The sequence below is a fragment of the Sphingopyxis sp. genome (assembly GCF_965227415.1).
In the GTDB taxonomy this organism is placed as follows: domain Bacteria; phylum Pseudomonadota; class Alphaproteobacteria; order Sphingomonadales; family Sphingomonadaceae; genus Sphingopyxis.
The window spans coordinates 3469203-3924381 of record NZ_OZ245749.1; the positions used below are offsets into that span (position 1 = coordinate 3469203).

Annotated in this window: 435 protein-coding genes, 6 tRNA genes, 1 other RNA gene, 4 pseudogenes and 2 riboswitches (2 of these 448 only partly in view); of the genes and pseudogenes, 248 read left to right on the plus strand and 198 right to left on the minus strand. The window is 64.8% G+C overall.

Going from position 1 to position 455179, the window contains the following annotated elements; genetic code table 11:
• A protein-coding gene (locus ACO055_RS16860; RefSeq protein WP_422059993.1) for a VIT1/CCC1 transporter family protein crosses the window boundary here: on the minus strand, positions 1–38 show its beginning. 649 nt of this gene lie to the left of the window's left edge; 38 of the gene's 687 nt are visible here — the first part of the coding sequence; the start codon lies at positions 36–38; the stop codon falls past the left edge of the window.
• A 10-nt stretch (positions 39–48) separates the two neighbouring features.
• A complete protein-coding gene (locus ACO055_RS16865; protein WP_422059994.1) occupies positions 49–969 on the minus strand; it encodes an SMP-30/gluconolactonase/LRE family protein in 921 nt (306 codons plus the stop codon).
• A gap of 195 nt (positions 970–1164) precedes the next feature.
• On the opposite strand from ACO055_RS16865, the gene ACO055_RS16870 reads away from it, so the two are divergent.
• Complete coding sequence (locus ACO055_RS16870; protein WP_422059995.1) at positions 1165–1764, plus strand: TIGR02466 family protein; 600 nt, start codon at positions 1165–1167, stop codon at positions 1762–1764.
• A gap of 138 nt (positions 1765–1902) precedes the next feature.
• A complete protein-coding gene (locus tag ACO055_RS16875; protein WP_422059996.1) occupies positions 1903–3336 on the plus strand; it encodes an NAD-dependent succinate-semialdehyde dehydrogenase in 1434 nt (477 codons plus the stop codon).
• A 121-nt stretch (positions 3337–3457) separates the two neighbouring features.
• On the opposite strand, the gene ACO055_RS16880 is transcribed toward ACO055_RS16875, so the two are convergent.
• Entirely contained in the window at positions 3458–4219 is a 762-nt protein-coding gene (locus tag ACO055_RS16880) for an SDR family oxidoreductase (RefSeq protein ID WP_422059997.1), read from the minus strand.
• Positions 4216–4587: a dihydroneopterin aldolase gene (locus ACO055_RS16885; protein ID WP_422059998.1), complete on the minus strand. Its 372-nt coding sequence runs from the start codon at positions 4585–4587 to the stop codon at positions 4216–4218. Before ACO055_RS16885 ends, ACO055_RS16880 begins: the two co-directional genes overlap by 4 nt.
• Before the next feature lie 79 nt (positions 4588–4666).
• Between ACO055_RS16885 and ACO055_RS16890 the strand changes: the two genes are divergently transcribed.
• The 4 genes from ACO055_RS16890 (at position 4667) to ACO055_RS16905 (ending at position 7899) form a co-directional block, all read left to right on the plus strand.
• Positions 4667–5170: a GNAT family N-acetyltransferase gene (locus ACO055_RS16890; protein ID WP_422059999.1), complete on the plus strand. Its 504-nt coding sequence runs from the start codon at positions 4667–4669 to the stop codon at positions 5168–5170.
• Between the two features lie 346 nt (positions 5171–5516).
• Complete coding sequence (locus tag ACO055_RS16895) at positions 5517–6101, plus strand: DUF1285 domain-containing protein (RefSeq protein ID WP_422060000.1); 585 nt, start codon at positions 5517–5519, stop codon at positions 6099–6101.
• Positions 6101–6688, plus strand: a complete 588-nt coding sequence (locus ACO055_RS16900) for a CoA pyrophosphatase (RefSeq protein ID WP_422060001.1) — start codon at positions 6101–6103, stop codon at positions 6686–6688. Before ACO055_RS16895 ends, ACO055_RS16900 begins: the two co-directional genes overlap by 1 nt.
• Positions 6685–7899: a CCA tRNA nucleotidyltransferase gene (locus ACO055_RS16905; RefSeq protein WP_422060002.1), complete on the plus strand. Its 1215-nt coding sequence runs from the start codon at positions 6685–6687 to the stop codon at positions 7897–7899. Before ACO055_RS16900 ends, ACO055_RS16905 begins: the two co-directional genes overlap by 4 nt.
• Here ACO055_RS16905 and ACO055_RS16910 read toward each other — a convergent pair.
• The 3 genes from ACO055_RS16910 to ACO055_RS16920 all read right to left on the minus strand — a co-directional run bounded on the left by ACO055_RS16910 (position 7863) and on the right by ACO055_RS16920 (position 13390).
• Positions 7863–9542, minus strand: a complete 1680-nt coding sequence (locus tag ACO055_RS16910; RefSeq protein ID WP_422060003.1) for a putative bifunctional diguanylate cyclase/phosphodiesterase — start codon at positions 9540–9542, stop codon at positions 7863–7865. The two genes, ACO055_RS16905 and ACO055_RS16910, sit on opposite strands and share 37 nt — an antisense overlap.
• Positions 9543–9630: 88 nt before the next feature.
• On the minus strand, positions 9631–11934 hold the full coding sequence (parC, locus tag ACO055_RS16915; protein WP_422060004.1) for a DNA topoisomerase IV subunit A: 2304 nt from the start codon (positions 11932–11934) through the stop codon (positions 9631–9633).
• A 43-nt stretch (positions 11935–11977) separates the two neighbouring features.
• Positions 11978–13390 (minus strand): M20/M25/M40 family metallo-hydrolase, encoded by a 1413-nt coding sequence (locus ACO055_RS16920; RefSeq protein WP_422060005.1) that lies wholly within the window; start codon positions 13388–13390, stop codon positions 11978–11980.
• A 109-nt stretch (positions 13391–13499) separates the two neighbouring features.
• On the opposite strand from ACO055_RS16920, the gene ACO055_RS16925 reads away from it, so the two are divergent.
• From ACO055_RS16925 to ACO055_RS16935, 3 genes are read left to right on the plus strand one after another with little or no spacing between them, the layout of a single operon-like run.
• A complete protein-coding gene (locus ACO055_RS16925) occupies positions 13500–14129 on the plus strand; it encodes a lysophospholipid acyltransferase family protein (RefSeq protein ID WP_422060006.1) in 630 nt (209 codons plus the stop codon).
• On the plus strand, positions 14126–14944 hold the full coding sequence (locus tag ACO055_RS16930) for a DUF1295 domain-containing protein (protein WP_422060007.1): 819 nt from the start codon (positions 14126–14128) through the stop codon (positions 14942–14944). The genes ACO055_RS16925 and ACO055_RS16930 overlap by 4 nt, the downstream gene beginning before the upstream one ends.
• Positions 14920–15324: a ribose-phosphate pyrophosphokinase gene (locus tag ACO055_RS16935; RefSeq protein WP_422060008.1), complete on the plus strand. Its 405-nt coding sequence runs from the start codon at positions 14920–14922 to the stop codon at positions 15322–15324. The genes ACO055_RS16930 and ACO055_RS16935 overlap by 25 nt, the downstream gene beginning before the upstream one ends.
• A 157-nt stretch (positions 15325–15481) precedes the next feature.
• Here the strand turns inward: ACO055_RS16935 and ACO055_RS16940 are convergent, their stop codons facing one another.
• Positions 15482–16411 carry an isopenicillin N synthase family dioxygenase gene (locus ACO055_RS16940; RefSeq protein ID WP_422060009.1) on the minus strand — a complete coding sequence of 310 codons (930 nt, stop codon included), beginning with the start codon at positions 16409–16411 and terminating at the stop codon, positions 15482–15484.
• 123 nt (positions 16412–16534) lie between these two features.
• Here ACO055_RS16940 and ACO055_RS16945 point away from each other — a divergent pair, with 123 nt between their 5' ends.
• The gene (locus tag ACO055_RS16945) at positions 16535–16960 is read left to right on the plus strand and encodes an EVE domain-containing protein (RefSeq protein ID WP_422060010.1); all 426 of its coding nucleotides are present in this window, start codon (positions 16535–16537) and stop codon (positions 16958–16960) included.
• Between the two features lie 12 nt (positions 16961–16972).
• Here ACO055_RS16945 and ACO055_RS16950 read toward each other — a convergent pair whose 3' ends face one another.
• The 7 genes from ACO055_RS16950 to ACO055_RS16980 all read right to left on the minus strand — a co-directional run bounded on the left by ACO055_RS16950 (position 16973) and on the right by ACO055_RS16980 (position 21278).
• Positions 16973–17284 (minus strand): PilZ domain-containing protein, encoded by a 312-nt coding sequence (locus tag ACO055_RS16950; protein ID WP_422060011.1) that lies wholly within the window; start codon positions 17282–17284, stop codon positions 16973–16975.
• 83 nt (positions 17285–17367) lie between these two features.
• On the minus strand, positions 17368–17958 hold the full coding sequence (locus tag ACO055_RS16955) for an SOS response-associated peptidase family protein (RefSeq protein ID WP_422060012.1): 591 nt from the start codon (positions 17956–17958) through the stop codon (positions 17368–17370).
• Positions 17959–17966: 8 nt separating this feature from the next.
• Complete coding sequence (arfB, locus tag ACO055_RS16960; protein WP_422060014.1) at positions 17967–18368, minus strand: alternative ribosome rescue aminoacyl-tRNA hydrolase ArfB; 402 nt, start codon at positions 18366–18368, stop codon at positions 17967–17969.
• Positions 18361–19044, minus strand: a complete 684-nt coding sequence (locus tag ACO055_RS16965; RefSeq protein ID WP_422060015.1) for an RluA family pseudouridine synthase — start codon at positions 19042–19044, stop codon at positions 18361–18363. Before ACO055_RS16965 ends, arfB begins: the two co-directional genes overlap by 8 nt.
• Before the next feature lie 24 nt (positions 19045–19068).
• Positions 19069–19833: a DODA-type extradiol aromatic ring-opening family dioxygenase gene (locus ACO055_RS16970; RefSeq protein WP_422060016.1), complete on the minus strand. Its 765-nt coding sequence runs from the start codon at positions 19831–19833 to the stop codon at positions 19069–19071.
• A gap of 46 nt (positions 19834–19879) precedes the next feature.
• Positions 19880–20476, minus strand: a complete 597-nt coding sequence (locus ACO055_RS16975) for an FMN-dependent NADH-azoreductase (protein ID WP_422060017.1) — start codon at positions 20474–20476, stop codon at positions 19880–19882.
• 106 nt (positions 20477–20582) lie between these two features.
• Positions 20583–21278, minus strand: coding sequence for a pirin family protein (locus ACO055_RS16980; RefSeq protein ID WP_422060018.1), 696 nt, complete (start codon positions 21276–21278; stop codon positions 20583–20585).
• A 136-nt stretch (positions 21279–21414) separates the two neighbouring features.
• Between ACO055_RS16980 and ACO055_RS16985 the strand changes: the two genes are divergently transcribed.
• From ACO055_RS16985 to ACO055_RS16995, 3 genes are all read left to right on the plus strand, one after another.
• Positions 21415–22350, plus strand: coding sequence for a LysR family transcriptional regulator (locus ACO055_RS16985; protein ID WP_422060019.1), 936 nt, complete (start codon positions 21415–21417; stop codon positions 22348–22350).
• A 194-nt stretch (positions 22351–22544) separates the two neighbouring features.
• Complete coding sequence (gene ctrA, locus ACO055_RS16990; RefSeq protein ID WP_422060020.1) at positions 22545–23252, plus strand: response regulator transcription factor CtrA; 708 nt, start codon at positions 22545–22547, stop codon at positions 23250–23252.
• Between the two features lie 139 nt (positions 23253–23391).
• Positions 23392–24378: an MBL fold metallo-hydrolase gene (locus ACO055_RS16995; RefSeq protein ID WP_422060021.1), complete on the plus strand. Its 987-nt coding sequence runs from the start codon at positions 23392–23394 to the stop codon at positions 24376–24378.
• A gap of 146 nt (positions 24379–24524) precedes the next feature.
• Here the strand turns inward: ACO055_RS16995 and ACO055_RS17000 are convergent, their stop codons facing one another.
• The 8 genes from ACO055_RS17000 to ACO055_RS17035 form a co-directional block, all read right to left on the minus strand.
• The gene (locus ACO055_RS17000; RefSeq protein ID WP_422060022.1) at positions 24525–24956 is read right to left on the minus strand and encodes a PilZ domain-containing protein; all 432 of its coding nucleotides are present in this window, start codon (positions 24954–24956) and stop codon (positions 24525–24527) included.
• Positions 24957–25061: 105 nt separating this feature from the next.
• A complete protein-coding gene (locus ACO055_RS17005; protein ID WP_422060023.1) occupies positions 25062–26381 on the minus strand; it encodes a M28 family peptidase in 1320 nt (439 codons plus the stop codon).
• Positions 26382–26475: 94 nt separating this feature from the next.
• The gene (locus ACO055_RS17010; protein WP_422060024.1) at positions 26476–27057 is read right to left on the minus strand and encodes a hypothetical protein; all 582 of its coding nucleotides are present in this window, start codon (positions 27055–27057) and stop codon (positions 26476–26478) included.
• Positions 27058–27242: 185 nt separating this feature from the next.
• Entirely contained in the window at positions 27243–27785 is a 543-nt protein-coding gene (locus ACO055_RS17015) for a hypothetical protein (protein WP_422060025.1), read from the minus strand.
• A 176-nt stretch (positions 27786–27961) separates the two neighbouring features.
• A complete protein-coding gene (locus ACO055_RS17020) occupies positions 27962–28834 on the minus strand; it encodes a glycine zipper 2TM domain-containing protein (RefSeq protein WP_422060026.1) in 873 nt (290 codons plus the stop codon).
• Between the two features lie 127 nt (positions 28835–28961).
• The gene (locus ACO055_RS17025; RefSeq protein ID WP_422060027.1) at positions 28962–29450 is read right to left on the minus strand and encodes a GAF domain-containing protein; all 489 of its coding nucleotides are present in this window, start codon (positions 29448–29450) and stop codon (positions 28962–28964) included.
• A 1-nt stretch (position 29451) separates the two neighbouring features.
• The gene (locus ACO055_RS17030) at positions 29452–30573 is read right to left on the minus strand and encodes a hypothetical protein (protein WP_422060028.1); all 1122 of its coding nucleotides are present in this window, start codon (positions 30571–30573) and stop codon (positions 29452–29454) included.
• Complete coding sequence (locus tag ACO055_RS17035) at positions 30549–32702, minus strand: prolyl oligopeptidase family serine peptidase (RefSeq protein ID WP_422060030.1); 2154 nt, start codon at positions 32700–32702, stop codon at positions 30549–30551. The genes ACO055_RS17030 and ACO055_RS17035 overlap by 25 nt, the downstream gene beginning before the upstream one ends.
• Positions 32703–33165: 463 nt before the next feature.
• On the opposite strand from ACO055_RS17035, the gene ACO055_RS17040 reads away from it, so the two are divergent.
• Complete coding sequence (locus ACO055_RS17040) at positions 33166–33822, plus strand: PEPxxWA-CTERM sorting domain-containing protein (protein WP_422060031.1); 657 nt, start codon at positions 33166–33168, stop codon at positions 33820–33822.
• Between the two features lie 85 nt (positions 33823–33907).
• Here ACO055_RS17040 and rplQ read toward each other — a convergent pair whose 3' ends face one another.
• The 7 genes from rplQ to ACO055_RS17075 all read right to left on the minus strand — a co-directional run bounded on the left by rplQ (position 33908) and on the right by ACO055_RS17075 (position 39460).
• Entirely contained in the window at positions 33908–34327 is a 420-nt protein-coding gene (rplQ, locus tag ACO055_RS17045) for a 50S ribosomal protein L17 (protein ID WP_422060032.1), read from the minus strand.
• A 164-nt stretch (positions 34328–34491) separates the two neighbouring features.
• Entirely contained in the window at positions 34492–35550 is a 1059-nt protein-coding gene (locus ACO055_RS17050) for a DNA-directed RNA polymerase subunit alpha (protein WP_422060033.1), read from the minus strand.
• Between the two features lie 100 nt (positions 35551–35650).
• Positions 35651–36040, minus strand: a complete 390-nt coding sequence (rpsK, locus tag ACO055_RS17055; protein ID WP_003040416.1) for a 30S ribosomal protein S11 — start codon at positions 36038–36040, stop codon at positions 35651–35653.
• Between the two features lie 76 nt (positions 36041–36116).
• The gene (gene rpsM / locus ACO055_RS17060; protein ID WP_422060034.1) at positions 36117–36485 is read right to left on the minus strand and encodes a 30S ribosomal protein S13; all 369 of its coding nucleotides are present in this window, start codon (positions 36483–36485) and stop codon (positions 36117–36119) included.
• A gap of 298 nt (positions 36486–36783) precedes the next feature.
• The gene (locus ACO055_RS17065) at positions 36784–37575 is read right to left on the minus strand and encodes an inositol monophosphatase family protein (protein WP_422060035.1); all 792 of its coding nucleotides are present in this window, start codon (positions 37573–37575) and stop codon (positions 36784–36786) included.
• 6 nt (positions 37576–37581) lie between these two features.
• Positions 37582–38925 carry a TldD/PmbA family protein gene (locus ACO055_RS17070; protein ID WP_422060036.1) on the minus strand — a complete coding sequence of 448 codons (1344 nt, stop codon included), beginning with the start codon at positions 38923–38925 and terminating at the stop codon, positions 37582–37584.
• A 136-nt stretch (positions 38926–39061) separates the two neighbouring features.
• Positions 39062–39460, minus strand: coding sequence for a hypothetical protein (locus ACO055_RS17075; protein ID WP_422060037.1), 399 nt, complete (start codon positions 39458–39460; stop codon positions 39062–39064).
• A 298-nt stretch (positions 39461–39758) separates the two neighbouring features.
• Between ACO055_RS17075 and ACO055_RS17080 the strand changes: the two genes are divergently transcribed.
• Complete coding sequence (locus tag ACO055_RS17080) at positions 39759–41693, plus strand: prolyl oligopeptidase family serine peptidase (RefSeq protein WP_422060038.1); 1935 nt, start codon at positions 39759–39761, stop codon at positions 41691–41693.
• Positions 41694–41811: 118 nt separating this feature from the next.
• On the opposite strand, the gene ACO055_RS17085 is transcribed toward ACO055_RS17080, so the two are convergent.
• From ACO055_RS17085 to ACO055_RS17130, 10 genes are all read right to left on the minus strand, one after another.
• On the minus strand, positions 41812–42420 hold the full coding sequence (locus tag ACO055_RS17085) for a hypothetical protein (RefSeq protein WP_422060040.1): 609 nt from the start codon (positions 42418–42420) through the stop codon (positions 41812–41814).
• A gap of 85 nt (positions 42421–42505) precedes the next feature.
• Positions 42506–43024 (minus strand): demethoxyubiquinone hydroxylase family protein, encoded by a 519-nt coding sequence (locus ACO055_RS17090; protein WP_422060041.1) that lies wholly within the window; start codon positions 43022–43024, stop codon positions 42506–42508.
• Positions 43021–43503, minus strand: coding sequence for a disulfide bond formation protein B (locus tag ACO055_RS17095; RefSeq protein WP_422060042.1), 483 nt, complete (start codon positions 43501–43503; stop codon positions 43021–43023). The genes ACO055_RS17090 and ACO055_RS17095 overlap by 4 nt, the downstream gene beginning before the upstream one ends.
• A 111-nt stretch (positions 43504–43614) precedes the next feature.
• Positions 43615–45015, minus strand: coding sequence for a S41 family peptidase (locus ACO055_RS17100; protein WP_422060043.1), 1401 nt, complete (start codon positions 45013–45015; stop codon positions 43615–43617).
• Positions 45016–45135: 120 nt separating this feature from the next.
• Positions 45136–46350 (minus strand): murein hydrolase activator EnvC family protein, encoded by a 1215-nt coding sequence (locus ACO055_RS17105; RefSeq protein WP_422060044.1) that lies wholly within the window; start codon positions 46348–46350, stop codon positions 45136–45138.
• Positions 46347–46775, minus strand: a complete 429-nt coding sequence (locus ACO055_RS17110) for a 23S rRNA (pseudouridine(1915)-N(3))-methyltransferase RlmH (protein WP_422062489.1) — start codon at positions 46773–46775, stop codon at positions 46347–46349. The genes ACO055_RS17105 and ACO055_RS17110 overlap by 4 nt, the downstream gene beginning before the upstream one ends.
• 77 nt (positions 46776–46852) lie before the next feature.
• Positions 46853–47251: a ribosome silencing factor gene (gene rsfS, locus ACO055_RS17115; RefSeq protein WP_422060045.1), complete on the minus strand. Its 399-nt coding sequence runs from the start codon at positions 47249–47251 to the stop codon at positions 46853–46855.
• The gene (locus tag ACO055_RS17120; RefSeq protein ID WP_422060046.1) at positions 47248–47901 is read right to left on the minus strand and encodes a nicotinate-nucleotide adenylyltransferase; all 654 of its coding nucleotides are present in this window, start codon (positions 47899–47901) and stop codon (positions 47248–47250) included. The genes rsfS and ACO055_RS17120 overlap by 4 nt, the downstream gene beginning before the upstream one ends.
• Positions 47898–48245: a hypothetical protein gene (locus tag ACO055_RS17125; protein ID WP_422060047.1), complete on the minus strand. Its 348-nt coding sequence runs from the start codon at positions 48243–48245 to the stop codon at positions 47898–47900. Before ACO055_RS17125 ends, ACO055_RS17120 begins: the two co-directional genes overlap by 4 nt.
• Complete coding sequence (locus ACO055_RS17130; RefSeq protein ID WP_422060048.1) at positions 48242–49525, minus strand: glutamate-5-semialdehyde dehydrogenase; 1284 nt, start codon at positions 49523–49525, stop codon at positions 48242–48244. The genes ACO055_RS17125 and ACO055_RS17130 overlap by 4 nt, the downstream gene beginning before the upstream one ends.
• A gap of 79 nt (positions 49526–49604) precedes the next feature.
• Here ACO055_RS17130 and ACO055_RS17135 point away from each other — a divergent pair, with 79 nt between their 5' ends.
• Complete coding sequence (locus ACO055_RS17135; RefSeq protein ID WP_422060049.1) at positions 49605–50735, plus strand: DUF3667 domain-containing protein; 1131 nt, start codon at positions 49605–49607, stop codon at positions 50733–50735.
• Positions 50736–50808: 73 nt separating this feature from the next.
• Entirely contained in the window at positions 50809–52440 is a 1632-nt protein-coding gene (locus tag ACO055_RS17140) for an alkaline phosphatase D family protein (protein ID WP_422060050.1), read from the plus strand.
• Positions 52441–52480: 40 nt separating this feature from the next.
• Here the strand turns inward: ACO055_RS17140 and ACO055_RS17145 are convergent, their stop codons facing one another.
• Positions 52481–53404 (minus strand): crotonase/enoyl-CoA hydratase family protein, encoded by a 924-nt coding sequence (locus tag ACO055_RS17145; RefSeq protein ID WP_422060051.1) that lies wholly within the window; start codon positions 53402–53404, stop codon positions 52481–52483.
• 236 nt (positions 53405–53640) lie between these two features.
• On the opposite strand from ACO055_RS17145, the gene purC reads away from it, so the two are divergent.
• The 7 genes from purC (at position 53641) to istB (ACO055_RS17180) (ending at position 63065) form a co-directional block, all read left to right on the plus strand.
• A complete protein-coding gene (gene purC, locus ACO055_RS17150; RefSeq protein WP_422060052.1) occupies positions 53641–54417 on the plus strand; it encodes a phosphoribosylaminoimidazolesuccinocarboxamide synthase in 777 nt (258 codons plus the stop codon).
• A gap of 69 nt (positions 54418–54486) precedes the next feature.
• A complete protein-coding gene (locus tag ACO055_RS17155) occupies positions 54487–55626 on the plus strand; it encodes a diguanylate cyclase domain-containing protein (RefSeq protein WP_422060053.1) in 1140 nt (379 codons plus the stop codon).
• A gap of 115 nt (positions 55627–55741) precedes the next feature.
• The gene (locus ACO055_RS17160) at positions 55742–56383 is read left to right on the plus strand and encodes a methyltransferase family protein (RefSeq protein WP_422060054.1); all 642 of its coding nucleotides are present in this window, start codon (positions 55742–55744) and stop codon (positions 56381–56383) included.
• Entirely contained in the window at positions 56383–57219 is an 837-nt protein-coding gene (locus ACO055_RS17165; protein WP_422060055.1) for a sterol desaturase family protein, read from the plus strand. Before ACO055_RS17160 ends, ACO055_RS17165 begins: the two co-directional genes overlap by 1 nt.
• Before the next feature lie 101 nt (positions 57220–57320).
• On the plus strand, positions 57321–60212 hold the full coding sequence (locus ACO055_RS17170) for a M16 family metallopeptidase (RefSeq protein WP_422060056.1): 2892 nt from the start codon (positions 57321–57323) through the stop codon (positions 60210–60212).
• Positions 60213–60835: 623 nt separating this feature from the next.
• Positions 60836–62350, plus strand: a complete 1515-nt coding sequence (gene istA / locus ACO055_RS17175; RefSeq protein ID WP_422059577.1) for an IS21 family transposase — start codon at positions 60836–60838, stop codon at positions 62348–62350.
• Positions 62337–63065 carry an IS21-like element helper ATPase IstB gene (gene istB / locus ACO055_RS17180; RefSeq protein ID WP_095385564.1) on the plus strand — a complete coding sequence of 243 codons (729 nt, stop codon included), beginning with the start codon at positions 62337–62339 and terminating at the stop codon, positions 63063–63065. Before istA (ACO055_RS17175) ends, istB (ACO055_RS17180) begins: the two co-directional genes overlap by 14 nt.
• Positions 63066–63246: 181 nt before the next feature.
• On the opposite strand, the gene ACO055_RS17185 is transcribed toward istB (ACO055_RS17180), so the two are convergent.
• The 3 genes from ACO055_RS17185 to ACO055_RS17195 all read right to left on the minus strand — a co-directional run bounded on the left by ACO055_RS17185 (position 63247) and on the right by ACO055_RS17195 (position 64650).
• Positions 63247–63666 (minus strand): addiction module antidote protein, encoded by a 420-nt coding sequence (locus ACO055_RS17185; protein WP_422060057.1) that lies wholly within the window; start codon positions 63664–63666, stop codon positions 63247–63249.
• A gap of 227 nt (positions 63667–63893) precedes the next feature.
• Positions 63894–64376: a bacterioferritin gene (bfr, locus tag ACO055_RS17190; protein ID WP_422060058.1), complete on the minus strand. Its 483-nt coding sequence runs from the start codon at positions 64374–64376 to the stop codon at positions 63894–63896.
• 100 nt (positions 64377–64476) lie between these two features.
• Complete coding sequence (locus tag ACO055_RS17195; protein ID WP_422060059.1) at positions 64477–64650, minus strand: (2Fe-2S)-binding protein; 174 nt, start codon at positions 64648–64650, stop codon at positions 64477–64479.
• A 179-nt stretch (positions 64651–64829) separates the two neighbouring features.
• On the opposite strand from ACO055_RS17195, the gene purS reads away from it, so the two are divergent.
• Entirely contained in the window at positions 64830–65060 is a 231-nt protein-coding gene (gene purS, locus ACO055_RS17200; RefSeq protein WP_422060060.1) for a phosphoribosylformylglycinamidine synthase subunit PurS, read from the plus strand.
• Positions 65061–65074: 14 nt separating this feature from the next.
• Positions 65075–65740, plus strand: a complete 666-nt coding sequence (gene purQ, locus ACO055_RS17205) for a phosphoribosylformylglycinamidine synthase subunit PurQ (protein WP_422060061.1) — start codon at positions 65075–65077, stop codon at positions 65738–65740.
• Here the strand turns inward: purQ and ACO055_RS17210 are convergent.
• Positions 65702–66088, minus strand: coding sequence for a hypothetical protein (locus ACO055_RS17210; RefSeq protein ID WP_422060062.1), 387 nt, complete (start codon positions 66086–66088; stop codon positions 65702–65704). The genes purQ and ACO055_RS17210 overlap by 39 nt on opposite strands.
• Positions 66089–66093: 5 nt before the next feature.
• Positions 66094–66843 carry a queuosine precursor transporter gene (locus tag ACO055_RS17215; protein ID WP_422060063.1) on the minus strand — a complete coding sequence of 250 codons (750 nt, stop codon included), beginning with the start codon at positions 66841–66843 and terminating at the stop codon, positions 66094–66096.
• Positions 66844–66914: 71 nt separating this feature from the next.
• Between ACO055_RS17215 and ACO055_RS17220 the strand changes: the two genes are divergently transcribed.
• Together ACO055_RS17220 and ACO055_RS17225 are read left to right on the plus strand one after the other, a co-directional pair.
• Positions 66915–66991, plus strand: a tRNA-Arg gene (locus ACO055_RS17220).
• A gap of 92 nt (positions 66992–67083) precedes the next feature.
• Complete coding sequence (locus tag ACO055_RS17225) at positions 67084–68610, plus strand: DUF6538 domain-containing protein (RefSeq protein ID WP_422060064.1); 1527 nt, start codon at positions 67084–67086, stop codon at positions 68608–68610.
• Between the two features lie 110 nt (positions 68611–68720).
• Here ACO055_RS17225 and istB (ACO055_RS17230) read toward each other — a convergent pair whose 3' ends face one another.
• Together istB (ACO055_RS17230) and istA (ACO055_RS17235) are read right to left on the minus strand one after the other, a co-directional pair.
• Complete coding sequence (gene istB, locus ACO055_RS17230) at positions 68721–69449, minus strand: IS21-like element helper ATPase IstB (RefSeq protein ID WP_095385564.1); 729 nt, start codon at positions 69447–69449, stop codon at positions 68721–68723.
• Positions 69436–70950 (minus strand): IS21 family transposase, encoded by a 1515-nt coding sequence (gene istA, locus ACO055_RS17235; RefSeq protein WP_422059577.1) that lies wholly within the window; start codon positions 70948–70950, stop codon positions 69436–69438. The genes istB (ACO055_RS17230) and istA (ACO055_RS17235) overlap by 14 nt, the downstream gene beginning before the upstream one ends.
• A gap of 173 nt (positions 70951–71123) precedes the next feature.
• Between istA (ACO055_RS17235) and ACO055_RS17240 the strand changes: the two genes are divergently transcribed.
• On the plus strand, positions 71124–71693 hold the full coding sequence (locus ACO055_RS17240; protein WP_422060065.1) for a sugar phosphate isomerase/epimerase family protein: 570 nt from the start codon (positions 71124–71126) through the stop codon (positions 71691–71693).
• Complete coding sequence (locus ACO055_RS17245) at positions 71690–72532, plus strand: SGNH/GDSL hydrolase family protein (protein WP_422060066.1); 843 nt, start codon at positions 71690–71692, stop codon at positions 72530–72532. The genes ACO055_RS17240 and ACO055_RS17245 overlap by 4 nt, the downstream gene beginning before the upstream one ends.
• Before the next feature lie 3 nt (positions 72533–72535).
• Here the strand turns inward: ACO055_RS17245 and ACO055_RS17250 are convergent, their stop codons facing one another.
• From ACO055_RS17250 to ACO055_RS17260, 3 genes are all read right to left on the minus strand, one after another.
• A complete protein-coding gene (locus ACO055_RS17250; protein WP_422060067.1) occupies positions 72536–73531 on the minus strand; it encodes an MBL fold metallo-hydrolase in 996 nt (331 codons plus the stop codon).
• Between the two features lie 276 nt (positions 73532–73807).
• Positions 73808–75031, minus strand: coding sequence for a hypothetical protein (locus ACO055_RS17255; protein ID WP_422060068.1), 1224 nt, complete (start codon positions 75029–75031; stop codon positions 73808–73810).
• Positions 75032–75259: 228 nt separating this feature from the next.
• Positions 75260–75430: a hypothetical protein gene (locus tag ACO055_RS17260; protein ID WP_422060069.1), complete on the minus strand. Its 171-nt coding sequence runs from the start codon at positions 75428–75430 to the stop codon at positions 75260–75262.
• Between the two features lie 191 nt (positions 75431–75621).
• Here ACO055_RS17260 and ahpC point away from each other — a divergent pair, with 191 nt between their 5' ends.
• From ahpC to ACO055_RS17275, 3 genes are all read left to right on the plus strand, one after another.
• The gene (ahpC, locus tag ACO055_RS17265; RefSeq protein WP_422060070.1) at positions 75622–76185 is read left to right on the plus strand and encodes an alkyl hydroperoxide reductase subunit C; all 564 of its coding nucleotides are present in this window, start codon (positions 75622–75624) and stop codon (positions 76183–76185) included.
• A gap of 175 nt (positions 76186–76360) precedes the next feature.
• Positions 76361–77938: an alkyl hydroperoxide reductase subunit F gene (ahpF, locus tag ACO055_RS17270; RefSeq protein ID WP_422060071.1), complete on the plus strand. Its 1578-nt coding sequence runs from the start codon at positions 76361–76363 to the stop codon at positions 77936–77938.
• Between the two features lie 93 nt (positions 77939–78031).
• Positions 78032–78160 (plus strand): hypothetical protein, encoded by a 129-nt coding sequence (locus ACO055_RS17275; protein ID WP_422060072.1) that lies wholly within the window; start codon positions 78032–78034, stop codon positions 78158–78160.
• Here ACO055_RS17275 and glpD read toward each other — a convergent pair.
• On the minus strand, positions 78157–79674 hold the full coding sequence (gene glpD / locus ACO055_RS17280) for a glycerol-3-phosphate dehydrogenase (protein WP_422060073.1): 1518 nt from the start codon (positions 79672–79674) through the stop codon (positions 78157–78159). The two genes, ACO055_RS17275 and glpD, sit on opposite strands and share 4 nt — an antisense overlap.
• Before the next feature lie 102 nt (positions 79675–79776).
• Here glpD and zwf point away from each other — a divergent pair, with 102 nt between their 5' ends.
• The 11 genes from zwf to ACO055_RS17335 all read left to right on the plus strand — a co-directional run bounded on the left by zwf (position 79777) and on the right by ACO055_RS17335 (position 94673).
• Complete coding sequence (gene zwf, locus ACO055_RS17285; RefSeq protein ID WP_422060074.1) at positions 79777–81261, plus strand: glucose-6-phosphate dehydrogenase; 1485 nt, start codon at positions 79777–79779, stop codon at positions 81259–81261.
• Positions 81262–81465: 204 nt separating this feature from the next.
• On the plus strand, positions 81466–83307 hold the full coding sequence (gene edd, locus ACO055_RS17290; RefSeq protein ID WP_422060075.1) for a phosphogluconate dehydratase: 1842 nt from the start codon (positions 81466–81468) through the stop codon (positions 83305–83307).
• A 123-nt stretch (positions 83308–83430) separates the two neighbouring features.
• Positions 83431–84051 (plus strand): bifunctional 4-hydroxy-2-oxoglutarate aldolase/2-dehydro-3-deoxy-phosphogluconate aldolase, encoded by a 621-nt coding sequence (gene eda / locus ACO055_RS17295; protein WP_422060076.1) that lies wholly within the window; start codon positions 83431–83433, stop codon positions 84049–84051.
• Positions 84052–84254: 203 nt separating this feature from the next.
• The gene (locus tag ACO055_RS17300; protein WP_422060077.1) at positions 84255–85844 is read left to right on the plus strand and encodes an HAD-IB family hydrolase; all 1590 of its coding nucleotides are present in this window, start codon (positions 84255–84257) and stop codon (positions 85842–85844) included.
• A 3-nt stretch (positions 85845–85847) separates the two neighbouring features.
• Positions 85848–88202, plus strand: a complete 2355-nt coding sequence (locus tag ACO055_RS17305; protein WP_422060078.1) for a glycerol-3-phosphate 1-O-acyltransferase — start codon at positions 85848–85850, stop codon at positions 88200–88202.
• A complete protein-coding gene (locus ACO055_RS17310) occupies positions 88195–89784 on the plus strand; it encodes a wax ester/triacylglycerol synthase family O-acyltransferase (protein ID WP_422060079.1) in 1590 nt (529 codons plus the stop codon). Before ACO055_RS17305 ends, ACO055_RS17310 begins: the two co-directional genes overlap by 8 nt.
• A gap of 21 nt (positions 89785–89805) precedes the next feature.
• On the plus strand, positions 89806–91254 hold the full coding sequence (locus ACO055_RS17315) for a DUF3336 domain-containing protein (RefSeq protein ID WP_422060080.1): 1449 nt from the start codon (positions 89806–89808) through the stop codon (positions 91252–91254).
• Complete coding sequence (locus tag ACO055_RS17320; RefSeq protein ID WP_422060081.1) at positions 91255–92109, plus strand: alpha/beta hydrolase; 855 nt, start codon at positions 91255–91257, stop codon at positions 92107–92109.
• A complete protein-coding gene (locus ACO055_RS17325) occupies positions 92106–93041 on the plus strand; it encodes an alpha/beta fold hydrolase (RefSeq protein ID WP_422060082.1) in 936 nt (311 codons plus the stop codon). The genes ACO055_RS17320 and ACO055_RS17325 overlap by 4 nt, the downstream gene beginning before the upstream one ends.
• Positions 93042–93217: 176 nt before the next feature.
• Positions 93218–94219, plus strand: a complete 1002-nt coding sequence (locus ACO055_RS17330; protein ID WP_422060083.1) for an NAD(P)H-dependent glycerol-3-phosphate dehydrogenase — start codon at positions 93218–93220, stop codon at positions 94217–94219.
• Positions 94220–94334: 115 nt separating this feature from the next.
• On the plus strand, positions 94335–94673 hold the full coding sequence (locus ACO055_RS17335; protein ID WP_422060084.1) for a hypothetical protein: 339 nt from the start codon (positions 94335–94337) through the stop codon (positions 94671–94673).
• Between the two features lie 214 nt (positions 94674–94887).
• On the opposite strand, the gene ACO055_RS17340 is transcribed toward ACO055_RS17335, so the two are convergent.
• Positions 94888–95520, minus strand: a complete 633-nt coding sequence (locus tag ACO055_RS17340; RefSeq protein ID WP_422060085.1) for a TlpA family protein disulfide reductase — start codon at positions 95518–95520, stop codon at positions 94888–94890.
• On the opposite strand from ACO055_RS17340, the gene argH reads away from it, so the two are divergent.
• From argH to ACO055_RS17360, 4 genes are all read left to right on the plus strand, one after another.
• Positions 95492–96895: an argininosuccinate lyase gene (argH, locus tag ACO055_RS17345; RefSeq protein WP_422060086.1), complete on the plus strand. Its 1404-nt coding sequence runs from the start codon at positions 95492–95494 to the stop codon at positions 96893–96895. The two genes, ACO055_RS17340 and argH, sit on opposite strands and share 29 nt — an antisense overlap.
• Positions 96895–97146, plus strand: coding sequence for a hypothetical protein (locus tag ACO055_RS17350; protein ID WP_422060087.1), 252 nt, complete (start codon positions 96895–96897; stop codon positions 97144–97146). Before argH ends, ACO055_RS17350 begins: the two co-directional genes overlap by 1 nt.
• 16 nt (positions 97147–97162) lie before the next feature.
• Positions 97163–98422: a diaminopimelate decarboxylase gene (lysA, locus tag ACO055_RS17355; protein WP_422060088.1), complete on the plus strand. Its 1260-nt coding sequence runs from the start codon at positions 97163–97165 to the stop codon at positions 98420–98422.
• A 143-nt stretch (positions 98423–98565) separates the two neighbouring features.
• Entirely contained in the window at positions 98566–99336 is a 771-nt protein-coding gene (locus ACO055_RS17360; RefSeq protein ID WP_422060089.1) for an NAD(P)-dependent oxidoreductase, read from the plus strand.
• Here ACO055_RS17360 and ACO055_RS17365 read toward each other — a convergent pair.
• On the minus strand, positions 99326–99973 hold the full coding sequence (locus ACO055_RS17365) for a glutathione S-transferase family protein (protein WP_422060090.1): 648 nt from the start codon (positions 99971–99973) through the stop codon (positions 99326–99328). The genes ACO055_RS17360 and ACO055_RS17365 overlap by 11 nt on opposite strands.
• 471 nt (positions 99974–100444) lie before the next feature.
• Here ACO055_RS17365 and lepA point away from each other — a divergent pair, with 471 nt between their 5' ends.
• Complete coding sequence (gene lepA, locus ACO055_RS17370) at positions 100445–102268, plus strand: translation elongation factor 4 (RefSeq protein WP_422060091.1); 1824 nt, start codon at positions 100445–100447, stop codon at positions 102266–102268.
• A gap of 66 nt (positions 102269–102334) precedes the next feature.
• Here lepA and ACO055_RS17375 read toward each other — a convergent pair whose 3' ends face one another.
• Positions 102335–102733, minus strand: coding sequence for a helix-turn-helix domain-containing protein (locus tag ACO055_RS17375; RefSeq protein WP_422060092.1), 399 nt, complete (start codon positions 102731–102733; stop codon positions 102335–102337).
• Positions 102734–102925: 192 nt separating this feature from the next.
• Between ACO055_RS17375 and ACO055_RS17380 the strand changes: the two genes are divergently transcribed.
• A complete protein-coding gene (locus tag ACO055_RS17380) occupies positions 102926–103537 on the plus strand; it encodes a GNAT family N-acetyltransferase (protein ID WP_422060093.1) in 612 nt (203 codons plus the stop codon).
• Positions 103538–103754: 217 nt separating this feature from the next.
• Here ACO055_RS17380 and ACO055_RS17385 read toward each other — a convergent pair whose 3' ends face one another.
• The gene (locus tag ACO055_RS17385; RefSeq protein WP_422060094.1) at positions 103755–104033 is read right to left on the minus strand and encodes a hypothetical protein; all 279 of its coding nucleotides are present in this window, start codon (positions 104031–104033) and stop codon (positions 103755–103757) included.
• A 153-nt stretch (positions 104034–104186) separates the two neighbouring features.
• Here ACO055_RS17385 and ACO055_RS17390 point away from each other — a divergent pair, with 153 nt between their 5' ends.
• Positions 104187–105212, plus strand: coding sequence for an amidohydrolase family protein (locus ACO055_RS17390; protein ID WP_422060095.1), 1026 nt, complete (start codon positions 104187–104189; stop codon positions 105210–105212).
• 77 nt (positions 105213–105289) lie between these two features.
• Here the strand turns inward: ACO055_RS17390 and ACO055_RS17395 are convergent, their stop codons facing one another.
• Together ACO055_RS17395 and ACO055_RS17400 are read right to left on the minus strand one after the other, a co-directional pair.
• Positions 105290–105589, minus strand: a complete 300-nt coding sequence (locus ACO055_RS17395) for a DUF1153 domain-containing protein (RefSeq protein ID WP_422060096.1) — start codon at positions 105587–105589, stop codon at positions 105290–105292.
• Between the two features lie 2 nt (positions 105590–105591).
• Positions 105592–105975, minus strand: coding sequence for a hypothetical protein (locus ACO055_RS17400; RefSeq protein WP_422060097.1), 384 nt, complete (start codon positions 105973–105975; stop codon positions 105592–105594).
• A 132-nt stretch (positions 105976–106107) separates the two neighbouring features.
• On the opposite strand from ACO055_RS17400, the gene mnmA reads away from it, so the two are divergent.
• The 5 genes from mnmA to ACO055_RS17425 all read left to right on the plus strand — a co-directional run bounded on the left by mnmA (position 106108) and on the right by ACO055_RS17425 (position 109061).
• On the plus strand, positions 106108–107256 hold the full coding sequence (gene mnmA / locus ACO055_RS17405) for a tRNA 2-thiouridine(34) synthase MnmA (protein ID WP_422060098.1): 1149 nt from the start codon (positions 106108–106110) through the stop codon (positions 107254–107256).
• A gap of 53 nt (positions 107257–107309) precedes the next feature.
• The gene (locus tag ACO055_RS17410; RefSeq protein ID WP_422060099.1) at positions 107310–107729 is read left to right on the plus strand and encodes a hypothetical protein; all 420 of its coding nucleotides are present in this window, start codon (positions 107310–107312) and stop codon (positions 107727–107729) included.
• 97 nt (positions 107730–107826) lie between these two features.
• Positions 107827–107967, plus strand: a complete 141-nt coding sequence (locus tag ACO055_RS17415) for a hypothetical protein (protein ID WP_422060100.1) — start codon at positions 107827–107829, stop codon at positions 107965–107967.
• A 41-nt stretch (positions 107968–108008) separates the two neighbouring features.
• Complete coding sequence (locus ACO055_RS17420; RefSeq protein ID WP_422060101.1) at positions 108009–108695, plus strand: DsbA family oxidoreductase; 687 nt, start codon at positions 108009–108011, stop codon at positions 108693–108695.
• A 54-nt stretch (positions 108696–108749) separates the two neighbouring features.
• Positions 108750–109061 carry a hypothetical protein gene (locus ACO055_RS17425; protein ID WP_422060102.1) on the plus strand — a complete coding sequence of 104 codons (312 nt, stop codon included), beginning with the start codon at positions 108750–108752 and terminating at the stop codon, positions 109059–109061.
• A gap of 3 nt (positions 109062–109064) precedes the next feature.
• Here ACO055_RS17425 and ACO055_RS17430 read toward each other — a convergent pair whose 3' ends face one another.
• Positions 109065–109730, minus strand: coding sequence for a hypothetical protein (locus ACO055_RS17430; RefSeq protein ID WP_422060103.1), 666 nt, complete (start codon positions 109728–109730; stop codon positions 109065–109067).
• 142 nt (positions 109731–109872) lie between these two features.
• Here ACO055_RS17430 and ACO055_RS17435 point away from each other — a divergent pair, with 142 nt between their 5' ends.
• Positions 109873–110112, plus strand: a complete 240-nt coding sequence (locus ACO055_RS17435; RefSeq protein WP_422062490.1) for a DUF2171 domain-containing protein — start codon at positions 109873–109875, stop codon at positions 110110–110112.
• Positions 110113–110257: 145 nt separating this feature from the next.
• Here ACO055_RS17435 and ACO055_RS17440 read toward each other — a convergent pair whose 3' ends face one another.
• Complete coding sequence (locus ACO055_RS17440; protein WP_422060104.1) at positions 110258–110794, minus strand: DUF4440 domain-containing protein; 537 nt, start codon at positions 110792–110794, stop codon at positions 110258–110260.
• A gap of 113 nt (positions 110795–110907) precedes the next feature.
• Here ACO055_RS17440 and ACO055_RS17445 point away from each other — a divergent pair, with 113 nt between their 5' ends.
• Positions 110908–111414 carry a hypothetical protein gene (locus ACO055_RS17445; protein WP_422060105.1) on the plus strand — a complete coding sequence of 169 codons (507 nt, stop codon included), beginning with the start codon at positions 110908–110910 and terminating at the stop codon, positions 111412–111414.
• A gap of 56 nt (positions 111415–111470) precedes the next feature.
• Here the strand turns inward: ACO055_RS17445 and ACO055_RS17450 are convergent, their stop codons facing one another.
• The 10 genes from ACO055_RS17450 to ACO055_RS17495 form a co-directional block, all read right to left on the minus strand.
• Positions 111471–112151, minus strand: coding sequence for a hypothetical protein (locus tag ACO055_RS17450; protein WP_422060106.1), 681 nt, complete (start codon positions 112149–112151; stop codon positions 111471–111473).
• Between the two features lie 106 nt (positions 112152–112257).
• A complete protein-coding gene (locus tag ACO055_RS17455) occupies positions 112258–113322 on the minus strand; it encodes an AAA family ATPase (RefSeq protein ID WP_422060107.1) in 1065 nt (354 codons plus the stop codon).
• Between the two features lie 232 nt (positions 113323–113554).
• Positions 113555–113779, minus strand: coding sequence for a hypothetical protein (locus ACO055_RS17460; protein ID WP_422060108.1), 225 nt, complete (start codon positions 113777–113779; stop codon positions 113555–113557).
• A 125-nt stretch (positions 113780–113904) separates the two neighbouring features.
• Entirely contained in the window at positions 113905–114969 is a 1065-nt protein-coding gene (locus ACO055_RS17465) for a ribonucleotide-diphosphate reductase subunit beta (protein WP_422060109.1), read from the minus strand.
• 98 nt (positions 114970–115067) lie between these two features.
• On the minus strand, positions 115068–116066 hold the full coding sequence (locus ACO055_RS17470; protein WP_422060110.1) for an acyltransferase family protein: 999 nt from the start codon (positions 116064–116066) through the stop codon (positions 115068–115070).
• A gap of 203 nt (positions 116067–116269) precedes the next feature.
• Positions 116270–117091 carry an FkbM family methyltransferase gene (locus ACO055_RS17475; RefSeq protein ID WP_422060111.1) on the minus strand — a complete coding sequence of 274 codons (822 nt, stop codon included), beginning with the start codon at positions 117089–117091 and terminating at the stop codon, positions 116270–116272.
• Between the two features lies 1 nt (position 117092).
• Positions 117093–119039, minus strand: a complete 1947-nt coding sequence (locus ACO055_RS17480) for a ribonucleoside-diphosphate reductase subunit alpha (RefSeq protein WP_422060112.1) — start codon at positions 119037–119039, stop codon at positions 117093–117095.
• A gap of 655 nt (positions 119040–119694) precedes the next feature.
• On the minus strand, positions 119695–121044 hold the full coding sequence (locus tag ACO055_RS17485) for an EAL domain-containing protein (protein WP_422062491.1): 1350 nt from the start codon (positions 121042–121044) through the stop codon (positions 119695–119697).
• On the minus strand, positions 120941–121987 hold the full coding sequence (locus ACO055_RS17490) for a CHASE2 domain-containing protein (RefSeq protein ID WP_422060114.1): 1047 nt from the start codon (positions 121985–121987) through the stop codon (positions 120941–120943). The genes ACO055_RS17485 and ACO055_RS17490 overlap by 104 nt, the downstream gene beginning before the upstream one ends.
• 114 nt (positions 121988–122101) lie before the next feature.
• Positions 122102–123844: an acyl-CoA dehydrogenase gene (locus ACO055_RS17495; protein WP_422060115.1), complete on the minus strand. Its 1743-nt coding sequence runs from the start codon at positions 123842–123844 to the stop codon at positions 122102–122104.
• Positions 123845–123930: 86 nt separating this feature from the next.
• On the opposite strand from ACO055_RS17495, the gene ACO055_RS17500 reads away from it, so the two are divergent.
• Positions 123931–124863: an L-threonylcarbamoyladenylate synthase gene (locus tag ACO055_RS17500; protein WP_422060116.1), complete on the plus strand. Its 933-nt coding sequence runs from the start codon at positions 123931–123933 to the stop codon at positions 124861–124863.
• 21 nt (positions 124864–124884) lie between these two features.
• Here the strand turns inward: ACO055_RS17500 and ACO055_RS17505 are convergent, their stop codons facing one another.
• Positions 124885–125787: a DMT family transporter gene (locus tag ACO055_RS17505; RefSeq protein WP_422060117.1), complete on the minus strand. Its 903-nt coding sequence runs from the start codon at positions 125785–125787 to the stop codon at positions 124885–124887.
• A gap of 86 nt (positions 125788–125873) precedes the next feature.
• Between ACO055_RS17505 and ACO055_RS17510 the strand changes: the two genes are divergently transcribed.
• Positions 125874–126437 (plus strand): VOC family protein, encoded by a 564-nt coding sequence (locus ACO055_RS17510; protein ID WP_422060118.1) that lies wholly within the window; start codon positions 125874–125876, stop codon positions 126435–126437.
• Positions 126438–126484: 47 nt separating this feature from the next.
• Here the strand turns inward: ACO055_RS17510 and ACO055_RS17515 are convergent, their stop codons facing one another.
• A complete protein-coding gene (locus ACO055_RS17515) occupies positions 126485–127264 on the minus strand; it encodes an SDR family NAD(P)-dependent oxidoreductase (RefSeq protein WP_422060119.1) in 780 nt (259 codons plus the stop codon).
• Positions 127265–127274: 10 nt separating this feature from the next.
• The gene (locus ACO055_RS17520; protein WP_422060120.1) at positions 127275–127769 is read right to left on the minus strand and encodes a thioredoxin family protein; all 495 of its coding nucleotides are present in this window, start codon (positions 127767–127769) and stop codon (positions 127275–127277) included.
• 56 nt (positions 127770–127825) lie between these two features.
• Here ACO055_RS17520 and ACO055_RS17525 point away from each other — a divergent pair, with 56 nt between their 5' ends.
• From ACO055_RS17525 to ACO055_RS17540, 4 genes are all read left to right on the plus strand, one after another.
• Positions 127826–129343, plus strand: coding sequence for an acyl-CoA carboxylase subunit beta (locus tag ACO055_RS17525; RefSeq protein WP_422060121.1), 1518 nt, complete (start codon positions 127826–127828; stop codon positions 129341–129343).
• Between the two features lie 57 nt (positions 129344–129400).
• Positions 129401–130534: an acyltransferase family protein gene (locus tag ACO055_RS17530; RefSeq protein ID WP_422060122.1), complete on the plus strand. Its 1134-nt coding sequence runs from the start codon at positions 129401–129403 to the stop codon at positions 130532–130534.
• Between the two features lie 14 nt (positions 130535–130548).
• A complete protein-coding gene (locus tag ACO055_RS17535; protein WP_422060123.1) occupies positions 130549–130746 on the plus strand; it encodes a hypothetical protein in 198 nt (65 codons plus the stop codon).
• Positions 130747–130823: 77 nt separating this feature from the next.
• The gene (locus ACO055_RS17540) at positions 130824–131945 is read left to right on the plus strand and encodes a S41 family peptidase (protein ID WP_422060124.1); all 1122 of its coding nucleotides are present in this window, start codon (positions 130824–130826) and stop codon (positions 131943–131945) included.
• Positions 131946–132050: 105 nt separating this feature from the next.
• Here the strand turns inward: ACO055_RS17540 and ACO055_RS17545 are convergent, their stop codons facing one another.
• Positions 132051–132530: a GNAT family N-acetyltransferase gene (locus ACO055_RS17545; protein ID WP_422060125.1), complete on the minus strand. Its 480-nt coding sequence runs from the start codon at positions 132528–132530 to the stop codon at positions 132051–132053.
• 276 nt (positions 132531–132806) lie between these two features.
• Here ACO055_RS17545 and ACO055_RS17550 point away from each other — a divergent pair, with 276 nt between their 5' ends.
• Positions 132807–133703, plus strand: coding sequence for a beta-1,6-N-acetylglucosaminyltransferase (locus ACO055_RS17550; protein WP_422060126.1), 897 nt, complete (start codon positions 132807–132809; stop codon positions 133701–133703).
• A gap of 18 nt (positions 133704–133721) precedes the next feature.
• Here ACO055_RS17550 and ACO055_RS17555 read toward each other — a convergent pair whose 3' ends face one another.
• Genes ACO055_RS17555 through ispG form a run of 3 tightly spaced genes read right to left on the minus strand, consistent with a single transcriptional unit; the run spans position 133722 to position 135595 of the window.
• Positions 133722–134156 (minus strand): hypothetical protein, encoded by a 435-nt coding sequence (locus tag ACO055_RS17555; protein WP_422060127.1) that lies wholly within the window; start codon positions 134154–134156, stop codon positions 133722–133724.
• A 30-nt stretch (positions 134157–134186) separates the two neighbouring features.
• A complete protein-coding gene (locus ACO055_RS17560) occupies positions 134187–134447 on the minus strand; it encodes a hypothetical protein (RefSeq protein ID WP_422060128.1) in 261 nt (86 codons plus the stop codon).
• Positions 134444–135595 carry a flavodoxin-dependent (E)-4-hydroxy-3-methylbut-2-enyl-diphosphate synthase gene (gene ispG / locus ACO055_RS17565; protein WP_422060129.1) on the minus strand — a complete coding sequence of 384 codons (1152 nt, stop codon included), beginning with the start codon at positions 135593–135595 and terminating at the stop codon, positions 134444–134446. The genes ACO055_RS17560 and ispG overlap by 4 nt, the downstream gene beginning before the upstream one ends.
• 259 nt (positions 135596–135854) lie before the next feature.
• Here ispG and ACO055_RS17570 point away from each other — a divergent pair, with 259 nt between their 5' ends.
• Positions 135855–136604 (plus strand): TorF family putative porin, encoded by a 750-nt coding sequence (locus ACO055_RS17570; protein ID WP_422060130.1) that lies wholly within the window; start codon positions 135855–135857, stop codon positions 136602–136604.
• A gap of 214 nt (positions 136605–136818) precedes the next feature.
• Positions 136819–138282, plus strand: coding sequence for a cell envelope integrity protein CreD (gene creD, locus ACO055_RS17575; RefSeq protein ID WP_422060131.1), 1464 nt, complete (start codon positions 136819–136821; stop codon positions 138280–138282).
• A 113-nt stretch (positions 138283–138395) separates the two neighbouring features.
• Here the strand turns inward: creD and ACO055_RS17580 are convergent, their stop codons facing one another.
• From ACO055_RS17580 to ACO055_RS17595, 4 genes are all read right to left on the minus strand, one after another.
• Positions 138396–139544, minus strand: coding sequence for an alpha-hydroxy acid oxidase (locus tag ACO055_RS17580; RefSeq protein ID WP_422060132.1), 1149 nt, complete (start codon positions 139542–139544; stop codon positions 138396–138398).
• Positions 139545–139662: 118 nt separating this feature from the next.
• A complete protein-coding gene (locus ACO055_RS17585) occupies positions 139663–140919 on the minus strand; it encodes an FAD-dependent oxidoreductase (RefSeq protein WP_422060133.1) in 1257 nt (418 codons plus the stop codon).
• A 4-nt stretch (positions 140920–140923) separates the two neighbouring features.
• Positions 140924–142570 (minus strand): amidohydrolase, encoded by a 1647-nt coding sequence (locus ACO055_RS17590; protein ID WP_422060135.1) that lies wholly within the window; start codon positions 142568–142570, stop codon positions 140924–140926.
• Positions 142571–142755: 185 nt separating this feature from the next.
• Positions 142756–143634, minus strand: a complete 879-nt coding sequence (locus ACO055_RS17595) for an NAD(P)-dependent oxidoreductase (protein WP_422060136.1) — start codon at positions 143632–143634, stop codon at positions 142756–142758.
• 59 nt (positions 143635–143693) lie between these two features.
• Between ACO055_RS17595 and ACO055_RS17600 the strand changes: the two genes are divergently transcribed.
• From ACO055_RS17600 to ACO055_RS17610, 3 genes are all read left to right on the plus strand, one after another.
• Positions 143694–144941, plus strand: coding sequence for a threonine ammonia-lyase (locus ACO055_RS17600; protein WP_422060137.1), 1248 nt, complete (start codon positions 143694–143696; stop codon positions 144939–144941).
• A 150-nt stretch (positions 144942–145091) separates the two neighbouring features.
• Entirely contained in the window at positions 145092–145490 is a 399-nt protein-coding gene (locus ACO055_RS17605; protein WP_422060138.1) for an acyl-CoA thioesterase, read from the plus strand.
• A gap of 72 nt (positions 145491–145562) precedes the next feature.
• Positions 145563–146489 (plus strand): homocysteine S-methyltransferase family protein, encoded by a 927-nt coding sequence (locus ACO055_RS17610; protein WP_422060139.1) that lies wholly within the window; start codon positions 145563–145565, stop codon positions 146487–146489.
• Between the two features lie 79 nt (positions 146490–146568).
• On the opposite strand, the gene ACO055_RS17615 is transcribed toward ACO055_RS17610, so the two are convergent.
• The 7 genes from ACO055_RS17615 to ACO055_RS17645 all read right to left on the minus strand — a co-directional run bounded on the left by ACO055_RS17615 (position 146569) and on the right by ACO055_RS17645 (position 151801).
• A complete protein-coding gene (locus ACO055_RS17615; RefSeq protein WP_422060140.1) occupies positions 146569–147045 on the minus strand; it encodes a MarR family winged helix-turn-helix transcriptional regulator in 477 nt (158 codons plus the stop codon).
• Positions 147032–148351, minus strand: coding sequence for a S41 family peptidase (locus tag ACO055_RS17620; RefSeq protein WP_422060141.1), 1320 nt, complete (start codon positions 148349–148351; stop codon positions 147032–147034). Before ACO055_RS17620 ends, ACO055_RS17615 begins: the two co-directional genes overlap by 14 nt.
• Before the next feature lie 104 nt (positions 148352–148455).
• Positions 148456–148782 carry a hypothetical protein gene (locus tag ACO055_RS17625; protein WP_422060142.1) on the minus strand — a complete coding sequence of 109 codons (327 nt, stop codon included), beginning with the start codon at positions 148780–148782 and terminating at the stop codon, positions 148456–148458.
• A 49-nt stretch (positions 148783–148831) separates the two neighbouring features.
• Positions 148832–149572 carry an alpha/beta fold hydrolase gene (locus ACO055_RS17630; protein WP_422060143.1) on the minus strand — a complete coding sequence of 247 codons (741 nt, stop codon included), beginning with the start codon at positions 149570–149572 and terminating at the stop codon, positions 148832–148834.
• Between the two features lie 93 nt (positions 149573–149665).
• A complete protein-coding gene (locus ACO055_RS17635) occupies positions 149666–150844 on the minus strand; it encodes a PQQ-dependent sugar dehydrogenase (RefSeq protein WP_422060144.1) in 1179 nt (392 codons plus the stop codon).
• A gap of 64 nt (positions 150845–150908) precedes the next feature.
• Positions 150909–151559 carry a sigma-70 family RNA polymerase sigma factor gene (locus ACO055_RS17640; RefSeq protein ID WP_422060145.1) on the minus strand — a complete coding sequence of 217 codons (651 nt, stop codon included), beginning with the start codon at positions 151557–151559 and terminating at the stop codon, positions 150909–150911.
• Complete coding sequence (locus tag ACO055_RS17645) at positions 151559–151801, minus strand: NepR family anti-sigma factor (protein ID WP_422060146.1); 243 nt, start codon at positions 151799–151801, stop codon at positions 151559–151561. Before ACO055_RS17645 ends, ACO055_RS17640 begins: the two co-directional genes overlap by 1 nt.
• Before the next feature lie 176 nt (positions 151802–151977).
• Between ACO055_RS17645 and ACO055_RS17650 the strand changes: the two genes are divergently transcribed.
• Both ACO055_RS17650 and ACO055_RS17655 read left to right on the plus strand, forming a co-directional pair.
• Positions 151978–152382: a BLUF domain-containing protein gene (locus ACO055_RS17650; protein WP_422060147.1), complete on the plus strand. Its 405-nt coding sequence runs from the start codon at positions 151978–151980 to the stop codon at positions 152380–152382.
• Between the two features lie 43 nt (positions 152383–152425).
• Complete coding sequence (locus ACO055_RS17655) at positions 152426–153076, plus strand: sigma-70 family RNA polymerase sigma factor (protein ID WP_422060148.1); 651 nt, start codon at positions 152426–152428, stop codon at positions 153074–153076.
• Positions 153077–153082: 6 nt separating this feature from the next.
• Here the strand turns inward: ACO055_RS17655 and ACO055_RS17660 are convergent, their stop codons facing one another.
• Positions 153083–153874 carry a response regulator gene (locus tag ACO055_RS17660; RefSeq protein WP_422060149.1) on the minus strand — a complete coding sequence of 264 codons (792 nt, stop codon included), beginning with the start codon at positions 153872–153874 and terminating at the stop codon, positions 153083–153085.
• A gap of 269 nt (positions 153875–154143) precedes the next feature.
• Here ACO055_RS17660 and ACO055_RS17665 point away from each other — a divergent pair, with 269 nt between their 5' ends.
• The 11 genes from ACO055_RS17665 to ACO055_RS17715 all read left to right on the plus strand — a co-directional run bounded on the left by ACO055_RS17665 (position 154144) and on the right by ACO055_RS17715 (position 167048).
• Positions 154144–155619 (plus strand): GAF domain-containing protein, encoded by a 1476-nt coding sequence (locus tag ACO055_RS17665; RefSeq protein ID WP_422060150.1) that lies wholly within the window; start codon positions 154144–154146, stop codon positions 155617–155619.
• Positions 155620–155666: 47 nt separating this feature from the next.
• Positions 155667–156917: a putative DNA modification/repair radical SAM protein gene (locus ACO055_RS17670; RefSeq protein WP_422060151.1), complete on the plus strand. Its 1251-nt coding sequence runs from the start codon at positions 155667–155669 to the stop codon at positions 156915–156917.
• A complete protein-coding gene (locus tag ACO055_RS17675) occupies positions 156914–158341 on the plus strand; it encodes a UdgX family uracil-DNA binding protein (protein WP_422060152.1) in 1428 nt (475 codons plus the stop codon). Before ACO055_RS17670 ends, ACO055_RS17675 begins: the two co-directional genes overlap by 4 nt.
• Entirely contained in the window at positions 158341–159354 is a 1014-nt protein-coding gene (locus ACO055_RS17680) for a ligase-associated DNA damage response exonuclease (protein ID WP_422060153.1), read from the plus strand. Before ACO055_RS17675 ends, ACO055_RS17680 begins: the two co-directional genes overlap by 1 nt.
• The gene (locus tag ACO055_RS17685) at positions 159351–161030 is read left to right on the plus strand and encodes a cisplatin damage response ATP-dependent DNA ligase (protein ID WP_422060154.1); all 1680 of its coding nucleotides are present in this window, start codon (positions 159351–159353) and stop codon (positions 161028–161030) included. The genes ACO055_RS17680 and ACO055_RS17685 overlap by 4 nt, the downstream gene beginning before the upstream one ends.
• Positions 161031–161222: 192 nt before the next feature.
• Positions 161223–161837, plus strand: coding sequence for a superoxide dismutase (locus ACO055_RS17690; protein ID WP_422060155.1), 615 nt, complete (start codon positions 161223–161225; stop codon positions 161835–161837).
• A 208-nt stretch (positions 161838–162045) separates the two neighbouring features.
• Positions 162046–163425 carry an L-serine ammonia-lyase gene (locus ACO055_RS17695; protein WP_422060156.1) on the plus strand — a complete coding sequence of 460 codons (1380 nt, stop codon included), beginning with the start codon at positions 162046–162048 and terminating at the stop codon, positions 163423–163425.
• 552 nt (positions 163426–163977) lie between these two features.
• Positions 163978–165090: an S-(hydroxymethyl)glutathione dehydrogenase/class III alcohol dehydrogenase gene (locus ACO055_RS17700; protein WP_422060157.1), complete on the plus strand. Its 1113-nt coding sequence runs from the start codon at positions 163978–163980 to the stop codon at positions 165088–165090.
• A gap of 160 nt (positions 165091–165250) precedes the next feature.
• Complete coding sequence (purU, locus tag ACO055_RS17705; RefSeq protein ID WP_422060158.1) at positions 165251–166111, plus strand: formyltetrahydrofolate deformylase; 861 nt, start codon at positions 165251–165253, stop codon at positions 166109–166111.
• 49 nt (positions 166112–166160) lie between these two features.
• A complete protein-coding gene (locus tag ACO055_RS17710) occupies positions 166161–166541 on the plus strand; it encodes a VOC family protein (RefSeq protein ID WP_422060159.1) in 381 nt (126 codons plus the stop codon).
• A gap of 9 nt (positions 166542–166550) precedes the next feature.
• Positions 166551–167048, plus strand: a complete 498-nt coding sequence (locus ACO055_RS17715; RefSeq protein WP_422060160.1) for a prolyl-tRNA synthetase associated domain-containing protein — start codon at positions 166551–166553, stop codon at positions 167046–167048.
• Here the strand turns inward: ACO055_RS17715 and ACO055_RS17720 are convergent.
• On the minus strand, positions 167045–168178 hold the full coding sequence (locus tag ACO055_RS17720) for a serine hydrolase domain-containing protein (protein ID WP_422060161.1): 1134 nt from the start codon (positions 168176–168178) through the stop codon (positions 167045–167047). The genes ACO055_RS17715 and ACO055_RS17720 overlap by 4 nt on opposite strands.
• 71 nt (positions 168179–168249) lie before the next feature.
• On the opposite strand from ACO055_RS17720, the gene fghA reads away from it, so the two are divergent.
• Positions 168250–169098, plus strand: a complete 849-nt coding sequence (gene fghA, locus ACO055_RS17725) for an S-formylglutathione hydrolase (RefSeq protein ID WP_422060162.1) — start codon at positions 168250–168252, stop codon at positions 169096–169098.
• Positions 169099–169127: 29 nt separating this feature from the next.
• Here the strand turns inward: fghA and ACO055_RS17730 are convergent, their stop codons facing one another.
• The 5 genes from ACO055_RS17730 to ACO055_RS17750 all read right to left on the minus strand — a co-directional run bounded on the left by ACO055_RS17730 (position 169128) and on the right by ACO055_RS17750 (position 173966).
• On the minus strand, positions 169128–170114 hold the full coding sequence (locus ACO055_RS17730; protein WP_422060163.1) for a quinone oxidoreductase family protein: 987 nt from the start codon (positions 170112–170114) through the stop codon (positions 169128–169130).
• A 100-nt stretch (positions 170115–170214) separates the two neighbouring features.
• A complete protein-coding gene (locus ACO055_RS17735; protein ID WP_422060164.1) occupies positions 170215–172062 on the minus strand; it encodes a DEAD/DEAH box helicase in 1848 nt (615 codons plus the stop codon).
• A 67-nt stretch (positions 172063–172129) separates the two neighbouring features.
• Positions 172130–173308, minus strand: coding sequence for an NAD(P)/FAD-dependent oxidoreductase (locus ACO055_RS17740; protein ID WP_422060165.1), 1179 nt, complete (start codon positions 173306–173308; stop codon positions 172130–172132).
• 5 nt (positions 173309–173313) lie between these two features.
• The gene (locus ACO055_RS17745; RefSeq protein ID WP_332817716.1) at positions 173314–173493 is read right to left on the minus strand and encodes a hypothetical protein; all 180 of its coding nucleotides are present in this window, start codon (positions 173491–173493) and stop codon (positions 173314–173316) included.
• Positions 173490–173966 carry a GreA/GreB family elongation factor gene (locus ACO055_RS17750; RefSeq protein ID WP_422060166.1) on the minus strand — a complete coding sequence of 159 codons (477 nt, stop codon included), beginning with the start codon at positions 173964–173966 and terminating at the stop codon, positions 173490–173492. The genes ACO055_RS17745 and ACO055_RS17750 overlap by 4 nt, the downstream gene beginning before the upstream one ends.
• A gap of 142 nt (positions 173967–174108) precedes the next feature.
• Between ACO055_RS17750 and ACO055_RS17755 the strand changes: the two genes are divergently transcribed.
• Genes ACO055_RS17755 through ACO055_RS17790 form a run of 8 tightly spaced genes read left to right on the plus strand, consistent with a single transcriptional unit; the run spans position 174109 to position 179163 of the window.
• Positions 174109–174405, plus strand: a complete 297-nt coding sequence (locus tag ACO055_RS17755; protein ID WP_422060167.1) for a DUF2282 domain-containing protein — start codon at positions 174109–174111, stop codon at positions 174403–174405.
• Positions 174406–174411: 6 nt separating this feature from the next.
• Positions 174412–175272, plus strand: coding sequence for a DUF692 domain-containing protein (locus ACO055_RS17760; protein ID WP_422060168.1), 861 nt, complete (start codon positions 174412–174414; stop codon positions 175270–175272).
• The gene (locus ACO055_RS17765) at positions 175265–175963 is read left to right on the plus strand and encodes a putative DNA-binding domain-containing protein (protein WP_422060169.1); all 699 of its coding nucleotides are present in this window, start codon (positions 175265–175267) and stop codon (positions 175961–175963) included. The genes ACO055_RS17760 and ACO055_RS17765 overlap by 8 nt, the downstream gene beginning before the upstream one ends.
• A gap of 3 nt (positions 175964–175966) precedes the next feature.
• On the plus strand, positions 175967–176425 hold the full coding sequence (locus ACO055_RS17770; RefSeq protein WP_422060170.1) for a DoxX family protein: 459 nt from the start codon (positions 175967–175969) through the stop codon (positions 176423–176425).
• Entirely contained in the window at positions 176422–176943 is a 522-nt protein-coding gene (locus ACO055_RS17775; RefSeq protein WP_422060171.1) for a sigma-70 family RNA polymerase sigma factor, read from the plus strand. The genes ACO055_RS17770 and ACO055_RS17775 overlap by 4 nt, the downstream gene beginning before the upstream one ends.
• 2 nt (positions 176944–176945) lie before the next feature.
• Positions 176946–177596 carry an NrsF family protein gene (locus tag ACO055_RS17780; RefSeq protein ID WP_422060172.1) on the plus strand — a complete coding sequence of 217 codons (651 nt, stop codon included), beginning with the start codon at positions 176946–176948 and terminating at the stop codon, positions 177594–177596.
• A 57-nt stretch (positions 177597–177653) separates the two neighbouring features.
• The gene (locus ACO055_RS17785; protein WP_422060173.1) at positions 177654–178406 is read left to right on the plus strand and encodes a head GIN domain-containing protein; all 753 of its coding nucleotides are present in this window, start codon (positions 177654–177656) and stop codon (positions 178404–178406) included.
• A 43-nt stretch (positions 178407–178449) separates the two neighbouring features.
• Positions 178450–179163 (plus strand): head GIN domain-containing protein, encoded by a 714-nt coding sequence (locus tag ACO055_RS17790; protein WP_422060175.1) that lies wholly within the window; start codon positions 178450–178452, stop codon positions 179161–179163.
• Between the two features lie 184 nt (positions 179164–179347).
• On the opposite strand, the gene ACO055_RS17795 is transcribed toward ACO055_RS17790, so the two are convergent.
• Positions 179348–180151, minus strand: coding sequence for an SDR family oxidoreductase (locus tag ACO055_RS17795; protein WP_422060176.1), 804 nt, complete (start codon positions 180149–180151; stop codon positions 179348–179350).
• Positions 180152–180261: 110 nt separating this feature from the next.
• Here ACO055_RS17795 and ACO055_RS17800 point away from each other — a divergent pair, with 110 nt between their 5' ends.
• The 8 genes from ACO055_RS17800 (at position 180262) to ACO055_RS17835 (ending at position 188901) form a co-directional block, all read left to right on the plus strand.
• Positions 180262–180774 (plus strand): hypothetical protein, encoded by a 513-nt coding sequence (locus ACO055_RS17800; RefSeq protein WP_422060177.1) that lies wholly within the window; start codon positions 180262–180264, stop codon positions 180772–180774.
• 130 nt (positions 180775–180904) lie between these two features.
• The gene (locus ACO055_RS17805) at positions 180905–181174 is read left to right on the plus strand and encodes a hypothetical protein (RefSeq protein WP_422060178.1); all 270 of its coding nucleotides are present in this window, start codon (positions 180905–180907) and stop codon (positions 181172–181174) included.
• 118 nt (positions 181175–181292) lie between these two features.
• Positions 181293–184028 (plus strand): preprotein translocase subunit SecA, encoded by a 2736-nt coding sequence (gene secA / locus ACO055_RS17810; protein WP_422060179.1) that lies wholly within the window; start codon positions 181293–181295, stop codon positions 184026–184028.
• 15 nt (positions 184029–184043) lie between these two features.
• A complete protein-coding gene (locus ACO055_RS17815; RefSeq protein ID WP_422060180.1) occupies positions 184044–184778 on the plus strand; it encodes a TSUP family transporter in 735 nt (244 codons plus the stop codon).
• Between the two features lie 188 nt (positions 184779–184966).
• Entirely contained in the window at positions 184967–186364 is a 1398-nt protein-coding gene (locus ACO055_RS17820; protein ID WP_422060181.1) for a circularly permuted type 2 ATP-grasp protein, read from the plus strand.
• A complete protein-coding gene (locus ACO055_RS17825) occupies positions 186364–187305 on the plus strand; it encodes an alpha-E domain-containing protein (protein ID WP_422060182.1) in 942 nt (313 codons plus the stop codon). The genes ACO055_RS17820 and ACO055_RS17825 overlap by 1 nt, the downstream gene beginning before the upstream one ends.
• Positions 187306–187316: 11 nt before the next feature.
• Positions 187317–188120 carry a transglutaminase family protein gene (locus tag ACO055_RS17830; RefSeq protein WP_422060183.1) on the plus strand — a complete coding sequence of 268 codons (804 nt, stop codon included), beginning with the start codon at positions 187317–187319 and terminating at the stop codon, positions 188118–188120.
• A gap of 49 nt (positions 188121–188169) precedes the next feature.
• On the plus strand, positions 188170–188901 hold the full coding sequence (locus tag ACO055_RS17835; protein WP_422060184.1) for a peptidase: 732 nt from the start codon (positions 188170–188172) through the stop codon (positions 188899–188901).
• Positions 188902–188917: 16 nt separating this feature from the next.
• Here ACO055_RS17835 and acs read toward each other — a convergent pair whose 3' ends face one another.
• Positions 188918–190882 (minus strand): acetate--CoA ligase, encoded by a 1965-nt coding sequence (gene acs, locus ACO055_RS17840; protein ID WP_422060185.1) that lies wholly within the window; start codon positions 190880–190882, stop codon positions 188918–188920.
• 164 nt (positions 190883–191046) lie between these two features.
• Here acs and ACO055_RS17845 point away from each other — a divergent pair, with 164 nt between their 5' ends.
• Positions 191047–192546 (plus strand): aldehyde dehydrogenase family protein, encoded by a 1500-nt coding sequence (locus ACO055_RS17845; protein ID WP_422060186.1) that lies wholly within the window; start codon positions 191047–191049, stop codon positions 192544–192546.
• Positions 192547–192684: 138 nt separating this feature from the next.
• On the opposite strand, the gene ACO055_RS17850 is transcribed toward ACO055_RS17845, so the two are convergent.
• The 3 genes from ACO055_RS17850 to fsa form a co-directional block, all read right to left on the minus strand.
• On the minus strand, positions 192685–194184 hold the full coding sequence (locus tag ACO055_RS17850) for an acetyl-CoA acetyltransferase (RefSeq protein ID WP_422060187.1): 1500 nt from the start codon (positions 194182–194184) through the stop codon (positions 192685–192687).
• A gap of 19 nt (positions 194185–194203) precedes the next feature.
• Complete coding sequence (locus tag ACO055_RS17855; RefSeq protein ID WP_422060188.1) at positions 194204–194998, minus strand: crotonase/enoyl-CoA hydratase family protein; 795 nt, start codon at positions 194996–194998, stop codon at positions 194204–194206.
• Positions 194999–195105: 107 nt separating this feature from the next.
• Positions 195106–195756 (minus strand): fructose-6-phosphate aldolase, encoded by a 651-nt coding sequence (gene fsa / locus ACO055_RS17860; protein WP_422060189.1) that lies wholly within the window; start codon positions 195754–195756, stop codon positions 195106–195108.
• 213 nt (positions 195757–195969) lie between these two features.
• Here fsa and radA point away from each other — a divergent pair, with 213 nt between their 5' ends.
• Genes radA through ACO055_RS17880 form a run of 4 tightly spaced genes read left to right on the plus strand, consistent with a single transcriptional unit; the run spans position 195970 to position 200182 of the window.
• The gene (gene radA / locus ACO055_RS17865) at positions 195970–197331 is read left to right on the plus strand and encodes a DNA repair protein RadA (protein WP_422060190.1); all 1362 of its coding nucleotides are present in this window, start codon (positions 195970–195972) and stop codon (positions 197329–197331) included.
• 9 nt (positions 197332–197340) lie between these two features.
• Positions 197341–197889 (plus strand): CvpA family protein, encoded by a 549-nt coding sequence (locus ACO055_RS17870; protein WP_422060191.1) that lies wholly within the window; start codon positions 197341–197343, stop codon positions 197887–197889.
• Entirely contained in the window at positions 197886–198314 is a 429-nt protein-coding gene (locus ACO055_RS17875) for an iron-sulfur cluster assembly scaffold protein (RefSeq protein WP_422060192.1), read from the plus strand. The genes ACO055_RS17870 and ACO055_RS17875 overlap by 4 nt, the downstream gene beginning before the upstream one ends.
• Positions 198311–200182 (plus strand): cation:proton antiporter, encoded by a 1872-nt coding sequence (locus ACO055_RS17880; protein ID WP_422060193.1) that lies wholly within the window; start codon positions 198311–198313, stop codon positions 200180–200182. Before ACO055_RS17875 ends, ACO055_RS17880 begins: the two co-directional genes overlap by 4 nt.
• 12 nt (positions 200183–200194) lie before the next feature.
• On the opposite strand, the gene aroB is transcribed toward ACO055_RS17880, so the two are convergent.
• Positions 200195–201298 (minus strand): 3-dehydroquinate synthase, encoded by a 1104-nt coding sequence (gene aroB / locus ACO055_RS17885; RefSeq protein ID WP_422060194.1) that lies wholly within the window; start codon positions 201296–201298, stop codon positions 200195–200197.
• Positions 201286–201861 carry a shikimate kinase gene (locus ACO055_RS17890; RefSeq protein ID WP_422060195.1) on the minus strand — a complete coding sequence of 192 codons (576 nt, stop codon included), beginning with the start codon at positions 201859–201861 and terminating at the stop codon, positions 201286–201288. Before ACO055_RS17890 ends, aroB begins: the two co-directional genes overlap by 13 nt.
• Before the next feature lie 125 nt (positions 201862–201986).
• Between ACO055_RS17890 and ACO055_RS17895 the strand changes: the two genes are divergently transcribed.
• The 4 genes from ACO055_RS17895 (at position 201987) to ACO055_RS17910 (ending at position 207290) form a co-directional block, all read left to right on the plus strand.
• The gene (locus tag ACO055_RS17895) at positions 201987–203801 is read left to right on the plus strand and encodes a hypothetical protein (protein ID WP_422060196.1); all 1815 of its coding nucleotides are present in this window, start codon (positions 201987–201989) and stop codon (positions 203799–203801) included.
• Between the two features lie 28 nt (positions 203802–203829).
• The gene (locus ACO055_RS17900; RefSeq protein WP_422062492.1) at positions 203830–204705 is read left to right on the plus strand and encodes a tyrosine recombinase; all 876 of its coding nucleotides are present in this window, start codon (positions 203830–203832) and stop codon (positions 204703–204705) included.
• A gap of 11 nt (positions 204706–204716) precedes the next feature.
• On the plus strand, positions 204717–205664 hold the full coding sequence (locus tag ACO055_RS17905) for an acetyl-CoA carboxylase carboxyltransferase subunit alpha (RefSeq protein ID WP_422060197.1): 948 nt from the start codon (positions 204717–204719) through the stop codon (positions 205662–205664).
• A 129-nt stretch (positions 205665–205793) separates the two neighbouring features.
• Positions 205794–207290 carry a M48 family metalloprotease gene (locus tag ACO055_RS17910; RefSeq protein WP_422060198.1) on the plus strand — a complete coding sequence of 499 codons (1497 nt, stop codon included), beginning with the start codon at positions 205794–205796 and terminating at the stop codon, positions 207288–207290.
• A 97-nt stretch (positions 207291–207387) separates the two neighbouring features.
• On the opposite strand, the gene ACO055_RS17915 is transcribed toward ACO055_RS17910, so the two are convergent.
• Entirely contained in the window at positions 207388–207552 is a 165-nt protein-coding gene (locus ACO055_RS17915) for a Flp family type IVb pilin (protein ID WP_422060199.1), read from the minus strand.
• A gap of 137 nt (positions 207553–207689) precedes the next feature.
• Complete coding sequence (locus ACO055_RS17920; RefSeq protein WP_422060200.1) at positions 207690–207866, minus strand: Flp family type IVb pilin; 177 nt, start codon at positions 207864–207866, stop codon at positions 207690–207692.
• 67 nt (positions 207867–207933) lie between these two features.
• On the opposite strand from ACO055_RS17920, the gene ACO055_RS17925 reads away from it, so the two are divergent.
• A complete protein-coding gene (locus ACO055_RS17925) occupies positions 207934–208362 on the plus strand; it encodes a (deoxy)nucleoside triphosphate pyrophosphohydrolase (protein ID WP_422060201.1) in 429 nt (142 codons plus the stop codon).
• Here the strand turns inward: ACO055_RS17925 and ACO055_RS17930 are convergent.
• Positions 208359–209207: a methyltransferase domain-containing protein gene (locus tag ACO055_RS17930; RefSeq protein ID WP_422060202.1), complete on the minus strand. Its 849-nt coding sequence runs from the start codon at positions 209205–209207 to the stop codon at positions 208359–208361. The two genes, ACO055_RS17925 and ACO055_RS17930, sit on opposite strands and share 4 nt — an antisense overlap.
• A gap of 46 nt (positions 209208–209253) precedes the next feature.
• On the opposite strand from ACO055_RS17930, the gene ACO055_RS17935 reads away from it, so the two are divergent.
• The 6 genes from ACO055_RS17935 to ACO055_RS17960 all read left to right on the plus strand — a co-directional run bounded on the left by ACO055_RS17935 (position 209254) and on the right by ACO055_RS17960 (position 212384).
• Complete coding sequence (locus ACO055_RS17935) at positions 209254–210120, plus strand: double zinc ribbon domain-containing protein (protein WP_422060203.1); 867 nt, start codon at positions 209254–209256, stop codon at positions 210118–210120.
• Between the two features lie 4 nt (positions 210121–210124).
• Positions 210125–210385: a glutaredoxin 3 gene (grxC, locus tag ACO055_RS17940; RefSeq protein WP_422060204.1), complete on the plus strand. Its 261-nt coding sequence runs from the start codon at positions 210125–210127 to the stop codon at positions 210383–210385.
• 2 nt (positions 210386–210387) lie between these two features.
• The gene (locus tag ACO055_RS17945; protein WP_422060205.1) at positions 210388–210852 is read left to right on the plus strand and encodes a DUF1178 family protein; all 465 of its coding nucleotides are present in this window, start codon (positions 210388–210390) and stop codon (positions 210850–210852) included.
• Positions 210853–210902: 50 nt separating this feature from the next.
• Positions 210903–210979: transfer RNA gene (locus tag ACO055_RS17950), tRNA-Arg, on the plus strand.
• Between the two features lie 162 nt (positions 210980–211141).
• Positions 211142–211315, plus strand: a complete 174-nt coding sequence (locus ACO055_RS17955) for a hypothetical protein (protein WP_422060206.1) — start codon at positions 211142–211144, stop codon at positions 211313–211315.
• A 4-nt stretch (positions 211316–211319) separates the two neighbouring features.
• On the plus strand, positions 211320–212384 hold the full coding sequence (locus ACO055_RS17960) for an NAD(P)H-dependent flavin oxidoreductase (protein ID WP_422060207.1): 1065 nt from the start codon (positions 211320–211322) through the stop codon (positions 212382–212384).
• 15 nt (positions 212385–212399) lie between these two features.
• Here ACO055_RS17960 and ACO055_RS17965 read toward each other — a convergent pair whose 3' ends face one another.
• From ACO055_RS17965 to ACO055_RS17990, 6 genes are all read right to left on the minus strand, one after another.
• A complete protein-coding gene (locus ACO055_RS17965) occupies positions 212400–213266 on the minus strand; it encodes an FAS1-like dehydratase domain-containing protein (protein ID WP_422060208.1) in 867 nt (288 codons plus the stop codon).
• Positions 213266–214990, minus strand: coding sequence for an acyl-CoA dehydrogenase family protein (locus ACO055_RS17970; RefSeq protein WP_422060209.1), 1725 nt, complete (start codon positions 214988–214990; stop codon positions 213266–213268). The genes ACO055_RS17965 and ACO055_RS17970 overlap by 1 nt, the downstream gene beginning before the upstream one ends.
• Positions 214991–215137: 147 nt before the next feature.
• A complete protein-coding gene (locus ACO055_RS17975; RefSeq protein WP_422060210.1) occupies positions 215138–216352 on the minus strand; it encodes an acetyl-CoA C-acetyltransferase in 1215 nt (404 codons plus the stop codon).
• A gap of 153 nt (positions 216353–216505) precedes the next feature.
• Positions 216506–217702, minus strand: a complete 1197-nt coding sequence (locus ACO055_RS17980; protein WP_422060211.1) for a CoA transferase — start codon at positions 217700–217702, stop codon at positions 216506–216508.
• Positions 217703–217819: 117 nt separating this feature from the next.
• Positions 217820–218986 (minus strand): acyl-CoA dehydrogenase family protein, encoded by a 1167-nt coding sequence (locus ACO055_RS17985; RefSeq protein ID WP_422060212.1) that lies wholly within the window; start codon positions 218984–218986, stop codon positions 217820–217822.
• Positions 218987–218996: 10 nt separating this feature from the next.
• On the minus strand, positions 218997–219914 hold the full coding sequence (locus tag ACO055_RS17990) for an SDR family NAD(P)-dependent oxidoreductase (protein ID WP_422060213.1): 918 nt from the start codon (positions 219912–219914) through the stop codon (positions 218997–218999).
• 104 nt (positions 219915–220018) lie between these two features.
• Here ACO055_RS17990 and ACO055_RS17995 point away from each other — a divergent pair, with 104 nt between their 5' ends.
• Entirely contained in the window at positions 220019–220759 is a 741-nt protein-coding gene (locus ACO055_RS17995) for an IclR family transcriptional regulator (protein ID WP_422060214.1), read from the plus strand.
• 76 nt (positions 220760–220835) lie between these two features.
• Positions 220836–222056 (plus strand): NAD(P)/FAD-dependent oxidoreductase, encoded by a 1221-nt coding sequence (locus ACO055_RS18000; protein ID WP_422060215.1) that lies wholly within the window; start codon positions 220836–220838, stop codon positions 222054–222056.
• Here the strand turns inward: ACO055_RS18000 and ACO055_RS18005 are convergent.
• The gene (locus tag ACO055_RS18005; protein WP_422060216.1) at positions 222053–222679 is read right to left on the minus strand and encodes a DUF4126 domain-containing protein; all 627 of its coding nucleotides are present in this window, start codon (positions 222677–222679) and stop codon (positions 222053–222055) included. The two genes, ACO055_RS18000 and ACO055_RS18005, sit on opposite strands and share 4 nt — an antisense overlap.
• A gap of 120 nt (positions 222680–222799) precedes the next feature.
• On the opposite strand from ACO055_RS18005, the gene ACO055_RS18010 reads away from it, so the two are divergent.
• Positions 222800–223588, plus strand: coding sequence for an NUDIX hydrolase (locus ACO055_RS18010; protein ID WP_422060217.1), 789 nt, complete (start codon positions 222800–222802; stop codon positions 223586–223588).
• A gap of 177 nt (positions 223589–223765) precedes the next feature.
• Entirely contained in the window at positions 223766–223990 is a 225-nt protein-coding gene (locus ACO055_RS18015; protein WP_422060218.1) for a hypothetical protein, read from the plus strand.
• A gap of 174 nt (positions 223991–224164) precedes the next feature.
• On the opposite strand, the gene ACO055_RS18020 is transcribed toward ACO055_RS18015, so the two are convergent.
• The gene (locus ACO055_RS18020) at positions 224165–225043 is read right to left on the minus strand and encodes a carbon-nitrogen hydrolase family protein (protein WP_422060219.1); all 879 of its coding nucleotides are present in this window, start codon (positions 225041–225043) and stop codon (positions 224165–224167) included.
• An 89-nt stretch (positions 225044–225132) separates the two neighbouring features.
• Here ACO055_RS18020 and ACO055_RS18025 point away from each other — a divergent pair, with 89 nt between their 5' ends.
• On the plus strand, positions 225133–228069 hold the full coding sequence (locus ACO055_RS18025) for a M16 family metallopeptidase (RefSeq protein ID WP_422060220.1): 2937 nt from the start codon (positions 225133–225135) through the stop codon (positions 228067–228069).
• A gap of 24 nt (positions 228070–228093) precedes the next feature.
• On the opposite strand, the gene ACO055_RS18030 is transcribed toward ACO055_RS18025, so the two are convergent.
• Together ACO055_RS18030 and ACO055_RS18035 are read right to left on the minus strand one after the other, a co-directional pair.
• Complete coding sequence (locus tag ACO055_RS18030) at positions 228094–229881, minus strand: cation:proton antiporter (protein ID WP_422060221.1); 1788 nt, start codon at positions 229879–229881, stop codon at positions 228094–228096.
• Between the two features lie 78 nt (positions 229882–229959).
• Entirely contained in the window at positions 229960–231174 is a 1215-nt protein-coding gene (locus tag ACO055_RS18035) for an NADP-dependent isocitrate dehydrogenase (protein ID WP_422060222.1), read from the minus strand.
• A gap of 149 nt (positions 231175–231323) precedes the next feature.
• On the opposite strand from ACO055_RS18035, the gene ACO055_RS18040 reads away from it, so the two are divergent.
• Together ACO055_RS18040 and ACO055_RS18045 are read left to right on the plus strand one after the other, a co-directional pair.
• Positions 231324–232058 carry a phosphatidylserine decarboxylase gene (locus tag ACO055_RS18040; protein WP_422060223.1) on the plus strand — a complete coding sequence of 245 codons (735 nt, stop codon included), beginning with the start codon at positions 231324–231326 and terminating at the stop codon, positions 232056–232058.
• Position 232059: 1 nt separating this feature from the next.
• A complete protein-coding gene (locus ACO055_RS18045) occupies positions 232060–232836 on the plus strand; it encodes a CDP-alcohol phosphatidyltransferase family protein (protein WP_422060224.1) in 777 nt (258 codons plus the stop codon).
• Here the strand turns inward: ACO055_RS18045 and ACO055_RS18050 are convergent.
• Positions 232820–233065 carry a hypothetical protein gene (locus tag ACO055_RS18050; protein WP_422060225.1) on the minus strand — a complete coding sequence of 82 codons (246 nt, stop codon included), beginning with the start codon at positions 233063–233065 and terminating at the stop codon, positions 232820–232822. The genes ACO055_RS18045 and ACO055_RS18050 overlap by 17 nt on opposite strands.
• A 319-nt stretch (positions 233066–233384) precedes the next feature.
• Here ACO055_RS18050 and rpsB point away from each other — a divergent pair, with 319 nt between their 5' ends.
• From rpsB to rpmE, 12 genes are all read left to right on the plus strand, one after another.
• Positions 233385–234284: a 30S ribosomal protein S2 gene (gene rpsB, locus ACO055_RS18055; RefSeq protein ID WP_422060227.1), complete on the plus strand. Its 900-nt coding sequence runs from the start codon at positions 233385–233387 to the stop codon at positions 234282–234284.
• A 240-nt stretch (positions 234285–234524) separates the two neighbouring features.
• Positions 234525–235451, plus strand: a complete 927-nt coding sequence (tsf, locus tag ACO055_RS18060; RefSeq protein ID WP_422060228.1) for a translation elongation factor Ts — start codon at positions 234525–234527, stop codon at positions 235449–235451.
• A 234-nt stretch (positions 235452–235685) separates the two neighbouring features.
• Entirely contained in the window at positions 235686–236408 is a 723-nt protein-coding gene (gene pyrH, locus ACO055_RS18065; RefSeq protein ID WP_422060229.1) for a UMP kinase, read from the plus strand.
• Positions 236409–236432: 24 nt separating this feature from the next.
• Positions 236433–236987 carry a ribosome recycling factor gene (gene frr, locus ACO055_RS18070; protein ID WP_422060230.1) on the plus strand — a complete coding sequence of 185 codons (555 nt, stop codon included), beginning with the start codon at positions 236433–236435 and terminating at the stop codon, positions 236985–236987.
• A gap of 164 nt (positions 236988–237151) precedes the next feature.
• Positions 237152–237796 (plus strand): polyprenyl diphosphate synthase, encoded by a 645-nt coding sequence (uppS, locus tag ACO055_RS18075; protein ID WP_422060231.1) that lies wholly within the window; start codon positions 237152–237154, stop codon positions 237794–237796.
• A gap of 176 nt (positions 237797–237972) precedes the next feature.
• Complete coding sequence (locus ACO055_RS18080; RefSeq protein WP_422060232.1) at positions 237973–238650, plus strand: phosphatidate cytidylyltransferase; 678 nt, start codon at positions 237973–237975, stop codon at positions 238648–238650.
• Position 238651: 1 nt separating this feature from the next.
• Positions 238652–239815: a 1-deoxy-D-xylulose-5-phosphate reductoisomerase gene (locus ACO055_RS18085; RefSeq protein WP_422060233.1), complete on the plus strand. Its 1164-nt coding sequence runs from the start codon at positions 238652–238654 to the stop codon at positions 239813–239815.
• A complete protein-coding gene (gene rseP, locus ACO055_RS18090; RefSeq protein WP_422060234.1) occupies positions 239808–240938 on the plus strand; it encodes an RIP metalloprotease RseP in 1131 nt (376 codons plus the stop codon). The genes ACO055_RS18085 and rseP overlap by 8 nt, the downstream gene beginning before the upstream one ends.
• 71 nt (positions 240939–241009) lie before the next feature.
• Positions 241010–243688: an outer membrane protein assembly factor BamA gene (bamA, locus tag ACO055_RS18095; RefSeq protein WP_422060235.1), complete on the plus strand. Its 2679-nt coding sequence runs from the start codon at positions 241010–241012 to the stop codon at positions 243686–243688.
• Entirely contained in the window at positions 243688–244380 is a 693-nt protein-coding gene (locus ACO055_RS18100; RefSeq protein ID WP_422060236.1) for an OmpH family outer membrane protein, read from the plus strand. Before bamA ends, ACO055_RS18100 begins: the two co-directional genes overlap by 1 nt.
• Positions 244381–244385: 5 nt before the next feature.
• Complete coding sequence (gene fabZ, locus ACO055_RS18105) at positions 244386–244865, plus strand: 3-hydroxyacyl-ACP dehydratase FabZ (RefSeq protein ID WP_422060237.1); 480 nt, start codon at positions 244386–244388, stop codon at positions 244863–244865.
• Between the two features lie 330 nt (positions 244866–245195).
• Positions 245196–245423 carry a 50S ribosomal protein L31 gene (gene rpmE, locus ACO055_RS18110; RefSeq protein ID WP_422060238.1) on the plus strand — a complete coding sequence of 76 codons (228 nt, stop codon included), beginning with the start codon at positions 245196–245198 and terminating at the stop codon, positions 245421–245423.
• Positions 245424–245446: 23 nt separating this feature from the next.
• Here rpmE and ACO055_RS18115 read toward each other — a convergent pair whose 3' ends face one another.
• Positions 245447–246919, minus strand: coding sequence for a glycerol kinase (locus tag ACO055_RS18115; protein WP_422060239.1), 1473 nt, complete (start codon positions 246917–246919; stop codon positions 245447–245449).
• Positions 246920–247334: 415 nt separating this feature from the next.
• Here ACO055_RS18115 and ACO055_RS18120 point away from each other — a divergent pair, with 415 nt between their 5' ends.
• From ACO055_RS18120 to ACO055_RS18130, 3 genes are all read left to right on the plus strand, one after another.
• Complete coding sequence (locus ACO055_RS18120; protein ID WP_422060240.1) at positions 247335–248702, plus strand: DEAD/DEAH box helicase; 1368 nt, start codon at positions 247335–247337, stop codon at positions 248700–248702.
• Positions 248703–248878: 176 nt separating this feature from the next.
• Positions 248879–250546, plus strand: coding sequence for an MFS transporter (locus ACO055_RS18125; protein ID WP_422060241.1), 1668 nt, complete (start codon positions 248879–248881; stop codon positions 250544–250546).
• Positions 250547–250616: 70 nt separating this feature from the next.
• A complete protein-coding gene (locus tag ACO055_RS18130; RefSeq protein ID WP_422062493.1) occupies positions 250617–251657 on the plus strand; it encodes an alpha/beta fold hydrolase in 1041 nt (346 codons plus the stop codon).
• Here the strand turns inward: ACO055_RS18130 and ACO055_RS18135 are convergent.
• The 7 genes from ACO055_RS18135 to ACO055_RS18165 form a co-directional block, all read right to left on the minus strand.
• Positions 251611–252363: an alpha/beta fold hydrolase gene (locus ACO055_RS18135; protein WP_422060242.1), complete on the minus strand. Its 753-nt coding sequence runs from the start codon at positions 252361–252363 to the stop codon at positions 251611–251613. The genes ACO055_RS18130 and ACO055_RS18135 overlap by 47 nt on opposite strands.
• Before the next feature lie 137 nt (positions 252364–252500).
• A complete protein-coding gene (locus ACO055_RS18140) occupies positions 252501–252743 on the minus strand; it encodes a hypothetical protein (protein WP_422060243.1) in 243 nt (80 codons plus the stop codon).
• Between the two features lie 250 nt (positions 252744–252993).
• On the minus strand, positions 252994–254268 hold the full coding sequence (locus ACO055_RS18145; RefSeq protein WP_422060244.1) for an N-succinylarginine dihydrolase: 1275 nt from the start codon (positions 254266–254268) through the stop codon (positions 252994–252996).
• Positions 254269–254271: 3 nt separating this feature from the next.
• Positions 254272–255273: an arginine N-succinyltransferase gene (locus tag ACO055_RS18150; RefSeq protein WP_422060245.1), complete on the minus strand. Its 1002-nt coding sequence runs from the start codon at positions 255271–255273 to the stop codon at positions 254272–254274.
• Complete coding sequence (locus tag ACO055_RS18155) at positions 255270–256481, minus strand: hydrolase (protein WP_422060247.1); 1212 nt, start codon at positions 256479–256481, stop codon at positions 255270–255272. The genes ACO055_RS18150 and ACO055_RS18155 overlap by 4 nt, the downstream gene beginning before the upstream one ends.
• A gap of 52 nt (positions 256482–256533) precedes the next feature.
• Positions 256534–257217: a spermidine synthase gene (locus ACO055_RS18160; protein WP_422060248.1), complete on the minus strand. Its 684-nt coding sequence runs from the start codon at positions 257215–257217 to the stop codon at positions 256534–256536.
• 46 nt (positions 257218–257263) lie between these two features.
• Positions 257264–257710 (minus strand): hypothetical protein, encoded by a 447-nt coding sequence (locus ACO055_RS18165; protein WP_422060249.1) that lies wholly within the window; start codon positions 257708–257710, stop codon positions 257264–257266.
• A gap of 166 nt (positions 257711–257876) precedes the next feature.
• Here ACO055_RS18165 and ACO055_RS18170 point away from each other — a divergent pair, with 166 nt between their 5' ends.
• From ACO055_RS18170 to ACO055_RS18185, 4 genes and pseudogenes are all read left to right on the plus strand, one after another.
• On the plus strand, positions 257877–259973 hold the full coding sequence (locus ACO055_RS18170) for a malate synthase G (protein ID WP_422060250.1): 2097 nt from the start codon (positions 257877–257879) through the stop codon (positions 259971–259973).
• A gap of 62 nt (positions 259974–260035) precedes the next feature.
• Positions 260036–260413: a Rap1a/Tai family immunity protein gene (locus tag ACO055_RS18175; protein WP_422060251.1), complete on the plus strand. Its 378-nt coding sequence runs from the start codon at positions 260036–260038 to the stop codon at positions 260411–260413.
• A gap of 363 nt (positions 260414–260776) precedes the next feature.
• On the plus strand, positions 260777–262789 hold the full coding sequence (locus tag ACO055_RS18180) for a GMC family oxidoreductase N-terminal domain-containing protein (RefSeq protein ID WP_422060252.1): 2013 nt from the start codon (positions 260777–260779) through the stop codon (positions 262787–262789).
• A gap of 112 nt (positions 262790–262901) precedes the next feature.
• Positions 262902–263603: pseudogene (locus ACO055_RS18185) on the plus strand (rhodanese-related sulfurtransferase); the annotation flags it as partial.
• A gap of 143 nt (positions 263604–263746) precedes the next feature.
• Here the strand turns inward: ACO055_RS18185 and ACO055_RS18190 are convergent.
• Both ACO055_RS18190 and ACO055_RS18195 read right to left on the minus strand, forming a co-directional pair.
• The gene (locus ACO055_RS18190; RefSeq protein ID WP_422060253.1) at positions 263747–265057 is read right to left on the minus strand and encodes a caspase family protein; all 1311 of its coding nucleotides are present in this window, start codon (positions 265055–265057) and stop codon (positions 263747–263749) included.
• Between the two features lie 12 nt (positions 265058–265069).
• A complete protein-coding gene (locus tag ACO055_RS18195) occupies positions 265070–265699 on the minus strand; it encodes a class I SAM-dependent methyltransferase (protein ID WP_422060254.1) in 630 nt (209 codons plus the stop codon).
• A 105-nt stretch (positions 265700–265804) separates the two neighbouring features.
• Here ACO055_RS18195 and trxB point away from each other — a divergent pair, with 105 nt between their 5' ends.
• Positions 265805–266770 (plus strand): thioredoxin-disulfide reductase, encoded by a 966-nt coding sequence (gene trxB / locus ACO055_RS18200; protein WP_422060255.1) that lies wholly within the window; start codon positions 265805–265807, stop codon positions 266768–266770.
• A 133-nt stretch (positions 266771–266903) separates the two neighbouring features.
• Here the strand turns inward: trxB and ACO055_RS18205 are convergent, their stop codons facing one another.
• The 4 genes from ACO055_RS18205 to ACO055_RS18220 all read right to left on the minus strand — a co-directional run bounded on the left by ACO055_RS18205 (position 266904) and on the right by ACO055_RS18220 (position 269824).
• A complete protein-coding gene (locus ACO055_RS18205; protein ID WP_422060256.1) occupies positions 266904–267692 on the minus strand; it encodes a hydrolase 1, exosortase A system-associated in 789 nt (262 codons plus the stop codon).
• Positions 267677–268351, minus strand: a complete 675-nt coding sequence (locus tag ACO055_RS18210) for a hypothetical protein (RefSeq protein WP_422060257.1) — start codon at positions 268349–268351, stop codon at positions 267677–267679. The genes ACO055_RS18205 and ACO055_RS18210 overlap by 16 nt, the downstream gene beginning before the upstream one ends.
• Positions 268352–268475: 124 nt before the next feature.
• Entirely contained in the window at positions 268476–268733 is a 258-nt protein-coding gene (locus tag ACO055_RS18215; protein ID WP_422062494.1) for an acyl carrier protein, read from the minus strand.
• A 5-nt stretch (positions 268734–268738) separates the two neighbouring features.
• Complete coding sequence (locus ACO055_RS18220; protein WP_422060258.1) at positions 268739–269824, minus strand: GNAT family N-acetyltransferase; 1086 nt, start codon at positions 269822–269824, stop codon at positions 268739–268741.
• Between the two features lie 35 nt (positions 269825–269859).
• Here ACO055_RS18220 and ACO055_RS18225 point away from each other — a divergent pair, with 35 nt between their 5' ends.
• From ACO055_RS18225 to ACO055_RS18315, 19 genes are all read left to right on the plus strand, one after another.
• Positions 269860–271392 carry an acyl-CoA ligase (AMP-forming), exosortase A system-associated gene (locus tag ACO055_RS18225; RefSeq protein WP_422060259.1) on the plus strand — a complete coding sequence of 511 codons (1533 nt, stop codon included), beginning with the start codon at positions 269860–269862 and terminating at the stop codon, positions 271390–271392.
• A complete protein-coding gene (locus ACO055_RS18230; RefSeq protein ID WP_422060260.1) occupies positions 271389–272618 on the plus strand; it encodes a pyridoxal-dependent decarboxylase, exosortase A system-associated in 1230 nt (409 codons plus the stop codon). The genes ACO055_RS18225 and ACO055_RS18230 overlap by 4 nt, the downstream gene beginning before the upstream one ends.
• Positions 272619–272804: 186 nt before the next feature.
• Positions 272805–273461, plus strand: coding sequence for an XrtA/PEP-CTERM system exopolysaccharide export protein (locus ACO055_RS18235; RefSeq protein ID WP_422062495.1), 657 nt, complete (start codon positions 272805–272807; stop codon positions 273459–273461).
• 51 nt (positions 273462–273512) lie between these two features.
• Positions 273513–275051, plus strand: a complete 1539-nt coding sequence (locus ACO055_RS18240) for an XrtA system polysaccharide chain length determinant (protein WP_422060261.1) — start codon at positions 273513–273515, stop codon at positions 275049–275051.
• Positions 275052–275065: 14 nt separating this feature from the next.
• The gene (locus ACO055_RS18245) at positions 275066–276091 is read left to right on the plus strand and encodes an AAA family ATPase (protein WP_422060262.1); all 1026 of its coding nucleotides are present in this window, start codon (positions 275066–275068) and stop codon (positions 276089–276091) included.
• A complete protein-coding gene (locus ACO055_RS18250) occupies positions 276088–277812 on the plus strand; it encodes a hypothetical protein (RefSeq protein ID WP_422060263.1) in 1725 nt (574 codons plus the stop codon). The genes ACO055_RS18245 and ACO055_RS18250 overlap by 4 nt, the downstream gene beginning before the upstream one ends.
• Before the next feature lie 15 nt (positions 277813–277827).
• Entirely contained in the window at positions 277828–279069 is a 1242-nt protein-coding gene (locus ACO055_RS18255; RefSeq protein WP_422060264.1) for an XrtA/PEP-CTERM system-associated ATPase, read from the plus strand.
• A 45-nt stretch (positions 279070–279114) separates the two neighbouring features.
• Positions 279115–279975 (plus strand): XrtA system polysaccharide deacetylase, encoded by an 861-nt coding sequence (locus tag ACO055_RS18260; RefSeq protein ID WP_422060265.1) that lies wholly within the window; start codon positions 279115–279117, stop codon positions 279973–279975.
• A complete protein-coding gene (locus tag ACO055_RS18265; protein WP_422060266.1) occupies positions 279972–281033 on the plus strand; it encodes a FemAB family XrtA/PEP-CTERM system-associated protein in 1062 nt (353 codons plus the stop codon). Before ACO055_RS18260 ends, ACO055_RS18265 begins: the two co-directional genes overlap by 4 nt.
• A gap of 11 nt (positions 281034–281044) precedes the next feature.
• Positions 281045–282250 (plus strand): TIGR03087 family PEP-CTERM/XrtA system glycosyltransferase, encoded by a 1206-nt coding sequence (locus tag ACO055_RS18270; RefSeq protein ID WP_422060267.1) that lies wholly within the window; start codon positions 281045–281047, stop codon positions 282248–282250.
• 14 nt (positions 282251–282264) lie between these two features.
• On the plus strand, positions 282265–283758 hold the full coding sequence (gene xrtA, locus ACO055_RS18275) for an exosortase A (RefSeq protein WP_422060268.1): 1494 nt from the start codon (positions 282265–282267) through the stop codon (positions 283756–283758).
• 273 nt (positions 283759–284031) lie between these two features.
• Positions 284032–285927, plus strand: a complete 1896-nt coding sequence (locus ACO055_RS18280) for an XrtA/PEP-CTERM system amidotransferase (RefSeq protein ID WP_422060269.1) — start codon at positions 284032–284034, stop codon at positions 285925–285927.
• Between the two features lie 78 nt (positions 285928–286005).
• Entirely contained in the window at positions 286006–287190 is a 1185-nt protein-coding gene (locus ACO055_RS18285; protein WP_422060270.1) for a GNAT family N-acetyltransferase, read from the plus strand.
• Positions 287187–288053, plus strand: a complete 867-nt coding sequence (locus ACO055_RS18290) for a transcriptional regulator (protein ID WP_422060271.1) — start codon at positions 287187–287189, stop codon at positions 288051–288053. The genes ACO055_RS18285 and ACO055_RS18290 overlap by 4 nt, the downstream gene beginning before the upstream one ends.
• Before the next feature lie 82 nt (positions 288054–288135).
• A complete protein-coding gene (infA, locus tag ACO055_RS18295) occupies positions 288136–288354 on the plus strand; it encodes a translation initiation factor IF-1 (protein WP_010162480.1) in 219 nt (72 codons plus the stop codon).
• Positions 288351–288941 (plus strand): Maf family protein, encoded by a 591-nt coding sequence (locus ACO055_RS18300; protein ID WP_422060272.1) that lies wholly within the window; start codon positions 288351–288353, stop codon positions 288939–288941. Before infA ends, ACO055_RS18300 begins: the two co-directional genes overlap by 4 nt.
• The gene (locus tag ACO055_RS18305) at positions 288934–289911 is read left to right on the plus strand and encodes a ribonuclease (RefSeq protein WP_422060273.1); all 978 of its coding nucleotides are present in this window, start codon (positions 288934–288936) and stop codon (positions 289909–289911) included. Before ACO055_RS18300 ends, ACO055_RS18305 begins: the two co-directional genes overlap by 8 nt.
• Positions 289901–290095 (plus strand): DNA gyrase inhibitor YacG, encoded by a 195-nt coding sequence (locus ACO055_RS18310; protein ID WP_422060274.1) that lies wholly within the window; start codon positions 289901–289903, stop codon positions 290093–290095. The genes ACO055_RS18305 and ACO055_RS18310 overlap by 11 nt, the downstream gene beginning before the upstream one ends.
• Positions 290096–290191: 96 nt before the next feature.
• Positions 290192–290267, plus strand: a tRNA-Phe gene (locus ACO055_RS18315).
• 210 nt (positions 290268–290477) lie between these two features.
• Here the strand turns inward: ACO055_RS18315 and ACO055_RS18320 are convergent.
• Positions 290478–290732 carry a hypothetical protein gene (locus ACO055_RS18320; RefSeq protein ID WP_422060275.1) on the minus strand — a complete coding sequence of 85 codons (255 nt, stop codon included), beginning with the start codon at positions 290730–290732 and terminating at the stop codon, positions 290478–290480.
• An 89-nt stretch (positions 290733–290821) separates the two neighbouring features.
• Here ACO055_RS18320 and ACO055_RS18325 point away from each other — a divergent pair.
• Both ACO055_RS18325 and ACO055_RS18330 read left to right on the plus strand, forming a co-directional pair.
• Positions 290822–291142: pseudogene (locus ACO055_RS18325) on the plus strand (ATP-binding protein); the annotation flags it as partial.
• Between the two features lie 174 nt (positions 291143–291316).
• Complete coding sequence (locus ACO055_RS18330) at positions 291317–293194, plus strand: toll/interleukin-1 receptor domain-containing protein (protein WP_422060276.1); 1878 nt, start codon at positions 291317–291319, stop codon at positions 293192–293194.
• Between the two features lie 43 nt (positions 293195–293237).
• Here the strand turns inward: ACO055_RS18330 and ACO055_RS18335 are convergent, their stop codons facing one another.
• The gene (locus tag ACO055_RS18335) at positions 293238–293972 is read right to left on the minus strand and encodes a hypothetical protein (protein WP_422060277.1); all 735 of its coding nucleotides are present in this window, start codon (positions 293970–293972) and stop codon (positions 293238–293240) included.
• Between the two features lie 875 nt (positions 293973–294847).
• On the opposite strand from ACO055_RS18335, the gene ACO055_RS18340 reads away from it, so the two are divergent.
• Complete coding sequence (locus tag ACO055_RS18340; protein WP_422060278.1) at positions 294848–295009, plus strand: hypothetical protein; 162 nt, start codon at positions 294848–294850, stop codon at positions 295007–295009.
• 148 nt (positions 295010–295157) lie between these two features.
• Here ACO055_RS18340 and ACO055_RS18345 read toward each other — a convergent pair whose 3' ends face one another.
• The gene (locus ACO055_RS18345) at positions 295158–295637 is read right to left on the minus strand and encodes a DUF3237 domain-containing protein (protein ID WP_422060279.1); all 480 of its coding nucleotides are present in this window, start codon (positions 295635–295637) and stop codon (positions 295158–295160) included.
• A gap of 753 nt (positions 295638–296390) precedes the next feature.
• Between ACO055_RS18345 and ACO055_RS18350 the strand changes: the two genes are divergently transcribed.
• Complete coding sequence (locus ACO055_RS18350; protein ID WP_422060280.1) at positions 296391–299045, plus strand: TonB-dependent receptor; 2655 nt, start codon at positions 296391–296393, stop codon at positions 299043–299045.
• A gap of 140 nt (positions 299046–299185) precedes the next feature.
• Here the strand turns inward: ACO055_RS18350 and ACO055_RS18355 are convergent, their stop codons facing one another.
• Positions 299186–302167, minus strand: coding sequence for a TonB-dependent receptor (locus ACO055_RS18355; protein ID WP_422060281.1), 2982 nt, complete (start codon positions 302165–302167; stop codon positions 299186–299188).
• A gap of 437 nt (positions 302168–302604) precedes the next feature.
• Between ACO055_RS18355 and folE the strand changes: the two genes are divergently transcribed.
• Positions 302605–303201, plus strand: a complete 597-nt coding sequence (gene folE / locus ACO055_RS18360; RefSeq protein ID WP_422060282.1) for a GTP cyclohydrolase I FolE — start codon at positions 302605–302607, stop codon at positions 303199–303201.
• A 37-nt stretch (positions 303202–303238) separates the two neighbouring features.
• Here the strand turns inward: folE and ACO055_RS18365 are convergent, their stop codons facing one another.
• The 6 genes from ACO055_RS18365 to ACO055_RS18390 form a co-directional block, all read right to left on the minus strand.
• Complete coding sequence (locus tag ACO055_RS18365) at positions 303239–303895, minus strand: Fe2+-dependent dioxygenase (RefSeq protein WP_422060283.1); 657 nt, start codon at positions 303893–303895, stop codon at positions 303239–303241.
• 8 nt (positions 303896–303903) lie between these two features.
• On the minus strand, positions 303904–304932 hold the full coding sequence (locus ACO055_RS18370; protein WP_422060284.1) for a hypothetical protein: 1029 nt from the start codon (positions 304930–304932) through the stop codon (positions 303904–303906).
• A 1110-nt stretch (positions 304933–306042) separates the two neighbouring features.
• A complete protein-coding gene (rplI, locus tag ACO055_RS18375) occupies positions 306043–306675 on the minus strand; it encodes a 50S ribosomal protein L9 (protein WP_422060285.1) in 633 nt (210 codons plus the stop codon).
• A gap of 13 nt (positions 306676–306688) precedes the next feature.
• Complete coding sequence (rpsR, locus tag ACO055_RS18380; protein WP_037517582.1) at positions 306689–306913, minus strand: 30S ribosomal protein S18; 225 nt, start codon at positions 306911–306913, stop codon at positions 306689–306691.
• Positions 306914–306924: 11 nt separating this feature from the next.
• Positions 306925–307293, minus strand: a complete 369-nt coding sequence (rpsF, locus tag ACO055_RS18385) for a 30S ribosomal protein S6 (RefSeq protein ID WP_422060286.1) — start codon at positions 307291–307293, stop codon at positions 306925–306927.
• Between the two features lie 157 nt (positions 307294–307450).
• Positions 307451–308836 carry a Mur ligase family protein gene (locus tag ACO055_RS18390; protein ID WP_422060287.1) on the minus strand — a complete coding sequence of 462 codons (1386 nt, stop codon included), beginning with the start codon at positions 308834–308836 and terminating at the stop codon, positions 307451–307453.
• Between the two features lie 55 nt (positions 308837–308891).
• Between ACO055_RS18390 and ACO055_RS18395 the strand changes: the two genes are divergently transcribed.
• The 4 genes from ACO055_RS18395 to ACO055_RS18410 are packed head-to-tail and all read left to right on the plus strand — an operon-like array spanning position 308892 to position 312042.
• Entirely contained in the window at positions 308892–309719 is an 828-nt protein-coding gene (locus tag ACO055_RS18395; RefSeq protein ID WP_422060288.1) for an LD-carboxypeptidase, read from the plus strand.
• 45 nt (positions 309720–309764) lie between these two features.
• Entirely contained in the window at positions 309765–310703 is a 939-nt protein-coding gene (gene fabD, locus ACO055_RS18400) for an ACP S-malonyltransferase (RefSeq protein WP_422060289.1), read from the plus strand.
• A 23-nt stretch (positions 310704–310726) separates the two neighbouring features.
• Positions 310727–311467 carry a 3-oxoacyl-[acyl-carrier-protein] reductase gene (gene fabG / locus ACO055_RS18405; RefSeq protein WP_422060290.1) on the plus strand — a complete coding sequence of 247 codons (741 nt, stop codon included), beginning with the start codon at positions 310727–310729 and terminating at the stop codon, positions 311465–311467.
• A gap of 35 nt (positions 311468–311502) precedes the next feature.
• Complete coding sequence (locus ACO055_RS18410; RefSeq protein WP_422060291.1) at positions 311503–312042, plus strand: hypothetical protein; 540 nt, start codon at positions 311503–311505, stop codon at positions 312040–312042.
• 57 nt (positions 312043–312099) lie between these two features.
• Here the strand turns inward: ACO055_RS18410 and ACO055_RS18415 are convergent, their stop codons facing one another.
• Positions 312100–314169, minus strand: a complete 2070-nt coding sequence (locus ACO055_RS18415) for a TonB-dependent receptor (RefSeq protein ID WP_422060292.1) — start codon at positions 314167–314169, stop codon at positions 312100–312102.
• A 197-nt stretch (positions 314170–314366) separates the two neighbouring features.
• Between ACO055_RS18415 and ACO055_RS18420 the strand changes: the two genes are divergently transcribed.
• The 33 genes from ACO055_RS18420 to ACO055_RS18580 all read left to right on the plus strand — a co-directional run bounded on the left by ACO055_RS18420 (position 314367) and on the right by ACO055_RS18580 (position 350003).
• Positions 314367–315338 (plus strand): cysteine synthase A, encoded by a 972-nt coding sequence (locus ACO055_RS18420; RefSeq protein ID WP_422060293.1) that lies wholly within the window; start codon positions 314367–314369, stop codon positions 315336–315338.
• Positions 315335–315727: a hypothetical protein gene (locus ACO055_RS18425; RefSeq protein WP_422060294.1), complete on the plus strand. Its 393-nt coding sequence runs from the start codon at positions 315335–315337 to the stop codon at positions 315725–315727. Before ACO055_RS18420 ends, ACO055_RS18425 begins: the two co-directional genes overlap by 4 nt.
• Before the next feature lie 2 nt (positions 315728–315729).
• Positions 315730–316878, plus strand: a complete 1149-nt coding sequence (locus ACO055_RS18430) for a Gldg family protein (protein ID WP_422060295.1) — start codon at positions 315730–315732, stop codon at positions 316876–316878.
• A gap of 294 nt (positions 316879–317172) precedes the next feature.
• Positions 317173–317673 carry a division/cell wall cluster transcriptional repressor MraZ gene (locus tag ACO055_RS18435; protein ID WP_422060296.1) on the plus strand — a complete coding sequence of 167 codons (501 nt, stop codon included), beginning with the start codon at positions 317173–317175 and terminating at the stop codon, positions 317671–317673.
• Complete coding sequence (rsmH, locus tag ACO055_RS18440) at positions 317670–318647, plus strand: 16S rRNA (cytosine(1402)-N(4))-methyltransferase RsmH (RefSeq protein WP_422060297.1); 978 nt, start codon at positions 317670–317672, stop codon at positions 318645–318647. Before ACO055_RS18435 ends, rsmH begins: the two co-directional genes overlap by 4 nt.
• Positions 318641–319234, plus strand: a complete 594-nt coding sequence (locus tag ACO055_RS18445) for a hypothetical protein (protein WP_422060298.1) — start codon at positions 318641–318643, stop codon at positions 319232–319234. Before rsmH ends, ACO055_RS18445 begins: the two co-directional genes overlap by 7 nt.
• The gene (locus ACO055_RS18450; RefSeq protein ID WP_422060299.1) at positions 319231–320922 is read left to right on the plus strand and encodes a peptidoglycan D,D-transpeptidase FtsI family protein; all 1692 of its coding nucleotides are present in this window, start codon (positions 319231–319233) and stop codon (positions 320920–320922) included. The genes ACO055_RS18445 and ACO055_RS18450 overlap by 4 nt, the downstream gene beginning before the upstream one ends.
• Positions 320922–322361, plus strand: a complete 1440-nt coding sequence (locus ACO055_RS18455; protein ID WP_422060300.1) for a UDP-N-acetylmuramoyl-L-alanyl-D-glutamate--2,6-diaminopimelate ligase — start codon at positions 320922–320924, stop codon at positions 322359–322361. Before ACO055_RS18450 ends, ACO055_RS18455 begins: the two co-directional genes overlap by 1 nt.
• Positions 322358–323734 (plus strand): UDP-N-acetylmuramoyl-tripeptide--D-alanyl-D-alanine ligase, encoded by a 1377-nt coding sequence (locus ACO055_RS18460; protein ID WP_422060301.1) that lies wholly within the window; start codon positions 322358–322360, stop codon positions 323732–323734. The genes ACO055_RS18455 and ACO055_RS18460 overlap by 4 nt, the downstream gene beginning before the upstream one ends.
• Positions 323734–324804, plus strand: coding sequence for a phospho-N-acetylmuramoyl-pentapeptide-transferase (gene mraY / locus ACO055_RS18465; protein WP_422060302.1), 1071 nt, complete (start codon positions 323734–323736; stop codon positions 324802–324804). Before ACO055_RS18460 ends, mraY begins: the two co-directional genes overlap by 1 nt.
• Entirely contained in the window at positions 324801–326120 is a 1320-nt protein-coding gene (gene murD / locus ACO055_RS18470; RefSeq protein WP_422060303.1) for a UDP-N-acetylmuramoyl-L-alanine--D-glutamate ligase, read from the plus strand. Before mraY ends, murD begins: the two co-directional genes overlap by 4 nt.
• Positions 326113–327363: an FtsW/RodA/SpoVE family cell cycle protein gene (locus ACO055_RS18475; RefSeq protein WP_422060304.1), complete on the plus strand. Its 1251-nt coding sequence runs from the start codon at positions 326113–326115 to the stop codon at positions 327361–327363. Before murD ends, ACO055_RS18475 begins: the two co-directional genes overlap by 8 nt.
• Positions 327364–327373: 10 nt before the next feature.
• Positions 327374–328558 carry an undecaprenyldiphospho-muramoylpentapeptide beta-N-acetylglucosaminyltransferase gene (gene murG, locus ACO055_RS18480; protein ID WP_422060305.1) on the plus strand — a complete coding sequence of 395 codons (1185 nt, stop codon included), beginning with the start codon at positions 327374–327376 and terminating at the stop codon, positions 328556–328558.
• Positions 328558–330003, plus strand: a complete 1446-nt coding sequence (gene murC, locus ACO055_RS18485) for a UDP-N-acetylmuramate--L-alanine ligase (RefSeq protein ID WP_422060306.1) — start codon at positions 328558–328560, stop codon at positions 330001–330003. Before murG ends, murC begins: the two co-directional genes overlap by 1 nt.
• A gap of 139 nt (positions 330004–330142) precedes the next feature.
• Positions 330143–331111 (plus strand): UDP-N-acetylmuramate dehydrogenase, encoded by a 969-nt coding sequence (gene murB / locus ACO055_RS18490; protein ID WP_422060307.1) that lies wholly within the window; start codon positions 330143–330145, stop codon positions 331109–331111.
• On the plus strand, positions 331108–332031 hold the full coding sequence (locus tag ACO055_RS18495) for a D-alanine--D-alanine ligase (protein ID WP_422060308.1): 924 nt from the start codon (positions 331108–331110) through the stop codon (positions 332029–332031). The genes murB and ACO055_RS18495 overlap by 4 nt, the downstream gene beginning before the upstream one ends.
• Positions 332028–332969: a cell division protein FtsQ/DivIB gene (locus ACO055_RS18500; RefSeq protein ID WP_422060309.1), complete on the plus strand. Its 942-nt coding sequence runs from the start codon at positions 332028–332030 to the stop codon at positions 332967–332969. The genes ACO055_RS18495 and ACO055_RS18500 overlap by 4 nt, the downstream gene beginning before the upstream one ends.
• 3 nt (positions 332970–332972) lie before the next feature.
• On the plus strand, positions 332973–334229 hold the full coding sequence (gene ftsA / locus ACO055_RS18505) for a cell division protein FtsA (RefSeq protein ID WP_422060310.1): 1257 nt from the start codon (positions 332973–332975) through the stop codon (positions 334227–334229).
• 152 nt (positions 334230–334381) lie between these two features.
• Positions 334382–335863, plus strand: a complete 1482-nt coding sequence (gene ftsZ / locus ACO055_RS18510) for a cell division protein FtsZ (RefSeq protein ID WP_422060311.1) — start codon at positions 334382–334384, stop codon at positions 335861–335863.
• Between the two features lie 117 nt (positions 335864–335980).
• Positions 335981–337915, plus strand: a complete 1935-nt coding sequence (locus ACO055_RS18515) for an SPOR domain-containing protein (RefSeq protein WP_422060312.1) — start codon at positions 335981–335983, stop codon at positions 337913–337915.
• Entirely contained in the window at positions 337912–339084 is a 1173-nt protein-coding gene (locus ACO055_RS18520) for a deoxyguanosinetriphosphate triphosphohydrolase (protein WP_422060314.1), read from the plus strand. The genes ACO055_RS18515 and ACO055_RS18520 overlap by 4 nt, the downstream gene beginning before the upstream one ends.
• Positions 339077–339721, plus strand: coding sequence for an NAD(P)H-binding protein (locus tag ACO055_RS18525; protein ID WP_422060315.1), 645 nt, complete (start codon positions 339077–339079; stop codon positions 339719–339721). The genes ACO055_RS18520 and ACO055_RS18525 overlap by 8 nt, the downstream gene beginning before the upstream one ends.
• Before the next feature lie 58 nt (positions 339722–339779).
• Positions 339780–339880, plus strand: a riboswitch (glycine riboswitch).
• A riboswitch (glycine riboswitch) is annotated at positions 339881–340013 on the plus strand.
• A gap of 53 nt (positions 340014–340066) precedes the next feature.
• Complete coding sequence (gcvT, locus tag ACO055_RS18530; protein ID WP_422060316.1) at positions 340067–341200, plus strand: glycine cleavage system aminomethyltransferase GcvT; 1134 nt, start codon at positions 340067–340069, stop codon at positions 341198–341200.
• 3 nt (positions 341201–341203) lie between these two features.
• Positions 341204–341575 carry a glycine cleavage system protein GcvH gene (gene gcvH / locus ACO055_RS18535; protein ID WP_422060317.1) on the plus strand — a complete coding sequence of 124 codons (372 nt, stop codon included), beginning with the start codon at positions 341204–341206 and terminating at the stop codon, positions 341573–341575.
• A 39-nt stretch (positions 341576–341614) separates the two neighbouring features.
• On the plus strand, positions 341615–342433 hold the full coding sequence (locus ACO055_RS18540) for a hypothetical protein (RefSeq protein WP_422060318.1): 819 nt from the start codon (positions 341615–341617) through the stop codon (positions 342431–342433).
• A gap of 3 nt (positions 342434–342436) precedes the next feature.
• Positions 342437–343795, plus strand: coding sequence for an aminomethyl-transferring glycine dehydrogenase subunit GcvPA (gene gcvPA, locus ACO055_RS18545; protein WP_422060319.1), 1359 nt, complete (start codon positions 342437–342439; stop codon positions 343793–343795).
• Between the two features lie 32 nt (positions 343796–343827).
• Entirely contained in the window at positions 343828–345384 is a 1557-nt protein-coding gene (gene gcvPB, locus ACO055_RS18550) for an aminomethyl-transferring glycine dehydrogenase subunit GcvPB (protein WP_422062496.1), read from the plus strand.
• A gap of 51 nt (positions 345385–345435) precedes the next feature.
• The gene (locus ACO055_RS18555) at positions 345436–346362 is read left to right on the plus strand and encodes a hypothetical protein (protein WP_422060320.1); all 927 of its coding nucleotides are present in this window, start codon (positions 345436–345438) and stop codon (positions 346360–346362) included.
• Positions 346363–346381: 19 nt separating this feature from the next.
• A complete protein-coding gene (locus ACO055_RS18560) occupies positions 346382–346729 on the plus strand; it encodes a hypothetical protein (RefSeq protein WP_422060321.1) in 348 nt (115 codons plus the stop codon).
• A 15-nt stretch (positions 346730–346744) separates the two neighbouring features.
• Entirely contained in the window at positions 346745–347194 is a 450-nt protein-coding gene (locus ACO055_RS18565; protein WP_422060322.1) for an ABA4-like family protein, read from the plus strand.
• A 7-nt stretch (positions 347195–347201) separates the two neighbouring features.
• Positions 347202–347711: a hypothetical protein gene (locus tag ACO055_RS18570; protein ID WP_422060323.1), complete on the plus strand. Its 510-nt coding sequence runs from the start codon at positions 347202–347204 to the stop codon at positions 347709–347711.
• Positions 347708–348340, plus strand: a complete 633-nt coding sequence (locus ACO055_RS18575; protein WP_422060324.1) for a DUF938 domain-containing protein — start codon at positions 347708–347710, stop codon at positions 348338–348340. The genes ACO055_RS18570 and ACO055_RS18575 overlap by 4 nt, the downstream gene beginning before the upstream one ends.
• A gap of 103 nt (positions 348341–348443) precedes the next feature.
• Positions 348444–350003: a fatty acid--CoA ligase gene (locus ACO055_RS18580; RefSeq protein WP_422060325.1), complete on the plus strand. Its 1560-nt coding sequence runs from the start codon at positions 348444–348446 to the stop codon at positions 350001–350003.
• Positions 350004–350337: 334 nt separating this feature from the next.
• On the opposite strand, the gene ACO055_RS18585 is transcribed toward ACO055_RS18580, so the two are convergent.
• The 3 genes from ACO055_RS18585 to ACO055_RS18595 form a co-directional block, all read right to left on the minus strand.
• Positions 350338–350580, minus strand: coding sequence for a hypothetical protein (locus ACO055_RS18585; RefSeq protein ID WP_422060327.1), 243 nt, complete (start codon positions 350578–350580; stop codon positions 350338–350340).
• A 344-nt stretch (positions 350581–350924) separates the two neighbouring features.
• Complete coding sequence (locus ACO055_RS18590) at positions 350925–351554, minus strand: glutathione S-transferase family protein (RefSeq protein WP_422060328.1); 630 nt, start codon at positions 351552–351554, stop codon at positions 350925–350927.
• Positions 351551–352486 carry a DMT family transporter gene (locus tag ACO055_RS18595; RefSeq protein ID WP_422060329.1) on the minus strand — a complete coding sequence of 312 codons (936 nt, stop codon included), beginning with the start codon at positions 352484–352486 and terminating at the stop codon, positions 351551–351553. The genes ACO055_RS18590 and ACO055_RS18595 overlap by 4 nt, the downstream gene beginning before the upstream one ends.
• A gap of 92 nt (positions 352487–352578) precedes the next feature.
• On the opposite strand from ACO055_RS18595, the gene ACO055_RS18600 reads away from it, so the two are divergent.
• Positions 352579–352654: transfer RNA gene (locus tag ACO055_RS18600), tRNA-Trp, on the plus strand.
• Positions 352655–353586: 932 nt separating this feature from the next.
• A pseudogene (locus tag ACO055_RS18605) lies at positions 353587–353913 on the plus strand (ATP-binding protein); the annotation flags it as partial.
• A gap of 691 nt (positions 353914–354604) precedes the next feature.
• Here the strand turns inward: ACO055_RS18605 and ACO055_RS18610 are convergent.
• The 3 genes and pseudogenes from ACO055_RS18610 to ACO055_RS18620 all read right to left on the minus strand — a co-directional run bounded on the left by ACO055_RS18610 (position 354605) and on the right by ACO055_RS18620 (position 356330).
• Positions 354605–354943 carry a hypothetical protein gene (locus ACO055_RS18610; protein ID WP_422060330.1) on the minus strand — a complete coding sequence of 113 codons (339 nt, stop codon included), beginning with the start codon at positions 354941–354943 and terminating at the stop codon, positions 354605–354607.
• 456 nt (positions 354944–355399) lie between these two features.
• A pseudogene (locus ACO055_RS18615) lies at positions 355400–355750 on the minus strand (LysR substrate-binding domain-containing protein); the annotation flags it as partial.
• Positions 355677–356330, minus strand: coding sequence for an SDR family NAD(P)-dependent oxidoreductase (locus tag ACO055_RS18620; protein WP_422060331.1), 654 nt, complete (start codon positions 356328–356330; stop codon positions 355677–355679). The pseudogene ACO055_RS18615 and the gene ACO055_RS18620, both read right to left, overlap by 74 nt.
• A gap of 313 nt (positions 356331–356643) precedes the next feature.
• Between ACO055_RS18620 and ACO055_RS18625 the strand changes: the two genes are divergently transcribed.
• On the plus strand, positions 356644–356901 hold the full coding sequence (locus ACO055_RS18625; protein ID WP_422060332.1) for a YciI family protein: 258 nt from the start codon (positions 356644–356646) through the stop codon (positions 356899–356901).
• Positions 356902–357004: 103 nt separating this feature from the next.
• On the opposite strand, the gene ACO055_RS18630 is transcribed toward ACO055_RS18625, so the two are convergent.
• The 9 genes from ACO055_RS18630 to moaA form a co-directional block, all read right to left on the minus strand.
• Positions 357005–357619 (minus strand): Pr6Pr family membrane protein, encoded by a 615-nt coding sequence (locus ACO055_RS18630; protein WP_422060333.1) that lies wholly within the window; start codon positions 357617–357619, stop codon positions 357005–357007.
• Between the two features lie 197 nt (positions 357620–357816).
• Positions 357817–358272, minus strand: a complete 456-nt coding sequence (locus ACO055_RS18635) for a DUF6640 family protein (protein ID WP_422060334.1) — start codon at positions 358270–358272, stop codon at positions 357817–357819.
• A 157-nt stretch (positions 358273–358429) separates the two neighbouring features.
• Positions 358430–359662, minus strand: coding sequence for a sensor histidine kinase (locus ACO055_RS18640; protein WP_422060335.1), 1233 nt, complete (start codon positions 359660–359662; stop codon positions 358430–358432).
• A 65-nt stretch (positions 359663–359727) separates the two neighbouring features.
• Positions 359728–360087 (minus strand): winged helix-turn-helix domain-containing protein, encoded by a 360-nt coding sequence (locus ACO055_RS18645; RefSeq protein WP_422060336.1) that lies wholly within the window; start codon positions 360085–360087, stop codon positions 359728–359730.
• Entirely contained in the window at positions 359994–360575 is a 582-nt protein-coding gene (locus ACO055_RS18650) for a response regulator (RefSeq protein WP_422060337.1), read from the minus strand. Before ACO055_RS18650 ends, ACO055_RS18645 begins: the two co-directional genes overlap by 94 nt.
• Positions 360535–361458, minus strand: coding sequence for an intradiol ring-cleavage dioxygenase (locus tag ACO055_RS18655; protein WP_422060338.1), 924 nt, complete (start codon positions 361456–361458; stop codon positions 360535–360537). The genes ACO055_RS18650 and ACO055_RS18655 overlap by 41 nt, the downstream gene beginning before the upstream one ends.
• 380 nt (positions 361459–361838) lie before the next feature.
• Positions 361839–361913, minus strand: a tRNA-Asn gene (locus ACO055_RS18660).
• Positions 361914–361974: 61 nt separating this feature from the next.
• Positions 361975–362745, minus strand: coding sequence for an NAD kinase (locus ACO055_RS18665; RefSeq protein ID WP_422060339.1), 771 nt, complete (start codon positions 362743–362745; stop codon positions 361975–361977).
• A gap of 24 nt (positions 362746–362769) precedes the next feature.
• Complete coding sequence (gene moaA, locus ACO055_RS18670) at positions 362770–363774, minus strand: GTP 3',8-cyclase MoaA (RefSeq protein ID WP_422060340.1); 1005 nt, start codon at positions 363772–363774, stop codon at positions 362770–362772.
• 61 nt (positions 363775–363835) lie between these two features.
• Here moaA and ACO055_RS18675 point away from each other — a divergent pair, with 61 nt between their 5' ends.
• Positions 363836–365032, plus strand: coding sequence for a GGDEF domain-containing phosphodiesterase (locus ACO055_RS18675; protein ID WP_422060341.1), 1197 nt, complete (start codon positions 363836–363838; stop codon positions 365030–365032).
• A gap of 41 nt (positions 365033–365073) precedes the next feature.
• On the opposite strand, the gene mfd is transcribed toward ACO055_RS18675, so the two are convergent.
• Together mfd and ACO055_RS18685 are read right to left on the minus strand one after the other, a co-directional pair.
• A complete protein-coding gene (gene mfd / locus ACO055_RS18680) occupies positions 365074–368568 on the minus strand; it encodes a transcription-repair coupling factor (RefSeq protein WP_422060343.1) in 3495 nt (1164 codons plus the stop codon).
• Complete coding sequence (locus tag ACO055_RS18685; protein ID WP_422060344.1) at positions 368565–368825, minus strand: succinate dehydrogenase assembly factor 2; 261 nt, start codon at positions 368823–368825, stop codon at positions 368565–368567. The genes mfd and ACO055_RS18685 overlap by 4 nt, the downstream gene beginning before the upstream one ends.
• 235 nt (positions 368826–369060) lie before the next feature.
• Between ACO055_RS18685 and recG the strand changes: the two genes are divergently transcribed.
• Complete coding sequence (recG, locus tag ACO055_RS18690) at positions 369061–371127, plus strand: ATP-dependent DNA helicase RecG (protein ID WP_422060345.1); 2067 nt, start codon at positions 369061–369063, stop codon at positions 371125–371127.
• A 41-nt stretch (positions 371128–371168) separates the two neighbouring features.
• Here the strand turns inward: recG and ACO055_RS18695 are convergent, their stop codons facing one another.
• Entirely contained in the window at positions 371169–371510 is a 342-nt protein-coding gene (locus tag ACO055_RS18695) for a PilZ domain-containing protein (RefSeq protein ID WP_422060346.1), read from the minus strand.
• 75 nt (positions 371511–371585) lie between these two features.
• Positions 371586–372812, minus strand: coding sequence for a tyrosine--tRNA ligase (tyrS, locus tag ACO055_RS18700; RefSeq protein WP_422060347.1), 1227 nt, complete (start codon positions 372810–372812; stop codon positions 371586–371588).
• A gap of 41 nt (positions 372813–372853) precedes the next feature.
• Between tyrS and ACO055_RS18705 the strand changes: the two genes are divergently transcribed.
• The 3 genes from ACO055_RS18705 to ACO055_RS18715 are packed head-to-tail and all read left to right on the plus strand — an operon-like array spanning position 372854 to position 375863.
• Complete coding sequence (locus ACO055_RS18705; protein ID WP_422060348.1) at positions 372854–373402, plus strand: DOMON-like domain-containing protein; 549 nt, start codon at positions 372854–372856, stop codon at positions 373400–373402.
• Complete coding sequence (locus ACO055_RS18710) at positions 373399–374604, plus strand: exo-beta-N-acetylmuramidase NamZ family protein (RefSeq protein ID WP_422060349.1); 1206 nt, start codon at positions 373399–373401, stop codon at positions 374602–374604. Before ACO055_RS18705 ends, ACO055_RS18710 begins: the two co-directional genes overlap by 4 nt.
• Before the next feature lie 14 nt (positions 374605–374618).
• The gene (locus tag ACO055_RS18715; protein WP_422060350.1) at positions 374619–375863 is read left to right on the plus strand and encodes a M24 family metallopeptidase; all 1245 of its coding nucleotides are present in this window, start codon (positions 374619–374621) and stop codon (positions 375861–375863) included.
• A 98-nt stretch (positions 375864–375961) separates the two neighbouring features.
• Here the strand turns inward: ACO055_RS18715 and ACO055_RS18720 are convergent, their stop codons facing one another.
• The 3 genes from ACO055_RS18720 to ACO055_RS18730 are packed head-to-tail and all read right to left on the minus strand — an operon-like array spanning position 375962 to position 378825.
• Positions 375962–376816, minus strand: a complete 855-nt coding sequence (locus ACO055_RS18720) for a DUF817 domain-containing protein (protein ID WP_422060351.1) — start codon at positions 376814–376816, stop codon at positions 375962–375964.
• Positions 376809–377615: a lipid II flippase Amj family protein gene (locus ACO055_RS18725; RefSeq protein WP_422060352.1), complete on the minus strand. Its 807-nt coding sequence runs from the start codon at positions 377613–377615 to the stop codon at positions 376809–376811. Before ACO055_RS18725 ends, ACO055_RS18720 begins: the two co-directional genes overlap by 8 nt.
• Positions 377616–377646: 31 nt before the next feature.
• Positions 377647–378825: a vWA domain-containing protein gene (locus ACO055_RS18730; RefSeq protein WP_422060353.1), complete on the minus strand. Its 1179-nt coding sequence runs from the start codon at positions 378823–378825 to the stop codon at positions 377647–377649.
• 735 nt (positions 378826–379560) lie between these two features.
• Here ACO055_RS18730 and ACO055_RS18735 point away from each other — a divergent pair.
• Entirely contained in the window at positions 379561–380958 is a 1398-nt protein-coding gene (locus tag ACO055_RS18735) for a methyl-accepting chemotaxis protein (RefSeq protein ID WP_422060354.1), read from the plus strand.
• Here the strand turns inward: ACO055_RS18735 and ACO055_RS18740 are convergent.
• From ACO055_RS18740 to ACO055_RS18770, 7 genes are all read right to left on the minus strand, one after another.
• Positions 380949–381389 carry a GFA family protein gene (locus ACO055_RS18740; protein WP_422060355.1) on the minus strand — a complete coding sequence of 147 codons (441 nt, stop codon included), beginning with the start codon at positions 381387–381389 and terminating at the stop codon, positions 380949–380951. The two genes, ACO055_RS18735 and ACO055_RS18740, sit on opposite strands and share 10 nt — an antisense overlap.
• Before the next feature lie 100 nt (positions 381390–381489).
• Positions 381490–382335, minus strand: coding sequence for an AAA family ATPase (locus tag ACO055_RS18745; protein WP_422060356.1), 846 nt, complete (start codon positions 382333–382335; stop codon positions 381490–381492).
• Positions 382336–382430: 95 nt separating this feature from the next.
• Complete coding sequence (locus tag ACO055_RS18750; protein WP_422060357.1) at positions 382431–383102, minus strand: DUF6975 family protein; 672 nt, start codon at positions 383100–383102, stop codon at positions 382431–382433.
• A 263-nt stretch (positions 383103–383365) separates the two neighbouring features.
• Complete coding sequence (locus ACO055_RS18755) at positions 383366–383662, minus strand: PspC domain-containing protein (RefSeq protein WP_422060358.1); 297 nt, start codon at positions 383660–383662, stop codon at positions 383366–383368.
• Positions 383663–384054: 392 nt separating this feature from the next.
• On the minus strand, positions 384055–386082 hold the full coding sequence (gene rpoD / locus ACO055_RS18760; RefSeq protein ID WP_422060359.1) for an RNA polymerase sigma factor RpoD: 2028 nt from the start codon (positions 386080–386082) through the stop codon (positions 384055–384057).
• Between the two features lie 34 nt (positions 386083–386116).
• Positions 386117–387991, minus strand: coding sequence for a DNA primase (gene dnaG, locus ACO055_RS18765; protein WP_422060360.1), 1875 nt, complete (start codon positions 387989–387991; stop codon positions 386117–386119).
• A 55-nt stretch (positions 387992–388046) separates the two neighbouring features.
• On the minus strand, positions 388047–388499 hold the full coding sequence (locus tag ACO055_RS18770; protein ID WP_422060361.1) for a GatB/YqeY domain-containing protein: 453 nt from the start codon (positions 388497–388499) through the stop codon (positions 388047–388049).
• 131 nt (positions 388500–388630) lie between these two features.
• Here ACO055_RS18770 and carA point away from each other — a divergent pair, with 131 nt between their 5' ends.
• The 5 genes from carA (at position 388631) to ACO055_RS18795 (ending at position 394628) form a co-directional block, all read left to right on the plus strand.
• Positions 388631–389845: a glutamine-hydrolyzing carbamoyl-phosphate synthase small subunit gene (gene carA / locus ACO055_RS18775; RefSeq protein WP_422060362.1), complete on the plus strand. Its 1215-nt coding sequence runs from the start codon at positions 388631–388633 to the stop codon at positions 389843–389845.
• 3 nt (positions 389846–389848) lie between these two features.
• On the plus strand, positions 389849–390073 hold the full coding sequence (locus ACO055_RS18780; RefSeq protein WP_422060363.1) for a hypothetical protein: 225 nt from the start codon (positions 389849–389851) through the stop codon (positions 390071–390073).
• Positions 390073–393393, plus strand: coding sequence for a carbamoyl-phosphate synthase large subunit (gene carB / locus ACO055_RS18785; RefSeq protein WP_422060364.1), 3321 nt, complete (start codon positions 390073–390075; stop codon positions 393391–393393). The genes ACO055_RS18780 and carB overlap by 1 nt, the downstream gene beginning before the upstream one ends.
• A gap of 96 nt (positions 393394–393489) precedes the next feature.
• Positions 393490–393966, plus strand: coding sequence for a transcription elongation factor GreA (gene greA, locus ACO055_RS18790; RefSeq protein ID WP_422060365.1), 477 nt, complete (start codon positions 393490–393492; stop codon positions 393964–393966).
• A gap of 26 nt (positions 393967–393992) precedes the next feature.
• Positions 393993–394628 (plus strand): rhomboid family intramembrane serine protease, encoded by a 636-nt coding sequence (locus ACO055_RS18795; RefSeq protein WP_422060366.1) that lies wholly within the window; start codon positions 393993–393995, stop codon positions 394626–394628.
• 6 nt (positions 394629–394634) lie between these two features.
• Here the strand turns inward: ACO055_RS18795 and ACO055_RS18800 are convergent, their stop codons facing one another.
• The 5 genes from ACO055_RS18800 to ACO055_RS18820 all read right to left on the minus strand — a co-directional run bounded on the left by ACO055_RS18800 (position 394635) and on the right by ACO055_RS18820 (position 397927).
• Positions 394635–395198: an NUDIX hydrolase gene (locus ACO055_RS18800; RefSeq protein WP_422060367.1), complete on the minus strand. Its 564-nt coding sequence runs from the start codon at positions 395196–395198 to the stop codon at positions 394635–394637.
• 107 nt (positions 395199–395305) lie between these two features.
• Complete coding sequence (locus tag ACO055_RS18805) at positions 395306–395986, minus strand: TPM domain-containing protein (RefSeq protein ID WP_422060368.1); 681 nt, start codon at positions 395984–395986, stop codon at positions 395306–395308.
• Positions 395987–395998: 12 nt separating this feature from the next.
• A complete protein-coding gene (locus tag ACO055_RS18810) occupies positions 395999–396814 on the minus strand; it encodes a TPM domain-containing protein (protein ID WP_422060369.1) in 816 nt (271 codons plus the stop codon).
• Entirely contained in the window at positions 396811–397323 is a 513-nt protein-coding gene (locus ACO055_RS18815; RefSeq protein WP_422060370.1) for a TPM domain-containing protein, read from the minus strand. The genes ACO055_RS18810 and ACO055_RS18815 overlap by 4 nt, the downstream gene beginning before the upstream one ends.
• Position 397324: 1 nt before the next feature.
• Positions 397325–397927 carry a LemA family protein gene (locus ACO055_RS18820; protein ID WP_422060371.1) on the minus strand — a complete coding sequence of 201 codons (603 nt, stop codon included), beginning with the start codon at positions 397925–397927 and terminating at the stop codon, positions 397325–397327.
• 106 nt (positions 397928–398033) lie between these two features.
• On the opposite strand from ACO055_RS18820, the gene mscL reads away from it, so the two are divergent.
• Positions 398034–398489, plus strand: a complete 456-nt coding sequence (gene mscL, locus ACO055_RS18825) for a large conductance mechanosensitive channel protein MscL (protein WP_422060372.1) — start codon at positions 398034–398036, stop codon at positions 398487–398489.
• Positions 398490–398526: 37 nt separating this feature from the next.
• Positions 398527–398882, plus strand: a transfer-messenger RNA (tmRNA) gene (gene ssrA, locus ACO055_RS18830).
• Between the two features lie 204 nt (positions 398883–399086).
• Here the strand turns inward: ssrA and ACO055_RS18835 are convergent.
• A complete protein-coding gene (locus ACO055_RS18835; protein ID WP_422060373.1) occupies positions 399087–399497 on the minus strand; it encodes a MerR family transcriptional regulator in 411 nt (136 codons plus the stop codon).
• Between the two features lie 104 nt (positions 399498–399601).
• On the opposite strand from ACO055_RS18835, the gene ACO055_RS18840 reads away from it, so the two are divergent.
• The 5 genes from ACO055_RS18840 to ACO055_RS18860 all read left to right on the plus strand — a co-directional run bounded on the left by ACO055_RS18840 (position 399602) and on the right by ACO055_RS18860 (position 405730).
• A complete protein-coding gene (locus ACO055_RS18840; protein WP_422060374.1) occupies positions 399602–400231 on the plus strand; it encodes a cation transporter in 630 nt (209 codons plus the stop codon).
• Between the two features lie 147 nt (positions 400232–400378).
• Complete coding sequence (locus tag ACO055_RS18845) at positions 400379–402061, plus strand: MFS transporter (RefSeq protein ID WP_422060375.1); 1683 nt, start codon at positions 400379–400381, stop codon at positions 402059–402061.
• Positions 402058–403212 carry an HlyD family secretion protein gene (locus ACO055_RS18850; protein WP_422060376.1) on the plus strand — a complete coding sequence of 385 codons (1155 nt, stop codon included), beginning with the start codon at positions 402058–402060 and terminating at the stop codon, positions 403210–403212. The genes ACO055_RS18845 and ACO055_RS18850 overlap by 4 nt, the downstream gene beginning before the upstream one ends.
• Complete coding sequence (locus ACO055_RS18855) at positions 403209–404570, plus strand: efflux transporter outer membrane subunit (protein ID WP_422060377.1); 1362 nt, start codon at positions 403209–403211, stop codon at positions 404568–404570. Before ACO055_RS18850 ends, ACO055_RS18855 begins: the two co-directional genes overlap by 4 nt.
• Positions 404567–405730: a DUF2264 domain-containing protein gene (locus ACO055_RS18860; protein WP_422060378.1), complete on the plus strand. Its 1164-nt coding sequence runs from the start codon at positions 404567–404569 to the stop codon at positions 405728–405730. Before ACO055_RS18855 ends, ACO055_RS18860 begins: the two co-directional genes overlap by 4 nt.
• A gap of 52 nt (positions 405731–405782) precedes the next feature.
• Here ACO055_RS18860 and ACO055_RS18865 read toward each other — a convergent pair whose 3' ends face one another.
• Entirely contained in the window at positions 405783–406547 is a 765-nt protein-coding gene (locus tag ACO055_RS18865) for a hypothetical protein (protein WP_422060379.1), read from the minus strand.
• 480 nt (positions 406548–407027) lie between these two features.
• Between ACO055_RS18865 and ACO055_RS18870 the strand changes: the two genes are divergently transcribed.
• Positions 407028–407915: a hypothetical protein gene (locus tag ACO055_RS18870; RefSeq protein ID WP_422062506.1), complete on the plus strand. Its 888-nt coding sequence runs from the start codon at positions 407028–407030 to the stop codon at positions 407913–407915.
• A 366-nt stretch (positions 407916–408281) separates the two neighbouring features.
• Here ACO055_RS18870 and ACO055_RS18875 read toward each other — a convergent pair whose 3' ends face one another.
• The gene (locus ACO055_RS18875; RefSeq protein ID WP_422060380.1) at positions 408282–410312 is read right to left on the minus strand and encodes a tetratricopeptide repeat protein; all 2031 of its coding nucleotides are present in this window, start codon (positions 410310–410312) and stop codon (positions 408282–408284) included.
• Between the two features lie 243 nt (positions 410313–410555).
• On the minus strand, positions 410556–411290 hold the full coding sequence (locus ACO055_RS18880) for a PEPxxWA-CTERM sorting domain-containing protein (protein WP_422060381.1): 735 nt from the start codon (positions 411288–411290) through the stop codon (positions 410556–410558).
• A 376-nt stretch (positions 411291–411666) separates the two neighbouring features.
• Between ACO055_RS18880 and ACO055_RS18885 the strand changes: the two genes are divergently transcribed.
• Complete coding sequence (locus ACO055_RS18885; RefSeq protein WP_422060382.1) at positions 411667–411900, plus strand: hypothetical protein; 234 nt, start codon at positions 411667–411669, stop codon at positions 411898–411900.
• A gap of 64 nt (positions 411901–411964) precedes the next feature.
• Here the strand turns inward: ACO055_RS18885 and ACO055_RS18890 are convergent.
• A tRNA-Leu gene (locus ACO055_RS18890) sits at positions 411965–412051 on the minus strand.
• A gap of 304 nt (positions 412052–412355) precedes the next feature.
• Here ACO055_RS18890 and ACO055_RS18895 point away from each other — a divergent pair.
• The 15 genes from ACO055_RS18895 to ACO055_RS18965 all read left to right on the plus strand — a co-directional run bounded on the left by ACO055_RS18895 (position 412356) and on the right by ACO055_RS18965 (position 428847).
• A complete protein-coding gene (locus tag ACO055_RS18895; protein ID WP_422060383.1) occupies positions 412356–413981 on the plus strand; it encodes a hypothetical protein in 1626 nt (541 codons plus the stop codon).
• Between the two features lie 97 nt (positions 413982–414078).
• On the plus strand, positions 414079–416841 hold the full coding sequence (locus ACO055_RS18900) for a TonB-dependent receptor domain-containing protein (protein ID WP_422060384.1): 2763 nt from the start codon (positions 414079–414081) through the stop codon (positions 416839–416841).
• A gap of 174 nt (positions 416842–417015) precedes the next feature.
• Positions 417016–417897 carry a type II secretion system protein N gene (locus ACO055_RS18905; RefSeq protein WP_422060385.1) on the plus strand — a complete coding sequence of 294 codons (882 nt, stop codon included), beginning with the start codon at positions 417016–417018 and terminating at the stop codon, positions 417895–417897.
• A 5-nt stretch (positions 417898–417902) separates the two neighbouring features.
• Entirely contained in the window at positions 417903–420116 is a 2214-nt protein-coding gene (gspD, locus tag ACO055_RS18910; RefSeq protein WP_422060386.1) for a type II secretion system secretin GspD, read from the plus strand.
• Positions 420113–421606, plus strand: coding sequence for a GspE/PulE family protein (locus tag ACO055_RS18915; RefSeq protein ID WP_422060387.1), 1494 nt, complete (start codon positions 420113–420115; stop codon positions 421604–421606). The genes gspD and ACO055_RS18915 overlap by 4 nt, the downstream gene beginning before the upstream one ends.
• Positions 421599–422816, plus strand: coding sequence for a type II secretion system inner membrane protein GspF (gene gspF / locus ACO055_RS18920; RefSeq protein ID WP_422060388.1), 1218 nt, complete (start codon positions 421599–421601; stop codon positions 422814–422816). The genes ACO055_RS18915 and gspF overlap by 8 nt, the downstream gene beginning before the upstream one ends.
• Positions 422817–422820: 4 nt before the next feature.
• Complete coding sequence (gene gspG, locus ACO055_RS18925; protein WP_422060389.1) at positions 422821–423324, plus strand: type II secretion system major pseudopilin GspG; 504 nt, start codon at positions 422821–422823, stop codon at positions 423322–423324.
• A complete protein-coding gene (locus ACO055_RS18930; protein WP_422060390.1) occupies positions 423299–423778 on the plus strand; it encodes a GspH/FimT family pseudopilin in 480 nt (159 codons plus the stop codon). The genes gspG and ACO055_RS18930 overlap by 26 nt, the downstream gene beginning before the upstream one ends.
• Positions 423768–424130, plus strand: coding sequence for a type II secretion system minor pseudopilin GspI (gene gspI / locus ACO055_RS18935; RefSeq protein ID WP_422060391.1), 363 nt, complete (start codon positions 423768–423770; stop codon positions 424128–424130). Before ACO055_RS18930 ends, gspI begins: the two co-directional genes overlap by 11 nt.
• Positions 424127–424735 (plus strand): type II secretion system minor pseudopilin GspJ, encoded by a 609-nt coding sequence (gene gspJ / locus ACO055_RS18940; RefSeq protein ID WP_422060392.1) that lies wholly within the window; start codon positions 424127–424129, stop codon positions 424733–424735. Before gspI ends, gspJ begins: the two co-directional genes overlap by 4 nt.
• Positions 424732–425739 (plus strand): type II secretion system minor pseudopilin GspK, encoded by a 1008-nt coding sequence (gspK, locus tag ACO055_RS18945; RefSeq protein WP_422060393.1) that lies wholly within the window; start codon positions 424732–424734, stop codon positions 425737–425739. The genes gspJ and gspK overlap by 4 nt, the downstream gene beginning before the upstream one ends.
• Before the next feature lies 1 nt (position 425740).
• The gene (gene gspL / locus ACO055_RS18950) at positions 425741–426886 is read left to right on the plus strand and encodes a type II secretion system protein GspL (protein WP_422060394.1); all 1146 of its coding nucleotides are present in this window, start codon (positions 425741–425743) and stop codon (positions 426884–426886) included.
• On the plus strand, positions 426883–427365 hold the full coding sequence (gene gspM, locus ACO055_RS18955; protein ID WP_422060395.1) for a type II secretion system protein GspM: 483 nt from the start codon (positions 426883–426885) through the stop codon (positions 427363–427365). Before gspL ends, gspM begins: the two co-directional genes overlap by 4 nt.
• Positions 427362–428078, plus strand: coding sequence for a type II secretion system protein N (gene gspN, locus ACO055_RS18960; RefSeq protein WP_422060396.1), 717 nt, complete (start codon positions 427362–427364; stop codon positions 428076–428078). Before gspM ends, gspN begins: the two co-directional genes overlap by 4 nt.
• 1 nt (position 428079) lies before the next feature.
• On the plus strand, positions 428080–428847 hold the full coding sequence (locus ACO055_RS18965; protein WP_422060397.1) for a prepilin peptidase: 768 nt from the start codon (positions 428080–428082) through the stop codon (positions 428845–428847).
• A 36-nt stretch (positions 428848–428883) separates the two neighbouring features.
• Here the strand turns inward: ACO055_RS18965 and pal are convergent, their stop codons facing one another.
• From pal to ACO055_RS19035, 14 genes are all read right to left on the minus strand, one after another.
• Positions 428884–429399, minus strand: a complete 516-nt coding sequence (gene pal, locus ACO055_RS18970; RefSeq protein WP_422060398.1) for a peptidoglycan-associated lipoprotein Pal — start codon at positions 429397–429399, stop codon at positions 428884–428886.
• A 105-nt stretch (positions 429400–429504) separates the two neighbouring features.
• On the minus strand, positions 429505–430866 hold the full coding sequence (gene tolB, locus ACO055_RS18975; protein ID WP_422060399.1) for a Tol-Pal system beta propeller repeat protein TolB: 1362 nt from the start codon (positions 430864–430866) through the stop codon (positions 429505–429507).
• Between the two features lie 4 nt (positions 430867–430870).
• Complete coding sequence (locus ACO055_RS18980) at positions 430871–431689, minus strand: hypothetical protein (RefSeq protein ID WP_422060400.1); 819 nt, start codon at positions 431687–431689, stop codon at positions 430871–430873.
• Positions 431690–431698: 9 nt separating this feature from the next.
• Positions 431699–432205 (minus strand): protein TolR, encoded by a 507-nt coding sequence (gene tolR, locus ACO055_RS18985; RefSeq protein ID WP_422060401.1) that lies wholly within the window; start codon positions 432203–432205, stop codon positions 431699–431701.
• Positions 432205–432903 (minus strand): protein TolQ, encoded by a 699-nt coding sequence (tolQ, locus tag ACO055_RS18990; RefSeq protein WP_422060402.1) that lies wholly within the window; start codon positions 432901–432903, stop codon positions 432205–432207. Before tolQ ends, tolR begins: the two co-directional genes overlap by 1 nt.
• Entirely contained in the window at positions 432897–433361 is a 465-nt protein-coding gene (locus ACO055_RS18995) for a YbgC/FadM family acyl-CoA thioesterase (RefSeq protein WP_422060403.1), read from the minus strand. Before ACO055_RS18995 ends, tolQ begins: the two co-directional genes overlap by 7 nt.
• Before the next feature lie 121 nt (positions 433362–433482).
• Positions 433483–434514, minus strand: coding sequence for a Holliday junction branch migration DNA helicase RuvB (gene ruvB / locus ACO055_RS19000; protein ID WP_422060404.1), 1032 nt, complete (start codon positions 434512–434514; stop codon positions 433483–433485).
• Entirely contained in the window at positions 434507–434911 is a 405-nt protein-coding gene (locus tag ACO055_RS19005; RefSeq protein WP_422060406.1) for a GFA family protein, read from the minus strand. Before ACO055_RS19005 ends, ruvB begins: the two co-directional genes overlap by 8 nt.
• The gene (gene ruvA / locus ACO055_RS19010) at positions 434908–435507 is read right to left on the minus strand and encodes a Holliday junction branch migration protein RuvA (protein ID WP_422060407.1); all 600 of its coding nucleotides are present in this window, start codon (positions 435505–435507) and stop codon (positions 434908–434910) included. Before ruvA ends, ACO055_RS19005 begins: the two co-directional genes overlap by 4 nt.
• 150 nt (positions 435508–435657) lie before the next feature.
• On the minus strand, positions 435658–436143 hold the full coding sequence (ruvC, locus tag ACO055_RS19015) for a crossover junction endodeoxyribonuclease RuvC (protein ID WP_422060408.1): 486 nt from the start codon (positions 436141–436143) through the stop codon (positions 435658–435660).
• Positions 436144–436285: 142 nt separating this feature from the next.
• Positions 436286–437032 carry a YebC/PmpR family DNA-binding transcriptional regulator gene (locus tag ACO055_RS19020; RefSeq protein WP_422060409.1) on the minus strand — a complete coding sequence of 249 codons (747 nt, stop codon included), beginning with the start codon at positions 437030–437032 and terminating at the stop codon, positions 436286–436288.
• Positions 437033–437115: 83 nt separating this feature from the next.
• Positions 437116–437433, minus strand: a complete 318-nt coding sequence (locus tag ACO055_RS19025; protein WP_422060410.1) for a YbjQ family protein — start codon at positions 437431–437433, stop codon at positions 437116–437118.
• A 125-nt stretch (positions 437434–437558) separates the two neighbouring features.
• Positions 437559–437801, minus strand: coding sequence for a DUF2312 domain-containing protein (locus tag ACO055_RS19030; RefSeq protein WP_422060411.1), 243 nt, complete (start codon positions 437799–437801; stop codon positions 437559–437561).
• Positions 437802–437864: 63 nt separating this feature from the next.
• Positions 437865–438194, minus strand: coding sequence for a DUF1244 domain-containing protein (locus ACO055_RS19035; RefSeq protein ID WP_422060412.1), 330 nt, complete (start codon positions 438192–438194; stop codon positions 437865–437867).
• Positions 438195–438302: 108 nt separating this feature from the next.
• Between ACO055_RS19035 and pyk the strand changes: the two genes are divergently transcribed.
• The 6 genes from pyk (at position 438303) to ACO055_RS19065 (ending at position 447100) form a co-directional block, all read left to right on the plus strand.
• On the plus strand, positions 438303–439757 hold the full coding sequence (pyk, locus tag ACO055_RS19040) for a pyruvate kinase (protein WP_422060413.1): 1455 nt from the start codon (positions 438303–438305) through the stop codon (positions 439755–439757).
• 185 nt (positions 439758–439942) lie between these two features.
• Entirely contained in the window at positions 439943–440716 is a 774-nt protein-coding gene (locus ACO055_RS19045; RefSeq protein WP_422060414.1) for an arginyltransferase, read from the plus strand.
• A gap of 223 nt (positions 440717–440939) precedes the next feature.
• Positions 440940–443375 (plus strand): cyclic nucleotide-binding domain-containing protein, encoded by a 2436-nt coding sequence (locus ACO055_RS19050; RefSeq protein ID WP_422060415.1) that lies wholly within the window; start codon positions 440940–440942, stop codon positions 443373–443375.
• On the plus strand, positions 443375–444256 hold the full coding sequence (locus tag ACO055_RS19055) for a hypothetical protein (RefSeq protein ID WP_422060416.1): 882 nt from the start codon (positions 443375–443377) through the stop codon (positions 444254–444256). Before ACO055_RS19050 ends, ACO055_RS19055 begins: the two co-directional genes overlap by 1 nt.
• A 16-nt stretch (positions 444257–444272) precedes the next feature.
• Positions 444273–446210, plus strand: a complete 1938-nt coding sequence (locus tag ACO055_RS19060) for a cytochrome C (protein ID WP_422060417.1) — start codon at positions 444273–444275, stop codon at positions 446208–446210.
• Between the two features lie 41 nt (positions 446211–446251).
• Positions 446252–447100, plus strand: coding sequence for a metallophosphoesterase (locus ACO055_RS19065; protein WP_422060418.1), 849 nt, complete (start codon positions 446252–446254; stop codon positions 447098–447100).
• On the opposite strand, the gene ACO055_RS19070 is transcribed toward ACO055_RS19065, so the two are convergent.
• The 4 genes in view from ACO055_RS19070 to ACO055_RS19085 are tightly spaced (at most 46 nt apart) and all read right to left on the minus strand, a layout consistent with a single transcriptional unit that may run on beyond the window.
• Entirely contained in the window at positions 447097–448035 is a 939-nt protein-coding gene (locus ACO055_RS19070) for a D-2-hydroxyacid dehydrogenase (protein WP_422060419.1), read from the minus strand. The two genes, ACO055_RS19065 and ACO055_RS19070, sit on opposite strands and share 4 nt — an antisense overlap.
• Positions 448036–448042: 7 nt before the next feature.
• Positions 448043–448399: a hypothetical protein gene (locus tag ACO055_RS19075; RefSeq protein WP_422060420.1), complete on the minus strand. Its 357-nt coding sequence runs from the start codon at positions 448397–448399 to the stop codon at positions 448043–448045.
• Positions 448400–448435: 36 nt separating this feature from the next.
• The gene (cysS, locus tag ACO055_RS19080) at positions 448436–449899 is read right to left on the minus strand and encodes a cysteine--tRNA ligase (RefSeq protein ID WP_422060421.1); all 1464 of its coding nucleotides are present in this window, start codon (positions 449897–449899) and stop codon (positions 448436–448438) included.
• Between the two features lie 46 nt (positions 449900–449945).
• Positions 449946–455179: the 3' portion of a hypothetical protein gene (locus ACO055_RS19085; protein ID WP_422060422.1), read on the minus strand. The gene runs 2674 nt beyond the window's last position; the window shows 5234 of its 7908 coding nt (coding positions 2675–7908); the start codon falls outside the window, past its right edge — the gene reads right to left on this strand; the stop codon is at positions 449946–449948.

Here is a 455179-nt window from a genome sequence, read left to right on the forward strand (position 1 = left end):
CAGCCGATCCGCGTGACCGCGTGGGTTTCCTCGTGCACTCCGCCCCCTTCAATATTGCAGCGTCAGCCCCGGCCGCGCCCAGCGTGTCTTCACCAGTCGCCCGGTGCCCGACAGCGTAATATAGGCATCCTGCATATCGGGTCCGCCAAAAGCGATGTTGGTGGTGAAAATATCGTCGGTCTCGACGAACTCGACCAGTTCGCCTTCGGGCGATACGACGCTGATCCCGCATTCGCCGATCGTTGCGACGCAGATATTGCCGTTCGCTTCCATCGCCAGGCTGTCGAAGAATTTATAGCCGGCGGGGCGATAGAGCGGAATGCCGGGGCCGCCGGGGCCTGCGTCGGGAGCGACCTTGCCGGGGGCCGTGATGTTGAATTTCATCAGGCGGCACGTATAGGTTTCGGCGGCGTACAGCGCGTTGCCGTCGGGCGAGATGCCGACGCCGTTCGGGTTGTTCGACGGAAAGATCACTTCCTCGATGAAGCTGCCGTCGGCCTTGGCATAGAAGATGCCGACGATGTCGTGGCAGCGCGCGGCATAGTCGACCTTGCCGTGATCGGTGAACCAGAAGCCGCCGTGCGCGTCGAACATGATGTCGTTCGGGCCGCGCAGGATCACGCCCTTGTCGCCCGATTGATACAGGGTCTCGACCGCACCCGTCTCGATATCGATGCGCTCGATGCGGCCGCCCGAATAGTCGGCGGCAATGCCGTGCGGCGCCAGATAGCCGTCGCTTTCGACATAGTTGAACCCGCCGTTGTTACAGCAATACAGCTTGCCGTCGGGACCGATCGCAAGACCGTTGGGGCCGCCGCCGGGGGTCGCAACGACCTCTTTCCGGCCGCCCGGCCAGCAGCGCGTGATGCGCCCTGCCTCGATCTCGACGACGATGACGCTGCCGTCGGCCATCACGACCGGCGCCTCGGGGAAACGCAATCCGTCGGCGATCAGTTCAAACTCGGCCATCCTCGTCTCCCTCTTTGCTCATTGTCGCGAGTTCAATGGCGTTCGCTGCCGTTTCTTCTTTCGTCACCCCGGGCTTGATCCGGGGTCCATCGAAGCCTGGGAGGCATGAAGGAATGCCGGATCGAGTCCGGCATGACGAATGAGGGGGCAGCGTCTCTCCTTGCTCTCGCGGGCTTCCTATGCTTTGCGGCCATCATGCCCGTTCGCACGCTCTTCGCCACCAATTTTTACGAGGCCGACATCGGCAGCCCCGACCTGCTGGGCGAACTGGCGGAAAGCAGCCGCCTGTTCGCCGAGGAGGATGGCGCGGGCCGGGCGTGGAGCCGCCAGCATGGCTATAAGGGCTACACCAGCTACGCGAGCCTCGGCGATCTGCCCGAGCGCGACCCTGCCTTCCTTGATCTGAGGCGCCTGCTCGACAAGGAAGTGAAGGCCTTTGCCAAAGCGTGCCACTTCGATCTTGCCAAGCCGCTGAAGCTCGACAGTCTGTGGGTCAATGTGATGAAGCCCGGCGGCACGCACAGCGGCCATATCCACCCGCACAGCATCGTGTCGGGGACCTTTTATGTCGCCGTCCCGCCGGGTTCGGGCGCGCTGAAACTCGAAGATCCACGGCTCGCGATGCTGATGGCGGCGCCGGGTCGCACCGACGATGCGCCCCAGCATCTGCTGCCCTTCATCTATGCCGAGCCTGCCGCTGGCCGCGTCTTCCTGTGGGAAAGCTGGCTCCGCCACGAAGTGATGCCGCATGCAGGCAAGGGCGAGCGGATCAGCGTCAGCTTTAACTATCGCTGAGCGCGACTATATCGGACTCCGTCATTGCGAGCGAAGCGAAGCAATCTCCAGCTATCGGCATGGCAAGATAGCACGCTGAGGATTGCCGCGTCGCTTCGCTCCTCGCAATGACGACACTCCAGAATGAAAGTTCCCCCCATGACCGCGACCTACGACGCCGACCTTCAGCTCTTCATCAACGGCGCCTGGCGGAGCGGTGAGGGGCGCGACGAACGGCCGGTCTATAACCCCGCGACCGCGGGCACGATCGCCGAGCTGCCCGTTGCGACCATCGCCGACCTCGACGAAGCGCTCGCCGCGGCGGCCCGCGGCTGGCCCGTCTGGCGCGCCAAGACCGCCGACGAGCGCGCCGCGCTGATGCACAAGGCGGCGGGCATCATCCGCGAACGCGTCGAGCATATTGCGACCTTGCTGACGCTCGAACAGGGCAAGCCGATCGCCGAGGCGCGCGGCGAAGTGCTGTCGGCGGCGGGGCTGTTCGACTATTTCGCCGAGCAGGGCAAGCGCATCGAGGGGCGCGTGCTTCAGCGTCCCTTGGGCCAGCGCGCGATGGTCACCAAGCATCCGGTCGGCCCGGTTGCGGGCTTCAGCCCCTGGAACTTCCCGGTCAATCTGATGGTCAAAAAGATCGCCCCGGCGCTCGCCGCGGGCTGCGTCGTGATCGCCAAGGCGCCCGAGGAAACCCCGGGCTGCACCAGCGCGATCATGCGCTGCATCGCCGATGCGGGCATTCCGGGCGACGTCGTCCAGCTTGTCTATGGCGACCCCGATCAGATCAGCCGGCATCTGCTCGCCAGCCCGGTGATCCGCAAGGTCAGCTTCACCGGTTCGACCGCGGTCGGCAAACATCTGATGAAGCTCGCCGCCGACGGGGTGAAGCGGATCACGATGGAGCTTGGCGGCCACGCCCCGGTGCTGGTGTTCGACGATTGCGACCTGGAAAGCACGCTCGACCGCGTCGTCACCCAGAAATTCCGCAACGCCGGACAGGTCTGCATTTCGCCGACGCGCTTCTATGTGCAACAGGGCATCTACGACGCGTTCGTGAAAGGCTTTGCCGAACGGACGGCGAAGGTGAAGATCGGCAGCGGTTTCGATGCCGACACGCAGATGGGCCCGCTCGCCAACGCGCGCCGGATTCCCGCGCTGGAAGCGCTCGTCGCCGATGCAAAGGCCAAGGGCGCGCGCGTCATCGCGGGCGGCGAGGCGACCGGCAACGGCTATTTCTTCCAGCCGACCGCAATCGCCGACGTGCCGGTCGAGGCCGATGCGATGAACCATGAACCCTTCGGCCCGATGGCGCTGATCCGCCCGTTCGGGACCGAGGACGAGGCGCTCGAACAGGCGAACCGGCTGCCTTATGGCCTGGCGGCGTTTGCATTCACCGAGAATGGCCGCCGTATCAACCGCATCGTCGATACCATCGAAAGCGGCATGGTCGGCGTGAACAGCTTTGTCATCTCGACCCTCGACACGCCGTTCGGCGGGATCAAGGAATCGGGTTTCGGCAGCGAGAGCGGGCCCGAAGGGCTCGACGGCTATCTGGTGACCAAGGCGGTTCATATTTATTGAACCGCCATATTGGGGTGTTCCCCCGCGTAGGCGGGGGCCCATCATCTAACGGTGCAAATTTGCATCCACCGGAGATGGATCCCCGCCTTCGCGGGGACACACGATGGGTTGTGGCGGTGAGCTAATCCCGCTCCAGCGCCACGAAATCGCGGCCCAGCGGCGCCAGATGCGCGCCGCCATCGACGAAGATCGTCTGGCCGGTGACCGCCTCGGCCCGCGCCAGATAGACCACCGCATCGGCGATCTGCCCCGGCGTCGGCAGCGCGCCGAGCGGCATTCGCGCCGCCAGCCGATCGACCTGCGCCGCCGAATAATCCCCGGTCGCCATCGTCAGCCCCGGCGCGACGGCATTGACGCGCGCCCTGTTTCCGAACGCCACCGCCAGCGTCGCGGTCGCCTGCCACAGCGCCTGTTTCGACAGGCTATAGGCGATCTGGTCGGGGACGGGATTGAGCACGCGTTGGTCGACGATATGGACGACCGCCGGTCGCTTGCCTTCGCTGGCGGCGACGAGCGCTTTCGCCAGCATCACCGGAGCATGATGATTGATCTGCATCATCTCGGCGAGCGCGGCTGCCGACAGGTCGGTCCAGTCGCCCTCGGCAAAATGTGCGGCGTTGTTGACGAGCAGGTCGGGGGCGCGGCCGAATTTTGCGATGACCGCAGGAAGCAAGGCATCGACCGCGGCCGGGTCGGCCAGATCGGCGGCGAAGCGGTGCGCCAGCGCGCCCGTTTCGGCGAGTGCGTCGGTCAGCACGGCGTCGGCCTCGGCGGCGCTCCGCTTGTGCAGCGCCAGCGCATAGCCTTCGCGCGCCAGCCGCGCCGAAATCGCCGCGCCGACGCGGTGCAGGCCCCCGGTCACGAGCGCCAGCTTCTGCGTCACTTGCGTGCCCGCCGCATGGTGATGCCGATCTGCTCGTCCTGCTCGGCGATCGCGAGCTTGACGATCTTGACCTCGACCGCCTCGACCTTCGCATCCTGAAGGAACAGCGTATCGATGATATGGTCGGCGACGCTTTCGATCAGCACGAAATGCACGTCCTTGGGGATGCCTTCGGTCGCCGCGAATTTGAGGTGCATATAGTTTTTCGAGCGGCTGAGCGGCGTCGTCGGATCATAATGGCCGGCCATCGCGAGTTTCGCGCGCACCGAGATGCGCAGCGGTTGCGGCAGATGCGTTTCTTCGGAGTAGATGCCGGTCAGCACGTCGACCGTCAGGCCGTCGACTTCGAGCCACAATGTGTCGGTCACGCAAGAATCCTGTTCATCGGGGCTTTGCAACAACGCCGCCGGTCCCTAAAGCGCCGCCGCATTAGCGAAAGGGTGCGCGTTGGTCGAGTTACTTCCATTATCCGGTATCGAGCCGCTGGCGGTCGAGCATTTGCTCGACGCCGCTTTCGGGGCGGATCGCTTTGGACGAACCGCCTATCGCATCCGTGCCGGCATGGATGCGGTCCCGGCCTTGAGTTTTGCGGCGCTCGACGATGGCATTCTCGTCGGCACGATCCAGTGCTGGCCGGTCGCCCACCGCGCCGCCGACGGGACAGCCACGCCGCTCGTCATGGTCGGCCCCGTCGCGGTGCGCCCCGACGTTCAGCGCGGCGGATATGGCCGCGCGCTGATGGCGCATATGCTCGAAGCGGCTGCGACGATGGCCGACAGCGCGCTGGTGATGATCGGCGATCCCGAATATTATGGCCGCTTCTTCGGCTTCGCCGCCGACGCGACGGGCGCGTGGGATCTGCCGGGCCCCTATGAAAAGCACCGCCTGCTCGCGCGCGCGGTGAACGGGCACGGGTTGCCTGTGGGGGCGGGCATGATCGGGCCGCGGTAGCCAGCGTCAGAAAAGGCTGTCCTACATTATTCGGGCGGCATAGCCTTGCGCGATGCTCTCCGTCCTTCACCCCGAACTGCGATTTGCGTGTAAAGTTGCGCAGTTTTCTGCGGTTTCCTCGAACCGGCCCAATCCTGCTCCCCGGCGAAAGCCGCGGCGCATGGACTCCAAGCTCGGCCATTCGGCCTGGACCCCGACTTGCCCCCGGGATCGCGTCAGACGGACTGTGAAAACTGCAATCGCGAGTGAAGTTACACCGTTTTCCGATGATCTTCACGGCCCGGCATCTCGCTCTCTTCGGCTTGGAGCGGCTTTACTTGCGCACCCACCTTCCTATGTCGGGTGCATGGTCACCCCCGCGCCTTCGCTCCCCAAGGATTTCTCGCAGCTCTCGCTGACCGAGGCCGCCGAACTGCTCGCAGCGCGCAAACTGCCGCCGGTCGAGCAATGGCATCCCGACCGCACCGGCGACAGCGCGATGGAAATTCGCGCCGACGGCAGCTGGTTTCACGAGGGTGGACGCATCAACCGGCCGGCGATGGTCAAGCTCTTCTCGACGATCCTGCGCCGCGAGCCCGACGGCAGTCACGTTCTGGTGACGCCGGCGGAAAAAATGGCAATCGCGGTCGAGGATACGCCCTTTCGCGCGGTCGAGATGAAAAGCGAAGGCGAGGGGCGGGCCCGCAAGCTGGTCTTTCGCCTCGGCACCGACGATCTCGTGATGGCCGGCCCCGACCATCCGCTGCGCTTCGGCAGCGACGCCGACACTCCCGATCCGCGGCTTCATGTGCGCGGCGCTGTCGGCAACGGCCTCGAAGCGCGAATCGACCGGGCGCTCTATTACGAGATCGTCGAGATGGCCCTCGCGGACGGCGGCGAACCACCCGCCATCTGGTCGGGCGGCGCTCGCTTCGCGTTGGTGGACGGCTGATGCTGTCCGGAAAATTGCGCACGGCGCTCGACAATCTGCTTCCGGAGGCGGGCGAGGACGAGGGCTATCTTCTGCACGGCGGAACGTTGCGCGATGCGGCGGTGCTGATCGCCTTCACCGACCGCCCCGAACCCGGCGTGATTCTGACCCAGCGCCCGCAATGGCTGCGCAGCCATGCGGGGCAGGTTGCGTTTCCGGGTGGCAAGATCGATCCCGGCGACCGCGACGCGATCGACGCCGCGCTGCGCGAAGCCGAAGAGGAAATCGGCCTCCACCGCCGCGATGTGACGATCGCGGGGACGACCGACGCCTATCGCTCGGGCAGCGGCTATCACATTACGCCCGTGCTCGGCGTCATTCCGCCCGACCTGCCGCTCGACCCCAATCCGGACGAGGTCGAGGAGTGGTTTGAAGTACCGCTCGAGATATTGTTCGACCCCGGTAATTATCAGTTGCACCATGCGAACTGGCAGGGGCAGGACCGCCATTACTACGACATGGACTGGCAGGGACGGCGGATCTGGGGCGTGACGGCGGATATCATCATCAATCTGGCGCGGCGCCTGCCCGCGGGGTGGCATCGGTGACCAGGCTGCCCGACGCCGAATGGCGCCATGCTCCAGGGCTTCGGCGGACCGTCGCGGCGCTGCGCGCCGACGGCGGCGCCGTGAAGGTCGTGGGCGGCGCGGTTCGCGACACGCTGCTCGGCCTGCCCGTGACCGACATCGATCTCGCGACCCCGCTGCTGCCGCAAGACGTGACGAAACGGCTGGAGGCGGCCGACATCAAGGTGATTCCCACGGGCATCGCCCATGGAACGGTAACGGCGATCGCGAGCGGCCATCATCACGAGATCACGACGCTGCGCCGCGATGTCGAAACCGACGGGCGCCGCGCGACGATCGCGTTCGCCGACGATTGGCGCGAGGATGCGGCGCGGCGCGATTTCACGATCAATGCGCTCTACGCCGACCCCGACAGCGGACAGGTCGACGACTGGTTCGGCGGGATCGACGACTTGCGGGCGGGGTGCGTCCGCTTCATCGGCGATGCGGCGACGCGGATCGCCGAAGATCATCTGCGGATCCTGCGCTTCTATCGGTTCGCGGCGCGCTTTGGCGACAGCGATCTCGAACCCGTCAGCCATGCGGCCGTCATTACGGCGCGGCAGTCGCTCAAGAGCCTGTCGCGCGAACGCGTCGCCGACGAGCTTCTCAAGATTCTGTCGCTGCCCGATCCGCGTGCGATCGTCGGACAGATGGCGGCCGACGGCATTTTCGAGGTGATCCTGCCCGAGTTGGTCGATGATTTTGCGACGACACTCGACCGCTTGCTCGCCAATGAAGGCGCCGTCGGCGTTGCGCCCACGCCGCTGCGCCGCTTCGCGGCGCTGTTACCGTCTGACGCAGCGATCGCCGAACAGGTGGCGAGTCGGCTGCGGCTGTCGACGCGGCAACGCAAGCACCTCGGCGCCGTGGCGGCGCGTCGCGGCGCGCCATCGCCGGCGCGACAACTCGCGCATGGCATCGGCATCGAGGGTGCGCGCGATGCCTGGTTGCTGGCGGGCGATCCGGCGACCGCGAAAGCGGCCGTCGATGCGCTCAACGATTGGCACGTCCCGCAGCTTCCGATGAAGGGCGGCGATATTATCGCGCGCGGCGTCACGGCCGGTCCCGAAGTTGCACGCATCTTGCGCGCCGTCGAGGCGGCGTGGGTGGCAGAGGATTTTCCCGACGCAGTGCGCGTCGCGGCGCTGGCCGATCAGATGATCGGACGCGCCAGCGACTGGCGCCAATAGGCAATCGCGGCATCGGCTTGCATCGGGTGCGCGAACAGGAAACCCTGCCCGAAATCGCAGCCCAGCGCGGACAGCAGCCGCGCCTGGTCGGCGGTCTCGACACCTTCGGCCGTGGTGCGCATGCCCAGCACTTCGGCAAGGCTCTGGATCGTGCGGACGATCGCCGCCTTGTCGCGGTCCTCGACCATATGATCGACGAAGCTGCGGTCGATCTTGAGCACATCGAGCGGCAGGCGCTGCAGATAGGCGAGGTTCGAATAACCCGTGCCGAAATCGTCCATGGCGACCCGTGCGTTCAGCGCCTTGAGTTCGCTCAGCACCGACAGCGCCAGGTCGGGGTCGCCGATGATGGCACTTTCGGTGAGTTCGATCATCAACCGTTCGCCGCCGACGCCGCTGGCGCTGAGCGCCTCGCGCACCACCGCGGCGACGTCGTCGCGCACAAGCTGGATCGCCGAGACATTGACCGAAATATAGCAGTCGACCGCGGTCCCGCCATTCTGGCGATCCCAATCGGCCAGCGTCGCGGCCGCCTTGCCGATCGCCCATTGGCCGAGCGGTACGATCAGCCCCGAATCTTCGGCGATGGGAATGAATTCGGTCGGAGAGATCGACTGGCCGGCGCCGGTGTTCCAGCGTGCCAGCGCTTCGAATCCGGCAACCTTGCCGGTCGACAATTCGATCAGCGGCTGGAAATCGAGGTGCAGCCGGTCCTGCTCGATCGCGTTGCGCAATTCGGTTTCAAGGCCAAAGCGATTGTCGGAGATCAGCGCGGCTTCGGGTTCGTAGATCTCGATCCGGTCGGTGCGTTTCGCTCGTTTCAAGGCGATCTGGGCATGGCGGATCTGATCGGCGATATCGGTGTCAATATCGTGCTGGATGGCGCAGCCTAGGGCACAGTCGACGCTGACTTTCAGTTCGCCGATCCGGAAAGGATGGTCGAAACAGCCGCGAATGCGCCGCGCCATTTCGCGGACATCGGCCTTGCCGCCCGCGACGCGCGACGAGATGGCGAACTCGTCACCGCCGGTGCGTGCCAGGATGTCACCACTGCGCAGGCTCGACTTCAGCCGGCGTGCGACGGTGATGATCAGCTCGTCGCCCGCCATCGGGCCGATATGTTCGTTGATGCGGCTGAAACGCGCCAGATCGAGCAACAGGATCGCATGGTCGCCGCTGCCCTCCAGATCGCCGCGCTGTTCGACCAGCTCCTCGAACCCGGCGCGATTGGGCAGGCCGGTCAGGCTGTCGGAGACGAGCTCGCGGCGCAGGTTGCGCTCGGTCATCATCTCCTGCGTGCGGTCGATCAGCGTCAGCAGGAACAGCGACGTGTCGCCGCTCTCTTCGGTCAGCGGGCCGATCGAACCGCGCAGGTCGCGCGCCGCGACGCCGACACCGAGTCGGCACGAGAATTCCTGGTTGCCGTCGCCATGTTGCGCGGCACGCTCGATCGCGCGGCGAAGCTCGATCGGGGCATCGACGCCGGCGGGGGAAAGCCCCAACCGGTCGAATGCGGCGTTGCTGGCGTGGAGGCTGAAATTGCCACGCGAAAGGGGTCGGATCAGCGCAGCGGGAACCGGTAAGGCGTCGATCCAGCCGACAAACAGCGAGGGCCGGTCTCCGCCGGTTCTATCAATAGGCATAAGAGTGGGTTTTGTGCGACCTTTCCCCATTGCCCCTGAACTAGGGACGGGGAGTAAATAAGCTATTTACGGCAACATCCGAATGCGATCAGTTGAAGCGGTTGTTTCGAGGGAAGCCGGTTGGCGGCATGCGGCCCGACGCGCCACGCGCCACGCGCCACGGCCCGACGTCGGTTTCGGTGCGCGTGCGGCCGGTATCGCCGCCCATCGCCCAGCTCAATCCCTCGGCGAAAACAAAGCTGATGGCATCGGACAATCCGCCATCGCGATATTTTTGCAGCATGACGCCCTGGCCGCGCGCCATCACCGGAACTTCGGCGAGCGGGAAGACAACGAGTTTGCGGTTCTCGCCGACGACAGCGACGCTGTCGTCGCTGGCGACGATCGGATGGACGATGCTCAGCTGTGCCTTCGGCTTCAAATTGACGACGTTGCGGCCCTTGCGCGTCTCGGCGATCACCTCGGCCATCTGGGCGATGAAGCCATGGCCGCTTGTCGAGGCGAGCAGCAGGCGGCCGTCGGCGCTGGCGGGCAGCATCGCGACAATCCGCGCATCGGGATCGATATCGACCATCAGCCGCAGCGGTTCGCCGAACCCACGCCCTCCCGGCAGCTTGTCGGCGCCGACGGTGTAGAAACGCCCGTCGCTCGCTGCGATCAACAGCTTGTCGGTCGTCTGCGCGCGCGCCGCGAACAGCAGCTCGTCGCCGTCCTTGAACTTGAACTCGCTCCACTGGTCGGATGCGACATGGCCGCGCTGGGCGCGAATCCACCCGCGTTTCGACAGGATCACCGTCACCGGTTCCTTGTCAATCATTGCGTCGAGCGGAATGTCGCGGGCGGGCGCGGCTTCGGCGAGCGTCGTCCGGCGTGCGCCGAGCAGCGTCTCGGGGCCATAGACAGCGCGGAGCGCGCCGAGGTCGCGCTTGAGCCGCGTGCGCTGGCGCGCCGGGCTTTCGACAAGCTTCACTAGCTCCTCGCGCTCGGCGCTGAGATCGTCCTGCTCGCGCTTGAGCTCCATTTCCTCCAGCCTGCGCAAGGACCGCAGGCGCATGTTCAGGATCGCCTCGGCCTGTCGGTCGGTGAGCATGAATTCCACCATCATCACCTGTTTGGGCTCGTCCTCGGTGCGGATGATCTCGATGATCCGGTCCAGATTGAGGAACGCGATCAGGTAGCCCGCGACCAGCTCGAGCCGGTCGTCGATCTTGGCGATGCGGTGGTTCGCGCGGCGGATCAGAACGACGATCTGATGCTCGAGCCATTCGGTGAGGAGCTGGTGCAGCCCCATCACCTTCGGCGTGCGCGTCGCATCGAGTACGTTGAGGTTGAGCGCGAACCGCGTTTCGAGCTCGGTCAGCCGGTACAGGCTTTCCTTCAATATATCGGGGTCGACGTTGCGGCTCTTGGGGACGATGACGATGCGCAGGTCCTCGGCGCTTTCGTCGCGGACATCCTCGAGGATCGGCAGTTTCTTGTCGGCGATCAGCTGCGCGATCTGTTCGATCAGCTTGCCCTTGGCGACGCCATAGGGAATTTCGCTGATGACGAGCTGCCAGATGCCGCCTGCCTGTTTCTCGATCCCGCTGTCTTCCCAACGGCCGTCGGCCTGCTTGCCGGTCGAGAAGCGCGCGCGAACGCGAAAGCCGCCGCGACCGGTTTCATAGGCGTGGGTGATCGTCTCCGCGCTGTCGACGATGATCCCGCCGGTCGGGAAGTCGGGGCCTTTCACATGCTCCAAGAGCTCTGAAAGCTCCGCTTTCGGATTTTCGATCAGCAACAGTGCAGCGTCGATCACTTCGGCGGCATTGTGCGGCGGGATGTTCGTCGCCATGCCGACCGCAATCCCGCTCGCGCCATTGGCAAGCAGGTTCGGGAAGAGACCCGGCATGATCTCGGGCTCTTCATCCTCGCCATTATAGGTCGGTTTGAAATCGACGGTGCCTTCGTCGAGCCCCTGCATCAGGTCGACCGCGACGCGCGTCAGCCGCGCTTCGGTGTAGCGATAGGCCGCGGCATTATCGCCGTCGATATTGCCGAAATTGCCCTGGCCGTCGACGAGGGGATAGCGGAGCGAGAAGTCCTGCGCGAGGCGGACCATCGCATCATAGACCGCCGTGTCGCCGTGCGGGTGGAATTTGCCGATCACGTCGCCGACGACTCGCGCCGACTTCTTGTACCCCTGCGACGGGTCGAGCCGCATCGCGCGCATCGCCCACAGCAGGCGACGGTGAACGGGCTTCAACCCGTCGCGCAGATCGGGCAGCGATCGCGCCGTGATCGTCGACAGCGCATAGACAAGATAGCGTTCGGACAGCGCGCTGTCGAACGGGGTGTCGGTCATGCCGGGGACGGGTTCGGAAGGTGGAAGGTCGTCGGTGGTGCTCGCCATTATCGGGCGCCGATAGCAAGGCTGGCGTTACAAGGCAAAGGGCTTAGGGCCTGTCGGCATAGGCCTTCACCAGATCGAACATGAAATCACGGCCGACATAAAGCGCCTTCACTTCGGCGCGTTCGTTGAGGCCGTGGACGCCATTGCCGTCAGGGTCGCCCCAGATACCCGGGATGCCATAGGTCGGGATGCCCGCGGCGCCCAGAAACGTGGCGTCGGTATAGCCGTTCGCCATCGACGGGATGACCTTCAGCCCCGGCCAATATCTGGCGACGAGCTTTTCCATCGGCGCGAGGATCTTTGGGTCGAGCGGCGGCGCGGGCGGGGCGGGGCGCTTTGGCGGGAGCTGCGTGATCGTGACGCCGGGGTCGCCGATCACCGTCGCCAGCTCGTCGCGGATGCTTTCGATGCTGTGGCCGGGAAAGATGCGGCAGTTGACGTTCGCCCCGGCGCGCTGTGGCAGCGCGTTGGGCGCATGGCCGCCGTCGAGCAGCGTTGCGACGCAGGTGGTGCGAAGATTGCCGTGGAGGAAGCGGTCCTTGTTGACGATCGCCTCGGCCTGCTTGTCGCCGAGGTTCTTCGACAGCGCGATCATCGCGGTCCCGACGTCGTCGCCGCGCGCCGCGCCCGCTTCGGCAAAGAAGCGCCGGGTCGTGTCGGTCATCTCTGCCGGAAATTCATACTCGTCGATCTTGGTCAGCGCGCGCGCGAGTTGATAGATCGCATTGTCGCGCACCGGGACCGAGCTGTGGCCGCCGGGATTGCGGGTTTCGAGGCGGAAATTGGCGAAGGTTTTTTCGCCGACCTGTACCGACTGGCCGATGACCTTGCCTTTGCCGTCGCTGTCGCCACCGCCGCCCTCGTTCAGCGCGAATTCGGCATCGATCAGGTCGCGCTTGTTCGCGGCGAGCCATTCGGCGCCGTTGAACGCGCCATTGGTCTCCTCGCCGCAGGTCAGCGCCAGCTTGATCGTGCGCTTGGGCTTATAGCCCTGCTGCTTGAAGCGAAGCAGCGTGTCGACCCAGACCGCCGCCTGCGCCTTGTCGTCGAGCGTGCCGCGACCATAGAAATAGCCATTTTCCTCGATCATCTTGAACGGATCGCGCTCCCAATCCTCGCGCTTTGCCTCGACGACGTCGATATGTGCGACGAGGAGGATCGCCTTCGCCTTGGGCCGGGTGCCGGGATAGACCACGACCAGCCCGCCTTCCTTTGGATGGTCTTCGGCGATGAACAGGATCAGCTGGTCGCCGGGAAAGCCCGCGGCCTGCATCCGCGCCAGCATCCGCTGCGCGGCGAGCGTGCAGCTGCCCGAAGACAAGGTCGTGTTGGTCTCGACAAGCTCCTTGTAGAGGTCGCGGAACGCAAGCTGGTCCGGGCGCGGCTGGGCTTCCTGCGCCACCGCCGGTGCGGCGAGCAGCAAAGCGGATGTCAGCAGCGCGGTCAGCTTTTTCATCGATGGTCTCCCCTGTCGATCCGATGGGAGCAGAAAGCGCCGATGGCCGCAAGCTGCTTGCGCACGGCGATGCTTTCGCGCAATCGGGGGCGGGAGAAGGGGAGAGTGAGTGACGCGTATCGAAGACGATCCACCGGGGCTGGTGGCGCGCGCCGTGCGGCGGTTTTTGCTGCTGCTCTACCGGATGCGCGGCTGGACCGCGGTTGGCGAGATTCCCGAGCCACGGCGCTTCATCATCATCGCCGCGCCGCACACGAGCAATTGGGACTTTGTGAACTATCTTGGCCTCACCGCCGACCTGGGCGTGCGGGCGCATTTCATGGGCAAGCTGTCGCTGTTCAAATGGCCGATCGGCGGGTTCATGAAGCAGATGGGCGGCGTTCCGGTCGATCGAAGGAATGCGAGCAATGCCGTGCAGCAGATGGTCGATGAATTTGCGCGCCGCGCCGAATTCATGCTGACCGTCGCGCCCGAAGGAACGCGCGGCAAGGCGAAGAAATGGCGCACCGGCTTTTACCAGATCGCGCTTGCGGCGAAGGTGCCGATGGTCGTCGGGATGATGGATTATGGGACCAAGACGGGCGGGCTCGGTCCGCTGATCTGGCCGACAGGCGATTTCCGCGCCGACATGATGAAGGTACTCGACGTCTATAAAAGCTGCATTCCCAAATTCCCCGAGCGGGCGGTGCGGTCGATCGACGATATTGTCGGGACGGATGAGGAAGGTGCGCGCCGATGAGCGATGCGTTGGCGATGCTTGGGTTCAACTTCGCCGGTCTGATCGCGGTGATCCTGACCCTGTGGTGGATTTCCACTCTGATCCGCGACGTCTCGTTCATCGACGCCTTCTGGGCGTTCGGAATGGTGCTGCTGGCGTGGGGCAGCGCCTGGCAGACGGGCGGCGAGGGACTGCACGGCCGGTTGTTGCTCGGACTGACGACCTTGTGGGGCCTGAGGCTCGCGGCGCATCTCTTTTTCCGCTGGCGCGCGCATGGCGAGGACCCGCGTTATGCCAGGATTATGGCGCGGACGATGGAGGCGAAGACATGGAGCTGGGCGAAGGTCGCATTGCTCACCGTCTTCCTCACGCAGGCGCCTTTGCTGTTCATTACCTGCCTGCCGGCGCAGATCGGCATCTGGGCGAGCGCGGCGGACCCGGCACCGGGTGTCGGAATAGCGGGACTGACCGGAGTGGTGGCGGCGCTGGTCGGGATTGGTTTCGAGACGATCGGCGACGCGCAACTCGACCGGTTCCGCAAGGATGCGGCGAACAAGGGCAAGGTGCTCGACACCGGCCTGTGGCGCTACACGCGCCACCCCAATTATTTCGGCGATGCGCTGACCTGGTGGGGACTGTGGCTGGTCGCCGCCGACCTGAGCTGGGGCGTCGCCCTGGCGAGCGTGATCGGACCGCTGTTCCTGACCTTCACCCTCATCAAATGGTCGGGCAAGGCGCTGCTCGAAAAAGGGCTGCACAAGACGCGGCCTGACTATGCTGCTTATGTTCAGCGTACCTCGGGCTTCGTTCCATGGCCGCCAAAGACCAAGGCCTAGGAAGCGAGGCGACGCCCGCCGATGCCGGCGCGCTCGGCGACGCGCCGCGCATCCGCGCGATCCTGACCGCGGCCGCGCGCGAAGGGCGCAGCGTCAGCTATTCCGAACTGCTCGGCGACCTGGGGTTTCGCTTCACGCGGCCCAAGATGCGCGCCGTGTGCAAGGCACTCGCCGAAGTCGACCGGCTCACCGCGCTCGACGGCGAGCCCGACCTTGCCGTGCTGCTGGTGCGCGAAAGCGACCGCCTGCCGGGGCAGGGCTGGTGGGTCGGCGGGACGGCTTTGCTGCTCGGCTATCACGGCCCGTGGGAGGGCGCGGCGGCGGCGCGGTTCATCCGCGAGCAGCAGCAGGTGGTGTTCGATTATTGGCAGGGGCGGTGACTGCCAACGATCGGTTGCCACGCCCTCGATCATCGTCGCCCCGGGCTTGATCCGGGTTCCAGGACCCCAACGCCGCGGTGGATCCCGGATCAAGTCCGGGATGACGAACCGCAGAGAATCTACTCCAAGGCCGACTTTTCCTCTTGGTCACCCCGGACTAGTTTTTCAGCCCGATCTCGCGCAACCGTTCCTGCAAATATTCATCCGCGGTGATCGGCGTCGGATAGAGGTTCGGGTGCGCGGCGCTGACGCAGCTTTCCAGCGTCTCGATCGGATAGTCCGAGCGAAAATGCAGGAAGAAAGGCATCGAATAGCGCGCGACGCTGGCGCGACCGGCGTCGGGATTGCGGACGCGGTGGGTGGTGGAGGGCAGCTTGTTGTTGGTCAGCCGCTGCAGCATGTCGCCGACATTGACCGCCATCGCCCCCGGTGGCGGGCTGACCGGTAGCCAGCTGCCGTCCTTGTCGAGGATTTCCAGGCCGGCTTCTTCGGCGCCCAAGAGCAGGGTGATCGTGTTGATGTCCTCATGCGCTTCGGCGCGGATGCCCTTCGCGGGCGCCGCGACCGGCGGATAATGGAGCAGGCGCATCACGCTGTTACCGTCGGCGACGGTGTCGTCGAAGAAATCGGGCGCGAGGCCGAGGTAGCGGGCGATGCCCGACAGCAGGCGGCCGCCGACGCGGTCGAACTCGGCGAATAATTTGTCATAGGCGGCGCGGAAGCCATCGACTTCGGCGGGCCAGACATTGTTCGGCTGTTGCGAGGCGAGGCGGTGGCCCGCGGGCAGATCGCGGCCGACGTGCCAGAATTCCTTGAGGTCGACTTCCTTTGCGCCCTTGGCGATTTCGGTGCCGAAGGGCGTGTAGCCGCGCGCGCCGCCGCCGCCGGGAATGTGGTAGCCGCGCTTCTGGTCCTCGGGCAGCGCGAAGAAGGCTTTGGCCTTGTCCCAGGCTTCGTCGATCAGTGCTGGGTCGATGCCATGGTCGGTGATCATCGCGAAGCCGAAGCGTTCGAACGAGGCTCCGAAATCCTTTGCGAACTGATCGGCGGGAAGCGACATCGAAATGGTCGGAACAGCGGCAGTCATATCATCATCCATTTTAGGCGGGGCCGGGCCTCCGCGACTCTGGCTTCCGCATGTAGGACCGTCGACGATGGAGGGAAAGAGGCTCGCTCTTTTCAAACCGGCGGCGATTGCTAAGAGAGCGGCATGGCAAAATCATATTGGCTGATGAAATCCGAACCCGACGCCTATGCGTGGGACCAGCTCGTCAAGGACGGTACGGGGATGTGGGACGGGGTGCGCAATCACACCGCGAAGCTCAATCTGATGGCGATGAAGGTCGGCGACGAAGCGCTGTTCTATCACAGCAATATCGGCAAGGAATGCGTCGGGATCATGAAGGTCATCGAGACTGCCTCGCCCGATCCGACCGCCGAAAAGGGCACGCCCTGGGTCATCGTCCGCGTCGCACCGGTGCGTGCGCTGAAGCATCCGGTGACGCTGGCGGCGATCAAGGCCGATCCGAAGCTGGCCGATATGGACCTGATCCGCCAGTCGCGACTGTCGGTCGGGCGCGTCACGCCCGACGAGTGGAAGCATATCCTGCAAAAGTCGGAAAAGCCCGAAGGCTGAACTTGCCGCCGATCAGCAGCCGAGCTTGATCTGCATATGTTGCGCCACCGACGGGTGGAGCGGATGGACGAACTCGCAACCGTAACTATTGCCTTCGGCGCGGCGGACGACAGCTTCGAGCGGCTGAAGCCCCGGCAGGTTGACCCAGATATGCTTGCCGATCCCGGGCCGGAACGACGTCACCATGCGAAAGCCGGTCGACGACAGGTCGAACAGCTCCGCGCCGAACGGATTGAGGCCCGGCTCACGAAATCGTGCGCGGGCTTGCACGGTGGCGCGTTCGGAGCGGCGTCCCTGCGTCGTGGCTTTTGTTCTCGTCAGCACTTTGCGAATCCCACCCGGTCTGTTTGATTCGCTGGATTTACCGCCTTGCTGGTTATCGCAAAGTGAAGAAACATGGTGAAAATTCAGGTCATAGGCGGGGCATTGCCGACCGTCATCAAATGGCTGGGATAGGCGGTCACCAGCTGCGATGCGTCGCGCCATTCGGCGGTCAGCCAGCGCTCATGATCTTCAGGATGCAGGATCACCGGCATCGCGTTCGGCTGATAGCGTTCGACGAGGCTGTTGGGGTCGGTGGTGAGCACCGCAAAGCTTGGCCAATCGTCGCTCTGGCGATGAATTCCGGCGAAAGCGATGAGCGGTCGACCGGGGAGCGAGAACCAGTGTTGGCGCCGCGCGCCGTCGGGGCCCGACCATTCGGCAAAGCTCGTCGCGGGGATCAGGCAGCGCAGTTCGGGGTGGCGTAGCGTGCCGATCCAGAAGGGACTCGACAGGTTGCGGACCGTGGTCACGGGCTGCGTCCCGCGCGGCGGCGGCGGCACGCCCCACAGCTTTGGGCGCAAATAGCGGCGCGGACCGCCGCGGCTGTCGGGCACGATGACGGGTGCGGGACGACCGGGCGCGACATAGTCGCCGGACCAGGGATCATCGCCCGCTTCGACGCCGAACGTGGCGGAAATCCTGGCTGCTGACGCGTCGAGCCGATAGAGAATCATCGCGCGCGCTAGTCGGTGCTGCGGATACGGCCGCGGCCGGCCTTCACCGTGCTGCGCGCCTTCTTGCTGTCGACGCGGCGCGCCTTGGCGGCCTTGCTCGGCTTGGTCTTGATCCGCCGTTCGGGGCGGACGAGCGCGGCATCGACCAGCTCGTTCAGCCGCGCGCGGGCGTCGGCGCGGTTCGCCTCCTGCGTGCGAAACCGGCGGGCGAGGATGATCAGTTCGCCTTCGGTCGTCATCCGGCTGCCCGCAAGCGTCTTCAGCCGTTTGAAAACGTCGGGCGCCAGGCCGAGCGCGTAGACGTCGACGCGGAGCTGGCATGCCGTCGCGACCTTGTTGACATTCTGACCACCGGGTCCCGTGCCCGCGAGAAACTTCTCGCTGATCGCGCTTTCGGGGATCTCAGCCACGCGTTGGCTCCGCTCCCTCCGGCGCCGCAAAGCCCAGCGCGAGGAAGCGGTCGGGGAAGGGCGCCTCGGCAATTATTGACGGCTTGACGTCACGTTTGACGACCAGCCTTTCGGCATGCAGCATCGTGCGGGTCTTGGTGCCGCCGCGCCCGTACACGGGATCGCCGACGATCGGAAAACCCAGGCCTTCGAGGGCGTGGACGCGCAGCTGGTGCGTGCGGCCGGTTTCGGGGCGGAAGCGGAGCAGGCTGCGGCCATCGACGACGGCGAGCTTTTCCCAGTGCGAGACCGACGGCTTGCCTTTCGGATCGCCGATCATGCGCCAGCCGTCCTCGGCGGTCGATACTTTGGCCAGCGGCAGGTCGATCGTGCCGCTGTCGCCTTCGACGAGCCCATCGACGATCGCGAGATATTGTTTTTCGACCTCGCGGCCTTCGAAGGCGCGGGTGAAACGGCCGTGCGCCTTGGGATTGCGGGCAAGGAGCAGGCATCCCGAGGTGTCGCGATCAAGCCGGTGCACCGCGAGCGGCCAGCGTTTGAAGCCGAACTTCAACAGGTCGAGATGGTTCTCGAGGCTGATGCTGCCGTCGCGCGGGCGGTCGACGGGCAGGCCCTCGGGCTTGTCGATGACGATCGCCTCGCCGTCGAGGAATAGGATGCGGTCTGAAAGGAGCATGGCGCGCTATAGGCGGACCATGGGTCAGCCGAAAGCGTAAACGTCCATCGCGAGCACCGCGTAGGTTGTGCTGTCGTGCAGGCGCTTGGCCATGAGGCCGCGCTCGTCGGCACCAGCGCCCATCGCGACGAACAGCGGCAGGATATGATCGGGGGTCGGGTGATTGTCTCGACCGTGTGGCGCGCGCTCGACGGCGTGCAGCACATCGTCGACGGCGTTCGCTTCCATGCGCCCCGCAACCCAGGCGGTGAAGTCGCTCACCCATGCCGGCGCGGGGGCGCCGATGGCCGGGCGGGCGGTGAAGAAGGCGCGCAGGTTATGCGTGATGCTGCCCGACCCGATAATCAGCACGCCCTCGTCGCGCAGCGGCGCGAGCGCCTGACCCAGCGCATAGTGCCATTCGGGCGATGCATTCGACGCGATCGACAGCTGGACGACGGGAATGTCGGCGTCGGGGTAGATGACCGACAGCGGCACCCACGCGCCATGGTCGAGGCCGCGGTCGGGATCGGGCGTGACCGCAAGGCCGTGGCCTGTGAACAGATCGACGATCCGCCGTGCGAGCGCCGGATCGCCGGGTGCTGGATAACGCATGGCGAACAGCTCGTCGGGAAAGCCGCCGAAATCGTGGATCGTTGGCGGTGCAGCCGAGGCGGTCACGGTCGCGCGGCCGCCTTCGTGCGCTGCATCATGATGCGCCGACACGACCAGGATGGCGCGAGGGCGCGGCAGGCGGGTGCCCAGCCCGGCGAGGAAAGTCCGCGCCGGGCTGGGCTCGAGCGCCATCATCGGCGAGCCATGCGAAAGGAATAGACTCGGGAGACGGCGCATCGGGTCAGGCTGCCTGCTTCAGATCGTCGATTGTCGCGGTGGCGCGGTTGACGGCGCCTTCGTCCATCATCTGCTGGCCGGCATCGATGACCGTGACGTCGGTGATGCCGACGAAGCCGAGCACCTGAAGCATATAGCGGCTCGCAAAATCATAGTCGCTGCCGACCGGCACGCCGCCCGAGGCGACGACCAGATAGGCCTTCTTGCCGGTCAACAGGCCTTCGGGGCCGGTTTCGGTATAGCGGAAGGTGCGGCGGGCGCGGGCGATCAGGTCGACCCATGCCTTCAAGGCGGCGGGAATGCCGAAGTTATAGACCGGCACGCCGATGACGATCGTGTCGGCGGCCTCGAGTTCGGCGATCAGCGCGTCCGAGCTGGCGAGCGCGGCCTTCTGTTCGGCGCTGCGCTCGGCATCGTCGGTGAAGTTCGCGAACACCCAGCTTTCGTCGAGCAGCGCGGGCGGGGTCGCGGCGAGGTCACGGTGAACGACCTTGGCGCCATAGCTCTGCCCGAGCAGGCGCTCGACGAGGTGGTCGGTCAGGCTGCGGGTCGTCGAGCCCTGGCTGCGGGCGCTGGCATCGATACGAAGGATATGGGTCATGATACTACTCCTTGGGACTGACTTGAAAGGAAAGGGTGGCTTGAAAGGAAAGGGGTGGGCCGCCGCCAACAGGGAGGGGGACAGACGGCGGCCCGAGGGAGTTTCTTCAGAGGCTGTCGACCAGCACCAGTTCGGCGTCGTCGAGCGCTTCGACCTCGATCGTGCCGACATCGCGGAGTGCGATGCCGTCGCGGGGATCGGCGTCCGTGCCATTGACGCGGATGCGGCCCTTGGCTGCGACAAGGTAGGCGTGGCGTCCGGCTTCGAGGTCATAGGAGACGCTCTCGCCCGCATTGACCGTTGCTGCTGCCACACGGGCATTGGCGCGGATGGGCAGCGCTTCATCGCCTTCGATGCCGCTCGCGAGGGTCACGAACTGGCCCGAGCGATCATTTTTGGGAAACTGGCGCGCGCCCCAGCCGGGATTGCCGCCGTCGCGATCGGGCATGATCCAGATCTGGAACAGCGTCGTTTCCTCATTTTCGAGGTTGAACTCGCTGTGCGTCACGCCGGTGCCGGCACTCATCACCTGGACATCGCCCGCCGCCGTGCGGCCGGTGTTGCCCATGCTGTCGCGGTGCGTGATCGCGCCGGTGCGGACATAGGTGATGATTTCCATGTCGCGGTGCGGGTGCGGCGGGAAGCCGGCCTGCGCTGCGATGGCATCGTCGTTCCAGACGCGCAGCGCGCCCCAGCCCATGCGATCGGGTTCATAATAGTTGGCGAAGGAAAAATGGTGGCGGGCGTCGAGCCAACCGTGGTTGGCGTGGCCCAGGGTGTCGAATTTGCGGATGTCGATCATGGGGCAATCCTTTCTGTCTTGGCGACCTTCCCCTTATCGGCGAGGGCCGGGGGAAGCTGTTGAAGACAAAATAGGGATTACGATCGTTTCTAAAATAGCGTAGATGGAAAACCATTGTTTCCATTTTGGAGTCATTATGTCGCTTCCCGATTATGAAGGCTGGGCCTGTTTCGTGGCGGTCGTCGACGGTGGCAGCTTCACTGCGGCGGCGGCGGCCCTCGGATTATCCAAGGCGAGCGTGTCGAAAGCGGTGACGCGGCTCGAAACGTCGCTGGGCATCACCTTGCTCCACCGCAGCTCGCGCGTTGTTGCGGTGTCGACTGCGGGCGCCGGGCTGATCGACGAGGCGCGCGCGATGGTGGCCGCCGCCACCGCGGCGACCGAGGCGGCGCGCGGCGACCGCGTCGACCTGGCGGGGCCGATCCGCCTCGCGGCCCCCATGAGCTTTGGGATCAAGGTGCTTGGCCCCCCGCTTGCGGCCTTCCTCGATCAGCATCCGGCGGTCGAGATCGAGGTGTTGCTGAGCGATGCGCGCAACGATCCCGTCGCCGAAGGGATCGACCTGACGCTGCGCATTGCGCCGCTCGCCGATTCCAGCCTGCTCGCGCGGACGATCGCGCCGGTCGCGGCCTCGGTGCTTGCGAGCCCGGCCTATCTGCAGAAGCACGGCACCCCGAAACATCCGCTCGAACTCGCCGGGCACCGGCTCGTCGGTTACGGCCATCGCCAGCGCGCGACGCCGCTTCACTTCCATCGCGAGGGCGAGGAAGCGACGGTGCTGCCATCGGGTCCGCTGTTCACCAACAATGGCGATGTCGTCGTCCCGCTGCTCGTCGCGGGCGGCGGGGTCGCGGTGCTGCCCGACTTCATCGCGGCCGAAGAACTGGCGTCGGGAAAGCTGGTTCAGATCCTGACCGACTGGTCGCTGCCGCAGGCCTATCTGCATCTGCTTTCGCCGCCATCGCGGCTGCGCCCGGCGCGCGTGCGCGCGCTGTCGGACTATCTCGTCGACAATCTGAAGCTGTCCTGCACCGGCGCCCACGAGCAGTATCTGGCGATGCGGAAAGCGTGAGGTCGACGAATCGGCTGTGACATATTGGCCGCGACTCGTGGATTCCTGCGGGTTAAATCAAAATTAACCTTTTCCCTTCATTGCTTTCATGGTTAATGTTCCGGCAGTCCCGCAACGGGGGTTCGGTCGGCGCATCCAAGGGGTCATGCGATCGGGTTCGCGGGGCCATCGTGGGAACAATCAAGGGGTGCCCAATGCGCGTACTGCTGATCGAGGACGAGCCGACGACCGCGAAAGCGATCGACACGATGCTCACGACCGAAGGCTTCAATGTCTATACCACCGACTTGGGTGAGGAAGGCTTGGACCTGGGTAAGCTCTATGATTACGACATCATCCTGCTCGACCTGAATCTGCCTGACATGCACGGCTATGACGTGCTGAAAAAGCTCCGCACCGCAAAGGTGCAGACGCCGGTGCTGATCCTGTCGGGCGTTTCGGAAATGGATTCGAAGGTGCGCTCGTTCGGCTTTGGCGCCGACGATTATGTCACCAAGCCTTTCCATCGCGACGAGCTGGTCGCCCGCATTCATGCGGTCGTCCGCCGCTCGAAGGGCCACAGCCAGAGCGTCATCAAGACGGGCAAGCTGGCGGTCAATCTCGACACCAAGACGGTCGAGGTCGACAGCACCCGCGTGCATCTGACCGGCAAGGAATATCAGATGCTCGAACTGCTGAGCCTGCGCAAAGGCACGACGCTGACCAAGGAAATGTTCCTGAACCACCTGTACGGCGGCATGGACGAGCCCGAATTGAAGATCATCGACGTCTTTATCTGCAAACTGCGCAAGAAGCTCGCGCTCGCGTGCAACGGCGAAAATTATATCGAGACGGTCTGGGGCCGCGGTTACGTTCTTCGCGATATCGACGAAGAAGGGAATGAAGTGCGCCGGGTCGCCTGAGCCGCTTCACCATCGAGTTTTAACGGGGGACCCGGCGCGGAGCGATCCGCGCCGGTTTTCTTTTGTGCGGGCGCTTCTTGTTGCGGGACGAGCCGCGACCATATCGGCCGTTCGATCATCAGAAAGGCCGAGCCCCGACATGCCCGCGAGCAACATTTATTATCAGGGGCCCCTCTCCGACCATTTCGACGGGATCAGGTTCCTCAATCCTGCGGGCGAGCCGGAGACCGACCGGTCGCTCGGCGATGTCCTGCGGTGGCGGCGCACGGCGCCCGACACGCCCTGGCCTTCGGCAGTCGAGGTTGTGCCCGTGGTTCCCGATGTCCGAGTGGATGGTCTGCGCGTCACGATGGTCGGCCATGCAACCTTGCTGATCCAGCTTGGCGGATTGAATATCCTGACCGATCCGGTCTGGTCGGATCGGGCAAGCCCGCTTGCCTTTGCGGGTCCCAGGCGCGTGACCTCGCCGGGGATCGAACTCGACGCGCTGCCGCCGATCGACGCGATCCTGCTGTCGCACAACCATTATGATCATCTCGACATGGCGGCGCTCCGGATGCTCCACGCGCGCCATGATCCGCTGATCGTCACGCCGCTCGGCAATGATGCCATCGTCCATCGCCACCTGCCCAAGGCGCGGATTCAGACCGGCGATTGGGGCGACGCGATCGACTTCGCTCCGGGCGCAAAGGCGCACATCGTGCCTGCGCTGCACTGGTCGTCGCGGGGGCTGCGCGATCGGCGCATGGCGCTGTGGGGCGGCTTCATGGTCGAGGCGGCGGGTAAGCTGGTCTATTTCGCGGGTGATACCGGCTATGGCACCGGCAATATCTTCCGGGGCATCCATGCGCGCTTCGGGGCGCCCGATCTCGCCATCCTGCCGATCGGCGCCTATGATCCGCGCTGGTTCATGGCCGCGCAGCATTGCGATCCCGAAGAGGCCATCCAGATCATGCTCGACACCGGCGCGAAAGCGGCGGTCGGGATGCACTGGGGGACGTTCAAGCTGACCGACGAAACCCGCACCGATCCGACCGAGCGCCTGTCGGCCGGATTGATGGCACGCGGTATCGATCCCGGCCGCTTTGTGGCCCTCCACCCGGCAGACGTCGCGGATTTCGGCTGATTAGGGGGCGGGTTTTTCTCCCCTCCCGCAGGCGGGAGGGGGATTCGGTCGCTGCGGCTAGTCGGCCGCTGTATATCCTGCCTTCGTCATTCCCGCGAAAGCGGGGAGATGGCCGCTTGCCGCCGCGACAGGCCCTTCGATTCCCTTCACCGCTTCCGCCCGAAATGGCCCGGCAGATTCGCCGCGCGTGTGACGCCCGGGCGCCAGGTGTCGACCTTTGGTGCGGGGACGATCTGGAAATCGGAGATGCTGTCGGCTGAGCGCAATTCATCGCCATGCGACGCGCGCAGGCGGACGGTTTCAACCGGTTTGTCGGTTTCAACGCCGAAACGCTTGTCCACCACCCAGCGCACCGTGCCGAGCATCGGTTCGTGTCCTGGCAGAAAAACAGTGATGCGCTCGCCGATATTCAACGCATGCGGACCCACGCCGCCGACGCCGGTTTCGGACACATTGCGCAAAGTCACGTCGAAACGTCCGAGTCGCTGGCAGCCGAGCGAAGCCTTTACCAGACGCGACTGTCGCGGCTGGCGCTTCTCGGCGGCTAAGGCTGAGGCGGTTGCCTCGGGATTCGGCATGGACGACCAACATTCTTTCCGCCCTGCTCCCACGCCAGGCGGTTATTTTGGTCCCATCGATGCCATAACGCGCGAAGGTAAATTTTCGTTTGCCGTGTTCGATAATTAAGACGCGGGCGGAAGGCCGCCGAATGTGACGATGCTTTCCTTGCCATCAGGCGAAACCGCTGAAACACCGAAGAAATTATCGTCGACGATGACGCCGCTCAGAATCAGCTCGCTTCCGCTGTCGGACGGGACGAGACGGCTGTCGGACCAATCGCTGCGGTCGGCGCGGCGCCAATAGATGCGATAGGCGGCGGCGCCCTCGACAGGCGTCCAGCGGATCGTCGTGTTCGAACTGACCGCGCCGTCGATGCTGACGCTGGCCGGCGCCGCGGGCGCGTCGGCGAGTTCGGACGCGAGCGCGACGTTGAGCGCGGTCACGCGCGCGAGATAGGGAAAGTCCATCTCGTCGACCGTGTCGCCATATTTGCGGCCGTTTTCGGTGCGCAGATCCTGGTGCTGATGGTCGTAATCCTCGACCCCGACGGTGAAGCGGATCGCCGGATAGCCGAGTTCGAGCGACGGACTATGGTCGCCGCCACGGCGAAAGCGGTCGGGGCGGCGCACTGCGAGCACTTCGAGCCCGATCGCGGGATAATGCTCGCCGGCGCGGATCGCCGCCTTGGCGAGCGCGCGCGACGGGCCGTCATCTTCGCCGCCGATGCCGCGCCGCGCGAGCTGCGCGGCCAGATCTTCGGAAGCGCGGATGCCCTCGCTGAACACGCGGACGCGGTTGTCGACGATCGATCCGTCGGTGCCGTGGGTGCCGCCGACGATGTCGTTGTTGAGCATCGCGGTGACCTGCCACCCCTTTTCCTTCGCATGGCGCGCGATCAGCTTGCCGCCCCAGAGGCCCTGTTCCTCGCCCGAGAGCAAGGCGTAGACGATCGTCGCGCGATGCTTGTCCTTCGACAGCAGGCGCGCGGCTTCGAGGACGAGCGCCGTTCCCGATCCGTCGTCGTTGGCGCCGGGCGCGTCGGCAGTGAAGTTCATCGGATCGGTCACGCGGCTGTCGATATGGCCGGCGATGATGATGACGCGGTTCGGGTCGCTCCCTTTCTGAATTGCCAGGACATTTTCGACGATCACGCCCGCCGGAGCGCGCGGCCCCTCGAACCGGTCGCTGATCCTTTCGACCGTCAGGCAGCCGCCGCAGGCTTTCGACAAGCGCTCGAATTCGCTGGCGCCCCAATTGCGCGCCGCGCCGATTCCGCGCTTGGGATCGGTCGCCGACGACAGCGTATGGCGGGTGCCGAACGAGACGAGCTTTTCGACCAGCATCTTGAGACGAGCGGGATCGGCGGCGGGTGTTTCGTCGTTCGCGAAAGCGGTGGCGGGTGCAGCAAGAAGCAGCGCGGCGAGCAGGCTGGGTTTGATCATGCCGCTTCATGCGGCGCGTATGCGCCCGACGCAAGAGGCCCGCCGCGTGGGGTCTCCACGGGCGGGCCTCGAGATTCAATTCAGGCGGTCGGGCTTAACGCAGACCCGAGTAGCTGATGTCCTGCACGCGGCCATAGCGGATGTCGCAGCTGAACTTGCCCCTGTCGTACGACCCGCCGCGACCCCAGCGGCCGCCATAGCCGTCGGTGACGACGACGCGGCCCTTGACGCGATAGCCGTCGCGCTTGCGGTCGATGCCGGTCACCTGCGTGACGTCGGTGCGGCCATAGCGGCGCGTCCCGTTTTCGACCGCGCTGACGCACTGGCTGACCGCGGCGCGGCTGTTGCCATAGCGATTATAGTCATAGCCATAGCCGTAGCGCGCATCGTCGTAGCGCCCGCCGCTGCGATAGTCGCCGCGATCATCATTGCCGTAGCGGTCGTCGTAACGATTGTCATAACGGTTGTCATAGCGACCGCCGCGGTCGTTGTCGGCCGACAGGATAGCGGCCAAGCCGCCGAGCACGACGGCGCCGGCAATCACTTCGCCCGCGCTGATACCGTCGCGATCGCGATCGCGATCGCGCGCGATCGCGGGAGTCGCGGCGCTCATCAAGATTGCGCCAGCGGTGGCCGCACCAATCGCGGCCTTGGTAAAGGTAGCTTTGATAGCCATGGTTCGGTCTCCAAATGCGCAGGCGGCAACCGTTGCGGCCTGTTGCAATCTTTCTACCGATTCGGCGGTGACGCGGTGCTGAACCCCTTGCTTATCTGAGGTTCAGCCTTGGTTTTGCTGGCGTTCATAAAGGTAAAGGCCCCTCGCCGCAGGGCGAGAGGCCTTTGCCTGACATTCGCAAAGCGTCAGTTGAACCGCACGTCCACGACGCGGCCGTTGGCGAAGCTGCAACCAAAGCTGCGCACGTCGCCGCCGAGGCGCGAGGCGGTGCCGGTGACGTACCAGCCGCCGTTGTTCGGCTCGGTCTTGGTGATGCTGTCGACGCGCGAATCGTCGCCCATCTCGCTTTCGACCGCCCAGCTGCACGCATCGGAGGCGCGGGCTTCGGCTTCGCCTTTGCCATAGGGGCGGACTTCGGTGGTGCCGCTGCCATAGGGCTCGGCTTCGTCGCGCTGCGGCTCGTAATTGGGGGCGTCCTGTCGCGGCTCGCGATAGGGCGGATCATAACGGTCGTTGCGACGCTCTGCCTTGTCCTTGCTTGCCGAGCCGACGATCGCCGCGATGGTGCCGAGGACGAGCAGCCCGCCGATGACTTCGCCAGTGCTGATATGGTCGCGGTCGCGATAGCCCCAGCCGCCATAATGGCGCTGGCGGGCTTCGGCGGGCACAGCGGCCAGCGAGGTCAGGACGATCGCGGTCGCAGTCGCAAAGCTGGTCAATTTACGCATCGAAGGGACACTCCCCGGCAGCGGGCAAAGGACGGTCCGTCCCGCAATCCGGCGTGCATACGAAGTCGATGCTTTCGCGCCGCTGAACCGGTGCGGACATGCGACCAAAGGAAAAGCCCGCCATCCTTGCGGATGGCGGGCTCTCGGGACGCGGTGACCAGACCTGTCCGGGTGTATCAGCAGGCGCAGCGGACCTTGGGCCGCGGCTTCCATTTCTTCTTGGCGACGTAGCGCTTCCGCGTCGGGGCATTCTCGTAATAGGTCCGGGTGCTCGTCTCGACCCTTTCGGTCACGACCGGCGTGGTGATCGTCGTGACGACGACAACGCCCGGCGAATAATAGCCATATCCATAGCCCGAGCTGTAGCCGCCCTGCTGATAGACCGTCGTGCCGGGGTAGCCGGCGCCATAATAGCCGCCGCGGTGATGGCCGCCGCGGCTCGCCCACCAGTCGTCGCATTTCTTCTTGTCGGCGCTGTCGCCGATGGCCGATCCGGCGAGCGCGCCGACACCGCCTCCGATCAGCGTGCCCGCGGTGCGGTCGCCATGGCCGGCGACGCGGTTTCCGACGATGCCCCCCACGACTCCGCCGATCACTGCGCCGCCGACCTGGCCGCCATGACCGCAGCGGCGCGCCATATCGGCCTCGCGCGGGTCAGGGCCGCCATAACGCGGATCATATTGCGGCGGCGGCGGGTAGCCTGCGCCCGTGCCTTCGACCGAACCCTCGTATGTGCCGTCGTAGCGGCGGCCGTCGGGAGCTTCGTAGGTGCCGTTCCAGGTGCCGGTCCAGCGGCCCTCGGCATCATAAGTGCCGTTCACATTGCGATAGTCGACTTCGCTCGGCACGCGATCGGGCGAGCCGGTGTAGACGCGCACGTCGGGCGCCGCGGGCGTGCCATAATCGAGCGTCGGCTGCGGATCGTGGCCGAAGGACGCGCTGCCGCCGAGCTCGGTCGGCGCCGACGGAGCGGGCATTTCCGCGCTCGATGCCCGGCCTGCCAGCAAGATCGTTCCCGCAGCAACGCCGAGAAGCAGGATGGTGCGCATGATTAACTCCCTGTTACCCCGCAGGCCGCCAAATGTTATGGCGGCTTGCGATTGGTTAACAGTTTGTTAGCAAATCGATCCGATTCTCGCGAATCCGTTAACCGTGAGAATCGCGTCCCAATTTGGGTCAGCCCGCCAGCGTCGCGGCAACGCGCGCGACAAGCGCTTCGGCGCCCGCCTGGTCTTCGGTGGTGAAGCGGCCGGGCAGCGGGCTGTCGAGGTCGAGGACGCCGACCAGGCGGTCGCCGACGACAATCGGGACGACGAGCTCGCTACGGCTGTCGGCATCGCAGGCGATGTGGCCGGGGAAGGCATGGACGTCTTCGACCCGCTGCGTCTCGCGGAAGACCGCGGCGGCGCCGCATACGCCTTTGCCCAGCGGGATGCGGATGCACGCCGCCTTGCCCTGGAACGGGCCGAGGACGAGTTCGGTGCCGTCGAAGCGATAGAAACCCGCCCAGTTGAGGTCGGGGATGGCCTGCCAGATCAGCGCGGCGAGGTTGGCCATGTTCGCAATGCCGTCGGGCTCGCCCGCGACGAGCGCTTCGGCAGCGGCGCCGGCTTCGGCCCAGAGTTCGGCGGGCGCGGTGGCGGAGAAGGCGAGAGCGTAGGACATGTCATTTCCTGTCGAAGCAAGGCGGCAGCGGGATCGGCATCGGCCTGGCGCCCGTCGGCCAGCTGATCCGAAAGATTACATATTGGGCGTCATGGTCCGAAAGGCGAGGGCCATTTTTGCCGTCGAACAAGGTCGCGACGGCGAGCGGTTCGACGCGGAGCGCGCCGCCGCTGCGATAGCCGAGGAGGTCATAGGCATCGTGCCAGGCTTTTGCGTCGGTCATCGGTGCGGGGCGGCCCGCGTATCCGGCGCCTTTGCCCGCCAGGCGGAATCCGGGGTCGCTGGCGAACCGCCCGGTCCGGTCGCCGGCGCGATAATTGTTGAAATCTCCCGCCGCGATCATCGCCGAACTCTCCGCAGCGAATTCGGCGAGCATCGCGTCATTCTCTTGCGTTTGCAGGACATGCGCCGCCTCGGCGCGCGCGATCGCGACCTTGGCCGGTTCGCGCGAATTGCGGTGCGTGTTGAAGAGTATGAGCGGTTCGGGCGCGCCGGGGATGGCGATGCGTAGCGCGATTGCGCCCTTGTTCGACAGACAGTCATAGCCGGCGCAGCTATCTTGTCCGAAGGCTTCGCTTTTCGATGCGAGCACGGGCAGGCTCGTCGCCACGTAGAGGCCGCCGTCGAGCCATTTGCCGATCGTCTCGCCCTTCCACCCATGCGCGCGGTCGGCATAGTCGGGAGGCGGCGGAGCGGCGGGTAGGCGCCGTTTCTGGCCGAGCGCCGGGCCGGGCACGATCGAAGCAAAGCCGCCCGCGACGGCAATGTCGGAGGCGGCGGGCGTGAAAGCCTTGTGCAGGATCAGGATATCGGGGCCGAGCCCCGCGTTCCGCCGTTCAGAGATCCAGTTGGCGATTTTCGCGAGTTTGCGATCGCGGCCCGTCCGGATCGGCCAGGGCAGTCCTTCGACATTCCACAGCAGGACGCGCAGGCGCACTGCGCGGCGTCCATCCGCCAGCGTCTCGACCGGCGGCATCGCGGTCGGCGCGTAGCAATCGGCGCGCCGTTCGACGCGGCCGGCCCCTCCGTCAGGCAGCATCGCCCAGACCGCCGCCGCCAGCCCGAACAGGGCGGCGGCAGCGATCCAGAGCCAGCGGCCTATTTGACGCTGAGGCCGGTCCATTTGGCGGCAAAGGCATATTTGTCGGCGGCTTCGGCGATGATCTTGTCGGTCGGCTTGCCCGAACCATGGCCGGCGCGCGTTTCGATGCGGATCAGGTGCGGTTTCGCGCCGACATCGGCGTGCTGCAGTTCGGCGGTATATTTGAAGCTGTGCCCCGGCACGACGCGGTCGTCGGTGTCGGCGGTCGTCACCAGCACCGCGGGATAGGCCTTGCCGCCGTGGATGTTGTGATAGGGCGAGTAAGCGAGCAGCGTCCTGAAATCGCCTTCCTTCGACGGATAGCCATAATCGTCGACCCAATATCGACCCGCGGTGAAACGGTCGAAGCGCAGCATGTCCATCACGCCGACCGCGGGCAGCGCCGCGGCGAAGAGATCTGGGCGCTGGTTGGTCACTGCGCCGACGAGCAGCCCGCCGTTCGATCCGCCCTCGATCGCCAGCTGGCCCTTGCCGGTGATGCCTTCGGCGATCAGATATTCGCCCGCCGCGATGAAGTCGTCGAACACGTTCTGTTTCTTGTCGAGGCGGCCGGCGTCGTGCCACGCCTTGCCATATTCGCCGCCGCCGCGAATGTTTGCGACCGCGAGGATGCCGCCCTTGTCCACCCAGGCGAGTTTGGTCGGCGAAAAGCCGGGAACCTGCGACAGGTTGAAGCCGCCATAGCCGTACAACAGCGTCGGCGAGCCCTTGCTGCGGTCGAGCCCTTTTTTCATCACGACGAACATCGGCACTTCGGTGCCGTCCTTCGATTTGAAGAACCGCTGTTCGACCGAGAATTGCCTGGGATCGAACGTAAGCTTCGGCTGCGCGAAAATCTCGCTCTTCCCGGTCACGGTGTCGAGGCGGTAGATCGTCGTCGGGGTCGCATAGCTTGCAAAGCTGTAGAAGGTTTCGGGGTCCGCAGACTTGCCGCCAAAACCCGTCGCCGAGCCGATGTCGGCAAGCTTGATGTTTGCGATCGGCTTGCCGTCGAGCGCGACCATCCGCGCTTCCGACTTGGCATCGCCCAGATAGGACAGGATGATGCGATTGCCGACGCGCGAGGCGCCGACGAGCGTCGCTTCGCTCTCGCCGACGACTTCGGTCAGCGTGGCGGGCTTTTTGATGTCGAACGACACGATGCGCTGGCGCGGCGCGCCCTTGTTGGTGACAAAGGTAAAGCGCGAGCCTTCGTTGGTCACATATTCCCAGTTGTTCGCATAATCATCGACCAGCACGACCGGCTTGCCACCCTTCACCGGGTGCAGCGTCAGGCCGAAGCGTTCGTCGGTACCCTCGGACGACACGACGAGCAGATATTTGCCGTCGTCGGTAACAACGGCAGCGTGGTTGAGCTTGGGCTTGTCGGGGGTCGCGTGGATCAGCGTGTCGGCGCTCTGCGGCGTGCCGAGCTTGTGGAAATAGACCGCGTGATTTTCGTTGAGCGACTGGAAGGCCGCCCCCTCGGCCGGCTGCGGAAAGCGCGAATAGTAAAAGCCGCTGCCGTCCTTGGCCCAGTCGAGCGACGAGAATTTGACCCAGCGTATCTCGTCGCTGGTATCCTGACCCGTCGCGACATCCTTTACCCGGACGATACGCCAGTCGGTGCCGCCGTCCTGCACCGAATAGAGGAGGTGCTTGCCATCCTCCGAGGGGTTCCATTCGCCAAGCGCGGTCGCGCCGTCCTTGGCCCATGTGTTCGGATCGATCAGAATACGACCCTCGCCCTTCAGCCCCTCGCGGACATAGAGCACGGCCTGCGGCTGAAGCCCGTCGTTGCGCGTATAGAAATAGCGCGTCCCCGCCTTCGTCGGCAGACCGAAGCGCTCGTAATTATAAAGCTCGGTCATCCGCTTCCTAAAGGCGTCGCGGCCGGGCAGGGTTGCCAGATAGGCGTCGGTGACCTTGTTCTGCTCCGCGACCCAGGCGGCGACCTTCGGATTGACGCGGACATCATCCTCAAGCCAGCGATAGGGATCGGCGACGTCGACGCCGAACTGCGGATCGACCGTATTGCCCCGCTCCGTTACGGGATAGGCGAGCGCGGGCGCGGGGGCCGCCGTTCCGGCTGCATCGGTCGCCTGCGCGGCAGTGGGAATCATCATCAGTGCGGCCAGCGCGAGCGGCGCCGACAGGTTATTGCGGGACATGGCAAGGCGATCCTCATTGGTTCGGTAATATTCGTGCGTTCCAATCTAAGCATCGTACAGGCACGGGCAAGGGATTTGCGGTTACGGTCCGCTCTGCGTGGTGACGATGCCCCGTTCGTCGAAGTCGCCAGCGAATTCGACGAGCGTCAGCCCGCTCGCGCAGGCGCGCGGGCCGGGGTCGGGCACTTGTCCATCCCTTAACCGCCGTAACATCGCCCACGCGGCGAGCGTCGGGACATGACGGCCGCGATTTCCGACATGAAGTCAAGCCAGTCGCCGGGGCAGCGCGGGGCGATCGGGGCGAAGTCAGGGCGCAACCGGGCATTGCGAGTTAACAGAAAACTTAACCATGTGTCACAGCGGGACAGGTTTTTGTGGGTGCTTTTTTTGCCCGCCAACCGCTGCTAGCCCGCGAATCGAGAGCTATCGATGAGATGCGATGCTGTGTTGGGGGAATATGGGTATGAAGAAATCGTTAACCGCGCTTGCGCTTCTGTCGGCTTTGGCAGCACCCGCGGCGGCGCAGGCAGCAGCGATCGTCAGCTTTGACAGCAAGACGACCATTTCGGACGGCAATAATTTCAAGACGCAGCTCGCGGGACTGGGGCTGACCAAATATGACTCGACCGGCGTGTCGATCGTTCTCGATGCGAACTCGATCATCACCTTCTATCTGATGGGATCGGAAAGCTCGTTCAACGACACTTTCTCGACCGTTTCGTCGCCGGTGCTGGCGTCGACCGAGTCCAGCAACTTCCAGAATAATTTCGGTGCGCCGATCCTGCTCGGAAGCCGGAGCTTCAGCGCCGGCAGCCTGGCCGGCCTGCTGAATTTCTCGGCTGTCGGCGGCAAGTCGGCGACCGTGGGGCAGAGCGGGTTCGGGATTTTCCTGGCGGGTAACCAGACGAGCGGAACCGGCGTTTCGACCTTCTATTTCGGCTATGACGATGAGAAGACCGATCCGGACAAGGATTATGACGACATGATCATCCGCGCCGATGTGACCTCGGCGGTTCCCGAGCCGGCGACCTGGGCGCTGATGCTCGCGGGCTTCGGCTTTGTCGGCGGTGCGATGCGCGCCAATCGCCGCAAGGCAACGGTCAGCGTTTCCTACGCCTGATCGCGATATCGCCTGTCGCCTGACACAAAAAGGGCGGCGTCCGATGTGGACGCCGCCCTTTTTTGCGTGTCGCTGAAAGCGCGGGTTACGCGGCTTCCAGTTCCTCGTCGGTGTACACCGGACCCGAATCCTGGCCCTTGGCGTCCACGTCGCGGTCGACGAATTCGATGATCGCGATCGGCGCGGCGTCCGAAGCGCGGATGCCGGCCTTGATGACGCGGGTGTAGCCGCCGTTGCGGTCCTTGTAGCGTTCTGCGATGACGTCGAACAGCTTCTTGAGCTGCGTTTCGTCGAGCAGGCGGCTCTGCGCGAGACGGCGATTGGCAAGGCCGCCGCGCTTGGCGAGCGTGACCAGCTTTTCGATGTAAGGACGCAGTTCCTTCGCCTTGGCGACGGTGGTGGTGATCTGCTCATGCTTGATGAGCGAGGCCGACATGTTGCGGAACATCGCGATGCGATGCGCGCTGGTGCGCTGAAGCTTACGGCCACCCGATTTATGACGCATGATACTGTCCTTCGTTCGTTAAGAGCCCGTGTGAGGTAGCCCAGACCAGGCCCGCTTGAGGGGGAGCCCTTTCCCTGTCCCGTCGCCACCGCGAAGGCGGGGGCCGCTGGAGGCGTAGCGCAAGGTTGCAAGCGGCCCCCGCCTTCGCGGGGGCGACGTGCTTTTTAGCCGAGAAGTTCCTGTTCGAGCTTCTTGGCCATTTCCTCGATATTCTCCGGCGGCCAGCCGGGGATATCCATGCCCAGGCGCAGGCCCATCGACGACAGCACTTCCTTGATTTCGTTCAAGGATTTGCGGCCGAAGTTCGGCGTGCGGAGCATTTCGGCTTCGGTCTTCTGGACCAGATCGCCGATGTAGATGATGTTGTCGTTCTTGAGGCAATTCGCGCTGCGGACCGACAGTTCGAGCTCGTCGACCTTCTTGAGAAGGAAGCGGTTGAGCTGGTTGACGTCCGACTCGTCGGCGGTGGTCGGCGAGGCCGCCATGCCGATCATGCCGCTGTCGTTCATCGCTTCTTCGAAGTGGACGAAGACCTGCAGCTGGTCCTGGAGGATGCGCGCGGCATAGGCCACGGCGTCTTCCGGGGTGACCGTGCCGTCGGTTTCGACGGTCAGGCTCAGCTTGTCGAAGTCCAGTTCCTGACCGATACGCGCATTGTCGACCTTATAGGCGACCTGGCGGACAGGCGAGAAAAGCGAGTCGACCGGGATCAGACCGATCGGCGCGTCGGCCGGGCGGTTCGCGGTCGCGGGGACGTAACCCTTGCCGGTGTCGGCAACGAGTTCCATGTTCAGCGTCGCACCCTCGTCGAGGTGGCAGATGACATGGCCCGGGTTCATCACCTTGATGTCGCCAGAAACCATGATGTCGCCGGCCTTGACGGTCGTGGGACCGGTGGCCGAAAGCTGGAGCCGCTTCGGGCCTTCGCCTTCCATTTTGAGCGCGATCTGCTTCACGTTGAGGACGATGTCGGTGACATCTTCGCGCACGCCGGCCAGGCTCGAAAATTCGTGCAGCACGTTCTCGATCTTGATCGACGTGATCGCCGCGCCCTGGAGCGACGACAGGAGAACGCGGCGCAGCGCATTGCCGAGCGTCAGGCCGAAGCCCCGCTCGAGCGGCTCGGCGACGAAGGTCGCCTTGCGCTTGCCGTCGCTGCCAGCCTTGATTTCCAGGTTGCTGGGCTTCTTCAATTCCTGCCAGTTCCGGATATTGACAGTCATAGACTTCCCTTTGCTTTGGGCGGGATGGGCGGGGGTCGACCGCCGTCCTGCGAGAGATTTGGTTCGGGCAGCACCCCGGCGGGGTGCGCCCGTAGAGGCGTCAGACGCGGCGGCGCTTGGCCGGGCGGACACCATTGTGCGGGATCGGCGTCACGTCGCGGATCGACGTGATGTGGAACCCGACGGCCTGCAGCGCGCGCAGAGCCGATTCACGACCGGCGCCGGGGCCCTTGACCTCGACCTCGAGCGTGCGGACGCCATGTTCGGCCGCCTTCTTGCCCGCGTCTTCGGCGCAAACCTGCGCTGCATACGGGGTCGACTTGCGGCTGCCCTTGAAGCCCATCATGCCGGCGCTCGACCAGGCAATCGCGTTGCCCTGTGCGTCGGTGATGGTGATCATGGTGTTGTTGAAGGTCGCGTTGACATGAGCCACACCCGACGAGATGTTTTTGCGTTCGCGCCGACGAAGGCGCTGCGGTTCACGAGCCATTATGCTGTATCCTACCTAAATCCGTAAAGCGGGCCGGGGCGCAGCCAGAAGGCGGCCGCCGGCGCGAAAAACCGGCTTACTTCTTCTTGCCGGCGATCGGCTTCGCCTTGCCCTTGCGGGTGCGCGCATTGGTGTGCGTGCGCTGGCCGCGGACGGGAAGGCCCTTGCGATGACGCAGACCACGATAGCAGGCGAGGTCCATCAGGCGCTTGATGTTCATCGCCGTGGTGCGGCGAAGATCGCCTTCGACGGTCAGGTCGGCGTCGATCGTTTCACGGATCTGCAGAACTTCGGCGTCGCTGAGGTCCTGTACGCGACGCGACTGGTCGATGCCCAGCTTGGTGGCGATGTCGACGGCGGTCTTGCGACCGATGCCGTGGATGTAGGTGAGCGCAATGATAACGCGCTTGTTGGTGGGCAGATTGACGCCCGCAATACGTGCCATTTATTCTTTCTCCTGCTCCACAGAGTCGCTGGCAATCGACTCCATCTCAAAGCGTCTGATTTCCAACGCAAAAAACGGACCACGAATGCGCGTATGCGCTTCGCCGTCCGGTCAGGCTGTCGGAATGGAGGCGCAAGTAAGGTGAGTCGGCTTGAAAGTCAAGCGGACTGCGGCGGATTGCGGCGCTGCCATCCGGTTTCCGCTGTGCGGAAATGATCGGCGCCCGCCCGCTCCACCACCCAGCCTCCCGAACCCGTTTACCCTGTGGGTGGCCGGGTGGGGGAGCGGGCTGATGCGATCAAGGATCCGCTGTCAACGCGACCGCGCGGTCGTGCAAGCGGCTGACGACGGCCCGGTGGATTCCCGGGGCGCACGCGATGACGCCAAAGGCCTGCGCACGCGGCGTATTGAAGACGAGCGGCGCGCCAAACGCGTCGGTCACTACCGCCCCGGCCTCGGTCGCGATCAGCGCCGCGGCCGCCACATCCCACTCGAAGCCCCAGCGCAACGTCGCGACCAGATCGGCGCGGTCGTCGGCGACCAGGGCCATGCGCAGCGCAATGCTGTTCGGCTTGGTCACGATGATGAGGTCGCGGTCGACCTTGGGCAGGCTGTCGGCGGGGACGCGCGATCCGTCGAAGATCATGCGGCGGCTCGCGCGCAGCGTTTCGCCATTGAGCACCGCGCCCTTGCCCCTTTGAGCGACCCACAATTCGTCGAGCGCGGGCGCATAGAGCACGCCGAGTTCGGGCTGGCCATCGACGACGAGCGCGACCGATACGCACCAGCCGGGGCGGCCGCGGATGAAGTCGCGGGTGCCGTCGATCGGATCGACGCACCACATCGCGCGGCACGACAGCCGGTCGGGGTTGTCGGCGGTTTCCTCGGAGAGCCAGCCGGCCTCCGGCACCATCGCGCCCAGCACCGCCTTCAGCCGCGCATCGACCGCGAGGTCGACGTCGCTGACCGGATTGTCGTGCGACTTGTTCCAGACGTCGACGGCTTTGCCTTCGCCGCGCCAGCGCGCCATCGCCATGTCGCCGACCTCGCGGGTGGCAGCGATCACGGCTTCGAGGTTGCGACCCGGCATCGGCGTTTATCCACTGGCGACGGTCATGCCGTCGATGCGCAGGGTGGGCACGTTGGTGCCGTGGCGGAATTCGAGGTCGTTCGCGGGGATCAGCGCCGCGAACATGTCAACGAGATTGCTCGCGACGGTGAATTCGGCGATCGGGCCGGCGATCTGGCCGTCGCGAATGACAAAGCCCGACGCGCCACGGCTATAGTCGCCGGTCACCGGGTTGACGCCCTGGCCGATCAGTTCGGTGACATAAATGCCTTCCTTGATGTCGGCCATCAACGCTTCGGGCGTGAGTGTGCCGGCAGCGAGATGGAGATTGCTCGCGCTGACCCCCGATGCGCCGCCGCCGCGGCTCGCATGCCCGGTCGGTTCGAGCCCAAGCTGTTTCGCCGACGCGGTATCGAGCAGCCAGCCGGTGATCTTGCCATCGACGACGATATCGCGCGCTGCGGTCGGCAGGCCCTCGCCGTCGAAGGCGCGGCTGCGCAGGCCGCGCAGGCGGTGCGGATCGTCGCGGATCACGATGCTGCTGTCGAACAGCGCCCGATCCTCCTTGCCCAGCAGAAAGCTGGTGCCGCGCGCGATGGCGGGGCCGGCGATCGCGCTCAGAAGGTGGCCGACGATACCGCTCCCGACCCGCGGGTCGAGGATCATGGGCAGCTTGCCGGCCGGAGCCTTGCCGGGGTTGAGACGCGCGACAGCGCGCGTGCCCGCGCGCGTGCCGATCGCATCGACGCTTTCGAGGTCGGACAGATAATGGGCGCTGTGCCAACCATAGTCGCGCTGCATGTTCGCGCCTTCGCCAGCGATCACGCTGGCCGACAGGCTGTGCCCGCTCGCGCCATACCCGCCCGCGAAGCCATGGCTCGTGACGAGTGCAAAGCGCGTGCGGCTGTGGCTCGCGCTGCCGCCTTCGCTATTGGTCACGCCGGCGACCGCGCGCGCGGCTTCTTCGACCGCCAACGCCGCTCCGCGCAGCGCCTGCGGATCGGCTTCGCTGCCGTCGTCGAGGTCGAAGTCGGGTATGGCGCCGTGGAACAGCCGGTCTGCTGGAGCGAGGCCCGCGTAGGGATCCTCGGGCGCCTCGCGCGCCATCGCAACGCAGCGATCGACCAGCTTTGCCAGCTCGCCTGCGTCCATGTCGGCCGTCGAGACGCTGGCGCTGCGCTGCCCGACGAAGACGCGGAGCGAAATATCCTGGCCCTCGGAGCGCTCGACGTCTTCGAGCGCACCGAGGCGCATCGAGACCGACGTGGCGGCATTGCAATAATAGAGCGCGTCGGCGGCGTCGGCGCCGGCTTTTGTCGCGGCGTCGCACAGCATCTGTGCGCGATGAAGGGCTTCGGCAACGGTCAGCATGCGCGCGCCCTATACGGCGCGCGACGAAGCGTCAAAATCTAAAGCGACACCCCCCTCGTCACCCCGGACCTGATCCGGGGTCCACTGAAGCGAGGTTGGAAGGGATCCCGGATCAAGTCCGGGATGCGAAAGTGGATTAGGTCGTGATCGCCGCGATCGCGTCGGTCGCTGCCATCGCGCCGCTGACCCACAGGAAGGGCAGGGTCAACGCGGCGATCCACAGACGGCGAAGGTCGCGGCGGAAGCGGGTGTGCAGGCCGCGGCTGGCGAGCGCCTGGCGGCTGAGGTGATACCAGCGGCGTTCGGTCATGCGCGCAGCAGGCAGCGCGAGCGCGAGCAGCATGACAAGAGCGATGATGATCAGCGCCGATGGCGCCCCGGCGGCGACGGCGCTCATCACGAGCCAGATCTGGAGAGCGGCAAAAGCGAGCAGCGCTGCGGCAGCGTGCCAGGTCATCCGGCGACCGAGGCTGCGTGCCGCGGGCACGCTTGTAGTCGATCGGCGCCAGAGGCGCGCTTCGAACGTTGATGCCATGTTTTCAGCCTCCCCGGCCGGCGATTCCCAGAAACCGCACGTTTTGCCCCAAAAATTCCCAAGTCAAGACACTCTGACATCGATTCGTTAATTTTTGCGTTCGATTCATCCCGGAATCGAAACGAAATTGGGTCAGGGCGCCCAAATTGGTTTAACAATGGCGGTATCTGCCCGTTTTGCGGCTCCCAAGCGTCCGATTGTCGAGCGCGGCATGTCGTTGGTCGACTTGCATCCAAAGCCGGTGTTGATAGCGTCTAACCCCAGTCACTCTGCTGCAAGCAATCTGGGGAAATCATCGATGCGCTATCTCGCCACTCTGGCCGCCCTGGCCCTTCCGCTCGCGCCCGCATTCGCGCAGGACAGCGCGAAGCCTGCGGTCGAACCCAAGCCCGCCGCGCTGGTCGCCGACGGCCTTCCCGACGTGCCTGCCGACCTTCCCGCCACGACGCGGCCCTATATGGAAAATCGCGGCGCGGGCTTTGTCGGCTGGAATCCGGTCGACAAGTCGATGCTGATTTCGACGCGCTTCGCCAACACGACGCAGATCCACCGCGTCGCGACGCCGATGGGCGCGCGTCAGCAATTGACGTTTGAGGCCGAGCCGGTGGGATCGGGCGCATGGTCGCCAAAGAGCGCCGACATCATGCTCGTGCAGAAGGATATTGGCGGCAATGAATTCTATCAGATTTATGCGCTGAAGGACGGTCGGCTCGAGCTGTTGACCGACGGCAAGAGCCGAAACGGCTTCAACGCATGGAGCAAGGACGGCACGCTGCTCGCCTATACCTCGACGCGCCGCAATGGCCGCGACAGCGACATTTATGCGATGAACCCGCGCGATCCCGCGTCCAACAGGATGATCGCCCAGGTTGCGGGCGGCGGCTGGGCGATCAACGATTTCGCCCCCGACAAGAGCTGGGCGCTGGTCTCGCAATATGTATCGGTGCAAAAGGCCGACCTGTTCCGGCTCGACCTCGCCACCGGCGCGATGACCCCGATCGGCGACCACAAGAAGATGGTGGCGCAGGGCGGCGCCGAATTTGCGCCCGACGGCACGATCTGGATGACCAGCGACGAAGGATCGGACTTTCAGCGGCTCGGCACGCTCGATCCCGCGACGGGCAAGTTCACCGCAAAGGGACCTGCCGAAAAATGGGATGTCGAGACGTTCGATATCGCTGACGACGGCAGTTTCATTGCCTATGCCGTCAACGAGGCGGGGATGAGCAAGCTGCGGCTCCTCGATCCCACGAGCGGCGCGGTGCGCACCGTCGATCTGCCCGCGGGGATCATCGGCGGCGTGAGCGTCGCGCCGTGGGGCGAGATCGGGATCAGTTTCACTTCGGCACGCAGCGCGGCCGACGTCTATAGTGTCGATCCGAAGACGCTGAAGGTCACGCGCTGGACGCAGAGCGAGACCGGCGGGCTCGATCCGCTGAAGAATGTCGAACCCGAGCTGGTGAAAGTGAAGAGCTTCGACGGGTTGGAGGTATCGGGCTTTCTCTATCGTCCCGACCCGGCGAAATTCCCCGGCAAGCGGCCGCTGATCATGAACGTCCATGGCGGGCCGGAAGGCCAGTCGCGTCCCGGCTTCCTGGGTCGCAGCAATTATCTGATCAACGAACTGGGGATCGCGGTCTTCTATCCGAACGTCCGCGGCTCGACCGGCTATGGCAAGACCTTCGTCAGCCTCGACAATGGTCCGTTCAAGCGCGAGGACAGCGTCAAGGACATGGGCGCGTTCCTCGACCAGTTCGCGAAGGACAAGGCGCTCGACGCGACGCGCTTTGGCCTGACCGGCGGCAGCTATGGCGGCTATATGTGCTATGCGGCAGCCACGCATTATGCCGACAAGCTGCGCGCGAACCTGTGCGTCGTTGCGATCTCGAACTTCGTGACCTTCCTCGAAAACACGCAGGAATATCGCCGCGACCTGCGCCGCGTCGAATATGGCGACGAACGCGATCCGGTCCAACGCAAGAAGCTGATGGAAATCTCGCCGCTCACGCGCGTCGCCGACATCAAGAAACCGCTGTTCGTCGTCACCGGCGCGAACGATCCGCGCGTGCCCGCGTCAGAGGCCGATCAGATCGTCGCGGCCGTGCGCAAGAATGGCGGGACGGCCTGGCACCTTGTCGGCACGAACGAAGGGCATGGCTTCGCGAAGAAGGAAAATGTCGATTATAATTTCTGGGCGTCGCTGCTGTTCTGGAAGCAGTATCTGCTGAACTAGAACCAGGAAACAGCTGTGCCCCTGCGAAGGCAGGGGCCCATCACCGGATGGCGCGATTTCGAACGCGCAGGAGATGGGTCCCCGCCTCCGCGGGGACACATGCTATTTTGAATAGCGCTCAATTCTTTGGCGGTATCGGCAGTTCGCCCGCGTCGGCATCGGGCGTTACGGGCGCAGGCGCCCGGCCGCTGGCCTGGCGCTCCAGCTCCTCGGCCGCCTTTTGCCGTTCGGCGAGCGCCTTTTCCTCGGCGACTACCGCGGCTTCGACATTCTCCGCCGCCGCATCGATGCCCGCAAGGCGCTTGGCGCGCTCGTCGGCGATCTTCGCTTGCCAGTCGGTCTTGTCGGCGGCCTGCGATTCGGCCTTCGCGCCCGAGACGAGCTGCTGCGTACAGCCCGTGAAGCCGCCGAGCCCGACCGGCGAGCAGCTGTCGGTGCCGAAGCGGCCGACGCGCTCCATCGCGGTGACGCGGTTCAGCCAGGCCTGGTTGCGCGGGTCGAGCGGGTCGCCGCCGCGGAAGATCTGCGGAACGCGATAACGATCCTGTTCGGGCATGCGGTTACAGACGACGATTTCGTCGGGGCTCGACTGTTCGCACTTGTCGTCGCCATAGACGATGACTTGGTTGATCTTTTCGGCGGCCGAGGTGTCGGCATCCTGCGCGGCGGCGGGCAGCGCGGCGAAGCTGCTGGCAAGGAAAAGCGCGGCGAGCGGCAGGCGGGTCATCAAATTATCCTTCATCCTGTTTGCGGGCGGCATGACAGCCCTTGTCTGCATCCGTCCTGAACGGATCGGGTCGCGCTGGACCGTATCAGATACGTTTTGAAAGGGCGATGGCTGCACGGCAGCCGGCGCGGATCGCAATGCTGAGCAGCGGATAGCCCGGCGCACTTTCGGCGCCGGCAGCAAGCGCGGCTTCCTTATGCTCCAACTCCTCGGCGCGGAAATCCTCGACCGCAGCGCTGAGTTCGGGGTCGCTGTCGCCGAGCGCCTCGATCTGATGCCGGTAATGCCGGTCGATCTCGGTCTCGACCGCGGCGGTGCAGGCCATCGCGGCGCGCGGTCCCATGGCGGCGGTCACTGCACCGAGCGCGAAGCCGGCGACGTTCCACAAAGGCTGCAGAGCGGTCGGGCGGACGCCGCGCTGCGCGACCATCGCGTCGAAGAATTTGCGGTGGCGCTCTTCCTGCTCTGCCATATGCGCAATCTCGCGCGCCATCGGATGGCGGTCGCCCATCACCGCGAGCTGGCCGGCATAGATGCGCGTCGCCCCATATTCGCCCGCCTGATCGACGCGGATCATCGAAGCATTCTTGTCCGGCTTGCTCATGCTCCGGATGTGGGCCGACGGCGCAGCAAGGTCAAGACGAGCGCGGCGGCGGCGAGCGAGAAGATCGCGTTGAAGCCGGCGAGCGAGATGCCGAACAGCTCCCACTGCGGCACATCGCAGCGGATGATCGGGGTCGCCATGATCTGGTCGAGCGAGATCGGGCCGCTCTGCGTCGTGCTGCACGTCGTCAGCCCTTCCCAGAAATGATATTCGACGCCGGCGTGGAAAATCCCGATGACGCCGCTGATCGCGATCGCGATCGCGGCGAGCAGCGTCAGGCCACGCAGCGCGCGGTCGTTGCGGTTTAGCAGCAGCGCGAGCAGCGCGAGGACGATCGCCGCCTGGTGCGGCCAGCGCTGCCAGTAACACATTTCGCACGGATGCAGCCCGAATCCGAACTGCGAGACCAGAGCGCCGCCGTAAAGGAGCAGCGGCGCGGCGAGCGCGACGAACGGCGCGGCGAGGCGGGATTGAAGCATCGAAACCTACCTTGAAATATCGTCATCCCGGCGAAGGGCGGGATCTCGACCTTGCATCATACTGCATCGGCAAGATCCCGCCCTTCGCCGGGATGACGGATAAGGGAATTGTCAGTTGCGCGCGGTGGGCTTTGCGGCCGGCTTGACGGCTGGCTTGCTGCCCTGCGCCATGCGCGGCGTGGTCGGGCTGATCCGCCCGATCGTCTGCAACGCATAATATAGCTGATAATCCTCGATGCCCTTGGCCTTCAGGTCGGCGGCGCTCGCGGTGAAGCGCGGATCGTCCTTTTCGTCCTTTTCGAGCAGGCTGTTGTCGACCTTCTTCTCGTTGATCAGGTGGCGGCGAAGGTCGCTCTCGCGGAAGCGCGGGCGATCCTTGTAGTCGGGGTCCGACAATTGCGGCACGCGGATGTCGGGTTCGATCCCGCCTTCCTGCACGCTGCGGCCCGAAGGCGTGTAATAGCGCGCCGTGGTAAGGCGCAGCGCCGTGGTGTCGGTCAGCGGGAGCACGGTCTGCACCGACCCCTTGCCGAAGCTGCGTTCGCCCATGATCACCGCGCGATGCTGGTCCTGCAACGCGCCGGCGACGATTTCGGAGGCTGACGCCGAGCCGGCGTCGATCAGGACGATCACCGGTGCGCCGCCCGCCATGTCGCCGGTCTCGGCAAAATAGCGTTCGATATCGCCCTTCTTGCGGCCCCGCTGCGAAACGATCTCGCCGCGTTCGAGGAACAGGTCGCTGACCCCGACGGCTTCGTCGAGCAGCCCGCCGGGGTTCGAGCGCAGGTCGAGGACCCAGCCGCGGGCCTTGTGACCGAGCGATTTTTCGACCGAAACCATCGCGGACTTGAGGTCGCGGGTCGCGTCGGCGGAGAAGCTGGTGATCGTCAGCACGCCGACGTCATCCTTCACTTCCCATTTCACCGGCTTCACGTCGATGACTTCGCGGGTCAGCGTCATTTCGATCGGTTTGTCCTGCCCTTCGCGCACGACCGTGATCTCGATCTGGGTGCCCGGACGGCCGCGCATCTGTTCGACCGCTTCGTCGAGCGACAGGCCGAAGATCAGCTCCTTGTTGATGTGCGTGATATAGTCGCCGGCCTTGATGCCCGCGCGGTCGGCCGGCGTGTCGGCGGTCGGCGTGATCACTTTGACGACGCCATCCTCCATCGTCACCGACAGGCCGAGGCCGCCGTATTCGCCGTCGGTCTGGGTGCGCAGGTTCGAATAGTCGCGCGCATCGAGATAGCCCGAATGCGGGTCGAGGCTGGCGAGCATGCCGTTGATCGCACCTTCGATCAGCTTGTCGTCGCTGACGGGTTCGACATAGTTGGATTTCACCTCGAGGAAGACGTCCATGAAGCGCGAGATCTCTTCTTGCGTCGATGCATCGACGGTAGCCATCGCGCCGGTGGCGAGCGGGACGAGCGCCAGCGTCGAAAGCGCGGCGGCACCCTGCCACAGCGCGAAGCGGCGCCTGGGGGATGGAAGGGTCTTGGTCGATTCGGTCATGGTCATCTTTCACTCGCGCAGGACGAACCTGCCTTATAATCCCCGGCGCGCCATCGTCCTATGGAAATCTGGGGGCGTCAAGTCGAACATCCCGATACGGGGCAGCGTACAAACGAGCGATTAACCCAGCATCTGCGCGATATCGACCGGGCGTCCCGCACGGCGCAGCTCGACGGTGATGCGGCTGTCATCGGAGCCGGCCCTGCCGATCGGCGTTCCGGCGTCGAGCGTGTCGCCCACACCGACCGACAGTCCGATCAGGCCGGTGACGAGCGAGATCCAGCCGCCGCCATGGTCGATGATCAAGATCTTGCCATAGCCGCGATAATCGCCGGCGAAGCTGACCCGGCCGGGCGCGGGCGCGACGACCTGGCCGCCGGGGCGCGCGGCGATGGTGATGCCGCGCGACCGCACGCCGCTGTCGTTGACTTCGCCGAGCCCCGCCACGATGCGCCCGACGACGGGCAGGCGATAGGCGCCGCGCGCGAGTTCGGCCTCGGCCGGCGCCGGCGCAGCTGCCTCCATCGCCGCGCTCGTCGGATCGCGCGGGCGCTGGACCGGACCCGCGAGCTGCCCCAGTTCGCCGCGCGTCGCGCCATCGGCCTCGAGCGTGTCCATCAGATCGACGATATCGCGGGCTTTTTCGCCCAGTCCGACGGCACGGTCGGATTCAAGTTGTGCGCTGCTCATCAGCTCGCGCGAGCGCAGGCGGCCTTCGTTCTCGAGGCGGGTAAGCGCGTCGCGGCGCTGCGCGAGTTGCGTCTTGCTCGACGCGAGCGCCTGAAGCGCGGCCGCCTGTTGCTGGCGCGTCGCGCGAAGTTGGCCGAGTTCGCGCCGCACCCCCGCGGTACGCTTGGCGATCACCGGCATCGCGGCGTCGATCACGGCGCGGGCATGGACCATATCGGTGAGCGAACCGGGCTGGGCCAGGACGCTGACCGGCGGCTGGCGACTGAGCTGTTGCAGCGCCGCGGTCAGTTCGAGCAGCGGCTGCTGTTGTTCGGCGAGCCGTGCTTCCTGAACTTTTAACCGGCGCGTCACGAGCGCGACGCGTGCTTCGCCCGCGTTGATGTCGGCCTCGGCCGACTGGATGCGGGCAGCCAGCGCTGCGCTGCGTTTCTTGAGCCGGTCGGCCTCGTCGCGCGCGGCGGTGGCCTGCGATTCGAGCGCGGCACTGCGCGCCATCGCATTGGCCGATTGTTTCTTGGCCGCCAGCAATTGCGCGCGTTCGCGATTTGCGATCGCCTCGGGGTCGAAGGCGTCGCTTTGCGCGGCGGCATAGGCGCCGCCCGCCATGGCGAGGCCCAGCGCCAGCGCGGCGGCCCAGCGCCTCATTGCCGTCCCTCGCGATGATAGGGGTGGTTCGCGACGATGCTCGTCGCGCGCCACAATTGTTCGGCGAGCATGGCGCGTGCCATCAGATGCGGCCACGTCGCGCGGCCGAACGCCACGACCTTGTCGGCGCCTTCGCGTTCTTCGGGGGTGAAGCCATCGGCCGCGCCGAGGCAAAAGCGCGCCTCGCGCACCCCGCCGTCGCGCCACTTTTCCAGCAATTTTGCGAATTCGAGCGAGGAAAGCTGCTCGCCGCCCTCATCGAGCAGGATGGTGCGGCTGTTCTCCGCCGCGGCAGGCCAGCGCCCGCCCGTATCGGGAAGCTCCGAAATCTTCTGCGCCCAGGTCACGCGCTTCATATAGCGCTCGACCAGCTCGGCCTCGGGCCCGCGCCCGATGCGCCCGCGCGCGATGATGTGCAGCAACATGACGGTTTCGCTCACCTTCGGTGAAAGCGGGCTGGTGCCGCTTCTGTTCGGGCTTTAGGCCGAACAGATCAAACGCGTCAATTTATCGCGGCAACCGGCGGTGCGTCGCCGAACGACCACATGCGCTCGAGGTTATAGAAGCTGCGAACCTCGGGGCGGAACAGGTGGACGATGACATCGCCGGCGTCGATCAGCACCCAGTCGGCGTTGGGCAGGCCTTCGACGCGGACGCTGCGGCCCGCTTCCTGCTTGATACGCTGTGCCAGCTTGTCGGCGATCGCCGAGACGTGGCGCGTCGACCGGCCGCTCGCGATCACCATATGATCGGCGATGCTGCTTTTGCCGGCAAGCGGGATGGAAATGGTTTCCTGGGCCTGATCCTCGTCCAGTTGGTGGAGGATCAGCGCGTGGAGGGCGTCCACGCTGTCATTGGTAGGAGCGGCGCCCGGCGCGGCATCCTTACTGGCGGCTATCAAGTGGTTTCATTCCTTTCATCGTCGACAAGGCGCGAATGCGTCAGCGGGTCGCGCAAGGCGCGGCCTGCATAGCGTTCGAACCAGCGGGGGTTGGCCTGCCGTATTGCAGTTGCGGATCGCACATCGGGCGAAAAACGCAGGAACACGAGGGCAGGCGGTCTCCAGTCCGTCCAGTGAAGTTTCTGGTCCGCGGGCCGGACGAAGCGCCGAAGCCAACCCATCGCCTTCGCCGCGTGGGTCCGGCCACTATAGCCCGGACGGGCGATAACCGCAATCGGCATGAGTCGCGAAATTCCCCGCCAGTCGCGCCATTGGGGCAACTGGACCAGATTGTCTGCCCCCATGATCCAGATAAACTGCCGATTGGGGTAGCGCCGGGCGAGCTTTTTCAGCGTATCGACGGTGTAGCGTGTCCCGAGTTCCGCCTCGATTCCCGTCGCGCGGATCGGCGAGCGCCGCGCCATACGTTGCGCCGAGGCGAGCCGCGCGGGAAGTGATGCCATTCCCTTCGCGGGCTTCAGCGGATTGCCCGGCGACACCAGCCACCACAGCTCTTCGAGCCCGAGCGCGTCGATCGCGTCGAGGCTGATCGCGCGATGCCCGCCATGCGCAGGATTGAAACTGCCGCCGAGGAGGCCGGTGCGGATCATTCGGGGAATGATTTCACCACGCGGATATGGCCAAGAATGGCATTGTTAAATTGGGGCAGTTCTGCGGACGGAATCCAATATTCCTCATGCTCGCGCCCGCCCGCCTGTTCGACCTTATGGCTGGCAAGATATTGAGCGGCGACGTCGAACTCGGTCACAAAACCGGACCCCGATGCGGGGACATTCCAGTCGCGTGCAATTTTGACGGCATATTCGAACGTCGTGACGGGGTAGAAAATGGGCTGTTCCGGCAATCGCGGCGGGAACTCGCGCATGCCGCTGCCAGCGATGAGCATCAATTCTTCGGGCCCGACCGGCCGCCACAAACGAACGGGATCGCTCAAGGCCGAACCTGCCCGGCGCCGCGCACCAACCACTTATATGTCGTGAGTCCCTCCAGCGCGACCGGACCGCGCGCGTGCAGCCGGCCTGTCGCGATGCCGATTTCGGCGCCGAGGCCGAATTCGCCGCCGTCGGCGAACTGCGTCGAGGCATTGTGCATGACGATCGCGCTGTCGACTTCGGCGAGGAAGCGTTCGGCGGCGGCCTTGTCCTCGGTCACGATCGCGTCGGTGTGACGGCTCGAATGCGCATCGATATGCGCGAGCGCGCCGGTCAGGCTGTCGACCAGCGCGATCGAGACGATCGCGTCGAGATATTCGCAGTCCCAGTCGTTTGTGCTCGCCGGGGTGACATGCGGGCTCAGCGCGGCAATGTCCGTGTCGCCGCGCACCTCGCAACCGGCGGCGATCAGCGCGTCGATAATGGCGAGTGGGGCGGCGTAGGCGCGGTCGATCAGGATCGTCTCGGTCGCGCCGCAGACGCCCGTGCGCCGCATCTTGGCATTGACCGCCAGGCCGACCGCTTTGTCGGGGTCGGCGGCTCCGTCGATATAGAGATGGTTGATCCCGTCGAGGTGCGCGAGCACGGGGACGCGCGCCTCGTCCTGCACGCGCGCGACCAGCCCTTTGCCGCCGCGCGGAATGATGATGTCGATCAGCCCTTGCGCGCGAAGCAGCGCCCCGACCGCGGCACGGTCCTGCGTCGGGACCAGCTGGACGGCATCGGCGGGCAGGCCGCTTGTGACAAGCCCGGCCGCGAAAGCGGCGTGGATCGCGCGGTTCGAGCGCACGGCTTCGCTGCCGCCACGCAGGATGACGGCATTGCCCGACATCAGCCCGAGCGCCGCGGCGTCCGCCGTCACATTGGGGCGGCTTTCATAGATGATGCCGACGACGCCGAGCGGGACGCGGATGCGGCTGAGTGCCATGCCGTTCGGACGCACAGCATGGTCGATTTCCTGTCCGACCGGATCGGCCAGCTTCGCAACGGCATCGACCGCGTCGGCAATCGCGCTGAGCCGGTCTTCGTCGAGCCGCAACCGGTCGAGCATTGCCGCGGTCAGACCGCCTTCGTGGCCGGCCTCCATATCGAGCGCGTTGGCGTCCAATATTGCCGCCGCTTGCGCACGCAACTGGCCCGCCGCGGATTTCAGCGCGGCAGCCTTCGCGGCAGTCGACGCTACGGCAAGCTGCTTCGCGGCAGCGCGCGCCCGCGCGCCCATGTCCGCGATCAGCGCATCGGCGTCGGTCAGGCGCGGCGAGGAGAGAACTTCGGCGTTCATGGCGCCGCCACTATCACGTTTCGCGTGACTCTCGAAAGCCCCGTTGCGCGGCGCCGCGCGGCCCATTAGGCAGGTCGTCATGAGTGGGGATATCGAAAGCATCGGGGCGGCAATTACGGCGGGGCTGGCGGGTTCGGCCGTCGAGCCCAGGCACGGCGGCACGGGCGGAAATGGCAGCGGGCGCTGCCTCAATTGCGGCACCAGCCTCGTTGGATCGCACTGCCACCGGTGCGGCCAGCGAGTCGACATCCACCGCAGCTTCGGCGCGATCGGGCACGACCTTGTCCACGCGATCTTCCATTTCGAGGGCAAGCTGTGGAACACCTTGCCGATGCTCGCGTGGCGGCCGGGGGATTTGACGCGCCGCTATATCCACGGCGAGCGCGCGAGCTTCATTTCGCCGCTCGCGCTGTTTCTGTTCGCGGTGTTCCTGACCTATGCCGTTCTGGCGACCGTCGGCAGCGGCGGTCTGAGCGAGGAGCTGAACAAGGCGGCCGCCGAGCAGACGCGGACGGCGTCGATCAAGGACAGCATACAGGACGAGGTCGACCGGGTCGATGCCGAGCTTGCCAAAAAGGACCTGCCCGACGCCAAGCGCGAGGAGCTGCAGAGCGAGCGCAAGACGTTGCAGAAGAGCGCCGATTATCTCGGCGTCTCGCGCAGCCGCAGCAAGACCGAGCGCGACGCGGAGCGCGCCGCCGGCCTACCGGTGCTGGAGGATCCGAAGGATCAGGTGATGACCGGCGCCGATTTCATTTCGCGGAACAAGGTCAATATCGGCGTGCCGTTCATCGACCATGGTCTGGAAAAGGCCTTCGCGAACCCGGCGCTGATCCTGTATAAATTGCAGGCGAACGCGTATAAGTTCGCATGGGCGCTGATCCCGCTGTCGCTGCCGTTCATGTGGCTGCTCTATCCGTTCAGCCGACGGTTCCACACTTATGACCATTTCGTCTTTGTCACCTATTCGATCAGCTTCATGCTGTTGCTGTTCGTGGCGGTGCGATTGCTCAACCTGACGATTTTCGGCGGCGTCGCGACCTTCTTCGCGATGATCTATGTGCCGTTCCATATGTATCGACAGCTGCGCGGTGCCTATCGCTCGTCGCGGATAGGGTCGCTGGTGCGGACGAGCCTGCTTCTCCTGTTCAGCCTGTTTTCGGTGATCATGTTCATGCTTCTGCTCCTCGCGCTGGGGGCAAGCGGCTAGCGTCGAGTTAGGGCCCGTAGGGCGCCAAGCTGTAACAAAAGCCCGGCAAAAGCCGGCGCAACGGAGGACTGCCATGCATCAGCTTTGGGGCGAAATGGATCGCCGCCTGCTCATCAAGCTCGGCACTGCGGGGCTCGCCGCCCTGGCGCTGCCGGGCGCGGCGAAGGCGATGGCGGCGCAAGGCTTTACGCACAATGTCGCCAGCGGCGAGCCGGGGCCGAACAGCATCCTGCTCTGGACGCGCTACGCCGCGCCGTCGGACACGCGGTTGACGGTGGAAGTGTCCGAAACCTCGGATTTTGCGCGCGTCGTCGGCGGCGGCAGCGTCACCGCCGAAGGCGACAAGGATCATACGGCGAAGCTTGCGGTCGACGGGCTCCAGCCGGGGCGCTGGTATTTCTATCGCTTCGTCGCGCCCGACGGCGCCCAATCGCCGATCGGACGCACGCGCACCCTGCCGCAAGGCCCGACCGGCGCGTTCAATCTCGCGCTGTTTTCGTGCGCGAACATGCCGTTCGGGTGGTTCAACGCCTATGGCCACGCCGCGGCGCGCGGCGACATCGACCTTGTCGTGCATGTCGGCGACTATCTGTATGAATATAAGGTCGGCGACTATCCCGCGCTCAAGGACATCCTGCCCGGCCGGCTGGCCCAGCCGACGCACGAGATTGTCGCGCTGGCCGACTATCGCCTGCGCTATGCCTCTTACCGCTCCGATCCGGATCTTCAGCGGCTGCACCAGCTGTTCCCGATGATCGCGCAGTGGGACGATCATGAATTCGCCAACGACGCGTGGAAGGGCGGCGCCGAGAATCATGACGAGGGCGAGGGGAGCTGGACCGACCGCGCGGCCGCCGCCGAGCGCGCGCACAACGAGTGGATGCCCGTCGCCGAGACGCGCTGGCGCCACTATCAGGTCGGCGATCTGGCGACGATCTTCCTTCCCGAAACGCGGGTCACGGCGCGCGACAAGCCTTTCGAGCTGGGCGATATCCTGAAAGGAAAGGCCGACGTTGCGGCGACGCTGAAGCAGTTCGCCGAAACCGATTATCGCGATCCGGCGCGCCAACTGATGGGTGCCGATCAGGAGCAATGGCTGTTCGGCGGCTTCGCCGATTCGGTGAAGGCGGGAACGCGCTGGCAGGTCTGCGCGCAGCAGATCGTGATGGGATCGCTGTTCACGCCGCCCGAATCGCGCAACTGGTTCGGCGCCGACCAGCCGGACTATGTGAAGCGCCGCGTCGAGATCGCACAGCTCGCGGCCAAGGCGCGGCTGCCGCTCAACATGGACAGCTGGGACGGCTATCCGGCCGCACGCGATCGGCTGCTCGCCGCGGCGCAGCGCGCCGATGCCGACCTGGTGACCCTGTCGGGCGACAGCCACAATGCGTGGGCATTCGACCTGACCCACGGCGGCCGGCCCGCCGGGATCGAGATCGGCGGGCACAGCGTCACATCGCCGGGGTTCGAAAGCTATACGCGCGGCATTTCCGACGCCGTGCGCACTGCCGCGCTGCGCGCATCGTCGCCGCAGCTTAAATGGGCGAACACGCAGGACCGCGGCTATGTCACCGTCGGCCTGACGCCCGATCGCGTGACGGCAGACTGGCACAATGTCGCGTCGATCCGCGAGCATGATCTCAAGCTGTCGAGCTCGCATCGCATGACCGCGACGCGAGGGCGAAAGCGGTACGACGCCGCCTGATCCTCCCCATGGTGTCGCCACGGGGAGGGGTTCCGAGGGTTCAGCTGTACGGCGGCGCGTCCTCGAATTCGTCGAACCACGGATAATCGTTCGCGACGCTAGCGGTGAAGTTCGGCGGACGTTTTTCGAGGAAGCTCGTCACCCCCTCGGCGGCGTCGGGGCTGCGTCCGCGCGAGAAGATCACGCGGCTGTCCCAGCGGTGCGCATAGATCGGATGCGGCGCGCCCATCATCCGCCAGAGCATATGGCGGGTGAGCGCGACCGATACCGGGGCGCTGTCGGCGGTCATCTCGCGCGCCTTGGCGATCGCGGCGTCGATCAGCGCGCCCGGCGCGTGGACCGACTGGACGAGCCCCTTTTCATGCGCCTCGGCTGCCGAGATCAGGCGCCCCGAATAGCAAAGGTCGACGGCATTCGCGATGCCGACGAGGCGCGGGAGGAACCAGCTCGACGCCGCCTCCGGCACGATCCCGCGGCGCGCGAAGACGAAGCCGTAGCGCGCGGTATCGCTCGCCAGACGGGCGTCCATCGGCAGCGTCATCGTCGCGCCGATGCCGACTGCGGCGCCGTTGATCGCGCCGAGGACGGGCTTTTTCGCGGCAAAGATCCGCATCGACACGCGCCCGCCGCCGTCCTGGACCAGCGGGTGCGACCAGTTGATCGTGCCGTCCTCGGCCACCGGGCTCGCCGACATGCCCGTGGGGAGCTGGCGCAGCTTGTCGGCGCGCTTGTCATAATCGAAGGTGTCGCCGCCCGATCCCAGATCGGCGCCGGCGCAATAGGCCTTTTCGCCATGACCGGTGAAGATCACCGCGCGGACGCTGTCGTCGGCGTCGCAATCGTCGAGCGCGGCGATGATCTCGGCCATCATGTCGGCGGTGAAGGCGTTCATCCGTTCGGGGCGGTAGAGCGTCAGCAGCGCGATGCCCTCATGCTTGTCGAGGCGAATCTCGTTATAGCTCATCTCACTCTCCTGCTTCTCTGGACTTGCCGTTACGGCCATGGTTGCAAGCGGCGCGCGCAAGCGCAAGCTCTAGTTGACGTAAACGTAAAGATAGATCCGCCTGCGGCAAAGTCATGCCGGGGATGACGTGTCCCTGCTTTGCCGCTATAGGCCCCCCGACCGCCCCGGCGCGCGCCTCTTGTTTGAGTCGTTCCCGCCGGGGCCATTCATTTGGTTCCGACAGAAAGTTTGCGCCCATGGCCCGTCGCCGCCAGATCTACGAAGGCAAAGCGAAGATTCTCTATGAGGGTCCCGAACCCGGCACGTTGATCCAGTATTTCAAGGATGACGCGACCGCGTTCAACGCGCAGAAGCGCGGTACGATCAACGGCAAGGGCGTGCTGAACAACCGGATTTCGGAGCATGTCTTTACGCTGCTCGGCAACATCGGCGTGCCGACGCATTTCATCCGCCGCCTCAATATGCGCGAGCAGCTGATCCGCCAGGTCGAGATCGTGCCGATCGAAGTGATCGTGCGCAACGTCGCTGCGGGTACGCTGTCGAAGCGGCTCGGGATCGAAGAAGGCACCCAGCTTCCCCGCACTTTGATCGAATATTGCTACAAGGACGATGCGCTGGGCGACCCGCTCGTCGCCGAGGAGCATATCGCCTGCTTCAACTGGTGCAGCCAGGACGAGCTTCACGACATCCAGGACATGGCGATCCGCATCAACGACTTCATGTCGGGCATGTTCGCCGCGGTCGGCATCCGTCTGGTCGACTTCAAGCTTGAATTCGGACGCCTTTATGAAGGCGATTTCAGCCGCATCATTCTGGCCGACGAGATCAGCCCCGACGGCTGCCGCCTGTGGGACATGGCGACGAACGAAAAGCTCGACAAGGACCGCTTCCGCCGAGATCTCGGCGGCGAGGTCGAAGCCTATCAGGAAGTCGCGCGCCGTCTCGGTCTGCTGCCCGAGGGTGGCGACAATGCCGTTCTCGACCTCGAAAGCCATCGCAAGAAAAAGAGTTGAGCCCGTGGGCGCGCGATAATGCGCCCCATGCTTAAGCCTTGATTTACCATGACTTGCTACCCCTGCCGGATGACGGGGGTTTATCACTGGTTGCGCACGCGGGTCTTTCCGCCGGTGCCCGACGACATCCGCGACGATGTCGCGGTGTTGCGCGCGCAGCGTATCGAGACGCTGACCCCCGCGCTTTTTCTTCTGCTCGCCGCCACGACGCCCACCGCGATCTATGCCGGTGTCGATACGGTCCATCCCGCCGTCCGCATCGGCTTTCCCGTCGTTCTCGCGATCGTCGGCGTGTTCGGCTTCCTGTTCCTGATGCACAATCGCGGCCGCCGCATGAGTCCCCGTCGCGCGCGTCGGATGATCGTCGAGGCAACCTGGTTGTCGGGCGTCATGGCCAGCATGTGCAGCGCGTGGGCGGTGATCAACTGGCTCGCGGCGCCCCCCGCTGCGCATAGCTATTACGGCATGATCATGGCGATGGGGTCGCTCGCGACGGCCTATTGCCTGTCGTCGATCCGTTTCGCGACCTTCGTCAATCTGGGGATCGGGCTTGTCCCGGTCTCGCTGCTGATGCTGACGTCGGGAATCGTGGCCGAGTTTGCGGCGGGGGCGAGCCTTGTCCTGGCGACCTTGTTCCTTCTCCGCATGGTGATCCAGCAACACGGCCAGCTCGTCGACCTGCTCCGCCTCCAGCGCCAGATGCGCGAGCTGGCGCATACCGATCCGCTCACCGGCCTTCCGAACCGACGCGCTTTCGACGTTCGGCTGAGCGAGGAAATCGCCGATGCGACAATCGATCGCCCCTTCGCCATCGCGCTGCTCGATCTGGACGGATTCAAGCCGGTGAACGACCGGCACGGCCACGCGGTCGGAGACCAGTTGCTTTGCGAAATCGCCGAACGGCTGCGCGGCGCCTGCAGCGAACACGCGATGGTCGCTCGGCAGGGCGGCGACGAGTTTGCGATCTTGGTGCCCGCGGGATCGGCGCTCCTGAACACCTCGCTCGCCGATCACATCCTGGCCTCGCTCGCTGCGCCTTATCGCATCAGCGAGCAGTCGATCGGCGTCGGCGCCAGCATCGGCTTTGCGACCTGGCCAAAGAACGGGACGACGAGCCGGCGGCTGTTCGAGGCAGCCGATCGCGCGCTCTACGCGGCCAAGGCTGCCGATCGCGTTGGCGCGGCTACGGTCCAAAGCCGGGCCGGGTAAACTCGCGTCCGTTGCGGAAAAGCGACGAAATCGCTGCATAGTTCGGGCAAAATTATTGCTTTGGTAACCAGATTCTGGCTATCGGAATTGTCTGGATCAGTTGGGGGCCGGCACTATGCAGATCATCGATGGCGGCGCCAAATTGCCGGGTTCTCGCGTCAATTGGGACGTCGTCGAAAAAGTCATCGTCGTTCTGTTGCTCGGCGGACTGGCCTTGCGGCTGATCCCCGCGGCCATCGCGACCGCCCATTATCAAAACTGGCTGCTGCTGTTCGCCGAAAGCTGCGTCGTCTTCTTCGTTCTGTTCCGCCGCCCGACGATGCAGATTTCGCTTCGCCCCATCGACTGGCTGCTCGGATTTGCCGGCACGCTGGCGGCGATGCTCGTCGCTCCGGCGGGTGACAACCCGCTTCTGCCCGTCGCCTTTTGCGGATTCCTGATGGTGCTGGGCGTATTCGTCCAGCTCTGGGCCAAGCTTACGCTGCGCCGCAGCTTCGGCGTCATCGCCGCCAATCGCGGCGTCAAGGTGAGCGGACCGTATCGGTTTGTGCGTCACCCGATGTACGCGGGCTATGCAATGACTCACATCGGCTTCCTGCTCAGCGGTCCGACGCTCTGGAATCTGATGGTCTATTCGCTCGCAACTACGCTCAATATCGCGCGCCTCGTCGCCGAGGAACGCGTCCTGATCGCCGATCCGGCCTATCAGGAGCTGTCGCGCAAGGTCCGATACCGCCTGTTTCCCTTCATCTTCTGATGGCCGCGGCGATGCTCGACCTTCTGTCCGGTTTCCTCGACCTGAAGGGCGTGCTGCTGATTGCGCTGATTTTCGTGCCGCTCGAACGGTTGCTGCCGCGCCGTCGCGAACAGCCGCTGCTGCGCCGCTTCTGGACGGTCGACACGCTCTATCTCTTTCTGAACCGCATCCCCATCGGGATCGGGATCATGCTTCTCATCGCCCTTTCGCTCGCGGCGGGACAGACGCTGCTGCCCGACGCATTCCGGGGCGCCGTTGCTGCCCAGCCTGTCTGGCTGCAGGTGATCGAACTGATCATCGTCGCCGATCTCGTGTTTTACGCGATCCATCGCCTGTTCCACGCCGTGCCCTTCCTCTGGCGGTTCCACGCCGTGCACCACAGTATCGAGGACCTCGACTGGCTCGCGGCGCATCGCGTGCACCCGGTCGATCAGATTCTGACCAAGGGTCTTTCGCTGGTTCCCTGTTTCATGCTCGGCTTTTCGGGCGCGGCGATCGGGATGTCGCTGCTGCTCTATAAATGGCACGCGCTGCTGCTCCACTCCAATGTCCGGATCGACTTTGGGCCGCTGGGCTGGATCGTCGCGTCGCCGGCCTTTCATCACTGGCACCACGCCAACGAACCGGGCGCCTGGGACCGCAATTTTGCCGGCCAATTGCCGATCTGGGACCTGCTGTTCGGCACCGCCAACATGCCTGCGGGCAGGATGCCGGCGCGCTATGGCATCGGGGAAACGCTGCCCGGCTCCTATGTCCAGCAGATGCTCTACCCCTTTCGCGCCGACCGCGGAGCAGTGCCGGAGGCGCCGCCGACGCCCGAACAGCAGGCGGCATAGCCACAGGCGGCTGATCGCGCCGTCATGTCGTCTGTCGAAAGCGTCGGCGCCATCGCTGAGCGCGGCTTGACCGTCCGGGCGGCGGCGGCCACACCAAGCGCATGAAATTGCACCCGCTCCGGCACGCTTCGACCGTGCTGTCGCCCCTCGTCCTTCTCGCTGTGATCGCCTCGCCGGTTGCTGCCGCAGAGAGTGCGAAGCCCGCCGTCGCGGCGCCCGCCAATCCCCAGACTGCCGCCGCGCAGGCATGGAACTTCGCCGCGAGCGATGTGGCGGTCGACCCGAACATCGTCTTCGGCATTTTGCCGAACGGAATGAAATATGCGCTGCTGAAGAACAGCACGCCCAAGGACAGCGTGATCCTGCGCATGCGTTTCGACGTCGGCAGTTTCGCCGAGGCCGACGATCAGCGTGGGCTCGCCCATTTCCTCGAGCATATGGCATTCAACGGGTCGACGCATGTCCCCGAGGGCGAGATGATCAAGCTTCTCGAGCGCAAGGGACTGGCGTTCGGCGCCGATACCAACGCGTCGACCGGCTTCGACCAGACGGTGTACAAGCTCGACCTGCCGAACGCGTCGGACGACATGATCGACACCGGCCTGATGCTGATGCGCGAAACCGCGGGCGAGCTCACGATCGACCCCGCCGCAGTCGATCGCGAACGCGGCATCATCCTGTCCGAACGGCGCGCGCGCGATACCTATCAACTGCGCAGCCTGATCGACCAGCTCGACTTCCAGATGCAGGGGATGAAGGTTGCGATCCGCATTCCGGTGGGCACCGAAGAAGTGATCAAGACGGCCCCCGCGACGCGTCTTCGCGATCTCTATGACCGCTATTATCGGCCCGAGCGCGCGACGCTGGTGATGGTCGGCGATTTCGACCCGGCGGCCGTGGAAGCCAGGATCAAGGCGCGGTTCGGCGACTGGAAAGGCCGCGGCGTGGCGGGGGCCGATCCCGATATCGGCAATCTCGACTATCAGCGCGCCGTGGCGGCCGACGATTTCGTCGATCCCGCGATCCAGGATTCGGTCACCATCTCGGCCTTCAAACCGTGGGTGATCGAGCCTGACACCCAGGCGAAGCGCGCGCGCAACCTGGCCGAGGAAGTCGGCGAAGCGATCGTCGGCCGCCGCCTCGCCAAGATCGCGCTTCAGGAAAATTCGCCGATCCTCGCGGGCTATTTTAGCGATGCCGAAGGCTGGAAGACGTTTGACCAGATCACTGTCGGCGCGATCGCCAAGGAAGGCGCGTGGAAGGACGCGCTGGCCCTCGTCGAGCAGGAAATGCGCCGCGCCGCCGAGCATGGCTTCACCCAGGCCGAGGTCGACGAGCAGCTCGCCAATCGCCGCACGGCGTTCAAGAATGCCGTCGCGGGCGTGACGACGCGGCGCAGCGATGGTCTCGCCGACGCGCTCGTCGATGCGGCTGACGGCGATTATGTGTTCACGCGGCCCGAAACCGGGCAGGCCCTGTTCGAAGCCGAGGCGCCGAAACTCAACGCCGACACCGTCACCGCGGCGTTCCGCAAGCGGTTGGAAGGTTTTGGCGCACCGGTGGCGCGCGTTGCGACGAAAACGCCGATCGAGGGCGGTACCAATGCGATCCTCGCGGCGCTCAAGGCGTCGCAGCAGGTCGCGGTAGCGGCGCCGGCCGCCGAACAAAGCGCCGCCTTTGCCTATGACAATTTCGGCAAGCCAGGAAAGGTCGTGAGCGACAACCTCGTCGCCGACCTTGGCATTCGCCGCGTTCGCTTCGCGAACAATGTGATGCTCAATATCAAGCGAACCGATTTCCAGAAGGATCGCGTCTATCTGTCGCTGCGCGTCGATGGCGGTTCGCTGCTCGCGACGCGCGAGGATCCGACCAGGGTTGCGCTGGCTGGATCGCTTCTCGTCGGCGGGCTCGAGGCGCATAGTTTCGACGAACTGCGCACCATATTGGCGGGCAAGACGGTCAGCCCGGTCCTGGGATCGGGCACCGACGCCTTTGGCGGCAGCGCGCTGACCTCACCCGAGGATTTCGCGCTGCAAGCCAAGCTGATGGCGGCGTTTCTCACTCATCCCGGCTATCGCGCCGACGGTCTCGCGCTTTTGCGCCGCGCGCTGCCGCAGCAATATGCCGCGAACGACGCGACGCCCGCGGCGGTGCTCGGTCGTGACGTCGGCGGAATCCTCGCGAACGACGATCCGCGCGCGCAGACGCCGCCGCTCGACAAGATGATGGCGCTCGACTGGGCACAACTGAAACCTGCCATCGCCGACAGTTTCGCGCATGGCGCGATCGAGATCGGCGTCGTCGGCGATATCGACGAAAAGGCCGCAATCGATGCGATCGCCGCGACGTTTGGTGCGCTGCCGCCGCGCCGCGCCGCCTTCGATCCGCGCGCCGCCGCGCGCGTGCGCGACTATGCCGCCGACCGCAGCGAGCGCACGCTGATCCACAAGGGACCCGCCGAGCAGGCCGAACTGCGCGTCTATTGGCCCGCGCGCGACGACAGCGACCTGACCGAGACGATGCGGCTCAACCTGCTCTCGCGCGTGATGCAGCTGATGCTGACCGAAGAATTGCGCGAAAAGCTGGGTGAAAGCTACAGCCCGGGCGCAGGGGCAAGCCTGTCGGATGAATTCCCCGGCTATGGCCATCTCTTCGCGGCCAGCAACATCGACTATAAGGATATCGCGACGACGCGCGCGGCGATCTTTGGCATCGCGAAGGAACTTCGCGACAAGCCGGTCGATGCCGATCTGGTCGAACGCGCGCGCAAACCGCTGCTCGAAGCCATGACCAAGGCGCGCCGCGAAAACAGCTATTGGCTGCCCTATGTCAGCGAAGCGACGACCCGCGCCGACCGGCTCGACCGCAGCCGCAAGAGCATCGCGATCGTCGAGAGCGTGACACCCGCCGAGCTGCAAGCGCTCGCGGCGCGCTATCTGGCCGACGACAAGGCGCTGGTGATCAAGGCGGTCAGCGACAAGGCGGCAAAATAGGCCGGGAGCGTCGGATATTGACCCGAAGGCGGCACTCCAGATTCTCCTCCGAACGGGGAGGGGCACCGTCTGAAGGGTGGTGGACGGGGGTGGCGGCCCGAAGCAATGTTGCGCAAGGACGCGAGCCCTCTCCGTCAGCCGCCGAGCGGCTGCCACCTCCCCACAAATGGGGCGGATTTTTCCGTCGGCATCGCGGGCTCGACCCGAGCTCCACGGCTGCCGTCGCGCGAATGGATCCAGGGTCGAGCCCGCGATGACGAATGGCTGGAAACCACCCCCAAGCCGCAGCCAAAAAAAGGCCTTTCCTACAATATCCCGCTATGCCAGCGTCGATCCTGGCTCTTTCCCTCGGTGAATAAGAACGGTTGCCGCCCGGTTTGCGCGAGCTGCGACGGCCCCGTGCGTCCGGCCGGCGGCAGAACCTGTTCGGGGGTGCGCCATAGGGCTGAACTTTACTGAACTTTGGCGCATGAAAACGGCTGCTTCCCGGCCCAAAGCTGCCCTCGGCTTGAGGATCAGCGTGCAATAGGCACCCCCGTCGGGGGGTGATCGGCGTGTAAAAAGGACCCCTTCATCCCGAGGATTTAGGCGGCTGACTGGTTTGATCAGTTGGCGAGAACGGGATGTTGGTAGTGGAGACAGTGGTTCGGATTCGGCGTGAGCATGCGTCTGGGAAGGCGATCAAGGCGATCGCCCGTGATCTTCGGTTATCGCGCAAGGTGGTCCGGAAGGCGATCCGGTCGCCGGAGGCGGTGTTCAACTACCAGCGCACAGTCCAGCCTTTACCGCGGATTGGCCCCTATCAGGAACGGCTCGATGTGCTTCTCGAGGAGAACGAGGCGCGAGGTCGCCGCGACCGGCTGCGGATGACGCGTATCCATGATCTGCTTGCGCGCGAAGGGTTCGAAGGTTCTTATGATGCGGTGCGCCGCTATGCGGCGCGCTGGCGTGTGACGCGCCGGAAGGATGCGGGCGAAGGTGCTCCGGCCTTCATCCCGATGACCTTCCATCCTGGCGAGGCTTATCAGTTCGACTGGAGCCACGAGGATGTAGAGATCGCCGGCAAGCCGATGCGGGTAAAGGTTGCGCACGCTCGTCTCTGCGCATCGCGCACACCTTACGTCCGGGCCTATCCGCGTGAGAGCCAGGAGATGCTGTTCGATGCTCATGCTCGGGCGTTCGCTTTCTTCGGCGGCGTGCCCCGGCGCGGTATCTACGATAATATGAAGACGGCGGTGACGAGCGTGTTCGCCGGTAAGGAGCGCGTGTTCAACCGCCGCTTCCTGATCATGACCGATCATTACATGGTCGAGCCGACGGCCTGCTCACCAGCAGCGGGATGGGAGAAGGGCCAGGTTGAGCAGCAAGTCCAGACGATCCGGGGCCGCTTCTTCCAGCCGCGGCTTCGGTTCGCCAGCCTAGCCGAGCTCAACGGGTGGCTGGAGGCGGAGTGCCGACGCTGGGCCGAGCATCACGCCCATCCCGAGCGCAGCGACATCACCGTCGCCGAGGCGCTGGAGATGGAACGACCGGCCCTGCAGCCGATCCTGGCACCGTTCGACGGCTTCCATGAGAGCGAGCACGCCGTCACCGGAACCTGCCTCATCAGCTTTGATCGGAACCGCTACTCGGTCATGTCGACGGCCGCGCGCCGGACCGTGCAGGTGCGTGCCTATGCCGATCGTATCGTCATCCGTTGCGGCGAAGAGATCGTCGGGGAGCATGAGCGCCACTTCGGTCGGAACCGCACCATTTACGATCCTTGGCATTATCTGCCGGTCCTCGCGCACAAGCCCGGCGCGCTCCGTAATGGCGCGCCGTTCCAGGACTGGGATCTGCCGCCCGCGCTGCATCGATTACGGCGAAGGTTGGGCGTCGGGGACGAAGCAGATCGCAGGTTCGTGCGGGTCCTCTCGGCGGTGCTCACCGATGGTCTGGAGTTGGTCGAAGCTGCCACGCGCGAAGCGCTGGCGACCGGAACGGCCAGCGACGAGCTGATCCTCAACATCCTCTCGCGGCACAGCGAGCCGGCGACGCCCCATAGCATCGTCACCTCGGAAGACCGGATGCTGCGCCATCCTCCGGTTGCCGACTGCGCTCGCTATGATCTGCTGCGAGGCTATGATGCAGCGGCATGATATGATCGATACGATGCGTGGCCTTGGCCTCAAGGGTATGGCTGCGGCGTTCGACGAGGCCGTCACCACCGGCCTCCAACGCAAGCGCACCATTATGGAGATACTGACCGACCTGCTCCGCGCTGAAGCGACCCACCGGGATGCAGCCTCGATCCGTTATCGCATGACGGCGGCCAGGCTACCCGTGGTGAAGGATCTGGAGCGGTTCAGCTTCGACGGCACTCCGATCAATGAGGAGATGATCCGGTCCCTTCATGATGGCTCCTTCCTGCCATCCCGGCGCAATATCGTGCTTGTCGGCGGCACGGGGACGGGGAAGACCCACCTTGCCATCGCGATCACCGCCAATGTCGTGCGAAGAGGCGCTCGCGCCCGCTACTTCAACACCGTCGATCTGGTGACACGCCTCGAAGAGGAGACCCGGATCGGCAAGGGCGGGACCCTGGCGGCGCAGCTGTCGCGGCTCGACCTGATCGTGCTCGACGAGCTTGGATATCTGCCGTTCGCACGCTCGGGAGGGCAGTTGCTGTTCCACCTCATCAGCAAGCTTTATGAGCGCACCAGCGTCATCATCACCACGAACCTCGCGTTCGGCGAGTGGCCTACCGTCTTCGGCGATCCCAAGATGACCACGGCGCTGCTCGACCGCGTCACCCACCACTGCGATATCGTCGAGACGGGCAACGATAGCTGGCGCTTCAAAAACCGCAGCTGACCGCCACCTTCGCCGCCTTCAAAAATCTATCTTGCGCTGCGTGCGCCTCCGGTCGGGCTACGCCCGACCTCCGCCGCACGCAGCGCAAGGCTCACCTCAACAAACCCCCATCATATCCGCAAGGGGGTCCTTCTTCGACGCCGATCGGGGGTCCCGTTTGAACGCCGTTTGACACCCTCGGCTAGACGCGCCCCGGCGCCCGCGCGCGCACGAAATTCTCCAGCGCGGCAAACAACATCGCGCGCGCGTCGCTGCCCAGCATCTCACCGGTCAGATAGTCGAACTGGACCCGTTCGCCTGCTGCCGCAGCGCGGACCATTGCGGCGAGCAGCGCTTCGTCGAAGCTGACCTGCGGGCAGCAGGGCGGGGCGACGGCGAAGGGGTCGGGCCAGACATGCCCGATCGCTTCGACCACCAGGCGGAACCGCCGCGCCGCGAGGATATTGCCCCAGCGCCGTTCGAGTTCGGGCATCGGGTCGCGTTCGCTGCGGCGGCAGAGGATGCAATAGCGGAGCGCGAGGACCGCCTGCGCTGCATCGGTGGGCAAGTCGCGAACCAGCGGCTGTTGCGTAAATCGACGGACCAGTTCGCTGCTCTGCATGAAGCCTCCCAAATCGGCGCATTGTCCTTGGTCCCGCTCCGGTGCCGAAAAAGATGCCGGCCGCTATAAAGCATCGCTTTATGGTGCAGCGGCCGGCAGGAGGGGACCGCCCGACTGTGCTATTGAGAATTAGTCGCAAATACAAGCGAAAAAAGAGGCACCCGAAGGTGCCCCTGATTTGAACGGCTTAGGCTGTGGACGAGCCCCCCCGCCGTCTCGAGTCGCTGTCAGTCTTCGCTGACCGGCTTCGACTGGAGCTGGATATAATTTTCGATTCCCATGCGCTCGATCATCTCGAACTGCTTTTCCAGTTCGTCGACATGATGCTCTTCGCTTTCGAGGATCTCGGAGAAGAGGTCGCGGCTGACATAGTCGCGAACGGTTTCGCTATGCGCGATCGCGTCGCGCAGCAGCGGGATCGCTTCTTCCTCGATCGCAAGATCGGCCTTGAGGATTTCCTCGACCGTTTCGCCAACGCGCAGCCGGCCGAGCAGCTGAAAATTGGGAAGGCCGCCAAGGAAGAGGATGCGGTCGGCTAGCTTGTCGGCATGCTTCATCTCGTCGATCGACTCTTCGCGCTCGAAATGCGCAAGGCGCGCGACGCCCCAATTGTCGAGCATGCGATAGTGCAGCCAATATTGGTTGATCGCGGTCAGCTCGTTCTTGAGCGCCTCGTTGAGGAAATCGATGACTTTTTCGTCGCCCTTCATGGTGTCTGTCCTGTCATTTTTCTTGGAATCGGAATGCGCGCATCATACAGGCCCAGGCCCCGTCAGGCCAAGGTCGAAAATGGCGGAAATCCAAGAAAAATCAGGCGGTCGCGGCGACGTCGCTGATGATATTGCGAGCGAATGACAGGCACTGGCCGCATTTGGGTTTGCGACCCAGTTGCGCATAGGCGGCCTTGGCGCACCGCAATTGGCCACTCCGCGCGACGTCGCGCAGCTGGCTTTCGTTTATCGCGTTGCAGACACAGACAACCATGTGCGAATCCTTCTCAACAAGGCTGATGTAGGGATAGTGCGACGGATTCGCAACAAGAAAGATGCGATTGGTTCGCAATCCGAACAGCGACTTTTTCGCCGCTCCAGCCCTTGCCCGAAAAGTGATTCGCGGGCATAGGCGCGCCCATCTTCCCAAGCTGCGCAGCAAAGGTCCGCCCGATGAAAGTGAATGTCTATGTGACGCTCAAGCCGGGGGTGCTCGATCCGCAGGGCAAGGCGATCCATCATGCCCTCGAAGGACTGGGATTCGGCGGCGTCGCCGACGTTCGCGCCGGCCGCTTCATCGAACTCGAAGTCGCCGACAGCGTCAGCGATGCCGATCTCGACGCGATGTGTGCCAAGCTGCTCGCGAACACGGTGATCGAAAACTATCGCATCCAGCGCGCCTGAAGGGATCAACATCCATGAAGACCGCCGTCATCGTCTTTCCCGGCTCCAACTGCGACCGCGATATGGCCGTCGCGCTCGAAACCGTCACCGGCAAAGCGCCCGCGATGGTGTGGCACCGCGAAACCGAGCTTCCCGAAGGCACCGACTTCATTGCGCTGCCCGGCGGCTTTTCATACGGCGACTATCTCCGCTCGGGCGCGATGGCGGCGCGGTCGCCGATCCTGGCCGCGGTCACCGACGCTGCGGGGCGCGGCGTGCCGGTGCTCGGCGTGTGCAACGGCTTCCAGGTGCTGACCGAAGCGCAGCTGCTGCCCGGCGCGCTGATGCGCAACGCAGGGCTCAACTTCGTCTGCCGAACCGTGCCGCTGACCGTCGAGAACAGCCAGTCGCTGTTTACCGCCGCCTATTCGGCTGGCGAGGCGATCGACATTCCGGTCGCGCACCACGACGGCAATTATTTCGCCGACTTCGACACGCTTGACCGGATCGAGGGCGAGGGACGCGTCGCGTTCCGCTATGCCGACGGCGTCAACGGGTCGGCACGCAATATCGCGGGCGTGCTCAACGATGCGGGCAACGTCCTTGGCATGATGCCGCACCCTGAACGCGCGATCGACCGCGCGCACGGTGGCACCGACGGGCTACGCCTGTTCGAGGCGGCGCTCGGGGTTTTGGCCTGAGACCCTATCCTCCGGCCCGGTTGATGCCGGCTGCAGCCAGCGTCCGACCAGCAACAGCACCGTCGGCCAGAACAGGGTATTCCAGACGTCGTGCCAGTGCGCGGGATCGGGCTGAATCGACGAACGATTGATTTCGGCGGTGATGTCGAGCCATTCGCCGCCGCATGCCATGACGAAGACCGCGACCCACGCCGCGATCCAGCCGCCGCGCAGCCGCCACGCCAACCGGACCAGCAGGAATAGCGCCAGCCCGAAATAGATGTGCAGCGCGTCCTTATCGAGACCGGTGGCGTCGATGACCGAGCCTTTCCGCGCCTCGAACAAGGAGGCCAATTCTATCAATGTCATCGAAGTCAGACCTTGGCGCCGAACGGATTGAAATCGGTGCCTTCATCGAACACATCGACACCTTCGCGGCGCTTCAACGTTCCGACAACCGCATAGGTTGCGGGGGTCAGCGCGGCTTCCCAGGCAGTCTTGATGAACCATTGCGACAGCACGACCTGCACCAACTGCTCGGGCGGCCATCCGGCAAGCCCGTAAAAGGCGAGCGGGTAGAAAATCAGGCTGTCGAGCCCTTGGCCAACCACCGTCGACCCGATCGTGCGCGCCCACAGCTTACGTCCGCCGGTCCAGATCTTCATCCGCGCCAGGACATAGGAGTTGGCGAATTCGCCGACGCAAAAGGCGGTCATCGATGCAAGCACGATGCGCCAGCTGTTGCCGAACACGAATTCATAGCTCGCTTGCCCCGGCCAGCCCTCGGCCGGCGGCAGCGACACGACGACCCATGCCATGAACGCCATGAAGGCCAGCGCGGCGAATCCCGTCCAGATCACGCGGCGCGCACGGGCATAACCGTAAACCTCGGTCAGGACGTCGCCGATGATGTAACTGATCGGGAAGAAGAGCACGCCGGCACCAAACGCCCATTGGTCGCCGTTCGGAAGGACGATGTAACTCGGCTTCGACGCGCCGATGATGTTGCTGAGCAACAGGATCGCGACGAACGCCGCCATGATGAGGTCGTAATAGCGGAAATGACGGACGGCCGACGCGGCAACGGGCGCAGGCTTGGTGAAGGCGGTCGGAGCATCGGTCATCGCATCGCTGCTTAACGTGCTTTGCGGCCGGCGCAAACCACGCTATTCGCCGCGTCCACAGACTTGTGCACGCGCCCGTAGCTCAGCTGGATAGAGCACCCGCCTTCTAAGCGGGTGGTCGCAGGTTCGAATCCTGCCGGGCGCGCCAATTTTCTTAGAACGCACCGCATTGCAACAAACTACGGGAACTATTGACTTTCGACTGCCGCTCTGGTCCTAAAATTGGTCCTAGGGGGGATTATGAAGGCAGCTTGGGAGCGAGTATCCGGACATCCGTATCTTTATCTACGTGGTACGAGATATGTTGCCAGAGTGCAGATCCCGCGGGATGTACGTGCGCAGATAGGCAAGTCTGAATTCAAGCGGTCTTTTGGCGGCGATGGCAATGTCGCGAAACGAAAATATCATGCGTTCGTCGCAGAGTGCCTTGGCGCGATAAGCGTGGCCCGCAACAGCAACGGCCGCACAATGGAGGCTCCTGATCCGGCCCCTGTTGCGATCGATCATGCGCGTATCGAAGCTGCTTGCTATGCCCATTTCAAACGCATGGCGACATCGATGCGGGGCAAGGTCGCTGATCCGGTGGGCGAGAACCCCCGTGCTCGACTGAGCAGAGCGGAGGGTTTCAAAGTCATCCTCGAAAGCCTGCTGGATGCGTTTGAACAAGATGCTTGGTATGCGGTGGCGGCCGACGCCATTTGGCTAAGCGAAGAAGTTGGTTGGGACATCGGCCGAAATCATCCGTCGTTCGAGTTTCTGTGTAGAACCTTGTTGCGAGCAAAAATACAGACTTACCGGAATGAAATTAGGTTCATTGAGGTGAACTTGGGCAGGGATGAAAATATCGATCCATTGTTCGGGCCAAAGCCACCGAAATCCTCCGCCGAAAGAAAAAGTCTTGGGAATTTGATAGACAAGTTTGTTGCCGAACGCAGTGGCAGCTGGTCCGGCTCGACCAAGAAGAATTATGTGATTATTATACGCGTGCTTGAGGAGATTTGTGGTCGCGAAACATCCGTAGCAGAAGTGGACAAGGATTTTTGCCGTAACGTCCGATCGATCCTGTCGCGCATTCCCGCAAACTATCAAAAGTTCCCAGCGACAAAAGGCCGCCCAATCGAGGATGTCATCGCCATTGGCGAAAGTCTCGACCTTCCGCTTATTGGTCCCGCAACAATTAATGGCCATCTGAACAAATTGGGCGCGGTGATTAGATTTGGGCGGGACGAAGGTTGGATTGTGGGCAATCCGATGGCCAAAGTGGAGGTGAGCGATCCGGTCCACCCGTCAGAAAAGCGTGATCCGTTCTCGGTTGATCATCTCAAGGCAATATTTGCCGCTGAGCCGTGGAACGCTCGCTATGATCCGAAAGGTGACAACCCATCTCGATACTGGGCGCCCCTCATTAGCCTTTTCACAGGCGCTAGGCTGACGGAAATCTGTGGTCAGTTAGTCGATGAAATGATCGAGGTTGAAGGCGTTTTCGCATTCAACTTTGCTCATCGACCTAGCGACAGGAGCATAAAGGGAGGAAAGAGCCGGATTGTGCCTGTGCATCAGCGTCTGCTGGAACTCGGATTTTGGGATTTCGTTGTCGAGGCTCGTAAGAACGGTCGCAGCCAACTTTTCCCTGATGTGAAGCGCGATCGTCTTGGAAAATGGGGAGACGGAACATCGAAATGGTTCTCGCGAAAAGTCCGCAGTGTCAAACGGCGTTCAAACGGGACCCCCGATCGGCGTCGAAGAAGGACCCCCTTGCGGATATGATGGGGGTTTGTTGAGGTGAGCCTTGCGCTGCGTGCGGCGGAGGTCGGGCGTAGCCCGACCGGAGGCGCACGCAGCGCAAGATAGATTTTTGAAGGCGGCGAAGGTGGCGGTCAGCTGCGGTTTTTGAAGCGCCAGCTATCGTTGCCCGTCTCGACGATATCGCAGTGGTGGGTGACGCGGTCGAGCAGCGCCGTGGTCATCTTGGGATCGCCGAAGACGGTAGGCCACTCGCCGAACGCGAGGTTCGTGGTGATGATGACGCTGGTGCGCTCATAAAGCTTGCTGATGAGGTGGAACAGCAACTGCCCTCCCGAGCGTGCGAACGGCAGATATCCAAGCTCGTCGAGCACGATCAGGTCGAGCCGCGACAGCTGCGCCGCCAGGGTCCCGCCCTTGCCGATCCGGGTCTCCTCTTCGAGGCGTGTCACCAGATCGACGGTGTTGAAGTAGCGGGCGCGAGCGCCTCTTCGCACGACATTGGCGGTGATCGCGATGGCAAGGTGGGTCTTCCCCGTCCCCGTGCCGCCGACAAGCACGATATTGCGCCGGGATGGCAGGAAGGAGCCATCATGAAGGGACCGGATCATCTCCTCATTGATCGGAGTGCCGTCGAAGCTGAACCGCTCCAGATCCTTCACCACGGGTAGCCTGGCCGCCGTCATGCGATAACGGATCGAGGCTGCATCCCGGTGGGTCGCTTCAGCGCGGAGCAGGTCGGTCAGTATCTCCATAATGGTGCGCTTGCGTTGGAGGCCGGTGGTGACGGCCTCGTCGAACGCCGCAGCCATACCCTTGAGGCCAAGGCCACGCATCGTATCGATCATATCATGCCGCTGCATCATAGCCTCGCAGCAGATCATAGCGAGCGCAGTCGGCAACCGGAGGATGGCGCAGCATCCGGTCTTCCGAGGTGACGATGCTATGGGGCGTCGCCGGCTCGCTGTGCCGCGAGAGGATGTTGAGGATCAGCTCGTCGCTGGCCGTTCCGGTCGCCAGCGCTTCGCGCGTGGCAGCTTCGACCAACTCCAGACCATCGGTGAGCACCGCCGAGAGGACCCGCACGAACCTGCGATCTGCTTCGTCCCCGACGCCCAACCTTCGCCGTAATCGATGCAGCGCGGGCGGCAGATCCCAGTCCTGGAACGGCGCGCCATTACGGAGCGCGCCGGGCTTGTGCGCGAGGACCGGCAGATAATGCCAAGGATCGTAAATGGTGCGGTTCCGACCGAAGTGGCGCTCATGCTCCCCGACGATCTCTTCGCCGCAACGGATGACGATACGATCGGCATAGGCACGCACCTGCACGGTCCGGCGCGCGGCCGTCGACATGACCGAGTAGCGGTTCCGATCAAAGCTGATGAGGCAGGTTCCGGTGACGGCGTGCTCGCTCTCATGGAAGCCGTCGAACGGTGCCAGGATCGGCTGCAGGGCCGGTCGTTCCATCTCCAGCGCCTCGGCGACGGTGATGTCGCTGCGCTCGGGATGGGCGTGATGCTCGGCCCAGCGTCGGCACTCCGCCTCCAGCCACCCGTTGAGCTCGGCTAGGCTGGCGAACCGAAGCCGCGGCTGGAAGAAGCGGCCCCGGATCGTCTGGACTTGCTGCTCAACCTGGCCCTTCTCCCATCCCGCTGCTGGTGAGCAGGCCGTCGGCTCGACCATGTAATGATCGGTCATGATCAGGAAGCGGCGGTTGAACACGCGCTCCTTACCGGCGAACACGCTCGTCACCGCCGTCTTCATATTATCGTAGATACCGCGCCGGGGCACGCCGCCGAAGAAAGCGAACGCCCGAGCATGAGCATCGAACAGCATCTCCTGGCTCTCACGCGGATAGGCCCGGACGTAAGGTGTGCGCGATGCGCAGAGACGAGCGTGCGCAACCTTTACCCGCATCGGCTTGCCGGCGATCTCTACATCCTCGTGGCTCCAGTCGAACTGATAAGCCTCGCCAGGATGGAAGGTCATCGGGATGAAGGCCGGAGCACCTTCGCCCGCATCCTTCCGGCGCGTCACACGCCAGCGCGCCGCATAGCGGCGCACCGCATCATAAGAACCTTCGAACCCTTCGCGCGCAAGCAGATCATGGATACGCGTCATCCGCAGCCGGTCGCGGCGACCTCGCGCCTCGTTCTCCTCGAGAAGCACATCGAGCCGTTCCTGATAGGGGCCAATCCGCGGTAAAGGCTGGACTGTGCGCTGGTAGTTGAACACCGCCTCCGGCGACCGGATCGCCTTCCGGACCACCTTGCGCGATAACCGAAGATCACGGGCGATCGCCTTGATCGCCTTCCCAGACGCATGCTCACGCCGAATCCGAACCACTGTCTCCACTACCAACATCCCGTTCTCGCCAACTGATCAAACCAGTCAGCCGCCTAAATCCTCGGGATGAAGGGGTCCTTTTTACACGCCGATCACCCCCCGACGGGGGTGCCTATTGCACGCTGATCCTCAACGATGACCTCGATACGCTCGCTGAAGAAGCACGCATTATCGGTTTTGATACCGTCATCATGCCGCTTTTCGTCACGCCGCCGCATCTGCCGATGAAGCTCGATCCCGGTGAGGATGTCCGCAAGATGGTGAGCGGCGTCACCGCGCGCATGACCGAAGGCGACTGGCGTTGGACTGCCGACTATATGAATGACAAGGGCGCGAAGCTGAAGGCGCGCGGGCTTCGCTTCGGCTTTCATAACCACAGCAACGAATTCATCCCGCTCGGCGAGGGGACCGCGATGGACTTTCTCGTCGCGCATACCGACCCCGCGCTCGTTTCGTTTCAGCTTGATTGCGGTTGGGCCGTGGCGGCGGGGGTGGACCCGGCCGATTTCATCCGGCGCCACAAGGGGCGGGTCAGCGCATTGCACGTCAAGGACGTGGCGGCGACGAACGAGCCCAACGTGCTGCTCCAAATGGATCCGGCCGAGGTCGGGCGCGGTATCATCGACTGGCCGAAGCTGCTCGCCGCCGCGCACACCGCTGGAATCGAACGTTTCTTCGTCGAACAGGAAGCGCCTTACACGCGTCCCGCACTCGAATCGTTGCGCGACAATTTTGCCTATCTGTCAGGCGTAGCGGGATGATGCGCTGCGCGCTTCTTCTCGCGATGCTGGCTGGCGCGTCGACCGCTTCGGCGCAGACGTTACCGGTGGGGATGGTCGCAAACCCCTGCGAAGGCCTGACGCCGCAAATCCCTGAACCAGTGAAGGCCTATATCCATACGATCTCGGCGCTTGCCCAGACCGCGACGATTCCGCCGCCCCCGCCTGAGCTTGCTGCCTATCGCCAAGCCAATCTTGAGGCGCGCAAGAATGATTGGGCCGATCTTTGTCGCTACCGCGCCGACAATGCGCGGCTGCTTGCGCTGCCAGCCTCCGGTCGCCGAGTCGTCTTCATGGGCGATTCGATTACCCAGAATTGGGGGCTCGACGATCCCGGCTTCTTCAGCGGCGGTATCGTGAACCGCGGCATCAGCGGGCAAACCACGCCGCAGATGCTGCTGCGCTTCCAGGCCGACGTCGTCGCGTTGAGGCCAAAGCTGGTTCACATCATGGCCGGCACCAACGATATCGCGGGCAACAGCGGGCCGAACGCGGTCGAGGATTACAAGAACAACATCCGCGCGATGGTAACGCTCGCCAAGGCGAACGGCATCAAGGTCGTCCTGGCTTCCATCCCGCCGGCGGCGCGCTTCGCATGGAAACCCGAGCTTCAGCCCGCGCCGCGGGTCGCCGAGCTCAATGCGTGGCTAAAGGCATATGCCGCGGCCGAGAAGCTCGGATATCTCGATTATCATGGTTCGCTCACGACGCGCGACGGCGCCCTGCAGCCCATGTTGACCTTCGATGGCATCCACCCCAATCACGCCGGCTATCAGGTCATGGCGCCGCTCGCCAGGCGGGCGCTTGCGGCACACGAATAGGCTTCAGTGGCGGGCGGGAAGCGCAGCGACGATGTCGACAGGCGCGATCGGCGGCATGGTGCGGACCGTCACGCCGTCCCGCTGCGCGAGGCGATCTATCTTCGTGATCGCGGCAGGGACGTCGTCCATCAGCCGCGGGAGCGGCACGAACGGGCCGTCTAGCGGGCGCAGGAAATTGTCCCAATGCGTCGGGATCACCAGCTGTGCGCCGGTCGCCTGGACCGTCTCGCGCCAATAGCGGTCCACGAAACTGGCTGGCTGAGCGCCGAGCCCGCCGATTGCGAGGAAGACAATGTCCGCTTTCACCCCGCGATACATGCCCGGCAGAAAATTGGCGCTGGCGTGGACCAGAATGCGCAGCCCCCTATGTTCGACCAGATATGCGTAGGTTCCACCATTTTTATAATCTTGTGCGGTCGCGGGCGGATGGATTGGTCCCGTGATCACACCGGGAATGCGGTCGCCCGGTGAATGAAGCGATCGAAAGACGGTGACGCGAAAATCGCCGGCGTTGAAGCTCTCGCCCGGCTTGACCAGCCGTGTACGTTCGGCGGCGACGCCGCCACCGAATGCGATCTGTTGCGTCGAAGGCGAGCCGACGATTGTTGCGCCTGTTCGCCGTGCGATCGCAGCAGCGTCGAGGCTGTGATCGTAATGCGAATGGGTAACGAACAGCAGGTCGATCTTGCCGACCCTCGCGCGCGTCAGCGCGTCATCGATCCGAGTGGCGTCGGGGCTGATCGTACCGAACAGCACATCGCGCATGCCCGGGCGCGACAGAAACGCATCGATCATCACGGCATGGTCGCCGTCTCGCAGGAGCAGGGTGGTCGCGCCAAAGAACTGCGCCCGCAATGCCGACGACGGCGACATTGCGACGGGCAGTTGCCGCGATACCGGTGGTGCGTCGGGGCTTCCGAGCTGCCACGCAATCCAGCCCGAGCCGCCGGCCATCAGCGTGGCGACGACGATCAGAAGCGATTTGACATATCGCCGCATCAACGATGCGCCCTCAGCTGGCGCTTAACGGAGGGATGATGCGCAAATCTCGTCACGCTCTTTGCATATCCCATTTTCTGCGCGGCACAACAATCGCATGGAGTGGTCTGGCTGTCGGAAGTGGCCCGGAAACGGGCGGCAAAGCGCCCGTGCCGATCGGCAAAGCCGGTTCTGTTCAGGATGACGGATTAGGCTGTCAGCCAGGATGAAGAGGGCTGCATCCGGGGTCACGGGAACCCGAGACATTCTCCGTTTCGTCGAGGCGCACCGGATGTTTCACTTGGTGGCGCTTTTGTTCAGCTCGGCATCGATCTCGCGGATCTTCGCGAGGAACCTCGGGTCGCGGATCGTGCCATATTTCTGCGCGAAGGCGCTTTCGGGCATCCCGTCCTCGAGGCGCATCAGGCTGGCCGGCACAATATCGTTCGTGCCGATCTTCGACATTTTGGCAGCCATCGATCGCGCGCGGTCCGGATCCATTGCCGCCTGCGCCATCAAAAAGCCCGACCGGTCTGCCGCGAGGTCGAGGAAGGAAAATCCGGTTGGATCGCCCTCGGCAAATTGCGACAATTTCGAAACGCTGTCCGAAAGCTCTTTCCATTCGCCCATCGCCTGGCTGAACCGCGCGCCGGCCGTTACCGCCAGCGCTGCGGACAGCGCCCAATGTTTGGACAGGTCGAAGCGCCCGTTGAGTTTCAGCGCGAAAGGTCCCTTGGCGCAGTCCCTGGTGTCTTCGTCGACCAGCCCGGCGAGCTCGCCGACCCGCGGCGAGACGGTGAACATGGCAAGGGCGACGAAGGCGGCCCGATTGGACGCCACGGTCGCGGTGTCGGCGCTTTCGGCCGGGAACGCTCTTTGCACGGCTATCGCCAGATCGTCGGTCGGCTTTTTGGTCTGCAAGGCTGTCAGTCGGCAATAGACCTTGATGACGGTCGCGCCATCAAGGCCGCCGCGAGCGCCAGCGAACTGGTCAACGATGCCGCTTTTGAGCGGCAAATGGACTTTGGCTATGGCCTCGTCGCCCTTGATTTCGGAGCTTTGAACCAGCGTGTCGAGCGGCGGGACATTCGCGCCGCGCAGATTGATTGCCAGCCGCACGCCTTCGAGCAAAAAGCGGCTGATACCCGCCGGGAACGACACCGATCCCACCGTCAGATAGACTTTGGGAAATCCCGTCTTGCTTCCCTGGCTGACCAGGCGGGCGTTGAGCCACCGGCCGAAGAACAGCCTGTGGCTTCCCGCCACATTCAGCGTCTTGCCGTCGATCCTGACCAGCAGGCGATCCGGTTTGAATCCGTCGCTCGCCAACGTGCCGACGGCGGCCAGTTGCTCGCGCGTCAGGCGTATCTCGACCGCCTGCTTGCCTGGCAGGCGTTGCGTGCGCGCCGCGCCGATCGCCTGCTTGATCGCGCTGGCCTGCTCGGCTCCGGGCGGGCCGGGCTGCGCGACCAGCGGATGCCGGTCGGTGAACAGGAGCGTGAGGGCCAGGACCACCAGCATGATCGCGGCCAGCCATCGGACAAGCCGGCGTCTCGAGCGCCGCTTGTCGGGTATCCGCGATGATCGCCGTTTCAAAATGTCCGGCACCTTTTCGCGTCAGCCTGAGCCGTGACTCTAGGTCGCCTCCCGAGCAAATTCAACGCTCAAGGGGGAATCCGCAAGGGACCAAGGCCAATCGTCGCAACAGATCGGCAAAACGCCGACGGATGCCGAAATCGTCCCGAAGCGTCAGGCTGGGGGTTCCAGTTCGATCCGCTTCAGCTTTCGCGCCTTCTGCTCATGCTTGACCGCGGCCTCGCGTAACCGCAGCGCCAGGAACGGGTCGTCGGTCGCGTTCGCCTTCAGCCGCGCGACGCGCGCAAGCTGCTCATAATAGATGGAGTCGCGAATCTGGTCCATTCGGGGACAGGTATCACGATGCTGTCATAAAGGGGCTAGCGCAATTCCGCCGATCTTTTCCCGAATCGGGGCAGATCGGCGCGCATCGCGTGTGATCGAAATTTTCGATCAAAGAGGCGGATATTTTCGCTTTTCGCACTGCAACATATATGGCTAGGGGGAGCGTCCAACAACAAAAGGAACTCTCCCGCATGTCCGTTCTGAACACGATCATCAAACCCTTTAACGCGACCGCATACAAGGACGGCAAGTTCGTCGATGTCAGCGACGAGAGCGTCAAGGGCAAGTGGGCGGTCTTCTTCTTCTATCCGGCCGACTTCACGTTCGTCTGCCCGACCGAACTCGAGGATCTGGCCGACATCTATCCGACGCTCCAGAAGATGGACGTCGAGGTTTATGCCGTGTCGACCGACACGCATTTCAGCCACAAGGCCTGGCACGACACCTCGCCGGCGATCGGCAAGATCAACTATTATATGGTCGGCGACCAGAACCACGCGCTGTCGAACAATTTCGACGTTCTGCGTCCGGGCGTCGGCCTTGCCGACCGCGGCACCTTCGTCCTCGATCCCAACGGCGAAATCCAGCTGCTCGAAATTACCCCCGAGGGTGTGGGCCGCAACGCCGCCGAACTGCTGCGCAAGATCAAGGCGCTGCAATATTGGGTCAGCCACCCGGGCGAAGTGTGCCCCGCGAAGTGGGAAGAGGGCGCCGAGACGCTGGCGCCTTCGCTCGATCTCGTCGGCAAGATCTGAGCGATCGTAGAATGCCGCGTGCCCTTGCAAAGGCACGCGGCAAATTGACACGCGTCATTGCGAGCGAAGCGAAGCAATCCCCAGCCTGAAACCTAGCACAAGGCCGATGACTGGGGATTGCCGCGTCGCTTCGCTCCTCGCAATGACGATCCCGATACAAGCAGGATCTCTCCCCATGCTCGACGTCAATCTGAAGCAACAGCTTCAAGGCCTCCTCACGAATCTTCGTGAGCCGATCGAACTGCTCTCGTCGCCGGGCGACGGGCCGAAGTCGGCCGAGTTGGTGGATCTGCTCGACGATATCGCCGCGCTGTCGGACATGGTCAGCGTGTCGCAGACCGACGACGACGTGCGCCGCCCCAGCTTCCTGATCCGACGCGTCGGCGATCCGGACGTGGCCGTTCGCTTCGCCGGCATCCCGATGGGGCATGAATTTACCTCGCTCGTCCTCGCGCTGCTGCAGGTCGGGGGCCATCCCCCCAAGACCGCGCCCGAGCTCCTCGAACAGATTGCCGCGCTCGATGGCCCCTTTCACTTCGAAACCTATTTCTCGCTGTCGTGTCAGAATTGCCCCGACATCGTGCAGGCTTTGAACCTGATGAGCGTGATCAACCCGCGCATCACCCACACCGCGATCGATGGCGGACTGTTCCAGGCCGAGGTCGAGGATCGCAAGATCATGGCGGTGCCGACGATCTTCCTGAACGGCGAGAATTTCGGCCAGGGCCGGATGGAACTCGAACAGATTCTCGCGAAGCTCGACAGCGGCGCCGATGCGAAGGCGGCGGAGAAGATCGCCGCGAAGGACGCGTTCGATGTGCTCGTCGTCGGCGGCGGTCCCGCTGGCGCCGCGGCCGCCATCTATGCGGCGCGCAAGGGCATCCGCACCGGCATCGCCGCCGAGCGCTTCGGCGGGCAGGTGCTCGATACGATGGCGATCGAAAATTTCATCTCGGTCCAGCACACCGAAGGCCCGAAGCTGGTCGCGCAGCTTGAGCAGCACGTCAAAGACTATGACGTCGACATCATGAACCTCCAGCGCGCCGAAAAGCTTATCCCGGCGAAGTTCGAAGGCGGTCTCCACGAGGTAAGGCTTGCCAACGGCGCGTCGCTGAAAGCGCGCACCGTCATCCTGTCGACCGGCGCGCGCTGGCGCCAACTCGGCGTGCCGGGCGAAGATCGATATCGCAACAAGGGCGTCGCTTACTGCCCGCACTGCGACGGCCCGCTCTACAAGGGCAAGCGCGTGGCGGTGGTCGGCGGCGGCAACAGCGGCGTCGAGGCGGCGATCGACCTGGCCGGCCTCGTCGCGCATGTCACGCTGATCGAATATGACAGCGAACTGCGCGCCGACGCGGTGCTTCAGCGCAAGCTCGCGAGCCTGCCGAACGTCCGGATCGTCACGTCGGCGCTGACCACCGAAATCCTCGGCGACGGCGAAAAGGTCACCGGCCTCGGCTACAAGGATCGCAGCAGGGATGCCGATCATCAGATCGAACTCGAAGGCGTGTTCGTCCAGATCGGCCTCGTCCCCAACACCGAATGGCTGAAGGACAGCGTCACTCTGTCGCGGCACGGCGAGATCGAAGTCGACCACCGCGGCCAGACGAGCCAGGCGGGCATCTTTGCCGCGGGCGACTGCACGACCGTGCCGTACAAGCAGATCGTGATCGCGATGGGCGACGGATCGAAAGCGGCGCTGTCGGCCTTCGACTATATGATCCGCCTGCCCGCGGAAGCCGAAGCGGCCTGATTGCTGCATTTCGTCATGCCGGACTTGATCCGGCATCCATTTGCGGCGCAAGCTCGGATGGACCCCGGATCAAGTCCGGGGTGACGAGGTTTTATGTCTGAAAAGAAGAACCCGCCCGCGCCGATCCCGCTCTGCCGGTTCGAGGAGCTGGCCGAGCGCGAGAACCGGTTGCGCGAGGAAGCTTCGCGCAAGCCGAAGAAGCGGCCAGGAAAAGTCGATTAGGCGGGCGGCGCGACGGGCCGCTTCGTGTCCAGCCACGCGGCCAGCTTCGCCACATCATCGTCGCTGAACAGCAGCCCCAGCTTGCTGCGCCGCCACAGGATATCCTCGACATCGCGCGCCCATTCGCGCGACATCATCCATTCGACCTCGGCGGCGCAAAGGCCGTGCGCAATCTCTCCGCCCAGCGCGTCCCATCCGTCGGCTTCGCCCAGCCACTGGCGCGCGTCGGTGCCATAGGCTTTGACGATGCGGTCGACCGTCGCGCCGGTCAGGAAAGGATGGGCGAGCTTATACCCGGCCCTCAGTGCTGCGGCGCCGTCGATCGGGAAATCGCCGCCCGGAAGCGGGGCCTTGGCGGTCCAGCGCTTGCCCTTCAGCGCGGGAATATGGCCCGCGAGTTCGTCGACCGCATGCTCGGCGACATGGCGATAGCTGGTGATCTTGCCGCCATAGATGGTGAGGAGCGGCGCGCCTTCCTCCAGGTCCAGGTCGATGCGATAGCCGCGTGTCGCCGATTCGGGGCGCCCCGATCCATCCTCGATCAGCGGGCGCACGCCCGAATAGGTCCAGACGACGTCGGCGGCGGTGATCGGCGCGCTGAAATATTGGCTCGCCCCTTCGCACAGATAGTCGATCTCGTCGGCGCTCGCATGGACGTCGCTCAGCGGGCCGTCATGGTCGAGGTCGGTGGTGCCGATCAGCGTGAAGTCGCGCTCATACGGGATGGCGAAGAAGATGCGCCCGTCGGGGAGCTGGAAGAAATAGGCATAGTCATGTGCAAACTGCTTGCGCACGACGATGTGCGATCCGCGCACCAGTCGCATCTGATAGTCGGGCGGTGCCGAGGCGCGGGCGAGCAGGTCGAGCACGGCGGGCCCTGCCGCGTTGACCAGGCTCTTGCCTGTAAAGCGATAGCTGTGTCCGCGATCGTCGCTCGCCTCGACGATCCATTGCCCGTCCTCGACGCGCATCAGCTCGGCGCGCGTGTGCGTCTTGACCCGCGCCCCCTTGTCGGCGGCGTCGCGCGCGTTCAGCAGCACCAGCCGTGCATCGTCGACCCAGCCGTCCGAATATTCGAACGCTTTCGCATATTTCGGCTGCAACGGTTCGCCCGCGACATGGCGCTTCAGGTCGATCGAGCGCGTCGCGGGCAGTTTCTTGCGGCCCCCGATATGGTCGTACAGGAACAGCCCGAGCCGCAGCAGCCAGCGCGGCCGCAGGCCGTTGCGATAGGGCAGGACAAAGCGCAGCGGCCAGATGATGTGCGGCGCGATGCTCCACAGCGTCTCGCGTTCCTTCAGCGCCTCGCGCACCAGACCGAACTCATAATGTTCAAGATAGCGCAGCCCGCCGTGAATCAGCTTGGTCGACGCCGACGAGGTGCCGCGCGCCAGGTCGCCGGCTTCGAGCAACAGCACGCGCGCACCGCGCCCCGCGGCGTCGCGCGCGACGCCGGCGCCATTGACACCGCCGCCGACGACGATGACATCATAGGGGTGGGCGCTGTCGGGCATGGCCGCTCCCTAGGCCAGACGCAGGGATTTTGCCAAGGGGCGACATCGTATGTGGCCTACGTATGCGCGTTGCATTCGCGGGGCGCATCCTCCAATTCCTCCATGCTATCCAAGGGGACGAGTGTGAGCGTGAAAGTCGAAACCCTGATCCTGTTCGGCGCGACGGGCGACCTGGCGCAGCGCATGCTTTTTCCCTCGCTCTACAACCTCCATGTCGACGGGCTGCTGGCCGAGGGTCTGACGATCGTCGCTTCGGGGCGCTCGAAAATGGACCGCGCGGCGTGTCATGCGCTGGTGCGCGACGCGCTGGCCGACAATCTCGCCGCCGACCGGCTCGATGATGGCCAGATCGCCAGCTTCCTGGGCCGCATCGACTATTGTCCGGTCGATGCGGGGGCGGGCACCGGCTATGACGGTCTCGCTGTTCAGCTCGGCGACCGGCTCGGCCGACCGATCGGCGCCTATCTGTCGACTCCGCCGTCGATGTTCGGGCCGATCGCACAGGGGCTGAAGGCCGCAGGCATCGCCTGCGCCGAGTGCCGCATCGCGATGGAAAAGCCGATCGGGCAGGATCTTGCGTCATCGCGCGAGGTCAATGCGCAGGTCGGGGACGCCTTTGCCGAGGACCATGTGTTCCGCATCGACCATTATCTCGGCAAGGAAACGGTCCAGAATCTGCTCGCGCTGCGCTTTGCCAACATGCTGTTCGAGCCGCTTTGGAATGCGCAGGCGATCGACCATGTCCAGATCACGGTCGCCGAAACCGTCGGGCTGGAAGGCCGCGTTTCCTATTATGACGGCGTCGGCGCGCTGAAGGACATGGTGCAGAACCATATGCTCCAGCTGCTCGCGATCATCGCGATGGAACCGCCCGCGAGCGTCTCGTCGACCGCGGTGCGCGACGAAAAGGTGAAACTGCTCCGCAGCTTGCGCAAGATGAACGCTGCCGACGTCAAGGCGCACAGCGTGAAGGGCCAGTATAGCAGCGGCGCGGTCAACGGCGGTGCCGTGGCGGGCTATGCCGACGAGCTGGGCCAGCCGTCGAACACCGAGACGTTCGTCGCGATCAAGGCGTTCATCGACAATTGGCGCTGGAAGGGCGTGCCCTTTTACCTGCGCACCGGCAAGCGCATGCCCGAGCGCAAGTCCGAAGTGCTGATCCAGTTCAAGCCCGTGCCGCACAATATCTTCGCGCGCGTCGGCGGGGGCAAGCTCGATGCGAACAGCATGATCATCAACCTGCAGCCCGAGGAGAATATCCGGGTCAAGGTGATGGCGAAGCAGCCTGGGCTCGACCGGGACGGCGTGAAGCTGAAGGAAGTGACGATGGACGTCTCGCTTTCGCACAGCTTTGCCGGCGAGCGGCGGCGGATCGCCTATGAACGCCTGCTGCTGGATTTCATCGAGGGCGACCAGACCCTGTTCGTGCGCCGCGACGAGGTCGAGGCGCAATGGCAGTGGATCGATTCGATCCGCGATGCCTGGGCCGAAGTCGACATGGCGCCACAGAGCTACACCGCGGGAAGCTGGGGCCCGTCGAGCGCAATCGCGCTGATCGAGCGCGACGGAGCGAGCTGGCATGATTGAAGCAACACAGCCCCTCTCCCCTTGCGGGAGAGGGTTGCGCAGACTTGGCAGCTTGCTGCCTAGTCGAAGCTGGGTGAGGGGTATGCGGTCGCAATGCGACCGCGCGAACCTCTCGCCCGCAACCCCTCATCCAAGTGCGCCTAATCGCTCCGCGATAAGGCTCCCTATCCTTCTCCCGCAAGGGGAGAAGGGAAGAGATATGTCATGACCACTCTCCATCCCACCATCGCCGCCGTCACCGACCGCATCATCGCGCGCAGCAAGCCCCGCCGCGCCGCCTATCTCGACCTGATGGACCGCCAGCGCGACGCCGGGACGAACCGCGGCAATCTGTCGTGCGGCAATCTCGCGCACGGCTTTGCGGCATCGGGCGAAGACAAGCCCGCGATCCGCTCGGGTGCCGAAATGAATATCGGCATCGTCACCAGCTACAACGACATGCTTTCGGCGCATCAGCCCTATGGCCGCTATCCCGAACAGATCAAATTGTTCGCGCGCGAAGTCGGTGCCACGGCGCAGGTCGCGGGCGGCGTTCCCGCGATGTGCGACGGCGTGACGCAGGGGCAGGCGGGCATGGACCTGTCGTTGTTCAGCCGCGATACCATTGCGCAGGGCACGGTGATCGCGCTCAGCCATGCGATGTTCGAAAGCGTGCTGCTCCTCGGCATTTGTGACAAGATCGTTCCGGGCCTGCTGATCGGCGCGCTGCGCTTCGGGCATCTGCCGCAGATATTGATCCCGGCGGGGCCGATGCCCTCGGGCCTTGCGAACAAGGAAAAGCAGCGCATCCGTCAGCTTTATGCCGAGGGCAAGGCGACCCGCGACGAACTGCTCGAGGTCGAGGCGGCAAGCTATCATGGAGCGGGCACCTGTACCTTCTACGGCACCGCGAACAGCAACCAGATGATGATGGAACTGATGGGGCTGCATATTCCCGGCAGCGCCTTCACCAACCCCGGCACCAAGCTGCGCCAGGAACTGACGCGCGCCGCAACGCACCGGATTGCCGCGATCGGCTGGGACGGCGACGATTATCGCCCGCTGGCGCGCTGCATCGACGAAAAGGCGATCGTCAACGCCGCGATCGGCCTGCTCGCGACCGGCGGGTCGACGAACCACGCGATCCATCTGCCCGCGATCGCGCGCGCGGCGGGGATCGTCATCGACTGGCAGGATTTCGACGAGCTCAGCCATGCGGTGCCGCTGCTGGCGCGTGTCTATCCGAACGGGGCGGGCGATGTGAACAATTTCCATGCTGCGGGCGGCATCGGTTATGTCGTGCGCGAACTGCTCGGCGCGGGGCTGTTGCACGGCGATGTCCTGACCGTCGGCGGCACGATGGCCGATTATAGTTATGAGCCGGTTCTTGAAGATGCGCTCGCATGGCGGCCTGCTCCCGAAATCTCGCGCGACGACACCATGCTGCGCCCGGTCGCCGCGCCTTTCTCGCCCGACGGCGGGATGCGCCTGCTCGCGGGCAATCTCGGCCGCGCGATCATCAAGACCAGCGCCGTGGCCAAGGATCGCTGGACGATCGAGGCGCCGTGCCGGATCTTCGACGATCAGAATCAGGTGCTCGCCGCGTTCAAGGCTGGCGAACTCGACCGCGACGTGGTCGTCGTGGTCCGCTTCCAGGGCCCGCGCGCCAACGGCATGCCCGAATTGCACAAGCTCACTCCGGCGCTCGGCGTGCTGCAGGACAAGGGCTTTCGCGTCGCGCTCCTCACCGACGGCCGCATGTCGGGCGCCAGCGGCAAGGTGCCTGCGGTGATCCACCTCTCGCCCGAGGCGTTGCCCGGCCTCGATGGGGTGAGCGGACCGCTCGCCTATTTGCAGGATGGCGACGTCGTCCGCGTCTGCGCGGTCAACGGCGAAGTCGCGGCGCGCGTCGACGAAGTGATCTGGGCGGCGCGCACCGCCGCCGTCGCGCCGCCGCCGGCCCTCGGCGTCGGGCGCGAGCTGTTCGCCCTGTTCCGCCACCATGCCGACGAAGCCGAAAAGGGCGGGTCGGCGGTGCTCGCGGCGATGGAGGCGGTTACGGGATAGCCGCCAAATCCGTTCGTGCTGAGCGTGTCGAAGCACCGTCCTTCTTTTCGCGACGTCGAGAAAAGAACGGCCCTGCGACAGGCTCGGGGCGAACGGGGTCTGATATTTCGAACGGAGTGAAAAATGACCGACCAGTCCATCGACCAGATCATGCGCCTCGCGCCCGTCATCCCGGTGATCGTCATCGACCGGGTCGAGGATGCGGTGCCGATGGCCGAGGCGCTCGTCGCGGGCGGCCTGCCCGTGCTCGAGGTGACCTTGCGAACGCCCGCCGCGCTCGATGCGTTGACTGCCATGAAGGCGGTCAAGGGCGCGGTCGTCGGGGCGGGGACGGTGCTCGATCCAGCCATGCTCAGCGCCGCGATCCACGCGGGCGCCGAATTCATCGTCTCGCCCGGCCTGACCGAAAATCTCGGCAAGGCGGCGGTGGCGAGCGGCATTCCGTTCCTGCCCGGCACCGCGAACGCCGGCGACATCATGCGCGGCATGGACCTCGGCCTCTCGCGCTTCAAATTCTTCCCTGCGGCGACGAGCGGCGGCATTCCGGCGCTGAAGGCGCTGGCGGGACCGTTCGGGCAAGCGCGCTTCTGCCCGACCGGCGGCATCAGCCTGGCGACCGCGCCCGACTGGCTCGCGCTCGACGCGGTGCTGTGCGTCGGCGGCAGCTGGGTCGTTCCGTCGGGCCCGCTCGATCCGGCCCGGATCGAGGCACTTGCGCGCGAGGCATCGGCGCTACCCCGTTAGTCGTCATCCCGGCGAAGGCCGGGATCTCACCCTCTCGTTCATGCTCACTGGCGAGACCCCGGCCTTCGCCGGGGTGACGAACAGACGACAGGCATCGGCGCTTTGCCGCCATTGATAAACGCCATCTTTACTGCCATCGTGCAGGGGAAGGCGGCAATATAGTCGCTGGTGGGGAGATGCGCGTGCCAAGGCCGCAGCCACATTTGGAAGAAGTTCTTGCGTCCGAACCCGGATCGCACATTGCCGCGCTCTTCGATTTCGACGGCACGATCATATCGGGCTATTCCGCGACCGCGATGCTGCGCGAGAAATTCCAGCGCCGCGAAATGTCGATGGAAGAGATTGCAGAGACGGCGCAGGTCGTCGCGCAGCACAGCCTCGGCCAGATCGGTTTCTCGGGCCTGATGTCCGGCGCCGCCAAGTTCATGAAGGGCGTCGACGAGGAAAGCTTCATCGCGTTCGGCGAGGAGCTGTACAAGAAGCATATCGCGCGCAAAATCTACCCGGAAACCCGCGCGATCATCGAGGCGCATCAGGCGAAGGGGCATCGCGTCGCCATCATCTCGTCGGCGACGATCTATCAGATCGAACCGACCGCACGCGACCTTGGCATCACCGACATCAAATGCTCGGCCTATGAGATCGAGGATGGCGTGTTCACCGGAGAGATCATCCGGCCGCTGTGCTTCGGCGAGGGCAAGGTGCTCGCCGCCGAGGAGCTGGCCGCAGAATATGGCCTCGATCTCGACCAGAGCTTTTTCTATTCGGACAGCGACGACGACATCGAGTTGCTCGACCGTGTCGGCAAGCCGCGCCCGCTCAATCCGAACATGAAATTGAAGGGCATTGCCGACGAGCGCAACTGGCCGGTTCAGCGCTTCGGCAGCCGCGGCACGCCGTCGTGGATCGACTATACGCGCACCATCTATGCCACCGGCTCGCTCGTCGGGGCCTTCGCCGCGGGCCTGCCGATCTGGGCGTTGACCCGCTCGCAGCGCGAGGCGGCGAATTTCTCGATCGGGCTGTTCGGCGATTTCGCGACCGCGATCACCGGCGTCGAGCTCGAGGTCGAGGACGAGCGCCACCTCTGGTCGTCGCGCCCGTGCATCTTCATCTTCAACCACCAGAGCAAGGCGGATGTGATGATCCTCGCCAAGCTCATCCGCCGCGACATGGGCGGGGTGGGGAAGAAGGAAATCAAGGATATCCCCATCCTCGGCAAGCTGATGGAATGGGGCGGCACCGTCTTCGTCGACCGCGCCGACGGCAAGAGCGCGATCAAGGCGATGGAGCCGCTGGTCGACGCGATCAAGCATGAGGGCAAGTCGATCTGCATCTCGCCCGAAGGGACGCGGACGCTGACGCCGAAGCTCGCGCCGTTCAAGAAGGGCGCCTTCCATCTGGCGATGCAGGCGGGGGTGCCGATCGTCCCGATCGTGATCCACAACGCCACCGACGTCGCGCCGAAGAATGAATTCGTGATGCGCCCCGCGACGGTGCGCGTCACCGTGCTGCCGCCGGTCGACACGTCGAAGTGGAGCGTCAGGACGCTGAACAATCATGTCCGCGACGTGCGGAATATGTTCCTGCGGACGCTCGGCCAGCCCGAGGAGAGCGTGGCCGAGGCGGTAGCGAAGGAAGAGGCGCCGCCGGTCGAGAAGCCGCCGGTCGAAAAGCCGGCGCCCCAGAAGACTGCGCCCAAGAAGGCTGCGGCGAAAAAAGCCGAACCCAAAAAGGCAGCGCCCAAGAAAAAAGCCTCGACGAAAAAACCCGGCAAGGGACGGGCCGGCTAAGCGGTGGCGGACGGAACGCCCCGCACCCCGATCGTGGCGGAGGAGGCGGCCGACCGGCTCTATATCATCGACGCGCGGCACGGCGTCGAGCGCCGCATATTGCTCGACTGGATCCATTCGACGTTCAACGATTCGGGCGGCGCCAGCGAGCCGCAATGGGCCAGCCTCGATATCGAGGACGGCGATCATGCGCTGCCCGTCGACATGCTCCGCGCGCGGCTCGACGGATCGGCATCGCGGCAGGTCGTTCCGATCCGCGTGGCCTGGCGCATTCCCGGCTTCGACCGCGACCGTGCGCTCAAATTCCGCCACCTGGTGTTTGGCGACCCGCGCCATCCCGGATCGCTGCGCGCGCGGCTGATCCTGCTTCGCGACCGGCGGCGGGCGCAGGTATTGGTGGGCGAAGCGGCGACGCTCGATACGCTTCGCGACCGGTTCCGCGCGCAGACGGGCGGCGGCGACGGCGCCGGCGCCGACAGTCCCGAATTCGCGGGCTTCGTCGCGCGGCAGGCGGCGCTCGCGCTCGACGTGGCCGAACGCAGCATTCGCGGCAGCCGGTACAAGGTGCCGCGCTTCGTCGCCGATGGCCTGCGCACCAGCCCCAAATTCCGCGCTGCGCTGGCCGAACTGTCCGAAGCGACAGGACGCCCGGTCGCCGATCTTTTTCGCGAGGCGCGGCCTTTGATGAAAGAGGTCATCGCGCGTCCGTCGGCGCTCTTCCTCGACCTTCGCGCCAGGCTCGACCGGATGATGTTCGGCGGCTACGCCCCCGAAATGGAGGTCGATGCCGCCGAGCTTGCGAAGCTCCGCGCGATCCTGCGCGAACATCCGACCGCAATCCTGTTCACGCACAAAACCTATATCGACGGCGCGACGCCCAGCCGCCTGACCTATGAAAACGACATGCCGATGCTGCACAGCTTCGGCGGCGCCAATCTCGATTTTGCGGTGATGGGCGAATTCTTCCGGCGATCGGGGATGATCTTCATCCGCCGCAGCTTTCAGGACCAGCCGGTCTACAAGCTGGTGCTGCGCCATTATATCGCGTGGCTGCTCGCCAAGCGCTTTCCGCTCAGCTGGGCGTTCGAGGGGACGCGCTCGCGCCTCGGCAAGCTGATGCCGCCCAAATATGGCCTGATGAAATATGTCCTCGACGCGGCGCATGCGACGGGGACGAAGGACGTGCATTTCGTGCCCTTCGTCACCAGCTTCGACCTGATCCGCGACGTCGAGGAATATGCCGCCGAACAGACGGGGCGCAGCAAGAAGCCCGAATCGCTGAGCTGGTTCATCGGCTATATGAAAAGCCTGAAGGAGCCGTCGGGCCGCATCCGCCTCGACATCGGCAATCCGGTGGTCATCGGCCAGGCGCCGGAACCCGACGACAAACGCGCGCTGGAAAGGATCGCCTTCGCTGTCGCGGTCGAGGCGAACCGCGTCACGCCGCTCACCGTCACCTCGGTGATGTGCCTGATCCTGCTTGGGCTGGCGCCGCGCGGCGCGACCGCCGCCGAACTGCTCGCCGCGATCGCGGCGGTAACCGACTGGGCGCGCGCGCGCGGCATTCGCCTCAGCAGCGAGCTGGAAAGCAGCAACGATATGGCGCTGTCCGCCACCGTCGACACGCTCGTCGAAAGCGGACTGCTCACGCGCTATGAAGCGGGCAGCGAGAATGTCTATTCGATCGATCCGGCCAAGCATCCGATGGCGAGCTATTACCGCAACATCATTGCGCATCATTTCCTCGACCGGGCGATGATCGAGCTGGCGCTCTTTCAGCTGCGCGAAAGTGGCGAGGGCGACGCGACGGCGGCTTTCTGGGCGAAGATCGACCGCCTGCGCGATCTGTTCAAATTCGAATTTTTCTATCCGCCACGCGACGAGCACCGCGCTGCGATCGAGGCCGAACTGGCGCGCATCGACCCCGTCTGGGACCGCCGCCTTGCCAGCGGCGACCGCGGCATCGCACAGCTCCTTCGCCGCTGCCAGCCCGTCGTCGGCCATGCGATCCTGCTGCCCTTTGCCGAGGCCTATTCGGTCGTCGCCGAATTGCTGACGCGCGCGCGGCCGGGTGACGGGGTCGATGCCAAGGCGCTGCTCGACGCGGCATTGGTCGAAGGCCGCCAGGCCTATCTCCTCCGCCGGATCAGCAGCGAAGCCGCGATCGGCAAATTGCTGTTCGAAAACGGCCTGTCGCTGATGCGCCACATGGGGCTCGCCGAAACCGCGACGCCCGACCGGCTCGCCGCGCGGCACGCGCTGCTCGCGGAACTTCGCGGGCTCGCCAACGTCATGGAATCGATGCGCCTGTCGACGACGGCGCTGGCCGACAAATTACCCGGAGGACAGGATGCTTAAACAGCTCAGCGCGCAGGACGCCCAATTCCTCTATACCCAGACCGCGAACAATCTGACGCATATCATGGGCGTTTATATCTATGACCCGTCGACCGCGCCGGGCGGGTTCGTGCGGTTCAAGGACATCATTCGCCACGTCGAAAGCCGCGTCCACACCTCGCCCTTGTTCAAGCGCCGCCTCCACCGGCTGCCGTTCGACATGGATCATCCCTATTGGGTCGAGGACGAGCATTTCGACATCGAGGCGCATATGAGCCACGCGCGTCTGCCCGAACCCGGCGACTGGCGGCAGTTCTGCATCGCGGTGGCGCGCTATTTCTCGAAGCCGATGGATATGAACCGCCCGCTGTGGGACATCTATATCATCGAGGGTCTCGACCGGATTCCGGGTATTCCCAAGGGCAGCTTCGCGATGCTCCACCGCGTCCATCATGCTGCGGTCGACGGCGCGTCGGGCGCCCATGCGTTCATCGCGATGAGCGACATCGACGCAAAGGGAACGCCCGCGATTGCCGAGCCACCGCCGGCGGAAGACCTCGGCCGCCCGCCGTCGAGCGCCGAAACGATGACGCGGGCCTGGTCGGCCTCGCTCCAGTCGCCGGTCAAGTTCATGAACGCGCTGCTCAAGGTTTCGCCTGCGATCGTGGCGTCGGCGCGCAAGTCGATGGCCGAAGGCGGCATGACCGCCGGTGTCCCCGAAACGCGCTTCAATGCGCCGGTCGGTCCGCACAAGATGTTCGACGCGACGACGGTGGCGCTCGCCGACGTCGCCGAAATCCGCAAGAAGGTGCCCGGCGCGACGGTCAACGACGTCGTGCTGACGACGGTCGGCGGCGCGCTGCGCAAATATCTGGCGAAGCACAAGGAACTGCCGAAGGAGAGCCTAGTCGCCGTCGCCCCGATCAACCTGCGCGGCAAGGAGAAGGGCGCGGGGAAGGCCTCGACCCCCGGCAATCAGGTCTCGGCAATGAGCGTTCCGGTGCGCACCGACATCGCCGATCCGCTCGCGCGGCTCGCGGCGATCCGCGACTATACGGTCGAGGCGAAGGAAGCGAAGGCGGGGGTCAGCGCGCGGATCATGACCGATCTGTCGCAGCATATTCCGGGCGCCACGATGGCCGCGGTCGCGCGCATCATCACCAGCGAGCGCTTCGCGGTGCGCGGGACGAACCTGTTCATCTCGAACGTCCCCGGCGCGCAGGTGCCGCTCTATCTGGCGGGCGCCCAGCTGGTGCAACAGCACGGCATGGCGCCGCTCGCGAACAATATGGGGCTGTTCGTCGCGACCCCCAGCTATAACGGCCGCATCGCCTTTTCGATCATCTGCGAGCGCGCGATCATGCCCGACATCGCCTTTTTCCGGACCTGCATCGACGAAAGTTTCGCCGACCTGATGGCCGCGACGCCCAAGCCGGAGAAGGCGCCGGCGAAGCCGAAAGCCCCTACGGCACGGCCGAAAGCGGCGCCCAAAGCGGCCGTGAAACCCGCAGCCAAAGCGAAAGCTGCGCCAAAATCGGCCAGTAAGGCGAAGGCGAAACCGGTTGCCAAAGGCAACGCAACCGGCAAGAATCGGAAAAAATAAACCATCTCGCAGGATGACCGAATGATTTTTGCCCCGACGCTCAGCGCTGACGCCGAGCTTGTACGCGCGTCCGATTATGCCGACTGGTCGAAAGCGGCGCAGGCGCATGACGCGAAATCGGGAATGCAGGCGTGGCGCGATTCGGACGAAAGCCGCCATTTCGATTACAAGGCGATCCGCGCGCGGCTGGAAAAGCTGCGCAAGCTGTCGGCGGCGGGTGACGTCAAGGGGCTGCTCTTCGTCCTCAACGAGGGCATCCACGGCAATATCGACGGGATGGGCCACGAACGCCTTTATCAAAAGGCCCGCTTCGGGACGAAAAAGCTGATCGAGGCCTATGTCGCCGAAGTCGTGTCGGCGCTCGACAAGATCGCGGCTTCGCGCAGCATCGGCAAGGACGAAAAGCGCGACTTCTTCCGCCGCGCCCAGCATTGCTACGGCCGGTCGGCGCTGCTGCTTTCGGGCTCGGGCAGCTTCCTGTTCTTCCATGTCGGCGTCGTGAAGGCGCTGTGGGACGAAGGCGTGCTTCCGAACATCCTTGCCGGATCGAGCGGCGGGTCGATCGTCGCGGCGGTCGTCTGCACGCGCAAGGACGGCGACGTCGGCGGGTTTCTGGAAAGCGACAAGCTCGCCAACCCCGCGCGCGATCCCGAACTCAAACGGCTCGCTCCCGACGAAGTGCGCGAGCGGCTGGCCGAACTCATCCCCGACCTGACCTTTCAGGAAGCGTATGAGATCAGCGGCCGCCACCTCAACGTCTCGGTCGCTCCCGCCGAAAAGCATCAGAACGGCCGCCTGCTCAACGCGATCACCGCGCCCAATGTGCTGATCCGCGAGGCGGTGCTCGCGTCCTGCGCAGTCCCCGGCGTCTTTCCGCCGGTCATGCTGATGGCGCGCGACGAGAGCGGCGCGCGCGTGCCGTATCAGCCCGACCGGCGCTGGGTCGACGGGTCGGTGACGCATGACATCCCGACGAAGCGGCTGGAGCGCCTCTATGGCGTCAATCACCATATCGTCAGCCAGGCGAACCCGCTCGCGCTGCCTTTCGCGACCGATACGCGCAAGCAGATGGCGCCGATCGAGGCCATTCAGCACGCGTCGATCGCGACCTTCAAGGCGTGGCTCAACGCGAACATGATCATCTTCCAAAAGCCGCTCGAGCTTATTCCGCCGCTCAACAGCCTCGCCAATATGGCGCGCTCGGTGATCAACCAGGAATATACCGGCGATATCAACATCATCCGCCCGCCCAAATTCTGGTCGCCGACCAAGATCCTCAGCGATCTGGGGCAGGAGGATATCGACGATCTGATCGACACCGGCCTCCGCACCGCCTGGCCCAAGGTCGAGATGGTGCGCACCCAGACCGCTATCAGCCGCGCGCTCGACGCGATCCTCGCAAAGATCGACAAGGCGGGCGACGACGGCCCCGGCCACCGCAGTTCGGCGCTGAAGAAAGCGGTCCGCTAAATGCCCGTGCTGACGCTGCCTGCGGGATCGGCCGGCGCCGGCGCCAATCTTCACGTCACCCACTGGCTTCCAGAGGGCACGCCCAAAGCCGTCGTGCTGCTCGCCCACGGCTATGCCGAACATGCCGGACGCTATCATCATGTCGCCGGTCGGCTGACCGACGCGGGCTATGCCATCTATGCCGTCGACCACTGGGGGCACGGCAATTCGGACGGTGACGGCGGCTTCGTTCCGCGCTTCTCGGCCTTCCTCGATGGCATGAGCGAATTGCTGACCCTGGTCGAGGTCAACCACGGCGCCACGCCGCGCCTGTTGCTCGGCCACAGCATGGGCGGGTTGATCGCGACGCTGTTCCTGATCGAGCGGCAGCAGGCGTTCGTCGCCGCCGCGGTCTCCGGCCCCGCGATCGTTCCCGCCGAGCCGCCCTCGCGGTTTACAGTTTGGATCAGCCGTTTTCTGTCGCGTTTCTTCCCGCGCCTTGGCGTCCTCTCGCTCGATGCGACGGGGGTCAGCCGCGATCCGCAGGTGGTGGCCGCCTATCAGGCCGATCCGCTTGTCTATGGCGGCAAGATCGGCGCGCGGCTGGGCAAGGAGTTCATGGACGCGATGGCCGTCGCGCAGGCCGACGCGCCAAGGATTCATTTGCCGATCCTCATCCAGCACGGCGAAGCCGACCGTCTCACCGCCCCGGAGGGGTCGCGCTATCTTTTCGCCCATGTCGGCTCGAAGGACAAGAAGCTCGAAATCTATCCGGGCCTGTTCCACGAAATCTATAACGAGCCCGAACGCGATGCGGTGCTCGACGATCTGGTCGGATGGTTCGACACGCATGTGCAGGGGCGCGCATCCACATGAAAATCCTTCTCACGCTTCTGTTCGCACCGCTCATCGCGCTGGCGATCCTGTATTTCGTCTTTCCCGGCCGGCTCGTTGCGATCGGCCGCTGGCTGCTGCGCAAGCGCGGCGGCACGGTGCAGAAGAGCGTGACGGTCGACGGCCGCGCCTGGCCCTATCTCGAAGGCGGCGACCCGGCCAGGCCGACGCTCCTCCTTGTGCACGGTTTTGCGGGCGACAAGGATAATTGGTCGATGATCGCGCCCTATCTCACGCAGGGCTATCACGTCATCGCGCCCGATCTTCCCGGCTTCGGCGAGAATGAGCGCAATCCCGACCTCGCCTATGACATTGCGGCACAGACGGCGCGATTGAAGGCCTTCGCCGATGCGCTGGGGCTCGATCGTCCGCATATCGCGGGCAACAGCATGGGCGGCTGGATCGCGCTTCGCTATGCGATCGACTATCCGGCGGCGCTCGCCAGCCTGACCCTGCTCAACAATGCCGGGATCGAAGGCGCGAACGAAAGCGACCTTCAAAAACAGGCAGCGAACCAGGATTACAACCCGCTCGTCCTCGCCAATCTGGAGGACGCCGACCGGCTGGTGGCGATGGTCGTTCACAAGCCGCCGCATATCCCGTCGCGGTTGAAACCGGTCCTCTATGCCGACGGCCTGCGATATCGCGACCAGCTCGACAGCATCTTCTGGATCATCGCGAACGAAGGCCGCGACCATCCGCTCAACGGCCGCCTCGGCGACGTGAAGGTGCCGACCCTGATCCTCTGGGGCCGCCACGACCGGCTGCTCGACGTCAGCTGCGTCCCCGTGCTCGAAGCCGGAATCGCCGGCAGCGTCTCGCACATCTTCGAACATGTCGGCCATGTCCCGATGATCGAGGACCCGAAAGCGACCGCGGGCGTCATCAAGGGCTTTCTCGCCCAGCGAGCATGAATCGTCGTCACCCCGGACCCTTCGACCGGTTCAGGACAGGCTTGATCGGGATAGGCCCCATGGGCGCAAGTCTGTGCTCCCCCGCGAAGGCGGGGGTCCGGCGTGACGAAGGCGCCAAGCGCCGCTTGCCAACCCCCTAATCCCGCGCCATTCTCCGCCAAAACGGGGAGAGTGGAATGCGTCTGAAGGTCGGCCTGCTCGGTGGGGGCAGTTGGGGGACGACGGTCGCGTCGGTGGTGTCGCGCAACGCGCCGATCACGCTGTGGGCGCGCGATGCCGAAACGGTCGATGGCATCAATACCGCGAACGAGAACCGCAAATATCTGCCCGGCATCAGGCTGCCCGCGGCGCTGCGCGCGACGAACGACATGGCCGCCGTTGTCGCGAGCGCCGATGTGCTCGTCATGGGCGTTCCCTCGCACAGTTTTCGCGGCGTTCTGGAAGAGGCGCGCAACCATCTGCGCCCGTGGGTGCCGGTGATCAGCCTGACCAAGGGGCTCGAACTGTCGTCGGGAAAACGGATGACCGAGCTGATCGAAGAGATTCTTCCCGGCCACCCCGTCGGCGTCCTCACCGGCCCCAATCTCGCGCGCGAGATCATGACCGGACAGGCGGCGGCCAGCGTGCTGTCGATGGAGGACGAGATCGTCGTCCGCGCGCTCCAGCCGGTGTTCCACTCGGGGTTGTTCCGCGTCTATACGAACACCGACCTGCTCGGCTGCGAGCTCGGCGGAGTGCTCAAGAATATCATCGCGATCGCGGTCGGCATGGGCGACGGGCTTGGTGCCGGCGACAACACGCGCGCCGGATTGATGACGCGCGGCCTTGCCGAGATTACGCGGCTGGGCGTCGCGATGGGCGGGCGCGCCGAAACCTTTTCGGGGCTCACCGGCATGGGCGATCTGATCGCGACCTGCACCAGCCCCTTGAGCCGCAACCGCCATGTCGGGGTCGAGCTTGGCAAGGGCCGCCACATCGACGACATCATCGCCGGCATGAACATGGTCGCCGAAGGCGTGAAGAGCGCGCCGACGGTGATGGCGCTCGCCGACAGATATGGCCTGGCCATGCCGATCGCGCGCGACGTGTTCGACGTGACGCAGGGCAAACGTGACGCGCAGGAGGTGTTCCGCGGCCTTCTCCGGTCGAGCGTCGGCGACGAAGCGCATCCGGGGTAGGCAATTCCGCCGCCAGCCGTGCCGAATCTCCGTCCACCCGGGAAGAAAAGAGCGCCCTGCTTCGTTGTCTCCTGTGATTGCCCGCCGACGGCGCGCATCGATCAGGAGATGGACGATGAAAAAATGGACCGCCCTTGCAGTTCTTCTGGCGCTCCCCGCCAGCGCCGCGGTTGCCGCGGTTCCCTATGGCTCGATGCCGCGCGACTTCGATCGCCCCGAAATTCGCGCGGTGCCGATCGCGGGCGTCTACAACCAATATTGGTACAATTATAAAGCCGTCATCCTCGAGGCCGAGAAGGAACTCGTCAGCGACCTTCGCCATGCGACCGACCGCGAGGATCGCTGGGACGCGTGGGACGAATGGACCACCGAAGTCGTCGATGCCGACAAGGATTATACGAAGGAAATGCGCAAGAAGGGATATCGCACCGGCCGCGTGACGGTCGGCGGTTAAGTCTCGCGCCGAGTCCCCGGACCTGGCTCCGGGCAGGAGAGGGCGGACGTGTGTGGCGTTCGCCCTCTTCGATTTTATGAAATCCTCCCTGCCGCGAAGCGGTGGGGAGGGGGACCGTCGCCGTAGGCGATGGTGGAGGGGCGATAGACACCGGCCCCTCCGTCAGCCCTTCGGGCTGCCACCTCCCCATGCCTGCGGCACAGGGAGGATCAATTCAAACCCCACCCTCGGCGAGCAACGCCTTCGCCTCGGCACCCTGCCAGTCGATCGCGCCGACGACGCGCCACAGTTCGCGCCCCTCGGCATCATAGAAGATGCTCGTCGGCAGCGCGCTGTTCGCGGCGTCGAGCAGGGCGTTCTGCGGGTCGATATAGGGCTGCAAGGCTTTCAGCCCCGCTTTCTGGAACCACGGATCGACGACCTCGGCGCCCTGCAGGTCCTGCGCGACGGCAACCACCGTCATCCGCCCGCTCTCTTTCGTCGCCAGCGCGTCGAGCGTCGGCATTTCGGCGACGCAGGGCGCGCACCACGTCGCCCACAGGTTGACGAGCAGCGGCTTGCCGCGGAACCCCGCAAGCGTCACCGGCGCGTCGTCGGGTCCGCGAAAGGTCGCGGTGGGCGCGGCCTTGCCCGCGTTGCCGCGTTCGACCTGATGCTCGAATGTTTCGATTCCCCGCGCATCCTTCGCTTCGCTGCGCGAAATATTTGCTTGGGAGCCTGCCGCTTGCTCCCCGGCGGCCTTTTGCCTATCGCAACCGGCGACCGATCCGGCCAGAACCAGGGCAAGGATCGCGAGAGACGGGCTTGGAACGCGGCGAATGACGGATACTCCGGACAGCAACAGCATGTGGGGCGGCCGCTTCGGTGGCGGACCCGCCGCGATCATGCAAGAAATTAACGCGTCGATCCCCGTCGACAAGCGTCTGTGGGAACAGGATATCGCCGCCAGCCGCGCCCATGCCGCGATGCTCGGCGCGACCGGGATCATCGCTGCCGGCGATGCGGTGGTGATCGACCGCGGGCTTGCGCAGATCGCCGACGAATATGCGGCGAACGGCGTGCCGGTCGACCTCAGCCTCGAAGACATCCACATGACCGTCGAATCGCGGCTGAAGGACCTGGTCGGCGAACCCGCGGGCCGCCTCCACACCGCGCGGTCGCGCAACGACCAGGTCGCGACCGATTTTCGCCTGTGGACGCGCACCGCCTGCACACGCATCGACGCGGGACTGAAGGCGATCCAGACCGCGCTGCTCGCACGCGCCGACGAACATGCCGACAGCATCATGCCCGGCTTTACGCATCTTCAGGTCGCGCAGCCGGTGACGCTCGGCCATCATCTGCTCGCTTATGTCGAGATGTTCGGCCGCGATCGCAGCCGTTTTGCCGATGCGCGGTCGCGCCTCAATGAATCGCCGCTCGGCGCCGCAGCGCTGGCGGGGACCAGTTTCCCGCTCGACCGCGACGCGACCGCGCAGGCGCTCGGCTTTGATCGCCCGATGGCCAACAGCATCGACGCCGTGTCCGACCGCGACTTCGCGCTCGAATTCTGCGCCTCGGCATCGATCGCCGCGCTGCACCTGTCGCGGCTTGCGGAAGAGATCGTGATCTGGGCCAGCCAGCCCTTCGGTTTCGTCCATCTGCCCGACGCCTGGTCGACCGGCAGCTCGATCATGCCGCAAAAGCGCAACCCCGATGCCGCCGAACTGGTCCGCGGCCGCGCCGGCCTGCTACTCGGTGCGTTCCAGCGGCTCGCGGTGATCGTGAAGGGGCTGCCGCTCACCTATTCGAAGGATCTGCAGGACGACAAGGAGACGGTGTTCGGTGCTTTCGACGCGCTGGCGCTGTCGCTCGCCGCGATGACCGGCATGGTCGAAACGCTGACGTTCCGCACCGACCGCATGCGCGCGCTCGCCGCGTCGGGCTTCTCGACCGCGACCGATCTCGCCGATTGGCTGGTGCGCGAAGCGGGGGTGCCGTTCCGCGAAGCGCATCACATCGTCGGCAGCTGCGTGAAGCGTGCCGAGCAATTGGGCGTCGAATTGTCACAGCTTCCGGCGGGCGACGCATCGGCGATCCATCCGGCAGTGACGCCACAGGCGCTCGCGGCGCTGACCGTCGAGGCATCGGTCGCCAGCCGCACCAGCTATGGCGGCACGGCGCCCGAACGGGTAAGGCAGGCCATCGCTGCGGCCCGCGCCGCGCTGGAAGGAACCGATTGATGGCGAACAGCCGCCTCGTCATTGCCGTTTTTGCTGCGACCGCGCTTCTGGGCGCGTGCGGCAGCAAGGAAGATCTGAAGCCGCCGGCGGGCGAACCCGCCCCGGCGATTCCTGTCGGCGCCAAGCGCGCCCCAACCACGGAGGAACTTACGACGCCTGACGCGCAGGCCCGGCCAGCGCGCAGCGACGAACTTCTCAAACGGTCCGAGCAACGCGAACCCGACGATTTCGATTTGCCGCCTCCGGGCTGAGCTTCAGGACTGACCAATGAATCACTTTGAAATTCGAGACGGCGTGATGCACGCCGAAGATATTCCGCTGTCACGCATTGCCGAGGAAATCGGCACGCCCGTCTATGTCTATTCGCGCGCGACGCTCGAACGCCACGCGCAGGCGTTTCGCGACGGGCTGAAGGATGTGCCCAGAAAGCACCTCGCCTTTGCGATCAAGTGCAACCCCAACCTCGGCGTGCTCCGCGTCCTCGCGCGGCAGGGCTATGGCGCCGATGTCGTGTCGGGCGGCGAGCTCGAACGCGCGCTCGCGGCGGGCATGGCGCCCGAAGACATCGTCTTTTCCGGGGTCGGCAAGACGCGCGCCGAGCTGGCGCAGGGACTCGACCGCGGTATCGGCCAGTTCAACATCGAGCATGAACCCGAAGGGGTCGCGCTCGCCGCGATCGCGCTTGCCCGCGAGACGACCGCGCGCGCCGTGCTGCGCGTCAATCCCGACGTCGATGCGGGAACGCATGCCAAGATCTCGACCGGCAAGGCCGAGAACAAGTTCGGCGTCGGCATCGACGCCGCGCCCGAAATCTTCGGCCGCCTCGCGGCGCTGCCGGGTTTGCAGATGCGCGGCGTCGCGGTCCACATCGGCAGCCAGCTCACCAGCCTCGACCCGCTCGAGGCCGCTTTTGAACGCGTCGGCCGCCTCGTCGCCGACCTTCGCGCCGCGGGGCACAGCATCACCCACGTCGATCTCGGCGGCGGCCTCGGCGTCCCCTACCGCGCCGAGGATAATCCGCCATCGCCCGCCGAATATGGCGCGATGGTCGCGCGCGTGACCAGCGATTGGGACGTCACCCTGATGTTCGAGCCCGGCCGCGTGATCGCGGGCAACACCGGCGTGCTCCTCACCGAGGTGCTCTGGGTCAAGCCTGGCGCGACCAACCCCTTCGTGATCGTCGATGCCGCGATGAACGACCTCGCGCGCCCGGCGCTCTATGACGCGTATCACGACTTTGTCGCGGTAAGGCCGACGGGCGACAAGATGACCGCGTCGATCGTCGGCCCGGTGTGCGAGACCGGCGACACCTTCGCGCGCGACCGCGTCATCGACACGGTCGAATCGGGCGACCTCGCGGTCTTCCGTACCGCGGGCGCCTATGGCGCGACGATGGCATCGACATACAACAGCCGCAGCCTGGTTCCCGAGGTGCTCGTCGACGGCGACCGCTACGTCAAGGTCGCCGACCGCATCGCGGCGAGCACGATCATGGCCGCCGAACGCGTTCCCGACTGGATCGACTGAGCGAAGCGTCATTGCGCGAATGCGCGGCGGCGTTATCCTTTCTTCGTCACCCCGGGCTTGATCGGGGGTCCATGGGCCAACGGCGCGGCAGGGTCCGGGGATGCCGGATCGAGTCCGGCATGACGAACAAAGGGGCGAATTCGATGCACCAACTCCCCATCTTCCTGAACCTCGATGGCCGCACCGTCGTTCTGGTCGGGGAGGGGGAGGCCGCCGACGCCAAGGCGCGGCTCATCGTGCGCGCCGGCGGGCGGATCGTTACCGAATGGGAAGTGGGCGCCAGCCTGGCCTTCGTCGCGCTGGACGACGGCGCCGAAGCGGCGGCGGCGGGACTGCGCGCGCGCGGGCTGCTCGTCAACGTCGTCGACCGCCCCGACCTTTGCGATTTCACCACGCCCGCGATCGTCGACCGCGCCCCGGTGACGATCGCGATCGGCACCGGCGGCGCCTCGGCGGGCCTCGCCAAGGCGGTGCGCCAGCGGATCGAGGCTTTGCTCCCGGCGCGTCTCGGCGCGCTCGCGTCGGCGCTCCACGCCGCTCGCCCCGCGCTGAAGGCGCGCTGGCCCGCTGCTGCCGACCGCCGCCGTGCGATCGACGCCGCGCTGGCGAGCGGCGGCGCGCTCGATCCCCTCGCCGACGCCGCCGCGGACAAGGTCGAAAGCTGGCTGGCTGGCGACGCCCCGACCGCCGCGTCGCGCCTCGAGGTAATCCGCCTGACCGGCGCCGACCCCGACGACCTCACGCTCCGCGCCGCGCGCCTGCTCGGCGAGGCCGACCATATCTTTCATCCGCCGGGCGTCGCGGCTGCGATCCTCGACCGCGCGCGCGCCGATGCCGTGCGCCACCTTGCCGATGCGCCGCCGGCCGATCCGCCCAAAGGCCTCTCGATCTGGCTCGAACCGCTCAGCCCTTAGAGGCCAGAAACACCGCATATTGCGCATCGAACGCGCGCTGGAACGCCGGCCGCGCCTTGCCGCGCGCCACATAGGCGGCAAGGGTCGGATATTCGCCGAGCAGCGGCGTGTCCTCGATCCGGCGCAGCACCGATATCATCAGCAAATCGCCCGCGCTGAAGTCTCCGTCGAGCCAGTCGGCCTCGCCCAGCCGCCGCGACAGATCGGTCAGCCGGGCGCGGATGCGATCCGCAATCGCGGCCACGCGCTCGTCGTACCACGGCTTGTCGCGCTCGTTGAACCAGGCGGCTTCGCGTTCGACGACGACCGGCTCGACCGTGCCGATCGCGGCAAACATCCACGCGATGGCGCGCGCCCGGCCGTCGGCATCCGCGGGCAACAGCCCCGCATGCCCCTCGGCAATATGCAGCACGATCGCCCCCGATTCGAACAGCACCAGGCCATCGTCCTCAAAGGTCGGAATCTGCCCGAACGGCTGCAACGCGCGGTGCGCCGCCGCCTTCATCGCCGCGAACGAGACGAGCCGGACGTCATAGGGCTGCCCGACCTCCTCGAACGCCCAGCGCACCGGCATATCCCGCGCCATCCCCTCGCCCTGGTCGGGCGATGCTTCAAAGACAGTGATGACAGGGGACATGGCAAAGCTCCGTTGCGCGAAAGCCCTGTTTCGGACGCGCCACCGCGCGCGTCAATCGCCTGCGTTCGGCCCGGTCCGGAACCACGGCGAGCCGATATCGTCGCCGACAAACTCTATCGTGCGGCGGTTTTCGGCCCTCGCCCCTCCACGCGAAAAACTCCTTTCCTACATTATCCCGCTATGCGAGCCTCCGTTTTGGCTCTTTGATACCGTCAATATCTGCTGTCCGTTCCCGCAACCAGGGCGCGACCGTTCGCGCCTTGCTCGCGCGGCAAAACTGTTTCGCAGGGCTGAACTTTCCTGAACTTTGGATCCGCAATCGCGCCGTCTGCTGCGGCGGGTCTTCGCGACCTTTGGGGGGCTGGTTCGGCCTAAAGCCACAAAGGCCCCAGAACCGACCCGCACATGCGGGGCTTTTGTGGCTTTAAGAGGCTGCTGACAGCGCCGCAAACCCCTGCTAGTGCGCCCCGCATGACCACGCCTCTCTCCCACATCCGTAATTTCTCGATCATTGCTCATATCGATCATGGCAAGTCGACGCTTGCCGACCGGCTGATCCAGTTCACCGGCGGGCTCACCGCGCGTGAAATGTCGGCGCAGGTCCTCGATAATATGGACATCGAGAAAGAGCGCGGGATCACGATCAAGGCGCAGACGGTGCGCCTGTCGTACAAGGCGCACGACGGCGAGACCTATGAGCTCAACCTGATGGACACGCCGGGCCATGTCGACTTCGCCTATGAAGTGTCGCGGTCGCTTGCGGCGTGCGAGGGCGCGCTGCTCGTCGTCGACGCGGCGCAGGGGGTCGAGGCGCAGACGCTCGCGAACGTGTATCAGTCGATCGAGCATGATCACGAGATCGTGCCGGTGATCAACAAGATCGATCTGCCCGCCGCCGACGTCGACAAGGTGAAGGCCGAGATCGAGGATATCATCGGGCTGCCCGCCGACGACGCGGTGCTCGCCAGCGCAAAGGCCGGCATCGGCATCGAGGAAGCGCTCGAGGCGATCGTCACGCGCATCCCGCCGCCAAAGGGCGACGCCGACGCGCCGCTCGTCGCGATGCTCGTCGACAGCTGGTACGACCCGTATCTCGGCGTCGTCATCCTGATCCGCGTGATCGACGGCGTCCTGAAAAAGGGCCAGCAGATCAAGTTCATGCAGGCGGGCACGACGCATCTGATCGACCGCGTCGGCTGTTTCACGCCAAAGATCGAGCAGCTTACCGAGCTTGGCCCCGGCGAGATCGGTTTCATCACCGCACAGATCAAGGACGTCGCACAGGCGCGCGTCGGCGACACGGTGACCGACGCCAAAAAGCCCGCGGCGCAGGCGCTGCCGGGGTTCAAGGAAGTCCAGCCCGTCGTCTTCTGCGGCATGTTCCCGACCGACGCGAACGACTTCGAGAAACTGCGCGAGAGCATCCAGAAGCTCCGCCTCAACGACGCCAGCTTCAGCTTCGAGATGGAAAGCAGCGCGGCGCTCGGCTTCGGCTTCCGGTGCGGCTTCCTCGGCCTGCTCCACCTCGAGATCATTCAGGAGCGGCTGACCCGCGAATATGATCTCGACCTGATCACCACCGCGCCCAGCGTCGTGTACAAGCTGAAGCTGGGTCATACCAAGAATGAGGCGGCGAAGGAGATCGAGCTCCACAACCCCGCCGACATGCCCGACCCGAACCGTATCGACGAGATCGAGGAGCCGTGGATCGAGGCGGTGATCTACGTCCCCGACGAATATCTCGGCCCGATCCTGAAGCTGTGCCAGGACCGCCGCGGGGTGCAGAAGAATCTGACCTATGTGGGCGGCCGCGCGCAGATCACCTATGAACTGCCGCTCAACGAAGTCGTGTTCGATTTCTATGACCGGCTGAAGAGCATCAGCCGCGGTTACGCCAGCTTCGACTATCACCAGATCGGCCACCGCCCCGGCGACCTCGTCAAGATGAGCATCCTCGTCAACAACGAGCCGGTCGACGCCCTCTCCATGATCGTCCACCGCGGCACCGCCGAAACGCGCGGCCGCGGCATGTGCGAGCGGCTGAAGGACCTGATCCCGCGCCACATGTTCAAGATCCCGATCCAGGCCGCGATCGGCGGCAAGGTGATCGCCCGCGAAACCATCGCCGCGCTGCGCAAGGACGTGACCGCCAAATGCTACGGCGGCGACGCGACGCGCAAGAAGAAGCTGCTGGAAAAGCAGAAAGAGGGCAAGAAGCGGATGCGCGAGTATGGCAACGTCAACATCCCGCAGGAGGCGTTTATCGCCGCGCTGCGGATGGGGGATGATGCCTAGGCGGCCCGGCTCCGTCAAATTCGGACAGGGACAAGCGCACCGAAGACCGGTGCTGAAGCCGACTGGTCAAATCTCGATGACGATCTTGACCTTTGCCGGGGCGATGCCGGCGGCGTTGGCGATTTCGATGCGGGCGCGGGCGACAAGGTGCTGGAAATTCTGCGACGCCGGGGCGCGGGCGGGTTCGAGCAGCGCGCCTGGGGTCGCGTCGAGCGCGGCGGCGAGCGCCTCGATCCGTTCGTGCTTCGGCCGCGATCGATCCTGCTCCCAATAGCAGATCGCCGTCATGCTGACGCCGAGCCGATCGGCGAGGCCGGCCTGCGTCATTCCGGCGGCCTTGCGCAGGCGGGTAAGGCGCTCGCCGAACGTTTCGTCGCCGGGTTCCAGCGCGATCCCTTCGGGTAGGATGATAGTGTCCAGCGGCGTGGCGCCAGGCGTGGTCGGGGACAGGGGGCTATTGTGCAAGGGGGCGACCGATCTGTTTGTTGTTGGTTCCCCCGTCTATGCCGCTCTGGGCACCCGCGACTTTCAACATTTCACATAAGTTGTCATTTTGTCGGGTGGACGAGCCGGCGCTGCGCGCGGTTGCGCGGCGCGCCGCTGCGGGTTAGCCTGCGCGCTCCGCTGCGATGACGCGGCGGAAAAGGGAGCACGCCCGTGGTCCATGCCTGCGCCAGGCCGCTCGACGGCATCGTCGTGCATAGCGCGCTGAGCGACGGGACGCCGGTGTGCCTGCGCACGATCACGCCCGACGACGAGGCCCTGCTGCGCGAGGGGATCGCGAAACTGTCGGCCGAATCGCGTTATCTGCGGTTCTTCTCGCCCGCGCCGGCGCTGCCCGATGCGGTGGTCGAACGGCTGGTCGCGGTCGACGGGCACGACCATATTGCCTGGGGCGCTATCTGCAGCGACTGTCCGGGCGCACCCGCGATCGGCGCGGTGCATGCGGTGCGGCACGGCGACGGCGGCCGCGTCGGCGAATATTCGGTCGCGGTGCTCGACGAATTCCACGGAAAGGGGCTGGCGCGGATGATGACCGCGGCGCTGCTCGTCGACTGCCTGGCCGAAGGGCTGACCGGGCTCGACGTCCACACCTTGTCGGAGAACCGTGCGGCGGTCGCGCTGGTGCATGCGCTGGGCGGGGTATGGACAAGCGAGAGCGCGGGCGTCGCCGAATATTGCCTAGACGTCGCCGGCGCGCTCGCGGCGCTGCGCACCGATCGCGGCGCGCGCGGGGTCCAGGATGTCCTCGATCAGCTCGGGGCATGAGGCGAAGGGCTGGTCTCTCCCGCCGCGGGGGGTCGCTTCCCGCGGCGGGAGAGTGTAAGGGCTGCAGCCTGAGCATCGCTTCCCCACGCCCGATGCTCTAGCCGGGACGATGAGACGCCGCGGTGACAGACATCACAAAATCGAAAAATTGTTCACACACGCAAAAAGGGCGCCGAAGCATCGCTTCAGCGCCCTTTCCGCGACCCGGAAACGGGTCTTATTTCTTGGCCGGATCAGCAGTCTTGCCGACTTCCGACGGAGCGATCTCGCCATTGTCGTCGATCGCGTTGGCCTTTTCCTCGCCAGCGGCTTCGACGGCGTCGGCCTTGGCTTCGGTCGCTTCCTTGGCGGCACCTTCGGGCATCGCGTCGGCCTGCGCGTCGATGACGTCGGCCTTGGCTTCGGCCTGGTCTTCGACCTGGTCGGCCTGTTTGCTCTGGCAAGCGCCGAGGGCGAGGGCCGAAGCGGCGGTAAGGGCAATGATCGTCTTGCGCATATCAGTGTCTCTCCAAAAATTGACTTGAGCGCTTAACGCGGGGTGAACGCGAGGGTTGCATGAACGGACCAGATTGTGGAAATTGCTGGTGTTCGCTGCGCGATGGCGCGCCTGCCTCTATGCGTCCACAGGCCCGTCTTGAAGGGAGTGCCGATGCGTCGCTTGCTCATCGTTGCAGCGCTAGCCACCGCACCGGCGTCGGCGCAGCCGCCGCCGCAGCAGCACGAGCCCATCATCGACATGCACCTGCATGCGCGTGCGGCGCGATATGCCGGCGACAACCCGCCGCCCATGTGTACGCCGTTTCAAATCATGCCCCGATCGGATCCCGAAAACGGAGTCTATGAAGGCATGACCTTCGACGCCGAGCCGTGCGACAGCCCTGTCCAAGCGGCGACGTCCGACGATCAGGTCCTGCGCGATACGATCGCCGCGATGGAGCGCTTCAACATCTATGGCGTGATCAGCGGCGAACCGGAGATGGTCGACCGGTGGCATGCGGCGGCGCCGACGCGCGTCTTTCAGGCGGTCGACTATCGACTTGCGGCGACGCCGGGTTCCCGCCACGTCGGCGTTCGCACGATCGACGACTTGCGCCGGCTCCACGCGCAGGGCCGACTCAGCGTCATCGGCGAGGTCATGGCGCAGTATGAAGGCGTGGCACCCGACGATACGCGCATGGAGCCGCTCTGGGCGCTTGCCGAAGAGCTGGATGTTCCGGTGGCCATTCATATGGGGCCTGGCGAGCCTGGGCAACCTTATGCCGACGGCGGATATCGCGTCGGCTTGGGCGATCCGCTGCTGCTGGAGCCGGTATTGGTCCGGCATCCGAAGCTGCGCCTGTCGATCATGCATGCCGGTTATCCGATGGCCGAACGGACGCGCGCGCTGCTGTTCAGCTATCCTCAGGTCTATGTGGATATCGGCTCGATCGTTTACACCGAGCCGAGGCCTGCTTTCTATGCTTTCCTGCGCGAATTGGTCGAGGCTGGTTACGGCGATCGGATCATGTTCGGATCGGATCAGATGATCTGGCCGGGCGTCATTGCAGCGTCGGTTCAGGCCATCGACGAAGCGCCGTTCCTGACGGCGCAGCAGAAGAGCAACATATTCTATAACAATGCCGCGCGCTTCCTGCGGCTGACCGAAGCCCAGATCTCCGCGCACCATCGACGCTGATGCGACGGCATGCGGCCGGCAAAAAAAGAGGGCGCCCGCAGGCGCCCTCTTCATGACCCTTTGAGGTGCGTCCTCGTTTAGAAGCGCTGCTGGCGCTCATAGAGGTCGCGGTAGTGCTGGATACGCGTGACGCGCAGGCCCGGCATCCCGCTGCGGTCGATCGACCGCTGCCAGCCGGCGAACTCTTCGAGCGTCAGGCCATAGCGTTCGCACACTTCGTCGACGGTCAGCAAGCCGCCGTTGACCGCAGCGACGACTTCGGCCTTGCGGCGCACGACCCAGCGGGTCGTCGTCGGCGGCGGCAGTGAGTCGATCGTCAGCGGTTCGCCGAGCGGACCGATAACCTGAGCAGGCCGGATTTTCTGATTCTCGATCATGTTCATTCCATATTGTCTTCGTCGTGGGGGATCGGTTGGACCGACCCCCAAGGCTCTATATCAGCGGAGTTCAACATCGGCTGAAACCCTCTGGTAAACAGGCTATTCATAGTTTCCGGCAGATCGTTCGCTTCGTCGGACAAATCGAAGAAGCGGACCGGCCGCGCGGCATTATGCTCTGTCGCAGCCGCAGCGGAGGCAAGGAAATGGCTGAGCGCGTTAATGCGCTCGGCGTGAACCTTGCGAGTCGCTTCTGCGCGCAGCATCCGCACCGTCGGCAGCGCTGCCTGCCGCGCCTTCGATACCGCCAGCAAAATGTCGAAGCCGGGGCTCGACAGGCCGGCCGCGCCGGTAGGGTGCGGAAGATTTGACGGGTTAGCGTTCATGCTGCCGGTCTAGTGCAGAGGGCCTAAGGTCCCGTAAATGCCCGTTTCAGTACCTGTTAGCGAAGCTTAACCGGCGTCAATATCTTGACGGGCGGCGCGGAAAAGCTGGCATTTTCGGGTGCACATCCCTAGATGGCGCCGACCATGATCGAGACGATTTCCACTCCCGCTGCCGATGCGCAGGCCGATTTTCAGTTAAGCGGACCGATGAAGGACCGCCGAATCGTCGTGGCGATGTCGGGCGGAGTCGATTCGAGCGTGGTCGCTGCGCTCGCCGCGCGATCGGGCGCCGAAGTGATCGGCGTGACGCTGCAGCTTTATGATCATGGCGCCAAGGCTAAGCGTGTTGGCGCGTGCTGTGCGGGTCAGGATATAAAGGACGCGCGCGCGGTCGCCGACCGGCTGGGCTTTGCGCATCATGTCCACGACCATGAAAGCCGCTTTCGCGATACGGTGATCGATCAGTTCGCCGACGAGTATCTTGCGGGCCGCACGCCGATCCCCTGCGTCCGCTGCAATATGGGTGTGAAGTTCACCGACCTGTTCAAACTCGCGAAGGATCTTGGCGCCGACTGTCTGGCGACGGGCCATTATGTTCGCCGCGTGATGGGGCCCGGCGGAGCCGAGCTGCACCGCGCGGTCGATCCGGCGCGTGACCAGAGCTATTTCCTGTTCGCGACGACGCAGGATCAGCTAGATTTTTTGCGCTTCCCGCTCGGCGGAATTGAAAAGAGCGTCGTGCGCGAGATTGCGCGCGACCTGAGGCTCGGCGTCGCGGGAAAGCCCGACAGCCAGGACATCTGCTTTGTCCCCGATGGCGACTATGCAACGCTGGTCAAGAAGCTGCGGCCCGAGGCGGACGACAAGGGCGAGATCGTCCATGTCGATGGCGCGGTGCTCGGCGTGCACAAGGGGCTGATCCACTATACGGTCGGCCAGCGCCGCGGGATCGAGATCGGCGGACAGGCCGAACCTTTGTATGTGGTGCGGCTGGAGGCCGAAGCGAGGCGCGTGGTCGTGGGGCCAAGGCGGGCGCTCGCGGTGGCGGCGGCACGGCTCGGCGAAGCGAACTGGCTCACCGATGTCGATGGACGCGACGTGCTCGCGAAAGTCCGCAGCATGGCCAAGCCGGTACCCGCGTTTGTGGATGGCGACCGGCTGGTCTTTACGGCGCCCGAATATGGCGTCGCCCCCGGACAGGCCGCAGTGCTCTATGATGCGGGTGACGAAAGCCGCGTGCTGGGCGGCGGCTGGATCGAAGAGACGTTCGCGCCGGAATAGATTGAACTTTTCTCTGCGATGCCGCAGCCTTGCGGCAACATGGGAGAAGATGAATGATCAACTGGGTCCTGCGCGGCGCGCTTATCTTGTGGGCGCTCCTTTTTCTGATCATCGGCGGCACCGGCTTCGTCGATCCGGCTTCGTATCAGCAGCAGTTCGGAATCCTCGTAGAGGGTGTGGCCGTGAACACGCTGCGGGCCGACCTGTCGGCCTTTTTCCTCGTCTCTTCGGCCAGTGCGGTGATCGGGGCGCTGGTGCCCGGCTGGACACGCGCGCTGCTGGTTCCGGCGGCGCTTTACGGCACCGCGCTGATCGGCCGGCTGTTCGGCGCGGCGAGTGGCGACATCGTCGACGGCAATATCATGCAGGCGATGATCATCGAGGCGCTGTCGGTCGCGCTGATGCTGGGGAGCTGGTTGATGCTGTCGCGCCTTGGCGCAGCGACGGAGGTTGCGGTCGACACGGTCCATTGAGTCGGCGGGAATGCGCACTTCGCTTGTTTTTTGATATTATTGTGAGTTACTGACGCGCGGGTCGCTTCTGTTTCCTTGTGGTGGAGGGGAGAAGCATATGGCAGGTGACGACAAGCGCCGACCGGCAGACCGGCGCGCAGCGGATCGGCGGGCAACCGACGATCCCGAATATACCGGGCCCGAACGGCGCCAGGGCGATCGCCGCACAGGCAAGGATCGCCGCTCGCCGTCGAACTGATCGAGAGGGCAGGGCGACGCCATGCCGGCAGGAAACGCACCATGAACGACATGCCACGCCTTTCGGTCGATATCGTGTCCGACGTGATGTGCCCCTGGTGCATCATCGGCTGGCTGAAGTTCGAGAAGGTGATGGCGCATTTCGCGGGGCGCCTGGGCTTTCGCGTGCAGTGGCACCCCTTTGAACTGAACCCCGACATGTCGGCCGAGGGCGAAGACGCCGCGAGCCATGTGATGCGCAAATATGGCATCAGCGCCGAACAGAGCCGCGCGAACAGCGGCAAGATGAGCGGCATCGCCGAAGAGCTTGGCTTTGCGTTCAACCGCGGGCCGACGTTCCGGATGCGCAACAGTTTCGATGCGCACCGGTTGCTGACCTGGGCAGGCGCGCTCGAGGCGCCCGAACAGGACAGCGCGACCGGCGTGCAGACCGCGCTGAAGCTTGCGCTGTTCCGGGCGCATTTCACCGACAATCGCGATGTCAGCGACCATGACGTGCTGGCCGATATCGCCGCATCGGTCGGGCTGGACGCAGACCGCGCTGGCGCGATCCTGGCGGGCGATGACTTCGGCGACATGGTGCGGACCGAAGAAGCCTATTGGACCGACCAAAATGTGACCGGGGTCCCGGCCTTCATCCTGGGCGGGCGGATGCTGATCCCCGGTGCGCAGGATCCGGAGGTGTTCATTCGCGTGATCGAGAATAAGGTGCTCGCCGCCGCGGCCTGAGGAACGGGCGTGCCGCGCGGCGCGTTGTCCGGCTATCCCTGAAAGGAGACGGTCATGGCCGACACTAGCCGCAACACCGACAGCGTAGCGCCCGAGGCGCTGAACCGCGAGCAGGAAGACGAGGAAGCGCAGGCGCAGACCGTTGCCGAAGCCGCGCGCCGCGAACGCCCGCTCGAAGACAGCACAAAGGTGAAGTCGGGCGACGAGAGCGACGACGTCGAGGACCTGGTCGATCATATGCGCCAGATGGAACGATCGGGCCGGATCGACATGGATGCCTATCGCGGCGAACGCAGCGACGACGACGAGGATGGCGAACTGGGCGAGAGCGGGATCGAGGACGACCAACCGCGCGGCGCACCCTGAGCGTCAGTCGCCCGGCGGCGGCGGCAATTCTTCGCGCAGCGGCTTGTTCGGGCCCGCAAGCTGGCGATCGACGTCGGCGGCGAGGATCTGTGCAACGGGATCGCCGCCTTCGGCGCCCCATAAGCTGCGCTGCCGTTCGAGCGCGGCGGCGCGCTCGGCCTTTGGCAGCGCGGCGACCCCGGCATAGAAGCGGACGGCCTGGAGCCACGGCGCATCGTCGGTCAGCACATCCTCGGCCCAGCGGCTGAACGGCCCGCCCGCGCCCTGCCATCCGGTGTCGCTGCGCTTCAGGAAGAACAGGACACGCGCGCCGTCGGCGAACATATAGCGGGTACAGGCGCCGGCGAAGCTTTGCGGATGCGCATATTTGAGATCGTAAGGATTGCTGAGGATCGCGTCTTCGCCCGATGCGATCCCACCTGCCAGCGCGACGGGGCCGGCGGGCATGCGGCCCTTGATCGCTTCGATCGGCTCGATCGAGACCATCTGTTCGGGCGTGCTGTCGGGCGCGAAGTCGCCGGGCGTCACCTTGCCGAGCAGGATCAGGTCGGCGCTCTCGACAAGGTCGAGATTGGTGGGGATGCGATATCCGCTCGCGACCGAACAGGCGGCGGCGGGAAGCGGCGCGGCGAAAAGGGCCAACGCGGCGAACAGGGCGGGGGTGCGCATGGCCGCAACGCTAGCGCCGCGGCGCCGGCTTGGAAAGCGGGCGCGGCTTTGGGGCATTTTGTCGAAGCCTATGGAGCCGACTCGGTGCTGGAGCGTATGAAGGGCATCGCTTCCATCCCCCGGAGCGAAAAGGAGACTGATGATGGCCGAGCATGACCATAGCGCGATCAAGGAACATATGAATGTCATCGGCGCCGACGGCGTCCATGTCGGTACCGTCGACCATCTCGATGGCGAGCGCATCAAGCTGACCAAGACCGACAGCGGCGATGGCAAGCATCACTACCTCCCCGCCGGCCTGGTCGCCGAAGTCGAGGGCGACACGATTCGCCTGTCGGCGAACGCGGCGAACGCGGTCGACCTGTTCGAGGAAGCCGAATAAGCGGCGCCTCCACCCAATAATCAGACGGCCGCGGTGCGATCCGGCGCCGCGGCACTGAAACTGGCCCGCTCCCTCCCCTGGGGCGGGCCATTTCCTTGGCCGCCGCGGCACGACGAGCCAAATCCGGTCGTCGGTGCGCGATGCGTCAAGGCTGGCGCAGCTGCGGTGGATAGGGTGCCGCGCCATCGTGATCATAGCTGTAGCTTTGCGACAGCCGGAAACGGCCCTCGGCGGGCATCCATTGCCACAGGTGCATATAGTGCGCGCCGCCGACCATGTCCCAGCGGCCTTCCTTCGCATTCCATTCGAAGAAGACATGCGCCGCCTCCTCGAGCGCGCCCCAGTCGCCCATCGCGCGGATCGTGCGCGATCCGGGGACGAGCAGGCGGCGGTTCCTGTACCCCGCCATGTCGCCGCCGGCCTGCCGCCGCGCGCAGCTCTTGGCGACATCGGCGACCATCGCGGCGGGGCTCGCCTCGGCGAGGCCGCCCTTGTCGTGGATCATGCGGAATTCGGGGGCGAGCAGGTCGGGCAGCGCCTTTGCATCGCACCCCTCGAACACCGCCCAGAACAGGCGGGCGTCCTGGTCGGCGATCCGGGTGGCGAGCGTATCGCCGGTCGGCATCGGAGCGGCAGGCGTCGCGGCGGAAAGCGCGGCGGCGATGAGGAGGGCAAATGGCATGACGGGTCTCCTAACTGTATTGAGCGAGCAATACAGTTATGCCGCGTGGAAGCAAGCGGCCCGGTGCGGCGAAGGCTGGCGCGCGGCGATCCCCATCCCTATCTACGCAGGCGATGACGCAATGGGACCGGAAAATCGTCGTGATCGCGCGGCTGAAGGCGAAGCCGCTGCTCGCGGGGCAATTGCTGTGCGCGCTGCTCTTCGCCGGGCTGGCGCTGCGCCAGGGATGGCCGGTGCGCGCCGACGGGGCGGGGCAGGTGGTGCGCAGCATCCTGTTCGGCGATGCGGTGGTGACGGCGGTGCTGCTGGCCGCGGCGTCGGGTTTCTGGACCTGCTTCGCGCTGTGGCGCCAGCGCGACGCATATGTGTTCCACGACGGGGTGCGGCTGTATCGCGGCAGCGCGCTGTCGTGGCCGCTCGGCGCGATCCGCGATGTGGTGACCGAACGCAGCGGCATCGGCCTGACGTCGCTGCGGCTGGTCGTCGACGATGACAGCGAAGTGACGCGGCCGCTGGTGCCGCTGCCGCTGTTGGCCGAGCGGCCCGACGTCGTGCGCGATGCGGTGATGTTCGCTGTCGCGCGAGCGGGGGGCGTGCCGGTTTCGGCGTCGGTGCATTGATGAGCGCGGGGGCCGCGCGGGCAGCGTCCAAAGTTCAGTGAAGTTCAGCCCTATGGTCATCGCGCATCGGCATCGGGCAGCGGCACCGCCAGAGCGTCGGTGACCGCTTCGTCGCGGTCGTCGCGATACCAGGGCGGCAGCGTCCCGTCGCACAGATCGGCAACTTCCAGCGCCACCGCGAGATCGTCCGGCGCCATCAACGCTTCGGGCGCGGCGGGCGGTGCGGGGTGCAGATGGACCAGCGCCTCGGCCACCGGAACGGCGGCGGGGGCGGTGATGCGGTCGGGACCGGCGTCGCGAAACCGGTCGGGGCCATAGGCGCGCAGCAGGAACATCAGTAGCCGGTCGCTTTGACGCAGGCGGCGGCCGACGCGGTGGCCCTCGCGGTCGAACACCGGCTCGTCGGTGCCGACCAGCGCACGTTCGAAGGCCGCGTCGAGCAATTTCTTCGACGCCACGTCGATCGCGGCCGACCAGGCGCGGTCGAACGCCTCCGCCCCCGGCGCACGGCGCAGGCGATAGGCGGAGGATTCGGACATGCCGACCGTCTGCGCGGCGGTGGCGACCGAGCCGGTGTCGGCCAGCGTCTCGATAAAGGCGCGCTGTTTGTCGGGCGACCAGCCGTCCTTGCGGCGCTTTTTCAGCACCGGCACCCAATTGTACGCGGCAGGGTCGTGACCGTGCGCGTCGAGCGCGGGGGCCAGGTCGGGCGAGGGGATGGGGGTGATGTGGCTCATCTGCCAGCTTGGAGCATAGGCGGATAATGTAGGACAGCGGTTTTTGCGGTGGGGTGTGCGAAATAGGATTTTGGGGGGTGCGAGGGGCGGGGATTAGGTTCACGCCTCAGGCGTTCGATCCCTCAAACACTATATCGAATGTTCCCGGCTCCACCTTTGTGCTGCCGCAGAGTGCACCAACGAATTCTCTAACTTCATTGCACAACTCGTTCAGCTTTGCCTCTTTGCAAACAGCGAGCGCAGAAACGCTGGTACCAAACTCCACCTGCAATTGTGCGGATAGTTTCGCGAAAAACTTCTTCCCGCCATGCATGTCGCGAATAGTCTGTCCGGAATCAAGGCGTCGATTTACGACGTCTTCCGCGAGTTCGTTCGCTTTCAAAATCCCTAATTTCTTATCTTTTTCCCGTATTTCTTGTGCAAATCTAAGAACCGTTTCAGATTTAATTTTATCTTCTATTCCGGAAATAATCTTCTCTATTTTTACTTCGATATCCGAAGGATTCGATCCATCTCTATCGCAAATTAGTCTGGAGATAGCTTTTGGAATTATAAAATAGTTCTCAATCTCTTTCTTCCTCCATATTTTCAGTATTAATTTCGAATCGATAGACAAGGATTGATATTTCTTGACCTCGTCCGTAGTCATGTAGTCCCTGTCGAGAAGCAGGGCTGTACGAATGCTGCCGGAAGACGCGTCATAAAGCGCTTTGGAGGCTCCAAGAGCTTCCTTCCAATTAGCTTTTCCTCCGATATCCTGAATTGCCAACCGCGCAAAATGATCAAATTTTTGTGGTCCAAGCTTGTACGCAATATCTGACAGGAATGGTTTGTCATCACCTTCAACTAGAAGGACCAATCCTTGCTGCACAATTTTCGCTAATTGGATGCTATGTAAGCTACCCATTCTTATCAAGCATTCTTGGATTTGCTCAGAGTTAGTAGCAGATTTAGAAATTTTATCTTTCTTTTGTACAACTATTACGTTTGAAAACGGAACGTCTGAAATTATCTCAGACGAATGCGTTGCGATGATGGATTGTTTAAAATCCATCGATTCGATCACTTTAATCAATTTTCTTTGCAAGTCGGCGTGCAGATAGACGTCTGGCTCATCTAGTACGATCGTCGCGGATTTAGATACTCTGGATAAAAACCATGCGGTCTGCATCCAAGCTTGCAAGCCATGGCCATGCCAGGAAATCTCAGAAGTGAATCTACCTTCGCGAATTAATAGCGAAAATTCGTTCCGAGAATGCGGTGCTCAGAGAATCCACGAAAATTGGTAAGGCTAATCGATCGAAGCATTCATTCTCCCTATTTCGCCGCGATCTTTGTCTCAACGAAATTATTGATGCGCTCGCTTCCAGCGTTTTTAGCGAGCGGTATTCTTATTCACACCCTCAAACCGAAAACCCGCCCGAGTTCCGCCGGTTCGAGCTCGCCGCAAGCACCTTCTTGCCTTGCGGCGTCAATGCCCATTTCGCGCCCTGTTTCACCACCAGGCCCAGCGTCACGAGTTCGTCGCGGATCGGGTCGGTGGGGAGTTGGGGGCGGCGGTTCGACAGGCCCTCCAGCGTTGAACGCTGCGGCTGGCTGAGGATCAGGAGTTTCTGTTTTTCGGTCATTTGGTTGGCCTTGATTTATCTGGGTCGCGGCGGGGTGGCGCTTCGTGCCCTCCCCGCTGCGACTAACGGGCAAGCCCGTAAGTCTCGCTGCCCCTCCCTCTTGCGGGAGGGGTTTAAACGTCCGCTTATTCTGCGGCGATGCCGGCTTGTTTGAACATGTCGTCGCCGTCGGTTTCGGCGGTGATGACGGGCGCGCCGTCGTCGTTCGCCTTGGCTTTCTTGCGGTTGTCGAAGCTGGACCAGACATTGTTCCACTCGCCGCGCGTCGCGCCCTTGCTATATTCGGTCGCGCGCGTTTCGAAGAAATTGGCATGCTCGACGCCGTTGAGCAGCGGGGCGAGCCAGGGGAGCGGGTGCTCCTCGATCATGTAGATCGGCGCGAAGCCGAGCTGCCCGAGGCGCCAGTCGGCGATGTAGCGGATATAGCGCTTGATCTCCTTGGGCGTCATGCCGGGGACGGGGCCCTGTTCGAACGCGAGGTCGATGAACGCATCCTCGAGCCGCACCGTTTTCTGGCAGGTGTCGATGATGTCTTCCTTCACCGCCTTGGTCAGGCAGTCGCGTTCCTTGGTGAAGGCGTGGAACAGCTTGATGATGCCTTCGCAGTGCAGGCTCTCGTCGCGGATCGACCAGCTGACGATCTGGCCCATGCCCTTCATCTTGTTGAAGCGCGGGAAGTTCATCAGCATCGCGAAGCTGGCGAAGAGCTGCAAGCCTTCGGTAAAGCCGCCGAACATCGCGAGCGTGCGCGCGATATCCTCGTCATTGTCGACGCCGAACTGCTGCATATAGTCGTGCTTGGCGCGCATCTCGTCATATTCGAGGAACATGCCATACTCGCTTTCGGGCATGCCGATCGTGTCGAGCAGGTGGCTGTAGGCCGCGATGTGCACGGTTTCCATGTTGCTGAACGCGGTCAGCATCATCTTGATTTCGGTCGGCTTGAACACGCGGCCATATTTATCGTGGTAGCAATCCTGCACCTCGATATCGGCCTGGGTGAAGAAGCGGAAAATCTGCGTGAGCAGGTTGCGCTCGTGATCGCTGATCTTTTGCGCCCAGTCGCGGCAATCCTCGCCCAGCGGCACTTCCTCCGGAACCCAGTGGATCTGCTGCTGGCGCTTCCAGAAGTCATAGGCCCACGGATATTCGAAGGGCTTGTAGGTCTTGCGGGCTTCCAGAAGGGGCATTTAGAGTCTCCAGGCTGAATGAGTAGAATAGACGAAATCGGTACCGAGCGCACGCAAATGGTCGAGCGCTTGCGACGCGGATGCAGAGGGCAGGCGGATCATGCGGCCGCGCGCTTTCGGGCCAGCGGCGCAAGGCCGAGCCACCGCAGCAGTCCCAGTCTTTCGAACAGGATGTGCGCCAGCACCGACAGGCCCAGTCCGGCGATCATCCCCGCGCCATAATGCAGCACGGCATCGGTAACGCCGAGCTTGAGCAGGACGATCCGGATGCCCGCTCCGGTAAAGACATGCAGCACGAATATCGTCATCGATCGCTGGCCCAGCCAGACGAAGATATCCTGCCAGCGTCCCGCCGCGAGTTTCGCGAGCGTGAAGGTGCCGACGATGCCGAAAATCCCCGCGATCCGTGCCGGAATCGACGTGTAGCCGTCGGGAATATTCCACACGATGGTGCCCAGCACGATCAGCCCAGCCCAGCTGAGCAGCCACAGCGTGCGGGGCCGCCACCGAAGCAACGCCGCACTGAAGAGCAGGCCCGCCGCGTAAAAGGGAATATAATGAGCGCCCGCGCGAAAGCTCCACCCCGACATCACGAACGACAGCGCGAAGGCGATCGCCGCGGCCGGCGCCAGCAGCTTGCGCGGCACGAACGCCGCGAACAGATGGCAAAGCGCAAGCGCGTAGAGAAACCAGAATTGCTCGACCGGCTTCCACGGAATCGCGAGCAGGTCGTCGAACCCCACGGGATGATTGACCGCGCCGCCCACCGCAAACTTCGCCATCAGCTGAAGGATCGACCAGAGGAAATAGGGATAGACGACGGTCCACAGCTTGGGACGGAGAAAGGCCCATCGCCCGCGTTCCAGCCCGTGCGCGGCGGTTATGCCCGATATCACGAAGAACATCGGCATGTGAAAACAATAGATTATGAAGTTCACATACAGCCAGTTGCCGCCCAGCAGTTCGGCTGCAGCCAGGCCATTCACGATATGGCCGTGCACCATCAGGATAATGCCCAGCCCGCGCGCGACATCCAGCCACTGTTCGCGGTGCCTCGCCTGCTCCACCGGCTTTGCGGGATCGGTCGCGCTGCTCATGGGCGCGCCAAATATCCATCACAGACCATGCTTCGAGACCAAGATTCCGGTCGCATGGTCGGATATGACGCCGATATTCGGCCGCGCACAGAGGTCGCCCGCCCGCAGCGATTCCGGGTGCCGGTTGGTCTTGCTGGCTTGTGGAAGAGGCATGCGTTGCTCCGGTCGCCGATTTGCTGCGCCACGCGGCGCGATCGCGGGTTTTAAAGTCCGACCCTGAAGCGATGCTCTTCGCTCAGGAAAATCACATTGTTCGTATTCTTGCGCCAGTCGAGCAGCGCGTTGCCGTCATAATAATAGGCGTTGAGTCCGATGCGGCCGAGGCGATCGACCAGGGCCTCGTCCGGCGCCTCCATGATCACTGTGGGACGGCAAGTCTCCAGCGTTCGAGCGCCGCCCTGCACCATCAACGATTCCGCGCCCTGCACATCGACCTTGATGACATCGGGCGCAAAACCCAGCGAATCCAATGTCCGCGTCTCCACGTCCACGGCGTCGATCGTCAGCTTTGTCGGGTCGAAACCGGCGAAACGTTCCCGCGTGAACCAGTTTTCCGCTTCTTCGCGCGACAGCGAGGCCAGCCCGTCGTAAATATAGCCGCGATACGTGGGGATATAGAGCGTGAACCGCCCCGCCGTGACCGCCAGCGCATAGCGTTCCACCGTCACGGCCGCATCGCCGGCAAATTTTTCGTCCAGCCGGCCGGCGAGCAGCGGATTGGGCTCGAAGCTGATGATCCGGGCACCAGGGATGGTGCGCTTCAGAGCCTCGATGCTTTGCCCCCAATTGCCGCCGACGTCGAGCGCAAGCGATACATCGCCGATGCGCGACAGCAGATGAAACTCCGGCTCGATGTGCCAGCCAAAGGTCCGGGTCGCGAAATTATACGCTTCGAACTTGAGCGGCCGAATCCACGGCGCGCTGCTTTGCGCCGCACGCAAAAGCGACTTTACGCTCATGCGGCGGCTGTAGCGTGCGCGTTTCGACGGGCTCGCAACATGATCGGGGCGGCCGGCAGACTGCATTTTACTGGCAAGCCAGACACTCGTCATAGTCGGTGGTCTGCAGCTCGTACACCGGCGCCTCGGCGGTGTTGTCGGCCTCGACCCCGCCCGCGAAGCCGGCGCGCTGGACCGATTTGGACCGCAGGTAATAGAGCGATTTGATGCCGAGTTCCCACGCGCGATAGTGGAGCATGAGCAGGTCCCACTTTTCGACATCGGCGGGGATGAACAGGTTCAGCGAGGCCGCCTGATCGATGTATGGCGTGCGGTCGGCGGCGAGTTCGAGCAGCCAGCGCTGGTCGATCTCGAAGCTGGTCTTGTAGCAGTCCTTCTCGTCCTGCGTCAGGAAGTCGAGGTGCTGGACGCTGCCGCCGCGTTCGAGGATCGTGTTCCACACGGCGTCGCTGTTCTTCGCCTTGTCGACGAGCAATGCTTCGAGGTGCGGGTTGCGGATCGAGAAGCTGCCCGAGAGCGTCTTGTGCGTATAGATGTTCGCCGGGATCGGCTCGATGCACGCGCTGGTACCGCCGCAGATGATGCTGATCGACGCGGTCGGCGCGATTGCCATCTTGCAGCTGAAGCGTTCCATCACGCCCTGATCGGCCGCGTCGGGGCAGGGGCCGCGTTCCTTGGCGAGCAGCATCGACGCCTGGTCGACCTGCGCGCGGATATGCTTGAAGACGCGCAGGTTCGACGATTTCGCCATCGCGCCTTCGAAGGGCAGGCCGCGCGCCTGAAGGAAGCTGTGAAAGCCCATCACGCCAAGGCCGACCGAGCGTTCGCGGCTGGCGCTGTATTTGGCGCGCGCCATTTCGGGCGGCGCGCGGTCGATATAATCCTGCAGGACATTGTCGAGCATGCGCATCACGTCTTCGATGAAGAGCTTGTCGCCGTTCCACTCGTCCCAGGTTTCGAGGTTGAGCGACGAGAGGCAGCAGACCGCGGTGCGATCATTGCCGAGATGGTCGCGGCCGGTGGGCAGCGTGATTTCGCTGCAGAGGTTCGAGGTGGTGACCTTGAGGCCCAGGTCGCGGTGATGCTTGGGCATCATGCGGTTCACCTGGTCGATGAAGATGATGTAGGGCTCGCCGGTCGCGAGGCGCGTCTCGACGAGCTTCTGGAACAGGCTGCGCGCGTCGACGGTGCCGCGGACGCTCTGGTCCTTGGGGCTGCGCAGATCGAATTCCTTGCCGTCGCGGACGGCTTCCATGAACTCGTCGGTGATGAGGACGCCGTGGTGAAGGTTGAGCGCCTTGCGGTTGAAATCGCCCGAGGGTTTGCGGACCTCGAGAAACTCCTCGATCTCGGGATGCGAGACGTCGAGATAGCAGGCGGCCGAGCCGCGGCGGAGCGAACCCTGCGAGATCGCGAGCGTCAGGCTGTCCATCACGCGGACGAAGGGGATGATGCCGCTGGTCTTGCCGTTGAGGCCGACGGGTTCGCCGATGCCGCGCACCGCGCCCCAATAGGTGCCGATGCCGCCGCCGCGGCTCGCGAGCCAGACATTCTCGTTCCACGTGCCGACGATGCCCTCGAGGCTGTCGTCGACCGAGTTGAGGTAGCAGCTGATCGGCAGGCCGCGGCCGGTGCCGCCGTTCGAGAGAACGGGCGTGGCGGGCATGAACCACAGTTTCGAGATATAGTCGTACAGGCGCTGGGCGTGATCCTGATCGTCGGCATAGGCGTCGGCGACGCGCGCGAAGAGGTCCTGATAGGATTCGCCGGGAAGCAGATAGCGGTCTTCGAGCGTTTCCTTGCCGAAATCGGTGAGCAGCGAATCGCGGCTGCGATCGACGACGATATCGAATCGGCGCGCATGCACTTTTGCCTCGCCCGAATCATTGAGCTTCGCTGCCGAATCCACCGGCGCCTCGCTCTTCGATTCGGAAGCGGCCGGAGCCTCGGTCTTCGTCAGTTCCACCGTCGCCACGTCGCTCGTCTCCACCCGTTCCGTCTCACGAAAATCCATCTAGCTCGCCCCCGAATTGCCACGCGCCAATGACGCGTATGTTCCTGTCTTGTTCGACTCGAGACGAAGCCCCGGTCTTAGCATCTAATCATCCGTCCGGGGGACATATTTTTGGGCGCAAAAAGCTCTTTCCCGTGTCCATATGGGATGGACGACGGAAATCCGCCACTTTTGGCCAAACACTATTTCTTGGGGCCCCCCATTGGCTTACCCACCACCTATAGTGCCACGTCTGTGCCGGGACGCAAGACGGTAAATGACAGTTCGGCGACTCGGTTCGTCGATATTTTGATTCGTCTCGTCGCTTGTCGGGGGCGCCGTTCGGCACGATCGCGCGCATTTCCGCGGGCCTTGGCCCGATGCATCATCGAGCCGAAAAAAATGCCGCTCCGCAGGCGGCATATCGGGGCTTACGGCAGGCAAAGAAAAAGGGCCCCAGACGATGTCCGGAGCCCCTTTGAATTCTATTCCCGATTAGGCCGAAGCGCCGCCGTTACCGACGCCGCCACCGCCCAGGAATTTCCAAAACCAACCCATTTCAGATCTCCTGTGGTCACTGTCTACGCAGGACAGTTAACGGAGCATATACCTTAATAAACAAGGTAAATCGAGTCTTAACTATAAATCCCTGCGACAATTGCCGCCACTTTGGCTGTTAGGCGGATCGGCTGTGGGAAGAGGAGGTGAGGTTCTGTTGCAGCTCTGAAAATAGCTGGGGTTTTCCAAGCAGATAACCCTGGCCGACGTCGCAGCCCAATTGTTCGAGCAGCGCAAGTGTCGGTGCATCTTCAATGCCTTCGGCGACGGCGACGGCACCCAGGCGATGCGCGAGGTCGATCGTCGATTTGACAACTTCGAGGTTCCGCTGCGAATCGCGCATCGTCATCACGAATCGTTTGTCGATCTTGATTTCGTCGGCCTCGATCTCGGTCAGATATTCGAGATTCGACTGGCCGGTGCCATAATCGTCGATCGACAGGCGAACCCCGGCGCGGCGGAGCTGCGCCAGCGTCTGGCGCGCCTGGCTGCTGTTTTCGATCTGCGCGGTTTCCGTGATCTCGATCGTCAGCAGTTCGGGCCGCAGATGATGCGCCGTGAGCATGACGCGGATCGTCCCGACAAGGTCGCTATGGTCGAGCAAAGTCGCCGACAGGTTCACTGACATGTGAATATTGTGGCCCTGCGCGTGGAGCTGCGCCGCCGAACGGATCGCCTGGTCCATCACGAACAGGGTCAGGCGATAGATGTCCTGACTCTTTTCGGCCTGGACGATGAATTCGTCGGGCGGAATCGGGCCGCGCGTCGGGTGCGTCCAGCGCACGAGCGCCTCGACCCCGATCAGCTCGCGCGAGGAAATCTGGTACTGCGGCTGGAACGCGACCCAGATATCGCCGCCCGTCAACGCATCTTCGAGCTGCGAGTGGAAAGAGAGCTGCCAGCCCGCGTCGTCCTTTTCGCGCGGCGCATATTTGGTCCACAGCGTGCGGGTGCGGATCGATTTTTCCGCCGCGACGAGCGCTGCGGCGAGGCGCTGTGCGTTCGAGCCTTCGAATTCGTCGTTGACGCCGAACGCGATCGCGACGTCGACACGCAGTTCGCCGATCGTCAGCGGCGCGTTGAACAGCGCGGCGAGCCCCGCCAGCTGCCCCTCGATCTGGCTGTGCTGGTAATAGGGCACGAGCCACGCGAAGGTGCCGTCGAGATCATGATGCAAGATGGTGCCCTGCGACGCGAGCTGGAGGCGGCGGGTGACCTGTTCGACGAGTTTGCCGATCCCGTCGCCGGGGATGAACGCGGCGAGATCCTCGAAATTGACGACCTTGGCAGCGATCACGGTCGCGCTGGCGAACGGCGGCTGGCTGCGCAGCGCCTCGAAATTCGGCAGCCCCGAAACGGGGTTTTCATGCTGCGCCGACCGGCGGCCGCGGGTGCGCGATACGTTGGTGCCGATCGCTGCGACCAGGAAGCAGGCGCTGCCGATCGACAGGCTGACCAGCGAGATCATCAGGACGAGCTTGACGGCGATCAGCGCGCCGATCGTCGATACCGCGGCGACGGTGAACCAGCGGGCGCGCCGGAACAGCATGGCGGTCAGCATCGCCAGCGATGCCACGATAAAGCCGGGAAGCCAGCCGATATCGACGGGCACGCCGCGTTTCAGCGTTTCGGCCCCGATCAGATGGATGAAAGCCCCCGGCACGCGGTTGTTGCCGGGAAGATAGTGGGTATCCTGGAACGTTGCCGACGTTGCTGCGAAAATCACGTCCTTGCCCGCAAGCTCGCGGCTGCCGACCTTTCCCGACATCACGTCGCTCGCGCTGTAGGTGGTGATGGTGTCGACGTTGTACGAATAGTCGAGCGCATAGACCCCCCGCGCTGTGCGGAGGGCGGTTGGCGAGCTCCGACGAGAAGCTGGGGATCAGCCGGCCCCCGATGTCGAAGGCGAGCGGAATGCGCCACACCTGCCAGAATTCATATTTCCATCCGATGGTGGCGACCCGCGCGTCGGCGCCAAAGGCCCGCCCCGGAAAATTGGCCAGCGCGATCCGGTCTCCCGGCGTCAACTTCGCCGATGCGGCCAGCACGATCCGGTCCTTCATCCGCTTGACCGCGCCGGTCAGCAGCGGCAGGTCGCGGTCGTTCTGGCGCCGTTCGTAGGTGAAGTCGACGAACAGCCGCCGGGCGCGGGCGCGGTCGACCGCGTCGATGACGCGTGCGTGCTGAGCGGCGGAAAAATCGCCGCGCGAGGCCTGGGCCATGGTCTTGTCGTCGAGCGCGACGACGACGATCTCGCCCGACACGGGCCGCCATGCCAGCCGGCCGACCGCCGCTTCGATCACGCGATCGATCGGTTCGGCGACCGACGACAGGCCCGCCGCCACGCTGAGCAGAAGCGACAGGCAGATCGTTCGCCAACTGATAATCAGGGTCTTGGCCGTGATGGGCACGCACGTCTCCGCCAGATTGCGTCGACGTTCCTAGATTCAGATGGTTAGCATCGCGTTAATCATGAACGGAATCTTGCCGCCGCCCATGCACGGGCGGCAGGATTTCCGCGGGGTTCAGGCGAAGGACGGCAGCGGCGCGAGCGCCGCGTCGCCGGCCAGCGCCGCGGCGGCGAGGCCCGTCGCCGCAGGAACGATCTGTTCCAGATAGAAGCGCGTCGAGACGAGCTTTGCCTCCAGAAAGGCGCAGTCGCCTTCGCCACTTTCGAGCCCGGCCTTCGCCGCCTGATGCTCGATTCCCATCAGCCAGCCGCAGGTCGCGGTCGAGAGCATGGTGAGATAGGGATAGCTGCCCGCAAGCCGGTCACCGACGGTCGCCTGTTCGAGCCAGTCGGTGACATGGCGGCAGGCCTCGGCCAGTTCGGCGAGCGTGGGATACTCGGCGGCGCCGCGCGCGATGTCGTCGATCAGGCCGCGCACGCCGTCACCGCCCGCCAGGCCGAGCTTGCGGCCGACGAGGTCGGCGGCCTGGATGCCGTTGGTGCCTTCGTAAATGGGGGCGATGCGTGCATCGCGGTAATGCTGCGCGGCGCCGGTTTCCTCGATGAAGCCCATGCCGCCATGCACTTGCACGCCCAGGCTGGCGACTTCGCAGCCGATGTCGGTCGCATGCGCCTTGGCGAGCGGGATCAGCACTTCGGCGCGCAGGGCCGCGCGCTCGTCGCCCAGCTTGCCGAAGTCGGTCTGCGCCGATGCGTAATAGATCAGCGCACGCGCCGCCTCGGTTTGCGCGCGCATCCGCCACAACATGCGGCGGACGTCGGGATGCTGGTCGATCGTCACCAGCGTGCGGTCGGCGCTGCCCGCGAGCGACGACTGGATGCGCTCGGCGGCGAAGCGCTGTGCCTGTTGCGTCGCGCGCTCGGCGATCTGGACGCCCTGACAGCCGACCATCAGGCGCGCGTTGTTCATCATCACGAACATGGCGCGCATGCCGCCCATTTCGGCGCCGACGATTTCGCCGAGGCAATCTTCGCCCTCGCCATAGACCATCACCGCAGTCGGCGATCCGTGGATGCCGAGCTTGTGCTCGATCGAGGCGCAGTGGACGCCGTTGCCGATCGTCGGATTGCCGTCGGCGTCGAGGCGATATTTGGGGACGAGGAACAGCGAGATGCCGCGCGTGCCCTCGGGCGCGCCGGCGGTGCGGGCGAGGACGAGGTGGACGATATTGTCGGTGAGGTCATGCTCGCCGAAGGTGATGAAGATCTTTTGGCCCTTGATCCGGTAAAGGCCGGCATGCTCGCCCTCGGTCACCTTCTCGGCGGTCGAGCGGAGCGCGCCGACGTCGCTGCCCGCGCTCGGCTCGGTCAGGTTCATCGTGCCGTTCCACGCGCCGTTGACCAGCTTCGGCAGCCAGGTCTGGCGCTGGTCCTCGGTGCCATAGGCCATCAGCGCGTGGATCGCGCCCGCGGTCAGGATCGGGCAGAGCGTGAAGCCCATGTTCGCGGTGCCGAGCGCCTCGATCACCACGGCGGCGAGCGTGAAGGGCAGGTCCTGTCCGCCATATTCGCCAGGGCCATCGAGGCTGCCCCAGCCCGCGTCGACAAACTGTTGATACGCGTCCTTGAATCCGGGGGGCATGGTGACCTTGCCATTGTCCCACTGGGGGTTGGTCACGTCGCCGACGCGGTTGAGCGGCGCATAGACCTCAGCCGCGAACTCGCCGATGCCGGTGACGATCGCCTCGACCATGTCGGGGGTCGCGGCGGCATATTTGTCGTGCGCCGCCATCGCGTCGATGCGCGCGATATGGTCGAGGACGAAAAGCTGTTCGGTGGTGGGCGGCGTATAGGACATAGCGGGTCAGTATCCCTTGGCTCACTTTGCTGGTGAATATCGTTGCGCGGGCGCTATAGCGCGGCATGGCCGACGGTCAAACGCGCATGACAACCGATATCCGCCGCTTTGGTGCGGAGGCAATAGCGCGCGCCGGGGGGCTGATCGGGGAGGGTCAACCGGTCGCGGTGCCGACCGAGACCGTCTATGGGCTTGCTGCCGATGCGCGCAATGCCGCGGCGGTGGCGCGGATTTATGCCGCCAAGGGCCGGCCCGACTTCAACCCGTTGATCGTCCATGTCCCCGATCTGGCGGCCGCCGAAGCGCTGGGCGTGTTCGGCGAGGTCGAGCGAGCGCTGGCGGCGCGTTTCTGGCCGGGGCCATTGACGCTGGTGGTGCCGCGCACCTCCGATTGTCCAGTCGCGAGCATCGCGACCGCGGGGCTCGATACGATCGCGCTACGCGTGCCGGGGCACCGCGCGATGCAGGCTCTGCTGGCAGAGACGGGCGCGCCGCTGGCGGCGCCCAGCGCCAATGCGAGCGGCGGGGTCAGCCCGACGAAGGCCGAGCATGTGCTGGCAAGCCTCGACGGGCGGATCGCGCTCGTGATCGACGACGGCCCGACGACGGCGGGCGTGGAGTCAACGATCATGCGGGTGCGGGACGGCGCGGTCGAGGTGCTGCGGCCCGGTCCGGTGACGGCCGAGAGGCTGGGCGAGGCGAGCGGGCTGCCGGTGACGGGCGTGAAGGGGGCGGATATCGTCGCGCCGGGGATGCTCGCGAGCCATTATGCGCCGGGCAAGCCGGTGCGGCTGGGCGCCGACGCTTTTGCCGGCGATGAATATGCGATCGGCTTTGGCGCGGTGGCGGGAGAGTATCAGCTCAGCGCGCGCGGCGATTTGACCGAGGCGGCGGCGCGGCTTTTCGATGCGCTGCATGCGGGGGCAGCGAGCGCGAAGCCAAGGATCGCGGTGGCGGCGATCCCGCGCGAGGGGCTGGGCGCTGCGATCAACGACAGGCTTTCGCGCGCCGCGGTGTGATGTCCTGGCGTGAATCTGTTCTTAAGCCGCCGCCGGCTCGACCGGGTCGCCGTGCGGGGTCTTCCTTGCAACGATCAGGCAGGCGAGGACGATCAGCAGGGCGCCGGCGATGGTCGGCCAGGTCACGGGCTCGTCATAGAAATACCAGCCGAACAGCATCGCCCACAGGAACCCCGTATATTCGGTCGTCGCCAGAATCTGGGCCTCGGCGCGGGCGTAGGCCCAGCTCAGGAGGAGCAGCGACAGCGTCGCCAGGATCGCGGCGCCGGTGATCGCGGGCGCATGGTCGAGCCCGGGCACGGCGAGGAACCACGGCGCGCCGAATGCCAGGAAGAGCGTCACGAAAAAATTCTGGAAGAACGCGATCTCCATCGGCTCGGCCATCTTGGCCTGCCGCCGCGCGAGGATGAGGTTGTACGCATAGAGCATCGCCGAAAAGAAGACCGCGCCGACCGCCCACAAGGCCTCGGGCGCATAATCGCCGCGGCCCAGCTTGCCCGCAACGATCACGATCACGCCGATCAGCCCCAGCAGCGATGCGGCGATCGAGCGCGGGCCGATCTTCTCGCCCAGGAAGAGCGCGGCCATATAGAGCGTCATCAGCGGAGCGACGAACGCGAGCGCGATCGCCTCGGCCATCGGCAGCCGTGCAAGCGCCCAGAAGAAGGTGATCGCCATCCCGGCAACGAACAAGGCGCGCCAGGCGTGGATGCGCAGCGTCGGCCGGTCGGGCATCGCGGGGCGCATCGCCAGATAGGCAAGCCCGCTGATCAGCGTCCCGGTGCCGGTACGCCACAGCACGGCGTTATACGCGCCGATGTCGATCGACAGCCCCTTCATCAGCACGTCCATCGCCGAAAAGGTCGCAATGCCGGCGCAGGCGATCAGGAACGGGATGACGGGGGAGGCCGAATCGGGACGCATGCGGCGGCTGTAGCGGAGGGCTCCGGGCTTGCACAATGAAACCAAGGCGCGCAGCATTGCGGCGGGTCACGGGGAGGGAGCGGGACATGACGAAGCCGAGCAAATTCGCGCATGTCGTCTATATGACGCGGCGCTATGACGAGATGATCGCCTGGTACCTGAAGGTGTTTCAGGCCGAGGTCGTGCACCAGGATCCGGCGCTTGCCTTCCTGACCTATGACGACGAGCACCACCGCTTCGCCTTCGCCAACCTCGAACTGCTCAAGCCCGGCGGCGATGGCGGGCGCGGCGACGTCGGCGTCAATCATGTCGCCTATACGTTCGCCAGCGCGGGCGATCTGATGACGGTCTACAAGCGGCTGAAGGCCGACGGGATCACGCCCTATTGGCCGATCCATCACGGGACGACGCTGTCGCTCTATTATGCCGATCCCGACGGCAACCGCATGGAGTTCCAGGTCGACCATGGCACGGTCGCCGATGCCGTCGCTTACATGAAGAGCGACGCGTTCGGCGGCAATCCGATCGGGATCGAATATGATCCCGAAGCGCTGCTCGCACGCTATGAAGCGGGCGCGAGCGAGGCCGAGCTGATGGCGATGCCAGACGGGCCGCCGTCGGGGATTCCAGTCGAGCATGGGATGATTTGAGGTTTTGAACCTCCTCAGCGCGAACGGCGAAGGGCGTTTGGCTTGCGCTATCTGAACGTCGCCATCCCCGCGCCGTCGATGTTGAGCTTTTGCCCCGAGCAATAGGGGTTGGCGTCGCTGACGAACCAGACGACCGCCGCGGCGACGTCGTCGGGGAGCGGGACGCGGCCGAAGGGGAATTTGGCGTCGAGGTGGTGGATGTCGTCCTGTCCGGTGATCGCGCGCGCCAGCTTGTCGCCCATGTCGCTGACGGTCAGCGACGGCGCGACGATGTTGACGCGGACGCCGTTCTTCATCTCCTCCTTTGCCAGCGTCAGCGCGAGTGCCTCGCCCGCGGCCTTGCCCATACTATAGGGCGCGCCGTTGGCGCTGTGGCTCAGCGTTGCGATGCTGGAAATGACGATGATATCGCTGCGCCGATGGGTGCGCAGCTGCGGCAAGGCGAGACGGCTGACGCGGTGCGGGCCGAGCGCGTGAGTCGCGATCACGCGTTCGAGTTCGTCGGGATCGGTGTCGGCGACGCGCTTGCCGCGGCTGGCGATACCGGCGTTGTTGATCAGGATCGACATCGGCCCGAAGTCGGCTTCGATCGCGGCGATCATCGCGGCGCAGGCGGCCTCGTCGGTGACCGACGCCCGATAGGCTTTTGCCTTGCGCCCCAGGGCCTCGATGGCGGCGACGGTCTCGGCCGCCGCCTCTTCGTCGCGGGTATAGTTCACCGCGATGTCGGCGCCGGCGCTGGCCAGCGCGAGCGCGATGCCGCGGCCGATGCCGCGCGACGCGCCGGTGACGAGCGCCGTGCGGCCCGTCAGGTTCATCCCGGTCATATCTCTCTCCCTATCCGATCAGTTCATCATAGATGGCATCGTCGCTGCGGCTTGCGGCGTTGCGCCATTTCGGCGCGGCCTTGCGGTTGAGGACATGCCCGTCGGCGTCGAGCACCGCGACGGTCGGCGTGCCCTTGATCCGGAAGCCGAAGCGTTCGGGGACTTCGGGATGTTTTCCGCGACCCGCGACGTGCGGCATGCCGATATCGGCATAGACGATCTCGTACCGCGCGCGGACGGGCTCAAAACGATCGGTCGCGATCAGGTTCGCAAGCCAGGCGCTGTCGTGGCAATTGTTGGTGCCCATCACGAGCAGCACGCGCTTGCCTGAGATTTTCGCCGCGGCGAGCGCCGCATCGATGGCCATCGTCGGGTCGGCGGCGGGGTCGAAGGCGCCGGTCTTGTACGGCTCGGCGACGCCGACGATGGTGCGTGGTTCGCTGGCGGCTGTCGCCGAGAGCGGGAGCAGCGCGGCGGCAAGGGCGAGGGCGATTTTGCGGGTCATGGCGCGACGATAGGTTTTGCATGACGTTTCCGTCAACGTCAGTTAGCTTTCTATTCATGAGCTGGAAAAAAGAGACAGACGAACTCGCGGCTCGGCGCGCGATGGCCGAGAAGATGGGCGGGGAAGAAAAGGTCGCGCGGCAACACAGCCGCGGCAAGATGGACGCGCGGGCGCGGCTCGCGGGAATCGTCGACGCCGGCAGCTTTCGCGAGATCGGCAAGATCGCCGGGCGCGGCAAATATGGCGCCGATGGCGCGCTGGAAGATCTGGCCGCGAGCAATTTCATCTTCGGACGCGCGAACATCGACGGTCGGCCGGTCGTCGCCTCGGCCGACGATTTCACCGTGCGCGGCGGGGCGGCCGATGCGGCGCTGCACCGCAAATTCGTCCAGTGCGAGGCGATGGCGCATGAATATCGCCTGCCGCTGATCCGCATGATCGACGGCACCGGCGGCGGCGGTTCGGTGAAAACGCTCGAGGATATGGGCTATACCTATATCCCGCATGTGCCGGGCTGGCACGAGATCATCGCGAACCTCGACACGGTGCCGGTGGTGGCGCTGGCGCTGGGGCCGACCGCGGGACTGGGCGCGGCGCGGGTCGTCGCGAGCCATTACAGCATCATGGTACGCAGCCTGTCGCAATTGTTCGCGGCGGGGCCGGCGGTCGCAGCGGCGATCGGCGATACATTGGACCGCGAGGAGCTGGGCGGCAGCGATGTTCATACGCGCAACGGCGTCGTCGACGACGAGGTAGCGAGCGAGGCCGAAGCCTTTGCGGCGGCGCGGCGGTTCCTGTCGTACATGCCGTCGTCGATCCATGACCGGGCGCTCCGCACGCCGTGCAGCGACCCGGTCGACCGGCGCGAGGAAAGCCTGTTGTCGGCGGTGCCGCGCGAGGCGAAGCAGGTCTATGCCATGCGGCGTATCGCCGACGCGGTGTTCGACAAGGACAGCTTTTTCGAAATGGGCGCGCGCTGGGGGCGGGCGGTGATCACGGCGTTCGCGCGGCTCGACGGCTATCCGGTTGCGGTGCTCGCCAGCGATCCGTCGTATCTTGGCGGATCGTGGGACGCGAAGACGAGCGAGAAGGCCGAGCGTTTCGTGAAGATGGCCGACCAGTTCCGGCTGCCGATCGTTCACCTCGTCGACAATCCGGGATTCATGATCGGCGGCGAGGCCGAGCGGACGGGGACGATCCGTTATGGGGTGCAGGCGATGAACGCGATCTATCGCGCGACGGTGCCGCTGGCGTCGGTCGTCGTGCGGCGCGCCTATGGCATCGCGGGAAGCGCAATGTCGAACGCCGAGCGGTTCCAGTATCGGTTTGCCTGGCCGTCGGGCGACTGGGGCAGCCTGCCGATCGAGGGCGGGGTCGAGGTGGCTTACAAGAGCGAACTGGAGGCGGCCGAGGACCCGGCGGCGCATCTGGAGGCGATCCGCGAGCGGTTGAACCGCGTGCGCTCGCCGTTCCGGACGGCAGAGAAATTCGGGGTCGAGGATATCATCGACCCCAGGGATACGCGGCCCTTGCTGTGCGAGTTTGCCGAGCTGGCGTGGCGGGTGCTGAAATAGCTGACCCCCCTCCCGCTTGCGAGAGGGGATGACGAAGCGAGGGAGGGGGACGGGCCGATGACCGCCGCGCGCCATTATGGCATGGACTGGCTCCGCATCGGGGCGTTCGGCCTGCTGATCCTCTATCACATCGGCATGTATTTCGTGCCGTGGGACTGGCATGTGAAGATCGTCCCGACGATCGACTGGGTCGCGATCCCGATGCTCGCGACAAAGGGCTGGCGGCTCGCGTTGCTGTTCCTCGTGTCGGGCTATGCGAGCGCGGCGCTGGTTGCCAAGCTGGGCGGAGCGGGCGCGTTTGCGAAGTCGCGGAGCGCGCGGCTGCTGATCCCTTTGCTGTTCGGGATGGTCTTCATCATCCCGCCGCAGCCGTGGATCGAACTGGTCGGGCAGCACGGCTATCCCCACGGCTATCTGCATTTCTGGCTGCGCGATTATTTCGGATTTCAGTTTCTGGACGGGATCGCGCTGCCGACGTGGCAACATCTGTGGTTCGTGGTCTATCTGTGGGTTTATACGATGCTGGCGGCGGTTCTGCTCGCGGTCGTGCCTGCCGATACACGCGCTAGGGTTGCCGACGGCGCGGTGCGGTTGGTGCGCGGATGGGGGTTGATGATCGTCCCGATGCTTTGGTGGCTCGCCGTTTATGGCGCCTTTCCCGATCATGACGAGACGCACGCGCTGTTCGACGACGGGCCGTCGCACCTTCACTATCTGATGGGGTTCGGGATCGGCTGGCTGCTCCGCGTCCGGCCGATATTGTTCGAGGCGGTCGCGCGCTGCTGGAAAGTCGCGGCCGTGCTCGCCCTGGTCGCCTTCGCCCCGATCGCGTGGGTCGAGTGGACATGGCCGGGGAATACGCCCGCGCCCGATTGGGTCTTTCCGCCCTATCACATCGCGCGGCAGGTGCAGGGGTGGGCGACGATCGTCGCGCTTCTCGGGATCGCCGATCGATACTGGAACCGCGACCACCCGCGGCGCGCGATGCTCGCCGAGGCGGTGTTTCCCTTTTACATCATCCATCAGACGATCATCGTCGTCGTCGGCTGGTATCTGTTGAAAGGGCCTGTCGCCCCTCTGCCGTCGTTCCTGATCCTGGTTGCGGCGACGACATCGGGATGCTGGCTATTCTACAGGATCGGGCGCACCATCGGCTGGCTGCGGCCGCTGATCGGATTGCAGCGTAACTAGAAGGGGGAGAGGATATGGGCGCATTGAAAGGCCTGATGGCCATCGTCGGCGTTGCGGCGATCCTGATGGGGGGGCTGTGGATATTGCAGGGGCTCGACATCGTGCGCTGGCCGGCAAGCAGCTTCATGCTGGGCGACATCACCTGGACGCGGAATGGCACGGTGCTGGCGGTGGTCGGCGTGGTCCTGATCTGGTTCGCGCGGAAACGATAAATTCGACTACAAATGTAGTTGACCTGTATTGTTTGTGTGATACACCGTGGCCGATCCGGGGATGGATTGGAGCCTGTATGATTCGTTCTTCGCGTCTTTTGCCCGGCCTGCTGATGGCGGCGGCCATGATCGCGGCACCCGTTCTAGCGCCCCCGCCGGCGTTCGCCGCCGACCAGGTGAGCGGCGAGGTGAGCGGCGACGTCATCGCCGAGACATATGCGGCGCTGCTCGAGCGCGACTATGTCTATCCCGAAACCGGCAAGCGCTATGCCGAGGCGCTGCGCGCGGGCATCGCGGCGGGGCGCTATGCGAAGCTGAGTGGCGAGGCGCTGGGCGAGGCGATCGACAGCGACGTGCGCGCAGTGTCGCCCGATGGGCATTTGCGGCTGCGCACCCCCGAAAACGCCGCCCCCGGCACGCCGGTCGCACCCGGCGCCGCGGTGCCGGCAAAGCGTCCGCCGAAGGTGCCCGTCGAACAGGCGGGCTGGATTGCGCCCGGTATCGCCTTCGTCCGCTTCAACGTCTTTCCCGACGATGCCGCAGTGACCGCCGAGGCGGCGAAATTCATGGCCGACCATGCCGATGCCAAGGCGATCATCTTTGACATTCGCACCCACAATGGCGGCGGGCTCGACCAGATGGACGTGATCTTTCCCTGGTTGTTCGCCGAGCCGACGCGGCTGGTGACGATGGCGACGCGCGCGTCGGTCGACGCCGAGGGCGGCTCGCCGATCGACGGCATCGCGTCGATGCGGATCGCGAAGGGCGACGCCGGGATGGTGACGCGCGAGCATTGGGCGACGCCGAACGCCGACAAGCGCCTGAAGAGTGCGAAAGTCTATGTGCTGACGTCGGGCGCGAGCGCGTCGGCGGCGGAGCATTTCGCGCTGGCGATGAAGCATACGCATCGCGGCGTGCTGATCGGCGCGCCGACCGCGGGCGCCAATCATTTCGGGCGCGGGGACGATCTGGGCGGCGGCTATTCGGCGTTCATTCCCGTCGGCCGCACCTATGATCCGGCGACCGGCAAGGATTGGGAAGGCGATGGCGTACAGCCCGACATTGCCGTGCCGCCGGCCGAAGCGCTGGAGCGGGCGCTGACCGAGCTTGGGGTGTCGCCGACGGAAGCGAAGGCGCTTTCCGATGCGCATATGCCAAGCTGGCCGATGGAACGGCGGCGGCCGCGCACGGTGAAATAGGCAGGCCAGGCCAACTATCCTCCTTCGTCATGCCGAACGCGATCCGGCATCCCGGTTTGCAGCGCTGAAGAAGCGGGACCCCGGATCGGGTCCGGGGTGACGAAGTTAGGAACCCGCGAGCTTCGTCAGCGCATCGCCATCGACTCGCATCACGGTCCATTCGTCCATCAGCTTGGCGCCGAGACTCTGGTAGAAACCGATCGACGGGGTGTTCCAGTCGAGCACCCACCATTCGAGTCGCGCGCAATCGCGCTCGATACACAGCTTCGCGAGATGCGCGAGCAAAGCCTTGCCGAGCCCCGATCCGCGCGCTTCGGGGCGGACGAACAGATCCTCCAGATAGAGGCCGGGCCGCCCCTCGAAGGTCGAGAAATTGTGGAAGAAGAGTGCGAAGCCCTGCGCCGTGCCATCGATCTCGCCGATCACGACTTCGGCATAGGGCCGCGGGCCGAACAGGTTCGCGCCAAGCTTTGCCTCGTCGAAGCGGACGTCGTGCGCGAGCTTTTCATAGTCGGCGAGGTCGCGGATGAACTGCGCGATCAACGGCAGGTCGGCGGGCGTGGCGGAGCGGATGGTAAGAGTCACGCGATGATCCTGCTAATGGCCGGCAAATGGAGACGTCGCTGCGCTTTTAGCGATGCCGGTGCGATGGGCAATGGCGCTTGCCCTTACAATGGCCATCCGGCGCCCCATATCAAAGACATGCCGCTGGACCAGGCCGCGACGCAACGCGGCAGGACAACTGTCGGGCATTGTCTCCTATCGATCAAAATGACTTTGGTTGGGTTTTCCGGGACAGGAAAATGATCGCGATTCCGGAAGGCTGACAGCCCGGATCGGCGATCCGAAAGGCATGCCTTCATGATCGGCTATTTCATCCTTCTCCACCGCTTTCCCGAACAGTTCAAACGCATGTTCCGCGCCATCTATGCGCCGGGCAACAGCTATGTGATCCATCTCGACAAAAGCTCGGGCCCCGAATTCGCCGCCGACATCACCGCGTTCTTGAAACCCTATCAGGGGGTGGCGATCATCGAATCGAAAAAGGCGCTGTGGGGCGGATACAGCCTGGTCGATGCCGAGCTGCGCGGCATGGCCAAATTGCTCAAGATGAATCGCAGCTGGACGCATTATATCAACCTCAGCGGTCAGGATTTCCCGCTGAAGTCCCAGACCTATATACGCGCCTTCCTGCGCGCCAATCCGCGCCGCCAGTTCGTTCGCGCGCTCGATCAGCAAGCGGTTCGGCCCGACACGATGAACCGCGTCAGCCATATGTTCGTCGAGGCGCTGGGGCGGATGTTCCGCACCGGCCTGCCGCGGCGGTTCCTGAAAGACGCGACGCCCTATATCGGGACGCAGTGGAAAGCGGTGACGCGCAGTTTCTGCCATTTCGCGGTGCACGATCCGCGCGCCGACCGCTTCAAGACATTCTATCGCCGCAGCTTCATTCCCGACGAAGCCTTTTTCCAGACGCTTATGATGAACAGTCGCGGGCAGGGCGAAGTGATGAACGACGACCTGCGCACGATCGACTGGGTGCCCGATGGCGACATCAAGCTGCGGCCGCGCACTTTCGGGACCGCCGATGCCCTGCGCCTGATCCTGAGTCCCGACCTGTTTGCGCGGAAGTTCGACGAGAGCGAGGATGCGGTGATTTTCGATCTCCTCGAAGCGCATCTGAAGACGCCGGCGGCGAATCTCTATGTCGCGGAAGCGGCCGTGCGGCCGCAGGACCGGACGCTGGAAGCGGTATAACCTGGCAAAGCGGGTGCGCTAGTTCGCGCCCGCTTCACCCCTGCGGCGCGCGAAGAGTATCGCGAGCGCGGCGATGACGAGCGCGGGCTGGCCGATCACGGCCGGGGCGTCGGCCCAGAAGGTCGCCGGGCCGCAGATGCCGGCGGCGACTTCATAGATATGGAACGCGCCGTGCAGCGCCAGCCACAGCCCGCCGACGACCGCGGCGCGCCAGCGACGGATCGGGTGCGCGGCGGCATAGAGCAGGATCAGCCCCGAGCCGAGATAGGCGAGGCCGATGTCGCGGATGAAATGCGCGTTGGGCGGGCCGGTGGTGACGACCGTCGGCACGAACACATACCAGTCGAGCGGCTTGACCAGCATGAAGGCGCCATTGGCAATCGTCGTGACCGCGGCAATCAGCAGCAGCAACTGGACGAGGCGGTCGAGCGCGTCATATTTTTGCGGCATCATTTTTCTCCCCGATCCGGACCGCTTGAACCTTCAGTCCCCTGGTTCGCCGATCCGCACGATCCGGCCGACTTCGAGTTCGTCGATCCTGAGTTTGCGGATGCGCGCCTTGCCGATGCGGAGGCGGCCGATCGCGAGAGCGCCGACCGCGAACGCGCCGAGCGCAAAGGCGCCGATCGCGAGCGCTGCGACGCTTCCCGATCCGAGTGTTGCAGTGCCGGTTGCCGACGCGCCGGTCGCGACCGCCTTGCGCGCGACGCGAGGTTCGACGACGATGTCGGCCTTGGTCTTCACGCTGCCTTGCCGTGCAGCGTATCCATGCTCACCGAACTGCCCGCGTCGATCTCTGCGGCTTTTGCTTCGACCAGCTTGACGATGTGCTGGATCATGTCGGCGTCTTCGACATGGTGATCGGTGACGCCCGAGAGAAAGACCATATGCTTGCCGTTGCCGCCGCCGGTGATGCCGATGTCGGTTTCGCGCGCCTCGCCCGGACCGTTGACGACGCAGCCGAGGACCGAGAGCGACATCGGGGTCTTGATGTGGCCGAGCGCTTCCTCGAGCGCCTGGACGGTGCGGATGACATCGAAGCCCTGGCGCGCGCAGCTGGGGCACGACACGACGCGGACGCCGCGGGTGCGCAGGCCGAGCGACTTCAGGATTTCATAACCGACGCGCACTTCCTCTTCGGGTTCGGCCGACAGGCTGACGCGGATCGTGTCGCCGATGCCGGCCCACAGCAGGTTGCCGATACCGAGCGCCGATTTGACGGTGCCGCCGATCAGGCCGCCAGCCTCGGTAATGCCGAGATGGAGCGGGCAATCGACCGCGTCGGCGAGCTGCGCGTAGGCGGCGACGGCAAGGAAGACGTCGCTGGCCTTCACCGCGACCTTATAGTCGTGGAAATCATGGTCCTGGAGCAGCTTGATATGGTCGAGCGCGCTTTCGACGAGCGCTTCGGGGCAGGGCTCGCCATATTTTTCGAGCAGGTCTTTCTCGAGGCTGCCCGCGTTGACGCCAATACGGATCGCGCACCCGTTCGCTTTCGCGGCGCGGACGACTTCGCCGACGCGCTCCGACGAGCCGATGTTGCCGGGGTTGATGCGCAGGCACGCGGCGCCGGCGTCGGCGGCTTCCAATGCGCGCTTATAATGGAAGTGGATATCGGCGATGATCGGGATACGCGCCGCGCGCACGATCTTGCCGAGCGCGGCGGTCGAATCGGTGTCGGGGCACGACACGCGGATCAGATCGGCGCCGGCTTCCTCGCAGCGGCGAATCTGGTCGATCGTCGCGACTGCGTCGCTGGTCAGCGTGTTGGTCATCGTCTGGACGGTGATCGGCGCGCCGCCGCCGACCGGAACAGCGCCGACCATGATCTGTCGACTGGTCCGCCGCGCGATGTCGCGCCAGGGACGCAGGCCGGGGTTGTGATCGCTCATATGACTGCCCGCAAGAAGGGAGATATCCGCCGCTCTTTAGCCGCGCCGCGCGCACTTGGCAAAGCGCAAGCGCGGCCTATCGCGCTGTTGCCTGAAAGACACAGTCGGTAATCTATTCGCAGCGAAGCTGTAATTTTCGTTTGTGCGATGCAGCAAAATCGGCAATTTTTGCATCGTTCGTCGCGACATGCCCGTGCAGAGGTGTGAGCCACGCACGGCAGGCTGGGACGATCCGGTTTATTTTTTAGGGGGATCACCCATGAAGTTTCTTACCAAAGCGTGTTTCGGCATGCTGCTCGCCGCGTCGGCCCTGTCGACGCCCGCCTTCGCCCAGGAAGAAGAGGCCAGCGGCCCGTTCACGCTTTCGGGCGGCATTGCGGTCACGTCGGACTATCGTTTCCGCGGCGTTTCGTTGTCGAACGAAAAGGTCGAAGTCCAGCCCACGCTGACCGTGAGCCATGAAAGCGGCTTTTACGCAGGCGTCTGGGGTTCGGGCCTTCCCGATAGCGCGCCCTATGGCAAGTTCGAGCTCGACCTCTATGGCGGCTATGCCACCGAAATCTCGCCGGGCACCAAGGTCGATGTCGGCGTCACTTATTACACCTATCCTGGCAGCCACGACGGCGGCGCAGCGACCGACTATTTCGAAGTCATCGGCAAGCTGACGCAGAGCCTCGGTCCCGTTTCGGCGACCGGTACCATCGCCTATGCGTGGGACCAGAAGTCGCTGGGCAGCGATGACAATATCTATGCGAACCTTGGCCTCGCCTATGGCATCGCCGATACCCCGGTCACGCTGAGCGCGGGCGTCGGCTATACCGACGGTTCGCTCGGCCTTGTGGCAGCCGACGGCAATTACATCGACTGGAACGTCGGTGCATCCTTCTCGGCGGCTCCCGCAACCTTCACGGTCCAGTATATCGACACCGATGTGAAGAAGACGGGCATCAAGGCGCTCGATACGCTTTACGATCCGACCGTGGTCTTTACGCTGGGCTTCGCTTTCTGATCGCCTAGCAGGTCAGCGACCACGCGCTCGAAGGGGGCGGCTTTCGGGGGGAAGCCGCCCCCTTTTGCGTGCGCGCAATATATCCGGGCGGAAAGGGCGTTCGGGGGCGCCGTCGCAACGCGGCTTGACGCTGACGATGAACCGTGCAATTTCATCGACGAGTTGAAAACAGCTGGAGCGAACCCCCATGCCTCAAGCGTCTCAATCCCCCCCAATGCCGTCCCACCCTCCCATCCCGCCCGTGCGCGGCGAACGCAGCCCGGGCGTCAAGCTGGTGATCGCGGTGTTCATCGCGGTCGCGCTGATGGTGCCCTTGCTGATGGTCTATGGCCTGCTCTGGGATCGCCAGCAGCAGGCCGAAACCGCGCAAGCCTCGATCGGGCAGGGCTGGGGCGGACAGCAGACGATCGGCGGCCCCGTGATCGTCATTCCGTACCGCGCGACCGAAACGCAGACGGTGCAGGAGAATGGCCGCGACGTGACGCGGACGGTCAACACGATCCGCAACCTCTATCTCTCGCCCCAGGCGAACAAGGCCGACGTCGTCATCAAGCCCGAAAAGCGGAAGAAGGCGATTTACGAGACCGTCGTCTATGAAAGCCAGATCGCCGGGAGCGCCGACTTCGTGCTGCCCGCCGATATTGCGCGATACGGTGTGGCGCGCGAGGCGTTGATGCTCGACCGCGCCGAAGTGCGCCTGGGCATCAGCGACGCGCGCGGGCTGGTTGACGGCAACAGCCTGTCGGTGAACGGCACGCCTGCTGCGCTCCAGCCCGGCAAGGGCCTGGCGTCGACGGGCAATTCGGGGACCTTTGCGTTCGTCGACTGGTCGGGCGGGTTGCCGTTGAAGATCGATTACAAGATCGGCGTGCGCGGGCTCGGCGATTTCAAGCTGATCCCGCGCGGTGTCGACACGCGCTGGACGGTGAAGTCGAGCTGGCCGAACCCGAGCTTCGGCGGCGATTTTCTGCCCGCCAAGCGCGCCGTGACCGAAAGCGGCTTTACCGCAACCTATGCGATTCCCAATCTTGCGCTCGGGCAGGCGCAGGTGCTGACCGGCGACCTGTCGCCGCCAGTTGCGACCAATTACGGCGGCAATGGCCCGCGCTATGCCGACGTCGTCGATGTGTCGGCACCCGCGGCCGACAATGGCAGCATGGAAACGTCGGGCGGCACGGCAAAGGCGATCGCGATCAGCCTGATCGAGCCGGTCGACCTCTACAGCCAGGTCGATCGCAGCATCAAATATGGTTTCCTGTTCATCGGTTTCACTTTCGTCGCCTTCCTGATGTTCGACATCATTGCGGGCGCGCGCGTCGCGGCGGCCGAATATCTGCTGACCGGCATCGCGCTGGTGCTGTTCTTCGTGCTGTTGCTCGCCTTCGCCGAAGTGATCGGGTTCACCCCGGCCTATCTGCTGGCGTCGGCGGCGATTATCGGGCTGCTCGCATTCTACAGCGCGGCGGTGCTCAAGAGCTGGAAACGCGCGCGCTTCCTCGCGGCGATGCTGATCGGGCTCTACGCGCTGCTCTATGTGCTGCTCAACCTCGAGGCCTATTCGCTGCTGATCGGGTCGGTGCTGATGTTCTTCGCGCTCGCGGGCGTGATGTACATGACGCGGAATATCGATTGGGGCGGGATCGGCAAGAAGGAGGAGGTGGCTTTGTCGGCGGCCTAAATCGTCCGTCGGTCATTGCGAGGAGCGAAGCGACGCGGCAATCTCCAGCGTGAAGCATCGGTCAAGGACGATGGCTGGAGATTGCTTCGCTTCGCTCGCAATGACGATGTTGGTTACCGCCGGCGCAAATTATGGGGGCCGAGATCCGACAGGGTCCTGGCCCCCATCAATTTCATGCCCCTTTCGATCTCCGCCCGCAGCAGGCCGACCGCGCGGCTCACGCCATCCTCGCCCGCAGCGGCGAGCGCGTAGAGATACAGCCGCCCGCCCGAGCAGGCTTTCGCCCCGACCGACAGGGCTTTCAGCACATGTGTCCCGCGCGTGATGCCGCCGTCGCAGATTACCTCGATCCGGTCGCCGACCGCGTCGACGATGTCGGCGAGCGAGTCGAAGGGCGAAATGCTGCCGTCGAGCTGGCGCCCGCCGTGGTTTGACACCATGATCGCGGTCGCCCCGATATCGACCGCGCGTCTGGCGTCCTCGACCGCGGCAATGCCCTTGAGACAGAAGGGGCCGTCCCATTGTTTGCGGATCGCCTCGGCGCGCTTCCAGTCGAGGCTCTGGTCGAGCATCGTGGTGAAATATTCGGCGACCGACCTGGGGACGCTCGACCCTTCGGAGACGTGCGTCGCCAGGTTCGGCAGGCTGAACTTCTCGCGCAGCATATAGTTGAGCCCCCAGCCGGGCTTGATCGCATAGCTCAGCATGTTGCGCGCGGTGAAGCGCGGCGGCGAGGTGAAGCCCGAGCGCAGGCAGCGCTCGCGATTGCCGCCGACGATCGTGTCGACGGTGAGCGCGACCGCGTCGAACCTGGCATCGCGCGCAGCGTCGAGCATCGCCTTGTTGAGGCCCTCGTCGTGGTGGACGTAAAGCTGGAACAGCTTCGGGCCGTCGGTGAGGGCGCCCGCCTCGGCCAGACCGATCGTCGCAAGGCTCGATATGCCGGCGACGGTGCCGGCATTTGCCGCGGCGCGAAGGACAGCGCGCTCGCCCTGCCAGTGAAACAGGCGCTGAAGCGCGGTGGGCGAGAGGAACAGCGGCATCGCCATCTCGCGCCCGAACAGCGTCGTCTTCATATCGACGCTGTCGACTCCCGCGAGGACGCGCGGGATCAGGTCGCACTGGTCAAAGGCGGCGCGGTTGCGGCGGCGGGTCACCTCGTCGTCGGCGGCGCCGTCGATATAATCGAACACCGGCCAGGGCAGGCGCCGCTTGGCGAGCGCGCGGAAGTCGTCGATATTGTTGCAGTCGGTGAGTTTCATGCTTGCCCCGCTTTTACCCCGTCCTTGCGAGCGTAGCGAAGCAATCTCCTGCTCTCAATCTTGCGCGAGGCCGATGGCTGGAGATTGCTTCGTCGCTTCGCGCGTCGCAATGACGACTTCAAAACACCGTCCGCGCCGCGACCGAACCCTTGGTCGCGTAACTGAACCGCGGCTCGACCGGCAACGCCGGGTCCAGGATATGCGCCGCAATGCGCTTGCCGACCGCGGGGCCGTTCTTGAACCCATGGCCCGATCCGCCACCGACAAGCCAGATCCGCTCCTGCCCCGGCAGCCGGTCGATCAGATAGTCGCCGTTCGAGCTATTCTCATATTGGCAGACGCGCGCGCCGATCAGCGGCGCGTCGGTCAGGCCGGGAAAGCGCTGCGCGATATAGGCGCGCGCCTCTGCGATGCCCGCCGGCGTCGGCGCGCGGTCCTGCGTGTCGGGATCGACGACCGGACCGTGCACGTCGATCGCGATCTTGAACCCCGCGCCTTCCAGGTCGGGAATGCCATAGACGATGCGGCCGTTGTTGAAGTCGGCCCAGACGGGCAGTTCGGCCGGGGTGAAGCGCGTGTCGCCCTGCGGTGCCCCGAAATGATAGACTTCCTGCCGTGTCGCAACGATCTTGCCGCCGAGTTGCTGCGGGAAAAGCTCGGCCAGCCACGGCCCGGCGCAATAGACGAGATGGTCGGCGGTGCCGCCGTCGGGCAGCGTATGCTTCCTGATCTTCTTCGCGATCAAGGGCGCTGGCATCACGACGCGCTCGACCTCGACGCCTGCGTCCGCGATGACTTCCTGCACGCCGCGTCCGGCGATCAGCGCGCCGCTGTCTTTTTCCAGGATGCCGGTCTCGCCCTGATAGAATTGGATCTGGCGCCAGTTTTTCTGGAGCCAGCCGACATCGCCATGATCATGGTCGATGCGGTTCGCCTTCAGCCAGGCGAGCGACTGCGCGGTATAGCTGTCGCCGCCGGGCGCGAACCACAGCACGCCGCTGTTGTGAAAGATAGGCAGGCTCGCGGTGTCGGAGAGATCTTTCCAATAGGGCAGCGATTCGCGCGCCATGTCCGAATAGAGGGTGTCGGCGCCATAGCCCATGCGGATGACGCGGCTCTCGCCGCCCGACGAGGCGCGCCAGTTGCCGGCGCCATAGGCGTCGAACAGGCGCACCGATTTGCCCGCGCGGACGAGGTGCCATGCGGCCCACGCGCCGAACACCCCCGCGCCGATGATCGCGACGTCGACATGCTGGATCTTGGGCCGTGCGGGCTTGCGCCGCTTCGATTTGCGCTCGGCAGCGACGGCCGCGGTCGTGGCCGGAAGCATGGCGAGGCCGGTCAGAATTGCGCGGCGCGTCGGTAAGCTTTTCAAGGGGTTATCGACCAACGGTCGCACCCTCGTTTCTCTTGTAATAGCGATAGCCGCCGATCCAGGTTTCGAGCGGCGTCATCTTTCGGATTTCGTCGGGGCTGGCGAGCAGCGGGTCCGCATCCAGCATGACGAAATCGGCGCGCATGCCGGGCATCAGGGTGCCGAGGCGGTCTTCGGCGAAGGCCGCGTAAGCGGCGGTGCGGGTGAAACCGTCGAGCGCGCTCTCGCGGCTGACCGTTTCCTCGGGATGCCATCCGCCGACGGGCTGGCCCGCGGCGTCGGTGCGCGAGATGGCGGCGGCGATGCCGGGAAAGGGGTTGGCGCTCTCGACCGGCACATCGGAACCGAACGCGAGGCGGACACCCGCCTTTTCCATGCTGCGCCAGGCATAGGCACCCTTGAGGCGGTCGGGTCCAAGGCGCGCTTCGGCCATGAGGCGATCCGACGTCTGATGCACCGGCTGCATCGAGGCGATCACTTTCAATTGCGCAAAGCGCGCAATGTCGGCGGCATCGACGATCTGCGCATGCTCGATCCGCCAGCGGCGCTCGCCGGGCAGGTCGGCGGTCAGGTCGGCGATCGCGTCGAGCGCCTCGGCATTGGCGGCATCGCCGATCGCATGGATCGCGACCTGGAACTTGTCCATCGACGCGCGCACCATCTTGTTGCGAAGCTGCGCGGGCGTGAGCAGCGGCAGACCCTTCTGCCCCGGCGCGTCGCTGTACGGCGCCTTCAGCCAGGCACCGCGCGAACCGAGCGCGCCGTCGAGATAGAGCTTCACGCCAACCATGCGAAGCTTGTCGTCATAGAGCCACGGCGTCGGTTCGGACCCGGCGATGATCGCCATATTGTCGATATCGCCGCCATAGCTGAGGATGCGCACCGCGAGCTGTTTCTTGTCGCCCGCGCGGCGGTACGCCTGCCATTCGAGGATCGAGGTGCCCATGTCGGCGATGCTGGTGATCCCCTGCGAGATCAGCTTTTGCTGCGCGAGCAGGAACGCGCGGTCGAGGTCGCGCGCGAGCGGTCTGGGCTTGGCCGCGTCGACCAGCGCCATCGCGCCGTCGACAAAGACGCCGCTCGGCTTGCCCGCCGCCATTTCGATGCGCCCGCCCTCGGGCGCTTTCGTCGCCGCGGTGATCTTTGCGGCCGTCATTGCCGCGCTGTTCGCCCAGCCGGCATGCCCGTCGACACGTTCGAGCCAGACGGCGCGGTCGGGCACGGCGGCGTCGAGGTCGGCGGCGGTCGGAAAGCGGCCGAGGCCCCATTTTTCCTGATTCCAGCCGGAGCCTATGATCCACGGCATCTCGGGATTTTCGGCGGCATATTTGCGGATCGCTGCCTGCGCTTCGGCCAGGCTGTTGGTGCCGCTGAGGTCGAGCAGCATCAGCTGGAAGCCCAGACCCATGACATGGCCATGCGCGTCGATCAGCCCGGGGATCAGGGTACGGCCCCTGCCGTCCTCCTTGAAATCGGGGCGTTCGGGGCGCTTGTCCTTGCGGTCGAGCAGCTGCTTGACCTTGCCCTGCGCGTCGATGACCAGCCCCGTGAAGCGGATGAGCTTGCCGTCCTTGTCGAGGGTGATGCCATTGACGTTGTCGACGAGCGTGTCGGCGTGCGCGGGCGCGGCGAGGAGGAGGGCGGCGATCATCAACAATCCCCTTCCGCTTGCGGGGGGGGCAGCGAGACTGGCGAGCTTGCTCGCTAGTCGCAGCGGGAAGGGCATGAGGCGGGGCCGGCTAGCCCTCCCCGCTGCAACGAGGCCCGGCTGTACCGGACCAAGTTTCGCTGCCCCTCCCGCCTGCGGGAGGTTAGGGTTTTTGTCGCTCGCCCGGCTCACTTCCGCAGCCTCGTCACAAGCGAGCTGGTATCGCGGCGGCCGTTCCCCAATTTCTGCACATCGGCATAGAATTGGTCGACAAGACTGGCGACCGGGAGCGTCGCGCCGTTGACGCGCGCTTCCTCGATCGCGAGGCCCAGATCCTTGCGCATCCAGTCGACCGCGAAGCCGAAGTCGAATTCATCCTTCGCCATCGTTCCCCAGCGGTTGAGCATCTGCCAGCTGGCAGCCGCGCCGCCCGACACCGCTTCGAACACCTTGTCGGTGTCGAGGCGCGAGGCCTGTGCGAAGCGCAGCGCTTCGGAGAGGCCCTGGATCACCCCCGCGATCGCGATCTGGTTGGCCATCTTGGTCGTCTGTCCCGCACCGGGGCCGCCGATATGGACCATGCGCGCGGCATAAGCCTTCATCACCGGTTCGGCGGCCGCGAAAGCCGCCTTCGTCCCGCCGCACATGATCGAGAGCGTCCCGGCCTGCGCGCCCGATTCACCGCCCGAGACGGGCGCATCGACGCACAGGATGCCAGGCCCCTCGGCCTCGACCGAAAGCTGGCGCGCGATGCGGGCGGAAACGGTCGTGTGATCGATGAACAGCGCGCCTTTTCGCATCGCGCGAAACGCGCCGTCGCGGCCGAGCGTGACTTGCGCGAGATCGTCGTCGTTGCCGACGCAGGTCAGGACGACATCGGCGTCCTTCGCCGCCTCGGCGGGAGTCGATGCCGAGGTGCCGCCATGCTGCGCGACCCAGGCCTCGGCCTTTGACCGGGTGCGGTTATAGACGGTGAGGGCGTGCCCCGCCTTGACGAGATGGCCCGCCATCGGTCCGCCCATGACGCCGGTGCCGATGAAGCTGATGCGCAATTTCTGTTCGCTCATGCGGCAATCCATAACCATGGTTTGCGCGGCGCGCCAGATAGGCTAGGGCCAGCCGCGCTATGACAGACCTCGCAACCGCCACCGCAGCCGATTTTCCGGCGATCTCGCTCGACGATGTCCGCGCGGCGGCGGCGCGAATTGACGGCGCGGTGATCCGCACCCCGACGCTGCATTCGCAGACCTTGTCCGAAATGGTCGGCGCAGAAGTGTGGCTGAAGTTCGAGAATCTGCAGTTCACCGCGGCGTATAAGGAGCGCGGCGCGCTCAATGCGCTGCTGCTGCTCAGCGACGAAGCGCGCGCGCGCGGCGTGATCGCGGCGTCGGCGGGCAATCATGCGCAGGGGCTCGCTTATCATGGCAAGCGCCTCGGCGTTCCGGTCACGATCGTGATGCCGAAGACGACGCCGCAGGTGAAGGTGTCGCAAACCGCAAGCCATGGCGCCGAAATCGTGCTTTTCGGCGAGAAGTTCGACGATGCGTCGGCGCATGCGCGCGTGCTGGAAGTCGAGCGCGGGCTGACCTTCGTGCATCCCTTTGACCATCCGCACGTTGCGGCGGGGCAAGGGACGGTGGCGCTCGAAATGCTCGAGGATGTGCCCGATCTCGACACGCTGATCGTGCCGATCGGCGGCGGCGGGCTGCTCGCGGGCATGGGAACCGCAGCGCGCGGCATCAAGAACGATATGCGCCTCGTGGGCGTGCAGGCCGAGCTGTATCCGTCGATGTACGCCGAGCTGAACGGCGTCGACATGGCATGCGAAGGCGACACGCTCGCCGAGGGGATCGCGGTCAAGGAGCCGGGGGCGTATACGCGCAAGCTGGTCGCCGAATTGAACGATGACATCGTTCTGGTCGCCGAACGCCATCTGGAACGCGCGGTGAGCCTGTTGCTCCAGATCGAAAAGACCGTGGTCGAGGGCGCGGGCGCCGCAGGGCTCGCGGCGATGCTCGCGCATCCCGAGGAGTTCGCGGGCCGCAAGGTCGGGCTGGTGCTCACCGGCGGCAATATCGACACGCGGCTGCTGGCCAATGTGCTGCTGCGCGACCTCGCACGGTCGGGCCGCATCGCGCGTCTGCGCATCCGCTTGCAGGATCGGCCGGGCGCGCTGTTCAAGGTGATGAAGCTGTTCGACGAGAAGCAGGTGAACATCATCGAAATCTATCACCAGCGCATCTTCACGACGCTGCCCGCCAAGGGACTGATCACCGACATCGAATGCGAAGCGCGCGACCGCGAGCATCTCGACAGCCTGGTCGCCGCGCTCCGCGACGCGGGCTATATGGTGACGACGGTCGAGCTGGCATAGACTATGCCGATATTCAGCTCGTGGCGGGCTGCGAACGGCCGTCTCCTGCGCTTCCGGTGCTCACGTACAAAAGTACGCTGCGCGCCGGTTCTCGGAGCCAGCCATTCTCGCTCCACCACGGACTGAATCTCGACATAGTCTGGGCGGCCGATGAAAGAATATACTCTCGAACTTACCGCAACGCCCCAGAGCATCGACGAGCTGGGGCATGTCAACAATGCGGTGTGGGTCCAGTGGATTCAGCAGGTCGCGACCGGCCATTGGGACGCCGCGGCGCCGCAGAGTCACAAGGACGCCTATATCTGGGTCGTGGTGCGGCACGAGATCGATTATCTGCGCGCGCTCGGTCCGGGCGAGACGGTGACCGGTCGGACGTGGGTTGCCGACAAGCCGCAGGGGGCGAAGTTCGACCGCTTCATGGAATTCACCGGCGCAGACGGCAAAGTCCATGTGCGCGCGCGGACGGTGTGGGCGCTGCTCGACAAGGCGAGCGGGCGGCCGCTTCGTGTGACCGATGAAATAGTCGCCCCGTTTCTGCGCGATAACTGAACGGCGGGCTCGATAGACAATAGGGCCATTCGCTTATAATATTCGCGGCGGATATTCGAGGGAGGGCGACGTATGGCGATCTCTTCACTGCCGCAAATGGACCGTTTTTTCCTGACCGACGCAGGTCTGGAAACAGACATTTTGTTCAACAAGGGCATAGACTTGCCCTATTTCTCCTCGGTGACCCTGTTCACGTCGGACGAAAGTCTGGGCGTGCTCGAAGCCTATTATCGGGATTTTCTTGACCTCGCGCGGCGAATGGGCACCGGCCTTGTTCTCGAAAGCGCGACGTGGCGTGCAAGCCCGGACTGGGCGGGCCCGCTCGGATTTTCGCCCGACGAGCTCGACCGGCTGAACGGTGCGGCGATCGAGCTGCTGACCGGTCTGCGCAGCGAATATGCCGATGTTCCGACCGTCATCAGCGGCTGCCTTGGCCCGCGTGGCGATGGCTATGATCCGGGGAAAATCATGAGCGTCGCCGAAGCAGAGGCTTATCACGCGCATCAGGCTGGCGTGCTCGCCGCCGCGGGCGTCGACATGGTCGCGGCGATCACGATGACCAATGTTCCCGAGGCGGTCGGGATTGCGAACGCAGCGAAAGCGTTGGGTCTTCCGGTTGCAATCAGCTTCACCGTCGAGACCGATGGACGTCTGCCGACGGGGGGCCTGCTGTCGGAAGGCGTGGCTGCGGTCGATGCGGCGACGGGCGCATATCCTGCCTATTATATGATCAACTGCGCACATCCGACGCATTTCGACGGGGCGCTTGACGATGGCGCGGTGTGGACCGCGCGGATCGGAGGGGTGCGCGCGAATGCGTCGTGTCTCAGCCATGCCGAACTCGACGCGATGACCGAACTCGACATTGGCGACCCGGTCGATCTTGCCGACCGTCACCGCGCTCTGATCGCCCGCTTTCCGCACATCAAGGTCGTCGGCGGCTGCTGCGGCACCGACCTGCGCCACGTTGCCGCGATCGCCGAGGCCTGTCTGGTCTAGCGCCGCGAACCATCGGAGGGCAAAGGCGCGCGCGCCGGGCTTCTTCATGGACTCGCTGGTGCTGGTCCGGACGCTTTGACTATCCCTTGACTCGTTCGCTCAGCGGTTTGTCGGCGAGCGCGTCCAGCGTTTTCACTATGGCGCCGTGCACGTCGCCGACTTCTTCGAAAAGGGTGCGATAGACCCTGGTGATCCGATCGCTATAGGCGGCGATGCGGACGAGCTGGTCGCGGCCCGCATCGGTGAGCCGGAAGTTCTTGCGCCGCGCGTCGGCCGGGTCGGCGTGCTGGGTCACAAGACCGAGGCGGAGCAGCGCCGGGAATTTCTGGATGACCAGCTGGTGCGACTGGCCGAGCGCGCGCGCGAGCTCGGCGGCCGAGGCTTCACCGGCATCGCCGAGGGCGGTGAGCAACGAGCACGACCGCACGGGAACGACGATCCCCGCCTCGTCGAACAAGGGACGCGTCTGGTCCTCGATCGTCGTGCTCAGCGCTTCGCTGAGGCGGCCGAGAAAGGAAATATCGTCGAGGCCGGTCGAGATGTCAGTCGCGGGCATAGGTCTGGGTCGTTCCGTCGCGGTTGATGCGTTCGAGCGCGGTGACCCTGCCCGCTTTGCGCACGATGCGAAAGCGGAAGTCGCGCACGCCCTCGACCGCGAACAGGTCGCCGCCGAGCGGCGCGAGTTGCAGGCGGAATCGCTCGCGCCAGGTGTAGAGCAGCTTGCCATCGACGATATCGATCCGGCGACCTTCATACTGCCCGGCGATCGCCTTCAAGGTGGCGGGCGCCAGGGTCGCGGGCGCGCCGAGAAGCGGCGCGAACCAGTCCACCTCGGCCTGCTTCGCCGGGTCGGCGCGCGCGATGTCGGCCAGCGCCAGCCGCTGCGCGACAATCAGCGCATCGGCAGAGGGGACCTCATGGTCGGGCGTGACGCCCCGGCCTTCGAAGTCGCCGCCGTCGACCGGGTCCTTGATCTGGCCGATCGGTACCTGCACGAAGAAGTCCGCCCCCACCGGCTTGCGGTCGACGGGGTGCGCGCCGCCGGCCGTGCGCGCGCCGACCAGCGTCGCGCGGCCAAGCTTCTTCAGCGAATAGGCGAACCATTCGGCGGCCGAGAAGGAGGTCGAGCCGGTGAGGATATAGACGGGCTTGCCCGTCAGCCGTTTCGCCGGAAGCGCAGGCAGCACCCATTGGCCGCGTTCGACGCGCTTGCCATCCTCGAGATAATAATAGTCGAACAGCTCCTGATCCTTGTCGCCGCGGAACAGCTGGCTGGCGAGCAACTGCGCCATCTCCAGCGTTCCGCCGTTGTTGTAGCGCAGGTCATAGATGACGGCGTCGCTGTTCTCGATAAAGCGCATCGCCGCCGCCGCCGCGTCATAGCCAAGCTCGGGATCGGCGAAATGAGACAGGCCGACATAGGCGATATTGCCGTCAAGAATGCGAAGGTCGGTGAAGCCGAAATTCTCGCGCTCTTCGGCGCGGCGCTCCTTGGCGCGTAGCGCTTCGGCAAGAACGGGGTCCTTCCTGGCGGCATGGTCCGCGACGAAGCCGGGATCGACGCCGACGAAAAAATGGAGATCATTGCTCGCCGCGATCAGGTCGCGAGTCAGCTCGCTGGCGAGCGCCTCCTTGTCGCCCGCATCGTCATAGTCGCCCTTGTCGAGATGCGCGCGCAGCGTCGCCGTGACCGTCTTTGCCTTGTCGGCGAAGACATAATTCGCCTCGATCGTCCGTCCGAGGTCATCGACCACCGCGCGCCGGTCGGCCGCGGTGAGCGATGTATCGCCGGTCGCCGCGACGCAAGACGCCCATGCCGCCGCACCCAGCAGAATCGCCTGGAGTTTACCTTTGCTCGCCATCGTTCCTCGTCCTCGACTCAGTTATACAATATATTGCGCAATATATTGTATAATAGGGCAAGGCAAGTGTCTGCGATTTGGCGCGGCGTCAAAGATCCCGAGAATTAGCGCGCGACGACGTAAATTCGCCGCTTTTCGACCCAGCCATTGGCGCAGGTGGATGCGACGCGCCCGTCGAGACCGTTGCCGGTTCCGCGGCACGAATAGCGCCCGTCCTTGTAGTGAACCCAGAACCAGCCGCGATTCTCGCCGCAAAGATAGACGACCGAACCCGGTTTCAGCCGGCCGGTCTTGCGCGCTGCCACTGTGGGCGTGCGATAGACCGCAACCTTCGCATCGCCGGGTCCGCCCGCGACGATCGCATAGGGGCAGTTCGCCGCGACGGCGGGCGCCGCGCTTTGCAGCATCATTGCCAGGGCGGTCATCGTCATCAGCATTGGGGTTCCCTCCCGCGCAGTGGTGAAGCGCCTGTTTGCCACATCACTCTATGTCTTCGGTTAACGCCTTGACGATCGCCGCGACCGACGTGGGGGCATAGGCGAAGCCCATATGGCCGCAGTCGACCTCGACCTGGCGGTCGCTTTCGTGCGGCAGCCCGCGTGCACTGTTCACGGCGATGACGCCGTCATGCTTCGACCAGAGCGCAAAGGTCGGCATCGCCGGACGCGGGGCCGGGTGGAAGTCGATGGGCGGATTGTCGACCGGGTGGCGCGCGACGAGATGATAGAGCCGCCAGGCACGGTTGGCGCGGCGGCTGCCCGAAAAGGGCGAGCCCAGCGTGACGACGCGCGCGACCTTGTGCGGATGGTGCTTGGCATATTCGCGCGCATAAATGCCGCCGAGGCTCCAGCCGACGAGCGCCGGAGCATAGCCTGTGCGGTCGATGATCCACTGCACGCGGGTGTCGATGCGCTCGATGATGTCCGGGGTCGCGCCGCGGTTGAAGCCGAGGCCCCAGGCATAGCAGCGGAAGCCCGAGCGGCGAAGATCGGCGCGCAGCGCTTTCGTGGCCCAGTCGCCCGACAGAAAGCCCGGCAGCACCATCACCGGTGGATGATCGCTGTCGGGGTTTGGCTCGGGTGGCATTGCACGGATGCGGCCCGCGATCGCGCGCGCAAGCGCCCCGATCTCGCGCCACAGCAACGACAGCGGCGGCGGCGCGTCGGGATCGGGAATGCGCGCCGGCCATTCGGCGCGCCGGGTCAGGAAGCCGCGGATCATGCGAGGGCTATAGGCAATAGTGCACCCCGGCGAAAGCCGGGGTCCAGAAAGGTCGCGCCGAATTCGTGGGCCGCGGCTTTCGCCCGGGTGCACTCAAGACTTTGGCATCAGCTTGAGAAGCTTGCCGTCGCTGCCATCGGTGAGCAGCCAGACGCTGCCGTCCTCGCGCACTTCGACTTCGCGGATGCGCTGGCCGAAATCCCAGCGGTCGGCCTTGTGGAGCGTGTCGCCGTCGATGCGCATGCGGATCAGGCCCTGGCCCGACAGCGCGCCCATCAGCAGGCTGTTCTTCCACCCCGGATAAAGGTCGCCGCCATACCAGGCGAGGCCGGCGGGCGAGACCGACGGATTCCACCACAGTTTCGGCGCGGCAAATTCGGGGCGCGTCGGATGGTCGGGGATGTCGCGGCCGTCATAATGATTGCCGTTCGAAACGACCGGATAGCCATAGTTCGCTTTCGCCGCGACCAGATTGACCTCGTCGCCGCCCTTTGGCCCCATTTCCTGTTGCCAGAGCTTGCCGCTGCCGTCGAACGCAAGGCCGAGGATGTTGCGGTGGCCGAGTGACCAGATCTGTGCGGTGACGCCGCCCCGGTCGGCGAAGGGATTGTCGGCGGGGACGCTGCCGTCGGGCGTCAGGCGCAGGATCTTGCCGAGATTGGCCTTCATGTCCTGCGCGGGATCGAACTTCTGCCGTTCGCCCGACCCGATGAACAGATATTGGCCGTCGGGCGAGAAGGCGAGGCGGTGCGAGAAATGGCCGCGGCCCGAAACTTTCGGATTCTGCTGCCAGATGATCCGGAGCGCGTCGATCCGCGGTGCCGCGCCGGGGACGAACGTCGCCTTGCCGACGACCGCGCCGAACGTGTCGCGGCTGCCGGCTTCGACCCAGCTCAGATAGATCGTGCTGCTGGTCGCGAAATCGGGGGCAAGAATGACGTCGCCCAACCCGCCCTGGCCGCCATAGGCCACTTTCGGGACGCCCGCGACGTCGAGCGTCGGGCCGTCCTCCTGCCACAGCTTGAGCTTGCCCGATCGCTCGGTGACGAGCGCCTGCTTGCCGCGCGGCAGAAAAGCCATCGCCCACGCCTCGTTGAAGCGCGCGATCTCGCGCACCGCGAAGGGCGCCTGCGAGAGCGGCGTTGCCGGCTGGTCGCCCGAGCCGTCGAGGCTGGTGGCGCCGTCGGCGGGGGCCGCACTGCTGGTAGTGCCTGTGGAACAGGCAGTGACGATCATCGCAGCGGACAGCGCGATGGCGGAAATATTCTTCATGGATGGGCTCGCTTGGCTGGGGGTGATGCCTGCCTGCCGCGTCGCTGGCGCAAAGTCGAGAGCGTCAGCCGTTCGATGCCTCGCGCCGCGCGGTAATTTCCTCGACGCTGTTCATGATCGCGTCGATGGCTTCGCTAGCAGGCGCGGCATCGGCGCGCTTCTGAACAAACTGGCCGCTGTTCATGATTTCTTCGAGCGCAGCGCGCGCGCGAGAGACTCGGCTCTTCATCGTACCGAGCGCGCAGTCGCAGATATTCGCTGCCTCCTCATAGGACAAACCGCCCGCACCGACCAGAATCAATGCTTCGCGCTGGTCCTGCGGCAATTCCATCAGCGCGCGCTGAAGGTCGGCCATCTCGCCGCTTTCCTCTTGCGAGGCAGGGGTCGAGAGCGTGCGCTCGACCGTCACTTCATCATATTCGCCGTGGAATTTGTTGCGGCGCATCTGCGACAGGAAAGTGTTGCGCAGGATGACGAAGGTCCACGCCTTGATCGACGTACCGCGCTCGAAGCGTTCGCGCGATGCCCACGCCTTGACCATCGTGTCCTGCGTCAGGTCGTCGGCCAGGTCGGGATTTCCCGACAGACTGCGGCCATAGGCACGCAGATGCGGGATGACGCTGGCGAGCAACGCCTTGAACTCATTGTCCGGCAGGACCGTGTCCGCCGAGGGCGCTTCGTCCTGCGGCAGCGGTGCGGCGTTGGACCCGGCCATTATTGCTTGGTGCTCTTTTGCCGATTCTTGTCATCGAGCTGCGACAACAGGTCGAGCATGTTATCGGGCAGTTGTTCGGCGACGATATTGCCATAGATCATGCGCAGCTTCGCGCTTACCGGTTCGGGCGACTGGCGCCCGGTCAGCGTGCGGTGCCACTGGTCACTTCCGGTGCCGGGGAAGGTTCCGTTCGGACGGCGAGCGTCATCGCCTTCGGCGAAGTGCCGGTGCTTTCCGTCCATCCTGTTGTTGCCATGCGTTGCCATGTGAGGAGCAACGAGGAAGCAGGCCGCCGGTTCCACGGCTTGTCGATTTTTGCGACGAACGCGTTGCCAACAAGCAACACTGTCCCTAATCGAGGCGATGTGAGGGGTCACGCTGTGCCCGGCCTGTGCCGACGACCAGGAGTGTCTGCCGCTTGCTTTCCGTCATCTATGTCAGCGTCGCCGATCCGTTGATCCGCGACGAGGATATCGCCGCGATTCTTTTGTCCGCACGCCGCAACAATGCGCGAGACAGTTTAACCGGCGCGCTGATCTTTAACGGTCATAACTTCATGCAATTGCTCGAAGGCCCTGCAAAGGACGTCGAAAGATGCCTCGATGCCATTCGCCGCGACACGCGGCACAGCGGATTGACCGAGGTCCGCCGCCGTGCCGTCGAGGCGCGCGATTTCGCCGGATGGTCGATGCTCTACGATCCCGATTTCGAGGGACTGGACGAGGAACTGGCGCGGCTTGCGGTAATCGGACGGCTCGACGAGCAGGACGAACGGATGCTGCGTAATTTCGTCGCGCTGGGTCGCCGCCGCGGAGCGGCGTAACACGGGCCTGCGCTTGCATTGACATTTCAAGGCGCTAAGCCGGATGACAGCTCGCCAATCATCAGACAAAGGCTTATTTATCAGCGAAACGACCCCTCAACCGCTCGACGACGACAGCTTCAAGCAGGAACTGGCGGCGATGTTGCCGCACCTGCGCGCTTTCGGGCGCAGCCTGACGGGCAATGCCGACCTGGCCGACGATCTGGTGCAGGAAACGATGATGAAGGCCTGGAAGGCGCGCGAAAGTTATATCCCTGGGCCGGCGAGCATGAAGAGCTGGGCCTTTGTGATCCTGCGCAATTGTTTCCTGTCGCAGATGCGGCGCAAGAAATTCACCGCCGAATATGACGAACTGGCGGCGGAGCGGCTGCTCGTCGCGCCCGACGACCAGACCGACAGCCTGCACCTGGCCGACGTCCAGCGCGCGCTGCTGATGCTGCCCGTCGATCAGCGCGAGGCGCTGATCCTGATCGGCGCAGGGCAGCTGTCTTATGAAGAAGGCGCCGACATTTGCGGCTGTGCCGTCGGCACGATGAAGAGCCGCGTATCGCGCGCGCGCACGGCGCTGCACGCGATCCTCGAAGGCGGCGAGATGCCGCTGCGCAGTCTGGACGCCGACGCGCCGAGCGATGCCTTCACCACGATCATGGGTGATGTCGAAGAGCTGACGCGCGGCGGGCCGTCGCCCGATTGACGGCGTTTATGCGGCCAGCTGCGGAGTGAACAACAGGCTCTGACTGATGGCCGCCCGCACGGTATTTTCGCCGAACGGCTTCGAGATCAGGAACGTCGGCTCGACGCGGTTGCCGGTAAGCAGCCGTTCGGGAAAAGCGGTGATGAAGATGACGGGCACCGGCGCTATGGCCAGAATGTCTTGCACCGCATCTATCCCCGAGGAGCCATCGGCGAGCTGAATGTCGGCAAGAACGAGCCCGGCGTCGGTGTTCCGAAACGCGGCGACAGCATCCTCGTGCGTCGTCGCGACTCCGGCGACCTGATGGCCGAGGCCGCGCACAATCTGTTCGAGGTCCATCGCGATCAGCGGCTCGTCCTCGATGATCAGCACCGAGGTGCGGGCCTCGCGATCCATTTCGCCCACCGCCTCGGCAAGCAGCGTCTCGACCATGTCATTGTCGGCGCCGGTGATCGTCGCGGTTTCGTCGACCGAAAAACCCTCGAGCGCCGTAAGCAGGAGCATCTGGCGGCCGAGCGGAGTGATGAGCCGAAGACGCCGATTGGCGGCGCGGACGAGCGGGTCCGTCTCGTCGTCGCCTTCGCCGTCCGAGATGAAGGCGCTTTCCCAGATGCGGTGGAAATTGCGATACAGGTCGATCCGCGTGTCGGGCCCGGTTCGGAATTCATCGGGGGCAGCAACGATCACTTCCAGCGTCGTGTGGACGTAATTGTCACCATGTTGCTGGCTTCCGGTCAGCGCGCGCGCGTAGCGGCGCAGGAACGGCAAGTGCCCGCGGATTTCTTCGCCTAACGACATATAGATGCTCCCTCTTGGACAGGTCATACGCCGCCTGACGCAGATCGGTTCCCGACCATGACTCCAAAAAGCGGGGTTTCGGCGTGCAACCAGTGAAGGGCTGATGCGTAGAGTCTGCCGGGACGCGCCGATAAACTGTCGTAAGCGGATGGTATTGTGCTCTTTTTTTTCACCATCATCGCAGCACTTTTTTAGGGACCGAAATCATGGCAGAGCGTCCCACAGTGAATATCGGTGGAGCACCACCGGCAGGACCAGAGGGGCGGGATTTGGCTAACGACGAGGAAGCTGCTTTGGCTGTGCGCGAACGGCGCCGCCTGGAAACCCTTCGCGAATATCGCATCCTCGACACTGCGCCCGAAGCAGCTTTCGACCGGGTCACCAAGCTGGTGGCCGATCTGTTCGACGCGCCGATTGCGCTCGTGTCGCTCGTCGACGACTGCCGTCAGTGGTTTAAGTCGGCCTATGGCCTCGACGTTCCCGAAACGTCGCGCGACATCAGTTTTTGTCAGTTCGTCATCGCCGACGACCGATCGATGGTCATCACCGACGTGCTCGGCGATCCGCGATTTTCGACCAATCCGCTCGTCACCGGCGAGCCTTTCATCCGCTTTTACGCCGGGGTACCGCTGCGCGCTTACAATGGCGACGTCTTGGGAACGCTGTGCGTGATCGACCGCAAGGAACGGTCGGTGCTCGAAGCGCGCGAGATGGAGCGGCTGGAGGATTTTGCAGCGATCATCATGGCCGAGGCCGATCTGCGACGGATCGTCTTCGAGCGCGACGACGCGCGCCGCACGCTGGAGCGCGCACTCGATTTTTCGGGCATCGCGACATGGCAATATGATGCGCAAACGGACCGTCTGTCGACACAGGGCGCTGGCGCCGAACTGTGGGGCGCGGGCTTTGAAGCGACGCTTGCGACGGGCGATGGCTTTTTCGATCTTGTCCATCCCGACGACCGCTCGACGGTGCGCGCCGTGCTCAAGGAATCGGTCGCAAACGGCACGCCCTATATGGCCGAGTATCGCGTCCTCAATCCCGAACGCGGCGTGCGCTGGAACTCCGTGCGCGGCGACTGGGACGTGCGCTCGAACGATGCCAAGCTGACCGGCGTCAGCATCGACATCACCGAACAGAAGAGCCGCCAGGAAAATGCCAATCTGCTGATGCGCGAGCTGCACCACCGGATGCGCAACCTGTTCGCGACAGTCAGCGCGATCATCTCGCTGACGCGTCACGCCGCGCATGACATCGACGATTATGTCGAGCGGATCGGCAATCGCCTCGACGCGCTCAACCGCGCGCAGAATGTGCTGCTCAGCGCGAACTTCATGACCGGGTCGATGCACGCGCTGATGCGCGAGGTCGAGGCGGCCTTTCCGCGCATCAAGTGGCAGGGACCCGACCTGTTGCTTCCGGAAAACGCGCTCGTTGCGATGGCATTGCTGTTCAACGAATTGGCAACCAATGCTGCCAAGCATGGCGCGCTGACCGCAGTCGACGGCCGCGTCGATGTCCTCTGGTCGCAGGATGAAGGCGATGCAGAGGACCGCCAGTTCCGCCTGACCTGGACCGAAAGCGGCAGCGACCGCCCCGTTTCCGCGCCCGAGCAGACGAGCTTCGGGACCCTGCTGATGGACCGCAGCGTGAAAAACAATCTGGGCGGGACCATCGAACGGCAGTGGAGGCCTGGTGGGCTGGTCGTCGATATCGCGCTGCCCGCTCGGTGGCGCGACGCCTAGCGCCGACAGCATTTGTTCTTCTTATGTTCCCATGCTAGTCATGGGCCATGTCCACCAAACCGATTCTGGAAAAGCTGGCTCTGCTGGCCGACGCGGCCAAATATGATGCGTCTTGTGCCTCGTCCGGGACGGTCAAACGCGATTCGACGGGCACCAAGGGGATCGGATCGACGGAGGGTATGGGCATCTGCCACAGCTATGCGCCTGACGGGCGATGCATTTCGCTGCTCAAGATCCTCCTGACCAATTTCTGCATCTACGACTGTCGCTTCTGCATCAACCGCGCGTCGAGCAACGTCGAGCGCGCGCGTTTCAGCCCGCAGGAGGTCGTCCGCCTGACGCTCGATTTCTACAAGCGCAACTATATCGAGGGACTGTTCCTGTCGTCGGGGATCATCCGCTCCGAAGATTATACGATGGAGCAGCTCGTCGAGGTCGCGCGGATCCTGCGCGAAGAGCATCGCTTTCAGGGCTATATCCATCTGAAGACGATCGCGGGGGCGGATCCGGGGCTGATCGCGCTCGCGGGGCTTTACGCCGACCGGCTGTCGACCAATGTCGAACTGCCGACCGAGGCCGGGCTGTCGAGCTTTGCACCCGAGAAAAAGCCCGAGACGATCCGCAAGACGATGGCGTCGGTGCGCGTCGGCGCCGACGATGCGATCGACGCCGCGAAGAGCCGGCTGATCGGCAAGGCGATGCCGCCGCGCTTTGCGCCGGCGGGGCAATCGACGCAGATGATCGTCGGGGCGGATGCCGCGCGCGACGACGATATTCTGAAGACCGCGACAAACCTCTATTCGGGCTATCAGCTCCGCCGCGTCTATTATTCGGCGTACAGCCCCATCCCCGACGCGAGCAGCGACCTGCCGCCGGTGCGCCCGCCGTTGATGCGCGAGCATCGGTTGTATCAGGCCGACTGGCTGCTGCGTTTCTATGGCTTCGATCGCGCCGAGATCATGGAGGGGGCAAGCGGCGGGATGCTCGACCTCGCGATCGATCCCAAGCTCGCCTGGGCGCTGATGCGGCGCGAGGCGTTTCCCGTCGATATCAATCGCGCGCCGCGCGAACTGTTGCTGCGCGTGCCGGGGCTGGGGACGCGCGCGGTCGACCGCATCGTTGCGGCGCGGCGGCTCGGCAAGCTGCGGCTCGGCGACCTCGCGAAGCTGACCGCATCGGTGAAGAAGCTTTTGCCCTTCATCGTCGCGCTCGACTGGCGGCCGGGCAAGCTGACCGACAGCGCGGACCTGCGCGCGCGCTTTGCGCCGCCGGCGGAGCAGCTGGCGCTCGCGCTGTGAGGGAGGTCGTGCTGCAGGCGCCGGGCGATTTTGCCGAGTGGCGGGCCGCGGCGCGCGGATTGCTGGCGGGCGGCGTGGCGCCAGAGGATGTCAGCTGGCGCGGCGGCGACGAAGGCGCGTCGCTGTTCGGCATCGAGTCGGCGGCGGCACCCGTGGGCGCAGTGGCACTGCCGCGCGAACTGCTGGAGATTGCCGAGCGGGTAATATGTTACCGCGATGCCGAGGTGCCGGCCCGGCTCTACCGGATCGTCTGGCGCGCGCTGCGCGACCGGCAATTGCTCGCTCGGACGACCGACGCGGACGTCGACTGGCTGCGCAAGGCGGACAAGGCGATCCGGCGAGACGTCCACAAGATGCACGCCTTCGTGCGCTTTCGCCGATTGGGCGAAGCGGCAGGGCGCGAGAGCTTTGCGGCCTGGTTCGAACCCACCCATCGCATTCTGCGGCTGACCGCGCCTTTTTTCCAACGGCGCTTTTACGGGATGGACTGGGCGATCCTGACCCCCGATGCGCGGGCGATCTGGCATGATGAGGCGCTGACGTATGGCCCCGGCGGGACGAAGGACGAGGTGCCGGGCAGCGACATCGTCGAGGATCAGTGGCGCACTTACTACGGCGCGATCTTCAATCCCGCGCGGGTAAAGATCGATGCGATGCGCGCCGAGATGCCGAAGAAATACTGGCGCAACCTTCCGGAAGCGCAGGATATCGCGCCGCTGCTTGCAGGCGCCGAGGCGCGGGTGGAACGCATGCGCGAGGCGGCCGTTTCCTTGGCAAACCCGCGAAGCGACAAATGGCGGAGCCGTGTGCAAGACCAGCAGACCCTGACCGACGAGATCGAGACGCTGGCCGAGCTGGGCCAGGCGCTGGATCGCTGCACGCGCTGCCCGCTCTCTTGCAATGCGACGCAGGCGGTCGCGGGCGAGGGGCCGGCCGCAGCAAGGATCATGCTCGTCGGCGAACAGCCGGGCGACCGCGAGGATCTGGAGGGCAAGCCTTTCGTCGGGCCCGCCGGGCAGGTGCTGAATGACGTGCTGAACGAAGCGGGGCTCGACCGGCGGCGGCTGTTCCTCACCAACGCGGTCAAGCATTTCAAGTTCGAGCCGCGCGGCAAACGGCGGCTGCACCAGAATCCGACGACAGCCGAGATCGACATCTGCCGCTGGTGGCTCGACAAGGAGCGTGCGTTTGTTCAGCCCGAGCTGATCGTGACGCTCGGCGCGAGCGCGCTGCGCGGCGTGACCGGGAAGAGCGCGAGCATCGGTTCGATGCGCGGGCAGGTCCACGAACTGGCGGGGGGCACGAAACTGATCGCGACGATACATCCTTCCTTCCTGCTGCGGCTTCCCGATCGCGAGCGCGCCGCGAACGAGCGCGCAATGTTCGTCGCCGATCTCGCGCGCGCGCGGGAACTTGCCGCCTGATGGCGAAAGCGAAGACCTGGATCGAACCGCATCCGAGCGGCATCTATGTGAAGCCCGCCGATCTGTGGATCGATCCCTCGCGCCCCGTCGATCGCGCCGCGGTGACGCATGGTCATGCCGATCATGCGCGCAGCGGCCATGGCGCGGTGTTCGCGACCCCCGAGACGCTCGCGATCATGGCGCTACGCTATGGCGTCGATGTCGAGGCGAGCCACAATCAGGCTTTTCCTTATGGCGAGGGATTCGAGCGCGGCGGGGTGCGCTTCACCTTTCACCCCGCGGGGCATGTGCTCGGCAGTGCGCAGGTCCTGATGGAATATCAGGGCGAGCGGATCGTCGTCACGGGCGACTATAAGCGCCGCGCGGATCCGACCTGCGCGCCGTTCGAGGTTGTCCCGTGCGACATTTTCATCACCGAGGCGACCTTTGGTCTGCCCGTCTTTCGCCATCCGTCGACGGCCGACGAGATCGCCAAGCTGATCGGGGCGGTGCGGGCCGAACCCGATCGTTCGGTGCTCGTCGGCGCCTATGCGCTGGGCAAGGCGCAGCGGGTGATCGCCGAATTGCGCGCGGCGGGGTGGGAAGCGCCCATCTATATCCACGGCGCGCTTGAACGGATGTGCGCGCTTTATGCGGCGCATGGCGTCGATCTCGGCGAACTGCGGCTCGTCAGCGAAACCGACAAGGCCGAGATGGCGGGGCAGATCGTCTTGGCGCCGCCGTCGGCGCTCAATGACCGCTGGTCGCGGCGGCTGCCCGATCCGGTGACCGCGATGGCATCGGGCTGGATGCGCGTTCGCCAGCGTGCGCGGCAGCGGATGGTTGAACTGCCGCTCGTGATTTCAGACCATGCCGACTGGGACGAACTGACGGCGACGATTTCGGAAGTGAACCCCAGCGAAAGCTGGATAACGCATGGCAGCGAGGACGGCCTGTTGCGCTGGTGCGAACTCACGCAACGCAAGGCGCGCGCGTTGCATCTTGTCGGTCGCGATCTGGAGGAAGAGGCGTGAAGCGCTTCGCCGCCCTGATCGACCGGCTGATCTACACGCGCTCGCGCAACAGCAAGCTCGCGCTGATCGTCGATTATCTAAGGCACACGCCCGATCCCGATCGCGGCTGGGCGATCGCGGCACTGACCGAGAGCCTCGACTTTCCGGCGGTGAAGGCCGGGACCGTGCGGACCTTGCTGGCGACGCGCGTCGATGAGGAGTTGTTCCGGCTGTCGCGGCATTTCGTGGGCGATACGGCGGAGACGGCGGCATTGCTCTGGCCGGAGCCGGCCGGGGCAAAAGACAATGGGCCCCTCCCCTTCAGGAGAGGGGTTGGGGTTGGGGTTTCGAAGGCTGGCGCTACGCCGACCGACCCCACCCTAACCCCTTTCCTGAAGGGGAGGGACTTGCGTGTCAGCGAGGCCGTCGATGCTCTCGCCGCTGCCAGCCGCAGCGACGCTGCGTCGGTCGTTGCGTCGCTGCTTGACCGGCTCGACGCCGATGGGCGCTATGCCCTGCTCAAGCTCGCGCTCGGCGGCATGCGCGTCGGCGTATCGGCGCGGCTCGCGAAACAGGCCTTTGCGCAGGCGTTCGACGTGCCCGTCGATGATGTCGAGGAGTTATGGCACGCGATCCCGCCGCCCTATGCGCCGCTGTTCGCGTGGGGCGAAGGGCGCGCCGAGCGTCCCGACCTGAAGGACGTCGCCTTCTTTCGTCCCTTCATGCTTGCCCATCCGCTGGAGGAGGAGAGCGTCGACCTCGCCGACTATGCTGCCGAATGGAAATGGGACGGCATCCGCGTCCAGATCGTGCGCGGCGGCGTCGGGGGCGGCAGCGAGACGCGCATCTACAGCCGCGGCGGCGAGGAGATCAGCGGCGCCTTTCCCGAGCTGGTCGCGGCGTTCGATCAGGATGCGGTGATCGACGGCGAACTGCTCGTGCGCGGCGACGTGCAGGGGGGCGAGGCGGCAAGCTTCAACGCGTTGCAACAGCGCCTCGGCCGCAAGACCGTGTCGAAGAAGATGCTCGCCGATTATCCGGCGTTCGTGCGGGTGTATGATCTGCTTGCGGTCGATGGCAACGACCTGCGCGGCCTGCCATGGACCGAACGGCGGCGGCAATTGGAGGCATTTGTGCCCCGGCTTGCCGACAGCCATTTCGACCTGTCGCAGGTGATCGACGCCGCCGATTTCGACGACCTCGCCGAGCGCCGCGCAGGCGCGCGCGACGCGGCGATCGAGGGGGTGATGCTCAAGCGCCGCGATGCGCCTTATGTCGCGGGACGCCGGGCCGGCCTCTGGTATAAATGGAAACGCGACCCGCTCACCGCCGACTGCGTGATGATGTATGCCCAGCGCGGCAACGGCCGCCGCGCGAGCTTCTATTCGGACTATACCTTCGGCTGCTGGTCCGACGCGGGCGAGTTGCTGCCGGTCGGCAAAGCCTATTCGGGCTTCACCGACGAAGAGCTGAAATGGCTCGACAAATTCGTGCGCGACAACACGCTGAACCGCTTCGGCCCGGTGCGCGAGGTCGAGAAATCGCTGGTGCTCGAAGTCGCCTTCGATTCGATCCACACGTCGAAGCGGCACAAATCGGGGCTCGCGATGCGCTTCCCGCGCATTTCGCGCATTCGCCGCGACAAGCCTGCCGAAGAGGCCGACCGGATTGCGGCGCTGCAAGCGATGGTGACGTGACGTTGTCGTCATTGCGAGGAGCGTAGTGACGAAGCAATCTCCAGTCATCGGTCTGCACAAGGTCGATGGCTGGAGATTGCTTCGCTTCGCTCGCAATGACGAAAGGAAAAATTCCCCGTCACAGCCTTGCAACCGCTTGGCCCGATACCGAGTTAAAGCCCGCAAAGACCCCAAAATAAAATGGAGACTGCCATGACGATCGCTCATCCTCCCCTGCCTTATGCCGAAGACGCGCTCGAGCCGCATATTTCGGCTGAAACGCTGAAGACGCACCATGGCAAGCATCACAAGGCCTATGTCGACAAGACCAACGCCGCGATCGAAGGCACCGAACTCGCCGACAAGCCGCTCGAGGAAATCGTCCATCATGCCGAGGGCGCGGGCAATCGCGGCCTGTTCAACAATGCCGCGCAGGCCTGGAACCACGCCTTTTACTGGGAAAGCCTGAGCCCGGCCAAGACGGCGCCCAAGGACGACCTGCTCGCCGCGATCGAGCGCGATTTCGGATCGCTCGACGATCTGAAGAAAAAGCTCAAGGAAACCGCGGTCAACCATTTCGCGTCGGGCTGGGCGTGGCTGATCGCGCGCGACGGCACGCTGTCGGTCACCGACACGCACGACGCCGGCACCGAACTGACGCAGGGCATCAAGCCGCTCGTCGTGATCGATGTATGGGAGCATGCCTATTACATCGACCGCAAGAACCTGCGGCCGGCCTATGTCGACGCGGTGGTCGACGACTTGCTCAATTGGGACTTCGCGGCGGAAAATTTCGCGCGCGATACGACCTGGACCTATCCGGCGTGACCGAATGATCCTCCCTGTGGCGAAGCCATGGGGAGGTGGCAGCGCGAAGCGCTGACGGAGGGGCCATGACGCGGCCCCTCCACCACCCGCTACGCGGGCGGTCCCTCTCCCCATCGCTGCGCGACAGGGAGGATTTCTTGCAAGCCGTAACGAAAATTAGCCCGCGCGGGCCTATCGGGATCGTCCGCTTTCTCCTATAGGCGCCGCCATGACGATCAGCCTCTTCGAACTCTTCAAGATCGGTGTCGGCCCCTCGAGTTCGCACACCGTTGGCCCGATGGTCGCGGCGCGGCGCTTTACCGCATGGCTCGACGAGCAGGACCTGCTCGGCAAGACCGCGCATGTCGAAGCCGACCTTTATGGCTCGCTCGCGCTCACCGGCAAAGGCCACGCCGCCGACACCGCCATCGTTGCGGGGCTCGCGGGCGAAATCCCGGCGAGTACCAGCCTCGCCGCGATCAAGGCGCATTGGGACCGCGCGGAGAGCGAGGGTTTTCTCTATCTGCTCGGCCGCCAGCGCGTGCGCTTCCAGCCTGCGCGCGACCTGCATTTCCAGATGCGTCAGCGCCAGCCCTTTCACAGCAATGCCGTCAGCTTCACCGCGCGCGATGCGGGCGGGGAGATTTTGGCGAAGCGCATGTATTTCTCGATCGGCGGCGGCTTTGTCGTCGACGAGGATGAAGCGGGGCGGAACAGCCGCGGCGCCGAGGATGAGGTGAGCCTGCCTTTTGCCTTCACCTCGGGCGCCGACCTGCTGGAAATGGGCGCTGCTTCGGGCAAGAGCTTTGCCGAAATGATGCTCGAGAACGAGCTTGCACACCGCAGCCTCGACGAGGTCGAAGTGGGGCTCGATGCCATCGCAGCCGCGATGGATGCGTCGATCGAATCGGGTTGTTGCAGCACCGGAATCCTGCCCGGCGGGCTGAAGGTCAAGCGCCGCGCGCCGCAGATCGCCGCCGACATTCGCAATCGCCACGAACAGAATCTGACCGATCCGCTGGCGATGATGGACTGGATCAACCTGTGGGCGATGGCGGTGAACGAGGAAAATGCCGCGGGCGGCAAGGTCGTAACGGCGCCAACCAACGGCGCGGCGGGGATCATCCCCGCGGTGATCCGCTTCTACCGGCGCGGCTATCGCGGTGACGATGCGGGGGTCCGCACCTTCCTGCTCGCCGCGGGCGCGGTGGGCGCTCTTTATAAACGCAATGCCAGCATCTCGGGCGCCGAGGTCGGCTGCCAGGGCGAGGTCGGCGTCGCCTGCTCGATGGCGGCGGCGGGGCTGACCGCGGCGCTCGGCGGCACCAACGCACAGGTCGAAAATGCCGCCGAGATCGGCATGGAGCATAACCTCGGCCTCACCTGCGACCCGATCGGCGGGCTCGTCCAGATCCCGTGCATCGAGCGCAACGCGATGGGCGCGATCAAGGCGATCGACGCGAGCCGCATCGCGATGATCGGCGACGGCACGCATGTCGTGAGCCTCGACACGGTGATCGCGACGATGCTGCAAACGGGCCGCGACATGCGCGACAAATATAAGGAAACGTCGAAGGGCGGGCTGGCGGTCAGCGTGGTGGAGTGTTGAGGACGACATCTCTTCCCTCGCCATCCCGGACTTGATCCGGGATCGACTGCGGCGCCGACGCCATGGACCCCGGATCAGGGCCGGGGTGACGAAATAGGGAGGGCGGCGGCATATGGTGCTTTCCTACATTATTTCGCTGTGTCAGCTTGCTTTGGCTCTTTGACCTCGTCGACATTCGCCTCTCCGCTCGAGGCGACCAAGGAGACAGTTTCGCGCTGTGCGCGCGTATCTGCTGTGCGCGCGTATCTTTTGTCTCCTTGGGCGCCGGGCCTGAATGGCTAAAGCCACAAAGGACACAGTTTCGATGCGCGCATGCGGGGCTTTTGTGGCTTTAAGCGCGGTTGGGGCCGGGCATCGATCCTCCCTGTCGCCCAGCGATGGGCAGGGGGCCGTCGCCGCGGGCGGTGGCGGAGGGGCGGCGGCGCCGCGTGATTGCCCCTCCGTCCGCGCTTCGCGCCGCCACCTCCCCACGGCTGCGCCGCAGGGAGGATCGGATACTTGCATTGCTGCCCCATTTGCCTGATTGGGAGCGCCGAAAAGGAGAGCAAGCCCATGAAGACCCGCGCCGCCGTTGCGTTCGAAGCGAAGAAGCCGCTCGAAATCGTCGAACTCGACCTTGAAGGCCCGAAGGCGGGCGAGGTTCTGGTCGAGATCATGGCGACGGGCATCTGCCATACCGACGCCTATACGCTCGACGGTTTCGACAGCGAGGGCATCTTCCCGAGTGTGCTCGGCCATGAGGGCGCTGGCATCGTGCGCGAGGTCGGCGCCGGCGTCACGAGCGTCGTCCCCGGCGATCATGTGATCCCGCTCTACACCCCCGAATGCCGCCAGTGCAAAAGCTGCCTGTCGGGCAAGACCAACCTCTGCACCGCGATCCGCGCCACGCAGGGCAAGGGGCTGATGCCCGACGGCACGACGCGCTTTTCGTACAAGGGCCAGCCGATCTTCCATTATATGGGCTGCTCGACCTTTTCGAACTTCACCGTGCTGCCCGAGATTGCGGTCGCGAAGATCCGTCAGGACGCGCCGTTCCAGTCGAGCTGCTATATCGGCTGCGGCGTCACCACCGGGGTCGGCGCGGTGATCAACACCGCGAAGGTCCAGGTCGGCGACAATGTCGTCATCTTCGGCCTCGGCGGCATCGGATTGAACGTGATCCAGGGTGCGCGGCTTGCCGGCGCGAACAAGATCATCGGCGTCGACATCAATCCCGACCGCGAGGAATGGGGCCGCAAGTTCGGCATGACCGACTTCTTGAACACCAAGGGCATGAGCCGCGAAGACACGGTCGCCGCGATCGTCCAGCTGACCGACGGCGGCGCCGACTATACCTTCGATGCCACCGGCAACACCGAAGTGATGCGCACCGCGCTCGAAGCCTGTCATCGCGGCTGGGGCACCTCGATCATCATCGGTGTCGCCGAAGCGGGGAAAGAGATCGCGACGCGTCCGTTCCAGCTCGTCACCGGGCGCAACTGGCGCGGCACCGCGTTCGGCGGCGCCAAGGGCCGCACCGACGTGCCCAAGATCGTCGATATGTACATGACCGGCAAGATCGAGATCGACCCGATGATCACGCACGTCATGGGTCTTGAAGAGATCAACAAGGGGTTCGACCTGATGCATGCGGGGACGAGCATCCGCAGCGTCGTGGTGTACTAAAACTTGCGTTTTTCCGCCGAATGGTGATTTGAAATATGGTGTTCCTCCCGCGAAGGCGGGCGGGGCATCACCTGCCGGATCGGACCGAAACCACCGGAGATGGGTCCCCGCCTTCGCGGGGACGCACGAATATTGTGATACGCCCGGGGGGAGTGACGATTTGACCGGACCCTATGTCCTGACCTTCAGCTGCGTCGACGCAGTGGGCATCGTTGCGGCGGTCACCGGTCTGCTGGCCGATCGCGACGGCTTCATTCTCGACAGCCAGCAATATGCCGATCTCGATTCGGGGCGCTTCTTCATGCGCGTCGAATTTCGCGGCGCGGGGCCACGCTTTCCTGAAGGGTTGGCGGGCGTAGAGGAAGCGTTTGCCCCGATCGCCCTGCGTTTCGCGATGGACGCACGGATCGGCGACCGCGCGGTCAAGCCGCGCTTCGTGATCGCGGTGTCGCAGGGCAGTCACTGTCTCAACGACCTGCTTCACCGCTGGTCGACCGGGAACCTTGCGATCGACATCGTCGGGGTGGTTTCGAACCATGAGGCGCAGCGGCGTTTGTCCGAATGGCACGGCGTGCCGTTCCACTATCTGCCGGTGAGCGACGCGAACCGCGCGAGCCAGGAAGCGCAGATCCTCGACGTGATGGCGCGCGGCGGCGCCGAACATCTGGTGCTCGCGCGCTACATGCAGGTTCTGTCGAGCGATCTGTCGGCGAAACTGTCGGGGCGCTGCATCAACATCCACCATAGTTTCCTGCCGGGCTTCAAGGGCGCCAAGCCCTATCACCGCGCGCACGAGCGCGGCGTCAAGCTGATCGGCGCGACCGCGCATTTCGTGACGGGCGACCTCGACGAGGGACCGATCATCGAACAGGCGGTCGAACGCGTCGATCATCGAGACAGCGTCGACGACCTGATTCGTACCGGGCGCGACATCGAGGCGCAGGTGCTTGCGAAGGCGGTGCGATGGGTCGCCGAACAGCGCGTGTTGATCGATGGGCGCAAGACGGTGGTCTTCCGCTGACGCGGCGTATAGGTACTGATTCGCAACCAAAACAAGAGGAGCGGAAGCCATGTACAGTCACAATATGGTCGGATCGAACGACATCGACGCGTCGCAGAAATTCTATGACGCGACCTTCCAGGCAATCGGCGGCAAGCCGGGGATCAAGGACGACAAGGGTCGCCTGATCTATATGCACAATGGCGGGCTGTTTCTGGTGACCGCGCCGATCGACGGCGCGCCTGCGAGCGCGGGCAACGGCTGCACCATCGGCTTCGCGATGGAAGGGCCCGAGCAGGCCAAGGCCTGGCACGATGCCGGTGTCGCGGCGGGCGGCACCTCGATCGAAGATCCGCCGGGCGTTCGCGAAGGCGGCTTCGGCGCGCTTTATCTCGCCTATCTTCGCGATCCGTCGGGCAACAAGCTCTGCGCACTCCACCGCGTCGTCTAAGACCAAGCCATGCGCGGTGAAGCGGGATTGCTGGCGGACCTTGATGCCCTTGCGATTCCCTTCACCGCGCACGAGCATGCCGCGGTGTTCACTGTTGCCGAGAGCGACGCGGTCCACGCCGCGATGCCGGGTGCGCATACAAAGAATCTGTTCCTGAAGGACAAGGGCGGCGCTTTCTGGCTCGTCACGGTGCCATCGGACGCGCGCGTCCATCTCAAGGCGTTGCCCGCGGCGATCGGGTGCAAGCATGTCAGCTTCGGCAAGGCCGAGGATATGGAGCGGCTGCTCGGGATCACGCCGGGATCGGTAACCCCGCTGGCGGCGATCAATGCGGCTCCGGGAAGCATCGCCGTGGTGATCGACGCGATGCTGTCCGATGCCGATCCGGTCAATGTTCATCCGCTGCGCAACACGGCGACGCTCGGGCTGGCGGGTACGGCGATCCTGGACCTGCTGCGGCACTGGGGACATGAACCGCTGGTGGCAGCGATCCCGGTGCAGGCCTAAGCGGCCGCCATCGCCATCCACATTGCGCCAATCAGGGTAAAGGATCGCGGGTCTCCGGTCAGCCCGCTGTTCATCTTGTTCATCACATAGCTGAACGTCGCGCGGGCATCCATGTCGATGATGATCAGCGACCCGCCATAGCCGCCCCAGAATATCGTGTTCGGATTGGGCAGCGGTACCAGCTCGCTCGGCAGGCCAAAGCCCATGCCGAAGCGGACGGGGATGCCGAGGACCAGGTCGGTGCCCGCGACCTGGAGTTCGAGCGCCTTTCGGCATCCCGCTTCGGAAAGCAGGCGCTTGCCCTTCGCGATGCCGCCATTGGCGAGCAGCGCGTGGATTTCGGCGACGCTGCGTGCGTTGCCGGTGCCGCCGGCAGCGGGAATCTCTGCGCCGCGCCACGCGCGGGTGCGGGTTGCGAGCACGTCGACGCTGGGGTTTGTGAAGGTCTTGCGCTGAATGTCGCTGGTGAAGGCGCTGATCGTTTCGGGCGGCGGGATCAGATCGGCGACGCGATGGTCTTCCGATGCGGGTAGGCCGATGTGGAAATCGGCGCCCAGCGGCTCGGCAATTTCCTCGCGGAAGACGGTGCCGAGCGATTTTCCGGTGATGCGGCGGACGACTTCGCCGACCAGATAGCCCTGGGTGATCGCGTGATAGCCGGGCGTATCGCCGGGTTTCCACCACGGCGCTTGCGCCGCAAGCAACGACGTTGCCTTGTCCCAGTCATAGAAATCCTCGGTCGTCATCGGGGCTTCCCAGCCCGACAGGCCCGCGCCGTGGCTCATCAAGTGCGCGACGGTAATGTCCGCTTTGCCGTTCGCGGCGAATTCGGGCCAATAGCGCGCGACCGGTGCCGCGAAATCGAGCGCGCCGCGATCGGCAAGGAGCAGCGCGGTGAGCGCGGTCATCGTCTTGGTCGTCGAATAGACGTTGACGATCGTGTCGGCCTGCCACGGCCGCGTCCGCGCTTCGTCGGCATGGCCGCCCCACAGATCGACGACCGTTTCCCCCTCGATCGTCGCGCAAAAGGAAAGGCCGACGTCACTTCCCGCCGCAAGGCTGGCGGCCATGCCGAGGCGGACGGCGCCAAAGCGGTCCTGGCATGTCCCGTGGATATCATTGCCGAACATGCAACCCGTCTCCCTTTTTGCTTTTGCGTCAGCATGGACTAGGCTCGTCGAAACACAAGCAGGACGAACCTATGCCAATCGAAACTCTCTCTACCGTCCGCAGCCATGGCGGCACGCAAGGCGTGTACAAGCATGCCAGCACCGTCACTGGCACCGAGATGACTTTTGCGGTCTTTGTCCCCGACCATGAACCCGGCGCCAAGCTGCCCGTGCTCTGGTATCTGTCGGGGCTGACCTGCACGCACGCCAATGTGATGGAGAAGGGCGAGTATCGCGCTGCCTGCGCCGAGCATGGCCTGATTCTCATCGCGCCCGACACCAGCCCGCGCGGCGAGGGGGTGCCCGACGACGCGGCTGCAGCGTATGATTTCGGATTGGGCGCGGGCTTCTATGTCGATGCGACCGAAGAGCCGTGGGCGAAGAATTACCGGATGCGCAGCTATGTCGAGGATGAGCTTCCCTCGCTCGTCCTGCGCAACTTTGCGAGCGCCGACCTGACGCGGCAGGGGATTACGGGCCATTCGATGGGCGGGCATGGTGCGCTGACCATCGGCCTGCGCAATCAGGACCGTTTCCGTTCGGTTTCGGCCTTCTCGCCAATCGTTGCGCCGTCGCGGTGCCCGTGGGGCGAAAAGGCGCTGAGCGGCTATCTCGGCGATGACCGCGAGGACTGGCATGCCTATGATGCGTGCGCGCTGCTTGATCAGGGGCTGCGCGTGCCCGATCTGCTCGTCGATCAGGGCGACGCAGACAATTTCCTGGTCGACCAGCTCAAGACCGAATTGCTGGTCGAAGCATGCGAGCGAGCGGGGCAAAAGGCCGAGATCCGCATGCAGCCGGGATATGATCACAGCTATTATTTCATCTCGACCTTCATGGCCGAGCATGTCGCGTGGCATGCGAAACGATTGAAGGCCTAATGGCTCCCCTCCCGCAAGCGGGAGGGGGATCAGCTATGTTCCGGAATCAACAATGTCGACCCCGTCGTGCGGCCTGCCTCCAGGTCGGCATGCGCGCGGGCCGCATCCTGCAGCGAATAGCGCTGGCCGACGGTAATCTTCACTGCGCCGCTCTCGATCAACTCGAACACGCGGGCGGCGCCCGCAGCGCGCTCACCGGGGTGAAGGTAATAGTCGAACAGCGTCGGGCGCGTCACGAATTGCGAGCCATGCTGCGCGAGGATGCCCAGGTTGACGCCGGTCACCGGCCCGCCGGCATTGCCATAGCTGACGATCAGCCCGCGCCGCGCGGTGGCTTTGAGCGAGGTTGTCCACGTCGTCATGCCGATGCCGTCGAAGGTCACGGGCACGCCCTGGCCGTCGGTGATCTCGCGGACATGCGCGGCGACGTCGTCTTCCTTGTAGCGGATGACATGGTCGGCGCCCGCTTCGCGTGCCGCATGCTCCTTGGCTTCGGTGCTCACGGTTCCGATGACCGTCGCCCCGATCGCTTTCAGCCACTGGACCAGGATCAACCCGACGCCGCCCGCCGCCGCGTGGACGAGCACCGGCCAGCCCGCCTCGACCTTCGCACAGCGTTCGACGAGCATCTCGACCGTCGCGGCCTTGAGGAGCGCTGCAGCGGCAGTCTCGTCGTCGATCGCGGCGGGAAGCTTGAACAGCGACGATGCCGGGACAAGGCGCGCGCTGGCATAGGCGTTGCGCAGCGGCCCGAAGGTCGCGACACGGTCGCCGGGCTGAAAGCCGTGGACGTCGGCACCGACTGCGATCACCTCCCCCGCGGCCTCGACGCCGAGCCCGCCGGGAAGTTCGATCGGATAGGTGCCGTCGCGATGATAAGTGTCGAGATAATTGAGCCCGACCGCGGTCTGGCGAACGAGCAACTGGCCGGGGCCGGGTTCGCCGAGCGTAACCTCGCGCCAGTCGATGACCTCGGGTCCGCCCTGGCTTTCGATAAAGGCTTCGATCGCTTTCATGGCGCGCTCTCCTGCTGTCCCGCCCATTTGGTGGTTGGGCGGAAGCGGCGCAAGGGAGGCACGATGAAAGCCCCTCCCCGTCAGGGGAGGGGCTGTCGCATTACTTCGCCGGGCGGCGCGGGCTGCGCTGGCCGAAGGGCTTGGGCTTGTAGCGTTCGGTTTTGCCACCGGGCGCACCGGGGCCACGCGGACGATCGCCAAAACCGCGATCGCCGCCAGGCGCGCGGCCCAGCGTCGCGCGCGGAGCGCCATCGCGCGGGCCGCTGTGCCCGCCCTTGTCGCGGCGCGGCGGATAGGTCGGGCCGTCGGGCGCCGGGGTGATCGACACGCCGCTGTCGTCTTCGCCATCCTCGTTGGCGCTACGCAGCACCGCCTCGGCAAAGCGGTCGGCGATCGCGCGCGGAATGTTGAACATCGTTTCCTTGGGACCGATGCGGATCGCGCCGATCTCGCCCTTGGTCACATGGCCGCGGCGGCACAGCAAAGGCAGGATCCAGCGCGGGTCGGCATTCTGGTGGCGGCCGATGTTGAGGCGGAACCAGACGCTGTCCTCAAAGCCTTCGCGGCGGTCGCCGCCACGCTCGGGCCGCTCGAAACGTTCGCCGCGCTCGGGACGGCCGGCGGCGTCGCGGCCGCGCGGGCTGTTGTCGAGCAGATCCTCGGGCGGCGGCATCAGCGCGCGGTGCGCCTGAACAAGCGACGCGGCGATGTCTTCGGGGGTGTGCTCGGCCATCAGGCGCTGCGCGAGTTCCAGATCCTCGGGCTCGTGCTCGACGGGCGTGAGCAGCTTCTCCATCAGCCGCTCCTGGTCGCGCTTGCGCACATCGGCAGCGGTCGGCGCGTCCATCCATTCGGCGTTGATGCGCGCCCCGCGGAGCATGCCGTCGACGCGGCGGCGGCGCGGATAGGGCACGATGATGACCGCGGTGCCTTTTTTGCCGGCGCGGCCGGTGCGGCCCGAGCGGTGCTGGAGCGCCTCGGCATCGCGCGGGATTTCGACGTGGATGACCAGGCTGAGCGTCGGCAGGTCGATGCCGCGCGCGGCGACGTCGGTCGCGACGCAGACCTTGGCGCGGCGGTCGCGCAGCGCCTGCAATGCAGCGTTGCGTTCGTTCTGGCTATGCTCGCCCGACAGCGCGACCGCGGCGAAACCGCGCTCGACCAGGCTGGCGTGGAGGCGGCGCACATTGTCGCGCGTCGCGCAGAACAGCATCGCGGTCTCTGCATCGTGCAGGCGGAGCAGGTTGACCACCGCGCCTTCGATATCGGCGGGCGCGACGGTCACCGCCTGATAGGCGATGTCGCCATGGCCGCGATCCTGGCCGACGGTCGAAATGCGCAGCGCATCCTTCTGGTAGCGCTTGGCGAGCTGGACGATCGGGCTGGGGATCGTCGCCGAGAACAGAAGCGTGCGGCGCGTTGCGGGGGTGCCGTCGAGGATTTCCTCGAGATCGTCGCGAAAGCCCATGTCGAGCATTTCGTCGGCTTCGTCGAGGATGGCGACACGCAGCGCGGTGAGGTCGAGCGCGCCGCGTTCGAGGTGATCGCGCAGACGCCCTGGGGTGCCGACGACGATCTGCACGCCCTGGCCGAGCGCGCGGCGTTCCTTGCTGGCGTCCATGCCGCCGACGCAGGTCGCGATGCGCGCGCCGGCCTTGGCATAGAGCCAGCCGAGTTCGCGGCTGACCTGTAGCGCGAGTTCGCGCGTCGGCGCGACGATGAGCGCGAGCGGCGAGGTTGCGAAGGGGAGGCGGCCGTCCTCGATCAGCTCGTCGGCCATCGCGAGGCCGAAGGCGACGGTCTTGCCCGAGCCGGTCTGGGCGGAGACCAGGAGGTCGCGGCCCTTGGCCTCGGGCTCGGTCACTTGCGTCTGGACCGGGGTCAGCGCTTCATAGCCGCGCGCGACAAGGGCGTCCGAAAGGACGGGCGAAAGATTCTCGAAAGGCATTTTTATCTCAATAATATAGGCGGTCACCGGTGCGGTGACAGGCCGTCGGAAAAGGGGCTCAATGGGCTTAAATCACCTGTCCGGCAGCGTGTCCGCTAGCCCAGGCCCATTGAAAATTATAGCCGCCTAACCACCCTGTGACATCTACGGCCTCGCCGACCGCATAGAGGTTCGGGACGGTTTTGGCCATCATTGTTTGCGATGACAGCCCGGCAGTCGATATTCCGCCCACGGTGACCTCGGCTTTGGCGAAGCCTTCGGTGCCGTTGGGGTGGAAGGGCCAGCGCGCGAGACGGGCCTCGGCGTCGGCCAGTTTGCGGTCGGTTTGTGCGGCCAGTTCGCCGGGAAGCGCAAGGCGCTCGGCAAGCGTTTCGGCCAGCCGGTCGGGAAGTGATGCACCGAGCGCAGCGCGCAGCGTGGTGCGCGGACGCGTGCGCTTGGCATCGGCCAGCCAGCCGGACGGGGCTTCAGGAAGGAAGTCGATCGTCACGGGCTCGCCGTGGCGCCAATAGCTGCTGACCTGCAGGATTGCCGGCCCCGACAGGCCTTTGTGCGTGAACAAAGCGGCTTCGCGGAATGCGGCCTTGCCGGCGCGCGCTTCGACCGGCGCGGCGATTCCCGACAGTTCGCGGAACAGGACATCGTCGCCGCCGAGCGTCATTGGGACGAGCGCGGGGCGCGGTTCGACGACCTTCAGACCGAACTGGCGGGCGAGATCATAAGCGAAGCCGGTCGCGCCCATCTTGGGGATCGACGGGCCGCCGGTCGCAATGACGAGGCTGGCGGCGGCGAAGTTGGCATCGCCGAAGCGGACGCCAAACTTGTCGTCGGCATGCGTCACGTCGCTCACCGGCTGGCCGCAGCGGACGTCGACGCCACCCTTTGCGCACTCGTCCAGCAGCATCGCGACGATCTGTTTCGCTGAGCCGTCGCAGAACATCTGGCCGAGGGTTTTTTCATGGTAATTAATGCCATAGGCCTGAACGAGCGCGATGAAATCGGCTGGCGTGTAGCGCGCGAGCGCCGATTTGGCGAAATGCGGGTTGGCCGAGATGTAATTTTCGGGACGCGTGTGCACGTTGGTGAAGTTGCAGCGCCCGCCGCCCGAAATCAGGATCTTCTTTCCCACCTGATCGGCATGGTCGAGCAGCAGCACGCGCCGCCCGCGTTGCCCCGCGACCGCAGCGCACATCAGCCCGGCCGCGCCGGCACCCAGCACGACGGCATCATATTCGGTGGCGGACATGCCGGTCAGTGCAGCTTTGCGATCGACAGGCTGTCGGCCTTGGCGCGGGTCTTCACCGATTCCTCGCTGCGGGTCAGCGCTTTCGCGATCGACTTCAGCGGCATGCCCTTCTTGGCGAGCGTATGGAGCTTGTCGATCTCGGCCGGGGTCCAGGGCTGTTTATGGCGTTCGAACTTGTCTTTCATGCCTGCGTCTCCGGATCGGTTTCGACGGTGAGGACAGCAATGGCATCCTCGCGGTCCTGATATTCGACGCTCTCGCCGGTTTCGGCGCCCATCAAGGCGCGGGCGAGTGGTGCGGAAAAGGCGACGGTGCCGCTTGCCGGATCGGCCTCGTCGCCGCCGACGATGGTGATCGTCTTCTCGGCCCGGTTCAGCCGGTATGTCACGCGGCTGCCGATCCCGACGCGGCCGTCGGCCGGCGGCGTCTGGACCTCGGCCGTCGATTGCCGGGTGTGGAAATAGCGCAGGCGACGCTGGAGTTTCTTGCGCGCGTCCTCGTCGGTGGCCGCGGCGACATCGGCCTCGAGCCGTGCGACCTCGTCGCCGAGCAGACGCAGCCCGCGCGGTGTCACCAGATTCGGGCCGACCGCAATGGGCAGCTCAAATGCGGGTTCTTTATGCTCGTCGTCGCTCTCGCGGCGGAAGGCTACGCTCATCGTTTCTTTTCCTGAATGAGGCGTGCCCTTGCACGTCGAAGGTGGCGACAAGATGGCGCATCACGTAACCTGCCGCCGGTCTTCTGCGAAACAGGGTCGATGCCATCCCCCGCATCGTCCATTTTCCAAAGGGAGTATTCCAATGACCAATACGCTGAAACTGTCGCTCGCCGCCTCGGCCATCCTTGCGCTGGCCGCAGGCCAGGCGGTGACCGGAACCGCTGTCGCCGCCGAAGGCGCGAAGGAAAAATGCTATGGCGTGGCGCTGAAGGGCAAGAATGACTGCGCCGCCGGCCCGGGCACGAGCTGCGCCGGCACCTCGACCGCCAACTATCAGGGCAACGCCTGGAAGCATGTGAAGGCCGGCACCTGCGTCAAGATGGGCGGCACGCTGACCGCGCACCAGGGCAATGCCAAGCCGGTCGCCAGGAAGGGCTGACCGCTCTTGACCGCCTCCCTGTTTTCGCAGCTGCCTTCGCGTGCCGGCATAGGGCTCAAACCCCGGCACTATGTCGACGTGCTGGCTGCGGCGGAACAGGGGACGGCGCCCGCCTGGGCCGAAGTGCACCCCCAAAATTACTTCGGCGCGGGCGGGCCACCGCATCGCTGGCTGACGGCGATCGCCGACCATCTATCGCTGAGTTTCCACTCGGTCGGCTTGTCGCTCGGTTCGGCGGCGGGGGTCGATACCGATGATCTCGACGCGCTCGCGGCGTTGTGCGAGCGCTATGCGCCCGCGATGGTGTCCGACCATCTGAGCTGGAGCAACGGCGCGGACGATAAATTCCCCGACCTGCTCCCGATTCCCTATACCCATGCGGCGCTTGACCATTTTGCGGCGCAAGTCGGCCGGGTTCAGGATCGGCTTGGCCGCGCGATGCTCGTCGAAAATCCCTCACGCTATCTTGCCTATGCGCAAAGCGACTGGAGCGAGACCGATTTTCTCCACGAACTTTGCCGTCGCAGCGGCTGCGCTCTGCTCCTCGATATCAACAATGTCGAAGTGTCGGCGTTCAACCTCGGGCTCGATCCGGTCGCCTGGCTCGACGCGTTCGATCCGGCACTTGTCGGCGAGGTCCATGTCGCGGGCCACGCGGTGAAGGACGACGATATGGGCGGCATGATCGCGATCGACGATCATGGATCGCCGGTGCGCACGAGCTGCTGGGATCTGCTCGCGCGCTTTGTCGACCGGGCCGGACCGAAACCGGTGCTGGTCGAATGGGACACCGATGTTCCCGACTTTTCGACCCTGATGGCCGAAGCCGCCAAGGCCGATGCGTTGCTGGCGCCGCTCGATGCTTGAGCGCGATCAGGCTGCGATCGTCGCGACCTTGCTGAAAGGGCCTGCGCAACTTCCCGGCGATCTCTTCGCCGGCAGCGAGGCCGCGGTGCTGCGCGGACTGCGCGTCCATGCCAACACGATTTCGCACGCGCGGCTGGTCGCGCTCGAAGAGACGTTTCCACGCGCGCGCGCCTATCTTGGCGAATGCCACTTCAACCGCCTTTCGCGCGATTTTATCGAGTCCGGCGGCGCCGGCCATCGCACGCTCGCCGATGTCGGCGCGGGTTTCGCCGCCTTCCTCTCCGACCCGATCGCCGCCGATCTGGCGCGCATCGAATGGGCCTGGCTGGAAAGCTATCACGCCGCCGAGGCGCCCACGCTCGGGCTCCTTGACCTTGCGGGGCTCAGCGAGACGGCGCTGCTCGCCTTGTCGGTGCGTCGCCATCGCGCGGCGCGCAGCGTATCGCTGGCGAGCGATGCCGCACCGTTGCTCGATGCGGCCTTCGCGGTGGGCACTGCACAAATACTTATCACGCGCCCCGATGCCGACGTCCGGTTGTTCGCGATCGACCCCGCCGACGCCGTCGCGCTCGGCCGTGCCGAACAAAATCCGACGCTCGGTAACCTGATCGCTCTTCTGGGCGAAATGCATCCCGACGGTGGTGCCGCGATTGCGGTGCTGATCGACGCAGGGGCATTTGAAAAGGTTTGAGAGATGAACCGGATACTCGGATTCTATGATCGTGGCGTCGAAATCGCCGCGTCGCGTATTCCCGAAGCCTTTGCCCTGTTCCTGCTGCGCATCGCGCTCGCGGGCGTCTTCTGGCGGTCGGGCCAGACGAAGCTGGTCGAAGGCAGCCTCTTCCGGATCGACCCGTCGCAATATGATCTGTTCCGCAGCGAATTTTCGGGCCTCCCGCTCGATCCCGTCATCGCGGTGCCGCTGACGACCTTTGCCGAACATTTCTTTCCGATCCTGCTGCTCTTTGGCCTTGCGACGCGCTTTTCGGCGGGCGCGCTGCTCGTGATGACGCTGGTGATCCAGATTTTCGTTTTTCCCGATGCCTGGTGGCCCGTGCATTCGCTGTGGGTTGCGATGGCGGCGATCCTGATCGTGCGCGGCGGCGGGCTGTTCTCGTTCGACACGCTTCTTGCTAGGGTGCGCGCGAAATGAGCATCGACGAACCCTCGCTGGCCCGTCTGATGACTGCCTCGCAGCGCGGGGATCGTGCGGCCTATCGCGCGCTGCTCGGCGATTGCCGCAAATGGCTTGAGCGCTATTTCGCGCGCCGCATCGCGCCGCACCATATCGACGATCTGGTGCAGGAAACGCTGGTGTCGATGCACCGCAAACTTGCGACATGGGATAGCGGCCGCGCGTTCCTGCCCTGGCTTGCGGCCATCGCCCGCTATCGCTGGATCGACATGCTGCGGCGCCAGCGCGACGAAGCCGAGCTTGGCGACAATGATGCCGCGGTCGGCGCCGAGGACGAAGCCGTACACGCGCGGCTCAGCCTCGATCACCTCCTGGCGCTGATCCCGCCGAACCAGGCGCAGGCGATCACCCTCGTCAAGATCGAGGGTGCCTCGATCGCCGAGGCGTCGCAGATCTGTGGCCAGAGCGAATCGCTGGTCAAAGTGAATATCCATCGCGGGCTGAAAAAGCTCGCCGCCATGATTGAAAGCGAATGACAATGACGGACGCATCGATCGACGCCCTGATCGACGGGCTGGCCGACGAGCTGAAGCCCGTGCGGCCCCGGCGCCTGATGCGCGGCGGACTGTGGGTCGCGGCGGGGTGGTTCGTCGCGGCGGCGCTGCTGCTCTGGCTGCTGGGGATGCGTCACGACCTGGCTGCGGGGACGATGATGGCGCCGCTGCCGCTGCTGTCGTTCTGGCTGATCGTTGCGCTGGGCCTTTCGGCGGCGTGGAGCGCGCTGCGCATGGGGTTGCCGGGTGTCGGCCGCGACTATAGCGGCTGGCGCTGGGCGGGGCTTGCCGCGCTCGCGCTGCCCGTGACGGCCCTGTTCATGGGGTTCGGCGACAGCCATGGCGCGATGGAAGCGATGCGTCCGCAAAACGGGATGCGCTGTACGCTCGACGGGCTGGCGGCGGGACTCGGCGTCGGGACGGCGCTCTTCTGCTGGCTGAAGGGCGGCGCGCCGACCTCGCCTGCGCGCGCTGGCTGGGTGATCGGCATTGCGGCCGGTGCCGCGGGCGCGACGATCCTCGCGCTGCACTGTTCTTCGGACAACATGATCCACATCGCGCTCTGGCACGGCCTGGTCGTCGCGCTGTCGGGGGTCGCCGGCCGATTGCTGCTGGCTCCCTTCCTTCGCTGGTAGGCGCACTGGACATCGATCCTTCTGTGTTATATGCATAACACACGAAGGAGATTTTGAATGCGCAACTGGACGATGGCGGCGCTGCCGCTGGCACTCGCAATGGCGGTCACGGCGTGCAGCGCCGAAGTGACGAGCGACAGCAAGGATGGCAAGCGGACGGTCGAGGCCGGCCCGACGACCACGCAAAGTTTCGACCTGAAAGGGTTCACCGGCGTCAAGGTCGCCGGTCCCGACGACGTCACGATCCGTCAAGGCGACGCGTTTGCGATCAGCGCGAAAGGGCAGAAGGGCGAAATCGACGAGCTGGAGATCAAGCTCGACGGCGATGTCCTGTCGATCGGTCGCAAGCGGTCGGGCTTCAGCTTCAACAGTCATGACGGCAAGGGGCTCCAGATCGAGGTCACCCTGCCCAAGCTCAGCACGGTGCGACTGACCGGGTCGGGTTCGATCGACGCCGACACGGTCGATGGCGACGCCGTCGAAGCGGTGGTGACCGGTTCGGGTGACCTCAAGGTCGCAAAGCTTACGGGCAAGAGCGCCGAACTCACTGTCTCGGGATCGGGCGATATCGAGATCGGCAGCGGTACGATCGGCACCGGCGACTACAGCATTACCGGATCGGGCAATATCGATGCCGACGGGCTGATCTCGGATACGCTCGATGTGTCGATCACCGGATCGGGCGACGTCGGCGGTCAGGCGACCGGCGCGGCGGACGTCAGCATCCTCGGATCGGGCGACGCGACGATCAGCGGCGGCGGCAAATGCACGACCAAGGCGATGGGTTCGGGCACCGCGAACTGCAAATGATGCGGCTATGGTGCCGCCTTGCCGAACGGGCTAAGGCGGCACCATGACCAGTTCCGCACGCTTGGCCGCCATCGCGGCTGCCACCCTGCTTTTCGTCGGCCCGGCGTCGGCCGCCGAAAAGCGTTTCGGCCTTTCCAGCTTCGAGGCGATCGAGGTCACGGCGAACGTCGATGTCGAAGTGGTGGCGCGCGCGCCGGTGAGTGCGGTCGCGACCGGGACGCCCGATGCGCTCGACCGGATCGTCCTCGAAACGCGCGACGGGCGGCTCGTGATCAGCGAAAAGAAATATGCCGGCGACGAAAATCGTTCGACTCCGCCGGGCGCCGTGACGATCCGGGTCAACGCCGCGAACCTGCAATCGGCGACGCTCGTCGGCGCGGGGTCGCTGCGGATCGACGGGTTGAAGGGTACGCGCGTCGCGGTCGGGCTGCGCGGCCCCGGCAAGCTCACCGTCGGCAAGATCAGCACCGACCGTCTCGCGGTCGCGATGATCGGCAATGGGACGATGACGCTAGGCGGCGCTGCCAAACAGGGGCAGGTTACGGTGTCGGGCGCCGGTATGGTCGATGCAGGCAAGCTGACCATCGACGAACTGGTCAGCGACAGCGAAGGCGCGGGCGATCATGTCTTCAACGCCGTGAAGAGCGCCGTGATCACGACGCGCGGGATCGGCAAGACCGTCGTGCTGGGGCGGCCGCTCTGCACGGTGCGCAACGTTGGCAGCGGATCGGTGACCTGCGGCCCCGCGAAGAAATAGCGGCGGCATCGGAAGCGATCGGCAGCAGGCATTGTCGATCATCGTCATCCCGGGCTTGATCCGGGATCCCTGAGCGCCGCGGCAGATAAATCCTGTCCTGAGTCTGTCGAAGGGTCCGCTGTGACGAAAGGAGGAGATGGCCGCTCGATATACCCAGGCGACCGTCGGCCGCCGTCCCCTGTCGTCAGGGCGCCGCCGTCCCCAAACCGTCGATCTTCTTCGATTGTTTCGCGATCGACCCCGGAAAGAAGCGCGCGAGGCGTGACAGGCGTTTCGCCATCTTGCCGACCGTGACGTGGACCTTCTTGCCGTGCACTGCGTCCCATGCCGCTTCGCCGACGCGTTCGGCGGGGATGATCTCGAAGCCGCTCGCCGACAGGCGGTTGCGCGCGGGTTCGTTGCTGTCGGCGCTGACCTGGTCGAGCAGGGGCGTGTCGATGAAGCCGGGCATCAGCGAGCGGACCTGGATGTCGTGCTTGGCAAATTCGATATCGAGCGCTTCGGTCAGGCCGCGCACCGCGAACTTCGTCGCCGAATAGATCGCAAGCCCCGCAACGCCGTAAAAGCCCGACGCCGACCCGGTGTTGAGGATCGTCGATCCCGGCGTCGCGCGGAGCAGCGGCAGCGCGGCATAGATGCCGTTGACGACACCGCCGAAATTGATCGCGATGATGCGGTCGGCTTCTTCGGGCGGCATGTCGATATATTGGCCGCCGGTTCCAATCCCGGCGTTGTTGAACAGCACGTCGAGCCGGCCGCCGCTTGCCGTCGCAAAAGCGTCGAGCGCCGCTTTCCACTGGTCGCGATCGCGCACATCCATGACGTGGCGCGACGAGGCGCCTTCGGGAAGCAGCGCGGCGGTTTCATCGATCCCGAGTGCGTTGACATCGGCAAGGCCGACGAACCAGCCCTGGCCGGCGAAATGGCGCGCAGTCGCGCGTCCGATTCCCGATCCGCCGCCCGTGATGAAAATCGCCTTCCGTGTCACCCGCTTCCTCCCTTACATTCTTGTCAGTGCGAGAAGAGGGCAGGCTGACGTGAACGTCAAGCTGCAATCGTGGCTGGCAAGCGCGGGCCTGCGCCGCTATCAGAGCGCCGATGTTTCGCCTGCGCCTGATGCTTCTGACCTTGCTGGCCTGTTGCCTCGGCGTCGCGGTTCCCGCGCAGGCCGCCGTGACCGTCAGCTTCTATAGCCATGATTTCGGCGACCGCTTTCCGCATGCGTTCATCGTGGTGAAGGGCACGCTCGACGGCAGCGGGCAGGCGGTCGACAATAATTTCGGCTTCACCGCGAAGAATGTCAGCCCGGCGATCCTGATGGGATCGGTGAAGGGCTATGTGCAGACCTCGCAGTCCGACTATATCGCGAAGAGCGACCGGCAGTTCAGCGTCGTCGTGGACGATGCCACCTATGGACAGCTGATCGCGAAGGTCCGCGAATGGCAGGATCGCAAGCAGCCGAGCTATAGCCTGAACAAGGCGAACTGCGTCCATTTCGTGATGGAACTCGCCGAAGTCGTCGGGTTGAGGGTCAACCGGAAGAGCCGGTTTTTCAAGAAGCCCAAGACGTTTCTGCTCGAAGTGAAAGAGCTGAATCCGAAACTTGGGTGACTCCGTCCCTCGACCGGAGTGACGAGGGTGGCGGGCGATCTCTGTCCCTCTAGACGTCGCGCCACTTTCACCCTATGTTCAGGGAACGGGGTGCAATAATCTGTGCTCCGGACGTTTATAGGGGCGATTCTTGCGGTTACTTCTGACCCTTTTGGCGCTGCTGACCGGTCTGGCGACTGCCGACCGGGCTGTCGCCGCGCCTGCCGTGCCTGCGGCAATGGGGTCGCTCGTTCTGCTCGCCGAAAGCGCCGGCAAGGTCGAGACGGTCGACAATGAACGCCGCCCGACCACCACTGCGCCGACGCGCCGCACCACGGGTGGCGGCAGCGGCAAGCCGCGCAAGGCGGGGCCGCCGCATCTTCCCGGCTTGCTCAACGGCAGCGATCGCGCGCTCGAATAGCACCGACTGCTAGCGCCCTTTTTTGAAGGGCCGCGCCCCTGCACTTGCGGGGGCTTTTTCACATTTTTCGCGCGGCACAGATGCCGCCCGCTCAACAGAAAATCCAAGGAAATCCTCTATGCTAGGCAGCATCGCCAAGAGCCTCTTCGGCTCGTCCAACGACCGTTATGTCGCCTCGATGCGCAAGATCGTCGCGCGCATCAACGCGTTCGAATCCGAACTCGAAGCGCTGAGCGACGAGGACCTGAAGGCGCAGACGCAGAATTTCCGCAACCGGCTCGATGCCGGAGAAGCGCTCGACGATATCCTTCCCGAAGCGTTTGCGACGGTGCGCGAAGCCTCGAAGCGCACGCTCGGCATGCGCCATTTCGACGTGCAGATGATCGGCGGCATCGTGCTTCACCGCGGCGAGATCGCCGAGATGGCGACAGGCGAAGGCAAGACGCTGATGGCCACGCTGCCCTGTTACCTCAACGCGCTCGAAGGCAAGGGCGTGCACGTCGTGACGGTGAACGACTATCTGGCCAAGCGCGACGCCGAATGGATGGGCACCGTCTATGGCTTCCTGGGCCTGACGACGGGCATCATCGTGCCGAACCTCAACGAGATGCAGCGCCGCGAAGCGTATAACAGCGACATCACCTATGCGACGAACAACGAGCTGGGGTTCGATTACCTCCGCGACAATATGAAGTTCGACCGGCAGCAGATGGTCCACCGCGAATTCAACTTCGGCATCGTCGACGAGGTCGATTCGATCCTGATCGACGAAGCGCGCACGCCGCTGATCATCTCGGGCCCCACCGACGACAAGTCGGAGCTCTACATTCGCGTCAACGAGGTCGTGCACCAGCTGGTCGAGGAAGATTATGAGAAGGACGAAAAGTCCAAATCGATCAACCTGACCGAAGACGGCACCGAGCATGTCGAGCGCCTGCTCGAAGTCGCGGGGCTGCTGCAGGGCAGCAACCTCTATGACATCGAAAACACGCAAGTCGTCCATCACGTCAACCAGGCGCTGAAAGCGATCGTGATGTTCAAGCTCGACATCGATTATATCGTCAAGGACGGCAAGGTCGTCATCATCGACGAATTCACCGGCCGCATGATGGACGGTCGCCGCTGGTCCGACGGCCTGCACCAGGCGGTCGAGGCGAAGGAAGGCGTCCAGATCGAGCCCGAGAACCAGACGCTCGCTTCGATCACCTTCCAGAATTATTTCCGCATGTATCCGAAGCTTTCGGGGATGACCGGCACCGCGTCGACCGAAGCGGCCGAATTCTTCGACATCTACAAGATGAACTGCGTCACCATCCCGACCAACCGCCCGATCGCGCGGCGCGACGACGAGGACGAGTTCTACAAGAATATCACCGACAAGTTCGGCGCAATCGCGCGCACGATCCGCGAAGCGCAGGAGCGCGGTCAGCCGGTCCTCGTCGGCACCGTGTCGATCGAAAAGTCGGAGCTGTTGTCGTCCTTCCTCGAAAAGGAACAAGTCGCGCACAGCGTCCTCAACGCGCGCTTCCACGAAAGCGAAGCGCATATCGTCGCGCAGGCGGGCCGTTCGGGCGCGGTGACCATCGCGACGAACATGGCCGGCCGCGGCACCGACATCAAACTCGGCGGCAATGAAGAATTCCGCATCGACGACGAGTTGAAGGACCTGCCCGAGGGCCCCGAGCGCGACGCGGCGGTTGCGCGCATCAGCGCCGAAGTGGCGGCCGAACGCGAAGCTGTCGTCGCCGCGGGCGGGCTGTTTGTGCTCGCGACCGAACGCCACGAAAGCCGCCGCATCGACAACCAGCTGCGCGGTCGGTCGGGGCGCCAGGGCGACCCCGGCCTGTCGAAATTCTATCTGTGCCTCGACGACGATCTGCTGCGCATCTTCGGTCCCGACACCCTGTTCTCCAAGATGATGAACAAGAATCTGGAGGACGGCGAAGCGATCGGGTCGAAGTGGCTGTCGAAAGCGATTGAGACCGCGCAGAAAAAGGTCGAGGCGCGCAACTACGACATCCGCAAACAGGTCGTCGAATATGACAACGTGATGAATGACCAGCGCAAGGTCATCTATGAACAGCGGGGCGAGATCATCGACAGCGAGACCGTCGACGAAGTCATGCTCGCGATGCGCGCCGAGACGGTCAATGCGATCGTCGCCGACGCGTGCCCGCCGGGAAGCTATCCCGAGCAGTGGAACATCGAGCAGATGAAGGAGCGGACCGAGAATATCCTCGACCTGTCGCCGCCGATCGACACGTGGATGCACGAAGATGCGGTCGACGCCGAAATCTTTGAGGAACGCATCCAGGCGCTGGCCGACGCGTCGGCGGCCGAAAAGGCGGGGCAGGTCGATGCCGATACATGGAAGGGTATCGAAAAGTCGATCCTGCTCCAGACGCTCGACCATCACTGGAAAGAGCATCTGTCGACGCTCGACGCGCTGCGCCAGGTCGTGTTCCTGCGTGCCTATGCGCAGAAGCAGCCGATCAACGAATATAAGCAGGAAGCCTTCGCGCTGTTCGAGCGGATGCTGCAGAATATCCGCGAGGATGTGACGCGCACCGTCGCGCGGATCGATTTCCAGTTCCAGGAACCGGAGCCGATGCCGCTTCCCGACCTGCCCGACTTTCTGACGACGCACATCGACCCGTTTACCGGCGAAGACGACAGCGGCGACATCGACGCGGGCGAACTCGGCGTGATCGCCAACACGCTGCCGCCGATGCAGTCGCCGCGTCCCGATATGCCCGAGGGAGAAAATCCCTATGCAGCTCTCGAGATCAGCCGCAACGCGCCGTGCCCGTGCGGATCGGGCCGCAAGTACAAGCATTGCCACGGCCAGCTTTGACGCTAGTTTGAGGCAATGACCGGCCTGGCTGCCCTCTTCGGATTGACCGCGCTGCTGTATGCTGCGGTCGGTTTCGGCGGTGGGTCGACCTATACCGCGCTGCTGCTTCTGGGCAGCGTCGCGGTCGGGCTGGTTCCGGCGATCAGCCTTGCGTGCAATGTCGTCGTCGTCACCGGCGGGACGATCCGGTTCGCGCGTGCAGGGGTGATGCCGTGGGCGAAAGCGCTGCCGCTCGTCGCGGTCGCGGCGCCGCTCGCTTTCCTCGGCGGGCTGACGCCGGTGAAGCAGGGCGTGCTCGTCATCCTGCTCGGGCTGTCGCTGCTCGCCTCGGCGCTTGCGCTGCTGTTTCAGCCGCAGACCGCAAAACCGGTCAGCCTCTCGCCGAAACTGCTGCTGCCGATCGCGGCAGCGCTCGGCTATCTCGCGGGAGTCGTCGGCATCGGCGGCGGTATTTTTCTGGCGCCGATCCTCCATCTGATCCGCTGGGCCGAAGCGCGCGCGGTCGCTGCGACGGCGAGCCTCTTCATCCTCGTCAACAGCCTGTTCGGGCTGACCGGCCAGCTGATCAAAGGCAAGGGCGGCGACATGATCGATGCGGTCGCGGGGCATTGGCCGCTGTTGATCGCGGTGCTGATCGGCGGCACGATCGGGACCCAGCTTGCGGTGAAGACCGGACCCGCGACGCTGATCCGGCGGCTTACGGCGGTGCTTGTCGCTTTCGTCGCGGTGCGTCTCCTCTTTGGTTTTTAAGGGCTTTTTGCGCTCTTGCCTTCCCGCACGGCGGTGCTAGCATCTTCTTCACAAGCTTGGCGGCCGCGTAGCCACGCAAGCGACGCAGCAGGCAGGAACTATGGGGCCGCGCACGCCCAAGACATCGGGCGCGGCTGGACCGGTGGCATGTTGCGTGAAAGGGCTGGGGCATTTCCTTTTTCGACGAAATGACGGGGCAGGGGAGCGAAGTCCGTTCGCCCTACCGCGACTATAGCGAATGGTTCGATCGCGAGGATTCGGCGCGTATCCAGCGCAAGGCGCAGCAGGCCGAGGCTTTTTTTCGTACCACCGGCATCACCTTCAACGTCTATGGACAGGATGAAGCCGACGAGCGGCTGATCCCGTTCGACGTCGTCCCGCGTATCATCTCGGCGAGCGAGTGGCGGCGTCTGTCGCGCGGCATCGAACAGCGGGTGCGGGCGCTCAACGCCTTTCTTTATGACATCTATCACCGGCAGGAGATTTTGCGCGCGGGCCGCGTCCCGATCGAACTCATCTCGCGCAACGAGGCTTTTCTGCCGATGATGATGGGGATGGACCCGCCGGGCGGCGTCTATACGCATATCAGCGGTATCGACATCGTGCGCACCGGGCCCAATGAATTCTATGTGCTCGAGGACAATGCGCGGACGCCGTCGGGCGTATCCTATATGCTCGAAAATCGCGAAACGATGCTCCAGATGTTTCCCGAGCTGTTCGCGAAAATTTCGGTGCGCGAGGTCAGCGACTATCCGCTCAACCTGCTCAAATCGCTGTCCGCCTGCGCGCCGCCGCAGTGCAACGGCACGCCGACGGTCGCGGTGCTGACGCCGGGTATCCACAACAGCGCCTATTTCGAGCACAGCTTCATCGCCGACCAGATGGGCGCCGAACTGGTCGAGGGCCATGACCTGCGCGTCGTCAACGGGCGCGTCGCGATGCGCACGACGCAGGGCTATACGCCGATCGACGTCCTCTATCGCCGCGTCGACGACGACTTTCTCGATCCGCTCAATTTCCGGCCCGATTCGATGCTCGGCGTGCCGGGGATCTGGGACGTGTACCGCGCCGGCGGCATCACCATCGCCAATGCGCCGGGCACGGGGATCGCCGATGACAAGGCGCTCTATTCCTACATGCCCGATATCATCGAATTCTACACCGGCGAGAAGGCATTGCTCGCCAATGTGCCGACGTGGCGCTGTTCGGAGGCGGAGCATCTGAAGGAAGTGCTCGACCGATTGCCCGAACTGGTGGTGAAGGAAGTCCATGGATCGGGCGGATACGGCATGCTCGTCGGACCGGCCGCGAGCAAGAAAGAGATCGCTGCGTTCCGCGCCAAGCTGGAAGGCAATCCGCGCGGCTATATCGCGCAGCCGACGCTCTCGCTGTCGACGGTGCCGATATTCACCAAGAGCGGGCTTGCGCCGCGGCACGTGGACCTGAGGCCCTTCGTGCTGATGTCGCCGCAGGGCATCACGATCACGCCCGGCGGGCTGACGCGCGTCGCGATGACCAAGGGATCGCTGGTGGTGAATTCGAGCCAGGGCGGCGGCACCAAAGACACCTGGGTATTGGAAGACTGATGCTGGGCAAAACGGCAGGCTCGCTCTTCTGGATGGCGCGCTATCTCGAGCGCAGCGAAAATAATGCGCGCCTGATCGACGCCGGGTTTCGCATCGCGCTGACGCGGTCGAGCACGGCGAAGGCCGAATGGCGCTCGGTGCTCGTGACGGCCGGGCAGGACTATGCCTTCAAGCAGACGCAGCAGGAGTATAGTTCGCAGCGCGTCATCGACTTCATGCTGCGCGATCCCGCCAACCCGTCGAGCATCCTCTCGGTCGTCAAGCAGGCGCGCGACAACGCGCGCACGGCGCGCACCTATCTGACGCGCGAAGTGTGGGAAGCGGTCAATACAAGCTGGATGACGCTCGGCGCGCTTTTGAAACGACAGGTGCGCGAGGATGATCTGCCCGATGTGCTCGCCGCGATCCGTCAGCAGAGCGCGCTCGTGCGCGGCGCCTTTGCGGGGACGATGCTGCGCAACGACGGTTATAATTTCGCGCGCGTCGGCACGTTCCTGGAGCGCGCCGACAACACCGCACGCATCCTCGACGTCAAATATTATCTGCTGCTTCCCTCGGTCGCGCATATCGGCAGTTCGATCGACAATGTGCAGTGGGAGACGATCCTGCGATCGGTGTCGGCGCACCGCGCTTATCACTGGCTCTATGGGACCGAGATCAGCGCATTGAAGATCGCCGAGTTCCTGATCCTCTATAAACAGATGCCCCGCAGCCTCGCCTTCTGCTGCGACAAGATGCAGGACAATCTCGGCTGGCTGGAGCGCGCCTATGGCGAAGAGACCGAGGCGGTGCGGATGGCGGGCGCCATCTGCCGCGACCGGCTGTCGCGCCCGATCCAGTCGATCTTCGACGGCGGGCTGCACGAATTCATCACCGACTTCCTTCGCGCCAGTGCTGCCCTCGCGCAGCAGATCGAGCGCGATTATCGCTTTGTGGATTGAGACTCTGACCCATGCGCTTGTCCGTCGAACATACCACCCGCTATAATTACGACAGCCCCGTGTCCTATGCGCTGCAACAGTTGAAGCTGACGCCGAAGGAGCGGCCGGGGCAGCAACTGATCCACGACTGGACGATCGAGGTCGAGGGCGGCGCGCAGCAGCTTCACTACACCGATCACCACGGCAATGGCGTCGACATGGTCGCGGTGCACAGCGGCGCTACCGAACTGGTCATTCGCTGCGCCGGCGAGATCGAGTTGGTGACCTGGGACGGCGTGATCGGCCCGCACCGCGGCGCGATGCCGCTCTGGACGTTCCTGCGCCCGACCCCGCTGACGCGGGCGGGGCGCCAGGTGCGCGCGCTGGCTGCCGGTCTGGGCAAGGATTATGCCTCGGACATCGAACGCGCGCACGCGTTGTCGGCACTGATCATCGACCGGCTCGCGTACCGGATCGGCTTCACCGATGCCGAAACGACGGCCGAGCAGGCGCTGGGCAGCGAAGGCGGCGTTTGCCAGGACCATGCGCATATCTTCATCGCCGCGATGCGGCATCTGGGGCATCCGGCGCGCTATGTGTCGGGCTATCTGATGATGAACGACCGCACGCAGCAGGACGCGACGCACGCCTGGGCAGAGGCGCATTTCGACAATATCGGCTGGATCGGCTTCGATGTCAGCAACGGCCATTCGCCCGACCAGCGCTATATTCGGGTCGCGACCGGCCTCGACTATCACGATGCTGCCCCGGTTCGCGGCATGCGCTATGGTGCAGCGCAAGAAAATCTGGTTGTCCAATTGCAGGTCCAGCAATAAGCGGGACCCGGGCGACAAATGACTATCCGGGGCGGGGAAACGGGATTCGATGACTTATTGCGTGGGTATGCGGTTGAACAAGGGGCTGGTGTTCATGTCGGACACCCGCACCAACGCGGGCGTCGACGATATCTCGCAGGTGCGCAAGATGCGCAGCTGGCATCTGCCCGGCGAGCGTGTCATCACCTTGATGTCGGCGGGTAATCTTGCGACGACGCAGGCGGTGGTGAGCCTGCTCGACGAGCGCACCAAGGCGCCCGAAGAGCGCCATCCCTCGATCCTTTCCGCGCCGTCGATGTTCGCGGTGGCGACGATCGTCGGCGAGACGCTGCGCCAGATCGTGATGCGCCACAATGACGAAGGACCCGCCGCGGAGTCGCTGTTCCGCGCCTCGCTGATCGTCGGCGGACAGATCAAGGGCGCCGAACCGCGGCTGTTCCTGATCTATCCGGAGGGGAATTTCATCGAGGCGGGCGAAGACAATCCCTTCTTTCAGATCGGCGAGACCAAATACGGCCGGCCGATCATCGTGCGCTCCTATGATCCGGCGATGTCGTTCGAGGATGCGGTGAAATTGCTCTGCGTCTCGTTCGATTCGACGATCCGCGCCAATGCGGGCGTCGACCTGCCGATCGACCTCAAGGTCCACGAGCGCGACGATTTCATCAGCGTGCGCGAGCGGCGGTTCGAGCGGCACGACCCCTATTTCGAAAGCGTCGCCGACGGCTGGGCCGAAGCGCTGGGGATTGCGCTGGCCGAGTTGCCGGACTTTCATTTTTAGCACGGCGACAATGTAACTACCGGTTCTTGCGCCCCTCGATCAGCCCGTCGACCAAGGTCGGATCGGCGAGCGTCGAGGTGTCGCCCAGCGACCCGAAATCATTCTCGGCGATCTTGCGCAAGATCCGCCGCATGATCTTGCCCGAGCGGGTTTTCGGCAATCCCGGTGTCAGGTGGATGTGATCGGGCGTGGCGATCGGGCCGATTTCCTTGCGGACCTGCTGCTTCAGCGCCGCGACGATATCGTCGCTCGCCGCAACCCCGGCGTTCAGCGTCACATAGGCGTAGATGCCCTGGCCCTTGATGTCGTGCGGAAAGCCGACGACCGCGGCCTCGGCGACATCGGCGTGCAGGACCAGCGCGCTTTCGACTTCGGCGGTGCCCATGCGGTGGCCCGAGACGTTGATCACGTCGTCGACGCGGCCGGTGATCCGCCAATAGCCGTCGGCATCGCGGCGGCAGCCGTCGCCGGTGAAATATTTGCCCTTATAGGTCGAAAAATACGTCTCGGCGAAGCGGTCATGATCGCCGTAGATCGTCCGCGCCTGCCCCGGCCAGCTGTGCGTGATGCACAGATTGCCCTCGGCCGCGCCGCCGCTCTGTTCGTCGACCAGCACGCCGCCTTCGGCATCGACGAGCTGGGGGCGGATACCAAAGAAGGGGCGGCCGGCGCTCCCCGGCTGCGCGGGATGTGCGCCGGGCAGCGTGGTGATCATGATGCCGCCGGTCTCGGTCTGCCACCAGGTGTCGATCACGGGGACGCGGCCCTTGCCGACGGTCTGGCTGTACCAGCGCCACGCCTCTGGATTGATCGGCTCGCCGACGCTGCCGAGCAGGCGGATCGACGACAGGTCGTGGCGCGTCACATAGTCGTCGCCTTCGCGCATCAGCGCGCGGATCGCGGTGGGGGCGGTGTAGAGGATGTTGACCCGGTGCTTGTCGACGACCTGCCAGAAACGGTCGTGATCGGGATAGTTCGGAACGCCCTCGAACATCAGGGTCGTCGCGCCGTTCTGAAGCGGGCCATAGACGACATAGCTGTGCCCCGTGACCCAGCCGATGTCGGCGGTGCACCAGAAAATCTCGCCGGGGCGATAATCGAAACCGTACCAGAAGGTGCTCGCGGTCCACACGCTATAGCCGCCGACGGTGTGGAGCACGCCCTTCGGTTTGCCCGTCGATCCCGAAGTGTAAAGAATGAACAGCGGGTCCTCGGCGCCCATCGGCTCGCACGGGCACGTGTCGCCGACGTCCGCCGACAAGGCGTCATACCAATGGTCGCGGCCTTCCGTCATGGCGACATCGCCGCCGGTGTGCGAAATGACCAGCACGGCTTTCACATCGACGCGTTCGAGCGCCTTGTCGACATTGGCCTTCAGCGGCACGGTCTTTCCGCCGCGTCGCCCCTCGTCGGCGCAGATCACCCAGTCGCTGCCGCAATCCTCGATACGCCCGTGGATCGCCTCGGGCGAGAAGCCGCCGAAGACGACGCTGTGCACCGCGCCGATGCGCGCGCAGGCCAGCATCGCGACGGCACCCTCAGGGATCATCGGCATGTATATGGTAATGCGGTCACCTTTACGAACCCCGAGTTTCCTCAGCGTGTTCGCAAAGCGGATGACGTCGGTAAGCAGCGCGGCGTAGGTGATCGTGCGTGTTTCGCCATCGGGGCTATCGGGCTCGAAGATGATCGCGGTGCGGTCGCCATGGCCCGTGGCAACGTGGCGGTCGACGGCGTTGTGGCAGAGGTTGAGGACGCCATCCTCATACCATTTGATCTCGACGGGATCATAGGACCAGTCGCCGATCGTGGACGGCGGCGTGATCCAGTCGATCCGCTTCGCCTGTTCGGCCCAGAAGGCGTCGGGCTCGCCGATGCTCTGCGCATAGAGCCGTTCATAGTCGGCGGCGGTGCAATGCGTGTTGGCTGCAGCGTCGGCCGGAACGGGGATCAGCGGTTCGGAGGGGGGTAGGTCGGACACGCAAGATCTCCCGTTGGATGGCGATTCGGACTCGCAATACCCCGCTCGTGCTGAGCTTGTCGAAGCACCGTTCTTCTGTCACCGCTGCCATGCAAGAAGAACGGCTCTTCGACAAGCTCGGGGCAAACGGATAAAGCGCGCGGGCGCAAAGCTGGATAGGGTCAATGAACAGAATTACAGATCAAATTGCGACGCTGCTCGACGGGCTGGGCGTCGACCGCGCGTCGTGGACCGACGGATCGATGCCATCGGTGACGCCGCTGACCGGCCAGCGGCTGGGCATGGTGCAAGTCATGGACAGCGCCACGGCCGACGAGACGCTGGATAAGGCGACCGCCGCGTTCCGCGCCTGGCGCAATGTTCCCGCGCCGCGCCGCGGCGAGCTCGTTCGCCTGTGGGGCGAGGAACTGCGTGCCGCGAAAGACGACCTTGCGAAGCTGGTAACGATCGAAGCGGGCAAGATTCCGTCCGAAGGCGCAGGCGAAGTGCAGGAGATGATCGACATCTGCGACTTCGCCGTCGGTCTCTCCAGGCAATTATACGGCCTCACCATCGCGACCGAGCGTCCGGGGCACCGGATGATGGAGGTCTGGCATCCGCTCGGCGTCGTCGGTGTGATTTCGGCGTTCAATTTCCCTGTCGCCGTCTGGGCATGGAATGCGGCGCTCGCACTGGTGTGCGGCAACAGCGTCGTATGGAAGCCGTCGGAAAAGACGCCGCTCACCGCGCTCGCGACGCAGGCGATTTTTCAGCGTGCGGTGGCGCGTTTTGGCGACGCGCCGAACGGGCTCGCGCAACTGCTGATCGGCGGGCGCGAGGCGGGCGAGGCGCTAGTCGACGACAAGCGCGTCGCGCTCGTGTCGGCAACGGGCTCGACGCGCATGGGCCGCGCCGTGGCGCCGCGGCTTGCGCAGCGTTTCGCGCGCGCGATCCTCGAGCTTGGCGGCAACAACGGCGTGATCGTTGCACCATCGGCCGACCTCGACCTCGCGCTTCGCGGGGTGGCGTTCGGCGCGATGGGGACCGCGGGACAGCGTTGTACGACGACGCGGCGGCTGTTCCTGCACGACAGCATTCACGATGGCTTCGTCGCCAAGCTGAAGGCGGCCTATGCCAGCGTCGGCGTCGGCAATCCGCTGGAGGGCGATGTATTGGTCGGGCCGCTGATCGACCGCGCAGCCTATGAGATGATGCAGGAAGCGTTGGACGTGGCCAAGGCAGCTGGCGGCATTGTGCATGGCGGCGAGCGCGTGGGCGACGGCGCGAGCTTCTATGTGAAGCCTGCGCTCGTCGAGATGCCCGGGCAGGTCGGGCCGGTGCTCGAAGAGACGTTCGCGCCGATCCTCTATGTCATGCGCTATGATGATCTGGATGCCGTGATCGCGCTGCACAACGACGTCGCGGCGGGCCTGTCGTCGGCGATCTTCACCACGGACATGCGCGAGGCCGAGCGCTTTCTGGTCGCGAGCGATTGCGGCATTGCGAACGTCAATCTGGGGACGAGCGGCGCCGAGATCGGCGGAGCATTCGGCGGCGAGAAGGAAACCGGCGGCGGGCGGGAGTCCGGGTCGGATTCGTGGCGGCAATATATGCGGCGGGCGACGAATACGGTGAATTACTCGGATGCGCTGCCGTTGGCACAGGGCGTTTCGTTCGACCTGTGAAAATCCTCCCCGTTCGCGGGGAGGGGGACGGCCGAAGGGTGGTGGAGGGGGCGTTCGGTCCATACGGACGCCGTTAAAGGACGCGGTCCCCCTCCGTCGGCCGCTACACGGCTGCCGCCTCGCCGCGAGCGGGGAGGGTCATGGTGCCGCGCGCCAGCCGAAGCCCTCGCCTAGTGCAACCACCTGACCCGCCGTGCCCACCGGCTCGCGCTTGCCGTCGGTGAAGAACGCCAGCAATGCCGCATCGCTCACATCGACATGCGCCAGTGTGCGCTCGTCGTTGGGCGTCCGCGCCACAACGACTCCCGCATTGGGCGCTCCGTCGCGGCCATAGAAGACGGTAAAGCTTTCGATCGTCGCCGGCCCCGCATAATCCTTGACCAGTTCGGGCACCGGCCCGCGTTTCGCCTCGGCCTCGGCCTGATAGTCGAAGTCCTGGGGGAAGCTCGCTGCCGCGATCGGCTCGCTGCCGAGGACGATGCAATGATTGTCGGTCGCGAAGCCTCCGTTGGCGAACAGGAAGCCATAGCGGCCTTCATCGCGCAACCTGTCGACCATCGAGACGATCGCATGGCTCATATAATTCGCGATCGGCCCGCCGCCAAAGGTCAGCCCTCCGAACACGGTTGCCGGTTTGTCGACGGGCCAACCGAGCGTGCGCCGCGCCATTTTGGGGACGCAGGGAAAGCAGCTGTAAAGCTCGACAAAGTCGAAGTCCGCGACGGTCATGCGGTTCAGGTCGAGCGTGCGCGCGATCGATGTTTCCATGCTGACGCTGCCGTCGTAACGGTCGCGGCGAAGGATGCCGGCGGGCTCTTTCGCCGCAGCGCCCATGCCGACATAGATCAGCCGGTCCTCGGCGATACCGCGGCGGCGCGCTTCGGCGAGGCTGGCGACGATGAAGCCCGCGCCTTGGTTCACCGACGAGTTGGCGACCATGAGCTTCGAATAGGGAAAGGCGATCGGACGGTTGCGCTCGTCGACCCGGAGGATGTCTTCGGGGGAAGCGGGCTTGCGGATCCAGGCGCCCTGGTTCGCGGCAGCGACATCCGAAAAGCGCGACCAGATTTCGGCGCTTTCGGTCTGCGCTTCGGCCAGGCTCTGCCTCCACGCGGCGCGCGTCGCATTTTCGTAAAGCGGATAGACGTCGACCGGCGCCGACAGGCCGTGAAGCTGCGCATAGTTGGGCTCGCGTCGGGTCGCGACTTTGCGGATCGCGTTATAGCTTTTGTCCTCGCCGCTCGCCGCCTTGGCGGCGCGGCCCGCTGCGGTGCGCAAAGCCTCGGCGCCGACAATCGCTGCGAGTTTCACCTCGCCCGCCCCGATGCGGTTCGCCGCCTCGTTGAGCAGGCGCACCGGCGTGTCGCCGTGCGGGGCGTCCGATTGATAGTTGATCGCCGGGCTCGCGCCGATCGCGGCGGCGAGCGGTTCGGGGAGCTTGCCGAGGCTGTGAAAGCTGATCTGATCGACGATCGCGAGGCTGTCGATCTCGGTCAGCGGCACGCCGGCGTCCGCGGCGGCGACGTTGAGCGCCGCGACCATCAGGCCGAGAGAATCGAGGCCATCATCGGGGTCGTCGGGGCGATCGTTGACCTGACCCACGCCGATGATGACGGGGATGCGTTCGGGATCGGTCATCTGGGCCGTTTGCTCCATATCAGCGCGCTTTCCATTCGGGCTTGCGCTTTTCCGCGAAGGCGCGCGGCCCCTCGCGGGCGTCTTCGCTGCGCATCAGGATGGAGCGTTCGCGGGTGTTATGCTCCCAATAGGGTGCGTCGGCGGCGATGCGACCGTCGGCGATGCCGAGCGCGACGCGCTTCGACGCCTGCACCGAGAGCGGTGCGTTGCCCGCGATCTTTTCGGCGAGCGCAATCGCGGCGGGAAGGAGGTCGGCGAGCGGGACGACATGGTTGACGAGCCCGAATTCGGCGGCGCGGGCGGCGGGAATGGGATCGCCGGTCAGCATATATTCCATTGCGAGCTTGCGCGGCAGCTGCTGCGCAAGGCGGAAAGCGCCGCCCGCAGCAGCGAACAAGCCCACCTTGACCTCGGGCAGGCCGAATTGCGCATGATCGGCGGCGATAATGATGTCGCTCATCAGCGCGATTTCGCAGCCGCCGCCAAAGGCAAAGCCGTTGACGGCAGCGATGATCGGTTTCGATATAGGGTGCGCGACCATGCCGGCAAAGCCCCATTCCTGCTGCGCCTTGTCTTCGGGTTGCAGGCTTTCACCGCGCGAGAGAGCGACGAGGTCGGCGCCGGCGCAGAAGCTCTTCTCGCCCGCGCCGGTGATCACGACCGCGCGGATTTCCGGGTCGGCCTCGGCCTCTTCGAGCGCGTTGCCGATGCCGACATGGACGGCGGCGTTGACCGCGTTGCGCGCCTCCGGCCGGTTGATCGTGACGATCAGTACATGCCCGCGGCGTTCGGTGAGGATGGTCGTGTCGGTCATGCGAATCTCTCCCTTTGGAGGGAGTATCGCGGCTAGTTGACGTTTACGTCAACCGTAAAGGGCGCAGGAGCATTCGTCGCCCACCCGAAGGCGGGGGCGACGACTTTTTAGATCGATTGCCCGGTCTTTGCCCAATCCGCCAGAAAACCCTCAATGCCCTTTTCGGTCAGGATATGCTTGAACAGCCCCTTGATCACCGACGGCGGCGCGGTCATCACGTCGGCGCCGATCTTGGCGGCTTCGAGCACATGGATGCCATGGCGGACGCTCGCGACGAGGATTTCGGTCTCATAGCCGTAATTGTCATAGATCAGGCGGATGTCCGAGATCAGCTGCATGCCGTCGAAGCCATTGTCGTCGTGGCGGCCCACAAAAGGAGAGACGAACGTCGCGCCGGCCTTGGCGGCAAGGAGCGCCTGCGCGGCGGAGAAGCACAGCGTGACGTTGACCATCGTGCCGTCGCCGGTCAGCGCCTTGCAGGTCTTGAGCCCGTCGATCGTCAGCGGCACCTTGATGCAGACATTCGGGGCGATCTTGCGGAGGATTTCGGCCTCGTGCATCATCGTGGCATGGTCGAGCGCGACGACTTCGGCCGACACCGGGCCGGTGGTCAGCGCGCAGATTTCCCTGGTCACTTCCTTGAAATCGCGCCCCGACTTGGCGATCAGCGACGGGTTGGTCGTCACGCCGTCGAGCAGGCCGGTCGCGGCGAGTTCCTGGATGTCGGCGATTTCGGCGGTGTCGGCGAAGAATTTCATGGCGCGGGCGATCCTTTTGGGATGGGTGATTCGGGTTGGCCATCGCCCTAGAGCAACCGCGGAGAAAACTGAACCGTCCTTGCCCTCTTTCGTCACCGCCGACTTGATCCGGGGTCCACGACGACGGGGCGGCGATGGATGCCGGATCAAGTCCGGCATGACGATTGCGGAAAGCGCTGGAGTTCTTTCTTTGTTCCCTTTAAGCGCAACGTCATGGCCAAAGCGAAACGCCAATATGTCTGCCAGAATTGCGGCTCGGTCAGCTATCGCTGGCAGGGGCAATGCGCCGATTGCAGCGAGTGGAACACGTTGGTCGAGGAAGCCGGTGAAACCGCCTTTTCGGCCAAGCACGACCTCAGCAAGGGCGGGCGCACGCTCGTCCTCGAAACGCTCGACGCCGACAGCAAGATGCCCGACCGTATGCTTTGCGGCATCGCCGAATTCGACCGCGCGCTCGGTGGCGGCTTTGTTGCGGGATCGGCGACGCTGATCGGCGGCGATCCGGGGATCGGCAAGTCGACCTTGTTGTTGCAGGCCGCCGGCAGGCTGGCGAAGGCAGGCAAGTCGGTCGTCTATATCAGCGGCGAGGAAGCGGCGGCGCAGGTGCGTCTCCGCGCGCAGCGGCTGGGGCTCGGCGATGCGCCGGTCGCGCTGGCGAGCGCGACGTCCGTGCGCGACATCCTTGCAACGCTCGACCGCCAGACCGCCGATTTCGTCGTGATCGATTCGATCCAGACGATGCACAGCGACCTGATCGACAGTGCGCCGGGAACGGTAAGCCAGGTCCGCGCGAGCGCGCAGGAATTGATCCGCTATGCCAAGGACAGCGGCGCGGCGATCGTGCTCGTCGGGCATGTCACCAAGGACGGCACGATCGCAGGGCCGCGCGTCCTGGAACATATGGTCGACACCGTGCTGGCATTCGAGGGCGAGCGCAGCCACCAATATCGCATCTTGCGCGCCGTGAAGAACCGTTTCGGCGGGACGGACGAGATCGGTGTTTTCGCGATGGGAGAGGATGGGCTGGGCGAAGTCAGCAACCCCTCGAGCCTGTTCCTGACCGACCGCAGCCGCGACGTGCCGGGGTCGGTGGTCTTTCCGGCGCTCGAAGGCACGCGCCCGGTGCTTGTCGAGGTGCAGGCTTTGACTGTCCGCCTGGCGAGCGGCGCAACACCGCGGCGCGCGGTGGTCGGCTGGGACAGCGGGCGGCTCGCGATGGTGCTTGCGGTGCTCGAAGCGCGCTGCGGCCTCCAGATGGGCGCCGCCGAGGTCTATCTCAACATCGCCGGCGGCTATCGGCTGACCGACCCGGCCGCCGACCTCGCGGTCGCGGCGGCGCTGATCTCGGCGTTCAGCGAGCGGCCGGTGCCTGCCGACGCGATCGTCTTTGGCGAGCTGTCGCTGTCGGGCGAGGTCCGTCCGGTGTCGCACGACGGCCTTCGCCTTCGCGAAGCCGCAAAGCTGGGCTTCTCAACGGGATGGGGCCCGAAAGGGATGAAGGCTGTCAGCGGAATCGGGGTGACCGGTTTCAGTCGTCTCGGCGAATTCGTTGACCTGATGCTCGGTCGCGACTAGCTCGCCCTTATGGGTAGTTTGACGGCAATGGATATTCTCGTGCTGACGCTGATTGGCGGCAGCGCGATCCTCGGATTTTCGCGCGGCCTTGTGCAGGAAGTGACGAGCCTGCTCGCCTGGGTGCTTGCCATCGCCGCCGTGCGCTTTTTCCATGGCATGGCCACCGATTTTCTGACCGGCTGGGTCGGGACCGCGGGCGGGGCGGCGGTGCTTGCGTTCGTGGTTCTGTTCGGCGGCGTCTTCGCGCTTGCCAAATGGGGATCGCGAGCGATGGGCCACCGCAGCCGCGCATCGCTGGTCGGCGGTTTCGACCGCGGGCTTGGCGCGGGCTTTGGTGCGGTAAAAGGGCTGATGATCGCGACGATCGGTTTCATGCTCGTCTCGCTGCTCTACGACATCGGCTATGGCGCAAATCGGCGCCCGGTGTGGATAACTGACAGCCGCACCTATCCCGCTCTCAACGCGACGAGTTCGGCGCTGAGCAAAGTGATCGCAGAGCGGCGCGAAGAAGCGCGCGTGAGCGAGGACGAGACAGCGCCCGCGGCGGCGCCGAAATGAGTGCGCCGCTCTATAATCGGGACATTTTGTCGCTCGCGGTCGCGACCGCTGATTTCCCGCCGATCGACGCCGCGCGGCATCGCGTGTCCGCCCGCGCGCCCTTGTGCGGCAGCGCGATCATCCTCGATCTCGATACCGACGCCGCCGGGCGTGTGGCCCGCGTGGGGTTGCACGTCGAGGCTTGCGCGCTGGGTCAGGCGTCGGCGGCGCTGCTCGCGCGCCACGCGCCGGGACAGGAACTCGCCGCGATCCGGTCCGCCCGCGACGCCATGGCGGCCTGGTTCAAGGGCGAGGGCGAGGTGCCGCAATGGCCCGGATTCGATCTGCTGGCACCGGCGCGCGACTATCCCGCGCGGCATGGCGCGATCCTGCTGCCGTTCGATGCCGCAATTGCGGCGCTTGAGGAACAGGCGGCGGCAGCATGACCCTGCTCGCGCTGGCCGCGGCGGTAACCGAAGCGGCCGCCGAGACCGCGTCCGACGCTGCGCTGCTCGAAGGCGCGATCCTGCTCGGCGTGGCGACGCTGTTCGTGCTGATCTTCCGCCGCCTCGGCCTTGGTGCCGTGCTTGGCTATCTGATCGCGGGAGCGCTCGTCGGTCCGCACGGGCTCGGCCTCGTCGGCGGGGGCGAGTCGAAGCTTGCCTTTGCCGAGATCGGCATCGCTTTCCTCCTCTTCCTCGTCGGTCTCGAACTTCATCCCCGGCGATTGTGGGATCTGCGCAAAGCGATCTTCGGGCTGGGACTCGCGCAGGTCGTCGTGACCGGCTTCATCCTCGCCGCGCTGATCTTCGTCACTCTGGGCTTCAGCTGGCAGGCTTCGCTCGCACTCGGTCTGCCGCTCGCGCTGTCCTCGACCGCGCAGGTTCTGCCCAGCCTCAAAAGTTCGGGACGGATCAATTCCCCATTTGGCGAAAAGGCCTTTTCGGTTCTGCTGTTCCAGGATCTCGCGATCGTGCCGATGATCACGATCATCGCGGCGCTATCGCGCGCGCCGGCCGATCCGTCGGCACCGCCCGGCTGGCAGATGGCGCTCTATACCGTGGGCGCGATCGCGGTGCTGGTCGTTGCGGGCCGCTTCGTCGTCAATCCGCTGCTGCGGCTTGTCGGGCGTTATGGCGAGCGCGAACTGTTCGTGGTGGTGGGGCTGCTCGCCGTTCTCGCAAGCGCCGCGTTCATGCACAGCCTGCACCTGTCGACTGCGCTCGGGGCGTTTGTCGCGGGCATGATGCTCGCGGACTCGCCCTACAGGCACGAGATCGAAGCCGACGTCGAACCCTTTCGCCTCGTCCTGCTCGGGCTGTTCTTCCTCGCGGTCGGCATGGTGCTCGACGTCAATGTCGTCGTCCAGAAACCGCTTCAAGTAATCGCGCTCGCGGCCGGGCTGGTCGCCGTGAAAGTGGTTGTGCTCACGCTGCTTGTGCGAGCGTTCGGCAAGCCGTGGAGCATGTGCCTCGGCCTTGGCCTGCTGCTGAGCCAGGGCGGCGAATTCGGCTTTCTGCTCTTCACCCAGGCGGCCGACGCGCTGCTCGTCGCGCCAGAGGCGGCGAGCCTGTTCAGCGCGGTGGTGACGCTGTCGATGATGACGACGCCGTTCCTGATGCTGTTCGCGCGCAACCTCGAATTTGCGCCCGTCGCCGACACCGATCTGGACGATCCCGAGAATGCACCGCGCGGATCGGCGCTTGTCATCGGTTATGGTCGGTTCGGACAGATCGTCGCGCAGATGCTGCACGCGGTCGATTGTTCGGTAACGCTGATCGACCGGAAACCGAGCCAGATCGAACTGTCGAGCCGCTTCGATACCAAAGTCTATTTCGGGGACGGGCTGCGCATCGATGTGCTGCGACGCGCGGGCGCCGAAGAGGCCTGCCTGATCATTTTCTGCACCGACGACCGCAGCATCGACGCCGCCGCGCTCGCACCGATCGTCGCGGCCTTCCCGAACGCGCGCGTCCTGACCCGCGTGTTCGACCGTCGCCAGCTGCTCGCGATCGATGGTGCGGGCACCGTCGGCGCGGTGCGCGAGGTGTTCGAAAGCTCGATCGCGCTTGGACTGATGGCGCTGCAACAGCTCGAGATCGAACCGCGCGAGATCGAGGATGTCGAGTCGGCGCTGCGCCAGCTCGACGCCGAACGGTTCGGCATGCAGATCAGCGAAGGCGATATCGCTGCGGGGCGGGACCATCGCTTCGTCGCCGGCGGCGGGCGCCAGGCGTCGAGCGTGCTCGAAGCGCTGCGCGAACGGCGGCAGGCAGCGAAAAGGGCGCGCGAGGAAGCGGAGCAGGCGGCTTGAGCGTTCCGATCCTCAGGCGCGCTGCCCGTCGAGAAACGCCGCTACCGTATCAAGTCCATAGGCGTCGGTGACGAAGCTTTGCCCAATGCCGTGGGTCAGGATCAGCGGCAGCTTGCCCCCCCGCACTTTCTTGTCGTGCGCCATATGCGCCGCAAGGGCCGCGCCGCCGGTGTTGATGCCCGCGCTGGCAAGGCTGTGCGGCAGGTCGACGCTGGCAAGATGGTCGCGCACGCGGTCGGCGTCGGTCGCCGGGCACAACCCGTTCGCCGCCGAAAATTGATGTGCAAGGACCATGCCCGCTGCGACCGCTTCGCCGTGAAGCAACCGCTCCGAATAGCCCGTCTCTGCCTCGAGCGCGTGACCGAAGCTGTGGCCGAGATTTAGCAGCGCGCGGATATCCTGCGTCTCGCGCTCGTCGGCGGCGACGATGCGGGCCTTGGCCGCGACGCTGTGCGCGATCGCCTTGTGACGCGCCGCGGTGTCGCCTTCGAGCAGGGCCAGTCCATGGGCCTCGCACCAGTCGAAGAAGTCGGCGTCGTCGATCAGACCATATTTGACGACTTCGGCGTAGCCCGCGCCGAGTTCGCGCCGCGGCAATGTGGCCAGCGTCGTCGGGTCGATCACGACCAATGCCGGTTGATGGAAAGCGCCGATGAGATTCTTGCCCGCCTCGACATTGATCGCGGTCTTGCCGCCGACGCTGCTGTCGACCTGTGCCAGCAACGTGGTCGGCACCTGGATGAAGTGGCATCCGCGTTTGACGATACTGCACGCGAAACCGACGAGATCGCCGATCACCCCGCCGCCCAGCGCAATGACATGATCGCTGCGTTCGATGCCTTCACCGATCAGCCATTCGGTCAGCCGCGCGAGCCCCGCCCAGCTCTTCGTTCCTTCGCCGGCCGGCAGGACGAGCGAGGAAAAGGAAACATCCGCTGCCCCGAGCGAAGCGCCCAGCGCCACCAGATAATGGTCGGCGACATGGCTGTCGGTCACGATCATGACGCGCGGCCGCTTTAACAGCGGCGCTACATGGCGGCCGATGTCGCGCAGCAGCCCGTCGCCGATCAGGATCGGGTAGCTGCGGGTGCCAAGCTCGACGGTCAGCTGTTCCATGTCGCAAGGGCCTCCATGATCGCGCGCACCGTATGATCGTGCGGGCTCGACGCCGAACTGATGCGCAGATGCGCTTCGGCATAGACGGGATTGCGCACGGCGGCGAGTTCGCGAAGCACTTCGCTGGCATCGCGGCCCTTGAGCAGCGGGCGATGGTTGCGGCGCGCCGTTCGCTCGACGAGCGTCGGGATGTCGGCGTCGAGCCAGATGCAGAGGCTTTCCTGCAGGATCAGGGTGCGCGTTTCGTCGTTGATGAACGCGCCGCCACCGGTCGCGAGGACATGCGGCTTGCCCGCCAGCATCCGCGCGATGACGCGTCGCTCGCCGTCGCGAAAATGCGGTTCGCCAAACTTGGCGAAAATGTCGGAAATCGTCATCCCCGCGGCGCGCTCGATCTCGTCGTCCGCATCGGCGAAAGCCATGCCGAGCCGCTGCGCCAGACGGCGACCGATCGTCGATTTTCCCGATCCCATCAGCCCGACGAGCACGATCGACCGCTCGCGGATGGCGGCGGGGATCGACCCGGAGGTGGCCGGAGCCGGGCTTTTCGGGTTTCGTGACATGCTGGGCGCGGCTATACCGGCCAACGCGCGCGGGACAATCAATTTGCTGCGCGACCGGGGATTTGCTGCGGCGCAAAGAGGATATGGGTGGACGTGACCGACAAGATCGCCGAAAGCGGCGCGCGATGACGAAGAAATTGCTGACGCTCACGCTGGGCCTGTCGGGTACCGCCTTGGCCGCCGTGCTGGTGCTGCCCGCGCTGGCGCAGGAATCGCTGCTTCCCGAAGGGTTCGGCAATCCATCGGAAACTCCGGCGCCCAAGGCGTCGCCGACGCCGTCGCCCACCTCCGCTCCAACGCCGACGCCTTCGTCGCCCGGTTCGCCGTCGGGGGTGGCACCGCCATCGGCCGTGCCGACGACGGGCAGTGTGGCCAGCGAAGAGGGTGAAGACGCCACCGACGAAGAAGGCGAAACGTCGGGTGGCCTGAAATACGACCTGCCGCCAGGAGCGCGCCGCCTGCTTTCGCGCATTGGCCCGCTGACGCCCGAAACCGGCGGCCTTGCACCCGACGCGTTTGGCGTGCGCGGTCAATATGCTGCGGCGATCATGCGCAAGACGAACGGCACGCTCGCTTCGCGCTGGGGGCAGATTCTGGTCCGCCGCGCGCTGTCGTCGGCGATCGATACGCCTGACACGATCAACGGCGCGGACCTTGCCGCCGACCGTGCAGGATTGCTGCTGCGCATGGGCGAATCGAACGCGGCACGCTGGATCGTCCAGTCGGTCGATTATGATCGGGCGAGTCCGCGCCTCGTCCAGGTTGCACAGCAGACTTTCCTCGCGAACGCCGATCCGGCGGGCCTCTGCCCCTATGTTCCCGCCGGCTTGTCGCATGGCGAGGAGCAATCATGGCGGCTTGCTGCGGGCATTTGCTCGGGATTGACGGGCGATGCAGGCCCGGCAGGCTGGGCGATCGGCCGGGTGCGGTCGAGCGGCCGCATCAGCAATTTCGACATCCTGCTGGCCGAGCGCGTGCTCGGCGCGACGGGTGCCGGGCGCCGCTCGACGACGATCGAATGGAACAAGGTCGACAAGCTGACGAGTTGGCGCTTTGGCATGGCGACGGCGACCGCCATCGCTATTCCCGCCGAGTTGCGCAAGACCGAGCCTGGCTATATGCGCGGCTGGACCGTCCTCGCGCCGATGACCGACATGGCCGACCGCATCGCAGCGGCGCCCGACGCGGCGGCGCGCGGCGTGCTGTCGAGCGAAGCCTATGTATCGCTGCTCAGCGCCGCGTGGAGCGAAGAGGAAGCGCCCGAAGCGCTCGCCGGCCAGATTGATCAGCTGCGCAATGCTTTTGGCGCCGCGAAGGGCGCCGACCGCTACGCCGCGATGCAGAGCTTGTGGGCTGCGGGCCCCGACCCGGTCCAGCATTATGCCGCGATGGTCGCGACGGCGCGCGCCGCTGCCGGATTGCCGACGAATACCGACGTCGGCGCCGATCCCTGGCAGCTCCTCGGTGCGATGCTCGCGGGCGGCTATGACAATAATGCGATGACGTGGGCGCCCAAGATCACTGTCGGCAGCCGCGCCTGGGGCGTACTGGCCGTTGGCTCGCCGCGCGCGCTCAACGGTATGAGCGCGGCAAATATCGGCACTTTCTCGGGCAGCGATGACAGCGCCGAATATCTGCGTTCGAAGTTTCTGGTCGCAGGGCTCGCAGGGCTCGGCCGGCTCGACGAAGCGCAGGCCGCATCGGCGGCAGGCGATCTCGATCTCAACCTCGGCAAACAGACACGCTGGACGCGCGCCATTCAGGCGGCGGCCGAACGACGCGAACCGGGCATGGTCGCGCTTCTCGCGGCGGCGGGCATGCAGGGTGAGTGGTCGAAACTGCCGCCCTATCATCTCTATCATATCGTCCGCGCGCTGCGCGAGGTCGGCCTCGATTCCGAAGCGCGGATGATCGCCGCCGAAGCGCTGGTGCGTGCCTGACGGATCTTTGATCGACCGTTTCCTCGAGATGATGGCGGCCGAGCGCGGCGCGTCGCGCAACACGCTGGCGGCGTATCGCCGCGACCTCGAACAGGCGGCCCAGATGGTCCGCGGAACGCTCGGCGACGCCGATGCCGCCGATCTGCGCAAATTGATGGCGGATTATCGGTCGCTGGCGGCGAGCAGCGCGGCGCGCAAGCTGTCGGCGCTGCGGCAATTCTTTGCTTTTCTGCTCGACGAGGGCGACCGCACCGACAACCCGGCGCTCGACATTGCGCGCCCGGCGACGCAGCGACCGCTGCCGCGTATCCTGACGCATGACGATGTCGAGCGGCTGTTCGCGCAGGCAGGCGAGGAAGCGGCCGGCGCGACACCGCCCGCCCATGCAGTGCGCATGCTGCTGCTGCTTGAGCTGCTGTACGGCTCCGGGCTTCGCGCGAGCGAGCTTGTGTCGTTGCCGCGCCGCGCGGTGGCGGGCGGGCGCGAATTTCTGATCATCCGCGGCAAGGGCGACAAGGAGCGGCTGGTTCCGCTATCCGAACGCTCGCGCGAAACCCTCGATCGCTGGCTTCCTTTGCTGACCGATACGTCGCCGTGGCTGTTTCCGTCGGGAAAGGCGCATCTGTCGCGCGTGCGGCTGTTCCAGATGCTCCGCGAACTCGCCGCGCGTTCCGGGATCGACCCCGCGGCGATCAGCCCGCACGTGCTGCGCCACGCCTTTGCTACACACCTGCTCGAAGGCGGTGCGGATCTGCGCGCGCTCCAGTTGATGCTGGGCCACGCCGATATCGCGACGACCGAAATCTACACGCATGTCGATAGCCGCCGACTCGTCGAACTGGTCAACCGGCGTCATCCGCTCGCGCGGATGGAGGACGTTGACCTCAACGCGCCTTCGTCCTAGCGCTCTCGACCATGACAGCCTTTCTGGACTTCGAAAAACAGGTCGCAGCGCTCGATCGGCAGATTGCCGAACTGCGCGAAATGGGTGACGATCCGTCGCTTAATATCGACAATGATACAGCGCGATTGGAGGATAAGTCCTCGAAATTGCTGCGGGAAATATATTCGAAGCTGACGCCTTGGCAAAAGACGCAGGTCGCGCGTCATCCGGATAGGCCGCACTTCAAACATTATGTCGCCGATATGTTCGATGACTGGATGCCGCTCGCGGGCGACCGGAATTTCGGTGACGATCAGGCGATCCTCGGCGGGCTTGCCCGCTTTCGCGGTCGCCGCGTGATGGTGATCGGGCACGAAAAGGGCGACGATATCCCGTCGCGCATGAAGCATAATTTCGGGATGGCGAAGCCCGAGGGCTATCGCAAGGCGATCCGCCTGATGCAGCTTGCCGACCGCTTCGGCATTCCCGTCGTGACGCTCGTCGACACGTCGGGGGCCTTTCCGGGCATCCAGGCCGAGGAGCGCGGCCAGGCCGAAGCGATCGCGCGTTCGACCGAGCAATGCCTCGCGCTCGGCGTGCCCATGGTGGCGGCGATCGTGGGCGAAGGCGGATCGGGCGGCGCGATTGCGCTCGCCGCGGCGAACCGCGTGCTGATGTTCGAACATGCGGTCTATTCGGTCATTTCGCCCGAGGGCTGCGCCTCGATCCTGTGGCGCACATCGGACAAGGCGGCCGACGCCGCGACGGCGATGAAGATGTCGGCGCAGGACCTGCTCGGCCTCAAGGTTATCGACCGGATCGTCGCGGAGCCCGTCGGCGGCGCGCACCGCGCGCCCGAGGCGGCGATCCAGTCGCTCGGCGACGCGATTGCCCAGGAACTGGATTCGCTCGCCGGCCTGCCGCGCGATGCTCTGCGGACCGCGCGCGAGGAAAAGTTCCTTGCGATGGGCCGCGCATAGACGCCGGAACCCGATCGACCCTTACCGCGTTCAAATTCCGAAAATATCGCAGGCCGCCGTCCAGCTGCGGCTTGCCTTGTGGCGTTTCGGGGATACCCTGTGCGCAAAGCAAAAGTGGGAGGCGTATCGATGACGCAGAATCAAGGGAAACGGCTGGCGGCCGCGCTGGCATTGGGCGGGATTGCCTTCACGGGCGCGGCCGACGCACAGCTGAAAGCGATCCGGACCCAGACCAACATCACGCCCGCCGAGCGCAAGCAGGGCGATGAAGCGCATCCGCAGCTGGTTCAGGAATTCGGCGGCGTCTATGCAGGACAGCAGGCGGCGTATGTGAACCGGATCGGCCAGAATATTGCCGTCCAGTCGGGTCTGTCGCGAAGCCCAAGCGATTTCACGGTGACGCTGTTGAACTCGCCGGTGAACAACGCTTTCGCGATCCCGGGCGGCTATGTCTATGTCACACGGCAGCTGATGGCGCTGATGAACGACGAAGCCGAACTGGCGGGCGTGCTGGGGCATGAGGTCGGTCACGTCGCGGCACAGCACAGCAAGAAACGTCAGTCGGCGGCGACGCGCAACACGATCCTTGGCGTGCTGGGCGCCGTGATCGGAGGCGCGATCGGCGACAATGGCGGCGTGCTGGGCGGACTGGGCGGCTTGCTCCAGAATAATGCGATGAAGGCGGCGCAGCTTGCGACGCTGGGATTCTCGCGCAGCCAAGAGCTCGAGGCCGACCAGCTTGGCGTCCAGTATCTGAAGAAAGCGGGATATGATCCGCTCGCGCTGTCGACGATGCTGGCGAGCCTTGCCAACCAGACCAATCTCGAGGCGCGGGTTTCGGGCGGCGACGCGCGGTCGATCCCCGAATGGGCCAGCACCCACCCCGATCCCGCTTCGCGTGTCAAAAATGCGCAGACGCTCGCGGCCAAGGTTGGCGCTGGCGGCGTCCGCAACGCCGATGCGTTCCTGGCCTCGGTCGATGGCGTTCTCTATGGGGACGATCCCGCGCAAGGTGTCGTCGAAGGACGGGAATTCCTGCATCCCGACCTTCGCCTGAAATTCGCGGTGCCGAACGGCTATGGCATGCAAAATGGCGCGACGGCGGTGGTCGTCAGCGGCAACGGCGGGCAGGCGCAGTTCACGACGGCAGCCTATGACGGCGACATGAACGCCTATGTCGCTGCGGCTTTCAAGGCGGTGGCGGGCAACGCCACGCTGAGCCCCAGCAGCCTGCAACGCACGACGGTGAACGGCATCCCCGCTTATTATTCCGTTGCGCGCGCGAACACGCAGTCGGGACAGGTCGATGTGACCGTTTTTGCGTATGAATTTTCAAGGAGCAGCGCATTTCACTTCGTCGCGCTGACCCAGGCGGGCGGCGCGGGCGTGTTCAATCCGATGTTCAACAGCGTTCGGCGGCTGAGCGCGGCCGAAGCGGCAGCGATCAAGCCGCGGCGGATCGATGTGGTAACGGTTGGCCGCGGTGACAGCGTGGCGACTCTCGCGCGGCGGATGGCCTACAGCGATTTTCAGACCGAACGGTTCCAGGTGCTCAACCGGCTGACGGCGACGAGCCGTCTGACGTCCGGGCAAAAGGTCAAGATCGTCGTTTACGCGGCCAGATAGGCTGGCTCTGCCGCGGCGGACAAAAAGAAAGGGCGGTGGAATGATCCACCGCCCTTTTTTCGTCGGCCCGCCGAGGCGGGCTGATCTGTCCCGTAGATTACGGGGTCAGGCCGTTGTTGACGGTCTGGAACGTGGTGCTGACGCTCTTACCAACGGCAGTCATGGCCGAGATGCCGGCAACTGCGATCAGAGCGGCGATCAGGCCGTATTCGATAGCGGTCGCGGCCTTGGTGTCGCGAACGAACTTTTTGATGAACTTCATGTCTGGTCTCCTGACAATCACTTACCCTGTTGACGGTCTGGTCGTGGTCAACAACTGCAAGTTACGGACAATTGGTTTTGAAAATCTTAATGTCGGCCCCTGCGTTTCAGGTTCTTTCGAGTCCCGATTCAGGACGCCTAGGGTGTCATCGCAGCGACGGAATTGTCCGATACTGAATTCCACATCACGTTGGTCGACGTGCCGACGGCCGTGATCGCGACGACCGCCGCGAGAAATATCAGGGCTAGGATCAGCCCATACTCGACGGCTGTCGCGGCCCTGGTCGACCGCAGCAGCCCATGAAACTTGTTCATTGTTCCGCCCCTAACTGAAGTTTATAGTTCCCGAGGCTTCCGAGGGTCGCACAGGAAGGTTAACAATTTGTCCGGATCAGACGTCGGAATCGCTACAAAAACCACGCTCACGGTCGTCGCGGCGGCGCTTGTCGATCGCGATGGTCGGTTGCTTGTCCAGCAACGGCCAGAGGGCAAGCCGATGGCTGGATTGTGGGAGTTTCCGGGCGGCAAGATCGAGCCCGGCGAGACCCCGGAGCAAGCGTTGATCCGCGAGCTAGGCGAAGAATTGGCGATCGACGTCGACCATAGCTGCCTTGCTCCCGCCTGCTTCGCGAGCGATAGCCTGGACGGCAAGCATTTGCTGCTGTTGCTTTTTGTCTGCCGCAAATGGCGTGGCACTCCGACCGCACAACATGCGAGCGCGCTGCGCTGGGTGCGGCCGGTCGAATTGCACGCCCTCGCGATGCCGCCCGCCGACGAACCGCTGATCGGCCTGCTCGAAGCGCTGATCTAGTCTTTCGGCTTCAGCGCTTCGGCCAGCGAAGTGACGCCGCTGCCGCGCCGCGCGGGTTGCGGTTGATCCGGATGCGGCGCCCAGCCGCTGAAATGAACGATGCGAAAAATTTCCGCGACGCGGCCGTCGGCATCGGCTTGCGCAGCAAAGGCGGCCGCGATTCGCGCCGATTCGTCGCGGGTCAGGGGCGGCGGTGCCGGAGCGAGCCGCGAGGACAATCCCGCTGCGCGCAGGTCACGCACCAACGCGAACCAGTTGCCATAGCGAACGGTCAGAGCCTCCACGTCGACGACCGGCAGCGCGAAACCGGTGCGCTGGAGCAGATTGCCCATCGCCGAGAGGTCGATCTGCGGATGGAGCCGGGCGATCGATCGCACCCCCTCCGCCATCACGGCGCGGCGCTGACGCGCGAGGCTGCCGTCGCCGACGAACGCGCCGAGCAGCAGTCCGTCGGGCGCCAGCAGCGCACGCATGCGTATCAGCGCGCCGGGAACATCGTTCACCGCGTCGAGCCCGCCCGGCCAGACGATCAGGTCGAAGCTGGCGAACGGCAGGTCGATTGCATCGGCCTCGCCGACGAGCGCGCCGGTCGCCGCCGCGAGAGAGAGGCCCGCCTCGAGCATCGTCAGCGCGGTGCCGCTCGCCCGCAGGTGATCGATCAGCGCCCCGTCGTGCACGCCGATCAGCAATGTGCGCGGAAACTCGCGCGTCACCATCGCCAGCCGGTCGCGCAGCGTCTCGGCGATAATCGGCGCCAGGAAATTGGCGTCCGCCGGCAAGCGGGCGATGCGGTCGCGCTGCGCGGCGTGACGGGCAGAGGAAAAGAGCATGGGCGGCTGCGACATATGCGCGCGCTTGTGCCGTCCCCCGCGATGCTTCACAAGTGTTCGCATGAGCGCGGCAACAGGGGACGCCGAAATCGACGCGCCGGGTGCGGCCGGCCACGGTTTCTCTCGCCTCGCGCGGCAGGTCGGGCGGACAATCGTCGACTATGCATTGCCGCCCCGCTGTCCAGGATGCGGTGTCATCGTCGGCGAAGATCGGCAATTCTGCCTTGGCTGCTGGACGTCGCTGCACTTTCTCGACGGTCCTGCCTGCGCGCGATGCTCGATTCCGTTGCCCACCGCCGTGCCGGGCGAGGACGTGGTCTGTGGCGCGTGCATGGCCGATGCGCCGCCCTTCGACGGCGCGCCTTCGGTGGTGGCCTATGGCGCTGTCGCGCGGACCGTTGCGTTGAGGCTGAAATATGGACGACGCACCGGCCATGCGCGGTTGATGGCGCAGTTCATGGTGCGCCGTCTGGCGACGCTGGGGCCGAGCGAGAATATGGTGCTCGTTCCCGTGCCGCTGCACCGGTGGCGGCTATGGTCGCGGGGTTTCAACCAGGCGGCGCTCGTCGTCGATGCGCTGGCGCGCCTGACCGGCGCGGCGCATGACCATCATCTGTTGGTGCGAAGCAAGGCCACCGTCCCACTCCGCGGCAAGGGCCGGCGCGAGAGGGCGCGCATCGTCGCGGGCGCATTCGCTCTCGCACCCCAGGCGAACTTCCGTGCGGCGGGCCGGCATCTGGTGCTGATCGACGATGTTCATGCCAGCGGCGCGACGCTGCGCGCGGCAGCCAAGGCTCTCCAGCGAAGCGGCGCCGCGCGTGTGTCGGCGCTGACCTGGGCGCGGGTCGTTCCCGACGCGCTGATGACAGGCAACATATTTGACTTTGCGGACGTTGATTCCGATATGCATGACGAAAGGATGAGATAGCCGCATGGCAAAGATCGAAATCTATACAAAGGGGTTCTGCGGCTTTTGCGCGCGCGCCAAGGCGCTGCTCGACCGTAAGGGTGCTGCATTCCACGAAATCGACGTGACGATGGACCGCGCCGGATTCGAGGCGATGGTCGAGCGTGCGAACGGAGGCCGCACCGTGCCGCAGATCTTTATCGACGGAAAGCATGTCGGGGGCAGCGACGACCTCGCCGCGCTCGAAGCCAAGGGCGAGCTCGACGCGCTGTTGAAAGCGGCCTGACTTTGATTGTATTCGATCTTTGCTGCACCGGCGATCACCGGTTTGAAGCGTGGTTCGCGAGCAGCGAGAGCTTTGCGGACCAGCAGGTGCGCGGGCTGATCGCGTGCCCGGTGTGCGGCGACGCCGATGTGAAAAAGGCGGTGATGGCGCCGCGCGTCGGCGCCAAGTCGAACCAGGCGGTCGTTGCTCCCGCTCCCGCATCGGCCGAAACCCCCGGCGAGTCGAGCCCGGAACTGGTGCGCAAGGTGCTTGCTGAAATTGCTGCAAAACAGGCGGAGATGCTGCCGCGGTCGCGATGGGTTGGCCGCGATTTCGCCGACGCGGCGCGCGCGATGCACGAGGGGCGCGCCGCCGAAGACCTGATTCACGGCCAGGCGTCGCCCGACGAAGCGCAGGCGCTGCGCGACGACGGCATCGCCGCCATGCCGCTCCTGGTGCCGATCGCGCCGCCCGACGCGCTGAACTGAGCGCCGCCGATTGACCTTTGACGGCCGCCGCCGCTACACGGACCCGGCGTGCACCCGTAGCTCAGCAGGATAGAGCATCAGATTCCTAATCTGGGGGCCACAGGTTCGAATCCTGTCGGGTGCACCAGTCCCGATCAGGCGTTAGCCGCCGCGCCCGCGCAGGACGGCTTCAGCCTGCCGCGCTGTCGGCAATCGGGTGTGCGCGATCTGCATTGCCCTTGTTCGCCTGTCGGTGCCTTCCAATATCCCATTGCGCGGCGGTGCCGCCGCTGTCTTTCGGAGACTGATCATGCAGCGTTTCGCCCAGAAGATTTATGTCGAGTCCGGGCTTCGCACGCCCTTTGGCCGCGGCGGCGGAGCGCTCGCAGCCGCGGCGCACGCGATGCCGTCGGGCGCGTGGGCGATCGTCAGTGTCTGCGCCGACGGCGGCCACGGCACGGTTTCATTGCTGCGACGGCCCTGAACCGATGATGGGCGATCCGTTGCTGGCGCGTATCGGTATCCGGCTGCCGATCGTTCAGGCGCCGATGGCGGGCGTGTCGTCACCCGCAATGGCGGCGGCGGTCAGCGACAGCGGCGCGCTGGGTTCGATCGCGGTCGGGGCGACCGATGCCGACGGCGCGCGCGCCATGATCGCCGAGGTGCGGGCGCGGACCGAGGCGCCGTTCAACGTCAATCTCTTCTGCCATCGCCCGGCCGTTCCCAATCCGGCGAAGGAAGCGGCATGGATCGAACGCCTGCGCCCTGTCTTCGCCGAATATGGGGCCGAACCGCCCGCCGAACTCCGCGAAATCTACCGCAGCTTCGTTGCTGATGACGCGATGCTGTCCATGCTGGTCGAGGAAAGGCCGCGCGTGGTCAGCTTTCATTTCGGGGTGCCGCCCGCGCCTGTGATCGGCGCGCTGCGCGAAGCCGGGATCATCCTGTTCGCCTCGGCAACCAGCCTCGACGAAGCGCGCGCTGCGGCCGACGCAGGCGTCGACGCGATTGTCGCGCAGGGCTGGGAGGCTGGTGGCCACCGCGGCGTCTTCGACCCCGACGCGTCCGACGATCGGCTCGGCACAATGGCTCTGACGCGGATGCTTGTCGCCGCACTCGAGGTTCCCGTGATCGCGGCGGGCGGGATGATGGACGGGCAGGGGATTGTGGCGGCGCTCGATCTCGGTGCCGTGGCGGCACAGCTCGGCACCGCCTTTGTCACCACCGACGAGAGTCTTGCCAACGCGCCGTATCGCGCGGCGATGACGGGCGACGCAGCGCGCCACACAACGATGATCCGCGCGATTTCGGGCCGCCCGGCGCGCGGGCTGCCCAACCGCTTCGCCGCGCTCGGCGCCACGGTGCATCCAAGCGACGTCCCCGACTATCCCATCGCTTATGACCTTGGCAAAGCGCTCAACGCGGCGGCAATAGCGCAGGGCGAACATGGTTTTGGCGCTCAATGGGCGGGGCAGGGCGCGCCGCTTGCGCGGTCGATGGCGGCAGCGAGGCTGGTCGAGATGCTGGCTGCCGAGATCGAGCGCGCGCGCTGATCCGATCTGCTTGGTTCAGATCGCGGCTGAGGCGGCCATGACCTGTCGGCCGTCGCTTGCGAAGGCGCCGAGTTCGATGTTTGCGAAGGAGCCGCGGAGCGTCAAATGCAGCTCTTCGCCGCATACCGCGGGGGAGGTCCCTCTGAAATCGAATGATTTCAATATATTGTCGCCGAAATGGCGCGCCGCGAGGTCGAGAAGCAGCGTCGCGGTGAGCGGGCCGTGGACCACGAGGCCGCGATACCCCTCCGCGCCGGTCGCATAGGGCAGATCATAATGGATCCGGTGGCTGTTGAAGGTCAGCGCCGAGTAGCGGAACAGCAACGCTTCGGAGGGGACGAGCAGGCGGTGCGCGTCCCATTCGGACGGATCGAACGTGTCGCCGCCCGCTGCTGGCGGCGTAGGCGGAGCGCCGGCGGGGGCGGGTTCACGGAACACGATCGACTGGATGTCGCGCACGGCCAGACTGCCGTCGCCGTGCGTTTCGTGGGCCACTTCGGCAAAGACGAGCTTGCCCGAGCCGCCCTGCTTCTGCGTGATCGATACGACGCGCGAGCGGCGGATCACCGACTGGCCGGGGCGCAGCGGCGCGAGGAATTCGACCTTGCTTGCGGCCCACATGCGGCGGGGCAGCGCGATCGGCGGCAGGAAGCTGTCGTCGCTGTCGGCGCGCACCGGATGACCGTCGGCGCCGAGGATCGCGGTCGGGGCGTCGGGGAGGCAGAGGCACCAGTGATACGCCTGCGGCACACAACCGTCGGCGGGCGCGGCGCGGTCGAGCGTCGCGAGCCAGCGGTTGAATGCGCCGGGCTCGACATGATCGTGGCGGACGTTCTCGCGGCCGATCCAGGCGGCCCATGCGTTGGTCGGTTCGTCACGCATCAATTGCGCCCCCCGGTCAGCCCGCGCGCGATCACCTGCGCCTGGATTTCGGCCGCGCCCTCGAAGATGTTGAGGATACGCGCGTCGCACAGGATGCGGCTGATCTCATATTCGAGCGCATAGCCGTTGCCGCCGTGGATCTGCAAAGCGGCGTCGGCGTTCGACCAGGCGGCGCGCGCGCCGAGCAGCTTGGCCATCCCCGCCTCGATATCGCAGCGCTTGCCCGAATCCTTGGCGCGCGCGGCGGCATAGCTGAGCTCGCGCGCCATGACGAAATCGACCAGGCTCATCGCGAGCTTGTCCGACACGCGCGGGAAGGCGATGATCGCCCTGCCGAACTGCTTGCGGGTCAGCGCGTAATCGAGCCCGAGTTCGAGCGCGCGGCGGGCGACGCCGACTGCGCGCGCCGCCGTCTGGATCCGCGCGCCCTCGAACGTGCGCATCAATTGTTTGAAACCCTGACCTTCCTCGCCGCCGAGCAGCGCGTCGGCGGGTGCGGTCATGGAGTCGAACTGCAGCGCATATTCGCGCATCCCACGATAGCCGAGTACGTCGATCTCGCTGCCGGTCATGCCCGCCGCTGGGAAGGGGTTGGCGTCGCTCCCGCGCGGCTTGGGCACGAGCAGCATCGACAGGCCGGCGTAGCCGCTGGCGTCCGGCACGGTGCGCGCGAGCAAGGTCATCAGGTCCGAGCGTGCGGCGTGGGTGATCCAGTTCTTGGCGCCGTCGATGACCCAATGGTCGCCGTCGCGTCGGGCGCGCGTCTGGAGCGAGCCGAGGTCGGAGCCGACGTCGGGTTCGGTGAACACCGCGGTGGGCAGGATTTCGCCGCTCGCGATTTTCGGCAGCCATTCGGCCTTTTGGGCTTCGGTACCGCCAAGGACGATCAGTTCGCCTGCAATTTCCGACCGCGTGCCGAGCGACCCGGTGCCGATCCAGCCGCGCGACAGCTCTTCGGTGACAAGGCACATCACGAGCTTGCCAAGGCCGAGCCCGCCAAATTCTTCGGGGATGCATACGCCGAAGGTGCCGAGGTCGGCCATCGCCTGCACCGTCGCGTCGGGGATCAGATCGTTCGCAAGGTGCCAGCCGTGGGCGTTCGGGATGATCGCCGCGTCGGTGAAGCGGCGGTACTGGTCGCGGATCGCGTCGAGGTCGGGGTCGTGCAGTGTCTCGCTGGGCCAATGGCCTTCGGCCAGCGCGGCTGCGACGGCGGCGCGCGTCGCGGCATGGTCGGCGTCGAGCAGGTCGGCGCAGGCATCGGCGAGCGTTCGCGCGGCGCCGCCAAGGCCCAGGTCGCCGGGGCGGAAGATTTCGTTCTGGCCCATCGGCAATCCGCCGACGAGCTGGCCGACGCTCTCGGCAAAGGCGAGCGTGGTGATTTGGGCGTCGAGCGCGTTCGAGTCCTGGCCGGCGTCGCACCACGCCAGCGTCGCTTCGAGTGCGGCGACTGTGGTCGCGACCCAGGCGAAGCCGTGCGCTGCGCGTTGCTCGCTGTCGATCGGCGTGAGGGCCGACGTCTTCCCAGGTTCGTGTTCCCCCGCGACGGCGGGGGTCGATCCCCGGTCAGTGCTATTTCGAGCCGGCGGGAGCTGGGTCCCCGCCTTCGCGGGGACACACGGATTTTTCCCGCCGCGAGGCTCAAGTCGCGCCCCTAGCGCCGCCTGAGCGGTGTCGCGATACGCCTGCGCGGCAAGTAGGGCGCGGTTCAGGTCGGCCCGCATCGTCATTTCCTATCGTCACCCCGGACTTGATCCGGGGTCCCGCTCAGCAACGGTAAGAAGCTGGATCCCGGATCAAGTCCGGGGTGACGAGGGGGAGGAAGGGCCTGGTTCAATTTGACTGCCTGTTGCTCATCGATCCGCACATCCTCAAGCCGCGCGCTCGAAGATTGCGGCGATGCCCTGGCCGCCGCCGATGCACATGGTTTCCAGGCCGTAGCGGCCATTCCTGCGGACGAGTTCGCGCGTCAGATTGGCGAGGATACGCCCGCCGGTCGCGCCGATCGGATGGCCGAGCGAGATGCCCGAGCCGTTGACGTTGAGGATCTCGTTCCGGCTGTCGCCCTCCGACCAGCCCCAGCCCTTGAGCACTGCGAGCACTTGCGGCGCGAACGCTTCGTTGAGTTCGACAAGGTCGATGTCGTTCCAGCCGAGCCCATTGCGCGCGAACAGCCGTTCGACCGCCGGAACGGGGCCGATGCCCATGCGGCTGGGGTCGCAGCCCGCGGCGGCCGAGCTGTGATACCAGGCGATCGGCTCCAGCCCGAGTTCTTCGAGCTTGTCCTCGGCGACGACGAGGCACGCCGCGGCGGCGTCATTCTGCTGGCTCGCGTTGCCCGCGGTGACGACTCCGCCTTCGAGCGGCTTGAGCTTGCCGAGCGATTCGAGCGTGGCGTCGGCGCGATAGCCTTCGTCGTGCGCGAAAAGGACGGGATCACCCTTTTTCTGCGGCACCGAAACCGGCACCAGCTCGTCGTCGAACAGGCCGTTCGCCCAGGCGGCAGCCGCACGCTGGTGGCTGCGCACGGCATAGGCGTCGCACGCATCGCGGCTGATGTCATAATCCTTGGCAAGATTTTCGGCAGTCTCGATCATCCCGGTGATGACGCCGAAGCGCTCGACCGGCTGCGACATCACGCGGCCGCGCGTGAGACGGTCGTGGAGGGTGAGATTGCCCGCGCGGATGCCCTTGCGGACGTCAGTCGTATAATGTTCGACGTTCGACATCGATTCCACGCCGCCTGCGACGACGACGTCGGACATACCCGTCTGGACCATCATCGCGGCGTTGATCACGGCCTGCAGGCCCGAACCGCAGCGGCGGTCTAGCTGATAGCCCGGCACTTCGAGCGGCAGTCCTGCGGCAAGCCACGACCAGTGACCGATACTCGGCGCTTCGGCGTTGCCATAGCCCTGGCTGAAGACGACGTCGTCGACGCGCGACGGATCGATCTTCGTGCGCTCGATCAGCGCCTTCAGGATGACGGCGCCCAGGTCGCCGGCAGTGATCGACGAGAGCGAGCCGCCGAACTTGCCGACGGGGGTGCGGATCGGGGCGACGATGGCGGCGCGGCGCAGGGTCATTTTTCAATCTCCAGACATGAATATCGTGTGCCCCCGCGAAGGCCGGGGTCCATCATCTGACTTTTGCATTCTCCGCCAACGGCTATGCAGAAACGACGACACCGGTGATGGACTCCCGCCTGCGCGGGGGCACACGGAGAGAAGGCGAACATTTCAGCCGACACCGACGATTCCGGTATCGATCAGGCGGGCGATCTCGCCGGAGGAAAGCGAAAGGCGCGTCGTCAGCACTTCTTCGCTGTGCTGGCCGTTGCGCGGGGCGGGGCGCGGGGGTTCGCGTGTCGCCTGCGGGATCGTCGAAAAGGCACCCGCAGCCGGATAGGCGAATCCGCTGGGATTGTCGGCGCCGCCGAAGATCGGATTGTCGGCGACGAGCGCCGGGTCCTGTACCGCTTCGGCCATCGTGCGATAGGCCGAATGAACGATCCCGCCGGCGTCGAAGGCGGCGGCAAGGTCGGCATGGTCGCGGCCTGCGATCGCCTTTTCGAACAGCGGATAAAGCGCGTCGCGATGATCGAAGCGGAGGCCGTCGTCCTTTACGAAGGACACGCCGCGTTCGCTTTCGACGGCCGCAACGGCATCGCCAAGGTTCAGCGCGGCGATCAGGTTCGCCCACTGGCGCGGGGTCACGACGACGACCATGGTCCGCTCGCCGTCGCGCGTGACGAAGTCGCGGCCGAACAGGCCATAGACGGCGTTGCCGAGCCGCGGGCGGTTCTCGCCCGAATAGAGTATCTCGGCGATGCCCCCCAGATTGGCGACGGTGCCGATCGCAACGTCCGACAACGGAATGCGCACCTCGCCGCCTTCGCCCCCGACGCTGCGCCGCTGGATCGCCGCGAGCAGCGCGAAAGCGGCATAAGCGCCGGTGAGCAGATCCCACGCGGGGAGGACATGGTTTACCGGATCGGGGCCGTTGCCGGTGAGCATCGGATAGCCGACGCTGTTGTTCACCGTATAATCGAGCGCTGGCGAACCGTCGGCCCAGCCCATCACGCGGACGGTGATCAGGTCGGCGCGGCCTTCGGCGAGCTTTGCGTGCGAGAGGAAACCATCGACGGGAAAATTGGTGATGAACTGGCCGGTCGCACGCACCAGCTCCTGAAGCAGCTCACGCCCCTCGGGCCGGCCGAGATCGAGCGCGACCGACTTTTTCGCGCGGTTCAGATTTTCCCAGTAGAGCGAATTGTTATCGGCGGTCACCGGCCAGCGCCGGAAATCGGGGCCGCCGCCGATCTGGTCGACGCGGATCACCTCGGCGCCGAACTGCGCGCAATACAGACCGGCCGTGGGCGAAGCGACGAAGGACGACGCCTCGATGACGGAGAGGCCGGTGAGGAGATTATACATCGCCTGTTCCGTCGCCCCCGCGAAGGCGGGGGCCGTTGTCGGCCTTGCCCTTCACCGCTGAGTAAACCTCCAGCGGCCCCCGCCTTCGTGGGGGCGACGGTATATTCCCGGCCACCCTCACGCTGCCGCGAACTCGCGCAGCATATGCTTGGCGATCTGAAGCTGGAGGATCTGCGTCGTGCCTTCGTAGATGCGATAGATGCGAGCATCGCGGAAGAAGCGTTCGGCGTCATATTCGGCGAGATAGCCGGCGCCGCCATAGACCTGGACGCAGGCATCGACGACGCGGCCGCACATTTCACTGGCGAAGACCTTGAACGCCGCCGCCTTGCGTAGGACATTCTCGCCCGCGTCGGCACGGCGGGTGACGTCCGCCATCATGCATTCGGCGGCATAGATGTCGATCTCGCTTTGCGCGAGCATCTGCTGGATCAGCTGGAAGTTCGCGATCGGTTCGCCGAACGCCTTGCGCTCGGTCGCATAGCGTAGCGCGCTGTCGAGGGCGCGGCGGGCGTAGGCGGTCGCCGCGGCGCCGACCGACATGCGGCCGTTGTCGAGGCTCATCATCGCAAAGGCGAAACCCTTGCCCAGCTCGCCGCCGAGCAGAGCCTCGCCGCCGACGCGCACGTCGTCCATCACGATATCGGCGATATGGCTGCCCGACTGGCCCATCTTCTTGTCCGACTTGCCGATCGACACGCCGGGCGCGTCGAGCGGGACGATGAAGGCGGAGACATGCGCATTCTTGGGCAGATTTTCCTTGCTCGTCCGTGCCATGATCAGGCCGACTTTCGCGAAGGGCGAGTTGGTGATGTAGCGCTTGGTGCCATTGAGGACCCAGCCATTGTCGGTCTGCGTCGCGGTGGTTTGCAGCCCCGCCGAGTCCGATCCGGATCCCGGCTCGGTCAGGCCGAAGGCCGCGATCTGGCCCGCGGCGACGCGCGGCAGCCATTCGGCCTTCTGCGCGTCGGTCCCGCCATTCTTCAGCGCCGAGGCGAACATGCCGATGTTGATCGAGATGATCGAGCGGAAGGCGGGCATCGCATAGGACAGCGTGTGGATCGTCTGGATATACTGGCTGACGTTCATGCCCGCGCCGCCATGCTCCTCGGGGATCGTCAGGCCGAACAGCCCCATGTCGCGCATCTCGGACAGGATGTCGGCGGGGATCGCGTCGCTTTCGATGATCTCCCTTTCCGCAGGGACAAGGCGATCGCGCACATAGCGCTGAAGCTGCTCGAGAAACTGTTCGAAGACGTCCGCGTCCATGCCGGGGTTGCTCATGGCTGGTTCCTCAGATCGGGTCATAGGGGAAGACATGCGCCGACACTTCGTCGGCGCGCGCGAAGGCGGGGCGAAAGGCTGGGATCAGCTCGTTGGCGATCGCCTCGGCGGTCCAGCCTTCGAGCTTTGCCATCGACCGCACGGGGCGCGGTTTCGAAAAGAGCGTGATCTCGTTCTTGCGCACGCTGAAGATCTGGTTCGTCACATCCTTCGACAGGTCGGACGCCAGATAGGCGACGAGCGGCGCGATCTTGTCGGCCGACATTTCCTGGATCCGCGCGACGCGCTCCTGCTCTTCGGGGGTCGTTGCCGGGATCGACGCGGTCATCCGGCTCCACGCAAAGGGGGCGATGCAGTTGGACCGCACCCCGACGCGCGCCATGTCGAGCGCGATCGACTGCGACAATGCGACGACGCCGAGCTTTGCCGCCGAATAATTGGCCTGGCCGATGTTGCCGATCAGGCCGCTGGTCGAGGTGAAGTGGACGAAGCTGCCCGACTGCTGCTCGCGGAAATAGGGCGTCGCGGCTTTCGACACGTTGAAGACGCCGGTCAGATTGACCTCGATGACGCTCTTCCAGTCCTCGTAACTCATCTTGTGCCAGATCGTGTCGCGCAGGATGCCGGCGTTGTTCACCACTGCGTCGATGCGGCCGAAGCGCCGGACGGCGTCCTCGATGATGCCCGCGGCCTCTTTGGGATCGGCGACATTGCCGAAATTCGCCGCCGCCTTGCCGCCGGCAGCGACGATGTCGTTGGCGGTCGTTTCGGCAGGGGCGGCATCGCCGCCGTCGCCCGATTGCGCGACGCCGGGGTCGTTGACGATCACCGCGGCGCCTTCGGCCGCGCAATGCAGCGCGAGTTCGCGGCCGATCCCGCGCCCGGCGCCGGTGATCGCCACGACCTTTCCGTCAAGGCATCCACTCATGGCTTCTCTCCCGTTCGACTCGTCGATAGCGCGATATGCGCTCGGGCGCATCATTTCAACATTCAGAATTGATTTTTCATCAGGTTGAAATATTATCGCGCAGGATGACCGGCCCCGTTCGCTCCGTTTCGCAAGCTTTCGCCATTCTCCGCCTGCTCGCGGAAACGGGCGCGCTGACGCTGTCGGATATCTGCCGCCATCTGGGTCTCAGCCCGTCAAGCTGTCTCAACCTGCTGAAAACCTTGGTCGCCGAAGAGGCGGTCGAGCGCGACGCACGGACCAAATATTATCGCCTGACGTCGGCGTGGCTCGTGGCCGACGCGCTGCGCGGCAGCCGCGCGACGCGGGTTGTCGATCGGGCCGAGCCGTTGCTGGCGCGGTTCGCGCAAGCCACCGAAGCGGCGATGGGATTGTGGAAGATCGTCTCGCGCGACCGCATGCAGTTGGTCGTTCGCGCCGAAAGCGACGCGGGAATGCGCCTGAGTCTCGCCGACGACCAGCGCCAGCCGCTCGGCAGCGGCGCGGCGGGGCGGGCGATCGCGGCGGTGCAGGGCGTCGGCGACGCCGAGCTCGCGCGCCGCTATGCACCGGTGCGCTGGCAGGCTGACCTGCCGCTCGGCCTCTATGCCCGGCAAGTGCACGAAGCGGCGGCGCGCGGCTTTGCGGTCGATCAGGGCTATACGCATCGTGGCGTGTGGACCGTCGCGGTCGGCATAGCGGACATCGCGCCGGGTCATTGCCTGTCGGCCTCGGTCGTCGCCGGATCGCGGAGCGAAGCCGAAATCGAAGCACTGGGAACGGCCTTGATAGCGCTACGCGACGAGTTGATCGTGCAGGCCGAATAGCCAATCTTTGTTGTGCCCTCGCGGCGAGCGTGCAAGGGACACGCCCGAAAAGCGAGCGCGCCGTAGCGGAGGGATTATGAAGTACGACGTGGTGATCGTGGGCGCGGGACATGGCGGGGCGCAGGTCGCGATCATGCTGCGCACGCAGAAATTCGAAGGCAGCATCGCGATTATCGGCGACGAGCCCGAACTGCCCTATGAGCGTCCGCCGCTGTCGAAGGAATATTTCGCGGGCGAGAAGGAATTCGAGCGCATCCAGCTGCGCCCCGCGAAATATTGGGACGAGCGCGAGGTCGCGATGCTGCTCGGCAAGCGCGTCGTTTCGGTCGATCCGGTCGCGCATAGCGTGACGACCGACGGCGGCGAGACGATCGGCTATGGCAAGCTCGTCTGGGCGACCGGCGGCAGCCCGCGCATGCTGCCGATCGCCGGCGGCGACCTGCCCGGCGTGCAGGGCGTGCGCACGCGCGCCGATGCCGACGCGATGAAGAGGGCGTCGGAGACCGCGGGCCAGATCGTCGTGATCGGCGGCGGCTATATCGGGCTCGAAGCCGCGGCGGTGCTGCGCAAGGCGGGCAAGAAGGTGGTGCTGCTCGAAGCGCTCGACCGCGTCCTCGCGCGCGTCGCGGGGCCCGAACTGTCGCGCTTCTATGAAAAGGAACATCGCGACCATGGCGTCGACCTGCGCCTCGGCGTCAATGTCGAGGCGATCGAGGGCGATACGCACGTCACCGGCGTGCGGCTGTCGAGCGGCGAGGTGATCGCGGCCGATCTGGTGATCGTCGGCATAGGCATCGTGCCCGCGACCCAGCCGCTGATCGCGGCGGGGGCCGAGGGCGGCAACGGCGTGCTCGTCGACCGGCTCTGCAAGACCAGCCTGCCCGACATCTATGCGATCGGCGATTGCGCCGCGCACGAGAATGGCTTTGCCGAAGGCGCGGTGATCCGTCTCGAATCGGTCCAGAATGCCAATGATCAGGCGAATGTCGTCGCCAAGGGCATCGTCGGTGACGAAGCGCCCTATCATGCGATCCCCTGGTTCTGGTCGAATCAATATGACCTGAAGCTTCAGACTGCGGGGCTGTCGACCGGGCATGATCAGGCAGTGCTGCGCGGCGATGTCGCGAACCGCAGCTTCTCGATCGTCTATCTGAAGGCGGGCCGCGTCATCGCGCTCGACTGCGTCAATGCGACGAAAGATTATGTCCAAGGGCGGATGATCGTCACCGCAGGCCTGCACGCGACGGCAGAGCAGCTTGCCGACATCGACAGGCCGCTCAAGGAATTGCTGCCCTAACCGTCGACGGGCAAGGTGTCTTCGTCGCCCAAAGCACGCTTGAGCGTCGTCTTGATATTCCGCAGCAGGCGGCGCAGCGCAATGATCACGATGATCGCGGCGATCAGCAGAAGAATCGCGATCACGATCGCCAGCGGCGGATAGGCGATCGCGAGCGCCAGGAGGCCCCCGGTCGCGACGTCTTCGCCCGTCGATACCGCTGCATTGCTGAACGGTTCGGGGCTGATGTTGACGACCGCGCGCGTCGTCGCTTTCGCGCCGTGGCTGAGCAAAGCGCCGCCGCCACCGAGCAGGAAGGCGACGACCTGCCATGTCGGGTCCGAGCTGTCGACGAGCGCGAGCGCGAGCAGCGCCCCGCCGAGCGGGCGGATGAAGCTGTGGATCATGTCCCACGCCGAATCGACCCACGCCACCTTGTCGGCGAAGAATTCGGCGAGCGTCCCGAGCGTGGCAACGCCCAGAACCCAGGGGTTGGCCAGAATCTGCAGCGCCTTCAGATGCTCGGGAAGCGGCAGCCACCCGAAGTGCATGGCGACGCCCGTCGCCAGGATCGTCAGATACAGCCGCCAACCTGCAAGCAGGCTGAGGCTGCCGGCGACGCCCAGAATCTCCAATATTCCCATGGCCCTGCTCCCCACATCGGCCTGTATCGAGCACGCATCTTGCACCGCGGATCACGCGGGGGCAATGGCCTGTCGTCCGCGCCGGATGACAAGTCGGCAAAGCGCGTTTATCGATTTGGCATGACCGACACCGTTTCACCCTCTGCCCCCGTGCTGCCCGATGGCGCCATCCCCGCCGCGACGCTTGTCATCATGCGACCCTCGGCCGCCGGCGGTCCTGACGAGATCTTGATGGTCAAGCGCTCGACCAACATGGCGTTTGCTGCGGGTGCAGTCGTCTTTCCCGGCGGCCGGATCGATCCCGACGATTATCTGGTCGCGCGCCGGCACGGGCTGGCCGACGAGGCCGAAGGCGCCGCGCGGGTGGCGGCGCTGCGCGAGACGCTCGAGGAAACCGGCCTGGCGGTCGGTTGGCCCGCACTGGCCGAGGGCGATCTGTCCGAGGTCCGCCAGGCGCTGCTCGCCGGGACGTTGTTATCCGACATCCTCGACGCGCGCGGCGACCGAATCGAGCTGGATTCGCTCGTTCCCTTCGCCCGCTGGTGCCCGAATTTCAAGGAGGCGCGCACGTTCGACACGCGTTTCTATGCCGTCAAGGCGCCACCGCACGGCCATGAACTGACCGTCGAGGAGGCCGAGCATAGCCATATCTTCTGGTCCGCCGCGCGCGACACGCTCGCGATGGCGGATCGCGGCGAGGTGTCGGTGATATTTCCCACGCGGCGCAATCTGGAACGGATCGCGCAGGAATCGGATTTCCAGGGATTTTCCGAGCACGCCGACCAATTCCCTGTCGGTCTGATCACCCCGTGGATCGAGGATCGCGACGGCCATTCGCATTTATGCATTCCCGCCGACCTCGGCTACCCTGTTACCAGCGAGCTTTTCGACAGCGTTCGCCGTGGGTAAATTAACGCCAGATTGGCGAGATTTATTAGATTTAGCAATTTCATAACAAATCGGGGTTAGGGCAAATCGTCGTTGCAATTGTTGGCGACACTGCCTAAAGAGGCGATGCAGATTCATGTCGAGGATGGAAATCTTTGGCGTGATTCGAGAAGACTAGTTTTCCAGTGGACGGAGAAAATGATGAACCTGCTTAAGAAGGCTGCGATCTCTCTCGCAGCAACGTCGATGATTGCGGCTCCGGTCGTTGCTTCGGCTCAGACCCGCGCAACCACCGATGTCGCTGGTGACAGCGAACTCGAAGGCAGCACCAGCTGGATCATCGCTATCGTCGCGCTCGTTGCGATCGTTGGTGGCATCATCCTGGCGTCGGACAACAACAGCGACACCCCGACCAGCCCGTAATCGCGGCTGTCGAGCGAAATACCAAAAGGCTCCGGGCTTCGGCCCGGGGCCTTTTGTGCGTCTGGAGCTCAGTGACGTTTGGCCGTCGGCCACCGACTGCGCCTGCGATCGGCGTGAAGGTTGGCCCAAAATCCCAAATCTGCGCCAAGCTGCGCTAAGCGGCCAAGGCCACCGTCAAAGATCGATGGTGCGGATCGAACGCGAGCGCGCGAGCGGGATCGCCTGGCGCGCGCGTGTCGTCGCGGTGGCATCGATCGGGGCGAGCGCCAGGTCATAGCCGGCATCGCCCGCGCGGTTCGCTGCCGCAGCTTCGGCCAGCGGCACGCCCCAGGGATCGACAATCAGGCTGTGACCATAGGTTGCGCGCCCGTCGGCATGAGTACCGGCCTGCGCCGCGGCCACGATGTGGCATCCCGTCTCGATCGCCCGCGCGCGGAGCAGGACATGCCAATGCGCTTCGCCGGTCGATACGGTGAAGGCCGCGGGGACCGCGACCAGCTCTGCCCCCTGGTCAACCAGCGCCCGATAAAGCTCGGGGAAGCGCAGATCATAGCAGATGCTGAGGCCGAGGCGCCCGAGCGGCGTATCGACGACGGACAGCCCGTCGCCGCCCGCATAGGCCGCCGATTCGGTCCAGTTCTCGCCCGACGGCAGCGTCACGTCGAACATATGGACCTTGTCATAGCGCGCGGCGATCCGGCCGTCGGCTGCGATGACATGACTGCGGTTGACGCGCCGCCCGCCATCGTCGGCCAGAAGCGGCATCGATCCCGAATGGATCCAGATCGAGTGACGCCTGGCGATCTGTTGCAAGGCTTCGGGCCACGGACTGTCGGCCTCGCGCGCGATATGCGCCGCCGATCGCTGCCGGTCGCGATCGAGCAGCAGCGACATTTCGGGAAGAAAGGCCATCGCCGCGCCGCGCGCTGCCGCGTCGGCGACCGCGCGCTCGATCGCGACAAGATTGGCGGCCGGATCGATTCCGCTCGTCATCTGGATAAGCGCGGCCAGCGGGGCGGGCGCGGCGAGCGGGGCAGGCGGGGTTGGTTCCATGACATCTGGCTAAGCCGGTCCGTGGGGCGGAGCAAGGCGTCCGTCGAAGTTCAGTGGCCAGTAAGGTTTGGAGGCGATAAGGTTCTCCGATGATCTATTCTCCCGCGTCGACCCCGCGTCGCTTCGCCCGTTCCTTTTTCCCCGCCTGCACCGCTGCCGCAGCCTTTCTGCTGATCCCGGCGGCGACAGCGCAAGATGCGTCGGCACCCGCTGCGGCGCAGGCCGGTACGAAGAGCGACTGGCTCTATGCCGGCAGCGACATTCCGCGCGACACGGCTTGGCAGTTCGGGGTGCTTCCGAATGGCGTCCGCTATGCGGTGCGCAATAATGGAGTGCCGCCGGGACAGGTGTCGATCCGCGTCCGCATGGATGTCGGCTCGATGTTCGAGACCGACAAGGAGCGCGGCTTTGCGCATCTGCTCGAGCATCTGACCTTCCGCGGGTCCGAACATATTCCCGACGGCGAAGCCAAGCGCATCTGGCAGCGTTTCGGTGTGACCTTTGGCAGCGATTCCAATGCACAGACGACGCCGACGCAGACCGCGTATCAGCTCGACCTGCCGAGCGTGACGCCGGCAAACCTCGACGAGAGCATGAAATTGCTGGCGGGGATGGTGCGCGAACCGCTGATTTCGGAGACGGCGGTGACCGCCGAGCGCGGCGTCGTGATGTCGGAGCTGCGCGAATCCGACGGCCCGCAAAAGCGGATCGCCGATCAGACGACGTCGCATCTGTTTGCCGGCCAGCTGCTGGGCGACCGATCGCCGATCGGGACCAATGAATCGCTCGCGGCGGCGCGCGCCGAAACGGTGAAGGCTTTCCACGATCGCTGGTACCGGCCCGACCGCGCGGTGGTGGTGATCGCCGGTGACGGCGACCCGGCTGAGTTCGCCCGGTTGATCGCGAAATATTATGGCGACTGGAAAGCCGACGGGCCGGCGCCGAAACAGCCCGATTTCGGTAAGCCCAATCCCAAGGCGCCGGTTGCCAAGGCGATCGTCGAGGCGAACCAGCCGCTCGCGCTGACGCTGGCGATGGTCCGCCCATGGCAGAAGCGGATCGACACGGTCGAAAACACGCGGCGGCTCTATCTGGAATATATCGCGCAGGCGCTGGTCAACCGGCGGCTCGAAAATCGGGCGCGCAGCGGCGGCAGCTATCTGGTCGCGACGGTCGAGCAGCAATATGTCAGTCGCAGCGCCGACGTGACGATGGCGCAGATCGTGCCGCTGTCCGATTGGAAGGCCGCGCTCGCCGACGTGCGCGGCGTGATCGCCGATGCCGTGACGACGCCTCCGTCGCAGGCCGACATCGACCGCGAAGCGAACGAGATCGAGGCGTTCCTCGTCAAGGAACTGGAAAATGCCCGCAACGAACCCGGTGCGCGGCTCGCCGACGATATGGTGCGCGCGGTCGACATCAACGAAACGGTGACCAGCCCGCAGGGGCAGGTCGATATGTTCAAGGCGATCCGCGTCGCAGCAACGCCGAAAGCGATGCTCGACGTCAGCCGCGCGATCTTCAGCGCGCCGGTCACGCGCGTCGTGCTGACCACGCCGACCCCGACGCCGGGCGGCGACAAGGCGCTGCTTGCCGCGCTGGCGGCACCGGCGAAGGTGCGTGACGACCGGCTGACCGCGATCCAGGCCGACTGGAGCCAGCTCCCCTCGTTCGGTGAGCCGGGCGCGGTCGTGTCGACGACACAGATCCCGGGCCTGCGCGCCGAGCGGATCGAATTCGCGAACGGCGTCACGGCGCTGATTTCCAACAACAAGGTCGAGCCGGGCAAGGTGCGGGTCAATGTCCGCTTCGGAACCGGCAATCGCAGCGTCGCCGCCGATGCGCCGAACCTGCTCTGGACCGGCGACTATGCGCTGACCGCGAGCGGTATCGGACCCTGGGGGCAGAACGAACTCGACCAGCTGACCAATGGGCGGCAAATCCAGATGGCCTTCTCGGTCGAGGACGACGCGTTCGAGCTGGGCGCCGAAAGCAAGCCCGCCGACCTTGCCGACCAGATGAAGCTGATCGCGGGCAAGCTTGCCTTTCCGCGCTGGGACGCGGCGCCGGTCGAGCGGCTGCGCGTCGGCTATCTGACCGGCTATGAACTCAACGACGCGACGCCCAATTCGGTGCTCGACCGCAATCTGAAGGGCTGGCTGACCGACAATGACGCGCGCTGGTCGCCGCCCGACAAGGCCGAGATTTCGGCGCTGACACCCGCTGCTTTCCGCGCCTTCTGGGAACCGCGCCTGTCGGCAGGGCCGATCGAGGTGCAGCTGTTCGGCGACCTGGGGTCGGTCGATTACCGCAAGATCCTGGCCGAGACCGTCGGCGCCTTGCCGGTTCGCAAGCCGCTGGCACCGCCGTCGGGTCAGGCGGTCGCCTTTGCCAAGCATAGCGCGACGCCGGCGCTCGCCTATCACAACGGCGACAAGGGACAGGCCGCTGCGATGACCGCGTGGCCGACCGGCGGCGGCCTCGCCAGCCCGCACGACGCCCGCGCAATGGAAGTGCTGGCGGCGATCTTCAACGACCGCCTCTTCGATCGCCTGCGCGCCGAGCAAGGGGCAAGCTATGGCCCCGTCGTCGACAGCCACTGGCCGACGGGCTTTGACAATAGCGGCGGCTATCTGCTCGTCGGCAGCTTGCTCGCGCCCAAGGATGTCGACCGCTTCTATGGCATCGCAAGGGATATTGCGGCCGATCTTGCCGCCAATCCGATCGGCGCCGACGAGCTGGCGCGCAACGCCGTGCCGATCCGCGAGCAGGTCGCGCGTGCCTCGACCGGCAATGTCTATTGGATGTTCCTGCTCGAAGGCGCGACGCGCGATCCGCGCGTCACGCAGGCCGCGCTGTCGATCGAGGACGACATCAACGGCGTGACGCCGGCCGATATCCAGCGGCTCGCCCGCGCCTATCTGCTGCCCACGCGGCAATGGTCGCTGGCAATCCTGCCGAAGGGGATGACGCTGGCCGACGCCGCGGCGCTCGACGCCGCCGCTGCGGCTTCGGGCGGGCGCTAGGGTCAGCCCTTAGCGTCCCGAACCTCAGGCGTCGCCGCCCGGCGTCCGCACGATCGTCCGCAATTTGCGGATCCGCGGCTCGCTTTCGAGCTTGCCCTTGGTCATGATGTCGCGGCGCATCTTGGCGCGGACATCGTGGATCGACGCGATCACCGGTCCCATCGCGACGCCCAGGTCGATCAGCACGGCCTCGGCAAGTTGCAGCGAGCTTTCCAGTGTTTCGGGCACGGCATCGTTGGCGCCCGCCTGATAGAGTGCAGCCGCATGATCGGCGTCGCGGGCGCGGCTGATGATCGGCAGATCGGGATATTTCTGCTTGAGCTGGCGCGTCATGCGCAGCTGTTGAACCGGGTCGTCCATCGTGAGAACGATGGCGTTCGCCGTCTCGATCCCCAGCTTGTCGAGCGCGCCCGGCCGCGCAACGTCGGCGAAGCGGACGATGAAGCCGTCGCGCCGCGCCGCCGCGACCGTGTCGATATCGGCGTCGACCGCGACATAGGGCCGCCCGTGCTCGCGCAGCAACTCCGCGACGGTGTGGCCGACGCGCCCGAAGCCGACGACGACGGTGCGGCCTTCGGGCGTCTCGTCGATCTGCGCGTCGCCGGTGCGCATCTCGATCCGCCGCGCAATGTCATGGCCGATCCGCGCGAGCAGCGGCGTGATGGTGAGCCCGATCGCGGTCACGAGCTGCCAGAATTCGGCGGTGTCGCGGCTGATGATCTGGGCCTGAAGCGCGGTTGCCAGCACGATCAGGGTGGTTTCCGACGGGCTCGCCATCAACAGCCCGACTTCGGCGGCGGTACCGCGCCGCGCCATCCCCGAAAAGCGGAGCAGCGCGGCGGTGACGATCGCCTTCACCGCGACGACGCCGACCACGGCGGCAACCAGCTGCGGCCAATATAGGGCCACGGTCTTCAGGTTCACGCCCATGCCGACGCTGATCAGGAAGACGCCGAGCGCGAGCCCCTTGAAGGGTGCGGTGATCGCCTCGACCTCTTCATGATATTCGGTCTCGGCGATCATCAGGCCGGCGAGCAGCGCGCCGACGATCGGCGACAGGCCGACCGCCGCGGTCGCCAGCGCCGCGACGATCACCACGAGCAGGCTGGCGGCAAGGAACAGTTCGGGGTCCTTGGCGCGGGCGGCTTGCGCAAAGATCTTGGGCAACAGGAACCAGCCGCCGATGGCAAGCGCGGCAACGACAACGACCCCCTGCCACAGCGTCGTCAGAAACATCTCGGCGCTGTCGCCCGATGCCGCGGGCGATAGCGCCGCGAGCACGAAGATGATCGGGACCAGCGCCAGATCCTCGAACAACAGCATCGAAAAGGACGCGCGGCCGACCGCCGACTTCGTCCCGGCGATCGGAAGCACCAGCGCGGTCGACGACAGCGCGAGCGCTATGCCGAGGCCATAAGCCGCAGGCGGCGAATGATCGCCGAGCAGCAGCAGCGCGGTGCCGAGGATCAAGCCGCCGAGCGTGAGCTCGGCCGCGCCGATCCCGAACACCAGCTTTCGCAGTTGCCACAAGCGGCGGAACGACAGTTCGAGCCCGATCGAGAACAGCAGCAGAATGATGCCGAACTCGGCGAAAAGGCTGATATCCTCGGTCGAGGCGATGGTGACGTGCCGGAGCCAGGGGTAATCGTCGGCGAGCAGGCCGAGACCCGACGGCCCGACGAGCAGGCCAACGAGAATGAAGCCGATCACCGGCGAAATCTTGAAACGCGCGAAGGCGGGGATGACGACGCCCGCCGCCCCCAATACCACCAGCGCGTTGCCGATGGCCGATGTGTCTGTTTCCGATACCATAGGGGCCGACCTTATGCAGGCCGGCCCCGATTGGCTAGACGTCTAACCCAACCTTTTTGGTTGTTTATTCGATAGGTTTCAAGCGCCCATCTTCTTTTCGAGATTTTCGACGATCGCTTCAAAGAAGCCTTCGGTCGTCAGCCAGTTCTGATCGGGACCGATCAGCAGCGCCAGATCCTTGGTCATCTTGCCGCTTTCGACGGTCGCGACGCAGACCTTTTCCAGGTCGTCGGCAAACTTCACCACCTCCGGCGTGCCGTCGAGCTTGCCGCGATGCTTGAGGCCGCCGGTCCAGGCAAAGATCGACGCGATCGGGTTGGTCGAGGTCGCCTTGCCCTGCTGGTGCATGCGGTAGTGGCGCGTGACGGTGCCGTGCGCGGCCTCGGATTCGACCGTCTGGCCGTCGGGCGTCATCAACACGCTGGTCATCAGGCCCAGCGAGCCGAAGCCCTGCGCGACGGTATCCGACTGGACGTCGCCGTCGTAATTCTTGCAAGCCCAGACAAACTTGCCCGACCATTTCAGCGCCGATGCGACCATGTCGTCGATCAGGCGGTGTTCGTAAACGATGCCGACCTTGTCGAAATCGGCCTTGAATTCGGCATTGAACACTTCTTCGAACAGATCCTTGAAGCGGCCGTCATAGGCCTTCAGGATCGTGTTCTTGGTCGACAGATAGACCGGCCACTGGCGCGCGAGGCCATAGTTCAGGCTGGCGCGTGCGAAGTCGCGGATCGAATCGTCGAGATTGTACATCCCCATCGCGACGCCCGACGAGGGAAACTGGAACACCTCCTCGTCGATCAGCGTGCCGTCCTCGCCTTCGAACACCAGGCGCAGCTTGCCGGGGCCAGGAACGCGGAAGTCGGTCGCCTTATACTGGTCGCCGAACGCGTGACGGCCGACGACGATCGGGTCGGTCCAGCCGGGAACGAGGCGGGGGACGTTGCGCATCACGATCGGCTCGCGGAAGACGACGCCGCCCAGGATGTTGCGGATCGTGCCGTTCGGCGACTTCCACATCTTCTTGAGCCCGAATTCCTCGACGCGCGCTTCGTCGGGAGTGATCGTCGCGCACTTCACGCCGACGCCATGTTTCTTGATCGCATTGGCGGCCTCGACGGTGATCTTGTCGTCGGTGCGGTCGCGCTCTTCGATGCCGAGATCATAATAATGGAGGTCGACGTCGAGATAGGGAAGGATCAGCTGCTCGCGGATCCACTGCCAGATGATCCGGGTCATTTCATCGCCGTCGAGTTCGACGACCGGGTTGGCTACCTTGATCTTGCCCATGCTGCTGCCTTTTTCCTTGGGGAGTCGGAGTTGCGAGCGGCCTTAAGCAAAGCCGCACGATTGTTCAACTGCCCCGTCGTTCCCGTCCAGGCAGCGATGATGCCGCTTATGCATTGTCTATACGGGGGCTGCCCCCTAGAAAGACCGTCATGTCTACAACCATCTCTTCGAACCGTCCCGGTGGCGGTATCAAATGGCGCTGGCCTTCGATCCATCCCGAAGGTCGCAAATTCGTCCTGATCGCCGGCATCATCACGCTGTGTTTCTGGCTGCTTGGCTTGCCGATCATCGGCTGGCTGATGCTGGGAATCACGATCTGGGTCGCGGCTTTCTTTCGCGATCCGGTGCGCGTGACGCCCACGGGCAGCGACGTCGTGATCGCGCCCGCCGACGGATTGGTGACGCAGATCGCCGAAGTCCCGCCGCCGCCCGAGATCGCCGGGCCCGACGGATTGAACGATCCGCTGATGCTGCGCGTTTCGATTTTCATGAGCGTTTTCGACGTCCACATCAACCGCACCCCCGTTGCCGGGACGCTGCGCAAGCTGGTCTATCTGCCCGGCAAATTCCTGAACGCCGACCTCGACAAGGCCAGCGAAGAGAATGAGCGCCAGCATTTCGTCGTCGAGCGTGCCGACGGGGTGCGGATCGGCTTCACCCAGATTGCGGGGCTGGTCGCTCGGCGCATCCTGCCCTTCGTCAGCATGGGGGCCGAGCTTTCGACCGGCCAGCGTGTCGGCCTGATCCGGTTCGGCAGCCGCGTCGACGTCTATCTGCCCGCGGGCACGACGCCGCAGATCCTGCTCGGCCAGCGCGCGCTCGCCGGCGAGACCGTGATTGCGCGCATCGGCAAGGCCGAAGTCCTCGACGGCATCGGGCAATAGGATGGCCGAGGTCGAGCAGCAGGTTGCGGCCGAGGCCGAACGGCGCCGCATCGGCGGCATCCCGCTGCGCGCCTTTGCGCCCAATGCGATCACCGCGCTCGCGCTCTGCTTCGGCCTGACCGGCGTTCGCTTCGCGATCGGCGAGGAATGGGAAAAGGCGCTCGCTGCTGTGATCTTTGCCGGCGTGCTCGACGGAATGGACGGGCGCATTGCGCGGCTGCTCCGCGCGCAGAGCAAATTCGGCGCCGAGCTCGATTCGCTTTCCGACGTGATCGCCTTTGGCGTCGCGCCAGCGATGATCCTGTTCCTGTGGTCGCTCGACGATGCACCGAAGTTCGGCTGGACCGCAGCGCTGGCGCTCGCCGTCTGCTGCGCGCTGCGCCTTGCTCGTTTCAACTCGCGCATGGACGCCGCAAATCAGCCGCACAAGTCGGCGGGTTTCATGACCGGCATTCCGGCACCGGCAGGCGCCGGACTGTCGTTCGTCCCGGTCTATCTGTGGCTGACGACGGGCAATGACCTGTTCCGCCAATGGTATGTCGTCATGCCATGGGCGCTCGGCGTCGCGATGCTGATGATCTCGGCGATCCCGACCTATAGCTGGTCGTCGATCCGCCTGCGCCGGTCGTGGCGGCTGTTCGCCCTAGCGGGGGTCGGCTTGCTGGGAGCGGCGCTGGTGACGGCGCCATGGCACACGCTGCTTGCGATCAGCGTCCTCTATGTGACGATGATCCCGTTCGGGCTGGCAAGCTATACGAAGGTCAGGCGGCGCGGCTGAGCTGCGGCGTCATGCTGATCGGGCGCGAGACGTGGCGGCGCACGGGCGAGGGGCGCAGCTTGATGACGGTCGCGGGACCCGGCTGCGGCGCAGCGTCGGCGGGGAAGGCGCCGTCGCCCAGAAGCGCCGACAGGATGGCATCGGCATTGACCTTGAGCATCGCGAGGATCACCGTCAGGCCGAACCCGGCGGCGAGAGCGAAGAGGAGAGCGGCAGCGACCTGAACCATCTTATGTCCTTTCGGCTTCATTTCCCGCGAAGCCGATGAATCCTACGGCTTCGTTAGGCGTTTCGTTCCATGTTCCCGTTTTGTTCTCAAGCAAAATGCGACGAATGGAGTCACTTTGTCGCCGGATCGAAATTTCGCGCTGCGGCCAATCGCGGCAGCGCGTCGTCGAAAAGCACGGTCTCCCCCTTGCTTTTGATAGCCAAGCCGTCTAACGGCCCGGCCATTCCACATGGAAGGCGCACATAAACCGGTGCCGGGATCGTCCGCTTGCGGAACCCGGTTCTTGCTTTCCAGAGGACTAACCGGAAGGAGAAAGACTATGGCGGCACCTGTCGTCACGATGCAGAATCTTATCGAAGCTGGCGCCCACTTCGGCCACCAGACCCACCGTTGGAATCCGCGCATGAAGCCGTACATCTTCGGCGCGCGCAACGGCATCCACATTCTCGACCTGTCGCAGACCGTGCCGCTCTTCGCGCGCGCTCTGGACTTCATCGCGTCGACCTCGTCCGCTGGCGGCAAGGTGCTGTTCGTCGGCACCAAGCGCCAGGCGCAGGGTCCGATCGCCGATGCGGCCCGCGCGTCGGGTCAGCATTTCGTCAACCACCGCTGGCTGGGCGGCATGCTCACCAACTGGAAGACGATCTCGAACTCGATCAAGCGTCTCAAGACGCTCGAAGAGCAGCTTTCGGGCGACACCTCGGGCCTCACCAAGAAGGAAGTGCTCAACCGCACCCGCGAACGCGACAAGCTGGAAATGTCGCTTGGCGGCATTCGCGACATGGGCGGCATTCCCGACGTGATGTTCGTCGTCGACGCCAACAAGGAAGAGCTCGCGATCAAGGAAGCCAATGTCCTGGGTATCCCGGTCGTTGCGATCCTCGATTCGAACGTCTCGCCCGACGGCATCGCGTTCCCGGTTCCGGCAAACGATGACGCCGCGCGCGCCATTCGCCTTTACTGCGATGCGGTTGCCCAAGCCGCGACGCGTGGCGGCCAGCAGGCTCGCGCCGATCGCGGCGAAGACCTTGGCGCCGCTGTCGAGCCGGTCGCCGAACCGGCGCTGGTCGAAGAGGCTGCTGCTCCCGTCGCTGAAGCTGCCCCTGCTGCCGAAGCTGTCGCAGAAGAAGCGCCGGCTGTCGAAACGGCTCCAGTGACCGAAGACGAACAGGTCCCCGCCGAAGCGGCTGCCGAAACCGAACGCCAGAGCGACGCGTAAATGATGAAGACTTCGAACTGATCCTATCCTGTTCCCCCGCGAAGGCGGGGGGCCATCTCCTCCCGTCGAATGAAAAATGACGACGGTCAGGGGATGAGAGGACAGGTGATGGGCCCCCGCCTTCGCGGGGGAACAAGGACCGGTTTGAAGTCATCGTCATCGCTTTGACTTATCGCGCCGCCATTCGCGCGGCGTACCGCAGGCCGCAATCGTGCCTGCCCCTTTGGAAAGGAATATCCCATGGCTGAGATTACGGCCGCTCTCGTCAAGGAACTGCGCGACCGCACCGGCGCCGGCATGATGGACTGCAAAAAGGCGCTTGCCGAAAACGGCGGCGACATCGAAGCGTCGATCGACTGGCTGCGCACCAAGGGCCTCGCCGCTGCCGCCAAGAAGGCCGGCCGCGTTGCCGCCGAAGGCCTGGTCGGCGTTTCGACCGACGGCACGCGCGGCGCCGCCGTCGAAGTGAACAGCGAAACCGACTTCGTCGCGAAGAACGAACAGTTCCAGGGCTTTGTCCGCGACGTGACGCAGGTCGCGCTCGCCGGCAACATCACCGACATCGACGCGCTGAATGCGTCGGCCTATCCGGCCGGCGGCACCGTCGCCGAGCAGCTGACGCAGAACATCGCGACGATCGGTGAAAACCAGTCGCTGCGCCGTTCGGCGATCCTGTCGGTGAACTCGGGCGTCGTCACGGGCTATGTCCACAACGCCGCCGCGCCGGGCATGGGCAAGATCGGCGTGCTCGTCGCGCTCGAATCGACCGCTGGGGCCGATGTTCTGGAGCCGCTGGGCAAGCAGCTGGCGATGCACGTCGCCGCCGCGAACCCGCTGGCGCTGAACGGCGACGACCTCGATCCCGACCTGATCGCGCGCGAGCGGGCAATTGCTCAGGAAAAGGCCGCCCAGTCGGGCAAGGCTCCTGAAATCGTCGCCAAGATGGTTGACGGTCCCATCGCCAAGTTCCGCAAGGAAAACGCGCTGCTGTCGCAGCTGTTCGTGATGGACGGCAAGACGCCGGTCGCCGAAGTCGTTGCCGCTGCCGGCAAGGATGTCGGCGCGACGATCACGCTCAAGGGCTTTGTCCGCTTCCAGCTCGGTGAAGGCATCGAGAAGGAAGAAAGCGACTTCGCGGCGGAAGTCGCGGCAGCCGCCGGCGCCTGAGAAGAAGAACCGGATTGCCTGTTTCGGCATAAGCCGGGCCCCGTTTTCGTCATGCCGGACTTGATCCGGCATCCATTCGGCCGCTCGGCGGCAGATGGACCCCGGATCAAGTCCGGGGTGACGATGGTGGGAACCGGACATGCTGGAAGCGGCAGTCCGCTTGGCAATGGCGCGCGCCTTCACTAGGGTGCGCGCCATTCGCGTATAGAGTGTTTGCAAGAGGTTCCCCCCATCATGGCATTGCCCGGCATGAAACGCATTTTGCTGAAGCTGTCGGGCGAGGCGCTGATGGGTTCGACCCCCTTTGGCATCGATCCCGAAACGGTCGCGAGCATGGCGGCCGAGGTCAAGGCGGCAAAAGAGCGCGGGCTTCAAATCTGCCTGGTCATCGGCGGCGGGAACATCTTCCGCGGCATGGCTGGCGCCGCCAAGGGCATGGACCGCGCGCAGGCCGATTATATGGGCATGCTCGCCACCGTCATGAACGCGCTGGCGATGCAGAATGCGCTCGAACAGCTTGGAGTCGAAACGCGCGTCCAGTCGGCGATCGAGATGGACAAGGTGTGCGAGCCGGTGATCCGTCGCCGCGCCGAGCGCCACCTCGACAAGGGGCGCGTCGTGATCTTTGCTGCGGGTGTCGGCGCCCCTTATTTCACGACCGACAGCGGCGCCGCGTTGCGTGCGGCGGAAATGAAGTGCGATGCATTGCTGAAGGGCACCAGCGTCGACGGCGTCTATAACGCCGATCCCAAGAAGGATCCGGGCGCGGTTCGGTATGATACGCTCAGCTATGATCGCGTCCTGGCCGACAATCTGAAGGTCATGGACGCCAGCGCCGTCGCGCTGTGCCGCGACAACCATATTCCGATCGTCGTGTTCAACATCCGCGAGGCCGGCAATCTGGCGCGCGTCCTGACCGGCGAGGGTGTTTCCACCGTTGTCGGCGACGCCGCCTGAATAAGAACAAGAGAGGAAAGACTGATGGCGAAATATGACAAGGCCGATCTCGAGCGCCGCATGCACGGCGCGGTCGAGTCGCTGAAGAGCGATCTTTCGGGCCTTCGCACCGGCCGCGCGCACACCGCGCTGCTCGATCCGGTGACCGTCGAAGTCTATGGATCGCACATGCCGCTGAACCAGCTTGCCTCGGTCAGCGCGCCCGAGCCGCGCATGCTGTCGGTGCAGGTGTGGGACAAGTCGAACGTCGGCCCCGTCGACAAGGCGATCCGTTCGGCGGGCCTCGGCCTCAACCCGATCGTCGATGGCCAGACGCTGCGCCTGCCGATCCCCGAGATGACGCAGGAGCGCCGCAAGGAGCTGTCGAAGCTGGCCGGCCAATATGCCGAAAAGGCGCGCATCGCCGCGCGCAACGTCCGCCGTGACGGCATGGACAATCTGAAGCAGGACGAGAACAAGAAAGAAATCAGCGAGGACGAGCGCAAGCGCCACGAGACCGAGGTGCAGAAGCTGACCGACACGACGATCGCAGAGATCGACACGGCGGCGACCGCCAAGGAAAAGGAAATCCTGGGCTAGTGCGTCCTTGCGCTTACCTTTTTTCCGTTCGGGCTGAGCCCGTCGAAGCCCCGTCCTTTTCTTCCAGAAGAAAGAACGGCCCTTCGACAAGCTCAGGGCGAGCGGGTTTCTAGGTTTCTCCGGTGTCTGAAACTCACCACGGGGCCCGCCACGTAGCCATCATCATGGATGGCAATGGTCGCTGGGCGAAGAAGCGCTTCCTGCCGCGTGTCGCCGGACACAAGGCCGGGGTCGAGGCCGTGCGCACGATCGTTCGCGCGGCGGGCGACCTCGGCATCGAGGCGATGACGCTTTACGCTTTCTCGTCCGAAAACTGGAAGCGGCCGGAGGCCGAGGTCAGCGACCTGATGGGGCTGATGAAGCGGTTCATCCTGTCCGACCTCGACGAATTCGCCGCGAACGACGTGCGGCTGAAAGTGATCGGAAACTGGCGCGCGCTGGCGCCCGATGTCGTGGCGCTGATCGACAATGCGCTCGAACGGACCGCCGGGAACAAGCGCACGACGCTGGCGGTCGCACTCAACTATGGCGCGCAGGACGAACTGGTGCGGGCCGCCAACGCCGCCGCTGCGGGTGGCGAGATTACCGCCGAGGCGATCGAGGCGAATCTGGACACCGCCGACCTGCCGCCGCTCGACCTGCTCATCCGCACGTCGGGCGAGGAGCGGCTGTCGAATTTCCTGCTGTGGCAGTCGGCCTATGCCGAGCTTTATTTCACCGACCGGCTGTGGCCGGACTTCACGCCCGCCGACCTTCAGGCGGCGCTCGATCATTTCGCGCGGCGCGAACGCCGCTATGGGGGGCTTTGAAATCTTGAAAACTCCCTCCATCTCTCAGCTGTTCGCCCGCGAAGGCGGGGGCCCACCACCGGCCCTGTCGCTCTTCCGCCGCCGATGGTTGAATGGCGAAAGGATAGGCGATGGGCCCCCGCCTTCGCGGGGGAACAGGTTCAGGTGGTTTGGGCAGATCTGTGAAGGATAGGGTGATGGCAACAGCACCAAAATCGGACCTTTGGACACGCGTCGGTTCGGCGATCGTGCTGTTTGCGATCGCGGGTACCGCGCTGTGGTTCGGCGGCATCGCCTTTGGCCTGTTGCTGCTGGTCGGCGGTGCGCTGGTCGTGGTCGAATGGCTCGCGCTCGTTCGCGCCATGGGGCTGGGCAGCGGGGCGAAGGCCGCGCTGACGGTCCTGGGTCCGGTTGCGATCCTCGGCGCGATGGCGGGGCTCTGGTTCATCCGCGACTCTTTGGGCATGACCGCGGCGCTCTGGGTGTTCGGCATGGTGTGGGCGACCGATATCGGCGCCTATTTCGCGGGCCGCGCCTTTGGCGGCGCGCGCCTGGCGCCGAAGATCAGCCCGTCGAAGACCTGGTCGGGGCTGTTCGGCGGCATGATCGCGGCGCTCGTCGTCGGTTCGACGATCGCCGACCGTGGCGGCATCGTCGGCGTGCCGCTCTGGATCGGGCTGATCATGGGCCTGATCTCGCAGCTGGGCGACCTGGGCGAAAGCTGGATGAAACGCCGCGCCGGGGTCAAGGATTCGGGCAAGCTGATCCCCGGACACGGCGGCCTGTTCGACCGCGTCGATGGCTTGCTCCCCGTCGCCCTGATCCTGGGCGCGCTCGCATTTGCGGGCGATATCGCCGTGCGCGCGGCCGGCTGATATGGCGCGCCGCCTCTCGTTGTTCGGCGCGACGGGATCGGTCGGTCAATCGACTCTCGATCTCGTTCGCCGCGACAGCGAGGCGTGGCAGGTCAGCGTACTGACCGCCCATTGCGACGTCGCCGAGCTTGCGAAGCTCGCGAAGGAATTTCGTCCCGACGTCGCGGTGATCGCCGATCCGGCGCGCCATGGCGACCTTTCCGTAGCGCTGGCGGGCACCGGCATCGAAACGGCGGCCGGCGCCGACGCGCTGGTCGAAGCGGCGCAGCGGCCGACCGACCTCGTCATGGCGGCGATCGTCGGCACCGCCGGGCTGGCCCCGACGATGGCAGCGCTCGCGGCGGGCATCGACGTCGCGCTGGCCAACAAGGAAGCGCTGGTGTCGGCGGGCGAACTGATGACCGCGGCGGCGCGCCAATCGGGCGCGACGATCCTGCCGGTCGACAGCGAGCATAATGCGATCTTCCAGTGCCTCGCCGGCGGGCGCATCGACCAGGTGCGCCGGATCATCCTGACCGCGAGCGGCGGGCCGTTCCGGACGATGAGCGCCGACGACATGGCGCGCGTCACGCCCGCCCAGGCAGTCGCGCATCCCAATTGGTCGATGGGCGCCAAGATCAGCGTCGACAGCGCGACGATGATGAACAAGGGCCTCGAACTGATCGAGGCGCACCATCTGTTTCCCGTCGGGCTCGACCGCATCGAGATACTGGTCCATCCGCAGTCGGTGATCCACAGCCTGGTCGAATATGTCGATTGCTCGACGCTCGCGCAGCTTGGCTCGCCCGACATGCGCATCCCGATCGCGAGCGCGCTCGCCTGGCCGCAGCGGATGGTCACGCCGTGCGCGCCGCTCGACCTTGCCAGCATCGCGCGGCTCGACTTCGAGGCGCCCGACGAAGCGCGCTTTCCCGCCACCGCGCTCTGCCGCGCGGCGATTGCCGACGGCGGCGCGCGTCCGGCGCAGCTCAACGCTGCGAACGAGGTCGCGGTCGCCGCGTTCCTTGCGGGCCGCATCTCGTTTCCGGCGATCGTCGACACGGTGCGCCGCGTGATCGATTTCGCCGCGCCCGCGGCGCCGACGTCGCTTCAGGACATATTCAGCGTGGATGCCGCATCGCGTGCGGCTGCCCAGCATTTTGTGGATCGATACGAACATGCATGACGTGCCTTACTGGCTCTATTTGGTGGGTTTTCTGCTCGTCCTCGGGCCGCTCGTGTTCGTTCACGAATATGGGCATTACATCGTCGGGCGCTGGTGCGGGGTAAAGGCCGACACCTTCTCGATCGGCTTTGGGCGCAAGATCCTGGGCTGGACCGACAAGCGCGGCACCGAATGGAAAATCGGCTGGCTGCCGCTGGGCGGCTATGTCCAGTTCGCGGGCGACCGCGATGCGGTCAGCCAGCCCGATGCGGACTGGCAGTCGCTTCCGGCCAACGAACGGTCGCACACCTTTCCCGCGCAGCCGGTGTGGAAACGCGCGCTGATCGTCGTCGCGGGTCCGGTGACGAACTTTCTGTTCGCGATCCTGATCCTGGCCGGTTTCGCCGGCTTCGTCGGGACGCCGACCAGCCCGCCGGTCATCGGCTCGGTTCAGGCGGGGTCGGCAGCCGATGTCGCGGGGCTGCGCGCCGGCGACCGCATCGTGTCGATCGACGGCCGGCAGATGGACGTTTTCATGGACATTCCCATGACCGTCGCGCACCGGCCCGGCGAAGAGATGAGCGTCCGTGTCGAACGTGGTGGGTCCGAGCAGGTTTTTCGGGTGACGCCGCGGCTGGTCAAGGAAAAGGACCAGTTCGGCAAGGAGTTCGAACGCGCGCTGCTCGGCGTCGCGGCAGGGAAGGTCGTTTTCGAGAAGGTGCCGCTGGCCGAAGCGCCGCTCGTCGCGGCCCGCCAGACAGGCCAGATCATTCGCCAGACGGGCGAAGTGCTTGGCCAGTTGCTCAGCGGCAACCGGTCGGTCAAGGATCTGAGCGGGCCGCTGAAGATCGCGCAGGTTTCGGGCGAGGCCGCCAGCATGGGGCCGGAAGCGCTGATCTTCCTTGCGGCGCTGATTTCCATCAATCTGGGGTTCATCAACCTGTTGCCATTGCCCATGCTCGATGGCGGCCACCTGCTTTTCTATGCCTATGAGGCGATCCGGCGCCGTCCCGCGCCCCCTCAGGCGCAGGAATGGGCCTTCAAATTCGGTTTTGCGGCAGTGGTGACATTGATGCTGGTCGTGACTTTCAATGATTTGGGCTCATTCGGCCTTTGGGACCGGATCGCGCGCTTGATTGGATAGTCGGACTGGTGCAGGAGTGCGCGCCAACCCGCGGGGAAGCGGGTTTGTCGCTTTTGAGTTATTTTTGCGGGATGAACAGCGTGGCTTCACAGAATTTCAAGGGCCGGACCCAGCTTTCGGCGTTCCTTATGGCGGGAACGATGCTGGCCTGGCCCGTGGCGTCGGTTCAGGCGCAGACGGCCACGCCGCCGACGGTTCCCGCTTCCGCAGTGCCGGCTCCCGCAACCGAGGCTGCACCCCAGGCTTCGACGATCCGGTCGATCACCGTCGTCGGCAACCAGCGCCTCGAAGCGCAGACGATCCTGTCCTATCTGCGCCTGCGCGTCGGGCAGAGCTATAACCGCGCCGTCCTCGACCAGGCGCTCAAGGACCTGGCCGCGACCGAGCTGTTCAAAGATTATCAGATCAACGACGACAATGGCGCGCTGACGATCCAGGTCGTCGAGAACCCCGTCATCAACCGCGTGATCCTGGAAGGCAACAAGCGCCTCAAGGAAGACAAGATCCGGCCCGAGATCAAGCTTGCGCCGCGCCAGATCTTCACGCGATCGAAGGTCCGCGCCGACGTCGCGCGTATCATCGAACTCTATAAGCGTCAGGGCCGCTTCGCCGCGACGGTCGAGCCCAAGATGGTGTCGCTCGACCAGAACCGCGTCGATGTCGTGTTCGAAATCAACGAAGGGCCGAAGTCGAAGGTCCGCCAGATCAACATCATCGGCAACGACAAGTTCAGCGACGGCGACCTCAAGGACGAAATGGCGACCAAGGAGTCGAGCCTGCTCACGATCCTGTCGTCGAACACCAGCTATGACCCCGATCGTCTGGCCTATGACCAGCAGAAGCTGCGCCTCTTCTATCTGCAGAACGGCTATGCCGACTTCCGCGTCATTTCGGCGGTCGCCGAGCTGACGAGCAACAAGCAGGACTTCATCATCACCTATGTCGTCGAGGAAGGCGAACGCTACAAGTTCGGTGACGTCGACGTGAAGAGCGAGCTGCGCGATTTCCAGCCCGACATGCTGAAAAAGCTGCTGCCGATGAAGAAGGACGACTGGTACGACGCCAAGCTGGTCGAGGACACCGTCGAAAGCCTGAGCGAGACCGCCGGCCTGTTCGGCTATGCCTTTGCCGACATCAATCCGGAATTCCGCCGCGACCCCGAAACGCGGACGATGGCGATCACCTTCAACGTCGGCGAAAGCCCGCGTACCTATGTCGAGCGGATCGACGTCAACGGCAACACGCTGACCCACGACAAGGTCGTGCGCCGCGAGTTCCGCCTGAACGAAGGCGATGCGTTCAACAGCTTCGGCGTCAAGCGCACCGAGAACCGCATCAACAGCCTCGGCTATTTCCAGGAAAATCTGGAGATCGAGCGCAAGGAAGGCTCGACGCCCGACCGCATCATCCTCGAAACCAATGTCGAGGAAAAACCGACGGGCGAATTGTCGCTGTCGGCCGGTTTCTCGTCGATCGAGAATTTCCTGCTGCAGGCGTCGGTTCGCCAGCGCAACTTCCGCGGCCTGGGCCAGCAGCTTCAGGCGTCGGTCAATTATTCGAGCTATTCGAAGTCGATCGAACTCGGATTCACCGAACCCTATCTGTTCGATCGCAACGTCTCGATCGGCGGCAGCATCTATCGCCGCGACCTCAACTCGTTCAACTTCATCAACAATGATCGCCGGACGACGTTCCAGCAGGTCACGACGGGGTTCCAGCTCAACCTGGGCGTTCCGCTGACCGAATTCATGTCGCTGTTCGGGCGTTACAGCCTCAACTATGACGATGTGACGCTCGACAAGTCGCTCTATTATTTCGGCGACCAGTGCGACCCGCTGATCGCCGGCCGCTATCTGTGCGACGCGATCGGCAAGCGGACGACCTCGCTGCTCGGCTATACCTTTGCCTATGACGACCGCGACAACCGCTTGCGCCCAACGCGCGGCCAGTCCTTCTCGTTCAGCCAGGATTTCGCCGGGCTTGGCGGCAGCGTCAAATATGTCCGCTCGCGCGCGAATGCCTCGAAGCACTTCAACCTCGGCAGCCGCTTCATCCTCAATCTGTCGGCCGAAGGCGGTTATATCTATCCGTTCGGCGGCCGCCCGACCCCGACGAGCGACAAGGTCCGCCTGACCGACCGCTTCTTCCTGGGCGAACCGCAGATGCGCGGCTTCGACATTCGCGGCATCGGCCCGCGCGTCATCCGCTATGCCGATGTCGACCTGACCAATCCCGCCAATCCGATCCTGAACACCGACCTCAGCCAACGCAGCGGCCAGGTCGACGATGCGCTCGGCGGGCGGGCCTATTATCAGGGGCGTGTCGAAGTCGACATTCCGCTCGGCACCGGCGCCAAGGAATTGGGTCTGCGCCCGTCGATCTTCCTCGATGTGGGTTCGGTGTTCGGTGTCCGCCGCCCGACGCTGACGACGCTCGCCAACTTCCGCGATCCGTCGGACAATCTGACCAAATATCTGTGCCGCAACGCGACCACCGGAACCAGCCAGTTCGCGACGCTGACGGCGAATACGACCAACCAGTACACGACCTGTCCGACCGGCTTCACGCCGCTGGCTCCGTTCGAGGAACGCTATTTCGGCGACACCTGGAAGCCGCGCGTGTCGATCGGTGCCGGGGTGAACTGGAATTCGCCATTCGGTCCCTTCCGGATCGACTTCGCTTACGCCCTTCGCAAAGAAGAGGGCGATGACACCAAACGCTTCTCATTCAACGTAGGAACTCAATTCTGATGAAGAAAATTCTTGTCGCTTCGGCGCTGGCGATCGCCAGCGTCTCGGTTTCGCCGATGTTCGCCGCTCCTGCAGCCGCCCAGGCGCGCGCCATCGCGGTTGCCGACGTCCGCGTCGCCGCCGCGCGTTCGAACGCTTTCACCGTCGCTTCGCAGCAGATCGAAACCACCTATAAGGCGCAGATCGATCAGCAGAACACGCGCGGCCAGACGCTGCAGGCCGAAATGAACGTCCTGATCGCCAAATATAACGAAGAGTCGAAAAAGACTCCGCAGAACCAGGCCGCGCTGCAAGCTGCGGCAAAGGCCGTCCAGGACAAGCGCCAGGCCGCGAACGCCGAAATCTCGCAGATCGGTGCGCCGATCGAGCTGGCGATCGCTTATGTCGAGGACCAGATCAGCGTTCGCATGAACGAAGCGATCAAGGCCGCGATGACCGCGAAGAAGGTCGACCTGCTGCTCAACCCCGACGCCGTGCTGGCGCGCGAGAATAACGCCGACATCACCGATGCCGTCGTTGTCGAGCTCAACCGCATCCTGCCGAACGTGTCGATCGCCGTGCCCGCGGGCTATCAGCCCGGCCAGCTTGTCCAGCAGCGCAACCAGCAGCTGATGGACGCGGCGCGCAATGCACCAGCAGGTGCAAAGCCGGCCACGCCGGCGCCGACCGGCACCGCGCCGACGACGCGCTAAGTCCTATGGCGGACGGGGAAAGCGTGGGCGAAACTCTGGGTCCGGTGGATATCCGCCGGATCCTGAGCCTTTTGCCGCATCGTTATCCGATGCTGCTCGTCGACCGGGTGGAATCGATGGTGAAGGACACCTCGATCCACGCGGTCAAGGCGGTGACGATGAACGAGCCCTTCTTTCAGGGCCATTTCCCCGGGCGGCCGATCATGCCCGGCGTCCTCATCGTCGAGGCGCTGGCGCAGGCCGCGGGCATCCTCGCCATCGAATCGATGGGCCTCGCCGGAACCGGCAAGCTTGTCTATTTCATGGCGATCGATGGCGCGAAGTTCAGGAAGCCGGTCGAACCCGGCCATCTGCTCGACCTGCACGCCACGATCATCCAGGCGAAACGCAGCGTCTGCCGTTTCGAGGGCAAGGCGATGCTGAACGGCCAGCTGGCCGCGGAATGCCAGTTTACCGCGATGATCGCCGATCCGCCGACCGACTAGGCAGGCCCTCCTCCTCCTCCTCCTCCTCCTTCGCCTTCGCCTTCTTCGCCCTCTCGCTCCTCGCCAACCTCTCTCCACCGTCATCCCGGACTTGATCCGGGATCGATAGCCGCCCCGACGCGGTGGACCCCGGATCAAGTCCGGGGTGACGAGAGGAGGACGACCCGAACCAGGGTTGGCGAGGCGAGGGATGGCGAGGCAAGGGATGGGGAGGCAAGGGGTGTTGCATTTTCCACCATTCGCCGTTAGGGGACGCCGCTTCGCGGCCCCGGACGGGGAAGCATCGACTCAGCCGCTGGTCGGTAACCAGTGGCGCAGGAGCCAAGAGACATGAAAAAAGACATTCACCCCGCGTACCACATGATCACGGTCAAGATGACCGATGGCACCGAATATCAGACGCGTTCGACCTGGGGCAAAGAGGGCGACACCATGACGCTCGAAATCGACCCGACGGCGCATCCGGCGTGGACCGGCGGCCAGGGCCGTATGCTCGACGCGGGCGGCCAGGTTGCGAAGTTCAACAAGCGCTTCGGTGGTCTGACCCTCAAGCGCTAAGCCCTGTCCCCGCGGGGACGGCTTCAGCCCAAAACCTTTGCAAGCGCGCTTTGCCACCCGGCAAGGCGCGTTTTGCGTTTGTCGGCGTCGAGCGCGGGCGTGAAGCGCGTCGCGGTGCCGCGCATCGCGGCGGCTGCGCTTGCCAGGTCGGGATACAGCCCCGCGCCCGTTGCGGCGAGCATCGCGGCGCCGAGCGCGGTGCTTTCGACAAAATCGGGTCGCTCGACGGGGATGGTCAGAATGTCGGCCAGATCCTGCGCCATCCAGTCATTCGCCGCCATGCCGCCATCGATCCGGACCTCTGCCCAGTCGACGCCGTCGGCCGCGAAGGCGGATTTCAGATCATAGGCCTGATAGGCCTGCGCTTCGAGCGCGGCGCGCGCGACATGCGCCTTGGTGCTCGCAAAGCTGAGGCCCGACAGGGCCGCGAGCGCATCGGGCCGCCAGTGCGGTGCGCCGAGCCCGGCGAGGGCAGGGACCAGATAGACGCCGCCATTGTCGGCGACCGACCGCGCGAGCCCTTCGCTTTCGCTCGCGCTCGCGAGCAGGCCGAGTCCGTCGCGGAGCCACTTGATCAGGCTGCCTGCGACGAACACCGATCCTTCGAGCGCATAGGAGCGGACATCGCCTTCCTGCACCAGCACCGTCGCCAGCAGGCGGTTGGTCGAGAGGGGGCGCGTCGTTCCGCTGGCCGAAAGGATGAAAGCGCCGGTGCCGAAGGTCGCCTTGGTCTGTCCGGGCGACAGGCACGCCTGCCCGATCGTCGCCGCTTGCTGGTCGCCCGCCATCCCCGAGATCGGGATGGCACCGCCGAACAGCGCGGGGTCGGTGGTGCCGACGGTTGTCGTGCACCCGGTGATTTCGGGAAGCAGGCGCATCGGCACGCCGAGCATGTCGCACAGGTCGGGGTCCCAGCCGCCCTGGCCGTTGATGTCCATCAGCAACGTGCGCGACGCGTTGCTGGCATCGCTGACATGCGCGCCGCCGGTCAGGCGAAAGATCAGATAGGATTCGACCGTCCCGACCGCGAGCCGTTCGCCCGCCGCTTTCAGCTGGGGCCAATGCTTCAGCGCCCAGCCGATCTTGGTGCCCGAAAAATAGGGATCGAGCAGCAGGCCGCTTTTGGCCTGCGCCATCGCTTCATGGCCCGCTTCCTTGAGCGCCGCGCAGTCGGCGGCCGAGCGCCGGTCCTGCCAGACGATCGCCGGAGCGAGCGGCTCGCCGGTGGTGCGATCCCAGAAGACCACGGTTTCGCGCTGGTTGGTGATGCCGATCGCGGCGATCCTGTCGGCTCCGCCCGCCTGTTCGATCATCGCGCGCGTGCAGGCGAGAGTCGCGGTCCAGATTTCGGCGGCGTCATGCTCGACCAGCCCCGGGCCGGGGTAATGCTGCTGGATTTCGCGCTGCGCGCTGCCGAGCGGCGTGCCGTCGGAGGCGAAAAGCATCGTGCGCGTCGACGTCGTGCCTTCGTCGATGACGATGATCTTTTTCGACATTCATCCCTCCGCTCGTAGTTTTTACGCGTCGCCCCCGCGAAGGCGGGGGCCGCTGTCGGCGTCGAGAAGCGTTGCGCGCGCATGCCAGCGGCCCTCGCCTTCGCGGGGGCGACAATGATCTTGGAGAAAGAACGCCCTTTCGACAAGATCATGGCGGCGGCGAATAGGTACGCACGCAATTATCTTGCAATAACGCGCAACCCGTGCCATATATTGTGCAGCGCAGCATGGCGGACCACTCCGCCGCAACACCCGGCAGCGTGATTTTCCCGCCCGTTTCAGGCGCGGGACGAGCCGGACCAGCGCTTTGTCCCCAGAGGCACCCTTTCACGCGGGTCGTTTCGAGCCCGCGGCCCGTGCGCCGTCCGTTCGATGCGAACGGATGCGCCTGCGCGTCGCCCATAGTGAGTATTTTATGACGACTTTCAATGACTTTGGCCTGCACGCCGACATCAATCGCGCGCTTGCCGCCAAGGATTATACCGTCCCGACCCCGATCCAGATGCAGGCGATCCCGCCGCTGATGAAGGGCCGCGACCTGTGCGGTATCGCGCAGACCGGCACCGGCAAGACGGCGGGCTTTTCGCTGCCGTCGATCCACCACCTGCTGACCTATCCGCACCGCCCGACCCCGCGCGGCTGCCGGATGCTCGTGCTCGCACCGACGCGCGAGCTGGCGGCGCAGATCGCGCAGAGCTGCCGTGACTATGGCCGCTTTACCAAGCTCAGCGTCACGACCGTGTTCGGCGGCGTGCCGATCAACAAGCAGATCCGCGACCTGTCGGGCGGCGTCGATATCCTCGTTGCCACGCCCGGCCGCCTGCTCGACCTGATCGACCAGCGCGCGCTGCGCCTCGACGATGTCGAAATCTTCGTGCTCGACGAAGCCGACCAGATGATGGACATGGGCTTTATCCATTCGCTGCGCCGCATCGCCAAGCTGCTGCCGTCGCGCCGCCAGAACCTGTTCTTCTCGGCGACGATGCCCAAGGAAATCGCCGGCCTTGCCGAACAGTTCCTCAACGATCCGGTCACCGTGTCGGTAACGCCACAGGCGACCACCGTCGAAAAGATCCGCCAGTTTGCGACCTTCGTCGAACAGAAGGAAAAGCAGGCGCTGCTCCATGCCGTCGTCGCCAGCGAAGACATCGACCGCGCGCTGATCTTCACCCGCACCAAGCATGGCGCCGACCGCGTCGTGCGCCACCTTGCGGGCGCGAAGATCAAGGCGATGGCGATCCACGGCAACAAGAGCCAGTCGCAGCGCACCCACGCGCTGCAGGCGTTCCGTTCGGGCGAGATCAAGCTCCTCGTCGCGACCGACATCGCCGCGCGCGGCATCGACGTGTCGGGCGTGTCGCACGTCATCAACTTCGAGATTCCGAACGTGCCCGAACAATATGTCCACCGCATCGGCCGCACCGCGCGCGCCGGCGCCGAGGGCAAGGCGATCAGCTTCATCGCGCCCGACGAGCGGCCGTACATGAAGGACATCGAACGCGTGACGCGCAGCAAGTCCGAGCCGATGCCGCTGCCCGAGAATTTCAACGAGATGGTGCGCAATCTGCCCAAGCCCGTCGCGCCGCCGCGCGACACCGGCAGCCAGGGCCGCAATCCGCAGCGCCAGCGCGACGATGCCCATCGCGGCAAGCCGCAAGGCGAACGGGGCCCGCGCCGCGAGGGTGCAGCCGGCGAAGGGGCCGAAGGCCAGCGCAAGCGCCGCTTCCGCCCGCGCAACAAAAGCGTCGGCGCGCACAAGAGCGCGGTGAAGCGCGTCGGTTGATCTCTAAACCCTCGTCATTGCGAGGAGCGTAGCGACGCGGCAATCCCCAGCTGTCGGCAATATTGTACGATAGCTGGAGATTGCTTCGCTTCGCTCGCAATGACGGATGGATGCCATTGACGCCAAGCCGACACCCGCTAGACCTTCGCACAACGATAAGAACGAAGGGGCAGCGGATGCCGGACGCCGGGGCAACATCACCCACCGACAGCGGGCAGAGCGAACGCAAGGTCATCCTGGCGTCGTCGCTCGGCACCGTCTTCGAATGGTATGATTTCTACCTCTACGGCCTGCTCGCGACGATCATCTCGGCGCAATTCTTTTCGGGGGTCAACGAGACCACCGGCTTCATCTTCGCGCTCGCGGCCTTCGCCGCGGGCTTTGCCGTCAGGCCCTTCGGCGCGCTCGTGTTCGGGCGGATCGGCGATCTTGTCGGACGCAAGAATACCTTCCTTGTGACCATGGGCCTGATGGGCCTGTCGACCTTTCTTGTCGGCGTGCTGCCGAGCTATGCGTCGATCGGCACCGCGGCGCCCGCGCTGCTCGTCGCGCTGCGCCTGCTGCAAGGGCTCGCGCTCGGCGGCGAATATGGCGGCGCGGCCACATATGTCGCCGAGCATGCGCCCGAGGGAAAGCGCGGCCTCTTCACCAGCTTCATCCAGACCACCGCGACGCTCGGCCTGTTCGCGGCGCTGCTCGTCGTCATCTCGACGCGCTCGGCGCTTGGCGAGGAGGCGTTTTCCGCATGGGGCTGGCGCATTCCGTTCCTGATCTCGATCGTCCTGCTCGGCGTCTCACTCTGGATCCGCCTCCAGCTCGAGGAAAGCCCGGTCTTCAAGCAGATGAAGGCAGAGGGCACGACGTCGAAAGCCCCGCTGACCGAGGCGTTCGGCCGCTGGGCGAACCTCAAATGGGTGATCGTGGCGCTGTTCGGTGCGGTCGCGGGGCAGGCTGTGGTCTGGTATTCGGGGCAATTCTATGCGCTCTTCTTTCTCGAAAAGACGCTGAAGGTCGATGGCGCGACCGCGAACATCCTGATCGCCGTCGCGCTCGCGCTCGGCACGCCTTTCTTCATTCTCTTCGGCTGGCTCAGCGACCGGATCGGGCGCAAGCCGATCATCCTCGCGGGCTGCGCGCTGGCAGCACTTACCTATTTCCCCGCCTTCCAGCTGCTCACCAGCGCGGCCAATCCGGCAATGGCAAAGGCGCAGGCGAATGCCGCGGTGACGGTGGTCGCCGACCCCGGCTCGTGCGCGTTCCAGTTCGATCCCGTCGGCAAGAACAAGTTTGAAAGCACCGGCTGCGACATCGTCAAATCGGCGCTCGCCAAGGCGGGGGTCAGCTATTCCAGCGTCACCCGCAAGCGGATCACGGGCGAGGGCGCCGATGTGTGGGTCGGCAAGAAAGTGCTGATCGCGCCCGATCCCTGGCGCCTGGCCGAGGAAGACCGCGCGGCGTCGGCGGACACTATCCGTAAGGCGCTCGCCGCGGCGACGGCCGCCGCCGGTTATCCGGTGAAGGCCGACCCGGCCGCGATCAACAAGCCGCTCGTCGTCGCGGTCCTCTTCTATCTCGTGCTGCTCGTTACCATGGTTTACGGCCCGATCGCCGCGTTGCTCGTCGAGCTGTTCCCCAGCCGCATCCGCTACACCGCGATGTCGCTGCCTTATCATATCGGCAACGGCTGGTTCGGCGGCTTCCTGCCGACGACCGCCTTTGCGATGGTCGCGGCAACCGGGAACATCTATTACGGCCTCTGGTACCCGGTCGTGATCGCAGTGATCACGGTCATCGTCGGCCTGTTGTTCCTGCCTGAAACATTCCGCCGGCCGATCCACTCGTAGGATAGATTGACGGCGCGATCCGGCAGGCTAGGTTCCTGACCCTGGTTTCTGCTGGCTGGGAGGGGGCGTGATGCAGACGATCGACGATGATGAATTCGAACCGTCGCCGCCGCGGCGGCCGCTGCTTCGCCGCAAGCGGGTCCTGATCCCGCTCGGAACCGTCGTCGCGATCATCATCGCCTTCCTGTTGCTCCGCACACCCGACACCGACCGCGCCGAAATGATCGCCAAATATGGCGGCCCGAACGCCGCGTTCGTGGCGGGACCGGCGGGCCAGCGCATCCATTATCGCGACCAGGGAAAACAGGGCGGGCCGCCGATCGTGCTGATCCACGGCGCCAACAGCAGCCTGCATACGTGGGAGCCGCTGGTGAAGCGGCTGGGCGCCGACTATCGCATCGTCACGCTCGACCTGCCCGGGCACGGGCTGACCGGCGCGCCGCCCGACACCGATTATTCGGCCGAAGGCATGATGGCTGCGGTCGATGTCGTCGCGGCCAAGCTCGGGCTCGACCATTTCGTCGTCGGCGGCAATTCGATGGGCGGCTGGGTCGCATGGCGCTACGCGCTTGCGCGTCCGGCGCAGGTCGACGCGCTGTTGCTGATCGACGCGGCGGGTATGCCGCTGCGCAAGGGCGAGAAGGCGCCCGAATCGAACGTCGGCTTCCGCGTCCTGCAATATCCGTTCGGCCGCTGGCTCGCGACGAAGATCACGCCGCGCATGCTGGTCGAGGAATCGCTGCGCGGTTCGGTCGAAAACCAGGCGATCGTCGATGATGCGATGATCGACCGTTATTGGGAGTTGCTGCGCTTTCCGGGCAACCGCGACGCGACGGTGATGCGCGCGAAGATGAACCGCGAACCCGCGATGGCGGCGCGCGTGGGCGAGATCAAGGTGCCGACGCTGATCCTGTTCGGCGACAAGGACCGGCTGATCAACCCGACCGCCGCGCAGACCTTTCACGAGCGGATTGCGGAGTCCGAAGTCGTGATCGAGCCCGGCATCGGCCATCTGCCGATGGAAGAAGCGCCCGACGAAACCGCCGCGGCGATTGCCGATTTCCTCAAGCGGCGGCTTGTGCCGCGTCCGGCGAGTCCAGAAACGCGCTGATCCGGACGGAAATGTCCGCGGCGTGCGTGAAGGGGAACAGGTGCGATCCCGGCACGACTTCGAGCACCGCGCCGTCGACCAGATCGGCGATCGCTTGCCCGTGGCATGCGGGAACGACCCCGTCGCGCTCGCCCATCAGGATCAGTACGGGGATGGCTTTCAGATGCGGCAGCATCGCTGCGCTGGTCCAGCCTGCCATCGCCATCGTCTGATAGGCAAGGCCGAGCGGCGTCGCGGTCGGCAGCTTCATACCGCTCGCCAGCATGTCGTCGTCGAGCAGCGCCGCCCAGCCGATGCCCGGCGCGGTGACCGTCGGCGTCGTCGCCATCAGGACCAGGCGGCGCACGCGGCCCGGGAACTGGATCGCAATCTGCTGCGCCATCGCGCCGCCCCAGCTGAAACCGGCGAGGTCGATCTGTTTCTGTCCGAAGCGGTCGGCGATCTCCATCACCACCGCCGCCATCGTCGGCGCACCATAAGGCAACAGCGCGTCGGGCGACGCCCCAACGCCCGGCATGTCGAGCGTCCAGACCTCGCGGCCGTGTATCTGCGCCAGCAGCGGCGCCGCGGCGGCGATGTCGGCGCCGATTCCGTTGAGGAACAGCAGCGGCGTTCCACCGGCGCCTTCGCGCCAGCGCGCGACGCGCAGCGTCAGGCCATAGATATGTTCGGTGGTGAGGGTCGGGTTCCCGCTGATCCTGCTCATCGCCAGCGCCTTGGCACAGGTTGGTGACGGGCGAAAGTCTGCTGACCGCCAATCGTCATCCCGGCGAACGCGGGGATATCAACCTAACGGCAGACCGCACCGGCGAGATCCCGGCCTTCGCCTGGATGACCGATTACTCAGGTCGCCTGCTTCGCTGCCTCGGCGGCGGCCTGTTCGTACCGCAGGCAGTCGAAAATCTTGGCGCCCGCAAGGAAGACCGAGCCGCTGCACGCGAGCAGCAACAGCTTGCCGCCGATGCCGGGATAATGGTCGAGATACGCCATCCCGCGCGCCATCGCGCCGACACCGAGCGCATAAATGATGAGGCAAGCCTCGAACTTGGTCTTGATGACGAACAGGCGTCCGATTTTTTTCAGCATCACCATAACCCAAGCAAGCGGCGTGCCAGTGGCGCAAATCGGGGATTCGGCGCCGCGGGCTTATGGTAAACTGTAAGTTAATTCGACACAGGATGGCAAGAAGAGCTTGTGGCGGGGCGGCTCCGGGTTGGGGAGCGGGCGCTTACAGCAACTGCGGTCATCCCGGGCTCGATCCGGGGTGGTGATGGTGAGATTCCCCCCTCCCGCCTGCGGGAGGGGAGAAGAAGGCGGCTACCGGCCGCCTCCAGATTTACAGCAACTCGCCCAGATCCAACGCTTCCAACAACGCGGCGCGGGCGCGCTGCACATCGCGGACGAGTGGGGAAGAGGCAAGGTCGCCGGGCGCGATCGCTTCGGGCCAATGTGCCGCGACGACCTCTGAAATCCGGTCGAGTGTCGCCGGATCGGCCATGAAACGCGGATCGACGGTCGCCGGTTCCGCGACGACGCGCAAGCGCAGGCACGCGGGACCGCCGCCGTTCGCCATCGACTGCCGGACATCGACCGGCAGCAGTTTCCGGATCGGCCCGTTGCCTGCGACATGATCCTCCAGCCAGCGCCACACGGGCTCGATCGCGCGCGCTTCGGTCGGCAGCACCAGCCCCATGCCTGTCCCGAGCCCGGTCGAAGCGCCGCCTTCACCCGGCAAGCTGACGAGCTGCGCGTTGAACAGATAGGATTTGATCGCCTCGGGCAGGCTCACCGCGCTTGAGGGCACTTCGACGATCTCGACCTCCGGAAAGGCGGCGCGGATTTGCGCATGGGCGTCTTCGCGATCCTCGAACGCCGTCTCGTGCGTGAAGAGCACGCGCTCGTTCGCGACCGCGACGACATCGTTGTGAAAGGCGCCGCCCTGAATCGCGGTGTCCGATTGGCGGATGAACAGCGTGCGCGCCGGATCGAGCCCGTGCTTGCGCGCGATCGCTTTCGACGCGTCGAGATGCTGGCGCGCCGGGAAGCGGCCGCCACCGACGCCATAGACAAAAATCTCGACCCCCGGCGACCCATGCCCGTCGCAGAGCCGCATATGGTTTGCCGCACCTTCGTCGCCAAAGGGGGCAGGGACGGGGCTGTGCACCGCGAACGCGGGATCCGCGAACGCGACGCGCAGCTGTGCGAGCGTGCCCGGCCACTCGTGGCTGCGGTGCGGCATGGTGACCAGGTTCGCGACGGTCAGATGGCATCTGCCGTCGCCGCTGTCGGGCGCGGGCGAAACCGTTGCCGCGTTGGCGGCCCACATCGACGATGCCGACCAGGCCTGCGCACGCAGATGTGTCTCGGCGCGATCGAGCGAGGTGCCGAGCGTTTCGAGCCAGGGCACGTCGGGCCGGTCGAGCGGCATGAAAAAGCCCTGGGCCAGGCCCAGCGCAATATTGTGCCGCATCTTGTCGATGCCCTGCAGCGCCGCGGCGCGCGGCTGCGACACGTCGCCCGCGTTGCTTGCCGACGCGATATTGCCGCGGCTGAGCCCCGCATAATTATGGCTGGGGCCGATGATTCCGTCGAAGTTGATTTCGGTGAGCATGGCCTAACGCCCGATCCAGCTGATCTGATCGCCCGCGCCAATGTTCAGAATTCGTGCGGTATCGGAGTCGATGGCCCCGCCAGCCCCGATCTTCCCGAAACAGCACCGGAAATCGCCCAGGCGACCGGTTGCGATCAGCGCATCCTCGCCGCCGTCGGCGATGCCCGTCACCTCGACATGCTTCGCGTCGCGGATGCTGGCAACCTGATCGGTGCGCGCAGTCATCGTCGGGCCGCCGTCGAAGATGTCGACATAGTTTTCGAACGCAAAGCCTTCATTCTCCAGCATCCGCATCGCGGCGCGTCCGGTGGGATGCGGGACGCCGATCACGCTGCGCGCATGGTCGCTCAGCATCGCGATATAGACCGGATGCTTGGGCATCAGGTCGGCGATGAACTGGTTGCCATGGACGGCATTGAACTGGTCAGCTTCCTGGAAATTCATCCCGAAGAATTTGCCCGCGACCCCGTCCCAGAATGGCGATCCGCCTGCTTCGTCGATCACGCCGCGCAGTTCGGCCAAGATGCGGTCGCCGAAGCGTGGGCGGTGGCGCGCGATGAACAGATAGCGCGACCGCGCGAGGAGCAAGCCGAGCCCGCCGGCGCGTGCCGCGGGATGCAGGAAAAGCCCACCGACCTCGCTCGACCCGTTGAGGTCGTTGCTCAGCATCAGCACCTGCGCGTGAAAGGTCCGGCCGAGCTGCTCGCTGTGCTTGCTGTCGGTGCCGATGCGGTACGAATAGAAGGGCCAGCGCTGGCCGACCTGGCCAAAGATCTGACAGGTGCCGCGCACTTCGCCGCTGTCGAGATCCTCGAGCACCATCAGATAGAGTTCGTCGGCGGGATATTCCTTTTCGGAGTCAAAGCCCGCCTGCGCGCGTTCCAGCTTGCTGCGCAGCGCCTTCTTGTCAGGGGGCAGGTTGGTGAAGCCGCCGCCGGTCAGCTTCGCCATCTCGTAAATGCTCTGCAAATCGCCCGGCTTTGCCGCCCGGATCACATAATTCACACTATCCCCCGTTCCGCTATTCTTGTCATGGTCAGCGCCGACAGCTGCGCCCGTTCGGCCAGGCTGTCGACGATCAGAAATTCGTCCGACGAGTGGATCGCGCCGCCGCGCGGGCCCATCGTGTCGACGACCGGCACGCCGCATGACGCGATATTGTTGCCGTCGCACACGCCGCCGGTGGCGTTCCAGCTGATCGGCGGCAGGTCCAGGTCGGCGCCGCAGTCGCGCACCAGCTCGAACAGCCGGGTCGCCGCGGCATCGAGCGGCTTGGGCGGCCGGTTGAACCCGCCATAGAGATGGCAATGCACATCATGCTCGCGCGATACCGCCGCGATCGCATCGCGCAGCGCCGCTTCGGCGGCGGCCATCGCGTCGGGGGTCGACGGGCGCATGTTGACGCGCAGGATCGCCTGATCGGGAACGACATTGTTCGGGCCGCCGCCATCGATCTTTGCCGGATTGACCTTGAGTTCGGCGGACTTCAGCGCGTTGAGGCGCAGCGCCAGGTCGGCGGCGGCGATCAGCGCGTTGCGGCCATCCTCGGGATTGCGCCCGGCGTGCGCCGAGCGGCCGTGAATGAGCACCGAAAAATTGCCGCTGCCCGGCCGCGCGCCCGCCAGCGTGCCATCGGGCAGCGCGGGTTCATAGGTCAGCGCGGCGGTCTTGCCCTTCGCCAGCTCGGCGATCAGCGCTGCCGAGGCGTGGCTGCCCGTTTCCTCGTCGCTGTTGATCATCACGTCATAACCGACGCGGCTGGCCAGCGGCGATGCTTCGAGCGCGTTCAGCGCCGCGAGGATCACCGAAATCCCCGCCTTCATGTCGGCGGTGCCGGGGCCGTTGAGCACGCCGGGTTCGAGCCATCGGAGCGACTGGAACGGATGATCGGCGGCGAACACGGTGTCCATATGCCCGGTCAGCAGCAACTGGACCGGCGCCTCGGGCCGCACCCGAAGGTGCAGATGGTCGCCGCGCTGCGCCGTCTGCACATGGCCTGCGGCATCGACGCTTTCGACCGGATCGGGCGCGACAAGGCGAATGGTGCCGGGCAGCGCGGCGAACGCATCGGCGAGCTGGCCCGCGACGGTCTTCAGCCCCGCCAGATTGCCGGTGCCGCTGTTCACCGCCGCCCATTGCTCGACCTGTGCGAGCATCGGCGCGTCGGCCGCGCGTTCGAGGGTCGCCTGGTCGGTTGCGGAAAGGGTGGTCATCGCATGGCTATAGCCAGCCGGAAGGGGCTTTGCGACCCCTTCTCATCGCCGGTCAAAGGGTGCGCGCGAACCAGATGATGTGCCGCGGCCCTTTGCCGTTGCTGCGCGCCCGCACGACGACTTCTTCGACCGCGAAACCCGATTCCTTCAGGCGGCGCGAAAATTTGGCATCGGGCGCGGCCGACCAGATCGCCAATATGCCGCCGGGCCGGAGCGCGGCTTTCGCGCGCGCAAGCCCGCCCATCGAATATAGGCGGTCGTTGCCGATGCGCGTCAGCCCGTCGGGGCCATTGTCGACGTCGAGCAGGATCGCGTCGTAAAGCCGCGCCGCGCCGCCGATCACGCCCGAGACATCGGTCAGCAACAGCTCGACCCGCGGATCGTCGAGGCAGCCGGCGGTCAGCTCGGCCATCGGTCCGCGCGCCCAGTCGATAATCTCGGGCACCAGCTCGGCCACGGTGACGCGCGCGTCGGGGCCGAGCCGTGCCAGCGCCGCGCGCAGGGTAAAGCCCATGCCGTAGCCGCCGACCAGCAGGTGCGGGCCTCCGCCCTTGTCGGCGCCGTCGCGCAACCGGTCGCAGCTCATGTCGGCGAGCGCCTCTTCGGACCCGCTCATCCGCGTGCTCATCAGGTCGTTGCCGTCGAGCGCGATCGTGAAATCCCTGCCTCGCCGGTACAGGTAGAGCGCTTCGCCGCCGGGAACGGGAGCGGTGCCGAGATGTTCGCGCGGTATCATGCGCGAGCCTATAAAGGCGCCGCGCGGCTTTTGCACCCCCGCCGGATCAGATCAGCCCGTCGACCTTCCAGATCGCGAGCAGCCCCGTGCCGACGATCACGTCGATCACGACGCACCAGGGCACATACCATTGCGGGATGGCGACGAGTCCCAGCTTCGACCGGTTGTGGTGCGCGAAATCCCACAGCGCATGACCGAAATAGGCGAGCGGCAGCACGATCGGCCAGAGCAGAAGCCCGAGCAGCCCCGCGACCGCAAAGGCGCCGGTGATGTTGAACTCGACCATCTGGTCTCGCGGCGATCCGTTCATCACGGCAAAGCCGAAATAGACGCCGGCGATCAGTCCGATCAGCACCGCGGCAAAGCCGAGCGACGCCTGCGGTGACAGAAAGGCGTGCGGCGCCAGCGACGCTATGCCGACGCCGATGCCGGTCAGCACCGGCTGTCTTGCAAACAGCGACGGCGCGTGGCTGTGATGAAGTTGGTCGACCATGGCGTGTTCCCTCCCCGGACAAGCTGGCCCCCGCATTGTGCCATGAATCGGCCCGAATGCGAAGCGTTTGGGGGCATTGCCAACCCGTTGCAATCGCGGCATAGGGCGGCGGCCCTTTCCTCCCCGGGTCCAATCGCGCGCTTCGCGCTGACCAAAGGGTGCTTGAATGACTGATTTCCTCGACCGCAACGGCCTGTCCGTCGATTCGCGTCTGGTCGATTTCATCGAGGCAAAGGCGCTGCCCGGCACCGGGCTCGACGCCGGAAAATTCTGGAGCGATTTCGCGGACCTGCTGGGCAAGTTCGCGCCCGAGAACGCGGCGCTGCTGGCGAAGCGCGATGATCTGCAGGCGCAGATCGACGCCTGGCACCAGAGCCGCCAGGGACAGGCCCATGATGCCGCCGCCTATCAGGCGTTCCTGCGCGCGATCGGCTATCTGGTCCCCGAACCGGCGCCGTTTCAGGTCGGCACCGCGAATGTCGACCCGGAGATTGCGACGATGGCGGGGCCGCAGCTGGTGGTGCCCGCGCTCAACGCGCGCTTTGCCCTGAACGCTGCCAATGCGCGCTGGGGCAGCCTTTACGACGCCTTCTATGGCACCGACGCGCTCGACGCGCCGCCCGCAAAGTCGGGCGGTTATGATGCCGCGCGCGGCGCCGCGGTGATAGCGCGCGCCAAGGCGTTCCTCGACGACGCCGTGCCGCTCGCATCGGGACGCTGGGCCGATTGGCAGGGCGGACAACTGACCCTTGCCGATCCCGCACAATGGGCTGGCAGCAAGCCCGGCGGCATCCTGCTGGTGCATAATGGTCTGCACATCGAAGTGGTGATCGACGCCGACAGCGCGATCGGCCGGACCGACCCTGCCGGCATCGCCGACGTTCTGCTCGAGTCCGCGCTGACGACGATCATCGACCTCGAGGACAGCGTGGCCGCCGTCGATGGCGAGGACAAGACGCTGGGCTACACCAACTGGCTCGGGCTGATGCGCGGCGACCTCACCGAAAGCTTTGCCAAGGGCGGTGCGACGGTCACGCGCGCGATGGAGCCCGACCGCCCGTGGACCGCTCCCGACGGCAGCGCCTTCACGCTGCCCGGCCGCAGCGTGATGTTCGTGCGCAACGTCGGCCATCTGATGACCACGCCGATGATCAGGCTGCCGAACGGCACCGAGGCGCCCGAGGGCCTCTGCGATGCGGTGATCACCAGCCTTTGCTCGCTCCACGACCTCCAGGGTCTGAGCACCCTCCGCAACAGTCGCGCGGGCAGCATCTATATCGTCAAGCCGAAGCAGCATGGTGCCGAGGAATGCGGCTTCACCGACCGCCTGTTCGACGCGGTCGAAGATATGCTCGGTCTTGCGCGCCACACGATGAAGGTCGGCGTGATGGACGAGGAACGCCGGACCAGCGCCAACCTCGCCGCCTGCATCCACGCGGTGAAGGACCGCATCGTCTTCATCAACACCGGCTTCCTCGACCGCACCGGCGACGAGATCCACACCAGCATGCGCGCGGGGCCGATGATCCCGAAGGGCGAGATGAAAGCGAGCGACTGGATCGCTTCCTACGAGGATCGCAACGTCCGCATCGGTCTCGCCTGCGGGCTCAGCGGCAAGGCTCAGATCGGCAAGGGCATGTGGGCGATGCCCGACCTGATGAAGGCGATGCTCGACGCCAAGGTCGGCCATCCGAAATCGGGCGCCAACACCGCCTGGGTGCCGTCGCCGACCGCCGCGACGCTCCACGCGCTGCACTATCACCAGATCGATGTGTTCGCCCGCCAGCGCGAGATCGCCGGCGAGGCAGTGCCGTCGCTCGATCGGCTGCTCGACATTCCCGTCGCCACTGGCCGCAACTGGAGCGAGGCCGAGATCACGCGCGAGCTCGACAATAATTGCCAGGGCATCCTCGGCTATGTCGTGCGCTGGATCGATCAGGGCGTCGGCTGTTCGAAGGTTCCCGACATCGACGACGTCGGCCTGATGGAAGACCGCGCGACGCTGCGCATCGCCAGCCAAGCGCTCGCCAACTGGCTGCTTCACGGCGTCTGTACCGAGGCGCAGGTCGACGCCGCACTGACGCGCATGGCGGCAAAGGTCGACGGGCAAAACGCGGGTGATCCGCTCTATGAAAAGCTCACGCCCGACGGCATCGCGTACCAGGCGGCCCGCGCGCTGATCTTCGAGGGCGTGACGCAGCCGTCGGGCTATACCGAACCGCTGCTCCACAAATACCGGCAGGCGAAAAAGGCGGCGGCCTGAACTGGCGTTCGCTTGGGCCGCGAGTTATGACCATGCCCACGGGGTCGATCTGGGGGGATGTCATGCTTCGCACTGTTGTTCGTATATCGGTCTCCGTCGCGGTTTTGCTTGGCGCCGCGACGGCCATGCCCGCCGCGGCGCAGGACAGCACGCCGTCGAGCGGCGTCTTCAAGACCGGGCAGCAGGTCTATGATCTGTGTACGTCGAAATCCGCGAGCGAGCTCGATACGTGCGACACGTTCATCATGGCCGCGCACGACATGATCAAACTCTATGGCGACACCAAAATGGCCGAGGGTAATATCTGCCTGCCGACGGGAACCACGGTGCTCGAGGTGCGGGGCGCTGTCCTCGACTATTGGCGCGGCAAAAAGGGCGGGCTCAAATTTTCGGCGGTCAGCTCGATCCGCAACGCGCTGTTCCAGAAATATACCTGCTGATAATTCACTCGCGCGACGCAGCGCTGAATGAGAGGTCGGACCATGGGTGCTGAAACAAGTTCAGCATGACGTCATTTGATATCCGCCCCTTGCCCCAGACCGTTCGATCCGGGCTGCGTCCAGCACGACAAACCGCTGTCCTACAATATCTTGTCACGCTACGTTGGCGCGTTGCGGGGGCGTTCGCATCGGCGTTCTTGCTTAAAGTCTCAAAAGCCACATTTTCGAACCGTCTGTGCGGGGCTTTTGTGGCTTTAGATGTCGGATGGCGTGGTGAAAGGGGATTTCGCCACGGGGATTCCGGGTGAAGTTGTGCAGTTTTCCGCGCCGTTCCCGCCGGCGGGGATAAAGGGGGGAAGGGCGATGACCGCGCCGTTCAATTTCGGGCAGCTCAAATTTCTGAAAGCGCTGACCGAGGCGTTGTTCCATGGCGCGCCGATGGCGATCACGCCCGATCAGGTTGTCGCCAATGTCACCGAGCTGTTCGCGAAAGTCGGCGGAACCAAGCTTGACGAGATCCGCCTGTCGCTGACCGCAACCGAGATCGTGCTGGGGCCGATGTTCGCGCTCGCCGATGTCGACGACCGCGCGGCGCGGATCAAGGCGCGGCTGCAGAACAGCCAGCTCGACCTGTTTCAGGACATGGCGCGGCTGCGCGGCATCATTTACGGCTGTTATTACGGCCATTGGCGGCCGGGGCTCGAACCCGGCGACCAGGATGCCAATGCCGCCAATCCCGTGCATCGACAGATCGACTTCACGCTTCCCAAGCATCGCGTTCGCGGCGCGGGCGAAGTCCCGATCGATCGTATCGACGGGCGCGAGATCGACGATGCCCATATCCTCGACGCATCGACGCTTCAGGACGACTATGACGTCATCGTCATCGGCTCGGGCGCCGGCGGTGCGGTCGCGGCCTATAACGTCGCGGCGCGCGGCTATAAGGTGCTGATCGTCGAGGCGGGGCCTTTCTATCCTTCGCCCAGGATCAACCATCACGAACTCGACATGGTCGCGAACCTGTTCAAGCATGGCGCGCTGCAAACCTCGACCAACCGCGATTTCGTGGTGTTTCAGGGGCGCTGCGTCGGCGGATCGTCGACGATCAACAACGGCATTTGCCTGCGGGTGAACGAGGCGGGGCGGACGCATCCCGACGCCGTCGACGTGCTGGCAAAGTGGAACAGCGTCGGTGCACCGATCGACGCCGCCGATTTCCACAAGAGTTACGACGCGATCCAGCAGCGGCTGGGCATCGCCAAGATCGAACCGCGCAGCGGGCGGCACAATGGGCCGCACCTCATCAACGGCTGGCAAAGCTATGCCGCGACCTCGACCGAGCCGAAAGACCAGCGTGCGATTGCCGACTGGTTCGCCAAGAATTTCGGGCCGCCGAACACGCCGACCGCCTGCGCCTATTGCGGCTATTGCAACGCGGGCTGTGCCTATGGCCGGCGGATGGGGATGGCGCAGACCTATCTGCCCGATGCGTGCCGCGATTTCGGCGCGCGCATCCTCCCCGGCACCAAGGCCGACCGCATCGTCTGGCAGACCGCCCATGACGGGCGGCGCGAGGCCGAAGCCGTAAAGCTGATCCTGCCCGACGGCTCCCGGGCGCTCGTCCGCGTGCGCGTCGGAGTGATCGTTGCGGGCGGCACGATCGCGTCGTCAAAACTGCTCGACCGCAGCGATATCGAAGGCACCGGCTATCAGGTCTCGCTCAACATCGCCTCGCCCGTCGTCGCGCTGATGCCGCCGGGAGTCGGCGGCAATGCGTGGGACGAGGATCAGATGGCCAGCTATGTCGACTGCGGCGACTTCCTGCTCGAAAGCCATTTCCAGCCGCCGATGGCGATGGCCTCGCTGATGCCCGGCTGGTTCGCCGATCATGCGGAGCGGATGAAGAATTTCGGCCGTGTGCATTCGGCGGGCATTCTCTTCCCGGCCGATCGGCGCGGGCGGGTGAAGGACGGCAAGCTCGAATTCAGCCTCGATACCGACGACGATCTGCCCGTGCTGCGGCGCGCGATGGCGACGCTGACCAAGGTCCATTTCGCGGCGGGCGCGCTCGAATGCTATCCGGCGCTCACCAGGGGGCAGACGATCACCCCCGGCATCGATATCGACGCCTTCTTCGAGGATGCGATTGCCGAGGCCGACGACGTCACGCTGTCGAGCAGCCACCCGCACGGCGGCAATGCGATCAACGAAGACCCGCAATATGGCGTCGTCGATGCCGACTGCCGTGTTCATGGGACGACCAACGTTCTGGTCACCGACGCGAGCGTCTTTCCCACCTGCATCCGCGTCAACGCGCAATGGACCACGATGGCGATGGCGCATTATGCGACCGCGCGGAGCGATCCGTTCGGATGACGGCTACCCAACTCCGTTCGTGCTGAGCTTGTCGAAGCATCGTCCTCACCTTTTCGAAGGAAGGGACGGCCCTTCGACAAGCTCGAGGCAAACGGTTAAGGGGGCGCCCACAATGACCACCGTCGCCGCCCTCTATCGCTTCGCCGCCTTTGACGACCCCGCCGCGCTGCGCCAGCCGCTGATCGACCTGTGCACCGCGCAGGGCGTGAAGGGCACGCTTCTGCTCGCCCGCGAAGGCATCAATGGCACGGTCGCCGGGACCGAGGCCGGCATTGCCGCCGTGCTAGCCCACATCCGCGCGCTTCCCGATTGCGCCGATCTCGACGTCAAATATTCGGTCGCGGCGGCGATGCCGTTCCAGCGGCTGAAGGTGCGGTTGAAGAGGGAAATCGTGACGATGAAGGTGCCCGGGATCGACCCGGCGCGCGACGCGGCACCCTATGTCGACCCCGCCGACTGGAACGCCCTCGTCGACGATCCGGACACCGTGCTGATCGACACGCGCAACGGATTCGAGGTCGGTTATGGCAGCTTTGACGGCGCGCTGAATCCGGAAACGAAAAGCTTCGGCGATTTTCCCGGCTGGTGGCGCGACCATGCCGATGAGTTCGCGGGCAAGCGCATCGCCATGTTCTGCACCGGCGGCATCCGCTGCGAGAAGTCGACCGCATTCCTGCGCAGCGAAGGCGTCGACGATGTCGTGCATCTGAAGGGCGGCATTCTCGCCTATCTCGAACAGGTGCCGCAAACGCAGAGCCGCTGGCACGGCAGCTGCTTCGTCTTCGACGAACGCGTGAGCGTCGGGCACGGGTTGGTCGAGGTCGGCGAGAAGGACTAGCCCTTCCATCCACCCCATCTCGTCATCCCGGACTTGATCCGGGATCCATTCCTCCGGCGCTGCGTGATTGGACCCCGGATCAAGTCCGGGGTGACGATGAAGACACTCCCGTCCGAAAGTCACCCCACCGTCAGCGTATAGGTCACCTTATAATCGCTCGCGTCGCCGTTCAGCGTCTTCGTGAACGTCCCGGGCACCGCGCCGATATCGACCGTGCCGATATTGTCGCTGCCGCCGATGTCGTCGAATTCGCGAAGCTGGAAACTCACCGGCTGCTCGAACGCGAAATTCTGGTCGACCACCCAGCTTTCGCCGCGCTTGATCGAAAAGATCTCGCGCGATCCTTCGGGGAAACGCTCGCCGGTGTTGAAGCGGAGGAAGAGCTGGTCGGGCAGGCCGAGACCCAGCCGGCCCGTCAGCTTCACCGCCTCGACGCGGACGTTCGAAAGCATATATTTCTTCGTCGTCGGCGCCGCGGCCATCACGGCCGGCTTGGCGGCCACCGGCAGGGCTTTCGGATTCTTCGTCAGCCGCGCCACGCTGTCACCGGCGAGCGCCGCATATTTGCCTTTCGGAAATTCAGCCAGATAGGCCTTGAACGCGCTGGCGCTGTTTTCGGCGACGGCGCCCTTCCACATCAGATCTTCGAGCGCTGCGCGGTTGCCGGTCCCGGCCTGCGCGGTGCGCGGGACCAGATAGACCGGCGTGCCGGTGATGCTCGCGCTGACGAACGGCCGCTGCTGGCCGCCGGTCGCTTGCAGCACATCGTCGCGGATCGCGCCGCCGAGCAATTGCACCGGCAGGTCGGGCTGCGGCAGCCGCTTGGCAAGCGACGTCGCAAAGGGCGAATTGCCGCCGGTGCCGTCGGCGGCGGTCTGCCCCGGCGCCGCGGCGAAGATGACGAGGACATCGTCGGCCTCGACCCCCGCGAGGCCGTTCACGACTGCGCGCGTCCCCGACCGCCACGAGCGGCCGAACGGATTGTTGCGGCATGAATCGAGGACGATCATCCGGATCTGCGCGCCCGACACCGCTTCCATCATCCGGTCGAGATTGATCGCTTCATAGGGCAGGTCGAGGTCGGACTTCAGCTGCGCGTCGGTCGGGATCAGCCAGTTCTTGCCCTGCGCCTCGATCCCGTGTCCGGCATAATAGACCATCGCGATCTCGGCGCCGTCGGCCTTGGCGCGGAAATCGCGCATCACCTTCTGGAAGTCGTTGACCGACAGGTCGGCGGCGATGGTGACATCGTCGAACCCCGCGCTCCGCGCCGACGCGGCGACGATCTTGATGTCGTTCGCGGGGTTGGTGAGGCGGCTGGTGTTCGCATAATTGCTGTTGCCGACGATCAGCGCGACCTTGCGCGCCTCGGCGCCTGTCGGCGCGAGCAGGAACAGGGCGGTCAGCAAGGCAAGCCAGAAGCGGGTCATCGCGCTATCCTTTCACGACGTTGCGGCGCGCGCCGCGCCATATTCGACCCAGCCGAACGGCCGGGGTGTCTTGGGCATATAGGCGGCACTCTGCCGCTCGACCGCAAATCCGGCCCTTTCATACGCATCGCCGATCGGGCGCGTTAGGTGGCAATTGCCGCCGATGCGCTTCCACACCGGCTCGATCCGCCGCTGCCATTTCGCGACCCCGGCATCGGGCGCCGCGCCATGTTCCAGGAACAGCGCCGTGCCGCCGGGTTTCAGCACGCGGCGGATTTCGGCGAGCACGGCTGCCTGGTCGGCGACCGAACAGAGGGTGAAGGTCGTGACGACGGTGTCGAAGCGCCCGCTCTCGAACGGCATCGCCTCGCCCACCCCGCCGCGGATGTCGGCGTCGATGCCATGCGCGGCCGCCGCCGCGCGGCTCATCGCCAGCAGTTCGGGCGAGGGGTCGAGCCCGGTGAAGCCCGTCACCCGGCCGCGATCATAGAATTCCATGTTGATGCCGCCGCCGCAGCCGAGTTCCAGAACGTCGCCGGCCGCGTGCGGTACGACCTTGCTGCGCGCCTTCATGATCTGCCCTTGCGAGCAGGCGCATTTGATCAGCCGCGGCACTCCATGACGTTCCCACCAGCTCGCCATTTGTCCAACTCCCCTTGGCGCGGAAGGTGACCCTTGCTAGCGCGGTTGGCAACACCCATCTGTGCTCTCCCGCACAGGATTCGCCACCGGACTCGAAAGACCGTCATGCCCGCCACGCACCATACTAAAATGCTCATTCTCGGCTCCGGCCCGGCCGGCCTGTCCGCCGCCATCTATGCCGCGCGCGCGGGGATGAAGCCGATTGTCGTGCAGGGGCTGCAACCGGGCGGCCAGTTGACGATCACGACCGACGTCGAAAATTATCCGGGCTTTGCCGAAGTCGTCCAGGGCCCGTGGCTGATGGAACAGATGACCGCGCAGGCGACGCATGTCGGGACGTCGATGATCTGGGACACGATTGTCGACGTCGACCTGTCGCAGCGCCCGTTCAAGCTGACCGGCGACGGCGGCGATATCTATCTGGCCGAAACGCTGGTGATCGCAACCGGCGCGCAGGCGAAATGGCTGGGCGTCGAGGGCGAGCAGGAACTCGGCGGCAAGGGCGTGTCGGCGTGCGCGACGTGCGACGGCTTCTTCTATCGCGGCAAGAAGGTCGTGGTGATCGGCGGCGGCAACACAGCGGTCGAGGAAGCGCTCTATCTCACCAACCACAGCGACGATGTGACGCTGATCCACCGCCGCGATCATCTTCGCGCCGAAAAGATCCTGCAGGACCGCCTGCATGCCAATCCCAAGATCAAGGTGCTGTGGAACAAGCGCGTCGAGCGCTTCGTCGCGGGCGCTGGCGTGTCGGGGCTCGTCGGCGTCGATCTGGTCGATACCGTCACCGGCGACGCGAGCCACGAGCCGACCGACGGCGGTTTCGTCGCCATCGGCCACAGCCCCTCGACCGAGCTGTTCAAGGGCAAGCTGCCGCTCGACGCCGACGGTTATCTGGAGGTCACGCCCGGCACGTCGCTGACCTCGATCCCCGGCGTGTTTGCCGCGGGCGACGTCACCGACAAGATCTATCGCCAGGCGGTCACCGCCGCGGGCATGGGCTGCATGGCCGCGCTCGACGCCGAACGCTTTTTGGCCGAGGCCGAATATCACGCGATGGTGGACGCATAAGCGGCGAGGCAGGTGATGGCGTCCGGAAGCGGCGGCTAGAATTGTGATCCCCGGCGAAAGCCGGGGCCCGGCGTGAAATTGCTGGCGACCGGAAAAAGCGGGATCCCGGATCAAGTCCGGGATGAGGAACGAGCTAGGACAGGCGTTCCAATATCCGCCCCGTCAACCACTCCGCGTCTTCCCCCGCAAAGCTGTGCGACGCGCTGTCGAGGCGTTCGACCGGTACGCCCGGCGGACGGCACTTCTCGACAAACGCCTGCGCGGTCCGATCGCCTGTCGCGAGCAGGATCGTCGCGGGGCGGGCGAGGCTCGTCAGGGCATGGTCGAGCTTTGCGGGCAAGCTCTCGGGCGCTGCGGGCGCCGATGAAGCCCCGATCGCCGACAGCCCGCGGACCAGTTTCCGCAGATCGACGTCGCCTCTGAACAGCCGAAGCAGGCTCTTCGGGTCCTTCATCCGCGACCAATAGCGCGCGCGGATCGCCGTCGCGGGGGGCAGCGCGGGCTCGTCGCTTTCGTCGCCGTCATCGTCATAGGTCCAGGGATTGGCAAGGATCAGCGCATCGAGGGCCAGCGGCTGGTGCAGCAGCAGCGCGCTCGCCGCATCACAATTGCCGAACGCGACGATCCGAGTAAGCTGCGGCGCGGCGCTGCGAAACGCCGCGATGGCGGCGGCAATATCGGGACCGCTGCCACGATAGCCGCCATTGCCACCCTCGCTGTCGCCGATCCCGCGACGGTCGAACCGGAACACCGGATGGCCTGCCGCCGCAACGCGCTGCGCGAGCGTCGCCATGCCGCGATGCGCCCCGCTTCGCACTTCGTTCCCGCCCGACACGATCAGCAGCCCCGTCGTCCCGGACCCCGCGTCGAGCGTCGCAGCAAGCGCCGCTCCATCGCAGGCAAAGCTCAGCTGATGCCGCATGTCGTGCCCCACGCGACTATGTCGGCGGCGATCGCCGCCGCCATGACGGCATCTTCACCGGGTTCGGCGCGCAGCCACAGCGGCGTTCCCGCGATGCCGTCGGCGCCCAGGCCGATGCTGCGCAGCGGCGCGACCGCTTGCGCTTCAGCGCTCCCGAGCTGGGCGACCATCGCCGGTGACAGGACGTTGCCGGCGAGCAGCAACGGCGCCGTCCTGGCCGCCTCCTGCAAGCTGTCGAGCGACGTATCGATTCCGGCCTCGCGGTCGGCGGTCGTGCGCGCCCGCATCATCGTGCGGAGCAGCGAGGCGCCGCTGACGGGGGCAAGGCGCCACCATGCGGCCGCCTCGGCGCGATGATCGATCAGCGCGCCGCCGCGAACCGACGCGACGATAACCGGGCCTTCGATACCGGCGGCGACCGCAGCAAACGCATCCTGCCAGCGTTCGAGATCGACCGCTTCCAGTGCGACGAGGCTTTCATTCTGTCCCGGCAAATCGGGCAGCACCGCCGCGAAGCCGCCCGCCGCCAGCGCGCGCATCGCCAGCGCCAGCGTCCGGCGCAACCGGTTCGCTTCGTCGAACAGCGGCGCGGCGAACAGGACGGTGGCGCGCGGTGCACCCGCGGGGTCGATGCGGAGGTTATGTTCGGAGGCAGACACAGAAGGCCTCAGCCAACTTCTGTTCCGTTAGTCCTGAGCTTGTCGAAGGACCGTCCTTCTCTTGACGTCGCAAGAAAGAACGGTGCTTCGACAAACTCAGCACGAACGGGTGGAAATGAAGTGATCAATCGGTCACCTTGCGCAGCGAAAACGCCAGCAAATTGCCATAGGTTTCAAAGATCTCGCCCTCGACCTCATCATCGTCGATGATGATGCCCAGGCGATCCTCCATTTCGGTCAGCACTGTCGCGACGGCCATCGAATCGAATTCGGGAAGCTCGCCGAACAGCCCGCTATCCTCGGTCAGCGCGGCGGCGCGGTCCTCGCCAAGGCCCAGAACATCGGCGAGCAAGGCGCGCAGGGTCGCATCGACGGTGGACATATCGGTCACATATCTTTCCTCAGCAGGGGCCGCGCAAAGGCTTTGAATGCCGGACCCCATGCCGCGACCCGCGACGGATTGAAAGCCTCGATCCGCCACAGCGGTTCGTGCCGGTTCATCCAGTCGCGCTTATACGCGTCGTTGCCGGTGCCGAAATCGACGCGCTGCACGCGGTCGATCTCGATCACATGGCGGAACAGCGCCGCCGATAGCAAGGTGCCGGGCGAGGCTTTCAAACTGTCCTCGACATGCGCGAGTTTGTGGATGAACGCGGTGCCGTCCTCGACCGTCCAGAACTGCGCCGCAACCGGATTGCCCGCGATCCGCGCGATCCCCATGCGAAAGGTTCCGCGTGCACTTTCGGCCTCGGCAAAGGCGCGAAGCAGCGCCGGATGGCCTTCCTCGGGCTTCCAGCTCGCGGCGTAAATCTGTTCATAGGCGGCCCAGCTTCCCGCATCGAACGCGGTCAGCAGCTGGATATCGACGACGCCCTTTTTCGCCTTGCGCTGGACGGTGCTGCGCAGCGCGCCGGGGCGGCTGGTCCACCAGGCATCATGGTCCATGCCGGCAAGATCGAGCCAGTGGCGGTCGCCGGTTGGAACGGCGGTCACCCACCAGCCGGCGGCGCGCAGCGCGGCGGACAGCATCTGTTGTTCGTCATCGCGAACCGGATAGAGCGACAGGCGCGCGGTCCGCGTTCGCAATTTGGCAGACAAGTCGGCGAGTGCGGCATCGCGATCGGTATCGAACTCAGCTGATCCCCGGCGAAAGCCGGGGCTCAGGGTTTCGGGGGCAGCGTCCGTTTTATCGACCGCTGGGCCCGGGCTTTCGCCGGCGATCGCTAAGCGAAAGAGCGGCCGGATCGCGAAACTGTACCAGTTGGTCAGACCGGCAAGATGCCCGGGCTTTTCGATGCGGAGCGGAAGCAGGGCGGCGGCGTCGCCCGCTTCCCCGCGGGCATCGACCCGTCCCTGACCGGCAAATCCATGCGCGGCGAGCAGGTCGAACCATTCGGCCCGATCAAAGGGCGCAGCGAAGCCTGCGGCGCGCGCCGCATCATCATTAGCGTGATCTTCACCGTTCCCATGCATTGTCGCGCGCTCTATCACCACTCTCCTAACAGCCCATGACCACTTTAGAAAATCCGCCGTCGCGTCCGATCGACCATCTCGTCCAATTTGGCGCGGCGGACGCGGCTGCGCTGCTGATCGGCGAGCGGGTCACGACCTTCGCCGAGCTTGATGCCGGCGTCGGGCGGCTGGCGTCGTGGCTGCTCGATCAGGTCGGTGGTCCCGGCGAGCGCGTCGCGAGCTGGAGCGCCAAGACGCGCGCCGCCTGCCTCATGCCGCTTGCCGCAGCGCGTGCGGGTCTGATCCATGTGCCGGTCAATCCGCTGCTCAAGGCGCCGCAGGTCGCGCATATCCTATGCGACAGCCGTGCAAAGCTGCTCGTTACCAACGCCTCGCGTGCCGATATGCTGGGCGGCGGCCTGCCCGACGACTGTGCGTTTCAGGATCTGAAGCTCGCAGAAGACGTGATCGATTCGGGCGGGCAGGGGCTGCCGCCGTCGATCGCGGAGCCCGACGATCTGGCGGCAATTCTCTACACCAGCGGCTCGACCGGGCGGCCGAAGGGCGTGATGCTCAGCCATGCCAACCTGTGGCTCGGCGCCGAAAGCGTGGCGTCCTATCTTCAGATCGCGCCGACCGATCGCATCCTCGCGGTGCTGCCGCTCAGCTTCGATTATGGGCAGAACCAGTTGCTGTCGGCCTGGCATGCGGGCGCGGCGGTTGCGCCGCTCGACTATCTGACCCCGCGCGATGTCATGAAAGCCGTCGCGCGCCACGGCATCACGACGCTTGCCGGCGTGCCGCCGCTCTGGGTGCAACTCGTCGAAAGCGACTGGCCCGTGGAAACCGCGACGCGTCTGAAGCGCCTGACCAACAGCGGCGGCGCGCTGACGCCGTCGCTGATCGACGCGATGCGCACCACCTTTCCGCAGGCCGACATCTATCCGATGTACGGGCTGACCGAGGCGTTCCGCTCGACCTTTCTCGATCCCGCGCTCGTCGCGTCGCATCCGACGTCGATGGGCCGCGCGATTCCGCACGCGGAAATCCTCGTCTGCCGCCCCGACGGCAGCGTGACCGAAGATGACGAACCGGGCGAGCTTGTCCATTGCGGGCCGCTGGTCGCGAAAGGCTATTGGAACGACGAAGACCGCACGGCGCAGCGTTTCAGGCCGGCGCCTGCTGCCTCGCGCTATGGCGGGACCGCGGTCTGGTCGGGCGACACCGTGCGCCGCGACAGGGACGGGCTGCTCACGTTCGTCGGGCGCGACGATGCGATGATCAAGACCGCGGGCAATCGTGTCAGCCCGACCGAGGTCGAGGATGTCGCGGTCGCATCGGGACTGATCTTTGAAGCGGTCGCGTTCGGCATCGCCGATGCGCGGCTTGGCGCGGCGATCATCCTGATCGTGCGCGGCAAGGACGGCCGTGCCGATCCTGATGGGCTGACCGCATATCTGCGCCAGAACCTCCCAAATTTCATGCAGCCGCAGGCGGTCGAGTGGCGCGACGCGTTGCCGCGCAGCCCGAACGGCAAGCTCGATCGCGTCGCGATTGCCGCGGACTGGACGACGAAGGTGGCGGCATGAAGCCGCATGGGCCTATCCCGCCCGGCTTTGCCGCCGATGCCGACGGCATGCTGCTGATCGGCGACCAGCGCGCCGACGAGCTTGCCGATGCCGCGGGCGACACGCCGCTCTTCGTCTATGACAGCAAGATGCTGACCGCGCGGGTTGCCGCGTGGCGGGCGGCGATGCCGCACGACGTGCAGCTCCATTATGCCATGAAAGCAAACCCGTATGGCCCGTTGCTCGGCCATATGGCGATGATGGTCGACGGGCTCGACGTGGCGTCGGGGGGCGAGCTTCGCGCCGCGCGCACGAGCGGGATGGCGACGGGCCACATCAGCTTCGCCGGTCCCGGCAAGCGCGACCGCGAGATCGAGGCCGCGATCAAGGCGGGCGCGACGCTCAATCTGGAATCGGCGGGCGAGGCCCAGCGTGCGCTCGCCATCGGGGCGCGGCTGGGCATCGTGCCGCAGCTCGCCGTGCGCGTGAACCCTGACTTCGACCTCAAGGGGTCGGGGATGAAGATGGGCGGCGGCGCCAAGCCTTTCGGGGTCGATTCCGGCGAAGTGCCGGCGCTCGTCCGCCGCCTTCTCGACGCCGGCGCCGACTGGCAGGGCTTCCATATCTTTGCCGGATCGCAGGCACTCGATGCCGCCGCGATTGCCGAAACGCAGGCGCAGACAGTCGCTCTCGCGGGCCGTCTCGCCCACGAAATCGGCACGGCGCCGCCGCTCGTCAATCTGGGCGGCGGCCTCGGCGTCCCCTATTTCCCGGGCGATAGCGCGGTCGATGTCGCCGCGGTCGGTAGGGCGCTGGGCGAGACGCTCGCGGCGCGTGATCCGGCTCTCGCCGACAGCCGCTTCGCGATGGAACTCGGCCGCTGGCTCGTCGCCGAAGCGGGCGTCTATCTCACCCGCATCGTCGACCGGAAGACCAGCCATGGCGAGACCTTCCTCGTCACCGACGGCGGGCTCCACCACCAGCTGGCCGCGAGCGGCAACTTCGGCACCGTGATCCGCCGCAACTACCCGATCGCGGTCGCGAACCGCTTCGGCGCCGATCCCGTCGAGACCGTGTCGGTCGTCGGCTGCCTCTGCACGCCGCTCGACCGGCTGGGCGACCAGGTTGCACTCCCGCGCGCCGATGTCGGGGATCTTGTTGCGATTTTTCAGGCCGGTGCCTATGGCGCGACCGCCAGCCCATCGGCCTTCCTGGGGCAGGGGCCGGCGCAGGAAATGCTCGTCTGAGCCCAACCGGAAGAGGCTGAACCTGTGCCGGTTTGGCACAAGATGCAACGGCCGCGACGCGAACTTATCCCAATACTAACGGTATGTTCACCCTTTTCGAGCAATGGCTGACACTGACGCAATGGTGTCTGCGCGGGGTTCCGGAAAGCCCGCGCGGCGACCGGCCGCTCGAAAGGTGATTTGATGATGACGTCCTTCCCCTCGCTTCGCGCCGCCAAGGTTGCGCTGGTTTCGGGCATCGCCGCGACCGCGCTGACCGGGTGCATGGGCGCCGGCGGCCCCGCCCCGCAGCTGCCGAGCGCGAATTTCGTGCAGAATCAGGAAGGCCCGGGCGAGGAATATATCATCGGCCCGCTCGACGAGCTTCAGATCTTCGTCTGGCGCAATCCCGAGCTGGGCGGCAAGGTGCAGGTGCGCCCCGACGGCCGCATCACCACCCCGCTGATTACCGACATGCCCGCGACGGGCAAGACGCCGACGATGTTGCAGCAGGATATCAAGCTCCAGCTCAGCCAATATATCACCGACCCGATCGTCAGCGTCATCGTGACCAGCTTCAACAGCACTTTCTCGCAGCAGATCCGCGTTGTCGGCGCGACCGAGAAGCCGGCGTCGATCCCGTTCCGCGCCAATATGACGGTGCTCGACGCGATGATCGCGGTTGGCGGCCTCGGCGAATATGCGGCGGGCAACAAGGCGCGCCTCGTCCGCTATGACAAGGGCACGGGCAAGCAGCACGAATTCGGCCTGCGCCTCAATGACCTGATCAAGCGCGGCGACATCAAGGCGAACGTCCGGCTTCAGCCGGGCGACGTCATCATCATCCCCGAAAGCATGTTCTGACGCGGGCTTCCGCTGATGCAACCGACCCTTGCCAAGGACTGACCTGAGACGATGAACGGCCTGTACGACGAATTCCGGGTGGCACTGCACAGTGTCTGGACGCGCCGTTGGCTGGTGCTTGGCGTTGCCTGGGCGATCTGCATTCTGGGCTGGCTCGCGGTTGCATCGATCCCGAACCGCTATGACAGCCGCGCGCGGCTGCTCGTCGAGGTCAACCAGATCCTGCCCGACGATGCGGGCGGCGGCGGTGGCGGGCAGCAGCTCGACCAGATCCGCGACACACTGACCAGCGCGCGCAATCTGGAAAAGGTCGCGACGACGACCGGGCTGATCGGCGCCGATGCGGGCGAGCGCGACAAGGCGGGCGCGGTCGCGATGCTGCAACAGAGCATCAAGGTCGTACCGCAACAACAGAACATCTTCGAAATCACCTCATCAGTAGGCGTCAACAGCCTTTCGGACGCCGATAATGCGAAGCTCGCCTCGGGCGTGCTTGACAGCCTGATCACCGTGTTTCGCGACGATCAGCTGCGCGGCGGCCGGATGGACGCGCGCGAAGGGCTGAAGTTCCTCGACGCCCAGATCGCCGACCGCGAAAAGGCGCTGCGCGAGATCGAGGCGCGCCGCGCCCAGTTCGAGGCGCAGAATATCGGCCTGATCCCAGGCGGCTCGGGATCGCCTGCCCAGCGCGTCGATGCGGCGCGCGCCGAACTCAGCCAGATCGATTCGCAGCTTCTGTCGGCGCAAGCCCAGCTTTCCGCAGCGAACGGCCAGCTCGCCTCGACCCCCGCGACGATTCCCGGTGGCGGGAACGGCGTCGGCGGCGGCGTCGCGCGCCAGCAGCTCGCGGGCGCGCAGAGCGAATTGTCTTCGATGCACGCGCGCGGGCTCACCGACGCGCATCCCGACGTGATCGCGCTCAAGAGCCAGATCGCTTCGCTGAAAGCGCAGGCCGACCGCGAAGGCAATGGCGGCGGCGGTGGCGGCGGGATGCAGAACCCTGCCTATGCCTCGCTCGCGGCGATGCGCGCCGAGCGCCAGGCAACGGTGAGCGCCTTGGGCGCCCGCAAGTCGCAGTTGCTCGGCGATATTGCGAAGATCACCTCGCAACAGATCCAGAACCCTGGCATTGCCGCCGAATATGACCGGATCAATGGCGAATATACCGCGCTGAAGGCGCAATATGACAAGCTGCTCGGGCAGCGCGAACAGGTCCGGATGCGCGGCGAAGTGCAGACCGAAACCGATGCGATCAAGGTCGAGCTACTCGACCCGCCGTCGAAGCCGACCAGCCCTGCGGCGCCGAACCGCCCGCTGTTCCTGACGCTCGTGCTGTTCGCCGGGATCGGTGGCGGCATCGCTGCCGCCTTCGGCCTCAGCCAGGTGCGCACCAGCTATGCCACCGCAGCAAAGCTCGAGCGCGCCAGCGGCCTTCCCGTGATCGGCTCGATCACCGAAGTGGTGACGCCCGACCGGCATGTCGAACGCAGGAAAAGGCTGGTGTGGCTCGCCGGCGGAGCGGGGGCGCTCGTCGGCCTCTATGCGCTGCTGCTGATCGTCGAGTTCGTCCAGCGCGGCATGGTCGCGTGACCGGGGAAGATGACATGAACGACCAACGCCCCGTCAAGCGCCCGCCCTCGCTGCTGGAACGCGCCGCCGATATGTTCGGCCTCGACCCCGCCAAGGATGCGGCGACGATCGACGTATCGAAGCTGCCGCCCGAGCCCGAAAAGCGGGCGCGCAAGGTCAAGCCGGCGCCCGTTGCCGAGACCCCGCAGGCCGAAGTCCTGCCGCCGCTGGTCGAAGCCGTGCCCGCTGTCGAAGCGGCGCCGGCCCCGAAACCGTCGCTGCGCAAGGATATCGCCAAGGCGGCGCCGGCGATCATTCCCTCGCGCCAGGGCACGATCGACCGCGCGCGCCTCGCGGCGAACGGCATGATCGTCCCCGGTTCTCCGGTTACGGGCATTTCTGAAGAATATCGCATCGTGAAGCGCGAGATCATCCGCAATTTCGCGGGGACCGCGACCCGGCCGGTCCTGCCGCGCGGTCACCGCGTGCTGATCGCTTCGGCCAATCCGGGCGAGGGCAAGACCTTCTCGGCCGTCAATCTCGCGCTCAGCCTCGCCGTCGAGGCCGACCATGACGTGCTGCTGATCGATGCCGACATCGCCAAGCCGAGCGTGCTTGGAACGCTCGGGCTCGAAAACGGGCCTGGCCTGATGGACGCGCTCGCCGATCCGCACCTGCCGCTCGGCGACTGCCTGATCCAGACCGATATTCCGGGGCTGAAGGTCATGCCCGCGGGCACACAGCATATGCACGATACCGAGCTCCTGGCTTCGGCACGGACAGAAACGCTGCTTGCCCAGCTCGAAGCCGGCGCTCCGGGCCGCATTCTCATTCTCGATTCGCCGCCGGTGCTCGCGGCGTCGCCCGCTGCCGTGCTCGCCGGACATGTTGGCCAGCTGATCATGGTGGTTCGCGCCGACCAGACGATCGAAAGCTCGCTGCGCGACGCGATCGGCCTGATGGGCGCGTGCCCGCATATCCAGCTGCTCCTCAACGGCGTGAAATTCTCGCCCGGGGGCCGCCGCTTCGGCACCTATTATGGACAAGGAGGCGCGTCATGATGCGCACCAAACTCAGCCTGCACCGCGGCGCGGCGCTCGCCGCCCTGCTGCTTGCCGGGACCGCTACCAGCGCGCATGCGCAATTTTCGGGCGATGCGGGCTCGGGCTCGGGCGGCGCATCGACCAGCGGCGCGTCGGCTGCCGATCCGGCGGCTGGAAAGAAGGACAAGCGCGGCGAAGGCCAGCGCAAGGAACGCCGCGTCGACGTCAGCCCCTATCTTGAAGTCGGACAGGTGATCACCGCCGACCTCAAAAATGGCGGCGACGTGCTGACCTATTCGACCGCCGCGGTCGGCGTCGATGTCTCCGTTGTAACGCGCCGCGCCGAGCTGGCCGCGGGGGTACGGTACGAACATCAGTTCGGCTGGGGCCGCCGCCAGCGCGATCAGGATATCATCAGCGGGCTTGCCCGCGGACGGGTCGAGGTCGGGCAGGGCCTGAATCTCGAAGGCGGGGCGCTCGCAACGCGCACGCGCGCCGACGGTGGCGGCAGCGACAGCAGCCTGTTCATCGGCAACCGCAACAATGTCGCGAACACCTATTCGCTTTATGCCGGCCCGACGTTTGCGCGCAGCATCGGCGGGCTCGACGTCGGGGCGGGCTATCGGTTCGGCTATACCAAGGTAGATGTCGACGCGCCGACGCTGCTGCCCTCGGGTTCGCTCGCGCAGAATGTGTTCGACGGCTCGACCAACCATGTCGCCTGGGGAAGCATCGGGCAGCGGCCCGGCGACCTTCCGTTCGGCTGGCAGGTTTCGGGCGGCTATGAGCGCGAGGATGCGAGCCAGCTCGACCAGCGGTACGAAGGCAAATTTGCCCGCGCAGATGTGACCGTGCCGATCGGCCCGACCGTCGCGCTGCTCGGCGGCGTCGGGTACGAGGATATCGAGATCGGTCAGCGCGATCCGGTGCTCGATACCAACGGCGTTCCCGTCCGCGATTCCAGCGGTCGCTTCGTCACCGACAAGTCGACCCCGCGCCAACTCGCATTCGATACCGACGGCCTGATCTGGGATGCGGGCGTGATGTGGCAGCCCAGCCGCCGCACCTCGCTGACGGCGAAGATCGGCCGCCGCTATGGCGATACCATCTATACGGGCAGCTTCGTCTATCGCGCCGATCATGCGACGACGTTTCAGGTCGGCGTCTATGACGGCCTGTCCAGTTTCGGCCGCGGTCTGTCGACCGGGCTCGCCGCGCTGCCGACGCAGTTTGATCCGTTGCGCAATCCGCTTAGCGGCGACGTCAACAGCTGCGTCTTTGGCGAACAGGGCGGCGGCTGCCTGAACAATCAGCTCGGCACCCCGACCGCGGCGCAGTTCCGCAACCGCGGCATCCAGGCGGTGATGAGTTCGCGCGCGTACGGCTGGAGCTATGGCGTCGGCCTCGGCTACGATCGCCGCCGCTTGCTGGTTCCGGCGACGTCGCCGATCGCGTCGCTCAACGGGATCACGGACGAGAATTACTATCTCTTCTTGACCGCCGGACATCCGATCGACCGCGATTCCGACATCACGCTGTCGGGCTATCTCAACTATTTCGACAATGGTTCGCCGGGGGGCAGCGATGTCCAGTCGGCGGGCATCACGGCATCCTATGGGCGGCGTTTCTGGCGCGGCCTGACGGGGACGGCCGCTGCCAGCCTGACCGCCTTCGATCAGGATGGCTTCAACAGCCAGCTGATCGGATCGGCCTTGGTGGGACTGCGTTACAACTTCTGATCCGGGGAATAACCGATGTACGATCAATATTATGGTTTCACCGGCCGTCCCTTTCAGCTGACGCCCGACCCGTCTTTCTATTTCGAAAGCGGCACGCACCGGAAGGCGATGTCCTATCTCGGCTATGGCCTCGCACAGGGGGAGGGCTTCATCGTCATCACCGGCGATGTCGGCGCGGGCAAGACGACGCTCGTCGGCCATCTGATGAACACGATCGACCCGAACCGCCTGACCGCGGTCAAGCTGGTATCGACGCAGGTCGAAGGCGACGATCTTCTCCGTCTGGTCGCCGAACAGTTCGGGCTCGAATGGGAAGGCCAGAGCAAGGCCGAGCTTCTCCGCTCGATGGAGGAATATCTGCGCGAACAGGCGCGCGCCGGCCGTCGCACCTTGCTGATCGTCGACGAAGGACAGAATCTGGCCATCTCGGCGCTCGAAGAGTTGCGGATGCTGTCGAACTTCCAGCTCGGCGGTCATTCGCTGCTGCAGATTTTCCTGCTCGGCCAGCCCGAATTTCGCCAGACGCTGTTCCACACGCCGACGCTGGAACAGCTTCGCCAGCGCGTGATCGCGACGCATCACCTCGATCCGATGGAGCCGGAAGAGGTCGAGCCCTATATTCTCCACCGCCTGAAAAAGGTCGGCTGGACGGGCAACCCCAGCTTCGCGCCCGAGGCTTATGAGCTGATCTTCGATTACAGCGACGGCGTGCCGCGCCGCCTGAACGTCCTGGTCAGCCGCTTGCTGCTGTTCGGCGCGGTCGAGGAATTGCACCGCATTTCGGTGCAGCATGTCCGCAACGTGATCGCGGAGATCGAGGCCGATCGCGGCATCGACGAAGCGAGCCTTGCGCCGCTGCCGGTCGAGGATGTCGTGGCGCACGCCGCCGCTGCGGTCGAGGCGCCGGTCGAATGGCCCGCCGCGTCCACGGACGACCGCGCGCCATTCGCGGCCCCGGCCAAGCCGGACTTCGCCGAGGCGCGCGCGCTCGTTGCCGGGCAGGCCGCGACCGCCGGAACCGAAGAGGTTTTCGAGCTCGCACCCGAAACCGCCGTCGCTGCGCCGGTCGCGCCGGCAGCACCGGCGATCGACGAAGTCCAGGTCGCCGAGCTGCAGCGCCAGATCGCCAGCCTCGAAGACCGACTGGTCGAACAGGATGCGGCGCTTCGCCGCGTGCTCGACTTGCTGATCGAATGGGTCGAGCGCGATCCCGAAAACGCGCCCAATCCGGCGACGTCGAAAGTCTGGGCTGCGTGACGCGATGAATGCCATCGGCTAAGAGGCTGATGAAGGTGAGGGACAATGCAGAACGGCCTGTCGGTCGATGTCGAGGACTGGTTCCAGGTCGGCGCCTTTGAGCGCACGATCGACCGTGCCGATTGGCCCGCGCTCGAATGCCGCGTCGAGGCGAATTGCGACGCGGTCCTGCAAATCTTCGCCGATGCGGGTGCGAAGGGGACGTTCTTCACGCTCGGCTGGGTCGCCGAACGCTATCCGGCACTGATCAAGCGCATCGTCGGCGCGGGGCACGAACTGGCGAGCCACGGCTATGACCATAAGCGCGTGTTCAACATGACCGCCGGCGAATTCGCGGCCGACCTTCTGAAAACGCAGGCGATCCTCCAGGATCTGGGCGGCGTCGCCGTCCGCGGCTATCGCGCGCCCAGCTTTTCGGTCGATACGCGCACGCCCTGGGCGCATGCCGTCCTCGCCGAACAGGGCTATGCCTATTCGAGCAGCGTCGCGCCCGTCGTCCACGACCATTATGGCTGGCCGCAGAGCCCGCGCCACGCCTGGCAACCTCTGCCCGACAGCGATCTGATCGAATGGCCGGTCACGACCGCGCGCTTTGCCGGGCGCACGCTCGCGGCGGGCGGCGGCGGCTTCATGCGGATGCTCCCCTATGGGTTTACCCGCTGGGCGGTCGCGCGCATGAATGCGGAGGGTCATCCCGCCATCCTCTATTTCCATCCGTGGGAAATCGACCCCGGCCAGCCGCGCGTGGCCGACGCGCCGATCAAATCGAAGATCCGGCATTACAGCGGCTTGTCGGCGATGGCCGGCAAGCTGAAGAAGCTTCTCGACGATTTCGACTGGACGCGCGCCGACGCCCTGCTGCCCGCGCAGCAGGAGCGCGCCCGGCCCTGGCGCGCCGCGGCGTGAACGCGCCGGTGCACCTCGTCGTCGACAGGATTTCGGTTGCCGCGCTGAACGACGCGGCTGCCTGGGACGCTTATGTCGCGGGCCACGCCGACGCGACGCCCTTTCACACCCGCGCGTGGTGTCAGGCGGTGACGAAGGCGACGGGGCACAAGTGCCATCCGCTCGCCGCGCGCGATGCCGGGGGCGCGATCGTCGGGTTGCTGCCGCTCCATCATATCCGCTCGCCCTTGTTCGGGCAGGCGCTGGTCGCGACCGGCTTTGCCGTCGATGGCGGGCTGCTCGCCGATGACGAAGCGGCGGCGCGTGCGCTCGCAGACGCCGCGATCGATCTTGCGCGCTCGCTCGGCGTGCCGTCGGTCGAACTGCGCGGCGGTCCGCAGCCGGGCGGCTGGCATATCGAAGACGGCGTCTACGCCGGTTTCGCCCGCGACCTCGCCGCCGACGACGACGCCGAACTCCTCGCCATCCCGCGCAAACAGCGCGCCGAGGTACGCAAGGCGCTCGAAAGCGGTCTCACCGTCACCACCGGTCGCGGCGAAAGCGAACGCGCCGACCATTATCGCACCTATGCGACGAGCGTCCGCAACCTCGGCACGCCTGTTTTCCCTAAGTCATTGTTCTCCTGTGTTCTTGATGCTTATGGCGACGAGGCGGACATTCTGACGGTGCGCGAAAACGGCCGACCGGTCGCCAGCGTCCTCGGTCTCTATTGGCGCGGAACCGTGATGCCCTATTGGGGGGGCGGCACGTCCGAAGCGCGAAAGCTGCGCGCCAACGAACTTATGTACTTCGCCCTGATGCGGCATGCGCGCAGCAAAGGCTGCACCCGCTTCGATTTCGGCCGCTCGAAGCTCGGTACCGGACCCTTCGCGTACAAGAAGAACTGGGGATTCGAGCCGCGGCCGCTGGTCTATGCGCGCTGGCTCGCGCCGGGTGAACAGGCGCGCGATACCAACCCGAACAGCGCCAAATATCGGCTACAGGTTGATCTGTGGAAAAAACTGCCGCTGTGGGCGGCGAACCGCATCGGGCCGCTGATCGCGCGTGGGCTCGGCTAGGTTCGGGGCTGATGGCCGAGATCCTGTTCCTTGTGCACCGCGCGCCGTGGCCACCCGACCGCGGTGACCGGATCCGCAGCTGGCATATGTTCGAAGCGCTGGCAAAGCTCGCGCCGGTTCATGTCGCCGCGCTCGCCGACAATGCGGCTGACGCTGCGGCCGCACGCGAGAAGCTGGCGCCGCTTTGCAAAAGCCTGACGATAGAGGTGCGCGACGTATCGCGTCCCGTTGCCCTCGCGCAGGCGGTTCTCTGTGGCGAACCGGTGTCGAACCGCCTGTTCTGCAATGCCGCGCTTGCCGAGCATGTCGGCGCGCTGTTGGCGCTGGGAACCGTTACCCATATCGTGGCATTTTCGGGCCAGATGGCGCAATATCTGCCGGCCGATTTCGATGGTCCCGTCATCATGGATTTCGTCGACGTCGATTCGGCGAAATTTGCGACCTATGCCGAGCAGGACAAGCGCCAGCCGCTGAATTGGATTCATGCACGCGAAGCGAAGACGCTCGGCGCTTTCGAGGTGACCGTCGCGCGCGGGGTGAGCACCAGCCTGTTCGTGAGCGAGGCCGAAGCCGCATTGTTCCGTGCGCGGAGCGGACTTGGCACCAGCAAGGTGCACGCGGTCGAAAACGGCATCGACACCGACCGCTTCGATCCGGCGTTGTCATTCGGCACAGTGGATGAAGGTGAAGGGCCGCTGGCCGTGTTCACCGGCCAGATGGATTACCGACCGAACATCGACGCGGTGCAATGGTTCGTCGCCGAGATATTTCCGCTGGTCCGCAAGGCGCATCCCGATGCGCGTTTTGCGATAGTCGGCCGCGCGCCGACTGAGGATGTGCGAGCGCTCGAAAAGCTGCCGGGGGTGATCGTCACGGGCGAAGTGCCCGATGTGCGGCCCTGGCTCGCCGCGGCCGACGCGGTCGTCGCTCCGCTGCTGCTGGCGCGCGGGGTCCAGAACAAGCTGCTCGAAGCGATGGCGATGGCGCGGCCGGTCGTCGCCAGCGCGGGCGCCGCGACGGGGATCGACGCGAAACCGGGCGAGCATCTGCTGGTCGCCGATGACGCGCAGTCGATGGCAGCGGCGATATCGCGGCTGTTCGATGATCCTAGCGGCGCGACGACGATAGGCGTCGCGGCGCGCCAGCGGATGATCGCGCGTTACGGCTGGGACGCCCGGCTGGCGCCCCTCGCCGACCTTCTGGGTTTGGCGGCATGACGGCGGAGACGCTCTTGTCGCCCAGAACATGGTCGCGCTGGCATCGGCACCTCGCGGCGCTCGTTGCCCTTTCGGCCGCGTTCGTCGCGATCTTCCACCGCGACGCGGCGGATATGATCGGCATCTGGTGGCACAGCTCGACGTTCACCCATTGCCTGCTGATGGTCCCGATGATCGGCTGGCTGGTGTCGCAGCGCGCGGCGTTGCTGAAGCCGCTGACGCCGGCCTTTTGGTCGCCGGCGCTCGTCTGGATTGCCGGGGCGGGATTGGTCTGGCTCGTCGGCGAAGCAGCGGGAGTCGGGTTGTTCCGCCAGCTCGGCCTGATCCTGATGCTGCAGGGCGCGGTCGCAGCGACGCTCGGCGAAAAGCTGGTGCGCGGGCTGCTCTTTCCGCTTGCCTATGCGCTTCTGCTCGTTCCGTTCGGCGAGGAACTGGTACCGCTGCTCCAGACGCTCACCGCCTATATCTCGATGCTGCTGCTTCATCTTTCGGGTTTGCGTGCCGAACTCGAAGGGGTCTTCATCACGACGCGCGCAGGCTTCTTCGAGGTTGCGGAGGCCTGCTCGGGAGTCAATTTCCTGATCGCGATGCTCGCTTATGCGGTGTTCGCGGCGCATCTCTGCTTCAAAAGCTGGACGCGGCGGATCGTCTTCGTCACCGCCGCGCTTGCGACGACGATCGCTGCCAACGCGCTTCGCGCCTACGGCACGATGGTCGCGGCCGAAATCTGGGGGATCGAGGCGGCGGGCGGGATCGACCATGTCTTCTATGGCTGGGTCTTCTTCGGCCTGGTTGTGCTGATCGTGATGCTGGTAGCGCGGCGCTGGTTCGACCGGCCCGCCAACGACGTGGCGGTCAACGTGGCGGGCCTCGATGGCGTGCCGCGCTTCGCTGGACCAGCCGGCGCGGTCGCCCCTGCGGCGCTCGCCATTCCTTTGCTCTTTGCCGCATGGGCGACGCTGATCGGCGATCGCTCGGCTGCGCTGCCGGCCACGATACCCGTTGCGACTCCGACTGACTGGACCCCCTCGTCGCCCCAAAAAATGGCGTGGCTGCCGCGCTTCGACGGCGCGGACCAGACAATCGTCCGCCATTTCGCCGACGCGAGAGGGCGCCACGTTACCGTCGCGATCGGCGCCTATCGGCGGCAGGCGGAAGGGCGCGAAGTGGTGGCCTTTGGGCAAGGCGCCGTCGACCCCGACAGCAAATGGGCATGGAGCGCGGCACTCGCCCCCGTCGAGGGCGCGAAGACCGAGCGGTTGCTCCACCCCGGCCCGGTGCTGCGCGACGCCGCGACCTGGTATGTCGTCGACGGCGCCGCGACGGGCAGCCCGCGCGGCGCAAAGCTTGCGGGTCTCAGGGCGCGCCTCCTGGGCGGCGATCCGCGCGCGCTGTCGCTGATTGTGTCGGCGGAAGAAGGGCAGGGGGGCCGCGATGCGATCGCTGCTTTCGTTTCCGCGTCGGGCGGAGCGCAGGCAATGGCTGACCGCGCGCTGAAAACCCGCTAGGGCCGGGGGTCAGAACCTCCTCAATGCACGATCGAGGTTTGAAGCAATTTTGTTCAGGGCAAGAAGGCAAGACGAAGGCATATGACAATATTCCAAGCCTTGCCGACGCTGCCATGGACAAAATTGGTCAAATCCCGAAGGGACATCGAAATGGCTTCGATCTCGGACGGAAATGTCCTTGGAAACAGGCCCCCTGTTACCGGCGAACATTTCCGTCCGATATCTTCGCCATTTCGATGCCTCGAACGCGCATTGAGGAGGTCCTGACCCCCTATGTGTGGGATCGCGGGCATCTATCATCTGGAAACGGCGAAGCCCGTCGATCCGTCGCGGCTGCGTGCGATGCTGCATCCGATGGCGCATCGCGGTCCCGATGGGACCGGCACCTGGACAGCCCCCGGCGTCGGGTTCGGGCATCTTCGCCTTTCGATCATCGATATCGAAGGCAGCCCGCAACCGATGGCGAGCGACGACGAGATGGTGACGCTCACCTACAACGGCGAAATCTATAATTTCCGCGAACTGCGCGCCGAGCTCGATGACCGCGGCCATCGCTTTCGCACCAGCGGCGATACCGAAGTGATCATCGCGGCGTGGCGCCAATGGGGGCCGGATTGCCTGTCGCGGTTCAACGGCATGTTCGCCTTTGCGCTCCACGACCATGCGCGCGGCTGCCTGTTCCTCGCGCGTGACCGTCTGGGCGTGAAGCCGCTCCATCATGCCCGCCTCTCCGACGGTTCGATCGCCTTCGCGTCGGAATTGAAAGGCCTGCTGCGCCACCCGTTGTTGCGGCAAGAAGCCAATCTGACGGCGATCGAAGACTTTCTCGCGTTCGGATATGTTCCCGACGATAATTGCATCGTCGCCGGGGTCGAGAAGCTGCCTGCGGGTCATTTCCTGCTGCTCGAGCGCGGCAAAGCCGTGCCTGCCCCGACCCGTTGGTGGGCGCCCGATTTTTCCAGGCGCATCAAGGCGAGCGAAGGCGAGGCGGCCGAACATCTGGTGCATCTGATGCGCGCCGCCGTGACCGATCGCATGGTCGCCGACGTTCCGCTCGGCGCCTTCCTGTCGGGCGGGGTAGACAGCAGCGCGGTCGTCGCACTGATGGCCGAGGCAAGCGCGAAGGCGGTCAAGACCTGCACGATCGGCTTTGACCAGGCATCGCTCGACGAAACGGCTTATGCGAAGCAGATCGCCGAACGCTTCGCCACCGATCACCGCACGCGCACCGTCGCGGCGGGCGATTTCGGGCTCATCGACAAGATCGCCGAGATGTTTGACGAGCCTTTCGCCGACGCAAGCGCGCTGCCGACCTATCGCGTTTGCGAACTGGCGCGTGAAGACGTGACCGTCGCGCTGTCGGGCGACGGCGCGGACGAGGCGTTCGCTGGATACCGCCGTCTCGTCTTTCAGCATCGCGAAGAACGGCTGCGCGGCCTGATCCCCGGCGTGCTGCGCCGCGGCCTGCTCGGTCCGCTCTCGCGAGTCTGGCCGCAGATGGACTGGGCGCCGCGTCCGCTGCGCGCGCGGGCAACGCTCGCCAGCCTGTCGAAAAGCGGGGCCGAGGGCTATGCCGAGGCGGTGGGCGTGACCGGTCCCGCTCAGCGCGCGCGGCTTTTCAACGACGCCGCGATTCACGCGCTTGGCGATCATGTCGCCGAGGCGCGCTATTGGAAGGCGATGCGCGAGGCGCCGGCGCGCGAACCGCTCGACCGGGCGCAATATGCTGACCTCCAGATATGGCTGCCTGGCGACATATTGACCAAGACCGACCGCATGAGCATGGCGGTCAGCCTCGAGGCGCGCGAACCTTTGCTCGACTATCGCCTGATCGAATTCGCCGCGAGCCTGCCCGCCTCGATGCGCGTCAAGGGTGGGACGGGGAAGGCGATCATGAAGCAGGCGATGGAACGCTATTTGCCGCGCGACATCCTTTATCGACCCAAGATGGGTTTCGTGACCCCGGTGTCGCAGTGGTTCCGCGGCCCGCTGGTCGAACAGGCGAAAGCGCTCGCCACCTCGTCGACGCTCGCGCGGTCGGGCTGGTTCGATATGGCCGAGATCGAACGCATCGTCGCCGCGCACCAGTCGGGCCGCCGCGACCACGGACGGCTGATCTGGCAATATTTCATGCTCGAAAAATCGCTCGCAAAGCTGTTTGGAATATAAGCCGAACCCTGGTTGGGAGGGCTGCGGCTCATGCCAATTGCCACCTCCTTTTAACGCTTCGCTGCTATCCTGCGCCCGATGACGGTGCACCCCGCCTTTCCGACCCATGCAGCCGACGCCTCGCCGCTTGTCGTACGCGTTGTCGATCCGCTCGCGCTGTCCGGCGATCTCGCGGCGGCGTGGGACAATCTTGCCGGTGAAGCCAGCGAGCCCAATCCTTTTGCCGAGCGCTGGTGCCTGCAATCGGCGCTGCATCTCCTCGATCCCGAGCGCCGCGCACGGCTGGTCATGGTCCGCGACGGGAGCGCGGGGCCGGTGATCGGCATGATGCCGCTCGCGCCGGCGGTGAAATATGGTCGTCTGCCGCTGCGCCACGTCGCTGGCTGGGCGCACCCCAACCAGTTTCACGGCGCCCCATTGGTCAGGGCGGGGATGGAATCGCTGTTCTGGTCGATCCTGCTCGGCTGGTGCGACGCGTCGGGGTGGGCGCACACCTTGCTCCATGTGCCGCGCCTGACCGAAGACGGCCCGCTGCACCGGGCGCTGGGCGATGTCGCCCGCGTGCGCGGCAGCGCGGTCGAAATCGTGCATCGCGAAGAACGGGCGCTGCTGGAAAGCAGCCTGTCGCCCGACGCCTATTGGGACGAAGCGGTGCGTGCCAAGAAGCGCAAGGAACTCCGCCGCCAGGCAAACCGCCTCGCCGAACAGGGTGCGGTTTCGTTCCGTCGCTGGCAGGCAAGCGAAGCGCTCGATCCGTGGATCGACGCTTTCCTCGCTCTCGAAGCGCGCGGCTGGAAGGGGAAGGCCGGCTCGGCCCTCGCCAGCCACAGCGAAACCGAGGCTTGGTTCCGTGCGATCCTGGCCGGTGCTGCCGACGCGGGCCGGCTTGACATGCGCGCGCTCGATCTCGATGGCCGACCGCTCGCGATGCTGGTCAACTTCCTCTGCCCGCCGGGGGGCTTTTCGTTCAAGACCGCATTTGACGAGGATCACGCGCGCTTCTCGCCCGGCGTGCTGCTTCAGCAGGCGAATCTCGATCTGCTCGAAGACGACCGCCTCGACTGGATCGACAGTTGCGCCGCACCGGGGCATCCGATGATCGACAGCGTATGGCGCGAACGCCGCCATCTCGTCTGGATCAACGCGCCGCTTGCGGGGGGTTCGGACCGGCTGCGGTTCAAGGCTCTCGCGAAGGTCGAGAGAATCTGGCGGCGATGGAAACGCGGCGCGCCCGCGAACACTGCAATGCAGGATGCGTCGTGACGGTGCGCCGGACCATCGACCAGCCGGTCTTTCCGGCCGACACGCTCGCGCGGATGGAAACGCTCTATCCCCTGCAGGCCGGGCTGTTGCATCATCGCCTGCCCGATCACCCGCTGCTTTCGCTCGACGCGCTCGCAAAGCTCGGCGAAAGCCTGCCCGCGACGCAGGTCGAATATAATCCGGGCGACGTGCCGATCGGGATCGATCCCGACGATCTGCCATCGAACGGGTTGTCGATCGGCGAGACGATCCGCACGATCGACACCAATCGCAGCTGGGCCGTGCTGAAGAATATCGAGACGACACCGGCTTATCGCGCGTTGCTGCTGGACCTGCTCGACGAACTCAAGTCCGTCGTCGAACCGCGCACCGGCGCGATGCTGACGCCGCAGGGCTTTGTTTTCATATCCTCGCCGGATTCGATCACGCCCTTTCACTTCGATCCCGAGCACAACATCCTGCTGCAACTCCGGGGCAGCAAGGTGATGAACGTGTGGCCTGCGGGCAATGAACGCTTCGCGCATCGCACCCAGCACGAACGCTATCACACCGGCGGCCATCGCAATCTGCCTTGGGAAGAGGCCTATCGCGACGGGGCGCAACAGGTGCCGCTCGGTCCTGGCGAGGCCGTGTTGATGCCCGTGATGGCACCGCATTTCGTCGCCAATGGCGATGCGCCGTCGATCTCGCTGTCGATCACCTGGCGCAGCGAATGGAGCTATCGCGAGTCCGAGGCGCATGCTGCGAATGCCGCGCTGCGCCGCATGGGGCTCGACCCCGCGATGCCGCCGCGCTGGCCAAGCTATGCGTGGGCGAAGACTGTCGGCTGGCGCGTCGCCCGACGCCTGAAACTCGTGTCTTGATCGCCTGTTACAGATTGCTTTCAATTGGCGACATTTGGCGTTATGGGCGCGCATCCTGATATTTCGAGCTCCTAGAGGACAGATGGCGAAAGAAGAACTTCTGGAAATGCGCGGCCAGGTGGTCGAACTGCTCCCCAACGCGATGTTCCGCGTGAAGCTGGAAAATGACCACGAGATTCTGGGCCATACGGCCGGCAAGATGCGCAAGAATCGCATCCGCGTATTGGTGGGCGACGAAGTGCTCGTCGAGCTTACCCCCTATGACCTGACCAAGGGTCGGATCACCTATCGCTTCAAGTGAGTAGCGCGGTAAAACATCCCGCGCTGATACTCGCTTCCACTTCGCCGCGCCGCCGCGAATTGCTGGCGCGGATAGGCTTGACGCCGACGCGTATCGCGGCTCCCGAAATCGATGAAACGCCGCTCAAGGGCGAACTGCCGCGCGCCTATGTCGCGCGGCTCGCCCGGAACAAGGCGCTTGCCGTCGAACGCGCGGCGGACGAAGTTGTGCTCGCGGGCGACACCACCGTCGCGGTCGGGCGACGTATCCTCGAAAAGCCCTCCGACGAGGCCGATCTGCGCCGCATGCTGGGCCTGTTGTCCGGGAGGAGGCACCATGTCTATTCGGCCGTCTGCGTCGTCGGCGCTGACGCCAAGCCCCGCGTCCGCGTCGCCGACACGATCGTGGCCTTCAAGGTGCTGAGCGCGGCCGAGATCGATTGGTATGTCGAAAGCGGCGAAGGCATGGGCAAGGCGGGCGGCTATGCGATTCAGGGCAAGGCCGAAGTCTTCGTTCGCTTCCTGTCGGGCAGTCACTCGAACGTCGTTGGGCTCCCCATCTTCGAAACGCGGGCGCTCTTGAGCAGCGCCGGGGTGCCGCTTGGCTGAGTGGCTCTATGAAGCCGGCATCGGCGAAAGCCGCGCCGCGCTGGTCCGGGATGATGGCATCGTCGAAGCGCGGATCGAGCGCGATGGCGAAGGCCCGCGGGTCGGAGCGGTTGCGCGCGCACGGTTGATCGAAGCCGGGAAGGGCGCGCTCGTCGCGCTCGATCTGCCTGGGGAGCCCGTGGCGACGGTGACGTCTGTCCCGCCCGGAACCTCGATCGGCGCTCGACTGACGGTCGAAATCACCCGCATGGCGCTGCGGGAGCGCGGGCGCGACAAACCTGCGCGAGCGCGTGTGACCGAAGCGTCCATCGACGACGGCGCCGATTTGCGGGCGCGGATTGTCGCAACGGGCTTGCCGGTTGTCGAAATGGCGCCCACCGGCTCCGACCGTCTCGAGCAAGCAGGCTGGTCCGAACTGATCGACCATGTCCGCACCGGCCATTGGCCGTTCGCGGGCGGCGCGCTGTGGGTCGACACAACTCCGGCGATGACCTTGATCGACATCGACGGCGAAGGCGACGCGCTGGCGCTTGCAAAGGCCGGCGCCGCCGCCGCGGTGCATGTCATTCGCTGCTGCGATATCGGCGGTTCGATCGGCATCGACTTTCCGTCGCTTCCGGGCCGTGCCGAGCGGCACGCGATCGACGCGCTAGTCGATGCATTGTTGCCGCAGCCGTTCGAGCGCACGGCGGTCAACGGCTTTGGGCTGATGCAGATCATCCGCCGCCGCGAGCGGCCTTCGCTGGTCGAGCAGGTTCGTTTCGATCCGGTCGCGACCGATGCCGCGCTGCTGCTTCGCCAGGCGGAGCGGGCAAAGGGAACGGGCGTGTTGCTGCTGACCACGCGGCCGGCCATTGCCGATCATATTGCGGCGCATCCCGGCTGGATTACCGAGCTTCAAAATCGCAGCGGACGCCCGGTACGGATCGCCGCCGATGCACAAGAGAAAGGAATGGGCCATGCCCAGTGAATCGACCGCGACGGCGGCGAAATGTCCGCGATGCGGCAAACCGCGCGCGCAGGAGTTCCGCCCCTTCTGCAGCCGCGGCTGCCGCGACCGCGATCTCAACGCCTGGTTCGATGAAGGCTATCGCATCCCTGTCCATGAAGGCCCCGACGGCGGCACCGACGACGACCGATTTGACGACGTCTGAGGCGTAGATTTAGCGCAACAAAGGCTCTGGACAGGACGAAACACCCTGCCTATAGCCGCCGCTCGCCAGCAGGCCGACCGGCCTAGCGACGCCCGTGCCCGGGTAGCTCAGTTGGTAGAGCATGCGACTGAAAATCGCAGTGTCGGCGGTTCGACCCCGTCCCCGGGCACCACTTTTTCTCATTCAGCGGTGGTTTTTTTAAGGCAGCTTGGGTTGGCCCCGAAAGGTCCGCAGTTCTGCGGCATTCGCCGCGATCATGTTTCGGCGGCAGGTCGCAGAGACCAATTTGACATGCGCCGATTGGTAATAGTGTGCCGTGGTCAGAGGAGACCAAAATCCCAGGCCTGTGATGCATTCCGATGCGATGCAGGTGTGACGCGCCTCAGGCGCGAGCGAACCCCAGCAGCTGACGCTGTTCTGCCCCGTCCAGTGGAAGCTTCGATACGCGCGCCAGATGCTGCCGCGTCAGCGTCGCGGGCTGCCGGCCAACGAGAATGGCCGATATGATATCGGGCGCGAGGTAGCCGAGCCGGAACAAACGCGCGAAGTAATCTTTTTCTTGGCCAGTCTGGAAGGCGAGGTCTTTTGGATCGACCGGTTGGCCTTCCCGTGGGGATCGACACCGCGTCGTTCCCAACACCCAGAGCTCCGCCGACGCATCAGCTGCGGCAAGCAGCCGGTCTCACCGTCTGCACGTCGTACGAACAGCAATGCTCTGATTCCAGGGTGGTGACACGCCTCGAAGAGGAGACCCGGATCGGCAAGGGCGGGACCCTGGCGGCGCAGCTGTCGCGGCTCGACCTGATCGTGCTCGACGAGCTTGGATATCTGCCGTTCGCACGCTCGGGAGGGCAGTTGCTGTTCCACCTCATCAGCAAGCTTTATGAGCGCACCAGCGTCATCATCACCACGAACCTCGCGTTCGGCGAGTGGCCTACCGTCTTCGGCGATCCCAAGATGACCACGGCGCTGCTCGACCGCGTCACCCACCACTGCGATATCGTCGAGACGGGCAACGATAGCTGGCGCTTCAAAAACCGCAGCTGACCGCCACCTTCGCCGCCTTCAAAAATCTATCTTGCGCTGCGTGCGCCTCCGGTCGGGCTACGCCCGACCTCCGCCGCACGCAGCGCAAGGCTCACCTCAACAAACCCCCATCATATCCGCAAGGGGGTCCTTCTTCGACGCCGATCGGGGGTCCCGTTTGAACGCCGTTTGACAGTGAATGACGCTCCAGATGATCAGACGCACCGGTCGATGAATTTTCAAGCGTTCATCAGCTATCGACACCTGCCCCTCGATCGATCAATAGCGCGCTGGCTTCTTGAGGCCTTAGAATCCTTCAGGATTCCCGGTTATCTCGTCAGGCAGGGTTATCCAAAACGGGTTGGCCGGATCTATCGGGACGAGGACGAAAATCCGACGACAGCCGACCTTGGCACCGTCATTGACGGGGCGCTGCAATCTTCTGGCGCTCTTATCGTGATCTGTTCCACGAACACGCCGCAATCCCGATGGATTGACCGGGAAGTCGAGCGGTTTCAGGAGCTCGGACGCGGTGATAGGATCATCCCTTTATTGATCGATGGCGTACCGGATACGTCGTTCCCTCACGGCTTGCTCAGGCCCGACTTTGAGCCGACCGCTGCGGATATAAGGGCGAGACCCGATCAGTCGCTGCGCTCGCTTAAACGGGCGGCGCTGCTGCGTATCGTAGCTTCTTTGATCGGTTGTGCGTTCGATGATCTCGTTCAAAGAGATGCTGCGAGAACACGGCGGAGGCGGACGACGATAGCAATTGGCGTGGGAGCCGGCCTCCTCCTTGCGGCCTCTGCCCTGCTTTTCTATGCTCGCGAACGCGCTGATCGGCTTCTGAGTGAAACTGCCCTCACACTGACCTCGATCCCGAACATCGAAGACGACAAACACGCCTGGGTCGAGGCAACCAGCGACAGCGTTGCTGCGAACGCCCTTTCGGTCGTTCCGAGGCATAATATTCTGAAGCTAGATATACCGCAGGAAATAGTTGACCATATCGCACCTGCAGCCCGCCGTGCATCACTCCGGAGATTGGCGTTTCAGGCAGGCGGCAGGCCGCTAGAGGATACGGGTGCGGAATCTGCCGTCGGTCCCCTTGCGATTGCACTCGGCGCTGATGGCAAATCCATTCTGATAGGCCTGGAGGACGGTAGCCTCGTCAGGTACAGGAACGGGCAGATATCGTCGATCGCGAAGAATCTCTGCCCGATTACCGCCATCGCTGAGAGCTTCGGCGGCATCGCGGCAGGGTGCCGCGACGGTCGGGTCGCCGTGATCGGCAAATCGGCCACACGTCCCGGCTGGATCACACCGTCGGCCGTCACTGTGCGGCAAATTTTGTGGGTGAGCGAGGAACGCCTCGTAAGCGCTGACGACGGAGGCGGAATTTTCTATCTCGACGCGACACGCGGGGAATTCGCGGCGACGCAGATCGAAAGAGAGCTGGGATCGGTAAGGAATGTCCTGCCGGGATCAGCAGGAGCCGTTGTAGCATGCCGCTCAGACGGAAAGGTGTTCCATTACAGTGCGACAGGTGCGCGAACGCTGCTGTTCGATGCCCGCCTTATTTTGCTCATATGTTTTCAGGACAAGACCGGCCTTGCGGTCATTCGAATTCCGCCAATCTCGAATATGGCGGATTCACGGCTCGTGCTTGTCAGACCGGATGTACGCTATGCGAATGACTGGCCCTCGCTCTATCCGGCTCGCGTAGATCGCGGCAACGTTACGGCATCAGCTTTCTTCATTCCCCCTGGCGCTCAACGCTTTCTGATGCTCAGCGATTCCGGTGTCTTCATCGGCAACGCAGATAGCTCAAGGCCGTCCGACCTTGAGCTATATCTCGGCGACGCCGCTTCGGAGCATGAAGGCGGCGCCCGGGACATGATCGTGGAAACTTCCGACCGTTCGCTCGTGGTCGCTCTTCATCAGGGAAATCTGTTCGTCATCGACGCAAAACTGCTGAACCGGATCAATTCTGTTCTGACCCATCCGGCCGATCTCCGCGCGGACCTCTGCTCGCTCGACCTGACGAATTCTCCGTTACGCAAATATTGCTGACCTGCACGAACCGGAACCGGTTTAACACGGCAGGAGACAATCCTCAGACGGTTGGCAGATCTGAAAGTGTTCCGCCGCCGCAGGTATATGGCCATCGCCTGGCCCAGGCTGGTTCAATCTCGCGTAACCTTATGGATTTGGAAATCACTTCATCGCCAGGCAGGCCATCAATCTTCTGGCGCTTGATGCGGTAATCCATAGCCAAGGTCTGACGCGCGGCATCCCATCGTGAAGACGAGATCTCGGCGGTGATACCGACATTATCGTAGGCCCCCGGAAATGACGATCCCGCCGTTACCTTGTCATCCTTGAAAACATATAAGCTGAGCCACTCGCAGGACTCGCCGTGCTGTCCGCCTCCGTGTGCGGTTATCATGCCGAACGCTCCGTCGGCGGGAGCGATCGCCGCGACCTCCGGCGGCATTCCCCAGTCGGATCCGAACGCAACGAATGGCATCTTCGAAATTATGGTTTTGCCGTCGCGGGCGAAAAAAAAGACAGATACGTGCCCGGTGTCGGCGTGCGAAGAATTCAAACCCTTGTGACGAACGATCAGGATTATGCGGTCCGGTGTATGGAAAGCGAGGCCTGGTTCGACACTATAGGAAACCTCACCCCGCTGAACGGTATCTGGAATGGTTCCTCCATACGCCACACTCACGAGATGGCGGACGGTGTCGGGCGGAATCAAGTCCGATGCCGGAACTTTCGGTATCGCGATTGTGGCGAATGGATCATCTTCTGGCGGGGCTGCCACGTCAGCGGATTGTTGCGACATCGGCGGGTCATCCGCCTCTACTGGCGTTGAGTCACGATCACTGCAGCCCGACAGCGTGGCAAGGACTCCTGCCAGAATTGTGACGACGCAAGTCCTCATTCTTCGGATCATTCCTCACACCGGATCGCGAATAGAGCGCTTTCGCCCCAGTTACAGCGGCGGCGTATATCTCGCAAATGATTGTTTGGCCGGTGATCGAGTGGTGTCGCCGCTAGTGCGCCGGTGTGGTTATCGAACAGTCGCTATAGTTCGCGCCCAGCATCGCGGCGTGCCACAAAAAGGGCAATGAGGATCGTCGCGATTGACCGAGTTCGTTTCGAATTGACCGACATCACGTCCGCTGATTCAATCCGATCCGACCCTTCTTCGCTCGCTGCGATCTATCGAGCGGCGCTCATCTCTGCCATCTGCAAGCATGCCGGTGTGGATCCAAGGGACCAAGGTCGCAGACCTGAGAGGCGCTTTGATGTGATGCAATCATGATGGCACCAGGGCGCGGACGAACCCTGACGAACAGCGTTGCTCCGCCCAATCGAGAGCGAGTCCGACATGCGCACGAGATGCCGTCGCTCAAGCGTCGGGTCTGCCGAGCCGTACAACAGCAACGCCGCGGTACGGATTGGTGTCGCCGGGGAGTTCTAAGGCGGCGGCGGCACGCCAATCCTGATGGCTGAGTTCCGTGCATGCGTTAAAACGTATGCACGGAACGGAGATAAATGGAGTGAATTTATCCTCAATATCATCCGCCCTGGCGATTCAATTTTTTAATACTGATTAAAATATTTGAATATATTCCAAGTAAGCGACTTTGTATTTGCAAATTTAATATATAATTCTATTTTGAGCAATCCTCTACGTGAGGAAGGCAGGGTTTCATGGATTACTTCGGCGAAAATCGCTTACTGATCGCGTATTTTCTCATCGCCCTGATGGTTGTGGCCCTATGCTTGACCATCCGGCACGTGATGATCGAGCGACGGCGCCGACGCGACATACATCGCGGATATCGCCGCAGGCACGACGCTGACGGCGAATGAGCGAGAGGATTGGATGCTCCGGCCCAAAAAGCCCGCCGCCACGCTCCGGAATGAAGAATTACGGGGACGGGCGCCAATTTGCGCCCAGCCGGAACCTGCGCGCGCAGGCGGACGCGGTCCCCGTACGCCGATGGCGTGGTGACCGCGGCTACAGAAGCTCATACACCTCATATTTGACCCCGCCCTCGACCAGTTCCCCCCGGGCGATCGATACGATGCGGTTCAGCCAGCAATAGGCAGGCGAGCCGGTTTCAAAGACGGGGTTGGTTCTGAAATAGTAACGTGACGGGTCGACGAGGTGGCGGCGCTTCGGGTCTCTCATTTCGCCGAGTACCTCTTGAGGAAACACGATCCTGCCACCGTAGCTCATATGGATCAGGGCCCCATCGTCCGTTTGCAGAACGAGCCGCGCATCGACGACGCGAATGTCGTTGCGGGTCAACATCCAGTCGCCGGTTCCGGGATTCACGGTGCCTTTCAGGCGATCGCCCTCAAACCATCCTTGCTGCACGGCATTGAGTGTCCTGCGGCCAAGTGGGCCGTCCCCGGCATCGAGACCCGCGGCCAATTCGGCGCGCAATGTGAAGAGGTGGGCCAATTCGATAGGAGCCTGTCCTTTGGTGGTCATGGATTGTCTCCGGTACATGCGAAGCATTGCGGCAACGGGCTATCGTCAGCCCTAGTGGCGTTCGGCGTTGGCGGCTCGTCGACGATTGTCACACTTGGCTTGCGTCGCATCCGTCCGGTTATTCTCTTCTCGCTTACTCCATGAAAATCCTGTTCATATCAAGATGAACCATACAAGTTTGAGAATAGATTTTCCAATTTAACAAATTTAATTGTTTTTTATGATGTTTATACGTTTCCGATATATCGCTCGATATTGGACGGGAATTGCGGTGACCGGTGCAACAACTCCTGATTAGAGCGCAAAAAAACCGCTTTCCTACAAAGCCGCGCTGATTTAGCCTCCTTGCCATGCCATGTTCCGTCGCCTTTTTCCTTCGCGCTTTCCTGCAAGATGCGGCGATACTCCAGGCGCATGGGCGGGCACCCGTCGTTCGCATCGCCTGCTTTTGCGACCTCGCGCCAAAGACGGTTACGGCAGCGCCATGGGGCTGAACTTTCCTGAACTTTGCGATCGCGAATGGCGAAATTGCGTTCGCCATTGGCGGCGGGTCGACGAACGCGGCCGCATCGTTGACACGATACCGTAACGTAAACTGTTGCAATTTGGCCACTAATCGATGGAAAATAAGGGGGCTCGCGTGCGCGCGCGTTGACGCGGGGCGGCGGGTGACTACAGCGACCAATCACCGCGGGCATCTCCCACTCAGGCCTTTTGGGGCTGCGCCTGGCGGTTTGGAGAGAGAGAAACATCATGACTTTGCGCAACATCTTGTTGGGCGCCACAATGCTGTGCGCCGCAACCACCCCCGCTTTTGCTTTTGCCCAGGACGCTGCTCCCGCCGACGATACGGCGACGACGACCGACGTCGCTGGCGAGACCACCGACTATGGCAACGAGATCATCGTGACCGCGTCGAAGCGCTCGCAGACGCTGCAGGACACGCCGATCGCGGTTTCGGTGACCTCGGCCGCCGACCTGCAGAATGCGCAGATCCGCGACCTCATCGACCTTCAGTCGGCGGTGCCCAGCCTTCGCGTGTCGCAGCTCCAGTCGAGCGCGAACACCAACTTCATCATCCGCGGCTTCGGCAACGGCGCGAACAACGCCGGCATCGAGCCGTCGGTCGGCGTGTTCATCGACGGCGTATATCGCTCGCGTTCGGCCGCCCAGATCGGCGACCTTCCCAACGTCGAGCGCATCGAAGTGCTGCGCGGCCCGCAATCGACGCTGTTCGGCAAGAACGCATCGGCGGGCGTCATCAGCATCGTCACGCAAAAGCCTCAGTATGAGTTCGGCGGTTCGGTCGAGGCGAGCTATGGCAATTATAACGCCATCGTGCTCAAGGGCGACATCACCGGCCCGATCAGCGACAAGATCGCTTTCTCGATCGGCGGCAATTTCAACCGCCGCGACGGTTATGCGCAGGACCTGAAGCTGAACACCGACGTCAACGACCGCAATCGTTGGGGCGTGCGCGGGCAGCTGCTGTTCGAACCGACCGACGCGCTGTCGATCCGCCTGATTGGCGACTATGACAAGATCGACGAAAATTGCTGCATCGCCGGCAATGTCATCGCCGGCCCGACCGTCGCGATCACCAATGCGCTTGCCGGTGGTCCCAGCGTTGATGCCAACAATCCCTTCTCGTACAACGTCTACAACAATTTCCTGTCGACGAACGAGATCGAGAATTATGGCGGTTCGGCTCAGATCGACTATGAAATGGGCAATCTCGGCCTGACCTCGATCACCGCCTACCGCCAGGTGCGGGCGCTGACCAACCAGGATTCGGACTTCACCGGCGCCGACCTGATCGGCGAGAATAGCGCCGATCTGGGCATCGATACCTTCACGCAGGAATTGCGCCTGACGTCGGATTTCGACGGCCCGATCAACTTCCTCGTCGGCGGCTATTATTTCAACGAGAAGATCGACCAGAAGAACGACATCCGTTTCGGCACCCAGTTCCGCCCCTATGGCGACCAGCTGATCCGCGCCGCGAGCGGCAACGCGCTCAACGTTGCGCTGCTCGAGCAGACGTTCGGCGCGCTCGAGGGCAATCCGGCAAAATACACGGGCAGCTTCTTCCGCGCGCGCGACGGCCTCGACGAAGCCTATCGCCTGAAGGATGAAGCCTTCTCGATCTTCGGCACCGTCGATTTCGAAGTCACCGACCGCCTGACCTTCACGGTCGGCGCGAACTATACGAAGGACAAGAAGCGTTTTTCGACCAATGTGATCAGCAGCGATGTCTTCTCGGGCATCAATCTCAACGCGCCTGCCTATGCCCCGTTCCGCAACCAGCTGCTCTTCCAGGGTGGTCTGGCGTCGCAGATCGGCACGACGCTCGGCCTTGGCCGTTCGGCGACCGCTGCTGAAATCGGTGCTTTTGCGGGCGCCAATCCTGCGGCGTTCGGCGCGATCTCGTCGGCGGTGCAGACCTTTGCGACCGCCAACCAGAACAACCCGGCGGCGAACCCGCTCAACGGGCTGAAGGCGTTCCAGTTCCTGCCGCCGTTCCTCAACGTCCCGAATGCGGTCGAGCCCGGCAAGACCAACGACGGCGACCTGTCGTACAGCGTTCGCGCTTCGTACGAGCTGACCGACACGGTCAACATCTATGCGACCTATGCGACCGGCTTCAAGGCGAGCTCGGTCAACCTGTCGCGCGACAGCCGCCCGCTGGCGTCGGATCTTCCCGCGATCATTTCGGGCGGTCTTGCGACTCCAAACCTGGGCACCGGCTCGCGCTTTGCCGATCCCGAAGAATCGACCGTCTATGAATTCGGTTTGAAGGGGCAGTGGGATGTCGCGGCCGTGAACATCGCGGTGTTCAAACAGTCGATCAAGGGCTTCCAGTCGAACATCTTCACCGGCACCGGCTTCGCGCTCGCCAACGCAGGCAAGCAGTCGACCTTCGGTGTCGAGTTCGACGGCTCGGTGCGTCCGGTCGACGGGCTCAACCTGACGCTCGCGGTGACCTATCTCGATCCGAAATATGACAGCTTCGTCAACTCGGCGTTCGGTGACATCTCGGGCAGCAAGCCCGCGGGCATCCCCGACCTGTCGGCGTCGATGGGCGCGACCTACACCCACGAATTCGCGGGCGGGACAAAGGCGATCGCGCATGTCGATTATGCGTATGAAAGCCCGGTTCGCGTCGTCGAGGGTCTGACGGGCATTCCGCAGAACATCTCGGATTCGCTGAAGCGCGAAGTGAACTCGCTCAACGCGTCGTTCACGGTTGCGCTGACCAACGGCTTTGAACTGGGCGTCTGGGGCCGTAACATCACCAACGCGCAATATCTGACGACGGTGTTCCCGGCGGTCGCCCAGTCGGGCAGCGTCTCGGGCTATCCCAGCCAGCCGCGCACCTATGGCGTGACCGGCCGCTTCAAATTCTGATGTGATCCGGGACGGCTTGTCCGTCCCGGACGCATGGGGCCGGGCGGTTCGCTGCTCCGGACCCGGTCAGCAGGCAAAAAAGAGCCCGGCCATTCGATCGAATGGCCGGGCCTTTTTGTCGGCGTTGCCGCCGCGGGTGTTTAGAACTTGACGCCGGCCGCGATGCCATAGCGGCGCGGTTCGAGCGTGAAGACGTTGGTGTAGTTACCCGACGACTGGTCGGTGATGTACAGGCCGGTGACGCTCGCGGAATCGAAGATGTTCTGGATGAACCCCTTCACATACCATTTGTCGTCGGCACCGTTCAGCTGCAGCTGGGCATTGACCTGGGCATAACCCTTGATCCGGTTCACATTGCCGTTGAAGATGCTGCCATAGCTCTCACCCGTGTAGGCAAGGTCGAAGCGCGGGATGAGCGTCATGCCGCCATCGCCGAGCCGTGCCGTGTACTGGACGCCGGTGCTGAACTTGTAGTTCGGCGCCTGCGGCAGCTGATTGCCCTTGATGTTGACGGGGATACCGGCCGAGAAATACTCGATCCCGCCGAACGTGGTGGGGTTGAGGCCGGCCGCCGAGAAGGCGCCCGACGCAGCCGCCTGCATCACCGAGCAGATGCTGAAGGCGCCCGTCGATGCAATACCGCCATCGGTCGGGAAGGCGGTCGTCGGCCGCAGGCCGGCGCCCGCTGCCACACCTGGTACGAAGCCGCCGTTGATGACGCTCTGGACGCCGTTCACGAAGGCATTGACCCCAGCCGCATTGCCCGACGTCGAGGCGACGGCGCAGTTTGCGGCGTTGGTGATGTCCTTGATGATCACCGCATCGCTGCGGCCGCCGCCGAAGTCACGCGGGTTGCTCGTGAACTTGTCTTCGCTGACCTTGGTGTGCAGATAGCTGAAGCCCAGGTTGATCACCCAGTCCGGATCGGGGCGAACGACGCCTTCGACTTCGAACCCGTAGATGTTGGCGCTGACGTTATCGTTGACCGCGGTACGCGCCACGATCTTGCTGAGCTGCAGATCCTTGTACTTGTAGTAGAAGCCCGTGACGTTCAGCTGGAGCGCGCCGTTGCCGAAGGTGTTCTTCGAACCGATTTCAAAGGCGTCGACCTGTTCCGGCTTGAACGATTCCGGCACCGCGAAAATCGGCTGCAGCGGCGGGTTGATACCGCCCGATTTATAGCCGCGCGAATAGGAGGCGTAGAGCAGGTTGTCGTCGGTGACCTTGAAGTCGAGCACCGCGCGTCCCGTCAGCTTGTTGAACTTCACGCTGCGCGCCTGGATGATCTGGTTTCCGGCCGTGCCGGGATCGGCGTCGAACGACCCGACGAACGGCGACGCGAAGATGTCGCCGGTCAGGCTGTGGGGGACCAGGAAGCTCGCCAGCGTTGACCGCGCCGTAACGCTCTTCTTGTCGTTGTTGTACCGCAGGCCGGCCGTCAGCTTCAGGCGATCGCTGAATTCGAAATAGGCTTCGCCGAAGATGCCGTACGATTTGATGCTGAGGTCGTCGGTGTTGTTGCGGAAGAACGGAGTCCCGAGGAACGACGGCGGCAGCGGGCCGCCGGCGGCCGGCGGGTTGGTTGCCGCGGTAAAGGCTCCGAGAACGCCCGTCAGATAGTCGATCGGGAAGGCGTTCACATAATAGCTGTTCTCGGTCAGGTGGTAATCGGCATAGATTCCGCCGAGCAGGAAGTTGAACGGTCCGTCGAAGTCGCTGGTCAGGATCGTTTCAGCCGACCAGCTGCTGTTATACTGGTTCGACCTATCGAACTGCAGCGACTGGGCGCTACAGATCGCATTCCCGCCATAGACGCCCTGGCCCGTTTCCTCGGGCAGCGAGGTACAAAGCTGGCCGGTCGGGCCGTTGGGGATGATCGCTGCCGCGACCGGCGCGAAATAAGGCGTGAACGCCGCGCCGAGCGCGCCGCCCGCTGCTGCCTGCAACGTAGCAAGGCCGCCCGCGTAAAGCGCGCGATTGCCGACGTTGCTGTTATAATCCTGCGACGCGTCGAGCTTGACCTTTTGGTACTGGCCCGAAACCTGCAGCGCGATCGGTCCGAAATTATGCTCGATCTGGCCCTGGAGCGTGAGTTCGCTGGTGAAATAGCTCGGCGTATAGGCGGTGTTGACGACCCGCGCATCGTCCGGGATCGTCGTATTGGCATAGACGTCGGGGCCATAAAGGCTGCCGAGCGCGAACGCCTGCGGAATGCCGCGGATCGCCAGGAATTCGCGCGAGGTCAGCGCCGCAGTGAAGGTTGCGTTGCCGTTGAAGGGCGCATTGTCGAGGCGGTTGTTCAAGCAACCGAGGATGCCGGTGGGGTCACGCTGGCAAAGCTGCTTCTGGATGCGGGTGCGTTGGTCCCGTTCGTGGAAATAGGACGCAAGCAGATCGACGGTCGTATCGGGCGACGGTTCCCAGCGGAATGATCCGCGAACCGAATACAGATCACGGTCGTCGATGCGGGTGTTGAGGAAGGCGTTCTTCGTATAGCCATCGCGGTTGAGGTAGATGCCCGCAACACGCAGCCCCATGGTGTCGCCAAGGGGGATGTTGACCATCGCCTTGCCCTTGATCGAATTATAATTGCCATATTCGCCTTCGGCTGCGGCTTCGAAAACACCGAGCTTCGGTTTGGCGGTGATCACGTTGACCACGCCCGACGTCGCGTTGCGGCCGAACAATGTGCCTTGCGGCCCGCGCAGGACTTCGATGCGTTCTAGGTCGAAGAATTCGGTTTCGAACAGACGGGTCGAGAACAACGGATCGCCGTTCAGGTGGATCGCGGTCGCGCTGTCGCAGGTCGTGCCGACGCAAAGGTCGCCGATGCCGCGAATGGTGAAGCTTGCGCCCGTAAAGTTGGTTTTTGTGAACGTGACGTTCGGCAGCGTCAGCTGCAGATCCGACGGCGTCTTGATCTGTTGTGCTTCCAGAGCTTCCGACGAGAAGGCGCTGACAGCGATCGGCACGTCCTGAAGACGTTCCGCCTGACGCTGCGCCGTGACGACGATTTCACCACCGAAAGCATCGCGTTCCGTTTCGGCCGCATCCTGAGCATAGGCCGGCGTTGCCACCGCCATCGCCAAGATCGACGATCCGATCAGTCCCTTGAACTTCATTTACATCCTCCCTTTTTCGAACCCGCTTTTACGGGGCCGCCCAAACTTGAATTTGTGCTTAAAGGGGAGGGGAAGTAACCAGACGTGGCAAGGGGCGCCGCACCGCAGTGGGCAGGCGCCTGAAAACATCCCTCTTGCCAGCTGCGCTGGTCATCGTCCTCTCCCACTGGCGTTGGGGAAAACGCCAGCATCTCCGGATTACGGCTCGCTCAAGCGAACTCTGTAAGAAGTCGAAGGTGCGCCGAGTTGACGAAAGCGTCAAGTCACTTGTTATCGGGAGAAAAGCACGGATTTTGGCGCGAGTCCCAAAATGGAAAAAGCCCAGATTCCGCAACGTAAACTTGGTGGAGGTACGGAAATTCTTTGCCCGCCGGGGTTGCGCGCGCCACATTTCGCGTCGAGATGTGCGACATGATAGCAACAGTGAAAGCAGCGCGATGACGAAGGTGGAACTGGGTCCCGATGGCAAGCCGGTCGTCCCGGCCGAGGTGCTCGGCGCGGTCCGGACGCTGATCGAATGGGCCGGTGACGACCCGGAGCGGGAAGGGCTGCTCGACACGCCGAAGCGCGTCGCGCGCGCCTGGCTCGAATATTGCCAGGGCTATGCCGAGGATCCGGCGATCCACCTGTCACGCACCTTTGAAGAGGTCGGCGGCTATAACGAGCTGGTGCTGCTCAAGGATATTCCGTTCCAATCGCACTGCGAGCATCATATGGCGCCGATCACGGGCAAGGCGTCGATCGCCTATATGCCCAAGGACCGTGTCGTCGGCATTTCCAAGCTGGCGCGCGTTCTCAACGGCTATGCGCGCCGCCTTCAGGTGCAGGAGCGGCTGACGGCCGAGGTCGCGCGATGCATCTGGGACAATCTCCAACCGCATGGCGTTGCCGTGGTGATCGACGCCCAGCACGGATGCATGACGGGCCGCGGCGTCCGTACGCCCGGGGTTGGCATGGTGACGAGCCGCTTGCTTGGCTGCTTCCTTGACGACGAACGCAGCCGCAAGGAAGTGCTCGCGCTGATGGGTTATTAAAAGCCGTCGCCTTCGCTTTCGCAGCAGGCGACGGTGATCAGCGCCGCCACATCCGCAGCAGCTGATACTGGACGGCCTGCAACCGCGTGAAATTGTCGGGCGCCATCGTGTTGCCTTCCAGCGCGGCGACCTCGTTGAGTTCATACATCAGGTTCCGATGCTGCACGTCGGGAATCAGGCTCTGGATGAACGTGATGGCGACGAGCCGCTCGCCGCGCGTCACCGGTTCGACCTCGTGCAGCGTGTGCGACGGATAGACGATCGCGACGCCGGGGGCTTCCTTGAAGCGCAGGTCGGCTCCGCCGAGCTTCACGTGCAGCGCGCCGCCGTCATAGTCGGCGGGATCATTGATGAAGACGGTGCAGCTGACGTCGGTGCGCAGCTGCCCGTCGGGAAGCGGGATATAGGCGGCGTCGGGGTGCAGCCCATAATGCATGCCCGGCGTGTAGCGGGTGAGCAACGGCGGCGCGATGCGCGCGGGGAAGGAAAATTCCATGAAGTCGGGGTTCTGCACCATCGCGTCGAGCAGGATCTTCGACGACCGCTCATAGGCGCTCGCATCGTGCAGTTGCAGGTTGTTCTTGATCTTGGAGTGCGGGTTGCTGATCCGCCCGTCGACGAACTTGCCGCTGGTCGCGATCTCGCGCAGCATATGCACCTGGGACTCGTCGAGAAGCTGGACTAGCTTGAACATTCGTCTTCCTATCGGATCGGCAGGTCGGCGAGATGTGTATAGCGCTTGGCGAGCGCTTCAACCCACCCAATGGCTTCGGCGATCGCGGCGCCATGATCAGCGGCCGCCTGTGACTGGAGCTGGCGGCGCAGATCGGGGCTATAGCCATGCTCCGGCGCCTTCGAATATTGGCGCATGATCGGACCCGCGATCGCGGCATCGATCTGCGCGCGATCGACTGCCATGCCGAAATGCCCGCATTGCGCCGCAAGTGCGTTCGCGGGATCGGCCAGCATCGCTTCAAAATCGACCCAGAGATTGCGCGGCTCGACTGCCGGAAGCGCACGCTGGGCGGTTGCCATTTCGCAGAGCCAGCTCATCGCAACACGCGTGACCGGCGGCAATTGCCAGAGCGCATGCGGAAGTTCGGGAAGCAGCACGGCGAGCCGCGCCATGCGGGCGGGCGCCTGCGCCAGTGTTTCGGCCATCGACGCTTCGCCGGCGAGGATCGTCTCGATATAGCGGGGCAGCGACACATAGAGAAAGAGCGCGCGGCCGTCGGGGCCGGTCAGATCGTCGGCGATGGCAGTGATGACGCTCGATGCCTTCACGACGGCTCGCTGTCCGGGGCGGAAGCCGCGGCCGAGCCAGCCAAGGACTTGCGCCAGTCGCTGGCGATAGAGATCGGGCGACCATAGCGATTCCGGCCGGTCGATCCGCTCGGCGACCTGCGCGAGCGTGCGCAGCAGCATCGGCTCGCGTAGTGGCAGCGCGTCGCTCGTTTCTGCAAGCAGCCGCGAGGCCAGCGTCGAACCGACATGGCCGATATGGAAGATGAAATCGGCACGCGGTGCGTCGCTCGGGTCCGGAAGAGCGCTCCACGCCATCCACTCGCGCCCGACGCGATCGGTCAGCAGTCGCTGGTCAAGAAAGCTCGCCGCGCGATAATCATCTTCGGTCAGCAGTGCGACCAGAACGCGGTCGCTCGCCAGGTCCGCCATATGGGGCAGCAGGCTGGCATCGGCCGCAAAGCGGCGCTGAAAGGGATCGTCGGCCATCGGCGCAGCCATAGGTAAGGCGAGGGGGATTGGCCAGACGGGATGAAGCATGGCGGTGGTAGGGTCTGTGGGGCGCCGCCGTGCCCTTGCTCCAAAGTTCAGTAAAGTTCAGCCCTATGGCGTACCCCCGATCAGGCTTTGCCGCGAGCCAGAAGCACGAGGCGTGGCCCCCCCCGAAAACCGGGCGGCAACCGTTTTTATCGACCGAGGGAAAGAGCCGGAATCAACGCTGGCATACTCGGATATTGTAGGAAAGGCCTTTTTCCGAGGGCGACGTCGGCTTTGGGGTGGGAAGCGGACGGTCACGCCTTCGTCACCCGCACCCTTCGACAGGCTCGGGACAGGCTTGATCCGGCATCCATGATTGCACGGTCGTCATGGACCCCGGATCAAGTCCGGGGTGACGATCGATTGGGCGTCCATTGGGGTGGTGAGTGGACGGTCACCCGGCCCAGCGTGTTCCCCCGCGCAGGCGGGGGTCCAGGGCGTTCGAGGGCTGACGTTGCGTGAGCACGCTGTGGACCCCGGCCTTCGCCGGGGAACACGTCACAATCGTCTGCAATGGGTCGTTTGCCCTCCGTCATGCTGAACTTGTTTCAGCATCCATGGCCGGACCTCTCCTTTCGCGCCGTGTCGAAGGAAACGGCAGCCCATGGATCCTGAAACAAGTTCAGGATGACGAGGAATGAGGGGGTCCTCCCTGTGGCGCAGCCATGGGGAGGGGGACCGTCCGCGAAGCGGATGGTGGAGGGGCCTTGCGACGGCGGTGTCATGGCCCCTCCGTCAGCGCTGCGCGCTGCCACCTCCCCATCGCTGTGCGACAGGGAGGATCAACGGCAACAATTGGTCGTTAGCCGCCATTGCATCGAGATCGGGAGCGAATCACGGCTTTGGGGTGGGAAGCGGACGCTCGCGCCTTCGTCACCCCGGACTTGATCCGGGGTCCATAGCTGCCGTGGCGCTCATGGATCCCGGATCAAGTCCGGGATGACGAGGAAGGAGAATGTCCGCAATTGGTCGAAACCAGACGCCAGAGCTTACCCCGACACGAAAAGGGCCGCGTTCCCGGATGGAAACGCGGCCCTTTCGAAAGGCTTTGGCCAGAGAAGCTTAGGCTTCTTCGGCTTCGTCCGAGGCGGCTTCGACCTCTGCGACGGCCACTTCCGACGGGGGAGTGGCGTCTTCGAATTCGTCTTCGCTGTCGGGTTCGAGCGCCGAGGCGACTGCTTCAGCCTGTTCTTCTTCGAACATGGCGGCAATCACGTCGATGCCCTGCTTCTGCATTTCGGCTTCGTCAGGCGAACGTGCGACATTGACGCCGACGGTCACGGCGACTTCGGGGTGCAGCTTCACCTTGACCTCGAAAAGGCCGAGCGACTTGATCGGGCGTTCGAGCTCGACCATCGCCTTGGCGATGTGCGTCGCGCCTTCTTCGACCAGTGCGTCGACGATGTCGCGCACCGAAACCGAACCGTACAGCTGGCCGGTGTTCGACGCCTGGCGGATCAGGACGACCTGCTTGCCGTCAATGTCCTTGGCGCGGCCTTCTGCGTCGGTGCGACGCTCGGCGTTGTCGGCCTCGATCTTGCCGCGGTTCGCTTCGAACAGCTTGCGGTTGGTGTCGTTCGCGCGCAGCGCCTTGTTGTTGGGCAACAGGAAGTTGCGGGCAAAGCCGTTCTTGACGGTGACGACATCGCCGATGCCGCCCAGTTTCTCGATACGTTCGAGCAGGATGATTTCCATCGGTCCGCCCTCCTTACTTCACAATGTAGGGAAGCAGGCCAATGTGGCGCGAGCGCTTGATCGCTTTCGCCAGCTCGCGCTGCTTCTTGGTGGACACCGCGGTGATCCGCGACGGGACGATCTTGCCACGCTCCGACAGGTAACCCTGCAGCAGACGGACGTCCTTGTAATCGATGACCGGTGCGTCCTTCTGGCTGAAGGGGCAGGTCTTGCGGCGGCGGAAAAAGGGTCGTGCCATGATCTCTGTCCTTATTCTTCGCCGTCGCGGTCACGACCGCCACGGCCGCCACGACGTTCCTGCTTGCGCATCATCACCGACGGACCCTTTTCGAGTTCGTCGACCTTGATGGTGAGCCAGCGGATGATATCTTCGTTGATCGCGGCCTGGCGCTCGATTTCTGCGATGGCTTCGCCCGACACTTCGGCCGAGAGCATCACATAATGGCCCTTGCGGTTCTTCGCGATCTTGTAGGCAAGCTGCTTAAGGCCCCAGGTTTCGGTCTTGTGAACCTGACCCTTGAACTCGCCGATGATGTTGGTGACGGTTTCCGCCAGCGCGTCGACCTGAGCCTGGCTCAGATCCTGACGCGCAATAAAGACATGCTCGTAGAACGGCATGGTGCGCTTCCTTCGATTTGACCGATCGCTGATTTCACGCCAATCGCGAAACCCCTCCGGCTGTCGTCTCGCTTTGCGAATCGATGCAAAGCAAACGGGGCGATGGCTCAAAGCCTCGCCCCGAATGGACGCGCCTATACAGATTCGCGCGAAAGAATCAAGCGGGGGCCAGCTTTCCGAGCAACTCGCGCCCGAATTCGGTGAGCGTGTCGTCGCGCGCGCCGAGGATCAGGATGCGGTCGCCAATTTTCGCGTCGTCGAGCATCGCCGCACCGCACGCGGCGCGGGTGGTCAGATGGACCGCATCGCCGCCGCCATCGACGATTGCCGCAACCAGCGCTTCGCTGCCGACAGTGCGATCGACGGTGCCGCCGAAATAGACCGGATCGCAGACATAGAGCTTGTCGCCATCGCGCATCCCGCGCGCGAAGCTTGCGGCGAGTTCCTTGCCCATCTGGCGCAGCGGCCCATAGCCGTGCGGTTGAAAGAAAAGAAGCGCGCGGCCTGGCAGCTCGGCCACGGCGGCGAGCGTCGCGGCGACCTTGTCGGGATTGTGCGCGAAGTCGTCGATGACGGTCACGCCATTCACCTGCCCCAGAACTTCATAGCGACGGGCGAGCCCGGCGAAATCTGCAAGCGCCGCTGCTGAATCCTTGACCGAAATGCCCACAGCCCGCGCGGCCGTGATCGCCGCCAGCGCGTTGGACGCGTTGTGGCGGCCCGGCATGCGTAGCCGCACGTCATGGCGCGCGGAGGAGAAATCGACGGTAAAGCGGCAACCGTCGGGCAGCGCCTCGAAATCGCTGCCGCGCATGCCCGCGGTGCCGGCGAAACCGAAGCTTGCGATATTCCTTCCCTTGAGCAGCGGGGCGGACTCGGGATCGTCGGCGTTGACGACCGCGACGCGTGCCCGGTCGGCGAAATCGCCGAACAGCTGGTGCAGCTCTTCGAGGCTTTTGTGGTCGAGGCTGATATTGGTGATGACCGCGACAAACGGATTGTAAAACGCGATCGAGCCATCGCTCTCGTCAACCTCGCTGACATAGGTTGCGGCCTCGCCGACGAGGGCGCTGGCAAAGGGCATCTCGTCGCTTGCGAAATTGCGCATCACTGCGCCGTTCATCACCGTCGGCTTGCGGCCGGCGCGTTCCAGAATCCAGCCGATCATTCCGGTGACGGTCGATTTGCCGCTCGTCCCGCCGACGCCGATCGCCTGATCGGCGTCGTTGAACAGCGCGGCGTTGAGATCGGCGCGCGTCATGCGCGGCAGGCCCAGCTGGTTGGCAGCGGCGATGTCGGGGACACTATCCTCGACCGCCGCCGAGGCGACGAGTGTCTGGCCGGCGGCCACCCCGCTGCCGTCCTGCGGAAAGAGCCGGATGTCGCGGCTTTCGATCCAGTCGAATTTGCCCGGACTCCGTCCCTGGTCATGGCTGCGATCCGAGCCCGACACAGCGGCACCGCGCCCCGCGACGATCATTGCGAGCGGCAACATGCCCGACCCGCCGATGCCGCAGAAGAAATAGGATTTGTTTTCGGCCATCGCGGGGCGATATGGGCTTGGGCCAGGTTTGGCAAGGCGAGGCAGGGGACAGAATTTGCGCATCGGCATCGTTGCTCCATCGACCCCGATCCTGCCCGACGATGCCGAAGCCGTGCGCGCGCTCGCCAGCCTTGGCTACCCCGACGTCGAACTTGTTTTCGATCCGCAATGCTTCGCGATCCACGGGCATTTCGCGGGCGAGGACGGGCATCGTTTCGCGGCGCTCGTCGAAATGGCGAACCGGGCCGACATCGATGCGGTCTGGTTTGCGCGCGGCGGCTATGGCGCCTGCCGGATTGCCGAGGATGCAGTGGCGGCGATGACCGATGTCGCGCGGCGCAAGGCGTTCCTCGGCTATTCCGATCAGGGAAATGTGCTCGGCGCGCTGTATCGCGAAGGGTTCGACCATGTCGCGCATGGCCCGATGGTTGCCGACATCCGCCGCGCGGGAGGCGAGGCGGCGGTGCTGCGCGCGCTCGACTGGCTCGTCGCGCGCGATCCGGCGGCATGCGAGGGGGGATTGCAGCACGGCGCACGCCATGCGGCGTTCAACCTGATGACGCTGTCGATGCTGCTTGGTACGCCGCTCGAGCCCGATCTGACCGGGCACGTCCTGCTCGTCGAGGAGGTCAGCGAATATCTCTATGCTTTCGACCGCGCCTTCTTCCACGTCGCGACCTATCTGAGCCCGCGGGGCCTTGCCGGCATTCGGCTCGGCCGGGTCAGCGATATTCCCGACAACGACCGCCCGTTCGGTATGGAGGCCGAAGACATCGCGCAAAGCTGGTGCGCGCGCGCGGGCATTCCGTGGCTCGGCCGCGCCGACATCGGGCATGATGCAGACAACAAGGTCGTGCCCTTCGGCTTGCATCGCGCCGGGTGAAGGAATAGGCGCGGGCGCATTCAAGAACATGCGAAGGGACGCATCATGCGCGCATTTATTTTTCCGGGTCAGGGCAGCCAGGCCGTCGGCATGGGCAAGGCGCTCGCCGACGCATCGCCCGTGGCGCGAGAGGTGTTTCAGGAGGTCGACGACGCGCTGGGGCAGAAGCTGTTTCAGCTGATGAGCGAAGGTCCCGAGGACCAGCTCACGCTCACCGAAAACGCCCAGCCCGCGATCATGGCGAACGCGATCGCGACGCTGCGCGTGCTCGAAAAGGAAGGCGGCGTGGCGCTGTCGGCCAAGGCCGATTATGTCGCGGGGCACAGCCTGGGCGAATATAGCGCGCTCTGCGCTGCGGGCGCGTTCGACCTTGCGACGACTGCGCGGCTTTTGAAGACGCGCGGACAGGCGATGCAGGCGGCGGTGCCCGTTGGCATCGGTGCGATGGCGGCGCTGCTCGGTGCCGATATCGACACCGCGCAGAAGCTCGCCGATGCGGCGGCCGAGGGTGAAATCTGCACCGTCGCCAACGACAACGACCCGTCGCAGGTCGTGATCTCGGGCCACAGGGGCGCGGTCGAACGTGCAGTGGCGCTGGTCAAGGATTATGGCATCAAGCGCGGCGTGTTGCTGCCGGTGTCGGCACCCTTCCACTGCCCGCTGATGCAACCTGCCGCGGACGCGATGGCGGACGCGCTTGGCGCGAACCCGCCCGCGGCTCCGCTGGTGCCGGTGGTCGCAAACGTCACCGCGAGCCCGGTGAGCGACGCCGACACGATCCGCGATCTGTTGATCCAACAAGTCACCGGCCGCGTTCGCTGGCGCGAGAGCGTCGGGGCGATGGAGGGTATCGGCGTCAGCCAGTTCGTCGAATTCGGCGGCAAGGTCCTGTCACCGATGGTGAAGCGCAGCGCGTCGGGCGAGGTCGAGACGGTCAGCGTGATCTCGATGGACGACATCGAAGCGTTGCTCAAGACGCTCTAATTTCTAAATTTCAGGAGAGTAATATGTTCGATCTCACCGGCATGACGGCCCTTGTTACTGGCGCTTCGGGCGGTATCGGCTCGGCGATCGCGCAGGCACTCGCAGCGCAAGGCGCGCGGCTGGCGGTATCGGGGTCCAATGCGGACAAGCTAAACGCGTTCCGCGACACGCTGGGCGGCGACCATGTCGCGCTGCCGTGCAATCTCGGCGACGCGGCGGCGGTCGATGCGCTTGTTCCGTCGGCGGTCGAGGCGCTGGGACATCTCGATATCCTCGTCAACAACGCTGGCGTCACCCGCGACAATCTTATCATGCGCATGAAGGACGAGGAGTGGATGGACGTCATCCGCATCAACCTCGAGGCCAATTTTCGCCTCGCACGCGCCGCCGCAAAGCCGATGATGAAGGCGCGTTTCGGCCGCATCATCTCGATCACCAGCGTCGTCGGCGCGACCGGCAATCCTGGGCAAGCCAATTATGCCGCGTCGAAGGCGGGCGTCACCGGCATGACCAAGGCTCTGGCACAGGAACTGGCAAGCCGCGGCGTCACCGCGAACTGCGTCGCGCCGGGCTTTATCGCTACGGCCATGACCGACGATCTGCCCGACGCCCAGAAGGAAGCGCTCAACCAGCGCATCCCGGCAGGCCGGATGGGCGAAGGCAGCGATATCGCTGCTGCCGTCGTCTATCTGGCATCGCGCGAGGCAGGCTATGTCACCGGTCAGACATTGCATGTTAACGGTGGGATGGCCATGCTCTCGTAGGGGTCGAGTTTTCGAGGGTGAAAGGGATTCGTTCGATGATCAGGACTTTGATGGCCGGTGCGGTGCTTGCGCTGGCCACGGTGCCGGGGGCGGCGCTGGCGCAAGAGGGTGCCAAATATGATTGCGTCGTGACGACTGCGACGCCGAACCTCAAGGCGCAGATCGGCGGCGCGATGACCGGCCAGGGCGACGACGCGAGCCGCGAGGCCTTGTTCAAGCAACTCGGCGAGCTCGTCGATGGATGCGTTACGCGCCACGGCATCGGCGAAGCGAACAAGGGCAATTATTTCGATTACAGCCTCGCGCGCATTTCGCGCGAATGGCTGATCGGCGATATCTCGAAACAGGGCCTGTCGGTCGCGCCGGTCGACAAGGCGATGGACTTCGGGCTTGGCAAGACAAATCCCGATCTGTCGGGCGAGATGAGCCAGGACCAGATCATGTCGATCGTGCAGGCCTATATCGATAGCGGCGTCAATATCGAGAAGGTCGATCAGTCGGTATGGGAAAAAGTCGGCGCCTATGCTGCGGCGACGTCTATCTATTGGAACAAGCGCAAGACTTTGACCTTCTGATCGCGCGAGCGGCCGGGTCCGCGCGATCGGACCCGGCCGCCGCCGGGCGGGCGGAGGTCAGAAGCTTGCCCGGGCCGTGATGCGGATATCGCGGCCGGCAAGCGGCACATAATCCTTGGTAAAGCTGGCGTGGCGCCGTGCATCGACGTCGAAGATATTGTCGGCGGCGAGCGTCAGCGACAGATTCTTCGTCTCGGGCAACGGGCGCCAGGTCAGCGACGCGTTGACCAGCGTGAAGCCTTTCGTCGCGGTCTCGAAAGGCGCGATGCGGGTCTGATCGTCGGTCCACTCGACTTCGGCCCGGGCATCGAGCCGCTCGCTCGAAGCTTCGAGCCCGCCGCGGATGCGCAGCGGCGGAATGCGCGGCACAAAGGGGCCATCGGTGATCCTGGCGCGCGTCATGTCGGCGACCGCGTCGGCGCCGATATGAAAGCCGCCGACCTGCACGATCGGCGCCGTGCCCTCAAACTCGAAGCCCCAGGTGCGCGCCTTGTTCTGGCGGAACTCGAACACCGGCAGATCGTCCTCGACCAGCCCGGTGTCGGTTTCATAGATGAAGTTGTCGAACCAGCTCGCATAGCCGGTGAGGCCCGCCGACCAGCCGTCGCGGTTGAACTTCAGCGACGCTTCGCCGCCCCAGCTCGTTTCCTTGTCGAAGGTCGGATCGCCGCGCTCATAGGTCAGCGTTGCAGCATGCGGGCCGTCTGAAAGGAGCTCCTCGGCCGACGGCGCACGCTCGCTGCGCGAGACCGAGAAGCTCGCTTTCAGGCCGTCTGCGATCTGGTAGCTTGCGCCCGCGGCGCCCGAAAAGCTGTTGAACGAGCGATCGAAGCCGATGCTGTTTGCGGAGACCTGCGATTTTTCAAAGCGCAACGCGCCTTCGAGCGTCACGGGGCCGCGTTCGAGTTCCTGCAGCGTGAAGGCTGCCATGCGCGTGGTTTCGTTGGCGGGGAGGAAGGCCTCGTCGCCGATCGCGGCGAAATCGCGAAAGCTGTACTGCACGCCGCTCGCGCCGCGCCAGCCGCCGCGGTCGTTCTGCGCCAGTTCGGTGCGGAATTCGATGCCGCGGTTGGTGAAGCGCGTGCCGGGCGCGCCATCGTCGAACTCGGTGTGCGCATAGTCGGCATAGGCGCCGCGAAAGCGCAGCTTTTCGAACAAACCGTCGCCAAGCTCGACCTCGCCGCGGAGGTCGAAGCGATATTGCCGCGCCTTAATCGTCGGCACTTCGTCGATGTCGGCGCGCGGCGGAATGCCATAGCTGTCCTCGAGATAGCCGAAGCTGATGCCAAGCGAGCCGCCATCGTCGATGAAGGCCGCCCCGACGCCGGCGCTGGTGCTGCGGCTCTGGCTGTTCGGCACCTTGCCGCTGCTGTTCGCCGCACCGGTCAGCCGCGCGGCTTCGTCGGCGTCGCCATCGGCAGTCGCGTCGGCCGCAAGGTCGAGCAGATGCGCGCGTAGCTCGGGGGCATAGATCAGCCCGCCGACGCGGACATTGTTCGAATCGCGATAATTGCCATCGGCGTGGACGACGAAACGTTCGCCGAGCGGAACGTCGATCGACGCCCCGGCGCTCTTGTCGTCCGCAGCGGTGCCATAGCTTGCGAGCGCGTCGAGATGAAAGGGGCTCTCGGGCACGCTGCGCGGAATGCGCCGGTCAAAGACATTGACCGCGCCGCCGACTGCCTGGCTGGAGAAGAGCAGAACCGACGGGCCGCGCAGGATTTCGATGCGCTCGGCGGTGAGGGGGTCGATTGTTACCGCGTGGTCGGCCGAGGTCGACGAAGCGTCGATCGCGCCCAGGCCGTCGATCAGCACCGCGGCGCGCTCGCCCGAAAAGCCGCGCAGGATCGGACGCGAAGCACCGGGCGAAAAGCTGCTCGATGACACGCCGGGCTGTGATGCGAGCGTGTCTCCGATCTGCCCGCGAATATCCTGCGCCAGCTTCTCGCCTTCCATCACCGACACATTGCCGAGGATGTCGAGGCTGCGGACATAGGGTGCCGTGACGACGATCGGCTGGTCGGTGTGATAGTCGTCGTCACCGGTTTGCGGCGCGGCGTCCTGCGCAAAGGCTGCCGTGGGCAACAGCAGGGCAAGCGTAAAACCGGCGGTGGAGAGCAAGCGCATGGAGGGGAGATTCCTGTTCGTTGTGACGGGCTGTGGATGCGGGCAGTAATGATATACTGTCACAATGGCAAGCTGTGCCGCGTCATAATGCTGCCGTTCGTCGGTGCCCATGCCCCGTTGGTCGACAAAGCGCGAACAGGGGTGTCGCAAGCGAAGCTGTCTTGCAGCGGTGGGGGAGCGGCCTTAGATCAAGGGGCATGACCATAGCCAAAACCAGCCTGGACCTGATCGGCAACACGCCGCTCGTCCTGCTCAAGGGGCCGAGCGAAGCGACCGGATGCGAAATCTGGGGCAAGTGCGAATATGCCAATCCGGGCGGATCGGTGAAGGATCGCGCCGCGCTCTACATCGTCCGCGATGCCGAAGCGAACGGCAGCCTGAAACCCGGCGGCACGATCGTCGAGGGGACGGCGGGCAATACCGGCATCGGACTCGCGCTCGTCGCTAACGCGCTCGGCTACAAGACGATCATCGTCATGCCCGATAACCAAAGCGCCGAGAAAATGGCGACGATCCGTGCACTCGGCGCCGAACTGGTGCTCGTCCCGCCGGCGCCTTTCGCCAACCCCGGCCATTTCGTCCACACCTCGCGCCGCATTGCCGAAGAGACCGACAATGCGATCTGGGCGAACCAGTTCGACAATATCGCGAACCGCAAGGCGCACATCTTTGGGACCGCGGAGGAAATCTGGGAACAGATGGACGGCCGCGTCGATGGTTTCACCTGTTCGGCGGGGACGGGCGGTACGATCGCGGGGACCGGGTTGGGGCTCAAGGCCAAGGATCCCGATATCGTCGTCGCGCTCACCGACCCGCACGGCGCCGGACTATATAATTTCTACCAATGCGGCGAGTTGAAGGCCGAGGGGACGAGCGTCGCCGAGGGGATCGGTCAGAACCGCATCACCGCCAATCTTGACGGCGCGCCGATCGATACGCAGTTTCGCATTTCGGACGCCGAAGGGCTGGAGATCGTCCGGCAGTTGCTGGACGATGAAGGGCTTTGCCTTGGCCTGTCGTCGGGGATCAACGTTGCGGGAGCGATGGCGCTCGCGCGCAAGCTGGGCCCCGGAAAACGCATCGCGACGATTCTCTGCGACAGCGGATTCCGCTATCTTTCGACGCTCTACAATCCCGAATGGCTCGCAAGCAAAGGATTGGCAGCATGACGACAAAAGGATCCGCCATTCCGCCCGCGCCCGTAGCGGCCGCACCGCCACCTGCGCCGACCAATGATTCGATGCGGCGGTTGCAGATCGGTATCGCCGGCGTGCTGACCGTCCTTCTTCTCGTCGGCATGGCCGGACTGATCGGCGACCGCGCGCGTGAAAATGCGGTGCAGGATACCACGACCGCTGCACAAGCCACCACGCCGGGCGACGAAAGCAAGGCCGGCAGCGCGCCGCTCGAGGAACTGGGTGTCCAGCCGGTGTCGAAGGACCAGAATGCGGCGACCGACGTGAAAGAGCAGCAGGCGGCGCCGGCCGGACCCGCTGCGACGGTTCCCGACCTCGAACCCGATCCGGCACTCGCGCGGGCCCGCCCATCGAAACAGTGAGATTGTTCGGCGCGTCTGCGGCTTTTCGGGCGGTCGCTGCGACCATCGTCGCGTTGGTCCTGGCCTGGCAGTTTGGCGGGCAACAAGCGCTCGGCCGGATCGATCCTGCCCTGGCGCTGCCTCTGTTGTCACTGCCCGCGCTTCTGCTGGCCTGGTCGATGCGCCGCGAGGCCAAGCCGTTGCGGTGGCGCGCAGTCGGTTTGGCGCTGGCGATGATCCTGATCCTCCAGGCGCTGCTCGCGACGTTTCTGTCTGCGCGGCCGCCGTGGCCGCAACTCGGCCTGGTCGCGATTGCGTGGGCCGTCGTCGCGCTCGCCGCCGACGCCCTGCTCCAGTGGCAACGCGGCAGGGTCGTGCGCCTCCTGCTGGCAGCCGCGCTCGTCGCAGGCTGGTTCATCGCCAGCCACGCGCTGCTCGCCATGCTTTATCGCCCTGTCGCCGCGCGCGGTCCCGCTGTCATAATGCTGACCGGGCTGCCCCTGCGCTGGTCGGAAGGGAACGATCTCGCGGCGGTGCTGGCGCGCGGGATGAACGAAGATCCGGCACTGGCGCGCTTGAGGCAGGCGGGATCGGTCGAGCTGGTCGACAGCATCGTCGACAATCCGCCGCGAAAGGGCAGCGTTCTGTTTCTGGCGCATCCGCGCGCGCTGGCGCCGCAAGAGCTGGTGGCGATCGATGCCTTCGTGCGCGGCGGGGGGCGCGCCGTGATTCTGGCCGATGCGTTGACCGGCTGGCCGATGCGCCACCCGATCGGCGATCCGCGCAATCCGCCGGTGACCAGCCTGTTGACGCCGCTGTTCGATCATTGGGGCGTCGCGCTGGCGGCAGCATCGCCGGGTGATCGGGGCGCACTGGCCGTCGACGTCGGCAACGCGCGGTTGCAGTTGTTCAGCGCCGGCCGGTTCGAGCGGCTGCCGCTCGCCTGCCGTGCCCATGCGAACCGCCATATCGCGATGTGTCCGATCGGGAAGGGGCAAGCTTGGATCGTGGGCGACGCCGACCTTCTCTTCGCGCCCCTGTGGCAGCCGCAGCCGATCTGGGCGGATCATCTGCGCAGGGCGGATACGATGGAATGGCTGGCCTCGCATCTTTGGGTGCACGCGCCGGAAGCAGCCCTGCAACCGCTCTGGATTCGCACGTCCGCTGGATAACCGCGCGAAGCGATCATTTCCCAAGCTTGTGAGGGTTCGACTCCCGTTGCTGCGCTCTGGTGTTGCGGCGTCTTTTGGCAATGCCGACCCGTCTTGCTGCTCATTTCGCCTCAAATTCGGACATTCGGGGCGTAAATACCCTATCTCGCCCTAAATTTCCCCTTTTCACCCCGATCGACTCTTGATAGGCAGGAGTCGGAGAGGGGCAATCTCCACCTGAGTCTTTCGGCCCGGAATCTGCGATTCCGGGCGCAGGGAATTATTGCCCGGAGGCGCGAAGCGGGGGGCATAGCGATGGCGATTGTGACGCCCGGCCGTTATTCGGGTACCAACTTCGCCGCGATCGATGGCAAGGGACGCATCGCTGTCCCCTCGCAGTTCCGCAACAATGTGCCCCTCAATGCGGACGGCCAGCGCGTGCTTTGGGTTGGGTTTCACGAAAAGCTGCCGTGCCTCGTGGCCTATGGCCAGGACCAGTATGATCGTCTGTCGGACGAGATCGAACGCGACCGCGAGACGGCGCTGACCCGCAACCTCGATTTCGACGAAGACGAAGCCTTCAAGAAGCGCTTCAGCTATACCGAGGCCTATACCCTTGACGACAGCGGTCGCTTCCTTCCCAATTTCACCGCGCGCGACCGCGTCGGCGATGCCGGCGCGACCGCTTTCGTGGGCTCGGGGCGTCGCTTCGAAATTTGGTGGCTGCCGACGCTGTCCGATTGCGTCGAGGCCGATCCGGTGCTTCGCCGGCTCGCGTCCGCCTGGGACGAAGCCAAGGGGAAGGGGCGAAAGTGACCGACCTTCCCCGCGATCCCCGCCACGATCCGGTCCTCCGTGAAGAAGTCATCGCCGCTCTCGCCATCGCCCCGGGCCAGCGCCATGTCGATGCAACCTTCGGTGCCGGCGGCTACACGCGCGCCATGCTTGCTGCGGGCGCCGACGTCGTCGCCTGCGACCGCGATCCCGACGCGATTGCCTCCGGGCAGGCGCTGGTGACCGAAGCCGACGGCAAGCTCACTCTGATCCACGGCCGCTTCGGCGAGATCGACCGCCTGCTCGCCGAACGCGGGATTGACGCCGTCGATGGCATCACGTTCGACATCGGCGTGTCGTCGATGCAGATCGACCAGAGCGAGCGCGGCTTTTCCTTTCAGAAGGACGGCCCGCTCGACATGCGCATGGCGCAGGAGGGCGAAAGCGCCGCCGAGTGGCTCAATCGCGCCGACGAGGTGGAAATCGCCGACGTTCTTTTCCACTATGGCGACGAGCGTCAGTCGCGCCGCGTCGCGCGGGCGATCGTCGCTGCGCGGCCGCTGAGCAGGACCGGCGAGCTTGCGACCGTGATCCGCAAGGCGCTTCGCCATCCTCCGGGTGCGCCCAAGGATCCGTCGACGAAAAGCTTTCAGGCGATCCGCATCCATATCAATGCCGAGCTCGACGAACTCGCCGCCGGGCTTGCCGCCGCAGAACGCGTTCTGCGGCCTGGCGGCCGGCTCGCCGTGGTGAGCTTTCACAGCACCGAAGATCGCATCGTGAAGAATTTCCTGCGCGAACGCAGCGGCGGTGAGACCGCTGGGTCGCGCCACCGGCCCGCGCTCGCCCCTCCGGCGCGGGCCGCAACTTTCGAGCCCCCGGCGCGCAAGGTGCGTCCGGGAAAGGCCGAAGAAGCGCGCAACCCGCGCGCGCGATCGGCGACGCTACGCAGCGCCGTTCGCACCGATGCACCTGCCTGGTCCGGCGATTCGACGAAGGAGGCAATGTCATGCTGATGGCTGCTCGCAAGTTGCAGGGGATCGGCCTGGTCCTGCTCGTGCTGATCTTTGCGATGGCGCTCTATCCGGTTTCGCTCAAGGTCGCGGCGACGCGCAGCGAACTCGCGCGCATCGAAAAACAGATCGACCGGACGCAGAGCAACATCCGTTATCTCGAATCTGAACTCGCGGTGCGCGCCTCGATGCGCCAGCTCGAACAGTGGAATGCGGAAAGCTTTGGCTATTCGGCGCCGTCGGCGTCGCAATATCTGGCGAGCGAGCGGCAGCTCGCTTCGCTCGACCGCGTGCCGCGGGCCCGCGGCGCGAATGAAGTCGCGCCGGTGCTGATGGCGATGGTCTCGCCGGTGGCAATGCCTGATGCGCCCAAGGCGAGCCCGGTGGCGAGCAAGCCTGCGGCGGCAAAGCCTGTCGTGCTCGCGCAGGCTGAAACCGGCGTTCGCAGCGATAGTGCGCCACGGCTGGCACCGACCCGCCGCCGCGAGCAGCTGAAAATGATCGAGGACCAGCTTCTCGCCGAATCGACGCTTGCCGATCTGAAGAAGGCGGCGGCGCGTGAAGCCAAGGAGGGCAAGTCCGCGCAATGAACACGCTGGTCGTCCGTCCGACCCGGGTGCGAACCGCAGGGGTGCGGCAGCAGATACTGCTGACCGCGCAGCAGCGTCTGATGATGCTGATGCTGCTGTTCATGGCGGCCTTTTTCCTCGTGTCGGTTCGGCTGCTCTATTTTGCCCTGTTCGACACGTCCTCGGGGAATGGCAATGGCGCGGCGGCGTTTCTGCCTGCGCGTGCCGATATCGTCGATCGCAACGGCGTACCGTTGGCTCGGACGATCGACGGTTATTCGATCCGCGTGGTGCCGACGAAACTGCTCAACAATCGGCAGTATCTGGCTGACGAGCTGGTCAAAATCTTCCCCGACACGCCGCGCGAAGAATTTGTTGCGAAATTGTCGGGTTCGAAGCCCACTTATATCCGTCGCCGCGCGTTGCCCGATCAGGTCGCAGCGGTAAACGCGATCGGCGATATCGGTTTCGATTTCCCGCGCGAGAAAGAGCGCCTCTATCCGCAGATCTCGCTCGCCGCGCATGTGCTCGGATTTACCGATGCGGCAGGGCATGGCGTAACGGGCGTCGAAGGCTCGTTTGACAAGCAGCTCACCGACAAGGCGACGCGCGGCCAGCCGCTTGCGCTGTCGATCGACGCGCGCGTGCAGGGCGTGCTTGAAAGCGAACTCGGCAACGCCGTCACCAACCTCGAGGCGATCGGGGGAGCGGGCATCATTCTCGACGTACACACGGGCGAGGTGCTGGCGATGGCATCGTTGCCGACCTATAATCCGAACAAACTGGTCGCCGCCGATGCCGCGGCGCGCCGCAACGCCGTGAGCTACAATCTGTACGAACTCGGTTCGACCTTCAAACCGCTTTCGATCGGCGCCGCGATCGACGATGGCGTCGTGACCAACATGGCGCGCCGCTACGATGCCAGCGCGCCGCTTGCAATCGCGGGCTTCCGCATTCGCGACAGCCATCCGGGGCGCTGGTACAATGTGCCCGAAACGCTGATCCAGAGCTCGAACATCGCGACCGCACGTATCGCCGACGAGCTCGGCCGCGAAAAGATGGAGACGCTGTTTCGCAGCCTCGAATTCAACAAGCGCCCCGAAATCGAGCTCAAGGAACGTGCCTTTCCGCTCTGGCCCAAGGATTGGGGCCGGTTGACCACGATGACGACGGCCTATGGCCACGGCATCGCAGTGACGCCGTTGCACCTTGCAAGTGCCTATGCCGCGCTCGTCAATGGCGGTCTCTGGCGCCCCGCGACGCTCGTCAAGCTCGGCGACAAGGCGCCGCCGCAGGGACGCCGTGTCTTCAAGGCGTCGACCAGCGCGCGCATGCGCCAGCTGCTGCGTCTGATCGTCATGGACGGCACCGGCAAACAGGCAGACGCACCGGGCTTCCGCGTCGGCGGCAAGACGGGCTCGGCCGAAAAGCCGGGGATCGGCGGCTACCGTCGTAGCTCGGTCGTCGCGACGTTTGCCGCAGCCTTTCCGATGGACAATCCGCGCTACGTCATCGTCGCAATGATCGATGAACCCAAAGGCAACGCCTATAGCTCGGGCCAGCGGACTGCCGGGTGGACGGCGGCGCCTGTCGTGCGGAAGATCGTGATGCGTGCGGGGCCGATGCTGGGCGTTTTCCCCGACGAAACCCGCGATGTCGACGTATCCGAACTCACCCCTCTGCTGCGGAGAAACGAGGAAGCGGAATAATGCGTCTCTCCGCGCTGCTCGACAATCAAGAGCCGGCGGGAACGGACCCGGTGGTGACCGGGCTTGCGATCGACCATCGCAAGGTGGCGCCTGGAACTGTCTTCGGCGCCTTTGCCGGCGAAAAATTCAACGGCGAGGATTTCATTGCCGCGGCCATCGACGCCGGCGCGATCGCGGTCGTCGCACGGCCCGTGGTGAAAGTGGAAGGCGCGGTGCATATCGCCGATGCCAATCCGCGCCGCGCCTTTGCCCATATCGCGGCGCGCTTTTTTCATCGCTTTCCCGCAACCTGCGTCGCCGTCACGGGCACCAACGGCAAGACTTCGACCGTCGAGATGACGCGCCAGCTCTGGCGGATGGCGGGGTTCAACGCCGCGTCGATCGGCACGCTCGGCATTACGACGTCGCTCGACAGCGCATCGACGGGGCTGACGACGCCCGACGTCGTCACATTCCTGTCGAACATGGCCGGGCTTGCCATCGAGGGCGTCACCCACGCTGCGTTCGAAGCGTCGAGCCATGGGCTCGATCAATATCGGACCGAAGGGCTCAAGGTGAAAGCGGCCGCCTTCACCAACCTCAGTCACGACCATCTCGACTATCACGGCACGATGGCAGCGTATCTCGACGCCAAGTTGCGCCTGTTCACCGAAGTCGTGGACCAGGACGGCGCGGCGGTCGTCTGGGCCGATGACGAATATTCGGCGGCCGTCATCGACAAGGTGTCGGCGCGCGGGGTCCGCATGCTGACCGTCGGCACCAAGGGTGAAGCGCTGCGGCTCGTTTCGCGCGAGCCGACGCAGCTCGGCCAGTCGCTCGTCATCGCGGCGGGTGACCTGACGCAGAAGGTCAATCTGCCGCTGATCGGCGCCTATCAGGTCGCCAATGCGCTCGTGTCGGCCGGGCTGGTGATCGCGACCGGCGGCGATGCGGCCCTGACGCTCGCCAATCTGGCACGATTGCAGCCGGTGCGCGGTCGCCTCGAACGCGCGGCGATCACCAGGGCGGGCGCGCCAGTCTATGTCGATTATGCGCACACACCCGACGCGATCGAAGCAGCGCTCGACGCGCTGCGCCCGCATGCGAGCGGGCGGCTGATCCTTGTTTTCGGCGCGGGCGGCGACCGCGATCAGGCCAAGCGCCCCGAAATGGGAAAGGTCGCTGCGGGCAAGGCCGACGTCCTGATCATCACCGACGACAATCCGCGCGGCGAAGACCCGGCGCTCGTCCGCGCCGCGATTGCGGAAGGGGCTCCCGGCGCGCAGATCATCGGGGACCGCCGGGCTGCCATTGCTGCGGCGATTGCCGAGGCGCACGCCGACGACATCATTTGTATCGCCGGCAAAGGCCATGAACAGGGCCAGATCATCGGCCGCGGCGACGATCTGCGCGTGATCCCGTTCGACGACGTCGCGGTCGCGCGCGAGGAGGCCGCATGACCCCACTCTGGACCGCGCGCGCCATCGCTTCGGCCACCGGCGGCATCGCCAGCACCGACTTCACGGTGACCGGCGTCGCATTCGACTCGCGCGAGCTGGCGGCGGGCGACCTTTTCATTGCGATGAAGGGCGAGGAAACCGACGGCCACAAATTCATCGCCAAGGCGATCGACGCGGGAGCCGCCGGGATCGTCTGCGAAAGCGCGATCGACCATCCGCATATTCGCGTTGCCGACAGCGTCACGGCGCTGAATGCCCTTGGCACCGCATCGCGGGCGCGCAGCCACGGCCGGATCATCGGCGTCACCGGGTCGGCGGGGAAGACGGGGACGAAGGAGGCGCTGTTCGCGGCGCTCGACCGCTTTCGCCCCGGCAAGGCGCACCGCTCGGTCAAAAGCTACAACAACCACGTCGGTGTGCCCTTGAGCCTCGCGCGCATGCCTTCGACGGCCGATTTCGGTGTGTTCGAGATGGGAATGAATCACGCCGGCGAGTTGGCAGCGCTCACGCGCATGGTCCGTCCGCACGTCGCGATCGTCACCACCATCGCTCCCGCGCATATGGAATATTTCGGCAGCGAGGAAGCGATCGCCGATGCGAAAGGCGAGATTTTCGAAGGGCTCGAACCTGGCGGTACCGCGATCGTCCCGTTCGACAGCCCGCATTATGCGCGACTGCGTGCCAAGGCCGAAAAACACGCGGGCCACGTCGTCAGCTTCGGGCTCGGCGAAGGCGCCGATGTCCGCGCCGTCGACTGGTTGTCCGACGGGCAGGGCGGTTCGCTGGTCACGGCGCAAGTGCAGGATGCGCTCCTCTGCTTCACGATCGCGCAGGCGGGTGCGCACTGGGTGTCGAACGCGATGGCCGTGCTCGCCGCCGTGAAAGCCGTTGGCGGCGATCTCCCTGCCGCAGGGCTGGCCTTTGCCGAGATGGGCGGCCTTGTCGGTCGCGGCGCGCGTTACCGTGTCGAAATGTCCGGTGGCCGCGTCGTCGTCATCGACGAAAGCTACAACGCCAACCCGGCGTCGATGGCAGTAACGATCGACCAGTTCGGAACCGAATCCGCCGAGCGCAAAGTTGCGATTCTTGGCGCGATGAAGGAACTCGGCCCGGGCAGCGAAGCCTATCACGCAGGCCTCGCCGCTCCGCTCGTCGCAGCCGGAGTGCACTTTGCCCTGCTCGTCGGCGAAGAGATGACGCCGCTTGCCAAAGCGCTTGAGGGGCGGATCGATTTCGAGCATGTGCCCGCCCACTCGGCCGCGGTAGCGCGGCTGAAGCACCTGATCCGGCCGGGCGATGCCGTGCTGGTGAAGGGCTCTAACAGCGTCGGCCTGTCGCATGTCGTGACGGCGCTGACCAACGGGGAATTTTGATGCTGTACTGGCTGGCGGAATGGCTTGGCTTTCCGGGGGCGCTCAACCTCATTCGCTATCTGAGCTTCCGTTCGGGCGCGGCGGTTGCGACCGCGCTGATCATCGGCCTGTGGATCGGGCCGCGCTTCATCCTGATGCTGCGCATGCGACAAGGGAAGGGCCAGCCGATCCGCGACGACGGCCCGCAGACCCATCTCGCGAAAAAGGGCACGCCTACGATGGGTGGGCTTATGATCCTGATTTCTCTGATGATCTCCGCCTTGCTGTGGATGGACCTGTCGAACCGCTTCGTGTGGGCGTGCCTGTTCGTGACCGGCGGGTTCGCCGCGGTCGGCTTTCTCGACGATCTCGACAAGGTGACCAAGGCAAGCCACCGCGGAATTCCGGGGCGCGTGCGCCTGCTGATCGAGTTCCTGATCGCCGGCGTCGCGGTGTTCCTGATCGTCTCGCGGACAGGGACCGACCTGTATCTGCCCTTTTTCAGCGACGTCGTCATCGAGCTCGGGCCGCTCTATTATGTCTTTGCGATGGTGCTGATCGTCGGTTTCGGCAATGCGGTGAACCTGACCGACGGCCTCGACGGCCTCGCGACCTTTCCGGTGATCATCGCGAGCCTGGCCTTCCTCGTCATCGTCTATCTGTCGGGCAACGTGAAATTCGCGGGCTATCTGGGCATTCCCCATGTGCCCGGAGCCGGCGAGCTGGCGATCTTTGCGGCGGCGATCATCGGCGCCTGTCTGGCGTTCCTGTGGTTCAATGCGCCGCCCGCCGCCGTCTTCATGGGCGACACGGGCAGCCTCGCGCTCGGCGGCGCGCTCGCAACGATCGCGGTCACGGCCCAGCACGAGCTGGTTCTGGTCATCATCGGCGGCCTGTTCGTGGTCGAGGCGCTGTCGGTGATCATCCAGGTCTTCTGGTACAAGCGCACCGGCAGGCGCGTGTTTCGCATGGCGCCGATCCACCACCATTTCGAACAACTGGGCTGGCCCGAATCGACCGTGGTCATCCGCTTCTGGATCGTCTCGATCGTCCTCGCGCTCGCGGGACTCGCGACGCTCAAGCTCCGGTGATCACCTCGCGCGCCTTTGCCGGTCGCCGCTATGCGGTGCTGGGACTGGCGCGCTCGGGCCTCGCGACCGTCGAGGCGCTGGGTGCCAGCGGCGCGGGCGTCACGGCGTGGGACGATCGCGAGGACGCGCGCGACGAGGCGATGGCGCTGAACGCCGACATCGGCGACCCGCTACACATCGACCTGATCGGATTTGCCGGCGTCGTGGTGTCGCCGGGCGTGCCGCTCAACCGCCACCCGATTGCGGCGCATGCGCGCGAGGCGCATGTGCCGATCATCGGCGATGTCGAGCTGTTCGCGGAAGCGCGCGACCAGTTGCCGCCGCACAAGGTCGTCGGCATCACGGGGACCAACGGCAAGTCGACGGTCACCGCGCTGGTGACCCATATGCTGGAGAGTGCGGGCGTGCCGACGCTGATGGGCGGCAATATCGGGCTGCCGATCCTGACCCGCGATCCGCTGACGCCAAATGAAAACGGCGTCGGCGTCTATGTGCTCGAACTGTCGAGCTACCAGATCGATCTCTCGCACAGCCTGGCCTGCGACATCGCGGTCCTCACCAACCTGACGCCCGACCATCTCGACCGCTATGACGGCTTTGCCGGATATGCCGCGTCGAAGGCTCGGCTCTTTTCGCTCCAGCATCGTGATCAGGTCGCGATCGTTGCGGTCGACGATGATCCTTCGAAGATGATCGCGGGGCGCATCAATCATCGGCTTCACCGCGTATCGGCAAAGGATATCGATCCCGCCGACCAGGCACGCTGGCCCGCCTTGCAGGGACCGCACAATGCGCAGAACGCCGTCTGCGCGATCGCCGTGTGCCGCGTGCTCGGGCTGAACGACGAACAGATCGAGCGGGGGCTCGCGACCTATAAATCGCTCCCGCACCGGATGGAATTGGTCGGCGAAGTCGGGGGGGTCCGCTGGTTCAACGACAGCAAGGCTACCAACGCGGCTTCCGCTGCACCGGCGCTGGCGGCCTTTCCGCCGGCGCCGGACCAGCGTCTTCACTGGATTGCCGGGGGGCAGGCCAAGGGTGACGGGCTATCCGCCTGTCGCCCTTGGTTTTCGAACGTCAAGCGCGCCTATCTGATCGGCGAAGCGATGGAGAGTTTCGCCGCGGAGATCGGCGAAGCGATTCCGGTCGAGCGGTCGGGCGATATGGCCGCGGCGGTCAAGCAGGCGGCGGCTGCGGCAGAGCCGGGCGATATCGTGCTGCTGTCGCCGGCGTGCGCGTCGTTCGACCAGTTCAAGGATTATGAGCAGCGGGGGAACATGTTCCGCGAGCTGGTTCAGGCGCTGGGGCATGAATGACGATATGGGTGGGGGAACCGACAACATGGACGCAACCGAACGGCCGGTGATCGCGGCGACGACGCGGACGGTCAAGCGGCGCGGGCCGCGCCTCAGCCGCGCCGACCGCACACCGCTCGGCCTGTGGTTCTGGGAAATCGACCGCGTGCTGCTGCTACTCGTCTCGATGCTGATCGCGACGGGTCTTGTTGCGGTTGCGGCGGCCTCGCCCGTCGCGGCACAGAAGCTTTCGACCGCGACCGCCTCGCTCGACCCGCTGTATTATTTCTATCGCCAGCTCATGTGGGTGATGGTCGGCGTCCCGGTCATGCTTGCGGTCTCCATGCTGCCGAAAGCGCAGGCGCGGCGGTTCGCCATCTATGGCACCATAGCCTTTCTTGCGCTGCTGTTCCTGGTGCCGCTGGTCGGCACCACCGTGAACGGCGCGCAGCGCTGGATCGGCAGCGGCGTCTTTCGCCTGCAGCCGTCGGAGTTTCTGAAACCGTTCTTTGCGGTCGCGCTCGCCTGGATCCTGTCGCTCCGCCTTCATGACCAGAGCTTGCCCGTCGTACCGCTGACCTTTGTCCTGACCGGCGTGATCGGCGTGTTGCTGATGGGCCAGCCCGACCTTGGGCAGACGATCATCTTCATCGGGACCTGGCTCGTGCTGGTGATGATCGCCGGACTGTCGATGCGCATCATCGGCGTCCTCGCGGCCAGCGGCCTGGCGGGCATCGTCGTCGCCTATTTCACCTATTCGGTCGCGCACCAGCGCATCAACAGCTGGCTGTTCGGCGAAGGCGACAGCTTTCAGGAAGACAAGGCGCACGCGACGATCACCGCTGGCGGGCTGATCGGGACCGGTCCCGGCGCCGGGCTTGCCAAATTCAAGCTGCCCGAGGCGCATACCGACTATATTTTTTCGGTCATTGGCGAGGAGTTCGGGATCATCGCCTGTATCGCCATCGCGGTCCTGTTCCTGGCGATCATCGTCCGCGTCCTGGTCCGTCTGCTCGACGAGGAGGACAGTTTCCTGATCCTTGCCGTCGCAGGCCTGATTGCCCAGTTCGGCGGGCAGGCGACGATCAATATGGCGGTGAACACGCAGCTGTTCCCGTCGAAGGGCATGACCTTGCCCTTCATCAGCTATGGCGGCTCGTCGTTCATCGCTCTGTCGATCGGCATGGGTTTGCTCTTGTCGCTGACCCGCCGGAACCCCTATGCGGCGCGGGTGTCGATGACAGGAAACTGGAACAAGAAATGAGCGCCCGAAAATGACCGCGACGCGTCACTTCCTTCTCGCTGCCGGCGGGACAGGGGGGCATATGCTGCCTGCCTATGCTCTGGCAGGCGAATTGATCACGCGCGGCCACCGTGTCGCGCTGGTCAGCGACGATCGCGGGCTGAAGATTCCGGGTGCGCCGGGCGACCTCCAAACCCATGTGCTCCCCGCGGGCCGCGTCTCGGGCGGGCCGATCGGCTGGATCAGGGCCGCGCTGGCGATCCGCAAGGGCCGCCGCATGGCGATCGACCTGATCGACGAGTTCGATCCTGCCGTCGTCGTCGGATTCGGCGGCTATCCCTCGCTTCCCAGTCTGCTCGCCGCGGGTGCGACGAAGCGGCCGCGCGTGATCCACGAACAGAATGCCGTGCTTGGCCGCGTCAACCGGCTGATGGCGCCGCGCGTCGATGCGGTCGCGGTCGCCTATCAACACATCCAGCGCTATCCGGCCGGGCATGAACTGAAAAAGCACCTCACCGGCAATCCGGTGCGCGAAGAGATTATCGCAATCCGTGACGACGGCTTTCCGCCGCTGCCCGAAGACGGCATCTTTCGCCTGCTCGTGGTCGGGGGAAGTTTGGGCGCCACGGTGCTCAGCGACGTCGTTCCCGCTGCGGTCGCGATGCTGCCGCGCGCCTTGCTCGACCGGTTGCAGGTCGTGCAGCAATGCCGCGAGGATGATGTCGAGACCGTGCGCGCCAAATATGCCGAGCTGGGCGTCGCCGCCGAATGCGCCCCCTATATCAAGGATTTCCCCGAGCGGTTGCGCTGGGCGCATCTGGTCATCGCGCGTGCGGGCGCCTCGACCGTTGCCGAGCTTGCCTGCGCCGGACGGCCCGCGATCTTCGTTCCCTATCCGCATGCGATGGACAATCACCAGACCTATAATGTCGTCGATCTGGTCGAGGCGGGCGGCGCGATTTCGTTTCAACAGCCCGACTTCACGGCCGCCGAAGTCGCCAAGCATATCCAGCGCATGGCGCTGGAACCCGGCGCGCTCGAAGAAGCGGCCAATCGTGCGGCGGCCTGCGGACTGCCCTATGCGACGCGCGACCTTGCCGATCTGGTCGAATCGCTTGCTGCGCCGCCGATGATGGACGTGATCCGGGTCGGGGCGCCGTCGCGCAGCGCGTCGGTTGCCGGCGGTATCGCCGCCACCCGTTCGGGAGAGCGCTGATGCGCGGCGTTGCGACCGACATCGGCACGATCCACTTCATCGGCATCGGCGGCATCGGGATGTCGGGGATCGCCGAGGTGATGCACAATCTGGGTTATCAGGTGCAGGGCAGCGATATCGCCGACGGCTATGTCGTCGAAGGGTTACGCAAGCGCGGGATCAAGGTCGCGATCGGTCATGAGGCGTCGAACGTCGACGGCGTCGCGGTCGTCGTCACCTCGACGGCGGTCAAGCGCGGCAATCCCGAGGTCGAGGCTGCCCTCGCGCACCGCATCCCGATCGTCCGCCGCGCCGAAATGCTTGCCGAGCTGATGCGGCTCAAATCGACCGTCGCGATCGCCGGTACGCACGGCAAGACGACGACGACCAGCCTGGTCGCGGCGCTGCTCGACGCGGGCGGGATCGACCCGACCGTGATCAACGGCGGGATCATCAACAATTATGGTTCGAACGCGCGCCTGGGCGCCAGCGACTGGATGGTGGTAGAGGCCGACGAGAGCGACGGCAGCTTCCTGCGCCTCGACGGCACGATCGCGGTGGTCACCAACATCGATCCCGAACATCTTGACCATTATGGCAGTTTCGACGCGATCAAGGACGCGTTTGTCGAGTTCATCGAGAATGTGCCCTTCTATGGGGCGGCGATGCTGTGCCTCGACCATCCCGAAGTGCAGGCGATCATCCCGCGCATCCGCGACCGGCGGATCGTGACCTATGGCTTTTCGGCGCAGGCCGACGTGCGCGGGACGAATGTGACGCCGGGTCCCGGCGGCAACCGCTTCGACGTCGTCGTGCGCGACCGCGATGGCAACAGCCGGACAATCGAGGGCATCCACCTGCCGATGTCGGGCCGCCACAACGTCCAGAATGCGCTCGCGGCGATCGCCGTCGCGCTGCACATGGGCGTGCCGGACGAGAAAGTGGCGACGGGCTTCAACGGCTTTGCCGGGGTCAAACGCCGCTTTACCAAGGTCGGCGAGATCGCGGCGGGGGCCAAGGCGGGAGGTGGCGTCGTGACCGTGATCGACGATTATGCGCACCATCCGGTCGAAATTCGCGCCGTGCTGTCGGCGGCGCGCGAGGGCGTTGGCGCGGGGCGCGTCGTCGGTGTGGTCCAGCCGCACCGGTTTACGCGGCTGCGCGATCATATGGATGATTTTCAGCAAGCCTTTAACGACGCCGATATCGTCCTAGCGCTGCCGGTTTATGCGGCCGGTGAAAGTGCGATCGAGGGCGTGTCATCCGATTCGCTGGTCGCGGGGCTGCGCGACCGCGGGCATCGCCACGCCTCGACCGTCGCCGATGCAAGCGCGCTTGCCGCGGCCATCGCCGCAAGCATCGAAGCGGGCGATCTGGGCGCGGGCGACATGATCATCTGCCTCGGCGCGGGGGATATCACCAAGATGGCGGCGGGATTGGCCGCGGCGGTGGAGGGGCAGAAATGAACCTTTCCATCCCTCGTCATGCTGAACCGGTTTCAGCATCCATGGTCTGCTCTCGCGTTGAACGCGGGGTGAGTTTCGACGTCCGGCCATGGACCCTGACACAAGTTCAGGGTGACGGAAACAGAATGGGCTGTGGCAGATGACCACCGCAACGCTTCCCACCGTTCGTGGCAAGCTGACGGCCAACGCCTCGCTCGCGCCGCTCGTCTGGTTCAAGTCGGGCGGCCCCGCCGACTGGCTGTTCGAGCCGAAGGACGCCGACGATCTCGCCGATTTCCTGCGCAACCTCGATCCCGCGGTTCCGGTGATGGCGCTTGGTCTCGGGTCGAACCTGATCGTTCGCGACGGCGGCTTTCCGGGCGTCGTCGTGCGGCTGGGGAAAGCTTTTGCGAAGGTCGACGCGATCGACGCGATAACGCTGCGCTGCGGCGGCGGCGCGTCGGGCATTCTCGTCTCGTCGACCGCGCGCGACGCAGGGATCGCGGGCATGGAATTTCTCCGCTCGATCCCCGGCACCGTCGGCGGCTTCGTCCGCATGAACGGCGGCGCCTATGGCGGCGAGGTCAAGGACATCCTGATCGAGTGCGACGTCGTGTTGCGTTCGGGCGAGCAGAGGACGCTGCCGCTCGCCAACCTCGGCTATACCTATCGCCACAGCGAATTGCCCGAGGGCGCGGTCGTGATCGGCGCGACCTTTCGCGGCAAGCCCGGCGAGGCCGCCGCAATCCAGGCCGAAATGGACCGCATTTCGGCGAGCCGCGAAGCGTCGCAGCCGCTGCGTTCGAAAACCGGCGGTTCGACGTTCAAGAACCCCGACGGGCACAAGGCGTGGCAGCTTGTCGACGAAGCCGGATGCCGCGGCTTCATGGTCGGCGGCGCGCAGGTCAGCGAGAAGCACACCAATTTCCTGATCAACACAGGCGAGGCGACGAGCGCCGACATCGAAGCGCTCGGCGAAGAAGTCCGCCGCCGCGTCAAAGCAAAGAGCGGTGTCGAATTGCAATGGGAGATACAGCGCGTCGGCATGTTTGCCGGAGCGCCAGAGGATAAGCGCGTCGGCATGTTTGCCGGAGCGCCAGAGGAGAAGCACGTGGGAGTGGCGAAGTGAGCCGGGGTCCGTGGCATGTCGCCGTCCTGATGGGCGGCTGGTCGGCCGAGCGCGAGGTGTCGCTGATGAGCGGCCATGGCGTTGCCGACGCGCTCGAGAGCCGTGGCCACAAGGTCACCCGCATCGACATGGATCGCAACGTCGCGCAGCGGCTTGCCGAAGCGAAACCCGACGTCGTGTTCAACGCGCTCCACGGCGTCCCCGGCGAGGACGGAACGGTGCAGGGCATGCTCGACCTTATGGGCCTCAGATATACGCACAGCGGGCTCGTCACGTCGGTGATCGCGATCGACAAGGAATTGACGAAGCAGGCGCTTGTGCCACATGGTGTGCCCATGCCGACGGGGACGATGGTCGACAGCGAAAGCCTGTATTCCGGCGATCCCTTGCCGCGCCCCTATGTGCTGAAACCCGTCAACGAGGGATCGTCCGTGGGCGTCGCGATCGTCAAGGACGACAGCAATTATGGCAACCCGATTGCGCGAGCAGCGGTCGGCCCCTGGCAGGAGTTCGATCGCCTGCTGGCCGAGCCTTTCATCAAGGGACGCGAACTGACCGTCGCCGTGCTCGGCGACGAAGCGCTCGGGGTGACCGAGCTGCGGGTGAAGTCGGGCTTCTACGACTATGACGCCAAATATACCGACGGGTTGACCGAGCATGTCTGTCCCGCCGACGTGCCCGACGATATCGCGCAGCGCATGAAGGATCTGGCGGTCCAGTCGCACCGCCTGCTGGGCTGCAAGGGCGCGTCGCGATCGGATTTTCGCTGGGATGACGAACAGGGGCTCGCGGGAATCTTCCTGCTCGAGGTCAACACCCAGCCGGGCATGACGCCGCTCAGCCTGGTGCCCGAGCAGGCACGCGCCATCGGCATGGATTATGCCGAACTTGTCGAACGCATCGTGGGGGAAGCGTTATGAGCAGCACGAAGATCAAGCGCGGCAAATCGCCGCCGCGGCGCACGACGCATGCGCCCCGAAAACGCAAACGGGTGCAGACCTCGCGCCTCAATGCGGTGATCAACGCGCTGCCGATCTCGCCGCAACAGCTTCAGCGCGTCGCCAACTGGACGATCGGGCTTTGCCTCGTCGCCATCGTCGGGCTCGCCGCGCATGCGACCGGGGTCACCGCGAAAGTGCATGAAGAATATGCGCAGGCGGTCGGACGCGCGGGCTTTCAGGTCAAGAAGGTCGAGGTCGTCGGCGCCGACCGGATCGACCGGCTGAAAGTCTATGACATCGCCCTCGCGCAGAAGGATCGCTCGATGGCGGCGGTCGACCTGGAGGACGTCCGCCACGACCTGATGCAATATGGCTGGATCAAGGACGCGCGCGTGTCGCGGCGCCTGCCCGACACGCTTGTCGTCGACATCGTCGAGCGCTCGCCCGCGGCGATCTGGCAGCACAACAACCGGCTGTCGCTGATCGACGAAAAGGGTGTCGTTCTGGAACCCGTCAGCGTCGCGACGATGCCCGACCTGCCGCTTGTCATCGGGCCGAAAGCGAACCAGCGCGCGCAGGACCTCGACCGGTTGCTGACCGAAGCGAGCAGCCTCAAGGAATTGCTCGCCGGCGCGACATGGGTCGGCAACCGGCGCTGGGATCTGCGCTTTCGCAGCGGCGAAACGCTGTCGCTTCCGGAAGGCGAGCGCGAGGCGAAAGCGGCGCTGGCGAAGTTCGCGCATATGGACGGCGCCAACCGGTTGCTCGGACGCGGTATCCTGCGTTTCGACATGCGCGATCCGTCGCGTTTCGTGCTACGCTTGCCGCACGAAGGGCAGGTGGCGCCCGCGAAGCTCGACGATGCGCGCGACGCGGTCGATGCCGTCGCTGCCGCCAGCTCGGCGGAGAAGGGATAAGGCATGGCGCCGCCGCGCATCGAAAAGATCATTACCGCGCTCGACGTCGGATCGTGGAAGGTGTGCGCGCTGATCGCGGGACAGACCGCCGACGGGCAGCTCCATGTTCTGGGTACCGGCCAGCGCGAAAGCCGCGGCGTGCAGCGCGGCTATGTCGCCGACATGGAACAGACCGAGCATATCGTGCGCGAGGCGATCGAGCAGGCCGAGCGGATCGCCGGCCTCAACATCGACGATGTGTGGGTCAGTTTTTCGGCGGGCGGACTGCTGAGCGACGTCGCCCCGATCGAGAGTGAACTCGGCGGCCACCGGATCGAGCAGGAAGATATCGACGACCTGCTGGCCGCGGGCCGCGCCGGCATCGACCCCGAAGGCCGGATGATCCTGCACGCACAGCCGGCGCTCTACACACTCGACGGGCTCAACGGAGTTAAGAATCCGATCGGTCTTCACGCCGACCGGCTCGGCGTCGACATCCACATCATCATGGCCGACGGCGCGCCGGTGCGAAACCTCGAAGCGGCGGTCCGGCAGGCGCATCTGGACGTCAACGCCGTGGTCGCCTCGCCGATCGCGGCTGGCCTTGCCTGTCTGTCGGACGAAGAGCGCGATCTGGGTGTCGCGCTGGTCGAGCTGGGCGCCGCGGTCACCACGGTCTCGCTCTATGCGGGCGGCATGCTCGTCGAGATGGCGTCGCTGCCGTTCGGCGCGAGCGACATCACCGACGATATCGCCTCGGCCTTTGGCATTCGCCGCAGCCAGGCGCAGCGGCTCCAGAGCTTTTACGGCTCGGCGTCCGCCAGCCCGCGCGACAACAACGATATCATCGAACTCGATCCGGGCGCGCCCTCGGGCAGCGATTCTCCGCGCATCACGCGGGCGCAGCTGGTCACCGTGATCCGCCAGCGTCTCGATGCAATGATGGGAGAGATCGGTAGAACGTTGAAAGACCTGCATTTCGTCGGGCCGATCGGGCGCCAGGTTGTGCTGGTCGGCGGCGGCGCGGATCTGAAGGGCATCGCCGAATATACGCAGGTCGCGCTCGGTCGCGCAGCGCGCGTCGGTCGGCCGCGCGGGCTGCACGGGTTGCCCGATGCGCATTCGGGGCCCGCTTTCGCGACGCTTGCGGGTCTGGTTCTGTATGCTGCTTCGGACCCGGTCGACCTGCGCGATCTGCCGATGATGTCGCAGGACGTGTACCGGCCAAAGAATGCGGGCATCATCAATCGATTGATGGCAGCATTGAAAAGCAGTTTTTAGATGCCGGAAGGCCAAAAGGGTTAATTTTTTGGGTGATTCCCGCGTCACAATAGTGCAATGCGGTACCAGAACCCGGACGGTGGGACTAACGTCCGGATGGGTCGCAAGGTGAGGGAAGCGGCGCTGGTCCGCCGCTGCAGGGAGATTAGTTGATGAGCATCAATATTGGCCCGCCGCAGGTCGATGAACTGAAGCCGCGTATCGCGGTGATCGGGGTCGGCGGCGCTGGGGGCAATGCGATCGCCAACATGATCGCCTCGCGCGTCGAGGGTGTCGACTTCGTCGTCGCCAATACCGATGCGCAGGCTCTCAACGCATCGCCGGCCGAACGCCGCATCCAGCTGGGGACGCAGATCACCCAGGGCCTGGGCGCCGGTTCGCGGCCCGAGGTTGGCCGCGCGGCCGCCGAGGAAAGCATCGCGCAGGTCGAGGAAGCGCTGAATGGCGCGCATATGTGCTTCATCGCGGCCGGCATGGGCGGCGGCACCGGCACCGGCGCTGCGCCCGTCATCGCCAAGGCAGCGCGTGACCGCGGCATTTTGACCGTCGGCGTCGTGACCAAGCCCTTCACCTTCGAGGGCAACCGCCGCATGCGGTCGGCTGAAGCCGGCATTGCCGAGCTGCAGGACCATGTCGACACGCTGATCGTCATTCCGAACCAGAATCTTTTCCTGGTCGCCAATCCGAACACGACCTTCAAAGAAGCCTTCACCATGGCGGATGAAGTGCTCCAGCAGGGCGTTCGCGGCATCACCGACCTGATGGTCATGCCCGGCCTGATCAACCTCGACTTCGCCGACGTGCGCAGCGTCATGCGCGAAATGGGCAAGGCGATGATGGGCACCGGCGAAGCCGAAGGCGATGGCCGCGCGCTTGAAGCGGCGCAAAAGGCGATCGCCAACCCGCTGCTCGACGGCGTGTCGATGGCGGGCGCCAAGGGTGTCATCATCTCGATCACCGGCGGCGAGGACATGCGCCTGATGGAAGTCGACGAAGCCGCGAACCATATTCGCGAGCTGGTCGATCCCGACGCCAACATCATCTGGGGCAGTGCCTTCAACGACAATCTCGACGGCAAGATCCGCGTATCGGTCGTCGCGACCGGTATCGACGGCACGGGCGAACAGGCGCAGGCTTCGCCTGCTACGCGCAGCTTCTCGTTCCAGCCCGCGCGTACTGCGGCGTCCATTCCGGCGGCCGAAGAGGTGATCGAACCGGTAGCCGCGGAAACCCCGGTCGAAGCGGCGGCAGAAGAAGCCGATAGCGACCCGACGCCGGGCTTCTCGTTGTCGGCGCCCGACGCCGAGGCATCGGCAGAAGCCGACGCTGCCGACGAAGAACCGATGGAGCTGTCGACGGTTGCGGCAAGCGACGAGGGGGCCAGCGACGAACTGGTGCTGAGCGAGCCCGAAGCGGCGTCGTCCGGCTATGATTCGACGCCGGCTGCGTCCAGCGATGCGGGTTCGCATGCGGCTCCCGCTGGCGAAGAAGCGCCGTCGCGCTCGATCGGTGGCGGGACGCTGTTCGAGCGTATGTCGCGCCTGTCGCGCGGATCGGCCGCTCCCGATGCCGACGAGGAAAAGGAAGACGGGGTCGATATCCCGCGTTTCCTGGGTCGGCAGAACAACCAGTAACAGGGCATCGAGTGGCCGCCGCACGGGCGAGGCTGGCTGGAAGCGGGATGAATTGACTTGCCCCTGTGGCGATCGAAACCAACGCGGCAAAATCTTTTGACCGCCAGGCACGGGCGCGTGCGGCACTGTGCCGCCGCGTTCGGCGCGCTTTTGCTGACCACCGGGATTTACACGCCGGCGCTCGCGTTTCAGGCGGCGACGCCCGACGCGGCGACGCGCGCGGCGATGGACAAGCGCACCGCGGCGCGCACCCTGCTGTCGTCGGCATTGGGGCGCCTTGCCGCGAACAACAACGACGGCACGGCTTTGCTCGATGCCGGACGCGCGTCGGTCGAGCTGGAGGATTATCGCGCCGCCATCGGCTTCCTGACGCGCGCCGAACAGGCGAATCCGCGCGACGGCGCCGTGAAAGCGGCGCTCGGGTCGGCGATGGTCCATATGGAAAATCCGACGCGCGCGCTCGACTATTTCGGCGAAGCGCAGCTGCTCGGTGCGTCCGAGCGCCTGTTTCTTGCCGATCGTGGCCTCGCGCGCGACCTGCTCGGCCAGCAAGATGCGGCGCAGCGCGATTATCAACTCGCGCTGTCTATTGCACCGAACGACGAAGTGACGCGCCGCTATGCTCTTTCGCTCGGGATCAGTGGCGATACCGATCGCGCGGTACAGTTGCTGACGCCGCAATTGCGCACGCAGGACCGTGCCGCATGGCGGCTGCGCGCGATGATTCTGGCGATGAACGGCCGCGATGCCGAGGCGACCGAAATCGTCAATGCGACGATGCCGCCCGCGCTCGCCCAGAATATCCTTCCCTATCTGACGCAGATGGATCGGCTCAATCCCGCCCAGCAGGCGGCGGCCGCGCATTTTGGCCGTTTTCCGTCGGGCGAACTGGGGCCGAGGCGCAAGCCGGTGCAAATTGCTGCGGTGACGCCGCCGCCCGCGCCCGCGCCGACGGGCAAACGTGGCGAGCGCGGCAAGCCTGCGCCGGCAACCCCGGCTCCGAAACCGACCGCCGCTGTGGTCAAGCCCGCCCCCGCACCAACCCGGACGGTCGCGAAGCCCGCCGTCGCGCCAGCGCCGCGCCCCGCGCGCGTTGCGCCTTCGTCAGCCTTGCCATCGCCCGCGAATCCTTTTCCATCGGCCGACGGCTCCATGCCGACCGTGGTTCGCGCCGGGCCGACACCCCAAAATCCGTTTCCGTCGGCTGGCGTCCCCGCGCCGTCGGGTCCGCCGGTCCAGCAGTCGCCATTCCGCGAGGCGGCGCCAAGCGCGACGAGCGTACCCGATCGCGAGCCCGCTCCCGCCGTTCCGGCGCCGACGGCCAAATTGGTTTCAGAGCCGCCTGTCGCGGCGCCCGTCGCGGCGCCTGTCGCGGCAGCGGTTGATGCGCCGAAAGGACCGATCGGGCCGGGTTTCTCGATCAATGATCTAGGCCGGTCACCGTCCGCGCCGAGCGCGACCCCGGCGCCAGTTGAAGATGTGCCGGCGGGTGTCGCCGTCGCGGCCGAGCCCCCGCCAACGGCCGCCGCTTCGGCGTCGTCGGTGGACCCGGCTGCTCCGCTCGCTTCGCTCGCCGCGATTGCGAGTTCGATCGAGATTCCGCCCGAGGAGCTGGCGCAGACCGAGAGTGCGATCGGTGCCGACACACTGGCGAAGCTGCGCGAGGACAAGAAGCGTGCCGATGCCGCCGAAGCGGCGAAGCGGGCCAAGGACGATGTCGCTGCCAAGGCGAAGGCCGAAGCCGACGCAAAGGCCAAGGCCGAAGCCGCTGAAAAGAAAGCCAATCCGGCGCGCCTGTGGGTTCAGATCGCGACCGGTGCCAACGCCAAGGCGCTTTCCAGCGATTTCGGAAAATTCGCGAAGAAGAGCCCCGCGGTGTTCAAGGGCAAGACCGGCGCGACGACCGAATGGGGCAAGACGCGCCGCCTGCTGGTTGGTCCGTTCAAGGACAAGAAGGCCGCGCAGGATTGGCTGGCGAGTTACAAGAAGGCGGGCGGCGACGGCTTTCTTTTCAACAGCGAGGTCGGCCAGGACGTCGATCCGTTCAAGTGAGCGTCGCCGGCTGCGCCAGCAAACCCGAACACAGCCGCGGGCGCTTTCATGAGGAGGTGGGCCGCGTCGTGCGCGGCCCGCGCGACGTATTCCAGCGCGACCGCGATCGCATCATCCATTCGATCGCGTTCCGCCGCCTCCGGCACAAGACGCAGGTGTTCGTCGCCCCCGATGGCGATCATTATCGTGTCCGCCTGACCCACAGCATCGAGGTTGCGCAGATCGGTCGCGGCATTGCGCGCGCGCTCGGACTCAACGAGGATCTGACCGAGGCGCTGTGTCTTGCGCATGACATCGGCCATCCGCCCTTTGGTCACGCCGGCGAGGATGCGTTAAAGGCCGCCATGACGGCGCATGGCGGCTTTGACCATAATGGGCATACGCTGCGCACGCTGGCGCGGCTCGAATGTCCCTATCCGTTGTTCGACGGGATCAACCTGACGTGGGAGACGCTCGAAGGCCTCGCCAAGCACAATGGTCCTGTCAATCATCCGGGCTGGGCGCTCGCCGACATCGATCAGGAATTCCCGCTCGATCTTCGCAGTCACGCCAGCCTGGAGGCCCAGATCGCGGCGGTTGCCGACGACATCGCCTATGACAATCACGACATCGACGACGGCCTGCGTGCCGGGCTGCTCGGTCTTGACCAGTTGATGGAACAGCCGTTCGTCGCGGCCAATTTTCGTGGCGTCGAGGCGCGCTTTCCCGGGGCACCGCGCGACCGCCTGCTTCGCGAACTGGTGCGCGACCAGATCGGCGTGATGGTCAACGACGTGATCGCCGCGACGCAGGCGAATGTGGCCGACGCCGGCGTCCGCAGCGTCGAAGAGGTCCGTGCGGCGGGCCGCGTGCTCGGCGGCTTTTCGGCGGGCCTCGCGGCAAAGGAACGCGATCTCAAACGCTTCATGTATGCCAATCTCTATCATCATGCCGAACAGGTCGCGGCTGCCGATGCGGCGAAGGACGTCGTCGGGCGGCTGTTTGCCGCTTATGCCGACGCCCCGCACTTGATGGGCGAGGACTGGTCATCGCGCGTGCCGGACGAAGAATGCGCGACAGCGCGGCACATCGGTGACTATATTGCCGGGATGACCGACCGTTTCGCCATCGACCGTTATGCCGGGATTTTCGGCCGCGATGCCGTGCCCGAGGCGCTGGCGCATGTCTGAAACGCTGATCGTCGGCGCGACCGGCATGGTCGGCCAGGCGGTCCTCGCGCAGGCCGCGGCGCCGCTGACCGTCCTGGCACGGCGCGACATTGCCGGTCTGCCCAAGCATCACAAGCTGATCGTGGCGCCGCCCGAAGACTGGGCCGGCATCATCGCTGCCGAACGGCCGGCGACGCTGATCTCCTGCCTCGGCACGACCATCCGTCAGGCGGGATCGCAGGCAGCGTTTCGCGCGGTCGACCATGACCTGGTGCTTGCGGTTGCCGAAAGCGCCAGGCGCGGGGGCGTGGCGCATATGATTTCGGTCAGCTCGGTCGGCGCCGGTTCCAGCGCAGCGAATTTCTATCTCAAGACCAAGGGCGAGGCCGAGAATGGCCTGCGCGCACTGGGTTTCGACCGGCTCGACCTGCTCCGGCCCGGACTGTTGACGGGCGACCGCCAGGGAGCGCCGCGGCTGGGCGAGGGACTGGCGATGGTCGCGGCGCCGCTGACCGATGCGCTGCTCCATGGATCGCTGCGCCGCTATCGATCGATTCCGGCCGAGACGGTCGCCAAAGCGATCGTCAAGCTGGTCGGCGGTGGGGCATCGGGCGTGCAAATCCACGAAAACGACGCGATCCGCTCGCTCGCCGATTGACTCCGCAAAAGCGCAGCGCCAAGGCTCGGCTGTCTGTCGGACCTTCGCAAGAGATTCGACCGGCTGCGCGGGAGAGCGTGGGGGCAGGGCAACCGGCACCTCACCACCGAAGGAGCAACCGCCCCGGAAACTCTCAGGTAAATGGACCGCGCGGGCTGGAACGGACACTCTGGAAAGCGTTCCGGCCGCCTGCAAGGGAGAGGGTCGGAACCACCGAAGGGGTAACCCTGCCGCGTCTTTTCCGAGATGCGCCGGGGGAAAACTCTCAGGTTCCCGTGACAGAGGGGGCATGGCGACAGCGCGGCACGATGCCGTGTCTGGCCGTGCCAACGACGGGAGACTGACATGACCGAAAACGACCAGACAGGCGAAGAAGCGGTTCCGGCCGCTGCGCTGCCGCTCGACGCCTGGCACCGCGCCAAGGGCGGACGCATGGTCGAATTCGCCGGATACTGGATGCCGATCCAGTATGAAGGCATCATGGCCGAGCACCGGTGGGTCCGCGAAAGCGCCGGCTTGTTCGACGTCAGCCATATGGGACAGCTGCTGATTTCGGGTGACGGCGTTGCCGAGGCGCTCGAAACGCTGGTGCCCGGTGACATCTCGGCGCTGAAGCCCGGCCGCATGCGCTATTCGCTGCTGCTCGCGGAAGATGGCGGCATTCTGGACGATCTGATGATCACCAACGAGGGCGATCAATATGGCATCGTCGTCAACGGCGCCGTGAAGTGGGAAGATATCGGCTATCTGCGCGAGAATCTTCCCGATGACATCACGCTCAACCACAATGAAGATTATGGCCTGCTCGCGTTGCAGGGCCCCAAAGCGGTCGCGGCGCTCGCGCGCCTGATCCCCGAGGCTTCGGATCTTGTCTTCATGCAGGCGATCCGGGCGACGTGGCAGGGCCATGCGGTCGGGCTCAGCCGGTCGGGCTACACGGGCGAGGACGGGTTCGAAATCTCGCTTCCCAACGAAGCGCTGGCCGCGTTCGCCGACGCTCTCTGTGCGCAGCCCGAGGTCAAGCCGATCGGCCTTGGCGCACGCGACAGCTTGCGGCTCGAAGCCGGGCTGCCGCTCTATGGCCACGACCTTGATGAAGAGATTGATCCTGTCGAGGGCGATCTCGCGTTCGCGATCAGCAAGCGGCGGCGCGAAGAAGGCGGTTTTCCGGGTGCAGCGCGCATCCTGGGCCATCTTGCCGACGGCAGCCCGCGCAAGCGCGTCGGCCTGCTCGTCGATGGCAAGCTGCCGGTGCGCGAGGGCGCGAAGCTGTTCGACGGCGAGGAAGAGATTGGCGGCGTGACGTCGGGCGGCTTTGCGCCGAGCGTCGGCGCCCCGATCGCCATGGGCTATGTTCCGCGCGACCATGCCGTCCCCGGCACGGCCGTCGCTGCCGAAGTGCGCGGCAAGCGGGTGCCTTGCACCGTTGCCGCGATGCCGTTCGTTCCACACCGCTATGTGCGTAAACAGGGAGGCTGACCGATGCCGCGTTACTATACCGAAGAACATGAATGGATCGACGTCGACGGCGACGTCGCGACGGTCGGTATCACCGATTTCGCGCAGGGCCAGCTTGGCGACATCGTCTTCGTCGAGGTTCCCGACACGGGTGCCGACCTCAGCCAGGGCGGCGATGCGGCGGTGGTCGAATCGGTGAAGGCGGCGAGCGACGTCTATGCGCCGGTCGATGGCGTCGTGACCGAGGGCAATGGCCAGCTCGAAGAAGACCCGGCGCTGGTGAACAGCGACCCGGAGGGCGAAGGCTGGTTCTTTCGCATGACGCTGACCGACAAGAGCCAGCTCGACGCGTTGATGAACGCAGCCGCGTACAAGGCGTTCTGCGACGATCTTTGACCTCAGGACCCCTCGCGCAAGCGAGGGGGGAGACTGCGTGTGAGCACCGACGCCGCACTCGCCAATTGCCGCCTGATGGTGGCAACGCCCATCTATGAAGGAGCGCAGGGCACCTATGTCCGCGCCGCGTTGGCGCTCGCGCTGCGGGCGCAGGCGATGGGCGTGCCCGTGCGGTTCGAGTTCATTCTGTATCAGCCGTCGATCACGCGCGCGCGCAACGTGCTGGCCGCGATGTTCCTGGCAAGCGACTGCACGCATATGCTGTTCGTCGACGCCGACATCGATTTCTCGCCCGACGATATCTTCTCGTTGATCAAGGCGATGGACGCCAACCCGGAGGTCGGCGTTCTGGGGAGCGCCTATCCGCGGCGGATGATCAACTGGCACAATGTTGTGCGCGCGGTCGAGGCCGGGCTCGTCAAGGACAATCCGGCCGATCTTGCCCGGTATGCCGGCGAATTCGCGCTGCATTTTCTCCACCCGAACCAGAGCTTCAAGCTGACCGAACTTGTCGAACTGTCGCGGCTCGGCACCGCGATGATGCTGATCCGCCGCGACGTGCTGGAACGGCTGCGCGACGCTTTGCCCGATCTCGTCTTCCGTCCCGATCCCGCCGAGCGCCAGACGCATGGCATCGGCGAAATCGAGGCTGCTTTTTTCTGTCCGATGATCGAGGCCGAAAGCCAGGCGCTCCTTTCGGACGACTATGCCTTTTGTCGGCGTGTCCGCGACGCGGGCTTTCGGATCTGGCTCGCGCCATGGGTCCGCACGACGCACGCAGGGCCCACGGTCTTTTCGGGCTCGCTTGCCGAAACCGCGCAACTTTTCTCTGTCAAACCAGATTCTTCCTCGGAGTAGTTCATGCGTTATCTTCCCCTGACCAGCGACGACCGGACGGCGATGCTCGCGACAGTCGGCGCATCGTCGATCGACGACCTGTTCGTCGATGTGCCCGCCGAGGCGCAGCTCGATGGCCCGATCCCGGGCCTGCCGATGCACGCAAGCGAACTCGCGGTCGAACGTCATATGGCGGCGCTGGCGCGACAAAATCGCGCTGCCGGCGACGGGCCTTTCTTCCTCGGCGCCGGTGCCTACCGCCACCATGTGCCGTCGAGTGTCGACCATCTGATCCAGCGTGGAGAGTTTCTGACGGCCTATACGCCGTACCAGCCCGAAATCGCGCAAGGCACGTTGCAGATGCTGTTCGAATTCCAGAGTCAGGTCGCCCGCCTGCTCGGCACCGACGTCGCCAATGCGTCGATGTACGACGGCTCGACGGCGTGCTGGGAAGCGATCGTCATGGCGCGGCGCATCACCAAGCGCGGCAAGGCGCTGCTGTCGACCGGCCTTCATCCGCATTATCGCAGCGTGGCGCGGACGATGGCGAAATACACCGGCGATGTGCTGGTCGATGGCGACCCGAGTCTCGACGCCGGGACCGATTGGGCCGCGCTCGCCAGCGACATCGACAAGGAAACCAGCTGCGTCGTCGTCCAATATCCCGACATCCTTGGCCGTATCGACGACATGACGGCGCTTGCCGCGGCCTGTCAGGCCGCAGGCGCGCTGCTGATCGCAGTGGTGACCGAACCCGTCGCGCTCGGCCTGATCAAGGCGCCGGGCGAGATGGGCGCCGACATTGTGGTGGGCGAGGGGCAGTCGATCGGCGTCGGCCTGCAATTCGGCGGGCCTTATGTCGGCCTGTTCGCCTGCAAGGCCAAATATGTCCGCCAGATGCCCGGCCGCCTGTGCGGTGAAACGGTCGATGCCCATGGCAAGCGCGGCTTCGTGCTGACGCTCTCGACGCGTGAGCAGCATATCCGCCGCGAAAAGGCGACGAGCAATATCTGTACCAATTCAGGCCTTTGTGCACTGGCATTCAGCATTCACATGACCTTGCTGGGCGAGGCGGGCCTTCGCCAGCTGGCCGCGATCAATCATGGCCGCGCCAAAGCGGCGGCGGCCGAACTGGCGAAGATCCCCGGCGTGTCGGTGCTGAACAGCAGCTTCTTCAATGAATTCACGCTGCTGCTGCCGACCGAGGCGCGGCCGGTGATCCACAAGCTTGCCGAGCAGGACATTCTGGGCGGCGTGTCGCTGGGCCGACTTTATCCCGACAATGGCGGTCTGGCGAACGGCCTGGTGGTCGCGGTCACCGAAACCGTCACCGAGGCGGATATTATCGCCTTTGCTGCCGCGTTGAAGGAGGTGCTGGCATGACCGCGCTCAACCGCGCCGGCTGGCGCCCCGAAATGAACGTCGCCGGCGGCGCCGACGACAATGTCACCTTCACCGGCAACCGCGCGCTGATGCTGGAGGAACCGTTGATCTTTGAAATCGGCGGGACCGCGACCACCGGCGTCGATTTCGACGAGGCCGCGCCTGCTGCCGACCTCGGCGCGCTCGCGCGTTCGGCGCCCATCGGCCTGCCGGGGCTGAGCGAATCCGAGACGGTGCGCCATTACACCCGCCTGTCGCGCCAGAATTACGCGATCGACCTCGGGCTGTTCCCGCTGGGCAGCTGCACGATGAAGCACAACCCGCGCCTCAACGAAAAGGTCGCGCGGATGCCCGGCTTTGCCGACGCGCATCCGCTCCAGCCGCAGGAAACCGTCCAGGGCGCCTATGCGGTGGTGCACGAGCTGGCCGAATGGCTCGTCACGCTCACCGGCATGCACAGCGTCGCGATGTCGCCCAAGGCCGGCGCGCATGGCGAATTGTGCGGCATCCTCTGCATCAAGGCGGCGCTCGAAGCGCGCGGCGAGAACCGGCGCGTGCTGCTCGTTCCCGAAAGCGCGCACGGCACCAACCCCGCGACCGCAGCCTTCGCTGGTTTCAGCGTCGAGGATATTCCCGCGACTGCCGAAGGCCGCGTCGATCTTGCGGCACTGAAAGCACGCCTCGGCCCCGATGTGGCGGGCGTTATGATCACCAACCCCAACACCTGCGGATTGTTCGAGCGCGACATGAAAGCGATCTCGGACGCGGTGCATGTGGCGGGCGGCTATGTCTATTGCGACGGCGCGAACTTCAACGCCATTGTCGGCCGCGTGCGTCCCGGCGACCTGGGGGTCGATGCGATGCACATCAACCTTCACAAGACCTTCTCCACCCCGCACGGCGGCGGCGGCCCCGGTTCGGGTCCGGTCGTGCTGTCCGAAGCGCTCGCTCCTTTCGCGCCGCTGCCGTTCGTGACGAAGCATGCCGAGGGTTTTCGCCTGATCGAGGAAGAAAGCGCGGGCGAGGACCATCCGCAGACCTTTGGCCGCATGACCGCTTTCCATGGCCAGATGGGCATGTTCACCCGCGCGCTGACCTATATCCTCAGCCACGGCGCCGATGGACTGAAGCAGGTTGCCGAGGATGCGGTGCTCAACGCCAATTATATCCTGCGCAGCCTGGACGACGTGCTCGACGCGCCCTTTGGTCCGTCGGGTCCGTGCATGCACGAGGCGCTGTTCAGCGACAAGGGCCTCGCCGAAGGCTTCTCGACGCTCGACGTCGCCAAGGGGCTGATCGACGAGGGCTTTCATCCGATGACGGTCTATTTCCCGCTCGTCGTCCATGGCGCGATGTTGGTCGAACCGACCGAGACCGAGTCGAAGGCCGTGCTAGACCAGTTCATCGGGGCGCTGCGCAGCATCGCTTTGCGGGCGCAACAGGGCGATCCGGCGTTGAAATCGGCGCCGCATTTCGCGCCGCGCGCGCGCCTCGACGAGACCATGGCAGCGCGTAACCCGGTGCTGACCTGGTCCGAACCTGCGGTTGCGCCGGATGTGCCGGTCGCAAGCGAAATCGGAGGCAGCTGACGGGCTTATCATCCCTTCGCCGCTTCGGCGAAGTTATGGGAGGAGCCTGATATGTCGCCTGTTCTGTTCTGGTCGATCGCGGCCGCGGCAATGGCGTTGCCCGTGCACGCCGCCGCGCCGGAGGCACAGGCGATCGTTGCCGCCGCCAGCCCCTCGGCCAGTCTGGACGAACTGGTGGAGGCCGACAGGGCGTTCGCCAAAGCGGGGCGCGAGCGTCCGCTTCCCGACGCGATCGGTGCGATGCTCGCGGCCGACGCGGTGATGCCTGCGCGCGGTGACAAGCCGTTCCTGCGCTCGCGCGACGAGATCGTCGCTTATCTGGCGGCCAATCCCGCGGCGGCGACCGCGCGGGCCGACTGGTATCCGGTGCGCGGCGGCATTTCGGCCGACGGACGGCAAGGCTTCACCGCCGGCTATATCATGGTGACGCAAGCCGACGGCACGAAGCAGCCGGGCAAATATATCGCCTATTGGGCGCGGACGAAGAGCGGCTGGCGCGCGCTCGCCTACAAGCGCGCGCCGCGGCCCGAAGGCGCGGTCGAGACCGGCTTTCGTGCGATCGGCTTGCCCGACGTGGCGGCATGGCGCCGACAGGATTCGGCGGGCGCGCTCGACAGGCTGCTCGCCGCCGAACGCGCCTTTGCCGCCAAAGCGCAAATCGTCGGTGTCGGTCCGGCGTTCGCCGAATATGGCCATGCCGATGCGATCAACATGGGTGCGAGCGCTGCCTATACCGAAGGAGCCGCCGCGATCGCGGCGGGTTTCGACCCCGAACCGCAGCCCGGTCAGTCGATCGACTGGGGTCCCGAATTCGGACTGATCGCGCCGTCGGGCGATCTGGGCGTCAGTTTCGGCCGCATCCACGCCAAGCAGCGCCCGCCGGGGCTGGCCGCCGAGGCACCGCTGCCAGCATCGCCCTTTTTTACGATCTGGCATCGTGATAGTCCGGCAAGTCCGTGGCGGTATATTGCCGAATGAAGGGGGTTTTCGATTGGCGTTGACGCCGCTTCCCGATCCGGTGCCCGATACTCCCGGCCGGCGCGGCGCCGGTTGCCTGGCAGGCGGCGCGCTGTTTGCGGTCGTGTTCATCGCGATCTGGCTTGCCGCGATCACCTTTTACGGCCTCGTCGTCGAGCAGTGGGAAATGGTCCGTGTCCGCCGTGAGTTCGGTTACGACTGGGCCTTTCTTTATGCGCCGCTGATCGCGTTCGGCGTGGGGCTGGCATCGGCTTTCTGCGCGGCACGGCATGTGCCGGCCGCGCGGATGACCTTGCTGATCCTGGCGACGGGCCTGCTCGCCCTGTTTGGCGGCATCCTGCTCTTCGGGCTCGGCGGGCTTATTTAGGACAAGGGGGCGTATATGGGTTGGAATAGCATCTATCTGCTGGCCAATTACTGGGCGATGGCCGGCTGGCTGCTGCTCGCGTTTGCGCCGCGCAGTCCGCGCATCCTGTCGATCGTCATGTATGCCGGTGTGCTGCTGCTCTGCCTTGTCTATGTCGTCCTGATCACCGGCTTCCTGACGGGCGGGATCGACCCGGGCGGGCAGGGCGGCGGTGACTTCTCGTCGCTCGCCGGCGTCATGAAGCTGTTCGATGCGCCGGGCGGGGCGGTGCTCGGGTGGGTGCATTATCTGGCGTTCGACCTGTTCACCGGCATGTGGATCGCGCGCGATGCCGACAACAAGGGATTCAGCCGTATCGCGCAAGTCCCCTTCCTGTTTCTGACCCTGATGGCCGGACCGGTCGGCCTGTTCCTGTGGCTGCTCGTCCGCGAGCGCCGCGCGCGCGCGCAAGCCAAGGCAAAGTGAGGCCCGAATGAGCGCGACAACCGCCCAATATGCGATCCCCGGCATGGTCATTCTGGTCGTGCTGTTCTTCCGCCTGCGCTCGGTCGGCAAGGCGCGGCGGCTCAGGCTCGAGCGGCTGTGGATCTTGCCGGCCTTCTACGCGGCGATCGTCGGCTTCGTCTTCTGGAGCGTGCCGCCGCACGGAGCGGTCTGGCTGTGGTGTGCCCTTGCGCTCGGGATCGGCGGCGGTCTTGGCTGGTGGCGCGGCAAGCTGATGCGCGTCGCGGTCGATCCCGAAACGCACGAACTCAGCCAGACCGTATCGCCCGCGGCGCTGATCTTCATCGTCGCGCTGATCGTCGTCCGCATCGGTTCGCGCGCGATGGCGGTACAGATGGCGGGGCCGGGTCCCTCCGGTCTGATGGCGGCGACCGATATCCTGATGGCCTTCGCGCTCGGCTTCATCACCTTCCAGCGGGTCGAGATCTTCATCCGGGCGCGGCGGATGCTCGCCGAAGCGCGCGCGCGGCGCTCGTGACCGAGCCGTGGACGCCGGGTGACGGCGGCGCGGAGGCAAAGCGCTACGCGCCGGCGACGCAGCGCAATCGCGAAGCCATTGCCGCGGTACTGGCGGACTGGTTGCCGGCGTCGGGAATGGTGCTCGAAGTGGCGAGCGGGTCGGGCGAGCATATCGTCCATTTCGCCGCCGTCTTTCGGCATCTCGGCTGGCAGCCGAGCGATCCCGACCGCGACGCGCTGACTTCGATCGCGGCGTGGAGCGCGGAAGCGGACCTGGCGAATATTGCGCCGCCGCTGCGGCTCGATGCGGCAGCGGCTGACTGGCCGGTTGACCGGGCCGACGCGATCCTCTGCGTCAACATGGTCCATATCAGCCCCTGGGCGGCGACGGCTGGGCTGTTTGCCGGGGCTGCGCATGTCCTGCCAACGGGGGCGCCGTTGATCCTTTATGGACCCTATCTTGAGCCCGGTGTCGCGACGGCCGAGAGCAATCGGGCCTTTGATGCCGGCCTGCGCGCGCGCGATCCCGAATGGGGACTGCGCGACCTCGGTCTTGTCGCGAGCGCCGCGGCCGAAGCAGGCTTTGGCTTTGCCGAACGCCGCACGATGCCGGCGAACAATCTGATGCTCCTCTTCCGCAAAAGCTGACTGTCAGACGTGGCAGGTTCGCCATTCGCGGCTTTACGTGGCCAAAGCAGCCGCTAGCCTTGCCGAAACGCGCAGAAAGACGCGATTCGAGGAGAGTGATGCGATGGCCGCCGATGTTTCGGATCTTTTGAGTTTCGACGAATTCGTCACGCATTGGGCCAAAGAGCGCCCCGATCGCGTCGCGATACGCGAGGACGACCGGGTGTTCACCTATGGCGACCTTGAAGAACGCACCGCGCGCGTGGCCAGCGCGTTGTTCGCGGCAGGCCTGAAAAAGGGCGACCGCGTCGCGTGGATCGGCAAGAACAGCGATCTGTATTTCACGCTCTTCTATGGCGCGGCGCGCGCCGGTATCGTGATGGCGCCGATCGGCTGGCGCCTGTCGCCCGCCGAATGGGCCTATGTCGTCAATGATACGAAGGCGAAGATCATCTTCACGGGCCCCGGCTTCGAAGCGGTGCCGCAGCAGCTCGCGGACAAGCTCGACCATGCGCCGCGGATCATCGGTGCCGACGAAGCGCGCGCGATGATCGACACGACCGCGCGGGCGGCTTTCGACCCGGCGGGCGCAGACGATGCGGTGCTTCAGCTTTATACATCGGGCACCACCGGCAACCCCAAGGGGGCGGTGCTGTCGAACCGCAACCTGTTCGGCCTTCGCAAGAATTCGAACGAAGCCGACATGCCCTATACCAAGTGGGAAGATGACGAGGCCGTGCTCGTCGCGATGCCGTGCGCGCATATCGGCGGCACCGGGCTCGGCATCATGGCGCTCGCCGCCGGGCTTCCGGGCGTCATCCTGGCCGAGTTCAATCCCGACGGCGTGTTCGACGCGGTCGAGCAGCACGGCGTCACGCGCTTCTTCATTGTCCCCGCGGCGCTCCAGATGCTGTTGATGCACCCGCGCTGTGCCAGCGTCGATTACAGCCGGCTCAAATATATCCTCTATGGCGCTGCGCCGATCCCGCTCGAGCTGCTGCGCCAGTGCATCAAGATGTTCGGCGCGCAGTTCATCCAGGCGTACGGGATGACCGAGACGACGGGCACGATCTGCATGCTGCCGCCCGAGGATCACGACCCCGAAGGCAATGCGCGGATGCGCTCGGCCGGCAAGCCGCTGCCCGGCGTCGAAATCCACATCCTCGGTCCCGACGGCAAACAGGTCGGGGTCGGCGAAGTCGGCGAGGTCGTCACGCGCTCGTCGAACAATATGGTCGGTTACTGGAACCTGCCCGACGCCACCGCAAAGACGATGACCGCCGACGGGTGGATCCACACCGGCGATGCGGGCTATCTCGACGAAGACGGCTATCTGTTCATTCACGACCGGATGAAGGACATGATCATCTCGGGCGGCGAGAATATCTATCCGGCCGAGGTCGAAAGCGCGATCTTCGGCCATCCCGCGGTGCAGGAAGTCGCGGTGATCGGCATCCCCGACGCGAAATGGGGCGAGACGGTGAAGGCCGTGTGCGTGCCCAAGCCCGGCATGACCGTCGATGAGGCCGATATCATCGCCTGGACGCGCGATCGCATCGCCGCCTTCAAGGCGCCGCGCAGCGTCGACGTGATCGAAGCGCTGCCGCGCAACGCCAGCGGCAAGATTTTGCGCAAGGACCTGCGCGCGCCCTATTGGGCGGGCTATGAGCGGATGGTGAATTGAGCGGGGCTTTCGACCGGGTGCTGCTCTAATCCTCCCAATGGCTTCGCCACAGGGAGGAACCTCTCATTCCTCGTCACCCCGGACCCATCGACAGGCTCAGGACAGGCTTGATCCGGGATCCATGAGTTGCCGCTTCCTTCGGCGCGGCACGAAAGGAGAGGTCGGGCCATGGATGCTGAAACAAGTTCAGCATGACGGAGGGCAAACGACCCATTGCGGACGATCTTGATGTGTTCCCCGGCGAAGGCCGGGGTCCAGAGCGTATTCACGCAACATCGGCTCTCGAACGCCCTGGACCCCGGCCTTCGCCGGGGAACACGACGGGTCGCCAGCTTCACGCTTTCGCCGGAATGACGAAGGGAGCGATGCCCGCTTTCGACCAGAACGCGACATTTATAGCCTCGTCATCCTGAACTTGTTTCAGGATCCATGGGCTGCCGTTTCCTTGGGCACGGCGCGAAAGGAGAGGTCGGGCCATGGATGCTGAAACAAGTTCAGCATGACGGAGGGCAAACGACCCATTGCGGACGATCTTGATGTGTTCCCCGGCGAAGGCCGGGGTCCAGAGCGTATTCACGCAACATCGGCTCTCGAACGCCCTGGACCCCGGCCTTCGCCGGGGAACACGCTGGGCCGCCAGCTTCACGCTCTCGCGGGATGACGAAGGGCGTGAGCGGCCGTTTCCCACCCCAAAGCCGACGCAAAAAAAGCCTTTCCTACAATATGCGGCTATGCCAGCGTCGATCCCGGCTCTTTCCCTGGGTGTATAAAAAGCGGTTGCCGCCCGGTTTGCCAGAGCGGCCACGACCTCGTGCGTCCGGCCCGCGGCAGAACCGGATCAGGAATATGGCGTAGGGCTGAACTTTCCTGAACTTTGGGGCAAGAAAACGGCGGCTTCCCACCCCGAAGCGGCCAATGCGGCTAAATTTTCTGCCGCGCCCGCGCGCGCTGGAATCCGTCGCGCGCCATGCAGCGCTCCAGCCACGCCAGCGTCTTCTGGCCGAGCACATCGCTTGCGCCCAGCGTCGTTGCGAGAAACGCGGCATAGCCGATCACGATATCGGCGATCGTGAAGCGTCCGGCGACCAGCCATTCGCGACCATCGCCCAGCGCCGCCTCGATGCTCTTCGCGCGGCCGCCGAAGAAGGCTTTGTAATCGGCCACCGCTTGCGCGAGCCGCCGCTCTTCGGGCTCGACGCGTGTGTAGCGGATCATGATCGCGAGCGGAAAGGTCAGCGTTGCGTCGCTGCGGTGGAGCCAGTTGCGTGCATCCCAATAATCGCCCTCGTCGCGGCGCACCTCAAGCGGGGTGCCCTCGGCGATGCGTTCGCAGATGGCCGCGGACTCGGTCATCAGCCGCCCGTCCTCGACCCAGCCGGGGATCGTCATCAACGGGTTCACCGCACGATAGTCGGGCTCGAACGCGCGCGGGGGAAATTTCAGCAAGCGCAGGTCGACGTCGATCCCGGCTTCCTCGACCGCCCACAGACAGCGCAGGGACCGGGCATCGGCGCAGTGATAGAGGATCGGTCTGGAGTCATTTTGGGTCATGCGGCGACTTCCTTTGGACGGTCGATATGGCGGCGATGCTCGCGCCAGGCGATGAACAGCCCGCTCGCGACGATCAGCGGCGCGCCGATCCAGGTCGTGTCGGCGGGAAAAGTGCCGAAGAACCACCAGCCGCACGCGATCGACCAGAGAAGGGCGGAATAATCCATCGGGATCACCACCGCGACGGGCGCGAGGCGCAGCGCGCCAGTCAGCGACATCTGCACCACCGCCCCCGAAAAGCCGAGGCCGACCAGGAGCAGCCATTCGTGCAGGCTGTGCGGCGTATAGACAAAGGGCAAGGCGATCCCGAGCGGGATCATCGAGAGCAGGCTGAACCAGAAGACGATCGTTGCGGCAGGCTCGGTGCGGCCAAGATCGCGCACAGCGATGGTGATCAGCGCGGTCATGACCGCGCCCGCGAGCGCAATCACTGTCCCCATGCCATGCTCGCCGCCGAAGCCTGCGGCAAAACTCGCCCCCGGATTGAGGACGACGAGGACGCCGATGAACCCGACGATCACCGCGCCCCATCGCTGCCAGCCCGTTCGCTCGCCCAGCAGGATGGCGGCAAAGATCACGGCGAAGATCGGCACCGACAGGTTGATCGTCGTCGCCTCTGCCATCGGCAGGAAGATCATGCCGCCAAAATTGCACGCCATGCCGGTCAGGCCCATCATCGCGCGCCGCGCGTGCGCGCCGATGCGCTGTGTCTTCAGCGATACGAAGCCGCCGGTCGTCGCGCGAATCCAGACGAGCAGGAAGGGCAGAACGAGCGCCTGCCGCCAGAACAGACTCTCGGCGAGGTGGATGCCGGCCTGGTCGATATATTTGACGAGGACAAACATGAACGACAGGCTCGCCATCGCGAGCAGGCGCAGCGCGATGCCGCCGAGATAATGCTGTGGCGGGCCGGAGGTTGAGGCAGCGGTCATGCGTCTTTGCGCATATCAGCCACGCCTTGATAGGCAAGCCGTCATCCCCCTTGCTCCGCTCCCCCAATCCGGCTACTGGCGCACTCCGGCCTAGGGGTATAGCTCAGTTGGTAGAGCATCGGTCTCCAAAACCGAGGGTCGTAGGTTCGAGTCCTACTGCCCCTGCCAGGCCGGCCCAGAACGTCCCTTGACGTCCCACAGCGTCCCACCTCTAGCAGCGAAAAATTGGCTGAAAAGCGTTGGATTAAACGATCCCAAATCGTCCCGGGGCGTCTCACGCGGATCTTTCAATTTGAGCCCAGTTCGAGCAATTTGTTGGTACGATTGTTGGTATCAGGCTGAAGTTTGTCGACGCTTACCAACAATTCCCAAAATGTCCTGAATTCGAATCGTCAAATGTTAGAATGACTTAACGAGATCGGTTGTCGGACACCGTTCAAATCCGTGGCACAGGTTCGAGTCCTGAGCGGTAATTTGAAGTCTCGAAAGGCGGCTTTGCGCCTGATCCCAGTCATAGCCGGGAGCAAAACTACTACCTGGAACCTGCCGTTCGCGGCTGTCGGGACGAAGTGACAGCAATGCGCCCGAGATCGGTCCTTCCTATGGTCCGATGCCGTCACCTGATAGCGGATGTTTTCCTCTATGACGATGGCGCCCTCCCGCCATTCGTTCGGATCTATCAACGTCGCGAAGGCTTGTCCCTAAAGTGGTGTCCGCCAACCCAAGTTTTCCGCCAAAAATTCGGATTTCGCCGGCGCGCCAGAATATACCGCTTGTCACACCTCCTGATTTCATTACGAAATGAAGTCGCAGTCGAAAGCGTGTGAAGGCAACGTCCGGACTGCTTCTAAACGGGAACTGCCTTCGCTGCTGGTCTTATGCGCGGTATTCGGCTCATCAAGAGATCCGTGCACGATAAGTGGAGCAAGCTTATGAAGCTGAACTTCGCCATCGCGACTAGCCAGCCCTGCGGAGAGACCTTCCGCCTGGACTTCGGGATCACGATTCCCGTTGTGCTGGTTCTGATGGTTCTCGCATATCTGTCTGGGTTGTCCTGATGGGAGGGCGTCGTTTCACCGCGACGCCCTTTAGGCCATTCCATCCGCCTGGTGACACGCCTCGAAGAGGAGACCCGGATCGGCAAGGGCGGGACCCTGGCGGCGCAGCTGTCGCGGCTCGACCTGATCGTGCTCGACGAGCTTGGATATCTGCCGTTCGCACGCTCGGGAGGGCAGTTGCTGTTCCACCTCATCAGCAAGCTTTATGAGCGCACCAGCGTCATCATCACCACGAACCTCGCGTTCGGCGAGTGGCCTACCGTCTTCGGCGATCCCAAGATGACCACGGCGCTGCTCGACCGCGTCACCCACCACTGCGATATCGTCGAGACGGGCAACGATAGCTGGCGCTTCAAAAACCGCAGCTGACCGCCACCTTCGCCGCCTTCAAAAATCTATCTTGCGCTGCGTGCGCCTCCGGTCGGGCTACGCCCGACCTCCGCCGCACGCAGCGCAAGGCTCACCTCAACAAACCCCCATCATATCCGCAAGGGGGTCCTTCTTCGACGCCGATCGGGGGTCCCGTTTGAACGCCGTTTGACAACGTCTTCTGAATCGAGCCACTTTATAACCATTGCCACCTCGACAGGCGCATTGACGCGAATGTTCGCCCGGATGCGTTATACAGCATGGACGCCGGAGCATGGTCCCTAAGAACGGTAGTCAACTTCCGAATTCGCGCTTCATCCTGACGGATTTGGAGCTAGCGACCCAAATTGGCGTAGCGCTTCGCGAAGAGCTTGGAGCGAGTCGCCGAGCCACGAAAACAGTCATGCTTTGGACCGGCGTCAGCGATAAAGCTGCGCGTTCGTGGCTGCAGGGCCGATCAAGCCCCAGCGGATTGCACTTGATGGCGTTGGCGGCGCGCTCGGAACCAGTAATGACCGCCGTGCTCCGCTTAACAGGTCACGGCGACCTGGAGATTGGAATGAGGCTGCGAAGTATGGAGACCGAGCTGCTCAGAATGCTGGCGATAGTCCAGTTTTCGAAGGCTGAGGATCGGTAGAAAGTGCGACAAGGCGCGGCGACATTGCGATTTTTGCCGCGCCCATCACGCAAGTCAATCGTCACCGGGCAGAGTGTTGGTCGACGAATAGTCCTTGAACTTGTCGGTGAAGTTTGCAGCATAGTCCTCGATTTGCATCTCGGCGTTGTCAGCAGCATCCGAGGCTGAATCGCCGCCAGCACGATTGGCGGCAGTGACCGCGGTGCGAAAAGCTTCGCGCTCGGTATCGCAGGTCGCCTTGAGCGACATTTCGAACTCGGCGTCACCCATCTTGGCCTCAAGCGACTTCTTGAGATGGCCACGGAGGCATTTAGTGAAGGCGGCGCGTGTCGTATCGACATTGCCGGCAGGTGCCGGCGCAGCTGCAGCCAAAAGAATTGACGCGATAAGCATCCTGCGACTCCCCTTTTGCAGATATCTTATGTGGCGGACATTTACTCCAAGGCGATCGGAATTGTGAACATATTTCTACTCGCTAAGGCAGCCGCTCGTCGAGTGTCGTCAATTCCGCGAAGGCAACCGCGTGATCGACGCGATCGACAGCGCTCCCAACAGCATCGGTGTTCGACCGCCCAAACGACGAGGCCGCTCGTTGATTTTCGGTTGCCCGACTATCTGAACAAACGGTCACACAGACGTAGACGCTACGACACGCTCTCTTGCCCAACTAGGGCGCTTAATATCCGATGCTCGATCGAAGTAGACCGTTCGTTACCGACCGAATCAAGCCATCGAGGCGAAGCAGCTCGTTTTTGCCGACGTCGGCGGTCGAGTGTCCGCTTTGCCAGCGGGGCGGCCAAATGAAACCAGCCCGCTATCGGCCATTTCCGGCTTCACATAAGAGATCGACTAAGGCTGCTGTCTCAAGAAATCGACGAAGGCGCGTAGCGGGGCGGGCAGGTAGCGGCGACCGGCGTAATAGAGGAAGGGACCCGCGAAGGGCAGGCACCAATCCTCCAGCACCGGTTCCAGTGCGCCGCTGTTCAGTTCGGCGCGCATCCAGTCCTCGAAAATTCCCACGAGGCCAAGCCCGCCGACCGCGGCCTGGATCAGCAGGTCGGACGCGCTCCCCGGCTGGCTGATCAGCGGGCCGTCGGGATCGACGCGGATAATCTCGCCATCCTTCTCAAACTCCCACACTGCCATGCGTCCGCCGGCGAAGCGGCCACGCAGGCAGCGGTGCTGGAGCAGGTCGCGCGGAAGCTGCGGCCGGCCACGTTCGGCGAAATAGGCAGGGGAGCCGACGGCGAATGCCCTGCGGCGCGAGTTCTTTTGCCGCCGCGCGCGACATGCCGATCACCGCAGCCTTGGCTGCCGAATAGGCGACCAGATTGGCGTGTGCCTTGGTGCCCGCCGGCGATGCGACATTGACGATCGAACCAGGCGTCCCGGCCTCCAGCATCGCCCGCGCGCCCTCGCGCATGCCCAGGAACACGCCCGTCTGGTTGACCGCGATGACCTCGGACCAATCCGCGTCCCTGATGTCGGTGAGCGCATGCGTCACACCGACGCCCGCGTTGTTGACCAACCCGTCGATCTGGCCGAAGCGGTCGACCGCGAGCGCGACCACCGCTTTCCAGTCCGTGGCCTGCGTCACGTCGAGCCGGGCAAAGGTCGCGCGTCCCGCCAACTCGGCCTCGATTGCAGCGCCTGCCGCTTCGTCGCGGCCGCCGAATACGACCTGCGCGCCCTCGGCGACCATCGCGCGAACCTGGGCCTCCCCCATTCCTCGGGTTCCCCCCGAAAGAAGAATGGTTTTCCCCGACAACCGGCCTGCCATCAAGCTCCTCCTTGCGATCTGCGCTATTGAAGCGCCGATTGGGGCATCCGAAGCCCTCTATCTATGATGTATAGATAAAATCGCTGGCTTACAATGCGGCGGCCGTGGGAAAATTGAAGACCTCGAGGCAGAATTGCGGTTCATCCGATGCGCGCCTTGGAACGCGGCTTCTTGCCGGAATGAGGCGGGACGTGGACAGTCGCTTTCCTTTGCGACGATCGCTGTGCATTGTGACGTGCGAGGAGACATGCCGGTGCCACTATTCGTCGTAACCTACGAGCATCCCGACGAAGCGGGCTGGAAGGCGTATATGATGCCGCATATCCTGTGGCTTCAATCTCAGTTGAAAGCGGGATCGCTCATTGCTTCCGGACCATTCAGCGACAGGACCGTGCGACCGGCCATGCTGATTCTGAGCGCGCCGGACCGGCCAGCGCTCGACGCGCTGATCGCGACCGACCCTTTTGCCGAGCAGGGACTGATCGATAACATGACCGTGAACGAGTGGGATCCAATTTTCGGCGTCTTCAATGCTCGGTCAAGCATGCCCGGCCAGCTGCAGGGCGAATGAATTCGCCGTCAGGCAGTCAGGCTTCGGATCGTTGGCCGCCATTCGCACCGGCCGGGAATGCAATGGCCGTTATTGGTCGATCGCGGGTTTGCCGGAAGCAGCGTCAATCCGGTGCCGAAACTTTTCGGGCGAACAGTCGGTCCAGCCACACCATGCCGAAGCCGACGGCCAGAAAGCAGATCGCCAGGGCCAGGGCGTTGAATAGCGTCTGAGACCAGCCGAGCCGGGCGAGGTTCATGAAAGGATATGGATATTTGCCTTCTGCCTCGCCGCGCGCAATGCCGTAGGCAAAATAGAGCAAAGGCAGCAAAGCCCATTGGAAGGGATTTCGCCAAGCGAGGTGACCCTTTTTCGCGATAAAGAGCCAGAAGAGACTCACCGTGATGGGGGTGACGATATGGTTCAGCAGGTTTGCGAGCAGCGCGCCGCCGCTCAATTCAACCAATCCCTGAAGAAGGGTGTTGTAGACTATGCCGACCAGCAGCATCGTGATTGTCACTCCGGCCAAAACGAAGGGGGAGGCCAATCTCGCATGGCCCGATGCCGCCGCGGTAAAGACAATCGCAACGGCAATATTTGCAATGATCGTAAAATAGAGCAGCATCGCCCAAAGCGTGGCGACCACGCTTCCCAGGCTGGCGAAGGTCGCGGCGAACTGCACGCTCAGACCGACCCAAGCGATCGCTGCGATGATGGCGGAAAGGAAGCGTGGGCGCATGACTACTATTTTCCGAGTGTTTGATTTCGATGGTTCGGCCTAGCCGGCAAAAACCTTCACGTCACTTGATGCGAGGGATACTTCGCTGCCCACTGGGATCGCTATCCGGTAATCATAACCAACAGCGGCTTGGCCGCAATCGGCCAGAAGCTCCATGTTGACCGTTTACCGAGAGCGCGAACTGTCGCTTTCTCTCTCTATGCCGCCAGCAACCGCCCGATCAAAAGGAGGGCCATCGACAAGCCGAAGTTCGCGACATTGCCGTCGATCCTGCCCATTTTGATCAACGCGATTCCGGATCCCGCATTGCCCGACCCGCCATAGATTGGCGCGCTGAACAGTGCGATGAAGAAGCTCCCCAGGACCGCGAGGCTCAGGATCGTGGCGATGCATATCCCGACCGGCAGGTCCACGCGGCCTGACCAGAGGAAAAATAATGCCGCGAGACCGATCATCGACCCCGCGAGCGTTTGGGAAACGACGTGAAATCGCGCGTGGCTGGGCCAAGCAGGGTTGGCGGCATGGCTGCGATTCAGATCCGCGATTAATGGGCCCACCGCATATTGCAGGATCGCCACGGACATGAGGGCCTGGCCCAGATCGGACATGGTCATCGCCTGACTGTAATAGAGTCGGGCGGGGTTGTCTAACATCGCGGCTCCGCCAAAACCTGACGGATCAGCACCACATTTCCCAAGCCATGCGCCTGTTCGCGAATGTCGGTTGGCCGCGCTCTCGCTCCCAATTGCGGCCTTTCTGCTTCGGGCCAGAACGCACCTTCTCACGGTGATGCCGTTGCCCGATATCGAATTATGCCACGATCGGAAGTTTTACGGAGAACAGCGCGCCGCCCGCCGCATGATTGGCGACCGCTATGGATCCGCCAAGGCTTTCTACGGTCGATTGGACGATGGCGAGCCCAAGGCCAATTCCCACGCCGATATGTTGGTCGGCGTTTTCGTTATTTCCGCGATAGAGTGGATCGAACACCCTGGATACAGCGGACGGATCGATGCCGGGACCATGATCGCGAACCGTGAGCACGGCCGTGTCACCGAGGCGTCGCAGCGACAGTTCGGCACTACCGCCATGGCGCTGGGCGTTGATAATCAGGTTGTCGATCACTCGCATCAGATCGACCATGTTGGCGACTACGACCGATGGCTCGACATGGAGAATGCGAATTGGCGCAGCGTCGCGGTCCAGCACCTGCGCCCGGTCAGCAAGCAGCATGTCGAGTGCCACCGGTTCGATGCTGCGTTCGCGACCGCGCGCGAATTCAAGCGCGGCAGCGATCAGCTTCTGCATCTCGGCAATGTCCGCCTGGGCAGCCTCGCGCGATGCGTCGGGTAGAGCCTCCACCCGGAACGCCAGCCGTGTCAGCGGCGTGCCAAGATCGTGCGCGATCCCCACGAGCAGCTCTGCACGGTTGGTGACGAGCGATGCCTGACGTCGGCGCATGCCGGCGATCGCCGCGCCGAGTTGCAAAACTTCGGCCGGCGCGCCCGGATCGGCCCTGAAAGCAGGGCCATCGATACCGGCCGTCCGCGCGTCCGCAGCAAGCTGCCGCAGCGGACGCGTAATGGATCGAACGATGAAGAGACAAGCGCTGAACAGGATCAATCCGGCCAACAGAAGCCAACCGAAGGTGGTGACGTGCCAGCGCGTGATGATCGGTTGCGGGGGTAATCGGGCAATCTGCCAGACGCCGTCGCGACGCACCGCCAGCGAGAAATGGTCGCGCAGTTCGCGAGGAACGGTGGCCGTTGTCGAGCTCTGATGCAGGGGTTCGGCTGTGCACAGTCGAACGTCGTCTGCGGCTAAACCCAAGCGCTGCGCGAGTGCAGCAGCCGTGGAGTTATCGCAATATTCGTCGGTACGGGCGGGCGGAAGCGCAGGTGCGCGCGCGATCCGAACGTCCCGTATGATAGGTCCGCCGGCGGCGTGCGGGTCATCGAGAGCGGCGAGGATATCGCTCGTTCGTACCGGAGGCCGAAACGGCGGCGGACTGTAGAAGGTGACCGCGATCGACACCAAGCCCATGATAATGATTGCGGCTAGAACAAGCCCGGAAAGCCGAAAAAGGATGGTCCGGCGCGCGCGCATCGTCAGCCCGCCGACCGCGCAGAAACGCCCAGCTGATAACCCTCGCCACGCACCGTGCGGATCAGATCGCGTCCGCCATGGTCGCCAAGTTTTCGCCGCAGGCGGCTGATGATGGCATCGATCGAACGATCATAGACATCGGCCTCTTCGCCGGCTGTCGCCGACAGAAGCTGGTCGCGATCGACGAGGCGCCCCTTTTGCTGCACCAGAGCGAGCAGGAGACGAAACTCGCCCCGCGTAAGCGCGACTTCTCCGCCATCCGGCGCGGTCAGAAGCCATTGTGATGCATCGAGTTGCCAGCCCGCGAACGCCCAAAGCTCGATGCGGTCGGACTGCGTATCGCGGACCTTGCTGCGGCGCACGAGTCCGCGGATGCGTGCCAGCAGTTCTCGCGGATTGAACGGCTTGGCGAGATAATCGTCGGCGCCGAGTTCGATACCGACATGCGGTCGATGTCGTTGCCCAGAACCGATACCAGAATGACGGGCGGCCGGTCGTGGATCGGCAGCTTGCCAAGCGCCGTAAGCCCGTCTTCGCCGGCCATCATGACGTCGAGAACAATGGCATCGAAATGACTCGATTTGAGATGGGCGTAGAGGTCGGCAGCGCCGGTGCCGGTGGCAACATCGATGCCGTGAGTGCCGAGGAATTCGGCGGTAAGCGAGCGGATCGCGGCATCGTCATCGATGATCAGGACGCGTGTCTTCTGGTCCAACCTCGCGCCTCCGCCGCCTTTCGCTTCATTCCCGTCCTGCCTATCAGAAGGGCAGGCGGGAATGAAGCGCTCGCGGGGAACGAGCTCGAAAAGGTCAGGTAGCAAGGCCGACAGTGGCGGTGGCGGCATATCCATTGGTTATGTCGCCCGTCATCGTCATCGTCATGACCGAGATCTGAGCCGCGCTGTTATCACCGAACACATTGTCGCTTGCGATAGAGGTCGAGCGGAAGTTCGAGAGGCTGGTCGAATAGCCGGTGGCGGTCGAATAGACCGTCGAGCATATATCGGAAGGAAGTGCGAACTGTGAAATCAGCCGCGCATATCGCCCGCTCGTCGCGTTGGTCGCGTTCGAGAACACCTCGAAGTGAATGTGCGGATAGCGCCCGGCATAGCAGCCGGGGAAGATCATCGTGAAGCTGACCTTGCCGTTGGTGTCGGTCACCTGCAGCCCGCGCAAATAGCTTTCGTTCGTCAGGTTGTAGAGCGAATAGTTTCCTCCGCGATCGCAGCACCAGATATAGATGGCATAGCCCGCCAGCGGCGAGCAGCTATTGTTCGCATCGACGAGCGTGATCGTGAATGTCACCGGTACGCCGGGCGCGGTGGCGGTCGAGCCGATGAAGCTCGACCTTATGTCGCTGCGCGTAATACCGGTGACGGTGAGCACATTCGAACTGACTCCCGGCGCCGTGTTCGTGCCGTCCGCAGGGTAAGGTCCATTGGTCTCGCTGGCATAGGCTGTGCACGTCGATGCTGGCGTCGGTGTCGGCGTCGGCGTGGGAGTCGGTGTGGGCGTCGGCGAAGGCGTCGGCGTTACAGTAACCGGAGTGGTCGTGCTGCTGCTGCTGTCGGCGCCACCACCGCCGCAGCCGGCGACAAGGGCCGCTCCGCCGGCCGAGAACATGAGCCCCAGCGCGCGGCGCCGTCCAAGCCGCAATCGCTCAAGCGCCGCCATATCTTCGACGAAACCGCCATCGGGAACGTCATGCTCGTCGAGATATTGTTGTGTCGCCACGGTGAGGCTCCGGCTGTTGAACTCAGCCGCGGCCTATCCCCTCACCCTTGCGCGAATATGCCGCGATGTTGCGAGAATGTGACGGGATCTTGCGGCGGCGTAGAGTTTCACCGCCCGAATGATGTCGAAGATGCAGCATCCAGCGCAGTCGCGCTCGGTCCACTGGATCAAGATTGCCTGGGCCTTGCGTCTGAACCCGCCCTGGCCTGGCCCGACAAGATGGCGCATCGGGCCTGGACTGAGGCTCGAAGGTGACGCTGACCGGCTCTTCCAGGGGTGCCCAACCTGCCCGGCAATGCGTCGAATATGGCGACCGCGGTGGCGAATGGCACGCCAGGCTGAAGGGCTTTGGCTCAGGCTTTCGCGCGTCTGGAAAGAAATGGCTCCCCGGGTAGGATTCGAACCTACGACCGGTCGATTAACAGTCGACTGCTCTACCGCTGAGCTACCGAGGAACACGCCGCCGAGGCGGACAAGGCGGCCCCTTTGCCGCCCGCAGCAGCATTTGGCAATACCTCAAACGATAAATTGTTCCATCGCGATGCGTTCGTCCAATCCCTGGTCGGGATCGAACAGCAAAGTTAGCGGTCTGCTTCGGTCGGACGTGACCAATACCGTCTTCACGTCGCGGATTTCGCGCTGGTCTGCGACGGCGCTGACCGGGCGTTTCGCGGCTTCGCGGACGTTGAAGCGGATGCTGGTCGATTCGGGGACAAGCGCACCACGCCAGCGACGCGGACGGAACGGACTGATCGGCGTCAGCGCGAGCATTGCCGAATCGAGCGGCAGGATGGGACCGTTGGCGCTGAGATTATAAGCTGTCGATCCGGCTGGCGTCGACACAAGTACGCCGTCGCATGCGAGCTCTTCGAGCATCGTCTTTTCGTTGATCATCACCTCGAGCTTTGCGGCCTGGCGCGTTTCGCGGAGAAGCGAAATCTCGTTGATCGCGGGAAGGATATGGCGCTCGCCGCTGATCGTCGTGATGTCGCCCGACAGCGGGTGAATCAGATAGGGCCGCGCCGCCGCAATACGATCGATCAGCCCCTCGACGCGGAATTCGTTCATCAGAAAGCCGATCGTGCCGCGATTCATCCCGAAAACGGGCAGGCTGCGCCGCTGGTCGAGCAGCTGGTGCAGCATGTGCAGCAGAAAGCCGTCGCCGCCCAACGCGATCAGCATGTCGGCCTCGTGCAGTTCGACGAAGTCGTAGAGTGGCCGAAGCTCGGCCTCGGCCTCTTCCGCCGCGGGCGCGTTCGACGCCACCAGCGCGATCTTGCGTTGCATCAGGGTCCCCCTTGGGGCGGCATGTCAGCCGCCCGTTGCACTCATATGACGCGCGACCGCCGGTACGGACTTTCGTTCGATATGAAAGTCATGCGCGCGGGGTTTGCCAGCCAAAGCGGCATCAATCAAGCCATCGACATCGCCGCCCTCGCGCAGCGCCGCGCGCAGGTCGACATGATCATCCTGGCCGAGGCACATATAGATGCGCCCTTCGACGGTCAGGCGGATGCGATTGCAGGTCGAGCAGAAATTGTCGCTGAGCGGAGTGATCAGGCCAAGCGTGACGGGGCTGTCCTCGACTGCGAAATAGCGCGCGGGGCCGCCGGTTGTAGTGTCGACGGGCCAGATCGCCCGTTCGGCGCGGAGCGGTGCGAGGAACTGATGGAGCGGAATATAATGGTCGCTGCGGTCGCCCTCGATTTCGCCCAGCGGCATGGTTTCGATAAGCGTCAGGTCGCAGCCGTTTGCTGCACAATAATCGAGCATCGGCATGAGCTGGTCTTCGTTGAGTTCTGCCAGCGCAACCATGTTGATTTTGACCGCGAGCCCGGCTGCGCGCGCAGCATCGATCCCGCGCAGCGCGACGCGCAGATCGCCGACGCGGGTGATGTGGCGAAACGCATCGACGTCGAGCGTGTCGAGGCTGACATTGATGCGCCGTACCCCGGCCGCGGCCAGCATCGACGCATGCTCGGCGAGGCGCATGCCATTGGTCGTCAGCGTCAACTCGTCGAGCCCGTTCCCGATCAGCGCGCCAAGGCGCATGGCGAGCGTATCGATTCCCCGCCGGACGAGCGGCTCGCCGCCGGTCAGGCGGATGCGGCGGATACCGCGCGCGACGAACCGCTCGGCAAGAGCGCCCATTTCCTCTATGCTGAGCACCGCCGATTTGGGCAGGAACGTCATATCTTCGGCCATGCAATAACGGCAGCGCAGGTCACAGCGGTCGGTCACCGACAGGCGCAAATAGCTGATCCGCCGGCCATGACCGTCGGTCAACAGGGTTGGTGAAGGCGAAATCGCGGTCATCGGCGTGATTGTGATGCAAAAGGGAAGGGCTTGGCAAGCAAAGCCTGTTATGGCGACCTCCATGAATCGCACTATTGACTCGGACGCAGCGAGCGTCCGGCACATTGAATCGCTCCATACGCAAGCCGGCGCCGACATCGGCGTCATCCTGGTGCAGGTCGATCAACTCGCGCGCATCAACAACAGCGCGGGTACCGAAACGGGCGATGCGCTGCTCGAGGAAGTCGCGCGGCGACTGGAGAATTTCGCCGGCGACGAATTCGGCCATGGCTCGCTCGTCGAGCGACTCGACGGCCCCCGCTTTCTGATCGTGCCCGCCATGCCTCTGTCGCTGGGTGCGTTGCGCGCGCAGGAACGCGCGCTGCACGTTGCGCTTGCGGAGCCGATGGTCGGCGATCCCAACGGGCGCCTTGCGATCCGTATCGCCGCAGCGCTGATTACGCGCGATGAAGACATCGCAAACCAGTTGCGCAGTGCCAGCGACCAGCTGGGGCGGCCGGCGTCGGCGCGCGACGGAGCGATGGTCAACGCCGCACTGTCGCGCCATGAAGTCGTCATCCATTATCAGCCGCAATATGACGTCGGTACCGGCGCGATGACCGGCGTCGAGGCGCTGCTGCGCTGGCAGCACCCCGAACTCGGCCTGCTTGGCGCGGGGCCACTGGTCACCGCGGCGCGCGCCGCGCGACTCGAGCCCGAGCTTACCGAACATGCGCACCGCGTCGCGCTTGCCGAAATGGCGAACTGGCCGCCGACGCTTGCGAAACTGCGTGTGTCGCTCAACATCACCGCCGCGGACCTTGGCGATTCGGAATTCGCCGACCGCTTTGCGATGATGACAAAGTGGGCGGGGGTCGATCCCGACCGCATCACGCTCGAACTCACCGAGCAGGCGATGCTCAGCGATCCGGCGAGCGCGGCGGCGCAGCTTGCACAGCTTCGCGCGATCGGCTGCGCAATCGCGATCGACGATTTCGGTACCGGCTATTCCAGCCTGTCGCTGCTCGCGCGGCTGCCGATCGATTATCTGAAGATTGACAGCGGCTTCACGCGGACGATCGACGGCAGCGACCGTGACCGCATCGTCGTGCGTGCAATCGTCGACCTTGCGCGCGCGCTGGGGCTGCTCGTCGTTGCCGAGGGGATCGAGAATGAGCCGCAGCTCGTCCGGCTCAGGGAGCTGGGTGTCGCGACCTGGCAGGGGTTTTTGAAGTCCGGGCCCGTACCTGGCGATCAGCTTTTGGCGTTGATGGAGTAGGGTTCGTCATGGCTTCGCTGCGTTCGCAGTGACGGCCCGTTTCAACCCGCCTGCCGCGCCAGCTTGCCCAAGCCCTTCGACAATTGCAGTGCGCCATTGAGCCGTGCGCCGGTGCTCACCCAGTCGCCGCTGATCGACAGCTTGTTGTCGGGACGAATGCGCGCGCGGCCTTTCAGCCGTTCGACATAGGCGATCAGCCCGCGGACGTTGGCGAATTGTTCGTTGTGGAAGCTGACCAGCGCGCCCTTGGTGCCGACGTCGAGTTTGGCAATGCCGGCGGCCTTGGCGTTCGCCTTGATCTCCATCAGCTGCACCAGGTTCGCGGTTTCGGGCGGGAGCGGACCGAACCGGTCGATCATCTCGGCGGCGAAAGCGTCGAGCGCCGGACGATCTTCGGCATCGTTGAGGCGGCGATACAGCGCCATGCGCAAGGGCAGGTCGGGCACATAGTCTTCGGGAATCAGGATCGGCGCGTCGATGGTGATCGTCGGCGACAGCGCTTCGCGCGGCGGCAACGTGCCCGCGCCTTCGGCCTTGGCGACGAGGATCGCTTCCTCGAGCATCGATTGATAGAGTTCGAAGCCGACTTCGCGGATATGCCCCGACTGTTCGTCGCCGACGAGATTGCCGGCGCCGCGAATGTCGAGATCGTGGCTTGCCAGCTGGAAGCCCGCACCGAGCGTGTCGAGATCGCCGAGCAGCTTGAGCCGCTTTTCGGCGGTGTCCGTGATCGCTCCCTGTTCGGGGGTCGTGAGATAGGCATAGGCGCGCGTCTTCGCGCGTCCGACGCGGCCGCGCAGCTGATATAGCTGCGCAAGGCCAAAGCGGTCGGCGCGGTGGATGATCAGCGTGTTGGCGCTCGGAATATCCAGCCCGCTTTCGACGATCGTCGTCGACAGCAGCACATCATATTTCCGGTCGTAGAAAGCGCTCATCCGGTCCTCGACCTCGGTCGGGGTCATCTGGCCGTGCGCGACGACATATTTGATTTCGGGCACGCGGTTGCGCAGGAATTCCTCGATATCGGGCAGATCCTTGATCCGCGGCACGACGAAGAAGCTTTGGCCGCCTCGGTCGTGTTCGCGCAGCAAAGCCTCGCGCATCACCACCGGATCCCACGGCGCGACATAGGTGCGCACGGCGAGGCGGTCGACCGGCGGTGTCTGGATGACGCTGAGCTCGCGCAGGCCCGACATCGCCATCTGGAGCGTGCGCGGGATCGGCGTCGCGGTCAGCGTCAGGACATGGACGTCGGTCTTGAGCTGTTTCAGCCGTTCCTTGTGGACGACGCCGAAACGCTGTTCTTCGTCGACGATTACAAGGCCGAGATTTTTGAACGCGACCGATTTGGCGATCACCGCGTGGGTGCCGATGACGATATCGATCTGGCCGCTCGCCAACCCGTCGCGCGTCCGCTGCGCTTCGGCTGCGGGAACCAGCCGCGACAGCCTGCCAATGTTGACCGGGAAGCCTTTGAAGCGTTCGACGAAATTGGTGAAATGCTGGCGTGCGAGCAAGGTCGTCGGACACACGAGCGCGACCTGCACTCCGGCCATTGCGGCGACGAAGGCAGCGCGCAGCGCGACCTCGGTCTTGCCGAACCCGACGTCGCCGCAGACGAGGCGGTCCATCGGACGTCCCGACGCCATATCGGCGAGCACATCACCGATCGCGCGGTCCTGGTCGTCGGTTTCCTGATAGGGGAAGCGGTCGGCGAAGGCGGGGTAAGCAGCATCCTGCGCTAGCAATTCGCCCGAACGCAGGGCGCGCTGCGCCGCGGTCGCGAGCAATTCGCCCGCAATCTCCCGGATGCGTTCCTTCATCCGCGCCTTGCGGCGCTGCCAGGCTTCGCCGCCGAGCCTGTCGAGAGCGACGCCTTCGCTCTCGCCGCCGTAGCGCGACAGAACGTCGAGATTTTCAACCGGAACGTAGAGCTTGTCGCCGCCCGCATAAGTCAGCGCGACGCAATCATGCGGGCTCCTGCCGACGGGAATCTGGGTCAGGCCTTCATACCGCCCGATACCGTGGTCAAGATGGACGACGAGGTCGCCGACGCTGAGCGTTGCCAGCTCCGCCAGGAATGCGTCAGCGCTTTTCCTGCGCTTCTGTCTGCGGACGAGCCGTTCGCCGAGGATATCCTGTTCGGTGAGCAGGCTGATGGCGTCGCTGGCGAAGCCATGGTCGAGCGGCAGGACGACCATGGCGGTCGCGCCGCCGGTTTCGGGCGAAGCGGTGCCAAGCGCATCCTGCCAGCTGTCGACGGGCACGAGCGACGTGACGCCATGATCGCGGAGCAGTCCCGACAGGCGTTCGCGCGCACCGCCCGAATAGCTGGCGATGATCGTGCGACGTCCCTTGCGGCGTTCGTCCGACAGATGGTCGGCGACCTTGTCGTAAACGTTAAGATCGGCGGTGCGTTCGGGGGTGAAGTCGCGCGCCGCAAAGGTTTCGAGGTCGATGACAGTCGGTGCAGGCGGGACGTCGAAGGGGGTGATGATGTGGATCGGGCGGGCTGCGGACCCGGCGGTCCATTCGGCCTCGGTCAGATAGAGAGCTTCGGGCTTTAGCGGACGATAGCTGCCTGTGGCGTCCTGCGCGGCGGCGATACGGTTCGCGTGATAATCGGTAATCGCGGCAAAGCGCGTTTCGGCGGTCGCCTCGGTCCGGTGACCGCGCAGTACCGGGGTCGCGGGATCGATATGGTCGAACAGCGTCGCCAGCTTCTCTTCGAACAAAGGCAGCCAGTGATCCATCCCCGCCTGCCGCCGGCCCTCGCTCACCGCCTGATAGAGCGGATCGCCCGTCGCCTGCGCGCCGAAGATTTCGCGGTAGCTGGAGCGGAAGCGTTTGATCGTCGCTTCGTCGAGCAATGTTTCGGCGGCGGGTAACAGTTGCAGCGCGTTGGCAGGGCCGAGGCTGCGCTGGTCGGCGGGATCGAAGCGGCGGATGCTTTCGATCTCGTCGCCGAAGAAATCGACGCGCAGGCCGGTTTCCTCGCCCGCCGGAAACAGGTCGAGGATGCCGCCGCGGACCGCAAACTCGCCTTGGTCGGCGACGGTATCGACACGGCTGAAACCGTTCGAGACCAGCAGCTCGGCGAGTGCGTCGCGATCGATCCGCTGCCCCGCCGCCAGCGTCGTCGCGAGCTGGCGGATGCGGAAGGGCGTGAGGGTGCGCTGGGTGATCGCGGCGACGGTGGTGAGGATCAGCTCACCGCGCTTCGGCGCCACCTGCAGCGCCGACAGCGTCGCGAGCCGGTCGGCGCTGACGCGCATCGACGGCCCCGCGCGGTCATAGGGCAGGCAGTCCCACGCCGGAAAGCGATGGACGATCAGGTCGGGGGCAAAGAAGGGCGCGGCGTCGGCGACCGCCTGCATCGCGCTATCGTCGGTCGCGACATAGACGAGGCGTCTGTCGCTCGCGCGCGCCAGATCGGCGAGCAACAGCGGCAGGAAGCCGTCGGCGGCGCGCGCCAGTGTCAGCGGCGCCGATGCCGATCCGATGGCGGCGAAGATGTCGGCGGCGCGGAGCGTCATGGCAGCGGGATATAATCCAGGCGGCGCATCGCCGCGATCATATCGGGACGGTCGAGATGCGCCGGCGGATGGCCCGTGCCGAGCGCCCACGCCATGATGTCGACATCGTCTTCCTCGACGACGATTTCATACCAGGCAATCTCGTCGTCGCCCCATTCGGCCGAATAACGGTCGAAAAAGCCGCCGATCATATAGTCGGCCTCGCGCGTGCCGCGGTGCCAGGCGCGGAATTTCAGGCGTTTCAGGCGGTCGGTCATCTGTGTCTCTTTCCCTTCTCCCTTGACGGGACAAGGATACGGAGCCTTGCCGCTTTGCGGCTAGGCGAAGTTGGATGAGGGTGTGCGCTCGCATGGCGAGCGCGCGCTTGCTTTGCAAGCGCATACCCCTCAACCGCTGCGACTAACGAGCAAGCGCGTAAGTCTCGCTTCCCTCTCCCGCAAGGGGAGAGGGGAGGTGCAACTTGTCAAAACCCGCGCTAAACAGCGATAATATATGCGACCCGAGATACTCAACCCGCTCTTTGCCGCGCTGACCGACCTGAAGGGTGTCGGGCCGCAGCTTGCCAAGCCGTTGACGCGGCTGGGGCTGGAGCGCGTGGTCGATGTGCTGTTCCATTTGCCGACCGGGCTGATTTCGCGCTTTCCGGTAGAGCGGCTCGACGAGGCGCTTCCGGGGCAGACAATCATCGTCGACCTGACCGCGCAGGATTATCGTTCGGGTCGCAGCCCGCGTGCGCCTTTCAGTGTCGAGGCGTTCGACAAGGCGGGCGATCATGTGCGGCTCGTCTATTTTGGGCGGACCTCGGGACTCGCGCGCAAGCTCTTTCCGCTCGGCGAGCCGCGCCGCGTGTCCGGACGGCTCGATCTTTATGGCGAGATGCGCCAGATCGTGCACCCCGACCAGGTCGTTGCACCGGGCGACGAAGCGGGAATCGCCCTCCATGAACCGGTGTACCCGCTCACCGAAGGGCTGACCAACGCCCGGCTGGCGCAGCTTGGCGCGGTGGCACTCGAACGGCGCCCCGAGCTTGCCGAATGGATCGATGCGCCGCTGCTTGCCAGCCGCGGCTGGCCGGCGTGGCGCGAGGCGATCGAGCGCGCGCATGCGAGTCCGCGCGACGAAGCAGCGCGTGACCGGCTGGCCTATGACGAGATATTCGCGAGTCAGGTCGCGCTGATGCTGATCAGGCAGGGGCTGCGAACCCGGAAGGGCCGGGCGATCGTCGGCGACGGCCGGCTGACCGGCGCGCTCCAGCTGCCGTTCGGCTTGACCGGCGCGCAGGAGCGCGTCGGGCGCGAGATTGCGGGCGACATGGCGCAGGAGACGCCGATGCTGCGGATGCTGCAAGGCGATGTCGGGTCGGGTAAGACGCTGGTTGCCTTGCGCGCGATGCTGGCCGCGGTCGAGGCGGGGACACAGGCGGCCCTGCTGGCCCCGACCGAAATATTGGCGCGCCAGCATTACGCGACGTTGCAGCGCATGCTCGGTGGATTGCCGGTGAACCTCGCGGTGCTGACGGGACGCGACAAGGGCAAGATACGCGAGTCCACATTGATGGGGCTTGCCGACGGCAGCATCGACATTCTCGTCGGCACCCACGCCATCTTTCAGCAGGCGGTGGCATACAGGGATCTGGCGCTCGTCGTCGTCGACGAACAGCATCGCTTCGGCGTCGCGCAGCGGTTGATGCTGACGCAAAAGGCGGCGCGCCCGCCGCATCTTCTCGTGATGACCGCAACGCCGATCCCGCGAACGCTGCAACTTGCCAATCATGGCGAGATGGACGTGTCGCAGATCGACGAGATGCCGCCGGGGCGTACCCCGGTCGACACGCGCGTCGTATCGGTGGACCGGCTCGACGAAGTGATCGATGGGCTCGACCGGCATCTGGCAAGTGGGGCGCAAGCCTATTGGGTCTGCCCGCTCGTTGCCGAGAGCGAGGGGAGCGAGCTGGCCGCGGCCGAGGATCGCGCGGCGTTGCTGCGCGCCCGGCTTGGCGACCATCGCGTCGGGCTCGTCCATGGGCGGATGAAGGGGCCCGAGAAAGATGACGTCATGGCGCGGTTCCAGGCGGCCGAGATCGGCGTCCTCGTCGCGACGACGGTGATCGAGGTGGGGGTCGATGTTCCGGCCGCCAGCCTGATGGTCGTCGAGCATGCGGAGAATTTTGGCCTCGCGCAGCTCCATCAGCTCCGAGGCCGCGTGGGGCGCGGCGCGGCGAAGTCGGTATGCCTGTTGCTGCGGTCGCAGAATCTGTCCGAAACGGCGCGCGAGCGGCTCGCGCTGATGCGCGAGACCAACGACGGATTCGTGATCGCCGAAAAGGATTTGGAGCTACGCGGGGGCGGCGAATTGCTTGGGCTCAAGCAGTCGGGCGACGCCGATTACCGGGTCGCAACTCCCGAGCAGCTGGTGCGGCTGCTTCCGGTCGCGCACGATGATGCGCGGCTGTTCGTCGAGCGTGACGGAGGTATGGATGGCGCGCGAGCCGATGCGGTGCGCCTGTGCCTCTATCTGTTCGAGCGCGATGCGGCAGTGCCGCTGCTGCGGAGTGGATGAGGTAAGGGGACAGTCCTCGACGACGCTGAGGGAACCGGGTCCTAGTTGACGTCGGCCCTTGCGCCCATGGCGCGGATCATCGGCAGATAATCTTCGGCGGCGATCGATTTTTCGAACTGCACACCGGTCTTGCCGCCGAGCGACCAGACCACTTTCGCGGCGGTGCGGCCGATGATCGGCATGCGGAAAACGACGAGGTCGCCGATCTCCAGGCCACGCTCATATCGCATCAGCATACCGTCGGCGCTGATGTTGACGCAGGTGCACATTTCCTGCCGCCCGTCGGGCAGCACGAAGGGCAGGCGGCAATAGACGTCGCTACGCGGCGCTATTCGCTGGTCGAGGCCGACATAATGGGCCTTGTTCGTGTCAATCTTGCGCATACGTCCCGGACCTTTGTGGTTTGACCAATAGCATCGGTAGGAATGCTGAAGAAACCGTAAAGGGCTTTTGGTGACTCAGCGTTTTACGAGCCCGTGTTTCTTTGACCCGAGACTGACCGGAACGTCGCCTGCCGCCGCCTGGATCAGGTGCTGCGGATCGCGGATGACGACGCCGTCGACCTTGACCGCTCCCTCTTCGAGCTTGCGCCGCGCTTCCTTGTTCGACGCCGCGAAGCCGAGCTCGCGCAGCGCATCGACGATCATGATCCCCTCGGCGGGCATGGAGACCGTTGGCAGATCGCCCCCAATCTGTCCCTTTTCAAAGGTTTGCGTCGCGGTCGCGGCAGCGCTCTCGGCGGCTTCGGTACCGCGGCACAGCGCGGTCGCCTCGTTCGCGAGGATCTTTTTCGCTTCGTTGATCTCGGCGCCTTCGAGTGCTTCCAGCCGCGCGATTTCGTCGAGCGGCAGATCGGTGAAGAGCTTGAGGAAGCGCCCGACGTCGCGGTCGTCGCAGTTGCGCCAATATTGCCAATAATCGAAATGGGGCAACTGTCCCATATTGAGCCACACGGCACCTGCCGCGGTTTTACCCATTTTGGCTCCGGCGGCGGTTGCCAGCAGCGGAGTCGTGAGGCCGTACAGGTCTGCACCGTCCATCCGGCGGCCAAGTTCCATGCCGTTGACGATATTCCCCCACTGGTCCGAACCGCCCATCTGCAACCGCACCCCCATGTCTTTCGACAGGTGACGGAAGTCATAGCCTTGCAGGATCATGTAGTTGAATTCGAGGAAGGTCATCGGCTGTTCGCGATCGAGCCGCAGCTTGACCGAATCGAAGGTCAGCATGCGGTTGATCGTGAAGTGCGTGCCGACCTGCTGGAGCAGCTCGATATAGCCGAGCTTGCCGAGCCAGTCCTGGTTGTTGACCATGATCGCGTCGGTCGGGCCATCGCCGAACGTCAGGAAGGGTTCAAAGATCGTGCGGATCGAGGCGATATTCTCTTCGATCGTCGCATCCGACAGCATCTTGCGGCTCTCGTCGCGACCCGTCGGGTCGCCGATGCGCGTGGTGCCGCCGCCCATCAGCACGACGGGCTTGTGTCCCGTCTGTTGCAGACGGCGCAGCATCATGATCTGGACGAGGCTGCCGACGTGCAGCGACGGCGCGGTCGCGTCGAAACCGATATATCCGGGGACGATCTGTTTGGCGGCAAGTGCATCGAGCCCTTCCGCGTCGGTCATCTGATGGATATAGCCTCGCTCATCGAGCAGGCGCAGCAGGTCGGATTTGTAGTTCGTCATGACGGCGCGGCGCTTAGCATGGGGTTTGTGATTTGGATAGCATGCGCAAAGAGCTGGTCTGCCATCCCGACACGCCTGCAAAAGCCGTGAAATCGGTAATTGTCGAAGTCGAACTGTCGTTCGATGACGGCTTTGCGCTGCGCTTTGTCGTGGATGGCCGGATTGGTGCCGTGGTGCTGCCGCAGGGAGACAGCCAACTCGTCATCGCCGACAGCGGCACCGACGAGCTATGGCAAAGTACCTGCTTCGAGGCATTCCTGACCGAGGAAGGCCAGCCCGATTACACCGAGTTCAACTATGCCCCCGACGGACGCTGGGCCTGTTACCAGTTCGACGATTATCGCTCGCTGCTGCGCGCCGACGATCTGGCGCCCTGGTTGATGGAGGTCGAACGCAGCGATGACCGCTATGCGATCCGGATCGAGCCGGGCGTTTTCCCGGACAGCGGATCAAAGCTCGCGCTGTCGGCGGTGATCGAAGAGGTTGACGGCACCAAAAGCTATTGGGCGCTCGCGCATCCACCGGGCAAGCCCGACTTCCATCATCCCGATTGCTTTGCGCTGACGCTTGAGGCACGCGGTCGGGCATGACGACCCTTTTCGGTATCGATCGCCTGCTCGCCGACCCCGCCCTGCGCGGGCCGCTCGAAGGAAAGCGCGTCGCGCTGCTCGCGCACCCTGCCTCGGTCACGGCCGGCCTGACGCACAGCCTCGACGCGCTCGTGGCAGCGGGAATTGACGTCACCGCCGTGTTCGGGCCGCAGCATGGCGTTCGCGGTGACCTTCAGGACAATATGATGGAGTCGCCCGACTTCACCGATCCCGCTTACGGCATGCCGGTGTTTAGCCTGTATGGCGAGGTGCGCCGTCCATCGGGGCAGTCGATGCACACGTTCGACGTGATGCTGGTCGACCTTCAGGATCTGGGCTGCCGCATCTACACCTATGTCACGACCTTGCTCTATGTGCTCGAAGCCGCGGCCGCGCATGGCAAGGCGGTATGGGTGCTCGACCGGCCGAACCCTGCCGGGCGGCCGGTGGAAGGCACGCTGTTGCAGGCCGGCTGGGAGAGCTTTGTCGGCGCCGGGCCGATGGTGATGCGCCACGGGCTGACGATGGGCGAGATGGGGCATTGGTTCATCCGCCACTTCGGCCTCGACGTCGATTATCGCGTGATCGGGATGGAGGGTTGGGATCCGAAGGGCCCCGGCTTCGGCTGGCCGACCGATCGGGTGTGGGTCAACCCCAGCCCCAATGCCGCGAACGTCAACATGGCGCGCGCCTATGCCGGTACGGTGATGGTCGAAGGCGCGACCTTGAGCGAGGGCAGGGGAACGACGCGTCCGCTCGAAATGTTCGGTGCGCCCGATATCGACGCGAAAATGGTGATTGCAGAGATGAAGCGGCTCGCGCCGCAATGGCTCGGCGGCTGCAAGCTGCGCGATATCTGGTTCCAGCCGACCTTTCACAAGCACGCGGGGCTGCTCAATAGCGGTGTCCATATCCACGCCGACGGTCCGTGGTACGACGATGCAGCGTTCCAGCCGTGGCGCGTGCAGGCGCTGGGGTTCAAGGCCGTGCGCTCGCTCTATCCGGAGTATCCGATCTGGCGCGGCAAGGATTTCAAATATGAATATACCGACGACGTGCTCGCGATCGACGTGATCAACGGCGGACCGGGGCTGCGCGAGTGGGTCGACGACGCGGGCGCCGCGGCGGGCGATCTCGACGCGCTGGCGCTGCCCGACGAGGCGGCGTGGCGCGCGGACATTGCGGACCTGCTGATTTACTGAAGAGGGGAATGGCGATGCACCGACGGCAGTTTCTGGGGACCGCGGCGCTGACCGGGCTGGCGGCGACCATGCCTGTGCCGGTGCTTGCTGCCGACACCGCAAGCCTTCCCAACCTCGCCGCCAAGGCAGTCCCGATCGGCAAGGCCGAGCGTCTGGCACGGATCGCCAAGGCGAAGGAGCTGATGCGTGCGAACGATATCGGCGCGCTGCTGATCGAGCCGGGGTCGAGCCTCATCTATTTCACCGGGGTCGAATGGTGGCGCAGCGAACGGCTGACCGCCGCAGTGCTCACGCGCGAGGGCGACGTCGCGATCGTCACGCCCTTTTTCGAGGAGCCATCGGTGCGCGAGAGCCTGGGCATCGAGGCCGAGGTGCTGACGTGGAACGAGGATGAAAATCCGATCGCTGCGGTCGCGGCCTGGCTCGGCAAGCGCGGGCTCGCCAAAGGCCGGATCGGGGTCGAGGAGACGGTGCGCTATTTCGCGGTCGACGGGCTGCAAAAGGCGATGCCGGGGGCGACGGTGGTCAACGGTGCTCCGGTCGTGCGCGGCTGCCGGATGCACAAGTCGCCCGCCGAGATCGCGCTGATGCAGATCGCGGCGGACATCACCATCGCCGCCTATCGCCACACCGCGCCGCAGATCGAGGCGGGGATGACGCCGGGCCAGATCGGCGGACTGATGAAGGCCGCGACGCAGGCGCTTGGCGGGCAGAGCGAGTTCGAGCTGATCCTGCTCGGCGAAGCGAGCGCCTATCCGCACGGATCGGGCAAGCCGCAGGCAGTGAAGGACGGCGAAGTGGTGCTGATGGACTGCGGCGCGACGGTGCACGGCTATCAGTCCGATATCTCGCGAACCTTCGTGTACGGCAAGGCAAGCGCGCGGCAGCGGCAGGTCTGGGACCAGATGCGCAAGGGACAGGATGTCGCCTTCGCCGCGGCGAAGCTCGGCACGCCTGCAGGTCAGGTCGACGATGCGGTGCGTGCTTATTACCAGGGCCTCGGCTGGGGGCCGGGCTACAAGCTTCCGGGCACGTCGCACCGCACCGGACACGGCATCGGCCTCGACGGGCACGAGCCGGTCAATTTCGTGCATGGCGAAACGACGAAACTGGCGCCGGGCATGTGTTTCTCAAACGAACCGGGCATCTATATTCCCGGCGAGTTCGGGACCAGGCTGGAGGACTGCTTCCATATGACCGAGGCGGGTCCGCAGTGGTTCAGCGAGCCGCCGCCGTCGATCGACAAGCCATTCGGATAGCCCGTCGCCCCCGCGAAGGCGGGGGCCGCCAGCGGTTCACGCATTCGATGCTGGGCAAGGCCGACTGCGGCCCCCGCCCTCGCGAGGGCGACGGCTGATCACGCTTTGCCCAGGCCTTTCGGCCGCTGGACCAAACTCACCAGCACGAACGAGATGATCATCAGCAAATACCAGCTGCCGAGCTTTTCGACGCCGACCATGTGCCAGCCGCCCGCCTGGCTCGGATAGGTCCAGGCGCGTGCGAAGGTGCCGATATTTTCGGCGAACCAGATGAACAGAGCGACGAGAGCCCAGCCCACGAGCAACGGCATGCGGCGGTGGACGTGGAGCGGGCGGAACCAAACCTGGCAGCGCCAGAAGAGGAGCGCGGTCGCGGCGAACAGAGGCCAGCGGATATCGGGCAGCCAGTGGTGCGCGAAGAAATTGACATAGATCGCCGCGGCGAGCGCATAGGTCGTCCACGCGGAAGGATAAGCCGAATAGCGGAAATCGAAGATGCGCCAGACGCGCGCGATATAACTGCCGACCGCGGCGTACATGAAGCCCGAGAAGAGCGGCACCGCGCCGATGTGGAGCAGGCTCGCCTCGGGATATTGCCAGGACCCCGCGGCGGTCTTGAACAATTCCATCACCGTGCCGACGATGTGGAAGATCAGGATGACGACCGCTTCCTTCGGCGTTTCGAGCCGAAAGGCCAGCATGGCGAGCTGGATCAATATCGCGCCGATCGTGATCGCGTCATAGCGGTGGAGTGGCGCGCCGTCGGGCCAGAAGAGATGCGTGCCGAGCAGGAGCGCGAGCATCAGGCCGCCGAACAGGCAGGCCCATCCCTGTTTGAAGCCGAAGACGATAAATTCGAGAAACCAGCCGCGCGGTCCGGGTTCGACCGCCATCGCCTCCAGCCGCGCGCGGACGGCATGGAAGCGCGAATGACCGCGCGCCGCTTCAGACATGGACGGAGACGTAGGCGATCAGCATGGCGGCGGGCAGCAACAGCGCCTGCGCGAGGATGGTGCCGGCGAGACGGCTCAGCGAAATGAAAGTGATGGCGCGGCGGAAATCGGCCTCGTCGACTTTGCCCTCGACCGCGTCGTCGGTCATGACCGACAGCTGTGGGTCGATGAAGGCGAACAGCAATATCGTTGCGAAGCCATTGATCAGCGCGGACAATTGCGACGCGGTAACGCGGAATTCGGGCGCGAGATAGCCGGCATAGAGCGACGCGACGACACCGACCGCGATCAGCGACTGCGCCAGACAGTTGGCGATGAGGATACCCCAGCCGATCCCCTTTGGCATCTTCCAGGCCCGAAGATGCGAAAGGCTGGGGATGGTCAGCGACCGGCGGAGCGTTCTGAGGCCGCTCGGGCTGACCGCCTTCATCGCGAGTTTCGTCGTCGAACGATTGTCCTGATACCAGCCGATCGCGCTGGCGAACATGCGCTGGCCGGTGGGCACGAGCAGGATGCCGAGCAAGGTCGCGACGCTGGCCGCAGCGAGGACGAACTGCATGTCGATGAACAGCGAGGCGCCGCTGCCCTCATGAATGCGCGTCTCGATCCGCTTGGCGAGAAAGGGGCCGAGGAAACTGTTCGAGGTGCGCGAAAAGAGCACGAGGATGTTGAACAGCGCGAACGACATCGCGATGCGCAGCGTGCGGACACCGGCGATGCGCGCGGCATAAGCGAGCGCACCGATCAGGTTGATGAAGCCGGTAAGCAGCAGGATGGTGACGAGGGGGAGGTCGATCATCTTCGCGCCCCTACACCCCGCCCACGCTGCGTCAATGCTTTCGCGTCAGCTCGCGCATGGCATCGTCAAGTCCGGCGAGGCTCAGCGGGTACATGCGGTCGTTCATCAGCTGTTTGATCAGCTTCACCGACTGGGTGTAGCCCCAATGCGCCTCGGGCACCGGGTTGAGCCACACCGCGGCGGGGTACACATGCGCCATGCGCTGGATCCACACCGCGCCGGACTCTTCGTTGAAATGCTCGACGCTGCCACCCGGATGGGTGATTTCATAGGCGCTCATCGATGCGTCGCCGACGAAGATCAGTTTGTAGTCATGGCCATATTTGTGGAGGATGTCCCACATCTGGTGGCGTTCGGACCAGCGGCGCTTATTGTCTTTCCAGACGCCCTCATACGGGCAGTTGTGGAAATAGAAGAATTCGAGATTCTTGAACTCGCTGGTCGCCGCGCTGAACAATTCCTCGCACAGCTTGACGAACGGGTCCATCGATCCGCCGACGTCGAGAAACAGCAGTAATTTCACCGCGTTGCGGCGTTCGGGGCGCATCTGGATGTCGAGCCAGCCCTGCCGCGCGGTTCCGTCGATCGTGCCGGGAATGTCGAGCTCGTCGGCGGCGCCTTCGCGCGCGAATTTGCGGAGGCGGCGCAGCGCGATCTTGATGTTGCGGGTGCCAAGCTCCTTGGTGTTGTCGAGATTGGCGAACTCGCGTTTTTCCCAGACCTTCAGCGCGCGCTTGTGCTTGCTCTCGCCGCCGATGCGGACGCCTTCGGGATTATAGCCCGAATTGCCGAACGGGCTGGTGCCGCCGGTGCCGATCCACTTGCTGCCGCCCTGATGGCGTTTTTGCTGTTCCTCGAGCCGCTCTTTCAGCGTCTCCATGATCTTGTCCCAGTCGCCGAGCGACTTGATCGCTTCCATCTCTTCGGCCGTCAGATATTTTTCGGCGACCGCTTTCAACCACTCCTCGGGAATGTCGACGGGGTTCTGGCCGTAATCGGTCAGCAGGCCCTTGAAGACCTTGTTGAATACCTGGTCGAAGCGATCGAGCAGGCCCTCGTCCTTCACATAGATCGCGCGGCTGAGGTAATAGAATTGCTCGGGGCTGCGGTCGATCACTTCGCGGTCGAGCGCCTCGAGGAGCATCAGATGCTCTTTCAGACTGGCGGGAATGCCCGCGGCGCGCAGTTCGTCGAGGAAGCCAAAAAGCATGGGGCCGGATTATCGCGTTGTCTGCGATGGCGCAACTGCTTTACGTAAACGGAAAGGAGGCGCCGGGTAGCGACCGAAAGCCGACACTCCCAATCCTCCCCGGTCCGGGGAGGGGGATCGCCCGAAGGGGGGTGGCGGGGTCGGGACAGCGCAAGATGACGACAGGTTTCGACCCCTCCGTCAGCCCTGCGGGCTGCCACCTCCCCGTTCCGGGGAGGATTTTTTCCTTCGTCACCCCGGACCTGATCCGGGGTCCACGGCTGCCGTGGCGCTCATGGATCCCGGATCAAGCCTGTCCTGAGCCTGTCGACGGATCCGCGATGACGAAGCGAAGGGACGCAACGCCCGCTCCCTCCCCGAAGCCGGCATCGGTCGCCCGCAAGAAAACGCTGTCCTACATTATTCGGCTGTGCCAGCCTTTACCCGGCTCTTTGAACAGGGGAACAGACGCGATCGCTACCGGTTACGGATAGCGGCAAAGGCCAGGCGCAGCCTGTCCGCGGAACGCGGCAAATCGGGGGCTGCACAGGGCTGAACTTTCCTGAACTTTGGAATGAAAGGGCGGCCCATGCGGCGGCCGGGTTGCCGACGCGGTGCTGGATCGCCGCAGGCAGTGCTGGCCGCTAACCACCCGCAAAGCCGCCTTTCGCGAGCTTGGTTAGTGGCCGAACCCATTGACCCCCCGTTAACCATTATCCGGCATGACCCGTCGATGATATTCAGGTGGGTGGCGCAATGAAATTCGATCCGATCAATCCAGCAGCACCGATACTCGACCAGTCGGTAGCGAGCGACTGCGGCGAGCTTGCCGTGGGCTGCAGCGACGCTGCGGGACGCATCAAACGTGCGACCGACCAGATGGACCGCCAGATCGGCGAACTCGGGCGGCTCGAAGAATTTGTCGTCAGCCTGGAAAACGACCAACGCCAGATCGCCGATTCGACCGACGAAGCGAAGCTGCTTTCGGCGCGCGCGTGCGAGCAGCTCGACACCGGGGCCGAGCGCGTCAATGCCGCGGTCAGCGAGTTCCGCTCGGTCATCGATCTCGTCGCGCGGCTCGGCACGCATGTCACCAATTTCGCCGCAGTGATGGAGCAGGTGCAGCAGGTCAGCCAGTCGATCGAGTCGATCGCCAAGACCACCAACATGCTCGCGCTCAACGCCGCGATCGAAGCCGAGCGTGCGGGCGACGCCGGGCGCACCTTTGCCGTGGTTGCCGCCGAAGTGAAAAAGCTGGCGCAGAATACGCGTAGCGCGACCGACGAAATCCGCCGGAGCATCGGCAGCCTTGCGACCGAAGCCAGCGGGCTCGTCACCGAAATCCAGTCGGGGGTCGAACAGTCGAGCCGGGCCGAGGCGCAGTTCGAGACGATCACCGACGCGCTGCACGACGCGACGCACCTTGTCGCGCTGCTCGACGACCAGAGCGACCGCATCGCGCAATCGAGCGCAATGGTGCACGCCAATGGCGCCAAAGTACGCGACGCGCTCGACCGTGTCGTCACCTCGGTGCGCGACAATGGTGCGACGCTCGACGGCACCCGCGATTCGATCCTGTCGATGGAGCATGTGTCGAACCGCATGTTCAACGCCGTCATTTCTGCAGGCGTCTCCCCGCAGGATTCGACGATCGTCGAGCTGGCGGCGCAGGTGCGCGACGAATTCGTCAGCCTTGCCGAGCGCGCGGTCGCGAACGGCGAACTGTCGATGGAGCAGCTGTTCGATACCAATTATGTCCGCGTGCCGTACTCGAACCCCGAGCGCTTCCGCACCGGTCTGTGCGACTGGGCCGATGCCCATTGGCGCCCGCTGTTCGACCGCATCGTGTCCAGCCATCCCGAGATCAAGATGTCGTCGGCGGGCGACATGAACGGCTTTTTGCCGACGCATATCACCGACTGTTCGCGCGCGCCGACCGGCGACCTCGAGCATGACACCGCGCACTGCCGCAACGGCCGCCTGCTCTATGACGAAACCGACGCCGCAGCGAAGCGCAGCACCGCGCCTTTCTTCATGACGGTCTACCGGCAGGAAGGTGACGGAATCAATTATCTGACGGTGCGCAACGTCTACATGCCGGCGGTGATCAACGGTCGCCGATGGGGTGACGTCGAGGTCGCCTATCAGCTCTGATTTTGCGGGGGCGGGGCCGGCGGTTGCGCCGGATGCTGCTCCATCGCCGGGTCGATCCTGACCCAGCCGGGCGCTTCCTGCACCCAGATCGCCGCCGTCGGCTGAAGTTCGTGCGCCTGGTCGAGGCTGCCGAGCCGCACCGCGCGCATCTGCGGCCGCGCCGAAGATGCGCCGAACAATTGCGTTCCGCAGCTCGCGCAGAAATACCAGCTCAGCTCGTTGCCGCTGTCGGCGGCATGCGCATTGGACGCCAAGGTGCCGTCGACTGCGATCGCGTCGGCCATGAAGAACGCGTTGTGCGTCGGCCCGCCGGTCGACAGCTTCTGGCAATGGCGGCACCAGCACTGGCGCACCGCCATCGGGTCGCCGTCGATGCGGTATGTAACCGCGCCGCACGCGCAGCCTCCGGTGTAGCTCTTGCTTTCGGACATCTCTGACCTCCCTCTCTCCGGCGGCGAGGATATCAGGCGCACGCGTGGTCGCAATCGGCGGGCGGCGCCGAATGCCCAATATATGAGCGGATGTGGGGGCTCAGCTGCCCTGGCGGCGCGCCATGAAGGCGAGCTTTTCGAACAGCATCACATCCTGCTCATTCTTGAGCAGCGCGCCGTGGAGCGGCGGTATCGCTTTGCCCACGTCGCGGTTCTGCAGAACCTCCAGCGGCATATCCTCGTTGAGCAACAGCTTCAGCCAGTCGATCAGCTCGCTCGTCGAGGGCTTTTTCTTGAGCCCCGGAACGTCGCGCACTTCGTAGAAGATATCCATCGCGCGGCTGACAAGCGTCTTCTGGATGCCCGGGAAATGGACATCGACGATGTTCGCCATCGTCTCGCGGTCGGGGAATTTGATATAGTGGAAGAAACAGCGGCGCAGGAAGGCGTCGGGCAGTTCCTTTTCATTGTTCGAGGTGATGACGACGATCGGGCGTTCCTTGGCGGTCACCGTCTCGTCGGTCTCGTACACGTGAAAGGCCATGCGATCGAGTTCCTGAAGCAGATCGTTCGGGAATTCGATATCGGCCTTGTCGATCTCGTCGATCAGCAGGACGGGCAGCTTGGGCGAGGTGAATGCCTCCCACAATTTGCCCTTGCGGATATAATTGCGAATGTCGTGAACACGCTCTTCGCCGAGCTGGCCATCGCGGAGGCGCGCGACCGCGTCATATTCATAGAGGCCCTGCTGCGCTTTCGTGGTCGATTTGATGTTCCAGGTGATCAGCGGCGCGTCGAACGCCTTTGCGATCTCCTCGGCCAGCACGGTCTTGCCGGTGCCGGGTTCGCCCTTCACGAGCAGCGGGCGGCGCAGCATCGTTGCCGCGTTGACCGCGACCTTCAAGTCGTCGGTGGCGATATAGGCGCTGGTACCCTCGAAACGCATCGGCTCTTTCCCTTAACGTGAACGTCAAGCGAAATGGCACAGCGGCGCGGGGGGTGCAAGCGAATCTCCCCCTTTTGCCTGTCGGAGGGAATTGCTCAGGAGAGCGAACGGCTTGCGGCGCGCGCCGCCATCAAATCCCACAGGCCGCTGTGCTGTGCGATAAGCTGCTGCGCGCCAAACGCCATCGCGCGTTCGGCGGCGGGGCTGTCGGCGACCTCGGCGGCAAGGCGCGCGGTGTCGCGAAGATCGGGCAATGTGCAGCGCGGCGTCGTCATTTCGAGCCGCTGCGCGCTGATATCGAGAAGGACGCGGATCGTGCGCCAGTCGAGCGTCAGCGCGATTGCGGCGCCGACGGCACAGCCATGGCGATCCGACTCGGCCAGCATGTCGAGCGCCTTGCGCTGCGCGGCGACGGCGGCCTCGCACTGCGCCTGGCCCTGCGTGCTCGGTACCGGGCCGACCGCTGCGGCAATCTTGGACAGGAAGGCGCGCTCCTGCGCAAAGGCCTGCGCGGCTTCATCCATCCAGCGGCGCGATGCGGGATCGACCGCCTTGCGTGCGGCGCTGTCGATGATGCCCGGATAGCGGCCGTGGAGCAGGCAGAGGAAATGGACGGCGTCGGCGAGGTTGCGCATCGCCTGCGAATCGCTCGACAGCGCTCCCGATTTGACGTGCGGATGGGCCCCCGTGCCTTCGCTCGCGACGAGAGAATCGAGCAGTTCGGCGACGCCGCGGCTTTGCGGCTGGGGCTGGGTCGACTGGCTCAACGCAAGATCCTTGCCTGTGGCGGGACGCCGATGCGCCTCGCCCGTGGATTTCGAGGGCTCAGCCTTAACGCAACGTCGTAAACGTCGCGTTTATAGGGGCGGCGTTGAATTGGCGCGGTACCTGTGCCGGAGAGAGACAGGAGCCCGGACGCGGAAAGACCGGCAAGCACGGGGAGCTTGCCGGTCTTTTGTTGCATGGCGCCGGGGAGACGCCATTTTGAGGGAGGCGGGCGGGGCGAAGGGACGCCGGGCCCACGTTCCCGTCAAGCTGCGAGCGCGAAATCCTCGGCCGGCTGTTCGGCCCTGGCGGCGGGCTCGACCGAGGTCAGCGCGGCCTGGCCGGCAGCGGCAGCCTTGTTCGGGAAGAGCAGGCGCGAGGCGAGGACGATGAAACCGAGCGCGAAATAAGCCGCGAAAGTCTGGACCGGGAAGAAGAAGAGCGGCGCGATGAACGCCAGGCGCAGCCACAGCGGGTTGAAGCCAAAATCCTGGCCCACGGCCTCGCAGATACCGAAGAAGGTGTCGCGGCGGCGGAAGAGGTTGGTGGTTTCGTTTTCCATCTTATCGTCTTTCCCTTTGGCTGCGGCGGGGAGTGCCGCGCTCGTACCCATTGCTAAGCAACAGGCGTGCCAATTTGTGCATTCTCTCGTTTTTCGGGGATTTTCTGGGTCGACCGGATCGGCCGCCTTCCCTCGATTATACTCAGTTTCCCACCGGGTGGGATAAATTACCATTAAGTGGCGGCGGATGAACGCCTCCTGAAAGCCATTCGTCGCCGCCCTGGCGAGGCGCTATCTGGTGGGGAATGATGAAGATTTGAAGTAAGTCGCGAAAATAATTGTGCGCCGCACCATTTTCTTTGCGCGGGCCCAACGAAACACCCCGCCCGCACGGATGCGGACGGGGTGAATGGTCCAGTGGTTGGACGTTCGTTTGGCCGGGTGGCGGCGGCTTACTGGTCGAGGAAGCTGCGCATCTTGCGGCTGCGCGACGGGTGCTTCAGCTTGCGCAGCGCCTTCGCCTCGATCTGACGAATGCGTTCGCGCGTCACGCTGAACTGCTGGCCCACCTCTTCGAGCGTGTGGTCGGTGTTCATTCCGATCCCGAAGCGCATGCGCAGAACGCGTTCCTCGCGCGGGGTGAGCGACGCCAGGACGCGAGTAACCGTCTCCTTGAGGTTCGACTGCACCGCGGCGTCGACCGGGATGACCGCATTCTTGTCCTCGATGAAATCGCCGAGGTGGCTGTCTTCCTCGTCACCGATCGGCGTTTCGAGGGAGATCGGCTCCTTGGCGATCTTCATCACCTTGCGGACCTTTTCGAGCGGCATCGACAGACGCTCGGCCATTTCCTCCGGAGTCGGCTCGCGGCCGCTTTCGTGGAGGAACTGGCGGCTGCAGCGGACCAGCTTGTTGATCGTCTCGATCATATGGACCGGGATGCGGATCGTACGTGCCTGATCGGCGATCGAGCGGGTGATCGCCTGGCGGATCCACCAGGTCGCGTAAGTGCTGAACTTGTAGCCGCGGCGATACTCGAACTTATCGACCGCCTTCATCAGGCCGATATTACCTTCCTGGATGAGATCGAGGAACTGCAGCCCGCGGTTCGTATATTTCTTGGCGATCGAGATCACGAGACGCAGGTTTGCCTCGACCATTTCCTTCTTGGCGATACGCGCTTCGCGCTCGCCTTTCTGGACCATGTTCACGACGCGGCGGAATTCGGTCAGGCTCATGCCGGCGGCCTGCGCGATTTCCGAAATCTCGATGCGGATGCGATCGACGGCGCCGGCTTCATTCTCGGCGAAGGCGGCCCATTTCTTGTCGAGTCCGCCGACTTCCTCGAGCCAGTTTTCTTCGAGCTCGCGCCCGACATAATTGTCGAGGAACGCCTTGCGCGGCACTTTGTGACGCTCGGCGAGGCGCAGCATCTGGCCGCCGAGCGCGGTGAGGCGCCGGTTATAGCTGTAGAGCTGGTCGACAAGATATTCGATCTTGGTGCCGTGGAACTGCACGCTCTCGACCTGCGCGGTGAGTTCCTCGCGCAGCTTGTGATATTTCTTCTCCGACGCGGAGGGGAATTCGCCATTGCCCGACAGGGCTTCGAGGCGCGCTTCCTGCAGCTTCGAGAAGGCCTTGAAGCTCTTGGTGATGTCGGCGAATTTCTCGAGCGCGTCGGGCTTGAGCAATTCTTCCATCGCCGCAAGACTCAGCGTATTGTCTTCTTCGTCTTCCTCGAAGGTTTCGCGCTTGCCCGAGGTGCCTTCGCCGTCTTCGTCTTCGCTGTCGGCTTCGGGCTCTTCCTCGACCTCGTCCTCGTCCTTGAACGAGACGCCGGCGGTCTTCTCGCTGATCTCGCCGTCGTCGGTCGAGCCTTCCTCTTCGAGGTTTTCGGGCGCGGGGTCCTTCGAAAGCATCGCTTCGAGATCGACGATCTCGCGCAGCTGCATGTCGCCATTGTTCAGCGCGTTCGACCATTCGATGATCGCGTTGAAGGTCAGCGGGCTTTCGCAAAGCCCGAGGATCATGGTGTCGCGGCCAGCCTCGATGCGCTTCGCAATCGCGATTTCGCCTTCGCGGCTGAGCAGTTCGACCGCGCCCATTTCGCGCAGGTACATGCGAACGGGATCGTCAGTGCGATCGACCGTTTCCTTCTTCTTTTCCACCGCGGGGTTCGACAGCGATCCGGTGCCGGCGCTGACATCGACCTCATCATCGGGTTCGGCGTCGGCCTCTTCCTGCACATCCTCGTCGCTCTCGACGATGTTGATACCCATGTCGGAGATCGCCGACATGATATCCTCGATCTGCTCCGACGACATCTCGTCCTGCGGCAGCGCCGCATTGAGTTCGTCGTAGGTCAGGTATCCGCGCTTCTTGCCGCGCGCGATCAGCTTTTTGACGTCGGCCTCGTTGAGGTCGATCAGCGGGCCGTCGGTGTCGGCTTCGGTCTCGGCTGCGGTGTTCTTGGTGGCCATCAAATCTTCCTGCCTAGGGGCATCAAAATGGTCGTCACTGGCTGCTGTCGGACAGCGCGGCCAGGCGGCGGGTCAGTTCCTCATCCATCGCGCGCAGCTTTTGCTGACGCGCCAGGCCTTCGTCGTCCATCGTGCGCTGAAAATCCGCGGTGGCTTCTGCAAGCCGCGCGCGAATCTCGGGCTGGGTGACCAGCACGCCGATATATTCGTCCAGGTCGCGAAGCGCAGTTTCCCGTGCCGCATCAACCTCTTCGCCTTCCAGCCTTCGATTGAATGAGAAGTGCATTCCGTCGGCTCTGAGCAATGTCATCGCCCTATTATACACTTTCATTGGCTCCAATATGGCAAGCAACCCCTCGCAATCAAGCCCTTCTTGGGCATTTGCGATGTCAAGCATTGCACCGAGCAGGTCGGCGTCGCCGGAATCGGGGATTGCAAGGCGAAAAAGCGCATCTTCATTGCGCCGGATCGCCGCGGGATACCGCAGGAGCCCGCCGAGCAGGGCTGCGGCGAGCGACCCCGCAATACCCGTCTGGCTGAGTGCGCGCGTTTCGTCGTCGGGGGGCTGCAATCGCGGGTCGGGCTGGAAGCGGCGGCCGCCGCGCTGCGACTGCGGTGCCCACGGGACGCGCTGGCTGCGTTCGGGCTGCTTGCGCGCGAAGAGCAGGTCGAGGCGTTCGCGAAAGGCCTCGCGATAATGGTGGCGGACGTCGGGGTCCTGGATTGCGTCGGCGTGAGCGAGGAGGCGGGTCTTGAGCGCTGCGCGCTCTTCCGGCGTGGCGAGCGGACCTGCGGCGACTTCATGCGCCCAGAGGCGTTCGACGAGCGGCTGCGCTTCGTCGAGCAGGGCGCCAAAGCCGTCGGCACCGCGCGCGCGGACGATGTCGTCGGGGTCCTGCCCTGCGGGAAGCGTCGCAAAGGCCAGGCTGAAACCGGGGCGGAGCAGCGGGAGCGCGCGCAGCGCGGCGCGCATCGCCGCCTTCTGCCCCGCGCTGTCGCCGTCGAAGCAGAGCACTGGCACAGCGACCATCCGCCAGATCATGCCGAGCTGATTCTCGGTCAGCGCGGTGCCGAGCGGCGCGACGGCGTCGGCGATGCCCGCCTCGGCGAGCGCGATGACGTCCATATAACCCTCGACCACAATGATCCGGTTCGTCTGGCGCGATGCGGGCGAAGCCTTGTCGAGATTGTAGAGCGTGCGGCCCTTGTCGAACAATGGCGTGTCGGGCGAGTTCAGATATTTGGGCTCACCGTCGCCCAGGATGCGCCCGCCGAATGCGATGACGCGTCCGCGCGCATCGCGGATCGGGATCATCAGGCGGCCGCGAAAGCGGTCGTAGGGGTCCTTGTCTTCGACGGCGATGAGCATGCCCGATTCAACGAGCATCGCGGTGGGGAATTTCTTGAGCGCCTCTTTCAGCGCGCTGCGGCTGTCGGGCGCGAGTCCGAAGCCGAAGGCGCGGCGCGTGGCGTCCGAAATGCCGCGCTTGGTCAGATAGTCGCGTGCGGGCGCGCCATTGCTGCTGTCGAGTTGCTGCGTGAACCAGTCGGCCGCGCCCTGGACGACGTCGCGCAGGCTCGCTTGTTCCTCGGCCTTTTTCGCGGCGCGCGGGTCGGCGGCGGGAACCTCCATTCCCGCTTCGGCGGCGAGTTCCTTGACCGCGTCCATGAACGACAGTCCGCGCTGGTCGGTCATCCAGCGGATCGCATCGCCGTGGGCGCTGCACCCGAAGCAGTGGTAGAATCCCTTTTCGTCGTTGATCGTGAAGCTGGGGGTCTTTTCGTTATGGAAGGGGCAGCAAGCCTTATACTCGCGGCCGGCACGCGTGACCTTCACCGTCCGTCCGATGAGCGTCGACAGCGTGATCCGCGCGCGCAGTTCGTCCAGCCATTGCGGGGTGAGGGTCATATTCTAGATATGCCTCTGCCAGCATCCGCCCGCAAGCAGGCGGGGAGGGCCTTTTTCAGGAGAGCGCCGCCTTAACCCACCCGCTTGCCTTGCTCATATCGAGCTGGCTGCCGAGCCGGTCTTTCACCGCGGCCATCACCTTGCCCATATCCTTCAGGCTTTCGGCGCCGACTTCGGTCACGATCGCCTTGATCGCCGCCATTGCGTCGTCGTCGGAGAGCTGGGCGGGCAGGAAATCTTCGATCACGGCGACTTCGCCGGCCTCGATATCGGCGAGTTCCTGGCGGCCGCCCTGTTCGAACATCGTGATCGACTCGCGGCGCTGCTTCACCATCTTTTGCAGCACGTCGGTGACCAGCACATCGTCGTCGGCCGGCGCGGTACCGGTGCGCAGTTCGATGTCCTTGTCCTTGATCTTGGCCAGCATCAGCCGGATGGTGCCAAGCCGCGCCTTGTCGCCGCTCTTCATCGCGACGACCTGCGCAGCCTTGATGTCGTCACGAATCATGCGTGTCCCCATGCGCTGCAAATTTCGGAAAGGCCCTCTCTAGCGGCAAGTTTCCAAATCCGATAGCTTGTGAATCACTTTTTTGCTGCCTACTTGGTCGGCCGTTTAGCCCCCCGTCCGGAGCATGTTGAATGGCACCAGCCAACCCCCCAGTCGCGCCTAAATCCGCGTCGAAAAGCCAGCCTGCTGGCGCGAACGGCGTCCTCGTCCTTGCCGACGGCACGATCCTGTGGGGCGTGGGTTATGGCGCGAGCGGCGCGGGAGTGGGCGAGATTTGTTTCAACACCGCGATGACCGGCTATCAGGAAATCCTGACCGACCCGAGCTATGCCGGGCAGATCATCACCTTCACCTTTCCGCACATCGGCAATGTCGGCGCGAACCCCGAGGATATGGAGCGCGAAAAGCGCGCCGCGATCGGCTGCGTGACACGCGAGCTGCCGACGCTGCCCAGCAATTTTCGCAGCGTCCAGACCTTGCCCGAATGGATGGCCGCGCAAGGCCTGATCGGGCTGGCCGGCATCGACACCCGCGCGCTGACCCGCCGCATCCGCGACGGCGGCGCGCCGACGGGCGTCGTCGCGCACAGCGCCGACGGCAAGTTCGACCTCGACCGGCTGTTGATGCTGGCGCAGGGCTGGCCGGGGCTGGAGGGCATGGACCTTGCCAAGACCGTGACGCGCGAACGCCAGGGCAGCTGGGATGCGGGCGTCTGGCACCTCGGCTCTGGCTATGAGGCATCGGACCACAAGCGCGCGGGCGATCCTGCGCCGCATGTCGTCGCGGTCGATTATGGCGCGAAGGACAATATCTTCCGCAACCTGGTCAAGGCGGGCGCGCGCGTCACCGTCGTACCCGCGAAGACCAGTCTCGAAGAGATCGTGGCGCTGCGCCCCGCGGGCGTGTTCCTGTCGAACGGCCCCGGCGATCCGGCGGCGACGGGAGAATATGCCGTGCCGGTGATCAAGGGGCTTCTCGAACGCAACGTCCCGATCTTCGGCATCTGCCTCGGCCACCAGTTGCTCGGCATCGCGGCGGGCGCGAAAACGGTGAAGATGCATCAGGGCCACCGCGGTGCGAACCACCCGGTGCAGCGCGTCGGCGGCGATTTCGCGGACGGCGTGGTCGAAATCACCAGCATGAATCACGGCTTCGCGGTCGACGCATCGACACTGCCGGGCGGCGTGGTCGAGACGCACAAGAGCCTGTTCGACGGATCGAACTGCGGCATCGCGATCACGGGCAAAAATGCGTTTTCGGTCCAGTACCACCCCGAGGCGAGCCCGGGACCGCAGGACAGCTTCTATCTGTTCGAGAAGTTCGTGGGTGGGTTGGAGAGAGCATAAGCAATGGCAACTGTCCGGAAGTTTACCGTTGTGCCGCTCGACGATGCGCGCTCGTATGAGGATGTTGAAGCCATCGTCCGCCTTGTCGATTGCGGTCGAGAACGTCTGATTCAGATTGATACATACGGTCGACCGACGCGCGAAAAGCCGGGCAAACTCTCACAAACCATCCGTCTGGATAAGGCCGCTTTTGAAAAGCTGGTCGAAATTGGAAGTAAGCACTTTTAATGCCCAAAAGAACCGACATCCAATCCATCCTCGTCATCGGCGCCGGCCCGATCGTTATCGGTCAGGCGTGCGAGTTCGACTATTCTGGGACGCAGGCGATCAAGGCGTTGAAGGAGGAGGGCTATCGCATCGTCCTCGTCAACTCCAACCCCGCCACGATCATGACCGATCCCGACCTCGCCGACGCCACTTATGTCGAGCCGATCACGCCCGAGATCGTTGCAAAGATCATCGCGAAGGAGCGCCCCGACGCGGTGCTTCCGACGATGGGCGGGCAGACCGCGCTCAACACCGCGCTGGCGTTGTTCAACGACGGGACGCTGGAGAAATATGGCGTCGAGATGATCGGCGCCGATGCCGAGGCGATCGACAAGGCCGAGGACCGGATCAAGTTCCGCGACGCGATGGACAAGATCGGGCTGGAAAGTGCTCGATCGGGCATTGCACACACCCTCGACGACGCCTTCGCGGTGCTCGAACGCACCGGTCTGCCGTCGATCATCCGTCCCAGCTTTACCATGGGCGGCACCGGCGGCGGCATCGCGTATAACCGCGAGGAGTTCGAGCATATCGTTCGCGGCGGCCTGATCGCCTCGCCGACGACCGAAGTCCTGATCGAGGAATCGCTCCTCGGCTGGAAAGAATATGAGATGGAGGTGGTGCGTGACCGGAAGGACAATTGCATCATCATCTGTTCGATCGAGAATGTCGATCCGATGGGCGTCCACACCGGCGACAGCATCACCGTCGCGCCAGCGCTGACGCTGACCGACAAGGAATATCAGATCATGCGCAACGCGAGCATCGCGGTGCTGCGTGAAATCGGCGTCGAAACAGGCGGTTCGAACGTGCAGTTCGCGGTCAATCCGAAGGACGGCCGTCTGATCGTGATCGAGATGAACCCGCGCGTGTCGCGCTCGTCGGCGCTCGCGTCGAAGGCGACGGGTTTCCCGATCGCCAAGGTCGCGGCGAAGCTGGCGGTCGGATATACGCTCGACGAGATCATGAATGACATCACCGGGGTCACCCCGGCCTCGTTTGAGCCGACGATCGACTATGTCGTCACCAAGATTCCGCGCTTCGCCTTCGAGAAGTTCAAGGGTGCCGAAGCGGTTCTGTCGACCGCGATGAAGTCGGTCGGCGAAGTGATGGCGATCGGGCGAACGATCCACGAATCGCTGCAAAAGGCGCTGCGCGGGCTGGAGACGGGGCTGAGCGGCTTCAACTTCGTCGACCGGCTGGTCGGAGCGAGCCACGATCAACTGCGCAGCGAACTGGCACGGGCGACCCCCGACCGTCTGCTCAACGCCGCGCAAGCGATGCGCGAGGGGCTGCCCCTGTCGGAAATCAACCGCATCGCCGGGTACGATATGTGGTTCCTCGAACGCATTGCCGAGATTGTTGCCGCCGAACAGGAAGTCTGCACCAACGGCCTGCCGCGCGATGCCGAAGGCTTGCGGCGACTGAAGGCGATGGGTTTTTCGGACAAGCGCCTTGCCTATCTCGCGCTCCAGTCGGCGAACCTTCAGCCGGGGACGCGCCGCGCCAATGCGCGCGGCAGCGGGCTGATCCACGATGCGGTGAAGGCGATGACCGGCGGCGTCACCGAGGCCGAAGTGCGCGCGCTGCGCCACCGGCTGGGCGTGCGCCCGGTGTTCAAGATGATCGACACCTGCGCCGCCGAATTCCAGGCGCAAACGCCCTATCTTTATTCGACCTATGAAGCGCCGACCTTCGGGGCTCCCGAGTGCGAGGCCGCGCCGACCGATCGCAAGAAGATCGTCATCCTGGGCGGCGGGCCGAACCGGATCGGGCAGGGGATCGAGTTCGACTATTGCTGCTGCCACGCGTGCTTCGCACTCGAGGAGGCGGGGTATGAGACGATCATGATCAACTGCAACCCCGAGACGGTGAGCACCGATTACGACACGTCGGACCGCCTGTATTTCGAGCCGCTGACCGCCGAGGATGTGTTGGAGATCCTGCACGTCGAACAGCAGAATGGCACGCTGGTCGGCGTGATCGTCCAGTTCGGCGGCCAGACGCCGCTGAAGCTGGCGCAGGCGCTGTCCGACGCGGGCATTCCGATCCTGGGTACGTCGCCCGACGCGATCGACCTTGCCGAAGACCGCGAGCGCTTTGCGGCATTGGTCAACAAACTCGGCCTGAAGCAGCCCGACAATGGCATCGCGCGTAGCCGCGAGGAAGCCGTCGCGGTCGCGGCGCGCATCGGTTACCCGGTGCTGACGCGCCCCAGCTATGTGCTCGGCGGACGCGCGATGGAGATCGTCGACGATCAGGCGCAGCTTGAAAATTATATCGAGACCGCGGTGCAGGTGTCGGGCGACTCGCCGGTGCTGATCGACCGTTATCTGCGCGACGCGATCGAAGTCGATGTCGATGCCTTGTGCGACGGGAGCGATGTCGTCGTCGCAGGCGTGCTTCAGCACATCGAGGAAGCCGGCGTCCATTCGGGCGACAGCGCCTGTTCGATCCCGCCGTACAGCCTGCCCGCCGCCGTTATCGCCGAGATCGAGCGCCAGACCGATCTGCTGGCGCGCGCGCTGAATGTCCGCGGCCTGATGAACATCCAGTTCGCGGTCCAGGAAGGCGTCGTCTATCTGATCGAGGTCAATCCCCGCGCCAGCCGCACGGTACCCTTCGTCGCGAAAGCGGTGGGTTCGCCCATCGCCAAGATCGCCGCGCGGGTGATGGCGGGCGAGAAGCTGGCCGATCTTCCGAAGATCAACCGCGACATCGATCATGTCGCGGTGAAGGAAGCGGTGTTCCCCTTTGCGCGCTTTCCCGGCACCGATCCGGTGCTGTCGCCCGAGATGAAGTCCACCGGCGAAGTCATGGGAATCGATCGCAATTTCAACCTGGCGTTCGCAAAAGCGCAGCTCGGTGCGGGCGACCGCCTGCCGACCGACGGGCGTTTGTTCGTATCGGTGAAGAACAGCGACAAGCCGCGCATCATCGACTCGGTGAAGCAGCTTCGCGCCTGGGGGTGGAAGATCGTCGCGACCGGCGGAACCGCCGATTACCTGGCCGAACAGGGCATCGAGGTCGAGCGCGTCAACAAGGTCGCCGAAGGGCGCCCGCATATCGTCGACCGGATCAAGGACGGCGATGTCCAGCTGATCTTCAACACGACCGAAGGGTGGCAGAGCCTGCAGGATTCGCAATCGATCCGTGCCTCTGCGCTCGCCGCGGACATCGCCTATTATACGACCGCGGCCGGAAGCGACGCGGCAACGCACGCGATCGGGGCACTGCGCGCGCACAGTCTTGAAGTGAAGCCGCTTCAAGACTATTATTGAGGGACCGCTCCACCTCCCCGACATTACGGAAAAGCGGCTGAGCCGCCCCGGCGAAGTTTCGCTGGTGGTGGATTATTGACGAAGGACAACAGGATAATGGCAAGCGTTGAAAAGGTACCGATGCTGCAGGAAGGCTATGAGAAGCTGAGCACACAGCTCTCCGCTCTCAAGGCCGAACGACCCTTGATCGTCGATGCGATCGAGGAAGCCCGTGCGCATGGCGACCTTTCGGAAAATGCCGAATATCACGCCGCGAAGGAGCGTCAGGGCCAGGTCGAAGCGTCGATCGGCGATCTGGAAGACCGCCTGTCGCGCGCGCAGATCATCGACCCGACCACCCTCTCGGGCGACCGCATCGTCTTTGGCGCGACCGTCACGCTCGCCGACGAGGACGACAAGCCGGTGCGTTACCAGATCGTCGGCCAGGCCGAGGCAGACGCCAAGGATGGCCGCATCAGCTATAATTCGCCGCTCGGTCGCGCGCTGATCGGTCGCCGCATCGACGACGAGATCGAAGTCACCGTGCCTGCGGGCGACAAATATTATGTGGTGACCAAGATCGAATTCCTCTGAATGAGCCACGCAAACGGGATCGGGCAATGAAGCCGCAGGACGCGCCGGTCATCACGGGCTTTGCGCTGGCCTGTGTGGTGATTTTCGTCCTGCTCACGATTACGGGGTTTCAGGCGAATGCGATGATCGGCGCGGGTTTCATCCCCGCGCGGTTCGGGATCGATGTCGTCGCGCCGCCGGGCACGATGGTGCCGTTTTTTCTGACCCCGCTGACGTCCGCCTTTCTGCATGGCGGCTGGCTGCACCTGATTTTCAACATGGTCATGCTGCTATATATCGGTCGCCAGCTCGAGGCGCCGCTTGGCGGCAGGGCGATGGCGATCCTCCTGGTCGCGGGCGCCTATGCCGGCGCAATTGCGCAATGGGCGGCCGGTCCGCAGTCGACCGTCCCGATGATCGGCGCCAGCGGCGCGATTTCGGCGCTGCTCGCCGTGTTCGCGCTGATCTTCAGCCGCACCAAGACGTCGGCGATCGGACCGATTCCCGCGCATTGGGTGCGCGCTCTCTGGCTCGCCGCGGCGTGGATCGGGCTTCAGTTGCTGCTCGGCTTTGCGGGCGGCGGCGGATTCGGTGCGGTTGCGATTTGGGCCCATGTCGGCGGTTTCCTCGCCGGGCTGGTTCTGGCGCGGCCCTTGCTGCGCTGGCGTTTCGGCGCGCGTTAGCGTCGCTTATTCGGCTTTAGCATCGCCCAGGGCTAGCAACCCGCCCGCGAGCAGCATCGCGACGCGCACATCGACGCCGCAGCCATCGGCGCGTTTTGCAGCGATAAAGTCCTCGATCGCGGTCAGCGGCACGCGGTGGACGATGATCTCTTCGCTATCGACGCCGCCGCCGGTGCCGACCTTCGTCAGCCCGGTCGCGACGAGCAGCGTGAAGCTTTCGCTGACCATTCCGGGCGAGCTGTAGAATTCGCCGACCGTTCGCCAGTTTGCGGCGCGATAGCCGGTTTCTTCCTCGAGTTCGCGCTGCGCCGCCACCTCGGAGGCTTCGCCCGCCTCATGGTCGCCAACAAGACCCGCCGGCAGTTCGAGGCACCGGACCTTCAACGGCACGCGATATTGCTCGACCAGAATGACGTGGCGCCCGTCGGCCGCGTCGTCGATGGCCAGTATCACGGCCGCATGCATGCCGCGCGAGCGCGAGACATATTCCCAGCTTCCCTGCTGTTTGACGGTGATGAAGCTGCCCTCCCAACGCGTTTCGATGGGGGCGTCGGGGGAGGGGCGGGGCATCGGGTTTCCTGTCGTGATGGCGAGCGAAGCGAAGCGAAGCAGTCCACAGCGGCGCCCGCTCGCTCGGGATTGCCACGCGCGGTTGCTGCTCGCAACGACGAAGGCGTCTAAAGCTCGATCAGCCGGTCGGGCAGTTCGTTCGGATTTTCGCTGCCACGCGGGAAATGCTCGGCAAGCACGACGCCCATCTGGCGCACCGCCTCGGCCATCCCTTCGCCGGGCTTGCCCTTGCGGACCAGTTCGATCAGCGACGCCATGGCGTCGCCCCAGACTTCGGGCGCCACTTTCGCGGCAATCGCTTCGTCGGCGACGATATCGGCGCGATGCTCGCGTAGGCTGACATAAAGGAGCACCCCGGTCCGGCCGAGGGTCTTCGCCTCGGTTCCGACCTTGAACAACTCGATCGCGCGGGCGCGGACGCGGCCTGCCAGGATAGCGCGCGGCGTCAGCCACAGGCGCAGCGGCCGCCACAGCAGGATCAGCCACACGCCGATCCATTTGAGCACGCCGATCGCGATCACCGTGCCAAGCCATTGATTGGCCGTCAGCTCGTGGCCCCATCCGCCAGTTATGCTGTCGTACAGTCCGCGATAAAATTCGGGAAAGAGCGCGATGACCGACATGGCGAGGAAAGCGATGACACTCGCCCAGACGAGCGCGACATCGTCATAATCGTTCGACTGCGCCGCAATGACGGTGACGATCTCGCCGCTTGTCCGCTCCTCGGCCGCGGCGACGGCCGCGGTGACGACATCATGGTCGGCGTCGCTGACGTGGCTGACTTTCATGCTCCGCACTCCCTACCAGCCGCCCGAGGCGCCGCCGCCGCCGAAGCTGCCGCCGCCGCCCGAAAAGCCTCCGCCACCGCCCCAGCTCGATCCGCCGCCGCCGCCCCATGACGATCCGCCGCCGCTCCCGCCGCCCCAGTCGTCGTCGCCCCAGATGATGATCGGCGCGCCGCCCCACGGGCGGTTGCGCCGATGCTTCTTGCCGCGGCGTCCAAAGGCCGAAAGCATCGGCAGGATGAAGAAGAAAAAGACGATGAAACCGATGAAGATCAACCCGCCGATATCGCCATCGTCGGCGCGGTCGCGTTCCGCCTTGTCGGCGGCCGCGGCGCGCGCGGCGGCCTCTTCGGGCGGCAGCTGGATTTGCTGCGCGATCGAGTTGACGCCGTCCTGGATGCCGCCGGGCATGTCGCCCGCCTTGAACTTCGGGGTAACGACGTCGCGGATAATTCGGCCCGACAGCGCGTCGGTGAGCACAGGTTCCAGGCCGAGGCCGACCGAGATGTTCATCCGTCGCTCGTTCGGGGCGACCAGAAAGACGACGCCGTCGTCCTTTGCCTCGTCCCCGATCCCCCACGCGCGGCCAAGCTTGTATCCATAGTCGGCGATGTCATTGCCTTCGAGGCTGTTCACCGTCGCGACGACGAACTGGTGACCGCTCGTCTTTTCAATTTGTTCGAGCTGGATGTTGAGATTGGCTTCCTCGGCCGGCGGAATGATGTCCGCCTGGTCGACGACGCGGCCGGTCAGCTTGGGAAAAGTCTGCGCGGTCGCGGGAACCGCCAGCAGCGACAGGCCGAGCGCCCAGCCGAGCAAAAGCAACCTCATCTTGGATCTCCCGTCTGCGCGGCGATGGCGTCGATGCCGGTCGACAGGCCACCTGCATAATCGCCTTTCTGGAAACTCGGAGTCATTCGCTTGATCACGGTTTTGGCTTCCACATCGGTTAGCGCCTTTTCCAAACCCTCGCCGACGGCGACGCCTGCCTGGCGGTCGTTCGGCGCAACAAGAACGAGGATGCCATCGTCGCGCCTGCTATCACCGATGCCCCATCGCCTTCCGAGGCAGGTCGCAAATTCCATCGGCGCTGCACCATTCAACGCGCTCGTCGTGACAACCGCCATTTGATGTGTCGTGCGCTGTTCATAAGCCCCGAGGCGTTCCGATAATCGCCGTTCGTCGTCTGCGCTCAGAATATTCGCCTTGTCCGTCACACGCCCTTGAAGAGTCATTTGGGAGACGCCGACGCAAATCGCGGATTCCGGTTCCGCAGCCGCCTTGCACCCGCCCGCGACCAGCAGGATCGCGAGCGGAACGGCAAGAGCGGCGCGGCGCATTTTATTGACCGAAATCGACCTTTGGCGCCTGGTTGGCGTTCGGCGACACCGCGCGATACGGCGTCATGGGCTTGGCACCATGGACGATCTTGGCGCCGATGATGTCGAGGAAGGTGCGGATCGTCGTGTTATAGTCCTGCACCGCAGAATTATAATCCTGAACCGAGACGTTGATGCGGTTTTCGGTGCCCTCGAGCTGAGTCATCAGATCGGCAAAGCGCGCCTGGCTCTTGAGGTCGGGATATTGTTCGACGGTGACGAGCAGGCGGCCGAGCGCGCTCGACACATTGCCCTGCGCCTGCTGGAACGCCTGAACCTTTGCGGGGTCTTCCAGATCGTCGGTGCTGAGTTTGACCTGAGTCGCCGAGGCGCGCGCCTGGATGACGCCTTCGAGCGTCGACTGTTCGATCTTCGCGGCGCCTTTCGCCGTTTCGACAAGGTTTGGAATCAGGTCGGCGCGCCGTTGGTAAGCGGCCTCGACATTGGCCCATTTGGCCTTTGCAGCCTCTTCCTTGGTGGGAACGCTGTTGATGCCGCAGGCGGACAGCGACATCGCGGCAACGGGCACAATCAGCCAGCGGGCGGAACGCAAGGTCATGGTCAAAGACTCCCTCCGCGCGACACTGTGCCGCGCCAACTGCCTTAATATAGTAAGACGCTCTCTTCGCCGCAATGCCCGCCCCGCAGTGATTGACGCAGATAGTCGCGTCATGCAGTCTGGAACCCTCGACAGCGCGTTCAGAAGGGGTTGCGGCATGTTCAAGGATTTCAAGGCGTTCCTGAATCAGGGTAATGTGATGGGCCTTGCGGTCGGCGTCATTATCGGCGGCGCATTCGGCAAAATCGTATCGTCGCTGACCGACGATGTATTGATGCCCTTCATCGGTTGGCTCACCGGCGGCGGGGTCGATTTTACGAACAAATATCTCATCCTCGCCGGCGGAGAGAAGGTGACCGAAGGGATGCCGCTCGCGGCTGCAAAGGCGGCGGGCGCCAATGTGCTGGCGCTCGGCAGCTTCGTGACCGCGATCATCAATTTCGTGCTGCTCGCCTTTGTCGTCTTCCTGCTCGTGCGTCAGGCGAGCAAGATCATCGCCATGCCCGACGCGGGCCCGACGCAGGTCGACCTGCTCACCGAAATCCGCGACGAGTTGCGCAAAAAATAGGCGCTTCAATCCATAACGGGACGAATGGCCCGCCCGCGCTCTTTCCAAGCGCGGGCGGGCTTCCTATATAGGGGGTGCCGGTTTCGGCCGGCTATGGTGATAAATGGTGTCGTGGAATAGACACAGCGGACCCGGGGGCAGTACCCGGCGGCTCCACCACAAACCCGCGCACCCCATGGGGCAAGCGGGTTTCTGACGGGGCCGAACCAGGATCGACGTGTGTTCAAAGACGATATTTTTGCCCGGGCTGAGTAACCCGTTCAAGGCTCAAAACCAATAGGTGCTAACGATAACGAAGCACTCGCTCTTGCTGCCTAACCGATAAGCCTCACGGCCTAAGGTTAGACAAATAGAACGCGGTTCGGACCGAACCGGGCAACAGAATCGGATACCAGCGGCTGGGGACGAGCCGGGCAACAGAATCGTCCCACCTTCCTGCATCGACGGCGCGTAGATATGAGCGGAGGGGCCTGCGCCTCTGTCCGTCGTCGGGCATCTCGATGGAATTTCAGGTCCCAGGACGGCCTGCTCGGCAGGGCAGTCTTGGGTGTCAGGCCGAACGGCGCCAGTTCGTCGTCCTTTGATCGCGCGACCGCTTCAGTGCGGGTTCTCACATTGCCCGTGGTCGCCGAGCGCCTCGATCACCCGGCAATCGCCCGCCAGGCCGCCGCGGCAGCGGCCGATGATGCGGGCGAGTTCGTCGCGCAAGACCGACAGTTGCGCAATCTTCTCCTCGACCTGGGCGAGATGGCTGGTGGCGATGCGATCGGCTTCGCCGCAGTCGCGGTCGGGGTGATCCGACAGATCGAGCAGCGAGCGGACTTCGTCGATCGTAAAGCCGAGGTCGCGCGAATGGCGCACGAAGCTGAGCCGCGATCGATGCTCGGTACCATAGCTGCGGTAGTTTGCGTCGGTGCGCGCGGGCGCCGGAAGCAGCCCGATCCGCTCATAATAGCGGATCGTTTCGATGTTGGTGCCCGTGGCACGCGACAGCTCGCCAATTTTCATCGCTTGACCCTGTAGTTGCTACAGACTGCATATAGGAGGCCGACTCGAAGATCCAAGGAGGTTTCCCCACGGGAACCGGCCGGACAAACAAGGAGGTTTCGGCGATGGCCGATCAATGCTGTGCAGGCAAAAGCGGCAAGACCGCGCTCAACGATCCGCGCTGGCGGCGCGTGCTGTGGATCGCGCTGGTCATCAATGCTGCGATGTTCGGGGTCGAGATCGTCGCAGGCGTTGCCGCGGATTCGCGTGCGCTGCAGGCCGATGCCCTCGATTTCCTGGGCGATGCCGCCAATTATGCGATCAGTCTGGGCGTTGCGGGAATGGCGCTCGCTTGGCGCGCTCGCGCCGCGCTGCTGAAGGCCGCGACGATGCTGGCTTTCGGGCTTTGGGTCTTTGCGTGGGCGGTCTGGGGTTTCATCGTCGGGGCAGCGCCGCATGCCGAGACGATGGGGCTGATAGGCGCGCTCGCACTCGTGTCGAATGTCGCGGTCGCACTGATGCTCTATCGCTATCGCACCGGTGACGCGAATATGCGGTCGGTGTGGATATGCTCGCGCAACGATGCAATCGGCAATCTGGCGGTGCTGGCTGCTGCGGTGGGCGTATTCGGCACGGGACAGGGCTGGCCGGACCTGCTCGTCGCGGCGATCATGGCGGGCCTCGCGATCTGGGGCAGTCTGGACGTGTTCCGCCACGCACGCAGCGAACTGGCGGTCGTTAACGACGCCACCTGACGGCGACGAGCGACAGCCTGATTTTCGCCACTATGCCAATGCCGCCGCCCGGCATATTGTGCGCCGCACGATGGCGGTAAAATTTACCTTACAGATCATCGGCACGGGCGGCCCCGCCGGGCGCCCCGGTCGATATGCGTCCGCCCGATGACGGAGCCCGCGCAGCCTTCCGCCGCGCCGGGCGAATATGTGCTGAAACCCCATGAGCAGCCGCTCATTCCCGGTTCGCCGGCGACTCCCGACCATCCCCTCCGCCGCCGTCAGGCCTATTTTGCGATCGGCCTTTTTCTGGGGCTAGTCAGCGGGTTGCAGAACGGATTGTTGCTGGCAAATCTGACGGTCCTGCAAGGCCATATGGACCTGACCCCCGTCGATTCGGGCTGGATCACCGTGGCATATAACGTGACCAACGCGTGTATGAGCATCTTGCTGTTCAAGGCGCGGCAGCATTTCGGCATCCAGCGTTTTGTCCGCGTCACCATGATCGCGCTGTTGGTCGCCAATTTCGTGCAATTGTTCGATGCGGGATATCATGTCGAACTGATTTCGCGCGGCCTGGCGGGCATCGCGGCGAGCGGGCTCGCGACGCTGGCCATATTCTATATGTTCCAGAGCCTTCCCGGCCCCAAAAGAATGCTGGCGCTGATATTGGGCATCGGCATGGTACAGGTCGGGCTGCCGCTGGCGCGCGCGATATCGCCCATGCTGGTTTACGACGGCGATATCGGAAGCCTGTTCGCATTCCAGTTCGGACTGTCGCTCGTTGCCGTCGGACTGGTCAATATTTTGCCGCTGCCGCAAGGGATCAAGGTCCGTGCGTTCAACCGGTTCGACATGATCAGCTTTCCGCTGCTCGCGGTCGGGGTCGGGTTGCTGTGCGTCTTTTTCGTCCAGGGCCGCATCCTGTGGTGGCCGACGCCCTGGCTTGGGGGCGTGTTGGCCTTGTCGGTCGTGTTGATCGGTGCGTCGTTCCTGGTCGAACATAACCGTCTTCACCCAATGCTGGAGACGCGCTGGATGGCGAGCAGCGACTTGATCAAGCTGGCGCTAAGCGGCGCGCTGGTTCGTGTTGTCCTGTCCGAGCAGAATTTCGGCGCGACCGGCCTGCTCACCACCTTGGGGCTGGTCAACGACCAGCTCGTGACATTTTATGCGATCACGGCGTTTGCCGCGTTTCTGGGGGTTTTTCTGCCGCTGGTGCGGCTCAATCCCATGGATCTGCGAATGTCGACGCTGATCTCGCTGGCGATCATCGCGATTGCCGCCTTTGCCGACACGCATTCGGGGCTGATGACGCGCCCGATCAACCTGTATCTGACGCAGGCGGCGATCGCCTTTGCCGCCGTCTATTTCATCGGGCCGATGCTGATGGAAGGGTTCTTGCGCGCGCTGACGCGAGGGCCGTCTTATGTCGTCAGCTTTCTGGCGCTCTTCAATCTGTCGCAGACGGTGGGCGGTCTGGCGGGCACCGCCGCGCTGTCGGCCTTTTTCACGATCCGCGTCAAAGAGCATCTGATGACGCTCGGCCTCAGCCTGCCGACTGACGACCCGGGGTTGGTGCAGATCCTCGGCGCGCTGGCGTCGGGCCGGACCGGCACGCTCACCGATCCCGCGTTGCGAGCCGCGGTCGCTGGCGGCGATGTCGTTCGCGAAACGGCGCGGCAGGCGGCGGTGCTCGCCTATAATGACGTATTTTTCGTCATCGGCACCTTGTCGGCGCTGGGTTTCCTGATCATCTTCGCACGCTGGCTCAACGACCATCGGCGCGGTTACAGCCCGCTGGCTGCTGATCTCTCCAACCTCCAGAAAATGTTGGCGCAACGACAATGAGCGACACCGAAAACAAGCCGGCGACACCGAAATCTGCGCCTGCCGCGCCGCCCGCTCCCGTACCCGCGCCACCGCCGGCGGAGCCCGCGGCTTCGGCGGAGCCCGGTTGGCGGCCCGATCGCTCGCGTTCGCAGATCATCCTGTTCGCCGGGATCATCCTGATCGGAGCGCTCGCGATCCTCTATGCCTGGGGCCTGCCGCCGTTCCGCTCCGACAGCCAGACCACCGATAATGCCTATGTCCGCGGCCAGACGACGATCATCGCGCCGCAGGTCGGCGGTTATGTGACGCAGGTGCTGGTGCAGGATTTCGAGCATGTCGCGGCGGGGCAAATCCTGGTGCGGATCGACGACAGCATCTATCGTCAGCGCGTTGCGCAAGGCGCGGCGAACATCGCGGCGCAAGCGGCGAGTCTCGACAATAGCGAGCAAAGCAGACGCTCGGCCGAGGCGCAGGTGCGGTTGCAGGATGCCGCCATCACGAATGCGAGCGCGCAGCTTCAACGCGCGCAGGCCGACATGCGGCGCGTGAGCGAACTGGTCGACGCCGGATCGGTGTCGCTGCGCGAGCGCGATCAGACGCTCGCGGCGCTCCGCCAGGCCGAAGCCGCGGTGCGTCAGGCGCAGGCTCAGCGACAGATCGCGCTCGAACAAGTCCGCTCGGTCACTGTCGGACGCGGCGGGCTTGAAGCGGGAGTGGAAAATGCCAAGGCGGCGCGCGGCCTCGCCGACATCGACCTTGGGCGCACAGTGATCCGCGCGCCGCGCTCAGGCAATCTCAGCGAAGTGGCCGTGCGCGTCGGCCAGCTCGTGAACCCAGGCACGCAACTGATGTATCTGGTGCCCGAAACGCATTGGGTCGTCGCCAATTTCAAGGAAGCACAGACCGCAAATATCCGCACGGGCCAAAAGGCGCGGATGCGCATCGACGCGCTCGGAGATGCCGAGTTGAACGGCACGGTCGAAAGCGTCGCCCCCGCGGCGGGGAGCGAGTTCAGTGTCATCAAGCCCGACACCGGATCGGGCAATTTCGTGAAGGTGCCGCAGCGGATCGCGGTGCGCATCCGCATCGATCCGGGGCAGGCGCTCGCAAAGAAGCTGGGGCCGGGCATGTCGGTGATCGCGACCGTCGACACGGATAGCGGCCGGTGAAACGCGCCGGGCTTTTGCTGCCGCTGCTTGTCGCGGGCTGCGCGCCTGCGATGACGGCGCGGCCCGAAGCGAGCATCGTCGCGCCGCCAGCCGACTGGCGGACGGAGGTCCCTGCCGACGGCGCGATCGAACGCCTATGGTGGGCGCGGTTCGGTGATCCGCAATTGTCGGCGCTCGTCGAACAGGCGCGAGCGAACAACAGCGACCTTGCGATTGCCGCGGCCCGCGTTGCCGAAGCGCGCGCGCAGGAACGCGTCGCGCGGTCGCTGCTGCTGCCCAGCCTGTCGGCGAGCGTACCGGGTTCGGAGGCGCGAACGGTTAACGCTTTCGGCCAGCCGAGCGAAAGCACGTCGGGACAGCCGACGTTTCAGGCAGCCTATGAAGTCGACCTGTTCGGCGCGAATGCGGCGCGGCGCGATGCGGCGCGCGCGAGCGCCGCGGCGTTTGCGGCGGCGCATGAAGCGGCGACGCTGTCGGTCAGCGCAGCCGCGGCGAGCGGATATATCTCCCTGCTGGCGCTCGATGATCGGCTCGCCGTGCTCAGGGAGACGCTGGCCCAGCGCGGCGAGGCGCTGCGTATCGCGCGTGACCGCGCCGAGGCGGGCTATACCTCGCAGCTTGAACTGCGGCAGTCCGAAGCCGAATATCGTGCCGCCGAGCAGCAGATTCCCGCGATCGAAGCGGCGATCGCGCGGCAGGAAAATGCGCTGTCGCTGCTCGTCGGCGACACGCCGCACGCGATTGCGCGGGGTGCAAGCTTTGATGCGCTTGCGACACCCGCCGTGCCCGCCGTCATTCCGTCCGAACTCCTTCGCCGCCGCCCCGATATTGCACAGGCCGAATATTCGGTGGCGGCGACCGACGCGAATTTGCGCGCCGCGCGCGCTCAGTTTCTGCCGCAGATCCGCCTGACGGCATCGGCTGGCGCCGCTTTCTCGACGCTGATCGGCGACCCGATCAGCATCTGGTCGGTCGGCGGCAGCATTCTCGCGCCGATTTTTTCCGGCGGGCGGCTGGAAGGCCAGTTCGACGCCGCGACCGCGCAGCGCGACCAGGCGGCGTTCGCCTATCGCAAGACGGTGCTCACCGCGTTTCGCGAGGTCGAGGACCAGCTGGCGCTCATCGACCGGCTGGGGTTTCAGGAGCAAGCGCTTGTGGCGCAGCGGACGGCGGTTGCCGACGCGTTACGCCACGCGACCAACCGCTATCGCGCCGGCTATTCGCCCTATATCGAGCAGATTGACGCGCAGCGGGCGTTGCTGTCGGTCGATCTTTCGCTGATCCAGCTGCGCGCAGACCGGCTGACAGCCTATGTCGCGCTCTATCAGGCGCTCGGCGGGGGCATCGACGGAGCATGACCGGGGCACCGCCCCTCGCGCCGTGGACGCGCGGCGACTGGCTGTCGATGCTGCGGACGATTTCCGACCCGGTTCTGCGGCACGGCGCGGCGGGGACGCTCAAGGCCGCGATGCCGGTCGAAGCGCCCACGGGCGGGGAGGGGCGGCGGCTCTTTGCGCATCTCGAAGCGTGCAGCCGCACGCTTGCGGGGATCGCGCCGTGGCTTGAACTCGGCGGGCTCGAGGGCGACGAGGCGCGCCTGCAAAGCGAAGCGCGCGTCCAGGCGCAGGCGCTGGTCGCGTCGATCGCCGATCCCGCGTCGCCCGACCATCTGAACTTCGGCACCGGAATGCAGCCGCTCGTCGATACGGCCTTTCTTGCGCAAGCCATCCTTCGCGCGCCGACAATCCTGTGGAATGACTTGCCCGGGCCGGTGCGCGGCAATATCCTTCGCGAACTTGCCGCGGCGCGGACCATTGCACCGCCGGTGAACAACTGGCTGCTTTTCGCGGCGATGATCGAAAGCCTGTTTGCCGTCATCGGTCTCGATTTCGACCGGTCGCGGATCGACCGTGCCATCCGCCAGTTTGACGCATGGTATGTCGGCGATGGCTGGTATGCCGACGGGCCGCTCTTTCATTTCGATTATTACAACAGCTTCGTCATCCATCCCTTTCTGCTCGATATCTTGCGCGTCTTCCCGCGCGATACCGAGTGGGCGGAGTTCACGCGCAAGCAGGTCGTCCGTGCGCAGCGCCATGCTGCGCAGATCGAACGGATGATCGGCGCGGATGGCGCGATGCCGGCAATCGGACGCTCACTGTCCTATCGCTGCGGCAATCTGCACCTGCTCGCCCAACTTGCAGTCCTGCGATTGCAGCCGCGACAACCGGAGGTCGCAAGGGTTCGCGAAGCGATGGCGCGCGCGATATCCCGCAGCCTGTCGGCGCCGGGAACGTTCGACGCCGACGGCTGGCTGACGATCGGCTGTTGCGGGCATCAACCGGGGCTGGCGGAAGATTATATCTCGACTGGCAGCCTCTATCTTTGCACGCTGGCGTTCCTGCCGCTGGGGCTCGCCCCCGGCGATGCTTTCTGGGCCGCCGATCGGGTCCCGACGACCGGCGATACAGTCTATGGCGGCCACGACGCGGTGCCGGACCACGCGATCGGCGAATAGCAGCGCGCGTTTGATGCAGCGCGCGTCTCGCGTCTTTGAAACCCGGCTTGCTCTAACGCCGCGTCGCGCCGTAATCGATCCTGATACGGACCCAGGTGCCGACCATGGGCCGTCCGCCAAGTCGCGGAGGCCGCACCCTGAACTGCCACGCGGCGGCCAGCACGGCGCGATTGATCTGTGACCCGTTCGGATATTCGTCGAGCCCGACGCAATCCTCGACACGAAAATCCGGCACCGTGCGGCAAGCGATCAGACCCCAGCCGGGCCCGCTGGCGGTCGACAAATAACCGCGCAGCTCGTCATCTCTCGGCTCGCGATACCAGGCTGCCGCATAGAGCGGCTCGCCGTTCGGAGCCGTTCCCACGCGCTCCGTATCTCGGGATGCGGGTGAGCCGCCTGTGTTGGGCGGTCCATAGACCGCCCCACCCGGCGGACGAATTGCGGTCGGCGGCGCGGCAGGCGAGGGCAGCTTTGGCACCGGCATTGCTATGGGGGGCGCGGCTTTGGGTTCGGCGGCTTGCGGAGGCAGCGGCTCTTCGGTCGCGGGCTGTGGCGGCGTGGGCTGCTGCTCGGTCTTCTTTTGCTCCGGGCTACTCGGCTCGGGCGATTCCGCCGCAATCTCGGTGGCCGCAAGGCTCACCACACTGACGCGTGCCTCCTTGCGGTCGGACTCCTTCTCGAAACCAAATGAAAGCAGCAGGAGCAGCAGGAGCGCCGGGATCAGAACGGCCAGGGCAATGGCAAGCGCACGGCGCCCCGCCCCGATGCTGAGCTGTTCGACGTAGGGAGTGGCTGGAACAGGGCTCAGCTGAAGCAATCTTTGGTGGCGGCGTCCGCTGGTCAATGTGCCCGGGGCTACGATCGCTGGGATAATGGGGCGCGTGGTCTTTGACAAGGGCGGGTGGCGTCCGATGAACGGAACATGCTCCGAATAGCCACAAACCGGCGATGGCGGTGCTGGGCGCTGATAGGTCTGCTCTGCGTGGCAAATGTGTGCGACGTTCGCGCGAGCACATTCGAGACGTGCATTGAGGCGTAGAATTTGCCAGATCGAAGGGCAGGGAACGAATTTCGCGGATGGGGATGTGAATTGACCAGATATTGCGGCCAGTGTGGCGCGGCAGTGCCAGCCACAAATCGCTTCTGTCAGAATTGTGGAGCCGAGCTCGCCTCGACTGAGGAAGGCGTAGCGTCCGCGCCAACGGGTATTCCGTCGGCTGCCCCTGCCCCTGCCCCTGCCCCTGTCCACGTCCGGCAGGCATCCACCGCATCGACGGCCCTTGCGTTGCCGGGCGCGATGCTGGTCAATCCGATCACCTTTTTCCTGGCTTACGCGCTATTGATGGTTCCAACCTACGTGTTGCCGTATTTTGGCTCGAACTCGGCGTTACTGAATAGCGTGGGGGTAGCGGCAGGGGCGGGAGCGCTTCCGCAGTTCTGGCTTCATTTGATCTTCCTGTATCTATTGATCGCGATCAGCTGGATCCGCGGGGGTGCGATCGGCAAAAACTGGCTACCGGTTCTTCCTGGCATAGCGGCGCTGTTTGACTTGATGCCAGGTCTCAACTGGATTCCGCTGGTGCCTACGGTACTCCATGTCGCCACAGTGATCCTCGGTGTGAAAGGCCAGCAACAGGATATCGACGGTTCGATCCTCGCACGTCGGGTATTGCTCGCGCTGGTCGGCCTCGGCGTTCTGGTGCTGCTGATGATTTATCAGGCAACAAATTTTGCTGGCGGCGGCGGCGCGTCTGAGGACAGAGATCGTCCGACCGACACGCCTTCTGTCCATTCGGATTCGAACACACAGCCGCCGCCCGCTCTTCCCGCGCAGCCCCCGTCGAATGTTCAATCGCAAGGCAAGCTTCCTGATTTTCTGACGGGTCGCTGGTCGACGAAGGAGAGCTGCAACGGGGTCGGCTCAGACCTGGAAATCGTTGTCACTCCCGACAAGATTCAATTCTACGAAGCCATCGGGCGCGTCCAGTCGGTGACCCAGGATGGTTCCGACTATCTGGTCACTCTTGAGATGGAGGGCGAGGGCCAGCGCTTCGCTTCAAGATTGCGGGTCATGCCGTCCGCAGACGGGCGGTCGTTCGAAACAACCGACCCCGATCATCTCGACGTTCCGCCGACAATCTATTTCGAGAGCGCTCTGAACTGCGATCAGTTGATCGCCAATTAGACCATCTTTCTTGCGCTGATAAGCACGGCGGCGGCTACACGAGCGCTGGATCACCCAGCCCGAGACCGGGACTTTCTTGCCATTTGAGGTCATCACCCCCAAGAACCCACCGCTTCTCGTAAACGTGACGGTTTTCCAAGCGCCTGCCGAGTCAGTTGGCCAGTTTTGATCGAATAGGCGAACGACCATCTGGTCGGCCGATTGCGAAACAACAGTTTGGACGATGCGCCATGAGCTAGTTGGCAAGCTTTCCACCTATCGCCGATCTCGGTCAGTCTGTTTTCAGAACCGCACTTGGAAAGGCAGACCTCGACGATTTTTTGGAAATGGGGAGGCCGCGCCCGAAAGTGATTGAGTGCGCTGGGGTTAAATACTCACAGCCTCGCGTCCATAATAGGTGTCCGGGCCCCATTTCTTCTGGAGGGCTGGTAAACTTGATTTCTGCAGCCGAGTTCCTTCGGTCGTCTTTCCCATCCCCAGCAGGCACCGTCCTTTCACATTGTCCACCCAGGCGGTGCGCCAAGCATCGTCGGGGTAGTCCGCAGCCATGACCGGCCGTGCCTCCGCGAGAAGGGGCAGGGCTTCTTGATAGCGACCCGATGCGCAGTAGAGATCTGCCAAGTCGGTCAAAACAGGAGCGAGATTCCGATGCTTATGTTCGCGAGCGGGCTTTAATGCAGTCAGAAAGGCTTCTTCCGAGCGCTTCCGGTTCCCGACGCCTCGCTCAGCCAGAGCCAAATTCGCGTAAATGAAGGCGAGATCGTCATGCGTCACATCTCTCTGACTCAAGTTGATGCTGAGCGCTCTCCTGAGATTGGGGAGCGCTTCGACAAAATGTCGTTGCTCCAGAAGCACCCGCGCAAGATTGTTCAAAGTCGCCGCAACGTCCGGATGATTGGGGCCGAGGACCGCCTCATCATGCTTGATAACTTCCTTGTAATAGCGTGCAGCTGATGATCGATCCCCTTGCATATAAGCGATATTGCCAAGCTCGTTCAGGTTTTGCGCTACCTTCGGGTGACTTTTCCCTTGCAGGGAGCGGCGCAATCGCAAAGCGCGTTCGAAAGCAATCCGCGCCTTTTCCAGCTGGCCGGAAAAAAAGTAGTTGAGACCCAAAGCTTCCAGATCGCGGGCGATATCCGGGTGATCCGCGCCGACCCGCTCGACGTCCAACTCGACGGCCTTTCGGATATCCTGCTCGGCCTCTTCATATTCTTCCATGGCTGAGTAAGCTTCGCCCCGCCCAATCAACAGTTTGGAAATCAGGTCTCCAGCAGCGGCGCCCCGGTTTGAAACCAAGTCGAGGGCCCTGGAATATCCTGCTATCGCGGGTTCATAGTGCCCTTGCAGCGTGTCTGACGCGGCCAGCACGGCATATTGGCGAGCTTTTGCATTCGGGTCGGTTTGAGCCAAAGTCAGTGAGCGCCGGATCGTGCTGTCAGCCTCCTTATACAGGCCTAAGCTTAGATAAACTTCGGCCAAGGTCGTCATCAATTCGGCCTTCACGGCCGGTTCCGTCTTCAACTCTGTCGCAAGCCTTGCGGCACCCCGATCCAATATCTCTCGCGCAGTAATTTCTTCGCCGCGAGACTCGGCTGGGTCGGCCACTTCGAACAGTGACTTGACGAAGGTCACCGTTCGCTCGGCGGTCATTGTCTTCTGACGTGCCAAGTCGCGCTGCTCGATGGCGTCGGCCCGCGACAAGAAGGCAAAGACCGCCAGCCCAGAGGTAAGGACAAGTCCAATCGAAGACGCTGCTGAAATTGCCAGAAGACGTCGCTGACGTCGCGCTGCTTCGCGTCGGCGAAGTTCATCGAATCCGACGCCAAGAATGCCAGCGATCAGCTTTAACTTGGCGTTCTGCTTGCCGTCACCGCCCGCTCGCAGGTCTACGGCTAACGGCTCGCTGCGGCTTTCCTCGAGCAAGGCAGCGGGCAGCGCTTCAGACGCCGGATCCATGCCACTTTTTGATGAAGCGCCCGGTTCACCACCGACAATCGCGCAGTGGATATGCTCCTCGCCGCCAAGACGACGAAACTCCTGAATTTCCTGATTAACCCAGCGGGATTGTGCGCCGTTAGGCGAACAGATTACGATCAGTGTTGCAGACTGCTCCAGCGCCGCCACGACCGAGGCTGCAAGATCGCTTGAGCTGGCAAGCTCTTCGCGATCCATGAACACGGGTGGCAGCTTTGCACCGAGAATACCCAGCCGAGTTTGACGCCCGCGAAGAGACGTCGGAATCGAATAGGTTTCAAGCGCGTGGTGAAGCCATTTCGCCGAGCGCTTGTCCAAATGATTATAGCTGATGAAGGCGCTATATCGGAACCTTTCGGCCTCTTCGTCGGAAATGCCTGCCTTCTGGATTTGTGTCTCGCCCCCAGTCGTCGCGTTCACGGCGCGTCTCCCATCGCAACTCCCCGATAAAATTTACCGAAACCATCGATTCGCCGACAGCGCAGTATCGAGCAGCCGACATCATGACCGAGTGCCGAAAAATTCGGACATATTGCGGCAAGGGGGATCAGGTCTTCCCACACCCAACAAATCATCGCGCAATTCTCGGCCTTACGCTGGCTTCAAGATGACGTGGTTCCAAGGACCCGACGCAACAGCCCTTTTATCCTCGGCAGCGCCCGGTCAGCTACTGGCGCGGCTCAAGCGCGGCGCGGAACGACGACGCATCGCAAAGCCCATGGCGGCAAAGCCCATCAACATCATTGCCCAAGTGTCGGGCTCCGGCACACCGTTTTGAAGGCTCAATCCCGAAAACTTGGCCGGTATGAAGAATGAACGGCTGCGCGAGATTTGTTCGTTCACTGTGCCATCGGGCAGCGCATATCCCGACAAGGCCGATCGAGGATTTACTGCAAGAACCTGAAATCCACCCTCTGTTGGCGTCAGGATCAAAGAGCTGTTGGAGATGAAACAGGTCTGAGGGGTGTAGCAATCTTGAAAGAGTGCCGTGATGACGCCAGTCAACGAATCCACCGTCACGCTGCCGAACAGCGAATAGGCATCATTACCAAAATCATCAAAACCCAGGTCATTATTCAATCCGGGCGAGACGACCGTCCCCCCATATTGTGCCAGCGAGCTGACATCATCCAGCGGGACCTTGTCGGTGCCAAAGGACAGAAGAGCGTTTCCATAGACGATGACTTGGTTGAGCGGCCCCTGTCCGAAGTCCACAGAATAGCCGAGCGCGACGGGAGAACAATCCAATGCGTCGAGGTCGCAGTAGCCGTTCAACTCCATGGCTGTTGGATTGTCTGGATCGCTGCGATCAATCACAGTTCGCCTGGCTTCGGCGGTGCCCGTAATCGCTGAAAAGAGGAAAACGGTCGCTGCAATCTTGGCTAGAAACGGTCGCATAAGGCTCACTCCCAAATACCCACAGGTCCAAGTGAGGGAGACGGTATGCGGCCTTGCTCTCGAATTGAGCGCCCCTCCCGATTTCCCCCTCATACAGGCCAGCCTACTTAGGGAAGGTCTGCGAGACGCATGGTCCGGGGGCGATCGATATGCCGGAGGCGACCTCCCCGGCGGTATAGAGCGCCCCATCTCGCTCCGACTCTCACTTAAGAGACTGCTGTAACTTTTTGTTACTATCTTATTAATATTAAACTCGCAAGCCGAGCATCGAACCGCGTCCCGTGAGCCATCGGTCGCTGCTATCGCAGCACACTAAGGTCGATGCCGTACCCGGCTTGGCAAATTGGTTGCGCTGTCCTGCCTGGCACCGGACATCGTGACAGCCATCATCGAAGGTCGGCAGCCGGCGACGCTGACTGCGAAGTTGCTACCGGCGAACGATCTGCCGATGCTCTGGCAGGAACAGCGTAGGGCGCTCGGCTTCTCGCCTACTGCCGACTGCAGCCAGGAAATTGCCCGGCCGAGACCAGGCTTTTTTTGGCCTGGTGACAACAGCGAAACTGAGGGTGTCTGGCTGCTCGCTCAGATCGGCGGCGCGCAAGTGGCGTAGAAAGGCGCGCCTTTGCGGCGCAGCCAATTTATCCTGCTGATTATTAGTGTCCTACCGGACTGTATGGTGCGGTCGAGAAGACTCGAACTTCCACGGCCTTTCGGCCACAACGACCTCAACGTTGCGCGTCTACCAGTTCCGCCACGACCGCACATCATGATGGTCCGGACGGGTCCGGTACCAGGTAGGAGCGGGCGCCTAGCAAAGCTTTCCGGGCGATGCAAGCGAGCTTCGCGGCTTTTATTTTCCGCAGGTGCGAAGGCGCGGTTCCGCGGCTTGGGCCGGTGTCACCAAATCGACTCAAAAGAGTCACCTTACTGTCATCGCTCTGGCGTCAGACCGTCATCGAATCACCCTAGTGGCGGCGTCACCGGGGGCGAAGTAACGATTCCTCTTTCGTTTGCCGGTGGTTTTTCATTGCGCCCAACCTGCGCACACCGGGAACGGAGACTTTCATGGCGGCCTTTGCACGCGTTCGTTTGATCATGCTTACCAGCGTGGCCTGTTCCACTCTCGCCGCCTGCGGTGCCGACGACATCGCGTCGCCCGGCGAAGGCGGCACGATCATCATCAATCCGACGCCCACCCCCACGCCGACGCCGACTCCCACGCCGACCCCGACGCCTCCGTCGGTGACGCCGGCGGCCGGCTGTCCCACGATCGCTGCCGGTAGCCTGACCGACAGCGGAACGATCACCAACGCGTCGGTCGGAAGCTTCCGCGTCTGCACTCTGCCGTCACGGATCACCGGCAATGTCACGCTGCCGAAGATCGCTGGCCTGGTCTATCGCATGAACGGTCGCGTCGATGTCGGCACCGACCAGGGTCCGACGACCACCGGCACGACCAGCGTCGTGCTGACGATCGAACCGGGCGTCATTCTGTATGGCGAATCGGGCCCGTCGTGGCTCAACGTCAATCGCGGCAATTCGATCCAGGCCGTCGGTACGCCGACCCGTCCGATCGTCTTCACCAGCCGTGACAATGTTCAGGGGCTGAACACCGAAAACTCGTCGGGCCAGTGGGGCGGCGTCGTCCTGAGCGGCCGCAGCCAGATCACCAACTGCGCCAGCGGCACCGCGGCTCCCGGCACCACCGCCTGCGAACGCCAGACCGAAGGTTCGGTCGATCCGGCGCTATACGGCGGTGCAAACAACACCGAAAGCAGCGGCCGGATGAGCTATGTCCAGATCCGCTTCTCGGGCTACATCCTGTCGGGCAACAGCGAGCTTCAGTCGCTGACGCTGCAGGGCGTCGGTTCGGGCACGCAACTCGACCACATCATGTCGTACAACAGCTCGGACGACGCGATCGAGATCTTTGGCGGCCACGCCCATCTGAAGCATTTCATCGCGGTCGGCGCCGAGGACGACAATCTCGACACCGACGTGGGGACGAAGGCGAACTTCCAGTACGGCATCGTCGTGCAGCGCCCGAATGTGGGTGATGCGTTGATCGAAGCGGACTCGGACGATGCGCTCGACGCCGACAATCCGCGCCAGAACACACGCGTTGCGAACTTCGTCTTCTATCAGAATTCGCAGAACACCTCGTCCGACCAGGCATCGATCCTGCTGCGCGGCGGCACCGACTATGCGATCTACAACTCGGTCGTCGTAAGCCCGAACAACCCGTGCCTGCGTATCAGCCGCGCACAGACTGCTTCGGGCACGCAGAATGCCGCCGTCGACGAATTCGGCGCGCCGATCTTCCGTTCGGTCCTGATGCAGTGCGCAGGGACCAAATATATCGGCAGCAACGGCCCTTCGGCAACCGATGTCCAGACGATCTTCGGCTCGGGTACGAACGGCAACAGCGATGCCTACACGCCGACGCTGACCAGCCTCTACATCAACGGCGCGACCGAGACCGCGGTCACTCCGTTCAACGTGTCGACGCTGAATGCCCAGACGTTCAACGGCATCGAACTGACGCGCGCCGGCTTCTTCGACAGCACGACGTACATCGGAGCGGTCAAGGATGCGACCGACACCTGGTTCCAGGGTTGGACCTGCAACAGCGGGACCGCCAACTTCGGCACCACCAATTCGGGTCTCTGCACCTCGCTGCCGACGACCTGAGGCATTGGCTTCAATGGAGAGGGAGCGGTGCCAGCCGCTCCCTCTCGCATATGTTTTGAGTTTTTCAGGATTTTCAGGATCCTAAGGGGTGACCGTCATGTCTAAGCCGATCCGGCTCATCAGCATGTTGTTGATTTCGACCGCGCTTGTTGCGCCTGCCACGGCGATGGCGCAATCCGATCCCGCTGCGGAAACCCCCGCGCCGCCGGCAACCGATCCTGCGGCCGAAGCCCCCGCCGACACGGCCGCCGACGCCGCGCCCGCCGAGGAAGAGCTCGACGTTTCGATCCCGGGCGGCGAGATCGTCGTGACCGGCCGCCGCAACGCCAATGTCGAGCGCACCGCGCCGCAGGTCGTCTCGGTCCTCGGCGCCGCCGACATCGCGCGAACGGGCGAAGGCAATATCGCAGGCGCGCTCGGCCGCGTCACCGGCCTCAGCGTCGTCGGCAATGGCTTCGTCTATGTCCGCGGCCTTGGCGACCGCTATTCGCTCGCGCTCCTCAACGGCTCGCCGCTGCCGAGCCCCGAACCGCTCAAGCGTGTCGTCCCGCTCGACATTTTCCCCAGCGGTATCATCGCCTCGTCGTTGGTGCAGAAAAGCTATTCGGCGAACTTCCCTGGCGAATTCGGCGGCGGTGTCATCAACCTGACGACCAAGGCGGTCCCGCGCGATCCGTTCCTCACGATCGGTGCGAGCATCGGCGGCAATTCGGAAACGACCGGTCAGCTCGGCTACACCTATTATGGTTCGAGCAGCGACTGGACCGGCTTCGGCGACGGCGAACGCAACCTGCCGCCCGCGTACAAGGCGTGGCGCGCCTCGGGCCTGCGCATCAACGACCCGACCGTGAACCAGCAAGCGATCGCCGGCCAGTTCGTGACGGCGCGCAACGCGATCGTCCAGCGCAACGACAATATGCCCGTCAACTGGGGCGCCAACATCACCGGCGGCAAGTCATGGACGCTTGGCGGCACCGAAATCGGCCTGATCGCGACGGCCGGTTACACCAGCAAGTGGCGCACGCGTGACGTGACGCAGCAGACCGCTAATGCGCTCGATCTGTCATCGCTGAACACCGACATCAACCGCGTGATCACGGACAATCGCGTCGTCGTGAACGGCCTTGTCGGCCTCAGCGCGGAATTTGGCGAGAACAAGGTCCGCTGGACCACGCTCTATATCCGCGACACGATCAAGCAGGCGCGCCTTGGTGCAGAGGACCGTCCGTTGAGTTCGGACGCGAACCCCGGCGTCAGCTTCATGTATCAGGACACGGCCTGGTTCGCGCGCCAGCTGTTCAACACGCAGTTCGTTGGCGAATTCCAGCCGTTCGACGACCTCAATGTCGAGATTCGCGCCGGCTATGCGAACTCGCAGCGCGAGGCGCCGTTCGAGCTGAGCTTTCTCTACAGCCGCTCGAACAGCCCGACCGATCCCTACGGCCAATTCTATACAAACACGCTGAACACCGGCCAGCGTCCGGGCAGTGCGACGATTGCCTTCTCGGATCTCAACGAGAATCTCTATTCGGCCGGCATCGACTTCACCTATGAGATCACGCCGACGGTGAAGGCGGTCTATGGCTATGCGTTCAGCGATACCGCCCGCGTCACCGAACGCCGCGACTTCCTGTTCCAGGGCAACAACAATATTCCGCTTGGCGTTTCGTTGTTGCGTCCTGACCTGCTGCTCTCGCAGACGGTGATCTGTTTCCCGCCGCTGAGCCCGCCGGTCAATCCCAACTGCCCGGCCAACCCGAGTCCGACCGGCATTTCGCTGGTCGACAGCACCGGCTCGAACCCGACTTTCCGGGCAATCCTGCGCAACCATGCGGGCTATTTCCAGCTACAGGCCGATCTGCTCGACGGGCTCAACCTCAACATCGGCGCGCGCTACGAAACGGCAGTGCAGCGGGTCAACGCAGTCCAGGTCTATGCCGTCAGCCCGACGCTGCCGCCGGCAACCAACCTCGATCGCAGCTATCTGCTTCCGGCGGCGACGCTGACCTATGAAGTCCAGCCGCAGATGCAGGTCCGCCTCAGCGCGTCGAAGACGATCGCGCGCCCGCAGTTTCGCGAGCTGGTGTTCCAGTCCTATTATGATCCGGACACCAACCGCAGTTTCCAGGGCAATCCGCAGCTCGTCGACAGCCAGCTGTATAATGCCGAAGGCCGCTTCGAATGGTATTTCGCGCCGGAACAGCGCCTCTCGATCGGCGGCTTTTGGAAGCGTATCAAGAATCCGATCGAAACCTATGCCAGTTTTGACGGCAACACGGTCACGACCCGCTTCGCCAACGCGCCCGAAGCGTCGCTTTATGGCGTCGAGTTCGAGGTTCAGAAGCATTTCGACCTCAGCGGCTGGGGCGACGGCTTCTTCGCCAACCGGCGCGCGGTGTTCATCGGCAACTACACCTATTCCAAATCGAAGCTGAAGGTTGCCGCGGACGATCCGGTCCAGGCGTTCCCGTTCACGGGTGCGACGCTGGCCAGCCAGTTCTTCCGCGACGGCGCGCCGCTGACCGGCCAGTCGGACCATCTGGCCAACGTCGAGTTCGGCCTCGAGGATACCGAAAAGCTGTCGCAGCAGACGATCCTGATCTCCTATGCGTCGGACCGCATCACGCGGCGCGGCCCGTCGGGCCAGCCCGACATCTTTGAAAAGCCCGGAATCCAGCTCGACTTCGTCGCGCGTCAGGGCTTCCCGATCTTCGGCAAAGAGCTCGAAATCAAGTTCGAGGCGCGGAACATCCTGGGCACGAAGTACAAGGAAATGCAGCAGAGCGGCGATAACATCATCTATTACAACCTGTACAAGCCCGGCACGACCTTCTCGCTGGGCGCGTCGCTGAAGTTCTAAGAGGTCCCTTGCACGCCATCCCGGTTCCGGCCGGGATGGCGACTGCGACCAGTCGTTGCCTGCAGACTCGCCCGACTGCCAAAAAACTGTAATCTTATCGTCAACTGATTGTCACCTATCGCCCCTAGGCGATTCGCGAGACCATTTTTTCAGTTGGGGGGCAGGGACGATTTCATGGTGACGCTGATGTCCGGATCGGCCGTTCGGTCGCCGCGCGCGCTGCCGTCGTGGCTGCGTGTCGGCAAACGGACGCCGCGCGACGTTGCGCCGCTGCTGCTCGTCGGCCTGCTTGGCGCCGCGCTCGTCTGGCAGAGCGTGAGCCTGCTCTGGACGTTGATCGTCCCGCTCTCGCCGCTCGGCGCGTGGCAGCCGCAAACCGCAGTGATCGCTTCGCTGGCCGAGCGGCGCGCGCTGTTCACCAGCATCGATCCTTTCTTTCGTGGTACAGCGCAGGGGCCGGCGACCGCTACGGTGACGTCGGCGGGGCTGTCGCTGTTCGGGATCAATATCAACGAAGCAACGGGCGGCGGCTCGGCGATCATCGCGGCCGAGGACGGTATCCAGAACAGCTATGCCGTGGGCGACGAGATCGCGCCGGGCCTGCGGCTGGTGGGCGTCGCCTTCGACCATGTGATACTCGATCGCGGCGGCACCCGCGAAACCCTGTTTATCGATCAAAGCGGCGGCGCCGACAGTGGCACCGTTGCGCCGTTGCCCGCGCCCACACCCGAAGTCGGGTCGGCGCCCGCCGCTGGCGCACCGGCAGGCGGCGAATTGACGCCCGACGCGGTGAAGGCCGGCGTCGGCTTCACGCCGCGGGCCGAGAATGGCAAGATTACCGGTCTGGTCGTTCAGCCGCAGGGCGACGGTTCGGTTTTCCGCGCTGCGGGTCTGCGGCCCGGCGACGTCGTTCATTCGGTCAACGGGCGCCCGATCGGTTCCGCAAGCGATGCCGCCGCGCTTGCCAACCAGCTTACGCCCGGCGCGCGCCTCTCGATCGAGGTCGAACGCGGCGCGAACGTCGTACCCATCGCCCTCATCCTCTCGAAGCAATAGGTTCTATGCGTCTCAAACTGTCTTTGATGCTCGCCGCCGCGCTTGTTTCCGCCACCCCGGGGCCAGCGTTCGCGCAATATACGCTGAACGTCCGCGACGCTGACATCCGCGCCTTCATTCAGGATGCGGCGCGGATTACCGGGCGCACTTTCGTGATCGACGGGCGCGTCAACGGCAAGGTGTCGGTCGTCACCGACCGGCCGCTGTCGCGCAGTGAATATTTCGAAATCTTTCTGTCGACGCTCCGGTCGAACGGCCTCGTCGCGATACCGGGACCGAACGGCGCCTATCGCATTCAGCCGATCGACGGCGCAGCATCGCAACCGGGCCGGATCGGAAGCGACCGTGCCGCGCAGAACCAGTTCGTAACCGAAATCATCCGGCTGAAACATATCGATGCCGTTGCGGCGGTCGAAACATTGCGTCCGCTCGTCAGCGCGCAGGGCTCGCTGACTGCGAACCGCAATGCGAACAGCCTGATCGTCGCCGACTTCGCGGACAATATCCGGCGAATTCGGTCGCTCGCATCGAGCATCGACCGTGACACGTCGACCAGCCAGATCGTGACGCTGAAAAACGCCGGTGCGCGCGAAATCGCCGCGGCGCTCACGGCGCTCGTTCCGGCGGCGGGTGAGGGCGCGAAGTCGCCGCTTGCCATCGTTCCTATCGACAGCAGCAATGCGATTGCGCTCCGCGGCGATCAGGCGCTTGTCGCGCGCTTTGTCGCGATGGCGAACGACCTTGATGCGAAAGCAGCGGGGGGAACCGAGCTTCGGGTCTATTGGCTGGAACACGCCAACGCCGAAACCTTGCTCCCGACCTTGCAGCAGCTCGTAGGCGGGGGCAGCGACCCGGTGCAGAAAGCCGGCCTTTCGCCCGCGACGTCGTCCTCTTCGTCATCCTCGGGTAACGGCGGCGCAGCGGCACCGGCGGCCGCAACGACGACGACCCCGACGTCGGTCAGCGGCTCGGGCGGCAGCATCGCCACGCGCGGCCCCGCGATCGTCACCCGCTACGAAGGCGCCAACGCGATCATCGTCGCCGCCAACAGCGAAGTGCAGCGGATGCTTGGCGAGCTGATCCGCCAGCTCGACAGCCGCCGCGAACAGGTGCTCGTCGAGGCGATCGTCGTCGAGATCGGCGACGATGCCGCGAAACGCCTGGGCGTCCAGTTCCTCCTCGGCGGCAAGAATATCCCGTTCGTTGCGACCAACTACAGCAACGCGCAGCCGAACATCTTCACGCTCGGCGGCGCCTATGCTGCGACCAAATTGACCGAGGACAAGACCACGGTCGATGGCACCACGGTCGTGACGCAAACGTCGAGCGCGCTCGGCAGCACCCTTCAGGAAGCGGCTGCGGCGTCGCTGCTGACGGCAACCGGCGGCTTTGCCGGCTTCGCGGGCGATATCGGCAAGAACACCATTTTCGGCGCGATCATCAATGCGGTGAAATCGGACACGACGTCGAACCTGCTCGCGACGCCGCATATCGTCACGCTCGACAATCAGGCGGCGAAATTCCTGGTGGGTCAGGAAGTGCCCATCACGACGGGCGAAGCGCTGAGCGACAATTTCGACAATGCGTTCCGCACTGTCCAGCGCGAAGAGGTCGGTATCAAGCTGGAGGTCACGCCGCAGGTCAATGGCGCGGGCGAGGTGAAGCTGTTTCTGCGCCAGGAGGTCTCGAGCGTTGCGGGACCCGTGTCGTCGCGCAACAGCGACCTGATCATCAACAAACGCTCGTTCGAAACGGTGCTGACCGTCGACGATGGCGAGATTTTTGCGATCGGCGGCCTGCTCAACGACGACGAGCGCAAGACGATCGAGCGCATCCCGCTGCTCAGCGATATTCCGCTGATCGGCGAACTGTTCAAGTCGCGCAGCCGATCGCGGTCGAAGACAAATCTGATGGTCTTCATCCGCCCGACGATCCTGCGCAACCGCGAGGATAATGCCGCGCTCACGGCGCGTCGGTACGGCTATATCCGCGACTTCCAGCTGAAGCGGAATCCCGACGAAGAACCCGCAATCGATACGCTGGTGCGCGACTATATGGGCGCCGTTCCGCCCATTCCGGTCGCGCCGACGGCCGCCGATGTCACCATCGGTCCGGTCAATCTGCCCGAGCTGCGCGGTCCGGACGGCAAGGTGGTGAGCACCGACGTGCCGCCGTCGGTATCGCAGGCGCCCGCACCCCCGCCCGGAGAGTATCCGTGACAGACATCGAACCGGCGGCGCCTCCCCCGGCGCCGGTTGATATCCCCTATGGCTTTGCGCGAGCGCATGGCGTCGTGATTGCGCCCGACGGCGAAGGGCGATGGCTCGCGACGCTGCGCGAAGGCAGCGACCCGGCGGTGCTGATCGAGGTAAAGCGGCACCTTGCGCAGTCGATCCGCGTTGCAACTGCGAATGTCGGCGATTTCGACCGGCTGCTGTCCGACCATTATGCCGTCGACAGCTCGGCGGCGGCGATGGCGGGGTCGCTCGACGGCAACGACATCGATTTCAGCTTGCCGAGCGCGGAAGATCTGCTCGACAGCGCCGACGACGCGCCCGCGATCCGTCTGATCAATGCGATCATCGCCGAAGCGGTGCGGCAGGGCGTCAGCGATATTCATATCGAGCCTTATGAAAGCGGGCTCGTCGTGCGGATGCGTACCGATGGCGTATTACGCGAACATCTGCGCATGCCGCCCCACGTTGCTCCGGTCATCGTCAGCCGCATCAAGGTGATGGCGCGCCTCGACATTGCCGAACGCCGCGTTCCGCAGGATGGGCGCATCGGGCTGACGCTCGCGGGCAAGGCCGTCGACGTTCGCGTCTCGACCCTCCCGAGCAGGGCGGGAGAGCGCGTGGTGATGCGTATCCTCGACAAGGAGACAGCCGGGATCGATTTCGACGTCCTCGGGCTGGTCGGAGAGGCCGACCGCATTCTCCGCGAAGCGCTTGCGGAGCCGAACGGTATCATCCTCGTCACGGGACCCACCGGTTCGGGCAAGACGACGTCGCTCTATGCCGCGCTCAAACAGCTCAACGATGGCCAGCGCAATATTCTGACGGTCGAGGATCCGGTCGAATATGCCGTCGATGGCATCGGCCAGACGCAAGTGAACAGCAAGGTCGGGCTGGACTTTGCGGCGGGACTTCGCGCCATCTTGCGGCAGGACCCCGACGTCGTGATGGTCGGCGAAATCCGCGACCGCGAGACCGCCGACATTGCGGTGCAGGCGTCGCTGACCGGGCACCTCGTGCTCTCGACCGTTCATACCAACGATGCCGTCGGTGCGATCACCCGCCTCAAGGACCTGAAGGTCGAGCCCTTCCTGCTGGCTTCGACGCTGCGTGCGGTGATCGCGCAGCGCCTTGTTCGCAAGCTCTGCGACAATTGCCGCGAACCGGTGCAGGCCGACAACAATGTCGCGGCGGTGCTCGGGCTCGACATCGGTACCGTAGTATGGCGCGCGAAGGGCTGCGATCAGTGCGGCAATACGGGTTTCAAGGGCCGCATCGGGGTGTTCGAGGCAATCAAGGTCGACGAGACCGTTCGCCGTTACATCTATGCCGGCGGCGACGAATCGATGATCTCGAAACACGCCTTCCTGAAAACGCCGACGCTCGCTTCGGCGGCGCGGTCTATGGTCGCCAAGGGGCTGACGACCCCCGAAGAAGCCATCCGCATCGCGCGGCGCGAGGATGTCGATGCCTGATTATCGCTATGTGGCGATCGATCCGCACGGCCGCGAGCGCAAGGGACGGCTGACCGCCGCGAACGACGATGCTGCGCGCGCGGATCTGGTCCGCCGCAAATTCCATATCGTCGCGGTCGAGGAGGCAGGGACCAAGCCGGCAAGCGGTCGTTCGCTGTTGGCGTTTCGCCGCGACAAGCTGGGCCGCCAGGAACTGGCATTGTTCACGCGCCAACTCGCGACGCTTGCCGAGGTCGCGCCGCTCGAGGAAGCGCTCCGAACGCTCACGCGCCAAAGCGAAGCCGAAAGCGCGCGAGCGGTGATCGGCGACATTCACGCCGGCCTGCTCGAAGGCCGACGCCTCGCCGATGCGATGGCGCGCCAGCCGGCGAGCTTCCCGCCGCTCTATCGCGCCATGGTCGCGGCGGGCGAAACCACGGGCAGCCTGACCGTCATCCTGGCGCGGCTCGCCGACCTGCTCGAGCGCCAGGCAGAGGTGCGCGGCAAGCTGATCGCGGCGCTGGCCTATCCGATCGTGCTCGCGATCGTGGCGATGGGCGTCGTCACCGCGCTGATGATCTTCGTCGTCCCGCGCGTCGTCGAGCAATTCAACGATGTCGGGCAGCAACTGCCTTTCCTGACACGCGCGGTGATCGCGATATCGAGCTTCGCCGCGAACTGGTGGTGGCTTGTGGCATTGCTGATCGCCGCCGCAATCTTTGGCTGGGTAACGGCGATGCGTCGTCCGGCGTTCAAGGCTTCGGTCGATGCACGCCTGCTCCGCCTGCCGCTTTTTGGCCGGTTGCTGCGCGACCTTTACGCCGCACGGTTTGCGCGCACGCTCTCGACCATGGTGTCGAGCCGCCTGCCGCTGGTCGAGGGGCTGCGGCTTACGGTGCCAACGATCCGTAACAGCGCGCTCGCCGCCGCAACGGCGGGCATTGTCGATCAGGTGCGCGCGGGCGGCAGTCTGTCGGCGGCGCTCCGCGACGCCGGAGTCTTTCCGCCCTTGCTCGTCTATATGACGGCGAGCGGCGAGAGCGCCGGGCGTCTGGAGCAGATGCTCGAACGCGCGGCCGACTATCTCGAACGCGAATTCGACCGCTTTACGGCCGCGTCCATGGCGCTCCTCGAACCTGTCATCATTGTCGTCATGGGATCGTGCGTCGCGCTCATCATTCTTTCCATCCTGCTTCCGATCCTCCAGTTGCAGAACCTTGCAGGTCTATAATAATATGTCGCTCATGAAGCTTTTCCTCCGCCTGATGCTCGATCCCTCCTTTTCCAATCAGGCGCGTCCCGCAGCGCCTCGTCGCAAGCGTGACGAGCGCGGATTTACCCTCACCGAGCTGATGGTCGTGATCTTCATCATCGGTCTGCTCGCGACCGTCGTGATGATCAATGTTCTGCCGGCGCAGGACAAGGCGCTGGTGACAAAGGCGAAGACCGACATCGCGACGCTGGAAAGCGCGCTCGAACAATATCGCCTCGACAATCTGACCTATCCGGCGTCGACCGATGGTTTGAACGCGCTGGTCACGGCGCCGCCGGCACTGGCGCAGCCCGAGCGCTATCGCCGCGGCGGCTATATCAAGAAGCTGCCGCAGGATCCCTGGGGTCGCCCCTATAATTATCAGGCGCCCGCTGCCGACGGAAAGGCGTTCGATGTCTGGTCGATGGGCGCCGACGGCGCACCGGGCGGGACCGACGATAATGCGGATATTCACGCAGAAGGCTGAACCGCCTTCGCCACGAGGCAATGGTTTCACGCTCGTCGAACTGATGGTCGTGCTTGCGATCATGGCGTTGGCGGCGACCATTGTCGCGCTGACCATCCCCGGCGAAGAGCCCACCGTGCGCAGCGAAGCTGACCGGCTTGCCGCGCGCCTCGCCGCTGCGCGCGATGTCGCGGTGATCGAGGGGCGCAGCGTCTCGGTCAATCTGGCTCCGTCGGGCTATGGGTTCGAACGCCGTATCGGGGGTGCGTGGCAGCCGCTTCCCGGTCGTGCCTTCGCGCAGCGGAACTGGCCGGGCGGCGTCCGCTTTGTCGCAGGCGACGGGCAGGCAGCGGCGCGCGTCCTCTTTGACCGTGTCGGCACCAGCCCGACGCCGCAGGCCGTCGTGCTGTCGGGCGGCGATGCGCAAGAAATCGTCCGCGTTTCGGCGACCGGGGAGGTCAGCCGTGGCCAGTAACCAACGTGGGTTCACCTTGCTGGAGATGCTCGTTGCGCTCAGCATCATCAGCATCGCGGCGCTGACGCTGGTGCGGCTCGATGCCTATGCGGTGCGCACGGCGGGCGACCTCGACGAAAGTACGATGGCTGGCATCGTCGCGCAAAATCGCGCCGTTGAACTCTGGACCGACCCGTCTCCGCCTACCATCGGCAACGGCGCGAGCAGCGTCGCCAATGCCGGCCGCAACTGGCGCATCGAGCAACGCGTCGCCAAGACCGCCGACGACAGCCTGCTGCGGATCGACCTGATCGTCCGTCCGGAGAGCGGCAGCGGGCAGGCGACCCTCACGATCATCAGGCCCTCGCGATGAGGGACGAGCGCGGCTTCACTCTCGTCGAAATGCTCGTCGCGTTGTCGATCTTTGCTGTCATTGCCGCGATGGGCGTCACGCTGCTGCGCAGCAGCGTCGATACGCAGGACGCGGTGCAGGTGCGGCTGAAGGGCATGAGCGGCGTGAACCGGGTGCGCGCGGTGATGGCGAACGACCTCGCGCAGGCGGTGCAACGCCCGACGCGCGGGCAGGCCGGCGAACCCGTTCCTGCATTCATCGGCTCCTCGACCGGCTTTGCGTTCGTTCACGCCGGCGCGGCGTCGCTCGACGGCAGCCCGCGCCCCGGCGTCGAGCGTGTGGGCTACGCGCTCACGGCAGGCGAATGGCGCCGCGCGACGCAGCCGATGCTCGACGGCAAGGCGCTGGGACAGGGCGACCGGCTGATCGGCGACGTGACCGGCGCCGCAGTGCGTTATCGCGACGCGCAGGGAAACTGGGCACAAAGTTGGACAAGCGATCCCGGCGACCGGCTGCCGCGCGCGGTCGAGGTGCGATTGACGCGCAGCGGCCGCGCACCGTTGACGATGCTGTTTCTGACCGGACCGACCCTGCCTCCGCCGGTCGCGGGAGTGACACCGCCATGAAGCGCGAGGGCAGAGAAGAGAGCGGAGCGGCGCTGCTCACCGTGTTGCTGCTCGTCGCGGTGATGGCGGTGATCGCGGCGACCGCGCTCGACCGGTTGATGCTCGCGACGCGGATCGCGGGCAGCGCGGCGACGGTCGATCAGGGCCGCGCCTATACGTTCGCTGCCGAGCAGATCGCGCTTCGCCGCGTTTCCAGTCTCGTCTCGCGCGACAAGGCGCGGCTGACGCTCGATGGCGGCTGGCTTGGTCGCGATTTCACCCTGCCGCTGCCGGGCGGGCAGGGGCGGGCACGGCTGACCGACGCAAATAATTGTTTCAATCTCAACAGTCTGGTTGCCGAAGTAACTCCCGGCACGTTCAGCCCAAGATCGGGCGCGACGGGCCAGTTTGCTGCGCTGATGAAGCTGATCGGGATCAACGACGGGCAGGCGCAGCAGATTGCCGGTGCGACCGCTGACTGGATCGACAGCGACAGCAACGACGGGCCGCTGGGCGCCGAGGATAATGTCTATCGCGGCATGCAGGCGAGCTACCTCGCGGCGAATCGCAAGATGGCGGACATCAGCGAACTGCGCGCGGTGCGCGGCGTGACGCCAAAGATTTACGCGCAGCTGAAGCCCTGGATCTGCGTGCTTCCGGTCGCCGTGCCGGTACGGCTCAATATCAACACGCTGACGCCCGAACAGGCGCCGCTGATCGCGATGCTGATGCCGGGGAAAATCACGATTGCCGACGCGCGGGCAGCGCTAGCCGCGCGGCCTGCGGGCGGCTATGGCAGCAGCGTGCGATTCTGGGAGGGGCGAGCGTTCGAGGGGCTCGACCCGCCGCAGGATATTGCCGAACAGGCCGGGGTGAACAGCCGCTGGCTTGCGCTGACGACGAATGTAACGATGGGGGACGGGGTTTTGACGGCAAGATCGCTCATCGATGCGAACGGCGGTGCGGCCAGCGCTGGTCAGGCCGCGCCCACGATCGTCCGCCGCGATTGGGGCGATAGCGACTGACATGGCTCGCACCCTTGTTCTCTGGTTGCCACCGCTGGCAGCGCTTTCGCGGGAGGATGCGATCCGCCCAGCCTGGCTGCGCGTCGACGATGGCGTAATCGTCGATTCCGGACAGGACGACGGGTGGGTCGATGCCTGGGAAAAGCCGCACGATGATGAAGGCGATGACCGGATGATCGCGCTGGCGCCCGCGGCCGATGTTCCGCTGCGCTGGCACCATTATCCCGACGCTGCGCCGGCGCAAGCGGCGGCCGCGGCACGGATCGATGCACTCCGGGACGCCCTCGGCGAGGCTGCTGCCCTGCACATTGTTGCGGGACAGCCGGCGGAAACGGGACAGGCGGTTCCCGTGGCGGTGACGACGCATAGCGCCATGACGGCGTGGGCCGACTGGCTGAGTGCTCGCGGCCTGTCCGCAGCTTCGATCATCCCGTCCGCCGCGACGGTACCGCCGCCCGAACCCGACATGCTCTGGACCGCCGACGTTGGCGGCGAAGCGATTGTGCGCACCGCAGACCGCGCGTTCCTGTCCGACCCGGAACTCGACCCCCTGATCGCGGGCGATCGTAATATCGCACCACTCGATGCCGAACAGATGCGCGATGCGCTGCTGCTGTCACTCGCTGCGCCGCCGCTCGATCTGCTTAGCGGCGCATGGAAACCGAAGCGCGGATGGTCGATCGATCCGGCGCTGGTGCGGCTTGCGAAGCGTCTGGTGATCGCGCTCGTCGTCGTCAGCCTGCTGATCCCGATCGTCTACGCCATCCGGTTGACGTCCGATACAAGCCGCGCCGACGCAGCGGCTGTTGCAATAGCAAAGAAGAGCGGCATCGCGGCCGTGGATGCCGAAGCGGCCGAAGCCGAACTCGATCGCCGTCTGGCGGCGGCAGGCGGCGGCCCGCTCGCTTTCTCGGTCCCGGCGTCGGCGCTGTACGATGCAATGCGCGACGCGCCCGGCGTGTCGCTGAAGACGCTGACACATCGCACCGACGGTACGCTGACGACGACGCTTGCCGGGCCGCGGGTCGATGACATCAACAAGGTGCTGCTCGCGCTGCAGGCGCGCGGCTATCGCATCACGGCGCAGCCGATGGCAGGCATTGACGGCCAGCAAATGGCCAATGTGACGATCCGGGCGGTGCCATGATGGACGCGGTAAAAAGTTGGTGGGATGGCCTGTCGACGCGGGAGCGCTGGCTTGTCGGCGTTGCGGGAGTGCTTGCGGTCGCGGTGCTCGGCTGGTCGCTCGGACGGCCTGCGGTGGCGACCTTTCTCGATCTTGAGAACCGGCATCGCGCCGCGATCGAGCGCGAGGGCCGCGTCGCCGCCAAGGTCCAATTGTTTGCCCAGCGCCCGGCCAAATCGGTTGCCGCGCCGGTCGACGCGGTTGCGATCGACCAGTTTCTTGCGCAGTCGGCGGGCGAGATCGGGCTGACGCTCGACCGCAACGAAGCGCGTGGCGACCGGCAGGCAACGATCGCGGTCGCGACGGCGAAAGCGCCGGTGCTGACCGACTGGATTGCCGGGCTCGAAGCGCAGGGTTTCGTCGTCGACCAGCTGACGATTACGCCGGCCGCCGACGGCACGGTCGGCATGACGGCCGAGCTTCGGAAGGGCAGTCAATGAACGCGCGTCAACGCTGGATCGTCGCGGCGGCGCTGCTTGCGCTATTGTTGATCATCGCGACCTTTCCGATGCGCCTCGCGCTCTCGCTGTCAGGCGCGGAGGACGCTGGCGTATCGGCGCGCGAAATTGGCGGGTCGGTCTGGTCGGGAACGCTCGTCGACGCGCGCCTCGGCGCGCTGCCGCTCGGCACCGTGCGCGCCAGCCTTTCGCCGCTCGCGCTGCTCGGCGGGACTACCGAGTTGAGCTTCGAACGCGCCGATCAGCGTCTTGGTGCGCTGGCGGGGCGGCTTTACGGCAGCAATCCGCGCGGCATGTCCGACGTCAACGGCTCGACTTCGCTCGCGGGCGGGCTCGGCCTCATCCCCGCCGACACCATCCGTTTCGAGGGTGCGACGGTACGCTTCGACGAAAGCGGAAAGTGCGTCGAGGCCCGCGGGCGCATCCAGCTGTCGGTTGCGGCGCCGATCGCGGGACTCGATCTGTCGCAAGGGCTTTCGGGACCGCTGAGCTGTGTCAACGAGCGCGCGCAGGCGGCGCTTGCCAGCCAGTCGGGGATGGAGAAGCTGACGCTGTCGTTCGACGGTGCGGGCGCCTATCGCGCGCAGTTCGCGATCAACGTCGATCGCGACCCGACGATGGCGGCCGCGCTCGCGGTCCTCGGATTCAAGCCGGGATCGAGCGGGTTCGTGCTGGCGACCTCCGGCCGTTTCTGACGTGCCTGTCCTCGACGCCTTGCCAGTCGGCACGGGCGTATTTCTCGCGGCAGTAATCGGCCTCGTTCTCGGCAGCTTCATCGCGACGTTGGCGCTGCGATGGCCTGCGGGGCGATCGGTGGTGGGCCGGTCGCAATGCGACGGCTGCGGGCGATCGCTCAGGCCTTGGGAACTGGTGCCATTGCTTTCGGCCCTGTCGGCGCGCGGGAGATGCCGGTCGTGCAGCGCACGGATCGATCCTTTTCATTCGTGGGTCGAACTTGGCGCGGCGCTGATCGGCACCGCCGCACTGGCGATCATGCCCGGCACCGCGGGCTGGCTCTGGGCGCTCTTCGGCTGGCTATTGCTGCCGCTTGCCCTGCTGGATGCGCGACATTTCTGGTTGCCTGACAGGCTCAACGCGATCCTCGCGATCACTGGCCTGTTGCTGGCGGGCCCGATGCTCGCGACATCGCTTCTCGATCGCTGGATTGGCGCTCTCGCCGGCGGCTTGATCCTTGCTGCGGTCGCCTGGGCTTACCGCCGCCTGCGCGGCAGTGAGGGGATGGGCGGCGGCGACCCGAAACTCGTCGCGGCGACCGGGGCCTGGCTCGGATGGCAAGCGCTGCCGCTGATGCTCCTCCTCGCAAGCCTGGGCGGAATTGCCTGGGCGCTTGTCGCACAAAGAAAAGGGGACCGGCCGCTTGCCCAGCGACGGGTCCCCTTCGGTTTGTTTGTCTGCGCCTCGGCTTGGGCCGCGGTTCCGATTTGGCCCCGCTTGGCTGGCTAAACCCGCCAAGCTCTGACGTCAGTCAGAAAAAGGCGTTCAGTTCCCGATAACGACCGTCACCGCGCGGCGATTCTGTGCCCAGGCTTCCTCGGTAGAGCCGAGCGCCGCAGGGCGCTCCTTGCCATAGCTGATGACCTGGATCCGGTTCGAATCGACGCCCAGCGAAGCGAGATAGTTCTTCGCCGCATTGGCGCGGCGTTCGCCGAGCGCGATGTTGTAATCGCGCGTGCCGCGTTCATCGGCATGACCTTCCAGCGTGACGCGCACGGCGGGGTAGCGCGCCAGCCATTGCGCCTGGCTCTGCAGCGTCGTCTGGTCCTGCGCGTCGACATTATACTGGTCGAGATCGAAGAAGATGCGATCCGAAGAGACGGTCGCGACGAAGTCCTCCTGCGACCCGGGAACGACGCCCGCACCCGTCCCGGCTCCGGTGTCGGTCGTGCCGGTGCCGTCGGGCGCCGGCGGAAGCGTGTCAGGAGCCTTTTTCGCACAGGCGCCAACAGTCAGCATGGTGATCGCCGCGATCATCGCGGTTGTTTTGCGTATCGTCATGGTTTCTGTCCTCTTGTTGTTGCGTCTTCATCGTGTCGGGGCGGGATGAACCCTGTTTGAACGCAACTGTTGAACCCCGCGGTTTTCCTTTGGTTCCGAGTCTCGTCAGGGCAGGATCGGGCCCCAGCTCGGGTCCGATCCGTCCTGCGGCGTGGGCAGGCGGCGCAGGTTCACGCCGGTCAAGTCGACCTGCCACAGCTGCGATTTGCCTTCCTTGCCCGGCGAGGTGCGGAAGAACTGGATGACGCGGCCGTTCGGCGACCAGGTCGGCGCTTCGTCCTGCCAGCTGTTCGTCAGCAGGCGCGCGCCGCCGCCCGATGGCGTCATGACGCCGATCCGGAATTCGCCGCCGCCCATCTTGGTGAAGGCGATCAGGTCGCCGCGCGGCGACCATTCGGGGGTGGCATAGCGTCCGCCGCCAAAGCTGATCCGCTGCTGGTTCGATCCGTCGATGTTCATCGTATAGATTTGCTGCCCCCCCGATCGGTCGCTTTCGAACACGATCTTCTTGCCGTCGGGTGAGAAGCTGCCGCCGACGTCGATGCCAGGCGTGCTCGTCAGCCGCACCGCCGTGCCGCCATCGGCCGAGATGCGATAGATGTCGGTGTTGCCGCCAATCGCCATCGAATAGAGAATCTGGCGCCCGTCGGGCGACCAGCGCGGCGCGAAGGTCGCGTTGGCGCTTTCGGTCACCAGCTTCTGGCTGCCATTGGTGACGTCATAGATGAACACGCGGACGCGGTTGTTCAGATAGCTGACATAGACGATCTTTTTATAGTCGGGTGAGAAACGCGGGCTGATCGCCAGCGCCTGACCATTGGTGATGAAGCGGTGGTTGCCGCCATCGCTGTCCATGATCGCGAGTCGCTTGATGCGGTTCCCCTTCGGGCCGCTCTCGGCGATATAGGCGACCCGGCTGTCAAAGAAGGGCGATTCACCCGACAGGCGCGCATAGATCGCGTCGGCGCATTTATGCGCAGCGCGGCGCCAGTCGCCGGGCTGAATTTCGAAACCCTGCCGCACCAGCTCGCTGCCAAGATCGGTGTCGTACAGGTAACAGCCGACGACCAGCCCGCCGGTCCCGCTGGCCTGGACGAAGCCGTGCACGACATTCTCCGCATTCTTTGCCTGCCAGTCAGGGAAACGCGGCGCGCGCACCTCTGCCATGCTGATCGCGCGGACGCTGCCGGGGCCGAGCGGCGCGTAGAGCCCGCTGCGCTCAAGGTCCGCGGCGATCACTTCGGCGATCTGGCGGCCGAGCGCATCGGTGCGCAGGCCAGCGACATTGGTGACGGCAGGCGTCGCGAACGCGGGCACGGCGATGACGGTGCGGTCTTGCGACAACGTGCCTTCGATCGTCTCGCGCGGTTCGGTTGGCGCCGGCACGACGGGCGGCGAGGTCTGCGCGAACGCCGGGACGGCGGTCAGTGCAAGCGCGAGCGAAAGGGCGATGGGGCGCAGGGTCATCTGTCTACCTTTTGATGAAATCGAGCGTGTAATTCTGCCAGAAGCTGAAATTCTCTTCGGGCAGATCGAAGGGCGCGGCGAGTTCGATGGCGCGTTTCGCACATTCCTGGTGCCGCTGGACCTGGAAGCGGTTGCTGTCATTCTCGCCGCTCGTGGCCACGCTGGTGAAGCCGGCAAGCGCACCCGACTGGGTCAGGCGGAATTTGACGACGGTCTTGAGCTGGTCGACATCGACGCCAGTGACGCGACAACCATTCCAGCGTGGCCCAACCTTTGCCTTGATGCTGACGTCGATCGATCGTTTGACCTCTGCGGCTGTCGCTGCCGCTGGCACACCCTTTCCGGGTGCTGCCTTTGGCGGCGTTTTGGCGAGGCCGTCGACGATCCCGTCGAGGCGGCCGGTCGGGCCGGTGGTTGTTTTCCTCGGCGTGGCTTTGGGCGTAGCCTTCGGTGTCGCCTTCGCCGCTGCTGGCGGCGTTTTCTTGGGTGTCACCACGGGACGCGCGACCTGTTTGGGCGAAGGCGCTGGCGTTGGCCGAACCACCGGTTCGGGCAGCGGCGGCGCGGGCACCTGCTGCGCGACAGCGATATCTTCGGAATACTCTTCGCCCAGCCGCGCCGCGGGCGGCGTCTCGCTGATCACGGGGGCACTCGATTGCGCCGCCGTCTCTGCGACCAGATCGACCTCCATCGGCGGATTGTCGAAACGCCGGTCGCCGGCGGTCCATTGTACCGAGAGCAGGCCGATCACGAGAATATGCAGCAGCACCGCTATGGCGATGCCGATGTTCTGCTTCCCCCCTGGTGCCGTTGTTGCAACCATCCGCCGACCCTATTGGCCGGTATCTGAACCGTCGGTGACCGCGGCTTCGGCAGGCGCTTCCCCTTCGGCTCCGGTGGTGACGAGCGCGATACGCGTCAGGCCGGCACGGTTGAGTTCGCCCATGATCCGCATCACGCGCCCATAATCGAGGCCCTTGTCGGCGCGCAGCATGATCTGGCGCGGCTTGTCCTTGCCCTCGTTCTCGCGCGCGATCGCATCGAGGCGGGCGGGAAGCTCGGCCTCGGGGACGACCTGATCGCCAAGGTAGAGGGTGTCGTCGGCGCTGATCGACAGTTGCACCGGCTCCTGCTCCTCGGTCTCCACCGGCTTCGCACGGCTTTCGGGCAGGTCGATCGGCACTGCCGATGCGAGCAGCGGCGCGGTGATCATGAAGATGATCAGCAATACCAGCATGACGTCGACGAGCGGGGTGACGTTGATGTCGGCCATCGGCGCGCGACGTCCGCCGCGCCCGCGCCTTCGGCCTGCACCGCCAGAGGGGCCGGACATCGCCATCAGGCGTCGACCTCGAGTTCGCGGCTGAACGTCGCGTGCAGCCCGTCGGCGAAGCGACCGAGCCGTGATTCGAGGCGGTTGAGGCGCTGCGAAAAGGCGTTGTAGGCGATGACCGCCGGGATGGCGGCGAACAGGCCGATCGCGGTCGCGAACAGCGCTTCCGCGATGCCCGGCGCGACGACCGCGAGGCTGCTGTTATTTTCCGCCGCGATCGCGGTGAAGCTGCGCATGATACCCCAGACGGTGCCGAAGAGGCCGACGAAGGGCGCGACTGCGCCGATTGTCGCGAGGGTACCTATCTTGTCGGCGAGCCGGTCGACTTCGCCCTCGACCGCGGCGTTCATCGCGATGCCCAGGCGTTCGCGGGTGCCGTCGCGGTCGACCGTCTTGCCTTTGGTCGACCGGCGCCACTCGCCGATCCCCGCCGCGAGCACTTTCGCGCTCGGCAGTTCCTCGCCACTGTTCTTGTCATAGAATTTGTCGATATTTTCCGCGCGCCAGAAATCGCGCTCGAACTGATCCGACGCGCGCATCATCATGCCGACGCTGCGACCGTGCGTGATGATCACCGTCCAGACATAGATGGATGCAAGCAAAAGTCCGATCATTACCGCTTTCACGATGATATCGGCCTGCAGGAACAGCGCGACGGGGGACAGCGTTGCCGCATCGGCGGCCAGCTTGATATTGTCTAGCAAGGGATAGTCTCTCCATTCATGATGGCGGTAAAGCGATCGGCCCAGCCAGCTGGTTGACGCCGCGGTCGGCCTTCGGGCGACAGGAAGGCCGCTGTGACGCGCCCGTCCGTCAACGTGTCAGCGCCACGAAGGATGCGCTGCGCGATGATCACGCTCGCACCGCGGACCGCCTCGACACTGCTGACGACAAGGATGTCGTCGTCGAGCTTGGCGGGGCTACGATATTTGATGGTCAGATCGGTGACGGCCCACGCGCCTTCGCCGCTCTCCATCGCCGTGCGCTGGTCGATGCCGGCGAGGCGCAGCATGTCGGAGCGCGCGCGCTCCATATAGCGCAGGTAATTGGCGTGATAGACGATGCCCGACAGGTCGGTGTCCTCGAAATACACGCGCGCCCGATAATGGTGCGCAGCCCCGACGAAGGCGCCGGGGATGAAGGGTGGGGGAACATCGGCCATCCCCAAGACCGATAGCGACGCAACGACTCGTCGCAAACCCCTCATCAACGGTTTGTCGCAGCGACGAGACGATTGGTGGCAGAAAGGTGCGGATGGTCGCGAAGGTGCCGCGTAGCGCCAATCAGGTTTCGGGGTCGAACAGGCTGTCCTGCGACCCTGCGGGAGGTAATAGTCCCAAATGTTTCCAGGCACTTGCATTGAGCATTCGGCCGCGTGCGGTGCGCGCGATCAGCCCTATCTGGAGCAGATAAGGCTCGATGACGTCCTCGATGGTATCGCGCGGCTCCGACAGTCCCGCCGCGAGCGTCTCGACCCCGACCGGCCCGCCGCGATAAATGTCAGCGATCATAAGGAGATAGCGCCGGTCCATCGCGTCGAGACCAAGTGCGTCGACTTCGAGGCGGTTGAGCGCCGCATCGGCGGCTTTTGCGTCGACGACCTTATGCCCGGCGACGGTCGCGAAATCGCGCACGCGGCGAAGCAGGCGCCCCGCGATCCGCGGGGTGCCGCGCGAGCGCTTCGCGATCTCCAGCGCGCCGTCCGATGCGATCGGCAGCGACAGCAATCTGGCGGCGCGCGTGATCACCTGTTCGAGTTCGCCATGCGTGTAGAAATTGAGTCGTACCGGAATGCCGAACCGGTCGCGTAACGGCGTAGTGAGCAGTCCCTGCCGCGTCGTTGCACCGACGAGCGTGAATTTCGGCAGGTCGATCCGTACCGACCGCGCCGACGGCCCTTCGCCGATCATGATGTCGAGCGCGCGGTCCTCCATCGCTGGATAGAGGATTTCCTCGACTGCGGGCGACAGGCGGTGGATTTCATCGATGAAGAGGACGTCGCCATCCTCGAGATTGGTGAGCAGCGCCGCAAGGTCGCCGGCCTTGGCGATCACCGGACCCGACGTGGACCGAAAACCGACGCCGAGTTCGCGCGCAACAATCTGTGCCAGCGTCGTTTTGCCTAGCCCCGGCGGGCCATAGAACAGCACATGGTCGAGTGCATCCGACCGCGTCTTCGCGGCCTCGATAAAGATCCGCAGATTTTCGCGCGCCGCCGCTTGCCCGACGAATTCGGCAAGCGTCTTTGGCCGGAGCGCTGCGTCGGCGTCTTCGGGCGTTCGGATAGGGGTGGTGAGGCCGACGGGCTCAGTCATAACGCTCTATTGCCTGGCCGAGGATACAAACCCAAGGCTCCTGACGATCCTCATAGACTGAAAATTGCAGCTCGAAGTCATGGCCTGGTTCGAAATTGCCGATCGGTACGGCATAGCTGTCGAGTTCCGGGTGATTGAGGAACCAGAGCGTGGAGCCGCAGTTTTCGCAGAAGTAGAAGTCCGCGAGCGTACCGCTCCCTCCCGGATGTTGGTAGAGCTTCGCGTCGCCTTCGGTGCGAACCTGATCGGCGGGGAAGCGCGCCTGTGCCGCAAAGGCGCTGCCGCTCCGCGCCTTGCAATTGCGACAGTGGCAGACCGACACGCGGATCGGCTCGCCCGAGCAGGCGATGCGGAGCTGGCCGCAGCGGCAGGAGGCGTTGCGAACGCGTTCGGTCACTTCGCGGCCTTCTTCAGCGCGACGCGGACAAGCGCGTCGAGGCTTGCGCCCGCGCCCAGTTCCTCGTGCGCGGCTGCAACCGCGGCGCTCGCTTCGCCGGGCTTGAAGCCGAGACCTGTCAAGGCGGTGACGGCGTCGCCAAGCGGGCCTGGCGCAGCTGAGAGCATCGGCCCTCCTCCTGCAATGCCACCCAGAGCCCCCGCCTTGTCCTTCAGTTCATGCGTAATCCGTTGTGCCAGCTTCGGCCCCACACCGTTGGCCCGCGCGATCATCGCGCTGTCGGCGCTGGCGAGCGCGCGTTGCAGGTCGCCGATTTCGAGTGCCGACAGGATCGCGAGTGCGACCTTTGCGCCGACGCCCTGGACGCTGGTAAGCAGGCGGAACCAGTCGCGTTCCTCGGCCTTGGCGAAACCGAGCAGGCGCAGGAAATCCTCGCCTACCAGCATTTCGGTGTGGATGGTGACGTCGCCGCCGACGGGACCGAGCGCGTCGAGCGTGCGCGCCGATGCCTCGACCAGATAACCGACGCCGCCGACGTCGATCACCGCATGGCCCGCGCCGCTGCTGTCCAGCCGTCCGGAGAGTTTTGCGATCATTTGGCTGTGCTAGCGCGGGGAGAACGAAAAGGGAATCAATTTCCCCGGGTCGCCAAATCCATCCCACATTTCGTCATGCCGGGCTTGATCCGGCATCCATGTCCGCGTGCAGCCCGGATCAAGTCCGTGGTGACGACGAAGGGACAGATATTACTGCGACGAGGGTTGGAGCGGCCGGTGGTTCGCGTGGCAGATCGCGACCGCCAGCGCGTCGGCGGCATCCGGCCCGACGACCTTTGCCCCCGGGAGCAGCACGCGCAGCATGGCCTGCACCTGTTCCTTCGCCGCTGCGCCGGTACCGACGATCGCTTTCTTGACCAGTCGCGGCGCATATTCGCCGACCGGCAGGCCGGCGCGCGCGCAGCCGAGCAGGATGACGCCGCGGGCGTGTGCGAGCTTCAGCGTCGATTGGGGATTGTCGTTGACGAACACTTCCTCGACGGCGGCGCATATGGGCGCGTGATCGGCAATCACCGCGGCCAATACCGTATCGAGATGCGCTAGCCGATCGGGAAGGGACGCCTTGGCGTCGGTCTTCACCTGCCCGTTGGCGATGTGGCTGATCCGGCTTCCCTCGACGCGGATGATGCCCCAGCCGGTGCAGCTGAGCGAAGGGTCGAGGCCGAGAATGATCATCCAAAAATCCTTCCGGGAACGGGGAAGGGGACCGCGAAGCGGTGGAGGGGGCGGGCGCGCTGACGCGATCTCGCGAAAGGACGCCGCCCCCCTCGGTCAGCGCTTCGCGCTGCCACCTCCCCACGAATGGGGAGGATTTGGCTCAACCTAGCTTCTCCATCACCGCGTCGGGGATTTCGTAATTGCCCCATACGGTCTGGACGTCGTCGTCGTCGTCGAGCGTGTCGATCAGCTTGAACAGCGACTGCGCGGTCGATTCGTCGCCGACTTCGCTCTTGATCGTGGGTTTCCACGCCAACTTGACGCCTTCGGCTTCGCCGAGCTTGGCTTCGAGTGCTTTGGCGACTTCGTGCAGGCTGTCGACGCTGGTCCAGATGTCGTGGCCGTCCTCGGACGATTCGACGTCGTCGGCGCCTGCGTCGAGCGCGGCTTCGAACACGGTGTCGGCATCGCCGGCCTTGACGGGATAGTTGATCAGGCCGAGCCGGTCGAACCCGTGGCTGACGCTGCCGCTGGTGCCGAGGTTGCCGCCATTCTTGCTGAACGCGGTGCGGACATTGGTCGCGGTGCGGTTGCGGTTGTCGGTCAGCGCCTCGACGATCAGCGACACGCCGCCGGGGCCATAGCCTTCATAGCGGATTTCTTCGTAATTATCGCCTTCGCCGCCCGCGGCCTTGTCGATCGCGCGCTGGATATTGTCCTTTGGCATCGACTGCGCCTTGGCGGCGTTGACCGCGGCGCGCAGGCGCGCGTTGGCGTCGGGATCGGGCAGGCCCATCTTCGCAGCGACGGTGACTTCGCGCGCGAGCTTCGAGAAGAGCGCGCTGCGCTTTTTGTCCTGCGCACCCTTGCGGTGCATGATGTTCTTGAATTTACTATGGCCGGCCAAGCCACCCTCCATCGGTAATTTTGAAAGCTGGGCCGCCCCTAGCGCGGAGCGCGGCTTCAAACAACCACGCGCGGTATCGCAAATCAGACAACCACGGCGGTGCCCGACGCGCTGACCATCAGCATCGAACCATTCTGGCCGAGCACTTCATAATCCAGATCGACCCCGACGACCGCATTGCCGCCAAGCCGCGCGGCTTCGGCTTCCATTTCCTGGATCGCTTCCTTGCGGGCACGCGCGAGGACATCCTCATACTTGCCCGAGCGGCCGCCGACGATGTCGGTAATGCTGGCGAACAGATCGCGGAACAGATTGGCGCCGACGATCACTTCGCCGGTGACGATGCCCAGATATTCGCGGACCGGACGGCCTTCGATCGTATTGGTCGTGGTGCTGAACATGATGATATATCTCCCTCACGGCCGTTCGCCCCGAGCTTGTCGAAGCCCCGGCCCTGTTTGTCGATGCTTACAGAGAAGAACGGCGCTTCGACAAGCTCAGGGCGAACGGAGAGAAGGCCAACGGCTCAGTCGATGCCGAGCGCCGATTTGTAAACGTCGAGGATTGCTTCCATTTCCTTGCGGTCGTGGATCGGCAGTTTTCGCAGGCGGATGATCTGGCGCATGATCTTCGGATCATAGCCCTGCGATTTCGATTCGAGATAGACGTCGCGAATATCGTCGGCGATGCCCTTCTTTTCTTCTTCCAGACGCTCGATGCGCTCGATGAAAAGGCGCAGTTGTTCGTCGGATACGGTGGCTTCGCTCATTATACACTCCGCTAGGATTGGATTTTGGGTGGCGAGAATCGCCTCGGCGCCCACCTAGCGGGGTCAGGGATTCTTGGCCATGCTTTCTTCCATGCGCGCGAGCTGTTCGGGTGTCGCCGCGACTTGAAAGCGCGCTTTCCAATCGCCCGTCGGCATGCCGTGCACGATCGCGCGGCCGGTTTCCTTGTCCATGGCGCCCGCTTCGGCGATCCAGTCGCCTAGGCAATTGCGGCAGAATCCGGCGAGCCCCATCAGGTCGATGTTCGCGGCGTCGCTGCGATGCTGGAGCAGGCGGGCGAGGCGGCGGAAGGCCGCGGCAGCGACCGCATCGTCGAGCGTATCGAGCGTATCGAGCGCATCGTTCGGAGTGGTCGTATCGTCGCTGCAGGACATGGCGGATTTCCTTCTGACAGGCCGATGAATAGCTATACGCGGCTTGCTTTGGCGGGGCCAACGCGCCTAGGCAAGCGATCAGTATTTCCCCAGTTATTCGGAGCATTTGTGGCCCAGAGTTTCACTCCCCGCCAGCGCAAGGTTCGCATTCTCGCGACGCTTGGCCCCGCGAGCGCAAATCCCGAGATGATCGCGGCGCTCCATGTCGCCGGCGCCGATGCCTTTCGCGTCAATATGAGCCACGGCGACCACGCGGGTCATGCCAAGGTGATCGCGGCGATCCGCGCGCTCGAAAAGGAAACCGGCCGCCCGACGACGATCCTCGTCGATCTGCAGGGACCGAAGCTGCGCGTCGGCACGTTCAAGGACGGCCCCGCCGAGCTGGTAAAGGGCAAATCCTTCGTTCTGGACGCCGACAAGGCGCCGGGCGACGCGACGCGCGTCCATTTGCCGCACCCCGAATTGTTCGCGGCGCTGGAGCCCGACACACGGCTGCTGATCGACGACGGCAAGCTGGTGCTGCGCGTGAAGAGCGTGACGAAGGATCGGATCGAGACGATCGTCGAAGTCGGCGGCAAGATTTCGGATCGCAAGGGCGTCAATGTGCCCGACGTCGTCGTGCCGCTCGCCGCGCTGACCGAAAAGGACCGCAAAGACCTGGCCTTTGCGCTCGAGCAGCATGTCGACTGGATCGCGCTCTCGTTTGTCCAGCGCCCCGAAGACGTCGCCGAGGCGCGGCGGCTGATCGGCGGCAAGGCGGCGCTGCTCGTCAAATTCGAAAAGCCGTCAGGGGTTCAGCGGATCGAGGAGATTCTGGAGATCGCCGATGCTGCGATGGTCGCGCGCGGAGACCTGGGCGTCGAGCTGCCGCCCGAGGCCGTCCCGCCGCTGCAAAAGCGTATCGTCGCGACCGCGCGGCGTATGGGCAAGCCGGTGGTTGTCGCGACGCAGATGCTCGAATCGATGATCGTCTCGCCATCGCCGACGCGTGCCGAAGTCTCCGACGTCGCGACCGCGATCTATGACGGGGCGGACGCGATCATGCTGTCGGCGGAAACCGCTGCCGGGTCGTGGCCAGTGGAAGCCGTCACGATGATGGATTCGATCGCGCGGTCGGTCGAAGGCGATCCCGATTATTTCCGCCGGCTGCATTTCACCGAAACGACGCCCGATTCGACGACGGCCGACGCGCTTGCCGAGGCGGCGGGCGACATCACGCGGACGGTCGGCGCCGACGCGATCATCTGTTTCACCTTTTCCGGATCGACCGCACGCCGCGTCGCGCGCGAACGCGCAGACGCGCCGCTGCTGGTCCTGACCCCGAAACGCGACGCCGCGCGGCGCATGGGCCTGTTGTGGGGCGCGCATGCCGTCCCGACGAAGGACATCGGCAGCTTCGAGGAAATGATCGCCAAGGGGAAGCGCATGGCGCTGCGCCACGGGATCGGCACCGCCGGGTCGAAGCTGGTGATGATGGCGGGGGTTCCGTTTGGCACGCCCGGGTCGACGAATGTGATCCATGTCGCGACGCTGACCGGCGACGAGCTGCGCGGATATAGCTGATCCGATTCAAATCGGCACAACAGTTACCAGGCGATTCAGAAAATTTCGCACCTGATTCAGTTCGGGACGGACAAAAATGGTAAATGGTCTTTGCACCATTGACGCGGCACGGCATAACCGCTGCATGTAGCGCATCGGACCCGCATCGGGGGGCTCCGCTTCGCACTACCGGAGGTCTGTCTCGCGTGTCCGCACCTTTCCGTTTTCCGCGCTTTTTCGTCACGAGCCCCGCGCCGTGCCCCTATCTTGAGGGCAAGACCGAGCGCAAGGTGTTCACCGAGCTGAGCGGCAACAGTGCCACCGAGCTCAACGATGCGCTCGGCCGAATCGGGTTCCGCCGCAGCCAGTCGGTCGCTTATCGCCCGAGCTGCGCCGATTGTTCGGCATGCGTGTCGGTGCGCGTCTGCGCCACCGAGTTCGCGGCCAGCAATTCGCAGAAGCGGACGATCCGCCGCAACCGCGATCTTGTCGCGACCGCGTGCGAGCCGTGGGCGACCGAAGAACAATATGCGCTGCTCCGCTCGTATCTGGGTTCGCGCCACCCCAATGGCGGCATGGCCGATATGGACGAGCAGGATTTCGCCGACATGGTCGAGCAGAGCCCGGTCGACAGCTATATGATCGAATATCGCGAGCCGACTAGCGACGACAGCCGCGGCCGCCTGGTCGGTTGCTGCCTGACGGACCGGCAGGGCGACGGCCTGTCGATGATCTATAGCTTCTTCGATGCCGCGCATCCGCTGCGCGAAGGGCTTGGCACTTACATCATTGCCGACCATGTGCTGCGCGCGGCGACCGCCGGGCTGCCTTACGTCTATCTTGGCTATTGGATCGAAGGGTCGGCGCGCATGGCCTATAAGGCGCGCTTCCGTCCGCTCGAAAAGCTCGGCCCCGACGGCTGGTCGCGCTTTGAGCCGGCCACGTCGGATCGTATTGCGGCGATGTTCGAACTCGCTTGATCCGCGCCAGTTGCGAACGTCTCGCAGCAGCCGGAATCTCCGCCTCGCCGGTTGACCTTTTCCCGCTTTCAAGGGCATAGCTCTTCGTCCAGGACATAAGTCCGGGTCGCATCCATATTGTAGTCGCCTAGGGGTAGGCGATCGGGGGGAATAGGATGCCCGTTCGCGCGTTCGTCAGCATCAAGACCAGGGATGGGCGCGCTCGCCGCGAGAGCGCCTGCGCATGAGCGAGCCGGTCAAGGTTGCGATTATCGGTTCGGGCCCCGCGGGGCTCAGCGCGGCCTCGCGCGCGGGGCAGCTCGGGCTCAGCCATGTCCTTCTCGAAAAGACGGACCATCTCTCCGACACCATCTTCAAATATCAGAAGGGCAAGCGCGTCCTTGCGACGCCCGAGCGGCTCGACTTGCGGTCGGATTGCCGCTTCGCCGAAGGCGCGCGCGAATATATCCTCGGCAACTGGGACGAGGATGCCGCGAACAACAAGGTCCATGTCGTCCGGCACGCCGAGGTCGCCGAAGTCACCGGGCAGAAAGGCGCCTTCGCGATCAAGACGGCGAAGGGCGATGTCTATCACGCCGAAAATATCGTCCTGGCGATCGGGACGCAGGGCAATCCGAACCGCATGCGCTGCGGCGGCGCCGACCTGCCGCACATCATCTATCAGGTCGATGACCCCGAAGATTTCAAGGACAAGCATATCACCGTCGTCGGGTCGGGCGACGCGGGGATCGAGAATGCGCTCGGCGTTGCCGAAGAAGCGCTCGAAAACACCGTCACGATCCTCAATCGGTCAAAGGATTTCGCTCGCGCCAAGGCCAAGAATGTCTCCGACATGATGGAGGCCGGCGAGAACGGCTTCATGAGCATCAGGACGGAGACGCAGCCCAAGCTGGTCGAACCCGGCTGGTTGACGCTGGAAACCCCGACGGGAGACGACCGGATCCAGTGCGACGTCATCGTCGCGCGTCTGGGGTCGGTCGCGCCGCGCGGTTTCGTCGAATCGATGGGGATCGAATTCACCGGTCCCGACCGCGAGGCGTTTCCGAAGCTGTCGCCCACGTTTGAATCGACCGTCCCCGGGATCTTCGTGATCGGCGCGCTCGCGGGCTATCCGCTGATCAAGCATTGCATGAACCAGGGCTATGACGTCGTCGAGTTCATCAATGGCAACACCAGCCTGACCCCCGCCGACGAAAAGGATCTGGCCGCGATCTTTGCGAGCGTGCCGCAGAAGAAAACGGTGTCCGAATGGCTGGAATATGTGCGGACGCGCGTGCGGATCTTTGCCGATGTGTCGCCGCTGCAGATGCGCGAGTTCATGCTCGATTCGAAGGTCGCCTTTTACCGCAAGGGTGAGGTGGTGTTCGAGGCCAACGAGCCCGGATCGTCGCTGTTCGCGATCGCCGACGGCCATGCGGTGGTCGAGATTGGCGACGGAATGACCGTGCCGATCGAACAGGGGTCGATCTTTGGCGAAGTCGGCCTGATCTCCGGCCGCAAGCGCGGCGCGAAGATCAGCGCGGGCGAAGACAGCATCTTTGTCGAAGTGTCGCGGACCGCGGCGCTCAAGTTGATGGCCGCAGTGCCGGGCGCGAAGCGCGTGATCAACCGCATCTCGCTCGAACGCCAGCTGCTTCAGATATTCAGGGGCGGGCTGACGGTCGAGGATCTGGAGCCGATCGTGGAAGACCCTGCGATCGAGCGCGTTCCCGCGGGCAAGGTCGTCCTGGCCGAGGGCGACGAAGGCGACGACGTGTACGTGGTCCGCTCCGGCTCGATGGTCGTCGAGAAGGATATCGGCGGTAAACCGATCTTCCTCCGCTATCTGCCTGCGGGCAGCTATTTCGGCGAAATGGCGGTCCTGAGTGGCGCTCCACGCAACGCGACGGTGAAAGCGGCGGTCGCAAGCGAAGTGATCCGGCTGAAAGGCCAGCAGTTCAAGGAAATGCTCGCCAGACGCCCGCGGGTGCGCGAGGCCACCGAGGCTGCGGTTGCCGAGCGCGCCGCGATGAACAACTTCATCGAATCGCGCAAGGCGAGCTATTCGAGCGCGGTCGACATGTATTCGGACACCGCCAGCTTCATCATGAAGGAGGGGCTGGGCGAAGCGACCGATGCGCTGCTGATCGACGAAAATCTGTGCGTCGGCTGTGACAATTGCGAGAAAGCCTGCGCCGACAGCCATGAGGGTCTGTCGCGGCTCGATCGCGAAGCGGGCAAGACCTTTGCGCATCTGCACGTGCCGACCAGCTGCCGCCACTGCGAGCATCCGCACTGCATGGCCGACTGCCCGCCGAACGTGATCCACCGCGGCCCCGACGGCGAAGTGTTCATGGAGCCGGGCTGCATCGGCTGCGGCAACTGCATGCGCAATTGTCCCTATGGCGTGATCCGCATGGAAGCCGCGCCGCCCGAAAAGCCGAGCCTGCTACGCTGGTTGCTGACCGGCTTCGGCCCGGGGCCGGGCGAACCGTCGCCCAAATGGACCAAGAAGCAATTGGGCGAGGAAAAGCCCAAGAAGATCGCGGTCAAATGCGATATGTGCAAAGGCATTGCGGGCGGCCCCGCCTGCGTTCGCGCCTGTCCGACCGGCGCCGCGATCCGCGTCTCGCCCGAAGAATTCCTCTCGATCGCCAGGCTTGAAGAGGACGCCGGTTGATGGCGAGCCTGTTCAAGCGCCGTCGCAGCAAGGCGACCCAGACCGAGCGCGTGCGCGAAAGACGGCACGAAGGCTTTCTGCGCTATGCCAATTTCCGCTGGGCCAAGATCTCGGGCGGGCTCTGCCTGCTGATCGTCGTCAGCTATGCGATGATCGACGTCACGCCGCGGCCGAGTGGCGGCAGCTGGTACGGCTATACGCTCGGCACGATCGGCGCGGGTCTGATCCTGTGGCTGACGGCGCTCGGCTATCGCAAGCGCAAGATGACGAACGATTATTGGTCGCTCAAGGCGTGGACGTCGGCGCATGTCTATCTCGGCCTCAGCCTGATCGTCATCGGCACCTGGCACACCGGCTTCCAGCTCGGCTGGAACGTCCATACGCTGGCTTGGGTGCTGATGATGCTCGTGATCCTGTCGGGTCTCTATGGCGTGATCGTCTATGCGACCTTGCCGGCGGCGCTGTCGAACAACCGTGACGAAATGACGCAGATGCAGATGCTCGAGGCGATCCGTGCCTTTGACCGTCAGCTCCATTCAGCCGCGCAGCCGCTGACGCCCGAGGATACCGCGCCCGTTTTGGGCGCGCTCGACGAAGATCCCTTTGCGGGCGGCGTCATCGCACGCCTGTCGGGGCGGTATCGCAACTGCGCGACGTCCGCTGCGCTCGTCACGCTCTCGACGTCGCGGAGCAGCGATGCCGCGCCGCGCGAAAAGGTGATCGGGCTGCTCAAGCAAAAGGAGGCCGCGCTTGCGCGGCTGCGCCAGCATCTCAAGATCCGCGCGCTGCTCGAAGTCTGGCTTTACGTGCATGTGCCGCTGACCTTTGCGCTGATTGCGGCGCTGTCGGCGCACATCATCAGCGTCTTCTTTTACTGGTAAGGCGAGGAGGGGGACCATGAGCTTCATCCTGCGCCGTATCTCGACGACAAAGACGGGCAAGCAGATCATCCGCGACCAGGCGCTGCCGGGCGACACGATCACGCTCGGCCGCGAAGGCAGCAACATCATCCATGTCGCCGATCTGGCGGTGAACCCGCATCATGCGACGATCACCAGCGCCGACGGGCGCCATGTGCGCGTGCAGGCGAGCGAAGGGCTGGGGTTCGATTTCAACGGCCGGACGGTCGATGCGGCCGAAGTCGACAGTGCTGCCGGCGCCGAGCTCCGCTTTGGCGGCCACCGCCTGACGATCGCGCGCGAGGGCGACAATGTCATCCTGCTCGTCGAACGCATCGACGAATTGTCGCAGTCGTCGAAGGATGTGGACGAAGCAAAGGCCTTTTCGCTCGCGGGCGTGATGCCCGGCAAGCGCATCGGCGCATGGACGTTCGGCATCCTGATGCTGCTCGCTTTCCTGATCGGCCCGATCTGGGCGTGGAGCAGCTTCAAGTCGGTCGACGAGCGGCCCGAAGGCTATCATGCCGACACGGCATGGATGTCGGGCCCGCTGTCGAGCGCGCACGCAAGCCTGAAGAACGACTGCCAGTCGTGCCACGTCGAGCCTTTCGTTGCGGTGACCGACAAGGCATGCGTCGGTTGCCACACGGGCGAGCATAAGGCGATGAGCATGGCGCACGCCAATGCGCCGACCGCGATGCTGCTTGCAGCGCGGCATCCGCCGGGTGTCGGCGAGCGCATCCTCGCGGGGTTCGCCAAGACCTTCAACAAGCCGCAAGGCCGCTGCGTCGCCTGTCATACCGAGCATGAAGGCGCGGGGCCCATGCTGGCGACGCCGCAGAAATTCTGCGCCGACTGCCATGACGGCATGTCGGCGCGGCTGCTGAAGGCCGGGTTCAAGCCGACCGTCGCCGATGCCGCCGATTTTGGCACCAGCCATCCCGAATTCCGTCCGCTCGTTCGCGCAGCGCCGGGCGCGAAACCGATCCGCGCGATGCCGGGCAAAGGCGCGCTGACCGATTTCGACGGGCTCAAATTTCCGCACGACCTGCATCTGCAGGCGACCGGCGGGGTCGCCCGGATGGCGGCGAGCTTCCGCGGGCGCTATGATTTCGGCACCAAGCTGGACTGCGAGAATTGCCACCGCCCCGACGCCGACGGCGTGCGGATCAAGCCCGTGCAGATGGAGCGCGATTGCGCGATGTGCCATAGCCTGGCCTTTGAGACCGTCGGCGGCGTGACGCGTACCTTGCGCCACGGCGAGCCCGATCAGGTGGTTGCCGACCTGCTCGCCTATTACCGATCGACGCCGCCTTCGCGCCCGCTCCAGCTCGGCGGAATGCAGCGGCGGCGCCCCGGCGCCTATGCCGAAGGCCAGGTCTACAACATCTATTTCCGCGAAGTCGCGGTGCGCCCGAGCCGCGCCGAGGATGCCGTGCGCGCCGTCTTCTCGAAGGGCGGTGCCTGCTATGATTGCCACACGATCTTTGCGCCGCAGGCGGGGAATGGCTGGCGCGTCCAGAAGGTCGACCAGACGCAGCGATTCCTGACCAAGGGCTGGTTCGACCATGACGCGCACAAGGAAACCGACTGCGCCGATTGCCACACGATGGCGACGGGATCGAAGGCGGCAACCGATCTGCTCGTTCCAGGTCTTCGCCAATGCCGCGACTGTCATGTCGGCGAGACCGGGGCGCGGGTGGTGAAGGTCGAAACCGCAACCGAATCGCCGTGCGCGATGTGCCACGAATATCATTCCGACGGCGGCAAGCCGTGGATGCCGGCGCGTCAGCGTAAGGTAAACAGCGCGGCAATCACAAATAAACCTCTTCGTACTATCTATGGTGTGAGCATGGTCACAGGTCCTTCGGGGCGGGGGCTTTATGATGTGACGTGGCGCACACCTCAATTGCACGGGGCAAGGCAGGGCGGTTAGCACTTTGGACCGGGGTCGACCGGCGGGAGCAGGGGACGGATATGCTGATCGCGCAGATCACCGATATCCATATTGGGTTCGATCCCGACAATCCGGCGGAATATAACCGCAAGCGGCTCGACGACGTCCTCGACGTGCTGATCGAGGGGCCGAACCGGCCCGACCTGCTGCTTGCGACCGGGGACATTACCGATCGTGGCGATCCCGACAGCTATCGTCGGCTGGCGACGGCATTCTCGCGCTGTCCCTTTCCAGTCTGGCCGAGCGTCGGCAACCACGACCTGCGCGACAATTTCCATGCGCAATTTCCAGGCTTCGACGACGGCAACGGCTTTATCCAATATACGATCGAGCTTCCCCAGATGCGGCTCGTCACGGTCGATACGCTCGAGGAAGGGCGCCACGGCGGCGCTTTTTGCGATGCGCGCGCGACATGGCTCGACGCCGAGCTGGCGAAGGACCCGACCAAGCCTACCTATATCGTGATGCACCATCCGCCGGTCGAAAGCGGGATCGAGTGGATGAACACCGATCCCGACGAACCGTGGGTCGCGGTGTTTACCGACGTCGTGCGGCGCCATCCGCAGGTTCGCGGGATGATCTGCGGCCATCTTCACCGCAGCGTGACCGTGGCGTGGGAGGGGCGGACGGTTGCTATCTGCTCTTCGACCGCGCCGCAGGTATCGCTCGACCTTCGCCCGATCGACGAGAATCGGCCCGACGACCGTCCGATGATCGTCGCCGAAGACCCCGCCTATGCACTCCATCGCTGGAACGGGCGCGAACTCGTCAGTTTCTATGACCATGCCGGCGCGCACACGATGCTCGCCAAATATGACGAGCGGTTGCAGCCCCTGGTGCGCGAATTGAAGGCCGAACGGCCGGTTTAGTAACCGAGCGTCAGATCCACGCGCGGTTCGACCGCCTCGCCCTTGTGCCAGCGATCCAGATTTTCGAGGAAGCGCGTCGCGGCGCGGACGAACATCTTGTCCTGCGCGCGGCCCGACAGGTGCATCGTGATGTGGGCGTTGTCGAGGCTCCACAGCGGATCGTCGGCGGGAAGCGGCTCGGGCGTCGTGACGTCGAGAAAGGCCGCGGCGATCTGTTTCGCATCGAGCGCGGCGACGAGCGCCTGCTGATCGACCACCGCACCGCGCGCGATATTGATCAGCGTCGCCGTCGGCTTCATGTCCGCGAGTTCTGCGGCGCCGATCATGCCGTCGGTTTCGGGGGTCGCGGGAACGGCGAGGACCACCCAGTCATATTCGCCGAGGCGGCTGCGCCATTGGTCGGGGGTCAGCGTGTTCGGCCCCGATGAACGGCGCACGACGGTGACGTCGACCGCGAACGCCTTCAGCCGCTCCTCGATCAGCTTGCCGATCGCGCCATAGCCGAGCAGCAGCGCTTTCGATCCGAACAGTTCGACCTTGCCGGGCGAGTCCATCAGCCATTCGCGGCGCTCCTGTGCGCGCACGACATCGCGATAGCCCTTGGCGACGGTCAGCATCCCCATCACGACATATTCGGCGATGGTGACCGCATTGATGCCCGCGCCGTTGGTAACCACCGTGCCGCGCTCGTTCAACAGGTCGAGCGGCAGGCCGTCGACGCCGGCGTAGATCGAGTTGAGCCATTTGAGACCGGTCGCGGCGGTCACCGCCGCTGCCATATCCCTTTTGTCGTACATGTCGAACCAGCCGATCTCGGCCTCGGGCGCGAGCGCCATCGCTTCTTCCTTCGACTGGAAAAAGCGCGGTTCGACCCAATCGGGCAGGCGCCCTTCGACGAGCGGACGAATGAGGCCTGAAAGGACAGTGACGGTCATGACGTTCCTAGCGATGAAAGGCGTGCCAGCCCGCCCATGCGAGCGGAAGCAGGCCGACAAGATCGACGACGGCGATGGTTTTCAGCGAAGCGGGCCGTCCGTACGAGAGGTAAAGCAGCAGGAAGCTCAACATGCTCGTCGCGGCGACAACAGTCGCAAGCTGGCGACCGGCAGGATCGAACGCCGCCCACAGGCAAGCGATGAGCACGGCCAGAAACAGCGCGGCGCGATGGTGCATCAGCGCGAAGAGCGGGTTGTCGGCGCGGAGGCCGTAAAGGCGCGTGATGAGCGCGGGCCTGAACAGCGCCAACGCCGGGACCAGATGGACGAGCCCGACAAGAAACCAGCAGACCAGTTGCGACATGCAACGAAGCTAGCATGCTGCAACGCGCCAGCAAGCCTAAACCTCGCCCAGCCGCCAATCCCAGCCCAGCGGATCGCCGTCCATCACCTCGACCCCTGCGGCAATGAGGTCGTCGCGAAGGGTGTCGGAGGTTGCGAAGTCCTTCGCAGCCCGGGCTTCCTTGCGCCGCGCGAGAATGGCTTCGATTTCGGCTTCGGTAATCGTCGCCGATTTGGGGCGGACGCGAAGGTCGGCGCGCGACACCGTGAGCAGCTGCAGGCCAAGAACGGCGTCCATCGTCTCCAGCACCGCGCGCTTCTGGCCCGCGTCGATTTTCTTCATCGCAGCCGCGTCTTCGAGCAGCGTCAACGCCACGGCTGTGTTGAGATCGTCGGATATGGCGGCCTCGAATTTGACGAGCAGGTCAACCAACCGGCGGTCGGTTGGTTCGTCGGCCGAAGCGTCACGGATCGACGCGGCAGCCATCACCAGCCGTTTGAGCCGCGTCAGTGGCGCACCCAGGCCCTCCCACGAAAATTCCAGCTCGCTGCGATAATGCGCCTGCAGGCACATCAGGCGATAGGCGAGAGGGTGATAGCCCTTGTCGATCAGCAACTGCACACGCAGGAACTCGCCGCTCGATTTCGACATCTTGCCGCTGCGTTCGACGAGGAAATTATTGTGCATCCACATCCGCGCGCCGCTGTCGCTCGAGCAGCTGTGCGCCTGGTTCTGCGCAATCTCGTTCGGGTGGTGGATTTCGCGGTGGTCGATGCCGCCGGTGTGGATGTCGAAGGGAAAGCCGAGCAAGGCTTCGGACATCACCGAGCATTCCAGATGCCAACCCGGGGCGCCGCGGCCCCACGGCGAATCCCATTCCATCTGGCGGCTTTCTCCCGCAGGCGTCTTGCGCCAGATCGCAAAGTCGGCGGGCGCACGCTTGCCGTCGACCGGATCGATGCGGCTCTCGCCCTCATCGGTGCCGTGACGCGCGAGGCGGCCATAGTCGGCGACGCTCGTGGTGTCGAAATAGAGGCCGCCTTCGAGCGCGTAGCAATGCTTGTCGGCGATCGCTTTGGCGAATTCGATCATCGCGGGGACATAGTCGGTCGCGATCGACCAATGCGCCGGCTGGCGGATATTGAGCGCTTTGACGTCGGCCCAATAGGCCTCGGTGTAATGTTTTGCGATGTCCCAGATCGACTGGGCGCGCTCGGCCGCGGCCTTCTCCAGCTTGTCCTCGCCCGCATCGGCATCGTCGGTCAGATGGCCGACGTCGGTGATGTTGATGACGTGGGTGAGCTTGTAGCCCTTGTACGTCAGCGTGCGGCCGAGCGTGTCGGCAAAGACATAGGCGCGCATATTGCCGATATGCGGATAGTTATAGACCGTTGGGCCGCAGCTATAAACGCGCGCCTCGCCGGGGTGGACGGGCTGGAATTCTTCCAGACTGCGCGTCAGGCTGTTGAACAGCTTGAGCGGCGTGCCGGAATCCGCGGACGGGGCAGGGGCGTCGGTCATGCCCGCGCCCATGCCCCGCGTTTGCCCGCGCCGTCAACCGAAAGGCTCAGGGTTGCTGGTCGCTCGTCGGCGTCCACAGATCGTCATTGCCCGCGCCGGTCACCGGATCGTCAAGCAGCGGCTCGCCCGACAGCGGATCGAGGTCGCGCATCGTGATCAGCGCGGTCGGCAGCGTGGTGCCATCGCCCGCTTCGCCGTCACCATCGCCGTCCTCATCCTGCTTCTCGATCACGTCTTGAACCGGGAACATCGGTGCGATCTCTATCGAGGTGGTCGTGCAGGCCGCGGTGTTGGCGATGAAACAGCCATTGAGCGTCGATTGCGCGTTGAAGCCGAGCGAGCCCGTGGACCCGCCCGAGGGTGGCGGACTGCCTCCGACGGTCAGCAGGGCAATGGTGTCGATCCCGGTGATCTGGCCATTGGGGCCGAGCTGGACGCCGTTGAGCACGATCCGCGACTGCCCTTCGGTCACGACGTCGAGGCCACCGGCACCAAAGGTCAGCCCGCGCCGCTGGCCGAAATCGGTGCCTGCGCCGCTGTTCTGGACATAGACGCCGCCGACGACGTCGAACGCGATTCGGCGAGCGAAGAGCGAGCCTTCATCCAGAACGACCCCATCATTCTGGCTGAGCCGGCTGTTGATCACGTCCATCGAGCCCGCATTGGCAACGTCGGTGATCGCGGCAGGCGTCGCAACGATGATGTCGTCCGATTCCATATTGAGCACGCCGCCGGGCGCATTGTTCGCGCCGAGCAGGCGCACCGTGCCCCGACCCAGGATGACCTCGAGCGCATCGTCGGCGACCAGATTCAGCGCATTGGCGTCCGACAGGCCGGTCAGCTGGACATTGCCCAGCACGCGCATCTTGCCGGGGGTCGTGATCGTCAGCGCGCCATTGGTACCGAGGTTCGATCCCTGTGTGCCGCCGGTCATCGTGAAGGTATCGACGACGATATCGGGCGGCGATGTGCCGCCGAGCGAGGCCGGCGAGAAAACTCGCACTTCGGGGGCGAAAATCTCGATCGCGGTGCCGAACAGACGGGTCAGCTCGGCGGCATCGATGTGGAAGCCGTCGCGCGCTCCCGTCCCGCCGACGAAGGTCTGGTTCTGGTTGTCGTTGTTCTGGACCGACAAAGCTTGGGTTACCCCAGCGGTTCCGACGCGGCCCAGCTCGGTATCGATGTCGATATCGGCCGAGGCCAGCGAAATATTGCTTCCGGTGACGACGCCATTGATGACGATGGTCGTTCCGGCATCGGCATCGAGGTTGCCCGTCACATTGACGTTGGTCATCGACAGCATTTCATTGGCGTCGATCTCTGCCGCCGCCGCCGTGAGGTTGCGAATGATGATATGTTCGCCCGTGTCGCTGAAGCGCGCCGTGCCCGCGATAGTGGCAGAGTTGATGATCAGCCGGTTGGTCGCCCTGATCGTGGCGCCGCCGACATCGGTGACGAGGCTTCCGAATTCGACCGGGCCGTTGGTTGCGATGTCGACACTGTTTGCGCTGACGCTGACGGGGTCGCGCGAGCTGAGGCCGTTGATCTGGATGTTGCCGTCATCGCTGGTCAGCGTCGTGGGGCCGCGGCTGCGCACCATATCGGCCTTGATGCCGGTCGTGCCGGTCAATGCCATCTCTGCATCTTCGCCGCTGATCGCCTGCAAGATGTCGATCGCGCCATCGGCGGTGAGCGTCAGGTTGCCGCCAGCTGCGAGCGCGCCGCCGGTGATGTCGCCCGCCGACGTGACGGTGACACTGCCGCCGGCGGCGACCGTATTGACGACCTGGTTGTTCGGCTGGATGATATCGACCAGCGTGACGCTGTCGGCGCCGATTATGACGTTGCGGCCTGCCTTGACGGTGCCCGAAACATTCACTGCGCCGGTAGAGTCGATCAGGACGTCGCTGAACGAATCCAGCCCGGAGACGGTGGTATCGCCGCCCGTCGTGCTGATGCTGCTGTCGCCGCCCGTGATGCCGAGGCCCAGCGTCGTCGCGCCGTTCAGCGCGATCGTCGTCGCCGCGGTCAAGGCTATGTCATCGCCAGCGGACAGGCCGCTCGCATTGATCGAAGCACCGAACGACTGGAGATTGATGTCGGCACCGTCGACGGACGACGCGCCTTCGCCTTGGCTAATCGTGAAGCCGTTGGTCGAATAGGTGAGCTGGAGGCCGTCGGATCCAAGCCCCGTGGCGCTGAGTCCCGCCGCGGTGATCGCGCCCGCGGCCCTGACGTCGAGGTCGTCGCCGACGGTGATGCCGGACAGATTTGCCGTCCCTTGCGTCAGGACGAGCATGTCTTCGCCGACCGTCGCGTCGTTGATCTCGACCGAACCGCCCGCATTGACGCCGAACATTCCCGAAGCCTGGCTGTTCGACATCAAGACATTGCCGCCGGCGTCGGCAAACACGCTGGCTGCCGTCGGGGAGCCGCTGCTGCTGCTGCCGCCGCCCTCGCCGCCGCCTATGGCACTGGCAGAGGCGGTGATGTCGCCACCGGCGCGCAGGAAAATATCCTCTCCGCCGGCGTAGCTGCCGGTGATGTCGCCCTGCGCGAACACGCCGATGCCACGAACCGCATTCGCTTGCTCGATCGCGACGTTTCCGCCCGACGCAAAGGCCGAGAGCAAATCGCTGGAGGCGACCGAGCCGATCGTGATGCTGTTGGCGTTCAGGAAGACGCTGCTGCCGCCGGTAAGTGACACGCCACGGATGCCTTCGGCGCCGGCGTCGGTGCCGGTCGCCGTCAGGTCGACCGACGAGCCGGCGTCGATAATGTTGAATGCGATCGACAGGCCAGACACCGACACCGAGCCGCCGGCGGTCGAGTTTCCGAGATCGACCGACCCGGGGGCGGTGATGCTGATATTGCCGCCGGTGATGATCGAATTGAGCCCGGTACGAAAGCTGCCGACATTGGCGGTGAAGCTATCCTGCGCTTCGGCATGCTCGATGCTGGCAAGCCCCGCGGTCGTGACGAGGATATTGTCGCCGTCGATGCGGTCGACCGATATGCTGCCGCTCGGGCCATTCGTGGTGAGCAGCAGCGTGCCGCCAGCGTCGAGCAAGGTGCCCGATGCTGCCCGCAAGCTGTTGAACGCAGTAATCGACACATCGCCTTCCGCAAAGAGCGTCGCGTTTGTGGCATTGCCGCGCAGGCTGTGCCGCAGGTCGACCCCGTCGCCCGCCTCGATCGTCAGATCGCCGCCGGCAGTCACGCGGCCGCCGGCCTGCGCATAGACGCCGACAGAGCTGTCGGTCCGCAGCGCCATGTCGTCCGCGGTGCTGATCGTTCCGCCGGGCGTTTCGAAGAAAATGCCCTGCGACGAGGCGTCGATACCGGTCGTCGTCGGGAAGGAGAAACCGAACGCATCGGCCGCAAGGCTGGCCATCGCGATATTGCCTTCGGCGCGCATCTGAATGCGCCCCGCGGCGCCGCCGCTCGCCTGGATCACGGTGTCGCCGAGCAGGATCTGGCCGGTTCCCGTCGGCGAGACCAACGCCTCGAACTTCACGAGCCCGCCGATGTCGGTGAAACTCGAACAGCAATTGCCGCCGCCGCCCGATCCGGTGCCGCCGTTGCCACCAATACCCGACCGGCCATTGACCGAAATGTCCACCGGTGAGCCGTTTGACGTGATCGTCCCGCCATTGGCGAACAGATACACTGTCCCGCCAATACCGCCGCCGCCGATGCCGCCGTCGCCGCCGCGCAGACCCTGGATGACGTCGTCGGGCGTGCCGGGAATGCCGTCGAGGCCGGGCAGCGTGATCGTGCCCGGATTGTCGGCGCCGCGCCCGGCGTCACCGCCGGTTCCGGTGCTGCTGAACTCGCCGCCGCCGGTGCTGCCGTTGCCGAGGCCAACCGTCGCGCCGTCGGTGGCGACGATCTGGATTTCGCCGCCAGTGCCCGATCCGCCGTCGCCGCCGCGGCCGCCGACATCGGGGCGCGAGAAGAAATCGGTGAACGCCGAACCGCCGTTGCCCCCGAAAGCGCTGGTTTCGAAATTGGCCTGCGAGACGAGGACCGAGCCATCCCCGCCGATCGCCTCGATCCGCGAGGTTCCGCCGCGGGCGTCGCCGCCGCGGCCGCCATCGCCGTCGCTGCCGTCGCCGCCAGTGCCGCCGAACGCCGACGTGTCGAGCACGAGAGCGAGGGTGCCCGCGTCGAAATTATTGACGATTGCTTGCGCCAGGCCGCCCGACGCGTTGCCGCCGTTGCCGCCGACGCTCGCGCCGGTCGGGGAGCCCGAGCTGCTCGATGTCGGGACGCCGCCGCCGTTGCCGCCGCTGCCGATCGCGCGGCTGCTGAGGCTCTCGCTGATGTTGAGCACCGTTCCGTTGAGCTCGATTGCGGCCGTGCCGCCGAATCCGTCGCCGCCGGTGCCGCCGACACCAGCCCCGGTCGAAAAGCCCGAGCTGGTCGAGGTCAGGATGCTGCCGCCATTGCCGCCGAAGCCTCCGGCATCGGCGATGACCGCGTCGCTGTCGAGTTCACCCGATGTCAGGCTGACCGTGGCATTGCCACCCTGACCGATGCCCGCGTTGCCGCCCGTACCCGGGACGCCGTTGTTGGAATAGAAATCGCCGCCCGCCGCGCCATTTCCGCTGGCATATGCGCCGAGGACGGCCGTGTCGACGACGGCATTGCCCGCGATTTCGATTCGCGCCGTCCCGCCATAGCCATTGCCGCCATTGCCGCCTGGCCGCGGGTTGGCGACATCGAAATCATCGCCACTGAACGCAAAGCCGCCATAGCCGCTAGCCGAAACGCTGATGCCCCCTCCGGTGAAGGTTCCGCCCGTGAGCGTCATCGTGGCGTTGCCGCCAAAACCGTCGCCGGATTGACTGGGCGCGACGCCGCCGATGCCGTCGGCGCTCAGCGTCACATCGCCCGTTTGCACAACGCCGCCGATCTGCGTGAAGCTGGCCGTACCGCCCCGGCCCACGGTGTTCGGGCCGATGCCGCCAAAGCCGTCGGCGCCGAGACTCATCGGGCCGGAGGCAGTGAAATTGCCGCCATTCGCTTCGAAATTGATCGTGCCGCCCTGTCCGTTGCCGGCGGGTTGGAAATCGTCGCCCGCGCCTTCGATAAAGGCCTGCGTGCGGCCATCGGCGCTCGCGCTGACGCTGCCGAAGCTGATCTGGCTGCTCGCATCGAAGCCGGTGCGGACCAGGATAGTGCCGCCGGTGCCGGTCGGGATTGTCGCGCCCGCGGCGAGGGCGCCTCCCGATACACCGCTCGCGGCGAAGATCGGGTTGGCGAGCGCAATACTGC

Bases quoted from the DNA above. Each gene is read 5' to 3' on its own strand.
- ACO055_RS16865 (WP_422059994.1), bottom strand. From the start codon at position 969: ATGGCCGAGTTTGAACTGATCGCCGACGGATTGCGTTTCCCCGAGGCG.
- ACO055_RS16870 (WP_422059995.1), top strand. From the start codon at position 1,165: ATGCCCGTTCGCACGCTCTTCGCCACCAATTTTTACGAGGCCGACATC.
- ACO055_RS16875 (WP_422059996.1), top strand. From the start codon at position 1,903: ATGACCGCGACCTACGACGCCGACCTTCAGCTCTTCATCAACGGCGCC.
- ACO055_RS16895 (WP_422060000.1), top strand. From the start codon at position 5,517: ATGGTCACCCCCGCGCCTTCGCTCCCCAAGGATTTCTCGCAGCTCTCG.
- ACO055_RS16900 (WP_422060001.1), top strand. From the start codon at position 6,101: ATGCTGTCCGGAAAATTGCGCACGGCGCTCGACAATCTGCTTCCGGAG.
- ACO055_RS16910 (WP_422060003.1), bottom strand. From the start codon at position 9,542: ATGCCTATTGATAGAACCGGCGGAGACCGGCCCTCGCTGTTTGTCGGC.
- parC (WP_422060004.1), bottom strand. From the start codon at position 11,934: ATGGCGAGCACCACCGACGACCTTCCACCTTCCGAACCCGTCCCCGGC.
- ACO055_RS16920 (WP_422060005.1), bottom strand. From the start codon at position 13,390: ATGAAAAAGCTGACCGCGCTGCTGACATCCGCTTTGCTGCTCGCCGCA.
- ACO055_RS16930 (WP_422060007.1), top strand. From the start codon at position 14,126: ATGAGCGATGCGTTGGCGATGCTTGGGTTCAACTTCGCCGGTCTGATC.
- ACO055_RS16935 (WP_422060008.1), top strand. From the start codon at position 14,920: ATGGCCGCCAAAGACCAAGGCCTAGGAAGCGAGGCGACGCCCGCCGAT.
- ACO055_RS16940 (WP_422060009.1), bottom strand. From the start codon at position 16,411: ATGACTGCCGCTGTTCCGACCATTTCGATGTCGCTTCCCGCCGATCAG.
- ACO055_RS16945 (WP_422060010.1), top strand. From the start codon at position 16,535: ATGGCAAAATCATATTGGCTGATGAAATCCGAACCCGACGCCTATGCG.
- ACO055_RS16955 (WP_422060012.1), bottom strand. From the start codon at position 17,958: ATGATTCTCTATCGGCTCGACGCGTCAGCAGCCAGGATTTCCGCCACG.
- ACO055_RS16965 (WP_422060015.1), bottom strand. From the start codon at position 19,044: ATGCTCCTTTCAGACCGCATCCTATTCCTCGACGGCGAGGCGATCGTC.
- ACO055_RS16970 (WP_422060016.1), bottom strand. From the start codon at position 19,833: ATGATGGCGCTCGAGCCCAGCCCGGCGCGGACTTTCCTCGCCGGGCTG.
- ACO055_RS16975 (WP_422060017.1), bottom strand. From the start codon at position 20,476: ATGACCCATATCCTTCGTATCGATGCCAGCGCCCGCAGCCAGGGCTCG.
- ACO055_RS16980 (WP_422060018.1), bottom strand. From the start codon at position 21,278: ATGATCGACATCCGCAAATTCGACACCCTGGGCCACGCCAACCACGGT.
- ACO055_RS16985 (WP_422060019.1), top strand. From the start codon at position 21,415: ATGTCGCTTCCCGATTATGAAGGCTGGGCCTGTTTCGTGGCGGTCGTC.
- ctrA (WP_422060020.1), top strand. From the start codon at position 22,545: ATGCGCGTACTGCTGATCGAGGACGAGCCGACGACCGCGAAAGCGATC.
- ACO055_RS16995 (WP_422060021.1), top strand. From the start codon at position 23,392: ATGCCCGCGAGCAACATTTATTATCAGGGGCCCCTCTCCGACCATTTC.
- ACO055_RS17000 (WP_422060022.1), bottom strand. From the start codon at position 24,956: ATGCCGAATCCCGAGGCAACCGCCTCAGCCTTAGCCGCCGAGAAGCGC.
- ACO055_RS17005 (WP_422060023.1), bottom strand. From the start codon at position 26,381: ATGATCAAACCCAGCCTGCTCGCCGCGCTGCTTCTTGCTGCACCCGCC.
- ACO055_RS17010 (WP_422060024.1), bottom strand. From the start codon at position 27,057: ATGGCTATCAAAGCTACCTTTACCAAGGCCGCGATTGGTGCGGCCACC.
- ACO055_RS17015 (WP_422060025.1), bottom strand. From the start codon at position 27,785: ATGCGTAAATTGACCAGCTTTGCGACTGCGACCGCGATCGTCCTGACC.
- ACO055_RS17020 (WP_422060026.1), bottom strand. From the start codon at position 28,834: ATGCGCACCATCCTGCTTCTCGGCGTTGCTGCGGGAACGATCTTGCTG.
- ACO055_RS17025 (WP_422060027.1), bottom strand. From the start codon at position 29,450: ATGTCCTACGCTCTCGCCTTCTCCGCCACCGCGCCCGCCGAACTCTGG.
- ACO055_RS17030 (WP_422060028.1), bottom strand. From the start codon at position 30,573: ATGGACCGGCCTCAGCGTCAAATAGGCCGCTGGCTCTGGATCGCTGCC.
- ACO055_RS17035 (WP_422060030.1), bottom strand. From the start codon at position 32,702: ATGTCCCGCAATAACCTGTCGGCGCCGCTCGCGCTGGCCGCACTGATG.
- ACO055_RS17040 (WP_422060031.1), top strand. From the start codon at position 33,166: ATGAAGAAATCGTTAACCGCGCTTGCGCTTCTGTCGGCTTTGGCAGCA.
- rplQ (WP_422060032.1), bottom strand. From the start codon at position 34,327: ATGCGTCATAAATCGGGTGGCCGTAAGCTTCAGCGCACCAGCGCGCAT.
- ACO055_RS17050 (WP_422060033.1), bottom strand. From the start codon at position 35,550: ATGACTGTCAATATCCGGAACTGGCAGGAATTGAAGAAGCCCAGCAAC.
- rpsK (WP_003040416.1), bottom strand. From the start codon at position 36,040: ATGGCTCGTGAACCGCAGCGCCTTCGTCGGCGCGAACGCAAAAACATC.
- rpsM (WP_422060034.1), bottom strand. From the start codon at position 36,485: ATGGCACGTATTGCGGGCGTCAATCTGCCCACCAACAAGCGCGTTATC.
- ACO055_RS17065 (WP_422060035.1), bottom strand. From the start codon at position 37,575: ATGCCGGGTCGCAACCTCGAAGCCGTGATCGCTGCCACCCGCGAGGTC.
- ACO055_RS17070 (WP_422060036.1), bottom strand. From the start codon at position 38,925: ATGCTGACCGTTGCCGAAGCCCTTCATCGCGCACAGATGCTGTGCGAC.
- ACO055_RS17075 (WP_422060037.1), bottom strand. From the start codon at position 39,460: ATGGCATCAACGTTCGAAGCGCGCCTCTGGCGCCGATCGACTACAAGC.
- ACO055_RS17080 (WP_422060038.1), top strand. From the start codon at position 39,759: ATGCGCTATCTCGCCACTCTGGCCGCCCTGGCCCTTCCGCTCGCGCCC.
- ACO055_RS17085 (WP_422060040.1), bottom strand. From the start codon at position 42,420: ATGACCCGCCTGCCGCTCGCCGCGCTTTTCCTTGCCAGCAGCTTCGCC.
- ACO055_RS17090 (WP_422060041.1), bottom strand. From the start codon at position 43,024: ATGAGCAAGCCGGACAAGAATGCTTCGATGATCCGCGTCGATCAGGCG.
- ACO055_RS17095 (WP_422060042.1), bottom strand. From the start codon at position 43,503: ATGCTTCAATCCCGCCTCGCCGCGCCGTTCGTCGCGCTCGCCGCGCCG.
- ACO055_RS17100 (WP_422060043.1), bottom strand. From the start codon at position 45,015: ATGACCGAATCGACCAAGACCCTTCCATCCCCCAGGCGCCGCTTCGCG.
- ACO055_RS17105 (WP_422060044.1), bottom strand. From the start codon at position 46,350: ATGAGGCGCTGGGCCGCCGCGCTGGCGCTGGGCCTCGCCATGGCGGGC.
- ACO055_RS17110 (WP_422062489.1), bottom strand. From the start codon at position 46,775: ATGTTGCTGCACATCATCGCGCGCGGGCGCATCGGGCGCGGGCCCGAG.
- ACO055_RS17120 (WP_422060046.1), bottom strand. From the start codon at position 47,901: ATGATCCGCACCGGCCTCCTCGGCGGCAGTTTCAATCCTGCGCATGGC.
- ACO055_RS17130 (WP_422060048.1), bottom strand. From the start codon at position 49,525: ATGAACGCCGAAGTTCTCTCCTCGCCGCGCCTGACCGACGCCGATGCG.
- ACO055_RS17135 (WP_422060049.1), top strand. From the start codon at position 49,605: ATGAGTGGGGATATCGAAAGCATCGGGGCGGCAATTACGGCGGGGCTG.
- ACO055_RS17140 (WP_422060050.1), top strand. From the start codon at position 50,809: ATGCATCAGCTTTGGGGCGAAATGGATCGCCGCCTGCTCATCAAGCTC.
- ACO055_RS17145 (WP_422060051.1), bottom strand. From the start codon at position 53,404: ATGAGCTATAACGAGATTCGCCTCGACAAGCATGAGGGCATCGCGCTG.
- purC (WP_422060052.1), top strand. From the start codon at position 53,641: ATGGCCCGTCGCCGCCAGATCTACGAAGGCAAAGCGAAGATTCTCTAT.
- ACO055_RS17155 (WP_422060053.1), top strand. From the start codon at position 54,487: ATGACGGGGGTTTATCACTGGTTGCGCACGCGGGTCTTTCCGCCGGTG.
- ACO055_RS17160 (WP_422060054.1), top strand. From the start codon at position 55,742: ATGCAGATCATCGATGGCGGCGCCAAATTGCCGGGTTCTCGCGTCAAT.
- ACO055_RS17165 (WP_422060055.1), top strand. From the start codon at position 56,383: ATGGCCGCGGCGATGCTCGACCTTCTGTCCGGTTTCCTCGACCTGAAG.
- ACO055_RS17170 (WP_422060056.1), top strand. From the start codon at position 57,321: ATGAAATTGCACCCGCTCCGGCACGCTTCGACCGTGCTGTCGCCCCTC.
- istA (WP_422059577.1), top strand. From the start codon at position 60,836: ATGTTGGTAGTGGAGACAGTGGTTCGGATTCGGCGTGAGCATGCGTCT.
- istB (WP_095385564.1), top strand. From the start codon at position 62,337: ATGCAGCGGCATGATATGATCGATACGATGCGTGGCCTTGGCCTCAAG.
- ACO055_RS17185 (WP_422060057.1), bottom strand. From the start codon at position 63,666: ATGCAGAGCAGCGAACTGGTCCGTCGATTTACGCAACAGCCGCTGGTT.
- bfr (WP_422060058.1), bottom strand. From the start codon at position 64,376: ATGAAGGGCGACGAAAAAGTCATCGATTTCCTCAACGAGGCGCTCAAG.
- ACO055_RS17195 (WP_422060059.1), bottom strand. From the start codon at position 64,650: ATGGTTGTCTGTGTCTGCAACGCGATAAACGAAAGCCAGCTGCGCGAC.
- purS (WP_422060060.1), top strand. From the start codon at position 64,830: ATGAAAGTGAATGTCTATGTGACGCTCAAGCCGGGGGTGCTCGATCCG.
- purQ (WP_422060061.1), top strand. From the start codon at position 65,075: ATGAAGACCGCCGTCATCGTCTTTCCCGGCTCCAACTGCGACCGCGAT.
- ACO055_RS17210 (WP_422060062.1), bottom strand. From the start codon at position 66,088: ATGACATTGATAGAATTGGCCTCCTTGTTCGAGGCGCGGAAAGGCTCG.
- ACO055_RS17215 (WP_422060063.1), bottom strand. From the start codon at position 66,843: ATGACCGATGCTCCGACCGCCTTCACCAAGCCTGCGCCCGTTGCCGCG.
- ACO055_RS17225 (WP_422060064.1), top strand. From the start codon at position 67,084: ATGAAGGCAGCTTGGGAGCGAGTATCCGGACATCCGTATCTTTATCTA.
- istB (WP_095385564.1), bottom strand. From the start codon at position 69,449: ATGCAGCGGCATGATATGATCGATACGATGCGTGGCCTTGGCCTCAAG.
- istA (WP_422059577.1), bottom strand. From the start codon at position 70,950: ATGTTGGTAGTGGAGACAGTGGTTCGGATTCGGCGTGAGCATGCGTCT.
- ACO055_RS17240 (WP_422060065.1), top strand. From the start codon at position 71,124: ATGCCGCTTTTCGTCACGCCGCCGCATCTGCCGATGAAGCTCGATCCC.
- ACO055_RS17245 (WP_422060066.1), top strand. From the start codon at position 71,690: ATGATGCGCTGCGCGCTTCTTCTCGCGATGCTGGCTGGCGCGTCGACC.
- ACO055_RS17250 (WP_422060067.1), bottom strand. From the start codon at position 73,531: ATGCGGCGATATGTCAAATCGCTTCTGATCGTCGTCGCCACGCTGATG.
- ACO055_RS17255 (WP_422060068.1), bottom strand. From the start codon at position 75,031: ATGCTGGTGGTCCTGGCCCTCACGCTCCTGTTCACCGACCGGCATCCG.
- ACO055_RS17260 (WP_422060069.1), bottom strand. From the start codon at position 75,430: ATGGACCAGATTCGCGACTCCATCTATTATGAGCAGCTTGCGCGCGTC.
- ahpC (WP_422060070.1), top strand. From the start codon at position 75,622: ATGTCCGTTCTGAACACGATCATCAAACCCTTTAACGCGACCGCATAC.
- ahpF (WP_422060071.1), top strand. From the start codon at position 76,361: ATGCTCGACGTCAATCTGAAGCAACAGCTTCAAGGCCTCCTCACGAAT.
- ACO055_RS17275 (WP_422060072.1), top strand. From the start codon at position 78,032: ATGTCTGAAAAGAAGAACCCGCCCGCGCCGATCCCGCTCTGCCGGTTC.
- glpD (WP_422060073.1), bottom strand. From the start codon at position 79,674: ATGCCCGACAGCGCCCACCCCTATGATGTCATCGTCGTCGGCGGCGGT.
- zwf (WP_422060074.1), top strand. From the start codon at position 79,777: ATGCTATCCAAGGGGACGAGTGTGAGCGTGAAAGTCGAAACCCTGATC.
- edd (WP_422060075.1), top strand. From the start codon at position 81,466: ATGACCACTCTCCATCCCACCATCGCCGCCGTCACCGACCGCATCATC.
- eda (WP_422060076.1), top strand. From the start codon at position 83,431: ATGACCGACCAGTCCATCGACCAGATCATGCGCCTCGCGCCCGTCATC.
- ACO055_RS17310 (WP_422060079.1), top strand. From the start codon at position 88,195: ATGCTTAAACAGCTCAGCGCGCAGGACGCCCAATTCCTCTATACCCAG.
- ACO055_RS17315 (WP_422060080.1), top strand. From the start codon at position 89,806: ATGATTTTTGCCCCGACGCTCAGCGCTGACGCCGAGCTTGTACGCGCG.
- ACO055_RS17320 (WP_422060081.1), top strand. From the start codon at position 91,255: ATGCCCGTGCTGACGCTGCCTGCGGGATCGGCCGGCGCCGGCGCCAAT.
- ACO055_RS17325 (WP_422060082.1), top strand. From the start codon at position 92,106: ATGAAAATCCTTCTCACGCTTCTGTTCGCACCGCTCATCGCGCTGGCG.
- ACO055_RS17330 (WP_422060083.1), top strand. From the start codon at position 93,218: ATGCGTCTGAAGGTCGGCCTGCTCGGTGGGGGCAGTTGGGGGACGACG.
- ACO055_RS17335 (WP_422060084.1), top strand. From the start codon at position 94,335: ATGAAAAAATGGACCGCCCTTGCAGTTCTTCTGGCGCTCCCCGCCAGC.
- argH (WP_422060086.1), top strand. From the start codon at position 95,492: ATGACGGATACTCCGGACAGCAACAGCATGTGGGGCGGCCGCTTCGGT.
- ACO055_RS17340 (WP_422060085.1), bottom strand. From the start codon at position 95,520: ATGCTGTTGCTGTCCGGAGTATCCGTCATTCGCCGCGTTCCAAGCCCG.
- ACO055_RS17350 (WP_422060087.1), top strand. From the start codon at position 96,895: ATGGCGAACAGCCGCCTCGTCATTGCCGTTTTTGCTGCGACCGCGCTT.
- lysA (WP_422060088.1), top strand. From the start codon at position 97,163: ATGAATCACTTTGAAATTCGAGACGGCGTGATGCACGCCGAAGATATT.
- ACO055_RS17360 (WP_422060089.1), top strand. From the start codon at position 98,566: ATGCACCAACTCCCCATCTTCCTGAACCTCGATGGCCGCACCGTCGTT.
- ACO055_RS17365 (WP_422060090.1), bottom strand. From the start codon at position 99,973: ATGTCCCCTGTCATCACTGTCTTTGAAGCATCGCCCGACCAGGGCGAG.
- lepA (WP_422060091.1), top strand. From the start codon at position 100,445: ATGACCACGCCTCTCTCCCACATCCGTAATTTCTCGATCATTGCTCAT.
- ACO055_RS17385 (WP_422060094.1), bottom strand. From the start codon at position 104,033: ATGCGCAAGACGATCATTGCCCTTACCGCCGCTTCGGCCCTCGCCCTC.
- ACO055_RS17390 (WP_422060095.1), top strand. From the start codon at position 104,187: ATGCGTCGCTTGCTCATCGTTGCAGCGCTAGCCACCGCACCGGCGTCG.
- ACO055_RS17395 (WP_422060096.1), bottom strand. From the start codon at position 105,589: ATGATCGAGAATCAGAAAATCCGGCCTGCTCAGGTTATCGGTCCGCTC.
- ACO055_RS17400 (WP_422060097.1), bottom strand. From the start codon at position 105,975: ATGAACGCTAACCCGTCAAATCTTCCGCACCCTACCGGCGCGGCCGGC.
- mnmA (WP_422060098.1), top strand. From the start codon at position 106,108: ATGGCGCCGACCATGATCGAGACGATTTCCACTCCCGCTGCCGATGCG.
- ACO055_RS17410 (WP_422060099.1), top strand. From the start codon at position 107,310: ATGATCAACTGGGTCCTGCGCGGCGCGCTTATCTTGTGGGCGCTCCTT.
- ACO055_RS17415 (WP_422060100.1), top strand. From the start codon at position 107,827: ATGGCAGGTGACGACAAGCGCCGACCGGCAGACCGGCGCGCAGCGGAT.
- ACO055_RS17420 (WP_422060101.1), top strand. From the start codon at position 108,009: ATGAACGACATGCCACGCCTTTCGGTCGATATCGTGTCCGACGTGATG.
- ACO055_RS17425 (WP_422060102.1), top strand. From the start codon at position 108,750: ATGGCCGACACTAGCCGCAACACCGACAGCGTAGCGCCCGAGGCGCTG.
- ACO055_RS17430 (WP_422060103.1), bottom strand. From the start codon at position 109,730: ATGCGCACCCCCGCCCTGTTCGCCGCGTTGGCCCTTTTCGCCGCGCCG.
- ACO055_RS17435 (WP_422062490.1), top strand. From the start codon at position 109,873: ATGGCCGAGCATGACCATAGCGCGATCAAGGAACATATGAATGTCATC.
- ACO055_RS17440 (WP_422060104.1), bottom strand. From the start codon at position 110,794: ATGCCATTTGCCCTCCTCATCGCCGCCGCGCTTTCCGCCGCGACGCCT.
- ACO055_RS17445 (WP_422060105.1), top strand. From the start codon at position 110,908: ATGACGCAATGGGACCGGAAAATCGTCGTGATCGCGCGGCTGAAGGCG.
- ACO055_RS17450 (WP_422060106.1), bottom strand. From the start codon at position 112,151: ATGAGCCACATCACCCCCATCCCCTCGCCCGACCTGGCCCCCGCGCTC.
- ACO055_RS17455 (WP_422060107.1), bottom strand. From the start codon at position 113,322: ATGCAGACCGCATGGTTTTTATCCAGAGTATCTAAATCCGCGACGATC.
- ACO055_RS17460 (WP_422060108.1), bottom strand. From the start codon at position 113,779: ATGACCGAAAAACAGAAACTCCTGATCCTCAGCCAGCCGCAGCGTTCA.
- ACO055_RS17465 (WP_422060109.1), bottom strand. From the start codon at position 114,969: ATGCCCCTTCTGGAAGCCCGCAAGACCTACAAGCCCTTCGAATATCCG.
- ACO055_RS17470 (WP_422060110.1), bottom strand. From the start codon at position 116,066: ATGAGCAGCGCGACCGATCCCGCAAAGCCGGTGGAGCAGGCGAGGCAC.
- ACO055_RS17475 (WP_422060111.1), bottom strand. From the start codon at position 117,091: ATGCAGTCTGCCGGCCGCCCCGATCATGTTGCGAGCCCGTCGAAACGC.
- ACO055_RS17480 (WP_422060112.1), bottom strand. From the start codon at position 119,039: ATGGATTTTCGTGAGACGGAACGGGTGGAGACGAGCGACGTGGCGACG.
- ACO055_RS17485 (WP_422062491.1), bottom strand. From the start codon at position 121,044: ATGATCTCGCTGGTCAGCCTGTCGATCGGCAGCGCCTGCTTCCTGGTC.
- ACO055_RS17495 (WP_422060115.1), bottom strand. From the start codon at position 123,844: ATGTCCTATACGCCGCCCACCACCGAACAGCTTTTCGTCCTCGACCAT.
- ACO055_RS17500 (WP_422060116.1), top strand. From the start codon at position 123,931: ATGACAACCGATATCCGCCGCTTTGGTGCGGAGGCAATAGCGCGCGCC.
- ACO055_RS17505 (WP_422060117.1), bottom strand. From the start codon at position 125,787: ATGCGTCCCGATTCGGCCTCCCCCGTCATCCCGTTCCTGATCGCCTGC.
- ACO055_RS17510 (WP_422060118.1), top strand. From the start codon at position 125,874: ATGACGAAGCCGAGCAAATTCGCGCATGTCGTCTATATGACGCGGCGC.
- ACO055_RS17515 (WP_422060119.1), bottom strand. From the start codon at position 127,264: ATGACCGGGATGAACCTGACGGGCCGCACGGCGCTCGTCACCGGCGCG.
- ACO055_RS17520 (WP_422060120.1), bottom strand. From the start codon at position 127,769: ATGACCCGCAAAATCGCCCTCGCCCTTGCCGCCGCGCTGCTCCCGCTC.
- ACO055_RS17525 (WP_422060121.1), top strand. From the start codon at position 127,826: ATGAGCTGGAAAAAAGAGACAGACGAACTCGCGGCTCGGCGCGCGATG.
- ACO055_RS17530 (WP_422060122.1), top strand. From the start codon at position 129,401: ATGACCGCCGCGCGCCATTATGGCATGGACTGGCTCCGCATCGGGGCG.
- ACO055_RS17535 (WP_422060123.1), top strand. From the start codon at position 130,549: ATGGGCGCATTGAAAGGCCTGATGGCCATCGTCGGCGTTGCGGCGATC.
- ACO055_RS17540 (WP_422060124.1), top strand. From the start codon at position 130,824: ATGATTCGTTCTTCGCGTCTTTTGCCCGGCCTGCTGATGGCGGCGGCC.
- ACO055_RS17550 (WP_422060126.1), top strand. From the start codon at position 132,807: ATGATCGGCTATTTCATCCTTCTCCACCGCTTTCCCGAACAGTTCAAA.
- ACO055_RS17555 (WP_422060127.1), bottom strand. From the start codon at position 134,156: ATGATGCCGCAAAAATATGACGCGCTCGACCGCCTCGTCCAGTTGCTG.
- ispG (WP_422060129.1), bottom strand. From the start codon at position 135,595: ATGAGCGATCACAACCCCGGCCTGCGTCCCTGGCGCGACATCGCGCGG.
- ACO055_RS17570 (WP_422060130.1), top strand. From the start codon at position 135,855: ATGAAGTTTCTTACCAAAGCGTGTTTCGGCATGCTGCTCGCCGCGTCG.
- creD (WP_422060131.1), top strand. From the start codon at position 136,819: ATGCCGTCCCACCCTCCCATCCCGCCCGTGCGCGGCGAACGCAGCCCG.
- ACO055_RS17580 (WP_422060132.1), bottom strand. From the start codon at position 139,544: ATGAAACTCACCGACTGCAACAATATCGACGACTTCCGCGCGCTCGCC.
- ACO055_RS17590 (WP_422060135.1), bottom strand. From the start codon at position 142,570: ATGATCGCCGCCCTCCTCCTCGCCGCGCCCGCGCACGCCGACACGCTC.
- ACO055_RS17595 (WP_422060136.1), bottom strand. From the start codon at position 143,634: ATGAGCGAACAGAAATTGCGCATCAGCTTCATCGGCACCGGCGTCATG.
- ACO055_RS17600 (WP_422060137.1), top strand. From the start codon at position 143,694: ATGACAGACCTCGCAACCGCCACCGCAGCCGATTTTCCGGCGATCTCG.
- ACO055_RS17605 (WP_422060138.1), top strand. From the start codon at position 145,092: ATGAAAGAATATACTCTCGAACTTACCGCAACGCCCCAGAGCATCGAC.
- ACO055_RS17610 (WP_422060139.1), top strand. From the start codon at position 145,563: ATGGCGATCTCTTCACTGCCGCAAATGGACCGTTTTTTCCTGACCGAC.
- ACO055_RS17615 (WP_422060140.1), bottom strand. From the start codon at position 147,045: ATGCCCGCGACTGACATCTCGACCGGCCTCGACGATATTTCCTTTCTC.
- ACO055_RS17620 (WP_422060141.1), bottom strand. From the start codon at position 148,351: ATGGCGAGCAAAGGTAAACTCCAGGCGATTCTGCTGGGTGCGGCGGCA.
- ACO055_RS17625 (WP_422060142.1), bottom strand. From the start codon at position 148,782: ATGACGATGACCGCCCTGGCAATGATGCTGCAAAGCGCGGCGCCCGCC.
- ACO055_RS17630 (WP_422060143.1), bottom strand. From the start codon at position 149,572: ATGATCCGCGGCTTCCTGACCCGGCGCGCCGAATGGCCGGCGCGCATT.
- ACO055_RS17635 (WP_422060144.1), bottom strand. From the start codon at position 150,844: ATGAAGAATATTTCCGCCATCGCGCTGTCCGCTGCGATGATCGTCACT.
- ACO055_RS17640 (WP_422060145.1), bottom strand. From the start codon at position 151,559: ATGGCCGGGTCCAACGCCGCACCGCTGCCGCAGGACGAAGCGCCCTCG.
- ACO055_RS17645 (WP_422060146.1), bottom strand. From the start codon at position 151,801: ATGGACGGAAAGCACCGGCACTTCGCCGAAGGCGATGACGCTCGCCGT.
- ACO055_RS17655 (WP_422060148.1), top strand. From the start codon at position 152,426: ATGACAGCTCGCCAATCATCAGACAAAGGCTTATTTATCAGCGAAACG.
- ACO055_RS17660 (WP_422060149.1), bottom strand. From the start codon at position 153,874: ATGTCGTTAGGCGAAGAAATCCGCGGGCACTTGCCGTTCCTGCGCCGC.
- ACO055_RS17670 (WP_422060151.1), top strand. From the start codon at position 155,667: ATGTCCACCAAACCGATTCTGGAAAAGCTGGCTCTGCTGGCCGACGCG.
- ACO055_RS17680 (WP_422060153.1), top strand. From the start codon at position 158,341: ATGGCGAAAGCGAAGACCTGGATCGAACCGCATCCGAGCGGCATCTAT.
- ACO055_RS17690 (WP_422060155.1), top strand. From the start codon at position 161,223: ATGACGATCGCTCATCCTCCCCTGCCTTATGCCGAAGACGCGCTCGAG.
- ACO055_RS17695 (WP_422060156.1), top strand. From the start codon at position 162,046: ATGACGATCAGCCTCTTCGAACTCTTCAAGATCGGTGTCGGCCCCTCG.
- ACO055_RS17700 (WP_422060157.1), top strand. From the start codon at position 163,978: ATGAAGACCCGCGCCGCCGTTGCGTTCGAAGCGAAGAAGCCGCTCGAA.
- ACO055_RS17710 (WP_422060159.1), top strand. From the start codon at position 166,161: ATGTACAGTCACAATATGGTCGGATCGAACGACATCGACGCGTCGCAG.
- ACO055_RS17715 (WP_422060160.1), top strand. From the start codon at position 166,551: ATGCGCGGTGAAGCGGGATTGCTGGCGGACCTTGATGCCCTTGCGATT.
- ACO055_RS17720 (WP_422060161.1), bottom strand. From the start codon at position 168,178: ATGTTCGGCAATGATATCCACGGGACATGCCAGGACCGCTTTGGCGCC.
- fghA (WP_422060162.1), top strand. From the start codon at position 168,250: ATGCCAATCGAAACTCTCTCTACCGTCCGCAGCCATGGCGGCACGCAA.
- ACO055_RS17730 (WP_422060163.1), bottom strand. From the start codon at position 170,114: ATGAAAGCGATCGAAGCCTTTATCGAAAGCCAGGGCGGACCCGAGGTC.
- ACO055_RS17735 (WP_422060164.1), bottom strand. From the start codon at position 172,062: ATGCCTTTCGAGAATCTTTCGCCCGTCCTTTCGGACGCCCTTGTCGCG.
- ACO055_RS17740 (WP_422060165.1), bottom strand. From the start codon at position 173,308: ATGTCCGCCACCGAATATGATGCCGTCGTGCTGGGTGCCGGCGCGGCC.
- ACO055_RS17745 (WP_332817716.1), bottom strand. From the start codon at position 173,493: ATGAAAGACAAGTTCGAACGCCATAAACAGCCCTGGACCCCGGCCGAG.
- ACO055_RS17750 (WP_422060166.1), bottom strand. From the start codon at position 173,966: ATGAGCGTAGCCTTCCGCCGCGAGAGCGACGACGAGCATAAAGAACCC.
- ACO055_RS17755 (WP_422060167.1), top strand. From the start codon at position 174,109: ATGACCAATACGCTGAAACTGTCGCTCGCCGCCTCGGCCATCCTTGCG.
- ACO055_RS17765 (WP_422060169.1), top strand. From the start codon at position 175,265: ATGCTTGAGCGCGATCAGGCTGCGATCGTCGCGACCTTGCTGAAAGGG.
- ACO055_RS17770 (WP_422060170.1), top strand. From the start codon at position 175,967: ATGAACCGGATACTCGGATTCTATGATCGTGGCGTCGAAATCGCCGCG.
- ACO055_RS17775 (WP_422060171.1), top strand. From the start codon at position 176,422: ATGAGCATCGACGAACCCTCGCTGGCCCGTCTGATGACTGCCTCGCAG.
- ACO055_RS17780 (WP_422060172.1), top strand. From the start codon at position 176,946: ATGACGGACGCATCGATCGACGCCCTGATCGACGGGCTGGCCGACGAG.
- ACO055_RS17785 (WP_422060173.1), top strand. From the start codon at position 177,654: ATGCGCAACTGGACGATGGCGGCGCTGCCGCTGGCACTCGCAATGGCG.
- ACO055_RS17790 (WP_422060175.1), top strand. From the start codon at position 178,450: ATGACCAGTTCCGCACGCTTGGCCGCCATCGCGGCTGCCACCCTGCTT.
- ACO055_RS17800 (WP_422060177.1), top strand. From the start codon at position 180,262: ATGTTTCGCCTGCGCCTGATGCTTCTGACCTTGCTGGCCTGTTGCCTC.
- secA (WP_422060179.1), top strand. From the start codon at position 181,293: ATGCTAGGCAGCATCGCCAAGAGCCTCTTCGGCTCGTCCAACGACCGT.
- ACO055_RS17815 (WP_422060180.1), top strand. From the start codon at position 184,044: ATGACCGGCCTGGCTGCCCTCTTCGGATTGACCGCGCTGCTGTATGCT.
- ACO055_RS17820 (WP_422060181.1), top strand. From the start codon at position 184,967: ATGACGGGGCAGGGGAGCGAAGTCCGTTCGCCCTACCGCGACTATAGC.
- ACO055_RS17825 (WP_422060182.1), top strand. From the start codon at position 186,364: ATGCTGGGCAAAACGGCAGGCTCGCTCTTCTGGATGGCGCGCTATCTC.
- ACO055_RS17830 (WP_422060183.1), top strand. From the start codon at position 187,317: ATGCGCTTGTCCGTCGAACATACCACCCGCTATAATTACGACAGCCCC.
- ACO055_RS17835 (WP_422060184.1), top strand. From the start codon at position 188,170: ATGACTTATTGCGTGGGTATGCGGTTGAACAAGGGGCTGGTGTTCATG.
- ACO055_RS17845 (WP_422060186.1), top strand. From the start codon at position 191,047: ATGAACAGAATTACAGATCAAATTGCGACGCTGCTCGACGGGCTGGGC.
- ACO055_RS17850 (WP_422060187.1), bottom strand. From the start codon at position 194,184: ATGACCGATCCCGAACGCATCCCCGTCATCATCGGCGTGGGTCAGGTC.
- ACO055_RS17855 (WP_422060188.1), bottom strand. From the start codon at position 194,998: ATGACCGACACGACCATCCTCACCGAACGCCGCGGGCATGTACTGATC.
- fsa (WP_422060189.1), bottom strand. From the start codon at position 195,756: ATGAAATTCTTCGCCGACACCGCCGAAATCGCCGACATCCAGGAACTC.
- radA (WP_422060190.1), top strand. From the start codon at position 195,970: ATGGCCAAAGCGAAACGCCAATATGTCTGCCAGAATTGCGGCTCGGTC.
- ACO055_RS17870 (WP_422060191.1), top strand. From the start codon at position 197,341: ATGGGTAGTTTGACGGCAATGGATATTCTCGTGCTGACGCTGATTGGC.
- ACO055_RS17875 (WP_422060192.1), top strand. From the start codon at position 197,886: ATGAGTGCGCCGCTCTATAATCGGGACATTTTGTCGCTCGCGGTCGCG.
- ACO055_RS17880 (WP_422060193.1), top strand. From the start codon at position 198,311: ATGACCCTGCTCGCGCTGGCCGCGGCGGTAACCGAAGCGGCCGCCGAG.
- aroB (WP_422060194.1), bottom strand. From the start codon at position 201,298: ATGGAACAGCTGACCGTCGAGCTTGGCACCCGCAGCTACCCGATCCTG.
- ACO055_RS17890 (WP_422060195.1), bottom strand. From the start codon at position 201,861: ATGTCACGAAACCCGAAAAGCCCGGCTCCGGCCACCTCCGGGTCGATC.
- ACO055_RS17895 (WP_422060196.1), top strand. From the start codon at position 201,987: ATGACGAAGAAATTGCTGACGCTCACGCTGGGCCTGTCGGGTACCGCC.
- ACO055_RS17900 (WP_422062492.1), top strand. From the start codon at position 203,830: ATGATGGCGGCCGAGCGCGGCGCGTCGCGCAACACGCTGGCGGCGTAT.
- ACO055_RS17905 (WP_422060197.1), top strand. From the start codon at position 204,717: ATGACAGCCTTTCTGGACTTCGAAAAACAGGTCGCAGCGCTCGATCGG.
- ACO055_RS17910 (WP_422060198.1), top strand. From the start codon at position 205,794: ATGACGCAGAATCAAGGGAAACGGCTGGCGGCCGCGCTGGCATTGGGC.
- ACO055_RS17915 (WP_422060199.1), bottom strand. From the start codon at position 207,552: ATGAAGTTCATCAAAAAGTTCGTTCGCGACACCAAGGCCGCGACCGCT.
- ACO055_RS17920 (WP_422060200.1), bottom strand. From the start codon at position 207,866: ATGAACAAGTTTCATGGGCTGCTGCGGTCGACCAGGGCCGCGACAGCC.
- ACO055_RS17930 (WP_422060202.1), bottom strand. From the start codon at position 209,207: ATGTCGCAGCCGCCCATGCTCTTTTCCTCTGCCCGTCACGCCGCGCAG.
- ACO055_RS17935 (WP_422060203.1), top strand. From the start codon at position 209,254: ATGAGCGCGGCAACAGGGGACGCCGAAATCGACGCGCCGGGTGCGGCC.
- grxC (WP_422060204.1), top strand. From the start codon at position 210,125: ATGGCAAAGATCGAAATCTATACAAAGGGGTTCTGCGGCTTTTGCGCG.
- ACO055_RS17955 (WP_422060206.1), top strand. From the start codon at position 211,142: ATGCAGCGTTTCGCCCAGAAGATTTATGTCGAGTCCGGGCTTCGCACG.
- ACO055_RS17960 (WP_422060207.1), top strand. From the start codon at position 211,320: ATGATGGGCGATCCGTTGCTGGCGCGTATCGGTATCCGGCTGCCGATC.
- ACO055_RS17965 (WP_422060208.1), bottom strand. From the start codon at position 213,266: ATGCGTGACGAACCGACCAACGCATGGGCCGCCTGGATCGGCCGCGAG.
- ACO055_RS17970 (WP_422060209.1), bottom strand. From the start codon at position 214,990: ATGCGGGCCGACCTGAACCGCGCCCTACTTGCCGCGCAGGCGTATCGC.
- ACO055_RS17975 (WP_422060210.1), bottom strand. From the start codon at position 216,352: ATGACCCTGCGCCGCGCCGCCATCGTCGCCCCGATCCGCACCCCCGTC.
- ACO055_RS17980 (WP_422060211.1), bottom strand. From the start codon at position 217,702: ATGTATAATCTCCTCACCGGCCTCTCCGTCATCGAGGCGTCGTCCTTC.
- ACO055_RS17985 (WP_422060212.1), bottom strand. From the start codon at position 218,986: ATGAGCAACCCCGGCATGGACGCGGACGTCTTCGAACAGTTTCTCGAG.
- ACO055_RS17990 (WP_422060213.1), bottom strand. From the start codon at position 219,914: ATGAGTGGATGCCTTGACGGAAAGGTCGTGGCGATCACCGGCGCCGGG.
- ACO055_RS17995 (WP_422060214.1), top strand. From the start codon at position 220,019: ATGACCGGCCCCGTTCGCTCCGTTTCGCAAGCTTTCGCCATTCTCCGC.
- ACO055_RS18000 (WP_422060215.1), top strand. From the start codon at position 220,836: ATGAAGTACGACGTGGTGATCGTGGGCGCGGGACATGGCGGGGCGCAG.
- ACO055_RS18005 (WP_422060216.1), bottom strand. From the start codon at position 222,679: ATGGGAATATTGGAGATTCTGGGCGTCGCCGGCAGCCTCAGCCTGCTT.
- ACO055_RS18010 (WP_422060217.1), top strand. From the start codon at position 222,800: ATGACCGACACCGTTTCACCCTCTGCCCCCGTGCTGCCCGATGGCGCC.
- ACO055_RS18015 (WP_422060218.1), top strand. From the start codon at position 223,766: ATGATGAACCTGCTTAAGAAGGCTGCGATCTCTCTCGCAGCAACGTCG.
- ACO055_RS18020 (WP_422060219.1), bottom strand. From the start codon at position 225,043: ATGGAACCAACCCCGCCTGCCCCGCTCGCCGCGCCCGCCCCGCTGGCC.
- ACO055_RS18025 (WP_422060220.1), top strand. From the start codon at position 225,133: ATGATCTATTCTCCCGCGTCGACCCCGCGTCGCTTCGCCCGTTCCTTT.
- ACO055_RS18030 (WP_422060221.1), bottom strand. From the start codon at position 229,881: ATGGTATCGGAAACAGACACATCGGCCATCGGCAACGCGCTGGTGGTA.
- ACO055_RS18035 (WP_422060222.1), bottom strand. From the start codon at position 231,174: ATGGGCAAGATCAAGGTAGCCAACCCGGTCGTCGAACTCGACGGCGAT.
- ACO055_RS18040 (WP_422060223.1), top strand. From the start codon at position 231,324: ATGTCTACAACCATCTCTTCGAACCGTCCCGGTGGCGGTATCAAATGG.
- ACO055_RS18045 (WP_422060224.1), top strand. From the start codon at position 232,060: ATGGCCGAGGTCGAGCAGCAGGTTGCGGCCGAGGCCGAACGGCGCCGC.
- ACO055_RS18050 (WP_422060225.1), bottom strand. From the start codon at position 233,065: ATGGTTCAGGTCGCTGCCGCTCTCCTCTTCGCTCTCGCCGCCGGGTTC.
- rpsB (WP_422060227.1), top strand. From the start codon at position 233,385: ATGGCGGCACCTGTCGTCACGATGCAGAATCTTATCGAAGCTGGCGCC.
- tsf (WP_422060228.1), top strand. From the start codon at position 234,525: ATGGCTGAGATTACGGCCGCTCTCGTCAAGGAACTGCGCGACCGCACC.
- pyrH (WP_422060229.1), top strand. From the start codon at position 235,686: ATGGCATTGCCCGGCATGAAACGCATTTTGCTGAAGCTGTCGGGCGAG.
- frr (WP_422060230.1), top strand. From the start codon at position 236,433: ATGGCGAAATATGACAAGGCCGATCTCGAGCGCCGCATGCACGGCGCG.
- uppS (WP_422060231.1), top strand. From the start codon at position 237,152: ATGGATGGCAATGGTCGCTGGGCGAAGAAGCGCTTCCTGCCGCGTGTC.
- ACO055_RS18080 (WP_422060232.1), top strand. From the start codon at position 237,973: ATGGCAACAGCACCAAAATCGGACCTTTGGACACGCGTCGGTTCGGCG.
- ACO055_RS18085 (WP_422060233.1), top strand. From the start codon at position 238,652: ATGGCGCGCCGCCTCTCGTTGTTCGGCGCGACGGGATCGGTCGGTCAA.
- rseP (WP_422060234.1), top strand. From the start codon at position 239,808: ATGCATGACGTGCCTTACTGGCTCTATTTGGTGGGTTTTCTGCTCGTC.
- bamA (WP_422060235.1), top strand. From the start codon at position 241,010: ATGAACAGCGTGGCTTCACAGAATTTCAAGGGCCGGACCCAGCTTTCG.
- ACO055_RS18100 (WP_422060236.1), top strand. From the start codon at position 243,688: ATGAAGAAAATTCTTGTCGCTTCGGCGCTGGCGATCGCCAGCGTCTCG.
- fabZ (WP_422060237.1), top strand. From the start codon at position 244,386: ATGGCGGACGGGGAAAGCGTGGGCGAAACTCTGGGTCCGGTGGATATC.
- rpmE (WP_422060238.1), top strand. From the start codon at position 245,196: ATGAAAAAAGACATTCACCCCGCGTACCACATGATCACGGTCAAGATG.
- ACO055_RS18115 (WP_422060239.1), bottom strand. From the start codon at position 246,919: ATGTCGAAAAAGATCATCGTCATCGACGAAGGCACGACGTCGACGCGC.
- ACO055_RS18120 (WP_422060240.1), top strand. From the start codon at position 247,335: ATGACGACTTTCAATGACTTTGGCCTGCACGCCGACATCAATCGCGCG.
- ACO055_RS18125 (WP_422060241.1), top strand. From the start codon at position 248,879: ATGCCGGACGCCGGGGCAACATCACCCACCGACAGCGGGCAGAGCGAA.
- ACO055_RS18130 (WP_422062493.1), top strand. From the start codon at position 250,617: ATGCAGACGATCGACGATGATGAATTCGAACCGTCGCCGCCGCGGCGG.
- ACO055_RS18135 (WP_422060242.1), bottom strand. From the start codon at position 252,363: ATGAGCAGGATCAGCGGGAACCCGACCCTCACCACCGAACATATCTAT.
- ACO055_RS18140 (WP_422060243.1), bottom strand. From the start codon at position 252,743: ATGCTGAAAAAAATCGGACGCCTGTTCGTCATCAAGACCAAGTTCGAG.
- ACO055_RS18145 (WP_422060244.1), bottom strand. From the start codon at position 254,268: ATGCTCACCGAAATCAACTTCGACGGAATCATCGGCCCCAGCCATAAT.
- ACO055_RS18155 (WP_422060247.1), bottom strand. From the start codon at position 256,481: ATGACCACCCTTTCCGCAACCGACCAGGCGACCCTCGAACGCGCGGCC.
- ACO055_RS18160 (WP_422060248.1), bottom strand. From the start codon at position 257,217: ATGATACCGCGCGAACATCTCGGCACCGCTCCCGTTCCCGGCGGCGAA.
- ACO055_RS18165 (WP_422060249.1), bottom strand. From the start codon at position 257,710: ATGGTCGACCAACTTCATCACAGCCACGCGCCGTCGCTGTTTGCAAGA.
- ACO055_RS18170 (WP_422060250.1), top strand. From the start codon at position 257,877: ATGACTGATTTCCTCGACCGCAACGGCCTGTCCGTCGATTCGCGTCTG.
- ACO055_RS18175 (WP_422060251.1), top strand. From the start codon at position 260,036: ATGCTTCGCACTGTTGTTCGTATATCGGTCTCCGTCGCGGTTTTGCTT.
- ACO055_RS18180 (WP_422060252.1), top strand. From the start codon at position 260,777: ATGACCGCGCCGTTCAATTTCGGGCAGCTCAAATTTCTGAAAGCGCTG.
- ACO055_RS18190 (WP_422060253.1), bottom strand. From the start codon at position 265,057: ATGACCCGCTTCTGGCTTGCCTTGCTGACCGCCCTGTTCCTGCTCGCG.
- ACO055_RS18195 (WP_422060254.1), bottom strand. From the start codon at position 265,699: ATGGCGAGCTGGTGGGAACGTCATGGAGTGCCGCGGCTGATCAAATGC.
- trxB (WP_422060255.1), top strand. From the start codon at position 265,805: ATGCCCGCCACGCACCATACTAAAATGCTCATTCTCGGCTCCGGCCCG.
- ACO055_RS18205 (WP_422060256.1), bottom strand. From the start codon at position 267,692: ATGCGGCATCAGCTGAGCTTTGCCTGCGATGGAGCGGCGCTTGCTGCG.
- ACO055_RS18215 (WP_422062494.1), bottom strand. From the start codon at position 268,733: ATGTCCACCGTCGATGCGACCCTGCGCGCCTTGCTCGCCGATGTTCTG.
- ACO055_RS18220 (WP_422060258.1), bottom strand. From the start codon at position 269,824: ATGCATGGGAACGGTGAAGATCACGCTAATGATGATGCGGCGCGCGCC.
- ACO055_RS18225 (WP_422060259.1), top strand. From the start codon at position 269,860: ATGACCACTTTAGAAAATCCGCCGTCGCGTCCGATCGACCATCTCGTC.
- ACO055_RS18230 (WP_422060260.1), top strand. From the start codon at position 271,389: ATGAAGCCGCATGGGCCTATCCCGCCCGGCTTTGCCGCCGATGCCGAC.
- ACO055_RS18235 (WP_422062495.1), top strand. From the start codon at position 272,805: ATGACGTCCTTCCCCTCGCTTCGCGCCGCCAAGGTTGCGCTGGTTTCG.
- ACO055_RS18240 (WP_422060261.1), top strand. From the start codon at position 273,513: ATGAACGGCCTGTACGACGAATTCCGGGTGGCACTGCACAGTGTCTGG.
- ACO055_RS18245 (WP_422060262.1), top strand. From the start codon at position 275,066: ATGAACGACCAACGCCCCGTCAAGCGCCCGCCCTCGCTGCTGGAACGC.
- ACO055_RS18250 (WP_422060263.1), top strand. From the start codon at position 276,088: ATGATGCGCACCAAACTCAGCCTGCACCGCGGCGCGGCGCTCGCCGCC.
- ACO055_RS18255 (WP_422060264.1), top strand. From the start codon at position 277,828: ATGTACGATCAATATTATGGTTTCACCGGCCGTCCCTTTCAGCTGACG.
- ACO055_RS18260 (WP_422060265.1), top strand. From the start codon at position 279,115: ATGCAGAACGGCCTGTCGGTCGATGTCGAGGACTGGTTCCAGGTCGGC.
- ACO055_RS18270 (WP_422060267.1), top strand. From the start codon at position 281,045: ATGGCCGAGATCCTGTTCCTTGTGCACCGCGCGCCGTGGCCACCCGAC.
- ACO055_RS18280 (WP_422060269.1), top strand. From the start codon at position 284,032: ATGTGTGGGATCGCGGGCATCTATCATCTGGAAACGGCGAAGCCCGTC.
- ACO055_RS18285 (WP_422060270.1), top strand. From the start codon at position 286,006: ATGACGGTGCACCCCGCCTTTCCGACCCATGCAGCCGACGCCTCGCCG.
- infA (WP_010162480.1), top strand. From the start codon at position 288,136: ATGGCGAAAGAAGAACTTCTGGAAATGCGCGGCCAGGTGGTCGAACTG.
- ACO055_RS18310 (WP_422060274.1), top strand. From the start codon at position 289,901: ATGCCCAGTGAATCGACCGCGACGGCGGCGAAATGTCCGCGATGCGGC.
- ACO055_RS18335 (WP_422060277.1), bottom strand. From the start codon at position 293,972: ATGTCGCAACAATCCGCTGACGTGGCAGCCCCGCCAGAAGATGATCCA.
- ACO055_RS18340 (WP_422060278.1), top strand. From the start codon at position 294,848: ATGGATTACTTCGGCGAAAATCGCTTACTGATCGCGTATTTTCTCATC.
- ACO055_RS18345 (WP_422060279.1), bottom strand. From the start codon at position 295,637: ATGACCACCAAAGGACAGGCTCCTATCGAATTGGCCCACCTCTTCACA.
- ACO055_RS18350 (WP_422060280.1), top strand. From the start codon at position 296,391: ATGACTTTGCGCAACATCTTGTTGGGCGCCACAATGCTGTGCGCCGCA.
- ACO055_RS18355 (WP_422060281.1), bottom strand. From the start codon at position 302,167: ATGAAGTTCAAGGGACTGATCGGATCGTCGATCTTGGCGATGGCGGTG.
- folE (WP_422060282.1), top strand. From the start codon at position 302,605: ATGACGAAGGTGGAACTGGGTCCCGATGGCAAGCCGGTCGTCCCGGCC.
- ACO055_RS18365 (WP_422060283.1), bottom strand. From the start codon at position 303,895: ATGTTCAAGCTAGTCCAGCTTCTCGACGAGTCCCAGGTGCATATGCTG.
- ACO055_RS18370 (WP_422060284.1), bottom strand. From the start codon at position 304,932: ATGGCCGACGATCCCTTTCAGCGCCGCTTTGCGGCCGATGCCAGCCTG.
- rplI (WP_422060285.1), bottom strand. From the start codon at position 306,675: ATGGAAATCATCCTGCTCGAACGTATCGAGAAACTGGGCGGCATCGGC.
- rpsR (WP_037517582.1), bottom strand. From the start codon at position 306,913: ATGGCACGACCCTTTTTCCGCCGCCGCAAGACCTGCCCCTTCAGCCAG.
- rpsF (WP_422060286.1), bottom strand. From the start codon at position 307,293: ATGCCGTTCTACGAGCATGTCTTTATTGCGCGTCAGGATCTGAGCCAG.
- ACO055_RS18390 (WP_422060287.1), bottom strand. From the start codon at position 308,836: ATGGCCGAAAACAAATCCTATTTCTTCTGCGGCATCGGCGGGTCGGGC.
- fabD (WP_422060289.1), top strand. From the start codon at position 309,765: ATGCGCGCATTTATTTTTCCGGGTCAGGGCAGCCAGGCCGTCGGCATG.
- fabG (WP_422060290.1), top strand. From the start codon at position 310,727: ATGTTCGATCTCACCGGCATGACGGCCCTTGTTACTGGCGCTTCGGGC.
- ACO055_RS18410 (WP_422060291.1), top strand. From the start codon at position 311,503: ATGATCAGGACTTTGATGGCCGGTGCGGTGCTTGCGCTGGCCACGGTG.
- ACO055_RS18415 (WP_422060292.1), bottom strand. From the start codon at position 314,169: ATGCGCTTGCTCTCCACCGCCGGTTTTACGCTTGCCCTGCTGTTGCCC.
- ACO055_RS18420 (WP_422060293.1), top strand. From the start codon at position 314,367: ATGACCATAGCCAAAACCAGCCTGGACCTGATCGGCAACACGCCGCTC.
- ACO055_RS18425 (WP_422060294.1), top strand. From the start codon at position 315,335: ATGACGACAAAAGGATCCGCCATTCCGCCCGCGCCCGTAGCGGCCGCA.
- ACO055_RS18435 (WP_422060296.1), top strand. From the start codon at position 317,173: ATGGCGATTGTGACGCCCGGCCGTTATTCGGGTACCAACTTCGCCGCG.
- ACO055_RS18445 (WP_422060298.1), top strand. From the start codon at position 318,641: ATGCTGATGGCTGCTCGCAAGTTGCAGGGGATCGGCCTGGTCCTGCTC.
- ACO055_RS18450 (WP_422060299.1), top strand. From the start codon at position 319,231: ATGAACACGCTGGTCGTCCGTCCGACCCGGGTGCGAACCGCAGGGGTG.
- ACO055_RS18455 (WP_422060300.1), top strand. From the start codon at position 320,922: ATGCGTCTCTCCGCGCTGCTCGACAATCAAGAGCCGGCGGGAACGGAC.
- ACO055_RS18460 (WP_422060301.1), top strand. From the start codon at position 322,358: ATGACCCCACTCTGGACCGCGCGCGCCATCGCTTCGGCCACCGGCGGC.
- mraY (WP_422060302.1), top strand. From the start codon at position 323,734: ATGCTGTACTGGCTGGCGGAATGGCTTGGCTTTCCGGGGGCGCTCAAC.
- ACO055_RS18475 (WP_422060304.1), top strand. From the start codon at position 326,113: ATGAATGACGATATGGGTGGGGGAACCGACAACATGGACGCAACCGAA.
- murG (WP_422060305.1), top strand. From the start codon at position 327,374: ATGACCGCGACGCGTCACTTCCTTCTCGCTGCCGGCGGGACAGGGGGG.
- murC (WP_422060306.1), top strand. From the start codon at position 328,558: ATGCGCGGCGTTGCGACCGACATCGGCACGATCCACTTCATCGGCATC.
- murB (WP_422060307.1), top strand. From the start codon at position 330,143: ATGACCACCGCAACGCTTCCCACCGTTCGTGGCAAGCTGACGGCCAAC.
- ACO055_RS18500 (WP_422060309.1), top strand. From the start codon at position 332,028: ATGAGCAGCACGAAGATCAAGCGCGGCAAATCGCCGCCGCGGCGCACG.
- ftsA (WP_422060310.1), top strand. From the start codon at position 332,973: ATGGCGCCGCCGCGCATCGAAAAGATCATTACCGCGCTCGACGTCGGA.
- ftsZ (WP_422060311.1), top strand. From the start codon at position 334,382: ATGAGCATCAATATTGGCCCGCCGCAGGTCGATGAACTGAAGCCGCGT.
- ACO055_RS18525 (WP_422060315.1), top strand. From the start codon at position 339,077: ATGTCTGAAACGCTGATCGTCGGCGCGACCGGCATGGTCGGCCAGGCG.
- gcvT (WP_422060316.1), top strand. From the start codon at position 340,067: ATGACCGAAAACGACCAGACAGGCGAAGAAGCGGTTCCGGCCGCTGCG.
- gcvH (WP_422060317.1), top strand. From the start codon at position 341,204: ATGCCGCGTTACTATACCGAAGAACATGAATGGATCGACGTCGACGGC.
- gcvPA (WP_422060319.1), top strand. From the start codon at position 342,437: ATGCGTTATCTTCCCCTGACCAGCGACGACCGGACGGCGATGCTCGCG.
- gcvPB (WP_422062496.1), top strand. From the start codon at position 343,828: ATGAACGTCGCCGGCGGCGCCGACGACAATGTCACCTTCACCGGCAAC.
- ACO055_RS18555 (WP_422060320.1), top strand. From the start codon at position 345,436: ATGTCGCCTGTTCTGTTCTGGTCGATCGCGGCCGCGGCAATGGCGTTG.
- ACO055_RS18565 (WP_422060322.1), top strand. From the start codon at position 346,745: ATGGGTTGGAATAGCATCTATCTGCTGGCCAATTACTGGGCGATGGCC.
- ACO055_RS18570 (WP_422060323.1), top strand. From the start codon at position 347,202: ATGAGCGCGACAACCGCCCAATATGCGATCCCCGGCATGGTCATTCTG.
- ACO055_RS18580 (WP_422060325.1), top strand. From the start codon at position 348,444: ATGGCCGCCGATGTTTCGGATCTTTTGAGTTTCGACGAATTCGTCACG.
- ACO055_RS18590 (WP_422060328.1), bottom strand. From the start codon at position 351,554: ATGACCCAAAATGACTCCAGACCGATCCTCTATCACTGCGCCGATGCC.
- ACO055_RS18595 (WP_422060329.1), bottom strand. From the start codon at position 352,486: ATGACCGCTGCCTCAACCTCCGGCCCGCCACAGCATTATCTCGGCGGC.
- ACO055_RS18610 (WP_422060330.1), bottom strand. From the start codon at position 354,943: ATGCTTATCGCGTCAATTCTTTTGGCTGCAGCTGCGCCGGCACCTGCC.
- ACO055_RS18620 (WP_422060331.1), bottom strand. From the start codon at position 356,330: ATGGCAGGCCGGTTGTCGGGGAAAACCATTCTTCTTTCGGGGGGAACC.
- ACO055_RS18625 (WP_422060332.1), top strand. From the start codon at position 356,644: ATGCCGCATATCCTGTGGCTTCAATCTCAGTTGAAAGCGGGATCGCTC.
- ACO055_RS18630 (WP_422060333.1), bottom strand. From the start codon at position 357,619: ATGCGCCCACGCTTCCTTTCCGCCATCATCGCAGCGATCGCTTGGGTC.
- ACO055_RS18635 (WP_422060334.1), bottom strand. From the start codon at position 358,272: ATGTTAGACAACCCCGCCCGACTCTATTACAGTCAGGCGATGACCATG.
- ACO055_RS18640 (WP_422060335.1), bottom strand. From the start codon at position 359,662: ATGGGCTTGGTGTCGATCGCGGTCACCTTCTACAGTCCGCCGCCGTTT.
- ACO055_RS18650 (WP_422060337.1), bottom strand. From the start codon at position 360,575: ATGGATATGCCGCCACCGCCACTGTCGGCCTTGCTACCTGACCTTTTC.
- ACO055_RS18665 (WP_422060339.1), bottom strand. From the start codon at position 362,745: ATGCAACGCAAGATCGCGCTGGTGGCGTCGAACGCGCCCGCGGCGGAA.
- moaA (WP_422060340.1), bottom strand. From the start codon at position 363,774: ATGACCGCGATTTCGCCTTCACCAACCCTGTTGACCGACGGTCATGGC.
- ACO055_RS18675 (WP_422060341.1), top strand. From the start codon at position 363,836: ATGAATCGCACTATTGACTCGGACGCAGCGAGCGTCCGGCACATTGAA.
- mfd (WP_422060343.1), bottom strand. From the start codon at position 368,568: ATGACGCTCCGCGCCGCCGACATCTTCGCCGCCATCGGATCGGCATCG.
- ACO055_RS18685 (WP_422060344.1), bottom strand. From the start codon at position 368,825: ATGACCGACCGCCTGAAACGCCTGAAATTCCGCGCCTGGCACCGCGGC.
- recG (WP_422060345.1), top strand. From the start codon at position 369,061: ATGCGACCCGAGATACTCAACCCGCTCTTTGCCGCGCTGACCGACCTG.
- ACO055_RS18695 (WP_422060346.1), bottom strand. From the start codon at position 371,510: ATGCGCAAGATTGACACGAACAAGGCCCATTATGTCGGCCTCGACCAG.
- tyrS (WP_422060347.1), bottom strand. From the start codon at position 372,812: ATGACGAACTACAAATCCGACCTGCTGCGCCTGCTCGATGAGCGAGGC.
- ACO055_RS18705 (WP_422060348.1), top strand. From the start codon at position 372,854: ATGCGCAAAGAGCTGGTCTGCCATCCCGACACGCCTGCAAAAGCCGTG.
- ACO055_RS18710 (WP_422060349.1), top strand. From the start codon at position 373,399: ATGACGACCCTTTTCGGTATCGATCGCCTGCTCGCCGACCCCGCCCTG.
- ACO055_RS18715 (WP_422060350.1), top strand. From the start codon at position 374,619: ATGCACCGACGGCAGTTTCTGGGGACCGCGGCGCTGACCGGGCTGGCG.
- ACO055_RS18720 (WP_422060351.1), bottom strand. From the start codon at position 376,816: ATGTCTGAAGCGGCGCGCGGTCATTCGCGCTTCCATGCCGTCCGCGCG.
- ACO055_RS18725 (WP_422060352.1), bottom strand. From the start codon at position 377,615: ATGATCGACCTCCCCCTCGTCACCATCCTGCTGCTTACCGGCTTCATC.
- ACO055_RS18730 (WP_422060353.1), bottom strand. From the start codon at position 378,825: ATGCTTTTTGGCTTCCTCGACGAACTGCGCGCCGCGGGCATTCCCGCC.
- ACO055_RS18735 (WP_422060354.1), top strand. From the start codon at position 379,561: ATGAAATTCGATCCGATCAATCCAGCAGCACCGATACTCGACCAGTCG.
- ACO055_RS18740 (WP_422060355.1), bottom strand. From the start codon at position 381,389: ATGTCCGAAAGCAAGAGCTACACCGGAGGCTGCGCGTGCGGCGCGGTT.
- ACO055_RS18745 (WP_422060356.1), bottom strand. From the start codon at position 382,335: ATGCGTTTCGAGGGTACCAGCGCCTATATCGCCACCGACGACTTGAAG.
- ACO055_RS18755 (WP_422060358.1), bottom strand. From the start codon at position 383,662: ATGGAAAACGAAACCACCAACCTCTTCCGCCGCCGCGACACCTTCTTC.
- rpoD (WP_422060359.1), bottom strand. From the start codon at position 386,082: ATGGCCACCAAGAACACCGCAGCCGAGACCGAAGCCGACACCGACGGC.
- dnaG (WP_422060360.1), bottom strand. From the start codon at position 387,991: ATGACCCTCACCCCGCAATGGCTGGACGAACTGCGCGCGCGGATCACG.
- ACO055_RS18770 (WP_422060361.1), bottom strand. From the start codon at position 388,499: ATGATTCGTGACGACATCAAGGCTGCGCAGGTCGTCGCGATGAAGAGC.
- carA (WP_422060362.1), top strand. From the start codon at position 388,631: ATGGCACCAGCCAACCCCCCAGTCGCGCCTAAATCCGCGTCGAAAAGC.
- ACO055_RS18780 (WP_422060363.1), top strand. From the start codon at position 389,849: ATGGCAACTGTCCGGAAGTTTACCGTTGTGCCGCTCGACGATGCGCGC.
- carB (WP_422060364.1), top strand. From the start codon at position 390,073: ATGCCCAAAAGAACCGACATCCAATCCATCCTCGTCATCGGCGCCGGC.
- greA (WP_422060365.1), top strand. From the start codon at position 393,490: ATGGCAAGCGTTGAAAAGGTACCGATGCTGCAGGAAGGCTATGAGAAG.
- ACO055_RS18795 (WP_422060366.1), top strand. From the start codon at position 393,993: ATGAAGCCGCAGGACGCGCCGGTCATCACGGGCTTTGCGCTGGCCTGT.
- ACO055_RS18800 (WP_422060367.1), bottom strand. From the start codon at position 395,198: ATGCCCCGCCCCTCCCCCGACGCCCCCATCGAAACGCGTTGGGAGGGC.
- ACO055_RS18805 (WP_422060368.1), bottom strand. From the start codon at position 395,986: ATGAAAGTCAGCCACGTCAGCGACGCCGACCATGATGTCGTCACCGCG.
- ACO055_RS18810 (WP_422060369.1), bottom strand. From the start codon at position 396,814: ATGAGGTTGCTTTTGCTCGGCTGGGCGCTCGGCCTGTCGCTGCTGGCG.
- ACO055_RS18815 (WP_422060370.1), bottom strand. From the start codon at position 397,323: ATGCGCCGCGCCGCTCTTGCCGTTCCGCTCGCGATCCTGCTGGTCGCG.
- mscL (WP_422060372.1), top strand. From the start codon at position 398,034: ATGCAGTCTGGAACCCTCGACAGCGCGTTCAGAAGGGGTTGCGGCATG.
- ACO055_RS18835 (WP_422060373.1), bottom strand. From the start codon at position 399,497: ATGAAAATTGGCGAGCTGTCGCGTGCCACGGGCACCAACATCGAAACG.
- ACO055_RS18840 (WP_422060374.1), top strand. From the start codon at position 399,602: ATGGCCGATCAATGCTGTGCAGGCAAAAGCGGCAAGACCGCGCTCAAC.
- ACO055_RS18845 (WP_422060375.1), top strand. From the start codon at position 400,379: ATGACGGAGCCCGCGCAGCCTTCCGCCGCGCCGGGCGAATATGTGCTG.
- ACO055_RS18850 (WP_422060376.1), top strand. From the start codon at position 402,058: ATGAGCGACACCGAAAACAAGCCGGCGACACCGAAATCTGCGCCTGCC.
- ACO055_RS18860 (WP_422060378.1), top strand. From the start codon at position 404,567: ATGACCGGGGCACCGCCCCTCGCGCCGTGGACGCGCGGCGACTGGCTG.
- ACO055_RS18870 (WP_422062506.1), top strand. From the start codon at position 407,028: ATGCTGGTCAATCCGATCACCTTTTTCCTGGCTTACGCGCTATTGATG.
- ACO055_RS18880 (WP_422060381.1), bottom strand. From the start codon at position 411,290: ATGCGACCGTTTCTAGCCAAGATTGCAGCGACCGTTTTCCTCTTTTCA.
- ACO055_RS18895 (WP_422060383.1), top strand. From the start codon at position 412,356: ATGGCGGCCTTTGCACGCGTTCGTTTGATCATGCTTACCAGCGTGGCC.
- ACO055_RS18900 (WP_422060384.1), top strand. From the start codon at position 414,079: ATGTCTAAGCCGATCCGGCTCATCAGCATGTTGTTGATTTCGACCGCG.
- ACO055_RS18905 (WP_422060385.1), top strand. From the start codon at position 417,016: ATGGTGACGCTGATGTCCGGATCGGCCGTTCGGTCGCCGCGCGCGCTG.
- gspD (WP_422060386.1), top strand. From the start codon at position 417,903: ATGCGTCTCAAACTGTCTTTGATGCTCGCCGCCGCGCTTGTTTCCGCC.
- gspF (WP_422060388.1), top strand. From the start codon at position 421,599: ATGCCTGATTATCGCTATGTGGCGATCGATCCGCACGGCCGCGAGCGC.
- gspG (WP_422060389.1), top strand. From the start codon at position 422,821: ATGTCGCTCATGAAGCTTTTCCTCCGCCTGATGCTCGATCCCTCCTTT.
- ACO055_RS18930 (WP_422060390.1), top strand. From the start codon at position 423,299: ATGCGGATATTCACGCAGAAGGCTGAACCGCCTTCGCCACGAGGCAAT.
- gspJ (WP_422060392.1), top strand. From the start codon at position 424,127: ATGAGGGACGAGCGCGGCTTCACTCTCGTCGAAATGCTCGTCGCGTTG.
- gspK (WP_422060393.1), top strand. From the start codon at position 424,732: ATGAAGCGCGAGGGCAGAGAAGAGAGCGGAGCGGCGCTGCTCACCGTG.
- gspL (WP_422060394.1), top strand. From the start codon at position 425,741: ATGGCTCGCACCCTTGTTCTCTGGTTGCCACCGCTGGCAGCGCTTTCG.
- gspM (WP_422060395.1), top strand. From the start codon at position 426,883: ATGATGGACGCGGTAAAAAGTTGGTGGGATGGCCTGTCGACGCGGGAG.
- gspN (WP_422060396.1), top strand. From the start codon at position 427,362: ATGAACGCGCGTCAACGCTGGATCGTCGCGGCGGCGCTGCTTGCGCTA.
- pal (WP_422060398.1), bottom strand. From the start codon at position 429,399: ATGACGATACGCAAAACAACCGCGATGATCGCGGCGATCACCATGCTG.
- tolB (WP_422060399.1), bottom strand. From the start codon at position 430,866: ATGACCCTGCGCCCCATCGCCCTTTCGCTCGCGCTTGCACTGACCGCC.
- ACO055_RS18980 (WP_422060400.1), bottom strand. From the start codon at position 431,689: ATGGTTGCAACAACGGCACCAGGGGGGAAGCAGAACATCGGCATCGCC.
- tolR (WP_422060401.1), bottom strand. From the start codon at position 432,205: ATGGCGATGTCCGGCCCCTCTGGCGGTGCAGGCCGAAGGCGCGGGCGC.
- ACO055_RS18995 (WP_422060403.1), bottom strand. From the start codon at position 433,361: ATGGCCGATGTTCCCCCACCCTTCATCCCCGGCGCCTTCGTCGGGGCT.
- ruvB (WP_422060404.1), bottom strand. From the start codon at position 434,514: ATGACTGAGCCCGTCGGCCTCACCACCCCTATCCGAACGCCCGAAGAC.
- ruvA (WP_422060407.1), bottom strand. From the start codon at position 435,507: ATGATCGCAAAACTCTCCGGACGGCTGGACAGCAGCGGCGCGGGCCAT.
- ruvC (WP_422060408.1), bottom strand. From the start codon at position 436,143: ATGATCATTCTCGGCCTCGACCCTTCGCTCAGCTGCACCGGCTGGGGC.
- ACO055_RS19025 (WP_422060410.1), bottom strand. From the start codon at position 437,433: ATGTTCAGCACCACGACCAATACGATCGAAGGCCGTCCGGTCCGCGAA.
- ACO055_RS19030 (WP_422060411.1), bottom strand. From the start codon at position 437,801: ATGAGCGAAGCCACCGTATCCGACGAACAACTGCGCCTTTTCATCGAG.
- ACO055_RS19035 (WP_422060412.1), bottom strand. From the start codon at position 438,194: ATGTCCTGCAGCGACGATACGACCACTCCGAACGATGCGCTCGATACG.
- ACO055_RS19050 (WP_422060415.1), top strand. From the start codon at position 440,940: ATGAGCGAGCCGGTCAAGGTTGCGATTATCGGTTCGGGCCCCGCGGGG.
- ACO055_RS19055 (WP_422060416.1), top strand. From the start codon at position 443,375: ATGGCGAGCCTGTTCAAGCGCCGTCGCAGCAAGGCGACCCAGACCGAG.
- ACO055_RS19060 (WP_422060417.1), top strand. From the start codon at position 444,273: ATGAGCTTCATCCTGCGCCGTATCTCGACGACAAAGACGGGCAAGCAG.
- ACO055_RS19065 (WP_422060418.1), top strand. From the start codon at position 446,252: ATGCTGATCGCGCAGATCACCGATATCCATATTGGGTTCGATCCCGAC.
- ACO055_RS19070 (WP_422060419.1), bottom strand. From the start codon at position 448,035: ATGACCGTCACTGTCCTTTCAGGCCTCATTCGTCCGCTCGTCGAAGGG.
- ACO055_RS19075 (WP_422060420.1), bottom strand. From the start codon at position 448,399: ATGTCGCAACTGGTCTGCTGGTTTCTTGTCGGGCTCGTCCATCTGGTC.
- cysS (WP_422060421.1), bottom strand. From the start codon at position 449,899: ATGACCGACGCCCCTGCCCCGTCCGCGGATTCCGGCACGCCGCTCAAG.